Here is a 368,764-nt window from a genome sequence, read left to right on the forward strand (position 1 = left end):
CGTCACACCGCCCGCCAGCGCCAGCGAACACTCACCGCGCCGCAGCGCCTGCACCGCCATGTCCAACGCCACCAGCGACGACGAACACGCCGTGTCCACGGTCAGCGCGGGGCCCTCCAGGCCGAGGGTGTAGGACACGCGGCCCGACAGGACGCTGGCCGCGCTGCCGGTCATCCGCTGGCCCTCGGCGCCCGTCTGCTCCGCGGTGTCGTCACGGAACATGAACGTGCCCGCGTAGACGCCGGTGTGGCTGCCGCGCAGGGCCAGGGGGTCGATGCCGGCGCGCTCCAGCGCCTCCCAGGACGCCTCCAGCAGCAACCGCTGCTGGGGATCCATCGCCAGCGCCTCACGCGGCGAGATACCGAAGAACTCCGCGTCGAACTCCGCCGCCTCGTGCAGGAACCCGCCCTCACGCGTGTACGACGTCCCCGCACGCCCACCCTCCGGGTCGTACAACCCCTCCAGGTCCCAGCCACGGTCCACCGGGAACCCCGAGATCGCGTCCCCGCCCGACACCACCAGCCGCCACAGATCCTCCGGCGACCCCACACCACCCGGGTACCGGTCCACCAGCCGCTCGGCGGCGTCCCGGGGCAGCTCCGCGATCCGCTGGGCGAGCCCGGTGGCGGGCGTGCCGGTCACGGGGTGCGGCTGCGCGGCGGAGGCCCGGCGCCTGGGCAGGGTGACCAGGCCGCGCAGGGCGCCGGGCAGTTCCTCCTCGGCCGCCCTGGCGCGCAGGGCGGCGCGGTCGAAGCGGGCGGGGACGACGACGGGCGCGTCCACCGCGCGGGCGGTGCCGAGCGCGGCGAGCCCCTCGCCGACGCCCAGCGGCTGCAGGCCGAGGCGGCGGAGCCGGGCCCGGTCGGCGTCGCCGAGGCCCCCGGCCAGGCCGTCCTCGTGGTCCCACGGTCCCCAGGCGAGCGAGAGGGCGGGCAGCCCTTCCGCCCTGCGCAGCCGGGCGAGCCCGTCGAGGAAGGCGTTGGCCGCCGCGTAGGCGGCCTGGCCGGCGTTGCCGACCGTGCCGATCACCGAGGAGAACAGGACGAAGTCGGACAGCTTCTGCTGCCTCGTCAGCTCGTGCAGGTTCAGTGCCGCGTCCACCTTGGGCCGCAGCACCCGCTCGATCTGCTCCGGGGTGAGCGTGGCGGCGACGCCGTCGTCCAGGACGGCTGCGGCGTGCACGACGGCGGTCAGCGGGTGCTCGCCGGGGATGCCGGCGAGCAGCCGGGCCAAGGCGTCCCGGTCGGCGACGTCACAGGCCGCGACGGTCACCTGCACACCCGATGCCTCGAGGTCGGCGGCCAGTTCGGCGGCGCCCTCGGCGTCGGCACCGGCGCGGCTGACCAGGAGCAGGTGCCGCACGCCGCCTTCGGCGGCCAGGTGACGGGCCACCAGGGAGCCGAGCCCGCCGGTGCCGCCGCTGATCAGCACCGTACCGCCGGACTCCCACGCGGGAGCCGGGCCGGCCGGGATCCGCGACCGGCGCAGCCGGGGAACCAGGACGGAGCCGCCGCGCAGGGCGAGTTCGGGCTCCCCGGAGGCGAGCGCGGCGGGCAGCGGGCGCAGCGACTCCCGTTCGCGGCCCAGGTCCAGCAGACCGACCCGGCCGGGGTACTCGGCGCGCACGGACCGCAGCAGACCCCACAGCGCGGCGCCCACCAGGTCGGGGGTCTCGCCCGCCGTCCCGGTGGCCACGGCCCCGCGGGTGACGAGCACCAGCCGGGAGCCGGCGAGCCGGTCGTCCTCCAGCCAGGACCGCACCCGGACGAGGGTGTCCGCGACGGCGGTGCGGACGGCTTCGGCGACCTCGCCGCCGCCGGCCACCACCGGCGTGGGGCACGGGACGAGGACGATCTCGGGGGCGGCGGAACCGGCCGCCTCGATCAGCGCGGTCATGTCCGGGTGGACCATCACTCCCGCGTCGGCGGTGGTGAGGGCGGTGGCCAGGCCGAGGTCGGTGTCACCCGCCACGGCCCACCGGCCGGACCGCGCGTCGCCCGCGGTGAGCGCCAGGCCGGTCCAGCCGACCTCGAAGAGCGCCTCCCGGCCGGGTGTGCCGGCCGCACGGTGTACCGCTTCCTCGGACAGGGGGGCCAGGGTGACGGCGCCGACGGTGGCGAGCGGCAGTCCCGCGCCGTCGGCCACGGTGAGCGAGAACGGGCCGGCCGCACCGGTCCGGGCCGCCGCGGTGGCGGGGGTGATCCGGACCCGCAGGGTCTGCGCCCCGGCCGCGTGCACGGCGATGCCCCGCCACTCGGCGGGCAGCCACACCGCGGCGGGACCGGTGCCGGCGGCGGGCGCCCGGTGCCCGGCGAGCGCGTACAGGGCGGCGTCGAGCAGGCCCGGGTGCACGGCGAAGCGGGCGGCCCCCTCGCCGTGCCCGGCGTCCAGGGCCACCTCGGCGAAGAGCTCCTCGCCCAGGGTCCAGGCCGCCCGCAGGCTCGCGAAGCCCGGGTCGAGGGGCGTGGGGCGGTCGTCGGCGGCGAGGGGTACGGCCCCGGCGGGGGGCCAGACGCTCAGGTCGGAGGGGATCTCGGGACGGGCCGGGACGAGGGTGCCGGTGGCATGCCGGGTCCAGGGGGCGTCCGCGTCGGTGTCCTCGGGCCGGGAGTGCACGGAGAACGTGCGCCGCCCCTCGGCGTCCGGCGCTCCGGTGCCGACCTGGAACCGTGCCCCGCCGTCCGCGGGCAGGACCAGCGGTGACTGCAGCGTCAGTTCCTCGATGTGCGCGGCGCCCGTCTCGGCTCCCGTCTGCAGCGCCAGTTCCACGAAGACACCGGCGGGCACCACGATCTCGTCGTGCACACGGTGGTCGCCGAGCCAGGGCTGGGCCTGCGGGGACAGCCGTCCGGTGAGGATGAGTTCCCCGGCCTCGGCGCGCGGTACGACCGCGCCGAGCAGCGGGTGGTCGATCGGGGCGAGTCCCGCCGAGCTGACGTCGGCGCCCGTACGCTGCGGTGCCCGCAGCCAGTACGAGCGGCGCTGGAAGGCGTAGGTGGGCAGCGGCACGCGGCGGCCGGCCGGGCCGGGCGCCGTGCGGTGCCAGTCCACGGCGGTGCCGCGGACGTGCAGTTCGGCGAGCGCGCCGAGCAGTGCGGGGACCTCCGGCCGGCCGTGCCGCGCCGTGGGCAGGAAGGCGGTCTCCTGCTCGTGCTCGGCGGGCACGCAGTCGCGGCCCATCGCCGCGAGCACCGCGTCCGGTCCCACCTCCAGGAAGGAGCGCACGCCCCGCTCCGCGAGCGTGCGCACGCCGTCGTGGAAGCGGACGGCCTCCCGGGCGTGGCGCACCCAGTAGCCGGGTGTGCTGATCTCCTGCGCGGGGACGAGACGTCCGGTGAGGTTGGACACCACGGGGATGCGCGGGGGCTCGTAGGAGAGCCGGGACGCGACCTCGCGGAAGGCGTCGAGCATCGGGTCCATGTGCGGCGAGTGGAAGGCGTGGCTGACGCGCAGCCGCTTGGTCTTGCGCCCCCGCTCGCGCCACTGCGCGGCGACGGCGAGCACGGCGTCCTCGTCACCGGCGAGCACGGTGGACAGCGGGCCGTTGACCGCCGCGACGGAGACCTGGTCCTCCCGGCCGGCGAGAGTGGGCAGGATCTCCTGTTCCGATGCCTGGACGGACACCATGGCGCCGCCGGTGGGCAGTTGCTGCATCAGTCTGCCTCGGGCCGCGACGAGGGCGCAGGCGTCCGGGAGGGAGAGGACGCCGGCGGCGTGTGCCGCGGCCAGTTCACCGACCGAGTGGCCGAGGACGACGTCGGGGGTGACACCCCAGTCCTCCAGCAGGCGGAACAGGGCGGTCTCGTACGCGAACAGCGCGGCCTGCGTGTATCCGGTGAGGTGCAGCAGGCCGGCGTCCTCGGTGTCCTCCGCGAGGAACATCAGGTCGCGGACGGAGCGGTCGAGGTGCTTGTCGAGCAGGGCGCACACGTCGTCGAGGGCGGCGGCGAAGACCGGGTAGGTGTCGTACAGGGCGCGGCCCATGCCGGCCCGCTGGCTGCCCTGTCCGGTGAACAGGAAGGCCAGTTCGCCGGGCCGTACCGAGCCGGCCGCCGCCGCTGCGGGGGTGTCGCCGGAGGCGAGCGCGGCCAGGCCGGCGAGCGCCTCGTCCCGGTCGGCGGCGAGCAGCACCGCGCGGTGTTCGAAGTGGGTGCGGGTGGTCGCCAGCGAGTGGGCGACGTCGTCGAGGCTCTGGCCGGGGTGGGTCTCCAGGTGGGTGCGCAGCGCGCCGGCCTGGGCGCGCAGTGCGTCGGCGGTGCGGCCGGACACCGGCACGGGGGTGGGCGTCCCGGGCGTGCGGGCGGGGGCGGACCGCTCCGGTGTCCGCGCGTCCTCCGGGGCGGGGGTCCAGTCGGAGACGACGAGGTGGCAGTTGGTGCCGCCCATGCCGAAGGAGGAGACGCCGGCCAGCACCGGGGTGCCGTCGGGGGTGTCCAGCTCGCTGAGGCCGTCGTTGACGCGCAGCCTCAACTCGCCGAGCGGGATGGCCGGGTTGGCGGAGCGGAAGTTGAGGCTGGGGACGAGGGTGCGTTCCCGTACGCAGAGCACCGCCTTGATCAGCCCGGCGATGCCGGCGGCGCCCTCCAGGTGGCCGATGGCGGGCTTGACGGAGCCGACGAGCAGCGGGGAGTCGGCGGCCCGTCCGCTGCCGGCACCGAGTACGGCGCCGAGCGCGGCCGCCTCGACGGGGTCGCCCAGCGGGGTGCCGGTGCCGTGCAGTTCGACGAAGCGTACGGCGTCGGGGGCGACGCCGGCCTGGTCGTAGGCGCGGCGCAGCACGTCCTCCTGTGCGGCCCTGCTGGGGGCGGTGAGGTTGTCGCCGCCCCCGTCGTTGTTGACGGCTCCGCCGCGGATGAGGCCGTGGATGGTGTCGCCGTCGGCGAGCGCCCGGCTGAGCGTCTTCAGGACGACGACGCCGCCGCCCTCGCCGCGGACGTAGCCGTTGGCGCGGTCGTCGAAGGTGTACGTGCGGCCCTCGGGTGACAGGGCGCCGAACTTCTCGGCCACCACGAAGCCCTCGGGGACCAGGTTCAGGCTGACTCCGCCGGCCAGTGCCAGCGCGCAGTCGCCCTTGCGCAGGCTCTCGCAGGCGAGCTGGACGGCGACCAGCGACGACGACTGGGCCGAGTCCACGACCAGGCTGGGGCCGCGCAGGCCGAGGAGGTAGGAGATGCGGTTGGCGATGATGCTCCGGCTGACGCCGGTGATGGTGTGGTGGGTGACCGACGCGGCCCCGTGCTGGTGGACGAGCCTGGCGTAGTCGTCCCAGATCGCGCCGAGGTAGACACCGGTCCGCGTTCCCTCGACCGAGGCCGGGACGATGCCGGCGTGCTCCAGCGCCTCCCAGGCCAGTTCGAGCATGAGCCGCTGCTGCGGGTCGACGCTCGCCGCCTCCCGGGGCGTGATGCCGAAGAACTCTGGGTCGAACGCGTCGACGCCGTCCAGGAATCCGGCCGGCCGGGTCACCGCGTCGGCGGGCAGGCCCGGCCGCCCGTCGGGCACCCGGTCGGACACGGCGCTCCGGCCGGCGTGCAGCAGCTGCCAGTACGCCTCCGGTCCGGGCGCCCCGGGGAAGCGGCAGGACATTCCGACGACGGCGATGGGTTCTCCCGGCACCGTGTCGACTTCCGGACGTCCGGACACGGATGCAGTGGCCATGGTGTGGCTCTTCCTTTCGGCGACCGCGCGCGGCAGGGCCTTCGCGCGCAGGAACGTGCTCGGATACCTCGTCACGGCGGGCCGGGGCGCACCCCGGGGCCCGCGCGGACGCAAGGGCGTACGAGGGCGTACGAGGGCGTACGAGGGTCAGGCGTACCGGTAGAAACCGCGGCCGGACTTCTTGCCCAGCAGACCGCCCTCGACCATGCGGAGCAGCAGCGGCGGAGGCGCGTACTGCGGCTCCTTGAACTCCTCGTACATCGCCTCGGCGATCGAGACGGTGGTGTCGAGGCCGATGAGGTCGGCCAGGCGCAGCGGACCCATCGGGTGCGAACAGCCGTCGACCATGCCCTGGTCGATGACCTCGGCCGTGGCGAGACCGGAGTCGACCATCCGGATGGCGGAGAGCAGGTAGGGGAAGAGGAGGGCGTTCACGACGAAGCCCGCGCGGTCCGGCGAGCCGATCGGCTTCTTGCCGAGGACGTCCGACACGAACGCCCGGGCACGTGCGGTGACCCTGCCGTCCGTGACCACCGAGTCGATCAGCTCGACCAGCGGCAGGACCGGCACGGGGTTGAAGAAGTGCATCCCGAGCACCTGGCCCGGACGGCTGGTGGCCCGGGCGAGCCGCACGATGGGGAGGGAGGAGGTGTTCGAGGCGAGGATGACGTCCGGGTCCTCGACGATCTTGTCGAGGTCGGCGAACACCTCCAGCTTGAGCTGCTCGTTCTCCTTGACCGCCTCGATCACCAGCTGGCGGTCGGCGAGTTCGCCGAGGTCCCTGGTGAAGGAGACCCGGCCCAGCGCGTCGTCGCGGTCCCGCTCGGTGAGCTTGCCCTTGGCGACCCCGCGGTCCAGGGACCGGGCCAGCCGCTGGGGTCCGGACACCAGGGAGGCGTCGGAGGAGACCGCGACGGTGACGTCCAGGCCCGCCTTGGCGCACAGTTCGGCGATTCCCGTTCCCATGATGCCGCTGCCGACGACCCCTACCCGGTGGATGTCCGGGTGGTCGTCCGGGTGGCTTTCCGCAGGTGTGGTGAGTGTGTCGTTGGACGTGGTCATGCTCCGGTCCCCCAGGTCAGCAGTGATGCACCGATGGCCATGCCGCCGCCGAACCCGGCGAGCAGCACCAGATCTCCGGCGGCCAGCGCCCCGCTGCGGTTGGCCTCGTCGAGGGCCACCGGTACCGACGCGCTGCCGACGTTCCCGTACTTCCTCAGCGTGCGGTGGGTGTGGGCGTTGACGAGCCCCGCGCGCTCGACCACCTCGGTCAGCATCACGCCGTTGGCCTGGTGCGGGACGAAGTGCCGCACGTCGGCGAGTTCGACGCCGACGCTCTCCGCCAGTTCCACCAGCGCCCGGGGCACGTTGTCGGCGACGAAGTCCCGTACGGCGCGGCCGTCCATCCGGAAGAAGTGACCGCCTTCGGCGACGGTCTCCGCCGTCGCCGGGTTGCGGCTGCCGCCGGCCTCCACGCGGATCAGGTGGTGGGCGTCGCCGCGGCTGGTCAGGGCGGTGTCGATGATGCCGTACGGTGCGGGGACCGCGCCGACGACCGCGGCACCGGCGCCGTCGGCGAACAGCACGGCCGTCCTGCGGTCGTCGAAGTCGAGGATGCGGGAGTACAGGTCGGCTCCGATGACCAGCGCACGGCTGTCGGGGTTGAGCGCGACCATGCCGCGGGCCAGGGCCAGCGCGTACACGAAGCCGCTGCACACGACGTTCACGTCGAAGCACGCGGCGCCGTAGGCCCCGAGCCCGTGCTGCACCAGGTACGACGTCGGCGGCTGGGGGAAGTCACCCGTCGAGGTGGACAGGATGATGTAGTCGATCTGGTCCGCGGACAGCCCGGCCTGCTCCATGGCGGCGGCGCCGGCGCGGACGGCCAGGTCGCTCGTCGCCTCGTGCGGGGCGGCGTAGCGCCGCGACCGTATCTGGGTCTTGCGTTCGATCCACTCCGCGGTGACGCCGACGCGCTCGGCGACCTCGTCGTTGCCGACCTCACGCTTGGGCAGGTAGGAGCCGGTCGAGAGAATTCCTATGGAGGAGTCCGTCACGTCAGACAGCCCCTTCGAGCACCGCGGACGTATTCCGGTCCGGCTGTCCCGCGGTGTTCCGGAGGGGGTTCAGGCGGGCTTCCCCGATACGCGCCCGCTTCTCGGGGTCGGTGACCCCGAGTCCTTCCCGGGGCGCGAGGCAGAGAACGCCGACCTTTCCGGTGTGCTTGTTCTCCTGGACCAGCCGGGCCGCTTCACCCACTTCGTGCAGCGGATAGACCTCGGAGACGATCGGCGACAGCTGACCGAGCTGGAAGAGGCGATTGCATTCGGCCTGTTCCTGGAGATTCGCGGCGTGGCTGCCCACGATGCGCTTCAGGTTCATCCACAGATACCGGTTGTCGAAATGGTGGTCGTATCCGGTGCTGGAACCGCACGTGACGACGGTTCCGCCCTTGCGCACCACGAAGACGGAGATGCCGAACGTGGCCCGGCCGATGTAGTCGAACACGACGTGCGGGTCCTCGCCGAGCTGCCGGCGGATCTCCCGGCCGAGGCGCTTGCCCAGTTCGATGGTCCGCTGCGGATCGGGGGCGGCGTCCTGGCCCATGCCGATGTCGTTGCGGTTGATGATGACATCGCAGCCGAGCCGGCGCAGCACCTCGGCCTTGCGCTCGGAACTGACCACACCCACCGCGATGCCGCCGGCGTTCTTCACCATCTGCACGGCGTACGCGCCCAGGCCGCCGGTGGCGCCCCAGACGAGCACGATGTCCCCCTGCTTGATGCGCGCGCCCTTGTCGCTGACGAGCATGCGGTAGGAGGTCGCCGCGGTGAGCAGGACCCCGGCGGCCTCCTCCCAGGTGAGGTGGGCGGGCTTGGGCAGCAGCTGACCGGCGCGCACGACGGCGAAGTGGGCCAGGCCGCCGAAGTTGGTCTCGTAGCCCCAGATGCGCTGTTCGGTGCCGAGCATCGCGTCGGCGTGCGACGCCGGTTCCTGCTCGTCGACCTGGACACAGCTGACCACCACGTGGTCGCCGACGCGCCAGCGGCGCACGCCCGCTCCGACGCGGACCACGATCCCGGCCGCGTCCGACCCCACGACGTGGTGGGGCAGGTCGTGGCGGGCCGCGTAACCGCCCTGCCGGCCGTACCGCTTGAGGAATTCGAAGGTGGATACCGGCTCGAACGTGGCGGACCACACCGTGTTGTAGTTGATCGAGCTGGCCATCACCGCGACGATGACCTCGTCGGGCGCGATCTCCGGCATCGGCACCCGGCCGACGTGCAGCGTGTCGCGGACGTCCTTGTCCGCGCGGTCACCGAATTTCCCTACGTCCGACGCGCGCAGGTGTGCGGCCAGATATTCGGCGGGCAGCTCGTGCCGTTCCAGCTCGCCCGCGTCTGCGCCGTCGAGCAGAGCTTCGACCAAAGAGCTCATTGTCCCCCTCCTCGATCAGCGAGCAGCCGACAGCGCACGACGAATTCACCCTTGAAGACGTCGCGCGCCCACTGCTCGGTCACATGCGTGGTGGTGCGGGAGACGAAAGTCGCCGTCACCGCACCGGAATCCTCTGAACACCCCGGGTAGCGACCACGTTACGCATTCCGCACCCCGGCCCCTACCCTTAACCGCCCCCTAGCCGGGACCCCACCAGCGCGGTCGGCAGCCCCCAGTCCGGCGGCCGCGTCGCGCGGCCCGCCGGCCGGGGGCCCGCAGGTCAGGCGGTGGCCAGCGGATTCGGCAGGGGCAGGTAGCGGGCGTCCGCGCCGTCCGCGCCGGTCCAGCGCAGCAGCAGGTTCGTCTTGCCGGGCAGGGTGGGCGCGGTGAGCAGGGCGGGGATCTCGGGCAGGGGGTGCCGGGCGAGTTCGCGGCGGGCGGCGGGCCAGGGGTCGAGGCCGGGGTGGAGGTCGGCGAGGGCGCCGGCGATCTCGGTGAGGTGGTTGACGACCAGGCAGTACACCAGCCGCTCCCAGCCGGCGGCCCGGGTGACGTCGGGCAGCAGTTTGACGCCCTCGGCGTCCCGGAACAGGGCCTGCACGGGGGTGCCGGCCCGGTCCACGGCGACGAGCGTGTTCTGCAGGTGGGCCTCCAGGACGACGCCGTGCGCGTCGAACGCGGTCAGGGCGGGCGGTACGACCTGCCGCAGATAGGCCTCCCACCAGCCGGCCGGGTCGGGGGCGGCGGCCAGCGGGCTGCCCTCGAAGCCCTCGGCGAGCCCGGCCGCGAGCAGCGGGGTCGCGCCCGGCAGCAGGTGGCCGCGCAGCCCGTCGCGGACCAGCACCGCGAGTTCCTCGAAGGCGAAGGCGGCGGTGCGGTAGCCGCGGTCGCTCAGCCAGGCCGCGGGCGGCCCCATCGCCGCGAAGGCGTGCCCGGCGGCGGTGTCCGTGCGGCGGACCCGGCGCAGGTCGTGGCGCCACAGCCGGCGGATGTCGTTGGTGATGCGGACGTCCAGGCTGAACTTCAGGAACAGGTCGCGGCGCGGCTCGTACACCGTGCGGACGGCGGCGGTGGGCCAGGTGTCGCACGCCGTCGTGCCGAGCCGCAGCAGCCGGCCGTCGGCGAAGGCGGGGGCGAGGTCGCGGGCGGCCAGGTCGAGCTGCCAGGGGTGGGCGGGCAGCAGCCGGTAGCCGGGCGGGGCGGTGCCGAGGGCGTCGAGGGCGCGGGTGTCGCCCTCCTCGGCCACCTGGTCCTCGCGGACGCCGAGCAGCACCAGCGGGAAGCGGGCGTGCGCCTCGGGGGCGTACGGCAGCCAGGAGGCGACCGGGCCGCCGCCGCGCGCCTTGGGCGCCGGGTGGTAGGGGTGGCCGGTGAGCAGGGACTGCTCGGAGCGCAGGTAGGGGTCCGCGGGTGCCGTGGCCCGGGCGCGGGCGGTGAGCAGGGCGGCGACCGCCTCCCGGCTGTCGATCATCTCGGCGGGCAGGTCGCCGCCGGGCAGCCCGGTGTGCCGGCGCAGTTCCTCGGCGACCAGTTTGACCAGCTCCGCGTGGCCGACCGGGTGCCAGGACCCGGCCGTGTGCACCTCGGGGTCCGCGGGCCGCCGCCCGGCGCGCACCCGCAGCAGCCGTCCGTCCGGCAGCCGGTGCACGCGCCGGTCCCCGTCGTCCGGGAGCGGCTCGGCAACCTCCCGCAGCAGGCAGTTGAGCAGGGGCGCGGTCGCGTACGCGTCGGCGCGGCGGCCGACGGCACCGCTGGGGGGTGTGAGGTCCACGCGATCCATTCGTTCTTCGTCCGGGGGCCCCGCGGTCTTCCCCGCGCACGCCGGGTGCGCCGTCCGGGAGCCGGTGACGATCAGTATGGCTGTCGTCCCGGACAATCGTGGTGTGCCCCGTGTACCCGAGGAGCCGACCGTGCACCGTCCCCCCACCGCCGACACCGGGATCGCCGAGGAGCTGGCCGCCGTCCGGCCCGGCCTGCTGACCCGGTACACGGCCGAGCTGCCGGGCGCCCGCGCCGCCGTGCTGACCCGGCTGTGGCGGGCGCTGGCCCACGAGCCGCTGCCGTGGGTCACCGGCCGGGTGCCGGGGGCGCACGGGCTGGCGCTGCGCCTGGCCGACGGCCGGATGCTGCACGGGCCGGCCGCGGACCCGTACGCCACCGGCGCGTACGTCACCGCCGTGCGCCTGGACCGGGAGCGGTACGACGATCCGGCGCGGCTCACGGCGGCGCTCGGGGTGCGGCACGCGTCCGGCTTCGCCGCGGAACTGGCGCACAGCGTGGCCTCACTGGCGCTGTCCCGGGCCGGTGCGGATCACCCGCAGGAGTGGCCGGCGCAGGACTGGGAGTGGGAGCAGCGCGTGGTCGACGGGCACCCGTTCCACCCGAACTGCCGGTCCCGGCCCGGTTTCTCGGTGGCGGACCAGCTGGCGTACGGGCCGGAGCACGGGCCGGTGGTGGAGCTGGGGACGGTGCCGGTGCCGGCGGCCGGCTGCCTGCTGTCCGGCGACTGGCCGGACGAGCTCCGGGACGGCGGACGGCTCCTGCTGCCGGTGCACCCCTGGCAGGCCGCGCACGTGCTGGGGCGGTCGTACGACGTCTGGCGCCCGGCCCGTCCGCTGATGTCCCTGCGCACCCTGGCGCTGCCCGGCGGCCCGCACGTCAAGACGGCGCTCAGCGCCCGGCTGACGTCGTCGGTGCGGGACATCTCGGTTGCCTCGGTACGGACCGCGGCGTCCCTGTCCGGCTTCGCCGAGGCGCTGGCGGCGCGCACCGACGGCCTGCTGCACATCACCCGCACGCTGGGCGCGGCCACGGCCCACTCCGCCGATCTGGCGGCGCTGCTGCGGGAGTCGCCGCAGGTGTACGCGGGGCCGGGCGAGCGGGTCCTGCCGGTGGCCGCCCTCGCCACCACGTCCCTGCCCGGCTCCCCCGCCTGGCTGGCCGCGTTCACCCGGCTGGCGCTCACCGTGGGCCTGCGCCTGCTGGATCTCGGGGTGGCCCTGGAGGCGCACGGGCAGAACCTGCTGGTCGTCCTGGCGGCCGACGGCAGCCCGCGGCGCCTGGTCTACCGGGACCTGGCCGACATCCGGATCAGCCCCGCCCGGCTGGCCCGGCACGGCATCGCCCCGCCCGACGTCGCCGGCCGCCTGCTCACCGACGACGACACCGCCCTGCGCCGCAAGCTGTTCGGCTCGCTGGTGGCGGGCGCGCTGGCCGCCACGGCGGGCTCGGGACCGGCCCTGGGCACGGCCCTGGCCGCCGCCCTGCCGGACCTCCCGCCGACCCCCGATCTGCTCGCGCTGCGTCAGGAACCCCTGCCCGCCAAGGCGTTGACGCTGATGCGGCTGTCTCCGGGGACGCCGGGCGACCGGTGGACGTCCCTGCCGAACCCGCTCGTTTTGGAGCGCGGCCCGTCTGATCAATAGGATCCGGCGATGATCACAAGACAACGGCTGGCGGCGGGCGTCTGTGCTCTGCTCGCCGCCCTGACGGCCGGGATCGCGTTTCCTGCCGGAGCGGTCGCCGACGAGACGGACCAGTCCGCCCCGAAGGTCGAACTCGTGCTGGACGTCAGCGGTTCCATGCGTACCCGCGACATCGACGGCGGCACCCGGATGGCCGCGGCGAAGCAGGCGTTCAACGAGGTGCTGGACGCGACGCCGGAGGAGGTCCGGCTCGGTATCCGCACGCTGGGTGCCAACTACCGCGGCAACGACCGCAAGGAGGGCTGCAAGGACACCGAGCAGCTCTATCCGGTCGGCCCGCTGAACCGGACCGACGCGAAGACGGCCGTGGCCACGCTGGCGCCGACCGGCTGGACCCCGATCGGGCCCGCGCTGCTGAAGGCGGCCGGTGACCTGGACGGCGGTTCCGGCACCCGCCGTATCGTGCTGATCAGTGACGGCGAGGACACCTGCCAGCCGCTCGACCCGTGCGAGGTGGCCCGGGAGATAGCGGCCAAGGGCATCGGGCTGACCATCGACACCCTCGGCCTGGTGCCGGACGCCAAGACCCGCGACCAGCTCAGCTGCATCGCGGACGCGACCGGCGGCACGTACACCGACGTACGGCACAAGGAGGAACTCTCCGACCGGGTCGGCGACCTGGTCGAGCGGGCGGCCGATCCGGTGGTCACGCCGGTGGCCACCGAGGGCGCGGAGCGGTGCGAACAGGCGCCGGCGCTGAAGTCCGGGCTGTACACCGACCGGGTGGAGTTGGACCGGCAGCGCTGGTACAAGGTGGCCGTCGAGCCCGGCCAGGAGCTGCGTGCCTCGGTGAGCGTGGCGGACGACCGCGCCGTGCGCCCGAACTACGGGGTGCTGCTGCGGGCGGTGACGGTGCACGGACGGGAGATCGTGCGCGGCGAGGCCGCCGGCACCGGCCGTACCGACGTCGTCTCCACCGGTCTGCGCTATCCGAAGCCGGACAGCGACGACGACACGGCGCCCGCGGAGACGGTGTGCCTCCAGCTCACCAGCTCGTTCGCGGCAGCCGCCGGCGTCAAGACGAGCCCCGGCCTGCCGCTGGAGCTGACCGTGGACGTGGTGGACGGGCCGTCGGGGCACCACGACGTGGCCGCCTTCGGTCTCGGCCGGGGCTGGTGGCTGCTCGGTCTGCTGGTGCTGGCCGGCTTCCTGGCCGGTCTGCTGTGGGGCTGGCTGTCGCGCTGGCGGGTCGCGGTCTGGAGGACGAACTGATGCGGATCACACGTGTGCTGGGCGCCGCGCTGCTGGCGCTGGGGCTGGCCGCCGGGCCGGCCGCCGCCGACTCCTCGCCCTCCCCGAGCGCGTCCGCCGACGGCGACGCGCCGACCCGGGCGGGCTCCTCCTTCCGGACGGCCACCGAGGTCGAGCAGGGGCAGCGGGCCACCGCCTCCGGCTCCACCGGCGACTACCTGTACTGGTCGTTCCCCGCGGACACCGGGCAGCGCCCCACCGTCACGGCGACGGTGAAGCTCCCCGCCACGCACGGCTCCGAGACCTGGCAGCTCGACGTGTACGACGGTCTGCGGCGCCGGCAGGCCTGCCAGTACGGTGCCCAGAGCCGCACCGCCGCGCAGGGCGCCGCCACGGTCGAACTGGCCTGTGTGCTGCGCACGGTGCGCGGCTGGTCGGAGCCGTGGGCCGACGACCCGCTGCCGGGCACGTACTACATCCGGCTGACGGTGGTGGACCTCGCCGCCGCCGACCTCGGGCAGCCGGTCGGCGCCGAGGTGCGCGTGGACTCCAAGGACATCGGCGGGTCGGCGGCGGTGGACGGCTCGCTGGGCAAGCCGCTCGTGCCCGGTATCGCCGCCAAGTCCACGCAGAGCGGGAACGGTTCGAAGACGGCGGTGCTCTCCAGCTTCGGCCGGGACGACGGCTGGTCCTCCGGCTGGTGGTCCGACCGCTGGGTGTGGACCGGCATCGGCGCGGTCCTGGCCGCCCTCGCCGGCATCGGCGGGTACGTGCTCACGCGGGGGCCGGGCCGGCCGTCGCGGGTACCCCCGAACGCGTGAACGTGATGTGACGCGAAGGCCCGCCTCCCGGCGGGCCTTCCTGTTGTCGCCGCGGCCCGCTCTCACGCCTCCCGCAGCGCCTTGGCCGGCGTGCCGTCGCCGGTCACCGTCACCCGTCCGTCCCGTACCGCCTGCGCCAGGCTCGTCTCCCCGCGGGCGATGGCCTCACAGGTCGCCGCGTCCATCACCAGCCGCGCGTCCGCCTCGCCGGGCGCGGGCCCGTCGCCGTACACCGGCCCCTCCGCGGCGCCGACGTGGAGGTGGAACTCCCCTTCCTCCAGGCCGACCTCGACCAGTCCCTCGCCGTCCAGCGCACGCAGCAGCGGCAGCGCGAACCAGTGGGCGCGCACGGCGTCCGTGGGCCGGCGCTCGCCCAGTTCGTCCTCGCCCCAGCTGCCCAGCGCCTGCAGCACGGGCAGCAACGCGCGGCCCCGGCCGGTGAGTTCGTAGACGTAGGCCGCGCCCGGCGGGGGCAGCCGGCGCCGGGTGGCGAGGGCGTCGCGCTCCATGTCCTTCAGCCGGGAGGCGAGTACGTCCGTGCTCACGCCGGGCAGGTCCGCGTGCAGGTCCGTGTAGCGGCGCGGGCCGGCGAGCAGTTCCCGGACGATCAGCAGGGTCCAGCGGTCCCCGACGAGGTCGAGCGCGCGGGCTGCGGAGCAGTACTGGTCGTAGCTTCGGCGAGGTGGCATGCGACGCAGTCTAGACATGTTGTTGGACTTTCCAAGCTCCTACTTGGTAAAACCAAGCATCACGAGTTTCGGAGGGGCGCATGGAGTTCCGGCAGTCCAACAAGCTCAGCGAGGTGTGCTACGAGATCCGGGGTCCGGTGATCGAGCAGGCCAACGCGCTGGAGGAGGCGGGGCACAGCGTGCTGCGCCTGAACACCGGCAATCCGGCGGCCTTCGGGTTCGAGGCGCCGGAGGAGATCGTCCAGGACATGATCCGGATGCTGCCGCAGGCGCACGGCTACACGGACTCCCGCGGCGTCCTGTCGGCCCGCCGCGCGGTCGCCCAGCGCTACCAGACCCTGGGCCTCCAGGTCGGCGTGGACGACGTCTTCCTGGGCAACGGCGTCTCGGAGCTGGTCTCCATGGCCGTCCAGGCGCTGGTCGAGGACGGCGACGAGATCCTCATCCCCGCCCCGGACTTCCCGCTCTGGACGGCCGTCACCACGCTGGCCGGCGGCAAGGCCGTGCACTACCTGTGCGACGAACAGGCCGACTGGAACCCGGACCTGGCCGACATGGCGTCGAAGATCACGGACCGCACCAAGGCCGTGGTCCTCATCAACCCCAACAACCCGACCGGCGCGGTCTACCCGAAGGAAGTCGTCGAGGGCATCCTCGACCTGGCCCGCCGGCACGGCCTGATGGTCTTCGCCGACGAGATCTACGACCAGATCCTGTACGACGACGCCGTCCACCACTCGGCCGCCGCGCTCGCCCCCGACCTGGTCGTCCTGACCTTCTGCGGACTGTCCAAGACCTACCGGGTGGCGGGCTTCCGCTCCGGCTGGCTGGTGGTCACCGGCCCGAAGCAGCACGCCAGGGACTACCTGGAGGGCCTGACCATGCTGGCCTCCATGCGGCTGTGCGCCAACGCGCCCGCCCAGTACGCCATCCAGGCCGCGCTCGGCGGACGCCAGTCCATCCGCGACCTCACCGGGCCCGGCGGCCGGCTGCACGAACAGCGGACCGTGGCCTGGGAGAAGCTCAACGAGATCCCCGGCGTCTCCTGCGTCAAGCCCAAGGGCGCGCTGTACGCGTTCCCGCGCATCGACCCCAAGGTGCACCCGATCCACGACGACGAGAGGTTCGTCCTGGACCTGCTGCTGCGCGAGAAGATCCAGGTGGTCCAGGGCACCGGCTTCAACTGGCCCCGCCCCGACCACTTCCGCATCCTGACCCTGCCCCACGCGGAGGACCTGGAGGCGGCGATCGGCCGGATCGGGAGGTTCCTGAGCGGGTACCGGCAGTAGCCGCCTGGCTCGTATCGCTCGTTTGTGCGAAGATCGTCCCCATTGCCGGCCGGGGGGCGCGCGAGACGGGGTCCGCACGCCGCCGGTGCGCGTCCGACCAGCGTCGCACCGCCCTCCCCCGGCGCGGTGCCAGCAGTCCGGAAGGACCGGACGGGCCGGAGACACCAGGGGGACCATCAGTGTTGTCGGACGGAAGACGCCGCACCACCGTCGTCGTGCTGTGCGCGGCTGTGCTCGGCCTCGCGGTCCCGGCCGCGGGGGCAGCGGAGCCCACACCGCCCCGCCCGTCCGCCGGGCAGGAGGCGCAGCAGGCCGCGCGGTTCTGGACCGCGCAGCGCATGGCCGGCGCACAGCCGCTGGACGCGGCGCGGCAGGCCCCGGCGGTGCCGGGCGGCCCGGCCGCCGCGCGCCGCCCCCAGGGCACGCTGTTCAAGGGGACGCGGCTGGTGGGGACGTTCTTCGGCTCGGACGGCCCGCGCGGCACCACCTGGCACTGCACCGGCAGCGTGATCGACACCAAGGCCCGGGACATCGTGCTCACCGCGGCCCACTGCGCGCTGAACATGAAGGGCGACTACGTCTTCGTCCCGAAGTTCGTGAAGGGCGCGGCACCCGACCGGCAGCCGTACGGCATCTTCCACATCCAGCGGATCTTCATCGACCCCCGGTACGTGCCCGACCGCGGCTCGACCACCACCAAGAAGACCGCGTCCGACCTGGACACCGCGTTCGCCCGGGTCTCGGCCAACCAGCGGGGGCAGTCCCTCCAGGACGCGGTGGGCGGCGGACTGACCTTCACCCGGCCCTCCGGCTACAACCTGAAGAACGTCACCGTCCCCGGCTACCCCTCCTACCGGCACAACAGCGCCGGACGCGCCGTCAAGTGCACCGTGCCGACCACGCAGCTGCGCGGCTACCGGCAGCTGTCGATGACCTGCGGCGGCTACTACGGCGGGGTGTCCGGCAGCCCCTGGATCACCGACTACAAGGACGACGCCCGCACCGGGCACGTCATCGGCAACCTCGGCGGCTACAACGGCGGCGGCAACGACGCGAGCGTCGACTACATCAGCTACGCCACCGCCTTCGGCGCCGACGCCGCGAACCTCCTCGCCGACGCCGTCGCCGACCAGGCCCCGCCCGCCGACCTGCCGCCGTACCGCGGTCTGAAGGGCACGCTGCCGGGCGGCGCGGCACGCTGGCGCAAGGCCATGCTCATGGCCTCCGGCGACTACACCGGCGATCTGCACGGCGACCTGCTCGTGGTCTGGTCCGACGGCGCGGTCACCCTGCAGCCCGGCGACGGCAAGGGCGGCTTCGGCACCGAGAAGCAGCTACGGAAGGCCAACTCCACCTGGACCCACGCCCGGGCCGTGACCGGCGGCACCTTCAGCGGCGGCGACCGGGCCGGGCTGCTGGTGCGCTGGTCCGACGGCGAGGCCACCCTCTACCCGCAGCCCGGCCCGTCCGGCCTGGGCCGGGAGATCCGGATGGCACCGCCCGGCTCCGCGTGGAAGGACGCCGTCCAGCTCGCCGCCGGACCGTTCCGTGCCGACGGGGGCACCGGCCTGCTGGTGCGCCGGGCCGACGGCTCCCTCACCCTCTACGACGGGATCGGGGCCGGCGGCTTCGGCACCGGCACACGGCTCCTCGGCGCGAACACCACCTGGACCAGGGCCGCCCTGCTGACCGGCGGCGACTTCGACGGCACGGGCACCGGGGACCTGCTGGTGCGCTGGGCCGACGGCACGCTCGACACGTACGCCGGCACCTCCGCCGCCGGGCTCGGCACCAGGACCCGGCTGCGCGGGCCCAACAGCCTCTGGCAGCACGCCCAGGTGCTGACGGCCGGCGACTTCCGGCACGACCGCGCCCCCAACGACCTGGTCGTGCGCTGGTCCGACGGGGAGACCACGCTGTATGCCGACACCGGCACCGCCTCCCTCGGCACCGAGCACACACTGGTCCACCCCGGCACCTGACACCCGGCGCCGGGGCGGGAACGGCCGTCTGGCGCAGTCCGCCCTGCGGGCCGCGCCGGCCCTGTGCCACGGTGCCGTCATGGGTGACCTCTTTCTCGTCCGGCACGGGGAGACCGAGTGGTCCCGGACCGGGCGGCACACCGGCCGCACCGACGTACCCCTCACCGAGCACGGGCGGGAGGAGGCGCGCGGGCTGGTGCCGCTGATCCGTTCCCACCGGATCGGGGCGGCCTTCGTCAGCCCCCTGCGCCGGGCCCGGGACACCGCCGAGCTCATCGGGATCCCGGACGCGCGCGTCGACGCCGACCTGCGCGAGTGGGACTACGGCGGGTACGAAGGGGTCACCACCCCGGAGATCCAGCGGGGCCGGCCCGGCTGGTTCCTGTTCACGGACGGGGTCGCGCCCGGGCCGCCGGACCACCCCGGCGAGACTCCGGAGCAGGTCGGGGAGCGCGCCGACCGGATACTGGCCAAGGCCGACGCCGCGCTGGCCGGTACGGAGGGCGCCGTCGTACTGATCGCCCACGGCCACTTCCTGCGCGTGCTCACCGCCCGCCGCCTGGGCCTGCCGCCCCGGCACGGCGCCCTCTTCCAGCTCGCGACCGGCGCCCTGTGCCACCTGGGCACGGAACACGGCCGCCCGGTCGTGGCGGGCTGGAACATCCGGCCTCCGGAGTAGCAGGTCGGGCCGTACGGACGCCCCTGCCGCCCCGGGCGGGCGGCGGCAGCCCGGTGCGGCAGTCCGGCCGCGTGCTCTCCCGCGGCGGGACCGGGACCGGCGCGCCCACGCCGCGCCTCCAGGGCGGCTCGGCCGCACCGCGCCGCCGCGGGGCCCGCGGTGTCAGTGGCGGGCCGTACTCTGCGGATGGGCCGTCCGTCCGGCGGTTCCGTGGAGCGAGCGGTGCCGGAAGGAGCGTCCCGTGACCCGACCGCCGACCGCCGCGCAGCGGCGGTTGATCGAGGCCGCCGACCCGGTCACCGGCCGGTTGCGCGGTACCGGGGCCCAGCTCGCGGCGCTGGTGAAGCGGGGGCTGGCCTTCCGGCACCCCCGGCCGCCGCACGACCACTTCCTCACCCCGGCGGGCCACCGGATACGCGAGGCGGGGCCCGGGACACCGGCCGGGCCGGCGCCGGACGCCGGGGTGTTCACGGCCCGCGTCGGCGGCGAGGAGGAGCCGCCCGGCACCGGTGCGGACCGGCGGCGCCAGGTGCACAGCGCCTGGCAGGGGCTGCTGGAGCTGCGCCGGATGACGAACCCCGACGGCGCCGCGGACCGGCCCTGCGGATGGGAGCGCACGCACCTGGTGCGGGCCGCCGCGCTCGCGCTTGAGGCCGCCGGGCACCTCCCGGCCGGCGGGGGCACGGACGGCTACCGGGTCCGGGCCACCCCGCAGCCGGAGGCGGTCGCGGTGTACGCGCCGGACGCCGGTGCCCTGGCGGACTGCGCGGCCACCCTGGAGCGGGCCGGCTGGCAGGCCGGCGAGTACACCGAACCCCGGACGAGAGCACGCTTCGTGCTGGCCTCGCCGCGCCGGGTGTGACCGCCGTGCCAGGATCGGTCGACCGCAGAACCGAACGCAGAACCGAACGCGAGAAGGGCAAGCAGTGACCGAACCGTTTTCCGTCCGTGTGACCGTCCGCGGATACGAGACCGATGTCCAGGGACACCTCAACCAGGCGGTGTACCTCAACTACGCGGAGCACGCCCGCTGGTCGCTGCTCCAGGCCGCCGGGATCAGCCAGGCCCGGCTGCTGTCCCGGGGCGTGGGCCCGGTGGCGCTGGAGACGAACATCCGCTACCTGCGGGAACTGCTCGCCGGTGACGAGGTCGACGTCACGTGCGTGTTCGAGTGGGGCGGCGGCAAGACCTTCCGGATCCGGCAGGAGATCCTCCGGACCGACGGCACCGTGGCGGCCGAGGTCACCGCGGTGGGCGGGCTGCTGAACCTCGCCGAGCGCAAGCTGGTCCCCGACCCGCGAGAGGTCTTCAAGGAACTGACCGAGGACGTCGCCCTGTTCGGCCTGTAGCCCCGGACACCCGTGGGCACGCGGCAGGACCCGTGCCCCGCACCGGCCGAGGGAGCGGGCGAACGCCGCCCGCTCCCCGGGCCTCGTGGATCCGGGCCCGCCGGCTCCCGGCCGCCGGCCTCAGTGCACGGCGGCGATCTCCTCCCCCGCCTCCATCGGATGGGTGACGTCCTGGGCCTCGCGGCCCTTGCCGAGGTGGTTGAAGAGGAGGTTCAGGACGACCGCCGTGAGGCAGCCGGTGGAGATGCCCGAGTCCAGGACGATCCTCGCGGTCTCGGGGAACGCGTGGTAGAAGCCCGGCGCGGTGATCGGGATGATGCCGACCGCGAGGGACACGGCCACGATCAGGACGTTGTTGTCCCTGTCGAGGCCGGCCCGGACCAGGGTCTGGATGCCGCTCGCGGCGACCGACCCGAACAGCACCACACCGGCGCCGCCGAGGACCGGGCGGGGCACGACCGCGATGAGCGAGGCGGCCATCGGGCACAGGCCCATCAGGACCAGGAAGCCGCCGCCGGCCGCGACGACGTACCGGCTGCGGATCCTTGTCATGGCGACCAGGCCGATGTTCTGGGCGAACGCGCTGCACATGAACCCGTTGAACAGCGGGCTGATCGCCGAGCCGAGGGTGTCGGCGCGCAGACCGGCCGCGATGGTCCGCTCGTCGGCGGGCCGTTCGACGATCTCGCCGAGCGCCAGCATGTCGGCGGTCGACTCGGTCATCGAGACCACCATGACCACGCACAGGGACAGGATCGCGGCGAGCTGGAACTGCGGGGCGCCGAAGTGGAACGGCGTCGGGAAACCGATCACGTCCGCGTCGGCGACCGGCCCGAAGTCCGTCACGCCGAACGGGATCGCGATCAGCGTGCCGGTGATCAGGCCGAGCAGGACGGCGATCTGCTTGACGAAGCCGCGGGTGAAGCGGCGCAGCAGCAGGACGATCAGCAGGGTGACGCCGGCGAGCGTGAGATACGTGGTCGAACCGTAGTCGTCCGCCCGGGGGTCGGGGCCCTGCGCCCAGCCGAACGCGACCGGAAGGAGGGACACACCGATCAGGGTGATGACCGAGCCGGTGACGACGGGCGGGAAGAAGCGGACCGCTTTGCAGAAGACCGGGGCGGCGAGGAAACCGAGGAGTCCGGCGACGATGACCGCGCCGAAGATGATCGGCAGGGCGTCGGACTTGTCCTTGGTGGAGGCGACGATCGCGGTCATGGGGGCGACACCGGCGAAGGTGACGCCGTTGACGAAGGGCAGCCGGGCGCCGATCTTCCAGACGCCCAGCGTCTGGAGGAAGGTGGCGAGGCCCGCGGTGAACAGGCAGGCACCGGTGAGGAAGGTCAGGTCGGTGGCGGACAGGCCGATGGCCGCGCCGACGATGAGCGGTGGGGCGACGACTCCGGCGTACATGGCGGCCACGTGCTGCAGACCGCTGGTCGCCATTTTGAGGGCGGGGAGTTTCTCGTCAACTGGATGGGCGGCCACGGCGGCTCCTCCGGGCGGGTGACACGTCGCAGGCGACGCGGGTTTCATGGAGGTGGTGCGTGTGGTCGTGCGGGACCGTGACGGGGGTGGCGCGTGAGCGGTGGAGCGGTGCGGGGTGACCGTCTCCGGGGCGCGTGCGTGCGCACGCGCCCCGGAGGCGGCGTGCCGTGGATCCCGCTCGGATCCACGGTCCCGGCCGGGAGCCGTCCCTCCCGGCCGGAGTCTGTGCCGGCCCGGGTCAGGCCTGCGCGGCGATCCGGGCCAGGCGCTGGGCCTCCGCGCGGGTGGTGGCGGCGACCGCGTCCTCGTCGACGGTGAGCAGGCGGCCGTTCTCCACGATCTGCCGGCCGTCGACGAAGGAGGCGGTGACCGGGGCCGCGGCGCCGAAGACCAGCGCGGTGACCGGGTCGGCGATGGAGGCGTGGGCGAGGGTGTCCATCCTCCACAGCACCAGGTCGGCGAGCTTGCCGGGCTCCAGCGAGCCGATCTGGTCCGCCCGGCCGAGGACCTGGGCGCCGCCGTGGGTGCCGAGCCTGAGCGCCTGCCGGGCGCCCAGGGCGGCCTCGCGGTGGGCGCCGAGACGGTTGATCAGCAGGGCGTTGCGCAGCTCGGTGTGGAGTTCGCCGGACTCGTTGGAGGCGGTGCCGTCGACGCCGAGGCCGACCGGGACGCCCGCCCTGAGCATGTCGGGGACGCGGGCGATACCGGCCGCGAGGCGGGCGTTGGAGGACGGGCAGTGCGCGACGCCGGTCTTCGTGCGGCCGAACGCGGCGATGTCGGAGTCGGTCATGTGGACGCAGTGCGCCATCCACACGTCCTCACCGAGCCAGCCGGTGGACTCGAAGTAGTCGGTGGGGCCCATGCCGAACAGCTCGTGGCAGAACTTCTCCTCCTCCACCGTCTCCGAGCCGTGGGTGTGCAGCCGTACGCCGAGGCGGCGGGCCAGTTCGGCGCCCTCGCGCATGAGTTCGGTGGACACGGAGAACGGCGAGCAGGGCGCCACGGCCACCTGGGTCATCGCGTCGAAGGAGGCGTCGTGGTGCTGCCTGACGGTCTCCTCGGTGGCGGCGAGGGCGCCTTCGAGGGTCTCGACGGCGAAGTCCGGCGGCAGGCCGCCGTCCTTCTCGCTGCGGTCCATCGAGCCGCGGGCCAGCGTGAACCGTACGCCCATCCCGGCGGCGGCCCGGATGATCGAGCCGGACAGGTCGCCGGAGCCGTGCGGGTACACGTAGTGGTGGTCCATGGCGGTGGTGACACCGCCCCGGGCCATCATGGCGAGGGACCCCTGGGCCGCGGTGTACGTCATCTGCTCGTCGATGCGCGCCCAGGTGGGGTAGAGCGCGACCAGCCAGTTGAACAGGTTGTGGTCGGTGGCCAGGCCCCGGGTGATCCACTGGTAGAAGTGGTGGTGGGTGTTGACCAGGCCGGGCGTGGCCAGGTGGCCGGTGGCGTCGATCCGGCGCACCACGTTCTCCAGGCCCTCGGGGGCCTTGCCCGCGCCGACCGACTCGATCCGGTTCCCGGCGAGGACGAGGTGTCCGGAGGCGTACTCCGTGTCGCCCGCGTCCACGGTCGCGATCGCGCAGTTCTCGATGACGGTGCGCTGGGCTGCCGATGGTGCCATCGTGCTTCCTTGTCTTTCGGTGGCGGCCCGTGGACAGAGGGACCGAAGGGGTGTCCACGGGGAGGGCACGGCAGGACCCTAGGAGGATTTGAGTGCCGGGGCGGGCTGACGGCCCCGGGTGCCGAGGTGGTGGAAGAAGAGGTTGAGCAGGACCGCGGCGAGCGCGCCCGCGCTGATGCCGGAGCCGAGCACGGTCTGCGCCCAGGCCGGGAACCCGGCGTAGAAGGCCGGCGCGGCCAGCGGGATGATGCCGGCACCGAGCGCCACGGCCACCAGGATGATGTTGGAGCTGTCGTCCAGGCCCGCCTCGGACAGCGTACGGATGCCGCTGACGGCGATGGAGCCGAAGAGCACGATGCCGGCCCCGCCGAGGACCGGCAGGGGGACGAGGGAGACGACCGCGCCGAGGACCGGGAAGGCACCGAGGACCAGCAGGGTGCCACCGGCGACGGCGACGACGTACCGGCTGCGTACCCGGGTGAGGGAGACGACGCCGACGTTCTGGGCGAAGGCTGAGGTGGGGAAGCCGCCGAAGACGGGGCCGAGCAGGGTGGCGATGCCGTCGGTGCGCAGGCCGCGGGTGATGGTCCGGGCGTCGGCACGGCGGTCGCAGATCTCGCCGAGGGCGAGCATGCCGGCGCTGGACTCGGTCATCAGCACCAGCATCACGATGCACAGGGAGAGGATGGCCGCGGGCTGGAACTCGGGAGCGCCGAAGGCGAACGGGGTGGGCAGCGCGGCGAGGGGCGCGGACCGGAGGCCGCCGAAGTCGGCCATGCCGAACGGGATCGCCGCGAGGGTGCCGGTGAGCAGCCCGGACAGCAGGGCGACCTGGCGGACGAAGCCCTTGCCGAAGCGCTGCACGAGCAGGATGACGGCGAGGGTGAATCCGGCGAGCGCGAGGTGCCGCATGGCGCCGAAGTCGGCGGCGGTCTCGTCGCCGCCCTGCGCCCAGTTCACCGGGACGGGCATCAGCGTGACGCCGATCAGGGTGATGACGACGCCGGTGACCAGGGGCGGGAAGAAGCGCAGCAGCCGGCCGAAGAAGGGGCCGAGGGCCAGGCAGAAGGCTCCGGCGACCATCACCGCGCCGTAGATCGCGGGGAGTTGGTGGCCTTCGCCGTTGGTCTCGGCGATGGCGAGGATCGGGGCGATGCCGGCGGAGGACGCGGCGTTGACGAAAGGCAGCCGGTTGCCGACCAGGCCCTTGACGCCGATGGTCTGCAGGACGGTCGCGACGCCGGCGATGAGCAGGCTCGCGGCGATCAGCCGGGTGCGGGCCGCGAGGTCGAGTCCGCAGGCCTGGCCGATGATGAGCGGAGGAGTGACCACACCCGCGTACATGGCGGCGATGTGCTGGAGCGCGGCGGGGACGAGCCGCGAGGGATGGAGCTTCTCGTCCACCGGGTGCACGGACGTGACGGCGTCCTCGGTGTGCACCGGCGGGGTGGGACAGGGGGCGGTGTCGGGCCCCTTCGCTGGCTGTGCCATTTCGTTCCCTCCGGTGTGGCGGGCCCCCGGCCCGGGTGGCGGGGCCGGGGGCGCGCGTCCCGCGTCAGAGGTTGGTCATGTCGACCGGGATTCGGGCCTCGCAGCCGTCCCGCAGGACGGTGGCCTCGATGAGGCCGTAGGGGCGGTCGGCGGCGAAGTAGACCTCGTTGTCGTTCTTGAGACCGAACGGCTCCAGGTCCACCAGGAAGTGGTGCTTGTTCGGCAGCGAGAAGCGGACCTCGTCGATCTCGCTGCGGTTGTTGATGATCCGCGAGCCCATCTGGTACAGCGTCTGCTGCAGCGAGAGGGAGTAGGTCTCGGCGAAGGCCTGGAGCATGTGCTTCCTGACCTGCTCGTAGGACTTCTCCCAGTGGGGCATCTTCTGCTCGTCGTCGGTCCAGTTGAACCGCCAGCGGCTGGAGACCTGGGTGGCGAGGATCCGGTCGTACGCCTCCTGGAGGGTGGTGTACTTGTCCTTGACGTAACCCCAGAACTCGGAGTTGGTGGAGTTCATCACGACCAGGTCCTTCAGGCCGGAGACGACCTCCCACTTCTCACCGTCGTAGGTGATCTGGGTGAGCCGGGTCTCCTGGCCCTTGCGGACGAAGGAGTGCTTGACCTCGTCGGCGCCGATGAACCTGCTGTTGGCGTCGGAGGTCTCGATCCGCTCCCAGGCGTACTCCTCGATGCGGATGCGGGCCTGGTGGATCGGCTCCTGGCTGGTGACGAAGTGCCGGGCCAGGTGGATGCCGAACTGCTCGGCGGACTCGATGCCGTACTCCTTGGCGAACGCGAACACCGTGTTCTTGGTGGTGTCGGTCGGCAGGACGTTGGCGTTGGAGCCGGAGTAGTGGACCTCCTCCATGTCGCCGCTCAGTGCCACGGAGACGTTGAGGTCCTTGATGTGGTGGGTGGCGCCGTCCCGCGTGATCTTGACGACTCGGTTCTCGGCCTTGCCGTACTGGTTCTGTCCCAGAATGGTGGGCATCTCTAGCTAGCTCCCTCGGTAAACGGAGTAGCCGAACGGGTTGAGCAGCAGCGGTACGTGGTAGTGCTCGCCCGGTACGACGGCGAACGTGATCGCCACCTCCGGGAAGAACACCGCCGGCCCGCTGTCCCGATTCGCGGGGGCGTCCTGCTGCGCATCGGCTTGCTGGTTCGCGGTTCTCTCTTCGAAGTACGCCTCGACGGCGAAGTCGAGCCGTACGTGGGTGGTGCCTTCCGGCAGGTCCGGAAGGTCCTTGCACCGGCCGTCGGCGTCGGTCGCGGAGCCGCCGAGCGCCTGCCAGTCCCCTCCCTGCCCGTAAGCGGCGCCCTGGCCGCCGCGGGCGGACAGGTGGACGGCGACGCCCTCGGCGGGGCGGCCGAGCGAGGTGTCCAGGATGTGCGTGGACACGGAGGCGGTGGTGCTGCTGCTCATGGTGTCAGGCGTCCTCTTCGACGAGTCGGGCCAGTCGGATGCGGTTGATCTTGCCCAGCTCGGTGCGGACGATCTCCCGTTCCTGCTCCGGCGCGTTCCCGATCCGCTCCTTGACCGCGTCCCGCATCTGCTCGCCGGTCCGGCCGGTGGCGCAGATGAGGAAGACGTGGCCGAACTTCTCCTGGTAGGCCAGGTTGAGTTCGAGCATCTCCGCCTTGAGCCGGCCGGAGGCGCCTGCCATGCCGCGCTGCTCGCGGGCGGAGGCCGGGTCGCCGGGCCTGGGGCGTCCGATCGGCGGGTGCCCGGCCATCGCCTCCCGCAGGTCCGCCGTGGTCAGCTCGGCCATGGCGGCGTCGCTGGCGGTGTAGAGGTCCTCCGGGGTGGCGTAGGGGCGGCCGGCGAGCAGTCGCCGGGCCCACTCGGTGGAGGCACACGCCTCATGGAGGGCGGCGAGGGCCGCCCGCTCCTCCAGATCGTTGAACCGGGCCAGGCCCGGGGGCGTGGAAGTCGACGTCACGGGAGCCTCCGTGGCCACGATGGGCCGTCGTGCTGAACGGGCTGCCGATAGCTAACGCCCTCGGAAACACCACGTCAACACTTTGTTGAAAATTCCGCGTAACAAGCCGGGCCCGGCCCCGGCGGCACGGCAGTTGCCGCTTCCCGTCCCGGTCAGGAGCCCTTCTCGCGGTTGAGGTAGTTGTAGACCGTGAAGCGGCTGACGCCCAGCGCGCTCGCCACGGTCTCCACGCCGTGCCGCACGGCGAACGCGCCGCGCGCCTCCAGGCTGCGCACGAGTTCCTGCTTGGCCTTGCGGTCCAGGTCGGCCAGCGGCCGGCCCTTCCGGCGTTCCATGGCGGCGAGGATGTGGTCGAGGGAGTCGGCGAGCTGCGGCAGGCGCACGGCGACGACGTCGGCGCCCTCCCAGGCGAGGACGACATCCTCGGGGCCGGCCTCGTCGGGCGGCAGCAGCACCGCGCCCATGGCGTCGACCAGCGGCTTCACGGCTGCGATGAACGGCTCGTGCCCGGTCACCTACCGCCCTCCCCGGTCCCGTCGCCGAGTGCCTCGTCGATCACGTTGACCTGCAGCGAGACCCGGGTGGCTCCGGCCCCGAGGGTCTTGCGCAGCAGCGCGTCGACCGCGCTGAGCACACGGTCGGCGCCGCCTTCGGCCGTGTTGCCGAAGGGGCCGACGTCGACGGCGTCCAGCTCGGCCGTCTCGATGACCTCCCGCGCCACCAGGGCGTGCGCGGGCGCCTCGTCCAGGTCGAAGGGTTCGGTCGTGAACTCCACTCTCAATCGCACGCGCTCAACCTAACCCCCGCCAGGGCTTTTCGGGCGGGCGGTGACCGACCCCTCTTGACAAGCGGCGACACGCGACGGCAATCTTCCATTACGCAGAAACGAACTTCCGCAATACGGAAACTTGACCACGGAAGGGAGCGCGGCCCGAATGCCAGGTTTCGAGTGGAGCACCGCCGCAGACCAGCGCTTCAACGTCAACCTGTCGATCCTCTTCACGGAACTCCCGCTCCTGGAGCGTCCCGCGGCCGCCGCCGCGGCGGGCTTCTCCGCGGTCGAGCTGTGGTGGCCCTGGATCGACTCCCCCACCCCCGCGCGGTCCGAGCTGGACGCGCTGAAGAAGGCGATCGAGGACGCGGGCGTCCGGCTCACGGGCCTGAACTTCTACGCCGGCCGGCTGCCGGGCCCGGACCGCGGCGCCCTGTCGGTCCCCGGTGAGGAGTCGGAGAGGTTCCGCGCCAACATCGACGTGGCCGCGGACTTCGCCGCCTCCCTCGGCTGCACGGCGCTCAACGCGCTCTACGGCAACCGGGTCGAGGGGACGGACCCGGCCGAGCAGGACGCGCTCGCCCTGGAGAACCTGGTCCTCGCGGCCCGGGCGGCCGACCGGATCGGCGCGATCCTGCTGATCGAGGCCCTCAACCAGCCCGAGTCGCCGCTGTACCCGCTGGTGTCGGCGCCGGCCGCCGTAGAGGTCGTCGACGCGGTGAACGCGGCGACGGGCCTCGGCAACGCGAGGTTCCTCATGGACCTGTACCACCTGTCCATGAACGGCGAGGACCTGCCCTCGGTCATCGAGCGGTACGCGGCGAGGACCGGCCACGTCCAGATCGCCGACAACCCCGGCCGCGGCGCGCCCGGCACCGGTTCGCTCCCGCTGGAGGACCTGCTCGCCCAGCTCCGCAAGGCCGGTTACGACGGCTGGGTCGGCCTGGAGTACAAGCCCGGCGACCGCCCGAGCGCCGAGGCCTTCGACTGGCTGCCCGCCGGGGCCCGCGCGGCCCGCTGATCATTCTGTACGGAGAAAGGCACCCCCCGATGAGTCTTCCCAAGATCGCCTGGATCGGCCTCGGCATCATGGGCTCCCCCATGTCCGAGAACCTGATCAAGGCGGGTTACCAGGTCACCGGCTACACGCTGGAGCAGGAGAAGCTGGACCGGCTGGCCGCCGCCGGCGGTACGGTCGCCGGATCGATCGCCGAGGCCGTGCGGGACGCCGACGTGGTGATCACCATGGTCCCCGCCTCCCCGCAGGTCGAGGCCATCGCCTACGGCCCGGACGGCATCCTGGAGAACGTGCGGCAGGGCGCCCTGCTGATCGACATGTCCTCGATCACCCCGCAGACCTCCGTCGACCTCGCCAAGGCCGCCCGCGACAAGGGCGTCCGGGTGCTGGACGCCCCGGTGTCCGGCGGTGAGGCCGGCGCCGTCGAGGCCGTACTGTCGATCATGGTCGGCGGCGAGCAGGCCGACTTCGACGAGGCCAGGCCGGTCTTCGAGGCGCTCGGCAAGACCATCGTGCTGTGCGGCCCGCACGGCTCCGGCCAGACCGTGAAGGCGGCCAACCAGCTGATCGTCGCCGTGAACATCCAGGCGTGCGCCGAGGCCGTGGTCTTCCTGGAGAAGTCGGGCGTGGACCTGGCGGCGGCGCTGGACGTCCTGGGCGGCGGCCTCGCGGGCTCGACCGTGCTGGCGCGCAAGAGGGACAACTTCCTGAACCGCGACTTCAAGCCGGGCTTCCGCATCGACCTGCACCACAAGGACATGGGCATCGTCACCGACGCCGCCCGCACCGTCGGCGCGGCCCTGCCGGTCGGCGCCGTGGTCGCCCAGCTGGTCGCCTCCCTGCGCGCGCAGGGCGACGGCGGCCTGGACCACTCGGCCCTGCTGCGGGCCGTGGAGCGCCTGTCCGGCGCCCAGGTCTGACAGCCCCTCCCGCACTTCCGGGCCGCGGCGCCGCCGACACCTGTCCTGTCGCGCCCAGGCGGCGCCGCGGCCCGGAATCCACTTCAACAAACTGTTGACGCTCCGACCCCCCACTCCTAGGCTCCACGAAGCGGAAACAGGTTTCCGCTGACACCCGCACGGAAGGTCCACGATGTCGAAGCGCGTGCTCACGCCGCGAACACTCACCACGGAGTCCGGCGCCCCGGTCGCAGACAACCAGAACTCCGCCTCGGCCGGCGTAGGCGGCCCGCTCCTGATCCAGGACCAGCACCTCCTGGAGAAGCTCGCGCGCTTCAACCGCGAGCGGATCCCGGAGCGCGTGGTGCACGCCCGGGGCTCCGGCGCGTACGGCCACTTCGAGGTGACGGACGACGTCACCGGCTACACCCACGCCGCCTTCCTGAGCGGGATCGGCAAGCGCACCGAGGTGTTCCTGCGCTTCTCGACCGTCGCCGACTCCCTCGGCGGCGCCGACGCGGTCCGCGACCCGCGCGGCTTCGCCGTCAAGTTCTACACCGAGGAGGGCAATTACGACCTCGTCGGCAACAACACCCCGGTGTTCTTCATCAAGGACCCGATCAAGTTCCCCGACTTCATCCACTCGCAGAAGCGGGACCCGTTCACCGGCCGCCAGGAACCGGACAACGTCTGGGACTTCTGGGCGCACTCCCCCGAGGCCACACACCAGGTGACCTGGCTGATGGGCGACCGCGGCATCCCGGCGTCGTACCGGCACATGAACGGCTACGGCTCGCACACCTACCAGTGGACGAACGCGGACGGCGAGGCCTTCTTCGTCAAGTACCACTTCAAGACCAACCAGGGCATCCGCTGCCTGTCCACCGAGCAGGCGCAGGAGCTGGCGGGCCAGGACCCCAACTCCCACCAGACCGACCTGCTCCAGGCGATCGAGCGGGGCGTGCACCCGTCCTGGACGCTGTACGTGCAGCTCATTCCGGCGGCCGAGGCGGCCGACTACCGCTTCAACCCGTTCGACCTGACCAAGGTCTGGCCGCACCGGGACCACCCGCTGCAGCGCGTGGGCCGCCTGGTGCTGGACCGCAACCCGGACAACGTGTTCGCCGAGGTCGAGCAGGCCGCGTTCGCCCCGAACAACTTCGTGCCCGGCATCGGCCCGTCCCCGGACAAGATGCTCCAGGGCCGGCTGTTCGCCTACGCCGACGCGCACCGCTACCGGCTCGGCGTCAACCACACCCAGCTCCCCGTGAACGCCCCGAAGGCGGTCCCGGGCGGCGCCGCGAACTACGGCCGGGACGGCCTGATGGCGCTCAACACGCAGGGCCGCCACGCCAGGAACTACGAGCCGAACTCGTACGACGGCCCGGTGGAGACCGGCCGCCCGCTGTCGGCCCCGCTGGCCGTCCACGGCCACACGGGCACCCACGAGGCGCCCCTGCACACCAAGGACGACGACTTCTTCCAGGCGGGCGAGCTGTACCGCCTGCTGTCCGAGGAGGAGAAGTCCCGCCTGATCGCGAACATCGCCGGCGGCCTCTCGCAGGTCTCCCGCGACGACGTGATCGAGAAGAACCTGGCCCACTTCCACGCCGCCGACCCCGAGTACGGCAAGCGCGTGGCGGAGGCGGTCCGCGCCCTGCGCGAGGACTGAGCACCAGGAACACGAGCAGCGTACGGGATCTGACGGGAGGTCACGATCCCGCACGCGGCCCGCGCGGCACGCCCGGCGGCCCGGATGAGGGGTGGCCGCCGGACGAAAGGCGCGGGCAGGGCGAGGACCGCGGCGGTGAGCGAGCCAGTGCGGTGGTCAAGGACCGGGCCCCCTTCTCGACCAGAGGGAAGGGCACCCGGCTCCGTCGCCGCCACCGCGGTCCCACCCAGCCCCGTCCCCGGGGCCCACCCGCCCCGTCCGGCGGCGCGAACGACCTGTCGCGCCCAGCCTCGCGCCGCCGGACGGCAACCAGCGCTCCCTGCACCGGGTCGTCCCGGTGAGGGAGCGTTCGGCGTTCCCGGGCACCGGTCCGGCGTGCGGATCCGTGCCCCGCGCCGCACGCTGAAGGCATGACTCACTACCCGCACATCGTGGTGCACCCCCCGGCGCTGGACGGTTCCCGGCGGGTCACCGAGGGGGACGTGATGCTGGGGATCGCCTCGCATCTGGACGATGTCGTGGAGATCCTCCGGCTGGCCGACCTGGACCGGATCGAGGTGGAGGAGAGCGATCTGATCGAATGGCAGGGCGGCGGCCCGGACGACTGGCCCGGGCTGTCGGAGCACGAGCTGTGACGGCGGCGCGTACGGCAGCGGCCGTAGGCCGGGTGCGCAACCCTCAAATCAACCTCTGAAGACCGCGGCGGAGGCTTCAACCACCCCTGTCACAGGGCAGATTAGGGGCATGCGGGGCCCGCCGGCACGGGGGCGGCGGGTCCCGTGCCGGGGGTGTCTCATGGGCCGTACGCCATCGGTCTCGCCGACTGCGCCGGACCCGTACGCGGTCGCGCTGCTGCGCGGGGGCGACCGCCCCGCCGTCACGGTCGCCGTCCTGGGCCTGCACCTGCGCGGCGCGGTGGAGGCGGGCCGGCCGGGCACCCTGCGCAGGACCGGGACGGGCTGGGCCGGGCCCGTCCGGCATCCGCTGGAGAAGGCCGTCCGCACCGGCCTCTGCCGGCCCGCCGGCCCCAGGGAGCTGCCCGGCCGGGCGGTGGTGCGGCGGGCCCTGGCCCGGATGCGGGCCGACCTGGCGGCGGACGGACCACTGCGGCCGCTGCCGCCGCGCCGCACCCGCGCCGGCCGCCGGCTGCTGGCGGAACTGCGCGAGCGCCGCCCGCTGCCCGAGGGGCCCGGCGGTCCGCCGGAGGAGGCGGCGCTGCTCGCGGCCGCGCTGTACGGCGAGCGGGCCCTGGCCGTGTCGGTACCGCGCTTCGCCCGCGAGGCCGGGCTGACGGGCCGGGGCGCACTCGCCGACGAGGCCCGTTTCCCGTTCGGCCGGGGCAACAGCCTGCGCCACCTCATCAGCGGCGGGGACCCCTACGGCGACGCGGACCACGGCCACGACGGCTGGGACGGCGGCACACACGGAGGGTACGACCACGGGCACGGCGGGCACGACTTCGGGGGCGGGGGCGGCGGCGGGTTCGACTGAGGACCCACGGCCCGGCGGAACGGCACGGCGGGTACCACCACGGGCACGGCGAGCACGACCACGGGGGGCGGTGACGGGTCGGCTGAGGACCCACGGTCCGGCAGCACGGCACAGCGGGCACGGCGGGAGCCGAACCCGCCGCCGCCCCCGAAGCAGCAAAGGCCCCCGCGGGCCCGGCGGCACGGCGAAGGGGCGGTCCGTCCCCCTGGAACGGGCCGCCCCTCGTGGTGCCGGACGCGTCAGACCTTCAGCGGCCTGATCGACGTCGGCGCGTGGCCGGGCTCCGTGGCCAGTTCCTCGAACTCGCTGATGTCGCTGATGTCCATGGTGCGGCTCATCGAGATGTTGGTGATCCGCTCCAGGATCGCCTCGACCACGACCGGCACCCGGTACTCGGCGGCCAGCTTCTTCGCCTCCTCGAAGGCGGCGCCCAGCTGGTCCGGCTCGGTGACCCGGATGGCCTTGCAGCCCAGGCCCTCCGCGACCTTGACGTGGTCCACGCCGTAGACACCCAGCTCGGGCGTGTTGATGTTCTCGAACTCCAGGTTCACCTGGAAGTTGATGTCCAGGCCGATCTGCGCCTGGCGGATCAGGCCCAGGTACGCGTTGTTCACCAGGACGTGGACGTACGGGATCCGGTGCTGGGCGGCGACGGCCAGCTCCTCGATCATGAACTGGAAGTCGTAGTCGCCGGACAGCGCGACGACCGGGGAGTCCGGGTCGGCCTTGGCGACGCCGATCGCGGCCGGGATGGTCCAGCCGAGCGGGCCGGCCTGGCCGCAGTTGATCCAGTGGCGCGGCTTGTAGACGTGCAGCATCTGCGCGCCGGCGATCTGCGAGAGGCCGATCGTGGTGACGTACCGGGTGTCCGGGCCGAAGGCACGGTTCATCTCCTGGTACACGCGCTGCGGCTTCATCGGCACGTTGTCGAAGTGCGTACGGCGCAGCAGGGCGGCCTTGCGCTCCTGGGTGGCGGCGACCCAGTCGCCGCGGTCGGGCAGCCTGCCCCCGGCCTTCAGCTCCTTCGCCACCTCGACGAACAGCTCCAGCGCGGCCTTGGCGTCGGAGACGACCCCGTAGTCCGGCGGGAAGATCCTGCCGATCTGGGTGGGTTCGATGTCGACGTGGACGAACTTCCGCTCGCCCCGGTAGACGTCCAGCTTGTAGCCGGTGTGGCGGTTGGCCCAGCGGTTGCCGATGCCGAGGACGAAGTCGGACGCCAGGAAGTTGGCGTTGCCGTACCGGTGCGAGGTCTGCACGCCGACCATGCCGGCGTTCAGCTCGTGGTCGTCGGGCAGCGCGCCCCAGCCCATCAGGGTCGGCACGACCGGGGTCCGGGTCAGTTCGGCGAACTCCACCAGCAGGTCGGCCGCGTCGGCTCCGATGACACCGCCGCCGGCCACGATGACCGGGCGCTGCGACTCCAGAAGAAAGGTGAGGGCCTTCTCGATCTGGGCCCGGGTGGCGGTGGGCCGGTAGACCGGCAGCGGCTCGTAAGTCTCGGGGTCGAACTCGATCTCGGTGAGCTGGACGTCGATCGGCAGGTCGATCAGGACCGGGCCGGGACGGCCGGAGCGCATCAGGTGGAAGGCCTGCTGGAAGACGCCGGGGACCTGCGCGGCCTCCAGGACGGTGACCGCCATCTTCGTGACCGGCCCCGCGATCGAGGCGATGTCGACGGCCTGGAAGTCCTCCTTGTGGATCACGTGGGTGGGCGCCTGGCCCGTGATGCACAGGATCGGGATCGAGTCGCCGATGGCGGAGTACAGGCCGGTGATCATGTCGGTGCCGGCCGGTCCGGAGGTGCCGATGCAGACACCGATGTTCCCCGGCCTGGTCCGGGTGTAGCCCTCGGCCATGTGGGAGGCGCCCTCCACGTGGCGGGCGAGGGTGTGCCCGATGCCGCCGCCCTCCTTGAGGGCCTTGTAGAACGGGTTGATCGCCGCGCCCGGCACACCGAAGGCGTCGGTGACGCCCTCGCGCTTGAGGATCTCAACTGCCGCGCGGGCAGCGGTCATACGAGCCATCGAGTACTCCTGCTTCGGCTGTCTGATGCGTACTCCCGGCGCGCCCCGCGGTGAGCACGGTCTCCAGAGGACCAATCTCTGCATTTCCGTAATGCGGAAATTGACTTCTACTATCTGGAAGCAATGTAGGTGGGCGGCGAAAGGTCGTCAAGAGCGGTCCGGACACCGGAAAGCGCCGGACAGGAGCGTGCGCGCAGGAGCACCATGGGAGCGCCGTCCCGACGCGACGCCTTGGAGTGGGTCATGCCCGAGAGCGTTCCGGTGCGCTGTCCGGTCTGCCGGCGCACTCACCTCTACACCGCGCCGGCGTATCCCTGCGCGTGCGGGGCGCCGACCGCGCCGCGTCTGGATCCGGCGGCCGAGCCGGCCGTGGCGGCGCACCGGGCCTGGGACGACGAGTGGCTGACCGTGCCGTGCGCGGCCTGCGGGCGCCCGGGCCACTGGCCCCGGCCGGAACTGGGCTGCCCCTGCGGCACGGTCCTGCGCGTCCCGGTGGCCGGGCCGGCACGGGAGGGCGGCACGGCGGCACCCGGACCGGACCCGGCGGACCCCCCGCGCCCGCCGGCCGCCGAGCCCGGCGGCCACGCGCCGCCCGGACCCCGCGCCCCCTTCCGGCCCCGCACCATCCGCACCGCCCGCGACGCCGTCACCACCGCCGCGCTCTACCTGCGCTGGCTCGGCTACCGGGACATCCGCCGCGCCGACCAGCGGCCCCCGAACGGCATCGGGCTCGCCGCCCACGGACTGCTCGCCCAGGTCGACCCGACGGTGCGGCCGGCCGGCCCGCGGGACGTGGAGTGCCTGTGGCTGACGGCGATGACCGAGTCCGCGCGGTGCGTGTACTTCTCCCTCGCCGGTTACACCGGCGCGGCCCGGACCGGCGCGGACGCGCTCGGCATGCCGCTGTTCGTGCTCGACCCGGCGGGCGTCCCGCAGCCGGTCAACGATCCGGCCGGCGCCCTGCACAGCACGGGCGCGCCGCGCCCGGGAACGCGGGCCCGGGACGGCGGGAGCTGACCGTCCGCCCGCGCGAGCGGCCCCGCACCGCACCTCCCGACGGCCCCGGACCCGGTACGCCACCGACTGCGCGCGCGGCCCGGGACCGCCGTGGAACATTCAGTGCTCGTTCCCCGCGGTTTCACACCCCGCGGGTCTCCCGCGGCTTCACACCCCGTACGTCTCCCGCAGTTCCACCTTGCGGACCTTCCCGGAGACGGTCATCGGGAAGGAGTCGAGGATCCGCAGCCGGCTGGGGATCTTGTAGTGGGCGAGCCGGCCCGCGCAGAAGTCCCGCAGCTCCTCCAGCGTGAGCGGGTCGGCGGGGTCGCCCGGGATGACACAGGCGAGCACCTCCTCGCCGTAACGCTCGTGCGGCACCCCGACGACCTGGACGTCCCGGATCTTCGGGTGGGCGTAGAGGAACTCCTCGATCTCGCGCGGGTAGATGTTCTCGCCGCCCCGGATGATCATGTCCTTGATCCGGCCGACGATCTCGACGTACCCGTCCTCGCGCATCACCGCGAGGTCCCCGGTGTGCATCCAGCGGCCCGCGTCGATCGCCTCGGCGGTCTTCTCCGGCTCGTTCCAGTAGCCGAGCATCACGCTGTAGCCGCGGGTGCACAGCTCGCCCGCGGTGCCCCGCGGCCGTGTCACGCCGGTGGCCGGGTCGACGACCTTGACCTCCAGGTGGGGCAGGACCCGGCCGACGGTGGCGGTGCGGTGCTCCAGGTCGTCCTCGATCCGGGTCTGCAACGACACCGGGGAGGTCTCCGTCATGCCGTAGCAGATGGAGACCTGCTCCATGTGCATCTCGGCGACGACCCGCTTCATCACCTCCACCGGGCACGGGGAGCCCGCCATGATGCCGGTGCGCAGGGTGGAGAGGTCGTAGGAGGCGAAGTCCGGGAGGTTCAGCTCCGCGATGAACATGGTGGGGACGCCGTACAGGGAGGTACACCGCTCGCGCTGCACCGCCTCCAGGGTGGCCGCCGGGTCGAAGGAGGGGGCCGGGATGACCATGCAGGCGCCGTGCGAGGTGGCCGCGAGGTTGCCCATGACCATGCCGAAGCAGTGGTAGAACGGCACCGGGATGCAGATCCGGTCCTGCTCGCTGTACGCGACCGACTCCCCCACGAAGTAACCGTTGTTGAGGATGTTGTGGTGGGAGAGGGTGGCGCCCTTCGGGAAGCCGGTCGTGCCCGAGGTGTACTGGATGTTGATGGGGTCGTCGCAGGACAGTTCCGCGTACGGGGCGTCCGGGGCCGCCCGCCCGAGCAGGGCCTGCCAGCTCGGGTCGCCGAAGTAGACGATCTCGCGCAACGCCGGGCAGCGGCCCCGCACCTCCTCGGCCATCGCCCGGTAGTCGCTGGTCTTGTGCGCCGGCGTGGCGAACAGCAGGCGGACGCCGGACTGGCCGAGGACGTACTCGACCTCGTGGGTGCGGTACGCCGGGTTGATGTTCACCATGATCGCGCCGATGCGGGCGGTGGCGTACTGGACCAGCACCCACTCCGGGCAGTTGACCGCCCAGATGCCCACCCGGTCGCCCTTGGCGATCCCGCTCGCGGCCAGCGCCCGCGCCAGCTCCTCGACCGCGGCGCCGAATTCGGCATAGGTCCAGCGCCGCCCGGACGGCACGTCGACCAGCGCCTCGCGGTCCGGCCAGGCCGCCACCGCCCGGTCCAGGTTGGCGCCGATGGTGTCGCCGAGCAGGACGGTGGGGCTCGTCCCGTGCGTGTACGACGGCTGAGCGGTCACCGGAAGTCCTCCTCGCGGTACTCGTCCTGCGAGCCGGCCGCCGTGGCCTCGCGCAGCTCGATCCGGCGGATCTTGCCGGACACCGTCTTGGGCAGCGCGCCGAACTCCAGCCGGCGGATGCGCTTGTAGGGGGCGAGCACCCGCCGGGAGTGCTCGAAGAGGGCCTTCGCGGTGCCGGGTCCGGGCTGCCAGCCCTCGGCGAGGACGACGTACGCCTTGGGCACGGCGAGCCGCAGCTCGTCCGGGGCGGGCACCACGGCCGCCTCGGCCACCGCCTCGTGCTCCAGCAGCGCGCTCTCCAGCTCGAAGGGACTCACCTTGTAGTCCGAGGCCTTGAACACATCGTCAGTGCGTCCGATATAGGTGAGATATCCCTCTTCGTCCCGGGAGGCGATGTCCCCGGTGCGGTAGTACCCGCCCGCCATGGCCTCGGCCGTGCGGTCGGGGTCGCCGTGGTAGCCGGTCATCACGCCGACCGGGCGCTCGCCGAGGTCGACCGCGATCTCGCCCTCGGTGGCGCCGGGCGCGCCGGAGACCGGGTCGAGCAGGTCCACCCGGAAGCCGGGGCTGGGCCGGCCCATCGAGCCGGTCTTCAGCGGCTGGCCGGGGCTGTTGGAGACCTGCACGGCGGTCTCGGTCTGCCCGAAGCCGTCCCGGACCGTCACCCCCCAGGCCTGCCGGACCCGCTCGACGACCTCGGGGTTGAGCGGCTCGCCGGCGGCCACCGCCTCCCGGGGCGGGGCCGCCAGCCGGCCGAGGTCGGCCTGGACGAGCATCCGCCACACGGTCGGCGGCGCGCAGAAGGTGGTCACGCCGGCCCGGTCCATCTCGGCCATCAGCCGGGCCGCGTCGAAGCGGGCGTAGTTGAAGACGAAGACGGTCGCCTCCGCGTTCCACGGCGCGAACAGGTTGGACCAGGCGTGCTTGGCCCAGCCGGGCGAGGAGATGTTCAGGTGCACGTCGCCCGGCCGGAGCCCGATCCAGTACATCGTGGCCAGGTGCCCGACCGGGTACGAGGTGTGGGTGTGCTCGACCAGTTTGGGGCGGGCGGTCGTGCCCGAGGTGAAGTACAGCATCAGCGGGTCGTCGGCCAGCGTCGGACCGTCGGGGAGGAACTCGGCGGACTCCGCGTACGCGTCCTCGTACGGCTCCCAGCCCTCCTCCGGCAGGCCGCCGACCGAGATCCGGGTGTAGGCGCCGGGCACGCCGGCGAACTTCGCCGTGTCCTCGGCGCGCGCGATCACGTGCTTCACCCGGCCCCGCTCCACACGGTCGCGCAGATCGCCCGGGCCGAGCAGCGGGGTGGCCGGGATGACCACCGCGCGCAGCTTCATCGCGGCCAGCGCGGTCTCCCACAGCTCGGCCTGGTTGCCGAGCACGACGAGGACGCGGTCCTCCGCGGCGACCCCGCGCTCACGCAGCCACCGGGCGACCCGGTTGGAGCGCTCGGCCAGTTCGGCGAAGGACAGCCGGGTCCCGGTGCCGTCCTCCTCGACGATGTGCAGGGCGGTGCGGTCGTTGCCGGCGGCGATCACGTCGAACCAGTCCAGCGCCCAGTTGAACTGTTCGGGCCGGGGCCAGCGGAAGCCCTCGTAGGCGGTGGCGTAGTCCTCGCGGTGCGCCAGCAGGAAGTCCCGTGCGTTCCTGAAGGCCTCGGTCGCCGTCGTCATCCGTCCTCCTTGCCTGGGTGGGCGTTCGCCGGCGCGCCCTCCGGCTCACTCCCGTGGTTCCCGGCCATTGCCGGGCGGCTCTCTGGCATCGTCTAATCCGTGATGCAGGTCTCACCACCCCCGAACGGGGGGTGGGTGGCCGGAAGGGCGGACAGGTGACGGCGGACGCGGCGGGGGCGGTGGAGATCGGTGGCGCGCTGGCCCGGCTGCGGCGCACGACGGGACTGCCCGTCGCCTTCGGCGGGCTGGTGGAGTCCGGCCGGCCGCAGATCCGCATCAGCGAGCTGAGCGGCACCACCACGGCCGCGCTGCGCTCGCTCGCGGTGACCTCCGGCAGCGGGCTCGGCGGCAAGGCGGTGGCCCTGGCCCGGCCGTGCGCGGTGACCGACTACTCCAGCTCCCGGCAGATCAGCCACGAGTACGACGTACCGGTGGCCGCCGAGGGCATCCGCGCGGTGCTCGCGGTGCCGGTGGTGGTCCGGCGCCGGGTGCGCGGGGTGCTCTACGGCGCGCTGCGCTCGGCCCGGCCGCTCGGTGACCGCGCGCTGGGCGCGGCGGTGGCGGCCGCGCGGGACGTGGAGCAGGCGCTGGTGGTGCGTGACGAGGCCCGGGGACTGCTGGCGGCGGCCCGGCCCGCGCAGACCGGCGCCGAGCGGGGCGCCGGGTGGGAACAGGTGCGGGAGGCGCACGCGGCACTGCGGGCGCTGGCGCCCCGGATCGCCGACCCGGAACTGCGGGCCGAACTGCTGGCCGCGTGCGGCCTGCTGACCGCGCCGCCACGTGCCGGGGGCGTAACCCTGGCGCCACGGGAGCTGGACGTGCTGTCCTGGGTGGCGGCAGGGGCCACCAACGCGGCGGTGGCCGAACGGCTGGGCCTGCGTCCGGAGACGGTCAAGGGGTACCTGCGGTCGGCGATGCGGAAGCTGGGCGCGCACACACGAGGGGAGGCGGTGACCGCGGCCCGGAGGGCGGGGCTGCTGCCGTAGTCCGAAGGCGGTGAGGAAACCTTCCCATTCATCCGGCGCCGCTTTGAATTTCCCTCTGCTTGACCGTTGTTATTTCCCTCACCAGGGCTTCCGTCCGAATTTCAAGGATCGTTGCCTAGAATTTGGTCCGGACACGACACACGAGGGGAGCGGTGACCGTGCGACGGGACTTCCAGGAGCCTGCCAGGTGCCGCCCCGACCTGGTCATCGGCCGCGAGGAGTTGTTCGCCGACGCCCGCGGGCAACTCGCCTCGGGGGGCAGTGTGCTGCTCCACGGCCCCGCCGGAATAGGGAAATCCACCGTCCTGCGGGCATTGGCCGAGGAATACGGCGCCACCGCGCGCACCGTCCTGCGCTGCTCGGCGACCGAGTCAGAATCCCACCTCCCCTTCCTCGCCCTCGCCGACCTCCTCGGCCTGGTCCTCGACGAGGTCTCCGCCCGGCTGCCCGCCGCCCAGCGCACCGCCCTGGAGTCGGCGCTCACCGGCCGCGGCGAGTCCAGCCTCCAGCGCGACGGCCTCGCCCTGCGCCTGGCCGTGCTCTCCGCGCTGCGCGCCCTCGCCGCCCACGGCCCGGTCCTCGTCGTCGCCGACGACCTGCAGTGGCTGGACCCGGCCAGCGCCGAACTCCTCGGCTTCGCCGCCCGGCGGCTGGAGGGCACCCCGGTGCAACTGCTGTGCGCGGTCCGCACGGAGGGGCAGGAGAGCCAGGAGTACGACCGCCAGCTGCGCGCCTGTCCGCCGGGCACCCGCGCCGTCCGGCTCGGCCCGCTGTCCCGCGCCCAGGTCGCCCAGCTGCTCGACCACCGCGGCCACGGCGGCCTGTCCCGCTCCACCGTCCGCGAGATCCACCGCACCAGCGGCGGCAATCCGCTGTTCGCCCTGGAGCTGGGCCGCGCCCTTGCCGACAACCCCACCCCGCCCCGGCCCGGCGAGCCGCTGCCCGTGCCGACCTCGCTGCGCGCCCTGGTCCTCAGCCGCCTCGACATGCTCTCCGTGGAGGCCCGCCGCACCCTGCTGGTGGCCAGCGCCGGCGCCCGGCCCACCCCGGCGCTGCTGCACGCGGCCGGCCGGGAGAACGCCGAGGCCGAGTGCGCCCAGGCAGCCGAACTCGGGCTGCTGGCCACCGAGCCCGACGCACCCGCCGTACGGTTCGCGCACCCCCTGATCTCCGCCGCGCTGTACGCGGAGGCCCCCGCGCACGAACGGCGGGCCGCGCACGCGGCGCTGTCCACGGCCGCCTCCGACCCGATAGAACGGGCCCGGCACCTGGCCCTCGCCAGCACCGGCACCGACCCGGAGGTGGCCGCCCGGCTCGCCGGGGCCGCCGCGCTCGCCCGGGACCGCGGGGCGCCCTCGGTCGCCGCCCAGCTGGGCCTGCTCGCCGCCCGGCACACCCCCGCCGACGGCAGTCCGAGCCAGGAGGAGCGCCGGCTCGCCGCCGCCGAGGACGCGATCACCGCCGGCGAGGTCGACCTGGCCCGGGACATCGCCCGGGAGGTACTGGCCCGGGCGAGCGTGCCCGCCGACCGGGTGCGGGCCTGGATGATCGTCATCGACACCGCCGGCCACACCATGGCCGAGGTCGACGCCGTCTTCCCGCAGGCCCTCGCCGACGCCGGCGACGACCCCCGGCTGCTGGCCCTCGTCCACTACCAGCTGGCCTGGCGGGCGCTGATCGTGGAGGGCGACTTCACCGAGGCCCGGGAGGCCGCCGCGCACGCCGCCGAACTCGCCGCGTGCGGCCAGGACCGGCGCACCGAACTGCTCGCCCTCGCCTTCCAGGCGCAGACCGAGACCCTGATGGGCCATCCGGAGGCGCCCCGCACCATCAAGCGCGCCCTGCGGGAACCCCAGGACCCGCGGGTGGCCTGGCACCACAACGGCGCGGGCAGCGCCCGGTTCCGCTGGCTCGTCATGGGCGACCAGCTGGCCGAGGCCCGGACCACCGTGACCGCGCTGCTGCGCGAGGTCCGCCGGCGCGGCTCGGTGGAGAGCGAGGTGCACTTCCTGCGCGGCCTCGCCGAGACGGAGCTGCGCGCCGGGCACTGCGGGCGCGCCCTCGACCTGGCCCGCGACAGCCTGCTGCTCGCCCGCGACTCGGGCATCGGCGAGACCGCCTCGGCGATGCTCACCTCGCTCGCGGAGGCGTCCGGCGGCGATGTCGACCGCGCGCTGGCACTCGCCCGGGAGGCGGTGGACCACGCCGAGGAGGACGGCGACCAGATGTACCTCTCCCGGGCGCTGGGCGCGCTCGGGTACGCGCAGCTGGTGGCCGGGGACCCGGCGGGCACCGTGCGCTCGCTGCGCCGGGTGCGCAGCCTGGAGCTGGGGCTCGGCATCACCGACCCGGCCCGCGGCCGCTGGCAGGGCGACCTCGCCGAGGCACTCGTCCGGATCGGTGAACCGGCCGAGGCGCAGGCCGTCATCGACGCGAGCCGGGAACACGCGCTGCGGCTCGGCCGGGAGAGCGTCCTCGCCGTACTGGACCGCTCCGAGGCCCTGGTGCGGGCCGCCCGGGGCGACCTGGAGGCCGCGCTCGCCCAGCTGACGTCCGCTCAGGACCGGCTCGGCAAGCTCGGCTACGGCCTGGAGGAGGCGCGGGCCGCGTTCGCGCTGGCCCGGCTGCACGGCAGGCGCACACCGGAGGGGGCCCGCGCGGCCGCCGCGGCCCTCGACGAGGCGGCCCGGATGTTCCGGCGCTGCCGGGCCCTGCCCTGGCTGCGCCAGGTGGACGCATCCCGCGCCGCCCCCGAGCCGGAACCGGCGCCGGCCGTGCCGGACGCGCCGGCCGCCCTGGCGGTGCTGGCCGCGATGGAGCGTCAGGTGGCCGCGCTCGTCATGGAGGGCGCCACCAACCGGGAGATCGCGGCCCGGCTGTTCATCAGCGTGAAGACGGTGGAGGCGACCCTGACCCGGGTCTACCGCAAGCTGGGGATCCGATCGCGCGTCGACATCGTCCGATTGGCGGCAGGTCGCCGCGCGCCCTGAGCGGCGCTCTTGTTAACTGAACCGGACCGAGGGTTTTCCCTCACCCAACCCCCTAGGGGGTTCCCTCATTGGGAGCCGAGGGTTCCGGGTCCTAGCGTAAAGGGCGTGCCGCTCGCCCGGGCATACGGGGGTCGGTCCCGCGACCCCCGTGCAACCCCCACCCGCGCGACCCCCACCGGTGCAACCCACTGAGGAGACTCATGTTCGGGCTCACACGTGCAAGACAGACCGCCGCGGCCCTGGTGGCCACCGCCGCCGCAGCGGCGACCGCGCTGCTCGCCTCCCCCACGGCGAGCGCCGCACCCCAGCCCATCGTCGGCGGTACGACCACCACGACGACCGCGTACCCGTTCATGATGCAGATCACGGACGCGTCCCAGAACCAGTTCTGCGGCGGCACCCTGGTGGCGCCCAGGAAGGTCGTGACGGCCGCGCACTGCATGGTCGGCGAGACCACGAGCAGCGTGCGGGTGGTCGGCGGCCGGACGTACCTGAACGGCACGAACGGCACGGTGAGCCGGGTCGGCAAGATCTGGATCAACCCGGACTACACGGACGCCACCAACGGCGACGACGTGGCCGTGCTGACCCTGTCGACGTCGATGCCGTACACCCCGGTGTCGTACGTCTCCTCCTCCCAGGGAGGCGTGTACGCGGCCGGCACCACGGCCCGCATCCTCGGCTGGGGCACCACTTCGGAGAACGGCAGCTCCTCCAACCAGCTGCGGACCGCGACCGTACCGATCGTGTCCGACTCCAGCTGCCGTTCCTCCTACGGTTCGGACTTCGTCCAGTCCGACATGGTCTGCGCCGGATACACGTCCGGTGGCGTCGACACCTGCCAGGGCGACAGCGGCGGTCCCCTGCTCATCGGGGGCGCCCTGGCAGGGATCACTTCCTGGGGCGAGGGGTGCGCGGAGGCCGGTTACCCGGGTGTCTACACCCGGCTGACCACCTTCTCGGACCTGGTGACCGCGCAGGTCAACTCGTGACCCGGAAGACTTCCCGAGCACCCCTCGGGTAACTGCCGGGGGGCGTTGCGGGCCACCACGAGCGGCCCGCAACGCCCCCTATCCAATGCCCCGCCGCACGCCGTCCGGCGCTCCGCGGCGGAGCCGGAGCCCGGCCGGGTGTGGCGGTTGCCGGCCCGGCACCAGCCCGCCTCGGGCGCGTTGCGGCGCTCGCGGCCGTCCCGCCCGGTGCCGTTGCTGATCCAGAGCGCCGGGGTACGGGCGTCCAGGGCGCCGTCGGCCCCGCGCAGCCGGGGAACCGGTGGTCATGAGGCAGTGGTTGCGCTCCAGCACGGCGGGCTGCCGCAGCACCCGGTGGATGCCCTCGGCGGGCAGCAGCGGGGTCGGGCGTCCGCGGTGAGGCCGGCCGGCGCCTCCTGCGGGCTCCGGCCGGCCATCCGGTCGCCGCGGTCGAGCCCGGTCAGAACGTAGAGCGGCGCGTCGGGCACCGCGAGCGTGTCCAGGGGGGCGAACAGCTCGACGTCGGTCATGCCGCCGGCCACGAAGCCGGGCCTGCCGTCGCGGCGGAGCAGCGGCGCAACGGCGGAGGCCGGCGCCCTCACCGCCGTACGACGCCCCCGAACCGGATGTCGTGCGCGGCCCCGTGCATGACCGTCAGCATCCGCTCCCCCTCCGCGGTCACCTCCTCCCGCCGGGCCCTGGACAGCTCGCCGAAGGTCTCGATGACGAGGGTGCCGCCGTCGAGCGTCCACAGACCGGCCAGGAAACCGTCGACCAGGAGGGTGCGGTACGCCTGGTTGCCCTGCCGGTTGCGGCCCCGGTGGGCGGGCGGGACAAAGCGGCCGCGGTCGGCGGGGCCGAGCAGGAGGTCGTCGTACTCGGGGAGGAAGCGCGGCGGCGCCGGGGTCTCCGGGCCGGGGCGCGGGGCGTCGGGAAGGTCGAACAGCTCCACGCCGGCCGGGTCACGGAACGTCAGCAGCCGGGGGCGCAGGCGTTCGAAGGCGGCCCGGAGGCGGGTGAGCCCGGCCCAGGCCTGCATGTCCCGCACGGACGCGGGACCGAAGGCGGCGAGATAGCGCAGGACCACCGCCTCCGGTGCCAGGGCCGGCCCGGCGGGGCGGCCCAGCCAGTGCTCGACGGTGGTCAGGGCGACCCGGCCGCTCTCCTCCCACAGCCCGCGCGGGGTGACCTGCACGAGCGGCAGCGTGCACCGGGCCGCGACGGCGAGGGCCCGCGGATCGGCCCCGGGCCACCGGGCCCCGAGCGCCGCCCGCAACTCGGCCATGGTCCGCGGCTCGGCCTCGACCAGGTCACGGGCGACGGCCGCGAGACGGCCGGGATCGACACCGGCCAGTCCCGCCCGGAAGCCCGCCTGCTCCCGGTCCCGGGCCGGCTGGACGAAGGGCCGCAGGGCGAGGCAGTCGTCGGCGGTGTGGGTGTGCGCCGTGGACCGCAGGCTGACCGTCCGGGCCACCTCCCGCCCGGCCATCAGCGCGGACAACCGCTCCGGCGCGAACTCCTCCAGCCGGGCGGCCGGCGCGTAGTACGGCGGCTTGGTGTTCTGCGCCTGCAACCCGACGAGATGGCCCACCACGTCCCGCACCGGCCGAGCGTGGCCCGGTTCAGCGCCCGCACCCCAGCACGGCCCCGCCCACCGCCGCACCGCCCTGCTTCCCCGCGCTCTTGGCCATGACGGCACGCTGACGGACACCCGGCGATCACCTTGCCCGACTTCCGGATCCACCGGCCGCCGACTGGCTACCATCGTGGCCGGGCCGCAAGCGGACACCCGTGGGGTGTGTCCCCGGCCCCGCAGCCGGGGGGGCTCATGACACGGTCAGTGGTCTTCGTGCACGGTACGGGCGTGCGCGAGAAGTCGTACAACGACACCTTCGCCACCGTACGGACGCGGATCCGCGCGATCCGGCCCGAGTGGGAGGTGCGGGGGTGCCTCTGGGGCCCCGCTCACGGCGCCGAGTTCGTCCACGGCGGCGTCTCGGTCCCCGGCTACACCCGCTCGGGCGGCGGCCGGGAAGCGGAGGACCTCGACGCGGCCATCGCCGAGTGGGAAGTCCTCTACAACGATCCCGGCTACGAACTCCGGCTGCTCGGCCTGCGCCCGCCGCCCCCGGCCGGCATGGTCCGCGGCCTCCCGCCCGCCAAGCGGTTCCTGAAGGCGGTCCAGGAGTACCGGCCTTCTCCCGACCTCGTGGCGCGCCTCGACCGGTACGGCCTGCGCACCGACTTCGATACGGCGCTGCGCACGGTGGCCGGCTCGCCCGAGGTGCGCGACGCCGCCACCACCGTCGACCACAACGGCTACGAGCACCGGTACGCCGTGGCCAAGGCCGTCGTGGCGGCCACCGTCGCCTCCGCCGGGGCCCGTGGTGCGGACGCCCTCGCCGGCCCGGACCGTGACGCCCTGCTGGCCGCCCTGAGCGGCGAGTTGTCGGGAGAGAGCCGGGCACTGACCGGCGGGGTGCGGCAGGCCGTGAAGACCTCCGCGCTGCGCCGGGCCACCCGGTGGGCCGTCGACCGCCGGGGTTCGCTGAGCGACGGCATGCTGCCGATGGCGGGCGACATCCTGCGCTACCAGGCCCGCGGCGACGGCGTCCGCCAGTTGATCCGGCGGACCGTCGAGAACGCTCCGGGCGACAAGGTCACCCTGCTGGCCCACAGCCTGGGCGGGGTCGCCGCCGTGGACCTGCTGGCCATGGAGCGGCTCGACCGGGTGGACCAGCTGATCACCGTCGGTTCGCAGGCGGGGCTCCTGTACGAGTGCGGCGCCCTGGCCTCCCTCGAACACCCGGACACACTGCCGGGGCACTTCCCGGCCGCCTGGCTGAACATCCACGATCCGTGGGACCTCCTCTCCTACCGCGCGGCCGGGGTGTTCAAGGGCCGTGCCCACGACGTCCAGGTCTCCAACGGACAGCCTTTCCCCCACGCCCACAGTGCGTACTGGTCCAATGCCGAGGTCTGGGACGCCGTCTCCGCATGGCTGGACTGAACCGGACCGACCCGAGCGACATCCACGCCGTCGTCGTCGGGCTGGAGAGCTACCCGAGGGATCCCGGCATGAGCCTGCGCGGGGCGGCCCGCAACGCGCTGCGCTTCGCGCGCTGGCTGCGCGACGGGGGCGTCCCGAAGGAGAACATCACCGTGCTGCTCTCCGCGCTGGACCAGGACGAGGCCGTCACCGCCGCGGCCGGGGAGGCGGACGTCCTCTGGCGGCGCGCCGACACGGCCGAGGACATCCGCAAGGTCTTCGTCCACGAGCTCCCGGCCGCCTCCGGTGGTCTGCTGTACGTCTACTGGGGCGGTCACGGGGCGCTGGGGACGGACAACGGCGGACGGCTGCTGTTCACCCCGGAAGCCTGCCCCGACGACCTGCGGTGCCTGCGCGTGGAGGAGCTGCGGGAGTTCCTGACGCGCCACGACCTGTCCGGCTTCACCCAGCAGGTGCTCTTCTTCGACGCCTGCGCCGCGTTCGTGGAGCACTACCAGCTCCGGCTGGCTCCGGTGCCCGTACCGTTCCCCCGGCACCCGCGCCGCGAGGTGGAACAGTACCTGCTGTACGCGGCCCGCGAGGGCCAGGAGGCCGAACAGGACGGGGCGGCGGGCACCGGGGTCTTCTCCCGCCTGCTGCTGGACTGGCTGGAGAAACACGCGTCCCGCCTGCACCCGGACCTGACCCGGCTCGAAGAGCATGTGCGGGCCGGTTTCGAGGAGGGGTACACCGACACGGGACCGCTGCAGACGCCCACGGTCTACCACCGCCGCGCCCTCGACGGCGGCGAGTTCAGCACCGCCTTCGCCCGCACGGACCCGTTGGCCGTGCTGGAGGTCCGCGCCACCTTGCGCAAGGCCCTCGGCGGGGACGACGACACCTGCCTGCTGTACGCCTCGCGGGTCGGCGGCGCCTGCGGTCACCCCCCGGTCACCACCGGGGATCCCGCGCACTGGTTCGCCGGAGCCCTGCTGACCAGGCCGCGGATGACGGCCACCTTCGTCGAGGCCCTGGTCCAGGACGGGATGACCCAGCCCGCCCGGGCGTTCCACGCTCTCGGCCTGGCCCACGGAGCTCCCGGTCTGCTGTCGGTCCGCGAACACGACGAGCTGCGGGACCTGCTCGCACGGTGGCCCGCCCTGTCCCCCGCCACGGTCAACACGCTCACGCAGGCCGCGGCGCCGGGCGTCGACGTGCACACGACGGCGAACGGCGTCCTGACCACGGCACAGCTCATGGAGCATCTCGCGACGCTGGAGGAGTACCCCGGGCGCCTCAGCCGGACGGGGAAGGGGTTCACCGTGCCCGCGGTGGTGGCGTTCACCCAGTACCTGGCCGTGCACACCGGCCCCGCGCCCGTGCCCTATGCCCTGCGCAGGCATCTGGACCGCTGGGGCGAGCGGGTCGCCGGGCGGCTGTTCGTCGAGCCCGCCGAACTCGACTCCGTCCGTGACCGGGCGGCCGAGTGGGACGAGGCGTTCATCGCGGCGGACGCGTCCTCGCGGGTCGTCGTCCAGGTCCATCCCCAGGGCGAGCGGGACACCTACGTCTGTGTGGTCTGGGTCGACGCCGGCACAGGGACGCTGGACCGGTTCCAGGACCCGGAGAACGGAGTGCCCCTCGGTTCCACACGGGCCATGAGACTCGTCCAGCGGGCCGCCCAGTCGCTCACCGACGAGGACGGCACCGCGCCCGTCGTGGAGATCGTGCTGGACCACGAGGACATCCTGGACGTCTCCGTCCACGCGTGGGACGGCGCCGGTGGCGTCGGAACCCCCCTGCTCTTCGGCGTGGAACAGCGCATCACGCTGCGCTGCGCACCCATGGTCGCCGTCCACCGGGAGCAGAGCAGGCGGGCCTCCCTCAAGCGGCGCTGGGCACGTCGTACCCGGGGCAACGACGTCGTCTACCTGGACGAGTCGCACATCGCCGACGATCCCCGGGCGACCCGGGCGTACGGGGCCCTCACCACCGACCGCGACGCGGCCCGCGCGGTGGTGCGCAGCGGCCGGAGAGCCGGTGAGCTGCTGGTCCGGGCGGCGCTCGCCGTGGGGTACCCGGTCGTCCTGTGGGACAGCGAGGACTCACGGGCCCTGGACCGCACGCACTTCGCGCCCCTGGAGCCGGAGGGCGACCTGTCCGGACTGCCGGAACGGGTGCGTTACTACTGGGCGGAGACCCACCGGGACCCCCCACGGCATCCGATCCGGCCGGCCCTGCTCCTCGAAGACCACGACCGGGACCTTCCGCCGGTGCCGTCGCTGACCCGTTCGCCCGCCCCAGAAGAGGAAGCGAGTTGCTGATGACCGACCCGACCGGTGCGGCCGCGGCCACCGAGGATCCCGGCTGGCGGATCTTCCGGGGCGACGGCACCCAGCGCAGGGTGAAGCTCCCTCCGGCCCCGCCGTGGCGCCGCTTCACGCACCGGGAGGACGGGGCGGAGGGGGACGGCGGCGGCGAGACGCGCGCGGACGACGCCGCGGGGACCGCGCCGAAGGCGCGCTACGTCATCGGCGAGGAAGAGGCCGACGTGATCAACGCGGCCCTGCACCTGCGCCGTCCCCTCCTGGTCACCGGCCATCCGGGGGTGGGGAAGACCGCGCTCGCCGACGCGGTCGCCCACGAACTGGACCTCGGCCCCGTCCTGCGCTGGCCGGTCAACAGCCGGTCCACGCTCCAGGACGCGCTGTACCGGTACGACGCGATCGGCCGGCTCCAGGAAGGCAGTCTGGCGACCGAGGCGGGCCAGGCGGCGCCGAGCATCGGCAGGTACGTCCGGCTCGGCCCCCTGGGCACGGCGCTGGTGCCGGCCGAGCGGCCCCGCGTGCTCCTGGTCGACGAACTGGACAAGGGCGACGTCGATCTGCCGAACGACCTGCTGACGGTGTTCGAGGAGGGCTCCTTCGAGATCCCCGAACTGTCCCGGCTGCCCGATTCCCAGTCCGCCGTCGACGTGTTCACCGCGGACCGGGGCGAACAGGTGACGGTACGGCGCGGCTTCGTGCGCTGCACGGAGTTCCCCGTCGTCGTGATCACCAGCAACGGCGAGCGGGACTTCCCGCCGGCGTTCCGCAGGCGCTGTCTGCCCCTGAACCTGCACGATCCACGGCCGGAACGGCTCAAGCAGATCATCCTCGGTCATCTCGGTCCCGACGCGCTCGCGGAGGCCGACGACCTGGTCGCCGCGTTCCTGAAGGAGCGCAGCATGAAGGAACTGGCCACCGACCAGCTGCTCAACGCCGTCTTCCTGCGTCACGGAGGAGCCAGGCTCGATCCCGAAGGGCTGCTGCGGTCCGTGCTGCACCAGCTGAACTCCGGCGGCTGACACGTGATCCGGGAGCTGGAGCGCATCCTCCGCGCGGCGGGCGTGGACCTCGACGACGAGGACCTGCTCGACGCCCTGTGGCTGAGCAGGCGGCTGCCGCGCGGGGCGGGGACACCGCTGGCCCGCCGGGTGCCCGGGGTGCCTGCGGCCGGTGCCATGCCGGAGACGGCCGCGGCACCGGCCGCGGGCGCGCGCCTTCCCGCCACCGATGCCCTCCCCCACGCCCCCACCGGCTCCCCGCCCCTGCCGGAAGCCGAGGGAGCCGCCCCGGAACACCTGGGGGCAGTCAGCGGCGCCCCTTCACCGGTGACCGCCTCCGGCGGGCTGCGCCTGCCCGGTGCCAAGGTCCTGGGCAGCGAACTGTCCCTCGGCCGCGCCCTGCGCCCGCTCAAACGCCGGGTTCCGAGCGTCTTCCACACGGAACTCGACGAGCAGGCGACGGCCGCGTCCCAGGCCGACACCGAGATCCCGAACGTGGTGCTGCGCGCACGGCCCGAACGCTGGCTCCGCCTCGCGCTGGTCATCGACAGCGAGGTGTCCATGGTGCTGTGGGAACGGCACTGCCGTGAGCTCCAGGCCGCCCTGGAACACAGCGGTGCCTTCCGGCAGATCGAGGTCCACCAGCTGTGGTACCGGGCGGCCGCGCCGGCCTCCTCCGCGAAGCAGCGCGAGGTGTTCCTCGTCCGCCCCTGGAGCGGCAGCAGGACGACCGCCCTGCCCGCCACCACGCTGAACGACCCCTCCGGGCGCACCCTGGTCCTGGTGGTCACGGACGGTGCGGCCCCCGCCTGGCAGGACGGGCGGATGCGTGCCCAGCTGGAGAAGTGGGCCTCGTCCGGACCCACGGCCGTGGTCCACGTACTCCCGCGCCACCTCTGGGCCGGCACCGGGGTGACCGCCGACACCTGGCACGTCACCGCACCGCGCCCCGGCTCCGCCAACGCCGCGTGGCGGATTGCCGACCCGTTGCTGCCCCCCGACGTCTCGTCGTTCGCCGGTGTGCCGGTGCCCGTGGTCGAGCTGACGCCGTCGGGACTGCACGCGTGGGCCGACGCGATCACCACGGTCGGGCGCCCGGTCCCCCTGCGGCTGTGGGAACCGCGTACCCCGGACACCGCGCGCTCGGCCGGTCGTCCGGCACCGCGCTCCGCCGCACGCGCGTTCCTCCGTACGGCGTCCCCTCCGGCCGTACGTCTCGCCGCCCACCTCGCGGCCGTGGCACCGGTGACGGTCCCCGTGATGCACCTCGTGCAGACATGTCTCCCCGGGGCCGCGGGTGCGTCGGCGCTGGCCGAAATCTTCCTCGGCGGCCTGCTGCGGCCCGTGCCGCGCGAGGGGCAGGCGCGACCCGAAGGGCCCGCGAAGCACCGCCTGTTCGACTTCACCGAGGCGACCAAGGACCTGCTCCTCGACACGGTCCCGCTCCGGGAACTCGTCGCCTCCAGCCGCCGGGTGGGCGAACGCGTCGAGCAACTCGTGGGCAGGTCACCGGACTTCCCGGCATGGCTGGTGCCGCCGGCGCGCGCCGGCCGGCCGGACGGCGCGCCCCATCCGTTCGCCCGCGTCGGGACCGCCCTGCTGAGCCGGCTCGGGTACGACGAGGCCGAGGCCTTCGTCCGGGACGACGACGAAGAAGAGGAGACGACGGAGAGCGAGAGTCCGCCGCCGCTCTGCCGGGCCCTCGTCATCACCTCGCTGGCGGGCGAATACTCCGCCGTCCGCTCCCACCTCGCGGACCGGGAGGAACTCGTCGACCCGTACGGAACCATCATCGAGCGCGGCCGGCTGGCGGGAACGTCCGGATTCGTGGCGATCGCCGAGGTGGGGGAAGGCAACACGACGGCCGCCGTGCTCATCTCACGGATGCTCGACTGGCTCCGCCCGGAAGCGGTGCTGCTCACCGGGGTCGCGAGCAGCCTGAGGGGCGACATCCGGATCGGGGACGTCGTCGTCGGCACCAAGACGTACGACTTCCACCGCGGCACGCAGACACCTACGGGCTTCGGAGTACGGCCAGAGGCTTGGACCGCCTCCCACGCGCTGACGGAGGCGGCCCGTTCCGCGGTGGAGAACGTGTCCGACGTACGGGTCCACTTCAAACCGGTGGCGACCGGTGACGTGCTGCTCGCCAGGGAGACGACACGGCTGCTCCAGCATCTCCGCGACCAGTTCGACGATGCCGGCGCGCTCGCTGTGGACAGCTGGGGCTCCGCACACATGACCTACTTGAACGGCGACCTCGACCTCCTGACGGTTCGGGGGATCAGCGATCTCGCTCATGCCGAGAAGCGCGGGCCCGACTCCCCGGAAACCTTCGTGCAGGCGGCGGCCCAAGCGGCCAGGGTGACCATGGCGGTGCTGTTGCACTACCTGGCCGATCCGAACGCTGAGGAAGACCGGTACGACGAGCCTCACTACACCGCATCGCCGCCCACTGCGGTGGACGCCCTGCCCCCGACGGATCCGTCCTTCACCGGACGGGATGCGGAGCTGGCCCGGCTGATGGACGTTCTCGCACCTGGTTCTCCCGATGTCCCAGTGATTGTGCTGTCGGGACTGGCCGGAACGGGGAAGACGACGCTGGTCCTGCACGCGGCACACGAAGCCCGCTCGAGGGGCTGGTTCCCGGGCGGGACGCTCCTCGTGAACCTGCGCGGCTATGCCGACACTCCGGTCACCGCCCACGAGGGCCTGGACGTCCTGTTGCGGGCTCTCGGTATCGACCCGACGCGCATTCCCGGCACGGCCGACGAGCGGGAGGCGCTGTACCGCGCCGTCCTGGCAGAACGGGTCCGGCAGCAGGGGCCGATGCTGATCGTCGCCGACGACGCGTCGTCGTCGGAGCAGGTTCGTCCGCTGCTCCCGGGCGGCGGCCACCGACTCCTGGTCACCTCACGCCACCGCCTGCCCCAGCTCGGCGCACGGTTCATGCAGGTGCACCAGCTCGCTCCCGACGAGTCCGTGGAACTCCTCCAGCGCGCCCTCACCGTCGCCCGTGCCTCCGACGACCGGGTCCGCGCGGACGTCCGCGCGGCCCGAAGGCTGGCCGAACTCTGCGGGTACCTGCCGCTGGCGTTGCAGATCGCGGCCGCGCTCCTCGCGGAGGACCCGGGCCGACCGGTGGCGGATCTGGTGGGGCAACTCGCCGCCTCCCGTGATCGCACGGACCGCCTGGACGACGGGGAACGCAGCGTCCGCGCCGCCTTCGACCTCTCCTACCGGAGCCTTCCACCCGAGCAGGCCCGCCTGCTGAGCCTGCTCGCTCTCGCACCAGGACCCGAGGCGAGTGATCAGGTGATCGCGGCCCTCGTCGGATCCGAGCAGTCGCCGACCGGGGACCTCAGGGCACTGGCCCGTGCGCATCTCGTGGAGCGGGTCAGGAGCAAGGGGTGGCGAGTACACGATCTCGTGCGGGCGTACGGAAACGGTGTCGTCGCGGCGGACGTGGAACTGCGTGGCGAAGGAGCGGCGGCCCGGGATCGCGTTCTCGCGCTGTACGGCAGATGGGCGAAGGCCGCCGACGCCCGGCTGCGCTGGCTGCCGGGGATGCCGGAACCGCAACTGTTCGCGAGCCGGGCGGAGGCACTGGCCTGGCTGGACAGGGAGCGGGAGGGGCTGGTGTCGGCGGTGCACTGGGCGACGGAGGAACGGTACGCGCGGGCGGCGGTGGACCTCGCCGGGGATCTCGCCTACTACCTGATGTGGCGTCGGTACTTCGCCGAATGGATCACGGTGAGCACCGTCGCCTTGGACGCCGCCCGTCTCACCGGTGACCAGGCCACACAGGCCATCGCCTACGGCAACCTCGGCAAGGCCCTGCAGCAAACGGGCCGGATGGAAGAGGCCGTCTCCGCACTCAATCGTGCCCGGGACCTTCAGCACGATGCGGGAAACCCTTACGGCGAAGCCACGGCATGGAGCAATCTCGGCGATGCTCTTCAGCTGGCGGGACGCGTGGACGAGGCGATCGACGCTCTGTCCCGGGCACGCGACCTGCACCAAGCTGTGGGGAACCGGGTGGATGAAGGGATGGCTTGGAACAGTCTCGGACTGGCACTGCACATGGCGGGTCGGATGGAAGAGGCCATGGAGTCGCTCACCCGTGCGCGTGATCTCTACAACGCCACCGGGGACCGCCACAGCGAGGGCATTGCGTTGCACAACCTCGGTCTCGCCCTGCACAGCGCGAGGCGTCCGCTGGCAGCCGCCGAGGCGTACAGCGCCGCTGTCGAGATCTTCCGGGAGTTCGAGGATTGGTACGGCACGGGCCAGGCCCTCGAATCGCGGGCCTCCCTCCACCTCGACGCGGGAGAGCGCACCCGGGCCCGAACCACCCTGCTGGAAGCCGCCGAAGCCTATGCCCGTGCCGCCGCGCACTCCGAGGCGGCCCGGGCGCTGGCTCACGCGGAAGAGCTCGTCTGACGGCTGACCGCGGGACGGGCACGTCCGGGGCAACGCCCTCGGGCCGTGCGATGTCGTAGGAAGAGATCGAGGACTTGGCGGAAGGGGCGGACATGCGCGAGGCGTTGGTGCTCGGGGGCGGTGGGGTCGGGGGGATCGCCTGGATGACCGGGGTGCTGGTGGGGCTCGCCGAGGTGGGGCGGGATGTGACGGGGGCCGGGCTGCTGGTGGGGACCTCGGCGGGGTCGACCGTGGCGGCCCAGGTCGGCAGTGGGCTGCCGCTGGAGGAGTTGTACGCCCGGCAGGTGGATCCCTCGGTGCAGGCCGCGGAGATCATGGCCGAGATGGATCTGGAGAAGTTCGCCGCGCAGCTCGGTGCCGCCGCCGAAACGGCCGCGTCGGTGGCCGAGTTGCGGCGCGCGGTCGGGCGGGTGGCGCTCGCGGCGCGGACGGTCTCCGAGGCCGAACGGCGGACGGTGATCGAGTCCCGGCTGCCGGACCACGGGTGGCCGGAGCGGGCGCTGAAGGTGGTCGCGGTGGACGCGGACAGCGGTGAACCGCGCGTCTTCGACCGGGACTCGGGTGTCCCGCTGGTGGACGCCGTCGCGGCGAGCTGCGCCGTGCCGGGTGTGTGGCCGCCGGTGACGATCGGCGCGCGCCGGTACGTGGACGGCGGGGTGCGGTCCGTCGCCAACGCCGACCTCGCCGCCGGTGCCGACCGGGTGCTGGTGCTGGTGCCGCTGGGGGTCACCGAGCCGTTCCCCAGCGAGCAGCCGCTGGAGCGGTCGGTGGCGGAGCTGCGCGAGCGGGGTGCCGAGGTCGTGGTCGTCGCACCCGACGAGGCGTCGGCCGCGGCGATCGGCGACAACCCGCTCGACCCGTCCACCCGCCGCCCGGCCGCCGGGGCGGGCCGTGGCCAGGGGCGCTCGCTCACGCTTCCCTGGGCCCGGGACTGAACGCGGCTGCGCCTCACGGCGTCCGGTCGCACACCGACGGCAGCCAGGTCAGGTCGGAGGTGGTGCTGAGGGTGTCCAGGGAGCGGAGGAGGGCGTCCAGGTGGCCGGGGTCGGCGAGGAACTCGATGGTGGCCTCGGCGAACGCGTCACGGACCGCGGGCGGCATCGCGTCGGAGGCGTCGAAGCAGTGCACCTCGTGCGGGTCGCGCAGGGTGCGGGCCAGGGAGCGGCGCCAGTCGGGCCCGGTGCCGCCGGCACCGGGTCGGACGCCGGTGTGGACGGAGAAGCCGGACTCCTCGTCGCTCCAGGCCCGTTGGGCGTCGGCGGAGGCCAGGTGGCGGATGAGCTTCCTGGCCTCCGGGGTGGCGTGCAGCAGGGCGACGAGGTCGCCGGAGACCTCCCACGGGTGGCTGCCGGTGGCGCCCAGGACGAGCTGGGCGGAGGGGGCGTAGCGGCCGTCGGCCCGCTGCCAGGCGGGCCGGCCGCGGATGAAGGAGGCCTGGTGCTCCAGGGTGCAGCCCCGCGGTTTCGCGGTCACCGGCCGTGAGGCCTCACCGTACGGCGTCTTCAGGGCCCGCCGGACCAGCTCCCGGTCGCCGCCGGCGCCGACCAGCCGGCCCCAGGCCTTCCACACGTCCTTCATCTGCGGGGACTGCCAGGACAGATCGCCGCGCGCCCATGTCTCGTAGAACCGCGCGCCGTAGCGCTGGAGCAGCAGGTCCTCGATCCAGTCGGTGCCGGGCCAGCCGCTGGTGGCGCCGGAGCCCATGCCGACGCACCACTCGGCCGGCCGGTGCACGGCTCGTCCGCGCTGCTGCTCCCCGACGTCGGCCGGGTACCAGACGATGCTCTTCAGATCGGCCTTGAGCGGGAACCAGTACACGTGCCCGTCGGCGAGCGGCATGGCCCAGGACGGCCCGAAGTTTTTCGGGTCCACCAGCTGTTCGAGCGGCGCGAGGTGCTTCTGCCGTGCGTATTCGGCGAGTTCGCCGGGGCCGGTGAGCACCACCACGTCGGGCGGCGTCCCGGCCTCGACGTCGGCGCCCAGCACCTGGCTCTCGGCGTTGCTGCCCTGGTAGTCGACGTGGATGTGGTACTTCCGCTCGAAGGGCTCGATGACCGCCTGACGGAAGTGCTTCTCGTCCTCACCCGTCCAGTTGGCCAGCAGCGTGACGGTCGGCTCGTTCCCGAGGGCGCGTACGCCCGTCACGACGGCCGCCGCCAGCAGGGCCAGGCAGCTCGCCAGCACCGTCACCCTGCGGACCAGGCGGCGCGAAGGCCGGGGCCGGGCGCTCACCGGGGCCTGAACCGGTAGTCGTCGATGTGCCGCCGCAGGCCCGTCTCGGCCAGTGCCATGAGCAGGACGCCTCCTATGAGGATCCACACCGCCGCCGCCGCGCGGAAGCCGGTGTGGGCCAGGTACGAGGCGGTATCCCGCCCCGCGTCGGGGATGAGCCGCCCGGGCAGCGGGCGGTCGAGCAGGTGCCGGGTGTCCGTCATGCCCTGCTGGGTCCAGGCGGTGAACAGCACGGCGGCCGCGAAGCCCGCGGTCAGCAGGGCGAGCGCGGCGAGGAGCCGGCGGTTGTAGCGGCGCCGGAAGCGGTACCGGAGGAAGAGCTGGGTCTCCAGCAGCGCGGCGCCGAGGGCGAGGGCCAGCAGCAGGGTGACGCTCCAGGCGAGCCAGAGCAGCGGGCCGAACGAGGTCTGCCGGTGCACGGCGGCCCGCTGCTGGCGTTGCAGGGCTCTCAGGCGGTCCTGTATCCCGGAGCCCTTTTCGGTCAGGATGCTGGTGGCGTAGCTGAGGTAGGCCTCCCGCAGCACGCTGCCGTCGGGCTGGAGCTGTGACTGCTGGACCTTGACGGCGTAGACGGTGATCAGCCCGGCGATGGTCTGGAGGGCCTGGCGGCCGGCCGGTCCGCCGAGGTCGTCGTCCGCGGCGGCGGCCGACAGGCTCTGTGCGGCGACCGAGATCTGCTTCTGGAAGTCGCTGGTCGGGGCCGGCGCGCCGGCGTCCTGCCGGGCCTGGCCGAGCGCGTACAGCGCGGTGTCGAGGGACAGCACGGACGGGGCGCTGGAGGTGCGCAGCGGGTTCGCGTCGGCGTGCACGCCCTGGTACGACACGAAGAGGGACAGCGTGAGCAGGGCCGACAGGGTCAGCAGCAGGCGGTGGCGGACGGCGAGGTCGTGGGCGGTCGTGCTGCCGCCCTCCGGCGGGCGCGGCCCGGCACCGGTCAGCCGGGCGAACAGGCCGGCGAGGCGGCGGGGCGCCCCGCCGGGGGTGCGGCGGTCGGTCGCGCGCGAACGCAGGCGCGGGTGCGGCGGCGGGACGGGCGGCGCTGCGGGGGCATGCGTACGGGTGCCGGTTCCGGTGCCTGGGGGCGCGCCCCCGCTGCGGCCCGGGCCGGGGGGCACGCCCTCACCGCGGGCCGGGCCGAGGGGCACACCCTCACCACGGCCCGGGCCGAGGGGTGCACCGTCACCACGGGCCGGCCCGAAGGGCGCACCGTCACCACGGGCCGGCCCAAGGGGCCCACCGTCACCACGGGCCGGCCCAAGGGGCCTACCTCCGCCCGCGCCCGTTGGCGTACCTCCGCCCGCGCCCGGTGTCGTACCTCCGCCGGTGCTCATGCGGGCGACCCCCTCAGCAGCCGTCCGCAGTCGCCCCCGCAGTAGACGGAGTCGGCCGGGCCGAGCCATCGGCAGTCCGGGCACTCGACGAGCCCGTCGGGGCGGACCGTGACGGCGGGCCCGGCGGAACCGGGCGGGGCGGCCGCGCTCCCGGGCGGAGCGCCGCCGGTGCCTGGGCCGCCCGGCCGGGGCCGGGCCGGCGGGATGGGCGCCCGCGGTTCCGGTGGGGTCGTCAGGGCGCTGGAGAGGATCAGGTGCTGCCAGTCGACGTCCTTCAGGCCGCCGCGCACCCGGCCGGTGCCGGGCGCGGTCTCGATCAGCCGGAGCGCGCCGAGCAGTTGGGCGTCGCCCAGTTCGCCGGCCAGGGCGAGGGCGCGGGCGAGTTCGCGGTCCGCGGTGTCGCGGCCGTCCGTGCCGCGCAGCCAGGCCCGGTAGGCGTGGGCGACGGCGGCGCCGGCCTGCTGGTACAGCTCGTGCCGGCGGACCCCGGGATGCCGGCGGGAGGCGTCGAGCGGGTTGTCGGTCCAGCGCACCAGGACGGGCTGCGGCGCGGGCAGCCGTACCGGCCGGCCGAAGTCGGGTACGACGATCTCGACGGCGGCCAGCTGGAGGTCCTCGCCGGTCTCGCGGCCGGTCGGGTCGGCGCCGAGGACGACCTGGAAGTGCCGTACCTCCTCGCCCCAGGCGCGGGTGACGTACTCGGCGCCGCGTCCGCCGGGGCCGGCCGGGACCGGGGGCAGTTCCTGCTCGTTCGGTACGACCTGCTTGACCTGGCGGATCACGGTGCCGGGGGTGGGGGTGAGCCGGATGCGCAGTTCCGGTACCGCCGTGCCGAGCAGTCCGGCGACCAGTTCCTCGTAGGCGGCGGTGAGTTCGGACGCGGCGCGGACGGCGCGGGCGCGGCCGTGCAGCCGCCGGGTGATGCGCAGCAGCAGTTCGGCGTCCCAGTCGTCGCCGATGCCCCAGGCGTCGCAGACGAACCGGCCCTCGCAGGCGTCGAGGGCGGTGTCCAGGGCCATGGCGGCCCGGTGGTCGTGCTCGTTGCGCCCGTCGGTGAGCAGCAGGACGTGTTTGACGGGGGCGGGCTGGTCCTTCAGGAGCCGGCGGGCGAGGTCGAGCCAGGTGCCGATGGCGGTGCCGCCGTCCGCGTCCAGGATCCGTACGGCCCGTTCGGCGGCCGCGCGTTCGGCGGCCCCGGCGACGGCGAGGACGGCGCTGCCGGGCCCGGGGTGGACCAGGGTGGCGTCGAACCGGCCGGCGAGCACGGCGAACGCGGTGCCGTCGGGCAGCATCCGGACCGCCGCGACGGTGGCGTCCTTGGCGGCATGCAGTTTGGCGGCGGGGTGGAGCATGGAGCGGGAGGTGTCGACGATCAGCACCTCGGCGAGGGCGGGCCCGGTGCCGGGCACGGGCGTGCCGGTGTGTCCCGGGCGGCCGCCCCTGACCCCGATCTCCAGGATGGCGTGCATCTCCCGGTCCGGGGGCCGGCCGGCCGGGTCCGGTTCGACCGGCAGTTCCTTCTGCTGGCCGACCGCGAGGGTCACCTCGGTCTCCTCGGCCACGGTCATCACTGCCTCTTCCCAAGCGGGTCCGGAAAGTTCGTCCCCTCCGGGCGTGCTGCTCCCGGAGGGCCGTGCGGGGTCAGAACGTGCTCATGGGCCGCACCGCGTGGGCCAGATCGAGGAGCCTGCCGTGTTCCCCGGCGGTGCGGGCCTGGGCGGCGAGCTGCCGGAAGGACTGCTCCAGCCGGGTGCGCAGGCCGTCCTCGTCCCCGGGTCCGAGGAGGTCCCCGGCCGGGAAGTCCGGTCCCCAGCCCGGGGCGGGCCGGCCGTGCAGGGTGTTCTCGCGGACCTCGGCGACCAGCCGGGCCCGGGACTCGCCGCTCACGGCGCCGCCGTCCAGGCGCAGCCCGGGCAGCCGCCGGGCCGCGTCGCGCAGGCCGGCCGGGGTGGGCGGGTGGCCGTGCAGGATGCCGGCGCGGATGCGGACGGCCGCGATGCGGGCGGCGTCGTAGTGCCGGGAGGTGGCGGGCACCTCGTCCAGGACGTGTACGGCGGCGTCCCGGTCGCCGCCGGCCAGGTGGCCGCGGGCGAGGCCGAACGCGGCGGCGGTGTGCGCGGAGTCCCGTTTCCAGACCGCTTCGTAGAAGCGCATGGCCCGGGCGGGGCGGCTGCCGTCGGCGGCCGTGGTGCCGGTGTGTTCGGCGCAGTAGCCGAGGGCGAGCTTGGGCACGTACTCGCCGGGCAGGGCACGGTAGACGGCGTCGAAGCGGGCGCCGGCCGGTTCCACCTCGCCCTTGCTCAGGTGCAGCACGCCGTGGTGCCAGGCGATCCGCCAGTCGTGGGCGGCGCGTTCGCCGAGCTGGGTCTCGGCCTCGGCGAGCCAGTTCTCCGCCGCCTGCTGCTCGCCCTTCCTGAGGTAGGCCCGGCACAGCCACAGCGCGGTCTCCGGGGTGCCGAGGCGGGATTCGCGGGGCCACTGCCGGGCGACCCGGTCGGGGGCGTCGGGCGGGAAGGTGTCCAGCAGCAGGGCGGCGCCGTCGTCGGGGTCGGGGACCGGGTCGGGCAGGGCGCCGGCCACCTCGGCGGCGGCGGGCGGGGAGACGTCCAGGCCGGCGGGGTGCCCGGTGGGGCGGGCGGTCCAGTGGCCGAGGGCGGGGATGGCGCCGAGTCCGGCGTCGAGGCTGGCGCCGAAGGCGCGGAACCGGGTGGAGCTCTCCGGCAGCTGCTCGCCGAACTGCAGTGAGCGGAACTCGCGCAGCACTTCCCACAGTTGGCGGGACATCTCGGCGGCCGAGCGGAACCGGGCGCGGGGTTCGGCGTGGGTGGCGCGGGCGATGAGGCGGCGGAAGGAGTCGGGGGCGAGGCCGCGGGCGGGTTCGGTGCCGCGGGCCAGGGCCTGGAGGGTCATGCCGACGGTGTAGAGGTCGCTGTCGACGTGCCAGCCGCGCCGGTCGATCTCCTCCTTGGGCGGGGCGAAGCCGGCCGTGTGGACGTAGGCGGAGGTGCGGTCGCCGATGGCGCGGACGGCGCCGAGGTCGATGACCTTGACGGCCCGGCCGAAGTGGATGACGTTGGCGGGCTTCATGTCGCAGTAGAGCAGTCCGCGTTCGTGCATGTACTGGAGGGCGCCGAGGATCTTGCAGCCGTAGGTGAGGACGTGGTCGAGGCGGGGGCGGCCGTGGAAGATCCGTTCGGCGTCGTCGGCGTCGAAGAGCTGTTGCAGGGAGCGGCCGCCGATGTAGTCCATGACCAGGTAGCCGGTGGGCGAGCGGCCGGCGGCCCGGTGTTCGGCGTAGGTGATGATGCGGACGATGTCGGGGTGGTGCAGGTCGGTGAGGGAGCGGCGTTCCTCGACGGCGGTGCGGCGGGCGAGGGCGTCGTGCACGTTGATCTGGCCCTTGAGGACGACCCGGTGGCCGTCGGCGCGGGTGTCCTCGGCGAGGTAGACCCAGCCGAGGCCGCCGTGGGCGAGGCAGCCGAGGACCTTGTAGTGGTCGGCGACGACGTCGCCCCCGGCGAGCTGGGGCAGGAAGGAGTAGGGCGTGCCGCAGCGGGGGCAGCGGCCGGTGGCGCGGGCGGGCTGGCCGCCGTAGCCGACGCCGATGGTCATGGTGCAGCCGTCGGCGCCGCAGCGGCGGCCGCCGGTGGGCGGGCGGGGGTCCTCGACGAGCACGTCGTCGGGGACGGGGACCTCGGGCAGGACGACCAGCCCGTGCTGGTCGAGTTCACCGACCCCGGCGACGGCGTGCACGGCGGCCGGGCCGGGGGCCTCCTCGTCGGCGCGGGCCGGGGGCCGGGTCCGGGGCGCGGTGTGCGCTTCGGCGCGCGGCTCGACGTGCCGGTGGCCGCAGGTGTCGCAGTAACCGGTCCCCATGATGCGTCCGGCACAGCCGGGCCGCAGACACGAGATCACGAGGCGCCCTCCTTGGCGGACACGCTGCGCCGGCTCACGAGGCGCCCTCCTCTTCGGGCGTGACCGTGGTCGCGGGGGTGGAGCAGAAGCCGACGAACCGTTCGGTGGCGGACTCGGCCCGCTCGATGTCGCAGGGGGTCTGCCGCAGCTGTGACATGGCGTGTTCGTAGAGCCGGTACGCGGCCACGACCCGGTCGCCGTGCGCGGCGGCCCGCTGCCGGCACAGCGGCCACTCGGCGCCGACGCGGCCGAGGAGTTCCTCGCGGCGGCGCAGCCGGTCGTCGAGCAGGCCGATGGCCCTCTCCAGGCGCCGCCGGCGGCGGCCGGCGGCCGCCTCGAAGGTGAACAGCAGTGCGGCGCGGGCGGGTTCGTGCTCCTGGCCGGGGGCGTGTGCGATCCAGGCGCGCATGATCCGGCTGCGCCGTACGCCGGCCTCGGCCTGTGCGAGCAGCGCGCGGCTGCCGGGCGCGGGCAGCACCCGGTGCCGGCGGTCCTCCAGTGCGGGCCCCAACTCGTCGGTGATCCGGTCGAGTTCCGCGTGCAGGCGGGTCCAGCGGTCGCGCAGCGGGCGGTGGACGAGGGTGTCGGCGGCCCGGATGGCGGGTCCGCCGGGGCCGCGGAAGGCGAGCAGCAGCCGGGCGCCCTCGCGGGCGAGCCGGTCCAGCAGGGCGAGCAGGGCGTCGGGGTCGGCGGCCCGGTCCACGGCGACGAGTACGGCGGCGAGCGGGACGCGCAGGGTGCCGAGCCGTTCGGGCCGGGGGTCGTCGCGGATGCCGAGGCGTTCGGCGATGCGGTCCATGACCTCGGCGGCCGTCAGCCCCTGCACGTCCAGGGCGAGGTCGTGGGCGCCGGCGGGGGGCACGGTCTCGGGCGGGTCGTGGCTGACGGCGCTGGTGTTGCGGTGGGTGCGCAGTTCGCGGTCGGCGAGGGTGACGGCCCGCTGCAGGGTCCAGGCGCGGTCGCCGCGGGCGGGGACGACGGTGACGAGCACCGGCCAGCCCTCGCCGCGGAACCAGGAGGCGAGTTCGGTGGCGAAGGGGACGTCGAGCCGGCCGGCGGCGGGGCCGGTGCCGGTGCGCAGCCGGGGGTCGACGGCCTCGGCGCCGTCGGTCCAGGCGGCGGCCTGCGGCAGATGACTGAGGATGGTCTCGGTGGGGCTCATGTAGCTGAAGGCGGATCCGGGTCCCTCGTCGACGCTCAGGACGATGCCGATGACCTGGTCGGTGGCGTGGTCGACGACACCGCCGCCGCTGAAGCCGGGGGCGGCGAGTTCGCCGGGGCTGAGCGGGCGCAGCTGGACCTGGCTGTCCCGGCCACGGGCGGCGACCAGGGTGGCGCCGTGCCAGCGTCCGCCGTCGTCGCCGTCCGGGAAGCCGTACATGCTGACGGGTCCGTGCGGGGCGGCGAGCCGGTAGAGCCGGGTGGTGTGGGCGGCGGGCAGCGGTGCGGCCAGGCGGAGCAGGGCGAGGTCGCCGCTGCGGTCGCCGAAGGTGTCCTCGCGCTGGGGCACGTGTTCTTCGGGCCGGACGGTGGCGGCCACGGCGTCCAGGCCGGGAACGCCGACCAGGCGGACGGTGTAGCGGTGGCCGGGGCTGACGACGTGGCCGGCGGTGAGCACGCGTTCGGGGGCGAGGAGGACGCCCGCGCCGAGGACGCGCCCGTCCGGTGTCTCGATGCGGGCGATCCAGGGCGGTGTGCGTAAGCGCGATGCGACGACTCGCTCCCCCGTGCGCGTCATGGTCCCGAGGTTACTCCGCGTACCCGCTCGGTACCACTGGTGTGCACGGGGACGTTGCGGACGGCTGTGTTCACCGTCCCGCATATTCGAACACGTGCGCTATACACGCGGTGTATAGTCCCGGCATGCCTCTATCGACGGACACGTTTTCGACGCCCGCGCACTCGACCAGGAAGATGCGCACAACGGGCCGCAGGTTCCGCGGATGGGCGCTCGCGTCCGCCGCGGCCTGCCTGGCCCTGGCGCTGACCGGCTGCGCCGAGGTCGACACGACCGCGCCCAGCACCGCACGCGCCGCGGCGGCGCACGGTGCGCCGGCGAAGTTCGGGACCGTCGACTGCCGCGAGGCCAAGTGCATCGCGCTCACCTTCGACGCGGGCCCCAGCGAGAACTCGGCGCGGCTGCTGGACATCCTGAAGGAGAAGAAGGTCCCGGCCACCTTCTTCCTGCTCGGCAAGCGGCACATCGAGAAGTACCCGGAGCTGGTGAAGCGGATGGCGGCCGAGGGGCACGAGGTGGCGAGCCACACCTGGGACCACAAGATCCTCACCCGGATATCCGACGCGCAGATACGCGAGGAACTGAAGCGGCCCGACGACGCGATCGAACGGCTCACCGGGCGCAAGCCGACGCTGATGCGCCCGCCGCAGGGCCGTACCGATGCCGATGTGCACCGGATCTGCAAGGAGCTGGGCCTGGCGGAGGTGCTGTGGAGCGTGACCGCCAAGGACTACACGACCGACGACTCGGCCCTCATCACCAAGCGCGTCCTCGACCAGTCGTCCCGGGACGGGATCATCCTGCTGCACGACATCTATCCCGGGACCGTACCGGCCGTGCCCGGCATCATCGACGCGCTGAAGGCGCGCGGCTACGTGTTCGTGACGGTTCCCCAGCTGCTGGCGCCGGGCCGGGCGGAACCCGGCAAGGTGTACCGCCCGTAGCCGCCCGGGCCGTTCAGAACACCACCGTCCAGCCCTCGCGCACCTGTTCGGCGGTGTAGGAGACGCCGTGGACCTTCAGGCCGGCCGCGTCCAGCAGGGACAGCTCCCCGCCGTGGTCGCCGAGCCGGGCCTCGGCGCCGAGCGGCACGGTGAGGCAGGCACCGGGCGCGAGCGGGCCCGCGGCCTGGACCGGTGCCCCGTGGCCGAGGCGGCCCACGACGCGCCAGCCGGTCAGGTCGACGGGGTCCGCCGAGGCGTTGAGCAGGGTGACGGTCTCCGCGCCGGCAGCGGGGCCGGCCGGGTCGACCAGCGCCGCGACGATCCGCACCGGCCGCACGGCGGGCGTGGGCCGGGTGCCGTCGACGTGTTCCAGGGTGTGCCCGGTGGTGTCGTCGGTGTGCCAGGACTGGCTCTGGAAGGCCAGGAAGATGCCGACCCAGCGGGACTGGCCGGGGAAGCGCAGCAGGAACCCGCCGTCCTGCCACACGCCGTCGTCGCCGCGGAACCGGTGGCTGTTGCCCTGGTTCATGTGGACGTCGTGCACGCCGTTGCCGGGCAGGAATCCGAACACCTTGTCCTTGACGCCGGGTTCGGGGCCGAAGCGGGAGCCGAAGACGTACAGCCGGGCCGCCGGGTCGGCCACCGCGCGCTGTACGTAGTGGTCGAGGAGGTCGGCGAGGTCGTTGTCGGGGCCGACGACGTCCGGCGGGAGCGAGCGCATCCCGGCCGGGTCGAAGAGGTTGCCGCGCACGAAGTCGAGGTTCGGGCCGCCGGGGCCGGACGGCAGGGTGTTCCAGCCGCTGGACAGGTCCTCCAGGCGGGCGGTCAGCGGGTGCCGGAAGTCGTCGGCGACCAGGTAGAGCAGCTCGGAAGGCTGCTCCTGCGACAGCACGTTCACCGCCGCGCGGTAGTGCGTGCCCTGGTCGTCCGTGAGGTGGATCTGGTAGTGCGGTGTGTGGCTCGCACCCTCGCGCCGGGTGTCGACGGCGCGGGCGCTCAGAACGCCGTAGGTCTTCAACGGCATGATGGATCAACTCCCCCGTGCGGCAGGCGAATTGCCCGCCCCGTGACAGGAAGGCCGGAAGCAGGATATGTGTCGCGCCGCGCCGCGCACCGACGGTTCAAGGATACGTCCGCCCGGCGGCACCCGCTATGCGGGCGGCGCGGCGGGTCGCCGAACACGCGGGTGACCGGCGCGCATTGCCTACGATCGTGCCGTGCCCACCATCTCTTTCGAACGTACGGCACCCCTCCCGCCCGAGGAGGCCTGGCGCCGGCTCACGGACTGGCCCCGCCACGCCGACGCGGTGCCGCTGACCCGGATCAGGGTGCTCACGCCCGCGCCGACCCGCACGGGCACGCGCTTCGTGGCCAGGTCGGGGGTCGGGCCGCTCGCCGTGGACGACGTCATGGAGGTGACTCTCTGGCGTCCGCCGGCCGGCGGTGAGGCCGGCCTGTGCCGCCTGGAGAAGCGCGGCCGTGTGGTCCTCGGCTGGGCGGAGATCGAGGTCCACCCGGGCCCCGGGGGCCACAGCCGCGTGGTCTGGCGCGAGGAGCTACGGGTACGCTTCCTGCCCTCCGCCTTCGACCCCGCCCTGAAGTCGGCCTCCCACCACCTGTTCGGCCACGCGGCCGACCACCTGCTCAGCCGGGCCTGAACAGGGGCCGCCCGGCGACCGGAACACCGGGCGGCCACGACCGGGAGCGCCGCGCGGGCACGGCCGGGAGCGCCGAGCCGGCGCGCACAGCAGCGCCGGGCGGCCACAACCGGGCGACCGCCGGGACGCCATGGGCGGACGCCGGGACACACCGCCCGGCCACAACCGGGCGACCACCGGAACGCCATGGACGGACGCCGGAACACACCGCCCGGCCACAACCGGGCGACCACCGAGACGCCGTGGACGGACGCCGGAACACACCGCCCGGCCACAACCGGGCGACCACCGGAACGCCATGGACGGACGCCGGAACACACCGCCCGGCCACAACCGGGCGACCACCGGGACGCCATGGGCGGACGCCGAGACACACCGCCCGGCCACAACCGGGCGACCGCCGGGACGCCGTGGGCGGACGCCGGGACACGCCGGGCGGGTGCGACCGGGAGCGCGGAACGGGCGCGGGCGGAAACACCGGACCGAGCCCCGGGCCCCCGCCGGGCGGGGTTCAGTCCTTGCGGCCGGTCAGGGCCACCGTCACGCCCAGGCCGATCATCGTCAGGCCGCCCGCGCCGCCGACGGCGGACAGGCGGCGGGGGGAACGGGCGAACCAGTCGCGGGCCAAGGAGGCGGCGAGGCCCCAGATGCCGTCGGAGATCAGCGCGATGGTGTTGAAGACCAGCCCGAGCAGCAGCAGCTGCGCCGGGACGTGCCCCTGCGCACGGTCCACGAACTGCGGCAGCACGGCGGCGAAGAACACCATGGTCTTGGGGTTGGCCACGCCGACCGCGAACCCCTCCCCCAGGGTGCGCAGGCTGCCGTGCGCGGGGCCGGACTCCGCGACGGCGGCTCGCAGCGAGCCGCGCTGCCGCCACGCCCTGACACCGAGGTGCACGAGATAGGCCGCCCCGGCGAGCTTCAGGGCGGTGAAGACGAGGACCGAGCGCTCGACGACCGCTCCGACACCGAGCGCCACGGCCGCGACGAGCACGTACGCGCCGAGCGTGTTGCCGGCGACGGTGGTCAGCGCGGCCCGGCGGCCGTGCGCCAGGGCCCGGCCGATCACGAACAGGACGCTGGGGCCGGGGACCACGATGAGCAGGAAGGACAGGGCCGCGAAGGCCGCCAGCCGGTCGGGGGACACCATGCCGTCATGGAACACAGCGGCGCGGACGGCGGGCAAACCCTTTTCAGGCCACCGACCCGATCCGCGATGCCCGCAGCGCGGCCGTGTCGTGGTGGATGGGGGTGTGCGCGCCCGTCAGCGACACCCCGCTGCCGCCGCGCCGGCTCGCGACGATCTCCGCCGCGATGGACAGCGCCGTCTCCTCGGGCGTCCGGGCGCCGAGGTCGAGGCCGATCGGGGAACGCAGCCGGGCCAGCTCCAGCTCGCTGACGCCGACCGCGCGCAGGCGTTCCCCCCGGTCCAGGTGGGTACGGCGGGAGCCCAACGCGCCGACGTAGGCGACCGGCAGCCGCAGCGCCAGCTTCAGCAGCGGTACGTCGAACTTGGCGTCGTGGGTGAGGACGCACAGGACGGTACGGCCGTCCACCGCGGTCCGCTCCAGGTACTCGTGGGGCCACTGCACGACGATCTCGTCGGCCTCGGGGAAGCGGGCGCGCGTCGCGAACACCGGGCGGGCGTCGCACACGGTGACGTGGTAGCCCAGGAACTTGCCGATCCGGACCAGTGCCGAGGCGAAGTCGATCGCCCCGAAGACGATCATCCGGGGCGCGGGGACGGAGGACTCCACCAGGACCGTGAGCGGGGCGCCGCAGCGCGAGCCCTGCTCACCGATCTCCAGCGTGCCGGTGCGGCCCGCGTCCAGGAAGGCGCCGGCCTCGGCGGCGACCGTGCGGTCCAGTCCGGGGTGGGCGCCGAAACCGCCGTCGTACGAGCCGTCCGGGCGGACCAGCAGGGCCCGGCCCCGCAGCTGTGCCGGGCCCTCGGCGATCCGCGCGACCGCCGCCGCCTCCCCACGGGCGGCGGCGGCCAGCGCGGTCGCGAACACCGGCCGGGCGGGACCGTCCGTCCGGACCGGGGTGACGAGGATGTCGATGACGCCGCCACAGGTCAGGCCGACGGCGAAGGCATCCTCGTCGCTGTAGCCGAAGCGCTCCAGGACGGTCTCGCCGTCCTCCAGCGCCTGCCGGCACAACTCGTACACGGCGCCCTCCACGCACCCGCCGGAGACCGAGCCGATCGCCGTGCCGTCGGCGTCCACCGCGAGGGCGGCGCCGGGCTGGCGCGGGGCGCTGCCGCCGACGGCCACCACGGTGGCGACGGCGAAGTCACGGCCCTGCTCGGCCCACCGGTCCAGCTCCTCGGCGATGTCCAGCATCTGTCGGTCTCCTAACGCGTTGCGGGAAGGACTGCGGCGGGGGCTAGCGGACGCCCAGCCAGCCCTCGACGGGGTGAAGGGCGAAGTAGACGAGGAACACGACCGTCAAACCCCACATGAAGGCGCCGATCTCGCGGGCCTTGCCCTGGGCCGCCTTGATGGCGGCGTAGGAGATGACGCCCGCGGCGACACCGGTGGTGATGGTGTACGTGAACGGCATCAGGACGACGGTCAGGAAGACCGGGACGGCGGTCGCGCGGTCGGCCCAGTCCACGTGCCGGGCGTTCATCAGCATCAGGGCGCCGATGACGACCAGGGCGGCGGAGGCGACCTCCTGCGGGACGATCGCGGTGACCGGCGTGAAGAACAGGCAGGCCGCGAAGAACAGGCCGGTGACGACGGAGGCGAGACCGGTGCGGGCGCCCTCGCCGACGCCGGTGGCCGACTCGATGAACACCGTCTGGCCGGAGCCGCCCGCCACACCGCCGATCGCGCCGCCGGCGCCGTCGATGAACAGCGCCTTGGACAGGCCGGGCATCCGTCCCTTGTCGTCGGCGAGGTTCGCCTCGGTGCCGACGCCGATGATGGTGGCCATCGCGTCGAAGAAGCCGGCGAGCACCAGGGTGAAGACGATCATGCCGATCGTCATCGCGCCGACCTTGCCCCAGCCGCCGAACTCGACGTGCCCGAAGAGCGAGAAGTCGGGCATCGAGACCGCGCCGTGCAGCTCGGGCGCGCCGTTGGCCCACTCCTCGGGGGCGATGACGCCGAGCCCGTTGAGGACGGCGGCGACGACCGTGCCGGAGACGATGCCGATGAGGATGGCGCCGGGGACGTTGCGGGCCTGGAGCATGAAGATCAGCAGCAGGGTGCCGGCGAAGAGCAGCACCGGCCAGCCGGTGAGTTCACCGGCGGGGCCGAGGGTGACCGGGGTGGCCTTGCCCTGGTGCACGAAGCCGGACTTGTAGAAGCCGATGAGGGCGATGAACAGGCCGATGCCCATGGTGATGCCGTGCTTGAGCGCGAGCGGGATCGCGTTCATGATCATCTCGCGCAGGCCGGTGACGACCAGCAGCATGATGACCACGCCGTACATCACGCACATGCCCATGGCCTGCGGCCAGGTCATGGCGGGGGCGACCTGCGAGGACAGGACGCCGGAGACGGAGAGGCCGGCGGCGAGGGCGAGCGGCACCTTGCCGACGAAACCCATCAGCAGCGTGGTGAAGGCCGCCGCGAACGCGGTCGCGGTGATGAGCGCCTTCTGGCCGAGCGTGTCCCCCGCCGCGTCCTTGCCGGACAGGATGAGGGGGTTGAGCAGGAGGATGTACGCCATCGCCATGAAGGTGGTGATGCCGCCGCGCACCTCTCGTGCGACCGTGGATCCTCTTCTGGATATGTGGAAGTACCGGTCGAGCCAGGACCGCCCGGCCGGGACGCGGGTGCCATCACCGGCGTCGTCGGCTGCGGTCCTCGGCTCCACTGACTGCTGGGTCATGGTGCCATCTCCCAAGGTTCACAGGGGCACCCGCGCGTCCGTCCTTGCGGCGCACGGGATTTGGGAATGGACGACCCGGGGGACGGCCCGAGACGAACGAATTTCCTGGTACTTCAAGGACCGCGAGCGGAGCGGAACTCAAAGGGGGTTCCTCCGGGCGGCGCGTGGAGTGTGTGACGTTCCCGGCGCCGCCCGGAGAGCGGTGGGTGTTACGCGGTCCCCGTGAGGTGCTCGGGCCGTACCGGAGTGCGGTTGAGCTCCAGCCCGGTCGCGTTCCGGATCGCCGCGAGGACGGCCGGGGTGGACGACAGGGTCGGGGCCTCGCCGATGCCACGGAGCCCGTAGGGGGCGTGGTCGTCGGCGAGTTCGAGCACGTCGACCGGGATGGTCGGCGTGTCGAGGATGGTGGGGATCAGGTAGTCCGTGAAGGAGGGGTTCCTGACCTTCGCGGTCTTCGGGTCGACGATGATCTCCTCCATGACGGCCACGCCCAGGCCCTGGGTCGTACCGCCCTGGATCTGGCCGACGACGGAGAGCGGGTTGAGCGCCTTGCCGACGTCCTGGGCGCAGGCCAGCTCGATCACCTTGACCAGGCCGAGTTCGGTGTCGACCTCGACCACCGCGCGGTGGGCGGCGAAGGAGTACTGGACGTGTCCGTGGCCCTGGCCGGTGCGCAGGTCGAAGGGCTCGGTCGGCCGGTGCCGCCACTCCTCCTCGACCTCCACGGCCTCGCCCTCCAGGACGTCGGCCAGGTCGGCGAGGACCTCGCCGCCGTCGGTGACGACCTTGCCGCCCTCCAGCAGGAGTTCGGCGGTGGCCCAGGCCGGGTGGTAGGAGCCGAACCTGCGCCGGCCGATCTCCAGGACCTTCTCGCGGACCAGTTCGCAGGCGTTCTTCACGGCGCCGCCGGTGACGTACGTCTGACGGGACGCGGACGTCGAACCGGCCGAACCGACCTGCGTGTCGGCGGGGTGGATGGTCACCTGGGCGACACCCAGCTCCGTGCGGGCGATCTGCGCGTGGACGGTGACACCGCCCTGGCCGACCTCCGCCATCGCGGTGTGCACGGTCGCGACCGGCTCGCCGCCCACGACCTCCATGCGCACCTTGGCGGTGGAGTAGTCGTCGAAGCCCTCGGAGAAGCCGACGTTCTTGATGCCGACCGCGTAGCCCACACCCCGTACGACGCCTTCGCCGTGGGTGGTGTTGGACAGGCCGCCGGGCAGCTGCCGTACGTCGGCCCCCTCGCTGGACTCCCACTGGCGCTCCGGCGGCAGGGGCATCGCCTTGACGCGGCGCAGCAGTTCGGCGACGGGGGCGGGCGAGTCGACGGGCTGGCCCGTCGGCATGATCGTGCCCTGCTCCATGGCGTTGAGCTGCCGGAACTCCACCGGGTCCATGCCGAGTTCCTTCGCCAGCTTGTCCATCTGCGCCTCGTAGGCGAAGCACGCCTGGACCGCGCCGAAGCCGCGCATGGCGCCGCAGGGCGGGTTGTTGGTGTAGAGGGCGATGGCCTCGATGTCGACGTCGTCCACGACGTACGGGCCGACGGACAGCGAGGAGGCGTTGCCGACGACGGCCGGGGAGGCGGAGGCGTAGGCGCCGCCGTCCAGGACGATCCGGCACTTCAGGTGGGTGAGCTTGCCGTCCCTGGTGGCGCCGTGCTCGTAGTACAGCTTCGCCGGGTGGCGGTGGACGTGCCCGAAGAAGGACTCGAACCGGTTGTAGACGATCTTCACGGGCTTGCCGGTGCGCAGGGCCAGCAGGCAGGCGTGGATCTGCATCGACAGGTCCTCGCGGCCGCCGAACGCGCCGCCGACGCCGGCCAGCGTCATGCGCACCTTGTCCTCGGGCAGGCCGAGGACGGGCGCGATCTGGCGCAGGTCGGAGTGCAGCCACTGGGTGGCGATGTAGAGGTGGACGCCACCGTCCTCCTCGGGCACGGCGAGACCGGACTCGGGGCCGAGGAAGGCCTGGTCCTGCATGCCGAAGGTGTACTCGCCCTCGACGATCACGTCGGCCCGCCGGCGGGCCTGCGCCACGTCGCCGCGGACGATCGGCTGGCGGTGCACGATGTTCGGGTGCGGGACGTGCCCGCTGTGGTGGTCGTCGCGGTCGTCGTGGACGAGGATCGCGTCCGGGGCGGTCGCGGAGGCCTCGTCGGTGATGACGGGCAGCTCCCTGTAGTCCACCTTGATCTTGGCGGCGGCGCGGCGGGCGGTCTCGGGGTGGTCGGCGGCGACGATCGCGACCGGCTCGCCGTGGTGGCGTACCTTGCCGTGCGCGAGGACCGGGGTGTCCTGGATCTCCAGGCCGTAGTTGCGCACCTCCGTGGGCAGGTCGTCGTACGTCATGACGGCGTACACGCCCGGCAGGGCGAGGGCCTCGGAGGTGTCGATGGACACGATCTCGGCGTGCGCGACGGTGGAGCGCAGGATCTGGCCCCACAGCATGTCCTCGTGCCACATGTCGGACGAGTACGCGAACTCGCCGGTGACCTTCAGGGTGCCGTCCGGGCGGAGCGTGGACTCGCCGATGCCGCCCTTGGTCTGCGAGCCCTGCGTGATCTTCGTAGGGGCGCCGTTGGTCGGCATCGTCAGACCTCCTCGGACTGGCGGGCGGCCGCCAGGCGGACCGCGTCCATGATCTTCTCGTAGCCCGTGCAGCGGCACAGGTTGCCCGACAGCGCCTCGCGGATGTCCGCGTCGGTCGGGTTGGGGTTCTTCTCCAGCATCTCGTCGGCGGCGACCAGCAGACCCGGGGTGCAGAAGCCGCACTGGACGGCGCCGGCGTCGATGAACGCCTGCTGGATCGGCGACAGTCCGGTGCCCTCGCCGGTCTGCGAGTCGGTGCCCTTCGCCTGCCTCCCCCAGGCTTCGCCCGGGGGGACCCCCAGCCGGGCGTCCTGGAGCGTCGTACCCGTCGTACCCGTCGTACCGGTCGTACCGCAGGCGCCGGATGCGCAACCGCCCTCGGCGCGCTGCCTGGCGTAGTCCGCGAGGCCCTCGACGGTCACCACGTCACGGCCCTCGGCCTGGCCGGCCGCGACCAGGCAGGAGCAGACCGGCACGCCGTCCAGGCGCACCGTGCAGGAACCGCACTCGCCCTGCTCGCAGGCGTTCTTCGAACCCGGCAGGCCGAGGCGCTCGCGCAGGACGTACAGCAGGGACTCGCCCTCCCAGACGTCGTCGGCCTCCTGCGGACGTCCGTTGACGGTGAAGTTGACACGCATTACGCAGCTCCCTCGGATGCGCGGCGGGCGCCGCGGTACGACTCCCAGGTCCAGGTCAGCGTCCGGCGGGCCATCACGCCGACCGCGTGCCGGCGGTAGCTCGCGGTGCCCCGGACGTCGTCGATCGGGTTGCAGGCGGCCGAGCACAGGTCCGCGAACTGCTTGGCGACCGACGGGGTGATGATCTTCCCGTTGTCCCAGAAGCCGCCCTCCTCAAGGGCCGCGTTCAGGAACTCCTCGGCGGCCCCGGCCCGTACCGGGGTGGGGGCGGCCGAGCCGATGCCGGTGCGCACGGTCCGGGTCCGCGGGTGCAGGGCGAGCCCGAAGGCGCACACGGCGATGACCATGGCGTTGCGGGTGCCGACCTTCGAGTACTGCTGCGGGCCGTCGGCCTTCTTGACGTGCACGGCGCGGATCAGCTCGTCGGGCTGGAGCGCGTTGCGCTTGACGCCCGTGTAGAACGCGTCGATCGGGATCAGCCGGGTGCCGCGGGCCGCCGACGCCACCTCGACCTCGGCGCCGGCCGCGAGGAGGGCGGGGTGGGCGTCGCCGGCGGGCGAGGCCGTGCCCAGGTTGCCGCCGACGCCGCCGCGGTTGCGGATCTGCGGGGAGGCGACCGTGTGCGAGGCGAGCGCCAGGCCCGGCAGCTCGGCCCGGAGGTGCTCCATGATCCGGGCGTACGGGACGGAGGCACCCAGCCGTACGGTGTCCTCGCCGACCTCCCACTCGTAGAGGTCTCCGACGCGGTTCAGGTCGAGGAGGTACTCGGGCCGGCGGTGGTCGAAGTTGATCTCGACCATCACATCGGTGCCACCCGCAATCGGCACAGCGGTGGGGTGCTCGGCCTTGGCGGCGAGCGCCTCCTCCCAGCTGGCGGGGCGAAGGAAGTCCATGACCGGCTCTCTTCTTCGTCTCAGTGCTCTTGGAGTCGTGCAGATTGAGCCAATCCGTGTGCGGCGGGCCCGGCTCGTTCATGTGCTGTTCACGCGGAGTGGCCTCAGTACACCGCCCTGTACTCCGGCGGGGTCAGTCACCGAAACCATGAAGGAGTTCGCTGGCCAGGGCGAGCATCTTGTAGATTCGTATGAACGGAGGTCATCGGTAACCTCTCCGTTTTCCTCGGGAAACGCAGGTAACGGCGTGGCGAGCCCGGTTTCCGGCCGGTGCGGCCCGTCACCGGGTCCCGTCCCGGGTCCCCTCCAAGATTCATCGTAGGTTTCGAGACAAAGAACGGCGGCGACGAGATGCGGCTGCGCGCACTGCTGGACACCGACGCGCTGGGCCTGCGGCTGCTCGGCGGCGAGGACGAGCTGGACCGCACGGTCCGCGGGGTCATGACCACCGACCTGCGCGACCCGAGCCGCTACCTCTCCGGCGGCGAGCTGGTGCTGACCGGGCTGGCCTGGCGCCGGGACGCCGACGACTCCGAGCCGTTCGTGCGGCTCCTGGTGCAGGCCGGGGTCGCCGCCCTCGCGGCCGGCGAGGCCGAGCTGGGCGACATCCCGGACGACCTGGTGCTGGCCTGCGTCAGACACCGGCTGCCGCTGTTCGCGGTGCACGAGTCGGTGGCGTTCGCCACCATCACCGAGCACGTGGTCCGGCAGGTCTCCGGCGAGCGCGCCGGCGACCTCGCGGCCGTCGTGGACCGGCACCGCCGGATGATGACCTCGGGCCCGGCGGGCGGCGGCCCGGACGTGGTGCTCGACCTGCTCGGCTCCGACCTGGACCTGCGCGCCTGGGTGCTCTCCCCCACCGGCCGGCTGATCGCCGGCTCCAAGGTCGCGGGCCCGGCGCTGCCCGCCGAGACCTGCGGCCGGCTCGCCGCCGAGCACCTGGCGGCCACCCGCACCGGCCGCCGCGGCCCGCACCGGGTGCAGCTGCACGGCACCACCTACTCGCTCTTCCCGATCCGCTCCTCCGGCCGCTCCCCGCAGGCCTCCCGCGACGTGCGCGAGACGGTCCTGTCGGACTGGCTGCTGGCGGTGGAGGCCGACGCCGGCGACTGGCCCGGGGAGCGCCTGGACCTGCTCCAGGGCGTCACCCAGCTGATCGCCGTCGAGCGGGACCGCCGGGACGCGGCCCGCACGGTCCGGCGCCGGCTCGCCCAGGAGGTGCTGGAGCTGGTGCAGACGGGCGCCGCGCCCGCCGAGATCGCCGCCCGGCTGCGGGTGGCCGCGCCGGTGCTGCTGCCCGGCCTCGGGGCGGCCCCGCACTGGCAGGTCGTGGTGGCCCGGGTGGAGTGGAACGGGGACGGGATCGAGGGCGGCCCGGTCGCCCAGTCCCTGCTGGAGGAGGTGCTGGTCGACCCGATGGCGACCGGCCCCGAGCCGTCCGACCGGATCGCCGTCGCGCACACCGGCGACGAGGCGATCGCCCTGGTCCCGCTGCCCGCGGTCGCCACCGAGCACGACGGCTCGGAGACCGGCCTGCTCGCCGACGCGCTGCTGCAGTCGGTGCGCGAGCCGCTGTCGGCGGGCCTCGACGACGACGGCCGGCTCACCCTCGGCGTCAGCGCGGCCGTGCACTCGGCGGAGGGCCTGCGCGGCGCCCTGGAGGAGGCCCGGCACGCCCGCCGGGTCGCCGCCGCCCGCACCGGCCGGGTCTGCGCGGCCGGCCACCAGGAACTGGCCAGCCACGTGCTGCTGCTGCCGTTCGTCCCCGACGACGTCCGGCGCGCCTTCACCGCCCGGCTGCTGGACCCGCTGAAGGACTACGACCGCAGGCACCGGGCCGAGCTGATCCCGACCCTGGAGGCGTTCCTCGACTGCGACGGCTCCTGGACCCGCTGTGCCACCCGGCTCCACCTGCACGTCAACACGCTGCGCTACCGGGTCGGGCGGATCGAGCAGTTGACGGGACGTGACCTGTCCCGCCTGGAGGACAAGCTCGACTTCTTCCTGGCCCTGCGCATGAGCTGAGGTCAGACGCGGTCGGCGGGGGCGCGCGAGGGCCGGAACCGGTCACGCCCGCGCCCCCTACTTTGTGAATTCTTTCACCCACCCTCTTGGCCGGGCACCGCGATTGGTGCTGGAATGCCGCCACCACTCAACAGCTCGATGGCGCGCTCGGGGAGGGCAACGTGGCGCATACCGCCATGTCTGGTAACGGAACCACCGGTGACGATCCGCTCCAGACCGCGGTATGGCGGTTGCGCAGCCGGGCCTGCTGGGCCGACGCGGCGGCCCTGCTGCCCGCCGACCGTGCCGCCCCGGCGCTGCAGCGGGCCGCCCTGCTGGTCGAACGGTGCCTGTACACCGAGCGGGGCTGGGAGGAGGCGGAGGACGCGCTGCGCACGGCGGAGGCGCTGGCCCACAGCGACGAGGAGCGGGGGGCCGCCGCCTGCGAACGCGGCTACCTCGCCTACGCCGCGACCCTGCTGGGCGTGCGCGACCGGGCCGACGAGGCGCGGGCCGCGCTGGGCAGGGCGGCGGCGCTGGTCCCGCCGGGGGCTCCGGGGCGGGCCCTGCTGGACTTCCGGCGCGGGCTGGTGGCCCAGAACCTGGCGGGCGTCCCGCAGGCGGCCCGCGCCGCGTTCCGGCGCGCGCACGCCGCCGCGATGACCGATGCCGACCCGTTGCTGCTGTCCTTCACCTGGCGCCACCTGGCCGGACTCGCGCTGCGGGAGGGGGAGTTGACGGAGGCGCGGCACGGTTTCGCCGAATCGCTGCGCATCCGGGAGGAGTTGGGCTACCTGGTGGGCACGGCGCCGGCGCTGGTGTCCCTGGCCGACACGGAGGAGGAACCGGAGGCGTCCCGCCTCCGCGAGGAGGCCCGCCGCCTGTTCCGGCTGCTGGGGGGTGTGCCGACCTGGCTGGCACAACAGTTGGCACCGCCCGCGCCGGGAGCGGCGACGGCGTAGGGGGAGGGTGGCCGGGGTCCGTCGCCGGGCGCGGGCCCGTGGTGCTCACCGGCCACGAGGGACCCGCGCCCGGGGGATGACCGGTCCCCGGGCGGCGCCCCCGTCAGCACTCAGCCCGCGCCGGCGAAATGTCCGCCCACGAGTCTGCGCACCCCGTCCAGGTCCCCGGCGGCCAGCGCGTCCAGCAGCGCGAGGTGCTCCGCCGCGTCGGCGAGCAGCTCGGCCCGCCCGCGCCGCACCGGGGGCCACTGGGACCGCCGGTGCAGGTCCTCGGCGATGCGGACCAGCTGCCCGTTGCCCGACAGGCCGAGCAGCGCGCGGTGGAAGGCCCGGTCGGACTCCGCGTACGCCGCCGGGCAGGCGGAGGCCGCCGCGCGTACCGTCTCCTGCGCGAGCGGCCGCAGCTCGGCCCACCGCTCGGCCGGCACCGTACGGGCCAGCCGCAGCATCACCGGCACCTCGATGAGGGCGCGCACCTCCGCCAGCTCGGCCAGCTCCCGCGTCCCGCGCTCGACCACCCGGAAGCCGCGGTTGGGCACGACCTCGACGGCGCCCTCCAGCGCGAGCTGCTGCATGGCCTCCCGCACGGGCGTGGCCGAGACGCCGAAGCGTTCCCCGAGCACCGGCGCCGAGTAGACCTCGCCCGGCTTCAGCTCACCGGTGACCAGTGCCGTGCGCAGCGCGTCCAGGATCTGCCCGCGCACCGAGGACCGCTGCACCACGGCCCGCGGCCCGGGCGCCGGGCGCTCGCCGTGGGTGTGCTCGCCCCGCGCCGCGTCCGGCACCGCGGCGTCCCGCTCCCGGCCCGGTGCGCGGTCGGCGGCCGGGCGCTGCTGCGCCGGCACCCGGGCGGCGGCCGGCGTCCCCGCGGAGCCCTGCACGCCCTGTTTCACGGGTCCTCCTGGCGGCTTGTCGGCACTTGGGGTCATTAACGACGGGTTGTCGCTTGTCCGTCAAGCACCTTAGGCGCAGCGGGCGGCACTTCAAACTCCGGAGACCATGGGTAAGGTAAGGCTTACCTGTTCAATCCGGTCCGCGTCCGCGGACGCGTCCGAGGAGGCTGGTTCCGCCATGCCCGCTGCGGCCACGCCGCTCACCGCTGCGTACGACCGCCTCACCACGGCCTTCCCGGGGCTGGCCGTGACCGAGCTGGGACCGGACGAGGAGGCGCCCGCGGGTGCGGGCTGGACGGCCGCCGCCGGGCTCGCGGCGGGCGGCGCGGAGCTGGACGCCTTCCTGGCCTGGGACGCGGCCCAGGTGGTGCGGGACCACGGCCGCCCGGCCCGCCCGGACGTCGTCGCGAGCTTCGGTCTGCACCGCTACGCCTGGGCCGCCTGCCTGCTGATCACCGTCCCGTGGTTCCTGCGGCGCCGGGTGCCCCGGTTCCCCGTGACCCACGTCTCCTACGACCGCACCGCCGGCCGGATGGCCGTGCGCCGCCCCGTCCGGGTGGCCTGCCTCCCCGGCGACCCGGTCGCCGCGCTGCCCGGCACGGTGGTCGTGGCGGACGAGGAGGCACTGCGGGCCGAGGTGCGGGCGGCCGTGGCCGAGCACCTGGAGCCGGTGCTCGCCGCCTTCGGGCCGCGGATGCGGCGGCGCGGGCGCGCGCTGTGGGGCATGGCGACCGACGAGGTCGCGGAGGGGCTGTGGTACGTCGCCCGGCTGTTCGGCGAGCGGGAGGCGGCGCGGGCCGTGCGGGAGCTGGAGCTGCTGCTGCCGGGGGCGACCCTGCCGTACACCGGTTCCGCGGGGTTCCGGACGCTGACCGGGCCGGACGGCGCACCGCTGCACACCCGGGACCGGACGAGCTGCTGCATGTTCTACACCGTCCGCCCGGAGGACACCTGCGCCAGCTGCCCGCGCACCTGTGACCGCCGGCCGATCGTCAACACGACTGTTTCCACGGCGGCTTGAGGGATCCGCAGGCCGGGAGCACACCCGCCCGTCCGCTAGGATCCCCGTCGCAGGGCCACCCGCCCCGCACCCGCCCGCCGACCGTGATGCACACAGCCCTCACCCGTCGCGGGAACTTTCCGAGGAACCATCCGTACGGGTAGTCTTATTCGAACTCAACTCCCGCCCCTCATGCGGCAGTTCGAGCAGAACGCCGTCCTGGGCATCCCCTTGCACCTTCTTGGCGGCCTCTTGCCCCGAAACCCCCTGAGGGGCCTCGGGAGTGGGCCACTATGGCGGGCGTTACGCCCTATCCCCATGCAAGGGACCCCTGATGAGACTGACCGACATATCGCTGAACTGGTTGCTTCCGGGCGCCGTACTGCTCCTGGGCATGCTGGCGGCGGTGGCGGTGCTCGCGCGCGGCAAGCGCTCCTCCGGGGAGAACGCGAGCGCGGACGACTCCTGGGAGCGCAGCGAGGAGCGCCGCAGACGCAAGGAGGCCATCTACGGCACGGCCTCCTATGTACTCCTGTTCTGCTGTGCGGCGGTGGCGGCGGCCCTCTCCTTCCACGGCCTCGTCGGCTTCGGCGAACAGAACCTCGGGCTGACCGACGGCTGGCAGTACCTGGTGCCGTTCGGCCTGGACGGCGCGGCGATGTTCTGCTCCGTCCTCGCCGTGCGCGAGGCGAGCCACGGTGACGCGGCCCTCGGTTCGCGGATACTGGTCTGGCTGTTCGCGGCGGCCGCGGCCTGGTTCAACTGGGTGCACGCGCCGCGCGGCGCGGGGCACGCCGGTGCGCCGCAGTTCTTCTCCGGCATGTCGCTGTCGGCCGCCGTGCTGTTCGACCGGGCACTGAAGCAGACCCGCCGGGCCGCGCTGCGGGAGCAGGGCCTGGTGCCGCGTCCGCTGCCGCAGATCCGGATCGTGCGCTGGGTACGGGCTCCCCGCGAGACCTACCGGGCCTGGTCGCTGATGCTCCTGGAGGGCGTGCGCAGCCTCGACGAGGCCGTCGAGGAGGTCCGCGAGGACAAGCGGCAGAAGGACGAGACCCGGCTCCGGCGGCGCGACCAGCAGCGCGTGGAGCGCGCCCGGCTGAAGGCGATCAGCCGGGGCCACCGCGGCTTCGCGGGCCGGGGGACCGGCCGGGAAACCGAGGTCCAGGTGGAACGTGGACCGGCGCCGGCGACCGCGGAGCCTGCCATATCGACCGCGGAGCCGCTGCCCGTCCGCGCTCGGCCCTCCCTCCAGCGGGTTCCCGCCGGGGCTGAACCGGTGACCGTCGACCTCACCGCCGAGGACGACACCATGGCCCTGCCCCGCCTGGACTCCCTGGAGCGCAAGCTCAAGGACCTGGAGCAGCAGTTCGGCTGACCTCCGCCTTTCGCCCGGGGACCGGGGTGACGGGGCGGACGGCGCGACCACACGGGTCCCGCCGTCCGCCCCGTTCCCGTCTGCGCAGCACTGTTCGTCGCCACGAGAGCCCACCGCCGTTCGTGCCGCCGGCGTGAGGTCGTCGGTCAGGCCGCCTCGGCGTCGAGCCGGAACCAGACCGACTTGCCCACCCCGTGCGGCCGTACGCCCCAGGCGTCGGCGAGTGACTGGACGAGCAGCAGGCCCCGGCCGTGGGTGTCGTCGTCCGTGCCGCACGCGCGCGGCTCGGGTCTGCGGGCCACGAAGTCCCGTACCTCCACGCGCAGGCCGCCGTCCTCCACGACGGCCGTGAGCACGGCGTCGTCGTCGGTGTGGACGAGTGCGTTGGTGACGAGTTCGCTGGTGAGCAGTTCGGCGATCTCCGAGCGGCCCGGCTTGCCCCAGTGCCGCAGCAGTTCGCGCAGCGCCCGGCGGGTCTCCGGGACCGCCCTGAGGTCCGCCCTGACCAGCCTGCGCCTCAGCCGTCGCGCGTGCTCCGTGATGGTGTCGGTCTCTTCCCCCGTAGTCGCCGAGAAGGCCCCTACGGTCAAGGGACCGCCCCCTCGTGCCTGCCTCTTCATGACCCCCGCCCGCACGCCGCCGGTCCCTGCCCCTCCTGGTCGAACACGTTCACGGGGGGATGCTTGCCCAGCCCGCTCCGGGCCAGTCCTGGGACATGCCCGATGACCGGCTGTTCGGCCACATCCGCACCCCGCGCCCGCCGGCCGCCCGGACGCGTCCGGACCGTGCCTCGGGCTCCCCGGGCGCCGCTGGACGCCACGGACGCCCCGTGACACCGGTCCGGCCGCTTCCGGTACCGGCTGCCGTCACGTCGTCACGTCGCGTGAAACTGGCCGAAATCACCCCCCTACGGCCGCGGCACGTTGCGCAGGTTGGAGCGGGCCATCTGGAGCATCCGGCCGACCCCGCCGTCCAGCACGATCTTGGAGGCGGACAGCGCGAACCCGGTGACCATCTCGGCGCTGATCCGCGGCGGGATGGACAGGGCGTTGGGGTCGGTGACGACGTCCACCAGGGCGGGCCCCTTGTGCCGGAAGGCGTCCTTCAGCGCCCCGGCGAGCTGCTTGGGCTTCTCCACCCGCACCCCGTACGCGCCGCAGGCCCGGGCGACGGCGGCGAAGTCGGGATTGGTGTTGGCGGTGCCGTACGAGGGCAGCCCGGCGACCAGCATCTCCAACTCGACCATGCCGAGCGAGGAGTTGTTGAACAGCACCACCTTGACCGGCAGGTCGTACTGCACAAGGGTCAGGAAGTCCCCCATCAGCATGGAGAACCCGCCGTCCCCGGACATGGCGACCACCTGCCGGCGCCGGTCGGTGAACTGTGCGCCGATCGCCATGGGCAGCGCGTTGGCCATCGACCCGTGCGAGAACGAACCGATGATCCGGCGGCGGCCGTTGGGCGAGATGTACCGGGCGGCCCACACGTTGCACATGCCGGTGTCGACGGTGAACACGGCGTCGTCGGCGGCGGCCTCGTCCAGCACGGCGGCCACGTACTCGGGGTGGATCGGGATGTGCTTGTCGACCTTGCGGGTGTAGGCCTTGACCACGCCCTCCAGCGCGTCCGCGTGCTTCTTCAGCATCCGGTCGAGGAAGCGCCGGTCCGTCTTCTCCCGCACCCGCGGGATCAGGCACCGCAGCGTCTCGCGCACATCACCCCACACGGCGAGGTCGAGCCGGGAACGGCGGCCGATCACCTCGGGCCGTACGTCGACCTGCGCGATCCGCACGTCGTCGGGGAGGAAGGCGTTGTACGGGAAGTCGGTGCCGAGCAGGAGCAGCAGATCGCACCCGTGGGTGGCCTCGTAGGCGGCGCCGTAGCCGAGCAGTCCGCTCATGCCGACGTCGTACGGGTTGTCGTACTGGATCCACTCCTTGCCGCGCAGCGCGTGCCCGACCGGGGCCTTGATCCGCCCGGCGAACTCCATCACCTCGGCGTGCGCGCCGGCCGTGCCGCTGCCGCAGAACAGGGTGACCCGGCCGGCCGCGTCGATCATCTCCGCGAGCGCGTCGATCTCGGCGTCACCCGGCCGCACGGTGGGCCGGGCGGTGACGAGCGCGCTCTGCGCGGCCTTCTCCGGCGCCGGTTCGGCGGCGATGTCCCCGGGCAGAGAGACCACGCTCACCCCGCTGCGCCCGACCGCGTGCTGGATGGCGGTCTGCAGCAGCCGGGGCATCTGCCGGGGGCTGGAGATCAGTTCGCTGTAGTGGCTGCACTCCTGGAACAGCCGGTCCGGGTGGGTCTCCTGGAAGTAGCCGAGGCCGATCTCGCTCGACGGGATGTGCGAGGCGAGCGCGAGGACCGGGGCCATCGAGCGGTGGGCGTCGTACAGGCCGTTGATCAGGTGCAGGTTGCCCGGGCCGCAGGAGCCCGCGCAGGCGGCCAGCCGCCCGGTGAGCTGGGCCTCCGCGCCGGCCGCGAACGCGGCCGTCTCCTCGTGGCGTACGTGGATCCAGTCGATGGCGGCGTTGCGGCGGACGGCGTCCACCACCGGGTTGAGGCTGTCGCCGACGACGCCGTACAGCCGGCGCACCCCGGCGCGGACGAGGATGTCGACGAACTGCTCGGCCACATTCTGTTTGCCCATACCTCCATGGAGTCACAGGGGCCGCCGTCACGCCTCCCACACGGCGGCGGCCGTACGGTCGTCGGCGTAGCCCTTCACCCGTACCTGGGCGTCGGCGAGGAAGGCGGCGAGGCCCGGCGGGGTGCGGCCGGACCAGCGACGGGCCAGGTAGGCGCAGAGGGCGGGTTCGCCGCGCAGCGGCTCGGCCAGGCCCGCCGAGCACATCACCAGCACATCACCCGGGCGGGCTACCGAGGCCCGGAACCGGAACGGTTCGCGGGGCGGCCGCGGGTCCGGCTCCGCGGCGGGCTCGAACGGGTTCGGCGGGGCCGGGATGCCGAGGTCCATGGTCAGCCGGTCGCCCTGCGGGGTGCGCTCGGGCGGGGAGCCGGACCCGCCGCCGAGGGCGCCGGGTGCTCCGGTGCCGCCGTCGGCTGCTCCGGTACCGCCGTCGGGGGCCGTGCGCGGCTCGATGTCCTGCCAGACGCCGTCCCGCAGCCGGAACAGCCCGCCGTCGCCGACGCCGAAGAACACGCGGGTCCGGCAGTCCGGGCCGGCCGGCAGCAGCAGACAGCGCAGGCTCGCGGTGTGCTCGTCCGGGTCCAGACCCTGTTCGGCGGCGCTCGCCCGGAGCCGGCCGAGGGCGCGGTCGGTGAGCCGGTGCAGACCGGACTTCAGGTCGCCGCGCCGGGCCGCCCGCATGTCCTCCACCAGCCGCCGGTGGCTGCGGCCCACGGCCTGCCCGATCCACCGGCACGCCTCGGCCGCCGCCAGGTGCGCCCCCGGGACGCCCCGCGCGCCGGTCGCCGTCGCGACGAGCACCAGTGCCTGTTCGCCGGCCCCGAACCGCGCGGTGAGCAGCGCGTCCCGGCGCGGCTCGCCCCGGTAGCGGGCCGAGTCCCCGCGCAGCGACACGGCCCGCAGGGTGGACGTGCCGTACCGGGCACCGTCCAGCACGGTGTCCGCGACCGGTTCCCCCGGCCCGTCCGGGTCGGAGAGGGGCAGCGCGGTGGGTTCGGGGTCGTAGGTGGGCGGACCGGAGCCGACGTAGTCGAGGGCGGGAGCGGGGGCGGGGGGTGCGGGGTCGCCGGGCTCCGCGCTCTCGGCGGCGGTCTGCTCGGGCACCGGATCCGGGACGGTCCCCCGCTGCGGCGGTACGGCCGCGGCGGCGGGGGGCGGTGGCGGGGGTGAGGGCTCGGGCGGTGCCGGGTCGGCCGGTGCCGGGTCGGCCGGTGCCGGGTCGGCCGGTGCCGGGTCGGCCGGTGCCGGGTCCGGGGTGTCCGTGGGGCGCCCCGTCACCGCGTTCCGCGCCGAGGCGAAACGGTCGTCCAGGGAATCGGGCGCCGCCGCGGGACCCGTGTCCTGGGTGAAGTCGTCGTACAGCTGCCCCCACCAGTCGTCCTCGTGACGGGCGGGTCTTCCCCCCTGCTGGTTCATGCCCCTGATTGTCCACCGCTCGGGCCGTCAGAAAACGGGGCATCGGGAAAATCCGGCGCATCGGGTGCGTCGACCGGCGCGTCGAGTGAGGCGGTGAACTCCCGTACGAATGACGGCTGGTGGCCGCCTACTTGCCCGCCGGAGGCAGGGCGGGGCCGAGCTGCCGGCGGGTCAGGGCGTGGTGGACCGTGTCGGCCACGACGGCCATGCCGGCGTCGTCGAAGTGCAGGTGGTCACCGGGGTCGTAGGCGGGCAGGATGCGCTGGGGGTCGGCCGGGTCCCGGACGGCGGCGTCGGCGTCGGCGACCGCGTCGAAGAGGCCGCCGGTGCGGATGAGGACGTTCACCCGCTGCCGTACCGCTTCCCCGGCGGCGGTCCACGCGGGGTAGCCGCGGTACGGGGTGAGGGTGACGCCGACGACCCGGATGCCGCGGGCGTGGGCGCGGGTCACCAGGGTCCGGTACGCGTCCGCGAAGGCGGCCGCGTCGCCGGCCGCCGGGACGCCCTTGATGTCGTTGATGCCCTCGAAGACGACCAGCGCCCGTGCCCCCGCCCGGTCCAGGGCGTCGGCCTCCAGGCGGGCCAGGGCGCTCGGTCCGGTGCCCTCGCGCAGCAGGCGGTTGCCGGCGAGGCCCGCGTTCAGCACGCCGAGCCGGTGCCGGGCCAGCCGCGCGGCGAGCCGGTCGGGCCAGCGGCGGTTGGTGTCGGGGCTGGAGCCGTTGCCGTCGGTGAGCGAGTCCCCGAACGCGACGACGCTGCCGGCGGCGGCCCCGCGGACGTCGACCCCGGTGACGTAGTACCAGCGGCTGGTGGGCGCCGGGTAGGCGGCGCCGTCCTCGTCGGCGGCCCGGCCTGCGCCGGCCCGGGCCAGGTAGCTGGTCTGCAGCGCGGTGCGGTGGTAGGTCGCGGGCCCGGAGTCGTCCGGCGTGTACACGGTGACGAGCAGGTCCGCTCCGGCCCGTACGGGCAGCGGCACCGGATCGGTGACCGTGTCCGCGCCCGGCGGGACGGTCACCTCCCCGGCGCCCCGGAAGGTGGCGGTGCGCAGCGTGCCGGGGACGGCGGCGGGGCCGGACGCGCGCAGCGCGACGGTGACCGCGCCGAGGTGCAGCGGGCCGGTGCCGAGCCGGTTGCTGAGCCGGACGCGGACGGCGCCGCCGCCGACGCTGAGGTGGACGACGTTGCGGACGGCGGTGCCGGGCAGGGCGGCCGCGGTTCCGGAGGGGGCGGTCTCCCAGCTGCCGGTCCAGGGCAGCGGGGCCGGTTCGGCGACGCCCGGCGCCGTCAGGCCCGGCAGCAGCGCCGGGAGGAGGACCGCGAGGACCCGAACGACCCTGCCCATGTCTGCCCGCCCTTCCCCGGGGCCCGTCGGGGACCGCCCCTGTGGCCCGTCGCAGCCGACGGTGCCACACGGCCGGGCCGCGGCGCCGGAGCACCGGGGGTCATCCACCCGCTCGGCGCAACGCGGGGCACCGGGCGGGGGATGACGGCCCGTCAGGCGAGCGCGCCCTCCAGGGTGAGCAGCCGGACCTTGCGGTCAAGTCCCCCCGCGTATCCGGTCATCGACCCGTTCGCGCCGATCACCCGGTGGCAAGGCCGCAGGATGAGCAAGGGGTTGGCGCCGATCGCCCCGCCGACGGCGCGAACGGCCGCGCGCGGCGCCCCGATCCGGGCCGCGATCTCCCCGTAGGTGACGGTGGCGCCGTACGGCACCTCGTCGAGCGCGTCCCACACCCGTTGCCGGAACGCGGTCCCGGTCGCCCTGAGGGGCAGCCGGAACTCCTTCAGGTCGCCGGCGAAGTAGGCGGCGATCTGCTCGGCGGCGGCACGGAACGGCCCGGGGTCGTACCGCCAGTCCTCCTGGAGGGTCCGGCCGCCCTTCTGCCCGGGCACGGTCAGGGAGGTGAGCGCACCGTCGGCGTCCGCGGTGAGCAGCAGCCGCCCGACGGGGGTGTCCAGGTGGGTGCAGTAGGCAGGGGGCATCGGCTGGGTGGTCATGGGTCCGGTCTTCCTCGCAGGGGTGGTCGGCTGACGGGCCGACGCCGGTTCGTGGGTCGTCGGTTCGTGGGTCGTCTGTTCGGGGGTTGCCGGCCCGGTCGCCGGCCCGGTCGTCACGGGACCGGCTCGCCCGCCACGCGCAGGTGCCGGACGGCGTACGAGCGCCAGGGCCGCCAGCTGTCGGGCAGGCCGGCGCCGGGCGGGGCGACGTCGGGATCGCCGAGGGCGCGGACGCGCACGGTGGCGACGGTCGCCGGATCCATCCCGGGCAGGGCGAGGAGGGCCTCCTCGGCGTCGTGCCGGTCGGCGCCCGGGTCCAGCCGTACGGCGCCGTCGGCGAGGGCGGCGGCGAGCGCGCCCAGCGGGCCGGCGGGCTCGGCCTCGGCGAGGACGGCGGCCTCCGGGAAGAGGTGGGTGAGGCCGCCGTGGGGCGCGTCGAGCACCTTGCCGTACCGGCGTACCAGTTCCTCGGCGCCGTGGACGCCGGCCAGGGCGCGTACGGCGGGCTCCAGCGGGTCGACGGCACCGGGCGAGCGCAGCCCGGGCCGGGCGGCGACCAGCGGGGCGAGCCGGGGGTCCGCGCCGAGCCGCTCGTCGACGGCGTACGGGTCGGCGTCCAGGTCGAACAGCCGGCGCAGCCGCTGCACGGCGGTGGTGAGGTCCCGGGGGTCGGTGAGCTGGAGCCGGGCGTCGAGCCAGCCGCCCGGGCGGGTGCGGGTGCCGGTCCGCGGGGTGCGGGCGCGTTCGTGGACGGCGGCGAGAGCGGTGCCGTACGGCAGCCGCAGGGTGCGCCGGTAGGTGCGGGCGCCGGGGGCGCCGGTCACCTCCTCGACGCCGGGTACGGCCTCCCGGGCGAGCTGGTCGAAGACGGCGGCGGCCTGGTAGGGGCCGCGGTGGGCGAGGCGGAGCGGGATGCCGGTGCCGGCGGCGGCCCGGCGGGCGGACCGGGCCCGGGGGGCGGTGGCCCGCACCTCGGTGGGTGTCGCGTCGTACACCTCCCGGACGGTGTCGTTGAACTGCCGCACGCTGGCGAAGCCCGCGGCGAACGCGATCTCGGTGACCGGCAGGTCGGTGGTCTGCAGCAGCACACGGGCGGTGTGCGCCCGCTGGGCCCGGGCCAGTGCCACGGGCCCGGCGCCCAGTTCGGCGGTGAGCTGCCGCTGTACCTGCCGGGCGCTGTAGCCGAGCCGTGCGGCGAGCCCGGCGACGCCTTCGCGGTCCACGACGCCGTCGGCGATCAGCCGCATGGCCCGGCCGACGACGTCCGCGCGGACGTTCCACTCCGCCGAGCCCGGCACGGCGTCCGGCCGGCACCGCCGGCAGGCCCGGAACCCGGAGCCCTGCGCGGCGGCGGCCGTCGCGAAGAACCGCACGTTGCACCGCTTCGGCGTGACCGCCGGGCAGCTGGGCCGGCAGTAGATGCCGGTGGTCTCGACGGCGAAGAAGAACACCCCGTCGAACCGCCCGTCCCGGCTCCGCACCGCCTCGTACCTGCTGTCCTCGTCCTTCACGCGTTCCAGTGTGGGGCGGCCCCGGCAGGTGGGCTAGCGGAAATCGGACGTGAAGGTGACGCCCGCGGGAGCGCCGGAGAACCGAACCGTACCGCCGGAGGCCGACCGGCCCGGAGGCCGAGGCGTCCGAGGCCGGACCGGACCGGACCGGACCAGGAAGCCTACTGGTCCCAAGGCCGGGACCAGCCGGGGCCGGGACCAGCCCGCAGTCGCAGTGGCCGGCGGCCGAGACGACCCCGAGGCCAAGGGGAACCCGGGCCGCGCCGGCCGGCCCGGAGGCCGAGGCCGGCCGGGCCGAGACCGGTGCGCGGCCGCAGTGGGCCGCGGGCGAGGCGGCTCCGAGACCGGCCCGCGGCCGCAGCGGCCCGCGACCGAGGCGGTGCCGAGGCCGGGGGCCCGGGACCGCGGCGGGTCCGGGGGGGGGTGGGGCCCCCGGGTGTCCGCCGCGGTGCCGGGTGGTCACGCCCAGCGTCCGCGCTTCGCCTCCATCGCGGCCTTCCCCTCCGCGCCCTTCCGCTTCCAGTCGCGCCGGAGTTCAGCGCGGGCCCGCGCATCGGTCTTGGCCATGATCCAGCGGTTCTCCCGCACCAGCTTCCGGTAGCTCTCCAGCCGCCGCTCGGGAAGCTCCCCGCTCTCCACGGCCGACCGCACCGCGCACCCCGGCTCCGTCTCGTGCGCGCAGTCCTGGAACCGGCACTCCTCGGCCAGTTCCTCGATCTCGGAGAACACCTGCCCGACACCGGTCTCCGCGTCGAAGAGACCGACGCCGCGCAGCCCGGGGGTGTCGATGAGCGCCCCGCCGGAGGGCAGGGGGAGCAGGTTGCGGGTGGTCGTGGTGTGCCGCCCCTTGCCGTCGACGTCCCGGGCCGCCTGCACGTCCATGACGTCCGCGCCGACGAGCGCGTTGGCGAGGGTCGACTTGCCCGCGCCGGACTGGCCCAGCAGCACGCTCGTGCCGGAGCCGACCAGCGCGACGAGCACGTCCAGTCCGCCGCCGTGCAGGGCGCTGACGGGGAGCACGGGCACGCCGGGCGCGCTGGTCTCCACGTCCTGCACGAGGTGGGCCAGGGTGACCGGGTCCGGCACGAGGTCGGCCTTGGTGAGGACGACGACGGGCTGGGCGCCGGACTCCCACGCGAGGGCGAGGAAGCGTTCGACGCGGCCGAGGTCGAGTTCCACGGCGAGGGACACGGCGATGACGGCGTGGTCGATGTTGGCGGCGAGGATCTGCCCCTCGGACCGCTCGGAGGAGGTGGAGCGGACGAACGCGGTGCGGCGCGGCAGATACGCCCGCACGTACCGCGGGTCGCCATCGGGGTCGACGGCGACCCAGTCCCCCGTGCACACGACCTTCATCGGGTCGCGGGGAACGACGAACTCTGTGTCGGCCCGGACGGTGCCGGCCGGGGCGACGACGTCACACTGACCGCGGTCGACACGGACGACGCGGCCGGGCAGGAGACCCTGCTCGGCGTAGGGGGCGAACTCGGCTTCCCAGCCCTCGTCCCAGCCGTAGACGGCGAGAGGGTGCGACGAAACCGAAGAAGAAGAAAACAGATTCAAGGGGAACCCTTCACAGGGCGGCCCCGGCTCCGCGCAGGTCTGCGCTGTGAGGTGGTCAGCCGGAGGCCACGGAGGTGGAGTGGACGAACTGCTGGTCGCGGGCAACGCCCATCACAGAGACAGCCATCGGTCACACCTCCCCTTGCACACTCGGCCGACAGCAGCGGCCGACAGCCACTGCCTGAAGCTCACCCTAGGGGCGCACGCAGTCGGGCGCCACCGATATATTCGGCAGAGTCACAGACCGGCCTTCGAACAGCATCAGGTTCCGCTTGGGCTGCGGGCCGGTGGCCGGCGCCGACGCGGCGGCCGACGAGCTGGTGGTCCGACCCCGCGCGGCGACTCGCACGGCGTTCTGAGCGAGGTTCTGGTGCCCACGGGCATGAAATGCACGGACAAGTCGTGGCCGCGGCCCGCGTCCGGGATCGGGCAATCGGCGATGAAGCGCAGGGCCGAGTTGCAGCCGGGGCCGCGGGGCCGCAGCCGAGGTCCGGTCAGGCGGAGCTCACCGCGCACGCGCCGCGTTCGGCCTTCGTCGGGCCGGCGGCGGAGGGCCGGACGTCGAAATCGAATATGGCACTGGGTACGTACAGCGAGCAGCAGGCATTGGGGATGTCGACGATGCCGCTGATGCGTCCCTCGATGGGGGAGGAGCCGAGCAACAGGTAGGCCTGCTCCCCGCTGTAGCCGAACCTCTTGAAGTACTCGACCGCGTTGAGACAGGCCCGGCGGTAGGCCAGTGTCGCGTCCAAGTAGTAGTTCGTGTCCGTGTCGTGGTCGACGGAGATGCCGATGAAGGTCAGGAACTCCGAGTACCGCGGCTCGACGTTGCCCGGAATGAACACCGGGTTGGTGGAGATGCCGTACGTCTCCATGCCACCCTTGATCAGGTCGACGTGGAAGTCGATGAAGCCGCCCATCTCGATGGCGCCGCAGAACGTGATCTCTCCGTCGCCCTGACTGAAGTGCAGGTCGCCCCCGGAAAGCTTGGCGTCGTTGACGTATACGGGGTAGAAGACCCTCGAACCTCGCGTGAAGTTCTTGATGTCGTGATTGCCTCCGTTCTCGCGGGCCGGCACCGTGCGCGCGCCTTCCGCGCAGATGCGCTTCGCGAGGTCTCCGGTGGCCGTGCCGGCGAGTGCGTTGGTGGCGTCCGGCGGCACCGCGAGCGGCGGGACCCGGTTCGGGTCCGTGTCGATCAGTGTCTGCTCACGGGCGTTCCATCTGGCGAGCATCTCTGCGGACGGAGCGGTTCCGAACAGCCCCGGGTGGGTGATCCCGGTGAAGCGGATGCCGGGGAGGTGGCGGGAGGTCGCCTGCTGGCCGTGGAAGTCCCAGATCGCCTTGTAGGCGTCAGGGAAGTAGTCGGTCAGGAAGCCTCCGCCGTTGGCCTTGGCGAAGATGCCGGTGTAGCCCCAGCCCTGGCCTGCCGCGCCTCCGGTCTGCTGCGGCACGGGGCCCAGGTCGAGGATGTCTACTACGAGCAGGTCGCCGGGTTCGGCTCCCTCCACGCCTATCGGACCACTGAGCATGTGGGGAATGGTCAGATCGATGTCACGTACGTCGTTGGCGGAGTCGTTGTCGCCGACCTGGCAGTCGGTCCAGTCGCGGCACTCCATACGGAACTCCGAGCCCGGCTTCACCATTTCGGCTATGGGGACGTCCGGATGCCACCTGTTGTGTCCGGGAACGTCTTGCTCGCGCATGGACTTGCTCTGGTCCACCTTGAAGCGAACTTCGGGCATGACAGTCTCCTCGAATGCTTCTTGTTCCGGTCACGTGGACGTACTCAGGCCCGCCGACGGGGCGGTGGGGGACGGATGCCGCGTTGCCCGGGTGAGTGGCCACAGCGCCCCGAACACCACCACGGCGAAGGCCCCCAGTGCGATGGCGGTTTCGGTGGGGTGTGTCCAGTAACCGCCGAGCAGCAGAGCGGCGGGAATCACGCCGGTGACCCAGCCCTCGATCGCCGTGACCCAGCCGGTATAGACCGTGAGGCTGCTCTTTTTGAGGCCGAGCAGCAAGAAGAACAGGAACCACAAGAATGCCCAGTAGAGCCAGATGACTCCGAACGGGCTGTCCTTGAGGATGTGGAAATTGATGAACGAGTATCCCAGAGCCACAATCGCCACGAAGAGCGAGTAATAGCCGACCCCGGTGGTGTCGAGAACGGCGAGGATCCCGATGCCTACGTAGAGGTAGGTAAATCCGAACAGATAGATTCCGGATGCCGCCAGAATTGCCCGGGGTTCGTTGTTGGCAATGAAGATGAGGTACGTCGGCGTGAGTACCTGGAGTGCGCCCACGAAAAGGTTGAACACCGCGGCCGACCGGGCGTCGACCTTTCCGAGAAGCATCATCCCGTTCATGAAGAGCACGGCGCCGACGAAGAGCAGTCCCACGGATGCCACGGGGACGCACCTCCTAAATCCGCGTGGAGAGCGGAACGCGTCCGACCCTGGCCGGCTACGTGATTCCGGCTCAGCCGGGCCGGCGTGGCGCGATGGCCGCCTTCCTCGCACTGCTACGGAAGCGACGTCCTGTTCGGACGTCGACGCACAACGCGTTCTGCCGTGTCGACCACCGCCCTTACGGACGCGGCAACCGCGAGAGCGCGGGGTGCGGCCGTGGCCGCTGCCGCGCCTTCATGCGTGGCGGCACTTCGGAAACCACTGCCGGGGCCTCGCGGGACTGCTCCTCACGGACGTGGAGGGCAGCGGCTTCCTTCGAGGTGTGCGTCAGGCCGGGCGCGGAGTACACGCGTTTTGCACCGTCGGCGCAAACAGGGCACTCGTGAATCCTGGGCGCCGTTCCGACCGCCAACCTCACGTCGAAAGGTCCACAGTGACTGCATAGATATTCGTACGTTGCCATCAGCAGCCTCCGGACACTTTCCTTCTCTTCCAGGAGACGTCTCGGTAATCCACGTGTCAAGTCAGGTGACGGTCGGCCGGTGGCCCTACTCGCGACGCAATCCGAGAACGTCGTGAGAGCGCTCCTGAGGCAGGATCCCCACAGGCCGGACGGGACCCACTGGTTTAGGCTGGATTCACCGGCAGAGCGGCCGGAGACGGGGTTCCTGTGCAGTGCCGACCGGCCGCCGTTCACGCGAAGCTAAGGGCAGGAACCGCCCTGTGCGGTAGGTGCGGCCGCGTGTGGAGCGGAACGAGGTGAGTGACAGGCCCGCCCGGTATTCGGACCGCATCGGTGGAAAGTTCTGCTGTGATAGAGGCACGTCGATCCCGAGACGCCCGTCGCGGGAACGCCCGGGTGCTCACCGTGATCGCCGTGGGCGGGGCGACAGGCACCTGCGCCCGGTACACGGCGGCCTTGGTCTGGCCGACGGGCCAGGCGGAATTCCCTTGGACGACGTTGTGCGTGAATGCCTCGGGCTGTCTGGTCATCGGCGCGTTCGTGGTGGCGATCACCGAGGTGTGGACCGTGAACCCGCTGGTGCGTCCGTTCTTCGGCACAGGGGTGCTGGGAGGCTTCACGACCTTCTCCACGTACTGCGCCGACATCGAGCGACTGGTCCGGGCGGATCGGGCCGGCATTGCTCTTGTGTACCTGGTGGCGACCGTGGTCGTCGCGCTGGTCGCCGTGACGATCGGCGTGGTCGGCGCCCGCCGCCTTCTGGTGGTGAGGAAGTCGAGATGAGGCTCAGTGGACGCGCACTGTGTCTGACGATCTTCGTCGACGACTCGGACACGTGGCATCACAGGCCCCTGTTCACGGAGATCGTCCACCGTGCTCACCAGGCCGGTCTGGCCGGAGCGACGGTGTTCCGTGGCGTGGAGGGCTTCGGTTCAGGTTCGATCGTGCACACGACACGGCTGCTGTCCTTGGCGGACGACCTGCCGGCGGCGATCGTCATCGTCGACGAGGAGGAGCGGATCCGGTCCTTCATCCCGGAGCTGGCGGATTTGTCCATCGAAGGCCTGGTCACCGTGCACGAGGTCGAAGTGGTCCACTACAGAGGGCGGGAGGGTGCGGGTACATGAGGTATCTGCTCGTCGCGCTCGGGGGCGCCGTCGGTGCCCCCCTGCGGTATCTCATCGACCGGTCGATCCAGGCGCGCCACGACACCGTCTTCCCCTGGGGGACCTTCGCCGCCAACATCACCGGCGCGATGATTCTGGGCGTGCTGACGGGGGCGGTCATGGCCAAGGTCGCGTCACCGGACGACCAGTTCCTGCTGGGCGTCGGGTTGTGCGGCGCCCTGACCACATACTCCACGTTCTCCTACGAGACGCTGAGCCTGTTCGAGGCCGGATCGCGATTCTTCGCGGCCGCCAACGCGGTCGTCTCCGTCGTCGCCGGACTCGGGGCACTTTTCGTCGGTCTGGCCTTCTCCCAGGCCGTGTTCTGACCGTGAGCGCCACGGCCGCGGGCCTCGTCACCGAAACTCCTGCCGAGGGTTCCGGCGAAGACCGCCCGCCTGTCCCTTCGGCTCCCGTGGGCGGTTGTCCACCCGAGTACGGCTACCGGGCGGTCAGACCGCACCGGCCCCGCGGCACCAGGGTGAGAATCTGCATCACGGCGTGCTCCGACACACTGATGCTGTTGCTGAAGGTCACCTCGGCCACTGTCATGCCGTGGTCGGTCGTGCTCGGCAGGTCGACGTGGTCGGACCCGGTACCCGCGGTGACCGCCGCTCCGGCCGAAACGGCCAGGCGGTGCTGCGCCGGCGGCCCAGGCAGGCCGACCTGGTGCGACTCCTCGATTCCGACGCTGGAGCCGACCTCGCATCCTCAGCAGCGGCCAACTGGCCGGTTACGCCGGTGACGTCTGGTACCCGCAGCCGCCACCGTCCGAGGAGTGCCGGCTCGACGGGCGCCCCATCCGCCCTGAATACCTGATCGTCCGGGGGTGACGTCCGGCCGACCGGAAATCGGCTGGAGAATCAACAGAAGATCCATCACCTGGGCTGTGAGTCGATTCACGCGCGATTTACTGGACGGGCACGAGCGAGGCCTTTAGCGTCCGTAAACAGATTGTTTTTCACTACGCGAAGATACCGGCGCCGTGCGTAATCTCCCGTAAGAGAACCAGGCGAACGCCGGGAAGGTGGATCAGTGAGCACGGAAGCAGTGTGGGTCCGGGGCGTGACCGGCATTCAGATGCACCACGTTACCGATCTTCAGGATGCCGGCAGGTTTTTGGGCAACGCGGCGATGGCCCTGCGGGCCGCGCACGTGAGGACCGGCGCCGACCGGTACTCCGGCATCGCCGCCGAGCTCAAGGCTCTGGTGGAGCGAGTGCGGGAGCTGGAGGAGGAGGCGCGGTCGAACATGCACGAACTGCACTCCACCGACCCCGAGCGGTTCGTCCGCTGCCGGGACGGCCATGAGCCGTGGCCCGGCGAGATCCCGGCAGGATTCATCCCCCGCCACACCTGCAAGGACGAGTGCCTCTACCACGACCACAACGTCCTCGACGCCATCATGCAATGCACCTGCGGCCAGCCGCCGTGCCGGGCCTGTGAGATCGGCGGGAAGCTCTGACGAGCCCCGCGGCTCCCGTGACCGACCAGGATCAGAAAATCACCTGATCACATAGGGTCACGTCTCCTCACTCGCCGCACCCCTGGCCGGCCTCACCACTACGGCGTCACCCGACTCTGCTGCTGGTCGACACCGTCGCCGCCGTGGACAACGGCCGGCAGGGACGGCCTCGCCGCAAACCCGGGTCAGCTCACCTCGACCTCACCACTGCGCATGTCGCACCACTCTCCCAGGCGAGGGCGACTCCAGCCGGAGGGCGGGCCGGTGCGTCAACGTGTTTTCCGCGCGGTCCGGCCGGGTCTGCGTGCGGGTCTCAACCCAGCGTGCAGGGCGAGCCGTCGAGGGCGAAGGCGTGCGGGGTCCGGTTGGCGTCCGTCCAGGTGCCGAGGAAGCCGAAGGACAGGGTGCCGTGGGCGGCGACCGTCTTGTTGTAGTCGGCGGCGGTGGCGGTGACGCGGGAGCCGTTCTGGCGCACGGTGGCGTCCCACATCTGGCCGACCTGCTGGCCGTCGCGGAAGGTCCAGGCCACCTCCCAGCCGCTCAGCGGCCGGTCGGTGGTGACGGTGACGGTGGCCTGGAAGCCGTCGGGCCACTGGCTGTCCACCTCGTAGGCGACCCGGCAGTGGGCGGACCGGGTGGTGGCGGAGGCGCTCGGGCCGTCCGCGGGGTGGGTGACGGAGGAGGTGCCCTGGGGTTCGGGGTCCGGCTTCCCGCGGCCGGGCGAGCCCTCGGTGCGGGGCGCGGAGGGCGGTGCGGACGGCGAGCCCGTGGCGGTGGGGCGGGGCGCGGTGCGGGAGACGCCCGGGTCGGCGACCGGCTGCCGGACGTCCTGGGCGGCGGCGGTGTCGTCGCCGGAGCCGCCGAAGGGCATCATCGACACCCCGAGCGCCAGTGCCGAGAGCAGCACCGCGGCGGCGAGCAGCCCGCCGCGCAGGACCCGGCTGCGGCCCGTGCCCTCCTCGTCGTCGCCGGGGTCGGCGCCGCCCGGGCGGCCCGCGCCGAGCCGGACCTCGGTGGCGCGGCGGCGCCGCTCCAGGTAGGCGAGGCCGCCCCAGCCGATCACTCCGCCGGCCAGCGCGGCGGGCAGTCCGCCGCCGTGCAGCCGCAGACAGGCGGCGGCCTCGGCGCACTGCACACAGGTGGCGAGGTGCCGGGAGAGGTCGCCGGGGGTCTCCGCGGTGGGCGAGCGGGTGACCGCGTCCAGCAGCCGCGCGTAGCTGCGGCACTGGGCGTCCATCGGCGAGTCGAGGTGGGCGCGGTGGCAGCGGTCCCGGAACAGGGTGCGGACCTGGTCGAGTTCACCGGCGACGCCGGCCGGTTCCAGGCCGAGCCGGCGGGCCACGGCGGGCAGCGGCAGCGCCTCCACCTCGGCCAGCCACAGCAGCGCGGCGTCCGCCTCCTGCATGTCCCTCAGGCCGCGCAGCGCGACCGGGCGCTGCAGCGGCGGCCCCGAGAACCGGGCGGCGCCGGCGGAGTTGAGCCACAGCCGCAGATCCGGGTCGAGCTTGTGGCCCTGCCCGCCGGCCTCCCAGGCGGCGGCGGTGGTGCGGACGGCGGTGAGCAGCGCCGGGATCACCGGCAGCCGCGCGGTACGGCGGCCCGCGCCGCGAACATGGGTGCTCGCGGCGGCGCGGACCTCGCGCATGCCGAGCGTGAACGCCTCGGTCGCCAGCTGATGGGCCGTCAAGGACCCGGAGGTGCACAGGTCCGCGTACGAGAGCACCGCGTCCCAGCACTCCGAGAACAGCGCGGTCTCGGTGTCGTCCTGGGGGGTCGGCAGGTCGGGCATGGGACTCCTGCATCCACGAGCGAGGGCAACTCACCAAAGGAAAAAGGGAGTTGCGGGGAACCTCGCGGCAGGGCACAGAGCCTTTCACGTCCTCGACACAACTGACAAGCGGCCTGTTCACATCCGGCTACCGAGGGTGGCGGCACGGAAGCGCGTCGCAACGAGACCCCAACTCCGGCCTCTGGTACGGACGCGGACGCCGTTTCGCTCAGCGGCGCGGGAACGGGTCCCGGCCGCCGTCACACCCGGGCCGGCGCCTCCGTCTCGCCCTCCTGGGCCGTCGGCCCGTCGGCGGGCAGGCTGTCCATGAAGGAGCTGACGGAGAACACCGCGCGGCCGGGTCCGGGCGGGCCGTAGCCGGGCGGGGAGGACAGGCCGAAGTCGTCCATCGTCTGCCGGTAGGCCTGCAGCAGCCGGATGTGGTACTCCAGCGGCGCACCCTGCGGGTTGGCCTTGCCGAGCGGGGTGGTGGGCTCCGGGCACCAGGTGGTGAACCGGGGCGTGATGCCGTGCGACATGAAGAAGCGCAGGCCCTCGGTGGTGGAGGCGATCGCCTCGTCGACGGTGGTGAAACCGAACGGCTCGGCCATTTCCACGCCCGCCACGAAGTTCGGGATGACATTGCGCGCACCGAACACCTCGGCGGAGTCCAGGATCCGGCGGTGCCACTCGTCCCGGCCGACGTACCGCTCCTTGCCCGGGCAGTACAGCTCGAACAGCCGGCGGTCCCACACCTCGAAGTTGGGGTGGTAGATCTGCACCCCGTAGTCCTTGAACCGCTGCACGTCCGCCTTGGGCAGCGCCTGCGCCACGACCTTGCCGATCCAGCGGCCCGGGAAGCGCTCCTCGATGGCCTTGGCGTAGTGGCCGTAGAAGTCGGCCTCGTCGCGCCCGGCGACCGTCTTGGTGATGGCGCCGCCGGTGAGGGTGTAGGCGGTGGAGGCCTTGGCGGTGTCGTACCGGTCGATGATCTCCAGCGCCTCCAGCACCTCCTCGACGTCCTTCACCCCGGTGTACGGGCGTCCGGCCGCCTTGTGCTGGCGCCAGTTGTGGTTGATGTCGCAGTACTGGCACTCCTCCTTGGCGCCGAAGTACTGGCAGACCCGGAAGACGGTGAGGTAGATCAGGTAACCCCACTGGATGGTCGGGGCCACCTCCATCACGGACTTGCCGTTGGAGAGGGTGTGCCGGTAGTACTCCGGCATCGGCGGCACCCCGACGTCGGCGATGCGCCGGCCGTCGAGGTACAGCCCGAGCAGCCCCTCCTCGTCGGCGGCGACCCGGTACGGCGAGGCCGGGTTCACCCGGACGGAGACGACCGTCCGCCTCAGGTCGTACGGGCCGCCCGTCAGGATGATCTCCTCCGGCGGCCGGCGCAGCGCGGCCTCGCCCAGCTCGGGCAGGGTGCCGTGGTCGAAGGAGAAGATGAAGTACGACTTCGGTTTGACGTCCCCGGCCGCCTCGTTGGCGGTATCGCTCAGTGCGGACTTGTCGAAGGCGACACCGCCCCGGAGCAGGTCCTCCTTGAAAACGGCCTCCCGCGGCACCTGCGGGAACCGCTCCATCAGATCCTCGACCAGCGCGGTACGACTGCCCATCCGTCTGTCTCCTCCCGGCTCAGGCGTACGTCTTACACCGTATGCCCCCGCTTGCGGCTCAGCCGTGCCGGGTCCCCGCACGGCGCGCGATGTGCTCCGGCACGGCGGTCCCGGCGGGCAGCGCCGGGTCGGGGTCAGGGGTGCCCCAGACCGTGGCCAGCGGCAGGACTCCGGCCCACAGGCCGAGGGCCGCGTCGGGTCCGTCGCCGTCGTCCGGGGCACCGGTGCGGATCTTGACGGACGCCTCCTCAAGGGAGAGGGCGAGCAGCGTGGTGGCGGCCAGCTCCTTGCGGCTGGGGCGGCGGGCGTACGACCACTGGCCCGGCGCGGAGTGCTCGGTGAGCCGGCGCAGGCCCTCCAGCTTCTCCGCGGGATCGGTGACCGTGCGGGCCGCGCCGTGGATCATGGCGCTGCGGTAGTTGACGCCGTGCTCGAAGACGGACCGGGCGAGCACCAGCCCGTCCACGTGGGTGACGGTCACGCACACGGGGGCGTCCCCGCCGAGGCTGCGGCTGGCCACCGATCCGTGCAGGTAGAGCCACCGCTCGTCGCGCCCGTAGACCGTGGGCACGACCACCGGCCGCCCGTCGACGAGTACGCCCAGATGGCAGACGAACCCGGCGTCGAGGATCGCCTCCAGCTCGGCCCGCTCCAGACGGCCCTGCTCGCGCAGCCGCCGGTGACGGGTGCGGTCGGTGACGGGCAGGCGGGCGGGGAGCGGTTCATGATTCATGTGCGGAAAGGTACCGATATCGCGCTCCGGCGGCCAGGAAAATTTCGTATACGTCGATCGACAGGTCGTGGAACGACGAAATCCGCACGCGTGGCGGGCGAGGGGGGACGGACCGGGAGGGATGAGAGGGCCGGCAGGGACGTACGCTCCGGGAGGACCCGCTTCTTCGGAGGACCCGCTTCCCCGGAGGAGGCGCACTGTCCGGGAGGGACGCACTGTCCGGGAGGGACGCATGCATGACAGGGACGCACGCATGACAGGGACGGCCGGGACCGCGGGGACGGTCACCAACTGGGCGCGCACCATCACCTACACCGCGCGCGCGTTCCACCGTCCGCGCACGCTCGACGCGCTCACGGCCCTGGTGGCGGGGAGTGCGCGGGTCCGGGTGCTGGGCAGCGGGCACTCCTTCAACCGCATCGCCGACCCGGGCACCGAGGGTGTGCTGCTGTCCACCGCGGGACTCCCACCGGTGATCGAGGTCGACAGCGCCGCGCGCACGGTGCGGGTGTCGGGCGGCGTCCGCTACGCCGAACTGGCCCGCACGGTCCACGCGCACGGGCTCGCCCTCCCCAACCTGGCGTCGCTGCCGCACATCTCGGTGGCCGGCTCGGTGGCGACGGGCACCCACGGTTCCGGCGTGGGCAACGGCCCGCTGGCGTCGGCGGTCCGGGAGGTGGAGCTGGTCCTCGCGGACGGCTCCACGGTGACGATCGGCCGGGACGACCCGCGGTTCCACGGGGCCGTGACCTCCCTCGGCGCGCTGGGCGTCGTCACCGCGCTCACCCTCGGCCTGGAGCCGGCGTACGGGGTGGAACAGCGCGTCTACACCGAACTCGCCTTGAGCGGGCTGGACTTCGAGTCCGTGGCGGCCGCAGGGTACAGCGTGAGCCTGTTCACCGACTGGCGGGAGCCGGGCTTCCGGCAGGTGTGGGTCAAACGGCGCACCGACCGGCCGGCGGTGGACTTCCCGTGGGCGGCACCCGCGCCCGGCCCGCTGCACCCGGTGCCGGGCATGCCCGCGGAGAACTGCACCGAGCAGCTGGGGGTGCCGGGGCCGTGGCACGAGCGGCTGCCGCACTTCCGGGCGGAGTTCACGCCGAGCAGCGGGGAGGAGATCCAGTCGGAGTACCTGCTGCCACGGTCGGCGGCGGTCGATGCGCTGTATGCGATCGACGGCATACGGCATACGGTCGCCGGTGTACTGCAGACCTGCGAAGTGCGTACGGTAGCCGCCGACCCGCAGTGGCTCAGCCCGGCGCACGGACGGGACTCGGTCGCGCTGCACTTCACCTGGATCCGGGACGAGGCGGCGGTGCTGCCGGTGGTGCGCCGGCTGGAGGAGGCGCTGGAGCCGTTCGATCCGCGCCCGCACTGGGGCAAGGTGTTCGGTATCCCGTCGGCGGTACTCCGTGGACGGTATCCACACCTCGCCGACTTCCACGCCCTGGTCCGCTCCCTGGATCCCGCAGGCACGTTCAGCAACGCCTTCGTACGGGACCTGCTCGGCGACTGACAGCCGCACCCGGCGTCGGCGGACTTTCTCCACCCCCTTTCCTAAGCCCTTGTCGAAAGGCGCTCCCAGCCCATAGCCTGACGCCGCGCCGGTGCCGACCGGCTCCGGCCTGGACTGGTCCGGACGGGACGGGAGGGGCAGCCGCGTTGAAGCGCACATCACGTGACATCCGCACCGCCAACCGCTACGAGGTGCTGCGCCAGATCATCGCCGAGTCCCCCACCTCCCGGCAGGAGCTGGCCGCGGCCACCGGGCTCAGCCTGGCCACCGTGGCCACTCTCGTCGGCGAGCTGCTGGACCTCCGCATGATCACCGAGGTCGGCTTCGAGGACTCGGCCGGCGGCCGCCCCCGGGGCCTGGTCGCGGTCGACGCCTCGGGGGGCGCGCTGATCGGCGTGGACATCGCGGAGACGTACGTCCACGTCGAGCTGTTCGACCTGGCGCTGAACGTGCTGGCCCGGGCCGACGAGGACATGCGGCCCGGTGAGAGCCGGCCCGAGCAGGTCGTCGGGCACGTCGCCGCCGCGGTCGGCTCGGTGGTCGCCCAGGCCGGCGTCGAAGCGGCCCGGGTGCTCGGCGTCGGGGTCAGCGTGCCGGGCCAGGTGGACCGGGACACCGGGGTCGCCGAGTACGCGCCCAACTGGAACTGGCACGACGTACCGCTGCTCGACCTGCTCGCCGAACACATCGCCTACCCGCTGTACCTGGACAACCCGCTGCGCGCCTGCGCGGTCGCCGAGCTGTGGTTCGGGGCGGCACGGGGCCGCGGGGACGCCGTGGTCGTGAACCTCGGCACCGGCGTCGGCGCCGGTCTGGCCCTCGGTGGCGGCCTGCACCGGGGTGTGAGCAACAGCGCCGGCGAGTGGGGCCACACCACGCTGGTGCTGGACGGCCGGCTGTGCCACTGCGGCAACCACGGCTGTGTGGAGACGTACGTCGGCGCGCCCGGCATCATGCAGAACCTGCGCGAACTCGACCCGCGCTCCCCCTTGCTGCACCCCGAGGACCAGACCGCCACCGTCGACGCGCTGGCCCGTGCGGTCGCCGCCGAGGACCCGGTAGCGCTCAAGGTCGTCCGGGACACGGCCCGTTACCTCGGTGCGGGCATCGCCGACCTGATCAATCTCCTCAACCCCGAAGTCGTGGTGCTCAGCAGCTGGGTGGCCGCCCGGCTGGGCGAGCCGCTGCTCGGGGAGGTCCGTCAGGCGGTCGCCCGGCACGCCCTGCGCCGGCCGCTGGCCGCCACCGAGATCGTCCTCTCCCCGATCCCCACCGACCCGGTGTCCCTCGGCGCGGCCACGTTCGCGCTGGAAGGGGCGTTGCAGTCCGTCGGGCAGAGGGCCGCGAAACGCACCACCGCAGCAAGGAGCCGTACCGCACCGCCTTCATGACGACGGAAGGGATGCACGTGTCTCACCCCCACACCGCCCACTCCCGCACCGCCCATTCCCGCACCACTCGGCCCCGCAGCAAGGGATCGTTCCTGCTGACCGCCTCGGCCGCGCTGGCGGTCACCGCGGCCCTGCTCACCACGCCGCCCGCCGGTGCCACCGAATCCACGGCCGCCGCCGAGGTCTCCCCGCACGCCGCGCAGACCATCGACAACTTCGGCGCCTCCGGCGCCTGGTGGGTCAACGACCTGAAGAACTTCGACCCCGAGGTCCGGGCCCGGCTCGCCGGACTCCTGTTCTCCAAGGACGGGCTGGCCCTCAGCTCGTACCGGTACAACATCGGCGGTGGCGGCACCGGAGTCACCTACGCCCCGCGCGCCCCCGAGGACTTCCTGCGACCGGACGGCGGTTACGACTGGAGCAAGGACGAGGCCGGACGCTACTTCCTCCACGCCGCCGCCGAGTACGGCGTCAAGGACCTGATCGGCTTCGTCAACAGCGCCCCCGCGCGGTGGACGACGAACGGCAAGAGCTGCGGCGGCCACCTGAAGGCGGAGAACGAGCGGGACTTCGCCAAGTACATCGCGGACGTCACCGGCCACTTCGCGAAGCAGGGTGTGCGGCTGGACTACATCAGCCCGTTCAACGAGCCGACGAACAGCTTCGACTCGTGCGGCCAGGAGGGCATGCTCGTCGACGTCGGCCAGCGCGACGACATCGTGCGCGCGCTGGGCGCCGAGCAGCGGGCCCGGCACCAGAAGGCGACGGTCATCGCCGACGAGTCGACCAGCACGGTGAAGTTCAACTCCGAGGTCCCGCAGTGGATCTCGCAGCCGGGCACCGCCCGGTATGTGTCCAGGCTGGCCCATCACACCTACGACAACCCGGGCGACGCCGACCGGGCGCGGGTGTACGAGACGGCCCGCGCGGCCGGCATACCGTCCTGGTCCACGGAGATCTGCTGCTTCGGCAAGGGCGGCACCGGCTGGGCGCAGGAGTACGACCCGACGATCGACGGCGGGCTGAACCTGTCCCGGATCATCTACAAGGACCTCGCGACCGCCCACGACTCGGCGTTCCAGTGGTGGGTGGCGCTGTCGGAGATGACCGGCGGCGACCCGCACGCCCGTAACGACGAGGGCTGGAACGACGGCCTGATCTACTACGACCCGGCGTACGCCACGAACGGCAACCAGACCCTGTACTTCACCAAGCGCTACTACGCACTCGGCCAGTACAGCAAGTTCGTCCGGCCGGGCGCGGCCCTGCACAACGTGACCGGGGGGCCGGACGGAGTCGAGGTGTCCGCTTACAACCGGACCGGCACGTGGGTCGTCGTGGTGAACAACCACAACGCCACCGGCACCGCGCTGGACCTGCACTTCAACAGCGGGACGCCGGTGCGGGCCCGGCAGGCCGTGCGGACCTCCGCCGGTGAGAACTGGGCGCGGGTCGCGAAGCCGTCGGTCTCCGGCGGCACCATGTCCGCGACCCTGGCGCCGCGTTCGATCACGACGTACGTCCTGGACCGCAAGGGGTACGGCGGTTCGGCACCGACCGGTGCCCTGGTCGGCGGCCAGTCGGGCAAGTGCCTGACGGCCGACGCCTCGGGTGCGGCGATCGCCGGCTGCACGGGCGCGGCCGGGCAGTCGTGGTCGTACGACGCGCGGGGCACTCTGCAGGGCGCCAACGGCTACCTGACGGCTTCGGGTTCGCATCTGACGACGTCGGCCGCGTACAGCGGTGGCGGCACCCAGCGGTGGCTGCTGAACTCCAACGGGCAGATCGTGAACGAGGCGTCGGGCCGCTGCCTGGACGTCAGCGGGCAGGCGACAGCGGACGGTAGCGAGGTCATCCTCTACAGCTGCTCCGGCGGCGCCAACGAGGCCTGGACCAGGCGGTAGCGCGACCGTTCTCCCCGGCCGAGGGCCGCCGGCCACTCCCCTGACCCGGCGGCCCTCATCTCGCCTGCCCCGCACGCCCGTTCGCGATCCCGAACCGCGTACAACAACTCGCACGCACTTCGTCCAACCCCTTGCCGAAGGCTTAGCCGAAGATTAGCGTCCCGCAGCACGCGCCCTCGCCGGCATTCGGCCCCCGGGCACGGAGCCGCAGCCGCACTCGCAGTCGCAGTCGCAGTCGGACAGCCAATACAGGAACGACAGATAAGACAGACAAGACAGACAAGGACGTCAGCATGTCGGCACAGAGCAGGACCTGGGACCGCCGTTCGATACTCCGGGCCGCCGCGGGCCTCGCCGCCGCCGGCTCGCTCGCCGCGTGCGGCGGCAACAACGGCCGGGGCGGCGGCTCCGGTTCGGGCAAGCAGCTCGTGCAGTACTTCCACGCGTACGGCGAGGCAGGCACCGAGCAGGCGATCAAGCGGTACGCGAAGGCGTACCCGAAGGCCGGCGTGACCACGCAGTGGATCACCGGCTCGAACTTCGAGAGCAAGCTGTTCGCGTCCCTGCTGACCGCCCAGGCGCCGGATCTGTTCGAGTTCCACCCGCAGATCCAGCTCGTCAGGAGCGGTCAGGTCGCCGACCTGACCGACATCATCGAGCCCGCCAAGGACGACTTCAACCAGGCCGACATCCGGTCCCACACGGTCGACGGCAAGATCTACGGCGTCCGGATGATCGACGACCCGCAGTTCTTCTTCTACCGCAAGTCGCTGCTGGAGAAGGCGGGCGTCGAGCCGCCGCGGACGCTGGACGAACTGATCGAGGCCGCCGCCAAGCTCACCACGAGCAAGGTCAAGGGCCTGTTCCTCGGCAACGACCTGCACGCGGTGATCAACCCGCTGATCTGGTCGGCCGGCGCCGACACCCTGAACGAGAAGAACGAGATCGCCTACCACACGGACGGCGTCGTCGCGGGCCTGAAGCAGATGCGCAAGCTGTTCACCAGCGGTCATCTGCTGCTGGACGCCCCGGCCGACTTCTGGGACCCCTCGGCGCTCAACCAGGGCCTGTGCGCGATCCAGTTCTGCGGCATGTGGGCCATGCCGCAGTTCCAGCAGGCCCTCGGCGACGACCTCGGCATCATGCCGTTCCCGAAGGTCGGCGACGCGGGCAAGCCGTCGGTCTACAACGGCGGCTGGTCGGTGTTCGTCAACGCCAAGAGCCGGCACGTCGACGCGGCCAAGGAGTACGTCAAGTGGCTGTGGATCGACCAGAAGAAGTACCAGGAGGACTGGGCGACCTCCTACGGCTTCCACATCCCGCCGCGCACCTCCATCGCGCAGTCGGCGAGCAGGCTGAAGTCGGGTCTGCCGGCCGAGGGCGTGGAACTCTTCGACCGGTACGGGCACTTCGACAACATCGGCTGGACCCAGGCGATGATCACCGCGACGGAGAACGTGTTCGCCGACTGCGTCCGCAAGGGCGGTGACCCGGAGGCCGCGCTCGACCGCTGCGACAGGACGGTCGGCGCCGAGCTGAAGAAGCTGTTCGGATAGGCCGCCGGACGGATCACGACATGTCGACGACCACCACGCGCGGTGTCGCGAGTCCCGCCCCGGCCGAGGCCGCCGGGGCCCGGCCGCGGCGGAGGCTGCGGGGCAGCCGCACCTTCAACTTCTGGCTCTTCACCAGCCCGTTCCTGATCGGGCTGATCGTCTTCGTCTACGTACCGATCGGCTGGAGCCTCTACCTCAGCTTCTTCGAGGCCCGCTTCACGGTCACGCCCAGCGAATTCGTCGGCCTGGGCAACTACCGGGAGGTCCTCTCCGACAGCGGGTTCATGGGCTCGCTCGGCACCTTCACCGTCTTCGCCGCCTTCATCGTGCCCACCACCTGGGCAGTCTCCCTGGGCCTCGCCCTGCTCGTGAACCGGCTGCGCTTCATGCGGGCGTTCTACCGGTCGGTGTTCTTCCTGCCGACCGCGTGCAGCTATGTCGCCGCCTCCCTCATCTGGAAGATGTCCCTCTTCAACGGGGTGCGCTTCGGCCTGGCCAACACGGTGCTCGGCCTGTTCGGCGTCGACAACACGGCCTGGCTCGCCGACCCCGACCCGCCCTGGTACTGGCTGGTCATCATCACCGCCCGCCTGTGGCTGCAGTCCGGCTTCTACATGATCCTGTTCCTGGCCGCGCTGCAGAACATCCCGCAGGAGCTGTACGAGGCCGCCTCCATCGACGGTGCCAAGCGCGGCTGGCAGACCTTCCGCCACATCACGCTGCCGCAGCTGCGGGCCACCTCCACGGCCGTGATCCTGCTGCTGCTCGTGGCGGCCTACCAGGCCTTCGACGAGTTCTTCAACCTGCTGTCCAAGACGACCTGGGGCCGGCCGCCGCTGGTCGAGCTCTACTACACCGCCCTCGGCCAGGACCAGAACTACGGCAAGGGCAGCGCCGGAGCCGTGGTGCTGACCGTGCTGATCTGCGTCGTCACCCTGTTCCAGGGGAAGATCATGGGCTTCGGACGGGGTGAGGAGTCCGAGTGACCACGACCGCACCGGAGTCCCCCGAGCGCGCGCGGCGCGGCGGGGTGATGAGCTCCACCGGCCTGTACATCGCCACCAGTGTCGCCGCGCTGCTCTTCCTCGTCCCGTTCTACCTGCTGATCCGCAACGCCCTGTCCACCGACCCGGAGATCACCGGCGAGAACTGGAAGTTCTTCCCGGCCCGCATCCAGTGGAGCAACATCACCGAACCGTTCGACGATCCGACGGTCGACTTCGGCCAGTCGATGTGGAACTCGCTGGTCGTCGGCATCCTGCATACAGTCGGCACGCTGTTCGTCTGCTCGCTGGCCGGATACGCCCTCGCCCGCATCCCCTACCGGCACTCCGACAAGATCTTCTACGGCGTGCTGGTGACCCTGATGGTGCCGGCCGCGGTCACCTTCGTCCCCAGCTTCGTGCTGGTGTCGTCCCTCGGCTGGGTGGACAGCTACCGGGGTCTGATCGTTCCGGGGCTCTTCAGCGGTTTCACCTGCTTCCTGTTCCGGCAGTACTTCCTCGGGTTCCCGAAGGAACTGGAGGAGGCGGCGCGCGTGGACGGGCTCGGCTACTGGGGCGCGTACTGGCGCGTCGTGGTGCCGAACTCGCTGAACTTCTTCGCGGCGATCGCCACGATCACCTTCATCAACGGCTGGAACGCCTTCCTGTGGCCGCTGGTCATCGGCCAGGACCCCAGCGCCTGGACCGTCCAGGTCGCCCTGTCGTCGTACATGACCAACCAGACCGTCAACTACCACCTGATCTTCATGGCGACCGCCATCTCGATCCTGCCCCTGCTGTTCGTGTTCCTCTTCCTCCAGCGCTGGCTGGTGCAGGGGATCGCGCAGACCGGCATCAAGGGCTGAGCTAGGAGACCGATGTCTTTGCGCACGACCACCGCCTACGTCGAGGACGTCTCACCGGGCTCCGGGGCGCTGCCGCCCCGCGCCTGGTACGCGTCCTCCGACGCCCAGTCCCTCTCCCTCAACGGCAGCTGGCGCTTCCGACTGTCGGACACGGCCGACGCCGAGGACGACTCCTTCGCGGCGCAGGGGTACGACGCCGGTGACTGGGCGCAGATCACGGTCCCCGGCCACTGGGTGCTCCAGGGCCACGGCTCGCCCGTCTACACCAACCACCTCTACCCGTTCCCGGTCGACCCGCCCCGGGTGCCGACCGAGAACCCGACCGGCGACCACCTGCGTGTCTTCGGCCTGCCCGCGGACTGGCCGGCCGACGGCGGTGCCGTGCTGCGCTTCGACGGCGTGGAGTCCTGCGCCCGGATCTGGCTGAACGGCACGGAACTCGGCGAGTTCAAGGGCTCCCGGCTGCCGCACGAGTACCCGGTCGGCCATCTGCTGAAGACTGCGGACAATGTACTGGCGGTCCGGGTCCACCAGTGGTCGGCGGGCTCGTACCTGGAGGACCAGGACCAGTGGTGGCTGCCCGGCATCTTCCGGGACGTCACCTTGCTGCACCGCCCCGCGGACAGCGTCCGTGACTTCTTCGTGCACGCCTCGTACGACCACCTGTCCGGCACCGGCACCCTCCGCGTCGACTCCGACGTGGCGGGCCGGGTCACGGTCCCGGGCCTCGGCATCGACGTCGCCACCGGTGAGCCGGTGACCGTCCCGGTCGAGCCGTGGACGGCGGAGACGCCTCGGCTGTACGACGGCGTGCTGGCCACCGGGGGTGAGCGGGTGCCGCTGCGCATCGGCTTCCGCACGGTGGAACGGTCCGACGGCTTGATCAAGGTGAACGGCCGCCCGTTGCTCTTCAAGGGCGTCAACCGGCACGAGTGGCATCCGGAGCGGGGCCGCGCGCTCGACCTCGACACGATGCGCGAGGACGTGCTGCTGATGAAGCGGCACAACATCAACGCGGTCCGCACCTCGCACTACCCGCCGCACCCGGCCTTCCTCGACCTGTGCGACGAGTACGGCCTGTGGGTGATCGACGAGTGCGACCTGGAGACGCACGGCTTCACCGAGCAGGGCTGGCGGGACAACCCCGTCGACGACGACCGCTGGACCCCGGCGCTGCTCGACCGGGCGGCCCGCATGGTGGAACGGGACAAGAACCACCCGTCGGTCGTCATCTGGTCGCTCGGCAACGAGGCGGGCACCGGCCGGGGCCTGACCGCGATGGCCGAGTGGATCCACGGACGCGACGGCTCCCGGCTCGTCCACTACGAGGGCGACCTCGACTGCCGTGACACCGACGTCTACTCGCGGATGTACGCGGACCACGCCGAGGTGGAGCGGATCGGCCAGGGCCTGGACGGCGGTCCGCACCGGCGCCGCGAACTGCCGTTCATCCTCTGCGAGTACGCGCACGCCATGGGCAACGGCCCCGGTGGACTGGCCGACTATCAGCGGCTGTTCGAGGCCCACGGACGGCTCCAGGGCGGCTTCGTATGGGAGTGGATCGACCACGGCATCGCCCACCCGGACCTGGGGTACGCCTACGGCGGCGACTTCGGCGAGGAGCTGCACGACGGCAACTTCGTCTGCGACGGCCTGCTGTTCCCCGACCGCCGGCCCTCCCCCGGTCTGGTCGAGTACAAGAAGGTGATCGAGCCGGTCACCATCACCGCCGACGGCACGGACCGCGCGGCCGGCACGGTCCGGATCACCAACCGGTACGACTTCACGGACCTGTCGGCGCTGGCCTTCTCGTGGTCGTACGAGGTCGATGGCGAGACCGTGGACCGCGGCACCCTGCCGGTGCCCGCCCTGGCGCCCGGCGAGTCCGCCGAGGTGGAGCTGCCGGCCTCGCCGGCCGGGGCCCCGGCCGGCGAGGCGTGGTGGACCGTCCGGGCGGCCCTCGCCTCCGGCGCCTCGTGGGCGCCGCGGGACCATGTCGTCGCCTGGGGGCAGGTCCCGGCGTCGGCGCGCCGGGTGCCGCACGTCGCCGCGACCGCCCGGCCGGTGCCGGGCGACGGAGTGATCACGCTCGGCCCGGCCGTGTTCGACGCCCGGACCGGGGCGCTGCGGACGATCGGCGAGGTACCCGTCACCGGTCCGCGGCTGGACGTCTGGCGGGCCACCACCGACAACGACGACGGTGCCGCCTGGCAGAGCGACGTGCGCTACGGTCAGCTGTGGCGCAAGCTCGGCCTGCACCGGATGCGGCACCGTCTGGACGCGGTCGAGGTGGGCGAGGACGCGCTGACCGTCCGTACGCGGGTGGCGCCGGCCGCCCGGGAGCTGGGGTTGTCGACGGTATACCGCTGGTCGTCGGACGGAGACCGTATCCGGTTGACCGTATCCACCGTCCCGGACGGCGACTGGACCGTCCCGCTCCCCCGCCTCGGCATCCGCTTCGGACTGTCCTCAGCCGACCGTGTGCAGTGGTACGGCGGCGGTCCGGGCGAGGCGTATGCGGACACCAGGATGGCGTCTGCGGTCGGCCGTTGGCAGTCGACCGTAGACGATCTGCAGACGCCGTACGTCCGCCCGCAGGAGAACGGCGCCCGCATCGACGTCCGCTGGGCGGAACTGGGCGGCCTGCGCATCGAGGGCGACCCGGTGTTCTGCCTGACCGCCCGCCGCTGGACCACCGAGCAGCTGGACGCCGCCGCGCACCGCAGCGACCTGGTGCCCGGTGACACGGTCTGGGTCAACCTGGACCACGGCCAGCACGGCATCGGTTCCCAGTCCTGCGGGCCGGGCCCGCTGCCCCGGTACCACCTGCGGGCCGAACCGGCGGAGTTCTCGTTCGTCTTCTCCCCGTCCGGCGCCCCCGGCACCGGTTGACCGGCACGGCTCCGACGGCGGCCGCGGCCGGCCCTCCTCCGGGCCGGCCGCGGCCGCGGCGGGCCCGGGCTCCCAGTGTTCATGCAAGCGTTTTCCCCACCACCTTCTCAACCCGCCACATTGACGTGAACATGGTCAACATGCGACCCATGGGACGACTCCTCGGCGCTCTCGGCGCCGGACTGCTGACCGTGTCGGGGCTCACCGCCTCCACCGGTACCGCGCACGCCGCCGGTTCAGGCAGCTTCAGTGTCTTGACCTACAACGTGGCCGGGCTGCCGGAGGGCCTCAGCTCCAGCCACCCGGCCACCAACACCCCGCTGATCTCACCGCGGCTGGCAGGCTACGACATCGTCAACGTCCAAGAGGACTTCAACTACCACGCGGCGCTCTACGCGGGCGACCACCACCCCCACCGCACCGCGACCAGCGGCGGCGCGGGCATCGGCGACGGCCTCAACACCCTGTCGGAATTCCCCTTCGAGGACTTCGAGCGGGTGAAGTGGAAGGCCTGCACCGGCACCAACTGCCTGACCCCCAAGGGCTTCACCCTGGCCCGGATGCGGCTCGCCGAAGGCGTCTACGTCGACCTGTACAACCTGCACCCCAACGCCGACGACACCGACGACGCCCTGGCCGCGCGCCGCGCCGACATCGCGCAGCTGTCGGAGTTCATCCAGGCCAACTCGGCGGGCAACGCGGTGATCGTGATGGGCGACACCAACACCCGCTACACCCGCGCCGGCGACAACATCCGTACCCTCGTCGACGACAACGGCCTCACCGACGCCTGGGTGCGGCTGGCCAAGGGCGGTACGCCTCCCGCCCAGGGCGCCGATCCGCTGCTGTGCCCGGCGTCCGCGCCGCCCGACGACTGCGAGGTGGTCGACAAGGTCCTCTACCGCGGCAGCGGCCTGGTCACCCTGACCGCGACCCGCTACCACGACGCGTGGGCAGGGTTCCTGGACGCGGCCGGCGGCAACCTCTCCGACCACTTCCCGCACACCGTCGACTTCTCCTACACCCTGGCCCCGAAGCTCCGGGCGAGCGACTTCTTCGGCGGCCCGCACGGCACTGCCTTCAACGACGCCGACGACCTGCCGGCCACGCCCGCCCCGCGCACCCTCACCCTGCGCGGCGGCACCCGTCTCGACGCCGTGTCCCTCACCCACGACGGCGGTGCGGTCCTCGGGCACGGCGGCACGGGCGGTACGGCCGCCTCCCTCACCCTGGCGGCCGGCGAACACCTGACGTCGGTGAGGCTCACCGAGGGCCAGAAGGACGGTCGTACCCGGATCTTCTCGGCCGCCTTCGCCACCGACCGGGGCCGCACACTCGCGGCGGGCACGGCGACCGGTGACGGCACCACGTTCACCGCGCCCGCCGGCTGGCAGGTCGTCGGCTTCACCGGCCGCGCGGGGACCGGGATCGACAAGCTGGGGGTGCTGTACGCGCCGATCGGCTGATCACCGCCCCCACCCTACCTAGATGCTCTAGGCTGCAACCTAGGCATCCAAGGGAGGTGGGCAGGTGGCCCGGGCGGGACTGAGCGCGCAGCGGGTGGTGGAGGCCGCCGCGGAGCTGGCGGACGAGGTCGGGTTCGACCAGGTCGGCATCTCCGCGCTGGCCCGCCGCTTCGGCGTCAGGGACGCGAGCCTGTACTCGCACGTGCGCAACCTCCAGGACCTGCGCACCCGGCTGGCGCTGTACGCGGGCGGCGAGCTGATCGAGCACATCGCGGCGGCCGTGGCCGGCCGGGCCGGCAAGGAGGCGCTGACGGCGTTCGCCGGCGCCTACCGCGAGTACGCCCTGCGCCACCCCGGCCGGTACGCGGCCACCCAGATCCGCATCGACCAGGCCCTGATCGCCGACTCCCCCGCGCTGCGCCGCACCGCGCAGATCACCTACGGCATGCTGCGCGCGTACGGCCTGGAGGAACCGGACCTGACGGACGCGGTACGCCTGCTGCGCAGCACCTTCCACGGCTACTGCGTCCTGGAGAGCGCGGGCGGCTTCGGCGCGGACCGGGACGTGACGGCCTCCTGGGACAAGGCGGTCGACGCACTGCACCTCGCCCTCGAACACTGGCCCCGGGAGACGGAGAACGATGACTGACACGCCGTACCACGACATCACGGGCCGCGGTCCCGTCCTGCTGCTGGTGCCGGGCGGGGCCGGGCATCCGATGGGTCTCGGGCCGCTCACCGAGCGGCTGGCCGGCCGCTTCACCGTGGTGACGTACGACCCGCTGGGCCTCGCCCACGGCCGGCTCGGCCGGCCGGTCGCCGAGCAGCGGGTCGCGGACTGGAGCGAGGGCGCGGCGCGCCTGCTGGAGGAGGTGCTGCCGGCGGGCGAGCCGGCGTACGTGTGCGGCACCAGCTCCGGTGGTATCGCCGTCCTGGACCTGCTGGCCCGCCATCCCGGCCGGCTGGCGCACGTGGTCGCGCACGAGCCGCCGTGCGTGACGGTCCTGCCGGACGGGGCGGACCGGCGGGCGGAGCTGATCGAGCAGCTGGACGGGCCCGGACGGCCGCCCGCCGAGGGCGAGTCGGCGTCCCCGATGGGGGTGTTCCTGGCCCGGGTGCTGCGCCCGTTCAGCGCGTACGCGCCCACCGCGCCCCTGCCCGCGGGGCGGCTCACGATCGCGGCCGGGGCCGGCTCGCGCGGGCAGGTGCTGCACCGTACGGCCGAGTTCCTGGCCGGGCGGCTCGGGTGTGCCTTCGCCGAGTTCCCGGGCGGGCACCTCGGCACCCTGGATCATCCCGTGGAGTTCGCCGACGCGCTCACCGAGACGCTGCGTTCCAGCGCGCGGACGTCGGCGTAGGACGGGGTCGTACCGGCCGGGGCGCGTCCGGCCGCGATGTCGGCCATGGCGTCCAGGGCCGCGCCGAGCGCCCGCCGGTACAGCAGCGAACCCAGGCTGATCCGGCGCACCCCGAGGCCGGCGAGGTGGCCCACCGTGGGTCCGGTGGGCGTGTACAGCACGTTGAGCGGGACGGCGGTGTGCCGGACGAGGGTGGCGATGCGCAGGGGGTCGGTCAGGCCCGGGACGAACACCCCGTCGGCGCCCGCCTCCTGGTAGGCCTCGAGCCGGCGCAGCGTCTCCTTCTCGTCGCCGTCGCCCGACCAGTACGTGTCCGTACGGGCGTTGACGAACAGCCCCGGTGCGGCCGCCTTCACCGCGGCGATCTTCGCCGCGTGCCGGCCGGCCGGCGCCAGGCCGTCCTCCAGGTTGATGCCGACGGCCCCGGCGGCCCACAACTCCCGTGCCAAGCCGGCGACTTCGTCTGGGTCGTCACTGAAGCCGTCCTCGGCGTCGACGGAGAGGAAGTACGGCTCGGAGCCGAGGGTGAGGGCGAGGCGGACGGTGTGCTCACGGGTCGCCGCCTCCCCGTCGGGCAGGCCGACGGCCGCCGCGACCGCCAGGCTCGTCGTGGCGACCGCCCGGAAACCCCGGGCGGCGAGGGCGGCGGCCGAGGCGTGGTCCCAGGCGTTGGGCAGCAGCAGCGGCTCGCCGGGACGATGATGGAGGCCGGCGAAGGAGGGGGCGGAGGCAGGCTCTGCGGTCATACCGCCACGCTAGCCGCACGACGGTTCGGCGCCCCCCGAACCGTCCCCCGCCCGTCACCTCTCACCGGGTCTCACCGGGGTGCCACCGACCACGGGGCGCCCGCGGAGGGCCCGTCCGGCGCCGTGAAACGGAAGGCTGCGGTCGCACCCCCGGACCAGGTCACCCGCACCTCGTGCCCCGGCTCCGCACCGGTGTCCTCGCTCACCGCCACGGACACCAGCTCGGTCAGGGGCAGCGGGTCCGGTTCCCCGGTGATCCGGGCGAGCGCCACGAAGAGGGTGCCCGCAGCGTCCCCGGTCGTCCCGGTGAGCTCCGCCGACAGCCCGGCGGCGGGGACGAGTTCGGCCCGTACGCCGTCCCCGGCCGGCCAGCCCGTCACCCGCACCGCGGTCCCGGGCGCCGCGCCCGCCACCAGATGGGCCCGTACCTCCACGGCACCCCGGACCACCACCAGGCTGGTGACGGTGACCCCGGCGCGCACGGTGTGCCGGGACGCGGCCCACCCCTCCCCGGTGCCGAGCGGCTCGATCTCCGTACGGCGCGCATCGCCGCCGACGATCACGCTGTTGTCGTACGACGGCACGGGCGCGGTGGCGGTCGAGTAGGCGAGCCGGGTGTAGTGGGGGTCGTAGCGGACGTCCTCGCTGCCGTGGTTGTGCAGCCGGACCAGGCCGTCGCAACGGGTGTTCTGCAGCAGCCAGTTGGGGACGGGCACGGGGTGCGCCTGGTCCGCGCGGTCGGCCGGGGCGGGTGCCTCCCGTGCCGTCCACACCTCGTGCCCGGGCGGCAGCAGCAGGCCGAGGAAGCCCTTGCTCGCCCAGTAGGGGGAGGCTGGGCCGGAGTACGTCTGGAGCAGGGACTCGTCGGGTCCGAGCCAGCCGAGCGGCAGCAGGCCCCGCTCGTCGACCGCGCCGCCGTCGAGGAAGTACCGCAGTGCGCCGGAGGCCAGGCGGCGGGTCTCGCCGGGGGGCAGGGGGGTGTGTCCGGTCAGGGCGCCGAGCCAGAGCGGGGCCGTCGTGGCGAAGCGGTAGGTGAGGGAGCGGCCCTGGCGCAGGGGGGCGCCGTCGGCGCCGAAGAGGCGGGCGTGGTCGGCGAGGTGGCGTGACAACCGTCGACCGTATACAGAAAGCAGTTCACTGTCGTCTGCCAGCCATGCGTGGAGGACTGTGTACAGGTGCATGGCCCAGCCGTTGTAGTAGTCGAACTTCCGGCCGGCGCCGTCCGTGTACCAGCCGTCGCCGATGTACCAGTCCTCGACCCGCTCCAGCCCGCGGTCGATCGCCTTTCGTGCCGCATCCTCCTGGTGGCCGATCTCCGCGAGGAAACCGCCGACGGTGACCGGGAACAGTTCCCAGTTGCACGGCCAGGGTTCGGCGGTGAGCGCGTCCGCCAGCCACGCGGCGGTCCGCTGGCGCACCGCGTCGTCCAGGCGGTCCCACAGCAGCGGCCGGGTCAGCCGCAGGGCGAGCGCGATCGAGGCGGCCTCGACCAGCGGCTGGCCGCGGTCCGTGATCCGCGGCCAGACTCCGCCGGGGCCGGCCGCGAGACCCTCGGCGTACCGGCCGAGGGCGGTCTCGTCGCGGCGGAACGCGGCCAGCAGCAGGGTGCGGGCGTAGCCTTCGAGGCCGTCGGAGAGGTGGCCGGAGTGGCTCACGTGGTCGCCGGGCAGGTGGTAGAGGGCGCGGTCGGGGGTGGCGTACGGCGTGACGGCGGCGAGCAGGGCGTCGGCGGCGGCTTCCCAGTGGGCCCGGGTGTAGCCGGTGTACGGGCTCGACGCGCGGTCGTCTGCGGGCAGTTCGATCACGGCGGTGGCTGTCCTTCCTCGCGGGACGCGGGGCGCCCCGGTTCGGGTCGGGGCGCCCCGGGAGTTCATCCCACCCGTACCGTGCCCTCGGGCACCAGATGCCGGGCGAGCAGTTCGTCGCGGACCAGGCCCGCGTAGAGGGTGGCGCCGTGGACGGAGGTGTGGGTGTTGTCGCGCTTCTCGCTGGAGAGGTAGACCGGCTTGGAGCCTTCCACGCCGAGGGACTCCACCAGCGCCTTGGTCTTCGCGGTGAGGTCGATCAGCGGGACGTGCCCGGCGGCGGCGACGGAGCGGATGACGGCGGGGTGGTCGACTCCGAGGCCGTTGACGAGGAGGGCCGTGTCGTTGTCGAGGGTGCCGTCGGCGTTGAACCACCGGCGGACGACCGGGGTGACGAGCACCGGCCGGCCGCCCTGGGCCCGGATGCCCGCCACCAGTGTCTCCAGGTTGGCGCGGTAGGTCGCCTCGTCGGTGGTCTTGTCGTTGTGGGCGAGCTGGACGAGGACCAGGTCGCCGGGCCGGATCCGGGGCTGCACGGTGTCCCAGAGCCGCGGGTTCTGGAGATAGGTGACCGTACTCTCGCCGGAGTCGGCGTAGTTGGCGACGGACAGGCCCTTGCGCAGGTACTGCGGGAGTTGCTGGCCCCAGCCGGAGTAGGGGTCGGCGGGCTGGTCGCAGACGGTGGAGTCGCCGATGAGGATGATCTGGCGGGCGTGGCGGGCCGGGGCGACCCTGATGCCGGCGAGGGCGGGTGCGGAGCCGCCGAGTGCCAGGTCCAGGCCGGGCGTTCCGTCGGGGCCGGTGGGTTCGCCCTCGGGGGTGCGGACGTCGACGGTGAAGCTGCGGCTGACGTGCTCGCCGGCCGCCACGGCGGTCTCCGGCAGGAGCGAGCGGCGGGTCTCGCCGGTGATGCGGGTGCTGGACGCCGTGGCGCCGCCGACCCGGACGGTCACGTCGTAGGTGCCGGGCGGGACGTCGAAGTGGCAGACGGTGGCGGTGCAGTTCTCGATGCCGGGCGGCCGGCCCGGGTGGGCCTGGGCGGGGGCCGCCGTCAGTACGGCGCCCAGGGCGGCCGGTATCGCCAGGGCGGCTGTGAAACGTCTCATGAGCGGCTCCTCCGTCGGTCGAACCTGGGCCGACCCGAGACCGTACCGCTCTGGACAAGCGCTTTCTAGCCCTTGGTGCGACTTCTCATCGTCACCGAGTCATGAGCAGTGAAAGCCCTTTCGCAAAATCGATTCAACTGACACCCTGCCAGTCACCGCACACCCCGGACCTCCCGAAGGAGGCACCCCCATGTCCGGATCCCCCGACGGCGCGGTCTCCCGCCGCGCCTTCGTCGTCGGCGCCGCTGCCGCCGCCGGTTCCGCCGCCCTCGCCGGGCCGCTCGCCACGGCCGCGTCCGCCGCCGGCTTCGGCTGGAGCGACGACGGCTCGAACTACGTCGTCACCACCGGCGCCGGCCTGGTCCTCAAGGTCTCCAAGGCCACCGGCGACCTGACCTCCCTGGTCCACAAGGGCACCGAGTACCAGGGCTACGGCGGCAAGAACTCGCACATCGAGTCCGGCCTCGGCAGCTCCACCGTGACCCTGACCCAGTCCGGTTCCACCGTCCTGATCTCGGTCACCCACGGCACGCTGCGCCACTACTACGCCGCCCGCAGCGGCGAGAACAACGTCTACCTGTGGACCCACAAGGCCGACTCCTCGGTCAGCGCCACCCGCTACATCGTGCGCGTCCGCGCGGGCCTGTTCCGCAACGACCAGCCCGACTCCTACACCTACACCACCAGCACCATCGAGGCCTCGGACGTGTTCGCGAAGTCCGACGGGCAGACCCGCTCCAAGCACTACTCCAAGCTCCGCGCAGTCGACTACGACTACACCGGCTGGACCACCGCAGGCGTCGGCCTGTGGATCGTCCGCAGCAACCACGAGAAGGCCTCCGGCGGCCCCTTCTACCGCTCCCTGCTGCGCCACCAGAGCGCCGACGGCGGCGGGCTGTACGAGATCCTGTACTACGGCGAGAACCAGACCGAGGACGAGCGGTACGGCCTCCAGGGGCCGTACGTCATCGCGTTCACGGACGGCGGGGCTCCGTCGTCCGCGCTGTTCCACGGCACGCTGACCACCCCGTGGGCCGACTCGCTGGGCATCGCCGGGTACGTGCCGGACAGCGGGCGGGGGCGGGTGGCCGGGGTCGGCATCACGGGGCGGGACACGGCGTACCCGTACACGGTCGGACTCGCCAACGGGGCGGCACAGTACTGGGCGTCGGCGCGCGCCTCCGACGGGTACTTCTCGGTATCCCGCATACTGCCGGGCGCATACACGCTGACCGTCTACAAAGGCGAGTTGGCTGTATACAGTTCACAGGTGACCGTATCCGCGGGCACGACGACCACCCTGAACACGATCGCCGTCCCGTCGTCCAACGACCCGTCCGCCGCGGCCGCGATCTGGCGGATCGGCGACTGGAACGGCACCCCGAACGGCTTCAAGAACGCGGACCTGATGACGTACGCCCACCCTTCCGACGTGCGGGCCGCGTCCTGGACCGGGAACGTGGTGATCGGCAGCGGTACGGAGACGTCCGCTTTCCCCTGCTACCTGTGGAAGGACGTCAACAGCGGACTGCTCGTCCACTTCCGGCTCACCGCCGCGCAGGCCGCCGCCGCGCACACCCTGAGGATCGGCGTGACGACGGCCTACGCCAACGGCCGGCCGCAGATCACGGTCAACGACTCCTGGACGTCGGCGGTCCCCGCCCCGCCCGCCCAGCCGAGCACCCGGTCCCTGACGGTGGGCTCGTACCGGGGCAACAACCACACCTTCACCTACAGCGTCCCGGCCAGTGCCTGGCGCACGGACACCGGCCAGTACAACGTGCTGAGGATCGATGTGGTGAGCGGTTCGGGGACGACCGGTTATCTGAGCGCGGGCACGGCGATCGACGCGATCGACCTGCTCGTCTGAGGCGCATCAGGTACCGCGCGTCCACTGCTGGTTGGTGCCCGCGTTGCAGGTGTAGGTGATGAGCGCGGCGGAGTCGGCGGTGGAGGCGCCGGAGACGTCCAGGCACTTCCCGCTGGCGCGGGCCTTGAGGGTGAGGTACGAGCCGGAGGCGGTGACCGACCACTGCTGGCTGCCGGCGCCGGTGCAGTTCTCCTGCGTGACACTGCTCGCGTTCTCCTGCAGGCACAGGGAGCTGCCCCGGCCCATCAGCGCGTGGTAACCGTTGCGGAGGTCCTTGAACCACCACTTCTGGTTGGCGCCGCCGTTGCAGGTGTACTGGCTGAGGGCGACGCCCTGCCACAGGGACTGGTTCGGTACGTCGGCGCACTTGGCGCTGTGCCGGGCGGTCAGCGTGCTGTAGGCGGCGTCGGTGCCGGTGACGGTCCCGGCGGCGGTGTCGACGGTGAGCTCCGGGGACCAGGCGGTGCTCATCGAGGTGGAGGCCGGGAAGGTCAGCGGCAGCCAGACGTACCGGGAGTCGTCGACCTTCCCGCCGAAGGAGTTGCCCCAGCGGTCGCCCAGGTAGAGGTAGGAGGTGCCCGAACTCCCCTGGAGCGCGAGGACGTAGGCGGTCTGGGAGCCGTAGGCGGTGGAGTCGCCGACGTTCTTCCAGGAGGTCCAGGGGCCGGCGAGGGAGGTGGCGGTGGCGTACTGCTGCTGGTTGGGGTTCCAGCCGGTGGCGCCCGATGTGAGCATGAAGTACACACCGCCCCGCTGGAACAGGGCGGGGGCCTCGCGGTGACCGCCGGGCCAGGGGTTGGCGACCAAGCGGTCGATGCCGGTGTAGTCGGCGGTGAGCCGGTAGATGTGCAGGTCGTAGTTCTCGTTGGCGGCCGAGACCAGGTAGGCGGTGCCGTCGGTGTCGACGTACGTGGTCAGGTCGCGGGACATGTACTGGCCGAGCGGGCGGAAGCTGCCCCGGTAGGTGTAGCTGCCGTCGACCGTGTCGGAGACGGCGACGGCGGCGCGCGCCTCGCTGTAGTCGGTGCCGTTCTCCTTGTGCATCCACATGACGAACTTGCCGGTGGCCGCGTTGTAGACGACCTTGGGGCGTTCGATGTAGGCGGTGGACAGTTCCGCGGCCGAGGACTGGGTGAGGACGCGGCCGCGGAACTCCCAGCTCTTCAGGTCGGTGGAGCGGTAGGCGTCGACCGACCGGAAGGTGTTGTCGCTGTTGCGGTCCTCGCCGAACCAGTAGTAGTAGGAGCCGACTTCGAGGACTCCGCCGCCGTGGGCGTGCACCGGGTTCCCCGAGGTGTCGGTGAACTGTGTGCCGTTGACGATCGTCTGCGGTGCCGCCTGGGCGGGGCCGGCCGTCGCCAGGGCGGCGGCGAGGGCGCAGCACAGGGCGAGCAGGACGGCGTACGCGCGTCTCATCTCAGGCACCCGTCTTCGCGGTGTCGGCCACGGGGACGCCGAAGTCGGGGGTGCCGTCCGGTTTCCAGCCGAGCTTCTGGACACGGGTGTGCCGGTTGGGGTCGTGCAGCGGGTCGCCGGTGATCTCCTTGTACTGGCGGGCGTGGTAGACGAGGACGTCGGTGCGGCCGTCCTCGGCGACGGTGAAGCAGTTGTGCCCGGGGCCGTACTGCTTGGTGGTGTCGTTGCTGGTGAAGACCGGGACGGGTGACTTGCGCCAACTCCGCGCGTCCATGGGGTCGCTGTGGATGTCGGCGGTGAGCAGGCCCATGCAGTAGTGCCAGTCGGTGGCGCTGGCCGAGTAGGTGAGGAAGAGCCGGCCGTTGCGCTGCAGCACGTACGGGCCCTCGTTGACCTTGTAGCCGACGCACTCCCAGTCGTACTCGGGTGTGGACAGCCGGACCTGGGGGCCGGTCAGCGTCCAGGGGTTGGCCATCCTGGAGATCCACAGGGCGGTGTTGTTGTCCGTGCCGGGTTCGTGCTGGGCCCAGACCAGGTAGCGGGTGCCGTGGTGCTTGAAGGTGGTGGCGTCGAGGGAGAAGGTCTCCCAGGCGGTCTTGACCTGGCCTCGTTCGACCCATGTGCCCTTGAAGGGGTCGGGGCCGGCGTTCTCCAGGACCCAGATGCGGATGGCCCAGACGTCCTCGGCGGGGGCGGAGGCGAAGTAGATGTACCACTTGCCGCCGATCCGGTGCAGCTCGGGCGCCCAGATGTGGGCGCCCATGGGGCCGGTGGCGTGTGCCCGCCAGATCACCGACTCGGCGGCGGTGGACAGGCCGTTCAGGGTGCGGGCGCGGCGCAGGATGATGCGGTCGTACTCGGGGACGGTCGCGGTGAAGTAGTAGAGGCCGTCGGTGTGGCGGGTGATGTGCGGGTCGGCGCGCTGGGAGACGAGGGGGTTCACGTGGGGGGCCGCCTTGCCGGGCGCGGTCGGGGACGCGAGCGCGGGGGTCGCGGAGCTGGCCGCCAGGACGCCGGCGGCTGCGGCGCCCTTCAGGAGCAGCCGGCGGGAAGGGGCTTCGGGCAGGTCGTGGTCGCGGCTCATGCGACTGCCTCTCGGTGGGGGACAGCGGTACCTTCGAAATGCCGTGCGTTCGAAATCACGTACAGCATCTGTGATGCCGAACGCGGAAAAGGTAAGGGTGGTCCGCGAGAGGGTCAATGGGTCCGGCGGGAGGAGGGGAAAGCGCTTCCTCCTCTCCCGGGGGCGTTCCGCGTCAGGCGGGCGTTCCGGCCGGCTCCTGACGGCCGCGCAGCCACCCGTACACCGGGGTGCCCGCGAACAACACGCCCTGGTAGACCGTCGCGGAGCCCGCGCCGGCGATCAGTCCGAAGGAGAAGGCGAAGGACAGCGCGGCGACGGTGAGGTCACGGGCGGGGCCGGCCGGGCGGACCCGGGCGCGCGAGCCAGGGCCGGCCGGTACGACCGCGCGGCGGCGGACAGCGGATAGGGCACGCAGCCGGTGAACGCGGTGATGAGCACGAGGACCCGGAAGGTGGTGTCAGGACCCGCCGTGCGGTTGAGCGCGATCGGAGCTGCGACGGACAGGACGGCGAAGGCGAGCAGGCTGACCGTGCCGTACCGCGCCACGGTGGCGGGCAGGGCGAAGATGCCGCCGCCGATGATGTCGCCGGTGCCATGGGAGTTTCCGCAGGTCAGAATGAGCATGGACGGTTGCTCACCTGCTGGACACCTGGGTTCGCTTCCCTCGCGCTTCGATTAGCGTCGTGACATGACCAGCAACACCTCCCCCAGTCTCGCCGCAGCCCTCGCCGCCGGAACGGTCGTGCTCGACGGCGGCATGTCCAACCAGCTGGAGTCGGCCGGACACGATCTGAGCGACGAGCTGTGGTCGGCCCGGCTGCTCGCGGAGCGGCCCGAGGCGGTCACCGAGGCGCACCTCGCCTACTTCAGGGCGGGCGCGGCGGTCGCGATCACCGCCAGCTACCAGGCCACCTTCGAGGGGTTCGCGAAGCGCGGGATCAGCCGTGCGGAGGGGACCCGACTGCTCGGGCTGAGCGTGGAGCTGGCCCGGGAGGCCGCCCGGCAGGCGCAGGGGGAGGGTGTCGGCCGGCCGTTGTGGGTGGCGGCCTCGGTCGGCCCGTACGGGGCGATGCTCGCGGACGGTTCCGAGTACCGGGGCCGGTACGGGCTGAGCGTCGAGGAGCTGGAGCGGTTCCACCGGCCGCGCCTGGAGGTGCTGGCCGAGGCCGCGCCGGACGTCCTGGCGCTGGAGACGGTTCCGGACGCGGACGAGGCGGCGGCCCTGGTGCGGGCGGTGCGCGGGCTGGAGGTGCCGGCCTGGCTCTCGTATACGGTCGACGGTCGCCACACCCGCGCGGGCCAGCCCTTGGAGGAAGCCTTCGCTCTGGCCGCCGAGGCCGACGAGGTCATCGCGGTCGGCGTGAACTGCTGCGCGCCCGGGGATGTGGCGTACGCCGTCGAGACCGCGGCCCGTGTCACCGGGAAGCCGGTCGTGGTCTATCCCAACAGCGGTGAGGCGTGGGATGCCGAGGCCCGTGCCTGGACCGGGCGCACCACGTTCGGCGCCGAGCAGGTCAAGGCGTGGCGGGACGCGGGGGCACGGTTGATCGGGGGGTGCTGCCGGGTCGGCCCGCCGGCCATCACGTCGATGGCGCGCGCACTGGACGCGGCCTGAGCGCGCCGCTCGGCGGGGAGTGCTTCATCGTCTTGGTGCCGCCCGCCTGATGCCGTCGGTCGCCGTGACCGCCGGTCGGGGGCCGACTGCGTCCGTGACCGTCTTGGTGTCCTGGCTGGGCCGCTGGGGCGATTGTCGACCGGCGACAGTCGGCTGTCGCCGGTCGGCTGTCGGCTGTCGGCTGTCGGCTGTCGGCTGTCAACAGTCGTTTGTCGTCAGGGGGGTGCCTGGCGTCTGTCCACTGTCGACCGGCGACCAGCGGCGGTCACCGCCGCCGGGCCGCCGCCGACCGCCGCAATCGCCGTACCGCCGCCGCCCACTCGGCCCCTGGGGCCCGGATTGGACCGGCGGGGCCGGGCTCGGGGACGGGGTGGGCGGTCGACCACAGGGCGAATTCCGCATCCCGTGGACCGTATGCCGTATACGGTCCACCGTCGCCGAAGATCCGCACCGGATGTGACGCGTCCCATGCCTCCCACCCCGGATCCCCGGTCGCAGCGAACCGCACCCAGGCCGTGTGCATCGCGTCGCCCAGCTCCCGCGGGGCGCCCTCGCCGGCCAGTTTCTTGGACTCGGGTACGTCGCCGGTGTCGAAGACGAAGCCCAGTTCCAGTGCGTGGCAGGCCCCGAGGCCGGGGATGCGGGACGGCCAGGCGAACTCGTAGAGGTGGGAGGTGCCGGGCCGGGCGTCGGCGAGGCGGTGCAGTGGGGCCCGCAGCAGGTGGTCGGTGACCATCTGGCCGACGATCTCGGCGACACCGGCGTCGGGGTGGAGGGCGCGGTAGGCGCGGGGCACGTCGTGGCCGACGTGGCAGCGGGCCATCGCCGCGGCGAGGGCGACGGGGCCGAGCCGGTCGATGTGCTCCAGCAGTCCGCCGGGCACGAACCAGAGCCGGTACTCGTCGCGGGTCCAGCCCATGAGCAGGTCGACGCCTTGGCCGGCGTCGCCGTCGAGCAGGGCCTGGAGGGGGTCGCGGGGTACGAGGTCGCCGTCCACGACGATGCCGAACGCGGGTCCGCCCAGGACCGGGCTGCTGAGCCGGCCGACCTCGGCCTGGGTGCGCAGCAGCAGGTCGCGGTCGACGGCGGCGAAGGCCTCGGCGGTGGCGGGGATCTTCAGCCGGGCGGCCATGCGGCGCACCATGCGCCGTACCTTGTCCCGGTCGGAGGCTTCCGGCGGGCCGCTCTGCAGGACCGCACGCCGGATCAGGCCGCGGGTCGCGGGGGCGGCGAGCAGGACGCCGGCGCTGATGGCGCCGGCCGACTGGCCGCAGAGGGTGACCTGGTCGGGGTCACCGCCGAAGGCACCGATCGCTTCGTGCACCCAGCGCAGGGCGGCGAGCTGGTCGCGCAGGCCGGGGTTGGGGGGTGCGTCGGGGAACAGTCCGTAGCCCTCGACGCCGAGGCGGTAGTTCACCGAGACGCAGACGACGCCGTCGCGGGCGAAGGCGTGGCCGTCGTACACGGGTACGGCCGAGGAGCCCCTGGTGAGGGCGCCGCCGTGCAGCCAGACGAGGACGGGGAGCCGGGCACCGGATCCGGGCTCGGGGGTCCATACGTTGAGGTTCAGGCAGTCGTCGCCGAGGATCACCGGGTCGGACAGGTACCGGGCGAAGGCCTCGGAGTACGGGGGTTTGGGCGCGGTGGGACCGAAGGCGCCGGCGTCGCGGACGCCGTCCCAGGGCTCGGGGGGCCGGGGTGGGCGGAACCGCCGGGGGCCGAAGGGCGGGGCGGCGTACGGGATGCCGCGGAACACCGCGATGCCCTGCTCGTACCGGCCGCGTACGGCTCCGTGGGGTGTGCTGACCACGGGGCCCGTCTGGTCTGCCGTCATCACCCGCCAGCCCTTCGCCGCGCTCGTGCACCGTTCACATCAGAGCATCACATCACCCGGTTGTATTCCGGTGCAGGGGCCCGGGACTGGGCTGTTCGGCGTACCGGAGGGTGCCGGCAGAGGGCTGCTCGTAGCCGTCGCCGGCGGTGCGGCCGGTCCCCCGGGGGCTCACCCACCGAGGGCTGCGTGCGCGCTAGTGGTCTTCTTGCGGGCGCAGGCCGGAGGCCCGCGGGAGGGGGCCGTCGGCGCGGTCGGCGAGGATGACGTCGCCGCGGTCGCCGTGAGTCCTGAGCCCCCCGGGGGGAGACGGCAGGATGCCTACGGTGAGGGTCGGGTGCCGCCCGTGCCATGGCCGTCGCGGTACCCCGGCCGTGGCGGTGCGGTGGCCGTGGCGGTGGCGGTGGGGGGTGAGGAGGCGATGAACGCCGTTGAGCAGGCGGCCGGTTGTCACGTCGAAGCGCAACCGGTCGGGACCCGCGTCCATCGGGAGAGCCCCCATGGGAGTCCCCCAGGAGAGTCCCTGAACGGAATTGGCACCACGCACGGCGCCCGGTCGATCCGTCGTGCCGGAAGAACCCGTCGCCCGACCGAGAGGCCGGCCGGTCGGCGGTCCGAGTCCGGGGAGGTCCTGACCGGCGCCACGACGGACGCCCGGCTGTACGCGACCCCAGACCGTGATCCGCCGCCCGGCCCTGCCGATTGACCCGTTCTTACCTGCGGACCTACGTTAGAAGGCGCTTTCTGCACACCCTTCTACGCTCCCGTTCCGTCAGGAGAGCCATGCCCAGCCCTCAGCCGCCGCGGGCCGTGTTCGCGATGGATCCGGTACATCTCCCGCTGCTCTTCCCCCCACCGCTCATGGAGCGGCTGAGGCGGGCGGCGGACATCGACCCGGAGTTCGTCGTCCGGGACTTCGCCGATCCGGCGGCATCCGGCGCCCTGGCCTGGGCCGAGGTGCTGATCACCGGCTGGGGCTGCCCGCACCTGGACGCCGGTGCCCTGGCCGCGGCACCGGAACTGCGGGCCGTCCTGCACGCCGCCGGCTCGGTCCGCTCCCTGGTCGGCGAGGCCCTGTGGGCGCATGGCGTCACCGTCTCCAGCGCGGTCGCCGGCAACGCACTGCCTGTCGCGGAGTACACGCTCGCGATGATTCTGCTCGCCGGGAAGGACGCCTTCGGCCACCGCGAGCGCTACCGCCGTACCCACACCGGTCCGGGCCCCGCCGAAACCGCGGGCACCGGCAACCTCGGCCGTCGCGTCGGGGTCGTCGGCGCCTCCCGTGTGGGCCGCCGGCTCATGGAGCTGCTGCGGCCGTTCGACCTCACGGCCCTGCTGTACGACCCCTACGTCAGCGCCGCCGAGGCCGCCGGCCTGGGGGCGGAACCGGTATCGCTGGAGGAGTTGCTGCGGCGCAGCGACATCGTGACCCTGCACGCCCCCGACATCCCCGAGACGCGCCACATGCTCGACCGGGCCCGGCTGGCCCTGGTCCGGGACGGGGGCGTGCTGATCAACACCGCGCGCGGTGGGCTGGTCGACCACGAGGCGCTGACGCAGGAGTTGGTCTCGGGGCGCCTGAGTGCGGTCCTCGACGTCACGGAGCCCGAACCGCTGTCCGCCGGTTCGCCGCTGTACCGGCTGCCGAACGTCTTCCTCACCCCGCACATCGCGGGTTCGCTCGGCAACGAGTTGGCACGGCTGGGCGTGATCGTCGTGGAGGAGCTGGAGCGGCTGGCCGAGGGCCTCCCGCCGCGGCACCGGGTGCGGCACGCGGATCTGTCCCGGGTCGCCTGACGACCGAACAGATGACGGAGCGCGCGCACCACGACCTCATACGAGACGGGCGCCGGCGTCGAGGCGGGGCCGTCGACGTTCCCCCGGGCGGCCGGGCTGCGTGCGCCCCGGTTCGGCACGGCGGCCCGCTTCGCCGTCGGCCTGACGCGCCAGCGCCCCGGCGCGCGGGGCGACGCCCGGTGCCGGCGGGGCGAGGCCCGGTGCCGGCCGGTCGGGGACGGTGCCGGCGGGTCGGGGACGGTGCCGGCCGGTCGGGGACGGTGCCGGCCGGTCGGGGTCGGCGCCGTCGCCCGGTCGGGCCGGCGTCAGGCTTCATCCGGCTCTCCGGCTCTCCGGCTCTCCGGCGAGCACGGTTCGCGGCCGTGTTGCCCGGCGCGTTGGTCACGGTCGGTTGCGGTCCACGCCGTGGACCTCGTCGTCGCCTCCTTCATGGCGGACATCGCCAGCTTCCGGACTCGGCTCGCCCTGTCGGCCCCGGCGACCGCGACCGCCCGGGCGTATGAGACTCCCGGGACGTTCCGGGGTTCGGAGTTTCGAAAGCAGCGGGATCCGCCATCCCGTGAATTCCCGTGTCTTCCCGCCGTGTTGACGCCCACCTATGGTAGGAAGCGCTTTCTGTCTGTTCGGTGAGCAGGCCGCGGACGCAGCGCTGGTCGCAACTTTCGGTGGCCCACGGGCGGGCCGGAGAGGTGGTTCCCTATGGTCCGTGCGGGGAGTGCGAGCGTGGCGGCAGGGCCGACGCTGGCGGTGGTGGCCCGTGAGGCGGGCGTGTCGGTGCCCACCGCGTCCAAGGTGGTCAACGGCCGGGAGGACGTGGCGCCGGAGACCCGCCGCCGGGTGACCGAGGCGCTGGACCGGCTCGGCTATGTGCGCCGGCCCCGTTTCGACGCGTCGAAGGCGCCGGGCCTGGTGGACCTGGTGCTGCACCCGCTGGAGAGTTCCAGGTCGGGTGCGGTGCTGCACGGGGTGGAGGCGGCGGCGTACGAGGCGGGTCTGGAGGTGGTGGTCTCGGCCGGGCGTCCCGGGCCGGACCGGACCCGGGACTCCCGGCCGGAGCGCGGCTGGCTGGACAAGCTGACCACGCGGGGCTCCTCGGGCGTGCTGTTCCCGCTCGCGGAGCTGTCCGCCGCGCAGTACGCCTGGCTGGACCACCACCGCATCCCGTACGTGCTCATCGACCCGGTGCACGAGCCGCCGGCCGGGGTGGTGTCGGTCGGGGCGGCCAACTGGCAGGGCGGGGTGAGCGCGACGGAGCATCTGCTGCGGCTGGGCCACGAGCGGATCGGGGTGATCGCCGGGCACCGGCGGGCCATGGCCGACGGCGCACGGGTGGCCGGCTACCGCTCGGCGCTCACCTCGGCGGGCGTGCGGCAGCGCGCCGAGTACGTGCGGCACGCTGGCCGTGACGAGGCCACCGCCCGGCTGCGCATGCACGAGCTGCTGGATCTGCCCGAGCCGCCGACCGCGGTGTTCGTGTGCGCGGACCGGATGGCGCTGGGGGTGTACGCGGCGTTGGCGGAACGGGGGTTGCGGGTGCCGGACGAGGTGAGCGTGGTGGGGTTCGACGACCTGCCCGAGGCCCGCTGGGTCGCCCCGGCACTCACCACGGTCCGGCAGCCGCTGGCGGAGATGGCGGCGACGGCGGTGCGGCTGCTGGTGCGGATGATGCGGGGCGAGCGCCCCGAGGGGACGCGGACGGAGCTGTCGACACGGCTGGTGGAGCGGGCGAGCACGGCCCCGCCGCCGGTGCGCCGTGCCGTGGTGCGCAGGCCGGTGCCGGCCGAGCGGCCGACCGCGTGACGTGGGCGGCCGGTTCGGGCCGGGCACGGTGACCCCGCGGGTGCGGGGTTCGTTGGCCGGGCATGGACCCCACCACGCGTATCGCCGCGGCCCTCGCCGTGGCCGCAGCCGCCCTGGTCACCGTCTACGGCTCGGCGCACGCCGCCTGCCGTACCGTCGCTCCCGGGCCGCAGCGCGCCACCGTGGCCTCGCCCGCCACCGTGGCTTCGCCCGCCGACGAGCACGACCCCGAGGAGGAGGTCGAGCTCGACGAGAACGGCCGTCCCGACCTGACGGAGGACTGAGTCCCCGGGCGGTCCGGTCACCCGGTGACGGCCGGGCACCTCCCGCACGGGGTGCCCGGCCGTCGTGCTGTTGCGGTGGTTCCGGTGCTTCGCTCCGCTCAGTCCTCCTCGCCCCGGTCGGCGCCGAAGAGGGCTTCCACCACGTCCACGGCGCTGCCGTCGTGGTCGCTGCCGGCGGTGCCGCTGCCGGTCTGCACGTTGGCCGTGCGGTCGACTTCGAGCCAGGAGTCGGCGTGGGAGTTGTCGATCACGGTGATCAGACTCCCGGACGCGACCGCGGGTGCGGCGCCGGACGCGAGGAGCGCGGCGGCGACCGCCGTGGCCGCGCCGAGCCGGGGTACGGCACCGGTCACACGCCCACACCCTCGGGGGTGCGCCGCTCGGGCGCGATGTTGCGCTCCAGCAGGCTGGTGGAGGCTTTCACGCCGACCCCGCTCGTGGGGTCCACCTCCGGCAGCCGGCCGTCGGCGGCCTTGAGACCGGCGAGGGCGGAGTCCATCGCCTCGTGCGCGGCGAACAGGCAGGGGGTGCTGTAGATGGCGACGTCCACGCCGAGGTCGGACAGCTCGCCGAGGGACAGGCGGGGCGACTTGCCGCCGGCGATCTGGTTGAACAGCAGCGGTTTGTCGCCGACGACCTTTCGGATCCGTTGGATCCACTCGACGCTGCGCACCCCGTCGACCAGCACCACGTCGGCGTCGGTGGCCGCCAGCTGTTCGGCGCGGTGCAGGATGTCGTGCTCGTCTGTGGCGTCGGTTCGGGCGACGACGACGAGGTCCTTGCGGGTCTCCAGGACCCTGTGCAGCTTCTCCAGGTACTCGTCCAGGGGCAGCACCTGCTTGCCGTCGGCGTGGCCGCAGCGGCGGGGCCGCTTCTGGTCCTCAAGGATGACCCCGGAGGCACCGATGCGTTCCAGTCCCTCGACGACGTGACAGGCGACCTCGGGGTCGACGTACCCGTCGTCGATGTCGACCAGCAGGTGGTGGTGCGGGAACGCGCCCCGCAGCCGCTGGACGAAGGCCACCATGTCGGGCCAGGCGATGAATCCGATGTCCGGCAGGCCGTAGTACGAGGCCGCGAAACCGAAGCCCGATACGAACATTCCGTCGTAGTGCTTGGCCGCGATCGACGCCGAGTACATGTCGTACACGCCGATCAGCGGAGTGGTCCCGGGCTCGGCGATGCTCTCGCGCAGCTTCTTCCCGTAAGTCAAGGTCCGGCTCCTCGTGTGGGTGGGTGACGCGGGGCGGGATGGGGGGGCCGCCGCGTCTCGACGCCCTTTGCCAAGACAAGAGCATCTCTAGGTATTCACGTGACCTTCGCCCTACGCCAGCTTTACTCACTCCGATGGAGCAACCGATTCACCGCAGAAACGTCACTCGGTGAGCCGTGCCGCCCAGGTGAGCCCCCCGTTCAGGTGGGCCAGGAAGAGCGGGTCACGGTAGGCGCCGGCGGCGTGGCCGAGTGCCGTGTAGAACACGCGTCCGCCTGCGGGGCCCTGCTCACGGCACCAGGCCAGCGGATGGTCCGCGCCCATCCCGCCGCCGTCGTACGACGTCTCGTCGGCGCGCAGCAGCACCCGGGCCCCGCCGCCCGGGGGATGGTCGAAGTCGTACCACTCGTCGGTGAAGTCCCACACGGCGGGCAGCCGCCGGGTGGCGGGGTGGGCGGGGTCGGCGACGAGGGCGCGGCCGGGCTGGTGGGCGGGGTGCCGGGTGAAGCGGGCGCCGAGGAGTTCGCCGTAGTACGGCCACCCGTACTCGGTGCAGGCCGCCGCGTGCACCCCGGCGAAGCCGCCGCCGGAGCGGACGTGGCTCTCCAGCCGTGCGCGCCCGGCCGGGGTGAGCACGTCACCGCTGGTGGAGAGGAAGACCACGGCCGCGAACCCCTCCAGCGGCCGTTCGAGGTCCGCCGGGTCCTCGGTGTGCTCGACGGCGAACCTGCCGAGGTCCCGGACGGCGGCGACGGCATCCGGGATGGAGTCGTGGCGGTAGTCGGCGGTACGGGTGTAGAGGAGGAGACGAGGAGGCATGCCACACGACTCTAGGCGGGCGTGCTCCGGCCCGGCTCCCGCGTGCGGCCGCCGGTGGTCGAACCGGTCAACCGCCCTCGCCCACGCTGTTGTCGGGCGCTCCGTCGCCGTACGACGGGAGGTCGCCGCGCTGCACCGGGGCCGTCGCCGTGCGCGGCGGCGGCAGAAGGCCTGCGAGTTCCTCGGGTGCGGGGCGGTGGACGGCGTCGGCGGCTCGGCGCAGCACCCCGGGTGCGACCTTCTCGCCGCTGATGCGCACCACCCGGCCCTTCGCCGGCGCCCGGCAGACGTAGTCCGTGGGGCAGTCGGCGGCGCTGCCCCGCTCGGCGTAGAGGTGGAGTACGGCGCCGTCCTTCGCCCAGTAGGAGGCGGAGAAGCCGTCGTCCCCGTTCACGCCTATGGACTGCTGGGCGAGGGTGAAGCCCGGCACGTCGGTGAGGTAGACGAGTTCCGGCGCGATGCCCAACGCGCGCAGGTGTTCGTCGAGTTCGGTCCGCGACGTGGTGGCGGCCGGAGTGGTGGCGGCGGGGGTGGTGGCGGCGGAGGTGGTGGTGGCCGGGGTGGGCTGCCGGGCGTCGCCGGTGTCGGTCTTCTCCGTGCCGCACGCCGCGAGCAGTGCGGGCAGGAGCAGCAGCGGCAGGGTGCGTGCGGTACGGATCATGCGCCCATCGTGCCGCACGGGCGTTCCCGGGGCCGGTCCCGATCCCGTAACCTCTCGCGCGATGAACGCGATTCCGCCACTGCTGGACCATGTCGTCCTCGCCGCACCGGACTTGGAAGTGACGGTCGCCGAGTTCGCGCGGCGGACCGGGGTCGCGCCGGCACCCGGCGGCGTGCATGTCGGGCTGGGGACGCGCAACCACCTGGTGGGGCTGGGCGGCCGGAGCTACCTGGAGATCATCGGGCCGGATCCGGAGCAGCCCGGGGCCGCCGGGCCGCGGCCGTTCGGCGTCGACCGGCTGGCCGGTCCCTCCGTGGTGACCTGGGCGATCAGCCCGCCGGACCTGGACGCGGCGGTCGCCGCGGCGCGGGCGCGTGGTCATGACCCCGGGCCGGTGCGGCCGATGAGCCGGCGGACCCCGGACGGCACCCTGCTGCGGTGGCGGCTGACCGACGCCGGTCCCGGTGAGGCGCCGGGTCTGCTGCCGTTCCTCATCGACTGGGGCGACTCCCCGCATCCGGCCGCCTCGGGACTTCCGGTCACCCCGCTGCTGGCGATGTCGGCCTCGACGCCCGCCCCGCAGGCGGTGCGCGGCCCCCTCGCGGCCCTCGGCACCTCGCTGACCCTCACGACGGGACCCGTAGCACTCTCCTTCACCGTGGACACACCGAACGGGCCGGTCGTCTTCGGCTGAGCGCCGGGCGCGAGGCGGCGGGCTCGGGGCGGAGTGCCGGGCGGCGGGTGCACGGTGCCGGGGTCCTTCTTCCGGATCTTGCCGGGTTCGCGTGCTCACGCGGGAACCACACCTCCTGATTGAACGTGTTCAAATACGGGTTCTGTCGCCGGGACCCTCACTGTCGCGCGAAGGAGGGGCATGGGCACGGAGGACGGGTCCGCCGGGAGCGGACTGCGGCACGGGTTCGCCCAGCTGGTGCGGTTCGGCGTGGTCCAGGTCCGCGCCTGTGCCTTCGCCGGGGCGCTGCTGGCCGGGATCGGGGCCTCCCGGCTGCTGCCCCCGCTGCCCGTCGCCCGCTACGACCTGGTCCTCGTCTACGGCGTACTGCTCACCCTCGTCGCCCGCCGGGTCGGCTGGGAGACCCGGCGGGACACCGCGGTGATCGCCGTGTGCCATGTGCTGGGACTGCTGTTCGAGCTGGTCAAGGTGCATGTGGGCTCGTGGAGTTACCCGGAGGACGCCCTCACCAAGATCGCCGGAGTGCCGTTGTACGGAGGCTTCATGTACGCGGCGGTCGCCAGTTACGTCTGCCGGGCGCGGCGGCTGATGCGGCTGCGCTACACCCGCTACCGCGCCGCCGCCACGACCCTGGTCGCCGCCGCCGTCTACCTCAACTTCTTCACCCACCACTGGATACCGGACCTGCGCTGGCCGCTCGCGGTGGCGATGACCGCGGCGACGGCCGGCACCTGGGTCGGCTTCCGCGTGGGCGCCCACCGCTACCGCATGCCGCTCGCCCTCTCCTTCGTCCTGATCGGCTTCTTCCTGTGGGTCGCCGAGAACGCCGCGACCTATGCGGGAGCCTGGAGCTATCCGCAGCAGCTCGGCGGCTGGCAGCCGGTGCCGCTGACCAAGTTCGGTGCCTGGTCCCTGCTGATCAGCGTCACGTTCGTCCTCGTCGAGCACCTCGGGGCGAGCGGCCGGAACGGCCGCCCGAGGCGCCCGTGACCGGGCCGGTGCCCCGCCGCCGGTGTCCGATTCCTTCAAGACGGGCCGGCCGGCCGCGGCCTACGGTGCCCGCATGACCGTACGATTCGCCGTGATCGGCCTGGTCGTCTCCGACCTGGCCGCCTCGCTCGCCTTCTACCGCCGCCTCGGACTGGCCTTCCCCGCGGGAGCCGAGGACCAGCCGCATGTCGAGGCCGAACTGCCCGGCGGGCTGCTGCTCGCCCTGGACACCGAGGACACCGTCCGCTCCTTCCACCCCGGATGGCAGCCGCCCGCCGGCACGGGACGGGTCTCGCTCGCCTTCCGCTGCGACTCCCCCGCCGAGGTCGACGCCCGGTACGAGGAGCTGCTGGCCGCCGACCATCACGGTGAGCTGGAGCCGTGGGACGCCTTCTGGGGCCAGCGGTACGCCACCGTGCACGACCCCGACGGCAACGCGGTCGACCTGTTCGCCCCGCTACCCGTCCCCGGCGAGTAGCTGCCCGAGCGGCATCCCCGCCAGCCGGCGCACCTCACGCGCCAGGTGGGGCTGGTCCGCATAGCCCGCGCGGGCCGCTGTCTCGGCGTACGGGGTCCCGGAGCGGGCCAGGGCCAGCGCCCGCTGCAGCCGCAGGATGCGGGCCAGGGTCTTCGGGCCGTAACCGAAGGCGGTCAGGCAGCGGCGGTGCAAGCGGCGCTCTCCCAGGCCGAGTTCGGTGGCCGTCGCGGACACCGGGCGGCCCCCGGCCAGGCACTCCACCACCCGGCGCGGCACCGGATCCGGGGGCCCCGCCTGCGCCGCCCGGTCAAGAGCGAGGTCCTCCAGCGCGCTCGCGGGGTCGGGGGCCGCCGCGATCCGGCCGGCCAGCCGCCGGACCCGCGCCGCCGGCCACAGGTCCGCCAACTCCACCCGCAGGTCACGGAGTTCGTGTGCCGGCACACCGAGCAGCGTGGGTGCGGTGCCGGGGAAGAAGCGGATGCCCGTCCAGGACCGGCCTGGGCCCTCGGGCAGGTAGGGGCGGGTGTCGGGCCCCGCGACCAGCAGCCGGCCCTCGCTCCACAGCAGGTCCATGCAGCCGTCGGGCAGCACGGGACGGGTGCCGGTGCCGGCCGGGGAGTTCGTCCACACGACGGCGCCGGTCAGCCGGGATGCCCGCTCCGCGTACACGGGAGTCAGCGTACGTCGCCGGCGGCGCCGGTGCCGTGCCCGCGTCCACCGCGCCGGGGCCGTCCCGTCGCCGGTGCCGGGGTGCCGAGCAGCGGCAGGGCGTGGCGTGTGCGGAAGCGGCGGGCGTAGCCGGCGGTGATCCCTGCGGCCGGGTCCAGCAGGAGGAAGGACGGGACCCGGTCGAGCAGCGACACCGTGCCGGGCGGCAGCGTGACGGCGGCGAGTGGGCCGAGGGCGCCGTCGAGGAGCTGCTCGGCTCCCCACAGGAAGGTGAGGACCCGCAGTCGGACGGCCGGGGCGGAGGCTCGGACGACCGGGATGGAGGGTCGGACGGCCGGGGTGGAGGCTCGGCTGTCCCGGCCCCCTCCCACGTCGTACCGACCGTCCGCGTCATACCGACCGCCCTCGCCATACCGCCCTCCCGCGCCGTACCGCGCGTCCGTCCCCTCACGTCGGCCCTGTCCATCGCTGCCTCCCTGCCCGGTGTCGGAGTGGTACCGGGCGGTGCGGTGGCGAGGGTGCCCGGCTGTGCTGCCGCAGACCGGACGGTTCCGGCCCGCGCATTCACGCTAGGCGTGAGGCGGTGCCGGGCGGATCGGCGCACGGGTGGAGTGCCGGGTGGAGATTCGGGAAACCAGCGCGGCAGCCTTCTCCACCTCAGGGTCCAGAGAGGGTGGAGACCGGCACCGGGCCGGAAGCAGGCGGAGCGTGCAGGACGGAGCGAGTCGGCGACCCCGTCACCGCCGGCCGCAACGTCACTGCACCGGATGTCCTGCCCCGCCGTGTCCCTCGTGTCCCTCGTGTCCCTCGTGCCCGCCGTGCCCCTTGTGGGCGTGGTGCGGATTCCTCGCATGGGTGCGCAGGCGGGCCGTCACGTCCTCCGGGGGCAGGAAGCGGGACCAGCGCTCGGGGAACTCGGAGGGCATGTCGGGGTCGTCGGGATCGTCGGGGTCGGCCTCGCGGGCCGCAGCGGCGCGGGCGACGTACTCGGCGACCTGGGCGTGGCGCATCCGCTCGTTGGCCTCGCGGGCGGCGGCCGTGGCCGCGGCGGGCCAGACCCGGTCGATGGCCGCGTTCACGGCCGCGCCGACGAGCACGGCGAAGGCGGACACCCCGATCCAGAGCAGGACGGCGACGGCGGCGGCGAGGGAGCCGTAGATGGTGGCGCCCTCGATGGTGCTGGTGAGGTAGATGCGCAGCAGGAAGCTGCCCAGGACCCACATGGCGAGGGCGACCAGGGCGCCGGGCACGTCCTCGATCCACGGGGAGCGGACCGGCACGGACACGTGGTAGAGGGTCGTCAGGAAGACGATGGACAGGACGATCACGACCGGCCAGTACAAAACCTGGACGACCGTCTCCGACCAGGGCAGGATCCGCACCACCGCGTCCGGTCCGGCCACCATCAGCGGCAGCGCCACGGAGCCGATCAGCAGCGCCACGATGAACAGCAGGAACGCCATGATCCTGGTCTTGACGATGCCCCGGACGCCGTCCAGGCCGTACATGACGGTGATGGTGTCGATGAAGACGTTCACCGCGCGGGAACCCGACCACAGGGCGAACAGGAAGCCGATGGAGATGACGTCGGGCCGGCCGCCCTTCATCACGTCGTGCAGGATCGGCTCGGCGATGTCCTTGACGCCCTTGTCGGACAGGACCGTGCGGGAGGCCTCCAGGAGGTTGGTCTCCAGGCTGTGGATGGTGTCGGCGCCGGTCCAGTCGTCGACGTAGCCGAGCAGCCCGATCAGGCTCAGCAGCAGCGGCGGCACCGACAGCAGCGTGAAGAACGCCGCCTCGGCCGCCAGGCCGAGGATGCGGTACTCCATGCAGGAGTTGACGGTGTCCTTGAGCAACAGCCAGGCGGTCCTGCGCTTGGAGACGTTCCGGTAGAGGGCTCTGGCCCGGTGGAGCCGACCGGCCGGCTGCTCGGGGGTTTCGCTTGCTGGCTGCACGTCCTAACGGTATCCGCCGTGCCGGGCCGTCCTCACCTTCCGGAGGCGATCAGGGGCCCGGCCCGTCCGGTTCCCGGCGCCGTGCCACTCTGGAGGCCATCACCGCCGCCTTCCCGGGTAGGTTCGCAACCATGGCAGGCACCTCCACCCACACCGTGACGAACCAGCCGCCCCCGCTGGTCGGCTACGACGTCTTCACCGCCGACCGGGCCCTCGCCGAGGCCGTCGACCGCTACACGGCCGCGGACGTCCTGGACGAGGTGCGCGCCGAGCTGTCCGCGCTCGGCCGGGCCGCCGGCTCCGCACAACTGCACGAATGGGCGACGCAGGCGAACGAGCACCCGCCCCGGCTGCGCAGCCACGACCGGTACGGCCACCGGATCGACGAGGTCGAGTTCCATCCGGCCTGGCACCGGCTGCTCGGCAAGGGCGTCTCGGCCGGTCTGACCGGCGCCTGGACCCGGCCCGCCGGGCATGTGCGCCGGGCGGCCGGGTTCCTGGTCTGGACGCAGGTGGAGGCGGGCACCTGCTGCCCGCTGTCGATGACGCACGCGGCCGTGCCCGCGCTGCGCGCCGACGCCGCCCTGGCCGCCGAGTGGGAGCCCCGGCTGACGTCCACGGTCTACGACCGGGAGCTGCGGCCCGCCGGGCAGAAGCCGGGCGCGCTGTTCGGGATGGGCATGACCGAGAAGCAGGGCGGCAGCGACGTCCGCGCGAACACCACTGTGGCGCACCCCCTCGCGGAGCCCGGCACCTATGTACTGACCGGACACAAGTGGTTCTGCTCGGCGCCCATGTCGGACGCGTTCCTGGTGCTCGCGCAGGCCCCGGGCGGGCTGACCTGCTTCCTGGTCCCGCGGGTCCTGCCCGACGGCGGCCGCAACGTCTTCCTGATCCAGCGGCTGAAGGACAAACTGGGCAACCGCTCGAACGCCTCCGCCGAGGTGGAGTTCGCCGGCACCTGGGCGCGCCGGGTCGGCGAGGAAGGGCGCGGGGTGCGCACGATCATCGGGATGGTCGCCGCGACCCGGCTGGACTGCGCGCTCGGCTCGGCGGGCCTGATGCGGCAGGCGGTGGCACAGGCCGTGCACCACTGCACCCACCGGGAGGCGTTCGGCGGGAAGCTGGTGGACAAGCCGCTGATGCGCAACGTCCTCGCCGATCTCGCGCTGGAGTCTGAGGCCGCGACCGCGCTCGCGCTGCGGCTCGCCGCGGCCTGGGACGACGGCGGGGAGCAGGAGCGGGCCTTCCTGCGGCTCGCGGTGCCGGCGGCCAAGTACTGGATCACCAAGCGCTGTGCGCCGGTGGCGGTGGAGGCCGCCGAGTGCCTGGGCGGCAACGGGTACGTCGAGGAGTCCGGCCTGCCCCGGCTGGTGCGGGAGTCGCCGCTGAACTCCATCTGGGAGGGCGCGGGGAACGTACAGGCGCTGGACGTGCTCCGGGCGCTGCAGCGGGAGCCGGGCGCGCTGGACGCCTGCCTCACCGAGATCGGCCGCGCGCACGGCGCCGACCACCGGCTGGACCGGGCGGTGAAGGATCTGTTCACCGAACTCGCCGACCTGGAGGGCATCGAGGGCCGGGCCCGCCGTGTGGTGGAGCGGCTCGCCGTGGTCCTGCAGGGCTCCCTGCTGGTACGGCACGCCCCGCCGGAGGTCGCCGACGCCTTCTGCGCCTCCCGTCTGGGCGGCGACCACGGCGCGTCCTTCGGCACGTTGCCGACGGGCCTGGACCTGGAGTCGGTGGTGGACCGGGCGCGCCCGACGCCGTGAGGCGCAGGCCGGCCGGAGGGCGCGGGGAACTGCGCGACCAGCCACAACGGACCCGCAGCCGCCGACGCAACCTCCCCGTGCCGCCCCACAACGGACCCGCAGCCGCCGACGCAACCCTCCCGGTGCCGCCCCCGCCGCGCCCGGCCGAGCCGGCCGGTCTGGAGTGCGGAGGGGGGACCGCGCGAGGAGCCATGACGGACCTCCAGCCGCCGACGCGCCCCTCCGTAAGCCCCTCGGCCGAGCCCGGCCGAGCCGGTCGGCCTGGAGTGCAGGGGGGACCGCGCGAGGAGCCACGAAGGGCCCAGCCGCCGCCGACACGCCCCTCCGTACACCCCTCGACCGCACCCGGCCGAACCGGCCTGCCTGCCTGAAGTGGGAGGGACCGCCCGAGGAGCCACGACGGACCCCCAGCCGCCGCCGACACGCCCCTCCGTGCCGTCCCGCGCCGCGCCCGGCCAACCCGTCGGGCGGCAGGGGGTGGTGCTGCGCCGACACGGCACCACCCCCGCCGTCGGGGCCCGTTGAGCCCGCGGACGCGCAGGGCGTCGTCGTCAAGTCTCGGCCACCGTCCGGTGGTCCGCCAGGGTTGCAGGGGGTTGCAACTTATGGGGGCACATGCGCGGAGTCTGTGCCTCCGCCATGCCCGGAGCGGCACTATGAGAGGCACAGCCGGACCGGAAACCGCCGCCCGGACGGCTTGACAAGTGTGTTCGATGCCTTTCTCCGGAGGACCGCAGTGGTGAACCCGCCGATGAACGTGGCGCGCTTGGCCGCCGTGGACGCGGCACAGGCGGCGCGGGTACTGAACGAGACGCGCGAGGCCACGCTCGCCGGACACCGTGCGCGGATCGCGCCCCGGCCGGTGATCGAGCAGTCCTGGGGGCGGATGCTGCGCAGCGGTGTCGATCCCGAACACGACTTCCGTTCGGGCCTGTTGTCGTCCGACGAGGTGCGCCGGCGGCGGGAGGAGTCGCCGTTGCGGCACGTCCTGCCAGTGCTGCGGGAGGGTCTGCTTTCGGTCGCGGACGTCACCCGGCACATCATGGTGGTGGCGGACGCCGACGGGCGCGTGCTGTGGCGGGAGGGGTCGGCCGCGGTGCTGCGCAAGGCCGACGGGCTCGGCTTCGAACTCGGCGCGGACTGGCGGGAAGACGTCGTCGGCACCAACGGGGTGGGCACGCCGGCGGTGGTGCGGCGGCCGGTGCAGGTGTTCGCCGCCGAGCACTTCGTACGGTCGCACGCCTCCTGGACCTGTACGGGCGCGCCGATCACCGATCCGCGGGACGGCCGGCTGCTCGGGGTGGTGGACGTCAGCGGCCCGCTGGAGACGGTGCATCCGGCCACCCTGGCCTGGGTGGACTCGGTGGCCAAGCTGGCCGAGGCCCGGCTGCGGGAGGTGCACCAGACCTCGCTGGAGGCGTTGCGGGCGGTGGCGGCGCCGGTGCTGGCCCGGCTGTCGGGGCGGGCGCTGGTGGTGGACCGCGACGGCTGGGCGGCGGCCGTGACCGGAATGCCGTACGTGCGGCGGGTGGCGCTGCCCAGGAGGCTGACGCCGGGCCGCCGGTGGCTGCCCTCGCTGGGTTCGTGCGCGGTGGAGCCGCTGGCCAAGGGCTGGCTGCTGCGGGCGGAGGACGAGGCGCAGGCCGGTGCCGTCCGCCGGATCGTGCTGGACCTCTCCCGGCCGGGCCGCTGCACGGTGCAGGTCACGGCCTCGGCGGCCGCCTGGTCGCGGGAACTCAGTCCGCGGCACGCGGAGTTGCTGTTCGTGCTGGCGGAGCACCGGGCCGGGCGGGGGGCGGCGGAGCTGGCGCAGGACCTGTTCGGCGATCCGTCCCGGACGGTGACCGTACGGGCGGAGATGTCCAGGATCCGGCGGTACCTCGGGGAACTGCTCCACCATCGGCCGTATCGATTCTGCGACGATGCGGAAGTGGACGTGATCCTTCCGGACGATCCGCGCAACCTGCTCCCCCAGTCGACGGCACCGGCGGTGGCCCGGAAACGGAATACCCCGCACACCGGCCCGACCGGGCGGCCTCCGGCGTGAACGGCCGTCCGCCCGACCCCGGCCCGGTCCGCGCTCCCCCGGCCGATCTGCGGCGACTTCACCCTGCCCGGGCCGTTCCTGCCGTAGCATCCCGTACGGGCCTCCCCACCTGTTCCTCGCGTCAACGTACGGATCAAGAGGCGCAGTTGGCCCGCCCTCTGGAGGAGAGATGAAGCATCGCGGCAGACACCGCCGGCGCAGACGGGGCGCGGCACTGCGCGCCGTCCTGACCGGTACGGCACTGGCACTCACCGCCGCCGCCACCCTGATCAGCGCCTCCCAGGCCGAGGTCGGCGAGGACCCGGGCGCGCTGAAGCCGCTGGTCTCCCCCGCGGACACCGGCCCGCTCCGGCTCCAGGAGCACCTGGTCCCCGCCCGCACGCTGGACCGGCTCGCCGCCGCCATGGGCCGCCCGGTCGGTGTGGACGACGTACTGGACAGCGCCGACCGCGACCTGCGCGAGGCGGCCGACTGCCCCTCCGGCGACCGCGCGTCCCTGCCCGTCGCCCCGGCCGCCGCCCGCGCCTACTGCTGGGACCCGGCCGACTCCGCCGCCGACACCTGGCGGCCGGCGTCGGTGACCACCTCGGGGGACGCCGACGACGACGGCGTGTGGGGCACCCACCGGGTGATCCTGGCCGGCTCGGCGCACAGCACCACCGCCGGCCGGCCCGCCGAACGGGGCCTGGCCCGGGTCGCCTTCGTCGACGCGGACGACCCCGCGCACCTCGCCTACCGCTGGGCCCTGCTGGTGGTCCCGGTCGACGGCGGCCGCGACTACCGGGGCCTGACGTCCGGGATCTCCGGCATGGTCTGGTACGAGAACAAGCTGCTGGTCACCACCACGTCCGGCAGCGCCGACGCGCTCTACGTCTACGACCTCGACCGCATCCAGCGCACCACCGTCGACGCCCCCGCGATCGGCCGGGTGCCCGGCGGCTGGTCCGCCGACGGCCACCGCTACGTCCTGCCCGCGGTCGGCTCCTACCGCTTCGCCGCCGGCCGCTGCGCCCCCGCCGGCCCGCCCTGTCCCGGCGCGCTCGCCCTGGACCGGGGTACGGCACCGGACAGCCTGGTCGCCGCGGAGTGGACCGCGCCCGACGGCGACCGGCGCGCCCGGCTGTGGCGGTACGCGTTCAGCACCGACCCGGCACGCCCTGGGCTGCTCGCCACGGACGGCCGGGGGCGGGCGGACGCGGTGGAGGCGTACCGGACCCGGGCGGCCGGGATCCGGGGCGTGCTGTCGTACCGGAAGCCGGGGGCGGACCGGGCGTCCTGGTATGTGGGACGGCTGCCCGGCTCGCAGGACGGGCACGGCGGACTGTGGCGGCAGGACACCGCGGGGGCCCGGGCGGTGCGCTGCGGCGCCGACGCCTCGGACCGCTGCTGGGCGCGGGACGCGGGTTCCCTCTCCTACTGGCAGGCGACCGGCGAGGTGTGGTCGCTGTCCGACCGGATGCTGTTCGCCCTGCCGCTGGCCGGCCTCGACGGCGCCCTGGACTGACCCCCGGGGGCCCGGGCGGGCCCGGGGCCGGCCGGGCCCGGACGCCGATCGACAGACCGGGCCGGGGGATGGTTCCCTGGCCCGCATGAGCAGCGTTCCCGTCACCACCTGGTCCCTTGAGCAGACGTCCCCGGCCGATCTCCTGCCCGCCGCCGCGCCCGACGGCGACGTCCGGATCGTCCGCGCCGAGGTGCCCTCCCCCGAGTTCAGCCGCTTCCTGTACGCCTCGGTCGGCGGTGACATCCGGTGGACCGACCGGCTGGGCTGGACGTACGCGCGGTGGCAGGAGTACCTGGAGCGGCCCGGCGTGGAGACCTGGGTGGCGTACGACCGGGGCACCCCGGCCGGCTTCGTGGAACTGGAGCCGCAGGACGAGGGCGTGGTGGAGATCGTCTACTTCGGGCTGATCCCCGCCTTCCGCGGCCGGCGCATCGGCGGCCACCTGCTGGCGTACGGCACGGCACGCGCCTGGGACCTGGCCGAGCGGTGGCCGCAGCGGACGCCCACGAAGCGGGTGTGGCTGCACACGTGCAGCAAGGACGGCGACTTCGCGATGGCCAACTACCAGCGGCGCGGCTTCAAGCTGTTCGACACCAAGGTGGAGCTGGAGCCGGAGACGGCCACGCCCGGGCCGTGGCCCGGGGCATACCCCGCCTGACCTGGCGGGACAAGCCTTCTCGCAGCGCATGTGAGCGACGCCACCCTTGTTCCACATTCCGGGACAAGGGTGTCCGCATGATGGACGAAGCTGGACTGTGTCCAGATCGCCGTGACACGCTTCCGTCATGCCTGGAACTGGAATTGCCTTGGTGAGTCGGCGGCACGTCGACCTCGGCCGCATGTCCAGCGCCATCTGTCCGGCGAGCTGACGCCCCAGCACCGCCGTTCACTCCTCGTACCTGATCACGCCTGCGCAAGGGTGCGCACTCATGCCCGCGTGCGCACGTACGCGCAGGTCAGAGCCGACTTCCCGCCTGTCCCGAAGGACGTACACCCATGGCCGCCACCCCACAGAACCCTGCCGCCTCAGCGCCCCGCCGCAAGGTGAGCCGTCACCGCGGTGAGGGCCAGTGGGCCGTCGGCCACTTCACGCCCCTCAACGGCAACGAGCAGTTCAAGAAGGACGACGACGGTCTCAATGTGCGGACACGCATTGAGACGATCTACTCCAAGCGCGGCTTCGACTCCATCGACCCGAACGACCTGCGCGGCCGGATGCGCTGGTGGGGGCTGTACACCCAGCGCAAGCCCGGGATCGACGGCGGCAAGACCGCGGTGCTGGAGCCGGAGGAGCTGGACGACGAGTACTTCATGCTGCGCGTGCGCATCGACGGCGGGGCGCTCACCACGCGGCAGCTGCGGGTGATCGGCGAGGTCTCGCAGGAGTTCGCGCGCGGCACGGCGGACATCACCGACCGGCAGAACGTCCAGTACCACTGGATCCGCATCGAGGACGTGCCCGAGATCTGGAACCGGCTGGAGGGCGTGGGCCTGTCCACGGTCACCGCCTGCGGTGACACCCCGCGCGTGATGATCGGCTCCCCGGTGGCGGGCATCGCCGAGGACGAGATCATCGACGCCACGCCGGCGCTGGAGGAGATGAAGCGCCGCGTCCTGAACAACCCGGCGTACTCGAACCTGCCGCGCAAGTTCAAGACGGCCATCTCGGGTTCGCCGCTGCTGGACGTGGTGCACGAGATCAACGACGTCGCGTTCGTCGGCGTGCGCCACCCCGAGCACGGCCCGGGATTCGACGTGTGGGTCGGCGGCGGCCTGTCCACCAACCCCAAGCTGGGCGTGCGCCTCGGGGCCTGGGTGCCGATCGACGAGGTACCGGACGTCTACGAGGGCGTCATCTCGATCTTCCGCGACTACGGCTACCGGCGGCTGCGCAACCGCGCCCGGCTGAAGTTCCTGGTCGCCGACTGGGGCGCGGAGAAGTTCCGGCAGGTGCTGGAGGACGAGTACCTGGGAGGGCGCAAGCTGGTCGACGGACCCGCGCCCGAGCAGCCGGTGCAGCAGTGGCGGGACCACATCGGTGTGCACCGGCAGAAGGACGGCCGGTTCTACGTCGGTTTCGCGCCGCGCGTCGGCCGGGTCGACGGGGCCACGCTGACGAAGGTCGCCGACCTGGCCGAGGCGCACGGTTCGGGCCGGGTCCGCACCACCGTCGAGCAGAAGATGATCGTCCTCGACGTCGAGCAGGACCAGGTCGAGTCGCTGGTGGAGGGCCTGGAGGCGCTGGACCTCACCGCGCGGCCGTCCTCCTTCCGGCGCGGCACGATGGCCTGCACCGGCATCGAGTTCTGCAAGCTCGCCATCGTGGAGACCAAGCAGCGCGGCTCGACGCTGATCGACGAACTGGAGCGCAGGCTGCCGGACTTCGACGAGCCGCTCACCATCAACCTCAACGGCTGCCCGAACGCCTGCGCACGTATCCAGGTCGCGGACATCGGTCTCAAGGGCCAGCTGGTCCTCGACGACCGGGGCGAGCAGGTCGAGGGCTACCAGGTGCACCTGGGCGGCGCCCTCGGTCTGGAGGCGGGCTTCGGCCGCAAGGTGCGCGGCCTGAAGGTCACCGCGGACGAGCTGCCCGACTACATCGAGCGGGTGCTGGGGCGCTTCCAGGCGGAACGCGAGGCCGGCGAGCGGTTCGCCGCCTGGGCTTCGCGGGCTTCCGAGGAGGCGCTGTCGTGAGTGAGCGTGCGGCGCCTTTCTACTGCCCCTACTGCGGTGACGAGGACCTGCGTCCGCACGAGCAGGGCCACGGCGCCTGGGAATGCGGGGCGTGCAACCGCGCATTCCGGCTGACGTTCCTCGGGCTGCTCGCCCGGGGGCTGCAGCGAGCCGACAACGGAGGGGACGACCGGATATGACGACGGCTCAGCAGGAGCGCACGACCGAGGAGCTGAAGGCACTCGCCGAGCAGGCGGGCCGTGACCTGGAGGACGCCTCCGCGCTGGAGATCCTCCAGTGGGCGGTGGACACCTTCGGGAAGCAGTTCTGCGTCACCTCCTCCATGGAGGACGCCGTGGTCTCCCATCTCGCCTCGCGCGTGGTGAAGGGCGAGGCCCCCGTCGATGTGATCTTCCTCGACACCGGCTACCACTTCCCGGAGACCATCGGCACCCGGGACGCCGTGGAGGCCGTGATGGACGTCAACGTCATCACCCTCACGCCGCGGCAGACGGTCGCCGAGCAGGACGCGGAGTACGGCCCGAAGCTGCACGACCGCGACCCCGACCTGTGCTGCAGGCTACGCAAGGTGCAGCCGCTGGAAGAGGGCCTGAAGGACTACCAGGCGTGGGCGACGGGCCTGCGCCGCGACGAGTCCCCGACCCGGGCGGACACCCCGGTCGTCGGCTGGGACGAGAAGCGGCAGAAGGTCAAGATCTCGCCGATCGCCCGCTGGACCCAGGACGACGTGGACGCGTACATCACCGAACACGGTGTGCTCACCAACCCGCTGCTGATGGACGGCTACGCCTCCGTCGGCTGTGCCCCGTGCACCCGCAGGGTCCTGGAGGGCGAGGACGCGCGGGCCGGCCGCTGGGCGGGCCGCGCCAAGACCGAGTGCGGGCTGCACGGATGACGACGAACCATCAGGAGACTGACGTGACGACCGGAGCCACCGTCTGGCTCACGGGTCTGCCGAGCGCCGGCAAGACCACCATCGCCTACGAGCTGGCGGACCGGCTGCGTGCGGGGGGCCACCGGGTCGAGGTGCTCGACGGCGACGAGATCCGCGAGTTCATCTCGGCGGGCCTCGGCTTCTCCCGGGAGGACCGGCACACCAACGTGCAGCGCATCGGCTTCGTCGCCGAGCTGCTGGCCCGCAACGGCGTCAAGGCGCTGGTGCCGGTGATCGCGCCGTACGGCGACAGCCGGGACGCCGTCCGCAAGCGGCACGAGGAGAACGGGACGCCGTACCTGGAGATCCATGTGGCGACCCCGGTCGAGGTGTGCAGCGTGCGCGATGTGAAGGGCCTGTACGCCAAGCAGGCGGCGGGTGAGCTGACCGGTCTCACCGGTGTCGACGACCCGTACGAGGAGCCCGAGACCCCCGATCTGCGGATCGAGTCGCAGCATCAGACGGTGCAGGAGTCCGCCGGGTCGGTGTACGCGCTGCTGAGCGAGAGGGGACTGGCATGACCACGGTCGCCAAGCCGAACGAGGGCACGGCGAGCCCGTACGCCCTGTCGCACCTGGACGCCCTGGAGTCCGAGGCGGTGCACATCTTCCGCGAGGTCGCGGGCGAGTTCGAGAACCCGGTGATCCTGTTCTCCGGTGGCAAGGACTCCATCGTCATGCTGCACCTCGCGCTGAAGGCGTTCGCGCCGGCCGGGGTTCCCTTCTCCCTGCTGCATGTGGACACGGGACACAACTTCCCGGAAGTCCTTGAGTACCGGGACCGCGTGGTGGCCGCCCATGGGCTGCGTCTCCATGTGGCCTCCGTCCAGGACTACATCGACCGCGGTGTGCTCAAGGACCGTCCCGACGGCACCCGCAACCCGCTCCAGACCCTCCCCCTCACCGAGAAGATCCAGTCGGAGAGGTTCGACGCGGTCTTCGGCGGCGGCCGGCGCGACGAGGAGAAGGCCCGGGCCAAGGAGCGCGTGTTCTCGCTGCGGGACGAGTTCTCCCAGTGGGACCCGCGCCGTCAGCGCCCCGAGCTGTGGAACCTGTACAACGGCCGGCACGCCCCCGGCGAGCACGTCCGCGTCTTCCCGCTGTCCAACTGGACCGAGCTGGACGTCTGGCAGTACATCGCCCGTGAGGGCATCGAGCTGCCGGAGATCTACTTCGCGCACGAGCGCGAGGTGTTCCGGCGGGGCGGCATGTGGCTGACCGCCGGCGAGTGGGGCGGCCCGAAGGACGGCGAGACCGTCGAGAAGCGGCTCGTGCGCTACCGGACGGTGGGCGACATGTCCTGCACCGGCGCGGTCGACTCCGACGCGACCACGCTGGACGCCGTCATCGCCGAGATCGCCGCGTCCCGGCTGACCGAGCGGGGCGCGACCCGCGCCGACGACAAGATGTCCGAGGCCGCGATGGAAGACCGCAAGCGCGAGGGGTACTTCTAAGCATGAGCACGACCACGACCGAGGCGCTCCCGGCCACCACCCTGCTGCGGTTCGCCACCGCCGGCTCCGTCGACGACGGCAAGTCCACGCTCGTCGGGCGGCTGCTGCACGACTCCAAGTCGGTCCTCGCCGACCAGCTGGAGGCCGTGGAGCGCGTCTCCGCCAGCCGCGGCCAGGAGGGCCCGGACCTCGCGCTGCTCACCGACGGCCTGCGCGCCGAGCGGGAGCAGGGCATCACCATCGACGTCGCCTACCGCTACTTCGCGACCCCGCGCCGCCGGTTCATCCTCGCCGACACGCCCGGGCACGTGCAGTACACCCGCAACATGGTGACCGGCGCCTCCACGGCCGAGCTGACGGTGATCCTGGTCGACGCCCGCAACGGCGTGGTCGAGCAGACCCGCCGGCACGCGGCCATCGCCGCCCTCCTGCGCGTCCCGCACGTGGTGCTCGCCGTCAACAAGATGGACCTGGCCGGGTACGCGGAGCCCGTGTTCGCCGCGATCGCCGAGGAGTTCACGGCGTACGCCACCGAGCTGGGCGTCCCCGAGGTCACCGCGATCCCGATCTCGGCGCTGGCCGGCGACAACGTGGTGGAGCCGTCCGCGAACATGGACTGGTACGGCGGCCCGACCGTGCTGGAGCACCTGGAGACCGTGCCGGTCAGCCACGACCTGGCGCACTGCCACGCGCGGCTGCCCGTGCAGTACGTGATCCGGCCGCAGACCGCCGAGCACCCGGACTACCGGGGCTACGCGGGCCAGATCGCGGCCGGTTCCTTCCGGGTGGGCGAGCCGGTCACCGTGCTGCCGTCCGGCCGTACGACGACCATCACCGGCATCGACCTGCTGGGCGAGCCGGCCGACGTGGCGTGGACGACGCAGTCGGTGACGGTGCTGCTGGCGGACGACATCGACGTCTCGCGCGGCGACCTGATCGTGCCGACGAAGGACGCGCCGGCCACCACCCAGGACGTGGAGGCGACCGTCTGCCACGTCGCCGACGCCCCGCTGACGGTCGGCCACCGGGTACTGCTCAAGCACGGCACGCGCACGGTCAAGGCGATCGTGCGGGACATCCCGTCCCGGCTGACCCTCGACGACCTGTCCCTGCACCCGCACCCGGGGCAGCTCGTCGCCAACGACATCGGCCGGGTGAAGATCCGTACCGCCGAGCCGCTGCCGGTCGACTCCTACGCCGACTCGCGCCGCACCGGCTCGTTCATCCTGATCGACCCCTCCGACGGCACCACGCTCACCGCCGGCATGGTCGGCGAGTCGTTCGCGGCCCCCGAGCCGGTCAAGGACGAGGCCGACGACGACGGCTGGGACTTCTGAGGATGTACGCCACCGACTTCTACTCGACGTTCGCGAAGGAGGGCGGCCGCGTCGGCAGCGGCGCCCTCGGCAGCGGGCAGGGCGGAGTGGCGCGATGTGTGCGCTGACGTACGCGCACCGCTTGCGCGCCCCGTCCCCCCACCCGACGTCCCGGACGCGACGAAGACCCTTGCCGAACTCCCGGCCACGACCTGAAAGCCCGTGACCGCCGGGCCAACGAGAGGACACCCTCCCGTGCCTGCCAACCGCTCCACCCTCCTTCGCCGCGGTGCCGCCGTGGTAGCAGCGCTCCCCCTGCTCACCCTCGCCGCCTGCGGTTACGGGTCCAAGTCCACGGCCGACAACGCCAAGGAGAAGGTCGCCGCCGGCTCGTCCAAGATCGACGGCCTCGGGTCCGTCAAGATCGGCTACTTCGGCAACCTGACCCACGGCACCGCGCTCGTCGCCCGTCAGCAGGGCCTGTTCCAGAAGGAACTGGGCGCCACCAAGGCGGACTACCAGATCTTCAACGCCGGCCCCTCGGAGATCGAGGCGCTCAACTCCGGCTCCATCGACATCGGCTGGATCGGCCCGTCCCCGTCGATCAACGGTTACGTCAAGTCCAACGGCAAGGGCCTGAAGATCATCGGCGGCTCGGCCTCCGGCGGTGTGAAGCTCGTCGTCGACCCGAAGAAGATCACGTCCCTGAAGGACGTCAAGGGCAAGAAGATCGCCACGCCGCAGCTCGGCAACACGCAGGACGTGGCGTTCCTCAACTGGATCAGCGACCAGGGCTGGAAGGTCGACGCCAACACCGGCAAGGGCGACGTGTCGGTGGTCCGCACCGACAACAAGATCACCCCGGACGCCTACAAGTCCGGTGCCATCGACGGGGCCTGGGTGCCGGAGCCGACCGCGTCCAAGCTGGTCGCCGAGGGCGGCAAGGTGCTGCTCGACGAGGCCTCGCTGTGGCCGGACAAGAAGTTCGTGATCACGAACATCATCGTGCGCCAGGCCTTCCTCAAGGAGCACCCGAAGGCCGTCGAGGCCGTGCTGAAGGCCTCGGTCGAGGCCAACAAGTGGATCAACGCCAACCCCGGCCGGGCGAAGGCCGTGGCGAACAAGCAGCTTGAGACCGACTCGGGCAAGGCGCTGCCGGCCAAGGTCCTGGACCCGGCGTGGAAGTCCATCCAGTTCACCGACGACCCGCTGGCCTCAACCCTCGGCACGGAGGCGGAGCACGCGGTCAAGGCCGGCCTGCTCCAGAAGCCGGACCTCAAGGGAATCTACGACCTCACGATCCTCAACAAGGTCCTCAAGGCCGAGGGCGCGAACACGGTCGACGACGCCGGTCTCGGCGCGAGCTGACCCCCGCCCGACGAGTTCCCAGGAGGTGACGACCATGGCAACGACCTTCGCCAAGGCCGCGGAGTCGGTGGAGTACGCCGCCCGCCTTGAGCACGTCTCGAAGTCCTTCGCAGGACCGGGCGGGCAGCAGCTCGTCCTGGACGACATCAGCATCGATGTCGCGCCCGGCGAGTTCGTCACCCTCCTGGGGGCCTCGGGCTGCGGCAAGTCCACCCTGCTCAACCTGGTCGCGGGCCTGGACCGGCCGACCGCCGGCGCCATCGCGACGGACGGCCGCCCCGCCCTGATGTTCCAGGAGCACGCCCTCTTCCCGTGGCTGACGGCGGGCAAGAACATCGAACTCGCCCTCAAACTCAGGGGAGTCGCGAAGAACGACCGCCGCGGCAAGGCCGAGGAGCTGCTCGAACTCGTCCGCCTGAAGGGCGCGTACGGCAAGCGGGTGCACGAGCTGTCGGGCGGTATGCGTCAGCGTGTGGCGCTGGCCCGCGCGCTCGCCCAGGAGAGCAACCTGCTGCTGATGGACGAGCCGTTCGCGGCCCTGGACGCCATCACGCGGGACGTGCTGCACGACGAGCTGACCCGCATCTGGGCGGAGACGGGCCTGTCCGTCCTCTTCGTCACGCACAACGTGCGCGAGGCGGTGCGGCTCGCCCAGCGGGTCGTGCTGCTGTCCTCGCGCCCCGGCCGGATCGCACGCGAGTGGACGGTCGACATCCCGCAGCCGCGGCGCATCGAGGACGCGCCCGTGGCCGAACTGTCCCTTGAGATCACCGATGTACTGCGTGGGGAGATCCGCCGTCATGGCCAGCACTGAGACGACGCCGGCCCAGGACGCCGGAAGCGTCGAGGCGGGCCTCGACGCACTGGAGACGACGGCCGCCGGCCGTACGCCCTTCAGCCAGACCTTCAGGAACAAGATCCTGCCGCCCATCGTCGCCATCGCCGTGGTGCTGGTGGCCTGGAGCCTGCTCTACCCGGTCGTCGACAACCCGTCGAAGCTGCCCTCGCCCCAGGACGTGTGGGCCGAGGTCGAGGACCAGTGGCTCAAGGGCACCCTGATCGACTACATCTGGGGCAGCGTCTCCCGCGGTCTGCTGGGCTTCCTGCTCGCGCTGGCCATCGGTACGCCGCTGGGTCTGCTCGTGGCGCGGGTGAGGTTCGTGCGCGCGGCGTTCGGCCCGATCCTGTCCGGTCTGCAGTCGCTGCCCTCGGTCGCCTGGGTCGCGCCGGCGGTGATCTGGCTGGGCCTGGACAACTCGGTGATGTTCACCGTGATCCTGCTCGGCGCCGTCCCCTCGATCGCCAACGGCCTGGTGTCGGGTGTCGACCAGGTGCCCCCGCTGTTCCTGCGCGCGGGCCGCACCCTGGGCGCGACCGGGCTGCGCGGCACCTGGCACATCGTGATGCCGGCGGCGCTGCCCGGTTATGTGGCCGGGCTGAAGCAGGGCTGGGCGTTCTCCTGGCGTTCGCTGATGGCCGCCGAGATCATCGCCCAGTCGCCGGACATGGGCATGGGCCTGGGCCAGCTGCTGGAGGTGGGCCGTACCAACAGCAGCATGGCGACGGTCTTCCTCGCCATCCTGCTCATCCTGTTCGTCGGCATAGCGATCGACCTGCTGATCTTCAGCCCGCTGGAGCGGTGGGTGCTGCGCAGCCGCGGCCTGCTGGTGAAGAGCTGAGTCCCATGCGCCCTGTGCAGCCGGTCCGTCCCGTCCTCGTCGTCATCGCCCACGGCAGCCGCGACCCGCGCCATGCCGCGACGGTGCACGCCCTCGTGCGCCGGGTGCGCTCGCTGCGCCCGGACGTGCGGGTGGAGACCGGCTTCCTGGACTTCAACGTCCCGTCCGTGCACGGGGTGCTGCGGTCGCTGGCGGCGGAGGGCGTCCGTGACGTCGTCGCCCTCCCCCTGCTGCTGACCCGCGCGTTCCACGCGAAGGCGGACATCCCCGCCGTGCTGCGGGACGCGCCGGCGCAGCTGCGCATCCGCCAGGCGGAGGTGCTCGGCCCGTCGCCGCTGCTCCTGGCCGCCCTCGAACGGCGGCTGTACGCGGCGGGGCTGTCCCCCGCCGACAAGTCCTCGACCGGGGTCGTGCTGGCCTCGGCGGGGTCCTCCGACCCGGAGGCGATCGCAGTGATCGCCGACATCGCGCGGGAGTGGTGGCACACCGGTTGGTGCGCCGTGCGGCCTGCGTTCGCCTCCGCATCCCTTCCCCGTACCGAGGACGCGGTACGGGAGCTGCGCGCGCTGGGCTGCGCGCGGGTGGCCGTGGCGCCGTACGTCCTGGCGCCGGGTTTCCTGCCCGACCGCATCGCGCGCGGCGCGGCCGGGGCGGACGTCCTGGGCGATGTGCTGGGTGCGGCGCCCGAGGTGGCCCGGGTGCTCGTGGAGCGGTACGAGGGGGCGTCCCGGCCCGCTCTGACGGCTCTCGGGGCCTGACCACCGTCCCGGCCGCGGGAGGGAGCCCGCACCGCGTCGGCCGTCGGGGGCTCCTGGTCCCCCAGCCGTCTCAGCAGTGACGGTGACCACTCCGCCGCCGCGCACCGAGCACCACATCCGGCTGCGCCGCGCCGCCCGGGTGCGGGCCCATCGTCTGCTGCCGGAGCCGGCGCGGCACGACTGCTCGGGCGCGGCGCTCGTGGCGGAGCTGGTGGAACACCCCGGGAAGCCGGGGCGGTTCGGGCTCGTCGACCGCTCAGGGGAGACCTGGACGGGCACCCGCTCGGACGGCACCGTGCAGACGGTCGAGCCCGGTCGGAGGGTGCCGCTGCGGTCGGGTCTCGACCTGGACCTCGGCGGCGGGGTCCGGGCGGTGGTGCGGGCGCGGTGACGTCCGTGGCCGGAGCCAGGTGGCGGCGGGGCTCCGGCCGGTTACAGTCCCAGGGCGGTGAGGAGCTGCCGGGTGAAGGCGAGGCTGCCGGTGCCGGCCGAGGCCGCGATGGCGATCGTTTCCAGGGCGGAGCGGATCCGGCCCCGGTTGGGCGGCAGGCCGTCCTCGGCGGACTCCTGGAACTGGGCCTGGATGATCTCGCCCTGGCGCACCAGCTGCGGGTACTCGGCGCGCAGCGTCTCGGTGAGCCGCGCGGACAGGTCCATCATGGTCGGCAGGTCGGGGTTGGCGTGGTCGACCTGCATCTGCCCGTGGTCGCCGAAGTCGGCCGGGCCGTTGACGTTGCCGATGTTGTAGGAGCTCATGTCCTGTCCTCGCTTGTGATTCCGGCTGGCCAGGTTCCGGGCCGGAGGGGCCGCCGGATGGCTGGGGTTGGGGTTTCGGCGGGGGCGGGCCGGATCCCGCGGGCCCGGGTCCGCCCTGGGCTCCCGGGCCGCCGTGGGGTCCGGGTCCTTGCTGCCCGCCCGGGAGAACCGTCGCGGGGGCGCCGAAGTTGCTGGGACCGCTGACGTTACCGATGTCGTACGTCCGCGTGTTGATGACCTGCACGGCCTTGTCGAGGGAACTGGTGCCGATGGGGTGGTCCCGCAGGAACCGTTCCGTGGCGGTCGGCACGCCCTGCCGGAGCCGGAACAGGTGGCCCTGCGCGTCGGTGCGTTCGAGGCGACCGGCCTCGTCCCGGGCGCCGAGGTCCTCGCGGAGGCTGCCGGTGGCGCCGTGGCCGTGGCGGACGTGCTGCCGGGTGACGGCGCGGCGGGTCCGGGTCAGGGCGCGTTCCCGGTCGTGCTGCCGGCGGTGGCGGCGCAGGGTGCGGCCGAGGGCGCCGCGCTGTCCGGGGCCGGTGCGGCGGGTGGCGTGGCGGGTCAGGTCCCACCAGCGTTCGAGGGGGACGACCGGGAGCCCGGCGCGGGACAGGCGGGTGGGGTCGGGCGGCGGCCCGGGGATCAGGGGGACGTTGCTGCCGCGGACGTGGAGCCGGTTCCGGGCGCGCGGGCCCTGGAGTCCGGGCATGTTCTGCCCGTGCCGTGCCATGTGGGTGCGCAGGCCGATGACGTCGAAGGGGCGCAGCGGGAGCTTTCCGCCGCCGGGCGCTTCGGCGGGCCGGCTGATGCCGGGGGGCTGCCGGACGACCTCCGAGAGGTACACCTCCCGGGCCGTGTCGCGGTCGCGGGCCTCGGTGTGGCGGACCAGTCGCCGGGCGACCGCGCAGGCGCCGAGAGGGCCGAAAATCGCCACCCGTCCGAGTGACGGGTGCGCGTTGACCAGTCCCCGAGATCCGACGGGCAGGGCGAGGAGTACGGCCGTCCGGAGGCAGGCGAGCCGGTGGTCGAGGGCGGCGCGGCGGCGGGTGGCCACGCGCGCGGGCCGGGTGAGGGCGACGGCGCTGATGTGCGGGCTCGGCCCGAGGGCGTCGAGCCGGTCTCCGGTGAGCACCCGGTCGACGTAGAGGGCGACGTCGTCGGCGACGTGCACCGAGGCGCTCAGGCGCCGGGTGACCCCGTCCTTGCGGTACTGCGGCAACGACGGCAGCGGCCTGCCGGTCACACTCATCCGTCCGTCCCCCTCACGCCTGTCGCGCGGCTCACCCTAGAAACAACTCCGCGGGTTTGTCGCGTGGTTCGGTGAGGCGCGGCGGCGGGGGCCGGGGGTGTGGTAACGGTCGCCGCGGTCCGGCGCTCCCCTGCGACGTCGGACCGCGACGGCTCTTGGTTCTGCGCCGGCCGTGGCCGCCGTGTCACACGTGCGCCGCGGGCGGCCCGCCGCAGGGGCACTTATCGGCCAATCTCTTCTCGGGTCAGTCGAACCGGAGCGCTCCGGTGCGGGTCCGCTTCAGCTCGAAGAGGTCGGGGTGCCGGGCCAGCACCCGGAAGCTGTCGAAGAGTTCGGCCGCCTCGGCACCGCGCGGCACGGCGCGCAGCACGGGCCCGAACCACACGGTGCCGTCGAGGTGCAGGGTGGGGGTGCCGACGTAGCCGCCGGTCTCCGGTTCGGCGCCGGCCGTGTGGCTGCGGCGGACGGCGTCGTCGTACGCCGGGTCGTGGGCCGCGGCCGACAGGTCGGCGGGGAGGCCGAGTTCGGCCAGCGACTCGGTGATCACCGTGTCGAAGTCCTTGACGCCGTGGTCGTGGATGCGGGTGCCGAACGCGGTGTACAGGTCGCGCAGCACCTCGTCGCCGTGCCGTTCGGCGGCGGCCACGGCGACCCGTACCGGGCCGATCGAGCGGTCCACCAGGTCCCGGTACCAGTCGGGCAGTTCGTTGCCGGTGTTGTGCAGGTGGAGGCTCATCACCCGGAACCGGAGGTCGAGCGGGCGCAGCCGCTCGACCTCCAGCAGCCAGCGGGAGGTGATCCAGGCGAACGGGCAGGCCGGGTCGAAGTAGAAGTCGACCCGGGCAGGGCCGGCGGTGGTGCGGGGCGGGGTGTCGGTGCTGCTGTGCGTCATGACGGCGACGCTAGTGCCCGGATGGACCGGAGTCCCGGCCCAATCGACCGCTGTATGACTGGTCCGATCGGCGGACCCTCGCGGCCGGGGCCGTTGGTCAGCCGCTCTGCCGTACCGCCTCGTCGGCCAGCCGGACGAGGTCGGCGACCGGCAGCGAACCGGCCGGCCGGCCCTCGCGCGCGAACTCGCCGGCGAGGCGCTGCAGCAGTTCGTTGAGCGGGGTGGGGACGCCGTGCAGCCGGCCGAGCAGGACGATCTCGCCGTTGAGGTAGTCGGCCTCGATGGTGCCGGTGCCCCGGACCAGGGACTGCCAGGAGGAGCCGCCGCCCCGCGGAACCCCGTCCAGCGGGACCAGGGTGACCTTGCCGTCGCGGGCGGCGCGCTGTTCCGCCGCGCCGGCGTACGCGATCCCGGCGGCGTCGAGCACCTCCTCGCCCTCCGCGCGGACCCGTGCGAACAGCGCCTGGGCCGCCTCGCTCGCCACGGGTCCGCTGACCGCCTCCAGCGCGTTGCCGAGGTTCCCGAGCAGCTTGGCGTACTGCCAGCGGGCCACGTCGGGCACGACCGGTGCCTCGAAGTGCGCGTCCGTGAGGTCGGCGGCGATCCGGCGGATGGTGTCGTCGGCGCCGTGCGGGGCGCGGCCGAGGTGCAGCACGCCGGTGAGCGGGGCGCCGGCGGCGGAGACGGTCCCGGGTTCCACGAAGGTGGAGGGCAGCCAGACGCAGACCCCGTACACGCGCCGGAAGCGGCGCAGTGCCAGCCGGCCGCTTTCGACGCCGTTCTGCAGGCAGACCAGCGGCAGCCGTTCGGCCGCGGTGCCGCCGCCGGCGACGGGTGTGCCGGCCCAGGTGTCCAGGGCGGCCACGGTGTCCTGGGTCTTCACGGCGAGCAGGAGGACGTCGTCGGGGCGCAGTTCGCCGAGCGGGTCCGGCCCGTCGACGGCGGGCAGCCGGTGCGTCGACTCCCCCTGCGGGACCCGCAGGCGCAGCCCGTGCGCGCGGAGGGCGGCCAGGTGGGCGCCGCGGGCGACGAGGACGACCTCGCGCCCGGCCTGGGCGAGGCGTCCACCGACGGTGCCGCCGACCGCGCCGGCTCCGATGATGATGTAGCGCATGCGCCGAGCCTCGCACAGGCGGGCGGTCCCGCGGCGCCTGCCGTGCGGCCCTCGTGCCCCGTGGGGGCGGGCGCGAAGGCCGCACGGCACGGCGTGGGCCGGGCTGCGCGAAACTCTCGCTGATCAGCGGCGTGCGGATCAACTCCTTCACGCAGCTGTGACTTGTTCAACAAGGTTTCGCAATGACAAACCGGGAGCGCTGGCGGCGGATCGGACACCGGAGCCCTGAGAGCCGTCCCCGAGAACCGGCGATAGGTGTAAGGGGCCGTCGTCCTCCCCAGTGGTGATCCGGCCACCGCACAGTTCACCGGCCAGTACGACGAGCCGTTCCCGTCCGGCCCCTACCGTCGAATCGAACAAGCACGCAGGTGACGGCAGGGGGCCGGCACCGCACACGAGGGGGGCAGACCCGTCATGGGGAACACAGAGGTGCGGGTGCGGGGGCTGGCCGCCCGCGCCGGCGGCTGGAGCGCCCGGCACCGCTGGGCGGCCGTCGGCATATGGGTGTTGTTCGTGGTCCTGGCGATGGGGCTCGGCTCCGCGGCGGGCCGGGTCGACGTGGACCAGAGCGACCAGCTCAAGGGCGAGACCCACACCGCTGCGAAGATCATCGAGGACGCCGGCATCAAGGAGCCGGCCGGCGAGACCGTGCTGGTCCAGGGCAGGACCGGCGCCGTCAAGGCCACCGGCACCGAGTTCCGCGCGGCCGTCGCCGACGTCGTGAAGGCCGTCGAGGGCACCGGCGAGGTCACGGGCGTCACCTCGCCGTACGACACGCACACCGTCTCCCGCGACGGGCGCAGCGCGCTGGTCCAGTTCGACCTGCGCGGTGACGCGGAGACGGCCGCCGACCGGATCGAGCCGGTGCTGGACGCCGTCGCCGGGGTGCAGAAGGACCACGCGGGCCTGCGGATCGAGGAGATCGGCGGCGCCAGCATGCAGAAGCAGTACAAGGACGCCTTCGGGGACGACTTCCGGCAGGCCGAGTACTCGGCGGTGCCGGTCGCCCTCGGCATCCTGCTGATCGCGTTCGGCGCGCTGGTGGCCGCGCTGCTGCCGGTGGCCCTCGCGATCACCGCGATCATGGCGACGATGGGCCTGATGGGCCTGGTCAGCCACCTCCAGCCGATGAGCGACACCGCCAACTCCGTGATGCTGCTGGTTGGTATGGCCGTCGGCGTCGACTACTGCCTGTTCTACCTGCGTCGCGAGCGCGAGGAGCGGGCCGCCGGCCGGGACGCGGGCACCGCGCTGCGGATCGCCGCCGCCACCAGCGGCCGGGCGATTGTCGTCTCCGGGGTGACGGTGTGCGTGGCGATGGCGGGCATGCTGTTCACCGGGCTCGCCGAGTTCGAGGCGATGGGCCTGGCCTCGCTGATGGTCGTGGCGGTCGCCATGGCCGGCTCGGTCACCGTGCTGCCCGCGCTGCTGTCGCTGCTCGGCGAGCGGGTCGAGAAGGGGCGCATCCCGTTCCTGGGCCGCCGCCGGCGCACGGGAAGCGGGGACAGCCGGTTCTGGTCGGCCGTGCTGCGGGGTGTGCTGGCCAAGCCGCTCGTCTCGGTCGTCGTCGCGGCCGGCGCGCTGCTGGCGATCGCCGCGCCCGCGCTCGGCATGAAGACCCAGCAGCTCACCCTGGACCAGGAGTTCGGCGACTCGCTGCCCATGGTGCAGACGTACAACCACCTCAACGAGGCCTTCCCGGGCGGCAGCGAGCCGGCCCAGGTCGTCGTCAAGGCCACGGACGTCAACGCCCCCGGCGTGCGGCGGGCGCTGGCCGACTTCCGCAGGCAGGCCATCGCCTCGGGCGCCTCGCGCGGCCCGGTCGAGGTCAAGCTGTACGACGCGCAGAACGTCGCCCTGGTCTCCGTGCCGCTGGTCGGCGGCTCCGACATGGACCGGGCGACGAAGAGCCTGGAGAAGCTGCGCGACGAGGTGCGGCCCGCCACCCTCGGCAAGGCCGACGGCGTGCAGGCGCCGATCACCGGGCAGGTCGCGGGCAACCACGACTTCAACGACCAGCTGATGGGCTCCGTCGTCCCGGTCTTCGCGTTCGTGGTCGTCTTCGCCTTCCTGCTGATGCTGCTGTCGTTCCGTTCGCTGACGGTCGCGATCACGTCGATCGTGCTGAACCTGCTGTCGGTGGCCGCCGCGTACGGCATCCTCGTCGCCGTCTTCCAGCACGGCTGGGGTGCCTCGCTGGTGGGCGCGGAAGGGGTCGGCGCGATCGTCACCTGGCTGCCGCTGTTCCTCTTCGTGATCCTGTTCGGGCTGTCGATGGACTACCACGTCTTCGTGGTCTCCCGGATCCGCGAGGCGCGGATGCGCGGCCGTACGACGACGGACGCGATCCGGCACGGCGTGGTCACCACGGCCGGGGTCGTCACCAGCGCCGCCGTCATCATGGTCGCCGTCTTCGCCATCTTCGGCACGCTGTCCATGCAGTCCATGAAGCAGATGGGCGTGGGCCTGGCCGCGGCGGTCCTGATCGACGCCACGGTCATCCGCGGGGTGCTGCTCCCGGCGGTGATGGCGCTGCTCGGCGAGCGCAACTGGTACCTGCCGAAGTGGCTGCACCGGCTGCCGGACCTCACGCACGACGAGGCGCCCGAGCAGGCCGCGTCACCGGTGCCCGACCGGGGTGAACGGCTGACCGTCTGATCCCGCCCGTCGCCGCAGGGCCCGCCGCTGCCCCCGTGGGGACCGGCGGGCCCTGCCGTGCTCCCGTCCGGTGGGAGCGGTCCTCTAGCGCGGGCCGCGGCCGGGCAGTTCGGCCTCGATGAGGTCGGCCGCCCGCCGGGTGCCGCCCTCCTGGGCCATCTCCGCCTGCACCGCCTTGAGCCGGCGGGCCACCTCCGGGTCGTCCACCAGGGCGAGCGCGGCCTCGCGGAGCCGGTCGGCGGTGGCCTCCTCGGCGGGCAGGTGCCGGGCGACGCCGAGTCCCTGGAGCATGCCGGCGTTGCCGAACTGGTCGGCGGCCTGCGGTACGGCGATCATCGGTGTGGCGGTGGCGAGCCCTTCCTGGCTGCCGCCGGCGCCCGCGTGCGTGACGAACAGGTCGGCCTGCCGCAGGATCGACAGCTGCGGCACCCAGTCGTGCACTTCGACCTCCTCCGGTACGTCGCCCAGTTCGTCCCGGGTCACATGCCGGCCCACCTGGAGGACGACGTGCCAGCCGGGCAGGTCCGCGAAGGCGCGCACGCACTCCCGGTAGAAGGCGGGCTGCTTGGTGAAGGCCGATCCGAGGGAGACCAGCACGACCTTCTCCGCGTCCGCGGGGCGCCGCCAGTCGCCCTGCCCGGCGCGGTCGCCCTGGCAGGCGCCGACGAAGGTGTACACGCGTTCGTCGACCCGGTCGGCGTGCGGCTGGAGTGCCCTCGGGATGAGCACCAGGGAGCGGTCGGGGCGGCCGGCGAAGGAGTCCGGGTCCAGGGTGATCCCGTTCTCGGCCAGCCACGCCCCGAACCGGGCGTAGTAGGCACGTCCGCGCTCGGTCCGCCGCGGCTCCCGCCACATCGGCTCGCCGACCTCCTCCTCGTAGCCCTTCCAGGCGACGAGGTTCGGGGAGAGGGAGATCGCGGGGACGCCCCAGCGGTGGGCGAGGACGCGGGCCGGGTAGGAGGTGATGTCGTGCAGGACGAGGTCGGGGGTGTCGCCGGCGTAGGCCTCGGCGAGCTGCGGGAGCGCCTGGATCGCGTCGTCCAGGAACGGCTCCACGTTGTCGAGCAGGGTGCTCCCCCAGGCCTCGGGGTCGGCGTCGGGTCCGGGCAGGGTGGAGGTGTAGGGCACGGGCCGGGCGCCGGTGTCGGCCACCTTGCCGGCGAAGGCCGGCGGGATGGCGTAGGTGACGCGGTGGCCGCGGGCGACGAGTTCACGGATCACCTCCATGCTGGGGTTCACGTGGCCGTGGGCGGCGATGGAGAACATGGCGATGTGGGCGGGCGGGATCGTTGCAGGCATGACGTCGAGGCTAGGTGAGACGATACGTCTCGTCTAACGCTTTTCGGTGCGCCGGGGACCGTCCCTGCGGTGACCGTTCAGCGCTGGTAGCGGGCCAGCACCAGGTTTCCGTCCCGTTCGAGGCGGTGGCGCAGCTCTTCGAGGCCGATCGCGCCGCTGTAGTACTCCTGGTAGGCCGGGGCGGCCACCTTGTCCTTCCATTCCGCGTAGCCGCGCACGGACTGGGCGGGTGCCGGGCGCAGCCGGGCCGCGAGGGCGGTGCCGGTGGCCCACCCGTACTTGGCGGTGTGCAGAGCCGGGTCCTTCAGTGCCCCGGTGCCGGTCGGCAGCATCCAGTCGCCGAGGGCGAGGCGGACCATGTTGCGGGGCCGCAGCAGGAAGTCGATGAACGCGACCGCTTCCTTCTTGTGCGGGCAGTCGGCGGACACGGACAGCGTCTGCGGGCTGACGCCCTGGGTGAGCCCGTCGGCGCCGGCCGGGGCCGGCAGCACCGTCCAGTGGAAGTCCGCGGGCGCCTGCTGCACGATCTGCTGGCGGTAGGAGAAGCCCAGCGGGACCATCGCGTACCGGCCGGCGAAGAAGCCGGGCAGGGTGTCCGAGCCGCCGCTGCCGAGCGTCGAGGCGGGCGCGCTGCGGTCGAGGACGACCTGGTCGCGGATGGTGCGCGGGACGACCGCGTCCCCGGCCGTGAAGCGCACGGTGACCCTGCCGTCCGCGCCCCGGTGGAAGAGCCGTCCGCCCGCCGACAGGGACAGGTTGAGCGTGGCGGAGACGGGTTCCCTCAGCGGCCAGGCCACGCCGTACCGCCCCGGCCCGCTCAGCCGCCTGGCGACCTGCCGGAACTCCGCCCAGCTCCAGGGGTGTTGGGGTGTCGGTATGCGCACCCTCGCCGCGCGCAGCCGGTCGGCGTCGGCGATGAGCACCCGGGGCTCCTGGAGGAACGGCACGCCGTAGACACCGCGTCCGAAGGTGGCCGTCGCCCAGCCGGCGCGCGGGATGCCGGACCGCAGCCGGGCGGGCAGCAGGCCGGTCAGGTCGGCGAGATAGCCGCCGTAGGCGAAGTCGGCCAGGTCGTCGGAGGCGTCGTGGATGATGTCGGGTGCCTCGCCGCCCTCGAAGGAGGTGAGCAGCTGGTCGTGCACGCTGTCCCAGCTCCCCTGGACGTACTCGACCTTGACGTCGGAGTGGGTGGCGTTCCACTCCCGCACCAGCTCCTTGTTGGCGGCGACGGACTCCTGCTGCCAGGCCAGTGACTGGAAGCGCAGGGTGACGGGGCCGCCGTCCGTGCGGTCGCCCGGGGAGCAGCCCGCGAGGAGCAGGAGGACGACGAGCGCGGTGGTGATCGCTCTGCGCATCAGCTCTTCACCGCCCCCGAGAGCAGGCCGCCCGTGATCCGCCGCTGGACGAGCGCGAAGACGGCCACGGAGGGCAGGGTGGCGAGGAACGCGGCGGCGGCCAGCGGGCCGAGGTCGGCCACGCCCTCAGCGCCGATGAAGTGGGTGAGGACGACCGGGAGGGTCTGCTTGCCGGGGCTCTTGAGCAGCACCAGCGCGAAGAAGAACTCGTTCCACGCGGTGACGAAGGCGAACAGGGCCGTCGCCGCGATGCCGGGGCCGAGCAGCGGCGCCGTCACCGACACCAGCGTTCTCAGCCGCCCGGCCCCGTCGACGGCCGCCGCTTCCTCCAACTCGACTGGCACCGCCCGGACATGGCCGGTCAGCATCCACAGGGCGAACGGCAGCGCCCACACCACGTACACCAGTACCAGTCCGGCCAGGGAGTCGATCAGCCGCAGGTTCTTCAGTACCAGGAACAGCGGGATGATCACCAGCGCGAAGGGGAACGCCTGGCTGACCACCACCCACCCCGTGGCGGCCCGCGCCAGCCGGGTGCGGTGGCGGGCCATGACGTAGGCCGTCGGGGTGGCGATGAGTACGGCGACGGCGGCGGTGCAGGACGCCACCAGCAGCGAGTTGAGCGCGGCGTGCGCCAGCGGCTGCTCGGCGAAGGCCTGCCGGACGTTGGCCAGGGTCGGGTCGCGCGGGATCCAGGCCGGATGCAGGCTGCCCAGTTCCCGCGGGGACTTCAGCGCGGTGGACAGAAGCCACAGCAAGGGGAAGGCGAGGAACAGCAGGTAGCCCAGGAGGGCCGGGTAGCGTCCGGCGCGGGCGGCACGGCGGGTCCGGGAGATCCGGGGAGCACGGGAGGTCCGTGAGATCCGGGGGGTGTGGGTGGTCCGTGCGGCCCTCATGCGGTGTCACCGCCGCGCAGCCGGCCGGCCAGGAACACCGCGAGCAGGACCGAGACCACCGCTACGAGCACGCAGCCCATCGCCGCCGCGTAGCCGAACTGGCCGTAGCGGAAGGCCTCTTCGTACGCGAAGAGCATCGGCAGCCGGGTCCTGCCGCCGGGTCCGCCGCCCGTCAGCACGTAGACCAGGGCGAAGGAGTTGAGGTTCCAGATGAGGTTGAGCGCGGTGACGGCGAGGGCCACCGGCCGGAGTGCGGGCCAGGTGACGGCGCGGAAGCGGCGCCAGGCGCCCGCGCCGTCGACGGCCGCCGCCTCGTGGAGTTCGCGCGGGACGTTCTGCAGTCCGGCGAGCAGCGCGACCGTGGTCTGCGGCAGGCCCGCCCAGACACCGACGACGATCACCGCGGGCAGCGCGGTGGCCAGGCCGCTCAGCCAGTCCCGGCCGGCACCGAGACCGAGGTCACGCAGGGTCTCGTTGAGGACACCGGCGTCCGGGCTGTAGACCAGCCGCCACATGATGCCGACGACGACCTCGGGCATCGCCCAGGGCACGATCGCGAGGGCGCGGGCCAGGCCGCGCAGGCGTAAGTCCTGGTTCAGCAGCAGGGCCAGGCCGAGCGCCAGCAGGAACTGCGGCACGGTCACGCCGGCCGCCCAGACCAGTCCGATCCGGAAGGACTCCCAGAAGAGGGTGTCGTGCAGCAGGTCCCGGAAGTTGAGGGCGCCGATCCACCGGGTGGCGGCCGTCCGGCCGGACTGGGCGTCGGTGAAGGCCAGCAGGGTGCCGTAGAGCAGCGGGCCGACGCTCAGCAGGAGGATCGGGAGGAGGGCGGGCAGGACCAGGAACCAGGAGCCGTGATCGGCGACCCGGCGGCCGGCCCGCCCGCGTGCCGGGGCCGGTGCCGGTGGTCTGCGTGCTTCGGCCACTGATGTCACGGAACCAGCCCCTTTGCCTGCACGGTTGGCGTGTTCATGGTCGTGAAGGCCCGGCACCTCGTCAAGGGCCCGCGCCCGGTGGGCGACCTGTGCGAATGCGAGACTGGCCGGGGACGAGGACCGGGAGACCGGACGGGCACGGCACGGGAAGACGGCACGGAGGCACGAGGATGGACGAGGCACGCGCACGGGACGTACTGGCGGCGGCGGGAGTGCTGCCGGGCCCGGCCCGGGACGCGCGGCTCCTGGCCCTCGGCGAGAACGCGGTGTTCGCGGCCGGTGACCTGGTGGTGAAGGTGGGCCGGGACGCGGAACTGCTGGCGCGGGCCGAGCGCGAGCTGGCCGTCGCCGGGTGGCTGGCCGGCACCGGCGTACCGGCGGTGCGGGCGGCCGAGCCGAAGCCGCTGCTGGTGGACGGCCACCCGGTGACCGTGTGGCACCGGCTGCCGGACCCCGTACGGCCCGCCGGGCCGCGGGACCTGGCCGGACTGCTGCGCAGGGTGCACGCACTCCCCTCTCCTCCCTTCGGTTTGCCGCCCCGCGACCTGCTGGGCGGTGTGGAACGCTGGCTGCGGCTCGCGGGCGACGCGGTCGATCCGGAGGACGCGGCCTATCTGCGGGCGCGGCGCGACGGCTTCGCGGCCCAGGCGGCGGCGCTGACGCCGCACCTGACACCGGGTCCGGTCCACGGCGACGCGCTGCCCCGCAATGTGCACGTGGGGCCGGACGGGCCGGTCCTGGTCGACCTGGAGACCTTCTCCGCCGATCTGCGCGAGCACGACCTGGTGGTCATGGCCCTGTCCCGGGACCGCTACGGGCTGCCCGCCGAGGCGTACGACTCCTTCACCGAGGCGTACGGCTGGGACGTGCGCGAGTGGGAGGGCTGTGCGGTGCTGCGGGGCGCCCGGGAGACGGCGAGCTGTGCCTGGGTGGCCCAGCACGCCCCGGGCAACCCGAAGGCGCTGGCCGAGTTCGAGCGCCGGGTGGCGTCGCTGCGGGACGGGGACGCGACGGTGCGGTGGTATCCCTTCTGAGGGTGCCCGGCGCTGGCGGCTGCGCCGGCCGCCGCGCGCCCGCCGGCGTAAAACGGCCAGGGGATGACTTCCGGAGCAGGTCGGCTCCCGGGAAGCAGTGCCGGATCAGCCGCACCGTGACGCCGGCGTGACCCGAAGGCCGCTAGGCCGGCTGGCCCTCCGTCAGTTCCCGCAGCGGCCAGGTGCCGTCGACCACCGCGTCCGCCTCCCCCTTGCGGCGCAGGAACGCCTGGAAGTCGGCCGCCCAGTCCGCGTACCACTCGATCTGCCGCTGGTGCAGCTCGGCCGGGCCCAGGGACGCGACCTTCGGATGGCGCTCGGCTATCGCGGAGGCGAGCCGCGCCGCGGCGAGGGCGTCGGCGGTGGCGTCGTGGGCCGCGCCGAGGACTATGCCGTACTCCGCGCAGACCGCCTCCAGGTTCCGTTTGCCGCGGCGGTAGCGGTCGACCCGGCGGTCGATGGTGTACGGGTCGATGACCGGGGCGGGGCGGACGCCGCCGAGCCGGTCGGCCAGCGAGGGCAGCTCGTACCGCCGCAGTTCGGCCGAGAGCAGGGTGAGGTCGAAGGCCGCGTTGTAGGCGACGACGGGGACGCCCGTCTTCCAGTAGGCGACCAGGACGTCCGCGACGGCGTCGGCCACCCGGTCGGCCGGACGGCCCTCGGCCGCCGCGCGTTCGTTGCTGATGCCGTGGACGGCGACCGCGTCGGCCGGGATCTCCACGCCCGGATCGGCCAGCCATTCCCGGCGTCCCATGGGCTCGCCGGCCCTGACCTCGATCACGGCCGCCGTGACGATGCGCGCCGTACGCGGATCGGTCCCGGTCGTCTCCAGGTCGAAGCCGATCAGCAGCTCCCGGTGCCAGCCCATGGGCGGCCCCCCTTCTTGGTGGTGCTTTCCCCCAGTGGCTTCCACCATCGCACGCGGCACTGACAATCCGAGGACCGCGTTCCGCTTGCCGCCACGGACAGTTCAGGACACCGGGCGCGAATCCGCCCACGTGAACTCGAATTCCTCGCGATATGTCGGGAAGAGCCCGGCTTCATCCATGTCGTCCGACTTGACCAGCTTGCTGCCGTTGCGGAGCACCAGCACCGGCGACTCCATCCCCCGCGCCCCGCGCAGGTAGGACTGCACCACGGCGATCCCGTCGGCGCCGTCGCCGTCCACCAGGTAGGCGGTGAAGCGGGGCGTCTCGTCGTACACCTGGATCTCGAACGCGCCCGGGTCGCGCAGCCGGGAGCGCACCCGGCGCATGTGGAGGATGTTCATCTCGACCGAGCGGCTCAGTTCGCCCCGCTTCATCCCGAGTTCCCGTTCGCGGCGCTTGACCGAGCTGGAGGCCGGGTTGAGGAAGAGCAGCCGCACCCGGCAGCCGGACTCGGCGAGCCGGACCAGGCGGCGCCCGGAGAAGTTCTGCACCAGCAGGTTGAGGCCGATGCCGATGGCGTCGAGCCGGCGGGCGCCGCCGAAGATGTCCTCGGCCGGGAACTGGCGCAGCAGCCGCACCCGGTCGGCGTGGACCGCGACGACGTCGGCGTACCGGTCGCCGACCAGGTCCTCGACCGCGTCGACGGGCAGCCGCCGTGCCGAGGGCACGTCCCCGCCCGCGCCGAGCATCTCCAGCAGCCGGGCGGAGGCCCGCTCGGCCTGGCCGAGGACCGCCGCGGACAGGGCCCGGTTGCGGGAGACGACGTTGCGCGTCACCTCCAGCTCGTCCAGGGCGAGTTCCAGGTCCCGGCGCTCGTCGAAGTACGGCTCGAAGCACGGCCAGTGCTGCACCACCAGTTCGCGCAGCTGCGGCAGGGTGAGGAAGCTGAGCACGTTGTCGTCGGCCGGGTCGAGCAGGTAGCCCTTGCGGCGGCTGACCTCGCGGACGGCGACCGCGCGCTGGACCCACTCCTGCCCGGCCGGGCCGGCCGCGGCCACCACCCACTCGTCGCCGTGGACGGGTTCGTAGACGGGCCGCAGCACGGCCGCCACGACGGCGCGCAGCCGCTGTTCGACGAGGTTCAGCCAGATGTAGGCCCGGCCCGCCCGCTGGGCGCGGGTGCGCACCTCGCGCCAGGCGTCGGCGTCCCAGTCCAGCTCCGGCCCGATGGATCCCGCGTCCATCGGCCGGGCCAGGGACACCGCGCCGGGCGGGACGTCTGTGGAGTTCCCCTCGTGACCCTCGTCACCAGGAGGCAGCTCCAGCCCTCCCGAGCCCACCCGTGCACCGCCTTCCGCTCCCCCGGGCCTTTCCCGTCTCAACGATCAAGGAAGGGTACTCCGCGAGCGGTCGGCGGTGCAGCCGGATGGACAGGTCGGTTTCCCGGCCGCCCGGCTCAACTACGCGGTTCCCAGTGTCCGTTCTGCCATGCCAGGTCCTTCGGAGTGAGCGGATTCATAGCCGTGACGTCCCGGGGGGCGATGGAGAAGCCCTGCCAGTGCACGGGCATGGGCTGCTGGTCCTCGTCCCGGGCGATGTGGTGGAAGCCGACGTTCACCCAGAGCACCGGGTGGGTGAGGGTCTGGCCGTTGACCCACTTGTCGACGGACTTCGGGTGACCGGTGGCGCAGGCGGGGTTGTCGCTGGCGAACAGCTCGCACTTGGCGTACTCGGTCACGTACATGTCGTGCTTGGTGAAGGCGCGGCCCGGGTACTTGGTCGTGGGTCCGGGGACCAGCTCGTACGAACGGGCGTGCCCGTCCTTGTTCTTGCCGGTCGCGCTGACCATCCGCCACCAGCGGTAGGCCTTGTAGTCGCCCGCGAGTTCCCTGGTGACCTTGGTGCGGGTGGTCCTGGCGGTCGGACCCTCCTGCGAGCCGGAGGGGGCGCTGACGGTCGAGTCGTACTGCTCGACCTTCGTCCTGGACGAGCCGTCGAGTCCGAAGTCCAGCCGCCAGAAGACGTTGTGGCTGTGGCTGGTGGAGTAGTCACGGGCGCCCTTGCCGATGGGCCAGCCGCGGCCGTCCTGGGCGTTGTAGTCCTCGAAGGAGAGGCTGCCGGTGGCGCCGACGTTCATGGTGATCGTGCCGTCGTCCTGGAAGCGCCACTCGCTGATGTACTCGTACCAGCCGACCTGGTTGACGGTGTAGACCAGCAGGTCCTTGCCCTGCTGCTGGTAGGTCTTGTCCGACTGGAGGATGTCGTGCATCCGGTAGGCGTGACCACGCGAACGGGTGGTGGTGCACAGGCCCTTGACGTTGGGGTGGCGCGGGTCGCCGTCGGGGACCTTGACGGTCTTGATGGTGCCGCCGGGGCACTCGCCGGGCGACAGTTCCATCAGGTCCTGGGCGAAGGACTGGCCGGTCAGGTCGTAGTACTCGTGCTTCCCGTCGTCGTACGGGACGTGGATCTGGCCGAGTCTCGCGCTGTTGAGGACCTTGATCGGCTTGGTCTCGCCCTTGGGCTGGTAGGAGACGTCCTGCAGGACGAGGCCGGCCTTGCTGTCGTAGCGCCAGCACATCCGCCAGGTCGTGCCGGTGGTGAGCTTCTGTTCGATGGTGTAGGCGGCGCTGCAGCCGGGGGCCGCCGCGGGTGCGGTCCGCGGGCCGGCCGCGGCCGGCCCGGCCGCCGTCGTGACGCCGGCGGCCAGCGCGGCGAGGGACAGGGCGACGGCCGCGCCCTTGCGGGCGAGGCGGCCGGGGCCGGACGCGCCGCCGGCCGGGTGCATTTCGGGCATGAAGAGGTGACTCCCTTGCCGGAGGTTCGGTGGGAAAGGCGGGTGGCGGCCGGTCAGCCGCGGTCGAGGGCGGCGGCCTTGCGGGTGCTCAGGTCGATCACCAGATCCCTGGTGTCGATCCAGGGCCCGTTGAGGACCTTGGTGAACAGGCGCACGCACCGGTGCTCGCCGCACCGGTCGAGCACGGCGGGCTGGGCGCCCGGCGAGGCCGCGTAGATCCCGCCGCTCAGCTCCAGCTGATCCGGTGAGGTGAGTTCCTTGCCGGTGGCGTCCTTGTAGTCCGCCTTCAGGCCCGCGCCCAGCGGGTCGGCGATCAGGATCCGGGCCGCCTCGGCGCTCTCGGCGCGGGCGGGCGGCGGCTGGACACCGTGCCGGGTGCCGGTGTGCACGACCTTGCCGGTGGCGAGGTCGACGGTCCTGGTGACGAGTGTGTCGTTCCTGTAGTCGTAGAAGGTCACGTCGGCCCGCCGCGGCGCCTGCGGGTCGTCGGCCTCGGCGGCCTCCGGTTCGGCGAGGTCGGTGCTCAGCCGCTGCGGTCCGCGGTCCCCGGCGACGTCCCGGCCCGTGGCCGAAAGCCGTCCGGCCTCGGCTGCCTTCTCGGCCCGCCCGAGCTCGTCGTCGGTCAGCGGGTCGCGTCCGGTGCCCTGCTTCGCCTCGGCGGGTGCCCGCTCGACGACGCCGGGCGGTGCGGCGTCCGGGCCCTGCCCGGCCTGCCGCGCGGCCCGCGTCGCGCTGCCGGCCCCTCCGGAGTCGTCCGCGCCCGCCGTGCCCGGCAGCGTGACCGCGACCATGGCGGCGGTCCCCGCCGCCGCCAGGGCCGCACCGGTCAGTACCTTGCCCAGATGGCGGTGGACTTTCTCGCGCACTTCATCCCCCTGCTCCCCTTGGTCCCCTGGATTGCGTGTCTGCCCCGCTGGTTCGGCGTACGGCGGGTACCAGAACCGCCGTGCGCACTGGTCACGTAACAAGAGGGCGGGTGAGCCACGGGAGGTTGCCTCACTTTCGGACGAGACGCGGGGCCGACTCGGCCCCACCCGGACGGCACACCTGGGAGAGTCGTATTCATGCAGGTCTGGCCTGGAGAGGCGTATCCGCTCGGCGCCACCTATGACGGCGCCGGAACCAACTTCGCGGTCTTCACGGAGGCCGCGAACCGAGTAGAGCTGTGTCTGCTGCACGACGACGGCTCGGAGACGGCGGTGGAACTGCGCGAGAGCGACGCTTTCGTGCGGCACGCGTACGTGCCGGGCGTGATGCCGGGGCAACGGTACGGGTTCCGGGTGCACGGCCCGTACGACCCCGGGCGCGGGCTGCGCTGCAACTCGGCGAAACTGCTGCTCGACCCGTACGCGAAGGCGGTCAGCGGCTCGGTCCGGTGGGGCGAGGAGGTGTACGGCTACCACTTCGGCGCGCCCGACCGGCGCAACGACCTGGACTCGGCGCCGCACACCATGACCTCCGTGGTGATCAATCCCTACTTCGACTGGGGCGACGACCGCCCTCCGCGCACCGACTACCACCACACCGTGATCTACGAGGCCCATGTCAAGGGCCTGACCATGCGCCACCCGGGGCTGCCCGAGGAGCTGCGCGGCACCTACGCGGCCCTCGCCCACCCGGCGATCATCGAACACCTGGTCAAGCTCGGGGTGACGGCGCTCGAACTGATGCCCGTCCACCAGTTCGTGAACGATCACCGGCTGGTCGACATGGGCCTGAACAACTACTGGGGCTACAACACCATCGGGTTCTTCGCCCCGCACAACGCCTACGCCTCCTGGGGCGACCGCGGCCAGCAGGTGCTGGAGTTCAAGTCGGCGGTCCGGGCGCTGCACGAGGCCGGCATCGAGGTCATCCTGGACGTGGTCTACAACCACACCGCCGAGGGCAACCACCTGGGCCCGACGCTGTCCTTCAAGGGCCTCGACAACCCGTCGTACTACCGGCTGACGGAGGATCCGCGCTACTACATGGACACCACGGGGACCGGGAACTCCCTGCTCATGCGGTCCCCGCACGTGCTCCAGCTGATCATGGACTCGCTGCGGTACTGGGTCACCGACATGCACGTCGACGGCTTCCGCTTCGACCTCGCGGCCACGCTGGCCCGGCAGTTCCACGAGGTGGACCGGCTGTCGTCGTTCTTCGACCTGGTGCAGCAGGACCCGGTGGTCTCCCAGGTGAAGCTGATCGCCGAGCCGTGGGACGTGGGCGAGGGCGGCTACCAGGTGGGCAACTTCCCGCCCATGTGGACCGAGTGGAACGGCAAGTACCGCGACACCGTACGGGACCTGTGGCGGGGCGAGCCGCGCACGCTCGCGGAGTTCGCGTCCCGGCTGACCGGTTCCTCCGACCTGTACCAGGACGACGGCCGCCGGCCGCTCGCCTCCATCAACTTCGTCACCTGCCACGACGGCTTCACGCTGCACGACCTCGTCGCGTACAACGAGAAGCACAACGACGCCAACGGCGAGGACAACCGGGACGGCGAGAGTCACAACCGGTCCTGGAACTGCGGCGCGGAGGGCGAGACCGACGACGAGGAGGTGCTGCGGCTGCGCGACCGGCAGATGCGGAACTTCATCGCCACGCTGATGCTGTCCCAGGGCGTGCCGATGATCAGTCACGGTGACGAGTTCGCCCGCACCCAGCGCGGCAACAACAACGCCTACTGCCAGGACAACGAACTGTCGTGGCTGGACTGGCCGGAGTCGCTGGAGAGCGGCCTGCTGGAGTTCACGCGCGCGATGGTGTGGCTGCGCCGCGACCATCCCGTCTTCCGCCGGCGCCGCTTCTTCCACGGCCGTCCGGTGGAAGGCACCCATGACGAGCTGTCCGACATCGCGTGGTTCACCCCGGAGGGCGGTGAGATGACGCAGCGGGACTGGAACTCGGCGCAGGTGTCGGCGCTGACGGTGTTCCTGAACGGCAACGCCATCTCCGAGCCCGGCCCGCGGGGGGAGCGCATCGCCGACGACTCCTTCCTGCTGATGTTCAACGCCTCACCCGAGCCGCTGGACTTCCTGGTGCCGGTCGACCACGGCCGGCAGTGGCAGGTGGTGGTCGACACGGCCCGCCCGGAGGGAGTACCGCCGGGGACGGGCGAGAAGGTCGCGGCCGGGGACCGCCTCACCCTGCCGGACCGCAGCCTCACGGTGCTGCAACGCCCGGCGTAGCCGGGGCGCGGCAGGACGGCGCAGCCGCTGTGGCGGGGCTGCGCCGTCCCGCACGCGCGCGTGCCGGGGCTGCCCGCGCCTGCGGGGCGCGGGGTGGCGGACTGCGGGCAGGCGGTGGGACCGGTACGGACCGCCGTCCGCCGAGGCGGCGCGGACCGCGTCGCGTTCTCCCCGCGCTCTCTGCGCTTTCTCTGCGCGTTCTCTGCGCGTTCTGTGCGCTTTCTCTGCGCGCGTGTGGGTCCGTATGGGGAGCGATGACACAAAAGACGGCGAGCGGGGTACGTAGGTTCCCATGACCTCTGCGCGACCCGAACCGGGGGTGCCCACGGCCACCTACCGGCTGCAGCTCCAGCCCGCGTTCCCGTTCGCCGCCGCCGAAGCGGCCGTACCGTACCTGGCGTCGCTCGGCGTCTCGCACCTGCATCTGTCCCCGGTCCTGGAGGCCGTCCCGGGCTCCGTGCACGGCTACGACGTCGTGGACCACACGCGCGTGCGCGAGGAGCTCGGCGGCGAGGAGGGCCTGCGCGCGCTGGCACGCACCGCGCGGCAGCACGGCCTCGGCCTGGTGGTGGACATCGTGCCGAACCACATGGCGGTGTCGCCCCGGCACAACCGCGCCCTGTGGGAGGTGCTGCGTGAAGGCCCCGGATCGCCGTACGCACGCTGGTTCGACATCGACTGGGAGGCGCAGGGCGGCCGGGTGCTGCTGCCGGTGCTCGGCGGCCCGATCGGCTCGGAGCTGGCGCACCTGGTGGCCGACGGCGACGTGCTGCGCTACCACGACCACGTCTTCCCGCTGCGCCCCGGCACCGGGCACCTGCCGCTGCCCGAGCTGCTGGACGCCCAGTGGTACCGCCCGGTGTGGTGGCGGCTGGCCCGTACCGAGCTGAACTACCGGCGGTTCTTCAGCATCTCGGAGCTGATCGGGCTGCGGGTGGAGGACCCGGAGGTGTTCGAGGCCACCCACGGCACGATCCTGCGGCTGCTGGCGGAGGGCGTGGTCGACGGGCTGCGCATCGACCACCCCGACGGACTGGCCGACCCCGACGGCTACCTGGCGCGGCTGCACCAGGCGACCGGCGGGCGCTGGACGGTCGTGGAGAAGATCCTGGCCGACGGCGAGCACCTGCCGGCCTCCTGGCCCGTCGCGGGCACCACGGGCTACGACGCCCTGCGGCACGTCGACGGCCTGTTCACGGACCGCACCGGGGCGTACGAACTGCTGGGCCGCTACCGGGCCTTCGCGGCGCCGCAGACCGACCGGGGCGGCAACTGGGAGGCCACGGTCCGGCGGGCCGCGTACAAGGTGCTCACCCACGAACTGGCCACCGAGACGGAGCGGCTCACCCGCGTGGCCGCCCGGCTGTGCGCCGCCTCGCCCGACCTGTCGCTGCGCGACCGCGCGCCCTGGGCGCTGCGCACGGCCGTGGAGGAGCTGCTGGTGCGGATGCGGGTCTACCGGCCGTACGCCTCCGGTGACGCGTCCGCCGTGATCACCGAGGAGGCCGCCGAGGAGGCGCGGCTGGCGTTCGTGGTGCCGGAGGAGGCCGAGGCCGTCGGCATCGTGCGCCGGCTGCTGGTCGAGCCGCCCGGCGACCCGTCGGCGCCGGACCACGCCGACCGGGTGGAGTTCCGCACCCGGTTCGCGCAGACCGCCTCGGCCCTGCGGGCCAAGTCGGTGGAGGACACCTCGTTCTACCGCTACGTGCCGCTGCTGTCGACGGCCGAGGTGGGCGGCGATCCGGGCAGTCCGGGCGTGACACCGGAGGAGTTCCACGCGTACTGCGCGCGCGTGCAGCGCGACTGGCCGCTCACCGGCACCGTCGTCTCCACGCACGACACCAAGCGCAGCGCGGACGTGCGCGCCGCGCTGGCGGTCCTCACCGAGTGCCCGGACCGCTGGTCGGCGTTGCTCGCCGAGGTGAGCCTGGCCGAGGAGGGCGCGCCGGACGGCCAGCTGGCCTGGGCGGCCTGGCAGACGGTGTTCGGGCTGGGCCCGGCCGAGGAGGACCGGGTCCGGCAGGCGCTGCTGAAGCACGTGCGCGAGGCGGGCATGTACACCAGCTGGACGGAGCAGGAGCCGCCGTACGAGGAGGCGGTGGCCGCGTTCGTCGCGGCCGGGCCGTGCGGGCCGCCCGGCCAGCTCGTGGCCGCGTTCCGCAAGGCGCTCGAACCGCACGTCCGCGCCAACGTCCTCGGCACCGCGCTGGTCCATCTGACGATGCCGGGGGTGCCGGACGTGTACCAGGGCTCGGAGGGCGAGTACCGGGCGCTGGTGGACCCGGACAACCGGCGGCCGGTGGCGTTCCCGCCGGAGGCCTCCGGTGAGAAGGACGCGCTGACGGCGGCGGCGCTGCGGCTGCGCGCCCGGCGGCCGGCCGCGTTCGGGGCGGACGCGTCCTATGACCCACTGGCCGCCGAGGGCCCGGCGGCCGAGCACTGCCTGGCGTTCGCGCGCTCCAGTGAGGTGGTCACGGCGGTCACCCGGCTGTCGCTGCGGCTCGCGGAGGCGGGGGGCTGGCGGGAGACACGGCTGCCGCTGCCGCCCGGCCGCTGGGCGGACGTGCTCACTCCGGGACGGGAGTTCACCGGCCACGCGCGCGTGGCGGACCTCTTGGACGGGCACGGGCTGCCGGTGGCGCTGCTGGAGCGGGTCGCGGAGGACTGACGGGCCGGGGGTCAGGTGGCCGGCAGGGCGGGCGGCTCGCAGCCGTCGTACGGCCCGGGGGTCCCCGGAGCCGGCCAGGCGGCGCGCAGGAGGTCCACGAAGGCCGCGGCGGCCCCGGTGGGCGGCACGCGCGCGTAGACGGCCAGGGGGCGCTTCCAGGGCGGGTCGGGGGTGAGGACCACGCAGTCCTCGCCGACGGCGCCGCGCACGATGTGGGCGGGCGCCGCGCACACCCCGACGCCTGCGGCGGCCATCCGTACGGCCGTGGAGGTGTGTTCGGTCCATACGGCGGTCCGGGGCCGGAACCCGGCCTTCCCGCAGGCCCAGTCGAGGAAGCGTTCGCCGTGCACGACGGGTTCCATGGCGCAGCGGATCCACGGGTGGCCGGCGAGTTCCGGGAGCCTGACCGTCGTACGGCCCGCGAGACGGTCGTCGAAGGGCACGACGAGCACGACCTCCTCCTCGCCGACGGGCACGACGGTGCCGCACCGGCCGGCGGGCTCGGGGCCGACGGCGAGGTCGGCGGTGCCGCGCTGCACGGCCTCCTCCAGGGCCTCGGCGGTGGCGTACTCGTGCAGGCGCAGCAGGACCCGCGGGTGGGCCGTGCGCCAGCGGGCGAAGACGTCGGGCAGGGCACCGACCGCGATGGAGTGCAGCGCCGCGACGTGCAGCTCGCCGCCTTCGGCGCCGACGGTGGCGCGAGCCGCGCGGCGGGCCTGCGCCGCGCTGCGGACGGCGAGTTCGGCGTGCGGCAGGAAGGCGCGGCCCATGGGGGTGAGGCGTACGCCCCGGGGCAGCCGCTCCAGCAGGGCGCCGCCGACCGACTTCTCCAGCGCCTTGATCTGGTGGGAGAGCGCGGGCTGGGTGACGTGCAGGGTGTCCGCCGCGCGCGTGAACGACGCCTCCTGGACCACCGTCACGAAGTACTCCATCTGGCGCAGGCTCAACTGCCCCGTCCCCTTCCGGTCCGCTCACGGTCCGCATGGTCCGTCCATGAAGACCGTGCATGGATTCCACAACAACATTGCCTTGGACTCATGACAAGGGGTGGACGGAAGGTGGATGCCATGACCATCGATACGGGCATCCATACATCCGACGTGATCGTCGTCGGCGGCGGCACCGGCGGCTACGGCACCGCCCTGCGCGCCGCCGCCCTCGGGCTGGACGTCGTCCTGGTCGAGCGCGACAAGGTCGGCGGGACGTGTCTGCACCGGGGCTGCATTCCGAGCAAGGCCATGCTGCACGCCGCCGAGCTGGTCGACGGGATCGCCGAGGCCTGCGAGCGCTGGGGGGTGAAGGCGACCGTGGACTCCGTCGACTGGGGCGCCCTGGTGGCCACCCGGGACGGCATCGTGGCACGCAACCACAAGGGCGTGGAGGCACATCTCGCGCACGCGGGCGTGCGGGTGGTGCGGGGCAGCGCACGGCTTACGGGGGCCCGCACGGTGCGTGTGGAGGGGGTGCGCGCGGACAGCGCGCCGGGCACACCCGGTGATCTCTCGTCCGGGGCGCGGGACCTCGCGGCGCGCCGCGGGATCGTCCTCGCGACCGGTTCGCGGCCGCGCACGCTCCCGGGGCTCGCGCCGGACGGGCGACGCGTGGTGACCAGTGACGACGCGCTGTTCGCGCCGGGACTCCCGGCGTCCGTCCTGGTGCTGGGCGGCGGCGCGATCGGCGTCGAGTACGCCTCCTTCCACCGGTCCATGGGCGCGGAGGTCAGCCTGGTGGAGGCCGCCGACCGGATCGTGCCGCTGGAGGACGCGGACGTGAGCCGGCATCTGACGCGCGGCCTGAAGAAGCGCGGGATCGACGTGCAGGCGGGCGCCCGGCTGCTGGACGCGGAGCTGCTGGAGCACGGCGTACGCGCGCGCGTGCGGACCGCGCGGGGCGAGACCCGGACGGTGACGGCGGACCGGCTGCTGGTGGCCGTCGGCCGGGCGCCGGTCACCGAGGGGCTGGACCTGGCCGCGGCCGGGCTGGCCACGGACGAGCGGGGGTTCGTCGTACCGGCGGACTGGAGCCGGCTGGAGACGGCCGTACCGGGCGTGCACGTGGTCGGCGACCTGCTGCCGCCGCCCTCGCTCGGCCTCGCCCACGCCTCCTTCGCCGAGGGCCTGCTGGTGGCCGAGACGCTGGCCGGGCTGCCGTCGGCACCGGTGGACTACGCGGCCGTGCCCCGGGTGACGTACTCCGCCCCGCAGACCGCCTCGGTGGGACTGACCGAGGCCGAGGCACGCGCGCGCGGGCACGAGGTCGACGTCAACACGATGCCGCTGACCGCCGTAGCCAAGGGCATGGTGCACGGGCAGGGCGGCCTGGTGAAGGTCGTGGCGGAGGCCGGCGGCGGACAGGTGCTCGGCGTGCACCTGGTCGGCCCCCACGTGTCGGAGATGATCGCCGAGAGCCAGCTGATCGTCGGCTGGGACGCCGAGCCCGCGGACGTCGCCCGGCACGTGCACCCGCACCCCACCCTGTCGGAGGCGGTGGGCGAGGTGTTCCTGACGCTCGCGGGACGCGGCCTGCACCAGCAGTGAACCCACGGAACGCAGTGGCCCGTACGGGGGCGCGCCACTGCGTCCGGGCGCCCCAGGGAGCCTCCCCCGCCGCATGCTTGACAGTTGCCCCGGCGCGTGCGGGACTGGGAGAGCGAAGCCGGGCGGACAAGTCGGGGGTGAGTCCACTGCCGGAGCTGCGCTATCCCAGCGTTCCCGAACTGGTCGCCGCCGCCGAGGCGTTGGCGGCGCAGGAACCCGGGCTGTGCGCGCTGCGTCAGGTGGGCGTCTCGCGCGCGGGAAGACCCTTGCACCTGCTGTCGGTGGGGCACGCCCGCCGTGCGGTGCTCGTGGTGGCGGGCGCGCACGCCAACGAGCCGGCGGGCGGCTCCACCCTGCGGGTGCTTGCCGAAAGAGTGCTGGCCGAACGCGAGTTGCGGGCGGGCACGTCCTGGCACTTCCTGCTGTGCGCGGACCCGGACGGGGCGAGTCTGCACGTGACCCCGGCCCCGCGCAGTCTGCTCGACTACCACCTCGGCTTCTACCGGCCGACGGGCGCGGAGCAGCCGGAGTGGTCGCCCTCGGTGCTGCCCCCGGACCGCCTGCCGCCCGAGACGCGGACCCTGACCGGGGTGATCGACGAGCTGCGCCCGTACCTCCAGGTGACCTTGCACGGCACCGATCTGGGCGGCAGCTGGGTGCAGTTGACCAAGGACGTGCCGGGCCTCGCCGAACCGTTCGCCAAGTCCGCGGCGGAACTGCACATACCGGTGGAGACGGGGGCCTCGGACGCGGCGGGCTGGCCGGCCTCCGGCCCCGGGGTGCACGTCATGCCCGGGCCCGAGTCCGGCGTGGCGTATCCGAGCATGCCGGACGACGCCCGGCACAGCACCTGGTACCACGCCCACCGGTACGGCGGTCTGACGGCCGTGGTGGAGGTGCCGATGTGGGCCAGCGACCTGGTGGACGACCCGGCACCGCACCCGGCACCGGCGGCGGCCATGCGGCGGCTGGCCGTCCGGCTGCTGCGGGACGCGCGGGAGGTGGAGCGGATCCTCGCCGACTCGCTGCCCCGGCTGGAGGGCGTGGACGGCCCGCTGCTGCGGGCCGCCCGGTGGGCGCTGGAGCTGATCCCGGGCCTGGCCGAGGACTGGACCCACACCTCCCCGGCGGGCACGACGATGGCCTACGTCGGCAGCGTGGACGCCTTCGGACGGCGGCTGCCGCTGCGGGCGGCGGCGATGCTGCTGCGGGTGCTGCGGGAGACGGACGACCGGGCGGCGCCCCGCCTGGAGCAGCTCGTCGCGACCTGGTGCGACGCCTTCTCGGAGCGGTTCAGAGCCCGCTGGGTGCCGTTGGAACACCAGGTGGAGCACCAGTCCCGGACCGTGCTGGTGGCGGCGCAGCAGGCGCGCGAGCAGGCGTGGTGAGCCGCCGCCCGGCCCCTGCCCGACCCCGCCCGCCGGCCGCCTGCGCGCCGGCCGGCACCGCCCGGCCGTGGTGTGCCGGTCAGTCGTCCAGGGTGAAGACCGATCCCGTGCGCGCCCTCATGACGCACATGCTGGTGTACGTCTCCTGGAAGTCGACCGGCCGGCCGTTCCAGCGCCCGCGCGCGTGGACGGTCACCGGCGCGAAGATCATCGGACAGAAGACGTTCGCGGCCGGGATGCGGCCGATGTCTCCCCCGGCGGCGGACAGGTCGGCACACGCCTCGGTCGCGTGCGCGTGCCCCACGGGCGGGTCGCACAGCAGCAGCGTGCCGCGGGTGTCGGAGGACCGGGCTTCGCCCTTGGTGACGGCCAGGTAGAGCCAGGTGCCCGGGAAGGTGTCACGGGAGGCCGCGCGGGCCGGGCCCGCGGTGAGGAGGCCGGCGGCGGCCAGCAGGGCGCCCGCCGCCGCTGCCGCTCTGGTGAGGTAGGTCATGCCCGTTCCATCGGCACGGCGGCCCGGCTTCCGCAGTGCGGCTCACCCGATCGGGAGGGCAGGCGCACGTGACCGGGCGCCAGTTCGAACGGGACCGGCCGGGCGGGGTCAGCCGGTCGCGAGCCGGAACGCCGCCCGGCCGAAGGCGACCTGGTCGCCCTCGCGGACGACGACCGCGCCGATCACACGGCGGCCGTTGACGGTGGTGCCGTTGGTGGAGCCGAGGTCCCTGAGGATCCACAGGCCGCCCTGCCGGCGCAGCTCGGCGTGCACGCGGGAGACGGTCTCGTGGTTCAGGCGCAGCCCGTTCGCGGGGTCGCGGCCTATGCGCAGCGGGTGGGTGTGCGACGGGTGCGGCAGCAGCAGCTTGGGCAGCCGCTCGGCCTGCCAGGCCCGGCGCAGCCGCACGGTGAAACCGGAGACGGCCTCCACGGTACCGAGGACCGCGCGGGAGAACCGGTTCTCCTGGGGCAGGTCGGCGACGAGGGCGGCGAGTTCGTCGGAGCGGCGCGCGACGAGCGCCAGCTCCATGCGGCGGATGAACGTGTCGTGCGAGAGCCGGCCCATGGCGACGCCGTCACGCAGGACCCGCAGCGCCTTGTCGCGCTCCGTGTCGGACAGGCGCGCGGGGTAGGTGGAGAACTCGAAGGACGACGTCACGCTGGTGATTGTCGGGCAGTGAACCCCGAGTGTCCAGAAAACGCGGAATCGGTGCCGGGGTACCGGCACTTCCGCGACACCTGCCGGCAAAGGACGGATTCGAAAGCGGATCGATCGTCCGGGACGGCACGATGGAGACGCGGGACATCACGGTGAACAGACGAAGGGGAACCGTCCGTGCAGTTCGAGGTGTGGGCACCGCAGGCAGACCGAGTGACGCTCCATTGCGAGGGCACCACGCGCGCGTTGGCGCGCGATCCCGCGCGCGAGGGGTGGTGGACGGGCGAGGCGGAGGCGCGGGACGGCACGCGGTACGGATTCGCGCTGGACGACGGGCCGGTCCTGCCCGACCCGCGCTCGCGCCGCCAGCCGGACGGCCCGGACGGGCTGAGCGCGGTCGTGGACCACGAGCGCCACGCGTGGCGCGCGCGGTGGCCGGGGCGCGGGCTGCCGGGCGCGGTGCTGTACGAGCTGCACGTGGGCACGTACACCCGCGAGGGCACCCTGGACGCCGCCGCGGCCCGGCTGGAGCACCTGGTGGAACTGGGCGTGACCCATGTCGAGTTGATGCCGCTGTGTCCCTTCCCCGGCCGGCACGGCTGGGGCTACGAGGGCGTGTCGCTGTGGGCGGTGCACGAGCCGTACGGCGGCCCCGAGGCGCTGAAGCGCTTCGTCGACCGGGCGCACGAACTCGGGCTGGGCGTCGTCCTGGACGTCGTGCACAACCACTTGGGCCCGTCGGGCAACCATCTGCCCGAGTTCGGGCCGTACTTCACGGACACGCACACCACCCCGTGGGGCTCGGCGGTGAACCTGGACGCGCCCGGCTCGGACGAGGTGCGTGCGTTCCTCCTGGGCAGCGCGCTGGCGTGGCTGCGGGACTACCGCGTGGACGGGCTGCGGCTGGACGCGGTGCACAGTCTGTACGACACGCGCGCGTGCCACTTCCTGGAGGAGCTGTCGGCGGCCGTGGACGGCCTGGCCGACGAGGTGGGCAGGCCGCTGTTCCTGATCGCCGAGTCGGACCTGAACAACCCGCGCTTGATCACCCCGCGCGCGGAGAACGGCCTCGGCCTGCACGCGCAGTGGAACGACGACTTCCACCACGCCCTGCACACCGCGCTGACCGGCGAGTCGCAGGGCTACTACGCCGACTTCGCGCGGGACCCCTTCGGCGCGCTCGCCAAGACGCTCACCGGCGGCTACTTCCACGACGGCACGTACTCCAGCTTCCGGGGCCGCGGTCACGGCCGGCCGCTGGACCGCGCGCGGGTGGCCGGGCACCGGCTGCTGGGCTACAGCCAGACCCACGACCAGGTCGGCAACCGCGCCCAGGGCGACCGGCTCTCCGCCCACCTCTCCCCCGGCCTGCTGGCCTGCGCGGCCACGCTGACGCTGACCGCGCCGTTCACACCGATGCTGTTCATGGGCGAGGAGTGGGCGGCGGGCACGCCCTGGCAGTTCTTCACCGACCACACCGACGCCGAACTGGCCGAGGCGGTACGGCGGGGCAGGCGGCGGGAGTTCGCCTCGCACGGGTGGGCCGAGGAGGACGTACCCGACCCGCAGGACCCGGCGACCCGGGAGCGGTCCTGCCTGGACTGGTCGGAGCCGGAACACGAGCCCCACGCGCGCGTGCTGGCCTGGTACCGCAGGCTCCTCGCGCTGCGCCGGGAACAGCCCGACCTCACCGACCCGGACCTCGCCGACACCAAGGTGGCGTACGACGCGGACGCCCGCTGGCTGGCCTTCCGGCGCGGGGACGTACGGGTGGCGGTGAACCTGGGCAAGCAGGAGGCGGCGATCCCGCTGGGCACCGGCCGGGCGGAGGTCCTCGCGGCCTGGGACCCGGTCGAGGCACCGGGCCGGGACGGACTGCTCCAGGTGCCCGGGGAGTCGTGCGTGGTGCTCACCCAGCCCTGAGACGCCCTGTGCGCCCGCGCCGGACCGCTGAGGGCCCCGTTTGGTCCGGACGGGCCTCCCAGGGGCCGGACGGGCCGCCGAGGGGCCGGACGGTCCCCTGCGCGGTCCTGCGGCGGCGTCAGGGCTCCGGCTCGTCCTCGGGGAGGTCCGTGACCCGCTCCAGGAGGATCGGCTCCCAGGCGCGCCGCAGCTGGGTGCGCAGCAGGGGCAGGGAACCGCCCGTACGGCCCTCCAGGCGGTCGGTGAGGCGGATGACGGTGTCGCAGCGGGCCAGCCACAGGCCGCGCAGGCAGGGGCGGGCGCCGTAGCCGGCGAGGGTGGCGGCGCGGACGGCCGCCGGGGAGCCGACCGCCACGGCGAGTCCGGCGATGTCCTCGGCGGGGTCACCGAGGGCCGCCGCGGTCCAGTCCAGGATGCCGCGCACCCGGCCGTCGGCGCTGACCACCACGTGCGCGCCGGTCAGCCCGTGATGGGTGAGGACGGCGGTACCGGGCTGCGCGGCGAGCTGCGCCGCGCTGGCCGGGGTGAGCTGATGCAGCCGGGCGGCGTCGAACTCGTCCGCGGCGGCGAGCCGTTCGGCCGCGTGCACGGCCATCCGGCGCAGCGCCTCCAGGGAGCGCGGTGCGGTACGCGGCACGCCGAGCGCCTCCGCCTGGCGTGCGGGCACCGCGCGCAGCCCGCCCAGCAGCCCGGCCAGATCGTCCTCGCCGACGGCGGAGACGTCGTGCTCGTCGGCCGTACCGCCGGTCACCCGGGTGTCGAGCGTGTAGGCGAGGCCGGGTGCCCAGTCGCCGTGCGCGACGCTGGTCGGCACGGCGACGGGCACGTGCGGGCGGACCAGGTCGCGCAGGCGCAGTTCCCGGCGCCGGCGGACGGAGGCCTCGCGGTCGGGCGCGAGGCGCAGCACGTGGCGGCCGCCGATCCACCACGTGTGCTCGCGGTCCTCCGTCACGGGCCGTACGTCGGGTCCCCCGGTGCCGTCGCCGCCGCCCTCCTTGAGCAGCGAACGGACCAGTCTGCGGACGGTGTCCGCGGTGGGTGTCGGTGCCTGGGTCATGGGTCGCGCGTCGCCGTTCCGGGTGTCGTCGAGAGTGGTCTCCTCGGGCCTCTCAGTCCACTATGACCATCTCACGGGTGGTGTCGTTGAGACGGCGGCCGCCGTCCTCGGTCACCGTGACGATGTCCTCGATGCGCACCCCGAAGCGGCCGGGCAGGTAGATGCCGGGCTCCACGGAGAAGCACATGCCGGGCACCAGCGGCTGCTCCTCACCCTCGATCATGTACGGCGGTTCGTGCGTGGTGACGCCGATGCCGTGCCCGGTGCGGTGGATGAAGTACTCGCCGTACCCGGCGTCCGTGATCACCGCGCGGGCGGCGCGGTCGACCTCCTGGCAGGCCACGCCCGGGCGTACGGCCCGGAACCCGGCCTCCTGGGCGGCGCGCACGACGTCGTGGACCCGGCGCTCCTCCTCGGTCGGCTCGCCGACGTGGACCGTGCGGGTGGTGTCGGAGCCGTAGCCGTCCTTCAGGCCGCCGAAGTCGAGGACGACCATGTCGCCGGGCATGATGACGCGGTCGCCGACCTCGTGGTGCGGGTTGGCGCCGTTCGGACCGGAGCCGACGATGGTGAAGTCGACCTGGGAGTGGCCGAAGCGGCGCAGCAGGCCGGCGAGGTCGTGGCCGACGTCGGACTCGCGGCGGCCGGCGAAGGGAACCTTCCGGATCTCCTCGAACGTTGCGTCGGCAGCGGCTCCGGCGGCCGCCAGGAGTTCCAGCTCGGCCGCGTCCTTCACCGCGCGGAGCATGGGCAGGGCGTCGGTGAGGGAGGCGTAGGAGGTGTCGGGGAGGGTCCGCTGGAGGCCCAGCAGGTGCATCGCCCAGGTGTTGTCGCTGATCCCGAACCGGCCGCGGTCGTCGAGGAGGCCGGCGGTGACGGCGTAGGGGTCCTTGCCGTCGGTCCAGTCACGCAGGGTCAGCGCGGCGGCGCCGGCCGCGTGCTCGGCGTCCGGGGCCTCCAGGGTGGGCACGACGAGCACGGGGTCCCGGCCGGGGGCGAGGACCAGCACGGTGAGCCGTTCCGTGACCGCGGTGGGCGTGTAGCCGGTGAGCCACACCATGTCCGGTCCCGGGGCCACGAGGAGCCCGGCGAGGCCGGCGTCGGCGGCGGCGCGCGCGGCACGCTCCATGCGGGCGCCGTAGTCGGCGGCGGTGAAGGGCGCGGGCTTGGTACCGGTCATCCGGGCCTCCGGGCACGGGTGAGGGATCGGGGCGACGGCATCTCGGGCAGCATCCTGCCCGCCCGGACGGGGGGACGCGAGCCGGTCCCGGGAACCGGTGCCCCGCGGTCCGTCGGCAAGCGGCTCGCCAAGGGCCCATGATGACGCGCGGGACCGTTGGTGACCAGCCGGTTTCCCGGCGTGTACGAGACGGCGGCCCCCGGGGCGTCCGCCGCCGGGGTCCGCCGTCCGCGGCCGGTTCCCCGGTACCGCTCGTGCCACGGCATCCGGTCCCGCGGGGGCGCCGGTCCGCGCCCCGGCCGGGACCGGACCGGACCGGACCGGTCAGATCACCATCGCGGGGGTCACCGACAACTGCTGGTAGCCGCCGCTGCTGTGGCGCACGGTGAGCAGCAGCGCCTTTCCGGGGCGGGCCCGGGTGACGGCGCGGGCGAGGTCGGCGGCGGTGTCGACGCGGGCCGCGCCGAGTTGCAGGACGACGTCCCCGCGGACCAGTCCGGCCGCGTAACCGGGGCCGGGCACGTGCACGCCCACCACCAGCGCGCCCGCCTTCCGGGCGTCGACGGCCTCCACGCCCAGTGTCATGCCGGGCACGGCGGGGGCGGAGACGGCCGTGGGGACGGCGTCGGCCGAGGGGGCGGGCGGCGGGGCCTCGCGCTGCAGCTCGGCCAGCCGGCTCATCCCGATCACCGTGGCACCGACCGTGCCGATGCCGACGCCCGAGAGCACCAGCACGATGCCCGCGCACAGGCCGAACAGCAGGGTCCGCAGCCGACGTGCGGGCCGGGGCGCGGCATGCGGCCGGCGGGCGGGGCCCGGGGTGCCGTCGTCCCGGCGGTCCTGTCCTGGCATCGGCTTGGGCCGCAACGCAGTCTGTTCCATGGTTCGCTCGCCTCCGGCTGGTGCTCTACCCGGGGCGGCGGTCCGCGACGAGACACGAACGAGTGAGAATGGCCGGAGGGCGGCGCGGGGTAGCCATGGACATCCGCCACTGCGGCACCGGCGGGCCGGACCGGCCCGCCGGTGTGGCCCCCGCGGGGCTCAGCCGGTGTGGCCCTCCCCGTGGCCGCCGTGCGCCCCGCCGTGGTCGAACTTCAGAGCCTCGGGCGGCATGACGACGAAGGGCCGCATCATGCCCATGTCCTCGTGCTCCAGCAGGTGGCAGTGGTACATGAACCGGCCGTACGCGCCGTCGAAGCGGCCCATGACCCGCAGCAGCTGGCTGCCCGGGACCCGGAAGACGTCCTTGTGGCCGCGTTCGTTGGGTGCGAGCGGGATCGCCGTCCCCGCGTCGTACCGGATCGGCGTGCGGGTGCCGCCGGCCGCCGGGTCGAAGCCGGAGACGTCATAGGCGTCCCGGCCCAGCAGCTGGAAGTCGGCCAGGTGGATGTGCATGGGGTGCACGATGGGCGCGAGGTTGAGGAAGCTCCACTGCTCGTAACTGCCCTCGCCGATGGTGAAGCCGAGCCCGTCGTTGAACGTCCGTGCGGTGCGCCGGTACGTCTTCGTGGTGCCGTCGGCTCCGGTGATCTGGACGATGCCGTCGGCCGGGAGCCGGAGACCCGCGGTGTCCTGGACCTCGGTCATCTCCCATATCTCCGGGTGCCCGCCGGCGCCCTTGGTGGGGGGCGGGGTGAGCAGGATCAGGCGGTGGCCGTGCGGAATGTCGTGGGTGAGGCGGCGGAAGGAGCCGGAGAGCACCTCGGGCAGTTCGAAGGTGTCCTCCTCGCAGCTGTCGCCGACCCGGAACTCCAGCACGGCGGGGTAGGGCACGTCACCGGCCGGGTCGGGCACGCCCGCCGGCTGGTTGGGGCCCTTGTTCACCAGGCGGAGCGTCCGCCCGGCCAGCCCGCGGAAGTCCACCAGCAGGTCGAAGCGCTCGGCCGGCGCGGCGGTCAGGGCGGGCAGCTCCGCGTCGAAGTCGACCGGCACCGGGCGCGGCAGCAGCCCGCCGTCGCTGCCGATCTGGTGGACCGCCCCCGGCACCGGCTCGCCGTCCTCGTCGATCAGGACGAGTTCGAAGATGCGCGCGTTGGAGGCGTTGACCAGCCGGAACCGGTACCAGGCCGGGTCGACGTCGGCGTACGGCCAGATACGGCCGTTGACCGTGGTGTACGGGCCGGTGAACGGGACGGAGACCGGCTTGCCCGTCTCCGGGTTGCGCTGCTGGACGACCACCGTCTTGTGCAGCAGCCGGCCGTTGATGCGGCCGTCCTCGTCGGTGTCGAGGTTGCGGTCGGCGATGAGGAGCGGGATCTCCCGCTCGCCGGAGGGCAGGTGGAGGGCGTCCTCCTCGTCGTCCCGCACGAGGTAGGTGCCGTACAGGCCCGACATCACGTTCCACCGGGTGATGTTCATCGCGTGGTCGTGGTACCACCACTGGACCGCCTGGTGGTCGTTCGGGTACTCGGACAGCTGGGCGTCGCCGGAGCCCACGGCGTTGTCCGCCCAGCCGTCGTTGCCGCCGCCGGTCTGTGCGCCGTGCAGGTGGGTCACCGACCAGGCGGGCAGGGCGGCGACGTCCTTGTTCGGCTCGACGCCCTCACGGCCGGGCTCGGTGGTGGCCTGCGGGCGGCCGTCTGTGCGCAGCGGCACCCCCACGGAGGTGACCGGGTACTCGCTGTCCTTGGGGATGCGGTTGGTCCAGGCGATGCGGACCCGCCGGCCGCGCCGCACCTCGATGGTCGGACCCGGCACGTGTCCGTCGTACCCCCACATCAGGGTCGGCGGCAGCTGCGGGTGCAGGCGCACCCAGGCCGGGCGCAGGGCGATCTCCGTCTCGCGCAGCACGTCGCCGGTGTCGGGCCGCAGGACCGGCGGTACGGTCAGCGGCGCCATGTACGGCGTCAGTTCGAACGTCCCGGGCGCCGTCTCGGGCGCCCGCTCCCGCTCCTTCTCCAATTCCTCCGCGCCGGCCCCGGTGGTCTCTCCGGTGGGCCTCTCGATGATCTCCGTCACGGCCGAACACCCCCGTGTTCGTGGTCTGTTGTTCCCCTTACTCCACAAGACTCCCGAGGACTCACCGAAGTTCCCTGAATGCCCGATTCCGTACGAGAAGATTCCGCGACCGTCAGCCGAGCGCCGGGGCGGGCACAGCGGGCATGGCGGTCGCCCGGCCGGGCAGGAAGCCGTGGGCGCGGCGGCCGAGCCACTCGGCCTTGTAGCGGTCGACGCTCCGGTGCCAGTGCAGGATGCCGGCCAGCCAGTTCTGCAGGTCGAGCACATAAGCGTCCATGGCGGCCCGTGCCTCCTGCGAGAGCCGGAAGTCGTCGTAGAGGACCGGGAGCTCGTGCGCGATGACGTGCTCGAACTGCCGCATGCGCTGGGTCGTCAGATCGTGGACGACGGCGAGCGCGGCCGGATAGTCCACGCCGAAGAAGTTCTGCACGACCAGGACGGAGTTGTGGATCTCGCCCTCGTACTCGATCTCCTTCTGGTACGAGAAGATGTCGTTGAGCAGGCACGCGTAGTCGATGGCGGCGTTCTCCAGCGAGCGCACCGGACCGCTGCGGTACACCTGAGGCGGGACGGCCGGCCCGTGGCCCATGCGGCACAGGCTCAGGGTGAGGTCGGAGCCGAAGGTGGCGCGCCGCATCTCCAGGTAGTCGACCGGGTCGGGGACGCGGTTCTGCAACTGGTTGGACAGCTCCCACAGCCAGCTCTCGGTCATCACGTTCACGGACGCCTTGAGCGTGCGCCGCTGGTCGGCGGTCATCGTGGCCGTGGTGCGCGTCCAGAGGTCGATCAGCCCGCGCTCCATGGCGTCGCCGGCGACGACGGCCGGCTCGCCGTCGACCGGCATGCACTGCGACAGCCGGGCCGTGGTCAGCCGGGCGGCGGCCAGGTCCCTGCGGTGGCCGTACACGAGCGGGTAGTAATCGTCGCCGTACGTTCCCCAGGCCAGCCACTGCGCGCTGAGGTCGAGGGCCTCCGGCGTGGCGTCCGGGTCCAGGCCGGCGGAGCACAGCGCGAGGTCGTACGCGGCGAGCTTGTCCTCGTCCCAGACGCCCTCCTGGAGCATGCCCGTTTGGTGGCACCAGTCGACGAGGTGGCCGCGGGCCCGGTCGAGGTGGGGGCTGAGCTGGAGCCGGTAGGGCATGTACAGGTCGGGGATGCGGGACGGGCCGACCTTCTGGTACGGCACGTGCGCGTAGACGCGCAGGCGTTGCTGGGCGGCCGAGGCGAGGAGCGCGCCGACGTCGGCGGCGGAGGTGCCGGGGCCGCCCCTCAGCTGCCAGGGCGAGCCGGACCGCGCACCCTTGTTCATGTACCGGCTGGAGCGCAGGTGCCATTCGTGGCCGCCGGACTGCCAGTCCTGGAGTCCCTTGGTGTAGGCGGCGATCGCGGCGGCCTCGACGGGGGTGAGGCCCTTCTCCAGGGCGACGGCCGGGACTTCGGTCAGCGCGGTGTGCTCGAACTGGTGCAGCCGGGAGGTGAGGACGTCGTTGACGGTGTCGGCGGCCTCCTGCGTGGTGCAGCCGAAGAACTTCTCCAGGACGAGCACGCCGTTGCTGTTCTCGCCCTCCTCCTCGACCTCGCGCTGGTAGGAGAACAGGTCGTTGCGCAGGTGGACGGCGTCGGAGAACGTCTCCATCAGGACGCGCAGCGGCCGGGTTCCGGCGACCGCGGCGGGCACCTCGGCGGTCGCGTACTCCACGAGCCCGGCCGACCAGGGGGCGCCGCCGACCTTGCGGCGCATCTCGATGTACTCGACGGGATTGGCGATGCGCCCCTCGTTGATGTTGGACAGCTCCCACATCGACTCGTTGAGCAGGTGCTCGGTGGCCACGGAGAAGCGGCGGCGCCAGTCCACGGACATCGACGGCACCGTCCGCGCCCACAGGTCCTTCAGCCCTGCCTCCACCGGATTCTCCGGTTCCGGCACGGAGGTGGTGAGGTCGAGCGGCATGAACAGCGGCAGGCGGTCCAGGTGCGCCTTCCCGGCGGCGCGGTCCTGGGTGCGCTTGTACATGTCGAGGAAGTGGTCGTCGAAGAAGAACACCCACACGTACCAGTCGGTGATCAGCGACAGAGCGGGCCCGTCGCAGTCGGGATGGGTGTAGGCGCACAGGAGGCCGTAGTCGTGCGCCTCCAGGTCGGCCTGTTCCCAGATGCCGGAGCCCTCCAGCATGCCCATCTCCCGGGCCCACACGGTCGAATGGGCCCGGGCCTCCTCCAGGTGCGGGTTGAGCCGCGCGGGATACGGCATGTAGAAGTGCGGGAGTTCGAACGGCTGCGTCATGGCCGGGCACTACCCGGGGCCCTCCGCCCGCATCCACCCGGGGGCACATGATCACACCATCGCGTGAACCGGTGGGGAAACGTGGAACTCCGGCGGGGGGTTGTGGCGTTGGTTCCCTTGCCGTGCCCGCGCGCGGGGGCCACGGTAGGCGCATGACCTCCTTCGCGCTGCCCCACGAGGTGCACGGCGACGGCGCCCACAAGGTGTTCGCCGTGCACGGCTGGTTCGCCGACCGGTCCGCCTACGCGGCCGTGCTGCCGGACCTCGACCGCTCGTCCTTCAGTTACGCGCTGGTCGACCTGCGCGGGTACGGCGAGGCCCGGGACGCCACGGGCGCGTACACGACGGCCGAGGCGGCCCTGGACCTGGTGGAGCTGGCCGACCGGCTCGGCTGGGCGCGGTTCTCGGTGGTCGGGCACTCCATGGGCGGGGCGGTGGCGCAGCGGCTGCTCGCCGTGGCCCCGCACCGGGTGCGCCGGATCGCCGGTGTCTCGCCGGTGCCCGCCTCGGGCATGCCGCTGGCCGGGGATCAGGCGGCGCTGTTCGCGGACGCGGCGCACCGGGCGGAGAACCGGCGCGCGATCATCGACGTCACCACCGGTGGCCGGCGGCCCGCCGCCTGGCTGGACCGGATGGTCGCCCGCTCGCTGGAGCGCAGCGACCCCAAGGCGTTCCGGACCTGGCTGGACTCGTGGGCGGGCGAGGACTTCAGCGCCGACGTCGTGGGCAGCGAGGTGCCGGCGCTCGCCGTGGCCGGCGCGCTCGATCCGGCGCTGTCGCCGGAGGTCATGCGGGAGACCTGGATGAGCTGGTACCCGCGCGCGCGGCTCGCCGTGCTGTCCGGCGCCGGCCACTACGCCATGGACGAGACACCGCTGGAACTGATCCGCACCGTCGAGGACTTCCTGCGGGCCGACACGGCGGACGGGAGGGACGCGAGGGACACGGCGAAAGCATCGGACACGGTGGAGGAGCCGCACCGGGCGGCCGGGGAGCGCGAGGGCGAGCCGGCGTGAGCGTGCGCGCGGCGCCGCCGGTCCCGGACGTCTTCGACCCCCGCCGGTACGCCACCGGTGTCCCCTACGACGACTACCGCGTGCTGCGCGACCACCATCCGGTGGCCTGGCAGGACGAGCCGGAGGTGCTGGGCTGGCCGGCCGGGCCCGGGTTCTGGGCGGTGACCCGGCACGCGGACGTCGTGCGCGTGCTCAAGGACGCGGCGACGTACTCCTCGTACGCCGGCGCGACCCAGATCCGGGACCCCGACCCGGAGGACCTGCCGTTCATCCGGCGGATGATGCTCAACCAGGATCCGCCGTCGCACGGGCGGCTGCGCCGGCTGGTGAGCCGGGCCTTCACGCCGCGGCGCGTCGACCGGTTCGCGGCCGTCGCCCGGGAGCGGGCGCGCACCCTGCTCGCGGGCGCACTGGAGACGGCACGGGAAGGGGACGGCACGGTGGACCTGGTGGCCGCCGTCACCGACGAGTACGCCCTGCTGAACCTGGCGGATCTGCTGGGCGTCCCGGCAAGCGACCGGCGGCTGCTGCTGCACTGGACGCAGCGGGTCATCGGCTACCAGGATCCGGACGAGGCCGGTCCGCCGGTGCTGGACGGGGCGGGAAGGCCGGTGAACCCACGGTCGCCGGCGATGCTGCGGGAGATGTTCGCATACGTTCGACAGTTGGCCGTATACAAAAGACGGTATCCCGTCGACGACATCCTGACGACACTCGCTCACGACCCCGAACTCGCCGACGGCGAACTGGAGATGTTCTTCTTCCTGCTCACCGTGGCGGGCAACGACACCGTGCGCAGCGCGGCCCCGGGCGGCCTGCTGGCCCTGGCCGAGCACCCGGAGGCGTACGGGCAGCTGCGCGCCGGTGTCGTCGGTATACCGTCTGCCGTCGACGAGCTGCTGCGCTGGCACCCGCCCGTCCTCACCTTCCGCCGCACGGCCGTACGGGACACCCGGCTGGCGGACCGCGAGATCCGGGCCGGCGACAAGGTCGTCGTGTTCCACGCCTCGGCCAACCGGGACGAGCGGGTCTTCACCGCTGCGGACCGGCTCGACCTGGCCCGCTCCCCCAATCCGCACGTCTCCTTCGGGGACGGCCCGCACGTGTGCCTCGGTGCCCACTTCGCCCGGTTGCAACTGCGGCTGCTGCACGAGGAGGTGCTGCGGGTCCTGCCGCGGCCGCCGGGGCTCGCCGGACCGCCCCGGCGGCTGGTGTCGAACTTCATCAACGGCCTCAAGTCACTGCCGCTGCTCCTCGCCTGACGGATCGACCTGGATCAGCGCGTGAGTGCCGCCCGTCCGCCAGCTCTGTCCCTCGGCCGCCACCAGTGCGGCCTCGGTCGCGGGCGTGAGGCCGGTGATCACATCGGACTTGAGGGTGCGCAGTGCGGCGACCGGGCCGGGGAAGCGGACGGTGGTCTCCCGGAAGGGCGTGGTGGGCGGCCAGAGCCGGTCGCCCACCAGACGACGGTAGTTGAGGTCGCCCTTGACGACGGTCAGGGTAGCCGCCGCGAACTCGGCGCGCAGGTCGTCGGGCATCGCGGCGTAAGGCAGCGGCGCGCAGGAGAAGGGGTGGGCGCGGACGGTGAGGCGGCCGTCGGCCATGGCCGCCCAGAGCGTCCGCCCGTGCTCGGCGGCCGCGCCGGAGGCCGCGCGCAGCCGGTGCAGGGCGTCGACCACGTCGGCGGTGGTGGCGTCGGAGACGTAGTACGGGTACGGCTTGACGTGCAGGACGGCCCGGGCGGCCCGGCCCTCGGTGAGGAGGTGGGCGATCAGCAGCAGGTCGGGGACGAGTTCGCGGCCCGCGTTGTCCGCCACCAGCACGAGCGTGCCCGTCCCGCCGGGCGGCAGCAGCGACCAGAGGGTCTCGCTGTCGTCGGCGACCAGGGCGGGGGCCGGGTCACGGTCCTCGGCGCCCGCGGCGGAGAGCCGGAAGCCGAGGTCGGCGCGGTTGCCCCACAGCGAGCCGTGCAGCAGTGCGCGGGCCCGTTCCTCCTCCGGCAGGTCGCGCAGGCCGTCCAGGGCGGCGAGTTCCTCGTCGGTCTCGGGGGCGTCGAGTTCGGCGCGTTTGAAGGGGCGGAAGGGGTCGACGCCCTGCCAGGCGCCCGGGCCGAACCAGCCGACGGCGTCGAGCAGCCGGCGGTAGAAGTAGCTCTCGGACCACAGCCACGGCACGTCGTACCAGGACCGGCCGGCGTACTCGGCCAGGCCCCAGCCGTGCCACCGGTCCCGGTCCGGCGCGTCGGCGGGGAGCGGTTCGACCGTGCCCTGGGTGCAGCTCTTCAGCAGCTCGTCCAGTGCCGTGTGCTGCCCGGGGCCGTACGGGAAGGCCTCCCGTACCTGCCGGATGATCGCCGGGTGCCGCTCGGCCAGCACGCTGTGCGGGAAGGAGCCGGGTTCGTTGCCGAGGATCACGGGTGCGAAGGGGGTGTCGGGCATGTCCGTCACGGTATCGCGGGCGTCAGGCGGCGCGGATCTCCCGCTCCAGCTGCGTGGCGAGGGTGACGTAGCGTGGGCGGCGGTGCACCGGGACGAGTCCGCGGATCATCAGGTGCCACATCTCGGCGACCCTGCGCGGCAGCCGTCCGGTCGGTTCCAGGGAGCGGCCGGCGACGCGGGTGCCGATGAAGAAGCAGACGAGGGAGTGGGCGACGACGCCGACGTCCAGGTCGCCGTGCACGTCGGCCTCCCTGACGGCCCCGGTGAACTTCCGGGTGGAGAAGTCCAGCCACTCGGTGAACGGGTGCCGAAGCGGTGGCCGTACGGCGATGTCCGCGGTGGCGAGGCGCAGTCCGGCGCGCGGCACGGGGTCCTCGACGGCGAGCCGGGCGATCCCGAACGTGGTGCGCATCAGGATTTCGAGCGAGGAGCAGCCACGGCTCTCCACCTCGGCGACGAGCTGTTGCGCGGCCCTGGCCTGGAGCTCCAGGATGGCGTGCGCCAGATCCTCCTTGGCGGCGAAGTGGAAGTACAGGGCACCCTTGGTGACCTTCGCGTGTGCGACGATGTCGCTCAGGCTGGTGGACTCGTACCCGTGCCGGTCGAACAGATCGGCGGCGGCCGTGATGATCGTTGCCCGGGTCTGTTCGGCGCGTAACTGCCTCGCCATCCTGGGACCCCTCCTCGCACCTTAAACGAACAGGACATGCGGTTTGTTTTTAACCCCTTGCATACGATAACTCACCCACAGGGAACGGGAGTCCGGCGCACCACGCACCCGCCACGACACGTGTCACCCGCCCGCTTCGCCCCGGCCGCGCGCCCGGCGCCCCGCTGAACGGGCGAGCCCACATCGGATTCCCCCTTCGTGACGGGCGGGTGCCCGGCAGCTCCGGGACGGCGACCGCCTCCCACATGATCGCCACGATACGAGGCGGACGGCCGGCTCCTCAACGGGATGTCGAAGCAGGCGCAAAACAGCCGAACCGGTCGGTGCTTTCACGCCCCCCGCGCACGGCGTGCCGTTCGGACTGAACGCGTGTGGCGCCGGCGTCGTACTGGACACCGCAGACCCTGTTCCCGCGCCCGCCGAGGAGACGTCCCGGATGAGTCGGATGACCGCCCGCCTGAGCCTCAGGGTGGCCGCTGCGGCGGCACCGTTGCTGCTGCTGCCGTGGGCGGCGGGGCCGGCCCGGGCGCACGGTGCCCCGACGGACCCGGTCAGCCGGGTCTACGCCTGCTCGCCGGAGGGCGGAGCCGCCGGGACGGCGGCCTGCCGGGCCGCGATCGCCGCGAACGGCGCTCCGTTCACCGCCTGGGACAACCTGCGGGTGGCCGGGGTGGGAGGCCGTGACCGGAAGGTGATCCCGGACGGCAGACTGTGCAGTGGGAACCTGCCGGCGTACCGCGGCCTGGACCTGGCCCGGCGGGACTGGCCGGCGACGCGGCTGAGTCCGGGCGGGCGGCTGACGCTGACCTATGCGTCGACGATCGCGCACACGGGCACGTTCCGGCTGTACCTCACCAAGCCGGGTTACGACCCCTCGAAGCCGCTGGCCTGGTCGGACCTGCCGGAGCGGCCCTTCGCCGAGATCAAGGACCCGCCGCTGCGCGGCGGCGCGTACCGGATGAGCGCCACGCTGCCGGCCGACCGGGCGGGGCGTCAGGTGCTGTACACGATCTGGCAGAACAGCAGTACGCCGGACACGTACTACTCGTGTTCCGACGTGGTGTTCCCGGAGCGCGGGAAGGCGGCCGGGGCGAAGCGGTCGACAGGACCGGCGACTTCGGCGTCCGCGCCGGATGCGACACCCGCGGACCCGTCACCGGCCGCACCGGCACAGAGTCCGCCGGCGAAGGGCGCGACCCCCGCCGGGCCCGGGAGCGGCGGGCGGTCCGAGAGCGCCGTCGCCGACGGGACTCCTGTCGCGGAGGCCACGCACGGCGGCTCGGGGCCCTCGGCCCCGTTGCTGGCGGGCGGCGCCACCGCGGTGCTGCTGCTCACCGGCGGCGCCGCCCTCTTTCTCCGGCTACGCCGTCCGCGACGCCGCTGAACCGGGCGGTCCGGTCGGTCAGTTGACGTACACCCGGGCACCGGCGTCGGTGACGGGCGCGTACTTGGCCGTGAAGTAGCCGTTGGCGAAGCACAGCGACGAGCCGGAGCTCTTGGTGAACTGCTGGTTGGTGAAGGTGATGCTGCTGTCGGCGTTGTCGGCCTTGCCGGTCAGGCCGGGCGCCTGGTAGACGCAGGTGACGGTGCCCAGCAGGGTGCGCAGCTGCACCGTGGCCTGGACGACGGAGCCGCTCGGGGGCGAGACGGTGAGGGTGCCGGCCGAGGTGATCGTCGCCGAGTACGGCAGGTTGTTGATGGTGATGCCGTTGACACCGAGGACACCGGTGACGTTGCTGGAACAGGTGCTGCTGTCGAAGGTGTGCGCGGTGACGGATTCGGTGGCCGTACCGGGCGCGGTCGGGTTGCCGGTGACCTTGGCCGTGAACTGGGAGCCCGTGCACTTCACGCCGCTGGTGCCGGTCGCGCTGGAGTAGAAGGTGGCGGTGGTGCCGGAGGCCAGGGGTGCGGTCAGGGTGTCGCCGACTGCGGCCGCGGTGCCGCCGGCGCTGCCGGTGGTCAGCACCGCGCCGGCCGCGGAGGCCGGGGTGGCCCAGGTGAGGGCGAGCGCCGTGGCGGTGCCGGCGAGGGCGAGGAGGGAGCGCTTGCGCATGCGGGTGCCTCTCTTCCGAGGTGGGGGGACAGATGAGGTGAGGTGGGGGGTGGCGGGTGGTACGAGGGTGCCGCCGGCGCAGGGCCGTAGCGCCTTCTCCGTACGCGGCGGTCCCGCGCCGGCGGCACACCGGGCACCGGTCGAAGGCCTCGGGGGAAGACCTCCGGCCGGGCCGGACAAGGGGGCGGCCGGGCACGTACGGAAAGGGAAGGACGACCGTGCCGGTGCCGCTGTGCGAGGTGGAGCGGTTGCCGTGACAGGGCCGGGAACGCGGCCGGTGCCGCGGGGGTGCGGCTGGTGCCACGCCGCGGACGCGACGGGTGCCGCCTGCCGGATCCGGCGCCACGGATCCGGGGAAACAGGGGAAGTTGTAGACCTGATCAACCGTCAGCGTCAAGGTGTGGAAAGGGAGTTGTGCCAGGCGAAAACGGTCTCGCGCACATCCGACACCCTTTTTTCACATCTCCCTTGACCCCTTAATGTAACCGGCGGTAACTTCCTCGAAGGCTACTGCCGCGTAACGAGAAAGCCCTTGCGCCCGCCGGGAGTTGCGAGGAGGCGTACGCGGTATTCGCTGTCCGCGCCAGGACACCGCGCCACTGAAGCCCAACCCGCATTGATCCATGCCCATGGGAGCAGACATGGCCTCGTCCCCGGACCTCCCGTCCGCCGGCAACACCCCCGAGACACCGGGGAGCGACACCCCCTCCGACACCCCGAACACCGCCGGCACCAGCGTCGGCGGCGAGAGACGGGGGCGCGTCCGGGCCCGCCGGGCCGCGGTGATGGCGGTACCCGCCACCCTCATCGCCGCCGGCCTCGCGGTCCTCACCGCGCAGGGCGCGCTGGGCGTCCAGTTCGCCATTTCCGGGATGCCGTTCACGGTCACCGCGACCGAATTGAACGGCACCGGGTTCGAGCAGTTCGGCGGGCTCGACAACATGGCGGAGGGCAGCCCGAACGCCGGGGACTCCGGCGGCCAGGTGCTCATCGTCACCTCCGCGATCAAGCACGCCACGCTCACCAAGCTGTGCCAGAGCGTCGACCTCGGCGGCACCAACCTGTTGATCACCGCGGGCAGCGGGTCGGAGAAGGTCAGCGCGACCGACCTGACCACCGACTCCACCGAGCTGACGGGTGACGCGGCGTTCAACAACATCGAGATCGGCAACGACGCCAGCACGCTGACCAAGGCGGGCGTGAAGGGTCCGATCGGCGTCTTCAGCCAGCAGGCCGACACCGTGCGGATCGCCAACCTGCGGCAGACGAACTACGCGACCACGGCTGGCGTGTTCAAGCTGCCCGGTCTCAAGCTCCGGTTCAGCGACTCGGGTTGCTGAGCACCGTGCCGGACCGTCCGCATCCGGGACCGAGGGCCGCCTTCCGCGGATGGCGGGCCCGCCGGCCGTTCTGGGGCGGGCTGCTGCTCGCCCTCGGCGGCGGCGAGATCCTGCTCACCGAGAAGGCCTCGCTGAAGGTCGTCCTGCACATCGGCATGCAGGGCCTGGCCGGCTATCTGCTGCCGGCCCTCATGGTGCTGCTGGGCCTGCTGATCCTCTTCAACCCCTCGCAGCGGCTCTTCTACTCCATCACCGGCATCCTGCTCTCCCTGGGCACCTGGCTCACGTCCAACCTGGGCGGCTTCTTCATCGGCCTTCTCCTCGGCGCCACCGGCAGCTGCCTCACCTTCGGCTGGCTCCCCGACCAGGAACCGCGCGTCAGCCGCCGCGAACGCCGCAAGCAGGCACGTGCCGCGGGGCGCTCCCTGGCCTCGGAGGGCGCGGAGGGGACGGCCTGACGGGAGGTGCGGCCCGGGTGCGGGCGGGTGTTCCGGCGTTCGACTGTTCGGGCGTTCGGGTCGAGCGGGGTACGGCGGCGTGCCGTTCCCGCCCGTCGTGGCGCGCCGAGCCCGCCCGTCGTGGCGCGCCGAGCCCGCCCGTCGTGGCGCGCCGGGCCCGCCCGTTGTGGCGTGCTGGGCCCCTCCGCCCGTGCCGGGGCGGGCCGGAATGCGCCGGTCCCCGGCCCCACGTCACCCGAACAGGTGACTTGGGAACTTCTTTGCCCTTGCCGCGAGTTCATCGGTCAGTCGGACGGTGGTGGAGTGCCGTCCGGGTGAGGCGATGAGCGAAGGAGTCACGGCATGGTGTTCAAGAGGCTGCTGGGCGCGATCGGGGTCGGCGGCCCCTCCGTGGACACGGTGCTGGACGGCGGCGCGGCGCTGCCCGGCGGCGCGCTGGCCGGCCGGGTGCTGTTGCGGGGCGGTGGTGCGGCCGTGGAGGTCGAGCACATCGGCCTGGAGCTGATCGCGCGCGTCGAGGCGGAGCACGCGGAGGGCGAGAGCGAGGGCACGGTCGTCTTCGAGCGGTTCACCGTGGGCGGCGGCTTCCGGCTCGGCGAGCATGCGGAGCGCGAGCTGCCGTTCAGCGTGCCGCTTCCCTGGGAGACCCCGGTGACCGAGTTGCACGGGCAGCCGCTCGGCATCGTGCTGGGCGTGCGCACGGAGGTCTCGGTGGCCGGCGCCCGGGACAAGGGCGATCTGGATCCGCTGGCCGTCCGCCCGCTGCCGGTGCAGGAAGCCGTGCTGGAGGCCCTCGGCGGGCTGGGCTTCGGCTTCCGCTCGGCCGATCTGGAGTACGGCCGCATCGGCGGTACGGGTCAGCAGTTGCCGTTCTACCAGGAGATCGAGCTGACCCCGCCCCCGCAGTACGCGCACGCGGTCGGTGAGATCGAGCTGACCTTCCTGGCCTCCCCCACGGGCGTCGAGGTCGTCCTGGAGGCGGACAGGCGCGGCGGGTTGCACGCGGCGGCCCATGACGCCCTGACCCGTTTCATCGTGCGCCACGAGGACGCGCCGGCCCGTGACTGGCCGGCGGAGGTCGACGGCTGGATCCGCCAGGTGACCGAGCACCGCGACGCCTACGGCAGCCACGCGGCGTACGGCCACGACGGCAGACCCCCGGCCGGCCTGCACTCCTTCGACACCCACCACTCCGGCCCGGGCCTGGGCACCGCCGTGGCCGCGGGTGCGGCGGGCCTCGCCTTGGCCGTGGCGGGCGGCATGGTGGCCGCGGAAGTCGTGGACGAGATCGGGGACTTCTTCGAGGGGGAGGAGGACTGAGCGGCAGAGCGCACCAGGAGAACGGGGAGACCGGGAGGAGACGGGGAGGACCGCTCAGCCGGCGGAGCCCTGCGTACCGTTCTCGTCCTTCATCGCCTTCGCCTCGCTCTTGAGGATGCGCAGGGACTTGCCCAGGGCGCGGGCGGTGTCGGGAAGCTTCCGGGAACCGAACAGCAGGAGGAACACGACCGCGACGATCAGCAGATGCCAGGGCTCAAGTCCGTTGCGAAGCATGACCGCCCCCTTCCTTGGTCTCAGCTCGCGACAACGCTTGCCGCATTGCGCAACTGTACAACCCCGGTCGGAGGGTGCTCAGGGAACCCCCGGCGGCACCAGGCGCCGGTCGTGTCGGGACTTCGCCGCCGTGAGGGCCAGGGCGTACAGAGCGAGGACGGCGGCGAGCGGCAGATGACAGGCGACGGGCAGCGCGGTCATGCCGAGTGCGGTGCCCGGCGGGCCGGCCGGCAGGGCCAGGGCGACCGCGGCGAGCAGGGCCGCCGCCCTGCCGACCGGGCCGGGCCGCCCGCCCTGGGCCCGCCGGTGGCCGGTGCGCAGCAGCAGCATCACCAGGGCCTGGGTGAGCAGGTTCTCGGTGAACCAGGCCGAGTGGAACACGGTCTGGTCGGCCAGGGTGCCGGAGCCGTGCGGGGCGAGCGCGAGGATGCCGAAGGTGGCGAGGTCGGCGACGGCGTTGAGCAGGCCGAAGCCGGTGATGAAGCGCAGGAAGGAAGGTGGCCGCAGCACGGTCGGCCGGCGTAGGGCCCGCGCGTCGGGCCGGTCGAGGGCGAAGGCGAGCTGGGCGGCGTCGAAGCACAGGTTCTGCGCGAGCACCTGGACCGGGAGCATCGGCAGGAAGGGCAGCAGCAGTCCGGCGGCGAGCATGGCGAGGACGTTGCCGAGATTGGAGGAGAGTGTGACACGGAGATAGGAGGCGATGTTGGCGCTGCTGTGGCGGCCCGCGGTGACGGCGTGACCGATCGCGGTGAGGTCCTTGGCGGCCAGCACCACGTCGGCGCTCTCACGGGCCACGGCCACGGCTCCCCGGGGTGCCAGGCCGACGTCGGCGGCGAGCAGGGCGGGCACGTCGTTGACACCGTCGCCGAGGAAACCCACGGTGTGCCCGGCGGCGCGCAGTTCACCGACGAGACGCGCCTTGTCCTCGGGAGTGCACCGAGCCACGACGGTGGTGCTCCCGGCCGCAGCGGTCGCGGTGCCCGCGAGGCTTCCGGCGCCCTCCGCGGCCACCCGCACCTCCCCCGGCGCCAGGCCCAGGTCGCGGCAGGCGTGGGCGGCTGTGCCGGGGTGGTCGCCGGTGAGGATGTGGACGGTGATGCCGAGACCGGTGAGGGTGCGGAGCGACTCGGGAGCGCCGGGGGTGAGTTCCTCGCGGAAGGTGACCAGACCGCGGAAGGTGAGGCCGCGTTCGTCGGCGGGGGTGTAGGGACGGGTGCGGGAGGCCCGTTCCGCGGTGGCGACGGCGAGCACGCGCTGTCCGGCGGCGGCCTCGCGGGCGGCGAGACCGAGCAGCCGCTGCCGTTCGGCGGCCGGCAGGTCGCAGCGGTCCAGGACGTCCTCGGGGGCGCCCTTGGTGACCAGCAGGTGGCGGCCGAGCGGGCCGGCGAGAACGGCGGTGGCAAGTCGCCGGCCGGGGCCGACGGGCAGGGCGGCGATACCGTCGTACCCCCCGTCACATGCCCAGCCGTACCCTCCGCCACGCTCCTCGCCGTAGCCAGCGCCGTGCTCCCTGTCGTGCACTCCGCCGTGCTCCTCGTCGACCCCTCCCCCGCGTTCCTCGGTCTTCAGCAGGGCCTCGTCGAGGGCGTCGGGGGTCGGCAGTTCGGCGAGCTGGAGGGTCCACCAGGCGGCGGTGGCCGCCCAGTGCAGCGGCTCGGGGTCGTCGCGGCCGTCGGGTCCGAGCGAGCGGGCGAGGACGGGCCGGTCCTGGGTGAGGGTGCCGGTCTTGTCCACGCACAGCACGTCGATCGCGCCGAGGTCGTGCAGCGCGGGCAGCCGGCGTACGACGACCCGGTGGCTGCGGGCCAGCAGCGCGGCGCCGCGGGCCAGGCAGGTGGTGACGATCACCGGGAGCATCTCGGGGGTGAGCCCGACGGCGACGGCGACGGCGAACGGCAGGGTCTCCAGGCCCCGGCCGCGCAGCGCGGCGCCGGCCATGAGGACGAGCGGAGGGGTGAGGAGCATGAACCGGACGAGCACCCGGGCGATGCCGTGCACCGACCGGTCGAAGGCGCTCGGTTCGCGGCGCTCCGGCGCCCGCTGGGCGGCGGCGAAGCGGGTGCGGGGCCCGGTCGCGACGACGACCGCCGTGGCGCTGCCCGCGACCACCACGCTGCCCTGGAAGCACAGGTGGGACTCGGGTCGGGCCCCGGGGCCGGGCGGGTCTGCGGCGGCCTTGGCGACGGGCGCGGACTCGCCGGTGAGGGCGGCCTGGCGCACGGTCAGCCCGCGGGCGCGCAGCAGTCGCACGTCGGCGGGGACGAGGTCGCCGGGTACGAGCCGGACGATGTCGCCGGGTACGAGGTCGGTCAGCGGGATCTCGTGGGCACGCGGTGGGGCGGTGTCATCGGTGCGGCGCAGCACGGTGGCGGTGCCGGCGACCAGGTCGCGCAGGGCCGCCAGGGCGCGGTCTGCGCGGCGCTCGCCGGCCGCGCGCAGCACGCAGCCGACGGCGACCAGCGTGAGGATCACGGTGGCGGTGCCCCAGGAGGCGACGCACGCGGAGACCAGACCGAGGGTGAGCAGGACGGCGGTGAAGGGGTCGCGCAGGCCGCGCGCCCAGCGGACGGCCCAGGAGGGGGCGTGCGGGTGGGGCGGGGTGTTCTCGCCGACGGCGGCGAGCCGTGCGGTGGCCTCGGCGTCGGTGAGTCCGCGGGGGCCGGTCTCCAGGCGCCGCAGTTCCTGGAGCACGGTGCCGGTCAGGGCCTCAGAGGCCACGGAGCCGGCGGGCCGGGACGGCGGCGGGCGTCTCGCGCTCGGCGAGCCGGCCGACGAGGAGGCGTACGACCTCGACCACGGCGGCCTGTTCGGCGGTGTCGACGAAGTACACCTGACGGCGGCCCTCGCGGCGGGAGCGGACGAGTCCGGCGAGCTTGAGCTTGGTCAGGTGCTGGCTGACGGCGGGCAGCGCCCCGCCGACCCGCTCGGCGAGCCCGGTCACGTCGCTCTCGCCCTGGGCCAGCGCCCACACGATGTGCAGCCGGGCGGGCGCGGCGAGCAGTCCGAAGGCGGCGGCCGCCTCGGCGAGCACCTCGGCGGAGGGGTCCTGGTGGCCGGTGCCGGGCGCTGTCGCCACTGTCGCCTTCCTCCCGCTGCGTCGTCGCTGTGGTCCGGCTGTGTCCGCCGTGTTCGGGGACTCAGTCTAGATCTCGGGAACTTCCCGGCCGTCCCGTTCGTTTCTACATTGCTGTAGAAGTTATGTTCTACGTCGTCGCAGAAGCAGCCGCCGGGATGCTGTCGGAGCATCAGGCGGCCGACCGGAGGAGCACACATGGCCCTGTGGGACCGCATCAAGGAGTCCGCGTCGCAGATGCAGACCCAGTTGGTGGCGAAGAAGAACGACCTGAAGAGCGGCGCGTTCCGCGATGCGAGCATGGCGATGTGCGCGCTCGTGGCCGCCGCCGACGGGACGGTGGATCCGTCGGAGCGGCAGCGGGTGGCCCAGCTCATCTCCACCAACGAGGTGTTGCAGAACTTCCCGGCGGACGACCTGCGCCGCCGCTTCGAGGAGAACCTGGACAAGCTGACGACGGACTTCGCCTTCGGCAAGGTGAGCGTGCTGCAGGAGATCGCCAAGGCGAAGAAGAAGCCCGCCGAGGCGCGGGCCGTCATCCAGATCGGCATCGTCATCGGCGGCGCGGACGGCGACTTCGACAAGGACGAGCGGGCCGTGGTGCGCGAGGCGTGCTACACCCTGGACCTGCCGCCGCACGAGTTCGACCTCTGAGCACGCGCGAGCGCACGAGGATCAGGGCAGCCGGCTGCGCACCCGGGCGGGGCTGCGGGTGGTGGGCCTGCCCGACCCGCACCGGGCGGGCCGGTCCCAGTGGCCGGTCCGGCTGACGGCGACGGCCCGGTCGGCGCAGGACATCGCCGGGCCGCCCGCCGCCCGCCGTGACAAGGCGAGACGAGACCGTTCCCCTCCGGCCCGGCCCTCCCCGGCGCCGGCCCCGGCTGAGAGCCGGCGGCCGTCCCCGCTCGCGCGCTCGCGGTCCGGGCCACGGCCGTACCAGCGGCCGGTCGCGGCGGGCCGGCCGGGGCGCCGCGGTCGACGGCCGGCACCGGCGTGGTGTCGGCGAGCCGGGCCAGGGCGGGCAGGGTGAGGCCGCGGCCGTCGAGCAGAACGCGGGTGCCCCCCGGGTCGGGGGGCACCCGCGTTCTGCATGTCCACGGTCACTCCGGTCGCTCCGGTCGTTCTGCTCGTTCGAGCGGGGCGTTCGGGTGGTCGGTGTCAGGAGAGACCGGCGGACTTGAGCCAGGCCTGGGCGACGTCCAGCGGGTCCTTGTTCTCCATCTGCACCTGGGTGTCCAGCTTCATCAGGGTCTCGGTGTCGAGCTTGGCGGAGACCGCGTTGAGCGCGTCGACGCCCTTCTGGGGCAGCGCGCTCTTGTAGGCGAGCGGCTGGACGTTCTCGAACCCGAACAGGTTCTTCGGGTCCTGGAGGACGACGAACTTCTCCTTGGAGATGTTCGCGTCGGTGGTGAAGAGGTCCGCGGCCTGCACGGCGTCCTTCTTCAGCGCCGCCAGCGTGAGCGGGCCGCCCGCGTCCAGCGCCTTGAAGGACTTGAACTCCAGGCCGTAGACGGACTTCAGGCCCACCAGACCCTGCTGCCGGGTCTGGAACTCCGGCGAGGCGCCGATGACCAGGTCCTTGGCGACGTCCTTCAGGTCGGCGATGGTGGAGTCGCCGGTGAGGTGGTACTTCTTCGCGGTGGCGGCGTTGACCGTCACCGAGTCCTTGTTCTGCGCCGCCGCCGGGTTCAGCAGCGTGAGCTTGGAGTCCAGTTTGCTGTTGATGGCGTCGGTGGTCTGGCCGAGGGTCTTCGGGGCGGCCTTCGGGTCGAGGTAGGCCAGCAGTGCGCCGTTGTACTCGGGCAGGACCGAGATGGAACCGTTCTTTATCAGGCCGTAAGTGGTCTCGCGGCTGCCGATGTTCGGCTTGTAGGTGACCTTGATGCCCTTGGCCTTGAGGGCCTCGCCGTAGATGTCGGCGAGCAGGGTGCTCTCGGGGAAGTTGTTGGATCCGACGACGACGCTGTCGCCGCTCGCCTTGCCCTCTGTGAGCGGGTTGCCGCCGTTGTCGTCCTTGGAGGAACAGCCCGCCAGCAGAGCCGTCGCCGCCGCGAGGGCGACCGCCGCCGCGCCTCGGTTCCTCCGGATGGACCTGCTGATGTGGGTCGTGTAAGTCACCCGTCGATCCAATCCAGCTGGTTCTCGATCAGTCAAGGCCCACAGATCACCGATTGGCCTCGATCCGCGACTGCTCGTGCACGGAGAGCGGCTCCTTTGTAACGGATTCTTGATGAAAGGTGAGCTGATCGTTCCCTCGAAGGGACTGTAGTCTCGGCGCAGTTGGTATCGACCACGGCGGTGTGCGGGGCCCGCTTCGGTGTCGCGAACACAGGCGTTTCGAGGGCGACCAGGCCCTCCACGTCCGGGAGATCCGGGAGCCGTGCCGCTCCCGGGCCAGACACCCACGAAGGAGGCCCGGTGTCCACGAACGAGGTGGACGCGCCCGCCCGGCACGCCCCCGTCCGGGGCGGAGCACGGGCATTCGCCGACCGCTGGCCCTTCCGGCGCAAGCTCAACCTGCTCGTCGGCATCCCGCTCGCGGTCATCGCCGGACTGCTCGCCTACCTCATCACCGACCTGGTGCAGCAGTCGTCCAGCGCGGCCGCCGCGGCCCGGCTGGTACGGGACAGCGCGCAGGTGGCTCGGCTGGTGGACCGGGTGGAGGCCGAGCACCAGCAGGCCATCCTGCTGTCGACGCGCTACGAGTCCGGGGACGCGCACCCGTCGACGGCCGGCTACCGCGCGGCCCGGCAAGCGGTCGACTCCCAGATCACCGAAGTGCGCGAGGCCTTCGGCGACCGGCTTCCGCAGAGCGAGGCGCAGGCCCTGCACGGCGTCGAGGGGCTGAGCAGCCTGCGCACCTCGGTGGAGCACTCGTACCTGCCCGCCGACAACATCGACCCGGCCTACGCGGGCGCCGCCCAGAGCCTGATCGACGGCCTCGGACTCGACCGCAACGCCGACCTCGCCGAGACCTTCACCGGCAGCCTGCTGGACTCCCTGCTGCGCGCGGACGCCGCCCACGGCGCCTTCGAGACGAACGTGTTCGCCGCCACCACGGGCGACACCAACGCGCTGATCGAGTTCACCAACGCGGTCGGCGCCTACGACCTCTACACCCACCAGGCCGACCGCTTCGGCCGGTTCGCCACCGAGGCGCAGGCCGCGCGGCTCACCGGCATCGAACACACCCCGGCGCAGCGCGAGATCGCCGAGGCCTACGCCGAACTCCAGGTCGGTGCCGGCCGGTTGCAGACGGACGACCAGGCGGCGCTGCGGCGGGCGGTGCAGGACGCGCTGGCCGACTACCCCGCCTACCCCCGGCAGGCCACCGCCCGGCTGAAGATCACCACCGCGCTGATCGGCCAGATCGCCGACCGGGCCGACACGGCCGCCGACTCCGCCCGGTGGCGGGCCGGCCTGCTGCTGAGCGGCGCGCTGATCGCCTTCGCGCTGTGGCTCGCCTTCGCGGTGCTGGTGCGCCGCTCGGTGATCCGGCCCGTGCAGGCGCTCACCGGCGCGGCGCGGGAGGTCGCCGAGGTGGCGGGGCGCGAGCTGGCCCGGGTGGCCGACGACGACGCCGAGGACGACGGACCGCCCCGGCTGCGGGACATGCCGGTCACGGCCCGCGACGAGATCGGCGACCTGGCGGCGGCCTTCAACCGGGTGCAGACCACCGCCGCCGCGCTGCTCGAACGCCAGGTGCTGACCCGCCGCAACACCGCCGAGATGTTCGGCAACGTCGGCCGCCGGGTCAGCAACCTGACCACCCGGCAGCTCGCGCTGATCGACGCCGTGGAGCGCGGGGAGACCGACCCGGCGCTGCTGGAACGGCTGTACTCCATCGACCACATCGCCGTACGACTGCGCCGCAACGCCGACAGCCTGATGCTGCTGGCCGGCATCCGCGAAGCTGTGCTGGACGCGGGCCCGACCGCGCTGTCCACCGTGGTGCGGGCCGCGCTCGGGCAGATCGAGGGCTATCAGCGGGTACGGCTGTACGCCGCGTCGGACGTCCTGGTCGAGCCGGACGTCATCGGTGACCTCACGCTGATGGTGGCCGAACTCCTGGAGAACGCGGTGTCGTTCTCGCCCGACGGCAGCCCGGTCGAGGTCACCGTCCGCACCGGCGCCGAGGGCACGCACGTCGTGATCACCGACCACGGACTCGGTATGAGCGCCGAGCGGCTCGCCGAGGAGAACGCCCGGCTGATCCGCCGCGAACGGCTGGACCTGGTGCCGACGAAGGTGCTGGGCCTGTTCGTGGTGGGTGCGCTGGCGCGCCGCTGGGAGATCGCGGTCGAGCTGACCCGGACGCCGGGCGGCGGTGTGACGGCGGAGGTGACACTGCCGACCTCGCTGCTGCTGCCGCCGGGCCGAGCGGGAGCGGGAACTCCGGCCACCGCGACACCGGCCCCGGGACCGACCGGGCCGACCGGCCCGGCACCGGGCACGCGGCCACCGGCCCCGGACACCGCCCCGCGTCCGGCGGAGGGCACCGCCCCCGACCCGGCGCAGGGAAGCACCCCCAACCCGGCACCGGGCACCACCGCGACCCCGCCCCCGCCCCCGCCCCCGGACACCGTCCACGGCAAGGTGCCGGCCGACGGCGTACCCCGTCACGAGCCCGCCCGTGCGGAGCACGGCGGCCCGCTCCCCCGGCGGACCCCCCGGCATGCCGCGGACGCCCCCGGGGCCCCCTCGGCTCCGGGCGAGGCCCAGCCGGCCGTACCGCCCTCCTCGCCCACCGGCCGCCCCCTGCGCCGCCGGGTGCGGGGGGCCACGCTGCAGACGACCGCCGGTGCCGCGCCGACCGTGCCGCAGGCCGTGCGGCCGCTGGACGCGGAGGCCGTCCGCAGTGAGCTGGAGGAGTTCGAGCAGGCCGTGGAACGCGCCCGACGGGACGCCGGCACGGGCGGCTCCCCCCGCCCGCACGGCACCGCCGGCACCACGCACCCCCACCCGCACGACCACCCGAACCACCTTCCGGAAGGAGCCGAGCAGTGAACACGTCGACAGGTGACAGCCCGACGGGCGGCGGCGCGCCGGCCGACCTGCGGGCCGCCGCGGCCGACTTCACCTGGCTGCTGAACCGTTTCGCGACCGAGACCGCCGGCGTCGTCGACGCGATCGCCGTGTCCTCCGACGGTCTGCTGATCGCGGTGTCGCAGCTGCGAGAGCACGCCGACTCCGAGCGCCTCGCGGCCATCGTGTCCGGCATCACCAGCCTGGCCGCGGGCGCCTCCGGCAACTACGGGCTGGGCGGCCTGAACAAGGTCATCATCGACCTGGAGGGCGGCCACGTCCTCGTCTCCGCGATCGGCAGCGGTGCCGTCCTCGGCGTCGTCACCGACAAGGAGGCCAAACTCGGCAACATCGCCTACGAGATGACGCTGTTCGCCAACCGCGCCGGTGCCGCGCTCAGCCCGCAGCTCGTGCTGGAGCTGAAGAACAGCGTCGGCGCGGCGTCGGCCCGCTGAGAAGGAGAGCCCTCCCATGGCGGACGGCATCCCGCCGCCGGGTCCGGACCCGGTCGGCCCCGCCCCCGCCGTACGGCCGTACCTGGTCACCGCCGGCCGGGTGGCGGACGCCGCCTCCGGCCGGGCGCTGCCCGTGGAGACCCAGGTGGTCGCCACCGTCGAGGGTCTCGACGCGCTCGGCCGGCTCTCCTTCGAGCAGCACGACATCGTGGCCGCCTGCCGGCTGCCGCAGTCGATCGCGGAACTCGCGGCGCGGCTGCGGCTGCACCTGAACGTGGTCCGCGTGCTGGCCGAGGACCTGCGCGAGGAGGGCCGGCTGGCGGTGTACGTACCGGACGCCGAGGCCACCCGTGACGCGTCCGTCCTGCGCAGGGTTATCGATGGCCTGCGGGCCGTCCCCGACTCCCGAGGGGTACCGAGTGACACCGACTGAACCGCTGCTGGCCCGGGGCCCGGCCGCGCCGGGGGCCGTACGGCCGCCGCTGCCGGTCAAGATGGTGATCGCGGGCGGTTTCGGCGTGGGCAAGACCACGGCCGTCGGCGCGATCTCGGAGATCGAGCCGCTGACCACGGAGGCGTCGATCACCGAGGTCGCGGCCGGTGTGGACGACCTCACGCACACCCCGCGCAAGACCACGACGACCGTGGCGATGGACTTCGGCTGCCTCACCATCGACCCGACGCTGAAGCTGTACCTGTTCGGCACGCCCGGGCAGGAGCGGTTCGGGTTCATGTGGGACGACATCGTGGAGGGCGCGGTCGGCGGGCTGGTCATCGTCGACACCCGCCGGCTGGACGACTGCTACGCGGCCGTCGACTACTTCGAGCACAAGGGCATCCCGTTCGCCGTCGCCGTGAACGCCTTCGACGGGCGGGTGGAGCACACCCTGGAGGAGGTCCGCTGGGCGCTGGACGTGTCCGACGGGGTGCCGGTGGTGGTGTTCGACGCCCGGGAGCGGGGCTCGGTGCGGGACGCGCTGCTCGTCGTACTCGAACTGGCGCTGGCCCGCACCGAGCGGTGACCGTCAGCCGCTGCGGCGTACCCCCGGCGACACGAAGAGCCGGGCCGCCGCCCAGAACACGGCGAGCGTCACGAGGGCGAGACCGGCGACGAGGGTGGCGCCGCCGATGACCTTCTCGTAGTTCCGCTGGTAGAGGCCGTCGATGATGTACCGGCCGAGGCCGCCGAAGCTGACGTAGGCGGCGATGGTGGCGGTGGAGACGATCTGGATGGCCGCGGTGCGCAGGCCGCTCAGGATCAGCGGGAGCGCGACCGGCACCTCGACCCGGAGCAGCACGCGCGCCTCGGACATCCCCATGCCCCGGGCGGCGTCCACCGGCGAGGGGTCGACGGAGCGGACCGCCTCGTAGGTGGTGACCAGGATCGGCGGTACGGCGAGCACCACCAGCGGGATCATCACCGGCAGCATGCCGAGGCCGAGCCAGATGAACATCAGCACCAGCAGACCGAAGCTGGGCAGCGCCCGGCCGGCGGTGGCGACGAGCGCGAGGGCGTTGCCGCCGCGGCCGTAGTGGCCGGTGAGCAGGCCGACGGGCAGCCCGATCGCGGCGGCGAACAGCAGGGCTTCCAGCGAGTACTGGATGTGCTCGGCGAACCGGGTGGGGATGCCGTCGTAGCCGTGCCAGTGGGCACTGTCGCTGAAGAAGGCCTGCGCGAAGTTCAGGACGTTCACCGGGCGACCCCCTTGCGCGGCATCCAGGGGGTGAGCCACAGGCGTACGAGGACCAGCGCGGCGTCGACGAGGACGCCCAGCACCCCGATGGTCAGCACCGAGTTCACGGCCAGGACGGGCCGGTGGTAGGTCTGGGCGTTCCACAGCATGTTGCCGAGGGCGCCCTGGTTGCCGATCAGCATGCCGACGCTGACCAGGGAGATGCTGGACACGGCCGCCACCCTGAGGCCGGCGATGATGGCGGGTACGGCGATGGGCAACTGGACCTGGAAGTACCGGCGTACGGGTCCGAGGCCCATCGCCTGGGCGGCGGCCAGGGTCTCCGGCGGCACCGAGCGGACGCCGTCCACGATCGCCGGGACCAGCACCACCAGGCTGTAGAGGGCGAGCGGGATCATCACCGTGGTCTCGCTCTGCCCGAAGTAGTCGATGAGGACGACGAAGAAGGCGAGCGAGGGGATGGCGTAGAGCACGGTGGTGATGCCGAGGACGGGCGGGTAGATCCAGCGGAACCGCACGCACAGCTGGGCGACGGGCAGCGAGACGAGCAGCCCGGCCAGCACCGGCAGCAGGGCCTCGCGCAGATGCAGTCCGACGAGGCCGAGGTAGCTGTGCTGGAGGTCGCTCGGGAGGTCGAAGAAGCCGTTCATCGCCCGGCCTTCACGTCGGCCTGCTCGGCGACCCGGCCGTGGGCGGCGCGGATGGCCTCGCCGATGACCTGCTGGGAGACGACGCCGACGGCGCGTCCCTCGCCGTCCACGGCGACCGCCCAGCCGGCCGGGGAGAGCACGGCGCCGTCGAGCGCGGTGCGCAGCGAGTCGGTGCCCGGCACGAACGGGCGCCCGAAGTCCAGCAGCCGGTCCCGGTCGACCGCGCCGGCGGTGAGCCGGTCCGGCTCGCTCCAGCCGAGCGGCCTGCCGTCCGGGTCGGTGACGAGGAGGTAGGGCGCGTCGGCCCGGGAGGCCAGCTGGTCGGCGCCGGCGTCGATCGCGACGATGGGCGCGGTCTGCAACTCCAGTCCCGCGGAGGGGAAGAAGGAGAGCCGGCGGATGCCGCGGTCGGCGCCGAGGAAGTCCTCCACGAAGGAGTCGGCGGGCGCGCTCAGCAGTTCGGCGGGCGGGGCGAACTGGGCGAGCCGGCCGCCGGTGCGCAGCACGGCGACCTTGGTGCCCAGTTTGATGGCCTCGTCGATGTCGTGGGTGACGAAGACGATGGTCTTGCCCAGCTCGTCCTGGATGCGCAGGAGTTCGTCCTGGAGCCCCTTGCGGACGATGGGGTCGACGGCGGAGAACGGCTCGTCCATCAGCAGCACCGGCGGGTCGGCGGCGAGGGCGCGGGCCACGCCGACGCGCTGCTGCTGGCCGCCGGAGAGCTGGTACGGGTACCGCTTGGCCAGCGCGGGGTCGAGCCCGACGCGTTCCATCAGCTCGGCGGCACGGGCCCGGGCCTTCTGCTTGGTCCAGCCGAGCAGACGGGGCACGGTGGCGATGTTGTCGAGGATGGTGCGGTGCTGGAAGAGGCCGGCGTTCTGGATGACGTACCCCATGGACCGGCGCAGGGTGTTGACCGGCTGCCGGCGGATGTCCCGGCCGTCGAGGAGGATGCTGCCCTCGCTGGGCTCCACCATCCGGTTGATCATCCGCAGGGTCGTCGTCTTGCCGCAGCCGGAGGGCCCGACGAGGACGGTGATCGCGCGGTCCGGTATCTCCAGTGACAGCCGGTCGACCGCGACCGTGCCGTCGGGATACCGCTTCGTGACTCCATCTATCCGTATCAAAACGCCGCGTACCCTTCGGGCCGACCGATCCTGGGGTGGTGCGGGGAGAGTCTAGACGGCGACTGTTTCGGCAACTTGGCGGGACGGCGCCGGAATCACGTGTGGGGGTCCGCCGGCGTCCCCGGCTGACGTGTCGTCATATGACGGCGGTGGTGCGCAACTGGCGCTGCCCGGCGTCCTGTTGTCGCTCCCGGACCGCCTCAGCCGCCGGCCTCAGTCCGCCGGCGCGGTCCCGGGCCGCGGGCGCGGGCGGGCGGCGAGGAGGGCGACGTCGTCCTCGGCGTGCCGGGCGTCCAGGCGGCCGAGGATGGTCTCCAGGACGTCGTCGAGGGCGTCCCCGGCGGCGAAGCGCAGGGCGGCCAGCCGGGCCAGGGAGCGGTCGATGTCCTCGCCGCGGCGCTCCACCAGCCCGTCGGTGAACAGCACCAGCGTCTCGCCGGGCGCCAGCCGGTGGGTGACCGGCTCGTACCCGCCGAGTCCGGTGCCCAGCGGCGGCCCGACCGGCAGGGACAGCACCCCGGTGGCGCCGTGCCCGTCGATGAGCGCGGGCGGCAGGTGGCCGGCGCTGGCGAGGGTGACCTGGCCGCGGGCGGGGTCGACGCGGGCGAGCAGGCAGGTGGCGGGTCTGCGGTCGGCCTCCTTGGCGGCGAAGTCGTCCAGCTGCCGCAGCACCCGGTGCGGGGGGAGGTCGGCGGAGGCGACGGAGCGCAGGGAGGAGCGGTAGGCGCTCATGTCGACGGCGGATTCCAGGCCGTGCCCCATGACGTCCCCGACGACCAGCAGGGTCCGGCCGAAGTGCAGCCGTACGGCCTCGCACCAGTCGCCGCCGACCAGGGCGCTGTGCCCCACCGGCAGATAGCGGACCGCGACGTCCAGGTTGGGGTGCGGCCGGCCGGGTTCGGCGAGCAGGGCGCGCTGGAGATCGCCCGCGGTGCGGCTGACCTGCTCGTGGGTGCGGGCGTGCCGGAGGTGGGAGGCGGCGCGCTCGGCGAGGAGGGCGAGGAGCTCGGCCTCGGCGCGGCTCGGCGGTGCCCCGGGCCGCGCCCACACCAGGACGCCGTACACCCCGTCCCCGCTAGTCAGCGGGGCGGCCAGGGCGGCGACGGGGTGCTCGGGGCCGGCCGCCCGGCCGGTCCCGACGGCCGGCAGGTCCGTCCGCCGGGCCACCGCGGTGGCCCACCGGACGTCGGGCAGCAGCGCGGCGTCGCCGGTGATCGCCTCGTACGCGCCGACGGCGTCCCCGGAGCGGTGCAGTACGGCGGCGGCTCCGCCGGCCAGCCGGACGGCGGTCCGGGTCAGCTCGGTGCGGGTGGTGGCCGCGTCGAGGGTCGTGCCGATCCCGGCCAGCGCCTCGCGCAGGGCGCTCAGCCGAGCGGCGGCCACCGCGGGCCGTCCGGCCTCGGCGTGGCCGCCGGCGCCTACGGGCGGCGGCCGGCGAGAGGACCGGATCCACCGCGCCACATCCCACACCCTCACAGAGTCTCAAACCGGGACGGCCGGGGCATCGGCCCCGGCCGTCCCGGCCGTCCCACGAGTGCGGCTCAGTTCTCCCCGGGGACCAGCCGCAGGGAGATCGAGTTGATGCAGTACCGCTGGTCGGTGGGGGTCGGGTAGCCCTCGCCGGCGAAGACGTGCCCGAGGTGGGAGCCGCAGCGGGCGCACCGCACCTCGGTGCGGACCATGCCGTGGGACCGGTCCTCGACCAGCTCCACGGCGTCGGTGTCCTTCGGGTCGAAGAAGGACGGCCAGCCGCAGTGCGACTCGAATTTGGTGTCGGAGGTGAACAGGTCGGCGCCACAGGCCCGGCAGGAGTACACACCCCTGGTCTTGGTGTCCGTGTACTCACCGGTGAAGGCCGGCTCGGTGCCGGCCTGGCGCAGCACGGCGTACTCGGCCGGGGTCAGCTCCGCGCGCCACTGCTCGTCCGGCTTGTCGACGTCGTACGACATCAGCTCTCAGCCCCTTTACTGCGACAGGCGGTCCAGGATCAGCGGGCCCAGGTCGGTCACATCGCCCGCGCCCATGGTGAGAACGAGATCACCGGGCTTCGCCATTCCCGCGACCGCCGCGGGGATCTCCGCCTTGGCGTGCACGGCGGTGACGTCGGCGCCGGCCGCGCGCGCGGCCTCGATGATCAGCTCGCTGGTCACGCCGGGGACCGGGTCCTCGCGGGCCGGGTAGATGTCGAGCACCAAGGAGGCGTCGGCGAGGGCCAGCGCCTGCCCCATCTCCGTGCCCAGCTCCTGGGTGCGGGAGAACAGGTGCGGCTGGAAGACGACGAGGATACGGGCGTCACCTGCGGCGGCGCGCATGGCCTCCAGGTCGGCGGTCATCTCGGTGGGGTGGTGGGCGTAGGAGTCGATGACCTGGACGCCGGCCGCCTCGCCCTTGAGCTGGAGGCGCCGCTTGACGCCGGTGTAGGCGGCGAGCGCGGGTGCCAGTTCCGCGGCCGGGACGCCGAGGGCGGCACCGGCGGCGAGGGCGGCGACGGCGTTGAGGGCGTAGTGCCGGCCGGGCACGGAGACGGCGAAGGTCAGCTCCTGTCCGTCGAGCACCGCGGTGACCTGGCTCTTGAGCCCCTGCGGGACGATCGACAGCACGCGGACGTCGGCGTCCTCGGCCTCGCCGTAGGTCACCACCCGCACCTGGCCCCCGGCGACGCGCCTGGTCAGCTCCCGGGCGCCCTCCTGGTCGGCGGAGACGATCAGGGTGCCGCCCGCGGTGACGCGGCCGACGAAGGTCTCGAAGGACTCGTAGATCTCGTCCATCGAGGCGTAGTTGGCGTGGTGGTCCAGCTCGACGTTGAGGACGATGGCGACCTCGGGCGCGTACTTGTGGAAGCTGCGGTCCGACTCGTCCGCCTCGGCGACGAAGATGTCGCCCCCGCCGTGCAGCGCGTTGGAGCCCGGCGCGTCCAGGTCGCCGCCGATGGCGTACGACGGCTCCAGCCCGAGCTCGGTCAGCGAGACGGCCAGCATGGAGGTGGTCGTGGTCTTGCCGTGCGTACCGGCCACGGCGATCGGCCGCAGCCCCTCCATCAGCGCGGCCAGCGCGTCGGAGCGGTGCACGACCGGGATGCCCAGCTCGGCGGCGCGGGCCAGCTCGGGGTTGTCCTCGCGGATCGCCGACGACACCACGACACAGCTCGCGTCGTCGGCGAGGTGCTCGGCGGCGTGTCCGATGTGCACGGTGGCGCCCAGTGCCCGCAGGGCCTCGGCGGTCGCCGACTCCTTGGCGTCGCTGCCGGCCACCTTCGCCCCGCGCTGCGCGAGGATCTTGGCGATGCCCGACATCCCGGCGCCGCCGATGCCGATGAAGTGCGGTCGGTCCATGGCGGTAGGAAGGCCGGGTGCCATGCGTTTCTCCCCAGAGACGGTGCGTACGAGAGCGGGCCTAGCCTATGCGGTCGGGCACCGGGCTCCTCGCAAGGAGGGCGGGCCGGGCCGGCTCGGGTGCACCCGTGCGCACACCGCGCACCGCACGCCCCACGGCGCCTAGGCCTTGCTGTGGGAGAACAGCTTCAGCACCGGCACCCCCACCCGGTGCCGGGCCCGCGAGGCCCAGTCCCGGTGGAAGAACTCCTCGACGTAGTGCGGGTCGGTGAGCACGATCACCTCGTCCGCCCGCACCTCCGCGACCAGCGACTTCAGCGCGTCCAGCGGATGGTCCTCCACGAGCCGCCCCTCCGCCGCGCTCCCCGCGGAGCGCAACGCCTGCAGGGACACGTCCAGGGCCTGCTGTCCCACGCTGCGTGCTTCCTGCCCCTCCGGCGTCTCCCGCTCGCGCACCGCCTCGTCGAGTTCGCCGAGCGCGATGTCGTCGATGGCCCGCAGCAGCCGGTCCGCCTGCTCGCCGCGCGGCTGGAGCAGTACGTGGAAGGCGACGGGCTCGTCTCCGTGCAAGGTGGTGACGAACTCGACGTCGGCGGACGTCAGGGCCTTCTCGATCATCAGAACGCTTGTGAACACCAGGCGCCTCTTCTCCTTGGAGGGCCCGGCAGGGCCCGTGCGGAAACCATCCTTCCCCGTGATCGCACGGGTACTGCCGGACCGGGTCCGTGCGCCGGAAACTAACCGGAACGGCAGATTCCGTACATGTCAGGACCGACGGTAACGGCCGAACAGGAATCCGTCCTCCTCCAGCAGGGACGCGAGGGCGAACCGGTGCGGCACGGCGACCGACGGCCCCCCTGCGATGCGCTGGGCGCCGCCCGCGGTGAGCGTCGGCGACAGGGTCAGGCACAGCTCGTCCAGCACCTCCGCGGCGATCAGCTGGCCGAGCAGCCGGGGGCCGCCCTCGGTGAGCAGCCGGGTGTGGCCGAGCCCGGCCAGGGCCTGGACCACCCGGGCCGGCTCCACGCCCACACCCTCGCCGGCGATCAGCACCTGCGCGCCGGCCCGCTCGGCGGCGGCGATCCGGTCGGGGGCGGCCGCGGCCCCGGTCAGGAGCAGCGTGGGCACCAGGGGCGAGGTGAACAGCGGCAGCGAGAAGTCCAGCTCCAGGCTCGCGGTGACGATCGCGATCGCCGGGACCGGGCCCTGCCCGGCGGCCTCGCGGGCCGCGGCGAACTCCGTCCGCACGCGCGCGGGGCGGTACCCCTCCTGCCGTACCGTTTCCGCGCCCACCAGCACGACGTCCGCGAGCGCCCGCAGGGTGCCGAAGATCCGCATGTCGGCGGCGCTGGAGATGGGCTGGGAACGGCCCTCGTGCTGGGCGGCGCCGTCGAGGGAGGAGACCATGTTGGCCCGCAGCCACGGCCGCGGGGCACCCTGCGCGGGCTCCGGGTAGGCGTAGGCGGCGGCCAGCTCGGCGAGGCTCCACTCCCGGGCCTCCCGGGCCTCCCGGCCCTCCCGGCCAGCCGCGGCCCCGGAGGCCCCCTCCTCCTGCGGGCTCCCGGCCGAGGTCCGGGCTGCTGTCTCTTCGGTCACAGGGAACAGGCGTCGCATGCCGTGCAGTCTGACACGGCGCTTAGCATGGATGATTGTGTCGTCCTCCACCACCGCCCCCGGTTCCAGTCCGCTGCCGGAAGCCGGCCCCCTGTCCCTGTGCGCCCGCGAGCCGCACGTCCCGGCGGAGCGGCTGGTCGCCGAGATGGTGCCGCCGCCGCGCTTCGACTCGGTCCGCTTCGCCACGTACATCCCGGACCCGAACCAGCCCAGCCAGACCGAGGCCGTCCGGGTGCTGGAGGGCTTCGCGGCCGGGCTCGGCGGGGCGCAGGCCGCCGGCAACGGCAGGCGCGGCCTCTTCGGTTTCGGCCGGGCCAAGGCGCCCAAGGCGCCGGCGGGCCCGCGCGGGGTGTACCTGGACGGTGGGTACGGCGTCGGCAAGACCCACCTGCTGGCCTCGCTGTGGCACGCCGCCCCGGCCGAGCCGTCCCGCAAGGCGTTCGGCACCTTCGTGGAGCTGACCAACCTGGTCGGCGCGCTCGGCTTCCAGCAGACGGTGCGGACGCTGTCCGGGCACAGCCTGCTGTGCATCGACGAGTTCGAGCTGGACGACCCCGGCGACACGGTGCTGGTGTCGACGCTGCTGGGCAAGCTGGTCGAGGCGGGCGTGGCGCTCGCCGCCACCTCCAACACGCTGCCCGGCAAGCTGGGCGAGGGCCGCTTCGCCGCGGCCGACTTCCTGCGCGAGATCCAGGGCCTGTCGGCCCACTTCCGCCCGCTGCGCATCGACGGCGAGGACTACCGTCACCGCGGCCTGCCCGAGGCACCGGCACCCTTCTCCGACGAGGAGGTCATGAAGACCGCCTTCGCCACCGAGGGCGCCTCGCTGGACGACTTCCCCCACCTGCTGGAGCACCTGGCGAAGGTCCACCCGAGCCGGTACGGCGCGCTGACCGACGGAGTGCGGGCGGTGTGCCTGACCGGCGTCCGGCCCGTGCCGGACCAGTCGACGGCGCTGCGGCTGGTGGTCCTCGCCGACCGGCTCTACGACCGCGAGATCCCCGTGCTGGCCTCGGGGCTGCCGTTCGACAAGCTGTTCAGCGAGGAGATGCTGAACGGCGGCTACCGCAAGAAGTACTTCCGTGCGATATCCCGGCTCACCGCGCTGGCCCGCGACGGGAAGGGCCTGCTCGGCGCCTAGCCGTCGCGACGGGCATCTGATAACCGATCAATCTTTGCGGGTCAAGGGCAGGTTCGCGCCACCCGACCCGCATTTTTCACGCTCTCTTGGGCGCGTAACGTTCGGTTAACACTGCAAAGGCCTTCGCCGCGCTACCGTGCTTCTTGACCATCCATTGACCAACCCTTGGTCTGGACAAGAACGTGAACGCGGTGGAGGGGGTGCTCATGTTCCGAGGTACGGCCGTCCGGAGCCTGCTCACCCTCCTCGGCGCCGCACTGCTGGCGTTCCAGCTCTTCACTCCCACGGGAACCTTCGCACCCGCGCACACTTTCGGTCAGGCGCTGGCCAAGGCCGAGACCGGAATCGCCCCCTCCACACACCCCGTCCGCGAGGGCGCGGAGACGGTCCGCACCCCCGGCTGCCCGGGCGACCCCCTGGGGAACCCGCACATCCGCGACCGGCAGCGCTGCCCCTCGTCCTGCTGCTGCCAGGACCGCGACCTCATATCCGGCCGGGCGGCCGGAGCGGGCCCCTCGGCACCCTCCAGGGCCCCGCACCGCCCCGCCCCGAGAGCCTCCAGAGCCCACACGCCGGCAGCGCTCCAGGTCTTCCGCTGCTGAGAGCCGGCCGCTCTCTTCGCCCCCCCCACAAACCGTTGTTCAAGTCCGACGCGCCAGGCAGGCGCGCCAGGAGGAACTCATACACATGCAGCCCCTCATCGACAACGCCCGTACCTTCGGACAGCGCCCTGAGGAGTTCGCCAAGCTCGCCGAAGGCCAGTCCCCGCAGGTGCTGTTCATCACCTGCTCCGATTCGCGGGTCGTCCCGGCCCTGATCACGGGCGCCCGTCCCGGCGAGCTGTTCGAGCTGCGCACCGCGGGCAACATCGTCCCGCCCTACGTCTCCGAGCACCCCACCAGCGAGGCCGCCACCATCGAGTACGCCGTCGAGGTGCTCGGCGTCCGGGACATCGTGGTCTGCGGCCACTCGCACTGCGGCGCCGTCGGCGCACTGGTGCGCGGGGACGACCTGACCGCCGTACCGGCCGTGCGCGACTGGCTGGCCTCCGCCACTCCGCGCCCGGCCGGCGCGGCCGAGGATCCGGAGGTCGCCGAGGGCGTGCAGTCCCACGTCCTGACCCAGCTGCTGCGACTGCGCTCGTACCCGTGCGTGGAGCGGAAGCTGGCGGAAGGCCGGCTGGGCCTGCACGCCTGGTACTACGAGGTGCACACCGGCGCCGTACGGACGCACCGCCCGCAGACCGACACCTTCGAGTCCCTGTGAGCGCGCCGATGACTGACAACCGCACCCTCATATCCCGTTTCCCCCACCTCAGGGAGGACTTCGCCGCCTCCCTGGTGGTCTTCCTGGTCGCGCTGCCGCTGTGCGTGGGCGTGGCCGTCGCCTCCGGGGTACCGGCCGAACTCGGCCTGGTCACCGGCATCGTGGGCGGCATCGTCACCGGGCTGATGCGCGGCAGCAGCCTCCAGGTGTCCGGGCCGGCGGCCGGCATGACCGTGCTCGTCTTCGAGGCGGTCAAGGAGTTCGGCCTGCCGGTGCTCGGCGTGATCGTGCTCGCCGCCGGAGTGCTCCAGGTGGCGATGGGCCTGCTGCGGCTGGGCCGGTACTTCCGCGCCATCTCCGTCTCCGTCGTCGAGGGCATGCTGGCCGGAATCGGCCTGGTGATCATCGCCGGGCAGTTGTACCCGGCCCTGTCGGCGAAGGCGCCCGACTCCGGACTGGACAAGATCTTCCAGCTGCCCGGCGCGTTCCTCGACGCCCTCGGCGACACCGGCGCCCTGGCCTCCCTCGCGGTGGCCGCGGGCACGATCGCGGTGCTGCTGCTGTGGAAGCTCACCCCGGCCAAGGTGCGCGCGGTGCCCGGTCCGCTGGCCGCGGTGGGGCTCGCCACGCTGGCCGCGTTCGCGCTGGACCTGCCCGTGGCGACGGTGGAGGTGCAGGGCCTGCTCGGCTCCGTCCAGCCGCCGCCGCCGAGCGCCTTCGGCGAACTGGCCGGCCTCGGGCTGCTGGGCACGGTCGTCGCGTTCACCCTGATCGCCTCCGCCGAGTCCCTGTTCAGCGCGGCGGCCGTGGACCGGCTGCACTCCGGTCCGCGCACCCAGTACAACCGGGAACTCGTCGCCCAGGGCACCGGGAACATGGTGTGCGGGGTGCTCGGCGCGCTGCCGATGACCGCGGTGATCGTGCGCAGCGCGGCCAACGTCCAGGCGGGCGCCCGGACGAAGGCCTCCCGGGTGCTGCACGGCGTGTGGCTGCTGCTGTTCGCGGCGCTGCTGCCCGGCGTGCTCGCCCACATCCCGGTCCCGGCCCTCGCGGGCATCCTGATCCACGCGGGCGCCAAGCTGGTGCCGCTGCGGGCGCTGGCCGTGCTCTGGCGCGAGCACCGCGGGGAGGCGCTGGTGCTCGCCGCCACGGCCGTCTCCATCGTGGCGGTCAGCATGTTCGAGGGCGTGCTCATCGGTCTCGGGCTGGCGGTGGTGAAGACCGCCTGGGAGGCCTCGCACGTCAAGCTGGAGGTCGGGGACGAGGGCGCGGGCCCGGTGGAGGCGCACCTGTCCGGGAACGCCACCTTCCTGCGGCTGCCGAAGATCCTGGACAGCCTGGAGGCGCTGCCCCAGGACCGCCCGGTCCGGCTCGACCTGTCCGGCCTGCACCACCTGGACCACGCCTGCCGCACCGCCCTGGAGAACTGGGCCGAACGGCACAGCGCGGTCGGCACGGAACCGGTGCGGCTGGTCACCGCGGCCTGAGTGCCCGCCCGTGGGGCCGGGATGCCGGCAGCTCTCGGCATCCCGGCCCCACGGGCCTATCGTGGCAACAGCAGACAAAACGGCCTCTGGATGAGGAGGTCACCATGGTCGAGGACCTTGTGGTGGCCGTGGCGGCGGCGGGCTCCGCCGGTCTTGTGTACCTGGCGACGGCGGCCCGCGTGGTCAAGCAGTACGAGCGCGGTGTGCTGTTCCGGCTCGGCCGGGTCAGCGGGGAGGTGCGCTCGCCGGGCCTGAACCTGATCATCCCCTTCGTGGACCGGCTGCAGAAGGTCAACATGCAGATCGTGACCATGCCGATCCCGGCCCAGGAGGGCATCACCCGGGACAACGTGACCGTCCGGGTGGACGCGGTGGTCTACTTCCGGGTGATCGACGCGACGAGCGCCCTGCTGAAGGTCGAGGACTACCGGTTCGCGGTCTCGCAGATGGCGCAGACCTCGCTGCGGTCCATCATCGGCAAGAGCGACCTGGACGACCTGCTGTCCAACCGGGAGAAGCTCAACGAGGGACTGGAGCTGATGCTCGACAGCCCGGCGGTGGGCTGGGGCATCCAGGTCGACCGGGTCGAGATCAAGGACGTGTCCCTGCCGGACACCATGAAGCGGTCGATGGCCCGCCAGGCCGAGGCGGACCGCGAGCGCCGGGCGCGGATCATCAACGCGGACGCCGAGCTCCAGGCCTCCAAGAAGCTCGCCGAGGCCGCCCAGCAGATGGCCGACACACCGGCCGCGCTCCAGCTGCGGCTGCTGCAGACGGTGATGGCCGTGTCGGCCGAGAAGAACTCCACGCTGGTACTGCCCATCCCGGTGGAGCTGCTGCGCTTCCTGGAGCGGGGCGCCCAGCCGGCGCTGCCGGAGCAGGAGCGGGAACCGGCCGCGCACCCCGACGGCGGACCGTACCCCGCCTGACGGGCACCCGGAGCCACGGCGGACCGCACCCCGGCGGACTACACCCCGGCTGACACGGGCACCCGGACCCACCCCGACCCGGACGGAAGGAGCGCCCGTGCCGCCGAAGCCGGCCAGGAAGCGCGAGGAGACACTCCGGGACCTGCTGCGCCTCCCGCCCGGCGAACGGGTCGAGCTGTCCGGCCACGACGCCCGGGCCACCCCCGGCGCCCCGGACGGCAAACAGGCCGCGCTGGCCGACGCCACACGCACGGGCAGGCACCTGGCCGGGCTCCAGGAGCGGCTCTGGGCGGCGGGCACCCAGGGCGACCGCCGCCGGGTGCTGCTGGTGCTGCAGGGCATGGACACCAGCGGCAAGGGCGGCACGGTCAAGCACGTGATCGGCGGGCTCGATCCGTCCGGCTGCCGGGTCCGGGCGTTCAAGGCGCCCACCGAGGAGGAGCGGCGGCACGACTTCCTGTGGCGGGTGCGGCAGGCGCTGCCCGGGCCCGGCGAGATCGGCATCTTCGACCGCTCGCACTACGAGGACGTGCTGATCGCCCGCGTCCGGCACCTGGCCCGGCCCGCCGAGATCGGCAGCCGCTACGGGTTGATCAACGACTTCGAGCGCACTCTCGCCGAGGAGGGCGTCACCCTCGTCAAGTGCTTCCTGCACCTCTCCTACGACGAGCAGCGCCGCCGTCTGCTGCGCCGCCTGGACCGCCCGGACAAGCACTGGAAGTTCGACCCGGACGACATCGGCGAACGCGCCGTGTGGCCCGCCTACCAGGAGGCGTACGAGCTGGCCCTGGAGCGCTGCGCGGCCCCGTACGCGCCCTGGTACGTGGTGCCGGCGGACCGCAAGTGGTACCGCAACTGGGCGGTCGGCCGGCTGCTGCTGGAGCACCTGCGGGAGCTGGACCCGCGGTACCCGGAGGCGGACTTCGACGTGGCGGAGTGCCGGGAGCGGCTGCTGCGGCAGACGTGACGCGAGGCGGACGTGGGCCGGGCCGGCCGGGGTACCCGGCGGACATGCGCGAACAGCGGAAGGTCACCGATTCGTACTGGCTGCGGACCGCCCCCGGGCCGTCCCACCCCGTCCTGGACGGGGATCTCACCGTGGACGTGGCCGTCGTCGGCGCGGGCATCGCGGGACTGAGCACCGCCCACGAGCTGGCCCGGGCCGGGCGGCGGGTGGCGGTGTTGGAGGCCGGGCGGGCCGTGGGCGGGGTCACCGGCCACACCACCGCCAAGCTGACCGCCCAGCACACCCTGGTCTACGACCGGCTGCGGCGCACCCGGGGAACGGAGGGGGCGCGGCTGTACGCCCGTTCGCAGACCGAGGCGATCGAGCACGCGGCGGCGCTGGTGGCCGAGCTGGGCGTCGACTGCGAGTGGGAGACCAGGGACGCCTACACCTACGTCCGGGACCGGTCGCGGGTGGACGAGGTGCGCGCGGAGGCGGACGCCGCCCGGGAGGCGGGGCTGCCGGCCTCGTTCACCACGGAGACCGGGCTGCCGTTCCCGGTGGCGGGTGCGGTCCGGGTGACCGGGCAGGCGCAGTTCCACCCGGTCAAGTACCTGCGGGCGCTCACCGCCGACCTGCTCGCGCACGGCGGCCAGGTCTTCGAGCACACCCGGGTCACCGGTCTGACGGAGGGCGAGCCGTGCCGGCTGACGACCGAGTCCGGCGCCACGGTGACCGCCCGGGACGTCGTGGTCGCCACCCACTACCCGGTGTTCGACCGGGCCCTGCTGTTCGCCCGGCTCTCCCCGCGCCGGGAGCTGGTGGTCGCCGGGCCGCTGGGCGACGGACCGGACCCCCACGGCATGTACATCACGCCGGACGAGAACACCCGCTCGGTGCGGACGGCGCCCTACGGCCCGGACGGGCAGCGGCTGCTCGTGGTCACCGGGGAGCACTTCACGCCCGGGACCGGCGATCCGCAGGCCGGCTTCGAACGGCTCGCCGGCTGGGCGGAGGTGCACTTCCCCGGAGTGCGGCTGGACCACGCCTGGGCCACCCAGGACAACGAGTCCACGGACACCGTCCCGCTGGTCGGCCCCCTGCACCCGGGCGCCCGGCACGTCTACGTCGTCACCGGCTTCGGCGGCTGGGGGCTGAGCGGCGGGATCATGGGCGGGCTGCTGCTGACGGCGCTGATCACCGGCCGGGACTGCGCGTGGCGGGAGCTGTACGACCCGCGCCGGCTGAAGTCGGTGGTGCGCGAGGCGCCGTCGCTGCTGAAGACGCAGGCCGAGGTGGCCCGGCACTTCGTCGGCGACCGGCTCAAGCCGCCGGCCTCGGTGGAGGACCTGGCCCCGGGCGACGGCGCGGTGGTCCGCTCCGGCGCCGCACGGCTCGCCGTCCACCGCGACGAGGAGGGCGCCCTGCACGCGGTGTCGGCCCGCTGCACGCACCTCGGCTGCCTGGTCTCCTTCAACCGCGCCGAGCGCGCCTGGGAGTGCCCCTGCCACGGCTCGCGCTTCGCCGTGGACGGCACGGTGCTCGAGGGGCCGGCCGTCAAGCCGCTGGAGCGGCACGACCTGGAGTGACCGGGGCGAGGCCGCCGCCGCGCGGGTGACCGTACCGCCGCGCCGCAGGCCATATCATCACATAATCAGACAATCAGTCCTACGTTCGTACGGTGATCCCACGCCTACGCCGTATCTCCGCCGTCTGCGTCCTGGGCGCGGCGCTCACCGCCTGCGGTACCGCGGGCGGCGGCCGCCCGGCCCCGGCCGTCTCCTCCGCCTCCCCGTCCCCCGCCGGCCCGCCCGTGCTCGCGCCGGGTCCCGGCGGGCTGACCCCGGTCTTCGAGCACGGCCCGCGCACCCGGGGCAGGACGGTCGCGCTGACCTTCGACGCCGACATGACCGCCGACCAGGGGCCGCGCGCGGCCTCCGGCGAGCACTTCGACAACCCGGGTCTGATCGGCGCGCTGCGCGCACTGAAGGTGCCGGCGACCGTGTTCATGACCGGCCGGTGGGCCGAGCAGTACCCGGCCGAGGCCCGCGACCTGGGCCGTGACCCGCAGTTCGAGGTGGCCAACCACTCCTGGAGCCACTACGCCTTCACCGCCGACTGCTACGGCCTGCCGACCGTCGACGCCGGGGCCGACGCGATGCGGGCGGAGGTCCGGCGCGCGTACACCTCCCTGCGCGAGGCGGGCGTGCCGAAGGCGATGCCGTACTTCCGCTTCCCGGGCGGCTGTTACGACCAGCGGGCGCTGCGCGCGCTGAGCGGGCTCGGGGTGACGGCGGTGCAGTGGGACGTGGTCAGCGGGGACGCGTTCGCCACGGACGCCGACGCGGTGGTCGAGCAGGTGCTCGCCGGGGTGAAGCCCGGGTCGGTGGTCGTCATGCACTGCACCCGCAGCGCCGCCCCGACCACCGAGCGGGTCGTGCGCACGGTCGTACCGGAACTGCGCAGGCGCGGCTACCGGTTCGTGAAGGTCTCCGAGCTGATCGGGCAGGCCGGCGACGGGCGCTGACGTCCTACGCTGGAGGCATGAGCGACGAGGACTACTGCACCATCGCCGGGGCGGTGAAGCCGGCGAAGGCCGACGGTCCGCCGTACGCCGAGTGCGTGCTGTGCCGGGAGCCGACGGAGTACCCGGAGTCGTACAAGGGCATCACGCTGTGCCCGGTGTGCGAGTGGCAGGAGGCCCAGCGCACCGCCTGCTCAGGGTGAGCGGCGCGCGGTGAGCCGGCCGGTCGCGGCGAAGACGGCTGCCGTGAGCAGGGCCGCGCCCGCCAGCGGCAGCAGCGGCACCGGTGCCCGGCCGGTCTGCGAGCCGGAGACCAGGCCGCCGACCGCCGCCTGCGCCGGGGACCCGGCCGGCACCAGCGCCAGCAGCGCGCCCAGCAGCATCGCCGGCACCGCGCGGCCCGTGGAGTGCAGCACCGGCCGGTTGGTGAGCGCGCCGACGGCCGTGCCGAGCAGGGCACAGGTGAGGGCGGCCGGCAGCCCCGCGGCGGCGGCTACGAGCCGGGACACGTGCACCTGGTGGTCGTTGCTCGCGGGGTCGCTGATCAGCGTCACCGCCACGGCGGCCGCCAGTCCGAGCAGCACGGCCGCGAGCAGCGCGGTCAGCAGGCAGGCGAGGTGCGCCCGGACGGGGCCCCGGGCGGCGGCGACGCAGGCCCGCGCAGCGGACGGCTCCCCGGTGACACAGATCCGTACCAGCCAGGCGGCCACCGGCAGCAGACCGGCTGCCGTGTAGCCGAGCGAGTCCAGCACCGGCTGGCCGCTCTGCACCCCGACGCCGAGGAACGCGGCGTACAGGAGCACCGGGGGCAGCCAGCGCTGGGAACGCAGCAACAGGTCGGCCTGATAGCGCAGGAGCGCGGTCATGGGCGGCCTCCCGGGCCGGGGAACGGTTCGACGGCGGCCGGTTCGACACGCACGTGCCGGGACGGCCGCGCCGATAGCAGGGCGCGCAACCGGCGGCGCAGCAGCACGGTCACAGGCGGCCTCCCGGGTCGGGGGACGGCGCGGCGGGTGGTTCGACGCGCACCACGTGCCAGGGCGGGCGGCTCGTCAGCAGGGTGCGCAGCAGGAGGTCGGAGCGGGCGGCGGGGACGGCGAGACGGTGGCTGCCGGGGGCGGTCTCCTCGGCGGAGACGGCGACCCGCACCGCGTCCGGCGGCAGGTGCCCGCCCGGCGCCCCCTGCACGGTGACGACCGTGAGCGGCCCGGCCGGCGGGGCCAGGGCGCCGGTACGGCGTTCCAGGCGCCCGTCGGTCACCGCGTAGACCGCGTCCGGCACCCCGGCGAGCCGGCGCGGGTCGTGGTCCACGAACACCACGGCGCCCCCGGCGGCCGTCCGCTCGGCCACCGCCCGCTCCAGCTCGGCCCGCGCCGCCGTGTCGAGGCCGGTCCACGCCTCGTCCAGCACCAGCAGCTCCGGGTCGCCGAGCAGGGCCTGGGCGACGGCGACCTTCTGGCTGCTGCCCTTGGACAGCCGCGCCATCGGCGTACCGGCGTACGCGCCCGCCCCGAACCGCTCCAGCCAGGTGTCCGCGGCGCGTGCGGCGGACTTCCGGTCGAGGCCGTGGACGGCACCGAGGTGGGTCAGGTAGCCGGCGGCCGTGAACGGCAGGGCGGACGGGAAGCGTTCCGGTACGTAGGCCGTGCGCGGGCGCCCGGTGATCCGGCCCTCGCTGGGCGTGTCGAGCCCGGCGAGCAGCCGCAGCAGGGTGGACTTCCCGGTGCCGTTCGCTCCGTCGATCCGGGTGAGGGTGCCGGGGGCGACGACGAGGTCGACGCCTCTCAGCACCCACGGGCCGCGGATGCCGTAGCGGCGGCCCACGGCGGTCAGGCGCAGGTCACTGTGCATGGAGCCCATGCGGCGCTCCCCCCTTCCGGTCCCGGTCCCCTCAGCCGGTCAAGAGGGACGGGCGTGCCCGGCGGTTCACCGGCGTCCCCGGAAATTCTCCCGGGCGCGGACCGCACGTTGATCGGTCCGGGCGCGGCTTCGTAGGCTGGGCTCCCGTGAGCCACCTTCCAGCCCCCACCGCCGACAGTCCCTTCCGGTCCACGGCCGGCCCCCGCGACGAGGCACCCCAGTTCGTGCTGCCGCTGGTCGTACGCATCGAGCGCGGTGCCCCGCCGGCCCGCACCGACGCCCTGGAGACGGCCGCCCGGGCGGTCCTGACCCTGCTCGGCGACGAGCGGGCGCACGGCGACGGCGAGTGGGCCGGGGCGGTGCGCGGCTGGGAGGACGCCCGTATCCGCAAGGTGGTCCGGCGGGCCCGCGGCGCCGAGTGGCGGCGCGCCGGGGAACTGCCCGGGATCACGCTGACCGGCACGTCCGCGGAGGTCCGCGTCTTCCCGCCGGTCCCTCTGGACGGCTGGCCCAAGGACCTGGCCAGACTCCAGGTGTCGGGCACCGAACTGGACGATCCGGAGCCGCCCCGGCCCGCCGATCCGGCCGCCGGGCCGGTGCTCTGGCTCAACCCGGACCTGGAGATGTCGGCCGGCAAGGCGATGGCCCAGGCCGGCCACGGCGCCCAGCTGGCCTGGTGGGCCCTGTCCCCCGCGGAGCGCACCGCGTGGCGCGACGCGAGCTACGCGCTCACCGTCCGCACGGCCTCCCCCGCGGACTGGGCGCGGCTCACCGCCGGCGGCCTGCCGGTGGTGCGGGACGCCGGCTTCACGGAGATCGCCCCCGGGTCGTGCACGGTCGTCGCCGATCACCCCGCGCTGCGCTAGGCGGTCCCCCGGAACCTCAAATGTTGCTCTGAACGCGTCAGGGAGGGGGTTCGGGGGCGGCCGCCGAGGCCATATCCCCGTCACCCGGCGCGGGAGCGCGGGGCGAGGAGGGGGGACCATCATGCGGCGACTGGGGACCGGGATCGGATGGCGGCCGGAGATCGCGGACGCCGTGGAGGGGATGCCGGGCATCGACTGGGTGGAGGTCGTGGCGGAGAACGTCTGCCCCGGCCACCTCCCCGAGTCGCTGCTGCGGCTGCGCGAGCGCGGGGTGACGGTGGTCCCGCACGGCGTCTCCCTCGGCCTCGGCGGCGCCGACCGCCCCGACGAGGGCCGGCTGACGGCGCTCGCCGAGCGGGCGGAGGCCCTCGGCTCACCGCTGGTCACCGAGCACATCGCCTTCGTCCGGGCGGGCGGCGCGCTCACCGCCTCCCCGCCTCTGGAGGCGGGCCACCTGCTGCCCGTGCCGCGCACCCGGGACGCCCTGGACGTGCTGTGCGAGAACGTCCGCATCGCCCAGGAGGCGCTGCCGGTGCCGCTGGCCCTGGAGAACATCGCCGCGCTGTTCTCCTGGCCGGACGAGGAGCTGACGGAGGGGCAGTTCCTGTCCGAGCTGGTCGAGCGGACCGGCGTACGGCTGCTGATCGACGTGGCCAACCTGCACACCAACCACGTCAACCGGGGCGAGGACCCGGCCGAGGCACTGGCCGCGCTGCCCGTGGAGGCGATCGCCTACGTCCATGTCGCGGGCGGCTTCGAACGCGACGGCGTCTGGCACGACAGCCACGCGCACCCCGTGCCGCGCCCGGTGCTGGACGTCCTGTCCGGCCTCGCCGCCCGGGTCGCGCCGCCGGGGGTGCTGCTGGAGCGGGACGAGAACTTCCCCGCACCGGGCGAGCTGGAGCGGGAGCTGGACGCGATCCGGGAGGCGGTGGCGGCCGGGCGGGGGCGCGCGGCGGGGGGTACGGCGGTGGCGGGGGCCGTCGGCGCCGGCGCCGGGGGCGTCGGGGTGCTGGCGCCGCCGCTGGCGGGGGCCCGGGAGCGGGTCGCGGTGGCCCAGACCGCCGTGCTGTCCGCCCTCGTGGCCGGGACGCCGGTGCCGGAGGGGTTCGACCGGGTGCGGATGGGGGTGCAGGCACGGGCGCTCGCCGCCAAGCGGGCGGGGGTGGTGGCGAAGGTGGCGCCCGAGCTGCCGGTGATCCTGGGGACCGGGTACCGGGAGGCGTTCCTGGAGTACGCGCGGCAGCGGCCGATGCACGGGGGGTACCGGCAGGACGCGCTGGACTTCGCCGGGCACCTGCTGAAGCTGGGGCGGCCGGGGGACGCGGGGATCCGCCGGGAGCTGCGGGAGTGGTGGCTGGACCGGTCGGGCCCGGCTCCCCGGAAGCGGGGGCTCGTCGACCGGGCGCTGCGGCGCCGGGTCTGAAGGGACGCCCCGCGGTTCCCCGGGGTGCGGGACCGTGCGAACGGCCACCGCCGTACCCGCGCCCGGAGTCCGGCCCCCGTTCCCCAGTAATATGCCAACCCCGCACCCACCCCCAAGCACATCCCCGGCGTGCGGTGCAGGAGGCACCATGCGACCGCGTCCCCCCATCACCGGCCGAGGCATAGTCAGCGGCACCGGTCTCGTCATCACCGCCCTGGCCGCCACCGTCGTCGCGCTGCTGGTCCCGCTCTGGTCGTACGCCGGCCGGCAGGACCCGTCGAGCGCGAACGTCCTGAGCGCACAGACGGTGACGACGCCGTACGGCCCGCTGTCGGCGCAGGACCGGGACTTCGTCACCAAGGTCCGGCTGGCCGGGCTGTGGGAGCTGCCCGCCGGAGAGCTGGCGCAGCGCAAGGGCACGACGCCCGCCGTCCGCACGGCCGGACAGCACCTCGTGGACGGGCACACCTCCCTGGACGCGCACGTCCGCACGGTCGCCACCCAGCTCGGCCTGGCCCTGCCCAACGAGCCGAACGCACAGCAGAAGCAGTGGCTGGCCACCCTGGACACGGCCGCGGGCCAGGACTTCGACCGCCGGTTCGCCGGCCTGCTCCGGCTCGCGCACGGCCGGGTGTTCTCCCTCGTCGCGCAGGTCCGGGCGGGCACCCAGAACTCCCTGGTCCGCGATCTCGCCGACGACGCCAACACGACCGTCCTGGACCACATCAAGGTCCTGGAGGCGACGGGGTACGTCGACTTCTCGCAGCTGGCCCAGGACCTGGCCACGCCCGCCTCCCCGGTGCCGACCCCGCCCGAGGCCGACCCGGGTGCCGCCGTACCGGTCGCGCCGTCGCCGGAGAAGACGTACGCCCTGCCGCCCGCCGTCGCGAGCCCTCCGCCGGCGACGAGCAGCCCCTGACCGGCCCGGACGAGCGCCCACCAGCGCGGGAAACGGAACGTCACATACCCGCAACAGTCCGTCCGGATCCTGAAAGGGCATGGCGTACGCCCAGTCCCCTGGCATACAAACACGTCATGTTCTGGGTCCTTCTCCTGCTCCTGGCCTGGGCTTTCGCCGGGTCCGCCTGTACCCGGCTGTGCCTGACGGCCGTCCGCGCGGCCGCCGCGGACGCGCGTGACGCGTCGGCGGACGCGGAGCGCGATCTCACGCTGTACGAGGCGGCGTTCCTCTCCGGCGGCCCCGCCCGGGTCGCCGATGTGACCCTGGTCTCCATGGCCCGCCAGCGCCGGCTGCTGCTCGCGCACACCGGCTGGGCCACGGTCGTGGACCCGCGGGGCCGCGACGAGATGGAACAGTCCGTCATAGGGGCCATAGGGCCCGACGGCCAGTCGCGGATCGCGCCGGTACGGGCGCGGGCGGCCGGCGCGGAGGCCGTACGGCGGCTGGCGGACGGTCTGGTGCGCGCCGGTCTCGCGGTGCCCGAGGGCGCGGGCGCGACCGTGGGGGCCGCCGTGCGCCAGGTGCGGGCCGCCGTGGTGGCCGTGACCGTCCTGGGCGTGACCGCGCTGCTGCTGCCCGTCGAGACCGGCACACCGCGCGCGCTGGTGGGCGCGTGGTTCGCCCTGCCCCTCACGCTGGCGCTGAGCTGCCTGGCCATCGCCCGGTTCGAGGTGCACCCGTACTCGCGCTGGGCCTCCCCGGCGGGGCAGCGGCTGCTGAGCGCGCTGGCCGGCCATCCGGCCGGTGACGAGCGGTCGTTCCTCACCTCCGTCGCCGTGCGCGGCATCCGCGCGATCGGCGAGCCGGAACTGCGCGCGGCCCTCACCCACCGGGACCAGCCCTGGCGGGAGTGAGGGCGGCTCCCGGGGGCGCACAGGGGGCATTGGCGCCGACACCCGCCGGGCGGTGCTTGCCTTCCCCCACAGCCGAACGAAACATCCCTTGTGTTGTCGCCGGGCCGTGGCAGCCGTGCCATCGCCGTCGCACCGGAGGGATACGCGATGAAAGCTGCCGCCCTGTACTCGGCCGCCGGTTCCTTGCTCCTGACCACCCTGGCCGCGGCCCCGGCGGGCGGCGCGCCCGGCACCCCGGGCAGGCCGGGCGCCCCCGGCACGGCCGAGCTGCGCGGCACCGCGGTGGCCGTGGCCCGCGCCCGGGCGGCCGGGATCGACTTCGGTCCGTGCGCCGCCGCCGACCTGCCGGATCCGCCGGCCGGGGTGCGGTGCGGCACGGTGACGGTCCCGCTGGACTACGCCCGTCCGGACGGCCGGCAGATCCGGCTGACCGTCAGCCGGGCCCCGGCCACCCACAAGGACCCGCACAACAGCAAGCGGAAGGTCCCCCGGCAGGGCGCCCTGGTCTACAACCCGGGCGGTCCCGGCGCCTCCGGCATGTACTTCCCGCTGGCCGGCGCCGTCCCGCAGTGGAAGCGGATCGCCGCCGCCTACGACCTGATCGGCTACGCCCCGCGCGGGGTGGGCCGTTCGGCACCGCTGTCCTGCGTGGACCCCCGGCACTTCTTCAAGGCGCCCACCGCGTCCCCGGTGCACCCCTCGGAGGCCTACAAGCGGCAGCGGATCGCCGAGGCCCAGGCGTACGCGCGCGGCTGCGTCCAGCGGTCCGGGACCGCGATCCGGTTCTACAACTCCCTCAACAACGCCCGCGACCTGGACGTGCTGCGGGCCGCGCTGGGCGAGGACCGGCTGACCTTCATGGGAGCGTCGTACGGCACCTACTTCGGCACGCTGTACGCGGCGATGTTCCCCTCGCACGTGCGCCGCATGGTGCTGGACTCGGCGGTGAACCCGGACCCGGAGCGGATCTGGTACCGCAGCAACCTGGACCAGTCGGCGGCGTTCGAGGAGCGCTGGGCGGACTTCCGGGACTGGGTCGCCCGGCACGACGACGTGTACGGGCTCGGCGCCACCTCCGCGGCGGTGCAGCGCAGCTACGACACCGCGCGCGAGCGGCTGGCCGGGAAGGCGGCGGGCGGGAAGGTCGGCCCCGGCCAGTTGCAGAACGTGTTGCTGACGGCCGGGTACTACGACGACTACTGGCCGAGCCGGGCCGAAGCCCTGTCGGCGTACCTGCACGGTGACCCGGGCCCGCTGGTCCGGCTGGCCGCGCCGAGCCCGGGGACGGCCGCCGAGGCGGAGAACGCCGGCGCGGTGTACACGGCCGTGGAGTGCAACGACGCGCCCTGGCCGACGGACTTCGCGGTGTGGGACCGCGACAACACCCGGCTCGCCCGGGTGGCGCCCTTCGAGACCTGGGACAACGCGTGGATGAACCTGCCGTGCGCCTACTGGCCGGTGCCCCGGCAACAGCCGCTGGACGTGCGGACCGGGCCCGGTGAGCTGCCGGCGGTGCTGGTCCTGGCGGCGGAGCGGGACGCCGCCGCGCCGTACCAGGGGGCCCTGGAGCTGACCCGGCGGCTGGCCGGCTCGGTGCTGGTGACCGAGCGGGACGCGGGCACGCACGGCGTCGGGGGCGGCCCCAACAAGTGCGTCAACGGGCACCTGGAGGCGTACCTGCTCGAGGGCCGCGTGCCGGCGCGGCACGCATCGTGCGCGCCGCGCCCCGAGCCGGTCGCGGTCGCCTCCGGTGGTTCGGCCGGCAAGGAGGCCCGGCGGGACGCCCTCAAGGGCAAGGGCAACCGCCGCTAGGCGCCTTCGCCTCGCCTTCGCCGCACGGGGCGCCGCGCCGTGCCGTCGGCGACCGCGGGCCGTCAGGCCAGGCCCGCCACCAGTTCGCCGAGGTCCTTGCGGCGGCCCGTGTAGAACGGGACCTCCTCGCGGACGTGCATCCGGGCCTCGGAGGCACGCAGGTGGCGCATGAGGTCGACGATGCGGTGCAGCTCGTCGGCCTCGAAGGCCAGGATCCACTCGTAGTCGCCGAGGGAGAACGAGGCGACCGTGTTGGCGCGCACGTCGGGGTAGCCGCGGGCCATCTTGCCGTGGTCGGCGAGCATGCGGCGGCGGTCCTCGTCGGGCAGCAGGTACCAGTCGTAGGAGCGCACGAAGGGGTAGACGCTCACGTAGTTCCGGGGCGTCTCGTCGGCGAGGAACGCCGGGATGTGCGAGCGGTTGAACTCCGCCGGGCGGTGCAGCGCCATGTTCGACCACACCGGCTCCAGCGCGCGGCCGAGCCTCGTGCGGCGGAAGAGGTTGTACGCCTCCTGGAGCTGGTCGCTGCTCTCGGCGTGCCACCAGATCATCAGGTCGGCGTCGGCCCGCAGCCCGGAGAGGTCGTAGGTGCCGCGGATCGTCACGTCCTTCGCGGCGAGCTGGTCGAACAGCTCCTGGACCTCGTCGGCGTATCCGGCGCGGTCCTCCGGCAGCACGTCCTTCAGCTTGAAGACCGACCAGAGGGTGTAGCGGATGACCTCGTTGAGGTCCTTGGCCAGCTTGCCCTTGTTCGGGATCCTGCCGGACTCGGTGATGGGGGCGTCGTCACTCATGGTCCCTATTCTCCCGCCCCGCCGTGCAGGCTCTGCACCGGGTTGGCGGTCAGCTCCGCCACTCCTGCCGGGTCGCCGGCCAGCTGGTCCACCGCGGCGTGGGCGCTCGCGACGCACGCGGGGATGCCGACGCCGTCGTACTGCGCGCCGCACACCGCGAGGCCCGGGAGCTTGGCCACCTGTTCGCGGATGCGGGCCACGCGCGCGTGGTGCCCGACGGGGTACTGGGGCAGGCCGTCGGTCCAGCGGGTGACCCGGGTCTCCAGCGGCACGGCGTCCAGGCCGGTGGCCTCGCGCAGGTCGTGCCGGGAGACCTCCACCAGGCCGGCGTCGTCCCGGCCGAGCACCTCGGTCTCGCCGTGGCGGCCCACGGAGGTGCGCAGCACGACCACGTCCGGGTCCTCCTCGGCGATCCAGCCCCACTTGCGGGACGCGAAGGTGGAGGCCTTGATGGTGCGGCCGTCGACGGGCGGCACGAGGAAGCCGCTGCCCTCGGGCAGGCGCGCGTCGGCGCGCCGGTAGGCGAGGGTGACCAGGGCCATCGAGGCGTACTCGACGGCGGCCAGCTCGGCCGCGGCCCCCGGGGACTCGGCGCGCAGCAGCGCGGCGGCGGCCGGGGCGGGCACGGCGACGATCACGGCGTCGGCGCGCAGCACGCGTTCCCCGGCGGTGATCCGCCAGCCGCCGGCCGCCTCCCGGCGCAGTTCCCGCGCGGGTGTCCCGGTCAGGATCTCGCCGCCCCGCGCGCGCACGGACGCGGCGACCGCGAGCGGCAGCCGGCCGACCCCGCCGGCGATGCCCATGAAGACGGGCCCGGTCTGCTGCTGGGCGGCGGCCCTGGCCTGGATCTCCCGGACGCCCTCGGTGAGGGAGGTGTGGGCCCGCGCGGCCTGGAAGAGCTGCGGGACGGCCGAGCGCATCGAGATGCGGTAGGCGTCGCCCGCGTAGACCCCGCCGAGCAGGGGCTCCACCAGCCGGTCGACGACCTCGCGGCCGAGCCGGGCCGCCACGTACCCGCCCACGGCCACGTCGTCGCCGATCTCGGTGCGGGGCAGGTCGGCGTCGCGCTCGATGCGGGCCAGGCCCTCGCCGGAGAGGACACCGGAGAGCGCGGCGGCGGTGCCCGGCACGCCCATCACATGGCCCTTCGGCATGGGCCGCAGGGCGCCCCGGGTCCAGATCGAGGCGGTCGCGGTGGCCGGCGGCTGGAGCGCCTCGCCCAGTCCCGCCTCGCGCGCGAGCGTCACCGCCTCGGGGCGGCGGGCGAGCATGGACTCGGCACCCAGGTCGACCCGGACGCCGGCGATCTCGCCGGGCAGCAGCTTGCCGCCGACCCGGTCGCCGGCCTCCAGCACGGTCACGCGCGCGCCGCGCCCCAGCAGCCGGTGCGCGGCGGCCAGCCCGGCGATGCCGGCCCCGATCACGACGACGTGCCCCAAGCCCCTGTCCGTTGCGCTCATGTCCCCCACTCTCTCAGACCCCGCCGCCGCCGGGCCCCGGAGTCCGGCACGCGTGCGGACCGTGACCGCAGCGCAGCGGGAGCCGTCGAACGTTCCCGGCCGGCCCGGCGTCGAAGGACCGTCACAGGACACGGCTTTCGGGGGTATCGCCCATGCACACACCACACACCGCACCTCGCGTCCGGACCCTGGCCGGGGTCCTGCTCGCCGCCTCCCTCGCGCTCGCCGGGTGCGGCGGCGCGGCCGACGCGGGCGGCGGCTCCGCCAAGGCCGCCTCCGGCGGCAGGCCCGAACAGGCCGGCGCCCTCGGCACCCCCGGCGCCACGGCGGACCACGGGAACGGGAGGACCCCGCGCGCCACGCCGGTGCTGGCGCCGGGCTCGGTCATCCGCACCGCGTTCCTGACGCTGGAGGTCCGGGACGTGGCCAAGGCCCTGGCGGCCGCCCGCAGGACCGCCGAGGAGGCGGGCGGCTTCGTCGGCGACGAGACGACGAACCGGGACGCCGGCGGTCACGAGCACACCCGGGTGGTGCTGCGCGTGCCCGCCGAGCGGTACGACGAGGTCCTCACCGGTCTGCAGGGCACGGGCCGGCTGGTCGGCCGCACGGCCAAGGCGGTCGACGTCAGCGACCGGATGGTGGACGTGGACAGCCGGATCAAGTCGCAGCGGGCCAGCGTGGACCGGGTCCGCGCGCTGATGGACAGGGCGACCAGGCTGAGCGATGTCGTCGCCCTGGAGGGGGAACTGAGCAGCCGTCAGGCCGACCTGGAGTCGCTGCTGGCCCGGCGGGCCTCCCTGAAGGACCGCGTCGATCTGGCCACCGTCACCCTGTCGCTGTCGAAGACCCCGGCGAGGCAGGCGTCCGGTGACGGCACGCCGGGCTTCACGGACGCGCTGGCGGGCGGCTGGCACGCGTTCGCCGGCATGCTCCGCTGGATCGCGCTCGCGCTCGGTGCCGCCCTGCCGTTCGCGGCCCTCGCCGCGCTCCTGGCGCTGCTGTGGCTGCGGGCCGTACGGCCCCGGCTGCCGCGCCGCGCGGAGCCCGTCCCCGCGATGAGCGCGCCCGGCCCGCTGCCGTCGGCGCGCCCGGCGCCGGATGCCGCCGAGGGGGCCGGGCGGGACTGAAGTCCCCGCGCCCCGTAGCGTGTTCCCATGAGCGTGAGCCAGGGGCGGGACGGCAGGGAACGGCTGGTCGTGATCGGCGGCGACGCCGCGGGCATGTCCGCGGCGTCGCAGGCACGGCGGCTCAGGGGCCCGGAGGAGCTGGAGATCGTGGCCTTCGAGCGCGGCCACTTCACCTCCTTCTCGGCGTGCGGCATCCCGTACTGGGTGGGCGGCGAGGTCCCCGAACGGGACCGGCTGATCGCCCGGACACCCGGGGAGCACCGCGCGCGCGGGATCGATCTGCGGCTGCGCACCGAGGTCACGGAGATCGACGTGGCCGGGCAGCGGGTACGCGCACGTGACGTCGATTCGGGCGCCGAGTCCTGGACGGCGTACGACAAGCTCGTCATCGCCACCGGCGCCCGCCCGGTCCGCCCGGATCTGCCCGGCGCGGACGCCCCCGGCGTGCACGGGGTGCAGACCCTCGACGACGGCCAGGCCCTGCTGGACACGCTGGCCGGCACGCGGGGCCGCAGGGCGGTCGTCGTGGGGGCGGGTTACATCGGCGTGGAGATGGCCGAGGCGCTGATCAACCGGGGTTTCGCGGTGACGGTCGTCAACCGCGGCCGGGAGCCGATGTCGACGCTCGACCCGGACATGGGCCGGATGGTGCACCGGGCCATGGAGGGCCTCGGCATCACCATGGTGAACGACGCGGAGGTCACCAAGCTCCTCACCGGCGAGGACGGCCGGGTCCGCGCGGTGGCCACCGAGGACGCCGAATACCCGGCGGACGTGGTGGTCCTGGGCATCGGCGTCCGCCCGGAGACCGCCCTCGCCCGGGCCGCCGGACTGCCGCTCGGCACCCACGGCGGCCTGCTCACCGACCTCGCGATGCGGGTGCGCGGGCACGAGAACATCTGGGCGGGCGGCGACTGCGTGGAGGTGCTCGACCTGGTCTCCGGGCAGGAGCAGTACGTCCCGCTCGGCACCCATGCCAACAAGCACGGCCAGGTCATCGGCACCAACGCGGGCGGCGGCTACGCCACCTTCCCCGGCGTGGTCGGCACCGCCGTCAGCAAGGTCTGCGACCTGGAGATCGCCCGCACCGGCCTGCGTGAGAAGGACGCCCGCCGGGTCGGCCTGCGCTTCGAGGCGGTCACGATCGAGTCGACCAGCCGGGCCGGCTACTACCCCGGTGCCGCCCCCATGACGGTCAAGATGCTCGCCGAGTCCCGCACCGGCCGGCTGCTGGGCGTGCAGATCGTCGGCAGGGAGGGTGCGGCGAAGCGGGTCGACATCGCGGCGGTGGCGCTCACCGCCCGGATGACGGTGGAACAGATGACGGCCCTGGACCTGGGCTACGCCCCGCCGTTCTCACCAGTGTGGGACCCGGTACTGGTGGCGGCGAGAAAGGCGGCGGCGAAGGTACGGGCCGCCTAGGCCGTCCCGCTGATCCGGGGCAGTGACGTCACCCCGGAGGAGACGGCGGCCGGCTGCTCGGCGGAGGGCTTCGCGTGGGAGGCGGACGGCCGGGCGGAGCGGAGCCGGTAGCTGACCGCCTCGTCCAGCGTCACCGGCCGCTGCATCTGCGAGGCGAGCCGTCCCGCCTCCTGGCCGAGCCGCGCCACGTCCTCCCAGGGGAGCCGTACCACCAGGGACAGCTCGGCCTCCCCGTCGGGCAGAGCGTGCATCGCCGAAACCTGCGGAGCGTTCGTCATCGCCTGATCCTCACGTCGGTTGAGAACACATACGCGAGCCCGCCCGCCCGCGTTCACCGGTTCACGGGCCCGATCCCGGGCAGTACTCCTGTGTGGTCATCCCCGTTCATGACGTGAACCCGGTGCGCCGCACCCCCTGGGTGACGTACGCCCTGATCGCCGTCAACGTGCTGGTGTTCCTCACCATGCCCGGCACGGCCGGTGCCGTGGCCGGCGGCGGGAAACTGGCCCGGCTGTGCGACCTCCAGGCCTTCATGGACCACTACGCGGCGGTCCCCCGGGAGCTGATCCACCACCGGATGCCCCGGCTCGTTCCGACCGGGGAGGTCGGCGTGGGCCCGCACGGCCCGGGCTGTGTCGTGGCACCGCCCGCCTACGACAAGTCCCCGGCGCTGTCGGTCTTCACGGCGATGTTCCTGCACGGCGGCTGGCTGCACCTGCTGGGCAACATGCTCTTCCTGCTGATCTTCGGCAACAACGTCGAGGACCGGATGGGCCACATCCGCTACTTCCTCTTCTACGTCGTCTGCGGCTACGCGGCCGGCTACGGCTTCGCGCTGCTCAACGCCGGCTCCGGCGACCCGCTGATCGGCGCGTCCGGTGCGATCGCCGGGGTCCTCGGCGCGTATCTGGTGCTGTACCCGAAGGCCCGGGTGTGGGTGCTGGTGCCGTTCCTGGTCTTCCTGCCGCTGCGGCTGCCCGCCTGGCTGGTGCTGGGCTTCTGGTTCGGGCTGCAGGCGGTGTACTCGTCGGGGCGCGGGATGTCCGGCGCCGGCACGGTCGCGTACGCGGCGCACGTGGTCGGCTTCGTGGCGGGCATGCTGCTCGCCTGGCCGCTCAAGCCCGGCACGCCGCCCCCGCCGGAGCCGCCCGGCCTGCTGTTCGGCAGGCGCGCGCGGCCCCACTACTCCTGGTGAACCGGCCGGGGCTCAGCGCGCGGTGGCGGTGTGGACGTACTCCACGAGCCGGGTCAGCGCGTCCGGGTCCGTGTTCGGCATGACGCCGTGACCGAGGTTGAAGACGTGGCCCTCCAGGCCGGCGGCGGCGTCGAGCACCTCGCGGGCCTGGCTGGCGACGGTGTCCTTGTCGGTGAACAGGACGGTCGGGTCCAGGTTGCCCTGGAGCGCCTTGCCGGGGCCGACGCGGCGGGCGGCCTCGTCCAGCGGGACGCGCCAGTCGACGCCGACGACGTCCGCGCCGGCCTCGCCCATGAGCCCCAGCAGCTCGCCGGTGCCGACGCCGAAGTGGATGCGCGGGACGCCGTAGCCGGCGACGGCGTCGAAGACCTTGGCGGAGGCCGGCATGACCGACCTGCGGTAGTCGGCGGGGGCCAGCGCGCCGGCCCAGGAGTCGAAGAGCTGGACGGCGCTCGCGCCGGCCTCGATCTGGACCTTCAGGAAGGCGGCCGTGATGTCGGCGAGCCGGTCGAGCAGGTCGGCCCAGAGTCCGGGGTCGCCGTACATCATCGCCTTGGCGTTCTCGTACGTGCGCGAGGGACCGCCCTCGACCAGGTAGCTCGCGAGGGTGAAAGGCGCGCCGGCGAATCCGATGAGCGGGGTGGCGCCCAGTTCGCGGGTGAGCAGGCCGATGGCCTCGGTGACGTAGGAGACGTCCTCGGGGGTGAGGTCGCGCAGCCGGGCCAGGTCGGCGCGGGTGCGGATCGGCTGCTCGACGACCGGGCCGACGCCGGGCTTGATGTCGAGGTCGAGGCCGATGGCCTTCAGCGGGACGACGATGTCGCTGAAGTAGATCGCCGCGTCCACGTCGTGCCGGCGCACCGGCTGCAGGGTGATCTCGGTGACCAGCTCGGGCCGCATGCAGGACTCAAGCATCGGGACGCCCTCGCGCACCTTGCGGTACTCGGGCAGGGAGCGGCCGGCCTGGCGCATGAACCACACGGGCGTGTGCGGCACGGGCTCGCGCCTGCACGCCCTGAGGAAGGCGCTGTCGTACGTCGCTGTCGGCTGCGGGGTGTCATTGGCGGTCACGAGGCAAGTTTCGCATGCCGCGGGATCGGTACCCGACGCCCCGGCGGTGCCGCCGCCGGCGGCGGCGCGTGGCGGCGCACGGCCCGCGCGGCGCCCGGGGCGCCCCATGTCGAAGGGGTGTCTTGCCCTGCGCGACGCCCCGCTTCCCCTTACTCTTCCCCGCATGGCTGCGGCTCACGGACGAAGGTCGGACAGCGCTGATGGAGCGGGCGAAGTGAAGGACACCGAGGAGGCGGACGGGCACCCCGGTGCCCCGGGTCCGCCGGCTTTCCGCAGCGCGGTCGAAGCCCTGCGCGGCAGCCGGCTGCGGCCCCAGGTGGAGGTGGAGCCGACGCCCGCCCCGCAGCGGCTCGCGCCGTACGCGTACGCGCTGGAGGCGGTGGTGGTCGACGGCGAGCAGGAGCTGGCCGACGGGCGGCTGGTGCTGCTGCACGACCCGGCCGGGCACGAGGCCTGGCGGGGCACGTTCCGGCTGGTGACGCTGGTGCGGGCGGAGCTGGAGCCGGAGATGGCGGCGGATCCGCTGCTGCCCGAGGTGTGCTGGTCGTGGCTGACCGGGGCGCTGGCGGCGCGCGGGCTGGGCTACGGCGAGCCGAGCGGCACGATCACCCGCGCGAGTTCGCACTACTTCGGCGGTCTCGCCGAGCGGCCGGCCGCCTCGCAGATCGAGATCCGGGCCTCGTGGACGCCCCGGGAGGGCCTGGGCGGGGTGCCGGACACGGCCGCGCACCTGGCCGCGTGGTGCGACCTGCTGGCGCAGGTCGCGGGGCTGCCGCCGGCCGGGCCGGGGGACGCGTCGGTGGTCAGCCTGCCGCAGCGCAGGGGTCCGCAGTCCCGGTGAGCCCGGTGAGCGGTCGCCGCGAAACACCCGATTGACCATCTCTTTGTCGATACGGCCACTTTCCGCACTCGAATCGCACCCGCTCGAACCGACTCGATCTTCGGATGATCGATCGCGTGTCCGAATTGCACAGATTGTTACTCACTAGATCGTGATCATTCTCTAAAGGCGGACGAGTTTGCTGCCGAAGACGACTGTGACCTTGAAAGCACGGTTCGTCCCGGCTTCCTCCCCACAAGCCGGCCCCGTCCCCCACCCAGGAGGCCTGGTGTCCGTTCTCCTCGAGCAACCCGCAAGCCTGGTCGCCTACCGCCCGAACAAGCCGACCGCCATGGTGGTCGTGGCCGACCCGCGCGTCCGCTCCACCGTCACCCGCCACCTGTGGGCGCTCGGGGTGCGCGACGTCATCGAGGCCTCGTCCATCGCGGAGGCTCGTCCCCGCATCGGCAACCCGCGCGACATCTGCGTCGCCGACGTCCACCTCCCCGACGGCTCCGGCCTCACCCTGCTGTCCGAGACCCGCGCCGCGGGCTGGCCCAACGGACTCGCCCTGTCCGCCGCCGACGACATCGGCGCGGTCCGCAACGCGCTGGCCGGCGGCGTCAAGGGCTACGTCGTCACCGGCACCCGCACCAACATCGGGCTCCCCGCCCGGCCCGGCGCCACCCCCCTCGGCGCCGCCGCCCGTATGCACCGCCGCCCCCCGGGTGCCCCGAGCCACCCGGGCGGCTACCGGGAGCTGTCCGGACGCGAGGTCGAGGTGCTGCGACTGGTCGCGGAGGGCCAGTCGAACAAGGCGATCGGCGTGTCCATGGGCCTGTCCGCCCTCACCGTGAAGAGCCACCTCGCCCGCATCGCCCGCAAGCTCGGCACGGGCGACCGGGCCGGCATGGTGGCCGTGGCCCTGCGTACGGGGATCATCCACTGAGCCCACCCGCCACCCCGCCCGCTACCCCTTCGGCGGAACCCGCCGTTCACCGGTGTGGACCCGGCCGTCCCCCTGACTGACCGGTTTACGCCCCTGATACGCCCGTCGACGGAACGTTCCGTCGACGGGCGCCGTCCCCGCACGGATACCCTTGACAGGTGACCGACGCCCAAGACACCGCAGCAGACAGCTCCCTGCGCACCACCGGAGGCACTCCTCCGGACGACGCCGGATCTTCTGTGACGGGGGCGCCGACTCCTTTGCTCGAACCGCGCGAGGGCATCCCGCCCGTGATCGCCGACGAGACGGCCCTCGCGCGGGTGACCGCCGCCTTCGCCGCCGGCTCCGGCCCGGTCGCGGTGGACGCCGAGCGCGCCTCCGGCTACCGCTACGGCCAGCGCGCCTACCTGGTGCAGCTGCGCCGCCAGGGCGCCGGCACCGCGCTGATCGACCCGGTCGCCTGCCCCGACCTGTCCGGACTCGGCGAGGCCCTGTCCGGTGTCGAGTGGGTGCTGCACGCGGCCACCCAGGACCTGCCCTGCCTGCGCGAGATAGGCATGATCCCGAGCCGCCTGTTCGACACCGAGCTGGCCGGCCGGCTCGCCGGGTTCCCCCGGGTCGGCCTCGGCGCCATGGTGGAGAGCGTCCTCGGCTTCGTCCTGGAGAAGGGACACTCCGCCGTCGACTGGTCGACCCGGCCGCTGCCCGAGCCCTGGCTGCGGTACGCGGCGCTCGACGTCGAACTGCTCGTCGACCTGCGGGACGCCCTGGAGAAGGAGCTGGACCGGCAGGGCAAGCTGGAGTGGGCGCTCCAGGAGTTCGACGCGATCGCCTCCGCTCCGCCGGCCGAGCCCCGCAAGGACCCCTGGCGCCGTACGTCCGGCATGCACAAGGTGCGGCGGCGCCGGCAGCTCGCCGTGGTGCGCGAGCTGTGGCAGACGCGGGACCGGATCGCGCAGCGCCGGGACGTGTCGCCGGGCAAGGTGCTGAGCGACGCGGCCATCGTGGAGGCCGCGCTGGCCCTGCCGGGCAGCGTCCACGCCCTCGCGGCGCTGGGCGGCTTCGGGCACCGGATGGGGCGGCGCCAGCTGGAGCAGTGGCAGGCCGCCGTGGACCGGGCCAAGGCCCTTCCCGACAGCGCGCTGCCGCAGCCGGGGCAGCCGGTGACGGGTCCGCCGCCGCCGCGGGCCTGGGCCGACAAGGATCCGGCCGCCGCGGCCCGGCTGTCCGCCGCCCGCGCGGGGGTGACCGCCCTCGCCGAGCGGCTGACCATGCCCCAGGAGAACGTGATCTCCCCGGACACCGTGCGGCGGGTCTGCTGGGAGCCGCCGAAGGTGATCGACGCCGAGTCCGTGCAGCACGCGCTCGCGGGATACGGCGCGCGGCCGTGGCAGGTGGAGCTGGTCACGCCGGTACTGGTGGACGCGCTGGCGGTGAAGGGCGCCTGACCGTCCCGGCGGGAGCCGCAGGGCCGCGGAAGCGGAACGGCGACGTCGAAATCACGCCAAGATCCTGCGGGCACGCCCCGGGGTCCACGGCGCCGCGCCGGTGAGCGCCGCACCGGGCCCTCGGGTCCTTCGGGGTGCCCGCGCGGTTCCCCGTGCCTCTCGCGGGGCGCCGCACCGGCCGGGGTGGCCGATGTGACCTTCGCCGCTCCCGCCGTCCGGGGTGTGCAGCTACGTTACTCATAAGTAGCATGGTTCTGAGCGCGCGCTCAGCGCAACGCAGCAGTGCCATCCCGCATCTGGAGGAGAGCCATCGTGCCTCGTACCGTCAGGGACGTCGTCTTCGTCGACGGCGTCCGCACCCCGTTCGGCAAGGCGGGCCCGAAGGGCATCTACCACGAGACCCGTGCCGATGACCTCGTCGTGAAGGCGATCCGGGAGCTGCTGCGCCGCAACCCCGGTCTGGACCCGAAGAAGATCGACGAGGTCGCCATCGCCGCGACCACGCAGATCGGCGACCAGGGCCTGACCCTCGGCCGTACCGCCGGCATCCTCGCGGGCCTGCCCCAGTCCGTCCCGGGCTACTCGATCGACCGCATGTGCGCCGGCGCCCTGACCGCCGTCACCGCCACCGCCGGTTCGATCGCCTTCGGTGCCTACGACGCCGTCATCGCCGGCGGTGTCGAGCACATGGGCCGTCACCCGATGGGTGAGGGCGTGGACCCGAACCCGCGGTTCGTCTCCGAGAAGCTGGTGGACGAGTCGGCCCTGTTCATGGGCATGACCGCGGAGAACCTGCACGACCGCTACCCGCAGATCACCAAGCTGCGCGCCGACGAGTACGCCGTGCGCTCGCAGGAGAAGGCCGCCAAGGCGTACGCCAACGGCAAGATCCAGCAGGACCTGGTGCCGATCTCGGTGCGCCGCACCAACGCCGACGCCGGTGAGACGGGCTGGGGCCTGGTCACCGCCGACGAGCCGATGCGCCCGGGCACCACCCTGGAGAGCCTGGCCGGTCTGAAGACGCCGTTCCGCGTGCACGGCCGGGTCACCGCGGGCAACGCGGCCGGTCTCAACGACGGCGCCACCGCCTCGATCATCGCCAGCGAGGACTTCGCCCGCGAGCACGACCTGCCGGTGAAGATGCGCCTGGTGTCATACGCCTTCGCGGGCGTCGAGCCGGAGGTCATGGGCTACGGCCCGATCCCGGCCACGGAGAAGGCGCTCGCCAAGGCGGGCCTGTCCATCTCCGACATCGGCCTGTTCGAGATCAACGAGGCCTTCGCCGTGCAGGTGCTGGCCTTCCTCGACCACTACGGCATCGCCGACGACGACGAGCGCGTCAACCAGTACGGCGGCGCCATCGCCTTCGGCCACCCGCTGGCCTCCTCCGGCGTCCGCCTGATGACGCAGCTGGCCCGCCAGTTCGAGGAGCAGCCGCACGTCCGCTACGGCCTGACCACCATGTGCGTCGGCTTCGGCATGGGCGCGACGGTCATCTGGGAGAACCCGCACTTCGAGGGGGACAAGTGAGCACCACCGCCGAGCTTCTCAAGCAGGCTTCCGAGCTGTTCCCCGACGAGGTCGTCACCAGTGCGCACGTACGCCACTTCGACCTCCCCGCCGGCGCCGGCCGCTTCGCGCTGATCACGCTGGACAACGGCCTGGACCACACCAAGCCGACCACCTTCGGCCCGGCCTCGCTGGCGAACCTGAACACCGCCGTGGACCAGGTCGAGAAGGAGGCCGCGGACGGCGAGATCGTCGGTGTCGGCATCACCGGCAAGCCGTTCATCTTCGCGGTCGGCGCCGACCTCAAGGGCGTCGAGCTGCTGAAGGAGCACGAGCACGCGCTCGCCATCGGCAAGGGCGGCCACGAGGTCTTCAAGCGCCTGGCCAAGCTGGCCGTCCCGACCTTCGCCTACTACAACGGCGCGGCGATGGGCGGCGGCGTCGAGGTCGGCCTGCACTGCACCTACCGGACCGTCTCCAAGGCGATCCCGGCGTTCTCGCTGCCCGAGGTCTTCCTCGGCCTGGTCCCCGGCTGGGGCGGCTGCACCCTGCTGCCGAACCTGATCGGCGCCGACAAGGCCGTCTCGGTCATCATCGAGAACTCGCTGAACCAGAACAAGCAGCTCAAGGGCAAGCAGGTCTTCGACCTCGGGATCGCGGACGCGCTCTTCGAGGGCGCCGACTTCCTGGAGCAGTCGCTGATCTGGACCGCCCAGGTGCTCAAGGGCGACGTCAAGGTCGAGCGCCCGGTGATCGACCGCGGCGAGGCCTGGGACCAGGCCGTCGCCAAGGGCCGCTTCATCGCGGACAGCAAGGTGCACGGCGCCGCTCCGGCCGCGTACCGCGCCCTGGACATCATCGCCGCCGCCAAGAACGAGGACCTCCAGCAGGGCTTCGACGCCGAGGACCAGGCCCTCGCCGACCTGATCATGGGCGGCGAACTGCGCGCCGGCATCTACGCGTTCAACCTGGTGCAGAAGCGCGGCAAGCGTCCCGCCGGCGCCCCGGACAAGAACCTGGCCCGCCCGGTCACCAAGGTCGGCGTCGTCGGCGCCGGTCTGATGGCCAGCCAGCTCGCGCTGCTGTTCCTGCGCCGCCTGGAGGTGCCGGTCGTGCTGACCGACATCGACCAGGAGCGCGTCGACAAGGGGGTGGGCTACGTCCACGCCGAGATCGACAAGCTGCTCGGCAAGGGCCGGATCGGCCAGGACAAGGCCAACCGCCTCAAGGCGCTGGTGACCGGTGTCCTGGACAAGGCCGAGGGCTTCGCGGACGCGGACTTCGTCATCGAGGCCGTGTTCGAGGAGATCGGTGTCAAGCAGCAGGTGTTCGCCGAGGTCGAGGCGGTCGCCCCGGCGCACGCGATCCTCGCCACCAACACCTCCTCGCTGTCGGTGACGGAGATGGCGTCGAAGCTGAAGAACCCCGAGCGGGTCGTCGGCTTCCACTTCTTCAACCCGGTCGCGATCCTGCCGCTGCTGGAGATCGTCCGCGGCGAGAAGACCGACGACGCCTCGCTGGCCACGGCCTTCGCCGTCGCCAAGAAGCTGAAGAAGACCGCGGTCCTCACCAAGGACGCCCCGGCGTTCGTCGTGAACCGGATCCTGACCCGCTTCATGGGCGAGATCCAGAACGTGATCGACGAGGGCACCCCGGTCGAGGTCGCCGAGAAGGCGATCGAGCCGCTCGGCCTGCCGATGTCGCCGCTGGTCCTGCTGGAGCTGGTCGGCCCGGCGATCGGCCTGCACGTCTCGGAGACCCTCAACCGGGCCTTCCCGGACCGCTTCAAGGTCTCCCCGAACCTGGCGGCCGTCGTCAAGGCCGGCAAGCGCGGCTTCTACGTCTACGACAGCGGCAAGCCGGAGCTGGACCCGGAGGTCGCCGCGCTGCTCAAGCAGGGCGACACCGTCCTGACCGAGGAGCAGGTCCGCGACCGTGTCCTCGACGCCGTCGCCCAGGAGATCGGGCTCATGCTCGACGAGGGCGTCGTCGCCGAGGCCCAGGACATCGACCTGTGCCTGATCACGGGCGCCGGCTGGCCCTTCCACCTGGGCGGCATCACGCCGTACCTGGACCGCGAGGGCGTGTCGGAGCGCGTGAACGGCAAGAAGTTCCTGGCGCCCGGCGTGGCCAGCGTGCCCGCGTAACACCGGGTGACAGCACCGAGGGCCCCCGCCGCGGCGGGGGCCCTCGCGCGTGTCAGACCTCCCGCCACGCCTCCAGCGCCAGCCCCGGCTCGTCCTTGCGCCGGGTCAGCAGGAGGCGGCCGGTCGACGGGGACGACGTTGCCGCCACCACACGGCCCGCGGCGTCCTCGGTGAGGGACACCAGCGCGTCCAGCGGCAGTTCGGGGCCCGACTCGGTCCACCAGGCGCCCGCGGACTCCAGTTCGGTCGGATACGCGGCGAAGGCGACCCGGCGGGCGGCCGAGCGCTGGACCAGCAGGGTGCAGTCGTGGCCGTCCAGGTCGCAGCGGACCGCCGACACCGGGCCCGGTCCGGCCGCGGGCAGCAGGGTGACCGGCTTGCCGCCCGGGCGCCAGGCGCACAGGTCGCCGGAGGTGTCGGTGTAGAAGACGGTCGTACGGTCCGGGGACGTGGCCAGGGCGCGCAGCGTGCCGGGGCGGACCGGCGCCTGGAGGGCCTCCTGCAGCACCGGCTGGGCGCCCGGTTCCTCCTGACGCCAGTACAGCAGGCCCTGCGGGACGGCCGCGTACAGCTCGACCCGGCCGGACTCCCCCGTCACCGCCGCGAGACCGTCCTGGACCTCCTTGCCCTTGAGGTCCCGCCAGGGGTCCCAGCCGCCCTTCTCCTTCTGGGCGAGCATGCTCACGCCGCCGCCCTTGTTGCGGACGAAGAGGTGGGCGCGGCCCTGGGCGTCCACCGCGACGGCGGGCGTGCCGGTCCGGTCGCCCTTCTTGTTGGGGTGGCCGACCGGGTTCCAGTCCAGGGCCGCCAGGTGCGGGCGGAAGTGCGTGGAGTGCACCAGCCCGGACTCGCCCTGGACGGTGGGCCGCCAGGAGACCAGGTGGGCATAGCCGTCGGCGCCCTGGCCGACGGCCAGGACGGGATGCAGTCGCTGCTCGCCGCCCACCGTGCGGGGAGCGGACCACGGGCCGCCGGGGCCGCGCTCCGCCCGGCACCGGACGGCGTCACCCGACAGCTGGTAGACACTCAGCCGGCCGTCGCGGCCGCGCAGGAGCCAGTCGCCGTTCACCGGTTCACTTTAAGCCGCCCGGCGCCGCTCCCGGGCTCCGGCCCCCGCACCGCCGGGCCGTGGGACCCTGGGGTGCATGACCGATCCCCGCGACCCCGTGGACGCCTCCGGCTCCCCCGCCCCGCTGCTCGTCGTCGTGGACGGCGCGAACGTCGTCGGTTCCCGGCCCGACGGCTGGTGGCGGGACCGCAGGGGGGCGGCCGAGCGGCTGCGGGACCGGCTGGCGAGCGCGGGACTGCCCGGGCACACCGGGCCGGTGGAGATCGTGCTCGTGGTCGAGGGCGCGGCCCGGGGGGTGGCGTCCGTGCCCGGCGTCCGGGTGGAGCCGGCGCCGGGCAGCGGGGACGACCGGATCGTGGAGCTGACCGCGCAGAGCGCCGGCCGGGCCCGCCTGGTGGTCACCGCCGACCGGGAGCTGCGGCGCCGGGTGACGGAGCTGGGGGCCGAGGTGGCGGGGCCGCGTACGGTCCTGGGCTGAGCCGAGCCCGCGGCCCGGCCGGCACCCGGGCGTACAGCACCGCCCCGTCGATCCGGTCCACCTTCGCGTAGTCCGCGGCCAGCAGGCGGCGCAGGGTGGGCAGGCGGCCGGGGGCGTAGGGCGCGCCCCGGGAGTCGTCGACGACGAGGGCGGGGGCGTGCGCGGCCATCTCCCGCCGGAAGACCGGCCAGGCACCGGCCACGGCGTACTCCTCGCCGACCCGGGGGCCGTCCCGGCCGCCGCTGTAGTTGGTGAGCAGGCCGGCGGTGAGGTAGCGGGTGGCGGGGGTACGGCCGGCCAGCCAGTACGTCTCCGGGTGTATGCCCCAGACCAGGACCCGGTCGGCGGGTGCCGTGCGGTGCGCGAGGGCCGCCGCGAGCCGTTCGGCGTGCGCGAGTTCGGGGCGCGGGGCGACCAGGCCCCAGCCGACGAACAGGGCGCAGGCGCCGGCCGAGGTCAGGACGGCGGCCAGGTGCCGTTCCCGGGGCAGGACGTGCAGCGCGGCGGTGGCCAGCAGGGCGAGCGGCGGGGTGAGTTGCAGGTAGTAGTGGCCGAAGAAATGGCAGCCGAGGATCACCGCGACGGCCGAGCAGGCCAGCCACAGCCACAGTTCGGCCGCTCCGGTGCGGGTGGTGCGCAGGGCCCGTACGACCGGGGGCAGCAGTCCCGCCGAGGCCGCCGCCAGGATCGCGGTGTTGGTCAGCGCGCGGGCCAGTACGTGGAGTTCGGAGCCGGTGGGGGTGGCGTAGGCGGTGGAGCCGGTCACCGTCCAGAACAGGAAGCCGGCCGGGTCCGTCAGCAGGGCCGCGCCGAGAACGGGGGCGGCGAGACCGGCGGCGAGCCGGGGCAGGCCCGCGCGGGTGCCGCCCCGGCGGTGCAGCAGCCAGGCCGCCGGCAGCAGGACGGCGCCGCCGGTCTGCTTGGTCAGGAACGCGGCGGCGACGGCGGCCCCGGCGGCGCCCCAGCGCCCGCGGTCGGCGCACCACAGGGCGGCGGCCGTCCAGGGCAGCATGAACACCTCGAAGGTGGCGGCCTGCGCGTCCTCGGGGTTGAGCCCGACCGAGACGAGCAGGTACAGCACCCCGGCGGTGCGGCCGGCGCGGTCGCCCCAGCGGCGGCGCGCCAGGGAGGCCAGCAGGGCGGCCGTGAGCAGCTGGGCGAGGACGGCGAGGATCCGCAGCGGGGTCAGCGAGCCGGAGCCGCACAGCGCGAACGCGGCCTGGTACAGCCAGGGCAGCAGCGGCGGTTTGCGGTCCACGACCGTGTCGTACAGCTGTCCGCCCCCGGCCAGCAGCCGGGCCTGTACGGCGAGGAAGCCCTCGTCCGGGTTCCACAGCGGCCGGACGAAGGACGGCACCCGGGTGGCGCAGGCCAGGGCCGCCAGGAGGGGCAGGAGCCGCGTCCAGTACGCCGTCCGGGTGACCGTGGGCCGTGCGGGGGCGAGCGGGGCGGCGAGCATGGTCCGCACGCTATCCGGCCCCGCCGTCTCCGCCGAAGCGGGACATACGGGGCCGGGGCCGGTCGGTGGCTAGCGCGGTGTTCCGTCCGGTGGGCGCGCGGCCTCGGCGGCGGCCGCCTGCTCCCGGCCGAGGCGGCTGTGGGAGCGGCCGTAGAGGAAGTAGACGACGAAGCCGATGAACATCCAGATGGCGAACCGGAGCCAGGTCTCGGCGGGCAGGTTGAGCATCAGCCACAGCGAGGCGCACACCGACAGGACGGGGACGACCGGGACCCACGGGGTGCGGAAGGCGCGGTGCAGGTCGGGGCGGGTCTTGCGCAGGATGATGACGCTCAGGGCGACGACGACGAACGCGAACAGCGTGCCGATGTTCACCAGCTCGGCCAGTTGGCTCAGGCTCGTGAAGCCGGCCACGATCGCGATGATGACGCCGAGCAGGATGGTCGGCCGGTGCGGGGTGCGGAAGCGCGGGTGGACGCGGGAGAAGAAGCGGGGCAGCAGTCCGTCCCGGCTCATCGCGAAGAACACCCGGGTCTGGCCCAGCAGCAGGATCATGCAGACGGTGGTGAGGCCGACGGCGGCGCCGAAGCTGATGACGCCCGCGTACCAGGGGTGGCCGATGGACTTGAACGCGTCGGCGAGCGGGGCGTCCACGGAGAGCCGGGTGTACTTCTGCATGCCGGTGACGACGACCGAGACGGCGACGTAGAGCACGGTGCAGATGAGCAGGGAGCCGAGGATGCCGCGCGGCATGTCCCGCTGCGGGTTGCGGGTCTCCTCGGCGGCTGTGGCGACGATGTCGAACCCGATGAACGCGAAGAACACCACCGAGGCGGCGGTGAAGATGCCCATCACACCGAAGTTGGACGGCGCCCAGCCGAACATCAGCTGGATCAGCGGGGCCTTGAGGTTGCCGCCCGCCTCCACCGCCTGGGGCTTGGGGACGAACGGCTTGTAGTTGGCGCCGTTGACGAAGAAGGCGCCCGCGATGATCACGATGAGGACGACGGTCACCTTGATGGCGACGACGACCGAGGTGATCCGCGCGGACAGCTTCATGCCGACGACGAGGATGGCGGTGAGCACCAGCACCAGGGCGGCGGCGAGGATGTCGAACCCGAAGCCGGAGGCGGCGTCCCGGCCGCCCAGGTAGGCCGGCAGGTGCCAGCCCCAGTTGTCCAGCAGGGAGCGGACGTAGCCGGACCAGCCGACCGCCACGACGGCGGTGCCGAGCGCGAATTCCAGGACCAGGTCCCAGCCGATGATCCAGGCGGGCAGTTCGCCCAGGGAGGCGTACGAGAAGGTGTAGGCGGAGCCCGCCACGGGGACCGTGGAGGCGAACTCGGCGTAGCACAGGGCGGCGAGCCCGCAGGCGACACCGGCCGCGACGAAGGCCAGGGCCACCGCCGGACCGGCGTTGTTCTTGGCGACCTGCCCGGTGAGGACGAAGATGCCGGTGCCGATGATGACGCCGACGCCGAAGACGGTCAGGTCGAGCGCGGAGAGGGACTTCCTGAGCGCGTGCTCGGGTTCCTCGGTGTCGAGGATCGACTGCTCGATCTTCTTCGTCCTGAAGAGCGTGCTGCTCACGGGCCTACCTCCCACACGCTTGTCGACCTCGACATGATCGAGAGGGCCGGGGACGCGTATGGCCCGGCACAGGCAGGTTCACGCAAAAGGGCCGATTCCGCCACCTGGAGAAGCGGCGGAACCGGCCCGTGCGAGGTGCGACGTGCGGGTCCGTTCCTAGTCGCGCGCGGGCTCCACGGAGTCCACGGCGCGGGCGGTGTCGCCGAAGCGGCCGTCGAGCTTGGCGACCAGCCCGGTGACCTGGCGGGCGATGTCCGGCGCGGTCAGCCCGATCTCGGCGAGCACCTCGGCGCGGGAGGCGTGGTCCAGGAAGCGCGGCGGGATGCCGAAGTCGCGCAGCGGCACGTCCACGCCCGCGTCCCGCAGGGCCTGGGCGATGGCGGAGCCGACTCCGCCGACGCGGCTGTTGTCCTCGACGGTGACGACGACCCGGTGCCGCTCGGCGAGCGGGGCCATGGCCTCGTCGACGGGCTTGACCCAGCGCGGGTCGACCACGGTGGTGGAGATGCCCTGCCGGTCGAGCAGCTCGGCGACCTCCAGGCACATCGGGGCGAGGGCGCCCACGGAGACCAGCAGCACGTCCGGCCGGTCGGTGCCCGGCTCGCGGAGGACGTCCATGCCCCCGACCCTGCCCACGGCGGGGACGGCGGGGCCGACGGCGCCCTTGGAGAAGCGCACCACGGTCGGCGCGTCCTCGACGGCGACGGCCTCGCGCAGCTGGGCCCGCACCTGGTCGGCGTCGCGCGGCGCGGCCAGCCGCAGCCCGGGCACCACCTGGAGGATCGACATGTCCCACATGCCGTTGTGCGAGGCGCCGTCGGTGCCGGTGACGCCGGCCCGGTCCAGCACGAACGTCACCCCGCACCGGTGCAGGGCCACGTCCATGAGGACCTGGTCGAAGGCGCGGTTCAGGAACGTGGCGTACACGGCGAAGACGGGGTGCACGCCGGCGTGGGCGAGGCCGGCCGCGGAGACGGCGCCGTGCTGCTCGGCGATCCCGACGTCGTACACCCGCTCGGGGAACCGCTTGGCGAAGCGGTCCAGGCCGACCGGCTGGAGCATGGCCGCGGTGATGGCGACGATGTCCTCGCGCTCCTCGCCGAGCCGGACCATCTCCTCGCCGAACACCGAGGTCCAGTCGGCGCCGGAGGAGGCGATCGGCAGCCCGGTGTCCGGGTGGATCTTGCCGACGGCGTGGAACCGGTCGGCCTCGTCCTGGAGGGCGGGCTGGTAGCCGCGGCCCTTCTCGGTCAGGCAGTGCACGATGACCGGCCCGCCGAACCGCTTGGCGCGGGCCAGCGCCGACTCCAGCGCCTCGATGTCGTGGCCGTCGATCGGGCCGACGTACTTCAGGCCCAGGTCCTCGAACATGCCCTGCGGGGCGATGAAGTCCTTCAGCCCCTTCTTGGCGCCGTGCAGGGTCTCGTACAGCGGCCTGCCGACGACCGGGGTGCGGTCGAGGATGTCCTTGGTCCGGGCCAGGAAGCGCTCGTAGCCGTCGGTGGTGCGCAGGGTGGCCAGGTGGTTGGCGAGGCCGCCGATGGTCGGGGCGTAGGAGCGCTCGTTGTCGTTGACGACGATGACCAGCGGCCGGTCCTTGGCCTCGGCGATGTTGTTCAGCGCCTCCCAGGCCATACCGCCGGTCAGCGCCCCGTCACCGATGACCGCGGCCACGTGGCTGTCCCGCCGGCGCAGCTGGTTGGCCTTGGCGATGCCGTCGGCCCAGCCGAGCACGGTCGAGGCGTGGCTGTTCTCGATGACGTCGTGCTCGGACTCGGCCTGCGAGGGGTAGCCGGACAGGCCGCCCTTCATCTTCAGCCGCGAGAAGTCCTGCCGGCCGGTGAGCAGCTTGTGCACGTAGGACTGGTGGCCGGTGTCCCACAGCACCTTGTCCTTCGGGGACTCGAAGACCCGGTGCAGGGCGATGGTCAGCTCCACCACCCCGAGGTTGGGGCCCAGGTGCCCGCCGGTCTTGGAGACCTCCTGGACGAGGAAGGTACGGATCTCCTCCGCCAGCTGGTCCAGCTCCTCCAGGCTGAGCCGGTCCAGATCGCGCGGTCCCCTGATGCGGGTCAGCAGCGGCACCCGTGCCTCCTTGCAGTAGAGCTGATCGAGCTGTTGCCGGGCTCGCCCGAGTCTAATGTTCCGGCCTGACGACACATGACAGCGCCCGGCACCTTTGACGGTGCCGGGCACTGGGGTCGTACGGGTGGTTACGCCCGCCCGGCCGACTTCTGGGTCTTGCGGGTCACCGCGTCGATGACGACGGTGGCCAGCAGGACGCCGCCGGTGATCATGTACTGGACCGGGGAGGCGATGCCCTGCAGGGCGAGGCCGTACTGGATCGAGACGATGACCAGCACGCCGAGGAGCGCGTTCCAGGTCCGGCCCCGGCCGCCGAAGAGGGACGTGCCGCCGATCACGGCCGCCGCGATCGCGTTCATCAGCAGGTCACCGCCACCGGCACCCTGGTTGGCCGAGGTGATCTTGGAGGCGATGAACAGGCCGCCGATGGCGGCGAAGGTCCCGGAGATCGCGTATACCGAGATCCGGACCGCCGCGACGTTGATGCCGGCCCGGCGGGACGCCTCGATGCTGCCGCCGAGCGCGAAGATCTTCCGGCCGTACGCCGTGCGGCGCAGCACGAAGTCGGTGATCACCAGGACCGCCAGGAACAGCACCACGGCCAGCGGCAGGCCCTTGTACTGGTTGAAGACGGCGGCGGCGGCGAAGGCCACGACGGCGAGGAGCACCGTGCGGACGATGATCTCGCTCAGCGGACGCGACGGCACACCCGCGGCCTCACGGCGGCGGTTGTCGAAGAACGCGGTGAGGAAGAACACCACGACGGCGACCGCGGCGAGGCCGTAGGCGGCTGCCACGTCGCTGAAGTAGTAGCCGCTCAGCTTGGCGACCAGACCGCTGTCGTCCAGGTTGATCGTGCCGTTGCTGCCGAGGATCTGGAGCATGAAGCCGTTCCAGAACAGCAGGCCGGCCAGGGTGACGGCGAACGCCGGGACACCGACCCGGGCGAAGAAGAAGCCGTGGATGGCGCCCGCGACCGCGCCGGTGAGGATGGCGAGGATCAGCGCCAGCCACTCGGCCATGCCGTGCGTGATGTTGAGCACGGCGAAGGTGGCGCCCGCGACACCGCTGACCGAACCGACCGACAGGTCGATCTCGCCGAGCAGCAGCACGAAGACGATACCGACGGCGATCATGCCCGTGCCGACCATGGCCACGGAGATGTCGGACAGGTTGCCCGCGGTGAGGAAGTTGGAGTTCAGGCTCGCGAAGATCGCCCAGATGACGATCAGGCCGACGACGACCGGGATCGAGCCGAGGTCACCGGCGCGGATCTTGCGCTTGAACTCGCCGACGTAGCCGGCGAAGCCCTGCTCGCGCACGAGCAGCCGGGGGTCGACGGCCACGTCCGAGCCGGCGGCCGCCTCCGGGTTCTCCGCGGTCTGCGGGCCGGCAGGGGCGGAGGTCTTGTCGATGCTCACTTCTGAGCCTCCCCGTTGCGCGCCGCACGACGGGTCACGGCGTTGTCCGTGGCACCGGTGATGGCGGAGATGATCTCTTCCTGCGAGGTGGACTTGACCTCGAACACGCCGTTGTTGCGCCCCAGGCGCAGCACGGCGACCTTGTCCGCCACGGCCTTCACATCGGCCATGTTGTGGCTGATGAGGATCACGGCGTGGCCGCGCTCGCGCAGCCGCTCCACGAGGTCGAGGACCTGCGCGGTCTGCTCGACACCGAGGGCCGCGGTGGGCTCGTCGAGGATGACCAGCTTGGGCTCGCCGAGCATGGAGCGGGCGATGGCCACGGTCTGGCGTTGACCGCCGGACAGCGAGGCGATCGGAATGCGCACGCTGGGGATGCGGATCGACAGCGTGGTGAGCAGCTCACGGGAGCGGCGCTCCATCTCCACCTCGTCCAGGACGCCGCGCTTGCGCAGCTCCCGGCCCAGGTAGAGGTTGCCGACGACGTCGATGTTGTCGCACAGCGCGAGGTCCTGGTAGACGGTCGCGATGCCCAGGTTCTGGGCGTCGTGCGGCTTGCTGATCTGTACGGCTTTGCCGTCCCACTCGATGACGCCCTCATCGATGGGATGCACGCCGGCGATCGTCTTGACCAGCGTGGACTTTCCGGCGCCGTTGTCGCCCACCAGGGCGACCACTTCACCGGCGTGGACCTCAAGCTCGACGTCGGTGAGCGCCTGGACGGCACCGAACCGCTTGGAGACCCCGCGCAACGCCAGCACGGGCGTAGCGGACACGTGAACCATCTCCTTCGCCGCCTGACCCGGCGGGAGGTTGTGCAGAAGTTTGGAAAGGGGGTCCGTCCGGCGCCCCGCCCTAGCTTTGCGGGGCTGGTGGATGCGGGGCGCCGGAGGGGCTTGTCACCGCGCGCGCCTGCCCGGGGGATGCTCCGGGGAACTCGCGCGTACGGTAAGCGTCGTGCGGCTGCTTACTTCAGACCGATCTTGTCGCAGGCCGACTTGTACTTGTCGGTGCAGATGTCGCTGATCGTGTAGAAGCCGTCCTTGATGACGGTCTGCTTGATGTTGTCCTTGGTCAGCGAGACGACCGGGACGATGACCGAGGGAACCTGCTTCGCGGTCGGGCTGTCGACCTTGCTCGTGGCGATGGAGTCGAGCTTCTCACCCTTGCCGAGCGCGACGGCCATCTTAGCGGCCACGGCGGCCTCCTGCGGGTAGGACTTGTACACGCTCATGTACTGGTCGCCCGTCACGATGCGCTGCACACCGGCCAGCTCGGCGTCCTGGCCGGTCACCGGGACGCTGATGCCCGCGGCCTTGAGCGCGGTGATGATACCGCCGGCCATGCCGTCGTTGGCGGAGTAGACGCCCACGATGTTCTTCTTGCCGAGGGCGGAGATGGCGCCCTCCATGTTGGCGTTGGCGTTCTCCGGCTTCCACTCCTTGGTGTCGTACGACTTGGCGATGTCGACCTTGCCCTTGAGCTCCGCCAGCGCGCCCTTCTTGAAGAAGGCGGCGTTCGGGTCGGTGATCGCGCCGTTCATCATGACGATCTTGGCGGAGGGCTTGGCCTTGCCGCCCAGCGCCTTCAGCAGGGCCTTGCCCTGGGTGTGACCGACCTCTTCGTTGTCGAAGGAGGTGTAGGCGTCGATCGGGCCCTCGGCCAGGCGGTCGTAGGCGACGACCGGGATGCCGGCGTCCTTGGCCTTCTTGACCGAGCTGGCGATGGCCTTGGAGTCCACCGCGTCCACGATCAGCACGTCGACCTTGTTGGTCACCATCGTGTCGACCTGCTGGTTCTGCGTGGTGGCGTCCTGCTTGGCGTTCGCGTAGACGACCTTGCCCTTGCCGTTCGTCAGGTCCTTGACCTGCTTCTCGATGATGGGCTTGTCGAACTTCTCGTAACGCGCGGTCTGGTTCTCCGGAAGGAGCAGACCCACCGTGATGGCGTCGCCCTTCTTCGAACCGGAGCTGGAGTGGTCGCTGTTGCCCTTGGCTTCCTTGGCGCTGCCACAGGCGGCCAGCGACACGGCCATCGCACCGGCGGCAACGGCAACGGCGGCACGACGCATACGTGCGTTCACTTGTGAAACCTCCCTGACGAGGCCGCGTCGTTGCGGCCGAGGTGGCTGGAAGTCAACTCGGCCACACGTGCGACGTCAAGAAGTAAATCCTTAACGAGATGGCAACGGTGCCATCCGTTCTCTAAGTGAAGGCAGGGGTCGCCACGGGGAGTACCCCCTCCAAAAGGGTCGAATCGCCCATCTCGCTGAGAGCGAGGGCGAGCGCTCCGAGCACCTCCGCACGGCCTCCAAGCGCCCCGGGGAGAACGGACAGTTGGCGCGCCGCGCTGGGGATGGCGTAGCGGCCGACGGACTCCCTGATCGGCCCGAGCACCAGCTCACCGGCCTCGGCGAGATCACCACCGAGGACCACCCGGCTCGGGTTCAGCAGATTGCAGAGATTGGCCACCCCGCTGCCGATGTGGCGGCCGACGTCGGCGATCACGCGACGGCAGCCCGGGTCACCGTCCCTGGCCAGCCGTACGACGCCTTCCAAGGTCAGGTCGGTGCCGTGGCTGGGCTGGAGCAGCGGGAGCACATAGCGCGCCGCCGCGAAGGTCTCCAGGCAGCCGCGGTTCCCGCAGCGGCAGACCGGGCCGGATTCATCGAGTGTAATATGCCCGATTTCTCCGGCTGTGCCGCCTGGGCCGCGGTAGATCTTCCCGTCGATGACCAGGCCGGCGCCGACACCGCTCGCCACCTTGATGTACGCGAGGTCCCGCACACCCTTGCCACTGCCCCAGACCAGCTCGCCCAGGGCGCCGAGGTTGGCGTCGTTGTCCACGTGCACGGGCACGCCGAGCCGTTCGCGCAGCTCCTCGGCGGGCTTGGTGCCGCCCCAGCCGGGCAGGATCGCGGTCGATCCCAGCGTGCCCGACTCCACGTCGATCGGGCCCGGCACGCCGAGCCCCACGCCGGCCACCTTGGTCCGGTCCACGCCGGTCGCCGCGATCAGCCGGTTGACCAGCTGTTCGGCCCGGTCGAAGCCCTGGTCGGCGGAGGCGTCGACGTCCAGCGGCTCGGCCTCCTCGGCCAGCACCTGGTGGGCGAGGTTCCCGATCGCGACGCGCAGATGGGTGTGCCCGAAGTCCACGCCGATCACGATCCCGGCGTCCCCGCTCAGGCTGACGCTGCGGGCCCGGCGCCCGCCCGCCGACGTGGGCGTGACCTCGACGGTTCCGCCGTCCTTCAGCTCCCGCACGATGTTCGAGACGGTCGCCGCGGACAGCCCGGTCGTCCGCGCGATCTCCGCCTGCGTGAGGGACCCGGCCAGGCGTACGGCCCGGACGACCCGCTCCAGGTTGGCCCGGTGCAGTGACGACTGCGACCCTGGAGTCTCCACGACGACCTCCTGAGCGCGGGGCCGCTTCGGCGAGGCCCCGTGTATGTCCAACTAGTGAACTCTAAGCTGAGCCGTTCGGGGCGACTTCCGTCAAGAGGTTGAACTGTTTCGGGGTACCCGGTACGCGCGCGAGTGCGCCGTCCCCGGTGCCGGGGACGGCGTGCGCGCGGTGGCTGCGGGGCCCTGCTACTTCAGCGTCGCCGAGGTCAGACCCGCCTGCACCTGGCGCTGGAACGACAGGTAGACCACCAGCATCGGGATCATGGCAATCGTCACACCCGCGAAGAGAACGGGCAGGTCGGAGGCGTACCCCTGCTGCTGTTGCAGCTGGATCAGGCCCTGGGTGAGGACGTACCGTTCGGGGTCGTCACCGCTCTGCGGCTGCATCAGGACCGTGGGCAGGATGAACTGGTTCCACTGGCCCAGAGTGTTGAAGATGCCCACGCTGATCAGCCCGGGCTTGGCCATCGGCAGCATCACCTGGAAGAAGGTACGGGTGTGCGAGGCACCGTCCAGGATCGCCGCCTCGAAGACCGCCGTGGGCAGGGTCCGGAAGAAGGCGTGCATGAAGAACACCGTGAACGGCATCGAGTAGGCGATGTAGACCAGGATCAGCCCCTGGTAGGTGTTCAGCATGTCCAGCCGTTTGACCATGAAGAACAGCGGGACCAGGGCCAGGAAGACCGGGAACATGGCGCCGGCCACGAAGAAGTAGTACAGCAGCCGGTTGCCCCGGAACGGGTACCGGGCCAGCACGTACGCGGCCATCGACCCGAACAGCATGGTCAGCGGCACGGAGAACACCAGCACGATCACGGTGTTCAGGAAGTAGTCCCCGATGCCCTTGTCCCAGGCGCGGCCGAAGACGCCGAGGGTCCAGTTCTGCGGCCAGCCGAGGGCCGAGCCGCCGATCTGGGCGTCGGTCTTGAAGGCGCTGAGCACCAGCCACAGCAGCGGCAGCACGATCAGCAGGGCCCACAGGGCGAGGAAGCCGTGGGAGAAGACGTTCAGGACCACGCCCTCGCCGCGCCGGTCGTCCGGCCGGACGGGGACCTTGGCCACCGTCCGCCCGGCCGGGGCGGGGGCGGTCTCCTTGATGGGTGCGCTCATCGTCGTCGCTCCGCTCAGAACTCGATGCGCTCGCGGCGGGTGGCGCGCAGCGTGACCACGGACAGGACCAGCGTGAGCAGCAGCATGACCACGCCCATGGCGCAGGCGTACCCGCTCTTGCCGTAATAGAGGAAGTTCCGCATCATCACCGTCGACATCACGTCGCTGTGGTGGTCGGGGCCGCCGCCGTACGCGCCCATGTTCTGGGTCATCGAGGAGACCAGGACGAACATGTCCATGGCGACGATGCCGAGGTAGACCCAGGCGGTCTGCACCGAGTCCCACAGCAGCGGCAGGGTGATGCGGAAGAAGGACTGGTTCCGGCTCGCCCCGTCGATCAGGGCGGCCTCGTAGATGTCCCGCGGGATGGACTGCATCGCGGCCGAGAACAGCACCAGGTAGAAGCCGACGCCGTGCCAGACCACGACGAGCAGCAGCGCCCACAGCACCATGTTCGGTTCGTTGAGCCATTCCACCGGACTGTCGGCGTCGACCAGCCCGAGTTTGATCAGCAGGCCGTTGAGCAGGCCGCCGCCGTCACTGCGGTACACCGCGTTGAACAGCACCGCGAGGATGGCCAGCGACAGCACCTGCGGGAAGAAATAGAGGATCTTGTAGAACTTCGCGCCGGCGACTCCCTGCACCCCGCCCGCCCGGCCGCGCCCGCCCGCGTTCAGCATGAACGCGAAGAACAGGGCGAGCAGAATGGTGATCACCGGGATGAAGATCAGGAAGAGGATGTTGTGCCAGATGGCCTCCAGGAAGACGTCGTCCTGGAGCAGCTTCCTGTAATTGTCCAGACCAACGAAGCGGAAGGTCTGGGACTGCCCCTTCCAGTCGGTCAGCGAATAGCCGAACGTCTGGAGGTACGGCCAGATCACGAAGATCACGTAAAGCGCCACGGGAACGACGAGAAATCCCGCGACGAACCGGTACTGCCCTTTGCGCATGACTTTCGACCGCCCTGTGGTATCGCGCCCCGGAGGGGCGCGGGGAACTGCGCGACCAGCCGCAACGGACCGGCACTCGCCGGCGCCCCGCACCCCTGTGACGACTAGGCGAACCTAATCCCGGTGGTTCTTCTTGGACGCGGGGTCCTTGGCCTGCTTGTCCACCGCCGCCTGACACCGCTTCAGCCACTCCTTCGGCTGAATCCGCTTGGACATCAGCTCGTTGGACGCGGCCTCGATGGCGGTCCCCATCTCGCCGTACCACTCGGTGTACAGGTAACGGAAGGTGTGGGCACCGGCCGCCTTGGAGGCCTCGACCGTGGACTGCGTACCCGGCCGCAGCCGGACACCCGGGTCGACGCCGTCCTTGAGGATCGTCAGCGAGTTGGCCTGCTTGGCGAAGAGCGTCGACCACTCCTTGGAGAGCATGTGCCGCATGAACTCCTTCGCCGCCGGCAGGTTCTTCGCCTTGGCCGGGATGATGAAGGGCTCGCCCGAGCCGGCCCGGATGGCCTCGAAGGGCAGCTTGCTGCCGGGCAGCAGCGGCATCGGCAGGAACTTCATGTCGAAGTCGGTCGGCGTCTGCTTGAGCTGCTCGTTCTCCAGCCAGGAGCCGGAGGTGATGAACGCGGCCTTGTACTGGTTCCAGCGGGTCTGCGACTCGGTGTGGGTCAGGCCGTTCGTACCGGGCATCAGATAGCCCTTCTCGACCACCTCGTAGATCGCCTCGATGGCGTCCTGGGCGGCCTCGGAGCCGACGAACGCCTTGGGGTCGAGGTTGTCGATCGCCTTCATGGCGTCCAGGCCGCCCTTCTTGGCGATCAGGTCCATGATGGCGACGTTGATGTAGTACGGGTACTTGCCCTGGTGGGCGAGGCCGCCGATGCCCTGCGACTTGGCGTCCTTGCAGACGGCGAGGAAGTCCGCCCAGGTCTTGGGCTCCTCCCAGCCCTTCTCCTTGAAGAGCTTGCCGGAGTACCACAGACCCCAGACCGTGTAGATGTAGTTCAGCGCGACGATCTTGCCCTCCTGCATGCCCGGGTCGAGCGTGCCGGGGATCAGGGTGTCGCGGACCTTCTTGGCGGGGTCGTCCACCGAGGGCGCGTCCAGCACCTCGGAAAGGTCCAGCAGCTGGCCGTTCTTGTACAGGACGTCGACCTTGATCTGCTGCGCGCCGGAGTCGTCCACGAGGTCCGGCGGGTTGCCCGCGTTGAAGCGCGGCTGGAGCTTGCCGGTGATCTCCTGGGTGCCGGTGTGCGTGGAGGTGATGCCGAGCTTCCTGCCGAAGTCGGCCTCCCACGCCCTGGCGTAATCGTCGCCGTATCCGCCCTTGAAGACGACGACGTCGAGCTTGCTGCCCTTCTCGGCACCGAACGGGTTGTCCTTGGACGTCTTTCCCTTGGTGCCGCCCTCCCCCGAGTCGCCGTCCCCGCCGCCGCTGGCGCAGGCGGACAGCAGGCCCATTCCGGGTGCGGCGACCAGGCCGAGTGCCGCGGACCGCTTGATCAGATCACGACGGCCCACACCTTCGGCACCGTGGTGCGCAGTGGATCCCATGCTCAAGTCCTCGCCTTCTCCAGGACTCAGGCGGTGAACCGGATCCTCCCCGGCACCGCTGTCGGGTAGTGCTGGGTCGTGCTGGAAACGCCGACAGGTATAGTCCACTTCCCGTCGACGGAGCAAGATCGAATGCATGGTTCGCGTTGGGTCTTTTCCGAGTTGAGACCTCGCGGAAATATGACGGCCCGACGGAGGACCCCGTGGAAAAAGTCGCGACATAACTCCCTGAATGCCACGGTCAACACCCTTGACACCAACGGCCACTTGACCACCTACTGGTTCCTGCGCCCGTAGCTGACAACGTTGTCCGGAGGGGGCGCAGGAGGGGAAATCCCAAGATGCAGCGGAGAACGCGGCACAGATGGACTCCGGCGGCCGTCCTCACGGCCGCCTTTGTCATGGCCGTCGGCGGGCAGGGCGCCGCGGTCGCCCTGCCCGCCAAGGCTCCAACGGCCGAACGGGAGTTCGCATCCTCGTTCGAGGTGGGCGATCCGGCGCCGGACTGGCTGAACACCGTGGACACCGGACCGGACGGCGAGAAGCGCGCCTCGGGCGTCGACGGCGGCTACAGCACCGGCATCCCGGGCAACGTCACCGATCACGTCACCGAGGTCCGGGCGAGCGCCGACAACGCGGGCGCCGGCGAGGTCGAGGAGAACCTCGTCGACGGCGAGCCCGGCACCAAGTGGCTGACGTTCGAGCCCACCGGCTGGGTGGAGTTCGACCTGGACAAGCCCATCAGAATAGCGACCTACGCGCTGACCTCGGCCAACGACTACGCCGAGCGCGACCCCGAGGACTGGACCCTCAAGGGCTCGGCCGACGGCAAGGACTGGAAGACGGTCGACACCCGCGCGGGCGAGACGTTCGCCGAGCGGTTCAGCACGAAGTCGTACGACCTCGCCGAACCGGCGGAGTACCAGTACTTCCGGCTGGAGGTGACGAGGAACGCCGGCGCCCCGGACATCCTGCAGCTGGCCGACGTGCAGCTGTCCACCGGAGGCACCGGCGGTCCGGTGCCGCAGGACATGCTGACCCTGGTCGACAAGGGACCGAGCGGCTCCCCGACCGCCAAGGCGCGGGCCGGGTTCACCGGAAAGCGTGCCCTGCGCTACGCCGGCCGGCACACGGCGGCCGGCCGGGCCTACTCGTACAACAAGGTCTTCGACGTGAACGTGAAGGTGAGCGGCGACACCGAGCTGTCGTACCGCATCTTCCCGTCGATGGCCGAGGGCGACCGCGACTACGACGCCACGAACGTCTCCGTCGACCTGGCCTTCACCGACGGTACCTACCTGAGCGGCCTGGGCGCCCTGGACCAGCACGGCTTCCCGCTCTCCCCGCGCGGGCAGGGCGGGTCGAAGGCCCTGTACGTCAACCAGTGGAACGACGTGTCGGCGCGGATCGGCCCGGTGGCGGCCGGCCGGACCGTCGACCGGATCCTGGTGGCGTACGACTCCCCCGACGGCCCGGCGAAGTTCCGCGGCTGGCTGGACGACGTGACCCTGCAGCCGGTGGCCCCCGAGAAGCCGAGGGCGCACCTGTCGGACTACGCGCTGACCACCCGGGGCACCAACTCCAGCGGCAGCTTCTCGCGGGGCAACGACTTCCCGGCGACGGCCCTGCCGCACGGGTTCAACTTCTGGACGCCGGTGACCAACGCGTCCTCGCTCAGCTGGCTGTACGAGTACGCACGTGCGAACAACGCGGACAACCTGCCGACGATCCAGGCGTTCAGCGCGAGCCACGAGCCGAGCCCGTGGATGGGCGACCGGCAGACCTTCCAGCTGATGCCGTCGGCCGCCTCCGGCACCCCGGACACCGGCCGCGAGGCGCGGGAGCTGCCCTTCCGGCACGAGAACGAGACCGCGCGGCCGTACTACTACGGGGTGCGGTTCGAGAACGGTCTCAAGGCCGAGATGACCCCGACCGACCACGCGGCCGTGCTCCGCTTCACCTACCCCGGCGACAACGCGAACGTGCTGTTCGACAACGTCACCGAGCAGGCCGGCCTGACGCTGGACAAGGAGCACGGGATCGTCACCGGCTACTCGGACGTGAAGTCGGGCCTGTCCACCGGTGCCACCCGGCTGTTCGTGTACGGCGAGTTCGACAAGCCCGTCACCGAGGGCACGTCGAGCGGGGTGAAGGGGTACCTGCGGTTCGACGCGGGCGCCGACCGCACCGTCACGCTGCGCCTGGCGACCTCGCTCATCGGCATCGACCAGGCGAAGGACAACCTGCGCCGGGAGATCCCGGACGGCACCTCCTTCGACGCGGTCCGGACGCGGGCCCGGCATGCCTGGGACACCCTGCTCGGCAAGGTCGAGGTGGAGGGGGCGACCCCGGACCAGCTGACCACCCTGTACTCCGGTCTGTACCGGCTCTACCTGTACCCGAACTCCGGCTTCGAGCAGGTCGACGGCAAGGACCGGTACGCCTCGCCGTTCTCCCCGATGCCGGGTCCGGACACCCCGGCGCACACCGGCGCGAAGATCGTCGACGGCAGGGTGTACGTGAACAACGGCTTCTGGGACACCTACCGGACCACCTGGCCGGCGTACTCGTTCCTGACGCCGTCCCAGGCCGGCGAGATGGTCGACGGGTTCGTGCAGCAGTACAAGGACGGCGGCTGGACCTCGCGCTGGTCCTCCCCCGGCTACGCCGACCTGATGACCGGCACCTCCTCGGACGTGGCGTTCGCCGACGCCTACGTCAAGGGCGTGCGGTTCGACGCGAAGGCGGCGTACGACGCGGCCGTGAAGAACGCGACCGTCGTTCCGCCGATGTCGGGCGTGGGCCGCAAGGGCATGAGCACCTCGCCCTTCCTCGGCTACACCTCGACCGCCACGCACGAGGGCCTGTCGTGGGCGATGGAGGGCTACGTCAACGACTACGGCATCGCCAGGATGGGCGAGGCGCTGTACCGGAAGACGGGCGAGAAGCGCTACCGGGAGGAGTCGGAGTACTTCCTCAACCGGGCCCGGGACTACGTGAACCTCTTCGACGCCAAGGCGGGCTTCTTCCAGGGCCGCGACGCGCAGGGCGCCTGGCGCGTGGACTCCGCGCGGTACGACCCCCGGGTGTGGGGCTACGACTACACGGAGACCAACGGCTGGGGGTACGCGTTCACCGCCCCGCAGGACAGCCGGGGCCTGGCCAACCTGTACGGCGGCCGGCAGGGCCTCGCGGACAAGCTGGACGAGTACTTCGCCACCCCGGAGACCGCCTCCCCCGACCACGTCGGCTCCTACGGCGGGGTCATCCACGAGATGACCGAGGCACGGGACGTCCGGATGGGCATGTACGGCCACTCCAACCAGGTCGCGCACCACGTCATCTACATGTACGACGCGGCCGGCCGGCCCTGGAAGGCGCAGGCGTACGTCCGTGAGGCGCTCTCCCGGCTGTACACCGGCAGCGAGATCGGGCAGGGCTACCACGGCGACGAGGACAACGGCGAGCAGTCGGCCTGGTACCTCTTCTCCGCGCTCGGTTTCTACCCGCTGGTGATGGGCAGCGGCGAGTACTCCATCGGCTCCCCGTTGTTCAAGCAGGTCACCGTGCACCTGGAGAACGGCCGGGACCTGGTGGTGCGGGCGCCCCGGAACAGCGCGAAGAACGTCTACGTCCAGGGGGTCAGGGTCAACGGCCGTCCCTGGACGTCGACTTCGCTGCCGCACTCGCTGCTCGCCAAGGGCGGGGTGCTGGACTTCGCCATGGGTCCGAAGCCGTCGGCGTGGGGCACGGGCAAGGACGCGGGCCCGGTCTCCGTCACCCGGGACGACAAGGTGCCGACGCCCCGCGCGGACGTGCTGAAGGGTGACGGCCCGCTCTTCGACGACACCTCGGCGACGAGCGCGACGCTCACCTCGGCGGACCTCCCGGCCGAGGGCGGGGTACGGCCGGTGCAGTACACGCTGACCTCGGGAGCCGACCACACGAAGGCACCGGCCGGCTGGACCCTGGAGGGCTCCACCGACGGCACGACCTGGCGGACCCTGGACCACCGCTCCGGGGAATCGTTCGCCTGGGACCGCCAGACCCGCGCCTTCACCATCACCGCACCGGGCACGTTCACCAGGTACCGCCTGGTCCTGGACGGCGAGTCGACCCTGGCGGAGGTGGAACTGCTGGGCTGACCCGGAACACCGGAAGGGGGCGGGCCCGGATGGGCCCGCCCCCGCACCGTGTCCGCGCTCAGCCCGTGGCGAGGGTGAACACGTGCAGGTCCGTGTCGCGCGGGAGCGTGACGGACCTGATCTGCTTGCCCGCCGGGGCCTGGTACGGCTTGGTGGCGAAGACGTACGTCGCCACCGGGTCCTTGTCCGCGCCGGCGACATTGCGGTACGCGGTCCTGGCCACGACCTCGTTGCCGTACTGGACGGAGCCGCCACCGCCGCCCACGGTCCAGTCGGTGAAGGACAGGTCGGCGGTGCCGGTGGTGCCGTCGGTGTAGGTGACGGTCGCCTCGGCCCGCTGGTCGCCGTTGACGGCGCTGCCGATGAAGGACAGGGTGCCCGCCGGGCTCGCGAGCTGGATGGTCTGACCGGACGCCGAGGCGTTGTCGGGGCGGCCGGCGGGTGAGGCGGGCCAGGTGAAGGCGAGGCCGCCGGCCGTGCCGTGACCGCCCGGGGTGAGGCCGGCCGCCGCGAGGGCCTGCCGGGAGTAGCTCCAGCCGCCGCCGTCGTAGTCGGCCTCGTCGTGCTCGCCCGCGTCGTCGGAGACGCCGGTGCTGTTGTAGGCGGCGAGCAGGGTGCCCGGGGCGGCCACGGTGAGCGCCACCGGCTGCTCGTACGAGGAGCCGCCCGAGGTCACCGTGACCTCGACGTCGGCGAAGCCCTGCTCGGCGTCCTCGGCGGCGGTGAGGGTGATCTGCCGGGCGCCGTCGGTGACCGTGCCCTCGGCGGGCTCGGCCGTGACACCGGCCGGGGTCCGCACCCGGAAGCGCACCTCGGGGCCGCTGCCACCGGTCAGCGACAGCGCGCGGATGCCGATCGTCGTGCGGTCACCGGGGGCGACGGTGGCCGTGGTGGGCCCGACACCGATCTGGTACGGCTGCTCGCCCGCCCGGAAGGACGGCGGCGGGCTGTCCGCGCCCCAGCCGCGGTCCGGGGTGGCGGACAGGGTGTAGTCGAGCCGGCCGCCGTCCCGGACGAAGGAGGCGGGCAGCCACGCGCGGTCACTGGTGCGGCCGTTCACCTTCAGGGACCGCACGTACGGCGCGTCGGCCACCGCTCCGGCGGCCCGGACCGAGATGTCGTGGCCGTGCGGCCGGTCGATCTCGATCCGCTCGAACAGCGGCGAGGCGAGGACCAGTTCGGCGCGGGACGGCACCTGCGGGTACATGCCGAGGGCGGAGAAGACGTACCAGGCGGACATCGCGCCGAGGTCGTCGTTGCCCGGGATGCCGGCGGGCTCGGTGGACCACAGCTGCCGCATGGCCGCGCGGACGGTCTCCTGCGTCTTGTAGGGGGCGCCCGCGTAGGCGTACAGGTAGGGGACGTTGATCGACGGTTCGTTGTCGAGTTCGGACTTGGTGCCGCCGTTGCCGGTGAAGGCCCAGCCGCCGGCGTCGTCGTGGAAGAAGTCGTCCAGCCGGGCGAGCGCCGCGTCCCGGCCGCCCAGCGCGGCGAAGAGGCCCGCCGGGTCGTGCGGGACCATCCAGGTGTACTGGGCCGCCGAGCCCTCGACGAACCCGTTGCCGGTGTCCGGGGTGAAGCCGGTGACCCAGCTGCCGTCGGCCTTGCGGTTGGCGATGTAGCCGCCGTCCGGCGCGGCGGCGATGTCGAAGTTGTTCTGCCACCACTGGGCGCGGTGGGCGAAGGCGTCCGCCGTGTCCTTCTCCCCCGCCGCCCGGGCGAGCTGGGAGATCGCGAAGTCCGCGGTGGACATCTCCAGCGTCTCGGCCGCGCCGCCCCAGGCGTTGGACACGCTCGGCATGTAGTGCAGCTTGAGGTACTTGTCGAGGGAGGGGCGCTGGCCCGCGGACAGCACGGGCTTGCCGGCCGGGGACAGGTCCTGCGGTGTGGGCACGGTCGCCGCCCGCACCAGGGACTTCAGGGCGCCCTTGAGGTCGAAGTCGGTACCGCCGAAGGCGCGGATGCCGGCGAGCGCGGTCGGCGAGGGGTCGCCGTTCATGACGTGGGTGCCGCTCGCGCCGTGCAGCCAGCGGTCCCACACGCCGCCGTTCTGCCGGGCCAGCTCGTACAGGGACTGCGCGATGTCGGAGCCGGTGCGCGGGTCGAGCAGCGTCAGCAGCTGGACCTGGTCGCGGTAGACGTCCCAGCCGGAGAAGGTGCCGTACTGGGCCCGCCGGCGGCGGTCGACCCTGTGCACGCGGCCGTCGGCGCCCCGGTACCGGCCGTCGGCGTCGCTGATGACGTTCGGGTGCAGCAGCGCGTGGTAGAGCGCGGTGTAGAAGGTGGTGCGCTCGGCGTCCGTGCCGCCGCCGACCCGGACGGCCCCGAGCCGCTCCCGCCAGGCCCGCCGGGCCGCTTCCCGGACCGCGTCGAAGGACCGCCCCGGCGGGTTCTCGGCGGCCAGGTTGGCCGCGGCGGCCTCCCTGCTGACGTAGGAGATGCCGACCTTGGCGTTCACCGGGCCGTCACCGGGCGCGAACTCGACGTATCCGCCGGCGCCCTGGCCGGCGACCGGCCGGCCGCCGTGCGTGAAGCCGCCGGTGCCGCCGGAGGTCTCCAGGGAGCCGGGCTCCAGGCGGTCGTCGTGCCAGGTGCCGGCGGCCCGGAAGGGGCGGTCGAAGCGGGCGGTGAAGTAGAGCGTGTAGTAGGCGCGTCGGCCTTCGGGGTCGAGGTAGCCGCAGAAGTTGCCGGAGGTGACCGAGCCGGAGACGGTGCGGGTGTCCGGGTCGATGGTGACCGTCGAGTCCGCCGAGCCGGCCTCGGAGTTGGCGGTGCGCACGAGCAGGGAGGCGGGCTTGCCGGCCGGGTAGGTGAAGCGGGCCGAGCCGGTGCGCGCGGTGGCGGTGAGGTCGGCGGTGACGCCGGAGGCCAGGCCGACCCGGTAGTGGCCGGGTTCGGCCCTCTCGTCGGCGTGCCGGAAGCCGGAGGCGTAGACGGCGTCCTCGGTGTCGCTCGCCGGGGAGGAGGTGACCTCGCCGGCGTACGGGAGGAACGGGATGTCGCCGCTGCCGCCCGCGCAGCCGGTGCCGGACATGTGGGTGAGGCTGAAACCGCGGATGCGGGTGGCGTCGTACTGGTAGCCGCCCGGGGCCGCGGTCCTGGTCGCGTCGCCGCGGGTGTTCTCCGGGCTCCAGGACAGCATGCCGAACGGCAGGACGGCGCCCGGGAAGACGTCGCCGCCGTTCCTGGTGCCGATCAGCGGATCGACGTACGGGGTGGGGTCCTCGACGAGGACGGCGGGGGCGGCGGTCGCCGCCAGGGCGGGGGTCGCGGTGCCGCCGGTCGCGAGGAGCGCGGTCAGCAGCAGGGAAGCGGGTCTCGAACGCATGACGCGGCCCTTCCTCCTAACGGACGGGTCGCGCACCACAGGTCGCACAAGCCGCAGGGACAGTAACGTGCGCCACCGGTACCACGGAAGACCGCGTACGCGCCGTCCGGCGCACGCCGGTATCACCCGGTCGGGCTAGCCAAGTGGCTTGACGTCGTTGTCGGTTCGGACGGTAGAGTCATGTACAGACCATTTGACAACGATGTCGCGCGGCCAGTTCGCCGCACAAGCCACGCACTTCGAGCAGGCCATCCCCTCCGGGCAGGTACCCCACCCCCCTCACCTGCCCGGCTCGCGGACCCGGTGCGCACAGCCACCGGGTCCGCCCAGAGCGGCCCCGGCCGCGGCCCCGGGCCGGCGGCACGCCGTCGCTGTGACGGCGCTCCCTTCGCGTCTCCCTGGAAGGCCGGCACCGGCTGGAGGCACACTTGACAAGGATCCACTCACGTCCTGGTCCGAAGGTGGGGCAGGCCGGGAGGGGAACCCGGTGGGTCCCGCGTGCGGCGCACGGGGCGGGGACGAGGAGGGAGAACGCAGATGGCGCGTCCGGTCGGTATCGACCTCGGTACGACGAACTCGGTGGTCTCGGTCCTGGAGGGCGGCGAGCCCACCGTCATCACGAACACGGAAGGCGCACGGACCACGCCCTCGGTGGTGGCCTTCGCCAAGAACGGCGAGGTGCTGGTCGGCGAGGTGGCCAAACGGCAGGCCGTGACGAACGTCGAGCGCACCGCGCGCTCGGTCAAGCGGCACGTGGGCGACCACGCCTGGCGGTTCCCCGACCAGGGGGACGTCGACGGCAAGCGGTACACGGCGCAGGAGATCTCCGCGCGCGTGCTGCAGAAGCTGAAGCGGGACGCGGAGACGTACCTCGGCGAGGACGTCACCGACGCCGTGATCACCGTGCCCGCCTACTTCGACGACGCCCAGCGGCAGGCCACCAAGGAGGCCGGTGAGATCGCGGGCCTGAACGTCCTGCGGATCATCAACGAGCCGACGGCGGCGGCGCTGGCGTACGGGCTGGACAAGGGCGAGGAGCAGACGGTCCTCGTCTTCGACCTGGGCGGCGGCACCTTCGACGTGTCGCTGCTGGAGATCGGCGAGGGCGTGATCGAGGTGAAGGCCACCAACGGCGACACGCTCCTCGGCGGCGACGACTGGGACCAGCGGGTCGTGGACCACCTGGTCACGCAGTTCAAGAACAACTACGGCGTCGACCTGGCCAAGGACAAGATGGCCGTGCAGCGGCTGCGGGAGGCGGCGGAGCGGGCGAAGATCGAGCTGTCGTCCTCCAGTGAGACGTCGGTCAACCTGCCCTACATCACCGCGTCCGCGGAGGGTCCCCTGCACCTGGACGAGAAGCTCACCCGGGCCCAGTTCCAGCAGCTGACGGCGGACCTGCTGGAGCGGTGCAAGGCGCCGTTCCACAACGCGGTCAAGGACGCCGGGATCAAGGTGTCCGACATCGACCACGTCGTCCTGGTGGGCGGCTCCACGCGGATGCCCGCCGTGACGGAGCTGGTGAAGGAGCTGACGGGCAAGGAGCCGCACAAGGGCGTGAACCCGGACGAGGTGGTGGCCGTCGGCGCCTCCCTCCAGGCCGGTGTGCTCAAGGGCGAGGTCAAGGACGTCCTGCTGCTCGACGTCACCCCGCTGTCCCTCGGCATCGAGACCAAGGGCGGCATCATGACCAGGCTGATCGAGCGCAACACCACGATCCCCACCCGGCGCTCGGAGATCTTCACCACGGCCGAGGACAACCAGCCCTCGGTGACCGTGCAGGTCTACCAGGGCGAGCGGGAGATCGCCGCGTACAACAAGAAGCTCGGCATGTTCGAGCTGACCGGCATCGCGCCCGCCCCGCGCGGGGTGCCGCAGGTCGAGGTGGCCTTCGACATCGACGCCAACGGCATCATGCACGTCTCGGCGAAGGACCTCGGCACCGGCAAGGAGCAGAAGATGACGGTGACCGGCGGTTCGGCGCTGCCCCGGGACGACATCGACCGGATGGTGCGGGAGGCCGAGCAGCACGCGGAGGAGGACCGCGACCGCCGGGAGGCCGCGGAGACGCGCAACCAGGCGGAACAGCTCGTGTACTCCACCGAGAAGCTCATCGCGGACAACGCGGACCGGATCCCGGCCGACGCGAGGTCCGAGACGGAGGCGGCGCTGGCCGAACTGAAGGAGAAGCTCAAGTCGCAGGACACGGCGGCCATCCGGCAGGCCCTGGACCATGCCGCGCAGGCCGCGCAGAAGATCGGTACGGCGATGTACGAGCGGTCGCGGACGGAGCAGGCCGCGCAGGCCGGACAGACCGGGCAGCCGGGGCAGGCCGGTGCCGGCGGCACGGCGGCCTCGGGCGGGGACGACGAGGTGGTGGACGCCGAGATCGTCGACGACGGCAAACCGGAGGCGGGCTGACCATGGACGGGGCGCGGACGCCGGCCACGGGTGAGGTGGAGCGCCTGCTCCGGGAGCGCACCGCCGATCTGCAGAGGGTGCAGGCGGAGTACGACAACTACCGCAAGCGGGTGCGGCGGGACCGCATGGCCGTGCGCGAGATCGCCGTCGCCAACGTGCTGACCGCGCTGCTGCCGGTGGTCGACGCCGTGGACCGGGCGTGCGAGCACGAGCCGCTCACGCCCGGCCTGAAGGACATCGCCGACACACTGCGCACGCGGCTGGGCTCACTGGGCCTTGAGGCGTTCGGGGCGGAGGGCGAACCGTTCGACCCGGCGCGTCACGAGGCGCTGCTGCACCATGCGGCCCCGGACGCCGGGCGGGCGGTCTGCGCGGAGATCCTTCGCCCCGGCTACCGGATCGGCGACCGGCTGCTGCGGCCCGCGCACGTGGCGGTCAGCGGGCCGCCATGAGCGCCCGGCGCCGTGCGGCGGCACGGGGGCGCGGGCGGGCCTTCCGGTCCGCCGGCGCCGGTCCGGATGTGTCCACCTCGTGGACGGACCATAGCCACACGGAAAACACCAGTGCTACAAATGCGGTCATGTCGGACGCATCTGTCCGAGGCAGGCGTCTCACATGGCGCACTGTGATCGGCAAGATTCCCCGGAGCGTCGCCGGACAGGTCTTCCTGCTCCAGGTCGCCCTGGTGGTGCTGCTCGTCCTGTGCGCCGTCCTCGCCCTGGTCCTGCAGTCGAAGCGGGACACCACCGCCGAGGCCAGGCACCGGTCCATAGCCGTCGCGCAGACCTTCGCCCACTCCCCGGGGCTGCTCCAGGCGCTGCGGTCGCCGGAACCGTCCCGGATCCTGCAGCCGCTGACCGAGGCCGGCCGCAAGTCCGCGGGGGTCGACTTCATCGTGGTCATGGACACCCACGGGATCCGCTACACCCATCCGCTGCCCGGCAAGATCGGCAAGCGGTTCGTGGGCACCATCGGGCCGTCGCTGGCCGGCAAGGTGTACACCGAGAGCGTGCACGGCCCGCTGGGCCACGAGGTGCAGGCCACCGTGCCCGTGGACGACGCCCGCGGCAGGGTGGTCGCGCTGGTCTCCGCCGGGCTGAAGGTCAAGAACGTCACCAGCGAGCTGGACCGGCAGCTGCCGATCATCCTGGCCGCCGGGGCCGGCGCGCTCGCGGTGTCGACCGGCGGCACCGCCCTGGTGGGGCGCCGGCTGCGGCGGCAGACGCACAGCCTGGCGCCGGACGAGATGAGCCGCATGTACCAGCACCACGACACCGTGCTGCACTCGGTGCGGGAGGGCGTGCTCATCATCGGGGCCGACGGCCGGCTGCTGCTCGTCAACGACGAGGCCCAGCGCCTGCTGGAGCTGCCCGCCGACGCCGAGGGCCGCGCGGTGCGGGAGCTGCCGGATCTGGACCCGGCGACGATGGAACTGCTCGCCTCCGGGCGTCCGGCCAACGACGAGCTGCACTTCGCCAAGGGGCGCCTGCTGGCGGTCAACCAGCGGCCCACCGACCGCGCCGGCTGCCCCGACGGCACCGTCGTGACGCTGCGCGACTCCACCGAGCTGCAGGCGGTCTCCGGGCGCGCCGAGACCGCCCGGGAGCGGCTGGAGCTGCTGTACGACGCGGGCCTGTGCATCGGCAGCACGCTGGACGTGATGCGCACGGCCGACGAGCTGGCACGGGTCGCCGTCCCGCGGTTCGCCGACTTCATCACCGTCGACCTGGCCGACGCCGTGCTGCACGGCGAGGAGCCGGCTCCGACGGCGACGGACATGCGGCGGGTCGCCGTCGGCGGTATCCAGGACGACCACCCGCTCTACGAGCAGGGCCGGCTGATCGACTTCCTGCCCTCCACCCCGCAGGCCCGCGGTTACGGCGCCGGCCGCTCCGAGCTGGTGACCGACCTGGCGTCCGCCGAGGGCTGGCGGGTCCAGGATCCCGAGCGGACCCGGCAGATCCTGGAATTCGGCATCCACTCGCTCATCTCCGCGCCCATCCGGGCCCGCGGTGTCGTGCTGGGGATGGCCAACTTCTGGCGCTCCAAACGGGAGGCGTTCGACACGGACGAGCTGTCCCTGGCGGAGGAGCTGGTGGCCCGGGCCGCGGTCAGCATCGACAACGCCCGCCGCTACACCCGCGAGCACACCCTCGCGGTCACCCTGCAGCGCAGTCTGCTGCCCCGGGCGCTGCCCGAGCAGAGCGCGCTGGACGTCGGCTACCGCTACCTGCCGGCGCAGTCGGGGGTGAGCGGCGACTGGTTCGACGTGATCCCGCTGCCGGGCGGCCGGGTGGCACTGGCCGTCGGCGACGTGGTGGGGCACGGTCTGCACGCCGCCGCGACGATGGGCCGGCTGCGCACCGCGGTGCACAACTTCTCCACGCTGGACCTGCCGCCGGACGAACTGCTCCAGCATCTGGACGACCTGGTCGGCCGCATCGACCAGGACGAGGCCTGCCATGAGACGGCCGGGCAGATCGTCGGCGCCACCTGCCTGTACGCGATCTACGACCCGGTGACGCGCCGGTGTGTCATGGCCCGGGCCGGGCATCCGGCGCCCGCGCTGGTCCACCCCGACGGCAGCGTCACCTTCCCCGAGCTGCCCGCCGGGCCGCCGCTGGGCCTGGGCGGCCTGCCGTTCCGCACGGCCGAGACGGAGCTGGCCGAGGGCAGCCAGCTCGTGCTGTACACCGACGGTCTGATCGAGGACCGTACGCGGGACCTGGACGAGGGCATGGAACTGCTGCGGCGGGCCCTGGCGGGCCACCCCGGCCGGTCGCCGGAGGAGAGCTGCCAGGCGGTGCTGGAGCAGCTGCTGCCCGAGCGGCCCGGTGACGACGTCGCGCTGCTGGTCGCGCGCACCCGGGCGCTGCCGGCCGACCGGGTCGCCGACTGGGACGTGCCGCGCGATCCGGCCGCCGTGTCGGGGATGCGCGGAGCGGTCTCCGCCCAGCTGGCCGAGTGGGGGCTGTCCGAGCTGGGCTTCGGCATGGAGCTGGTGCTGAGCGAGCTGATCACCAACGCCATCCGGTACGGCTCCGACCCGATCCACGTACGGCTGATCCACGACCGCACGCTGATCTGCGAGGTGGCCGACGGCAGCAGCACCTCCCCGCACCTGCGGTACGCCGCGACGACCGACGAGGGCGGCCGGGGCCTGTTCCTCGTCTCCCAGCTGACCGAACGCTGGGGCACCCGGTACACCCCGCACGGCAAGGTCATCTGGGCGGAACTGACGGTACCGGACCTCTCCAAGCTGCTCGACGGCTGAGGACCGCTCCGGCCGCGGTGCCGGCGCGGGCACCACGGCGTGGACGGCGAAGGGCCGCACCCCGGTGTCGGGGTGCGGCCCTTGTGTGCGGGGTGCCGGCGCCTACTTGCGGAGCAGGTTGCGCAGCACGTACTGCATGATGCCGCCGTTGCGGTAGTAGTCGGCCTCACCGGGGGTGTCGATGCGGACGACCGCGTCGAACTCGACACCGGTGTCGGTGGTGACCTTGACCGTGCGCGGCGTGGTGCCGTCGTTCAGCTCGGTGACACCGGAGATGGAGAAGGTCTCCTCGCCGGTCAGGCCGAGGAACTCGGCGGACTGGCCCTCCGGGAACTGGAGCGGCAGGACGCCCATGCCGATGAGGTTCGAGCGGTGGATGCGCTCGTACGACTCGGCGATGACGGCCTTGACGCCGAGGAGCGCGGTGCCCTTGGCCGCCCAGTCGCGGGACGAGCCGGAGCCGTACTCCTTGCCGGCCAGGACGACCAGCGGGATGCCGGCGGCCTGGTAGTTCTGCGAGGCGTCGTAGATGAAGGAGACCGGGCCGCCGGCCTGGGTGAAGTCGCGGGTGTAGCCGCCCTCGGTGCCCGGCGCGATCTGGTTGCGCAGGCGGATGTTGGCGAACGTGCCGCGGATCATGACCTCGTGGTTGCCGCGGCGCGAGCCGTAGCTGTTGAAGTCACGACGCTCCACACCGTGCTCGGTGAGGTACTTGCCGGCCGGGGTGTCGGCCTTGATCGCACCGGCCGGGGAGATGTGGTCGGTGGTGACCGAGTCGCCCAGCTTGGCGAGCACGCGGGCGCCGGCGATGTCCTCGACCGGGGCCGGCTCCATGCCCATGCCCTCGAAGTACGGGGGCTTGCGCACGTAGGTGGACTCGGCGTCCCACTCGAAGGTGTTGCCGGTCGGCACCGGGAGCGACTGCCACTGGGCGTCGCCGGCGAAGACGTCCTGGTAGGACTTGGAGAACATGTCCTCGCCGATGGCGCTGGCGACGACCTCGTTGACCTCGGCCTCGGACGGCCAGATGTCCTTCAGGAAGACCTCGTTGCCGTCCTGGTCGGTGCCCAGGGCGTCCCGGGTGATGTCCACCTTCATGGAGCCCGCGAGGGCGTAGGCGACGACCAGCGGCGGGGATGCCAGGTAGTTCATCTTGACGTCGGGGTTGATACGGCCCTCGAAGTTCCGGTTGCCGGAGAGGACCGAGGTGACCGCGAGGTCGTGCTCGTTGACGGCCTTGGAGACCTCCTCCGGCAGCGGGCCGGAGTTGCCGATGCAGGTGGTGCAGCCGTAGCCGACGAGGTTGAAGCCGACCTTGTCGAGGTACGGGGTGAGGCCCGCCTTCTCGAAGTAGTCGGTGACGACCTTGGAGCCCGGGGCGAGGGTGGTCTTGACCCACGGCTTGCGGGTCAGGCCCTTCTCGACCGCCTTCTTGGCCACCAGCGCGGCGGCGACCATGACGTACGGGTTGGAGGTGTTGGTGCAGGAGGTGATGGCGGCGACCGTCACCGCACCGTGGTCCAGCTCGTAGGTGGTGCCGTCGGGGGCGGTCACCGGGACCGGGTGGGACGGTACGGCACCGGTGCCCTGGCCGTGCTGCGGGGCGCCTGCGCCGTTCTCCTGGTGGCCGTAGGCCGGGGCGTCGGAGGCCGGGAAGGACTCGGCGCTGGCCTCGTCGACCGGGGAGGCGGCGGCCTCCGGGGTCTGGGCGACGGGCGCCTCGACGTAGTTGAGGACGTCCTTGGCGAACTGCTGGGCGGCCTCGGCGAGGACGATGCGGTCCTGCGGGCGCTTCGGGCCGGCGATGGAGGGGACGACCGTGGAGAGGTCGAGCTCCAGCTTCTCGGAGAAGTCGGGCTCGGCGGCCGGGTCCAGCCAGAGGCCCTGCTCCTTGGCGTAGGCCTCGACCAGGGCGACCTGCTGCTCGGAGCGGCCGGTCAGGCGCAGGTAGCTCAGGGTCTCGTCGTCGATCGGGAAGATCGCGGCGGTGGAGCCGAACTCCGGCGACATGTTGCCGATGGTGGCGCGGTTGGCCAGCGAGGTGGCGGCGACGCCCTCGCCGTAGAACTCGACGAACTTGCCGACCACACCGTGCTTGCGGAGCATCTCGGTGATGGTGAGCACGAGGTCGGTGGCGGTGGTGCCGGGCTGCAGCTCACCGGTGAGCTTGAAGCCGACGACGCGCGGGATGAGCATGGAGACCGGCTGGCCCAGCATGGCGGCCTCGGCCTCGATGCCGCCGACGCCCCAGCCGAGGACGCCGAGGCCGTTGACCATGGTGGTGTGCGAGTCGGTGCCGACCAGGGTGTCCGGGTAGGCCTTGCCGTCGCGGACCATCACGACACGGGCCAGGTGCTCGATGTTCACCTGGTGGACGATGCCGGTGCCCGGGGGCACGACCTTGAACTCGTCGAAGGCGGTCTGGCCCCAGCGCAGGAACTGGTAGCGCTCCTTGTTGCGGCCGTACTCCAGCTCGACGTTCTGCTTGAAGGCGTCGTTCGTGCCGAACTTGTCGGCGATGACGGAGTGGTCGATGACCAGCTCGGCCGGCGCCAGCGGGTTGATCTTGGCGGGGTCGCCGCCGAGCTCCTTCACGGCCTCACGCATGGTCGCGAGGTCCACGACACAGGGCACGCCGGTGAAGTCCTGCATGATCACGCGGGCCGGCGTGAACTGGATCTCCTGGCTGGGCTGGGCCTGGGAGTCCCAGCCGCCGAGCGCGCGGATGTGGTCGGCGGTGATGTTCGCGCCGTCCTCCGTGCGGAGCAGGTTCTCCAGCAGGACCTTGAGGCTGTACGGCAGGCGGGCCGAGCCCTCCACCTTGTCCAGCCGGAAGATCTCGTACGACTCGTCGCCCACCTGCAGCGTGCTGCGGGCGTCGAAGCTGTTCGCCGACACGACAGTCTCCTTCATTGATGTGCGCGTACCACCGTCAATCGTGCCGCCACGCCGGCTTGGCCGAACCAGTGAGGTCAGGCTAACTTAGGCATGCCTTACTGGGGTGGCGGGCTACGGTGCGCCTCGGCAGATATCTCGATGTCGAGATAACTCTAGTACATGGGCGCTGGATGGTCATGCCCAACCGCCTACCAGTCCGATTCGGCGTCGGTCTTGGCCGGTCCGGTGACACTCACGTGCCCGTGGTCGCCGTAGACGGAGGACCGCCAGCGGGCGAACACCTTGGCCGCGCGGTCGGCGTCGTCCTCCTCCATCACCCCGTAGGTCACCTGGACCCAGGCCTCCGTCCGGGCGGTGCCCTCGGGGTTGCGGACGTGGACGCTCAGCACGTGGCCGGCCATGGCGGCGTCCGCCTTCCGGCCGTCCCCCTTCAGGTACGTCCGGAAGTCGCGGGTCATGGAGAACCAGCGGTGCGGGCCGGCGGTCGCACCGCAGGGCACACCGGGGTCGTCGCTCGTGAGATCCGGACCACCGTCCCCCTGGTCGTCGCTCGTGAGATCCGGACCACCGTCCCCCTGGTCGTCACTCGTGAGGTCCGGACCACCGTCCCCCTGGTCGTCACTCGTGAGGTCGGGGCCGCCGTCCCCCTGGTCGTCGCTCGTGGTGTCCGGGATCTGCTGGTCGTCGTCGGTCGTGTCCGTACCCGGGCACTGGTCGTCACCCGTCGCCTCCGTCGCGGACGATCCCGCCGTGGGCGCGCCGGCCGCCGGTCCGCTCGTGCGCTCCGTGCCGCACGAGGTCAGCACGGAGCAGAGCACGAGCGCGACGGCGACCGGGAGGTGCCGCTTCCTGATGTTCATGTGTGTCCCCCTTTCAGAGGAGGAGAGGGGGACACACGTCCGGGGGTTCCTGATACGCCGGACGGGGTAACCGAGTTGGGTGGCATGTCGTACGACATCAGGGGATTTGCCCGATCTTTCGGATGCCGTACACCATCCCACCAGCACTGTTGACGCACCGTCACGACCTCGCCGACGCGAACGTCACCCGAACGGACCCCCCAGCGGGCGCCATCTCATATCTGAGATAACCTCAACCTCATGTCAGACGACTACCTCGTACGCATCGGCAAGCTCATCCGTGACGCCCGGCAGCACCGGGGCTGGACACAGACGCAGCTCGCGGAGGCGCTCGGAACCAGCCAGAGCGCCGTCAACCGCATCGAGCGCGGCAACCAGAACATCAGCCTTGAGATGATCGCCCGGATCGGTGAAGCCCTGGACAGCGAGATCGTGTCGCTCGGCTACTCGGGTCCGATGCACCTGCGTGTGGTCGGCGGCCGCCGTCTGTCCGGTGCCATCGACGTCAAGACCAGCAAGAACGCCTGCGTCGCCCTGCTGTGCGCCTCGCTGCTGAACAAGGGGCGCACGGTCCTGCGCCGGGTGGCGCGGATCGAGGAGGTGTACCGCCTGCTGGAGGTGCTCAACTCCATCGGCGTGCGCACCCGCTGGATCAACGACGGCGTCGACCTCGAACTCGTCCCGCCCGCCGAGCTGGAGATGGCCGCGATCGACGCGGAGGCGGCCGTCCGCACCCGCTCGATCATCATGTTCCTCGGCCCGCTGCTGCACCGCATGGACCACTTCAAGCTGCCCTACGCCGGCGGCTGCGACCTGGGCACGCGAACCATCGAGCCGCACATGATCGCCCTGCGCCGGTTCGGTCTGGACATCGCGGCCACCGAGGGCCAGTACCACGCCCGGGTCGACCGCTCGGTCCGCCCCGACCGCCCGATCGTCCTGACGGAACGCGGCGACACGGTGACGGAGAACGCCCTGCTGGCCGCCGCCCGCCACGACGGTGTGACCGTCATCCGCAACGCCTCCTCCAACTACATGGTCCAGGACCTGTGCTTCTTCCTGGAGGCGCTGGGCGTCGAGGTGGAGGGCATCGGCACGACCACGCTCACCGTGCACGGCGTGCCGAACATCGACGCCGACGTCGACTACTCCCCCTCCGAGGACCCGGTCGAGGCGATGAGCCTGCTGGCCGCCGCGGTGGTGACGGAGTCCGAACTGACCGTCCGCCGCGTCCCCATCGAGTTCCTGGAGATCGAGCTGGCGGTCCTGGAGGAGATGGGCCTCGACCAGGACCGGTCGCCGGAGTACTGCGCGGACAACGGCCGCACCCGCCTGGTCGACCTCACGGTCCGCCCCTCCAAGCTGGAGGCGCCGATCGACAAGATCCACCCGATGCCCTTCCCCGGCCTGAACATCGACAACGTCCCGTTCTTCGCGGCCATCGCGGCCACCGCGCAGGGCAAGACCCTCATCCACGACTGGGTCTACGACAACCGCGCCATCTACCTGACCGACCTCAACCGCCTCGGCGGCCGGCTCCAGCTCCTGGACCCGCACCGGGTCCTGGTCGAGGGCCCGACCCGCTGGCGCGCCGCCGAGATGATGTGCCCGCCGGCCCTGCGCCCCGCGGTGGTCGTCCTGCTGGCGATGATGGCGGCCGAGGGCACCTCGGTGCTGCGCAACGTGTACGTCATCAACCGCGGTTACGAGGACCTCGCCGAACGCCTGAACTCGATCGGCGCGCAGATCGAGATCTTCCGGGACATCTAGGGGCGGCAAGGGCGTGCGGGCGCGCTCCGGGAGCCCCCGTCCCGGAGCGCGCCCGCTCTACAGGTGAAGTCCGACGTGGTTGACGATGAAACGCTTCCCGTCGGAGTCGAGGGCGAAGTAGATCCGTCCGACCTCGCTGGGCGAGGCCGCGTCCCGGACCTTGATGTGCGGCAGTCCGTCGCAGCGCTTCCCCTGGAACGTGAAGTAGCGCTTGTCCTTGTCCTTGCTCAGCTTCTCGTCGCTGGGCGCGTACTTCAGCCCGTGGTTGTCGTAGAACCACTGGGTCAGCCGGGGGATGCTGCCGGGCTTGGCGTACAGGTCCATCGCGGCCTGCGCCAGGGCGATCAGCTGGTCGGTCATCTCCTGGGGGTAGGGATACCGGGAGTCCTTCCAGGCGCGCGCCGCTCTCGCCGTGAACACGAGGTGCTCCTCCGACGCCTTGGTGAGAGCGTCGAACGTGGGCACGGCGTCCGTCTCCAGGGCCGGGATCTCGCTCCAGGCGTCCAGCACGGCCGCCTGTGCGCTCCCGCTCTTCGACAGGTCGAGGTACTGGTTCTTCCAGTAGTCCCGGTCCTGGCGCAGCGCCTCGGCGGTGGCGGCGTCGTCCCGCGCCTTGTCGCGTTCCTCCATGCAGCTCTGTGCCATGTCCTCCCAGGACCTGGCGTCCTCTTCGAGCTGCCGTACCCGCTTTTGCAGGGTTTCGAGTTCGGCGGTCGTGTCGCCGGCGGCCTGGGCGCGCGACAACTGCTCGGCCGCCCTGCGCGCGTCCGCGCGGTACGACGCCTGCCGGGCCCGCTCCCACGCCGTGTCACTGCCGCGGGCGATGACCGACAGGTGGCCGAGGGACGGCATCAGCCTCCGCTCCACGTAGTGTGCGGCGGTCACCTCCTCGCGCGTGTAGGCGGGATGCTCCAGGCCGAGGTCGGGCCAGACCAGCCGGGCGCCCCCGCTGGGTACGGCCAGCTGCTCGTGAGCCCGGCGGACGGCCTGCGCGGTCACGTAGTTCAGCGTCACCACCTGCGCCAGCCCGGCGAGCTGGCCCGAGGCCTCGGCCGCCGCGCTCCACCCCGCCTGGTCCCTGGGGTGCACCAGGAGGATGGGCAGGCGTGTGCGCAGCGCCAGGGAGTCGAGGAGGACGGCCGCGTGGCTCTCCTCGCGGATCCTCTCGTACCGCCCCGTGGCGAGCTGGCTCAGCACCCGCACCTCCAGTTCCCGGTCGCCGAGCACCGCCCGCAGCAGGTGGGGGCGCTTGAGCGGAGGGTCCTGCACCGGCGCGATCCATCCGTCGGGGATCTCCCGGCCCATGACGATCCTGAGCCCGCCGCCGCCCTGCTCCGACCGGGAGACGGTGATCTGGGTGACGAACTGGGCCGGACCTGCGGACAACGGCTGGTGGATGGTCATGCGCAGGGCACGGGTGAGGTCGTCGCCCGCCACCGTCCAGCTCACCGTGCGCTCGGCCTGACCGGCGCTCCTCCCGGCGAGCATCGCCCGGCCGTCCTGGTCGAACGCGGTCACCGGCGGTGCCGGTACCTGTCCGCCGTGGCTGAGCCACCCGGCGAGGTGGTCACGCAGACGCTCATAGACGTGACCCGGCTGCCCCTGGGCGGACCGGATGTCGAAACTGACGGCATACAGCGCCTGCACGGCGGCTCCCCTCACCCCGGGATGCCCTGTGCGACGGACCGGTTACCCCTCGAACGCGGTCAGGGCTCCACTCGGACACACCGTAATACCGCCGCCCCGGAGTCCGTGACGCCCGCGTCACCGCAGGTCCCCGAGGGGTCGGGGGCGAGCGTGGGCGGCACGCGTCACCGCCGGGCCGTCCGGCCCTGCTCGCCGACCCGCGAGGGACGGATGCGGTCCGGCGCCGGCACCCGGAGGGCACCGGGGGCGCCGGCCCCCTCCCGCCCGCGCGGCGGGGCCCGCCCCCGGTGTGGCGGGCGGCCGTTCGAGTGAGCCGTGGCAGCCCGTGCCCGGCGCGGATGCCAAGGGACGTAAAGCCACCGGGGTTTTCGGGCGCGCGTGCGGACCGATACGAAGTGGCAGCCTGCTGGGTGCCTGGCCACACTGAAATCCGGCCGTTTCCGAACAGGAACCGTCCGGACGGCCCTTGGCGATCCGAACGCCCTCAGGAGATGTAATGGTGGAGCAGTCCTCCGAGGTCCCCATACCCCGGCCCGACGCAGCTGCCGTCACCCCGAGCGGCGTCGGGTGCGACATGGTGACGACCGAACGGAAACTCGCGGAGACACTGGCCGAGGTCACCGGGTCCGACCACGTTCCCGCCGAAAGTCATTTCTTCACCGACCTCGGTGCGAATTCCCTGTTGATGGCCCAGTTCTGTGCGCGCCTGCGGAAGAATCCCGATCTGCCCTCACCGTCCATGCGGGACATCTACCGGCATCCCACGATCCGGAGCCTGACGGCGGCCCTCGTCCAGGCCGCTGCCGTCGACACGGCCGCTCCCCCGGCGGAGCCGGAGCCGGTGGCCCCGCCCGCTCCGGTGACGCGCGCGGGCCGGGTCCGGCATGTGCTGTGCGGAACGGCCCAGCTGCTGGTCTTCCTGGTGTATTCCCTCGTCTGGGGATTCGTGACGGCCCGGGGCTACGAATGGATATCCGCCGGTTCCGGATTCGTCGGCATCTATGTGCGGTCACTGCTGTTCGGCAGCATCGGATTCACTGTGCTGTGCGTTTTCCCGGTCCTCGCGAAATGGCTGCTCGTCGGCCGCTGGAAACCGGGCGAGTTCCCCGTCTGGGGCGCTGCGTATCTGCGCTTCTGGCTGGTGAAGGTGCTGCTGCACGCGAATCCGATGGTGTTCTTCGTCGGAACCCCCCTGTACGTGCTGTACCTGCGGGTCCTGGGTGCCCGGATCGGGAAGGGCGTCACGATCCTCTCCCGCTCCGTCCCGGTCTGCACCGACCTGGTGACGATCGGCGCCGGGACGGTGATCCGCAAGGACTCGTTCTTCCTCTGCTACCGGGCCCACGCGGGCCGGATCCAGACCGGCCGGGTGACGCTGGGCCGGGACGTGTACGTCGGTGAGAAGACCGTCCTGGACATCGACACCTCACTGGGCGACGGTGCGCAGCTGGGCCACGCCTCCGCGCTGCACAGCGGCCAGGCGGTGCCGGACGGCGAGCACTGGCACGGCTCCCCGGCGGAGCCCACCCGGGTCGACTACCTGCGGGTCGCGCCGGCCAGGTGCGGCACCGCGCGCCGGGTCTGGTTCGGTGCCCTCACGCTGCTGCAGACGCTCCTCCTGTACCTGCCGCTCACCCTCGGCGGGGTGTACATGCTGTTCACCGAGATCCCGGCGATCGGCAAGCGGCTCGATCCGCAGACGGCGGTGCTGACCCGGCCGGAACTGATCCCGGACGCGATCGCCGTCTCGCTGGCCCTGTTCTGCGGCTTCCTCGTCCTGGGCCTCGTCGCCCTGTACACCCTGCCCCGGCTGCTGGACCTGTTCCTCGAACCCGACCGGGTGTACCCGCTCTTCGGATTCCACTACAGCCTGCACCGGGCGGCATCACGCATCACGAACGTCCGGTTCTTCGCGTGGCTCTTCGGCGACAGCTCGTACATCGTGCATTATCTCCGCGGCCTCGGCTACGACCTGTCACGGGTGGAGCAGACCGGCTCCAATTTCGGCACCGAGGTGCAGCACGAGACCCCGTTCCTGGTCACGGTCGGCAGCGGAACGATGGTTGCCGACGGCTTGTCCGTCGTCAATGCCGATTACTCCAGTACGTCCTTCCGGGTGTCCCGGGTATCGATCGGGCCGCGCAATTTCCTGGGCAACAACATCGCCTATCCCGTGGGGGGCAGGACGGGCGAGAACTGTCTTCTCGCCACCAAGGTGATGATTCCCCTGGACGGCGAGGTGCGGGAAGGTGTGGGACTGCTCGGTTCGCCGTCTTTCGAGATTCCCCGCTCGGTGGACCGGGACGCCAGTTTCGACTATCTCCGGGAAGGCGACGAACTGCGCCGCCATCTCACCGCGAAGAACCGCTACAACCTGCGCACGATGGCCCTGATGCTGTGCGTGCGCTGGCTCCACGTCTTCGCGCTCACCCTGTTCGGACTCGTCTCGGTGGACCTGTACGGTGTGGTCGGGCACGTGGTGATCGCACTGTATCTGGCCATGACGCTCGCTTTCACCACCGGGTACTACATTTTCGTGGAACGCTGCCTGACCTCGTTCCGCGGTCTCACCCCCCAGTTGTGCTCCATCTACCACCCGGTTTTCTGGTGGCACGAGCGCGTGTGGAAAATGCCGACCCAATACCTCAATGTCTTCAACGGCACTCCTTTCAAGGCCCTGGTGTGGAGGCTGCTGGGGGTGCGCATCGGCCGCCGGGTGTTCGACGACGGCTGCTACATCACCGAACGCACCCTGGCCGTCCTGGGGGACGACTGCACCCTCAACGCCGGGTCCAAGATCCAGTGCCACTCGCAGGAGGACGGCACCTTCAAGTCGGACCACAGCACGCTCGGCGCGCGCTGCACGCTGGGCGTCGGTGCTCACGTGCACTACGGCGTGACGATGGGCGACGACGCGGTGCTGGCGGCCGATTCCTTCCTCATGAAAGGCGAGGAAGTCCCCCCGAACGCGCACTGGGGCGGCAATCCGGCCGTGGACAGGCCCGAGGCCGGCCGCGCCGGCCGGCCCCCGCGCACGACCGACGCCCCCGCGGCTGCCACGAGTTGAGGAAGGCCATCCCATGGACACGCGCGTGGAGACGGACCGGGAGTTCTGGAGCCGGGTGCTGACCGCCGGCGGCGTCACCGCCGTACCCCGGTGGGCCCCGGCTCCGCAGCCGGGAACGGCCGAGCAGGAGACGGCCGTCCCGGAGGACGTGGCGGCCTCGGTGCGCAGGCTGGTCCGCCGCTCGGGGCTGCCGGTCAGCGCGGTGCTGCTGGCGGCGCACGCCAAGGTGCTGTCGGCGCTGTCCGGCGAGCGGGAGCTGGTGACGGGGTACACCGCCGGGGTGCGCGGCGAGCCGCTGCCGTGCCGCCTGACCGTGCCCCCGGGGTCCTGGCGGGCGCTGGTGTCGGCCGCCGAGCGTGCCGAGGCGGCGGTGCTGGCCCACCGGGAGTTCCCGGTGACCGGACTGGCCCGGGAACTGGGGACGACCGGGCCGGCGTACGAGGCGGTGTTCGGTCCCATGGGCGCCGAGGAGGCCCACGCCGAGGACGGGGTGCTGCACGTGCGCTGGTGCGACCGGGGCGGCCGGCTGCTGCTGCGGCTGCGGTACCGCACGGACGCGCTGGACGCCGGGAGCGCGGCGCGGATCGGCGGCTACCACCTGAAGGCGCTGCGGCTGATGGCGGCCGATCCGGACGCCGAGCACGCGCAGCAGAGCCTGCTGTCGGCCGAGGAGGTGCGCGAGCAGCTGGAAGGGCTGGCGGGACCGCACCGGCCGCTGCCGGACGCCCGCGCGCACGAGCTGTTCGAGCGGCGGGTACGGGCGCATCCGCAGGCGGTGGCCGCGGTGCACGGCGAACAGGCGTGGACGTACGCGGAGCTGAACGCGCGCGCCAACCGGCTGGCCCGGGCGCTGCTGGCCCGCGGGCTGGGCCGGGAGGACGTGGTCGCCGTCGTCACCGAGCGGAACCTGGACTGGCTGGCGGCGACGCTGGCGGTGTTCAAGGCGGGCGGGGTCTACCTGCCGATCGAGCCGCACTTCCCGGCCGGCCGCATCGCGGCGACGTTGTCGCGCTCCGGCTGCCGGCTGGTGCTCACCGAACCTGGCGGCACCGGGACCCTCGACCAGGCGCTGACCGAGGTACCCGGAGTCGAGAAGCTGCTGGTGGAGACGGCGTACGCGGAACCGCACGCGGACGACGACCCCGGTGTGCGGGTCGACCCCGGTCAGCTGGCCTACATCTACTTCACCTCCGGCTCCACCGGCGAGCCGAAGGGCGCGATGTGCGAGCACGCGGGTCTGCTCAACCACCTGCACGCCAAGATCGACGATCTGGGGATCGGCGAGGGGGCCGTGGTGGCGCAGACGGCCCCGCAGTGCTTCGACATCTCGCTGTGGCAGCTGGTGTCCGCGCTGCTGGTCGGCGGGCGCACCCTGCTGGTCGGCCAGGACGTGGTCGTGGACGTGGAGCGGTTCGTGGACACGCTGGTGCGCGGCCGGGTCACCGTGACCCAGCTGGTGCCCTCCTACCTGGAGGCCGTGGTCTCGTACCTGGAACGGCACCCCCGGGAGCTGCCGGACCTGCGGTGGGTGTCGGTGACCGGCGAGGCGCTGAAACGGGAGCTGGTCCAGCGCTGGTTCGCGCTCCAGCCGGGCATCCGGCTGCTGAACGCCTACGGGCTGACGGAGACCTCCGACGACACCAACCACGAGGTCCTGGCCGGCGTGCCCGACCGCGTGCTGCTGGGCCGCGCGGTCAACAACGTGCGCGTCTACGTCGTGGACGAGCAGTTGTCGCTGGTGCCGCTGGGTGCCCCGGGGCTGATCGCGTTCTCCGGAGTCTGTGTGGGCCGGGGCTACGTCAACGACCCGGAGCGGACCCGGGAGGCCTACCGGACCGACCCGTACCGGCCCGGGGAGCGGCTGTACCTGGGCGGTGACTGGGGCCGCTGGCACCCCGGCGGCAAGCTGGAGTTCCTCGGCCGCCGGGACAGCCAGGTCAAGATCCGCGGCTTCCGCATCGAGATCGGCGAGATCGAGAACACCCTGCTGCGGGTGGACGGGGTGCGGGACGGCGCGGTGGTCGTGGCCGAGCGGGGCGGCGGGAACACGCAGCTGATCGCCTTCCACACCGGCCGGCGTCACGAGCCGGAGGTGCTGCGCGAGGCGCTCGCGGCGGCGCTGCCCGCGTACATGGTCCCCGCGGCCTTCCACTGGCGGGAGAGCCTTCCGCTGACCGCCAACGGCAAGATCGACCGCAAGGCGCTGACCGCGCAGGCCGCGGATACCGGACCGGCCGGGGACCTGGCCGGCTCCGAGCGGGCCGGTGACGGGCGGGACGACGCGGAACGGGACGGCGGCGGGCGGGAGGCGCTCAGCCCGGCCGAGCGGCGGCTGGCGGCCGCCTGGGCCGAGCTGCTGGGCGTGCCCGAGCACCGGATCGGCCGCAAGGACCACTTCTTCGACTCCGGCGGCACCTCCCTGACGGCCGTCAAGCTCAGCATCGCGCTCGACCGGGCGGTCTCCCTGAAGGACATCACCCGGCACCCCGTCCTCGCCGATCTGGCCGCCCTCCTCGACGGCGCGGGACGGCGGCGACCGGAGCTGCTCCAGCCCCTGTCGGAGGCGGGCGGCACACCGGAGTGCGCGCTGGTGTGCTTCCCGTACGCGGGCGGCAACGCCGTCAACTACCAGCCGATGGCGGCCGCGTTGGCGGGCAGTGGCCTCGCGGTCCTCGCGGTGGACCTGCCCGGCCACGATCTGGCGGCCCACCGCGAGCCGTTCGCCCCGATCGAGGAGGTGGCCGTCCGGGTCGCGGACGAGATCACGGCGCGCGGCCCGGACCGGGTCATGCTGTGGGGCCACTCGTCGGGCGCCGCACCGGCCCTGGAGACGGCCCGCCGGCTCCAGGAGCGGGGCGTGCGGGTGACGCGCGTGTTCCTCGGCGCGCAGCTGCTCGGCACCGCCGCCGAGCGGAGCGCCGCCGTCGCCGGCCTGACGGACCTGAGCGACGCGGAGGTCGCGGCACGGCTGACCGCGGACAGCGGCTACACGGAACTCGCCGAACTCAACGAGCGGCACGCCGAGCACATCGGCGCCGCCTACCGGCACGACTGCGCCCGCGCCCACCGGTGGTTCCAGGCGGCCCTGGAGAACCCGCCGCCGGTGCGGCTGTCCGCGCCGGTGTCGGTGGTCGTCGCCGCCGACGACCCGCACACGGCGGGCCACGGCGAGCGGTACCGCGACTGGCTGCTCCTGGCCGAGCAGGCCGACCTCCACGAACTGGCCGACGGGGGCCACTACTTCCTGCGCACCCGGCCGGCCGAGGCGGCGCGGGCCGTGCTGGGCGCGGCCGTCCCCCTGGCCTCGACCTGAGGCCCGTACCCCCACCCGACGAGCGACCGAAAGGAAACCGAGATGCCGTCCTCATCCCTGGCAGCACCGCTCGACGTGGAGCTGCGGCCGGACAGACCCGCGGTGCTGCACGTCGATCCACCGGACGACGCCGCGGCCTGGGCGGCCCGCTACCGCGAAGCGCTCAGGGCGCAGGTCACCGAGCACGGGGCGCTGCTCGTGCGCGGCCTCGGCCTGAAGGACACCGACCAGGCCGGCGCCGTCTTCGCGCGGCTGGCCGGTGAACTCGTACCGGAGCAGGAGGCGTTCGCCCCACGGGAGGCGCACGGGCCGGGGCTGTACTCCTCGACGCCGTGGCCGGCCAACCAGCCGATGTGCATGCACCACGAGCTGAGCTACCGGCTGGAGGTGCCCGGTCTGCTGCTGTTCGCCTGCCTGACACCGCCCGAGCAGGGCGGGGCGACGGCGGTGGCCGACGCGGCCGAGATCCTCACGGCCCTGCCCGACGGGCTGACGGAGCGCTTCGGGCAGGAGGGCTGGCTGCTGACCCGTACCTACAACGAAGAGATCGGGGCGTCCCTGGCCGAGTCGTTCGGCACCGAGGACCGCGACGCGATCGAGCGGTACTGCCGCACGAACGCCATCGACTTCCGCTGGCTGCCCGACGGCTCCCTGCGCACCGAGCAGCGTCGCTGCGCCGTCGTGGCACACCCGCGCACCGGCCGGCGGTGCTGGTTCAACCAGATCGCCTTCCTCAACGAGTGGACGCTGGCGCCGGAGGTGCGCGAGTACCTGGTGGACGAGTACGGGGCGGACTCGCTGCCGTTCAACACCCGTTACGGGGACGGCAGTCCGATCGGCGAGGACGTCGTCCGGCTCCTCAACGACACCTACGAGGAGCACACCCGGCGCGAGCCCTGGCAGGCCGGTGACCTGATGCTCGTGGACAACATCGGCACCGCGCACAGCCGGGAGGCGTTCACCGGCGAGCGGCGGGTCCTGGTCGGCATGGCCGAGCCGCGGCGCCTGGCCGACTCCTGCCCGACGGGGGAGGCGAGCCGGCGATGACCCATCTGCTGTCGACGTCCCCCCAGCCCGCCGTGCCCCAGCCCGCACCGGCGCCCACCTTCGCGGTGATCTCCGGCCGGCAGGTGCAGCAGGCGCTGGCCGGGCGGGAGCGGGACCTGGTGGACCTGGTCGAGGCCACCTACCGGCTGCACGGCGCCGGTGACTCGGTCAACCCGCCGTCGTACTTCCTGCGTTTCCCCGACCGCCCCACGGCCCGGATCATCGCGCTGCCCGCCTCCATCGGCGGCCCGACGCAGGTGGACGGCGTGAAGTGGATCTCCAGCTTCCCCGAGAACGTGAGCGCCGGGCTGCCGCGGGCCTCCGCGGTGCTGATCCTCAACGACCACGGCACCGGCTACCCGTTCGCCTGCCTGGAGAGTTCCGTCATCAGCGCCACCCGGACCGCGGCCTCCGCCGCGCTGGCCGCCGACTGGCTCAGCCGCACCCGGACCCGGCCCCGCAGGGCCGGCTTCTTCGGCACGGGCCTGATCGCCCGGTACATCCACACCTTCCTCGCCGGCACCGGCTGGACCTTCGACGCGATCGGCGTGCACGACCTGTCCGCGGACAGCACCGCCGGTTTCCGCGGCTACCTGCGGCAGGCCGGCGCCGGCGGGCGGATCACCGTCCACGACAGCGCCGAGGACCTGGTGCGCTCCAGCGACCTGGTGGTCTTCGCCACCGTCGCGGGCCGGCCGCACGTCACGGCCCCGGGCTGGTTCGAGCACAATCCCGTGGTCCTGCACGTGTCACTGCGCGACCTCGCCCCCGAGATCCTGCTCACCGCGGCGAACTTCGTGGACGACGTCGAGCACTGCCTGAAGGCCGACACCTCCCCGCACCTGGTCGAACAGCGCACCGGGAACCGCGACTTCCTCAACGGCACCCTCTACGACGTGATGCTCGGTCGTGCCGCGCCGCCGCACGACCAGCCGGTGATCTTCTCGCCCTTCGGCCTCGGCGTCCTCGACCTGGCCGTCGGCAAGTACGTCTACGACCGCGTGGCCGGGGCGGGGGAACTCCGCCTCGTCGACGACTTCTTCCACGACTTGCGCCGGTACGGCTGAGGCCGTTGTCCCTCAGCTCTGGCACCAGGAGGCTGCCGTGCCCGTCATATCCGCTCCCCATGCCTTCAACGAAGGCAGTCTGTTCGTCGACCTGGAGTCGATCTTCGGATACCGTCTCTACCTCAAGTGCGAGGGCTTCAACTTCGCCGGCTCCATCAAGTTGAAGGCCGCGAACGAGATGGTGCAGAGCGCCGAACGGGACGGACGCCTGAGGCCGGACTCCATCCTCGTCGAGTCCTCGTCCGGAAACCTGGGCGTCGCGCTGAGCGTGATCGCCGCCAGCAAGGGCCACCGGTTCCTGTGCGTGACGGACCCCCGGTGCAACCTGTCGACCAAGCTGCTGATGGAGGCCCTGGGCAGCCAGGTGCACGTGGTGACCGACCTGGACGGCAACGGCGGTTTCCTGGGCACGCGGCTGGAGTACGTGCGGGCGCTGTGCGCCTCCGACGAACGGTACGTGTGGCTCAGCCAGTACACCAACGCGGGGAACTGGCGGGCCCACTTCCGTACGACGGCACCGGAGATCGCCGGCCACTTCCCGCAGCTGGACGTGCTGTTCGTCGGGACGGGCACCGCCGGGACCCTGATGGGCTGCGCGCGCTACTTCCGCGAGTGGCAACGGCCGGTGCGGATCGTCGCCGTGGACAGCGTGGGCTCGGTGGCCTTCGGCGGCGAGCCGGGCCGCCGGATGATCCCCGGCCTGGGGATGAGCATGCGCCCGCCGCTGCTCGACGAGTCGTACGTGGACGAGGTGATCCGGGTGGAGGAGGCCGACACCATCCGCACCTGTCACCGCATGGCCAGGCGGGGCTTCCTGTTCGGCGGCTCCACGGGGTCCGTGGTCAGCGCCGCGACGGGCTGGCTGGCCCGGCACGGCACCCGTGACCTGACCGCGGTGGCCATAGCGCCCGACCTCGGCGAGCGCTACCTCGACACCATCTACCAGACCAACTGGCTGCAGGACCTGTACGGCGAGCACCTGCTGGACTCCACCCGGACGGACACCCCGTGGGAGGAGGACTCCGCGAAGTCCGCGTCCCGGGGACCGGGCCGCCGCCGCGAGGCGTGACGCCCACCCACCCGGCTGATCAGGCCACCGGCTCCGGGGTGCGGGCGCGCCACGGGATGCGGAAGGCGGTCGCCGTGACGATCAGCGCGGAGGCGGCCACCGTGGCCATGCCCGCGGTCAGGTTCACCGCGCCGGCCACGAAGCCGATCAGCGCGGGGCCGGCCAGCAGACCCGTCGTGCCCATCGCGGCGACCAGCGCCAGCGCTTCCGGGCCGCGGCCGGCCGCCGCCACGTACACGCACGGGGTGACGGCGGCCGCGCCCAGGCCGACGCAGGCGAAGCCGAACAGCGTGGGCACCACTCCCCCGGCGAGCAGGGCGAGGGCCAGGCCCGCGGCGGCCACCGCGCTGCCGGTGCGCACCACGCGCCCGTCGCCCCAGCGGGTGCGCCAGCGGTCCGCGCACAGCCGGGCCAGCAGCATCATCACGGAGACGACCGCGATCCCGAGCGGGGCGACGGACGCCGGCGCCCGGACGACGTCCCTCAGGTAGAGCGTCGACCAGTCGTTCATGGCGCCCTCGGTGACGGTTCCGAAGGCCATGGCGCAGCCCATGAGGAGCGTCGTACCCGAGGGCAGGCCGCGGCGGGCGCGCGGCTTCGGCTCCGCCGCGCCGGCCGGGGTCTCCTCCTCGTGCGGCAGCAGGCCCGGGCGGGCACCGCCGAGCAGGAGCAGCAACAGGGCGCCGGCGACGGCGAAGTGGGCCGGGACGGACGCGGTCACGGCGGTGACGCCGGAGGTCAGCAGGGCGGCGGCGAGCAGCCCGCCGCTGAACGTGGCGTGCAGCCGGGACATGACGGTCCGCCCGTGGGCGCGCTCCAGCGCGGCGCCCTGCGCGTTCATGGCGACGTTGAGGCAGCCGACCGCGACCCCGTCGGCGCACACGGCGAGCAGCGCGAGCGGGAAGTCCGGTACGGCGGACAGGGCGGCCAGGACGACGACGAGGGCCGCGGCCGAGGCGAGGGACAGCAGCCGCGAGCCGAGCCGGCGCATCAGGGCGGCGACCAGCGGGAAGGAGGCCGCCGCCCCGGCCCCGCAGGCCATCAGCAGCAGGCCCACCTCGCCCGCGCCCAGGTCCAGCCGGGTCTTCAGCGCGGGCAGCCGGGAGACCCAGGTGCCGTACTGGAAGCCGAGGAAGCAGAACAGCGCGGCGGTCGACCACTTGGCGCGCCGGAAGGAGGGTGCGGTCATCGGCCCGCCTTCCGCGCGACGGCGACCTGGGCCGACATGTACACCGCGCCGCCGCCGTAGCTGGCCGGCACCCGCGCCTCGGGGTGGGGCCGGTACCCGTTGGCCCGCCAGAAGGGCTCCTTGCCGGCGACCGCGATCAGCGACATGGTCGCGAACCCCCGGGCGCGGGCCGCGTCCGTGAGGTGCCGGACCAGCCGGGTGCCCAGGCCACGGCGGCGCAGGGGCGCGCTGACGACCAGGTCGTGCAGGTGGAGGTTCGCGGCCTGGTGGACGGCCCGTTCCGGGCGGGTCAGGTCGGGACAGTGGAACCGCCGGTAGGGCAGGGCCAGGACGTAGCCGGCGATCCGGCCGTCGAGCTCCAGGACGAAGCTGGTGTCGGCCGAGGCGCGGGACCGCAGGCCGGCCTCCCCCTCGGTGAGCGGGGTGTCCGCGTACGCCCCGGCCTCCAGGGCGGCGACCTGGGGCCAGTCGGCCTCGGTGATGCCCCGTACGAGGCCTGTCATGTCAGTGGTGTCCTTCCTGGCCCCGGGTGCACACGGCCGGCAGCGGGCGGATGCCGTTGAACCCGCGGGTCATGTAACTGCCGGCGTAGGCGCCGGCGGAGAGGATGCGGACCGGGTCGCCGGAGGCGAGGGACGCCGGGACGAGTACCGGGTACCGGCCGGCGCCGTAGGCGTCGTCGCTGTCGCAGGTGGGTCCGGCGACGACCGCGGGGACGAGTTCCCCGCTCTCCCGCCCCGGGAAGACCAGCGGGTGGGTCACCTGGTCCATCTCGTACAGTCCGTTGAACTTGCCCACGCTCAGGTACAGCCAGCGGGCACGACCGCCGTCCGGCTGCGTCCGTTCGGTCAGCCGGACCACCCGGGCGTGGATCACGCCGTGGTCGGCGACCAGGTGACGCCCCGGTTCCAGCACGAAGTCGAGCGGGGCGGCGGCCAGCGCGTCCAGGTGTTCCATGCCTTCGCGGAGCACGGTGAAGATCTTGTCCAGCGGCGGGTCGAGAGGGGTGCCGCGCCGGTCGAGATAGCCGAGCGCGGGCAGCCCGCCGCCGAGGTTCACGTGGTCGGGTACGATCCCCCGCCCGGCCAGCGCCACGAGCGTCCCGGCGAGGGTGTCCACGGCCTGCTGCCAGGCCTCGCAGGTCATCTGCTGCGAACCGACGTGCACGGACAGGCCGGCCGGGACGAGCCCGGCGTCACGGGCCGTGGTCAGCACGCGGACGGCGTCCTCCGGTGCGCAGCCGAACTTGCGGTTCAGGCCCCACAGGGCGCCCTCCCCGCTGGTGGCGAGGCGGCAGAAGACGCGGGCGCGGGGCGCGTGCGCGGCGATGGCGGTGACGTCCTCGACACTGTCGGTGGCGAAGGTGCGCACCCCCAGGCGGTGGGCCTCGGCGATGTCCTGGTCCGACTTGACCGTGTTGCCGTAGTGGATGCGGTCGGGGTGGGCGCCGGCGCGCAGGGCTTGCTCGATCTCGGCGGGGCTCGCCGCGTCGAAGCCGGCGCCTGCGGCGGCCAGTGCGTGCAGGACTTCGTCGACCGGGCAGGCCTTGAGGGCGAAGCGGATGCGGGTGCCGGGGAGTTCTCGCAGCAGGGTGTCGTACTGGTGCGTTATGCCGGTGAGGTCGTAGAGGAGGCGGTCCGTGGTGCTGGTGCGGGTGCGTTGTGGCTGATCGCGCCGTTCCCCGCGCCCTTTCAGGGCGGTCATGGCCGGGCCGCCTTCATCAGTGCGGGCCAGGAGACGGTCAAGTGGATGAAGTCCTCGATGTCCTGCTGGGCCTGGTCGAGCAACTGGCTGCGTTCCACGTGTAGTTGATCGGCGAAGGCCGCGTACCGGCCGCCCAGTTTGCGGTATGCCGTGTCGATGCGGTCCAGGCGCCAGATGTTCTCCGTGCGGTCCAGGGCCGTGCTCTCGCGCAGGAACTCCACGACGCGCTCGGGCCGGACCCGCTGTCCGGTGTCCAGCAGGCCCGCGCCCTCGGCCGTCATCCGGTCGTACACGTCGTGGAAGTAGAGCATCGAGAGGAGGAACTTCACGAAGCGGCGCTGGTAGGCGGGGAAGCCGGAGGCGGTGCGGCGTTCGGGGGTGTGGAAGTTCTCGATGTGGCGGTTGTGCAGGATTCCGGGCAGGCCCGCGTCGTGGACGAGGTGGAGGAGGAAGTAGTCGCTGCCGATGGTGTCGGTGGCGGGCGGGAGGGGGACGCGCTCGTACACCGCCCGGTCGAAGGCGATGTTGCACATGTCGACGCGCATGGGGTCGACCAGGGTGAGGGTCGCGTGGTCGCCGGTGAAGGGGGCGGTGCCCGCACCGGTGAAGGACTCCTCGACCAGCGCGCGTATGCGGTCCTCGGGCCAGTCACCGGGGGCCCAGAGGCCGACCACGTCGTGGTAGACGGCCTCGTCCAGGCGCCGTATCTCCCCGATGTCGACGGAGAGTTCACCGATGAAGGAGGCACCGGCGAGGGAGACCGGGCGCTGGGACAGTGCCGGGTCCAGGTCGGTGCGGGTGACGGCGGCCGAGGCCTCGGCGGCGGGGCGGCCCAGCCAGGGCAGCTCGTGGTGGACCGGGAACACCGACTGCCCGGCGTGGAGTTGGTAGGTGCTGTCGGAGTCGCGGCGGTGCACCGAGGCGCAGCCGAGGGCGGCGGCCAGCAGGAAGGCGCGGTTGGTGCAGGCGCCGTAGGAGACGGCGGCCGGCAGCATCAGGCGGAGCAGGCGCTCCGGCTCGGGCAGGCCGGCCTTCCGGACGACCCGGCGCAGGAAGTGCCGCTGGGCCTCCTCGTTGAGGTGGTGGACGGTCACGCCCGGCTCCCGGGGCAGCGCGGCGACCGTGCGGGTGTGTTCGGCGCGGGTGCGGTCGTCGGCGGAGTCCAGGATCAGCAGCTGGACGTCGGCGCCGAAGTGCCGGGCCGCGTAGGTGGCTTCGGCGTGCAGGGCGGTGAGGGTGGCGGAGCAGGCCCGGTTGGTGGGCAGCGTGAGGCAGACGCGGTTCACCGGGCACCTTCCGCGGCGGCCCAGGAGTCGAGGCCGAGCAGCCTGCGCCCCAGGTCGTCGAGTTCGGCGGGGCCGTAGCGGAGGGCCTCGGGCGTGCGGGCGTCGCCGAGCAGGGTGGCGTTCCAGTCGGGGGTGGCGAGGGTGCGCCAGGACTCCACGCGGGAGTCGCGCAGGGCGGTGTGCTCCTCCAGCGCGGGCATCATCGACAGGTACTGGACAGCTCGGACAGCGTTGTCGGAGAGGTTGGGCGCCACGCCGTGGGCGAGCAGCCCGTTGAAGATCAGCAGGTCGCCGGCCTGGAGGTCGGGGCGGACCACGGGGAACTCGGCGCGGTCGGCGCCGGGGCGGACCGGGTCGCGGCCGGGCGGCTGGGCGAGGCGCCATTCCTCGAAGCGGCGGAAGAGTTCGGGCGCGCACTGGAAGCCGCCGAGTTCGGGGCGGGTGTCGGTGAGCGCGATGATGCCCTGCACGCGCTGCGGGAGCACGGCGAGGGTGGTGTCGACGTCCCAGTGCAGCTCGATGTCGAAGCCCTCGTCGGTGGGTTCGATGAGGGAGCGGGAACGGGTGCGGACGTTGGGCGGGTTGAGGTTGAGCCGGTCCAGGGTGACCCACAGCTCCAGGCTGTCCCAGACGTCCACGAAGGCGTCGTAGACGCGCCGGTTCTGCCGGCTGTTCCACAGCAGCTGGTGGTGGTAGGCCTCGACGAAGCCGTAGATGTAGAGGTGCCGGTCGAGTTCGGAGCGGAACTCCGGCTCCTCGTACCAGGTGTCGGGGCGGTCGGGGTCGAGTCCCTGGAACTCCCAGGCGAAGTCGAGGAGTTCCTTGGCCTCGCCCGGGGTGATCGCCTCGCGTAAGACGACGTAGCCGTAGGTCTGCCAGAAGGTGAAGTCCTCCTCGGACAGGACGCGCAGCGGCCGGGTCTTCTCCAGGTCGCGCAGGGGGGTCGGGGCGAGGTAGGTCTCGCCGTCGGTGCTGAAGTAGGGGCGGCCGGTCGCCGCGCGGTGCAGGTACGGGTGGGGCGTCTGCATGCGATTCCTCGGGAACTGGAACACAGAGTGCGGTGGAGATCCGGGAAAGGAGCAAGAGCGAGCGGGCCGCCCGCTCACGGCGGGCGGCCGGTGAGCCCGTGGGGCTAGCCCGCGACGACGGCCTCCGCGGCGGCCACACCGCAGACCCGGGCGGCGCCGTAGGTGGCGATGTGCAGGGCGCCGCGCGGCGGGGCCTGGGGCAGGCCCATCTCGACCACGACGGTGTCGGGCCGGGCGGCGAGCAGGGTGTCGAGCGCGGAGCGCATCCAGTCGTGCCGGTGCTCGTCGCGGACCACGGCGACGATCCGGCGGTCCCCGGCCGCGGCGAGGACGGCCGCGCCGGCACCCGCGCCGGTGAAGGAGCCGGAGGCGCTGCCGGGCAGCAGCCGCTCCAGCTCGGCGGCGACACCCCAGGGGGTCTGGTCGCCGACGGCGATGTTCGGGGCCGGGTTGAACTGGGCGACGTACGCCGGTGCGGTGACCGGTGCGGCGGCGCCCGCCCGGGTCACCGTCAGCGCGCGGCGGGCCGCGACCAGGCCGATCTCCGGGTCGGCCGGGGTCCTGGCCGCGTCGCCGCGGGCCGCGACGGTCCAGGCGGCCAGCTCGCGGACCCGGGCGGCGGCGTCGGCGAGCCGTTCCTCGGGCAGTTCCCCGGAGCGCACGGCGGCCACGAGCGCGTCCCGGAGCCCCAGCACGGTGCCCTCGTCGCACAGTCCGCCGCCCACGCAGATGGCGTCGGCGCCGGCCGCGATGGCGAGGACCACGCCGTGTTCGAGGCCGTAGGTGCCGGAGATGGCGCGCATCTCCATGCCGTCGGTGACGATCAGGCCCTGGTAGCCGAGTTCGCCGCGCAGCAGCTCGGTGAGGACGCGCCGGGACAGGGTGCCGGGGCGGTCCGGGTCGAGCGCGGGCACGAGGATGTGGGCGCTCATGATCGCCCGGGTGCCGGCGGCGATCGCCGCGCGGAACGGGGGCAGTTCACGTGCGTACAGGGTGTCGGCGTCGACGTCGATGCGGGGTACGGCGTGGTGGGAGTCGACGTTGGTGTCGCCGTGGCCGGGGAAGTGCTTGGTGCAGGCGGCGACGCCGGTGGACTGCAGGCCCTCCACCCAGGCGGCGGTGTGCCGGGCCACCAGGCCGGGGCTCGCGCCGAAGGAGCGGACGCCGATGACGGGGTTGTCGGCGTTGGCGTTGACGTCGGCGGAGGGCGCCCAGTCGAAGGTGACGCCGCAGGCGGCCAGGCGCCGGCCCAGCTCGCGGGAGACGGCCCGGGTGAGAGCGGGGTCGCCGACGGCGCCGAGCGCGTGGTTGCCGGGGAAGGAGGAGCCGGTGCGCACGTCGAGGCGGGTGACGTCGCCGCTCTCCTCGTCGATGGCGACCAGCAGGTCGTCACGCTCGGCACGCAACTGCCCGGTGAGCGCGGTGACCTGCTCCTCGCTGACGACGTTGCGGCCGAACAGGGCGACGGAGGCGAGGCCCTCGCCGATGCGGCGGCGCACCCAGTCCGGGGCGGTGGTGCCGTCGAACCCCGGCTGCAGCACCGCGAGGGCGTCCCGGGCGAGGGCGTCGCCCGCGGCGGAGCCGCTGCCGGACGCGGCGGTGGCGATGGTGGTCATCGGACGTCATCCCTTCACGGCGCCGTCGGTCAGACCGCTGACAGCCTTGCGTTGCAGGAAGATGAAGAGGATCAGGATGGGCAGCGCGAACAGGGAGGAGGCGGCCATGGTGGCGCCCCAGTCGTCACCGAAGGCGGTCTGGAACTGGGACAGCCACAGCGGCAGGGTCTGCTTCTCGATGTCCTTGTTGAGGATCAGGACGAGCGGGAACTCGTTCCAGGCGGTGACGAAGCCGAACAGCGAGGTCGCCATCAGGCCGGGCGCGAGCAGCGGGAAGATCACCTTGACGAAGGCCTGGGTGCGGGTGCAGCCGTCGATCATCGCCGACTCCTCCAGCTCCTTGGGCACGGCGGCGACGTAGCCGCGCAGCGTGAGGAGGGTGAGGGGCAGCACCATCACCGTGTAGAAGACGGTGAGCGGGACCAGGCTGTTGAGCATGTCGTTGTCGCGGACGATCATGTAGATGGCGATGATCATGACCTCCCAGGGGGCCATCTGCGCCAGCATGAACGTCACGATGAGGCCCCGCCGGCCCTTGAACCGCATCCGCGCCAGGGCGAAGGCGGCGAACAGGGCGATGACGAGCGAGAAGACGACCGACAGGACCGTGACGGTGACGGAGTTGAGCACCAGGGTCCAGAAGTGGTCGGCGTCGACGGCCTTCTTGAAGTGGTCGAGGGTGGCGTTCGTCGGGAACCACACCGGGTCGTCGGCGATGATGTCGCCGGTCGGTTTGAAGGCCGTGGCGAACATCCAGTAGACGGGGAACACGAAGCCGACGAAGAGGACGGCGGCGGTCGCGTTGGGCCAGATACGGCCGAAGAGCGAGCGCTTCACAGCTCGTCCTCCTCTTGCTTGAGCACCATGCGCAGGTAGTACGAGGTGATGACGAGCAGGACCAGGATGGTCAGGAAGGAGATGGCCGCGCCGACCCCGAAGTGCTGGTTGCCGACGCCCTCGACGTAGGCGTAGATCGGCAGGGTCTCGGTGAGGTGGTCGGGGCCGCCCTCGTTGAGCGCGAAGATCTGCGGGAACGCCTTGAAGATCCAGATGACTTCGAGGAACGTCGTGGCGTACAGGAAGGGCCGCAGGAAGGGCAGGGTCACCGAGGTGAAGCCCTTCCAGGCTCCGGCGCCGTCCAGGGAGGCGGCCTCGTACAGCTCCCGGGGGATCGTGGTGGTGGCCGCGTAGAGGTTGATCGCCACGAAGGGTATGGACTGCCAGACCAGGAGCAGGGTGATCACGGCGAAGGTGGAGAACTGGGTCTGCAGCCAGTTGTGGTCGGCCATCGAGTGCCAGCCGAGCTTGTCCAGGACCCAGTTGACGACGCCGAAGCGCTGGGCGAACAGCCACTGGTAGACGGTGGTGGCCGCGATGACCGGCATGGCCCAGGCGAGGACGAGGCCCACCATGAGCAGCAGCCGCATCTTCGCGCCGAGCCGGGCCAGCAGCAGCCCGATCAGGGTGCCGATCACCATGATCAGTACCACGTTGACGGCGGTGAAGACGACGGAGCGCTCGACGACGTGCCAGAAGTCGCCGCCGCTCAGCACCTCCCGGTAGTTGTCGACGCCGTTCCACTCGGTGAGGTGCTGGATGAGCTGGCGTGGATTGAGGTTCTGGAACGACAGCATGCCGTTCTTCACCAGGGGCCAGCCCAGCAGCACCAGGGTGGCCAGCAGCGCGGGCAGCAGGAGCAGGTAGGGGGCGGTGGCGCGGCGCCGGGACGGGGCGCCGGCGGTGCGGCTGTCACCGCGCGGCGGGGCCGGCACCCGGGCCTTGCGGACAGCGGGCTCCCCGGCCGTGTCCGTGCCTTCGGTCTGCACTGACATGAGTTGCCATCTCTTCCGTGGCCGTACGGACGACACAGGTGAGCCGGGGGCGCGCGTACGGCGCCCCCGGCGCGGTCATCAGTTCTGCTGGGCCAGGCGCTTGTTGATCTCGCCTTCGACCTGCTTGGCGGCGTCCGCCGGGGACTTGCCGTTCAGCACGGCCGTCATGTACGACTTGATCGGGTTCGGGCTGTTCTCCACCGCGCCCCATTCGGGGATCAGCGGGGTGGTGCCACCGACGGCGGCACCCGGAGCGGCGGCCTCGGCGACGGCGTTGCCCTTGAGGTTGGACTCCAGGGCCTGCTTGTTCGGGATGACGCCGTTGAGCTTGGCCAGTTCGCCCTCGTACTGGTCGGACAGGGCGATCTTCAGGAACTCCTTGGCCAGGGCCTGCTTCTTGCTGCCCTCGGCGACGGCGAGGTTGGAACCGCCGAGGAAGACGCCCTCGGGCTTGCCCGCGGCCTCACCGGGGATGGTGAAGTAGCCGAGGTCCTTCTCGATGGCCTTGTTGGCGGTGACGGCCGTACCGGCCTCCCAGCCCATGCCGATGAAGGCGCCGGTCTTGCCCTTGGCGAAGACCTCGGCCTGCTGCGGGGTGGCCTCGTCCTTGTCCTTGGGGGCCTTGGAGTAGGAGGCGTACGTCTTGTAGATCTCCATGGCCTGGGCGACCTTGGGGTCCCCGAGGTTGGAGACGTACTTGTCACCCTCCTTCTTCACCAGGTCGGCGCCCTGGCCGATGGTCAGGCCGTCGAAGAAGTACCAGTTCTGGCCGGGCAGGTAGAGCGGCTCGGCGTCGGTCTTCTTGCCGATGGTCTCCAGGTCCTTGAAGAACTCGTCCCGGGTCTTCGGGGTGTCCTTGATGCCGGCCTTGGCCCAGATCTTCTTGTTGTAGATGACGACGCGGTTGGCGAAGTACCACGGAGCGGCGTACTGCTTGCCGTCGTAGACCGAGGACTGCGAGACCGACGGCGTCCAGTCGGCGCCGATCTCCTTCTTCAGGTCGCTCAGGTCGGCGAGGCCGCCGGTGGCCGCGTAGGCCGGGGTCTGGGTGTTGCCGACCTCCAGCACGTCCGGCGGGGCGGACTCGGACAGGGCGGTGGTGATCTTCTGCTGGATCCCGTCCCACTTCTGCGTCTCGAACTTCAGCTTGGCGCCGGTCTTCTTCTCGAACGCGGCCGTGACGTCCTTGACCCACTGGTCCGGCGTGGAGCCGTCCATCGCCCAGACCGTCAGGGTCTGGCCCTTGAAGCTGTCCGGCCCCGCGTTCTTGCCGCTGTCGTCGCCGTCGTCCCCGCCGCACGCCGACACGGAGACCATCATGCCCGCGATCACGATCGCGGCCGCAAGCTTGCGCTTCACGCCACCCTCCTCAGGGATGCCACTAACCCCCCACGCCCTCGGCGGTGACCTGCGTACGACGCTGTTGCACGTAGGGCTCGGGACCTGGCCACTAATGGTGTAGACCAGTACGGTGGAGCTTGGCCTAGACCTTTTGGAGTGTCAAGGGTGGTTCGGGAAGCCGGTCCCGGCCGTTACGAGAAAGTCACCGGAGCGCGTCCGTCCGCGATCCGTCCCATTCGCCCGGAGCGTTCAGTTGGACTAGACCATAGGGCAGTTGGTCGCTATAACGGGAGCCCATCGACACAGCCGGGAAGGCAGGCATGACCACCGACGTCAGCAGCGCCCAGCCGCACAGGGGAGCGTCCGGCCGCACCGCGCGCGTGCCGAAGTACTACCGGATCAAGCAGCAACTGCTCACCATGGCCGAGGCACTGCAGCCCGGCTCCGCCATGCCCGCGGAACGTCTGCTCGCCGTCCGGTTCGACACCTCGCGGACCACCGTCCGGCAGGCGCTCCAGGAACTCGTCGGCGAGGGGCGGCTCAACCGGATCCAGGGCAAGGGCACCTTCGTCGCCCAGCCCAAGCTGTACCGCACGCTCCAGCTCACCTCGCACACCGAGGACATGCGCGCCCAGGGACTCACCCCGGCCTCGCAGATGCTGGACATCGGAGAGGTGCCCGCGGACGAGAAGCTGGCGGGACTGCTCGGCATCGGGATCGGCGAGAAGGTGCTGCGCATCGAGCGGCTGCGGCTGGCCAGCGGCGACCCGATGGCGATCGAGACGACCCACCTGTCCGTACGGCGCTTCCCCGGCCTGCGCCGGTCCCTGGCCACGCACCCCTCGCTCTACACGGCGCTCGCCGAGGTGTACGGCGTCCATCTCGCCGAGGCCGACGAGACCATCGAGACCTCGCTGTCGACCCCGCGCGAGGCGCAGCTGCTCGCCACCGACGTGGGGCTGCCGATGCTGCTGCTGTCCCGGCACTCGCGGGACGCGCAGGGCTCGCCCGTGGAATGGGTGCGCTCGGTGTACCGGGGGTCCCGCTACAAGTTCGTGGCCGCCCTGCGCCGGCCGGACGCCCCGGTGGTCCGGCGGAGGACGGCCCCGCCGGACCGGGACGGGGCCGGCCGCGCCTGAGGCAGGGGCGCGGGCGCAGTCGCGGATCAGCGAACGGGCATGACCGGCGCCTTCCCCGACGACTTGCCCGGCGCCTTCGGTGAAGACTTGCCCGGCGCCTTCGCCGACGACTTGGCCGGAGCCTTCGCCGACGACTTGCCCGGAGCCTTCGCCGACGGCTTGCCCGGCGCCTTCGGCGACGGCGTGTCCTGCCGGGCGAGTTCGATGTCCTGGTGCGACACCGCGTGGAAGGACGGCAGCACGACGATGCCGGAGGGGCGCAGCTCCGTGAGGGTGGCCTCCACCTGCGCCGCCCCGGTCTTCAGGACCTCCGGCGAAGCCTTGCCGGAGTGCTCCCACCGGTGTTCGGCGCCGTCGCACTGGGCGACGCTGCCGCCGATGCCGTGCCGGAGGCCGGGGTCGCCCTGGCTGACCGAGGAGCTGACGAGCACCGGTCCGGTGCCGCCGGTGCAGCGGTAGGTGCCGGACAGCGTCACCGTGCCGTCGGGCGCGAGCCGGCCGGCCGGGTCGACGGTGATCAGCTCGGAGGGGTCGGCGGCGGCCGGACCGACGGCGGCGCACAGCAGCGCGGCGGCGCCTAGGACCGCGGCGAGGGCGGGGCGTACGGGCATGGGATACCTCCCGGTTCCAGGGATCGAGGGTTTCCACTGGTACCGGGCGGCCGGGCCGCCGGACGTGACCGTCACCCCATCGGTGGCGCGTCACCGGGCCGTCCGGGCCGGTCACACCGGGTTCGGCGGGGTCCGGCAGGCCTAGGGCAGTACGGCGAACCCGTCCAGCTCCACCAGAGCCCGCTCGTCCCACAGCCGTACGACCTGTACGACGGCCATCGCGGGATAGTCACGGCCCGCCGCGTCCCGCCAGATCCGGCCGAGCCGGGCGGCGTGGGCACGGTACGCGGCGACGTCGGTGGCGTAGACGGTGACCCGGGCGAGGTCGGCGGGGGTGCCGCCGGCCGCGCGCAGGGCGGTGAGGAGGTTGCCGAGGGCCTTCTCGAACTGCTCGGGCAGCGTCTCGCCGGTGATCTTTCCGTCGCCGTCGAGGGCGGTCTGGCCCGCGAGGAACACCACCCGCGAGCCGGCCGCGACGACGGCGTGCGAGAAGCCCGTGGGCGGGGCCAGCCCGGGCGGGTTGACGCGCTCGGCCGTCACCGGTCCTCCTTGTGCTCGACGGCGTACAACTCCTTGGCGATGATGCCTCGTTGGACCTCGCTGGCGCCCTCGTAGATGCGGGGCGCGCGCACCTCGCGGTAGAGGTGTTCCAGCAGGTGGCCGCGGCGCAGGGCACGGGCGCCGTGCAGCTGGACGGCGGTGTCGACGACGTACTGCGCGGTCTCGGTGGCGAGCAGCTTGGCCATCGCGGCCCGCCGGGGGACGTCGGCGGCGCCCGCGTCGTACGCCGCCGCGGCCGCGTACACCATCAGCCGGGCCGCCTCGGTGCGCAGGGCCATCTCGGCGACCTGGTGGGACACGGCCTGAAGGTCCATCAGCCTGCCGTGGAACGCCTCGCGCCGGCGGGTGTGGCCGACGGTGGCGTCCAGCGCGGCCTGCGCCATGCCGACCGCGAAAGCGCCGACGCTGGGCCGGAACAGGTTGAGGGTGCCCATGGCGACGGCGAAACCGCGCTCGGGTGCGCCGAGCACGTCGGCGGCGGTGACGGGCACGGCGTCGAAGTCCAGGGCGCCGATGGGGTGCGGCGAGATCATCTCCAGGGCGCTGCCGGTGAGTCCGGGCCGGTCGGCCGGGACCAGGAAGGCGGTCACCCCGCGGGCCCCGGCGCCCGGTGTGGTGCGGGCGAAGACGGTGTAGAAGTCGGCCTCGGGGGCGTTGGAGATCCAGCACTTGGCGCCGGTCAGCCGCCAGCCGCCGCCGTCGGGGGCGGCCGCCAGGGCCAGCGCCGCCGCGTCCGACCCGGCGCCGGGCTCGCTCAGCGCGAAGGCGGCGACCGCGCTGCCGTCGGCGACCCGGGGCAGCCAGCGGGCGCGCTGGTCCGGGGTGCCGTGGGCGTGCACCGGGTGGGCGCCCAGGCCCTGCAGGGCGAGCGCGGTCTCGGCCTCGGTGCAGGCCTGGGCGAGGGACTCCCGCATCAGGCACAGGTCCAGCGCGCCGGCGGCGAACAGCCGTGCGAGCAGGCCCAGTCGGCCGAGTTCGGCGAGGAGCGGCCGGTTGACGCGGCCGGGTGTGCCCCGGTCGGCGAGCGGGCGCAGTCGGCCGGCGGCCAGCTCGCGCAGCTCGGCACACCAGGCGGTCTGCTCGGGTCCGAGTGAGAATGCGGACACGGCCGGTCCTCCCTCCGGGGTCGCGTTCCGGGGCGGGTCCCCGCCCCTGCCGCACCCCGCCTGCTGACGTTATCGCGTGCAGTTGACTGCCGTCACCAACACGATACGCTCAAGGCGCGAGCCCACCAGGTAGCCCGTTCGGACACTGTCCCGGACATCTGTCACGGCAAGGGGGCGGACCGCCATGCATCTCTCGGCCCACGTCGACACGTTCGCGCGCGACCATCTGCCCCCGCCGCACGAGTGGCCCGAGCTGCGGTTCGACCTGCCGGAACTGCGCTACCCCGACCGGCTGAACTGCGCCGCGGAACTCCTGGACCACGCCGACCCGGCCCGCCCGGTGTTCCGCACCCCGGACGGCGCCGCCTGGACCTACGGCGAGCTGCGCGCGCGGGTCGACCGGATCGCGCACGTGCTCACCGGCTCGCTGGGCGTGGTCCCGGGCAACCGGGTGCTGCTGCGCGGCCCCACCACGCCCTGGCTCGCCGCCTGCTGGCTGGCGGTGCTGAAGGCGGGCGGGGTCGCGGTCACCGTGCTGGCCCAGCAGCGCCCGCAGGAGCTGGCGACCCTGTGCGGGATCGCCCGGGTGGGGCACGCCCTGTGCGACATACGGGTGGTGGACGACCTGGCGCAGGCCTCGATACCCGGGCTGCGCGTCACGACGTACGGTGGTGACGCGCCCGACGACCTGCTGCGCCGCCCGGCGCCCGCGGGCCCCTACCCGGCGGTGGACACCGCGGCCGACGACGTCGCCCTGATCGCGTTCACCTCCGGTACGACGGGTCGCCCGAAAGGGTGCATGCACTTCCACCGCGATGTGCTGGCGACGGCCGACACCTTCTCCCGGCATGTGCTGCGGCCCCATGAGGACGATGTCTTCACCGGCAGCCCCCCACTGGGCTTCACCTTCGGTCTCGGCGGGCTGGTGATCTTCCCCCTGCGGGCCGGGGCGAGCGCCCTGCTGCTGGAACAGGCGGGCCCCCGCCACCTGCTCCCCGCGATCGCCGAGCACCGCGTCTCGGTCCTCTTCACCGCGCCGACCGCCTACCGCGCCATGCTGGAGGAGCTGGACGGCTACGACCTGAGGTCCCTCAGGCGCTGCGTCTCGGCCGGCGAGAACCTGCCCGCGGCCACCTGGCGGGCCTGGCACGACCGCACGGGCCTGCGCATCATCAACGGCATCGGCGCCACTGAGCTGCTGCACATCTTCCTCTCCGCCGCCGACGAGCGGATCCGGCCCGGCAGCACGGGACTGCCGGTGCCGGGCTGGCAGGTGCGCGTCCAGGACGCCGACGGCGAGCCGGTGCCCGACGGCGAGCCCGGGCTGCTCGCCGTGCGCGGCCCGGTCGGCTGCCGCTACCTCGCCGACCCGCGGCAGCGGGAGTACGTCCGGGACGGCTGGAACATCACCGGCGACACCTACGTACGCGAGGCCGACGGCTACTTCCGCTATGTGGCCCGCGCCGACGACATGATCATCTCGGCCGGGTACAACATCGCCGGACCGGAGGTGGAGGAGGCGCTGCTGCGCCATCCGGACGTGACCGAGACGGCGGTCGTCGGCCGTCCCGACGAGACCCGCGGGCAGGTCGCGGTGGCCTACACGGTGCTGCGCGCGGGCGCCCGGCGCGACCCGGAGGCCCTGCGCGCGTTCCTCACCGCCGAGCTGGCGCCGTACAAGTGCCCGCGCGCGTTCGTCTTCCTGGACGCGCTGCCCCGCACGGCCACCGGCAAACTCCAGCGGTTCCGGCTGCGCACCGAAGGTGACCAGCAGTGATGCCGACGACCTAAAATGATCAATGTGTCCGAGCAGCACGCACCCAGGTCCCTCATCGTCACGCTCTACGGCGCGTACGGCCGCTTCATGCCCGGCCCGGTGCCCGTCGCCGAGCTGATCCGGCTCCTGGCCGCCGTCGGCGTGGACGCGCCGTCCGTGCGTTCCTCGGTGTCCCGGCTCAAACGGCGCGGGCTGCTGCTGCCCGCCCGCACGGAGTCCGGCGCCGCCGGGTACGAACTGTCCGCCGAAGCACGCCAGTTGCTGGACGACGGCGACCGGCGCATCTACGCGGGCGCACCCGTCGCGGACGAGGGCTGGGTGCTCGCGGTGTTCTCGGTCCCGGAGTCGGAGCGGCAGAAGCGGCACGTGCTGCGCTCCCGGCTGGCCGGCCTGGGCTTCGGCACGGCGGCCCCGGGGGTGTGGATCGCCCCGGCCCGCCTGTACGAGGAGGCCGAGCACACCCTGCGCCGGCTGCGCCTGGACCCGTACGTGGACTTCTTCCGCGGCGAGCACCTGGGGTTCGCGGCCACGGCCGAGGCGGTGGCCCGCTGGTGGGACCTGGCGGCGATCGCCAAGGAGCACGAGCGCTTCCTGGACGCGCACGCGCCGGTCCTGCACGCCTGGGAGGAGCGGGCCGACACCCCGCCCGAGGAGGCCTACCACGACTACCTCCTCGCCCTCGACTCCTGGCGCCACCTCCCCTACAGCGACCCGGGCCTGCCCACCCGCCTCCTCCCGGCCGACTGGCCGGGGCACCGCTCGGCGGAGGTCTTCCGCGGCCTGCACGAACGGCTGCGGGACGCGGGGGCCGGGTTCGCGGGGGTGTGAGGCGGGCCCGGCCCGGACGCGGTGGCTCAGCCGCCGAGCGACAGGCGCGGCTTCGGGGCGTCCGTGCGGCCGGTCTGCGGGCGCCTGCTGCCGGCCCGGTAGGGGGCGGGCCAGACGGCGCCGGGGCCCTCGTAGCCCTGCTCGGCCGCCGCGTGCAGGGTCCAGTGCGGGTCGTACAGGTGCGGCCGGGCCAGCGCGCACAGGTCCGTACGGCCCGCCAGGATCAGCGAGTTGACGTCGTCCCAGGAGGAGATGGCGCCGACCGCGATCACCGGGATGCCGACCTCGTGCCGGATCCGGTCGGCGAACGGCGTCTGGTACGACCGCCCGAACTCCGGCCGCTCCTCGGCCACCACCTGCCCGGTGGACACGTCGACGGCGTCGGCGCCGTGCGCGGCGAAGGCGCGCGCGATCCCGACGGCGTCCTCGGCACTCGTCCCGCCCTCCGCCCAGTCGGTGGCGGAGATCCGGACGGTCATCGGCCGTTCGGCCGGCCACACCCCGCGGACGGCGTCGAAGACCTCCAGCGGGAACCGCAGCCGCTTCTCCAGCGAGCCGCCGTAGGCGTCGGTGCGCCGGTTGGTGAGCGGGGAGAGGAAGCCGGAGAGCAGATAGCCGTGGGCGCAGTGCAGTTCCAGCAGGTCGAAGCCGGCCCGGGCGGCCCGCCAGGCCGCGGCGGCGAACTGCTCGCGCAGGTCGGTGAGCTGGGCGCGGGTCAGCTCGCGCGGGACCTGGCCGCCCGGCTTGTACGGCAGCGGTGAGGCGGCGACGAGGGGCCAGTTGCCGGTGGGCAGCGGTTCGTCCATGCCCTCCCACATCAGCTTCGTGGAGCCCTTGCGGCCGGAGTGGCCGAGCTGGACGCCGATAGCGGTGCCCGGGGACCGGCGGTGCACGAAGTCGGTGACCCGGCGCCAGGCCTCGGCCTGCCGGCCGGTGTAGAGGCCGGCGCAGCCAGGGGTGATCCGGCCCTCCGCGCTGACGCACACCATCTCGGTCATCACCAGGCCGGCCCCGCCGAGGGCGCGGGCGCCCAGGTGGACGAGGTGGAAGTCGCCGGGGACGCCGTCGGTGGCGCAGTACATGTCCATCGGCGACACGACGACCCGGTTGCGCAGGGTCAGGCCGCGCAGCCGGAACGGCGTGAACATCGGCGGTGTGCCGGGCGGGCAGCCGAACTCGCGTTCCACGGACTCGGTAAAGCGGGAGTCGCGCAGCCGCAGGTTGCCGTGGGTGACCCGGCGGCTGCGGGTGAGCAGGTTGAAGGCGAACTGGCGGGGCCGCTGGCCGAGGTACAGGGGCAGGTTCTCGAACCACTCCAGGCTGGCCCGGGCGGCCCGCTGGGTGGAGGCGACGACGGGCTTGCGCTCCTCCTCGTAGGCCGCGAGGGCCCGCTCCGGGGAGTCGTGTTCCGTCAGGCAGGCGACCAGCGCGAGGGCGTCCTCCACCGCGAGCTTGGTGCCGGAGCCGATGGAGAAGTGGGCGGTGTGCGCGGCGTCGCCCAGCAGCACGACGTTGCCGTGCGACCAGCGGTCGTTGACCACGGTGCGGAAGGTGGTCCAGGCGGACGTGCCGGCGCGCAGGGGGCGTCCGCCGAGCGCGTCGGCGAAGATCTTGGCGCAGCGCGCCACCGACTCCTGTGCGTCGAGTTCGTCGAAGCCGGCCGCCCGCCAGACCTCCTCGCGCATCTCGACGATGACGGTGGAGGAGCCGGATTGATTCGGCGGCCCGGAGGGCCTCGTTGCGGGGTGGTGGTCGGGAGACGGGCGGGCATAGGGGTAGCCGTGCAGTTGCATCACGCCGTGCTCGGTCTCGGCGATCTCGAAGCGGAAGGCGTCGAAGGCGAAGTCGGCGGCGAGCCAGATGTAGCGGCACCGGTGTGCGGCCACCCGGGGGCGGAACACGGGGGCGTAGGTGTCGCGGGTGGAGCTGTGGACACCGTCGGCGGCGACGACGAGGTCGTGGTCCGCCGCGAGCCGGCCGACGGGCGGTGCCTCGGTGGAGAACCGCAGCTCCACGCCCAGGGAGCGGCAGCGTTCCTGGAGGATCGCCAGCAGCCGGTGCCGGCCCAGCGCGGCGAAGCCGTGGCCGCCGGAGCGGTGACGGGTGCCCTGGTGCACTATGTCGATGTCGTCCCAGCGGACGAGCTCCCGCCGCAGCGCCTCGTGGACGACGGGGTCGGCGTGTTCTATGCCGCCGAGGGTCTCGTCGGAGAGCACCACCCCGAAGCCGAAGGTCTCGTCCGGTGCGTTGCGTTCCCAGACGGTGACGTCACGGGCCGGGTCTAGGCGCTTCAGCAGGGCCGCGGCGTAGAGCCCGCCGGGGCCGCCGCCGATGATCGCCACCCGCACCGGACCTCACCTCCCCCGCCACTTCGGCGGGCGCTTCTCGGTGAAGGCCGCGTGGAACTCCGCGTAGTCCTCGCCGTTCATCAGCAGGGCCTGTGTGGAGGCGTCGAGTTCGACCGAGGCGGCCAGCGGCATGTCCAGCTCGGCCGTCAGCAACGCCTTCGTCTGGGCGTACGCCAGGGCGGGGCCGTCGGCCAGGCGGCGGGCCAGCGCCGCGGCGGCCTCGTCGGTCCTGCCCTCCTCCGTCAGCTCGCTGACGAGGCCGATGCGCTCGGCCTCGGGGGCCCGGACCGGGTCGCCGAGCATGAGGAGCCGGGTGGCGTGGCCGAGGCCGACGAGCCGGGGCAGCAGATAGGCCGCGCCCATGTCGCCGCCGGACAGGCCGACCCGGGTGAAGAGGAAGGCGAACCGGGCCGAGGGGTCCGCGACACGGAAGTCGGCCGCCAGGGCGAGGACGGCCCCGGCGCCCGCGGCGACGCCGTGCACCGCGGCGATCACCGGGAACGGGCACTCGCGGATCGCCCGCACGACCTGTCCGGTCATCCGGTTGAAGTCGAGCAGCTGCGCGGTGTCCATGGCCAGCGTGGCGCCGATGATCTCGTCCACGTCACCGCCGGAGCAGAAGCCGCGGCCCTCCCCGGCCAGGACCAGGGCGCGCACCGAGCGCTCCCGGGACAGTTCGGCGAGCAGGTCGCGCAGGTCGGCGTAGGCGCCGAAGGTGAGGGCGTTGAGTTTCTCGGGCCGGGCGAGGGTGACGGTGGCCACCCCGTCGGCGATGCGGACCCGCAGGTGCGTCCAGTCGGCTGTGCGGGCGGCGGAGCCGGTGAAGGGACTCATGACGTGCGGCCTCCTAGCGCGGCGGTGCCGTACGTTGCTCTGTCCCATGAAGTTATCACTTGTTTGTGACTGTCGTCACGGGGGCGCGACACACCGGGCTCCGACCGGCTGTTTTCGGTCACGTCGGTCACCGGTTGTCGACAGCGGCGTAACAGTGGCCCCGGACGGGCGAGGCAGGCCCGCCACCTGGGTAAGCCGCCCGGTACCGGGGCCGGGAGGTTCCGGGCGAAGCCCCCCGACCGTCCGCGGTGGCCGGGCCCGTACCATGCCTACAGTCGAAAGCAGGACAGCCTGCTCCATGAACGGACTCGCCTTGCACGAACGCCCCGCCGGATCGGCCTCCTGGCGCATCGCGCTGCCGCACACGACAGCGGCGGTGCCGGTGGCGCGCGCTCTGGTGCGCTCGGCCCTCACCGAGGTGGAGCACGTGGCCGACTGCGACACGGCCGAGCTGCTCACGGCCGAACTGGTGGCCAACGCGGTGGAGCACACCGCCGGGCGCGGCCCGATCGAGCTGGTGGTGGAGTTGCGGCCGACCGGCTGCCAGGTCGAGGTGCACGACCCGGACCCGGCGCCGCCGGGCCAGCTGACCCGGCCGGTGCTGGAGGAGCCCGACGTCTGGCAGGAGGGCGGGCGCGGGCTGCTGCTGATCCGCGCCCTCAGCTCGTCCTGCGGGCACCGCCCCACCGCGTCGGGCAAGGCGGTGTGGTTCAGACTGCCTGTGGTTCCCGCTCAGCGCCGGCCGGTGTGACCTCGGCGGCCGGCGGCCGGGCCAGCGTGGAGTGCCGGCGGCCGTAGGCGCCGTAGACCAGCAGGCCCACCGCGAGGAACACGGCGAACTGGAGCCAGGTCCGCCAGCCGGTCTCGTACATCAGGTACAGGCAGAAGCCGACGCCGAGCAGCGGCGCCGCCGGGTACAGCGGCACCCGGAAGCTGCGCGCGAGGCCTGGTTCGCGGCGGCGCAGGGCGATCACCGTGATGTTGACGACGGCCATGACGGCCAGCGTGCCGATGGTGCACAGGTTCATCACGGCGTCGAGCGAGGCGAAGGCCGCGGGGACGGCGAAGACGACCGCGACGATCAGCGTGCCGGCGACCGGCGTGGAGGTCCGCGGGGAGACCTTCTCGAAGACGCGCGGGATCAGGCCGTCCCGGGACATCGACATCAGGATGCGGGTCTGGCCGTACATCACGGCGAGGACCACGGAGGCGATGGCGACGACCGCGCCGAAGGCGATGACACCGCCGCCGACGGCGGAGCCGGTGACCTCGTTGACGACGTAGGAGAGGGCGGCGGGGCGGCCGGCGACCTGGTCGCCGCCGATGGCGCCGATCGCGGCGAGCGCGACCGCGCAGTACAGCAGGGTGACCAGGCCCATGCAGACGAGGATCGCGACGGGGATGTCCCGGCGCGGGTTCTTCGCCTCCTCGCCGGCGGTGGTGATCGCGTCGAAGCCGATGTAGGAGAAGAACGCGGCGGTGGTGCCGGCGCCGATGCCGCCGAGGCCGGCCGGGGAGAACGGGGTGAGGTTGCCGTCCTTGAAGGCGCTGTAGCCGATGGCGCAGAACGCGAGCAGGATGGCGAGCTTCACGGCGGCCATGGCGGCCGTGGCCCGGGCGCTCTCGCGCACCCCGCGCACCAGCAGCACGGAGGCCAGGGCGATGACGATCACGGCGGGGAGGTTGACGATGCCGCCGTCGCCGGGGCCGGCGGAGAGCGCGGCCGGGAGCTGGAGGCCGGTGAGGCTGTGCAGCAGCTCGTTGACGTACTGGCTCCAGCCGACCGCGACGGCCGAGATGGAGATGCCGTACTCCAGCAGCAGGCACCAGCCGACGAGGAAGGCGGTGGACTCGCCGAGGCCGGCGTAGGCGAAGGAGTACGAGGAGCCGGAGACCGGGATCGCGCCGCCCAGCTCCGCGAAGGAGAGGGCAGTGAAGACGCAGGTGATCGCGGCCAGGACGAAGGAGACGACGACGGCCGGGCCGGCCTGGGCGACGGAGTCGGAGAGGCCGACGAAGATGCCGGTGCCGACGATGGCGCCGATGCCGAAGCAGATGAGCTGGAAGAGGCCCATGGCGCGCTTCAGACCGTGTCCCTCGCGGTCGGCTCCGGATTCGGCGACGAGCAGGTGCGGGGACTTGATGCGGGGAGCGGGCATGCGGGTGGTGCTCGTTTCTGGTGGTGCGGGCGCCCGGCGTAGGGGCGCGGCGGCGGCGACGGAAGGGGTGGTTCCGGGCCGCCGGTCAGGATAAGGCCTGGTGAGGCGGGTCAGGCAAGGCTTTCCCGGGCGAGTGTGGCCACCAGCACCGCCTTGATGGTGTGCAGCCGGTTCTCGGCCTCGTCGAAGACGACCGAGTGGGCGGACTCGAAGACCTCGTCCGTCACCTCCAGCGACGCCAGACCGTGCGCCTCGTGGATCTGCTGTCCCACGGCGGTGCCGAGGTCGTGGAAGGCCGGCAGGCAGTGCAGGAACCTCACGTCCGGGTTGCCGGTGGCGCGCAGGACGTCCATGGTCACGGCGTACGGGGCGAGGGCCGCGATGCGCTCGCTCCAGACCTCCTTGGGTTCGCCCATGGAGACCCAGACGTCGGTGGCGACGAAGTCGGCGCCCAGGACGCCCTCGGCGACGCCCTCGGTGAGGGTGACGCGGGCGCCGCTGGCGGCGGCGAGCGTACGGGCGCGGTCGACGATCTCCTGGGCGGGCCAGTAGGCCTTCGGGGCGACGATCCGGACGTCCATGCCGAGCAGGGCGCCGGTGACCAGGTAGGAGTTGCCCATGTTGAAGCGGGCGTCGCCCAGGTAGGCGAAGGCGATCTTCCGCAGCGGCTTGGCGCTGTGCTCGGTCATGGTGAGCACGTCGGCGAGCATCTGGGTGGGGTGCCAGTCGTCGGTGAGGCCGTTGTAGACGGGCACGCCGGCGTGCGCGGCCAGCTCCTCGACCTTGGCCTGACTGTCGCCCCGGTACTCGATCGCGTCGAACATCCGGCCCAGCACGCGGGCGGTGTCCTTCACCGACTCCTTGTGCCCGATCTGCGAGCCGGCCGGGTCCAGGTAGGTGGTGTGGGCGCCCTGGTCGGCCGCGGCGACCTCGAACGCGCAGCGGGTGCGCGTCGAGGTCTTCTCGAAGATCAGCGCGATGTTGCGGCCCCGCAGGTACCGGGTCTCGGCCCCGGCCTTCTTGGCGGCCTTCAGCTCGGCGGCCAGCTCGACCAGGCCGCGGAACTCCTCCTCGGTGAAGTCCAGCTCCTTGAGGAAGTGGCGGCCGGCGAGGGCGGTCGGGACTGTCGCCATGTCGGGGCGCTCCAGAGGTGGGGACTACGAGGGACTATGAAAGTCTATACGATCCTTCACATTAATATGCGATCTCATACGGGGTCCCGTTCCACGGGGCAGCTCATGCACCGCGGGCCGCCGCGGCCCCGGCCCAGCTCGCTGCCCGGGATCTCGATCACCTCGATGCCCTGCTTGCGCAGATGCGTGTTGGTGGTGGAGTTCCGCTCGTAGGCGACGACGACCCCGGGCTCGACGGCGAGGACGTTGCAGCCGTCGTCCCACTGCTCGCGTTCGGCCGCGTGCACGTCCTGCGTGGCGGTCAGCACCCGGATCTCGCCCAGGCCGAGCGCGGCGGCGATCGCCCGGTGCATGTGCTCCGGCGGGTGGTCGGTGACCTTCAGCTCGCGTTCTCCGACGCCCGGCTCGATGGTGTACGAGCGGAGCATGCCGAGGCCGGCGTACTGGGTGAAGGTTTCGCCGCCGACCATGGTCATCACCGTGTCCAGGTGCATGAAGGCGCGCCGCTTCGGCATGTCGAGCGCCACGATCGTGCGCGCCGAGCCGGCCGCGAACAGCTTGTGCGCCAGCATCTCCACGGCCTGCGGCGTGGTGCGCTCGCTCATGCCGATCAGTACGGCGCCGTTGCCGATCACCAGGACATCACCGCCCTCGATGGTGGACGGGTAGTCCGCCTGCCCCCGCGACCACACGTGGAACGTTTCGTCACGGAACAGCGGGTGGTGGCGGTAGATCGCCTCGAAGTGGACGGTCTCCCGCTGCCGGGCGGGCCACCTCATGGCGTTGATGGAGACGCCGTCGTAGATCCACGCCGAGGTGTCCCGGGTGAACAGGTGGTTGGGCAGCGGGCGGAGCAGGAAGTCGTCCAGCTCCATGACGTGGAAGCGGACCGAGGTCGGCTCGGCGTGGGCCGCCAGGAACTCCCGCTTGGTCATCCCGCCGACCAGGGCCTCGGCCAGCTCCTCCGGGGTCATCCCGTCGAAGGCGGCGCGCAGGTGGTCGGTGGCGAGGGGGCCGTACTCCTTCTCGTCGAAGACCCGGTCCAGGACGAGCGTGCGGGCCTCGGGCAGCGCCAGGGTCTCGGCGAGCAGGTCCCCGAAGAGGTGGACCTCGACACCGCGGTCGCGCAGCACGTCGGCGAACCCGTCGTGCTCGGCCCGCGCCCGGCGCACCCAGAGCACGTCGTCGAAGAGCAGGGCGTCCTTGTTGCTGGGGGTGAGCCTCTTGAGCTCCAGATCCGGCCGGTGCAGGATGACGCGGCGCAGCCGCCCGGCCTCGGAGTCGACATGGAATCCCATGCCTCCATCCTGACCACCGGGGCCGTGCTTCACCCGCCCCTCGGCGGTTTCCGCGGGCGCCGGTTTCCGCTCCGGCGACGGCGGGTGGGGCCCGGAAGCGTTCCGGAAGCGGGCGGTGGCTGTCGGCGGAAGCGGGTGCGGGGCTTTGCTGGTGGTGTGAACAGGTCACCCCGGGCCGGCCGGCGGCAGTGCCGGCCGCCGCTCGTCCGCGCCGCGCAGGAACGCCTCCACCGCCGAGAGGTCGGTCCGTTGCAGCTCCTCGTCCCGGACGACGATCCGCAGTTCGGGGCAGACGGCCGGGTCCTGGCGCAGGCTCTCGGTGAAGGTCTCGACGATCAGGGTCAGCAGCTGGGTGTGGTCGAGTTCGACGAGGCGGGACAGGCCCGCGCCGATCAGCGGTATCGCCACCGGTCTGAACAGGCCGTGCAGGGCGACCGAGGGCCACAGGTGTTCCAGGCTGCGCCGCAGGTCGGCCGGGGCGGACCGGGCGCGCAGGTCGTTGCCCAGCCGGGAGTAGGCGAGGGCGAAGACCCGGCGCTTGCCGACGGGGACCGGCACGGCCGTGCCGACCGGGTAACGGGTGCGCCGGCCGCGCGGCTTGGCCCGGACGCTCTCGGTGGCCAGCGGGGTGACGTCCCTGAGCCCGCGGCGCAGGTGGTCGTCCAGCAGCCGGTGCCGGCCCGCGAAGAGGCGGTCGACCAGCTGGCCCTGCACGCTCTCCCGGCTGATGACGATGTCGTCGGTGGAGGTGTCGAAGGTGTCGGAGAACCCCACGACCAGGTTGGCGTCCTCCTGGTCGAACAGGTCACCGCGCACCACGACGACGTCCACCCGCAGCCCGCGCAGGGTGTGGCGCAGCAGTTCGTCGCCGTGCCGCTCGCGCAGCCGGGCGTTCAGCCGGGCGAGCACGGCGGCCGCCTCGGGGTCGTCCGGCCGTTCCCGGGCGGTCTGTTCGGCCACCGGGAGGGCGAGCTCGTAGCGGCCCAGCGCGGTGTGGCCGGCGATCAGCTCCCGCAGCGCGGTCTCCCTGAGCTGGGTCAGCCGCAGTGCGGGTGCGCGCGCGTACTCCTCGTCCCGCACCTCGGTCAGCGGCCGGCCGCGCCACAGCCGCAGGGCGTCCGTGAGCAGCCGGACGGCCGAGGCCGGTGCCGCGCGCAGCGCGTCGCCCACCAGCCGCGTGAACTCGGTGCTGTCCAGCTCGTCGTCGGACAGGTCGAGCCGGTAGGTGCTCTCGGCGCCGCGCGCGGTCGGCAGCCGGTCGGTGCGCACGATCCGGGCGCCGTGTCCCGGGCCCGCCCGGTCGAACGCCCGCCGCAGCTCCAGGATCCGTTTCTGTACCTCGTTGCGGTTGCGCAGGTCCTGGTGGGGAAGTTCCACGGTGGGCTGCCAGACGTCGGCGTACAGCCGGCGCGCGGTGACGGCCTCGCCGTCGGCGGCGACCAGCCGGGTCAGCAGCCGGGCGGTCAGCGGGGTGAGGCGTACGGGGGCACCGTTCACGTCCAGCCGGACGGGGCCCAGAACGCTCACCCGTATGCACGGTGCACGGGTCTGCACGCGCCTCGCCCCCTCCGCCGCGTGACGTCCCGTCAACAGTGTGGTCAGCGTAGCAAGAGGCCCTGGAGGCAAGCATGCGATTGACCGGTCCGCGCCCGTCGTCGCGGCCCGGCCGGCTGCGTTCCCTGCGGTCGTGGCGTGGGCGGCGGGTGTTCGCGGGCAGCGTGCTGGCGGCCTTCGGCGGGGTGTCGGCCGTCGTGCAGTTCGCCGGCCAGCTGTTCCCGGACGCCGTGTCCCGGCCCGGGCCGGTGCTGGCCGGCTCCGTGGCCCTGTGCCTGGCCTGGGGGCTGGCCCGGGCCCGCCCGCAGGCCGCGGTACGGCAGGAGTTCACCCGCCCGGGGATGACGGTGGTGGTGGAGGAGGGCGATCTCTTCGATCAGCCCGGCCAGCTGGTGGTGGGGTTCACCGACACCTTCGACACCGTGGTGGACGACGGTGCCGTCATCAACGACGGCAGTGTGCAGGGGCAGTTGCTGGCCCGCCGGTACGCGGGGGACGCCCGCCGGCTGGACGCGGAGCTGGCCGCCGCGCTGGCCGGGGTGGCTCCGGTGGCGTGGGAGAGCGCGCGGGACAAGCCGCAGGGCAAGCGGGCCCGGTACCCGGTCGGCACGGTCGCCGTCCTCGGCACCCGGCCCGACCTGGTCTTCGCCGTGGCCTACAGCCGGATGGGCAACGACTGCGTCGCCTCCGCCAAGGTGCGGGACCTGTGGCTCGGCCTGGACCGGCTGTGGGACGCCGTGCACCGGCACGGCCAGCTGGAACGGCTCACCATGCCGTTGACCGGCGCGGGCCTGGCCCGGCTGCACGACATGGACGAGGACAGCCTGCTGCGGCTGATCCTGCTGTCCTTCGTCGTGCACTCGTGGGAGCGCAGGATCTGCCGCGAGCTGCGGGTGGTGATCCGCCCCGGTGAGCTGGGGCGGATCGACCTGCCGGAGACCGGCGCGTTCCTGGCCGGCCTGGCGGCGGGCGCCCGGCGCCACGTCTGACGCCGGGCGCCCCGCCCGGGCCCCGTCCCCCCTGACGGGGCCGGGAGCGGTACGGGCCCGTCCCCCGACCGTGGACGACCACCGGGCCCGTACCGCGGCTCAGCGGGCCGGCGGTGTCGCCCGCCCGGTGCGGCCGTACGCCGACAGGTGGCGGTACGGCCAGGTCTGGAGCCAGTCGGCGCGGGTGTCGTCGACCGCGCAGCCCGCCAGCTTCAGCCGCTCGGCGATCTTGCGCAGAGCGGCCTCCGTGCCGTCGAACCGGATGACGTTCCGGCCGGCGATGTCGGCGATCGTGCGCAGTTCCCCGACCTCGACCATCACGGTGCGCTCCGGGTAGGCCATCAGCACCATGCCCAGCTCGATGAGCACGTTGGGCCGGGGCTGCCCGGTGGGTTCGGTCTCGTACGGCTGCTCGTTCCTGCCGTGCAGGTCCGGGTGGAGCCGGACGATGTCGTCCGGGGTGAGCAGCACGAGGGCCGCCTGGGCCAGCGCGGGGGCCCCGGCGACGACCTCGCCGAGGAAGGGTGCCGTCTGTCCGGTGGCCTTGACCAGGTCCTCCCATTCCAGCGGGCGCAGATCGAGCAGGCGCAGCAGGTCGAACATCTTGAGGCGCACCTCCTCGTCGCGCCCGTGGACGACGAAGACGTTGCGCCGGCGGTCCGGGGCCGGCGCCGTCTCACCCCGGTCGGGACGGTCCCGGCGGTCGGGGCGGGCGGGGGCCGGGACGTGGATGTTCTGCGTCCCCGAGTTGGTGGTGTTGTTGTTCCCGGTGACGAAGCTGTTGTTCCGCCCGAAGTCGTTGCTGCTTCCGTAGTCGCTGCTGTTGCCGCCCGTGCCGGTGTGTGTCATGCCGCTCCCGCCCCCTGGCCGCCGGCCGGGCCGCCGAAGTTCTGCGTGCCCGAGTTGGTGGTGTTGTTGTCGCCGTTGACGAAGCTGTTGTTGTGCCCGTAGTTGTTGAGGATGTTGGTCTGCCGGGCCTCGTGCTCCGTCAGGTCCACGTTGTGCTCGTACAGGAAGTCGCGGACGACGTGCAGGAACTGGCGCTCCACGATCTGGGTGTACTTGATGGTGTCGGTCTCCTGGAAGAAGACGTGGAAGTGGGAGCTGGTCGCCATCTCCCGGACGCTGGTGACCGCTCCCCGGTTGAGCACGGCGTCCGCGTAGCGGCCGAGGCCGAACTCGCTGCTGTCGGCCGGCTGCGGCACCCGGATGCGCTCCTTGGTCCACGGCAGCCGCGGCAGCAGCCGGGCGCCCGCCGCCTTGGCCGCGGCCGACCGCACCGCGGAGTGGGGCGTGCCGCGCAGGGTGTGCCAGGCCAGCCTGATCAGCAGCCGCTCGTCCAGGGCGGCGGGCAGCCGGTCCACCAGCTGGAAACTCGCCCGGACCGGCGCCAGCACGTACGAGTAGAACTCGGTGTGCAGGGTGTTCCCCTTGAGGTCGAAGCCCACGAACGCCGTGGTGACCAGCTCCTGGTCCCAGGACCCCACCCGGAGGCACAGGTAGGTGCGCCCGGTGCCGTGGACGTCCTCCCACCGGCCGTCGAGCCGGTCGAGCTCCTCGGGGGTCGGCTCGGCCACGCCCCGCAGCGTCGTGACGGCCGTGGTGAAGGTGCTCCGCTCCACGGCGAGGCCCTCGATCCGCTGTGCCGGGCGGGCCTGGGAGCGCAGCCGGGCGGTCATGCGGTCGGCGACGTAGGCGGTCAGTTCCTCGGTGGTGAAGGGGATGACGTCCTTGCGTTTGGGTTCCTGGCCGCCGGAGGCCGGGGACGGGACCGCGCCGGGCCGGCCGTCGAACGCCCCGAGCGGCGCGCCGATCAGCAGTTCCGCGTTGGACCAGCGGCGCACCTGCGTGCCCGCGCCGACGAACGGCTTGTATCCGCCGTAGCGGATCACCGTGCCGTCCGAGGTCTGCTCCCGCTTGATCTTGGCCACCAGCTCGGGCGTCAGCTCGGTGTGTTCGGGGTACGAACCGTCGAACCCCCGGCCCCGGCGGCCCGTCCCGTCGGGGACGGACAGCCGGCGCGTCAGCGTCTGGAGGGTGACGACCCGCCGCAGGAACGCGGTGAACCACAGCAGCCAGAGCACCGCCAGCAGCGCGGTGAACCCGTTCAGCGCGCCGACGACCATGAGGAGGAAGGTGACGGCGGCGCCCGCGGCGAGCACGGCCAGCCGGATGCGCTGCAGCCGGCGTGCCGCCAGCGCGTGCGCCAGCACGGGCACCGCGTCGTAGCCGTACGACGGGGCCACCACCCGGTAGCGGTGGGTCAGCAGCTCGCGGATGACACCGGCGCGGTAGACCGGGTCGAGGTAGGTGCCGGCGCACAGCAGCCGGGTGGCGTTGCTCGTCGCGTCCGGGGCCGGGCGGGCCGCGGCGGGTCCGCCCGGTTCCGGCGGCGGAGCGGGCACGGTGAGGAAGTCGCTCGCCATTGTCTTCTCGCTCCGCTCTGCTCAGCCGGTGGGGGTCATGGAGGCGTCGGTGATGACACCGTCGGCCACGGTGTACCGGCCGCTGTACGACTTCTGCGTGCCGTCGGTCTGCCGGGCGAGGAGCTGCACGCGGACCGTGTCGCCCTCGACGGATTCGATGGTGACGTCGTCCCGCGCGGTGCTGGAGAAGCCCGAGACGAAGGAGGTGTAGGACGCGTCGAGGTTCTTGCCGCCCAGGTCCCAGGCGGTCGCGTAGTCGCCCTGGTTGATGGCGTCGAAGAAGCGGGTCACCGTGCCGGCGGGCCCGTCGGCCGCCTCGGTGCTCCCGGCGCCGGCCGGGGTGGAGGCGGTGTCGGTGGGGTCGGCGGTGTCGGTGGACGCCCAGGTCGGCGTCTCGTACGCCGTGGAGACCTCCGGGGTCGGCGCGCTGGACGACGACGGGTCGTAGGCGCCGGAGTAGCCGCCCGAGCCACTGCCCGAGTCACTGCCCGGGTAGCTGTTCGAGTAACTGCCGTGATAACCGCCGGAGTAGCCGCCGCCGTCGTCCTCCGAGTCCAGGTGGGGCACGATGCCCATGAGCAGGATCAGCAGAAAGGGGACACCACCGATGAGCAGTGCGTACGTCCGCTCCCTACCGCCGGCGGGTAAGAGGCTCGGCGGCTCGTAGGTGTGGTTCATGGGTCCTCGCAACTCCCGGCAGACGTCCGGGATCTCGCTCGTTCCGTCGTGATGACGACAGTCACTCTGCCCGACATCCGCCGGGCCGGAGCCGGTTTCGCGCTTCCGATGCGCTTCCGATCCACCACACGCCGGGAGTTGGTCGAGCAGGTGTTCAAATGGCGGTGCAGGGCACCGGCCACTGGCGGATGCGCGGGGGCAGGGTCACCGCCCAGCCGCCGCTGGACAGCACCAGCCGCTCGGCCGTGAGCAGCCCCAGCGCCTCCCGTCCGGCGGCGTCCAGTGCCGCGACGGGCGTGGGCTCCAGGAGCCGCAGGAACGTGGCGTGCAGTGCGGGGTGGTCCAGGGTCAGCCGGACGGCCGTGCCCCGCTCCCTGCGGTCCAGGACCGCGACGAAGTCCGGGCCGCGCCGGTGGTAGAGCACGCCGTGGGCGTGACCGGCCCGCCAGGACGCCAACACGTCCGCCGCGCCGGGCAGTTCCGCGGGCGGGGGGAGGTGGCCGAGCATGCCGGGGTCGTACGGCGGCGTGCCCGTCGCCCGCCAGCTCACGGCCAGGCCCAGGCCCTGGCACTCGCGCAGGAACCGCACCGCCTCCGCCGTGGCCCGTCCGGCGCCGCTCAGGTCCAGGGCTACGGCCACCTCGACGCGGCGCCCGCTGCGCCGGTGCGGCACGCTGCCGGGCAGCCCGCTCATCCGGCCCCCTCGGGCAGCCGGACCGGTTCGCCCCAGGTCGGCAGGGAGACGAAGGTGGTGCCGTCACGGAACAGCAGGCCCAGCCCGAAGACCTCGTCCACCCAGGTCTCCAGGGCCGCCACCGGCATCGTGTGGCCGTCGGCGGTCAGCAGCCGGTGCAGCGCGGGCACGGTCCGGCCGTCCTCCAGACGGCGCAGGGCGGCCGCCTGCCAGCCGGTGAAGCGGTGGGTGGCGTGCGGCCGGCCGTGCCGGCGGTCGTGCACCAGCAGCCGGGAGCCGTCCTCCTCGAACAGCAGCCGGGAGTGCGCGTGCCCGGCCCGCCAGGCGGCCACCGCCTCCCGCAGCCGGTGCTCGACCGGGCCGCCGATGCCGGCGGGCTCTGTGTCGAACAGGTAGACCATATCGGCGAGTTCGTCCTCGGGCAGGTCGTAGACGTGCTGGTACATCGCGGCCGGCCGGCGCTTGCCGAAGCCGAGTTCCGGGTCGGTGAAGTGCGGGCTGAACCGCTCCAGCTGGATGCGGTGGGCGCCGCTGGGCGGCTGGAGGTGGACCAGAGCGGGGAGCTGGTCGATGACGGGCGTGTAGTCGTCGGCGCGCTCGCCGGGGAAGCCGTACAGCAGGTTCCAGGAGCAGGTCAGGGCGTGGTTCTCGCACTCGCGCAGGGTGCGCACGTTGCGGGCGCCGGTGACGCCCTTGGCCATGAGGTCCAGCACGCGGCTGCCCAGGCTCTCGATGCCGGGCTGGATGTGCACGGTGCCGGACTCGCCGAGGAGCCGGAGCTGGTCGGGGGTGAGGTTGGACTTGACCTCGTAGTGCAGCCGCAGGTCCCAGCCGCCGGCCACCACGCGGGGCAGGAAGTCGCGGAAGTAGGCCATGTCGATGATGTTGTCGACGGTGACCACGTCGAGCAGGCGGTGGCGGCGCACCAGCCGGTCGATCTCCGTCCACAGCCGCTCCCCCGGTTTGGCCCGGAAGGCCATGGCGGAACCGTTCAGCCCGCAGAAGGTGCAGTGGTGCTTCTCGCCCCACCAGCAGCCCCGGGCCCCTTCGACGACGAGCTTCGGGTGGATGTACTCCTGGACCGGGGAGGCGTCCAGGGCCGCCTGCCACTGGTCGTAGTCGGGCGAGGGTATGTCGGCCGGGGCTACGGTGCGCCGGGTTTCGGTGTTGGCCCGGGACACCGTGCCGTCCCACCAGCACAGGCCGGGGACGTCCACGGGGTCGGTGCCCGCGTCCAGGTGGCGTAACAGCGCCGGGAAGGCGTACTCGGCCTCGCCGCGGACCACGTGGTCGACGAACGGGTGGTTGCGGTGCAGGGCGTGGCCCATCGGCCCGTCGCAGTTGCTGCCGCCGAAGACGGTCACCACTTCCGGGCGCCTGCGCTTGAGTTCACGGGCCAGGGCGAGGGACGGCACGTTCTGCATGAAGGTGGTGGTGAACCCGACCACGTCCGGCCCGGCGGCCAGGATCGCGGTGGCGCAGGCGTCGACGAACGGGGCCGCGTACGGGCGCATCTCCAGGGCCGTGCCGATGGGGACGCCCCGGTCGGCGGCGTACCCGCGCAGCCGGGCCGTGCCCCAGCCGGGGTCGTCGTACAGGGCGCCGGAGAAGACCCAGTCGCCGAGGCCGTGGAAGATCGCGTCGCTGCCGACCGCCACGCAGTCGCCCGGCCGCAGCCGGCCGCCGGAGTGCTCCAGCAGGAACTCCGCCCAGTGCAGGGAGCCGTGGAACTCGGTGACCTCGTCGCCGGGGCGGGCCTGCCGCACGATCCGGTGGAGCAGGCCCAGTTGCAGCGAGGGCAAGTCGAGCGGGTGCCACGGCATCGTGACCAGGTGGACGCGCATGGTCAGCGGGTCGGCCGCTTCTCCAGGATCGCCGGCCGGCGGGTCGTGCCACCCTGGTCCTCGCGGACGACGACCTTCTTGATCTCCACGCCCACCACTCCCCTCACGGCATGCCAACGCCCTTGCGCCGCACGGCCGTCCACCATATGGACAGATGTGTGTGCGGCACAAGGGCGTCCCGTGACGGCCGCGGTCACAGCCGCGGGTCGACCGGTTCCGACTCCAGCGCCAGCACCCCGAACACGGCCTCGTGCACCCGCCACAGCGGCTCCCCGTCCGCGAGCCGGTCCAGGGCCTCCAGGCCGAGGGCGTACTCGCGCAGGGCCAGGGAGCGCTTGTGGTTCAGGAACCGCTGCCGCAGCCGGGCCAGGTTCTCCGGCCGGGTGTACTCCGGACCGTAGACGATCCGCAGGTACTCACGGCCCCGGCACTTGATGCCGGGCTGCACCAGCCGGCCCTCGGCGTCGCGGACGAGCGCGCCGAGCGGCTTGACGACCATGCCCTCGCCGCCCCGGCCGGTCATCTCCAGCCACCAGTCGACGCCCGCGCGCACCGATTCCGGCTCGCCGGTGTCGACGTACAGCCGTCGGGTGGTCTGCAGCAGTCCGCTGCCGTCGTGCTCCACCAGCCGGTCGATCAGGGCCAGCTGTCGGTCGTGCGGGAGCGCGGCCAGGCTGCGGCCCTGGACCGCCAGCAGCTGGAAGGGGGCCAGCCGGACGCCGTCCAGGCCCTCGGTGGTCCAGCAGTAGCGGCGGTAGGCCGCGGTGAACGCGGCGGCGTCGGCCGCCCGTTCCCGCTGCCGGGTGAGCAGGCCGCCCACGTCCGCGCCGCGTGCGGCCGCCGCTTCCAGGGCGGCGAGCGCGCCCGGGAACACCGCGCCGGAGGCGGCCCCGACGGCCGCGTACTGGCCGCGCAGCAGTCCCGAGGCCTTCAGCGACCAGGGCATCAGCTCGGCGTCCAGCAGCAGCCAGTCGGTGGCCAGTTCGTCCCACAGTCCGGCGCCGTCGGCCGCCGAGCGCAGCCGGCCGAGGATCTCCTCGGTCACCCCGGCGTCGTCGAAGAACGGCCGCCCGGTACGGGTGTACAGCGAGCCGGTGGGGCCGTCGACGCCGAACCGCCTGCGCGCCGCCTCCGCGTCCCGGCAGACCAGGGCCACGGCCCGGGAGCCCATGTGCTTCTCCTCGCACACCACCCGCGCGACGCCGTCCCGCGCGTACTGCGCGAAGGCCTCCTCCGGGTGCTCCAGGAAGTGTCCGTCAGCGGCTGCGCCGCGGGCCCCGGTCTGTGAAGTGGCCGTGGGTGCCATGGTCGGCGGCAGGTACGGCAGCAGGCGCGGGTCGGTCGCGAAGCGGCTCATGACCTCCAGGGCCGCCGCCGCGTTCTCCTCCCGGACCGCCACCCGGCCCGCGTGCCGGGTCTCCACGGCCCGGCGGCCGTGCACGTCCGCCAGGTCCAGCGGCCGGCCGTCGTGCCCGCCGGGCGCCTCGGTGCGCAGCGGACGCGCCGGCTCGTACCAGACCCGCTCGGCCGGTACGTCGACCAGCTCGCGCTCCGGCCAGCGCAGCGCGGTGAGCTTGCCGCCGAACACGGCCCCGGTGTCCAGGCAGATGGTGTTGTTGAGCCAGGTGGCCTCGGGCACCGGGGTGTGGCCGTAGACCACGGCCGCACGGCCCCGGTAGTCCTCCGCCCACGGGTAGCGCACGGGCAGGCCGAACTCGTCGGTCTCGCCGGTGGTGTCGCCGTACAGGGCGTGCGAGCGGACCCGGCCGGAGGTGCGGCCGTGGTACTTCTCGGGCAGGCCGGCGTGGCAGACCACCAGCCTGCCGCCGTCCAGGACGTAGTGGCTGACCAGTCCGTCCAGGAACTGCCGGACCTCCGCCTCGAACTCCTCGCTCTCCCCCTCCATCTGCGCGATGGTCTCGGCGAGCCCGTGGGTGTGCTGGACCTTGCGGCCCCTGAGGTGACGGCCGTACTTGTTCTCGTGGTTGCCGGGGACGCACAGCGCGTTGCCCGACTTCACCATCGCCATGACGCGGCGCAGCACGCCGGGGCTGTCCGGGCCGCGGTCGACCAGGTCGCCGACGAACACGGCGGTGCGGCCGTCCGGGTGCACCCCGTCGGCGTAGCCCAGCTTCGCCAGCAGCGCCTCCAGTTCGGCGGAGCAGCCGTGGATGTCGCCGATGATGTCGAACGGGCCGGTGAGGTGGGTCAGGTCGTTGAGGCGCTTCTCGGTGACGACGGTGGCGTCCTCGGCCTCCTGTACGCCGCGCAGGACGTGCACCTTGCGGAAGCCCTCGCGCTCCAGCCGGCGCAGCGAGCGGCGCAGTTCGCGGATGTGCCGCTGGATGACCCGGCGGGGCATGTCGGCCCGGTCGGTGCGGGCCGCGTTGCGCTCGGCGCACACCTCCTCCGGCATGTCCAGCACGATGGCGATGGGCAGCACGTCGTACTCCCTGGCCAGTTCGATCAGCCGGCGCCGGGCGTCCTGCTGCACGCTGGTGGCGTCCACGACGGTGCGCCGGCCGGCGGCCAGCCGCTTGCCGGCGATGTAGTGCAGGACGTCGAAGGCGTCCCGGGTGGCGCTCTGGTCGTTCTCGTCGTCGCCGACCAGGCCGCGGCAGAAGTCGGAGGAGATCACCTCGGTGGGCTTGAAGTGCCTGCGGGCGAAGGTGGACTTGCCGGATCCCGAGGCGCCGACGAGGACGACGAGGGAGAGGTCGGTGACGGGCAGGGTCCGCCCCTTGTGCCGTGTGCCGCTCATGCCGCCGTCGCCTCCTTCTCGTTCCTGATCGTGAACACGGCCATCTGGGTGGGCGGGCCCACCTCGGGGTCCTCGTCGCCGACGGGGCTGAACCCGACGTCGTAGCCGTGCCGTCCGGCCACGGCCGCCGCCCAGCCGCGGAACTCCTCGCGGGTCCACTCGAAGCGGTGGTCGCCGTGCCGGACGTGCCCGGCGGGCAGGCTCTCCCAGCGCACGTTGTACTCCACGTTCGGGGTGGTCACGACGACGGTGCGCGGGCGGGCGTGGCCGAAGACGGCGTACTCCAGGGCGGGCAGCCGGGGCAGGTCGAGGTGCTCGACGACCTCGCTCAGCACGGCGGCGTCGTAGCCCTTGAGCCGGTTGTCGGTGTAGACGAGGGAGCCCTGGACGAGCTGGACCCGCGCGGCCTGGCGTTCGCCCATGCGGTCCAGCTTCAGCCGCCGGGCGGCGACGGTCAGGGCGCGCGCCGACACGTCGACGCCGACGATCTCGGTGAACCGCACGTCCTTGAGCAGCGCCTGCACCAGCTGGCCCTGCCCGCAGCCGAGGTCCAGGACCCGGGCGGCACCGGACGCGCGCAGCGCCTCGGTGATCGCCTCGCGGCGCCGCACGGCGAGCGGGGCCGGCTTCTCCTCGGCCTCGGTGTCCTGCGCGACGGCGTTGTCGAGGTCCTCGACCTCGCTGTCGTCGGCCTCCGCGAGCCGCACCAGTTCCAGCCGCTCCCTCGCCTGCCGGGTCAGCGACCAGCGGCGCGCGAGGTACCGGCTGGTGATCAGGTGCTGTTCCGGGTGCTCGGCCAACCAGCCCTCGCCGGCCCGCAGCAGTTTGTCGACCTCGTCGGCGGAGACCCAGTAGTGCTTGGCGTCGTCCAGCACCGGCAGCAGCACGTACAGGTGGCGCAGGGCCTCGGCGAGGGTCAGCCGGTCCGACTCCAGCACCAGCCGCACGTACCGCGAGTCGCCCCACTCCGGGAACGCGGTGTCGAGCGGCACGGGGTCGGCGGTGACCGTCCAGCCGAGCGGTTCGAAGAGCCCTCGCACCAGACCCGCCCCGCCGCGGGCGGGCAGGGCCGGCACCTCGATGCGCAGGGGCAGGGGTGCGGCGGCCCGCTCCGGGCGGGCGGTGCACACTCCGCGCAGGGCGCTGGAGAAGACGTTGCCCAGCGCCACGGCGAGCAGCGAGGAGGCCGCGTAGGGGCGGTCGTTGACGTACTGCGCGAGGGCGGCGTCGGGTGCGCCGCCGCGGCCCTTGCCCTTGCCCCGCCGGACCAGCGCGACGGTGTCGATCTCCAGCAGCAGCGCGGCCGTGCAGCGCCCGGCGTCCGCCTCGGGGTAGAAGACGTGCGCCGTGCCGTACGAGGTGGAGAAGGCCTGGGCCCTGCCGGGGTGCTTGTGCAGCAGGTACCCCAGGTCGGTGGCCGGGTTCCCGGCCGTACCGGTGGTGGAGATCGTCACGAACATGCTGTCGAGTCTCCCCGGTCCGCACCTCGGCCGACCACCGGTTTTCCAGGCGGCGGCCGGTCCGTGACGGATCGGCCGCGGTGCGCAGGACCCTCGCTCAGGACGCGGCGTCGACGATCTTCCGGGCGGCCGCCATGGCCCGCCGGTCGTCGGCGCGCCGGTCCTCCAGCGCCTTCTTGTTCGCGGCGACGGCCTTCTTCTGCGCGCGGCTCTCGACGGCGTGCACCGCCTGGATGTACCGGGTGTCGAGCTTGCAGCGGGCGTCCGCGGCGGCGGTCTTCTTCTCCTTGGCCGACGGGCCGTCGCCGCGGTACCAGTCGGAGTCGGTGGAGGCCTGGTCCGGGTCGCTGTAGCGCAAGCCCTTCTTCTTCATGCACTTCGACCATTCGCGGTCGGCCTTCTTCCAGGCCGGGTCCTTCGAGGCTTCCTTGTGGGCCATGTACCAGTACTGCAGGGGGAGCGAGTAGTAGCCGCTCAGCCGCACGCCGCCGATCTTCGTCGGCTTGGGCTCGGGGCCGTAGATCTTCTTGAGCGCCTCCCCCATGCATCCCTTCTTCGGGATGGGGTTGCCGTGCGCGCGGTGGCTGTCGCCGGACTCGAAGCTGCCGGTGAGGGCCGCGTACTGGTCGGCCGGGAACTCCATGGGCTGGCTGCCGTCGGACTCGTCCCGCCGCGCGTTGTGATAGCCGTGCTCGGCGGCCAGGTCGGGGTCGTCCACGCCGTACGGGGTGGCGTCGCCGACCTTGCTGCCGCCGCCCATGAGGGTGCCCTGCCGGACCGGGTAGGTCGACTCGACCGTCCTGATGTCGAGCGTCTTGAAGCCGCTGAAGCCGAGCCGGACCATGCACTTCCTGGCGAGGATCCACTGCGCCGTGCCGACCGCCTTGCCGTCGCGGGTCGTCGCGTCCGGAACGTAGGCGTTCAGCGGGAACGACTTCATGGTGTTGAGGCGGCGGGCCTCGCCGTCGGGGTCGTCGCCGCCGGCGAACTGGCAGGCGGACACGGCGAGCAGGCCGGTGAGGGCGAGGGGGAGGAGTTTGCGCACCGGGTCATCCGATCAGCCGGAGATCTTGTGCGCTGTGGCGGAGCCCACAGTTCCGCCGCACTGTGCCCACCGTTGGTCTGTTGTGAACTCCGCGTGTCCAACATGTGATCTCCATTACGGCTCCCGGGCCCCGAACCTGATGGAGTGAGCCTCCGTCAACTGACCGATGACACAAGGGGGAAACCCATGACCCACGGCAAGGGAATCCGCGGCCGCCGGAGAGCCGCCGTCGCGCTGACGGCCGGAGCCGTCCTCGGCGCCGGCGTCCTCGCGACCGCTCCCGCCCAGGCGGCGACGCCGGCCGCGGCCTCCGCCCCGCGCTCCGCCGCGGCGGCGCCGCAGGTGTCGGCCCAGGGCGCGTTCGCCATGAACACGGCCACGGGCAAGCAGCTCTTCGGCAAGGCGCCGGACGGGCAGCTGCGCACCGGCTCCACGACCAAGATCATGACGGCCCTGGTGGTGCTGTCGCAGCGGAACGTGAACCTCGGGAAGAAGGTGAAGATCAAGAAGGAGTACACCGACTACGTCATCGACCCGGTCACCGACCAGCAGCGCTACTCCAGCGCCAACCTGATCCTGGGCGACTCGATGTCGGTCGGCGACCTGCTGTACGGCCTGCTGCTCCCGTCGGGCTGCGACGCGGCCTACGCGCTGGCGGACACCTACGGCACGGGTTCCACGACGGCCCAGCGCACCAGGTCCTTCATCGGCAAGATGAACGCCAAGGCGCGTGAACTCGGCCTGAACAACACCCACTTCGACTCCTTCGACGGGGTGTCCAACGGCAAGAACCACTCCTCGCCGCGCGATCTGGCCAAGCTGGCCGGGACCGCGCTGAAGAACAAGACGTTCAGGAAGGTCGTCGGGACGAAGGTCTACGACGACATGAAGTCGTACCAGCCCGGCGGCGGCACGCACGCCATGAAGCCGTGGAACAACTCCAACAAGCTCCTCGGCACGTACCGGGGCGCGTTCGGCGTGAAGACCGGCTCCGGTCCGGAGGCGAAGTTCTGCCTGGTGTTCGCGGCCACCCGCGGCACGAAGACGGTCGTGGGCACGATCCTCGCGGACACGTCGGCGGACCAGCGCTTCAAGGACGCGACGAAGATCCTCGACTACGGCTTCGCCCAGCGCGGCTGAGCCCCGCCGGGGGGATCACCGGGTCCCCCCGGCTGGCGCCGCCCCCGACCGGCGGACGACCGGGGGCGACTCGGGCCACGGGGCCACGGGCGACCGGCGTCGGGTGCCCCGGGACCACCGGCGCCACCGCCTACCGCGGGGCCCGGCCGGCGATCCGGGGCGCGGGGGCCGGCGGGTGGGGCCGTGGGCGGTTACCGCAGCTGTGACTGGACCTGCGTGGCGATCAGTTCCAGGTGGTCCAGGTCGTCGAGATCGAGTACCTGGAGGTAGATCCGCTGGGTGCCGATGGCGGCGTACCGGCTGATCTTGTCGACGACCTCGGCCGGGGAGCCGGCCAGGCCGTTGGTCTTCAGCTCGTCCACCTCGCGGCCGATCGCGGCGGCACGGCGGGCCACCTCCCGGTCGTCCTTGCCGACGCAGACCACGAGCGCGTTGGAGTACGTCAGGTCGTCCGCGGCCCGGCCCGCCTCCACCGCGGCGGCCCGCACCCGGCCGAACTGCCGCTCGGTGTCCTCGATCGAGCCGAAGGGGATGTTGAACTCCTCGGCGTACCGGGCCGCGAGCCGCGGGGTCCGGGTCGCGCCGTGGCCGCCGATGAGCACCGGGACCTTCCGCTGGGCGGGCTTGGGCAGCGCGGGCGAGTCGGTGAGCTCGTAGTACGTGCCGTGGAAGTCGAAGGTCTTGCCGGCCTCGGCCGCCCACAGCCCGGTGACGATCGCGAGCTGCTCCTCCAGCCGCGCCATCTTCTCCTTCGGGAAGGGGATGCCGTACGCCTTGTGCTCCTCCTCGAACCAGCCCGCGCCGAGACCGAGTTCGACCCGGCCGCCGGACATCTGGTCGACCTGGGCGACCTGGATGGCGAGCACGCCCGGCAGCCGGAAGGTGCCGGCGGTCATGAGGGTGCCGAGGCGGATGCGCTTGGTCTCGCGGGCCAGGCCGGCCAGCGTGATCCAGGCGTCCGTGGGCCCGGGCAGCCCGTCCGCTGCGCCCATGCGGAGGTAGTGGTCGGAGCGGAAGAAGGCGTCGAAGCCGAGGTCCTCGGTGGCCTTCGCCACGGTGAGCAGGGTGTCGTAGGTAGCCCCCTGCTGGGGCTCGGTGAAGATTCGAAGGTCCATACACCTATCCTGCACGTCGCCGGCCGCGTCAACCGCGACGGCGCTCTGGGGCACGGCCGTTCACGGTCGGGTGAAAATCGCCCGCCCTGCGCGCCGGGGCCGCCGCGGGCCAGTGACCGGCCCCGGCGGTGGTCGTTGGGCCGTCGGAGCCGGACCGTCCGGCGCCCGCGCCGGGCGGTGGACGCCGCCGCGCGTCAACGCGCCGGCCCGGCTTGGCCGGGGGCCGAGGAGGCCGTCTTGTCCGAAGAGTCCGTTCCCCCGCAGCCGGGTCCCGCCGGCCGGCCCAAGGGGTTGCTGGAGCAGATGGAGGAGCTGATGGCGGCACTGAACGCGGACCTGTCGGCCCTGGCGGACCTCCAGGCGGGGGCGCCGACGCCGGGCCCGGCCGACGAGCGGGCCTGAACCCGCCCGGACCATCCCGAGGACCGGCTCCGTCAGGATCCGCACGCCGGTGGGTGCCGACCGGCGGCCCGTGGCCCGTCACACCCCAGACGGGCTGTCCTGGGCGTCCTCCGGCAACATCTCCTCCCGCGCCGCCAGCTTGCGCAGCATCTCCAGGACGCGGTCGCGGGACTCGTCCGCCGCGTCGATCGCCTCCATGCACTGCCAGTACGTCGTCTCGTCGGCCGCGGCGCTGGCCATGCCGACCAGGGCGATGCCGACCTCGCCGAGCAGGCCACCGAGGCAGAGCAGCGTCTCGCGGGCGTCGTCCAGCCGGGTGAGCTGGGCGGCCCGCAGGTCGCCCGGGTCGAGTTCGGGCGGGTCCAGGACTCCGCAGCCCCGGCCCGCCAGCTCGGTCAGGCCCAGCGCCTCGCCGCGCAGTTCCGGCGGGCCGGAGACCGCGAGCCGGCTGCCGATCGCCTGCGCCAGGGCCTGGGCCTGCCAGACCTCCGCCATCATCTCCGCCGAGTCGGCGCCCCCTGCCAGGGCGCGCCTGCTCGTGAGGATGAGCCGTACCGCATCCATACGATGCCCCCGTCCGTCCGCCGCGCCGTCACGCCCGGCTACTGAACTCTCTTGTCCACTACCCAGAGTGAGGGTCCATGGGGCGAAAAGCCAGAGGTAGGGGGAAATCTGTGGACAACAATTCGGATTCGACAGGCGATTCGACTACTCTGCGTAATGGCAGAGTTCAGGCGTCCGACCGGTGGTCCCCGGCGCCGGGCAGCGGGAACCTCCGTTCGTTGCGGTCGATCTTGGCGGCCAGGGCGGTCAGCGGATCGATGCCGAGGACCTCGCACAGCTGGAGCAGGTAGGCCAGGACGTCGGCGACCTCGTCGGTGACGCGGTGCGCCGTGCCGGGGTCGTCCATCACGCGGGCCGACTCCTCCGGCGTCAGCCACTGGAAGATCTCGACCAGTTCGGAGGCCTCCACCGAGAGGGCGGCGACGAGGTTCTTGGGCGTGTGGTACGGCTGCCAGTTCCGCGCGGCGGCGAACTCGGCCAGCCGGCGCTGGAGTCGGGCGAGGTCGGGTTGTTCCGTCACGGGTTCAGGTGTACCACCGTGATCCCCGGCGTCCCGGTGGCCCAGGAGGCGTCCTGCACCGCGGCCACGCAGCGGACGTGCCCGCGCTCGCCCATCCGGGCGGCCGTCCGCAGCAGTTCCCGGCGCTGGCGCGGATCCAGGGCGCGGTCGAAGCCGTCGGCGAGGACGGTGAGGGTCCGCAGGGCGTCGGGCACCTCGCCCGGGGTGTCCACGTCGAGCACGCCCGGACCGGTCAGCAGCACCAGCGTCAGCGCGAGGTGGCGCAGCTCGCCGTCGCCGAGCCGGGCGAGTTCGGTGCGCAGGCCGTCGCCGCGGTCGAGCAGCGCCCGTACCGTGCCGTCGGCCAGCGGTTCGGCGACCAGGTCGGCCACCGGGCCGGCGCAGCCCGCGCGCAGCGCCTCGACCAGCAGGCCGTGCCGTCGGCCGCACTCCGCGCGGGTGCGCCACAGCACGTCGGCGAGGTTGTCGCAGCCGGGCAGCAGCCGGCCGGAACCGGTGGGGACGGGGGCGCGCATGTGCTCCGGGCGGGGATCGCAGGGGAAGACGGAGCGCAGTGCGACGACCATCTGCTCGGCCGCGGCGAGCACATGGCGCTGGCCGTCCGTCTTGCCGGCCACGCGCAGCGGCAGCAGGGCCGTGCCCAGACGGTCGTCGGGGAGCGGGGCACGGGTCACCGGGGCGGCGCCCGCCGTGTGCCAGGCGGCCTGGACGGTCCGGCGCGCGGGGTCGCGCAGCGCGGTCTCCAGCAGGACGACCCCGCGCGCGGTCAGCCGCTCCCCCACGATCCGCAGGTACGGTTCGGCCTGGACGGCGACGTCGAGCCGGACCGGGCCCTGAGCGCCGTCGGCCGTGCAGCCGATCCGGAAGCCGCGCCGCCCCTCGGCGTCGGGCCGCGCCCGCTCCGGCACGCAGGCGGCCGGGTCCGGGAACGCCTCGGTGAGCGGGGCGCCGCCGCCGAGCCGGGCCAGTGCCCCGTAGGCGGTGAGCGCGGTGGTCTTGCCGGACCCGCTGGGCCCCGCGAACACGGTGACCGGTCCCAGCGGGAACCCGGCCCTCCGGTGCCCGGCGAAGGCCGACAGGCGCAACTCGGTGATCCGGGACCGGACGTCGGGGGACGCGGGATCCCGGGCGGGGAGGGTGGCGGCGGACACGTCGGTCGCCGGCGGCTCAGCGGGCGCGGAGGGCACGGCCATAGGCGGACCGTAGAACCCCGCTCCCACGACGAAGCGTTTCAGCGCCGGATCGTTCCCACGATCGTGGGACGCCCCGCTTGCCCGCCGGGACACCCGGCGGCCCGGGAGGGTCCGGCCCGGCCCGGCTGTTCAGCCCCCCGAGAGGCCCGCGCCCTCCATCAGGCCGCTCACCTCGGTGCCGGGCGGGGTGAGGAGGAAGACGTTGCGGTCGACCCGGTGCATCCCGCTGCCCAGGCCGAAGACGACGCCGGTGCTGAAGTCGAGGACGCGCTTGGCGACGTCGCCCTCCGCGCTGGACAGGTCCAGCAGCACCGGCACGCCGGCCATCAGGGTCTCGGCGACCTCGCGGGCGTCCGCGAAGACGTTGACGCGCAGGACCACGAACCGGCGCCGGGTCTCGGTCTCGGCGTCGGGCAGCGAGCGGTGGTTCACCGCGGACGGCCAGGCGTCCCGGCCCCGCAGCGGCACGACCTGGGCGAGCCCTTCCCACTGTTCATCGGTGACGTCGTAGCGGCTCACCGGCTCCCCCCGACCTGACTCGCACTCGTTGCCTGCACCAGCCAATTCTTACGCCAAGTCACCTGTTCGGCCCAACAGCGACACGGTGCGCGACCGGTCCGGCAGCTCTTCTTCCGCCCCGGCCGGGGTCATATCTCCCCAATAGCCCGCTTCTTACCGGGCTCATACCCGACTCTTCACCGGCCTCCGTGCCCCGCTCACCCCGCACCGATAGCGTCCCGTGCCGTGCACTTGGCAGAAACACAGCAGGTGACACCCGGTCGGCGGATGCTGTCGGCGGTGTCCGCCGTACCGGGTACCGCCCCCCAGGCCCCGGACGGTCCAGCGCAGTGGCACCGCGTGCTGACGCTCCTCGCCGACGTGAGCCTGTTCATCGGCACCCGCACGGTGTGGACGCAGGCGGCCACGCACCAGCTGGTCGTCGCCGGGATCATCTCGGTGTGCTACGCCTCGGTCCTGGTGACCGGCGTGCTCGCCCTGACGGTCCGCCGCACCCGCTCGCTGGCCCGCCTGGACCTGGTGGTCCTGGCGACCGCGGTCACCCTCGTGCTGTGCGCCTGGACGCTGAACCACGCCGGCGGCGACGAGGCGGCCCTGACCACCCAGGCCGCGCGGGAACTCGTCGCCGGCCACCCGCTGTACGGGCAGCCCTGGCCCTGGCTGTTCCACGCCAAGGGCGTCGCGGTGACGCCGACCATAGACGGCGGGTACGACTTCACGTACGGCTATCCCCCGCTGACCCCGCTGCTCACCGCCCCGCTGCTGTGGCTGGGCCCGGGCGGCGCCCCGGCGACGGCGGTGGCGACGCTCGCGCTGGTCGTGGGCGCGGTGGTGCTGTGGCGGCTGCTGCCGGTGCCGTGGCGTTCGGCGGCGACGATGGTCTGCCTCGGCTTCGGCTTCCTGCCGGGGTACGCCCGCCAGGGCTATCCGGCGATCGTCGCCCTGGCGCTGCTGGTGCCGGTGGTGGTGCGCTGGCCCCGGCTGGGCGCGCGGGACCGGCTGGGTGCGGCCGGGGTCGCGCGGGCCGCGTGTCTCGGCGCCGCGTGCGCGGCCCAGCAGCTGCCGTGGTTCGTGACGCCGTTCCTGCTGGCCGGGATCTACGCCGTGCGGCGCGGCGAGCTGGGCGGACGGGCGGCGGCGCGGGTGGTGCTGCGGATCGCGGGGATCGCGGTGCTCACCTGGCTGCTGGTGAACGCCTACGTCGCGGTGACGGAGCCCGGCCGCTGGCTGGAGGGCATCGCCCTGCCGCTGACCCAGGGCGCGGTGCTGCACGGCCAGGGCCTGGTGGGCGTCTCGCTGTACTTCACCCACGGCAGCGACCGGCTCGACTGGTACGGCCACGCGAGCGTGCTGCTCGCCGCCGGTCTGCTGGCGGTGTTCGTGCTGTTCGTGCGGCGGCTCGGGCCGGCCGCGACCGTGCTGCCCTGGTGTGCGTTCTACCTGGCGACCCGGTCCCAGGACGGCTACTACCTGATGATGACCCCGCTGTGGCTGGCGGCGGCCGTCACCGCGCCGCTGCCGGAGTTCGCCCACGCCTGGCAGCCGCGGCCGCGCCCGCTGACCGGACCGCGCCGCCGGCCCGCGCTGGCCGCGGCGCTCGTGGTGCTGCTGGCGCCCGCGCTGGTGAGCGCGGCCCTGGCGGCGACCGGGACACCACCGCTGCGGATGGACGTGACGGCGGCCCGGCGCACCTCGGCGCGGACGCTGTCCGGGCTGACCCTGCGGGTCACCAACACCGGCGGCACCGCGCTCACCCCGCACTACATGCTCACCACCAGCCAGGGCGCGAGCCGGTACTGGTCGCTGGCGCGCGGTCCGGCCACGCTCGCCGCGCACACCACGGCGACCGTGGAACTGCGGGCACCGTCGGGCGGTTTCGCGGTGCCGGCGAAGAAGGACGCCCGGCTCCGGCTGCGGGCCTTCACGGGAAGCCCGCAGACGCTGTCCACCCGGGACCTGAGCCGGGCGGAGCTGGGGGTCAGGCCGCCGCGCGGGTGAAGCGGAGCGCGGCCGTCACCGTGGTCGGGCCGCGCATCATGCCCAGCTGGTTCCAGCCCATGCCGAACGGGTCGCGGTCCACGGCGAACTCGGCCTCCAGGGTCAGCGCCCCGGCGCTCGCACCGGCCAGGCGGGCGGTGAGGGACAGGGGCCGGCCGACGCCCCGGACGGTCAGCTGCCCGGTGACCCGCACCTGGTCGCCGTCGAGCCGGTCGGCGCCGCGCACGGCGAAGGTGATCTCCGGGTGGCGTCCGGTGTCGAAGAAGTCGGCCGACCGCAGGTGGGCGTCCCGCTTGGCGCTCCCGGTGTCCAGGGAGGCCGCGTCCAGGGTGACGGTGCCGGTGACCGAGCCGTCGGGACGGACCTCGCCGGAGCCGCCGACGCCGGCGAAGGTGCCCTTCACGGTGACCAGGCCCCACATGGTCCGGTGCCGCAGGCCGACGGTGGTCGCGGTCGGGTCGAGCTGCCAGCGGCCTGTTTCCACGGCGACGGTCATGGGCGTACTCCCCGGGATGTGTGGTCCAAATTTGGATGACCTCGTCCACGCTAGCTACTCATCCAAATTTGAACAACCCCCGCACTCGTAGACTCGACCCATGTCCGCCTCCGACGCGTCCGCCACCGACCAGCCCGCCCGTCCCCTCGCGGGCGGCGAGGGGCTGCTGCCGGACGAGCTGCGCGCCTGGATGGTCCTGCTGGCGGCGACGGGCACCGTGGAACAGCGGCTGCGCTCGGCCGTGAAGGAGACCCTCGACGTCTCCCACGACGAGTTCCTGATCCTGTGCCTGCTCGCCGAGCAGCCGCGCACCGGGCTGCGGATGACCCGGGTAGCCGACCTCCTCGGCCGCCCCAAGACCCGCCTCACCTACCAGATCGCCTGCCTCCAGCGGGCCGGCCTCGTCACCCGCACCTCCGTGTGCGGCGACAAGCGGGGCGTGCAGGTCGCCCTCACCGAGAAGGCCCGCGAGCTGCTGCGCGCGGCCTCCGCCCGGCTCGCGGGCACCGTCCGCCGGGCCCTCGCCGACTCCATGGGCCCCGAGCAGCGGGCGGCGATGGGCGCCCTCGTACCGGACCCGGACGACGAGGCCCGCTGAGCCGCCGGGCGGCCCGCGCGGAACCGGAGCGGCACAGGTCACAACCGCAAGAAGAGAAACCTCACAGCCCCAGCTCCGCCTGGGTACCAGCCGCCTGCCCTAGCATCCGAGCCATGACGGTCCTGCCTGACGACGGGCTCTCACTGGCCGCCGAGTTCCCTGACGCGACACATGAGCAGTGGCAACGCCTGGTCGAGGGCGTACTGCGCAAGTCGGGCAAGGAACTGACCGGCGACGCAGCTGAGGACGCCCTGTCCACGACGCTGGAGGACGGGCTGCGCACCCGGCCCCTGTACACCGCGCGCGACGGCGCGCCCGACCCCGGACTGCCGGGCTTCGCCCCCTTCGTGCGGGGCAGCCGCCCGGAGGGCACCCTCACGGGCGGCTGGGACGTACGGCAGCGGCACACGGCACTCGCCGGCGGCACGGCGGACGCCGTCCTCACCGACCTGGAGAACGGCGGCACCTCGCTCTGGCTGGTGCTGGGCGAGGGCGGCATCCCGGTCTCCGAGCTGGGCCGCGCCCTCGACGGCGTCTACCTCGACCTGGCGCCGGTCGTCCTGGACGCGGGCCGCGCCACCGAGGAGGCCGCCGAGGCGCTGCTCGGGCTGTACGCGGACAAGGGCGTGGCCGCCGGGGCCGTACGCGGCAACCTGGGCGGCGACCCGCTCGGGTACGAGGCCCGCACCGGGACCCCGCTGGACTTCGCGCCGTACGCCGCCCTGGCCGCGCGCTGCGCCGAGGGGTACCCGGGGCTGCGCGCGCTGACCGTGGACGCGCTGCCGTACCACGAGGCGGGCGGCTCGGCCGCGCAGGAGCTGGGCGCCTCGCTGGCCACCGGTGTGGCCTACCTGCGGGAGCTGACCGAGGCCGGTCTCGGCGTCGAGCAGGCCGCCGCCCAGCTGGAGTTCCGCTACGCGGCCACCGCCGACCAGTTCCTGACCATCGCCAAGCTGCGCGCCGCGCGCCGGCTGTGGGCGCGGGTCGCCGAGGTGTGCGGGGCGCCGCAGGCGGGCGCTCAGGTGCAGCACGTGGTGACCTCGCCGGTGATGATGAGCCGCCGCGACCCGTGGGTGAACATGCTCCGCACGACGGTCGCGGCCCTCGCCGCGGGGGTGGGCGGCGCCGACTCCGTGACCGTGCTGCCGTTCGACCACGCGCTCGGGCTGCCCGACGCGTTCGCCCGGCGGATCGCCCGCAACACCTCGACGATCCTGATCGAGGAGTCCCACCTGGCCCGGGTCATCGACCCGGCGGGCGGCTCCTGGTACGTCGAGCGGCTGACGGACGAACTCGCCGAGGCGGCCTGGCAGTTCTTCCGCTCCGTCGAACGCGACGGCGGCCAGGCGGCCGTGCTGCGCTCCGGCCGGCTGCGCACCGACCTGGCGACGACCTGGGCGGAGCGCTCCAAGCGGCTCGCCAAGCGGCGCGAACCCGTCACCGGGGTCAGCGAGTTCCCGCTGCTGGCCGAGAAGCCGGTGGAGCGCGAACCCGCGCCCGAGCCGCCGTCCGGCGGTCTGCCGCGGGTGCGCCGCGACGAGGCGTACGAGGAGCTGCGCGCCCGCTCCGACGCCCACCTGGCGGCGACCGGCGCCCGGCCCCGGATCTTCCTCGCCACGCTCGGCTCCGCCGCCGACTACACCGCCCGCGCGAGCTTCGCCGCCAACCTCTTCCAGGCCGGCGGCATCGAACCGGTCACCGGGGGCCGCTTCGAGGACAGCGGCGCGACCGAGGCCGTGCTGTGCTCCAGCGACGCGCTCTACGCCGAACAGGCCGGGCAGGCCGCACAGTCGCTGCGCGCGGCCGGCGCCCGGCACGTGTTCCTGGCGGGCCGGGGCGAGCACCCCGGCATCGACAGTTACGTCTTCGCGGGCTGCGACGCCGTCGACGTCCTCTCCGCGACCCTCGACCGCATGGGAGTGTCCTGATGGGAATCCCCGACTTCTCCGGCATCGAGCTGGGGACCCCGGTCACCGACGGCACCGACGGCGAGTGGCGTGCGGCCCTGGAGCGGGCCACCGGGGGCGCCGAGCCGGTGTGGGAGACCCCGGAGGGCATCGGGGTCAAGCCGCTGTACACCGGCCGTGACCTGGAGGGACTGGACTTCCTGGGCACCTACCCGGGCATCGCGCCGTACCTGCGCGGCCCCTACCCGACGATGTACGTCAACCAGCCCTGGACGATCCGCCAGTACGCGGGCTTCTCCACCGCGGAGGAGTCCAACGCGTTCTACCGGCGCAACCTGGCGGCCGGCCAGAAGGGCCTGTCGGTCGCCTTCGACCTGCCCACGCACCGGGGTTACGACAGCGACCACCCGCGGGTGACGGGTGACGTCGGCATGGCGGGCGTGGCCATCGACTCGATCTACGACATGCGCCAGCTGTTCGACGGGATCCCCCTCGACAAGATGACCGTGTCGATGACGATGAACGGCGCCGTGCTGCCGGTGCTGGCGCTGTACATCGTGGCGGCGGAGGAGCAGGGCGTACCGCCCGAGAAGCTGGCCGGGACCATTCAGAACGACATTCTGAAGGAGTTCATGGTCCGCAACACCTACATCTACCCGCCGAAGCCGTCGATGCGGATCATCTCCGACATCTTCGCGTACACCTCGCAGCGGATGCCGCGCTACAACTCCATCTCCATCTCGGGCTACCACATCCAGGAGGCCGGCGCGACGGCCGACCTGGAGCTGGCGTACACGCTCGCGGACGGCGTGGAGTACATCCGGGCCGGGCGGGAGGCGGGCCTGGACGTGGACGCGTTCGCCCCCCGGCTGTCGTTCTTCTGGGCGATCGGCATGAACTTCTTCATGGAGGTCGCCAAGCTGCGCGCGGCGCGGCTGCTGTGGGCGAAGCTGGTGCGGCAGTTCGACCCGAAGAACAGCAAGTCGCTGTCGCTGCGCACCCACTCGCAGACCTCGGGCTGGTCGCTGACCGCGCAGGACGTCTTCAACAACGTCACCCGCACGTGCGTCGAGGCGATGGCGGCGACCCAGGGCCACACCCAGTCGCTGCACACCAACGCCCTCGACGAGGCGCTCGCGCTGCCGACGGACTTCTCGGCGCGCATCGCCCGCAACACCCAGCTGCTCATCCAGCAGGAGTCGGGCACCACCCGGGTCATCGACCCGTGGGGCGGCAGCGCCTACGTGGAGCGGCTGACGTACGACCTGGCCCGCAAGGCCTGGGCGCACATCCAGGAGGTCGAGCAGGCGGGCGGCATGGCGCAGGCCATCGACGCCGGCATCCCCAAGCTGCGCGTGGAGGAGGCCGCGGCCCGCACCCAGGCGCGCATCGACTCGGGGCGCCAGCCGGTGATCGGCGTGAACAAGTACCGGGTCGACAGCGACGAGCAGATCGAGGTGCTCAAGGTCGACAACTCCTCCGTGCGGGCCCAGCAGATCGAGAAGCTGCGCCGGCTGCGCGAGGAGCGGGACGAGACCGCGTGCCGGGACGCGCTGGACGCGCTCACCCGGGCCGCCGACGGCGACGGCAACCTGCTGGAGCTGGCCGTGCGCGCGGCCCGCGCGAAGGCGACCGTCGGTGAGATCTCGGACGCACTGGAGAAGGTGTACGGGCGGCACGCGAGCCAGATCCGTACGATTTCCGGCGTGTACCGCAACGAAGCAGGCCAGTCCCCGTCCGTGGACCGCACCCGGGCCCTGGTGGACACGTTCGAGGAGGCCGAGGGGCGCCGGCCGCGCATCCTGGTCGCCAAGATGGGCCAGGACGGCCACGACCGCGGCCAGAAGGTGATCGCGACCGCCTTCGCCGACCTCGGCTTCGACGTCGACGTCGGCCCGCTGTTCCAGACGCCGGAGGAGGTCGCCCGGCAGGCGGTCGAGGCGGACGTGCACGTGGTCGGGGTGTCCTCGCTGGCCGCCGGTCACCTCACGCTCGTCCCGGCGCTGCGCGAGAAGCTCGCCGAGGAGGGCCGCGAGGACATCATGATCGTGGTCGGCGGTGTCATCCCGCCGCAGGACGTGCCGACGCTGCGGGAGATGGGCGCGGCGGAGGTCTTCCTGCCGGGGACGGTGATCCCGGACGCGGCGTACGACCTGGTGCGGCGGCTGTCGGCCGACCTCGGCCACGACCTGTAGCCCCGCATGGCCGCGATCGATCTCGACATCTACGTGAAGGGTGTGCTCGACGGGAAGCGGGCCCTGGTGGCCCGCGCCATCACGCTCGTGGAGTCCACCCGGCCACAGCACCGGGCGCTGGCGCAGCAGTTGCTCACCGAGCTGCTGCCGCACAGCGGCCGGGCGCGGCGGATCGGCATCAGCGGGGTGCCCGGTGTCGGCAAGTCGACGTTCATCGACGCGTTCGGCACCATGCTGACCTCGCTGGGCCACCGGGTGGCGGTCCTCGCCGTCGACCCCTCCTCCACCCGCACCGGCGGCTCCATCCTGGGCGACAAGACCCGGATGGAGCGCCTGGCGGTCGACCCGGACGCCTTCGTCCGCCCCTCCCCCAGCGCGGGCACGCTGGGCGGGGTCGCCAAGGCCACCCGGGAGTCGATGGTGGTGATGGAGGCGGCCGGCTACGACGTGGTCCTCGTGGAGACCGTCGGCGTCGGCCAGTCGGAGACGACGGTCGCCGAGATGGTCGACTCCTTCCTGCTGCTCACCCTGGCCCGCACCGGCGACCAGCTCCAGGGCATCAAGAAGGGCGTCCTGGAGCTGGCCGACGTGATCGCCGTCAACAAGGCGGACGGCCCGCACGAGCGCGACGCCCGGGCCGCCGCGCGCGAACTGGCGGGCGCGCTGCGCCTGATGCACGGCAAGGACGCCTTCTGGACCCCGCCGGTGCTGCACTGCAGCGCCCGCGAGTCGGCCGGCCTCGACACGGTCTGGGAGCGCCTGGAACAGCACCGCACGCTGCTGGACTCCACCGGCCGGCTGGCCGCCAAACGCCGGGACCAGCAGGTGGGGTGGACCTGGGCGATGGTCCGGGACGAACTCCTCGGCCGCCTGCACGCCGACCCCGCGGTCCGCGCGACCGCCCCCGGCCTGGAACAGCAGGTCAGGGAGGGCCGGCTGACGGCGACCCTGGCGGCGGAACGCATCCTGGCGGCGTTCGAGGGCCGTACGCCGCCTTCACCCGCGGGCTGAGCGGGGGGCGTTGAGGGCCTCGGGGGCGGTTTCCCCGGCCAGGGTCTGCAGGAGCGCGCGGATGACGTCCGTCGCCGCGCGTTCCTGGGCCTCCCGGGTGCTGGCGCCCAGGTGCGGGGTCACCGTGACGTTGTCGAGTCCGAGGAGCGGCGAGTCGGTGCACGGCTCGTCGTCGAAGACGTCCAGCGCGGCGCCCGCGAGCCGGGACTCCCGCAGGGCCGTGTACAGGGCCGCCTCGTCGACGATGCCGCCGCGGGCCACGTTGGCGAGGTAGGCCGTGGGCTTGACCAGGCGCAGTTCGGCCTCGCCGATCAGGCCCACGGTCCGCGGGGTCCGCGGGACGTGGACGGTGATGAAGTCGGAGCGGGACAGCAGTTCCTCCAGCGCGACGAGCTTGAGGCCGTGCTGGTCCGCCGTCTCGGGTGTGGCGTAGGGGTCGTGGCCGAGGACCGTCATGTCGAAGGCGGCCATGCGCCGCGCCACTGCCAGGCCGATGCGGCCGAGCCCGACGACCCCGAGGGCCTTGCCTGCGAGTTCGGTGCCGACGTGGGTGCTGCGCCGCCAGACGCCGGACTTCACCTCCGTGCCCGCGGTCTGGATGTCGCGGGCCGCCGCCAGCAGCAGTCCGCAGGTCAGTTCGGCGGCGCTGACCACGTTGGCGGCCGGGGCGTTGACCACGACGACGCCGGCCGCGGTGGCGGCGGCGACGTCGATGTTGTCGACCCCCACCCCCGCCCGGCCGACGACGGCGAGCCGGGGGGCCGCCGCGAGGACCTCGGCGTCCACGGTGGTGGCGCTGCGGACGAGGAGGGCGTCGGCCTCGGCCACCGCGGCCAGGAGCCGCGCGCGGTCGGCGCCGTCGCAGTAGCGCACCTCGTACTCCGGGCCGAGGCGCTCCAGGGCGGTCGCCGGCAGGGGGTCGGCGACCAGGACTACACGGGAAGTCATCGGATTCTCCCTAGCGGGTGTGGGGGGCTGCCGGGCGGTGCGGGAGTGCCGTGCGGCCGGGGCGGCCGGGGCGGGGACTGCGGTTGCCTCCCCCGGGCCGCCCCGGTGCCGCGGCTCAGCTCTCGACCGCCATCACGATGCCGAAGGCGATCATGACCGTGCCCGCGGTGGCGTCGACGTTGCGGCGGACCGTACGGCGCTTCATCCAGGTGCGCAGGCCGTGCGCGCCGAGGCTGATCAGGCCGTACCAGATCACCGCCTCCATCGCGTTGACCGCGGCCAGCGCGGTGCCCATGAACGCCGGGGACACGCCGGACGGGATGAACTGCGGGATGGTGGCGCCGTAGAAGACACCGACCTTGGGGTTGGCCAGGTTGTTGAGCATGCCGCGGCCGAAGGAGCGCCACAGCGAGGCGGACTCCGGTTCCAGCTCGGTGTCCTTCTCCTGCCCCGCGCCGATGGCCCGGGCCGAGCGCCACAGCCCGATGCCCAGCCAGACCATGTAGGCGGCGCCGACGATCCGGAACACGGTGTACGCCGTCTCGGAGGCGTCCAGCAGGGCGCCGATGCCCACCGCGATCGCCCCGCCCCAGATGACGGCGCCGACGCCCACGCCCACGCCGGTGATGAACCCGTGGAGCCGCCCGCGCGCCACGGTGTTGCGGATGACCAGAGCGGTGTCCACGCCCGGCATGATCACCAACAGGGCCGACACCAGGGCGAACGAGAGCAGTGACTGAAGAACCGACACGCTTACACTCCTGACTTCTCGGCCGTGTTGTCGGCCAGGGGGATTCCGTCGCGCGTGAGACCGCGCAGCCAGTTGCGGTAGAAGAGCCGTCCGTGATCCTGCCAGTTCTCCACCGGGGCCGCCGAGGGGTCGTCGTCAGGGAAGTAGTTGACCGGGAGGGCGATGTCCGCGCCCTTGTCCTGGTCGCGGCGGAACTGCCGCAGCAGGGTGTCGGGGTCGTACTCCGGGTGCCCGGAGACGTACAGCTCCCGGCCGTCCCGGCTGGCGGCGATGTGCACGCCGGACTCGGGCGACTCGACCAGGATCCGCAGTTCCCCGGTCTTCTCGAAGTCGGCGCGGAGGTTCTCGGTGTGGCGCGACTGCGGCACCGTCACGACCGGCTCGAAGTCCGCCAGGAGCGGGGAGGAGGGGTCGGTGAGCGTGTTCGGGAAGTTGCCGAACAGCTTGGCGGGCAGCTCGTGCTTGGGAATGCCGTACCGGTGGTACAGCGCGGCCTGGGCGCCCCAGCAGACGTACTGGGCGGAGGTGACGTTCTCCCGCGCCCAGTCGATGATGCCGCGCAGCTCGTCCCAGTACGTCACCTGCTCGAAGGGCAGCAGCTCGACGGCGGCGCCGGTCACGATCAGGGCGTCGAAACGGCGGTCGGCGACGTCCTCGTGCGTCAGGTAGTGCTCCTTCAGGTACGCCTCGGGCGTGCTCTTGGAGGTGTGGTCCCGGGGGCGCAGCAGGGTGACGCGGACGGGCAGCCCGGCGCCGGACAGCAGGCGCAGCAGCTGGGTCTCGGTGACCGGCTTGTCCGGCATCAGGTTGAGGATGGCGAGTTCGACGGCCGGGGTCGCGGCGGCGGCCTCGCGGGGCTCGACGGTGACCGTGATGCCTTCGTCGGCGAGCTGGTCGACGGCGTCGATCCGGGTGGGGACGATGAGGGTCACGGCGCGGTGCTCCTGGGGGTCTCGGGCTCGGTGGCGGCGGCGAGTTCGGCCAGTACGGCGGTGACGCACCGGTCGGCGTCCGCCAGCGCGCGGTTGCGGCCGCCGGGCGAGGGGACGTAGTGGTTGTAGAAGGTGGCCCCCTCGCAGAGCGGGCCGAGGACGCGGACCTTCCGGTCGGGCCGGCCGTCGGCGGCGACGGGATGCTGGTCCGCCGTGATGTCGACACCGCGGCTGCTGCGGGCGCCGGGGCGGTGCCGGCGGATCCGGCCGCCGGCCGCGAGGTCCGCCAGCAGCGGGCTGCCGGTCGCCTCCACGTCGGGCTGGCCCGAGGTGGCGTACGCCAGCCAGTCGGCCGGTGCGCTGTGCCCGGTGCCGAGGCGCGTGGAGGAGATCCGCCACGCCGTCCCGTCCCACTCGACGCGCGGTGCGGGCCCGAACGGGACGCTGACGACCCCGGCCTCCAGCAGGGCGAGCAGCTCCTCGTGCCGGTCGAGCTGCGGGCCGGTCACCGAGCGGTTGAGGGTCGCGGTGAAGGAGCCGTAGAACTCGTCGTGGGAGTCCTCGTCCAGGCCGCCGAAGTCGACGGCGTGGCGGACGACGTCGCGCAGGTCGCGCAGGACTTCCAGGCCGGCCTTGGTGGGGCTGCCGCCGAGGCCGAGCCGTGCCTCCACGAGGTCCGACCGCAGCCGCTCCTGGTACCACTTCTGGTAGGCGTCGCTGGAGTCGAACTCGGCGCTGTCGGGGAAGAGCAGCTCCTGCGGGTCGAAGTGGCCGAACCGCTCGGCGTGTTCGGCGTCCAGGGCCCGCAGCTCGTCGTCCAGGGTCCCCGCGTCCGCCGCCGCGCGCAGCTGCTCCGCCAGGGCGTGCTCGGCTTCGGCGCCGCGTGCGAGGGCGGCGCCGCGGCGGTGGAAGGCGATGCGCATCTCGGTGCGGATCAGCGGGAGGATGTCGTCGTGCAGGCTCAGGGGGCGGTCGTCCCCGGCGGAGCGGAGGCGGTCGACGGCCTCGGGGCTGAACACCACCGGCCGGTACGGTCCGCCGGTGCGGTTGGCGGCGGGCCGGGCCCGGAAGGGGATGCCGGTCCGGGAGAACAGCAGGATGCGCGGTTCCCGTCCGCTGGGCAGGTAGCGCAGGCCGCCGTCGGCCGCCTCGTACCGGCCGCCGCGGCCGAGGGTGAGCGAGGCGAGGACGTCCATGGCCGACAGACCGGTGCCGCCGAGGGCGAGGGTCCGGCCGGCGGTGACGTCCGCGAAGGCCGCGGCGGGCGGATAGATGGCGTGGATGCGGCGGGCCGCGCCCGGTGCCCCGGGGTCGGGGGCGGCCGGCGGGGTGTGTCCGGTGGTGAGGAAGACCCTGTCCACCCGCAGGGTCTCGCCGCTGTCCAGGGTGATCAGCCGGGAGTCGTCGGGGCCGGCGGACAGGCCGGTCGCCGTGGCGCGGTGGAACCGTATCTCCACGTTCTCGGGGACACGGTCGAGGAGGCGCCGCAGGAACCAGGCGAGGTACTCGCCGAGCACCCGCCGGGGCAGGTAGTCGTCGGGCCGTACCGGCCGGCCCTCGGCGCCGAGGGTGTAGCCGTCCTCGCCCACCTTCAGGCCCCGGTCCGTCACCCAGGTGTACAGGTCGGGACCCCGGTCGCCGACGGCCGTGCCGACCGTCGCCTCGTCGGGGAAGAGGCTCACCTGTGCGGCGACGGTGTTGAGCAGCAGGTGGTCGGGCTGGTCGACGGCGTGGATGCCGACGCCGCTGCCGTCCGGGTCCACGACCTCGACGACGAGCCGGCGGCCCGCCCGGTCCGGCTGTGCGGCGAGGGTGACGAGGCGTTCGAGGACGCCGATGCCGCGGGAGCCCAGGCCGATGATGCCGACGGTGCCCGCGACCGCGTTCCGCTGGGGGGAAGTCGTCACCACCGCTCGGTCTCCCCGAAGAAGTCGGCGATGGCGGTGACGCGGCCCGACTCGGCGGCCACGCGGTGCACTTCGAGGCCCACGGCGAGGTCCAGGACGCCCAGGCCGAAGGGCGAGAAGACGACCGGCTTGTCGGTGCCGACCGTGGCCTCGCCGTTGATGACCTCGGCGAGGGTGCCGGTGATGAAGTCCCGGTTGCCGTACTTCTGTTCGGCCAGGTGCGGTGAGGTGTTGGCCTTCAGGCAGTGGTCGACGTCGTCCAGCACGTTGTAGGAGCCGGCGATGATCTCGGGGCCGATGTCCCGCAGGGAGATGTTGAGGACGATCTGCCCCGGGGCGAAGGCGTCGGGCTCCAGGACGTACGGCTCCCCGGCCGTGGTCGCGAAGACGACCAGGTCGGCGCCGGACACGGCCTCCTGGAGGGTCTCGGCGTAGGACGCCGGGTACGCCAGCCGCTCGGTGGCGTGGGCCGCCAGGGCGGTGCCGTACTCCTGGCTCAGGTCGTGCACCGCGACCTGCTCGAACGTCCACTGCTCGGCGTGGAAGAACTCCAGGATGTTGCGGGCGATGATGCCCGCGCCCACCACCGCGAGCCGGCCGCCCTTGCGTCCGCCGGTGAGGACGTCCGCCGCCAGGACGGCCGACGCGGCGGTGCGGGCGGCGCTGATCTGCGAGGCCTCCAGCAGCGCGAACGGGTAACCGGTCTCGGCGTCGTTCAGCACGAGCGTGGCCGAGGCGCGGGGGATGCCGCGCTCGATGTTGGCCGGGAAGCTCGCGATCCACTTGATGCCGGCGACCTCGCGCTCGCCGTCGAGGTAGGCGGGCAGGGCGATGATGCGGTCCGCGGGCTTCTCGGGGAAGCGGAGGAAATAGCTGTCCGGGTTCACGGAACGCCCGGCCTCGTGGGCCAGGTAGGTGTCGCGCACGACCCGGACGATGTCCCGGCGGCTGTCCCGGACGATGTCCCGGACGGTGCGGCCGTTGACGACATCGAATTCGAACATGGTGAGTGACTCCTTCAATCTCTGTGCGTGTTGCGCGGTGGGGCGAGGACGGCGACGGGGTCCGGGTCAGTCGTCGACGGCGCCGAAGCGCTCGCCGACCCAGTCGTCGTCGTAGATCGTGTCGAGGTAGCGCTCGCCGAGGTCCGGGCTGATGGCGACCACCGAGGCGCCCTCGGGGAGGTCGCGGTGCCGGGTCTCGACCGCGGCGAGCACCGAACCGGTGGAGCCGCCGGCGAGGATGCCCCGCCCGGTGGCGAGCCGCCGGCACATGCGCACCGCCTCGGCCTCCGGCACCATGACGACCTCGTCCACGAGCCCGTCACGGAAGATCTCCGGACGCCGGCTGGTGCCCAGGCCGGGGATGTGCCGGCGGGCCGGGGAGGCGCCGAAGGTGACCGAGCCGGCCGTGTCGACCGCGATGATGCGGGTACCGGGCGAGTGCTCGCGGAAGTACTCGGCGCAGCCCATCAGCGTGCCGGTGGTGCCCGCGCCGACGAAGAGGACGTCGACCTCGCACTCCTTGAGCAGGGCGGGGGCGGTACGCCGGTAATGGGCCTGCGGATTGGCCTCGTTGGCGTACTGGTTGGGCCACACCAGGCCGGGGTCCTCGCGCAGCCGGGCGTGGATGTGGTCGATGCGGGACTGCAGGAAGCCGCCGTTGGCGTCCCGGCGGTCGACGATGACGACCTCGGCGCCGTAGGCCCGCATCAGACGGACGCTGGTGGCCGCGGTGTTGGGGTCCGCGACACAGGTGAACCGGTAGCCGCGGGCCGCGCAGACCGAGCTGAGCGCGATGCCGAGGTTGCCGGAGGACGACTCGATGACCCGGCCGCCGGGCTTGAGCACGCCACGGCGCTCCAGGTCCTCCAGCAGGCCCACGGCCGCCTTGAGTTTGATGGACCCCGCGAGGTTGAGGCCTTCGATCTTGAGTGTGAGGTCGACGCCGGGGATGAAACCGCTCAGGTCGAGGAAAAGGTCGTCGAGGACCAGGTCGTACGCATTGCGAAAGATCATCGAGCACCTTCGGAAACGGTCGAGCGTGACGGAGGTGGTACGAGTGGTGCGGTGCCGGCGGCACGCCGACGACGACCCGGGCGCGGGAGGGCGCGGACAGGCCGGGGACGCGGGGCAGGGCCGTCGCGGGACGGGACGCGGACGTGGTCCGGGGTGCGCCGGCGGAGCGCTGCCCACCCCGTCCGGCTGGACGTCAGGAGCGCGCGGCCTCAGCCGTGGGAGGTGTCCGGCCCGTCGATGGGTCGCCCGGTACGACAGTGCGGGAGGCACGCCCGGGCGCGCGGACACGAGGAGGTCCGGGTGCGGGCGGAAGGGCCTGGCCCGGATGCGCCGGGTCTGCGGCGCGTCGCGGGGACTTCGCCGTGCTGGTGGAAGCACCGCTGCTCGCGGTGCGGGAGCCGCCGGCCCCGGTCACCGGGACGGGAGTTCGCTCGCCCGGGCGGCAGGGCGTCGACGGCCGCTAAGTGGTCGTCCGTCTGCTCGCGGACCGACGACCGCGACGGCCCTGAGTGGCTTTCCCTCGGTGCGACGAGCGCACGCGCGACGTGCACGCCTTTCCCCTTCCCCCGTGGACGGCAATGGTGTTGCCTGTATGTCACGGACTGCCGGTCTGGCGGCGGTGCGTGATCTTGGGGTAACTCTAACTCGCCCTCCGTGACGCGTCTATGACAACGAGATGAAACCCTGCGGCAGCCCTGGCGGCGGCGCCGGAGGTCACCGCGGGCGGGCGTGGGCCCGGCGGAAGCGCTCCAGGCCCTCGGCCAGATCCACCACCGGGTCGGGGTAGTCCAGCGCGGCCCGGGCGGGTCCCGGCAGTTTCCAGGGCTCGTGCACCGCCGGGGCCCCGACGCCCCGCAGTTCGGGCAGCCAGCGGCGCACGTAGCTGCCCTCGGGGTCGTACTTCTTCGCCTGTGCGACCGGGTTGAGGACCCGGTTGGGGCGGGTGTCGGTGCCGGTGCCGGCCACCCACTGCCAGTTCAGCTGGTTGTTGGCCACGTCCCCGTCGACCAGCCAGTACAGGAAGTGCGCGGCACCGATCCGCCAGTCGACGTAGAGCGTCTTGCTCAGGAAGCAGGCGGTCAGCAGCCGGGCGCGGTTGTGCATCCAGCCCTCGTGGCGCAGCTGCCGCATCGCCGCGTCGATCACCGGATAGCCGGTACGGCCCTCCCGCCAGGCCTCGATGTCCTCCCGCGCGGTGCGCTCGGTGCGCCAGTGGTCGTGCCGGGTGCGGTAGTCGCCGTGCGCCGCGTCGGGGCGGGCGGCGAGGACCTGGCGGTGGAAGTCGCGCCAGGCGAGCTGCCGGACCAGCGCCTCGGCGCCCGGCCCGCCGTGGCGGCGCCCGCGGTGCACCAGCTCCACCGCGGACAGGGTGCCGAAGTGCAGGTGCGCGGAGAGCTTGGAGGTGGCGTCGGCGGCCAGGGCGTCGCGGGTGTCGTCGTAGGCGTCGAGTCCGCCGCGCCAGTAGGCGGTCATCCGCCCGCGGCCCGCGCGCTCCCCGCCGGCCGGCAGGCCGGGCGAGACGCCGGGGACGGCGTCCCGGGCGGGAAGCGGCTCGCCCCGGACGTGGTCGGGCACGGGCACGCGGCGCGGGGCGCCGACGGCCGGGCGCAGCCGGACCTGCGTCCAGCGCCGGAGGTACGGCGTGAAGACGGCGAAGTGGTCCGACGCGGCGGGGGTCACCTCGCCGGGCGGCACCGCCACGGTGACCGCGTCGTGCACGGACAGGCGGCGCCCGTCGGAATCCAGCGCCCGCCGCAGCCGCTCCTCGCGCCGGGTGGCGAAGCGGCTGTGCGCCGCCGACAGGTGCACCTCGCCGGCGTCCGCCTCGCGGGCCACGCGGCACACCTCCGCCACCAGGTCGCCGGAGCGCACCACGAGGCGCCCGCCGCGCTCGCGCAGCCCGGCGTCGAGGTCGGCGAGGCAGTCGGCGAGGAACGCGCTGCGGTTGGGGGTGGCGAACCCGGTCGCGGCCACGGCCCGGTCCCGCACGAAGAGCGGCACGACCGCGTCGGCGGACGCCAGGGCCGCGCGCAGCGGCGGGTGGTCGTGCAGACGCAGGTCGGAGGTGAACAGGACGACCGAGACGCGCATCGCCGTCAGCCCTCCCCGCGCTGCGCGCGTTCGGCGGCACGGACGATGTTGCGGGCCATGCCGCCGAAGACGACCGCGTGGAAGGGCGACACGCTCCACCAGTACAGCTGGCCGAGCAGCCCGTGCGGGTGGAACAGGGCCCGCTGCCGGTAGCGGGCGCCGCCGGCCCCGTCCGCGGCGACGTGCATCTCCAGCCAGGCCAGCCCGGGCAGCCGCATCTCGGCGCGCAACCGCAGCAGCCGCCCGCGCTGGATCTCCTCCACCCGCCAGAAGTCCAGCGAGTCGCCGACCCGCAGCCGCCGGGCGTCCCGGCGTCCCCGGCGCAGGCCCACCCCGCCGGCGAGGCGGTCGAGCCAGCCGCGCACCGCCCAGGCCAGCGGGAAGGAGTACCAGCCGTTCTCGCCCCCGATGCCCTCGACCACGTCCCACAGCGCGCCGGGAGCGACCGCGGCGTGGCGTTCGCGTACGTCGGTGTAGAGGCTGCCGCCCGCCCAGTCCGGGTCGGTGGGCAGCGGGTCGCTGGGCGCGCCCGGCACGGAGGCGGAGGACCAGCGGGTGGCGACCCGCGCGTCGCGCACGCGTTCCAGCGCGAGGGCGACGGCGCGGTCGAAGCCGATCGGGTGGCCGGGCGGACTGGGCACGTACCGCTCGACGTCCCGCTCCCGGCACACCACCTCGTGGCGCAGCGACTCGGTCAGCGGACGGGCGAGGGCGGCCGGTACGGGGGTCACCAGGCCGACCCAGTGACTGGACAGGCGGGGGGTGAGCACGGGCACGGGGACGATGACCCGCCGGGGCAGCCCGGCGACGGCGGCGTACCGCCGCATCATCTGCACGTACGTGAGCACCTCCGGGCCGCCGATGTCGAAGGCCCGGCTGACGTCGGCCGGCAGGCCGGCGCAGCCGACCAGGACGCGCAGCACGTCCCGTACGGCGATGGGCTGGATGCGGGTGCGCACCCAGCGCGGGGTGACCATCACCGGCAGCCGCTCGGTGAGGTAGCGCAGCATCTCGAAGCTCGCGGACCCGGAGCCGATGATGACGGCGGCCCGCAGCACGGCCGTCGGCACGCCCGAGCCGAGGAGGATGCGCCCCACCTCGGCGCGGGAGCGCAGGTGCGGGGAGAGTTCCCGCTCGGGCACCCCGGCCGGGGTCAGCCCGCCCAGGTAGACCAGGCGGCCGACGCCGGCCCTGCGCGCCTGCGCGCCGAACAGGCGGGCCGCCTCCCGGTCCGTCCGCTCGAAGTCGCGGCCGGTGCCGAGCGCGTGCACCAGGTAGTAGGCGACCTCGACACCCTCCATCGCCGCCGCCACCGAGCCGGCGTCGGTGACGTCGCCGCGCGCGATCTCCACCCGCCCGGCCCACGGCTGGTCGCGCAGCTTCCGGGGCGTGCGCACCAGGCAGCGCACCCGGTACCCGGCGGCCAGCAGTTCCGGCACCAGCCGCCCGCCGATGTAGCCGCTGGCGCCGGTCACCAGACAGAGCCTCGCGTCCTCCACGTGAACCGCCGCCTCCTCAGTCGTCCGGGCCCCGTCGCTCCCCCGCGCACTCCCCGGTACCTCTACGGTGCCGCCCGCCCGCGCGGATGCACCGGATGCGCGCGGCAACCGGGTGACACGAGGGCGGCGGCCCTTCGGCCACGGCGGGAGAGCCGGGGCAGCGGACCGGATGTCCTCCCACCGCCCTGCGCCGGTCGCCGAGGAGGGAGAGGGCGACGGCGGCGAAGTACAGCGCCCAGATCGGCGCGGCCAGCGCCAGCATGGTCAGCGGGTCCGTGCTCGGCGTCGCCACGGCGGAGAAGACCGTGATGCCCACGACCGTGGCGCGCCACCGGCCGAGCATCCGCCGGCCGGACAGCACTCCGGTGAGGTTCAGCATCACCAGCAGCAGCGGCAGCTCGAAGGCGAGACCGAAGACGACCACCATGCGGGTGCCGAGGTCGAGCAGTTCGTCCAGCGGCAGCAGGTCGTCCACCCCGTGCGGTGTGAGGCCGATCAGCACCCGCGCGGTCCTGGGCAGCACCTCGTAGGCGAAGAAGGCGCCGCCGAGGAACAGCGGGACGCCCGTGCCGGCGAACGCGCAGGCGTGTTTCCGTTCGCGTTCGTGCAGGCCGGGGGCCGCGAACGCCCACAGTTGGTACAGCCATACCGGAGAGGCCAGCACGACGCCGGCCACCAGCGAGACCTTCAGCGCCAGGGTGAAGGGCGCGAGCAGACCGTTGATCGTGATGTGCGCGCAGATGGTGTCCGTGGGCTGCCGGGCCGGACCGGCGAAGGAGCCCGGGCAGCCGACCGATGCCAGGACCGGCCTGGTGAGGAGATGGATGATCCTCTTGTAGGAGAAGGCCGCGAGAACCGTGGCGACCGTGATGGCGAGGACGGCCTTGGCGAGCCGGTCGCGGAGTTCGCGGAGGTGCTCCGCGAGCGGCATCCGCCCCTCGGGGTCCTTCTTCCCGGTGCGGACCGGCTGGGACATGTCACGGCCTCACGTGCGGTGCTCGGGGCGTGCCTCGTCCGAGGCGTCGTCGTCCTTCATCGCCCTGGTCTCGCTCTTGAGGATCCGCAGGGACCTGCCCAGCGCCCGTGCGGTGTCGGGCAGCCTCTTCGAGCCGAAGATCATGATCACGACCGCGGCCAGGACCAGCAGGTGCCAGGGCTCCAGCGCGTTGCGGAACATCGTCACACCGTCCTTTCGCATGTGCCGTCACCGGTACCGCGGGGCCGGCCGGCCGGTGCGGGGACGTGCGGGGTGGTGCTGTCGTCGCTGGTCATGTCTGCTACTTCCGGTTGTATTGGGTCGGTGTCGGTGTCGGTGTCGGAGCCGGCTCCGGGTAGGAGCCGGTTCAGGTTCCCGGGCGCCCGGCAGCCGTCCAGGCGGCATACTCCTGGCGGACGTAGAGGCGGCTGCGGGCGAGCGTGACCGTGTCGGGATGGCGCGGCCCGGCCACGAGGTCGGGGTGGCGGCGGTCGTGCAGGACGAGTTGTCCGGCGGTTTCCACGGCGGCCGCGACCGGGCCGGGCCCCGGGGCGGCCGAGGCCAGTCGGTCCATGAGGGCGGCCCGGCACAACAGTCGGACGCGTTCGGCGGTCCTCGCGTCGGCCGGGGGACCGGTGCCGGGCCCGGCCCGGCGGCCGTCGCGTTCGGCTTCGAGTGCGAGCACCTGGTGCATCTCGCGGCGCAGGTCCGGTGCGTCGGCGTACGCCTCGTGCGGGGGCGGGACGTCGATGCCCTCGGTGCGGTCCGGGGTGCTGTCCATGGTCACTTCCTCCTGGTCAGGACGAGCACCGCAGGCGGGCGCGGACCTCGCGGCCACTGCCTGTCTGGTGGGCCTCGGTCGACTGGGCGAGGTACTGGACGATGCCGGTGCCGCGGCCGTGTTCGTCGGAGGCGATGTCGGGGTGGTGGCGCTCCACCGCCCTGCCGGAGTCGGTGACCACGATGTGCAGGGTGCCGTCGTCGAGGACGAGCCGCAGGGTCATGCACTCGCGGCCGTACCGGGCGGCGTTGGCGGCGAGTTCGTCGATGATGAGGATGGCGGAGTCCCGCTTGCCCGCGGGTACCTGCCAGGCTTCCAGCAGATCCGCCGTGAAGTGGCGGACGGCGCCGACGTGCGCCTCCTGCGCGGGCAGGGTGAGCAGCGCCTCGTGGCGGCAGGGCCGGCCGAGCCGTGGACTCGTGCGGGGGGAGTCGGTGAGGAACATGGTTCTCTGGCTCTTCCGTGAGTGGGCGGAGACCGGGAGGGGCGGACCACCAGCGGCAACCACTCGGGGTGTCGGCGGGCTGGTCCTGCGGGGCGCGCTCATGTGGTTTCACGGGTGAGGCGTGCTGAACGGTTCGAGGGATCGGCCCCTTTTGCCCGACTTCTTGCGGCTCGCCTTGCCCGGCTTCTCGCGGTTCGCACCAGGGCGGCGGCCCGGCCGGGCTACGGGGCCCGGGCCGGAACTCGCTGCCGTACGCGGGCCGGCCGGGCACCGGCGGCTCGCTTCCCCGTCCTGGCCGCGCCGGGCGTGATGCTGGTACGCAGCGCCACCGAACCGGGTGCGGGCGCCGCTGCCGGACCGTCGCGCCACGGAGCCGGGGAGGAACGCCCCTGCCCGCTCACCGGCCCGGGCGACGCGCGTCAGCCGTCCGGCGACGCGGGTGCCGCTGCCGGCCCCCGAGGCCGCCGCGCCGATCCGTGAGCCGCCGTGGCCCACGGCCCCACCGCCGCCGGAGCCGTGCCGCGCGGTGGAAGCGGCCGGCGACGGTGGCCACGCGCACACGGGAGGAGGCCGGCGCCATGGGCACCGGCCTCCTCGAACCGCCGTCGGGTCACGCCCGCATCGTGACCAGTTTCTGGCCGTTGTCCGCGATGATCTCGAAGTGCTGGATGGTCTCGGGGGCCATGGCGACCGTCCCGGGGATCGTGGTGCCGGACGGGTACTTGCCGGCCCACCAGGTGGCGCCGTCCGCCCTGGCTCCGTCGGGCCCGACCGCTTGCAGCCGGCAGGTGGTCCCGGCGGGCGCCCCCCTGGCCGAGACCTGCAGGACACTGCCCCAGACGGAGGACGAGACCCGCACCGAGGCGGAGACGCCGGTGGCGGAATCGCTTCCGGAGAAGGTGCGCGTGAACGCGGTCGCGCTCGAACCGGGCGGCGCCGCCACGCTGCCCACGGTGCCGACGGCGGCCAGCCAGGCGCCGCCGGCCGCCGCCGCGGTGAGCACCACCGAGGCGGCCGCGCCGGCCAGTTGCAGGCGCCGGGTCTTGCGGCGCCGGGTCGCGGCCTGCTGGAGCAGTCTCTCCAGCACGCCTCCCTCCGGCGTCCGCGGGGTCACGGGCACGGCGGGCGCCGTGGGCTCTTCGGGTGAAGGGCCGCGCACGGTTTCGCCCGCCCGTGCCACCAGCCGGTCGGCCAGGTTCCCGTCGGCCGTCGGCACCGTACGCCTCGAAGCCTCCGCCAGGGTCACCGTGGCCAGCAGCGCGGGCAGCCCCGCCAGCCGGGCGTGTTCCGCCTGGCACTCGGCGCAGTGCGCGAGGTGGGCACGCACCGGTTCCGCTTCCTCCGGCGGCAGGGTGCCCAGGACGTACGCCCCGAGCGCCAGCCGGAGATCGTCGTGCTCCGTACTCACGATCGCCACCTCCCGCACGACCCGGTCATGGCTCGATCCCGCGTTCCTGCAACGCCAGCCGCAGGGCGTGCAGGGCGTAGTACGTCCGCGACTTCACCGTGCCCAGCGGGATGCCCAGCACGCGTGCCGCCTCCACCATGGTCCGGCCCCGGTAGTAGGTCTCCAGCAGGACGGCACGGTGGTCCGGGGACAGCGACCGGACGGCGTCGGCGACCGCCCAGCTCTGCAGCGCCTGATCGATCTCGTCCTCGCCCGGATGCTGCTCGGCGGCCCGCTCCAGCGCCTCGCCGCCGGTCTCGGCCGGTCTCGCCTGCCGGGCCCGGTGGGCGTCGATGACCAGGTGCCGGGCGACCGTGCACAGCCAGGCCCGGGCCGGGCCGCGTGCGGGGTCGAACGCGGCGGGGTGCTGCCACGCCCGGAGCAGTGTCTCCTGCACCACGTCCTCCGCCCATTGCCAGTCTCCCGAGGTCAGTCGCAGTACGTAGTGGAACAGGGGGCCCGCGTGCTCGGCGTACAGAGTGCGCAGCAGTTCCTCGTCCGCGGTCGAAAGTGTCCCTTCACCAGAGACACGGTCCGCGGAGCGATCCGGACGGGTCCGCGGGCCACGTTTTCGGTTCCAGGGCATGAGCCGATCGTCGCGCATATGTGTGGCTTTGTCCTGTAACGCACGAGAGGGGGCGGGTGACGTCCGCCGAGCATCGTCGGTGAGGTGCTCGCACCGAACCGCGGGGGCGGCGTGCGGCACCGCCGGCGCCCGGCGTGTGTGACCTCCGGAACCCTGCCCGACCTGCGGCGATACCGATTCGTCCGGAAAAAGCGCGCATCTGCCGAACCGTGGGGCCCCCGCCGTCCGTGGAGCCGGACAAGAGCCGACTCCGGCGCGGTTCCGCACCGGTCCCCCACCGCACAGGAGGGGACGGAGGTGGCCGGGACACGCCACGCGACCGAAGTGCTGCCGGCGCCGTCCGCCCCGCTCCCGTCCGCGCCTTCGCGGCGCGCAGGGGTGCCCGTGCGGCGCGGGGCACGTCGGGGCGAGCGGCGGGCACGGGGCGACACCCCGGCCCGGCCGGCCGGTGAGGAGGGGCACGCGCCCCCGAACACGGCATCCACCACACATTCGCGCGGGTGCGCGCGCCGAGCCGGCGCGGTCCACGTCTCCGCCTGACCAACGAGGAACGGACACCATGTACCTGAACCTTCGCGCGCCGGGCCGCCGGTCACGCGCCGCGGCCGGGACGGCCGTCGTCATCGTCGCCGCCGCCGGCGCCCTGGGGCTCCTCAGCGCGTGCGGCCAGCCGTCGCACTCCCCGGCCACCGGAGCCGCTGCCCTCACACCCGGCCCCGGTCAGCACCGGACGCCGGGGATGCCCGGCGCCACGGGGCCGGGGGGCGCGCCGGGCTCCGCTTCCGGCACCTCGCCCATGCCGGGCATGAGCATGCCCATGAGCCCCTCGGGCAAGGGCGCCCAGGCCGCTCCGGTCGCCGGTGACGCGGTGGCGATCGAGAACTTCGCGTTCTCCCCGGCCACGCTGAAGATCAAGGTGGGCACGACGGTGACGTGGACCAACCGGGACACCGACGCCCACACCGTCACCAGCACCGGATCGGGCGGCCCGCTCCGTTCGGCCGCCCTGGCCCCCCACGCCACCTACCGCCACACGTTCACCGAGCCCGGCACCTACGCCTACCTCTGCACCATCCATCCGTTCATGACCGCCACCGTGGAGGTGACCCGATGACCGATCCCTGGGACAGCCACGAGGGAGCACCGGCCGAGGACACCGGCCGGCCCGATACCGAGCACGGGATGACCCGGCGTCAACTCATGCGGCACACCGCCTGGTTCGGAGGCGCCGTGGTGCTCACGGTCGCCAGTGGACAGGTGATCAGCCGGCTCGCCGATTCCCGGGAAGGCACCGCCGGGGGCATCGCCGGGGCCGCCGCCACGGAGAGCGGAGCGCTGCGGTTCGTCCAGGTCTCCGACAGCCACATCGGGTTCCAGGGTCCGGCCAACACGGACGTGGCCGGCTCGTTCTCCGAGGCGATCCACCAGGTCAACACGCTCGGCTTCCGGCCCGACTTCGTGATGCACAGCGGTGACCTCACCCACCTGTCCACGGCCGGGCAGTTCGACCAGGTCAAGCAGATGATGACCGGGCTGCGGACGGACCGCGTCTTCACCGTGCCGGGTGAGCACGACTCCATCGGCGACGCGGGCCGCGCCTACCGGCGGACCTTCGGCACGGGCACGCTCGGCGACGGCTGGTACAGCTTCGACACCCACGGCGTGCACTTCATCGCCCTGGTCAACACCCTGAGCCTGGAGAAGCTCGGCCACCTCGGCAACGCCCAGATCGACTTCGTCCGCAAGGACCTCGCCGGGCTGCCCTCGGACACCCCCGTCGTGGTCTTCAGCCACATCCCGCTGTTCGCCATGTACCCGCGGTGGGGCTGGAGCACGGACGACGCCCTCAAGGTCATCGCACTCCTGCGCCGCTTCTCCTCCGTCACCTGCCTCAACGGGCACGTCCACCAGCTGTTCACCAAGACGGAGGGCAACATCACCTTCCACTCCGCCACCACCACCGCCTATCCGCTGCCCCACCCGGGCCGCGCTCCCGCCCCCACCCCGCAGGTCGTCCCCGCCCGGCAGCTCAAGGAGGCACTCGGTATCCGCACCGTCGGCTACCGCCGGGGCGAGCGCGAACTGGCCGTCACGGACCAGAGGCTCGCATGAACACCCGACGACTCCTCACCGCCGCCCTGCGGCCGGCGACCGCCGCGACCCTCGCCGCCGGCGGATACCTCCACGCCCAGCTCTACATCGACGGCTACCGCTTCATCCCCGTCGTCGGCCCGCTGTTCCTGCTCCAGGCCGGCGTTTCCCTCGCCCTCGCCGTCCTGCTGCTGGCCGGAACACCGCCCCTGCCGCTGAGGATCGCGGCGGCAGGTGTCGCGCTCGGCGCCCTCGGCGGCTTCGCCGCTTCGCGAACCGTCGGAGTGTTCGGATTCACCGAGCACGGTCTGCAACCCGCGCCACAAGCCGCCCTCAGCCTCCTCGCCGAAACCGGCACGCTGCTGCTCCTCGCCGTCTGGCAGGTGACCCTGGCCGGACGCCCCCGCGCTGCCCGGCCGCCCGCCGGGACGGCCACCTGGGCCACCACCCGCACCCCACCCGGCTGAACCACCCGGAGGACACCCCCATGCACCTGCAACCACGCCCGGGGATCGCCTGGCCGAGCCCGCGCCTGCGGGAACTGAACCACGCCGTACGCGCCCTGCTCGGCCTGGACGACGACACAGCCGTCGTCATCCGTCAGCTCGTCCGTGACACCACCGGCCACCCACCGCTCCAGACCGTCGTCTCGGTGCTGCCCATGGAGGGCGAACCCCAGCGCTGGGTGCTCCACCACCCCGCCGAGCAGATCACCGAGCACGAACTGCGGGCCGCCCTGCTCGGCCACGGGCCGCACTGACCGGCACCCCGCCGTCCCGGACCTCGCGAGCGTCGTCACCTTCGCGCCGGTGCACGGATGTGCACCGGCGCGAACGGAACCTAGGCGTCACCTCGCGCGGTTCTTCGGCGCCGGTCCCGGGTCTCCTCCCCGCTCGCGGGCGCGAGGAGGTGGTCCAGCACGTTCGTCAGGCGCAGCATGCGCTCCAGGACGTCGGGCCGGTGGTCCAGGTACAGCGTGGCGCCGATGTCGGCGGCCCGGCGGCGGACCGTCAGCAGGGCGGACAGGCCGGAGGAGTCGATCCAGGTCAGATCGCGGACATCCAGGCGTACGGCGCCCAGGTCCGCCTGGCCGGCGGTCAGGTGCCGGGCGACCATGTCGGTCAGGCCGTCGCAGGTGTCGTAGTCGAGCTCGCCGGCCACCCGCACGATGAGCGTGCCGGCCGTGCGGTAGACGGTGACGGTGAATTCGGTGGGATGCAGAGGGGTCATGCGGGGAGGTGGGGGCCGGGGACAGGACCGGTGGGGCGGTCCGGCACCGCGGCACTGCCTTCGCGCAGGAGGCCGAGGGCGCGGGGGAACTCACGGAGCTGCTCGGCCAGGATGTCCAGGCCGAGCAGCAGGGAACGGGCGGGCACGTGCCTGGCTTCGAGTATGTCGGCGGTCCAGGTCAGGAACGCGGTGAAGACCTCGGGGTCGTCGACGTAGAGGGCGGCGGCCAGGAAGTCGACGATGTGGGCGAGGTCCTCCGCGGTGTGCTCGCGCTGGGCGTCGTCGTAGCCGCGCATGGCCGGGAACCGGGCTTCGAGGCCGGCCAGGGTCTGTCTGACGAGCACGGGCCGGGACTGGGCGACCATCGTGTACTCCTGGTCGACCAGGTGCGGCAGGTCGTCCGCCACCTGGCGGATCGCCGCCGGGCCGGGCCGGGCGAGGCCCGCCTTGAGCGCCGCGGCCGCGCCGCGGGCGTCGGCCGCCCACCGGTCGGCGCCGAGCAGGCGGGCGAGGCGGCCGTCCGCGCCGAAGGCCCGGCCGCCCGCCAGGACGGGGACGCCGATGGCCTGGCAGGCCGTGACGGCGGCGTGGGCGGCCGACAGGTGGGTCGGGAGCGATGCGGACAGCAGGACGGCGTCGGGGTTGGTGAGGTGCAGGTGGGCGACCAGATGGGCGGTGGGGGTCCGGGCGCCGAGGTAGTCGACCCGCCAGCCGCGCAGCCGGAGCACCTCGGCGACGAGCCGGGCGGGGAAGGCGTGCCATTCGCCGTCGACGCAGCCGACCGTCACCCGGCCGTGGTGCGGGGCGAGGTGTTCGGATGCCGTGCGGCGGTGGGCGAGGCTGGCGACGACCCGCTCGTTGATGGCGGTCGCGGCGTGCTCCTGTGCCACGCTGATGCGGCCGGCGGCCCATTCGGTCCCGGTCCTCTCCTGCACGGGTGCGATCACCTCCAGGAGCAGCGTCTCCTCGTCCACACCGTCGGCCGCCGCCGTGTGGAGGACGTCGGCGGCCGCGTATTCGTCGCCGTCGGCCACTGCCCGCCACAGCCGGTCCGGCAGATCGGCCGCCGCCGTGGGGTGCCTCACGTGCTCCTCCTGTTCCGCCCGGCCGCCCGCCCGTCGAGGACGGTCAGCGGGCCGGTCCGGGGCACGCTGATGGCCACGGCGGCCATGTCGTCGTGGCGGCCCGTGCCCAGCCACTGGGCGGCGAGCATCTGAACCCGTTCCACGACCGCTTCCGCCGGGAGGCCCGCACATTCCGCCAGGGCCCGGCGCAGGCGGCGTTCGCCGAAGAACTCGTCGCCGAGCGGGCCGCCGCGCGCTTCGGTGATGCCGTCGGTGTAGAGCAGGCACGTCTCCCCGGGCGCCAGCACCGTGCTGACCGTGTGCGCGGTGACGGCGGGCAGCGCACCGACCAGGGACCCGTGCGCGGCCACCTCCTCCACCGTGCCGTCGGCGCGGACGATCAGCGGCGGCAGGTGGCCGGCGCTGGTCAGCCGGAGCTGGGCGCGGCTGCCGCGGCGCCGGACGGAGGCGAGCACCAGCGTGGCGAAGCGGGCGTGGTGGGAGCTGAGGAGCGCGCCGTTGAGCAGGTCGAGCACGCGCTGGTGGTCGTCGGTCAGCGGCAGCAGGGCGTGCAGCGTGTTGCGGATCTTGCCGGTGAGCACGGCCGCGTCCAGGCCCTTGCCCGCTACGTCGCCGAGGACGACGAAGGTGTCCTGGGACGGGTCGGAGCCGGGGTGGACGTCGTAGAAGTCCCCGCCGACCCGCTCGTGGTCCTTGGCCGCGCGGTAGCCGCCGGCGTACTCCACCCCGTGCACGCTGCCGAGCTGCGGCGGCAGCAGCTCGCGCATCAGCGTGGCGGTGACGGTGGCCTGTTCGCTGTAGAGGCGGGCGGCGGAGAGGGCGGCGCCGGCGCGGGCGGCGAAGAGCCGGGCGAAGACCTCCTCGCCCTCCGTGAAGGACTGCTCGGTGCTGGAGCGCAGCAGGATCAGGGCCCCGGCGGGCACGCCGTGTCCGGGGAGCGGGGCGACGATCACGGAACCGACCGGGCCGGGGAAACCGTCCGGGGTGACCCAGTCGGGGATGTCGGCGGGGTTTATCCACCGGGCCGGTACGGGCGGGAAGCCCTGCAGGGCCTCGGGCAGGCCCGGGACACCGGCGACGTCGACCAGACGTGTGACCTGGGTGACGGGCCCGCCGTTGACGGCGTACGTGAGGGGGTGGCGCCGCCCTTGGGGCGGGCCGACGAGGACCGCGGCGTCGGCGAGGTGCTCCGCGGCCATGGCGGCGGTCACCTCCATGCAGCGCGGCACGTTCAGCGTGGACAGCAGGGTGCTGGAGACCTGCGAGAGGATCTCGGTGCGCGTCTGCGCGTCGCTCAGCGCGGCCTCCGCCAGGCGGCGGTCGGTGTCGTCGAGCAGCCACCACACCACGTCGCCGTCGGCGGCCGCCGTGGGATGCGCCTCGAAGTGGCGCTCCTTGATGGGTCCGCTCGGCGGCTCGGCGCGCGGTCCGCGCAGGCCGTCGCTGATGCGCCGGTGGGCGTCGCACAGCCAGGAGGGGACGTGTTCGTGCAGCCGGTCGCCGCCGGCGGCGCCGGGGAGGAGTATCCGGGCGGCCCCGTTGACGTCGACGAGGCCGCCGTGGCGGTCGACGATGAGAACGGGACAGGGCGCCTCAGTCCAGGTCGCGCCGACCATGTGGCCGGCGTCGGGGGGACGGGCGGAGGTACCGGGGGAAGAAGACACAAGCGGAGGCACGCACGTGCGCACCTCACCACCTTCCTGCCATGTGGAAATAGATGTCTTAGGGCAACAGTCCCGCACCCGCACCCGTCGCCGCAACCCGTCCCGGAAAGGCACACCGGACCATCACATTCGGTTCGGCCCCGGCCATTGCGGAAAAATTCGGGGCATGACAACGGTATTCCGGGGAAGGCGAGCGGCTGTCGCGGCCGTGGAACGACCGAGCGTGGAGGGTGAGAGCATCCGCCTCATGGAGGACGCAGACGGTCGCAGGGCCCGCTGGTGGGCGGCGCTGCGCCGGACACCGGTGGCCGTCTGGGACGACGACGTCACCGACTGGGCCGCCGCGCTGACCTACTACGCGGTCCTGGCCCTGTTCCCGGTCCTGCTGGTGATCCTGTCGATCGTGGGACTGACCGTCCCGACGGCCAAGCCGGAGGTCATCGACCGCTTGTCGCAGGCGGCCCCGGTCGCCTCCCGCGCCCTGCTGCGCAGCACCCTGGTGGAGGTGGCCGGACAGCCGTCGACGGCCTGGACGCTGATCTTCGTGGCCGGGGCGGGAGCACTGTGGTCGGGCTCCAGCTACCTGAGCGTGTTCCGCCGGGCGCTGCACGCCATGCACCGGATCAGTGCGGACCGGCCGGTATGGCGCACCGCTCCGCGGATCATCGCCACGGCGCTCGTCCTGATCTCGCTGCTCCTGACGACCACCCTCGCGATGTTCCTCACCGGCGGCCTGGCCCGACGGCTCGGCCGTGCGCTGCACCTGGGCACCGGGCCGCAGGTCGCCTGGGACGCGCTGCGCTGGCCGCTCGTGGCCCTGGTCGCCGTGGCCCTGGTGCTGGTCCTGTACCGCTCGGGGCCCAGACCCTCCCGCCCGGTGCGGAGGATGGCGCCGGGCGGCGCCCTGGCGGTGCTGCTCCTGCTGGCCGTCTCGCTCGGGTTCGCCTTCTACACCTCCCACGTCACGACCTATCACCGGCTGTACGGTTCGCTGGCAGGCGTCGTGGTCTTCCTGGTCTGGCTGTGGCTGTCCAACCTGGCCCTGCTGGTCGGCGCCCAGTTCAACGCGGAGCTGGCGAAGCCCGCCCGGCGGAAGGGAGCCGATCGCCCCTCACCTGCTCCTTAGCGCCCGCGGCCGCCGCCCGCACGACGAACGGGCCGCACAGGCGTACCTGTCGGCACGGCCGGGTGGTGTCGCACCGCAAACGCTGCTTGCCTTACGGCCCCTCGGGTACTGCGAGGGATTATGGGCTGTCCCCGCAGCACCCGGATCTTACGGAAAGTGATGTGTTCGTGACTCTTCCCGGCGGCGCCGACGATCGCGCTGAGGGCTCGGGTGACGAGTCGAGCGCCGGCGCGCGCGAGATCGCCGATGCCGTGGAAGTCCTCGCGAACCTGTGGTCCCTCGCCGCCCAGGAGGCGGCCGTACGGCTGTCGCTGCACCAGCTGCGGGCGCTGCGGACCCTGGAGGCGGCGCGGGAGCTGAACCTCACCGGCCTGGCGGAGCGCCTGGACATAGGGCTTCCGACGGCCAGCCGGCTGTGCGACCGGCTGGAGGCGGCCGGGCTGCTGGAGCGTTCGCTGCACCCCCGCAACCGCCGTGAGGTGCAGCTGAGGCTCACGGGTCAGGGGCGCCGGGTGCTGGGCGATGTGGCCCGCCGGCGCACCCAGGCCCTGACCGGTGTGCTGGCGCACATGGCACCCGCGGAGCGGGCGGCTCTGGTCCGCGGCATGCGGGCGTTCCTCGCGGCACAGGGCGGGGCACCGCCCCCGCCGACGGGGACGCCGTAGGGACGACGCTCGGGGCGCGGTGCTCAGGGCGTTCCGGTGGGGCGGCCGTTCCAGTCGACGCAGACGACGGCGGCGTCCGCGACCAGGCCCTCGTGGCCGACGTGTTCGAGCAGCCCGGCGACGACCGACCGCGCCGTCTCGTGCGGAGGCGTCTGCCGGGTCGCGCTCAGGATCTGGCGCAGCACGCTCTCGCCGAACACCTCTCCGGTCGCCGAGCGGGTGCCGTGGACGCCGGTGCTGATCGCGACCAGGCGGTCGCCCGCTTCGAGGTGGAACGCCTGCTCCTCGTAGAGGGTCTCCTCGAACATGCCCAGCGGCAGCTGGGCGTCGAGTGCGATGTGCTCGATCGTGGTGCCGCGCAGACGGTAGAGCTGGGGGGAGCCGGCGTCGACGGCGCGCACGCTGCCGGTGGCGAGGTCGAAGTGCAGCAGGAGGGTGGAGGCGTACGACTTGCCGCCGTACTGGGAGTAGACGGCCTGGTCGGCGAGGCACGCCTGGTCCGCGAGGCCGAGACCCGCCCGGCGGGCGTTGCGCAGCGCGCTGACGGCGAGGTTGGTGAGCAGGGAGGCGTCGATGCCCTGGCCCATGCCGTCGGTGACGGTGAGGGTGAGGTGGTCGGCGCTGGTGGACCAGTCGAAGTTGTCGCCGCCGATGGCGTAGGCCGGCTCCAGGTGGGCGCCGATGACGTACTCGTCGCGTACGCAGCCCCGGCCCGGCAGGAGCTGCCACTGCATCTCGGCGGCGAGGGTGAGGCGACGGGTGCGGCGGGCCTGGAGGTACAGGTCGGTGTCCCGGCCGGCCGTGGCCAGCTCGTGGGCCAGCGAGGTGGCGAAGTCGCCGAGCCGCAGGACGGTGCCCGGGTCGGTGGCGGTGCCGGGGACGCGTACGCAGAGCACGCCGAGACGGTCGCCGCGGACGGTGAGGGGCAGGTGGACCAGCCCGGCGGCCGGGTCGGCGGTGACCTCGACCACCGGTTTCTGCGTGGTGAAGGCGGTGCCCGCGGGACCGTCGTGCGCGGAGACCGGATCGCCGGTGTGCGGCAGGTGGGTGACGGGCTGCAGGACGGTCAGGCCGTAGTCGGCGAGGAGGAGCGTCACGTCCCGGGCGCCGAAGTGCTGCGCCAGCAGCCGGCCGGCCGTGGCCACCAGGGCGTGGGGCGCGGCCGCGCGCAGCTGGGCTTCCACGGACGGAACCGGTTCAGAGGCGTTCACGGTGTCTCCATCATCTCCCCTTGTGACCTACACGCTATCGCGACCGCCGACGGCTCCCGACGGTCGCCCGCGGCCGGACCCGGCAGCGGGTCCCACCGGCCCGCCACGGTCGGACCCGGAGGCGGGTCCCAACGGCCTGTCGCGATCGGAACCCGAGACGACCCCCAACAACCCGCCGCAATCGGAACCCGAGACGACCCCCAACAACCCATCGCAATCGGAATCCAAGACGACTCCCAACAACCCGCCGCAATCGGAACCGGAGGCGGGTCCCAACGGCCTGTCGCAGTCGGAACCCAAGCCGGCTCCCAACGACCCGCCGCGATCGGAACCCGAGACGGCTCCCCACAACCCATCGCAGCCGGAACCCGAGACGGCTGCCGACAACGGGTCGCGGTCGGAGCCGACGACGGCTCCCGGCAATCGGTCGCGGTCGGAACCAGAAGCGGCTCCCGACAGCCCGTCGCGATCGGCACCCGGGACGGCTCCCGACCGCCCGCCGGGGTCGTAACCGGAGACGACTTCCAACGACCCATCGCAGCCGGAACCCGAGACGGCTGCCGACAACGGGTCGCGGTCGGAGCCGACGACGGCTCCCGGCAATCGGTCGCGGTCGGACCGGAGGCGGCTCCCTCCAGCCCGTCGCGGTCCGAGCCGGGCGGACGGCGGGCGGGCCCGCGGGTCATCCGGGCTCCGCCCGGGCGCCGGGGACGCGGGCCACCCAGGCGACGACGGTGACGACGGAGCCCCGGCCGGGCCGGCTGTCCAGGCTGAACTCGTCCACCAGCCGCCTGGCCCCGCCGAGGCCCAGCCCGAGACCGGACGCGCTGCTGTAGCCGTCGGTCATGGCCCGTTCCACGTCGCCGATGCCGGGTCCGGTGTCGCTGAAGACCAGCCGGATCCCCCGCCGCGGGCCGTCGGCGAGCGCGGTGATCTCGACCTGTCCCCCGCCGCCGTGGACCAGGGTGTTGCGGGCCAGTTCGCTCGCCGCGGTGACCAGTTTCGTCTGCTGGACCAGCCCGAAGCCGAGCCCGGCCGCGAACTGCCGCACCCGCTGACGGACCCACGCGAGATCCGCGTCGGTGCCGATGGGAAGGCCGGCCGTGGCGGCCGGGTCCGGATCCGGGTCCGTCATCGCATACCCCCCGGAGCGGAGCTGCGGCCCCGGGAGCCCGGGAGGAGGCCCCCCGGCACCGGGGACGGCACCGTGGCCGAGCCACCCGGGAGGGAGGTGGTCATCGCGGGGCCGCACCGCCCGCGCGCCGGGAGACTTCGATGCCCTGCCGGGCGAGGGCGTAGGAGAGGGCGTCGGCCAGCGAGCCGGGGGTGAGCACCGGGCTCAGGTCGATGCCCAGGTGCACGATCGTCTGCGCGATGGCCGGGCGGATGCCGGAGACGATGCACTCGGCGCCCATCAGCCGGGCCGCGGCGACCGTCTTCATCAGATGCTGCGCGACCAGCGAGTCGACGGTCGGGACGCCGGTGATGTCGAGGATCGCGTACCGGGCCCGCTGCTCCACGACGGCCTCCAGCAGCGACTCCATGACCACCTGGCTGCGGGCGCTGTCCAGCGTGCCGATCAGGGGCACCGCGACGACGCCTTCCCACAGGTTGATCACGGGGGTGGCCACTTCGAGCAGTTGCTGCCGCTGCCGGGCTATCAGCTCCTCGCCGGCCAGGACCGTCGTCTCCATGATCACCAGTCGCAGCGTGCCCATCAGCACGGTCAGGGCCAGCAGGACGTCCTTGCTCCCGGACAGGTCCTCGCCGTGCAGCACCTCGGCGGTCACCGCCCGCAGCCGGCCGGCCTCGTTGGCGACCTGGGCCGGGCTGGTGCCGCTGCGGGCCCGCGAGGCGGCCATGCGGCCCAGCTGCTCGCGCGCCGAGTCGAACCCGGGGGCCGCGATGTCCTCCAGCCGGCCGCTCGACGCCACCTCCCCCAGCGCGTCCACGACGACCTTGCACGCCTCCACGGCCTCGTCGCGCGAGACGGTGAAGAGCGTCCGGAAGAGCGGCGCGTCCGCCCACCGCTGGGCGATCTGTTCGCGACGGCGCTCCAGGAAGGCTCCCAGCTCCCGCGCCGCCGCCTCTTCCGCGGCCCGTTCAGACACCTGCATCGTTTCCTTCCGCGACAGGCCGCTGCGCCGGGACGACACAACCGCGACAATTATTGCCTCATGACAAGTATGGTCACTGTGAGCGCGGTGAAACGACACAGCATCGCCACATCCGGTCACATCCGGCTCGCCCACGCCCGGCCGGGGCGGGGCGTCAGCGCCCGTGCCAGTCCAGGCACACCACCAGGGCGTCGTCGTCCGGGACGGTCCGGCCGCGATGACCGGTCAGCTCGCGCAGGATGGCGCGCGGCACCTCGGCGGCCGGCAGGAGCCGGGTCGACGTGATCGCCCGGTTCAGGGCGGCGTCCCCGTACGTCTCCCCCATGGGCGAGGCGACCGCGTGCACCCCGTCGCTGACGAAGACCAGCCGGTCGCCCGGCTCGACGTGGAACTCCTGGACCACGTAGTCGGTCTCCTCGAACATCCCCAGCGGGAGCTGCGCCTCGAAGGCGACGGGCTCGACCACTCCGGCGCGCAGCCGCAGCAGCTGCGGCGAACCGGCGTCCACGACCTTCGCCCGGCCCGTCGCGAGCTCGAACTCGAACATCAGCACGGAGAGATAGCAGCGCCCCTGGTAGTGCGCGTACACCGCCTGATCGGCCAGGGCCGCCTGGTCGTCGATGGCGATACCGGCCCGCCGGGCGTTGCGCAGGGCGTTGATGGCCAGGTTGGTCAGCAGGGAGGCCTCTATGCCCTCGCCCATGCCGTTGGTGACGTAGAGCATGAGGTGGTCCGCCGTGGCCGACCAGTCGAAGTTGTCACCGTAGATGGCGTACGCCGGCTCCAGCTGCGCGCCGAGTTCGTACTCGGGGCGGGAGCAGGCGCGGCCGGGCAGCAGCTGCCACTGCATCTCGGCCGCCAGGGTCAGCCGGTCCTTGCGCCTGGCCTGCAGATACACGTCGGTGTCCCGCTCGGCGACCACGATCTCGTGCCCGAGCACCTCGGCGATGTCCGCGAGCTCGCCCAGGACGCCGGACGCGCCGTCCCCGTCCGGGAGGGTGAGCGACAGGACACCCAGCCGGTCCCCGCGCACGGTGACCGGCAGATGGACGCGTACGAGCCCCTCGCGGAACGCCTCCACGAACGGCTCCTGGGCGCCGAAGGCACGGCCGGCGGCGCTGCCGTGCACCGGCACCGGCTCCGCCGTGTGGGGCGGCACCGACAGCGGCTGCAGGACGGTGAGGCCGTAGTCGGCCAGGTACAGCTCGACGGAACGCGCGGCGTACTCCTCGGTCAGCACCCGGCGCACGGCGTCGAACAACTCGTGCGGCGCCGCCGTGCGCAGGGCGCGCTCGGCGGTCACAAATCTGTTCACGACGGTCAATACACCTATCTTTCGACGGACACCCGGACCTCGCCCAGGCGACGAGGCCACCCGGAGCCGGTCGCGCCGATCGTCCGAACCATCTCTTGCCGCTCCCGGCACCTAGTACGCTGGCGGCCGTCCCAGTGCCTGCGAGAGTGTGACGGTGACTGTCTTCCGCGCCCGCCCCGAGCCCGCCGGGGTCGCACGTGTGGCCTTGACGGCCGTGGAGTTGCTGGAAGTCCTCTGGGGACGGGCCTCGACCGCGCCCGCCTCTCCGTCCCAGATGCGCGTGCTGCTCATGCTGGAGCACCACGACGGCATCAACCTGCGCACCCTCGCCGACTCCCTCGCCTCCACACCTCCGTCCACCAGCCGGCTCTGCGACCGGCTGGTCGCCGCCGGCTTCGTCGAGCGAGCGGTCAGCCCGGCCGACCGCCGCGAGGTGCGGCTGCACCTCAGCGGCCGCGGCCGCGCGTTCCTGGACGACCTGCGCGCCCGCCGGGAGCAGGAGTTGCAGGCGGTGCTGGAGCTGATGCCGGCCGCCAAGCGGACCGCGCTCCTGGAGGGGCTGGAAGCGTTCTGCGGCACGGCGGCGCTGCAGATACACGACAACGCGCCGCACGCCGGGGACCAGACGGCCTGAGTCCCGGGCCGGGCCACCGGTCGCCCCTGTGCTTCAGGGCTCGGATGGCCGGCACACGGAGCGGCCTCCGTCGACCGGAACATTGCGGATCCTTCCCCGGGCGTCACGACTCCGACACTTTGTTGCCTCACGGCCATTGTTGTCAAACGGCAACAGTTGGGCCCGCGAGTCTCCCGCTTCGGATACCCCGTGGGGCCCCGGACCCGCTGTGAGCAGCGTCTCGAAGGTGATTTCGGCGCGTTCCCCGGTCGTGGCCGCGCCTGGCCGCGGGCATGCGTCGGCGGGCCCGGCACCATGGTGCCGGGCCCGCGTGTCGGGTGTGGGGGGTCAGGTGGTGCTGAGCATGCCCTCGCGCAGCCGGCCCAGCAGTCGCGTGATCAGCCGGGAGACGTGCATCTGGGAGACGCCGAGGCGCTCGCCGATCTG

300 protein-coding genes and 7 pseudogenes are annotated in these 368,764 nt (G+C 73.0%); 138 read left to right on the forward strand and 169 right to left on the reverse strand.

The window, feature by feature from the left end:
• From IG05_RS0101870 to IG05_RS0101890, 5 genes are all read right to left on the reverse strand, one after another.
• On the reverse strand, positions 1 to 5,658 hold a 5,658-nt coding region (locus IG05_RS0101870), incomplete at its 3' end, for a type I polyketide synthase (RefSeq protein WP_158838755.1).
• A gap of 147 nt (positions 5,659 to 5,805) precedes the next feature.
• A complete protein-coding gene (locus IG05_RS0101875; protein ID WP_051789442.1) occupies positions 5,806 to 6,720 on the reverse strand; it encodes a 3-hydroxybutyryl-CoA dehydrogenase in 915 nt (304 codons plus the stop codon).
• Positions 6,717 to 7,715, reverse strand: coding sequence for a 3-oxoacyl-ACP synthase III family protein (locus IG05_RS0101880; RefSeq protein ID WP_030338547.1), 999 nt, complete (start codon positions 7,713 to 7,715; stop codon positions 6,717 to 6,719). Before IG05_RS0101880 ends, IG05_RS0101875 begins: the two co-directional genes overlap by 4 nt.
• 1 nt (position 7,716) lies before the next feature.
• Positions 7,717 to 9,096: a crotonyl-CoA carboxylase/reductase gene (gene ccrA / locus IG05_RS0101885; RefSeq protein WP_030338548.1), complete on the reverse strand. Its 1,380-nt coding sequence runs from the start codon at positions 9,094 to 9,096 to the stop codon at positions 7,717 to 7,719.
• Positions 9,097 to 9,376: 280 nt separating this feature from the next.
• On the reverse strand, positions 9,377 to 10,876 hold the full coding sequence (locus IG05_RS0101890) for an IucA/IucC family protein (RefSeq protein ID WP_030338549.1): 1,500 nt from the start codon (positions 10,874 to 10,876) through the stop codon (positions 9,377 to 9,379).
• A gap of 130 nt (positions 10,877 to 11,006) precedes the next feature.
• On the opposite strand from IG05_RS0101890, the gene IG05_RS0101895 reads away from it, so the two are divergent.
• Genes IG05_RS0101895 through IG05_RS0101905 form a run of 3 tightly spaced genes read left to right on the forward strand, consistent with a single transcriptional unit; the run spans position 11,007 to position 14,593 of the window.
• On the forward strand, positions 11,007 to 12,521 hold the full coding sequence (locus tag IG05_RS0101895; protein ID WP_030338550.1) for an IucA/IucC family protein: 1,515 nt from the start codon (positions 11,007 to 11,009) through the stop codon (positions 12,519 to 12,521).
• Positions 12,522 to 12,530: 9 nt separating this feature from the next.
• The gene (locus tag IG05_RS0101900; protein ID WP_030338551.1) at positions 12,531 to 13,793 is read left to right on the forward strand and encodes a VWA domain-containing protein; all 1,263 of its coding nucleotides are present in this window, start codon (positions 12,531 to 12,533) and stop codon (positions 13,791 to 13,793) included.
• Positions 13,793 to 14,593: a hypothetical protein gene (locus IG05_RS0101905; RefSeq protein ID WP_030338552.1), complete on the forward strand. Its 801-nt coding sequence runs from the start codon at positions 13,793 to 13,795 to the stop codon at positions 14,591 to 14,593. Before IG05_RS0101900 ends, IG05_RS0101905 begins: the two co-directional genes overlap by 1 nt.
• Before the next feature lie 62 nt (positions 14,594 to 14,655).
• Here IG05_RS0101905 and IG05_RS0101910 read toward each other — a convergent pair whose 3' ends face one another.
• Entirely contained in the window at positions 14,656 to 15,282 is a 627-nt protein-coding gene (locus IG05_RS0101910; protein WP_030338553.1) for a winged helix-turn-helix transcriptional regulator, read from the reverse strand.
• 80 nt (positions 15,283 to 15,362) lie between these two features.
• On the opposite strand from IG05_RS0101910, the gene IG05_RS0101915 reads away from it, so the two are divergent.
• From IG05_RS0101915 to IG05_RS0101935, 5 genes are all read left to right on the forward strand, one after another.
• Complete coding sequence (locus tag IG05_RS0101915) at positions 15,363 to 16,571, forward strand: pyridoxal phosphate-dependent aminotransferase (protein WP_030338554.1); 1,209 nt, start codon at positions 15,363 to 15,365, stop codon at positions 16,569 to 16,571.
• Between the two features lie 182 nt (positions 16,572 to 16,753).
• Complete coding sequence (locus tag IG05_RS49900; protein ID WP_267883297.1) at positions 16,754 to 18,553, forward strand: trypsin-like serine protease; 1,800 nt, start codon at positions 16,754 to 16,756, stop codon at positions 18,551 to 18,553.
• Between the two features lie 79 nt (positions 18,554 to 18,632).
• Positions 18,633 to 19,232, forward strand: a complete 600-nt coding sequence (locus IG05_RS0101925) for a histidine phosphatase family protein (protein WP_030338556.1) — start codon at positions 18,633 to 18,635, stop codon at positions 19,230 to 19,232.
• A 241-nt stretch (positions 19,233 to 19,473) separates the two neighbouring features.
• The gene (locus tag IG05_RS0101930; RefSeq protein WP_030338557.1) at positions 19,474 to 20,094 is read left to right on the forward strand and encodes a hypothetical protein; all 621 of its coding nucleotides are present in this window, start codon (positions 19,474 to 19,476) and stop codon (positions 20,092 to 20,094) included.
• A gap of 64 nt (positions 20,095 to 20,158) precedes the next feature.
• Positions 20,159 to 20,581: an acyl-CoA thioesterase gene (locus IG05_RS0101935; RefSeq protein ID WP_030338558.1), complete on the forward strand. Its 423-nt coding sequence runs from the start codon at positions 20,159 to 20,161 to the stop codon at positions 20,579 to 20,581.
• 120 nt (positions 20,582 to 20,701) lie between these two features.
• On the opposite strand, the gene IG05_RS0101940 is transcribed toward IG05_RS0101935, so the two are convergent.
• The 8 genes from IG05_RS0101940 to IG05_RS0101975 all read right to left on the reverse strand — a co-directional run bounded on the left by IG05_RS0101940 (position 20,702) and on the right by IG05_RS0101975 (position 27,908).
• Complete coding sequence (locus IG05_RS0101940) at positions 20,702 to 22,117, reverse strand: nucleobase:cation symporter-2 family protein (protein ID WP_420707554.1); 1,416 nt, start codon at positions 22,115 to 22,117, stop codon at positions 20,702 to 20,704.
• Between the two features lie 190 nt (positions 22,118 to 22,307).
• Positions 22,308 to 23,693 carry an 8-oxoguanine deaminase gene (locus IG05_RS0101945; RefSeq protein ID WP_030338560.1) on the reverse strand — a complete coding sequence of 462 codons (1,386 nt, stop codon included), beginning with the start codon at positions 23,691 to 23,693 and terminating at the stop codon, positions 22,308 to 22,310.
• Between the two features lie 78 nt (positions 23,694 to 23,771).
• Positions 23,772 to 25,184: a nucleobase:cation symporter-2 family protein gene (locus IG05_RS0101950; RefSeq protein WP_030338561.1), complete on the reverse strand. Its 1,413-nt coding sequence runs from the start codon at positions 25,182 to 25,184 to the stop codon at positions 23,772 to 23,774.
• 64 nt (positions 25,185 to 25,248) lie between these two features.
• Positions 25,249 to 26,172, reverse strand: a complete 924-nt coding sequence (gene pucL, locus IG05_RS0101955; RefSeq protein WP_030338562.1) for a factor-independent urate hydroxylase — start codon at positions 26,170 to 26,172, stop codon at positions 25,249 to 25,251.
• Between the two features lie 6 nt (positions 26,173 to 26,178).
• Entirely contained in the window at positions 26,179 to 26,604 is a 426-nt protein-coding gene (gene uraH, locus IG05_RS0101960; RefSeq protein WP_030338563.1) for a hydroxyisourate hydrolase, read from the reverse strand.
• A 4-nt stretch (positions 26,605 to 26,608) separates the two neighbouring features.
• Entirely contained in the window at positions 26,609 to 27,121 is a 513-nt protein-coding gene (uraD, locus tag IG05_RS0101965; protein WP_030338564.1) for a 2-oxo-4-hydroxy-4-carboxy-5-ureidoimidazoline decarboxylase, read from the reverse strand.
• A gap of 152 nt (positions 27,122 to 27,273) precedes the next feature.
• On the reverse strand, positions 27,274 to 27,585 hold the full coding sequence (locus IG05_RS0101970) for a helix-turn-helix domain-containing protein (RefSeq protein ID WP_420707556.1): 312 nt from the start codon (positions 27,583 to 27,585) through the stop codon (positions 27,274 to 27,276).
• Positions 27,586 to 27,632: 47 nt separating this feature from the next.
• A complete protein-coding gene (locus IG05_RS0101975) occupies positions 27,633 to 27,908 on the reverse strand; it encodes a hypothetical protein (RefSeq protein WP_037812730.1) in 276 nt (91 codons plus the stop codon).
• Positions 27,909 to 28,056: 148 nt separating this feature from the next.
• On the opposite strand from IG05_RS0101975, the gene IG05_RS0101980 reads away from it, so the two are divergent.
• The 5 genes from IG05_RS0101980 to IG05_RS0102000 all read left to right on the forward strand — a co-directional run bounded on the left by IG05_RS0101980 (position 28,057) and on the right by IG05_RS0102000 (position 32,973).
• A complete protein-coding gene (locus IG05_RS0101980) occupies positions 28,057 to 28,914 on the forward strand; it encodes a TIM barrel protein (RefSeq protein ID WP_030338567.1) in 858 nt (285 codons plus the stop codon).
• Between the two features lie 29 nt (positions 28,915 to 28,943).
• On the forward strand, positions 28,944 to 29,831 hold the full coding sequence (locus IG05_RS0101985; RefSeq protein ID WP_030338568.1) for a 2-hydroxy-3-oxopropionate reductase: 888 nt from the start codon (positions 28,944 to 28,946) through the stop codon (positions 29,829 to 29,831).
• Positions 29,832 to 30,003: 172 nt separating this feature from the next.
• Positions 30,004 to 31,482, forward strand: a complete 1,479-nt coding sequence (locus tag IG05_RS0101990) for a catalase (protein ID WP_030338569.1) — start codon at positions 30,004 to 30,006, stop codon at positions 31,480 to 31,482.
• A 410-nt stretch (positions 31,483 to 31,892) separates the two neighbouring features.
• On the forward strand, positions 31,893 to 32,117 hold the full coding sequence (locus IG05_RS0101995; RefSeq protein ID WP_030338570.1) for a hypothetical protein: 225 nt from the start codon (positions 31,893 to 31,895) through the stop codon (positions 32,115 to 32,117).
• Between the two features lie 160 nt (positions 32,118 to 32,277).
• On the forward strand, positions 32,278 to 32,973 hold the full coding sequence (locus IG05_RS0102000) for a TIGR04222 domain-containing membrane protein (protein WP_030338571.1): 696 nt from the start codon (positions 32,278 to 32,280) through the stop codon (positions 32,971 to 32,973).
• Positions 32,974 to 33,212: 239 nt separating this feature from the next.
• Here the strand turns inward: IG05_RS0102000 and gcl are convergent, their stop codons facing one another.
• Positions 33,213 to 35,000 carry a glyoxylate carboligase gene (gene gcl / locus IG05_RS0102005; RefSeq protein ID WP_107051274.1) on the reverse strand — a complete coding sequence of 596 codons (1,788 nt, stop codon included), beginning with the start codon at positions 34,998 to 35,000 and terminating at the stop codon, positions 33,213 to 33,215.
• A gap of 243 nt (positions 35,001 to 35,243) precedes the next feature.
• Between gcl and IG05_RS0102010 the strand changes: the two genes are divergently transcribed.
• The gene (locus IG05_RS0102010) at positions 35,244 to 36,017 is read left to right on the forward strand and encodes a hypothetical protein (protein WP_199808228.1); all 774 of its coding nucleotides are present in this window, start codon (positions 35,244 to 35,246) and stop codon (positions 36,015 to 36,017) included.
• 147 nt (positions 36,018 to 36,164) lie between these two features.
• Here IG05_RS0102010 and IG05_RS0102015 read toward each other — a convergent pair whose 3' ends face one another.
• Together IG05_RS0102015 and IG05_RS0102020 are read right to left on the reverse strand one after the other, a co-directional pair.
• Entirely contained in the window at positions 36,165 to 37,757 is a 1,593-nt protein-coding gene (locus tag IG05_RS0102015; protein ID WP_030338574.1) for an AMP-binding protein, read from the reverse strand.
• A complete protein-coding gene (locus IG05_RS0102020; RefSeq protein ID WP_030338575.1) occupies positions 37,754 to 39,427 on the reverse strand; it encodes an AMP-binding protein in 1,674 nt (557 codons plus the stop codon). The genes IG05_RS0102015 and IG05_RS0102020 overlap by 4 nt, the downstream gene beginning before the upstream one ends.
• Before the next feature lie 155 nt (positions 39,428 to 39,582).
• Between IG05_RS0102020 and IG05_RS0102025 the strand changes: the two genes are divergently transcribed.
• From IG05_RS0102025 to IG05_RS0102035, 3 genes are all read left to right on the forward strand, one after another.
• Positions 39,583 to 40,413, forward strand: a complete 831-nt coding sequence (locus IG05_RS0102025) for a response regulator transcription factor (protein ID WP_030338576.1) — start codon at positions 39,583 to 39,585, stop codon at positions 40,411 to 40,413.
• Between the two features lie 152 nt (positions 40,414 to 40,565).
• On the forward strand, positions 40,566 to 43,403 hold the full coding sequence (locus tag IG05_RS0102030) for an ATP-binding protein (protein ID WP_030338577.1): 2,838 nt from the start codon (positions 40,566 to 40,568) through the stop codon (positions 43,401 to 43,403).
• A gap of 200 nt (positions 43,404 to 43,603) precedes the next feature.
• Positions 43,604 to 44,395 carry a S1 family peptidase gene (locus IG05_RS0102035; protein WP_030338578.1) on the forward strand — a complete coding sequence of 264 codons (792 nt, stop codon included), beginning with the start codon at positions 43,604 to 43,606 and terminating at the stop codon, positions 44,393 to 44,395.
• A gap of 104 nt (positions 44,396 to 44,499) precedes the next feature.
• On the opposite strand, the pseudogene IG05_RS48990 reads toward IG05_RS0102035, so the two are convergent.
• Both IG05_RS48990 and IG05_RS41825 read right to left on the reverse strand, forming a co-directional pair.
• A pseudogene (locus tag IG05_RS48990) lies at positions 44,500 to 44,973 on the reverse strand (DUF5701 family protein); the annotation flags it as partial.
• Positions 44,973 to 46,009: pseudogene (locus tag IG05_RS41825) on the reverse strand (winged helix DNA-binding domain-containing protein). The pseudogenes IG05_RS48990 and IG05_RS41825, both read right to left, overlap by 1 nt.
• Before the next feature lie 193 nt (positions 46,010 to 46,202).
• On the opposite strand from IG05_RS41825, the gene IG05_RS0102050 reads away from it, so the two are divergent.
• From IG05_RS0102050 to IG05_RS0102070, 5 genes are all read left to right on the forward strand, one after another.
• Positions 46,203 to 47,384 (forward strand): hypothetical protein, encoded by a 1,182-nt coding sequence (locus IG05_RS0102050; protein WP_030338579.1) that lies wholly within the window; start codon positions 46,203 to 46,205, stop codon positions 47,382 to 47,384.
• Complete coding sequence (locus tag IG05_RS43570; RefSeq protein ID WP_051789446.1) at positions 47,372 to 49,687, forward strand: hypothetical protein; 2,316 nt, start codon at positions 47,372 to 47,374, stop codon at positions 49,685 to 49,687. Before IG05_RS0102050 ends, IG05_RS43570 begins: the two co-directional genes overlap by 13 nt.
• Positions 49,687 to 50,709: an AAA family ATPase gene (locus IG05_RS0102060; protein ID WP_030338581.1), complete on the forward strand. Its 1,023-nt coding sequence runs from the start codon at positions 49,687 to 49,689 to the stop codon at positions 50,707 to 50,709. Before IG05_RS43570 ends, IG05_RS0102060 begins: the two co-directional genes overlap by 1 nt.
• Before the next feature lie 3 nt (positions 50,710 to 50,712).
• A complete protein-coding gene (locus IG05_RS44525; RefSeq protein ID WP_078893851.1) occupies positions 50,713 to 55,131 on the forward strand; it encodes an SAV_2336 N-terminal domain-related protein in 4,419 nt (1,472 codons plus the stop codon).
• A gap of 92 nt (positions 55,132 to 55,223) precedes the next feature.
• Positions 55,224 to 56,066, forward strand: coding sequence for a patatin-like phospholipase family protein (locus IG05_RS0102070; RefSeq protein ID WP_030338583.1), 843 nt, complete (start codon positions 55,224 to 55,226; stop codon positions 56,064 to 56,066).
• Positions 56,067 to 56,079: 13 nt separating this feature from the next.
• Here the strand turns inward: IG05_RS0102070 and IG05_RS0102075 are convergent, their stop codons facing one another.
• The 5 genes from IG05_RS0102075 to IG05_RS0102095 all read right to left on the reverse strand — a co-directional run bounded on the left by IG05_RS0102075 (position 56,080) and on the right by IG05_RS0102095 (position 64,347).
• Positions 56,080 to 57,321: an ABC transporter substrate-binding protein gene (locus tag IG05_RS0102075; protein ID WP_234335743.1), complete on the reverse strand. Its 1,242-nt coding sequence runs from the start codon at positions 57,319 to 57,321 to the stop codon at positions 56,080 to 56,082.
• A gap of 38 nt (positions 57,322 to 57,359) precedes the next feature.
• Positions 57,360 to 58,508, reverse strand: a complete 1,149-nt coding sequence (locus IG05_RS0102080; RefSeq protein WP_234335744.1) for a hypothetical protein — start codon at positions 58,506 to 58,508, stop codon at positions 57,360 to 57,362.
• Positions 58,509 to 58,690: 182 nt separating this feature from the next.
• Positions 58,691 to 60,262 carry a VWA domain-containing protein gene (locus IG05_RS0102085; RefSeq protein WP_030338586.1) on the reverse strand — a complete coding sequence of 524 codons (1,572 nt, stop codon included), beginning with the start codon at positions 60,260 to 60,262 and terminating at the stop codon, positions 58,691 to 58,693.
• Between the two features lie 73 nt (positions 60,263 to 60,335).
• A complete protein-coding gene (locus IG05_RS0102090; RefSeq protein ID WP_030338587.1) occupies positions 60,336 to 62,609 on the reverse strand; it encodes a serine/threonine-protein kinase in 2,274 nt (757 codons plus the stop codon).
• A 34-nt stretch (positions 62,610 to 62,643) separates the two neighbouring features.
• Positions 62,644 to 64,347, reverse strand: a complete 1,704-nt coding sequence (locus tag IG05_RS0102095; protein ID WP_030338588.1) for a trypsin-like peptidase domain-containing protein — start codon at positions 64,345 to 64,347, stop codon at positions 62,644 to 62,646.
• Between the two features lie 176 nt (positions 64,348 to 64,523).
• Between IG05_RS0102095 and IG05_RS0102100 the strand changes: the two genes are divergently transcribed.
• The gene (locus IG05_RS0102100; RefSeq protein ID WP_030338589.1) at positions 64,524 to 65,291 is read left to right on the forward strand and encodes a polysaccharide deacetylase family protein; all 768 of its coding nucleotides are present in this window, start codon (positions 64,524 to 64,526) and stop codon (positions 65,289 to 65,291) included.
• 13 nt (positions 65,292 to 65,304) lie between these two features.
• Here IG05_RS0102100 and IG05_RS0102105 read toward each other — a convergent pair whose 3' ends face one another.
• On the reverse strand, positions 65,305 to 66,315 hold the full coding sequence (locus IG05_RS0102105) for a DUF2278 family protein (RefSeq protein ID WP_030338590.1): 1,011 nt from the start codon (positions 66,313 to 66,315) through the stop codon (positions 65,305 to 65,307).
• Between the two features lie 193 nt (positions 66,316 to 66,508).
• On the opposite strand from IG05_RS0102105, the gene IG05_RS0102110 reads away from it, so the two are divergent.
• Complete coding sequence (locus IG05_RS0102110; protein WP_030338591.1) at positions 66,509 to 66,949, forward strand: SRPBCC family protein; 441 nt, start codon at positions 66,509 to 66,511, stop codon at positions 66,947 to 66,949.
• Between the two features lie 511 nt (positions 66,950 to 67,460).
• Here the strand turns inward: IG05_RS0102110 and IG05_RS0102115 are convergent.
• The 6 genes from IG05_RS0102115 to IG05_RS0102140 form a co-directional block, all read right to left on the reverse strand.
• Positions 67,461 to 68,099 (reverse strand): LysE family translocator, encoded by a 639-nt coding sequence (locus IG05_RS0102115; protein ID WP_030338592.1) that lies wholly within the window; start codon positions 68,097 to 68,099, stop codon positions 67,461 to 67,463.
• A gap of 43 nt (positions 68,100 to 68,142) precedes the next feature.
• Positions 68,143 to 69,294 carry an XdhC family protein gene (locus IG05_RS0102120; RefSeq protein ID WP_030338593.1) on the reverse strand — a complete coding sequence of 384 codons (1,152 nt, stop codon included), beginning with the start codon at positions 69,292 to 69,294 and terminating at the stop codon, positions 68,143 to 68,145.
• Between the two features lie 43 nt (positions 69,295 to 69,337).
• A complete protein-coding gene (locus IG05_RS0102125) occupies positions 69,338 to 70,792 on the reverse strand; it encodes an NCS2 family permease (protein ID WP_030338594.1) in 1,455 nt (484 codons plus the stop codon).
• A gap of 209 nt (positions 70,793 to 71,001) precedes the next feature.
• On the reverse strand, positions 71,002 to 73,386 hold the full coding sequence (locus IG05_RS0102130; protein WP_030338595.1) for a xanthine dehydrogenase family protein molybdopterin-binding subunit: 2,385 nt from the start codon (positions 73,384 to 73,386) through the stop codon (positions 71,002 to 71,004).
• A 2-nt stretch (positions 73,387 to 73,388) separates the two neighbouring features.
• The gene (locus IG05_RS0102135) at positions 73,389 to 74,024 is read right to left on the reverse strand and encodes a (2Fe-2S)-binding protein (protein WP_030338596.1); all 636 of its coding nucleotides are present in this window, start codon (positions 74,022 to 74,024) and stop codon (positions 73,389 to 73,391) included.
• Positions 74,024 to 74,917, reverse strand: a complete 894-nt coding sequence (locus IG05_RS0102140) for an FAD binding domain-containing protein (RefSeq protein WP_030338597.1) — start codon at positions 74,915 to 74,917, stop codon at positions 74,024 to 74,026. Before IG05_RS0102140 ends, IG05_RS0102135 begins: the two co-directional genes overlap by 1 nt.
• A 351-nt stretch (positions 74,918 to 75,268) precedes the next feature.
• Between IG05_RS0102140 and IG05_RS0102145 the strand changes: the two genes are divergently transcribed.
• Both IG05_RS0102145 and IG05_RS0102150 read left to right on the forward strand, forming a co-directional pair.
• Positions 75,269 to 76,942, forward strand: a complete 1,674-nt coding sequence (locus IG05_RS0102145; RefSeq protein WP_030338598.1) for a PucR family transcriptional regulator — start codon at positions 75,269 to 75,271, stop codon at positions 76,940 to 76,942.
• A 176-nt stretch (positions 76,943 to 77,118) separates the two neighbouring features.
• Positions 77,119 to 77,883 (forward strand): hypothetical protein, encoded by a 765-nt coding sequence (locus IG05_RS0102150; RefSeq protein ID WP_030338599.1) that lies wholly within the window; start codon positions 77,119 to 77,121, stop codon positions 77,881 to 77,883.
• 110 nt (positions 77,884 to 77,993) lie between these two features.
• Here IG05_RS0102150 and IG05_RS0102155 read toward each other — a convergent pair whose 3' ends face one another.
• On the reverse strand, positions 77,994 to 78,776 hold the full coding sequence (locus IG05_RS0102155) for a GntR family transcriptional regulator (protein WP_030338600.1): 783 nt from the start codon (positions 78,774 to 78,776) through the stop codon (positions 77,994 to 77,996).
• Positions 78,777 to 78,954: 178 nt separating this feature from the next.
• On the opposite strand from IG05_RS0102155, the gene IG05_RS0102160 reads away from it, so the two are divergent.
• A complete protein-coding gene (locus IG05_RS0102160; RefSeq protein ID WP_030338601.1) occupies positions 78,955 to 79,797 on the forward strand; it encodes a (2Fe-2S)-binding protein in 843 nt (280 codons plus the stop codon).
• A gap of 313 nt (positions 79,798 to 80,110) precedes the next feature.
• Positions 80,111 to 81,151 (forward strand): DUF2637 domain-containing protein, encoded by a 1,041-nt coding sequence (locus tag IG05_RS0102165; protein WP_030338602.1) that lies wholly within the window; start codon positions 80,111 to 80,113, stop codon positions 81,149 to 81,151.
• A 146-nt stretch (positions 81,152 to 81,297) separates the two neighbouring features.
• On the opposite strand, the gene IG05_RS0102170 is transcribed toward IG05_RS0102165, so the two are convergent.
• The 10 genes from IG05_RS0102170 to IG05_RS50470 form a co-directional block, all read right to left on the reverse strand.
• Entirely contained in the window at positions 81,298 to 81,741 is a 444-nt protein-coding gene (locus IG05_RS0102170) for an ATP-binding protein (protein ID WP_030338603.1), read from the reverse strand.
• 317 nt (positions 81,742 to 82,058) lie between these two features.
• Positions 82,059 to 83,801, reverse strand: a complete 1,743-nt coding sequence (locus IG05_RS0102175) for a pyruvate dehydrogenase (RefSeq protein WP_030338604.1) — start codon at positions 83,799 to 83,801, stop codon at positions 82,059 to 82,061.
• 27 nt (positions 83,802 to 83,828) lie between these two features.
• The gene (locus tag IG05_RS0102180) at positions 83,829 to 85,217 is read right to left on the reverse strand and encodes a protein phosphatase 2C domain-containing protein (protein ID WP_030338605.1); all 1,389 of its coding nucleotides are present in this window, start codon (positions 85,215 to 85,217) and stop codon (positions 83,829 to 83,831) included.
• Between the two features lie 127 nt (positions 85,218 to 85,344).
• Positions 85,345 to 86,559, reverse strand: coding sequence for a GDSL-type esterase/lipase family protein (locus IG05_RS0102185; RefSeq protein WP_030338606.1), 1,215 nt, complete (start codon positions 86,557 to 86,559; stop codon positions 85,345 to 85,347).
• Positions 86,560 to 86,711: 152 nt separating this feature from the next.
• Entirely contained in the window at positions 86,712 to 87,200 is a 489-nt protein-coding gene (locus tag IG05_RS0102190) for a methylated-DNA--[protein]-cysteine S-methyltransferase (RefSeq protein WP_037812811.1), read from the reverse strand.
• A gap of 128 nt (positions 87,201 to 87,328) precedes the next feature.
• Complete coding sequence (locus IG05_RS0102195; RefSeq protein WP_030338608.1) at positions 87,329 to 88,726, reverse strand: DNA-3-methyladenine glycosylase 2 family protein; 1,398 nt, start codon at positions 88,724 to 88,726, stop codon at positions 87,329 to 87,331.
• Positions 88,727 to 89,185: 459 nt separating this feature from the next.
• A complete protein-coding gene (gene rsgA / locus IG05_RS0102200; RefSeq protein ID WP_030338609.1) occupies positions 89,186 to 90,289 on the reverse strand; it encodes a ribosome small subunit-dependent GTPase A in 1,104 nt (367 codons plus the stop codon).
• A gap of 494 nt (positions 90,290 to 90,783) precedes the next feature.
• Complete coding sequence (gene fmdA / locus IG05_RS0102205) at positions 90,784 to 92,034, reverse strand: formamidase (protein WP_030338610.1); 1,251 nt, start codon at positions 92,032 to 92,034, stop codon at positions 90,784 to 90,786.
• A gap of 30 nt (positions 92,035 to 92,064) precedes the next feature.
• The gene (locus tag IG05_RS0102210; RefSeq protein WP_030338611.1) at positions 92,065 to 92,700 is read right to left on the reverse strand and encodes an AmiS/UreI family transporter; all 636 of its coding nucleotides are present in this window, start codon (positions 92,698 to 92,700) and stop codon (positions 92,065 to 92,067) included.
• Positions 92,701 to 92,878: 178 nt separating this feature from the next.
• Complete coding sequence (locus IG05_RS50470; protein WP_078893855.1) at positions 92,879 to 93,163, reverse strand: FmdB family zinc ribbon protein; 285 nt, start codon at positions 93,161 to 93,163, stop codon at positions 92,879 to 92,881.
• Between the two features lie 396 nt (positions 93,164 to 93,559).
• Between IG05_RS50470 and crcB (IG05_RS0102215) the strand changes: the two genes are divergently transcribed.
• The 3 genes from crcB (IG05_RS0102215) to crcB (IG05_RS0102225) are packed head-to-tail and all read left to right on the forward strand — an operon-like array spanning position 93,560 to position 94,658.
• The gene (crcB, locus tag IG05_RS0102215) at positions 93,560 to 93,946 is read left to right on the forward strand and encodes a fluoride efflux transporter CrcB (protein WP_030338612.1); all 387 of its coding nucleotides are present in this window, start codon (positions 93,560 to 93,562) and stop codon (positions 93,944 to 93,946) included.
• A complete protein-coding gene (locus tag IG05_RS0102220; RefSeq protein WP_030338613.1) occupies positions 93,943 to 94,290 on the forward strand; it encodes a DUF190 domain-containing protein in 348 nt (115 codons plus the stop codon). The genes crcB (IG05_RS0102215) and IG05_RS0102220 overlap by 4 nt, the downstream gene beginning before the upstream one ends.
• On the forward strand, positions 94,287 to 94,658 hold the full coding sequence (gene crcB, locus IG05_RS0102225; RefSeq protein WP_030338614.1) for a fluoride efflux transporter CrcB: 372 nt from the start codon (positions 94,287 to 94,289) through the stop codon (positions 94,656 to 94,658). Before IG05_RS0102220 ends, crcB (IG05_RS0102225) begins: the two co-directional genes overlap by 4 nt.
• Before the next feature lie 145 nt (positions 94,659 to 94,803).
• Here the strand turns inward: crcB (IG05_RS0102225) and IG05_RS44540 are convergent.
• Positions 94,804 to 94,941, reverse strand: a pseudogene (locus IG05_RS44540) (NAD-dependent formate dehydrogenase); the annotation flags it as partial.
• A gap of 92 nt (positions 94,942 to 95,033) precedes the next feature.
• Between IG05_RS44540 and IG05_RS48995 the strand changes: the two are divergent.
• Both IG05_RS48995 and IG05_RS0102240 read left to right on the forward strand, forming a co-directional pair.
• Positions 95,034 to 95,162: pseudogene (locus tag IG05_RS48995) on the forward strand (NAD-dependent formate dehydrogenase); the annotation flags it as partial.
• A 247-nt stretch (positions 95,163 to 95,409) separates the two neighbouring features.
• Positions 95,410 to 95,793, forward strand: coding sequence for a hypothetical protein (locus IG05_RS0102240; protein ID WP_078893871.1), 384 nt, complete (start codon positions 95,410 to 95,412; stop codon positions 95,791 to 95,793).
• Positions 95,794 to 96,106: 313 nt separating this feature from the next.
• Here IG05_RS0102240 and IG05_RS0102245 read toward each other — a convergent pair whose 3' ends face one another.
• From IG05_RS0102245 to IG05_RS0102255, 3 genes are all read right to left on the reverse strand, one after another.
• Positions 96,107 to 97,582 carry a cellulose-binding domain-containing protein gene (locus IG05_RS0102245; RefSeq protein WP_030338616.1) on the reverse strand — a complete coding sequence of 492 codons (1,476 nt, stop codon included), beginning with the start codon at positions 97,580 to 97,582 and terminating at the stop codon, positions 96,107 to 96,109.
• 239 nt (positions 97,583 to 97,821) lie between these two features.
• Positions 97,822 to 99,180 carry a radical SAM protein gene (locus IG05_RS0102250; protein ID WP_030338617.1) on the reverse strand — a complete coding sequence of 453 codons (1,359 nt, stop codon included), beginning with the start codon at positions 99,178 to 99,180 and terminating at the stop codon, positions 97,822 to 97,824.
• Between the two features lie 58 nt (positions 99,181 to 99,238).
• A complete protein-coding gene (locus IG05_RS0102255; protein ID WP_030338618.1) occupies positions 99,239 to 99,913 on the reverse strand; it encodes a pyridoxamine 5'-phosphate oxidase family protein in 675 nt (224 codons plus the stop codon).
• A 253-nt stretch (positions 99,914 to 100,166) separates the two neighbouring features.
• On the opposite strand from IG05_RS0102255, the gene IG05_RS0102260 reads away from it, so the two are divergent.
• The 10 genes from IG05_RS0102260 (at position 100,167) to IG05_RS0102305 (ending at position 113,845) form a co-directional block, all read left to right on the forward strand.
• Positions 100,167 to 101,429, forward strand: a complete 1,263-nt coding sequence (locus IG05_RS0102260) for an FAD-binding protein (RefSeq protein WP_030338619.1) — start codon at positions 100,167 to 100,169, stop codon at positions 101,427 to 101,429.
• Between the two features lie 146 nt (positions 101,430 to 101,575).
• The gene (locus IG05_RS0102265) at positions 101,576 to 102,820 is read left to right on the forward strand and encodes an ROK family transcriptional regulator (RefSeq protein WP_030338620.1); all 1,245 of its coding nucleotides are present in this window, start codon (positions 101,576 to 101,578) and stop codon (positions 102,818 to 102,820) included.
• Between the two features lie 11 nt (positions 102,821 to 102,831).
• Positions 102,832 to 104,724: a glycoside hydrolase gene (locus tag IG05_RS0102270; RefSeq protein WP_030338621.1), complete on the forward strand. Its 1,893-nt coding sequence runs from the start codon at positions 102,832 to 102,834 to the stop codon at positions 104,722 to 104,724.
• A gap of 293 nt (positions 104,725 to 105,017) precedes the next feature.
• A complete protein-coding gene (locus tag IG05_RS0102275) occupies positions 105,018 to 106,280 on the forward strand; it encodes an ABC transporter substrate-binding protein (RefSeq protein ID WP_030338622.1) in 1,263 nt (420 codons plus the stop codon).
• A 20-nt stretch (positions 106,281 to 106,300) separates the two neighbouring features.
• On the forward strand, positions 106,301 to 107,266 hold the full coding sequence (locus IG05_RS0102280) for a carbohydrate ABC transporter permease (RefSeq protein WP_030338623.1): 966 nt from the start codon (positions 106,301 to 106,303) through the stop codon (positions 107,264 to 107,266).
• Positions 107,263 to 108,129 carry a carbohydrate ABC transporter permease gene (locus tag IG05_RS0102285; protein ID WP_030338624.1) on the forward strand — a complete coding sequence of 289 codons (867 nt, stop codon included), beginning with the start codon at positions 107,263 to 107,265 and terminating at the stop codon, positions 108,127 to 108,129. Before IG05_RS0102280 ends, IG05_RS0102285 begins: the two co-directional genes overlap by 4 nt.
• A gap of 12 nt (positions 108,130 to 108,141) precedes the next feature.
• Positions 108,142 to 111,021, forward strand: coding sequence for a glycoside hydrolase family 2 TIM barrel-domain containing protein (locus IG05_RS0102290; RefSeq protein WP_030338625.1), 2,880 nt, complete (start codon positions 108,142 to 108,144; stop codon positions 111,019 to 111,021).
• Between the two features lie 149 nt (positions 111,022 to 111,170).
• On the forward strand, positions 111,171 to 112,487 hold the full coding sequence (locus tag IG05_RS0102295; RefSeq protein WP_030338626.1) for a jacalin-like lectin: 1,317 nt from the start codon (positions 111,171 to 111,173) through the stop codon (positions 112,485 to 112,487).
• Positions 112,488 to 112,551: 64 nt separating this feature from the next.
• Entirely contained in the window at positions 112,552 to 113,136 is a 585-nt protein-coding gene (locus IG05_RS0102300) for a TetR/AcrR family transcriptional regulator (protein ID WP_030338627.1), read from the forward strand.
• A complete protein-coding gene (locus IG05_RS0102305; protein WP_030338628.1) occupies positions 113,129 to 113,845 on the forward strand; it encodes an alpha/beta fold hydrolase in 717 nt (238 codons plus the stop codon). The genes IG05_RS0102300 and IG05_RS0102305 overlap by 8 nt, the downstream gene beginning before the upstream one ends.
• On the opposite strand, the gene IG05_RS0102310 is transcribed toward IG05_RS0102305, so the two are convergent.
• From IG05_RS0102310 to IG05_RS0102320, 3 genes are all read right to left on the reverse strand, one after another.
• The gene (locus IG05_RS0102310) at positions 113,779 to 114,591 is read right to left on the reverse strand and encodes an isocitrate lyase/PEP mutase family protein (protein WP_030338629.1); all 813 of its coding nucleotides are present in this window, start codon (positions 114,589 to 114,591) and stop codon (positions 113,779 to 113,781) included. The two genes, IG05_RS0102305 and IG05_RS0102310, sit on opposite strands and share 67 nt — an antisense overlap.
• A gap of 71 nt (positions 114,592 to 114,662) precedes the next feature.
• Positions 114,663 to 116,393 (reverse strand): DUF2264 domain-containing protein, encoded by a 1,731-nt coding sequence (locus IG05_RS0102315; protein ID WP_030338630.1) that lies wholly within the window; start codon positions 116,391 to 116,393, stop codon positions 114,663 to 114,665.
• A gap of 68 nt (positions 116,394 to 116,461) precedes the next feature.
• On the reverse strand, positions 116,462 to 117,502 hold the full coding sequence (locus IG05_RS0102320) for a rhamnogalacturonan acetylesterase (protein ID WP_030338631.1): 1,041 nt from the start codon (positions 117,500 to 117,502) through the stop codon (positions 116,462 to 116,464).
• A gap of 190 nt (positions 117,503 to 117,692) precedes the next feature.
• On the opposite strand from IG05_RS0102320, the gene IG05_RS0102325 reads away from it, so the two are divergent.
• A complete protein-coding gene (locus IG05_RS0102325; protein WP_030338632.1) occupies positions 117,693 to 119,372 on the forward strand; it encodes a rhamnogalacturonan lyase B N-terminal domain-containing protein in 1,680 nt (559 codons plus the stop codon).
• Between the two features lie 6 nt (positions 119,373 to 119,378).
• Here the strand turns inward: IG05_RS0102325 and IG05_RS0102330 are convergent, their stop codons facing one another.
• The 3 genes from IG05_RS0102330 to IG05_RS50475 form a co-directional block, all read right to left on the reverse strand.
• Positions 119,379 to 120,788 carry an RICIN domain-containing protein gene (locus IG05_RS0102330; RefSeq protein WP_030338633.1) on the reverse strand — a complete coding sequence of 470 codons (1,410 nt, stop codon included), beginning with the start codon at positions 120,786 to 120,788 and terminating at the stop codon, positions 119,379 to 119,381.
• A 1-nt stretch (position 120,789) separates the two neighbouring features.
• Positions 120,790 to 121,872 carry a family 43 glycosylhydrolase gene (locus IG05_RS0102335; RefSeq protein ID WP_030338634.1) on the reverse strand — a complete coding sequence of 361 codons (1,083 nt, stop codon included), beginning with the start codon at positions 121,870 to 121,872 and terminating at the stop codon, positions 120,790 to 120,792.
• Between the two features lie 279 nt (positions 121,873 to 122,151).
• Positions 122,152 to 122,496 carry a hypothetical protein gene (locus IG05_RS50475; protein ID WP_030338635.1) on the reverse strand — a complete coding sequence of 115 codons (345 nt, stop codon included), beginning with the start codon at positions 122,494 to 122,496 and terminating at the stop codon, positions 122,152 to 122,154.
• Between the two features lie 64 nt (positions 122,497 to 122,560).
• Between IG05_RS50475 and mmuM the strand changes: the two genes are divergently transcribed.
• The gene (mmuM, locus tag IG05_RS0102345; protein ID WP_030338636.1) at positions 122,561 to 123,487 is read left to right on the forward strand and encodes a homocysteine S-methyltransferase; all 927 of its coding nucleotides are present in this window, start codon (positions 122,561 to 122,563) and stop codon (positions 123,485 to 123,487) included.
• 265 nt (positions 123,488 to 123,752) lie between these two features.
• Here the strand turns inward: mmuM and IG05_RS0102350 are convergent, their stop codons facing one another.
• Positions 123,753 to 125,321 (reverse strand): carboxylesterase/lipase family protein, encoded by a 1,569-nt coding sequence (locus IG05_RS0102350; RefSeq protein WP_030338637.1) that lies wholly within the window; start codon positions 125,319 to 125,321, stop codon positions 123,753 to 123,755.
• Between the two features lie 780 nt (positions 125,322 to 126,101).
• Here IG05_RS0102350 and IG05_RS0102360 point away from each other — a divergent pair.
• The 3 genes from IG05_RS0102360 (at position 126,102) to IG05_RS0102370 (ending at position 129,199) form a co-directional block, all read left to right on the forward strand.
• Entirely contained in the window at positions 126,102 to 127,115 is a 1,014-nt protein-coding gene (locus IG05_RS0102360; protein ID WP_030338639.1) for a hydroxyacid dehydrogenase, read from the forward strand.
• A 699-nt stretch (positions 127,116 to 127,814) separates the two neighbouring features.
• The gene (locus IG05_RS0102365) at positions 127,815 to 128,915 is read left to right on the forward strand and encodes a LacI family DNA-binding transcriptional regulator (protein ID WP_051789451.1); all 1,101 of its coding nucleotides are present in this window, start codon (positions 127,815 to 127,817) and stop codon (positions 128,913 to 128,915) included.
• A 62-nt stretch (positions 128,916 to 128,977) separates the two neighbouring features.
• Positions 128,978 to 129,199, forward strand: coding sequence for a hypothetical protein (locus IG05_RS0102370; protein WP_030338641.1), 222 nt, complete (start codon positions 128,978 to 128,980; stop codon positions 129,197 to 129,199).
• A gap of 98 nt (positions 129,200 to 129,297) precedes the next feature.
• Here the strand turns inward: IG05_RS0102370 and IG05_RS0102375 are convergent, their stop codons facing one another.
• The 4 genes from IG05_RS0102375 to IG05_RS48245 form a co-directional block, all read right to left on the reverse strand.
• Positions 129,298 to 129,552: a hypothetical protein gene (locus IG05_RS0102375; protein ID WP_030338642.1), complete on the reverse strand. Its 255-nt coding sequence runs from the start codon at positions 129,550 to 129,552 to the stop codon at positions 129,298 to 129,300.
• Entirely contained in the window at positions 129,549 to 130,412 is an 864-nt protein-coding gene (locus IG05_RS0102380) for an isocitrate lyase/PEP mutase family protein (RefSeq protein WP_030338643.1), read from the reverse strand. Before IG05_RS0102380 ends, IG05_RS0102375 begins: the two co-directional genes overlap by 4 nt.
• Before the next feature lie 162 nt (positions 130,413 to 130,574).
• Positions 130,575 to 131,231 carry a ThuA domain-containing protein gene (locus IG05_RS0102385; protein ID WP_030338644.1) on the reverse strand — a complete coding sequence of 219 codons (657 nt, stop codon included), beginning with the start codon at positions 131,229 to 131,231 and terminating at the stop codon, positions 130,575 to 130,577.
• Between the two features lie 67 nt (positions 131,232 to 131,298).
• Positions 131,299 to 131,892: a hypothetical protein gene (locus IG05_RS48245; protein WP_030338645.1), complete on the reverse strand. Its 594-nt coding sequence runs from the start codon at positions 131,890 to 131,892 to the stop codon at positions 131,299 to 131,301.
• 61 nt (positions 131,893 to 131,953) lie between these two features.
• Between IG05_RS48245 and IG05_RS0102395 the strand changes: the two genes are divergently transcribed.
• From IG05_RS0102395 to IG05_RS0102405, 3 genes are all read left to right on the forward strand, one after another.
• Positions 131,954 to 132,586 carry a VOC family protein gene (locus tag IG05_RS0102395; protein ID WP_030338646.1) on the forward strand — a complete coding sequence of 211 codons (633 nt, stop codon included), beginning with the start codon at positions 131,954 to 131,956 and terminating at the stop codon, positions 132,584 to 132,586.
• A 180-nt stretch (positions 132,587 to 132,766) separates the two neighbouring features.
• Positions 132,767 to 133,576: a DUF817 domain-containing protein gene (locus IG05_RS0102400; protein ID WP_030338647.1), complete on the forward strand. Its 810-nt coding sequence runs from the start codon at positions 132,767 to 132,769 to the stop codon at positions 133,574 to 133,576.
• 73 nt (positions 133,577 to 133,649) lie between these two features.
• Entirely contained in the window at positions 133,650 to 134,054 is a 405-nt protein-coding gene (locus tag IG05_RS0102405) for a VOC family protein (protein WP_030338648.1), read from the forward strand.
• Here the strand turns inward: IG05_RS0102405 and IG05_RS0102410 are convergent.
• From IG05_RS0102410 to IG05_RS0102420, 3 genes are all read right to left on the reverse strand, one after another.
• Entirely contained in the window at positions 134,034 to 134,723 is a 690-nt protein-coding gene (locus IG05_RS0102410) for a helix-turn-helix domain-containing protein (RefSeq protein WP_030338649.1), read from the reverse strand. The two genes, IG05_RS0102405 and IG05_RS0102410, sit on opposite strands and share 21 nt — an antisense overlap.
• Before the next feature lie 5 nt (positions 134,724 to 134,728).
• Entirely contained in the window at positions 134,729 to 135,094 is a 366-nt protein-coding gene (locus IG05_RS41835; RefSeq protein WP_030338650.1) for a hypothetical protein, read from the reverse strand.
• Positions 135,095 to 135,478: 384 nt separating this feature from the next.
• Positions 135,479 to 136,678: a YihY/virulence factor BrkB family protein gene (locus IG05_RS0102420; RefSeq protein ID WP_199808229.1), complete on the reverse strand. Its 1,200-nt coding sequence runs from the start codon at positions 136,676 to 136,678 to the stop codon at positions 135,479 to 135,481.
• A gap of 131 nt (positions 136,679 to 136,809) precedes the next feature.
• Here IG05_RS0102420 and IG05_RS0102425 point away from each other — a divergent pair, with 131 nt between their 5' ends.
• From IG05_RS0102425 to IG05_RS0102500, 16 genes are all read left to right on the forward strand, one after another.
• Complete coding sequence (locus IG05_RS0102425) at positions 136,810 to 138,447, forward strand: acyl-CoA dehydrogenase family protein (protein WP_030338652.1); 1,638 nt, start codon at positions 136,810 to 136,812, stop codon at positions 138,445 to 138,447.
• 751 nt (positions 138,448 to 139,198) lie between these two features.
• On the forward strand, positions 139,199 to 140,494 hold the full coding sequence (locus tag IG05_RS0102430) for a helix-turn-helix domain-containing protein (RefSeq protein WP_199808236.1): 1,296 nt from the start codon (positions 139,199 to 139,201) through the stop codon (positions 140,492 to 140,494).
• 169 nt (positions 140,495 to 140,663) lie between these two features.
• The gene (locus IG05_RS0102435; protein ID WP_030338654.1) at positions 140,664 to 141,998 is read left to right on the forward strand and encodes a hypothetical protein; all 1,335 of its coding nucleotides are present in this window, start codon (positions 140,664 to 140,666) and stop codon (positions 141,996 to 141,998) included.
• Positions 141,999 to 142,083: 85 nt separating this feature from the next.
• A complete protein-coding gene (locus IG05_RS0102440; RefSeq protein ID WP_030338655.1) occupies positions 142,084 to 142,656 on the forward strand; it encodes a GNAT family N-acetyltransferase in 573 nt (190 codons plus the stop codon).
• A gap of 127 nt (positions 142,657 to 142,783) precedes the next feature.
• Positions 142,784 to 142,867 (forward strand): putative leader peptide, encoded by an 84-nt coding sequence (locus IG05_RS50210; protein WP_310739661.1) that lies wholly within the window; start codon positions 142,784 to 142,786, stop codon positions 142,865 to 142,867.
• Between the two features lie 127 nt (positions 142,868 to 142,994).
• A complete protein-coding gene (locus tag IG05_RS0102445) occupies positions 142,995 to 144,695 on the forward strand; it encodes a nitrite/sulfite reductase (protein ID WP_030338656.1) in 1,701 nt (566 codons plus the stop codon).
• On the forward strand, positions 144,692 to 144,874 hold the full coding sequence (locus tag IG05_RS0102450; RefSeq protein ID WP_030338657.1) for a hypothetical protein: 183 nt from the start codon (positions 144,692 to 144,694) through the stop codon (positions 144,872 to 144,874). Before IG05_RS0102445 ends, IG05_RS0102450 begins: the two co-directional genes overlap by 4 nt.
• Complete coding sequence (locus tag IG05_RS0102455; RefSeq protein WP_030338658.1) at positions 144,871 to 145,590, forward strand: phosphoadenylyl-sulfate reductase; 720 nt, start codon at positions 144,871 to 144,873, stop codon at positions 145,588 to 145,590. The genes IG05_RS0102450 and IG05_RS0102455 overlap by 4 nt, the downstream gene beginning before the upstream one ends.
• Positions 145,591 to 145,613: 23 nt before the next feature.
• Positions 145,614 to 146,150: an adenylyl-sulfate kinase gene (gene cysC / locus IG05_RS0102460; protein ID WP_037812765.1), complete on the forward strand. Its 537-nt coding sequence runs from the start codon at positions 145,614 to 145,616 to the stop codon at positions 146,148 to 146,150.
• Positions 146,147 to 147,082 carry a sulfate adenylyltransferase subunit CysD gene (gene cysD / locus IG05_RS0102465; protein ID WP_030338660.1) on the forward strand — a complete coding sequence of 312 codons (936 nt, stop codon included), beginning with the start codon at positions 146,147 to 146,149 and terminating at the stop codon, positions 147,080 to 147,082. The genes cysC and cysD overlap by 4 nt, the downstream gene beginning before the upstream one ends.
• Positions 147,083 to 147,084: 2 nt before the next feature.
• Positions 147,085 to 148,419 carry a sulfate adenylyltransferase subunit 1 gene (locus tag IG05_RS0102470; protein WP_030338661.1) on the forward strand — a complete coding sequence of 445 codons (1,335 nt, stop codon included), beginning with the start codon at positions 147,085 to 147,087 and terminating at the stop codon, positions 148,417 to 148,419.
• A gap of 234 nt (positions 148,420 to 148,653) precedes the next feature.
• Entirely contained in the window at positions 148,654 to 149,766 is a 1,113-nt protein-coding gene (locus tag IG05_RS0102480) for an aliphatic sulfonate ABC transporter substrate-binding protein (RefSeq protein WP_030338663.1), read from the forward strand.
• A 34-nt stretch (positions 149,767 to 149,800) separates the two neighbouring features.
• Positions 149,801 to 150,580: an ABC transporter ATP-binding protein gene (locus tag IG05_RS0102485; RefSeq protein ID WP_030338664.1), complete on the forward strand. Its 780-nt coding sequence runs from the start codon at positions 149,801 to 149,803 to the stop codon at positions 150,578 to 150,580.
• Positions 150,567 to 151,445, forward strand: coding sequence for an ABC transporter permease (locus IG05_RS0102490; protein WP_030338665.1), 879 nt, complete (start codon positions 150,567 to 150,569; stop codon positions 151,443 to 151,445). The genes IG05_RS0102485 and IG05_RS0102490 overlap by 14 nt, the downstream gene beginning before the upstream one ends.
• A gap of 5 nt (positions 151,446 to 151,450) precedes the next feature.
• The gene (locus IG05_RS0102495) at positions 151,451 to 152,203 is read left to right on the forward strand and encodes a sirohydrochlorin chelatase (protein WP_030338666.1); all 753 of its coding nucleotides are present in this window, start codon (positions 151,451 to 151,453) and stop codon (positions 152,201 to 152,203) included.
• Positions 152,204 to 152,285: 82 nt separating this feature from the next.
• Entirely contained in the window at positions 152,286 to 152,594 is a 309-nt protein-coding gene (locus tag IG05_RS0102500; RefSeq protein WP_030338667.1) for a hypothetical protein, read from the forward strand.
• 41 nt (positions 152,595 to 152,635) lie between these two features.
• On the opposite strand, the gene IG05_RS0102505 is transcribed toward IG05_RS0102500, so the two are convergent.
• Positions 152,636 to 152,959 carry a hypothetical protein gene (locus tag IG05_RS0102505; protein WP_030338668.1) on the reverse strand — a complete coding sequence of 108 codons (324 nt, stop codon included), beginning with the start codon at positions 152,957 to 152,959 and terminating at the stop codon, positions 152,636 to 152,638.
• A gap of 331 nt (positions 152,960 to 153,290) precedes the next feature.
• Here IG05_RS0102505 and IG05_RS46620 point away from each other — a divergent pair, with 331 nt between their 5' ends.
• Complete coding sequence (locus IG05_RS46620; protein WP_158838757.1) at positions 153,291 to 153,902, forward strand: hypothetical protein; 612 nt, start codon at positions 153,291 to 153,293, stop codon at positions 153,900 to 153,902.
• A 547-nt stretch (positions 153,903 to 154,449) separates the two neighbouring features.
• On the opposite strand, the gene IG05_RS0102515 is transcribed toward IG05_RS46620, so the two are convergent.
• Positions 154,450 to 155,097, reverse strand: a complete 648-nt coding sequence (locus tag IG05_RS0102515) for a DsbA family protein (RefSeq protein ID WP_030338670.1) — start codon at positions 155,095 to 155,097, stop codon at positions 154,450 to 154,452.
• 97 nt (positions 155,098 to 155,194) lie between these two features.
• Positions 155,195 to 156,211, reverse strand: a complete 1,017-nt coding sequence (locus IG05_RS0102520; RefSeq protein WP_030338671.1) for a ketopantoate reductase family protein — start codon at positions 156,209 to 156,211, stop codon at positions 155,195 to 155,197.
• Positions 156,212 to 156,625: 414 nt separating this feature from the next.
• Here IG05_RS0102520 and IG05_RS0102525 point away from each other — a divergent pair, with 414 nt between their 5' ends.
• Positions 156,626 to 158,869, forward strand: a complete 2,244-nt coding sequence (locus IG05_RS0102525; protein WP_030338672.1) for an MMPL family transporter — start codon at positions 156,626 to 156,628, stop codon at positions 158,867 to 158,869.
• Between the two features lie 84 nt (positions 158,870 to 158,953).
• Here IG05_RS0102525 and mgt read toward each other — a convergent pair whose 3' ends face one another.
• The 4 genes from mgt to IG05_RS0102545 all read right to left on the reverse strand — a co-directional run bounded on the left by mgt (position 158,954) and on the right by IG05_RS0102545 (position 163,354).
• Entirely contained in the window at positions 158,954 to 160,168 is a 1,215-nt protein-coding gene (gene mgt, locus IG05_RS0102530; protein WP_037812774.1) for a macrolide-inactivating glycosyltransferase, read from the reverse strand.
• 77 nt (positions 160,169 to 160,245) lie between these two features.
• The gene (locus IG05_RS0102535) at positions 160,246 to 161,523 is read right to left on the reverse strand and encodes an ABC transporter substrate-binding protein (protein WP_030338674.1); all 1,278 of its coding nucleotides are present in this window, start codon (positions 161,521 to 161,523) and stop codon (positions 160,246 to 160,248) included.
• Positions 161,523 to 162,419 carry a carbohydrate ABC transporter permease gene (locus IG05_RS0102540; RefSeq protein ID WP_234335745.1) on the reverse strand — a complete coding sequence of 299 codons (897 nt, stop codon included), beginning with the start codon at positions 162,417 to 162,419 and terminating at the stop codon, positions 161,523 to 161,525. The genes IG05_RS0102535 and IG05_RS0102540 overlap by 1 nt, the downstream gene beginning before the upstream one ends.
• Positions 162,416 to 163,354, reverse strand: a complete 939-nt coding sequence (locus IG05_RS0102545; RefSeq protein ID WP_030338676.1) for a carbohydrate ABC transporter permease — start codon at positions 163,352 to 163,354, stop codon at positions 162,416 to 162,418. The genes IG05_RS0102540 and IG05_RS0102545 overlap by 4 nt, the downstream gene beginning before the upstream one ends.
• 170 nt (positions 163,355 to 163,524) lie before the next feature.
• Between IG05_RS0102545 and IG05_RS0102550 the strand changes: the two genes are divergently transcribed.
• The gene (locus IG05_RS0102550; RefSeq protein WP_030338677.1) at positions 163,525 to 164,388 is read left to right on the forward strand and encodes a phosphotransferase enzyme family protein; all 864 of its coding nucleotides are present in this window, start codon (positions 163,525 to 163,527) and stop codon (positions 164,386 to 164,388) included.
• A 142-nt stretch (positions 164,389 to 164,530) separates the two neighbouring features.
• On the opposite strand, the gene IG05_RS0102555 is transcribed toward IG05_RS0102550, so the two are convergent.
• The 4 genes from IG05_RS0102555 to IG05_RS0102570 all read right to left on the reverse strand — a co-directional run bounded on the left by IG05_RS0102555 (position 164,531) and on the right by IG05_RS0102570 (position 168,920).
• Positions 164,531 to 165,256 carry a 3'-5' exonuclease gene (locus tag IG05_RS0102555; protein WP_030338678.1) on the reverse strand — a complete coding sequence of 242 codons (726 nt, stop codon included), beginning with the start codon at positions 165,254 to 165,256 and terminating at the stop codon, positions 164,531 to 164,533.
• 102 nt (positions 165,257 to 165,358) lie between these two features.
• Positions 165,359 to 166,597, reverse strand: a complete 1,239-nt coding sequence (locus IG05_RS0102560; protein WP_051789454.1) for an SAV2148 family HEPN domain-containing protein — start codon at positions 166,595 to 166,597, stop codon at positions 165,359 to 165,361.
• A 116-nt stretch (positions 166,598 to 166,713) separates the two neighbouring features.
• Positions 166,714 to 168,054 carry a copper amine oxidase gene (locus IG05_RS0102565; RefSeq protein ID WP_037812779.1) on the reverse strand — a complete coding sequence of 447 codons (1,341 nt, stop codon included), beginning with the start codon at positions 168,052 to 168,054 and terminating at the stop codon, positions 166,714 to 166,716.
• A 53-nt stretch (positions 168,055 to 168,107) separates the two neighbouring features.
• Positions 168,108 to 168,920, reverse strand: a complete 813-nt coding sequence (locus tag IG05_RS0102570) for a hypothetical protein (RefSeq protein WP_030338681.1) — start codon at positions 168,918 to 168,920, stop codon at positions 168,108 to 168,110.
• Between the two features lie 198 nt (positions 168,921 to 169,118).
• Between IG05_RS0102570 and glgX the strand changes: the two genes are divergently transcribed.
• Together glgX and treY are read left to right on the forward strand one after the other, a co-directional pair.
• A complete protein-coding gene (glgX, locus tag IG05_RS0102575) occupies positions 169,119 to 171,230 on the forward strand; it encodes a glycogen debranching protein GlgX (protein ID WP_030338682.1) in 2,112 nt (703 codons plus the stop codon).
• A 292-nt stretch (positions 171,231 to 171,522) separates the two neighbouring features.
• Positions 171,523 to 173,898: a malto-oligosyltrehalose synthase gene (gene treY, locus IG05_RS0102580; RefSeq protein WP_199808230.1), complete on the forward strand. Its 2,376-nt coding sequence runs from the start codon at positions 171,523 to 171,525 to the stop codon at positions 173,896 to 173,898.
• Between the two features lie 11 nt (positions 173,899 to 173,909).
• Here treY and IG05_RS0102585 read toward each other — a convergent pair whose 3' ends face one another.
• On the reverse strand, positions 173,910 to 174,845 hold the full coding sequence (locus tag IG05_RS0102585; RefSeq protein WP_030338684.1) for a LysR family transcriptional regulator: 936 nt from the start codon (positions 174,843 to 174,845) through the stop codon (positions 173,910 to 173,912).
• A gap of 120 nt (positions 174,846 to 174,965) precedes the next feature.
• Here IG05_RS0102585 and lpdA point away from each other — a divergent pair, with 120 nt between their 5' ends.
• Positions 174,966 to 176,435, forward strand: a complete 1,470-nt coding sequence (gene lpdA, locus IG05_RS0102590) for a dihydrolipoyl dehydrogenase (RefSeq protein ID WP_030338685.1) — start codon at positions 174,966 to 174,968, stop codon at positions 176,433 to 176,435.
• A 137-nt stretch (positions 176,436 to 176,572) separates the two neighbouring features.
• Positions 176,573 to 177,823, forward strand: coding sequence for a M14 family zinc carboxypeptidase (locus IG05_RS0102595; protein WP_030338686.1), 1,251 nt, complete (start codon positions 176,573 to 176,575; stop codon positions 177,821 to 177,823).
• 79 nt (positions 177,824 to 177,902) lie between these two features.
• Here IG05_RS0102595 and IG05_RS0102600 read toward each other — a convergent pair whose 3' ends face one another.
• Positions 177,903 to 178,316, reverse strand: coding sequence for an SSI family serine proteinase inhibitor (locus IG05_RS0102600; RefSeq protein WP_030338687.1), 414 nt, complete (start codon positions 178,314 to 178,316; stop codon positions 177,903 to 177,905).
• Positions 178,317 to 178,424: 108 nt separating this feature from the next.
• The gene (locus tag IG05_RS0102605) at positions 178,425 to 178,976 is read right to left on the reverse strand and encodes a DUF1707 and FHA domain-containing protein (protein ID WP_030338688.1); all 552 of its coding nucleotides are present in this window, start codon (positions 178,974 to 178,976) and stop codon (positions 178,425 to 178,427) included.
• A 177-nt stretch (positions 178,977 to 179,153) separates the two neighbouring features.
• Here IG05_RS0102605 and treZ point away from each other — a divergent pair, with 177 nt between their 5' ends.
• A complete protein-coding gene (gene treZ, locus IG05_RS0102610; protein ID WP_030338689.1) occupies positions 179,154 to 180,899 on the forward strand; it encodes a malto-oligosyltrehalose trehalohydrolase in 1,746 nt (581 codons plus the stop codon).
• A 118-nt stretch (positions 180,900 to 181,017) separates the two neighbouring features.
• Here the strand turns inward: treZ and IG05_RS0102615 are convergent, their stop codons facing one another.
• From IG05_RS0102615 to cyc2, 5 genes are all read right to left on the reverse strand, one after another.
• Positions 181,018 to 181,956: an aminoglycoside phosphotransferase family protein gene (locus IG05_RS0102615; protein ID WP_030338690.1), complete on the reverse strand. Its 939-nt coding sequence runs from the start codon at positions 181,954 to 181,956 to the stop codon at positions 181,018 to 181,020.
• Positions 181,957 to 182,008: 52 nt separating this feature from the next.
• A complete protein-coding gene (locus tag IG05_RS0102620) occupies positions 182,009 to 183,136 on the reverse strand; it encodes an aminopeptidase P family protein (RefSeq protein WP_030338691.1) in 1,128 nt (375 codons plus the stop codon).
• A gap of 324 nt (positions 183,137 to 183,460) precedes the next feature.
• A complete protein-coding gene (locus tag IG05_RS0102625) occupies positions 183,461 to 184,018 on the reverse strand; it encodes a PDZ domain-containing protein (RefSeq protein ID WP_030338692.1) in 558 nt (185 codons plus the stop codon).
• Positions 184,019 to 184,177: 159 nt separating this feature from the next.
• Positions 184,178 to 186,094 (reverse strand): O-aminophenol oxidase PhsA, encoded by a 1,917-nt coding sequence (phsA, locus tag IG05_RS0102630; RefSeq protein ID WP_078893857.1) that lies wholly within the window; start codon positions 186,092 to 186,094, stop codon positions 184,178 to 184,180.
• Between the two features lie 112 nt (positions 186,095 to 186,206).
• Entirely contained in the window at positions 186,207 to 188,378 is a 2,172-nt protein-coding gene (cyc2, locus tag IG05_RS0102635; protein WP_030338694.1) for a germacradienol/geosmin synthase Cyc2, read from the reverse strand.
• 152 nt (positions 188,379 to 188,530) lie between these two features.
• Between cyc2 and IG05_RS0102640 the strand changes: the two genes are divergently transcribed.
• Positions 188,531 to 189,394: an alpha/beta fold hydrolase gene (locus IG05_RS0102640; RefSeq protein WP_051789456.1), complete on the forward strand. Its 864-nt coding sequence runs from the start codon at positions 188,531 to 188,533 to the stop codon at positions 189,392 to 189,394.
• Complete coding sequence (locus IG05_RS0102645; RefSeq protein ID WP_030338696.1) at positions 189,391 to 190,656, forward strand: cytochrome P450; 1,266 nt, start codon at positions 189,391 to 189,393, stop codon at positions 190,654 to 190,656. The genes IG05_RS0102640 and IG05_RS0102645 overlap by 4 nt, the downstream gene beginning before the upstream one ends.
• Here the strand turns inward: IG05_RS0102645 and IG05_RS0102650 are convergent.
• The gene (locus tag IG05_RS0102650; RefSeq protein WP_030338697.1) at positions 190,633 to 191,832 is read right to left on the reverse strand and encodes a damage-control phosphatase ARMT1 family protein; all 1,200 of its coding nucleotides are present in this window, start codon (positions 191,830 to 191,832) and stop codon (positions 190,633 to 190,635) included. The two genes, IG05_RS0102645 and IG05_RS0102650, sit on opposite strands and share 24 nt — an antisense overlap.
• A 22-nt stretch (positions 191,833 to 191,854) precedes the next feature.
• A complete protein-coding gene (locus IG05_RS0102655) occupies positions 191,855 to 192,502 on the reverse strand; it encodes a ScbR family autoregulator-binding transcription factor (RefSeq protein ID WP_030338698.1) in 648 nt (215 codons plus the stop codon).
• Positions 192,503 to 192,938: 436 nt separating this feature from the next.
• Here IG05_RS0102655 and IG05_RS0102660 point away from each other — a divergent pair, with 436 nt between their 5' ends.
• Entirely contained in the window at positions 192,939 to 193,886 is a 948-nt protein-coding gene (locus IG05_RS0102660; protein ID WP_030338699.1) for a lytic polysaccharide monooxygenase auxiliary activity family 9 protein, read from the forward strand.
• A gap of 18 nt (positions 193,887 to 193,904) precedes the next feature.
• Here the strand turns inward: IG05_RS0102660 and IG05_RS0102665 are convergent, their stop codons facing one another.
• Complete coding sequence (locus IG05_RS0102665; RefSeq protein ID WP_030338700.1) at positions 193,905 to 194,555, reverse strand: hypothetical protein; 651 nt, start codon at positions 194,553 to 194,555, stop codon at positions 193,905 to 193,907.
• Positions 194,556 to 195,196: 641 nt separating this feature from the next.
• Between IG05_RS0102665 and IG05_RS0102670 the strand changes: the two genes are divergently transcribed.
• From IG05_RS0102670 to IG05_RS0102680, 3 genes are all read left to right on the forward strand, one after another.
• Positions 195,197 to 195,895, forward strand: coding sequence for a DUF6230 family protein (locus tag IG05_RS0102670; RefSeq protein WP_030338701.1), 699 nt, complete (start codon positions 195,197 to 195,199; stop codon positions 195,893 to 195,895).
• Positions 195,889 to 196,353 (forward strand): DUF6114 domain-containing protein, encoded by a 465-nt coding sequence (locus tag IG05_RS0102675; RefSeq protein WP_030338702.1) that lies wholly within the window; start codon positions 195,889 to 195,891, stop codon positions 196,351 to 196,353. The genes IG05_RS0102670 and IG05_RS0102675 overlap by 7 nt, the downstream gene beginning before the upstream one ends.
• 342 nt (positions 196,354 to 196,695) lie before the next feature.
• The gene (locus IG05_RS0102680; RefSeq protein ID WP_030338703.1) at positions 196,696 to 197,673 is read left to right on the forward strand and encodes a sporulation protein; all 978 of its coding nucleotides are present in this window, start codon (positions 196,696 to 196,698) and stop codon (positions 197,671 to 197,673) included.
• Between the two features lie 54 nt (positions 197,674 to 197,727).
• Here IG05_RS0102680 and tatA (IG05_RS0102685) read toward each other — a convergent pair whose 3' ends face one another.
• The 3 genes from tatA (IG05_RS0102685) to IG05_RS0102695 form a co-directional block, all read right to left on the reverse strand.
• Positions 197,728 to 197,907, reverse strand: coding sequence for a Sec-independent protein translocase subunit TatA (tatA, locus tag IG05_RS0102685; protein WP_030338704.1), 180 nt, complete (start codon positions 197,905 to 197,907; stop codon positions 197,728 to 197,730).
• A gap of 78 nt (positions 197,908 to 197,985) precedes the next feature.
• Entirely contained in the window at positions 197,986 to 200,625 is a 2,640-nt protein-coding gene (locus IG05_RS0102690) for an HAD-IC family P-type ATPase (RefSeq protein WP_030338705.1), read from the reverse strand.
• On the reverse strand, positions 200,615 to 200,983 hold the full coding sequence (locus tag IG05_RS0102695) for an ArsR/SmtB family transcription factor (protein WP_030338706.1): 369 nt from the start codon (positions 200,981 to 200,983) through the stop codon (positions 200,615 to 200,617). Before IG05_RS0102695 ends, IG05_RS0102690 begins: the two co-directional genes overlap by 11 nt.
• A gap of 195 nt (positions 200,984 to 201,178) precedes the next feature.
• On the opposite strand from IG05_RS0102695, the gene IG05_RS0102700 reads away from it, so the two are divergent.
• Positions 201,179 to 201,634 (forward strand): tellurite resistance TerB family protein, encoded by a 456-nt coding sequence (locus IG05_RS0102700; RefSeq protein ID WP_030338707.1) that lies wholly within the window; start codon positions 201,179 to 201,181, stop codon positions 201,632 to 201,634.
• 504 nt (positions 201,635 to 202,138) lie between these two features.
• Here IG05_RS0102700 and IG05_RS0102705 read toward each other — a convergent pair.
• Positions 202,139 to 203,098, reverse strand: coding sequence for an ABC transporter substrate-binding protein (locus IG05_RS0102705; RefSeq protein ID WP_030338708.1), 960 nt, complete (start codon positions 203,096 to 203,098; stop codon positions 202,139 to 202,141).
• Positions 203,099 to 203,398: 300 nt separating this feature from the next.
• On the opposite strand from IG05_RS0102705, the gene IG05_RS0102710 reads away from it, so the two are divergent.
• From IG05_RS0102710 to IG05_RS0102725, 4 genes are read left to right on the forward strand one after another with little or no spacing between them, the layout of a single operon-like run.
• Positions 203,399 to 205,987, forward strand: coding sequence for a HAMP domain-containing histidine kinase (locus IG05_RS0102710; protein ID WP_030338709.1), 2,589 nt, complete (start codon positions 203,399 to 203,401; stop codon positions 205,985 to 205,987).
• Positions 205,984 to 206,460 (forward strand): roadblock/LC7 domain-containing protein, encoded by a 477-nt coding sequence (locus tag IG05_RS0102715; protein ID WP_030338710.1) that lies wholly within the window; start codon positions 205,984 to 205,986, stop codon positions 206,458 to 206,460. The genes IG05_RS0102710 and IG05_RS0102715 overlap by 4 nt, the downstream gene beginning before the upstream one ends.
• Positions 206,461 to 206,476: 16 nt before the next feature.
• Positions 206,477 to 206,893 carry a DUF742 domain-containing protein gene (locus IG05_RS0102720; protein WP_030338711.1) on the forward strand — a complete coding sequence of 139 codons (417 nt, stop codon included), beginning with the start codon at positions 206,477 to 206,479 and terminating at the stop codon, positions 206,891 to 206,893.
• The gene (locus IG05_RS0102725; RefSeq protein WP_030338712.1) at positions 206,880 to 207,482 is read left to right on the forward strand and encodes a GTP-binding protein; all 603 of its coding nucleotides are present in this window, start codon (positions 206,880 to 206,882) and stop codon (positions 207,480 to 207,482) included. Before IG05_RS0102720 ends, IG05_RS0102725 begins: the two co-directional genes overlap by 14 nt.
• A gap of 3 nt (positions 207,483 to 207,485) precedes the next feature.
• On the opposite strand, the gene IG05_RS0102730 is transcribed toward IG05_RS0102725, so the two are convergent.
• From IG05_RS0102730 to IG05_RS0102765, 8 genes are all read right to left on the reverse strand, one after another.
• A complete protein-coding gene (locus IG05_RS0102730; protein ID WP_030338713.1) occupies positions 207,486 to 208,154 on the reverse strand; it encodes an ABC transporter permease in 669 nt (222 codons plus the stop codon).
• On the reverse strand, positions 208,151 to 208,804 hold the full coding sequence (locus IG05_RS0102735) for an ABC transporter permease (protein WP_030338714.1): 654 nt from the start codon (positions 208,802 to 208,804) through the stop codon (positions 208,151 to 208,153). Before IG05_RS0102735 ends, IG05_RS0102730 begins: the two co-directional genes overlap by 4 nt.
• Entirely contained in the window at positions 208,801 to 209,931 is a 1,131-nt protein-coding gene (locus IG05_RS0102740; RefSeq protein ID WP_030338715.1) for an ABC transporter ATP-binding protein, read from the reverse strand. The genes IG05_RS0102735 and IG05_RS0102740 overlap by 4 nt, the downstream gene beginning before the upstream one ends.
• A 213-nt stretch (positions 209,932 to 210,144) precedes the next feature.
• Positions 210,145 to 211,401 carry a PP2C family protein-serine/threonine phosphatase gene (locus IG05_RS0102745; RefSeq protein WP_051789458.1) on the reverse strand — a complete coding sequence of 419 codons (1,257 nt, stop codon included), beginning with the start codon at positions 211,399 to 211,401 and terminating at the stop codon, positions 210,145 to 210,147.
• 71 nt (positions 211,402 to 211,472) lie between these two features.
• Positions 211,473 to 211,880: a peptide-methionine (R)-S-oxide reductase MsrB gene (msrB, locus tag IG05_RS0102750; RefSeq protein WP_030338717.1), complete on the reverse strand. Its 408-nt coding sequence runs from the start codon at positions 211,878 to 211,880 to the stop codon at positions 211,473 to 211,475.
• Positions 211,881 to 211,895: 15 nt separating this feature from the next.
• A complete protein-coding gene (gene murC / locus IG05_RS0102755) occupies positions 211,896 to 213,287 on the reverse strand; it encodes a UDP-N-acetylmuramate--L-alanine ligase (RefSeq protein WP_030338718.1) in 1,392 nt (463 codons plus the stop codon).
• A gap of 138 nt (positions 213,288 to 213,425) precedes the next feature.
• Complete coding sequence (locus IG05_RS0102760; RefSeq protein ID WP_030338719.1) at positions 213,426 to 213,899, reverse strand: hypothetical protein; 474 nt, start codon at positions 213,897 to 213,899, stop codon at positions 213,426 to 213,428.
• Between the two features lie 129 nt (positions 213,900 to 214,028).
• The gene (locus IG05_RS0102765) at positions 214,029 to 214,877 is read right to left on the reverse strand and encodes a pyrimidine reductase family protein (protein WP_030338720.1); all 849 of its coding nucleotides are present in this window, start codon (positions 214,875 to 214,877) and stop codon (positions 214,029 to 214,031) included.
• A gap of 37 nt (positions 214,878 to 214,914) precedes the next feature.
• Between IG05_RS0102765 and zapE the strand changes: the two genes are divergently transcribed.
• The 9 genes from zapE (at position 214,915) to IG05_RS0102810 (ending at position 223,373) form a co-directional block, all read left to right on the forward strand.
• Positions 214,915 to 216,018 carry a cell division protein ZapE gene (gene zapE / locus IG05_RS0102770; RefSeq protein ID WP_030338721.1) on the forward strand — a complete coding sequence of 368 codons (1,104 nt, stop codon included), beginning with the start codon at positions 214,915 to 214,917 and terminating at the stop codon, positions 216,016 to 216,018.
• 206 nt (positions 216,019 to 216,224) lie between these two features.
• Positions 216,225 to 216,620, forward strand: a complete 396-nt coding sequence (locus IG05_RS0102775; RefSeq protein WP_030338722.1) for a hypothetical protein — start codon at positions 216,225 to 216,227, stop codon at positions 216,618 to 216,620.
• 85 nt (positions 216,621 to 216,705) lie between these two features.
• A complete protein-coding gene (locus IG05_RS0102780; RefSeq protein ID WP_030338723.1) occupies positions 216,706 to 217,284 on the forward strand; it encodes a carbonic anhydrase in 579 nt (192 codons plus the stop codon).
• Between the two features lie 8 nt (positions 217,285 to 217,292).
• Positions 217,293 to 218,771 (forward strand): SulP family inorganic anion transporter, encoded by a 1,479-nt coding sequence (locus IG05_RS0102785; RefSeq protein ID WP_030338724.1) that lies wholly within the window; start codon positions 217,293 to 217,295, stop codon positions 218,769 to 218,771.
• A gap of 104 nt (positions 218,772 to 218,875) precedes the next feature.
• Positions 218,876 to 219,700, forward strand: a complete 825-nt coding sequence (locus IG05_RS0102790) for a slipin family protein (protein WP_030338725.1) — start codon at positions 218,876 to 218,878, stop codon at positions 219,698 to 219,700.
• A 97-nt stretch (positions 219,701 to 219,797) separates the two neighbouring features.
• Positions 219,798 to 220,667 (forward strand): PPK2 family polyphosphate kinase, encoded by an 870-nt coding sequence (locus IG05_RS0102795; protein ID WP_030338726.1) that lies wholly within the window; start codon positions 219,798 to 219,800, stop codon positions 220,665 to 220,667.
• 44 nt (positions 220,668 to 220,711) lie between these two features.
• Positions 220,712 to 222,235, forward strand: a complete 1,524-nt coding sequence (locus IG05_RS0102800) for an FAD-dependent oxidoreductase (protein WP_030338727.1) — start codon at positions 220,712 to 220,714, stop codon at positions 222,233 to 222,235.
• 92 nt (positions 222,236 to 222,327) lie between these two features.
• Complete coding sequence (locus IG05_RS0102805) at positions 222,328 to 223,173, forward strand: polysaccharide deacetylase family protein (RefSeq protein ID WP_030338728.1); 846 nt, start codon at positions 222,328 to 222,330, stop codon at positions 223,171 to 223,173.
• A gap of 17 nt (positions 223,174 to 223,190) precedes the next feature.
• Positions 223,191 to 223,373 carry a hypothetical protein gene (locus IG05_RS0102810; protein ID WP_030338729.1) on the forward strand — a complete coding sequence of 61 codons (183 nt, stop codon included), beginning with the start codon at positions 223,191 to 223,193 and terminating at the stop codon, positions 223,371 to 223,373.
• Here the strand turns inward: IG05_RS0102810 and IG05_RS0102815 are convergent.
• Together IG05_RS0102815 and IG05_RS0102820 are read right to left on the reverse strand one after the other, a co-directional pair.
• Positions 223,365 to 224,036, reverse strand: a complete 672-nt coding sequence (locus IG05_RS0102815) for a hypothetical protein (protein ID WP_030338730.1) — start codon at positions 224,034 to 224,036, stop codon at positions 223,365 to 223,367. The genes IG05_RS0102810 and IG05_RS0102815 overlap by 9 nt on opposite strands.
• 109 nt (positions 224,037 to 224,145) lie before the next feature.
• Complete coding sequence (locus IG05_RS0102820) at positions 224,146 to 225,021, reverse strand: ABC transporter ATP-binding protein (protein WP_030338731.1); 876 nt, start codon at positions 225,019 to 225,021, stop codon at positions 224,146 to 224,148.
• Between the two features lie 155 nt (positions 225,022 to 225,176).
• Here IG05_RS0102820 and IG05_RS0102825 point away from each other — a divergent pair, with 155 nt between their 5' ends.
• The 5 genes from IG05_RS0102825 (at position 225,177) to IG05_RS0102845 (ending at position 230,949) form a co-directional block, all read left to right on the forward strand.
• Positions 225,177 to 225,896: an aminoacyl-tRNA hydrolase gene (locus tag IG05_RS0102825; RefSeq protein ID WP_030338732.1), complete on the forward strand. Its 720-nt coding sequence runs from the start codon at positions 225,177 to 225,179 to the stop codon at positions 225,894 to 225,896.
• Positions 225,897 to 226,017: 121 nt separating this feature from the next.
• On the forward strand, positions 226,018 to 227,322 hold the full coding sequence (locus IG05_RS0102830; protein WP_030338733.1) for a DUF692 domain-containing protein: 1,305 nt from the start codon (positions 226,018 to 226,020) through the stop codon (positions 227,320 to 227,322).
• A gap of 148 nt (positions 227,323 to 227,470) precedes the next feature.
• On the forward strand, positions 227,471 to 228,241 hold the full coding sequence (locus IG05_RS0102835) for a DUF4142 domain-containing protein (RefSeq protein WP_030338734.1): 771 nt from the start codon (positions 227,471 to 227,473) through the stop codon (positions 228,239 to 228,241).
• A gap of 116 nt (positions 228,242 to 228,357) precedes the next feature.
• Entirely contained in the window at positions 228,358 to 229,137 is a 780-nt protein-coding gene (locus IG05_RS0102840; RefSeq protein ID WP_030338735.1) for a TIGR04222 domain-containing membrane protein, read from the forward strand.
• Positions 229,138 to 229,284: 147 nt separating this feature from the next.
• Complete coding sequence (locus IG05_RS0102845; RefSeq protein ID WP_030338736.1) at positions 229,285 to 230,949, forward strand: alpha/beta hydrolase; 1,665 nt, start codon at positions 229,285 to 229,287, stop codon at positions 230,947 to 230,949.
• A 62-nt stretch (positions 230,950 to 231,011) separates the two neighbouring features.
• On the opposite strand, the gene hemQ is transcribed toward IG05_RS0102845, so the two are convergent.
• A complete protein-coding gene (hemQ, locus tag IG05_RS0102850; protein WP_030338737.1) occupies positions 231,012 to 231,743 on the reverse strand; it encodes a hydrogen peroxide-dependent heme synthase in 732 nt (243 codons plus the stop codon).
• A gap of 5 nt (positions 231,744 to 231,748) precedes the next feature.
• The gene (gene hemG / locus IG05_RS0102855; protein ID WP_030338738.1) at positions 231,749 to 233,203 is read right to left on the reverse strand and encodes a protoporphyrinogen oxidase; all 1,455 of its coding nucleotides are present in this window, start codon (positions 233,201 to 233,203) and stop codon (positions 231,749 to 231,751) included.
• Positions 233,204 to 233,355: 152 nt separating this feature from the next.
• On the opposite strand from hemG, the gene IG05_RS0102860 reads away from it, so the two are divergent.
• Complete coding sequence (locus IG05_RS0102860) at positions 233,356 to 234,330, forward strand: DUF4349 domain-containing protein (RefSeq protein WP_030338739.1); 975 nt, start codon at positions 233,356 to 233,358, stop codon at positions 234,328 to 234,330.
• Positions 234,331 to 234,357: 27 nt separating this feature from the next.
• Positions 234,358 to 235,752 (forward strand): FAD-dependent oxidoreductase, encoded by a 1,395-nt coding sequence (locus IG05_RS0102865; RefSeq protein WP_030338740.1) that lies wholly within the window; start codon positions 234,358 to 234,360, stop codon positions 235,750 to 235,752.
• Here the strand turns inward: IG05_RS0102865 and IG05_RS0102870 are convergent.
• A complete protein-coding gene (locus IG05_RS0102870) occupies positions 235,749 to 236,030 on the reverse strand; it encodes a hypothetical protein (RefSeq protein WP_030338741.1) in 282 nt (93 codons plus the stop codon). The two genes, IG05_RS0102865 and IG05_RS0102870, sit on opposite strands and share 4 nt — an antisense overlap.
• Positions 236,031 to 236,122: 92 nt before the next feature.
• Between IG05_RS0102870 and IG05_RS0102875 the strand changes: the two genes are divergently transcribed.
• Positions 236,123 to 236,947 (forward strand): rhomboid family intramembrane serine protease, encoded by an 825-nt coding sequence (locus IG05_RS0102875; RefSeq protein ID WP_030338742.1) that lies wholly within the window; start codon positions 236,123 to 236,125, stop codon positions 236,945 to 236,947.
• 12 nt (positions 236,948 to 236,959) lie between these two features.
• Here the strand turns inward: IG05_RS0102875 and hemE are convergent, their stop codons facing one another.
• The gene (hemE, locus tag IG05_RS0102880) at positions 236,960 to 238,018 is read right to left on the reverse strand and encodes a uroporphyrinogen decarboxylase (RefSeq protein WP_030338743.1); all 1,059 of its coding nucleotides are present in this window, start codon (positions 238,016 to 238,018) and stop codon (positions 236,960 to 236,962) included.
• A 163-nt stretch (positions 238,019 to 238,181) separates the two neighbouring features.
• Here hemE and IG05_RS0102885 point away from each other — a divergent pair, with 163 nt between their 5' ends.
• From IG05_RS0102885 to IG05_RS0102905, 5 genes are all read left to right on the forward strand, one after another.
• The gene (locus tag IG05_RS0102885; RefSeq protein WP_078893859.1) at positions 238,182 to 238,859 is read left to right on the forward strand and encodes a DUF3000 domain-containing protein; all 678 of its coding nucleotides are present in this window, start codon (positions 238,182 to 238,184) and stop codon (positions 238,857 to 238,859) included.
• Positions 238,860 to 239,127: 268 nt separating this feature from the next.
• On the forward strand, positions 239,128 to 239,787 hold the full coding sequence (locus IG05_RS0102890; RefSeq protein WP_030338745.1) for a helix-turn-helix transcriptional regulator: 660 nt from the start codon (positions 239,128 to 239,130) through the stop codon (positions 239,785 to 239,787).
• A 158-nt stretch (positions 239,788 to 239,945) separates the two neighbouring features.
• A complete protein-coding gene (locus IG05_RS0102895) occupies positions 239,946 to 241,235 on the forward strand; it encodes a ribonuclease D (RefSeq protein ID WP_078893861.1) in 1,290 nt (429 codons plus the stop codon).
• 312 nt (positions 241,236 to 241,547) lie between these two features.
• Positions 241,548 to 242,765: a thiolase family protein gene (locus IG05_RS0102900; RefSeq protein WP_030338747.1), complete on the forward strand. Its 1,218-nt coding sequence runs from the start codon at positions 241,548 to 241,550 to the stop codon at positions 242,763 to 242,765.
• Positions 242,762 to 244,891 carry a 3-hydroxyacyl-CoA dehydrogenase NAD-binding domain-containing protein gene (locus tag IG05_RS0102905; RefSeq protein ID WP_030338748.1) on the forward strand — a complete coding sequence of 710 codons (2,130 nt, stop codon included), beginning with the start codon at positions 242,762 to 242,764 and terminating at the stop codon, positions 244,889 to 244,891. Before IG05_RS0102900 ends, IG05_RS0102905 begins: the two co-directional genes overlap by 4 nt.
• 52 nt (positions 244,892 to 244,943) lie before the next feature.
• Here IG05_RS0102905 and IG05_RS0102910 read toward each other — a convergent pair whose 3' ends face one another.
• A complete protein-coding gene (locus IG05_RS0102910; RefSeq protein ID WP_030338749.1) occupies positions 244,944 to 245,960 on the reverse strand; it encodes a hypothetical protein in 1,017 nt (338 codons plus the stop codon).
• Between the two features lie 76 nt (positions 245,961 to 246,036).
• Here IG05_RS0102910 and IG05_RS0102915 point away from each other — a divergent pair, with 76 nt between their 5' ends.
• Positions 246,037 to 246,438, forward strand: a complete 402-nt coding sequence (locus IG05_RS0102915) for a hypothetical protein (protein ID WP_030338750.1) — start codon at positions 246,037 to 246,039, stop codon at positions 246,436 to 246,438.
• Here the strand turns inward: IG05_RS0102915 and IG05_RS0102920 are convergent.
• The 10 genes from IG05_RS0102920 to ngcE form a co-directional block, all read right to left on the reverse strand.
• Positions 246,359 to 247,897 carry a glycosyltransferase family 39 protein gene (locus IG05_RS0102920; protein ID WP_234335747.1) on the reverse strand — a complete coding sequence of 513 codons (1,539 nt, stop codon included), beginning with the start codon at positions 247,895 to 247,897 and terminating at the stop codon, positions 246,359 to 246,361. The genes IG05_RS0102915 and IG05_RS0102920 overlap by 80 nt on opposite strands.
• Before the next feature lie 69 nt (positions 247,898 to 247,966).
• Positions 247,967 to 249,487, reverse strand: coding sequence for an amino acid permease (locus IG05_RS0102925; protein WP_030338752.1), 1,521 nt, complete (start codon positions 249,485 to 249,487; stop codon positions 247,967 to 247,969).
• A 156-nt stretch (positions 249,488 to 249,643) separates the two neighbouring features.
• A complete protein-coding gene (gene dxs, locus IG05_RS0102930) occupies positions 249,644 to 251,572 on the reverse strand; it encodes a 1-deoxy-D-xylulose-5-phosphate synthase (protein WP_030338753.1) in 1,929 nt (642 codons plus the stop codon).
• A 128-nt stretch (positions 251,573 to 251,700) separates the two neighbouring features.
• The gene (locus IG05_RS0102935) at positions 251,701 to 252,993 is read right to left on the reverse strand and encodes a sugar ABC transporter permease (RefSeq protein WP_030338754.1); all 1,293 of its coding nucleotides are present in this window, start codon (positions 252,991 to 252,993) and stop codon (positions 251,701 to 251,703) included.
• Positions 252,990 to 253,778 (reverse strand): ATP-binding cassette domain-containing protein, encoded by a 789-nt coding sequence (locus tag IG05_RS0102940; protein ID WP_030338755.1) that lies wholly within the window; start codon positions 253,776 to 253,778, stop codon positions 252,990 to 252,992. Before IG05_RS0102940 ends, IG05_RS0102935 begins: the two co-directional genes overlap by 4 nt.
• Positions 253,779 to 253,960: 182 nt before the next feature.
• Entirely contained in the window at positions 253,961 to 255,064 is a 1,104-nt protein-coding gene (locus tag IG05_RS0102945; protein WP_030338756.1) for a substrate-binding domain-containing protein, read from the reverse strand.
• Positions 255,065 to 255,197: 133 nt separating this feature from the next.
• A complete protein-coding gene (locus IG05_RS0102950; protein WP_030338757.1) occupies positions 255,198 to 256,397 on the reverse strand; it encodes an ROK family transcriptional regulator in 1,200 nt (399 codons plus the stop codon).
• Between the two features lie 186 nt (positions 256,398 to 256,583).
• A complete protein-coding gene (locus IG05_RS0102955) occupies positions 256,584 to 257,507 on the reverse strand; it encodes a carbohydrate ABC transporter permease (RefSeq protein ID WP_030338758.1) in 924 nt (307 codons plus the stop codon).
• A 14-nt stretch (positions 257,508 to 257,521) separates the two neighbouring features.
• Complete coding sequence (locus tag IG05_RS0102960) at positions 257,522 to 258,457, reverse strand: carbohydrate ABC transporter permease (RefSeq protein WP_030338759.1); 936 nt, start codon at positions 258,455 to 258,457, stop codon at positions 257,522 to 257,524.
• Positions 258,458 to 258,571: 114 nt separating this feature from the next.
• On the reverse strand, positions 258,572 to 260,014 hold the full coding sequence (ngcE, locus tag IG05_RS0102965; protein ID WP_030338760.1) for an N-acetylglucosamine/diacetylchitobiose ABC transporter substrate-binding protein: 1,443 nt from the start codon (positions 260,012 to 260,014) through the stop codon (positions 258,572 to 258,574).
• 341 nt (positions 260,015 to 260,355) lie between these two features.
• Here ngcE and IG05_RS0102970 point away from each other — a divergent pair, with 341 nt between their 5' ends.
• Complete coding sequence (locus IG05_RS0102970) at positions 260,356 to 264,159, forward strand: GH92 family glycosyl hydrolase (RefSeq protein WP_199808231.1); 3,804 nt, start codon at positions 260,356 to 260,358, stop codon at positions 264,157 to 264,159.
• Positions 264,160 to 264,217: 58 nt separating this feature from the next.
• On the opposite strand, the gene IG05_RS0102975 is transcribed toward IG05_RS0102970, so the two are convergent.
• Entirely contained in the window at positions 264,218 to 267,487 is a 3,270-nt protein-coding gene (locus IG05_RS0102975; protein ID WP_030338763.1) for a GH92 family glycosyl hydrolase, read from the reverse strand.
• A gap of 537 nt (positions 267,488 to 268,024) precedes the next feature.
• On the opposite strand from IG05_RS0102975, the gene dnaK reads away from it, so the two are divergent.
• From dnaK to IG05_RS0102990, 3 genes are all read left to right on the forward strand, one after another.
• Positions 268,025 to 269,908, forward strand: a complete 1,884-nt coding sequence (gene dnaK, locus IG05_RS0102980) for a molecular chaperone DnaK (protein WP_030338765.1) — start codon at positions 268,025 to 268,027, stop codon at positions 269,906 to 269,908.
• Between the two features lie 2 nt (positions 269,909 to 269,910).
• Positions 269,911 to 270,360 carry a nucleotide exchange factor GrpE gene (gene grpE / locus IG05_RS0102985; protein ID WP_030338767.1) on the forward strand — a complete coding sequence of 150 codons (450 nt, stop codon included), beginning with the start codon at positions 269,911 to 269,913 and terminating at the stop codon, positions 270,358 to 270,360.
• Between the two features lie 128 nt (positions 270,361 to 270,488).
• A complete protein-coding gene (locus IG05_RS0102990) occupies positions 270,489 to 273,182 on the forward strand; it encodes a SpoIIE family protein phosphatase (RefSeq protein WP_199808232.1) in 2,694 nt (897 codons plus the stop codon).
• Positions 273,183 to 273,284: 102 nt separating this feature from the next.
• Here the strand turns inward: IG05_RS0102990 and IG05_RS0102995 are convergent, their stop codons facing one another.
• A complete protein-coding gene (locus tag IG05_RS0102995; protein WP_030338771.1) occupies positions 273,285 to 276,080 on the reverse strand; it encodes an aconitate hydratase in 2,796 nt (931 codons plus the stop codon).
• Between the two features lie 188 nt (positions 276,081 to 276,268).
• The gene (locus IG05_RS0103000; protein ID WP_030338772.1) at positions 276,269 to 276,940 is read right to left on the reverse strand and encodes a hypothetical protein; all 672 of its coding nucleotides are present in this window, start codon (positions 276,938 to 276,940) and stop codon (positions 276,269 to 276,271) included.
• A gap of 240 nt (positions 276,941 to 277,180) precedes the next feature.
• Here IG05_RS0103000 and IG05_RS0103005 point away from each other — a divergent pair, with 240 nt between their 5' ends.
• Positions 277,181 to 278,710: a helix-turn-helix domain-containing protein gene (locus IG05_RS0103005; RefSeq protein WP_030338774.1), complete on the forward strand. Its 1,530-nt coding sequence runs from the start codon at positions 277,181 to 277,183 to the stop codon at positions 278,708 to 278,710.
• A gap of 57 nt (positions 278,711 to 278,767) precedes the next feature.
• On the opposite strand, the gene IG05_RS0103010 is transcribed toward IG05_RS0103005, so the two are convergent.
• Complete coding sequence (locus IG05_RS0103010; RefSeq protein WP_030338776.1) at positions 278,768 to 280,357, reverse strand: hypothetical protein; 1,590 nt, start codon at positions 280,355 to 280,357, stop codon at positions 278,768 to 278,770.
• A gap of 496 nt (positions 280,358 to 280,853) precedes the next feature.
• On the opposite strand from IG05_RS0103010, the gene IG05_RS0103015 reads away from it, so the two are divergent.
• From IG05_RS0103015 to sbnA (IG05_RS0103035), 5 genes are read left to right on the forward strand one after another with little or no spacing between them, the layout of a single operon-like run.
• Complete coding sequence (locus IG05_RS0103015; protein WP_051789462.1) at positions 280,854 to 283,424, forward strand: Pls/PosA family non-ribosomal peptide synthetase; 2,571 nt, start codon at positions 280,854 to 280,856, stop codon at positions 283,422 to 283,424.
• A gap of 13 nt (positions 283,425 to 283,437) precedes the next feature.
• Complete coding sequence (locus IG05_RS0103020) at positions 283,438 to 286,737, forward strand: non-ribosomal peptide synthetase (protein WP_030338779.1); 3,300 nt, start codon at positions 283,438 to 283,440, stop codon at positions 286,735 to 286,737.
• A 42-nt stretch (positions 286,738 to 286,779) separates the two neighbouring features.
• Entirely contained in the window at positions 286,780 to 287,784 is a 1,005-nt protein-coding gene (locus tag IG05_RS0103025) for a TauD/TfdA family dioxygenase (protein ID WP_030338782.1), read from the forward strand.
• Positions 287,781 to 288,851: a 2,3-diaminopropionate biosynthesis protein SbnB gene (gene sbnB, locus IG05_RS0103030; protein ID WP_030338784.1), complete on the forward strand. Its 1,071-nt coding sequence runs from the start codon at positions 287,781 to 287,783 to the stop codon at positions 288,849 to 288,851. Before IG05_RS0103025 ends, sbnB (IG05_RS0103030) begins: the two co-directional genes overlap by 4 nt.
• Positions 288,852 to 288,888: 37 nt before the next feature.
• Positions 288,889 to 289,920, forward strand: a complete 1,032-nt coding sequence (gene sbnA / locus IG05_RS0103035; protein ID WP_030338786.1) for a 2,3-diaminopropionate biosynthesis protein SbnA — start codon at positions 288,889 to 288,891, stop codon at positions 289,918 to 289,920.
• Between the two features lie 19 nt (positions 289,921 to 289,939).
• Here sbnA (IG05_RS0103035) and IG05_RS0103040 read toward each other — a convergent pair whose 3' ends face one another.
• The 9 genes from IG05_RS0103040 to IG05_RS0103080 form a co-directional block, all read right to left on the reverse strand.
• Complete coding sequence (locus IG05_RS0103040) at positions 289,940 to 291,109, reverse strand: MFS transporter (protein ID WP_030338789.1); 1,170 nt, start codon at positions 291,107 to 291,109, stop codon at positions 289,940 to 289,942.
• Complete coding sequence (locus tag IG05_RS0103045) at positions 291,106 to 291,612, reverse strand: GNAT family N-acetyltransferase (RefSeq protein WP_030338791.1); 507 nt, start codon at positions 291,610 to 291,612, stop codon at positions 291,106 to 291,108. The genes IG05_RS0103040 and IG05_RS0103045 overlap by 4 nt, the downstream gene beginning before the upstream one ends.
• 1 nt (position 291,613) lies before the next feature.
• Positions 291,614 to 292,813 carry an alanine racemase gene (locus tag IG05_RS0103050; RefSeq protein WP_030338793.1) on the reverse strand — a complete coding sequence of 400 codons (1,200 nt, stop codon included), beginning with the start codon at positions 292,811 to 292,813 and terminating at the stop codon, positions 291,614 to 291,616.
• Positions 292,810 to 294,099: a DUF6271 family protein gene (locus IG05_RS0103055; RefSeq protein ID WP_030338795.1), complete on the reverse strand. Its 1,290-nt coding sequence runs from the start codon at positions 294,097 to 294,099 to the stop codon at positions 292,810 to 292,812. The genes IG05_RS0103050 and IG05_RS0103055 overlap by 4 nt, the downstream gene beginning before the upstream one ends.
• Positions 294,096 to 295,127, reverse strand: a complete 1,032-nt coding sequence (locus tag IG05_RS0103060; protein WP_030338797.1) for a phytanoyl-CoA dioxygenase family protein — start codon at positions 295,125 to 295,127, stop codon at positions 294,096 to 294,098. The genes IG05_RS0103055 and IG05_RS0103060 overlap by 4 nt, the downstream gene beginning before the upstream one ends.
• Before the next feature lie 104 nt (positions 295,128 to 295,231).
• Positions 295,232 to 296,743 (reverse strand): glycoside hydrolase family 3 protein, encoded by a 1,512-nt coding sequence (locus IG05_RS0103065; RefSeq protein ID WP_030338799.1) that lies wholly within the window; start codon positions 296,741 to 296,743, stop codon positions 295,232 to 295,234.
• 6 nt (positions 296,744 to 296,749) lie between these two features.
• Positions 296,750 to 297,580 (reverse strand): carbohydrate ABC transporter permease, encoded by an 831-nt coding sequence (locus IG05_RS0103070; RefSeq protein WP_030338801.1) that lies wholly within the window; start codon positions 297,578 to 297,580, stop codon positions 296,750 to 296,752.
• Positions 297,577 to 298,575 (reverse strand): carbohydrate ABC transporter permease, encoded by a 999-nt coding sequence (locus IG05_RS0103075; RefSeq protein ID WP_030338803.1) that lies wholly within the window; start codon positions 298,573 to 298,575, stop codon positions 297,577 to 297,579. Before IG05_RS0103075 ends, IG05_RS0103070 begins: the two co-directional genes overlap by 4 nt.
• 78 nt (positions 298,576 to 298,653) lie before the next feature.
• The gene (locus IG05_RS0103080; RefSeq protein WP_030338804.1) at positions 298,654 to 299,934 is read right to left on the reverse strand and encodes an extracellular solute-binding protein; all 1,281 of its coding nucleotides are present in this window, start codon (positions 299,932 to 299,934) and stop codon (positions 298,654 to 298,656) included.
• Positions 299,935 to 300,236: 302 nt separating this feature from the next.
• Between IG05_RS0103080 and IG05_RS0103085 the strand changes: the two genes are divergently transcribed.
• The gene (locus IG05_RS0103085) at positions 300,237 to 301,055 is read left to right on the forward strand and encodes a GntR family transcriptional regulator (protein WP_030338807.1); all 819 of its coding nucleotides are present in this window, start codon (positions 300,237 to 300,239) and stop codon (positions 301,053 to 301,055) included.
• A 197-nt stretch (positions 301,056 to 301,252) separates the two neighbouring features.
• Here the strand turns inward: IG05_RS0103085 and IG05_RS0103090 are convergent.
• The 3 genes and pseudogenes from IG05_RS0103090 to IG05_RS0103100 all read right to left on the reverse strand — a co-directional run.
• Positions 301,253 to 301,666 (reverse strand): annotated as a pseudogene (locus tag IG05_RS0103090) (DUF6299 family protein); the annotation flags it as partial.
• A gap of 141 nt (positions 301,667 to 301,807) precedes the next feature.
• The gene (locus IG05_RS0103095; RefSeq protein ID WP_030338811.1) at positions 301,808 to 302,206 is read right to left on the reverse strand and encodes a RidA family protein; all 399 of its coding nucleotides are present in this window, start codon (positions 302,204 to 302,206) and stop codon (positions 301,808 to 301,810) included.
• Entirely contained in the window at positions 302,203 to 303,333 is a 1,131-nt protein-coding gene (locus IG05_RS0103100; RefSeq protein WP_030338813.1) for an acyl-CoA dehydrogenase family protein, read from the reverse strand. The genes IG05_RS0103095 and IG05_RS0103100 overlap by 4 nt, the downstream gene beginning before the upstream one ends.
• Positions 303,334 to 303,517: 184 nt before the next feature.
• Between IG05_RS0103100 and IG05_RS0103105 the strand changes: the two genes are divergently transcribed.
• Positions 303,518 to 305,110 carry an AMP-binding protein gene (locus tag IG05_RS0103105; RefSeq protein WP_030338815.1) on the forward strand — a complete coding sequence of 531 codons (1,593 nt, stop codon included), beginning with the start codon at positions 303,518 to 303,520 and terminating at the stop codon, positions 305,108 to 305,110.
• A 15-nt stretch (positions 305,111 to 305,125) separates the two neighbouring features.
• Positions 305,126 to 305,938 carry a PaaX family transcriptional regulator C-terminal domain-containing protein gene (locus IG05_RS0103110; protein ID WP_030338817.1) on the forward strand — a complete coding sequence of 271 codons (813 nt, stop codon included), beginning with the start codon at positions 305,126 to 305,128 and terminating at the stop codon, positions 305,936 to 305,938.
• Positions 305,939 to 305,964: 26 nt separating this feature from the next.
• Here the strand turns inward: IG05_RS0103110 and IG05_RS0103115 are convergent, their stop codons facing one another.
• The gene (locus tag IG05_RS0103115) at positions 305,965 to 308,286 is read right to left on the reverse strand and encodes a bifunctional salicylyl-CoA 5-hydroxylase/oxidoreductase (protein WP_030338818.1); all 2,322 of its coding nucleotides are present in this window, start codon (positions 308,284 to 308,286) and stop codon (positions 305,965 to 305,967) included.
• 6 nt (positions 308,287 to 308,292) lie between these two features.
• Positions 308,293 to 309,120 (reverse strand): enoyl-CoA hydratase family protein, encoded by an 828-nt coding sequence (locus IG05_RS0103120; protein ID WP_030338820.1) that lies wholly within the window; start codon positions 309,118 to 309,120, stop codon positions 308,293 to 308,295.
• Between the two features lie 298 nt (positions 309,121 to 309,418).
• Between IG05_RS0103120 and IG05_RS0103125 the strand changes: the two genes are divergently transcribed.
• The gene (locus tag IG05_RS0103125) at positions 309,419 to 309,871 is read left to right on the forward strand and encodes an ATP-binding protein (protein ID WP_030338821.1); all 453 of its coding nucleotides are present in this window, start codon (positions 309,419 to 309,421) and stop codon (positions 309,869 to 309,871) included.
• Here IG05_RS0103125 and IG05_RS0103130 read toward each other — a convergent pair.
• The 4 genes from IG05_RS0103130 to IG05_RS0103145 all read right to left on the reverse strand — a co-directional run bounded on the left by IG05_RS0103130 (position 309,831) and on the right by IG05_RS0103145 (position 315,237).
• Positions 309,831 to 311,279, reverse strand: coding sequence for an amino acid permease (locus IG05_RS0103130; protein ID WP_030338822.1), 1,449 nt, complete (start codon positions 311,277 to 311,279; stop codon positions 309,831 to 309,833). The two genes, IG05_RS0103125 and IG05_RS0103130, sit on opposite strands and share 41 nt — an antisense overlap.
• Before the next feature lie 110 nt (positions 311,280 to 311,389).
• Positions 311,390 to 312,412, reverse strand: coding sequence for an ornithine carbamoyltransferase (gene argF / locus IG05_RS0103135; RefSeq protein WP_030338823.1), 1,023 nt, complete (start codon positions 312,410 to 312,412; stop codon positions 311,390 to 311,392).
• Between the two features lie 74 nt (positions 312,413 to 312,486).
• Positions 312,487 to 313,710 (reverse strand): arginine deiminase, encoded by a 1,224-nt coding sequence (locus IG05_RS0103140; protein ID WP_030338824.1) that lies wholly within the window; start codon positions 313,708 to 313,710, stop codon positions 312,487 to 312,489.
• 165 nt (positions 313,711 to 313,875) lie between these two features.
• On the reverse strand, positions 313,876 to 315,237 hold the full coding sequence (locus IG05_RS0103145; protein WP_234335748.1) for a macro domain-containing protein: 1,362 nt from the start codon (positions 315,235 to 315,237) through the stop codon (positions 313,876 to 313,878).
• 101 nt (positions 315,238 to 315,338) lie between these two features.
• Here IG05_RS0103145 and IG05_RS0103150 point away from each other — a divergent pair, with 101 nt between their 5' ends.
• Positions 315,339 to 316,253: a macro domain-containing protein gene (locus IG05_RS0103150; protein WP_234335749.1), complete on the forward strand. Its 915-nt coding sequence runs from the start codon at positions 315,339 to 315,341 to the stop codon at positions 316,251 to 316,253.
• A gap of 99 nt (positions 316,254 to 316,352) precedes the next feature.
• On the opposite strand, the gene IG05_RS0103155 is transcribed toward IG05_RS0103150, so the two are convergent.
• From IG05_RS0103155 to IG05_RS0103195, 8 genes are all read right to left on the reverse strand, one after another.
• Positions 316,353 to 317,102 carry a TIR domain-containing protein gene (locus IG05_RS0103155; RefSeq protein WP_030338828.1) on the reverse strand — a complete coding sequence of 250 codons (750 nt, stop codon included), beginning with the start codon at positions 317,100 to 317,102 and terminating at the stop codon, positions 316,353 to 316,355.
• Positions 317,099 to 318,679 (reverse strand): hypothetical protein, encoded by a 1,581-nt coding sequence (locus IG05_RS0103160; protein WP_030338830.1) that lies wholly within the window; start codon positions 318,677 to 318,679, stop codon positions 317,099 to 317,101. The genes IG05_RS0103155 and IG05_RS0103160 overlap by 4 nt, the downstream gene beginning before the upstream one ends.
• Before the next feature lie 21 nt (positions 318,680 to 318,700).
• Entirely contained in the window at positions 318,701 to 319,357 is a 657-nt protein-coding gene (locus IG05_RS0103165; RefSeq protein ID WP_030338833.1) for a hypothetical protein, read from the reverse strand.
• Positions 319,358 to 319,511: 154 nt separating this feature from the next.
• Positions 319,512 to 320,051 carry a DUF5825 family protein gene (locus tag IG05_RS0103170; RefSeq protein WP_030338835.1) on the reverse strand — a complete coding sequence of 180 codons (540 nt, stop codon included), beginning with the start codon at positions 320,049 to 320,051 and terminating at the stop codon, positions 319,512 to 319,514.
• Positions 320,048 to 321,895, reverse strand: coding sequence for a RiPP maturation radical SAM C-methyltransferase (locus tag IG05_RS0103175; protein WP_030338837.1), 1,848 nt, complete (start codon positions 321,893 to 321,895; stop codon positions 320,048 to 320,050). Before IG05_RS0103175 ends, IG05_RS0103170 begins: the two co-directional genes overlap by 4 nt.
• A gap of 193 nt (positions 321,896 to 322,088) precedes the next feature.
• Positions 322,089 to 324,656, reverse strand: coding sequence for a polynucleotide kinase-phosphatase (locus IG05_RS0103185; protein ID WP_030338839.1), 2,568 nt, complete (start codon positions 324,654 to 324,656; stop codon positions 322,089 to 322,091).
• A complete protein-coding gene (locus tag IG05_RS0103190; RefSeq protein WP_030338841.1) occupies positions 324,653 to 326,116 on the reverse strand; it encodes a 3' terminal RNA ribose 2'-O-methyltransferase Hen1 in 1,464 nt (487 codons plus the stop codon). Before IG05_RS0103190 ends, IG05_RS0103185 begins: the two co-directional genes overlap by 4 nt.
• A 97-nt stretch (positions 326,117 to 326,213) precedes the next feature.
• Positions 326,214 to 327,161 carry a hypothetical protein gene (locus IG05_RS0103195; RefSeq protein ID WP_030338843.1) on the reverse strand — a complete coding sequence of 316 codons (948 nt, stop codon included), beginning with the start codon at positions 327,159 to 327,161 and terminating at the stop codon, positions 326,214 to 326,216.
• A 186-nt stretch (positions 327,162 to 327,347) separates the two neighbouring features.
• Between IG05_RS0103195 and IG05_RS0103200 the strand changes: the two genes are divergently transcribed.
• Entirely contained in the window at positions 327,348 to 328,301 is a 954-nt protein-coding gene (locus tag IG05_RS0103200) for a D-alanyl-D-alanine carboxypeptidase family protein (protein ID WP_030338845.1), read from the forward strand.
• 191 nt (positions 328,302 to 328,492) lie between these two features.
• Here IG05_RS0103200 and IG05_RS0103205 read toward each other — a convergent pair whose 3' ends face one another.
• Complete coding sequence (locus tag IG05_RS0103205; protein WP_030338847.1) at positions 328,493 to 329,416, reverse strand: LLM class F420-dependent oxidoreductase; 924 nt, start codon at positions 329,414 to 329,416, stop codon at positions 328,493 to 328,495.
• A gap of 237 nt (positions 329,417 to 329,653) precedes the next feature.
• On the opposite strand from IG05_RS0103205, the gene IG05_RS48250 reads away from it, so the two are divergent.
• A complete protein-coding gene (locus IG05_RS48250; RefSeq protein WP_199808234.1) occupies positions 329,654 to 329,818 on the forward strand; it encodes a hypothetical protein in 165 nt (54 codons plus the stop codon).
• 78 nt (positions 329,819 to 329,896) lie between these two features.
• Here IG05_RS48250 and IG05_RS0103215 read toward each other — a convergent pair whose 3' ends face one another.
• From IG05_RS0103215 to IG05_RS0103230, 4 genes are all read right to left on the reverse strand, one after another.
• Positions 329,897 to 330,382 carry a DUF6099 family protein gene (locus IG05_RS0103215; protein ID WP_030338849.1) on the reverse strand — a complete coding sequence of 162 codons (486 nt, stop codon included), beginning with the start codon at positions 330,380 to 330,382 and terminating at the stop codon, positions 329,897 to 329,899.
• 166 nt (positions 330,383 to 330,548) lie between these two features.
• Entirely contained in the window at positions 330,549 to 330,902 is a 354-nt protein-coding gene (locus IG05_RS0103220) for a nucleotide pyrophosphohydrolase (protein WP_030338851.1), read from the reverse strand.
• On the reverse strand, positions 330,899 to 332,095 hold the full coding sequence (locus tag IG05_RS0103225) for a biotin transporter BioY (protein ID WP_030338853.1): 1,197 nt from the start codon (positions 332,093 to 332,095) through the stop codon (positions 330,899 to 330,901). The genes IG05_RS0103220 and IG05_RS0103225 overlap by 4 nt, the downstream gene beginning before the upstream one ends.
• Before the next feature lie 129 nt (positions 332,096 to 332,224).
• Complete coding sequence (locus IG05_RS0103230; protein ID WP_030338855.1) at positions 332,225 to 332,614, reverse strand: cell division protein SepF; 390 nt, start codon at positions 332,612 to 332,614, stop codon at positions 332,225 to 332,227.
• 267 nt (positions 332,615 to 332,881) lie between these two features.
• Between IG05_RS0103230 and IG05_RS0103235 the strand changes: the two genes are divergently transcribed.
• Positions 332,882 to 334,612, forward strand: a complete 1,731-nt coding sequence (locus IG05_RS0103235) for a hypothetical protein (RefSeq protein WP_030338857.1) — start codon at positions 332,882 to 332,884, stop codon at positions 334,610 to 334,612.
• Here the strand turns inward: IG05_RS0103235 and IG05_RS0103240 are convergent.
• Entirely contained in the window at positions 334,593 to 335,108 is a 516-nt protein-coding gene (locus tag IG05_RS0103240) for a YceI family protein (RefSeq protein WP_030338859.1), read from the reverse strand. The genes IG05_RS0103235 and IG05_RS0103240 overlap by 20 nt on opposite strands.
• Before the next feature lie 100 nt (positions 335,109 to 335,208).
• Between IG05_RS0103240 and IG05_RS0103245 the strand changes: the two genes are divergently transcribed.
• The 4 genes from IG05_RS0103245 to meaB all read left to right on the forward strand — a co-directional run bounded on the left by IG05_RS0103245 (position 335,209) and on the right by meaB (position 340,819).
• Positions 335,209 to 335,706 (forward strand): MarR family winged helix-turn-helix transcriptional regulator, encoded by a 498-nt coding sequence (locus IG05_RS0103245; protein WP_030338861.1) that lies wholly within the window; start codon positions 335,209 to 335,211, stop codon positions 335,704 to 335,706.
• A 113-nt stretch (positions 335,707 to 335,819) separates the two neighbouring features.
• Positions 335,820 to 337,634, forward strand: coding sequence for a methylmalonyl-CoA mutase family protein (locus IG05_RS0103250; RefSeq protein ID WP_030338864.1), 1,815 nt, complete (start codon positions 335,820 to 335,822; stop codon positions 337,632 to 337,634).
• Positions 337,634 to 339,808 (forward strand): methylmalonyl-CoA mutase, encoded by a 2,175-nt coding sequence (scpA, locus tag IG05_RS0103255; protein ID WP_030338865.1) that lies wholly within the window; start codon positions 337,634 to 337,636, stop codon positions 339,806 to 339,808. Before IG05_RS0103250 ends, scpA begins: the two co-directional genes overlap by 1 nt.
• A 6-nt stretch (positions 339,809 to 339,814) precedes the next feature.
• The gene (meaB, locus tag IG05_RS0103260; RefSeq protein ID WP_030338867.1) at positions 339,815 to 340,819 is read left to right on the forward strand and encodes a methylmalonyl Co-A mutase-associated GTPase MeaB; all 1,005 of its coding nucleotides are present in this window, start codon (positions 339,815 to 339,817) and stop codon (positions 340,817 to 340,819) included.
• Between the two features lie 9 nt (positions 340,820 to 340,828).
• Here the strand turns inward: meaB and IG05_RS0103265 are convergent.
• From IG05_RS0103265 to IG05_RS0103330, 14 genes and pseudogenes are all read right to left on the reverse strand, one after another.
• Positions 340,829 to 341,767: pseudogene (locus IG05_RS0103265) on the reverse strand (hydroxyacid dehydrogenase); the annotation flags it as partial.
• Between the two features lie 115 nt (positions 341,768 to 341,882).
• Complete coding sequence (locus IG05_RS0103270; RefSeq protein WP_030338871.1) at positions 341,883 to 342,518, reverse strand: LysE family translocator; 636 nt, start codon at positions 342,516 to 342,518, stop codon at positions 341,883 to 341,885.
• Between the two features lie 2 nt (positions 342,519 to 342,520).
• A complete protein-coding gene (locus IG05_RS0103275; RefSeq protein ID WP_063760065.1) occupies positions 342,521 to 343,450 on the reverse strand; it encodes a homoserine O-succinyltransferase in 930 nt (309 codons plus the stop codon).
• Positions 343,447 to 345,357 carry an FAD/NAD(P)-binding protein gene (locus IG05_RS0103280; protein ID WP_158838761.1) on the reverse strand — a complete coding sequence of 637 codons (1,911 nt, stop codon included), beginning with the start codon at positions 345,355 to 345,357 and terminating at the stop codon, positions 343,447 to 343,449. Before IG05_RS0103280 ends, IG05_RS0103275 begins: the two co-directional genes overlap by 4 nt.
• Complete coding sequence (gene sbnB, locus IG05_RS0103285) at positions 345,354 to 346,361, reverse strand: 2,3-diaminopropionate biosynthesis protein SbnB (protein ID WP_030338877.1); 1,008 nt, start codon at positions 346,359 to 346,361, stop codon at positions 345,354 to 345,356. Before sbnB (IG05_RS0103285) ends, IG05_RS0103280 begins: the two co-directional genes overlap by 4 nt.
• A 66-nt stretch (positions 346,362 to 346,427) precedes the next feature.
• Entirely contained in the window at positions 346,428 to 347,375 is a 948-nt protein-coding gene (sbnA, locus tag IG05_RS0103290) for a 2,3-diaminopropionate biosynthesis protein SbnA (RefSeq protein WP_030338879.1), read from the reverse strand.
• Between the two features lie 714 nt (positions 347,376 to 348,089).
• On the reverse strand, positions 348,090 to 349,466 hold the full coding sequence (locus IG05_RS0103295) for a cryptochrome/photolyase family protein (RefSeq protein ID WP_030338882.1): 1,377 nt from the start codon (positions 349,464 to 349,466) through the stop codon (positions 348,090 to 348,092).
• 5 nt (positions 349,467 to 349,471) lie between these two features.
• On the reverse strand, positions 349,472 to 350,965 hold the full coding sequence (locus IG05_RS0103300; protein WP_030338883.1) for an SDR family oxidoreductase: 1,494 nt from the start codon (positions 350,963 to 350,965) through the stop codon (positions 349,472 to 349,474).
• Between the two features lie 16 nt (positions 350,966 to 350,981).
• Positions 350,982 to 351,941 (reverse strand): twin-arginine translocase subunit TatC, encoded by a 960-nt coding sequence (gene tatC / locus IG05_RS0103305; RefSeq protein ID WP_078893865.1) that lies wholly within the window; start codon positions 351,939 to 351,941, stop codon positions 350,982 to 350,984.
• Positions 351,942 to 351,965: 24 nt separating this feature from the next.
• Positions 351,966 to 352,142, reverse strand: a pseudogene (gene tatA / locus IG05_RS0103310) (Sec-independent protein translocase subunit TatA); the annotation flags it as partial.
• 166 nt (positions 352,143 to 352,308) lie between these two features.
• Positions 352,309 to 352,722 (reverse strand): hypothetical protein, encoded by a 414-nt coding sequence (locus IG05_RS0103315; RefSeq protein WP_030338889.1) that lies wholly within the window; start codon positions 352,720 to 352,722, stop codon positions 352,309 to 352,311.
• Between the two features lie 16 nt (positions 352,723 to 352,738).
• On the reverse strand, positions 352,739 to 353,167 hold the full coding sequence (locus tag IG05_RS43575) for an ATP-binding protein (RefSeq protein ID WP_030338891.1): 429 nt from the start codon (positions 353,165 to 353,167) through the stop codon (positions 352,739 to 352,741).
• 610 nt (positions 353,168 to 353,777) lie between these two features.
• On the reverse strand, positions 353,778 to 354,575 hold the full coding sequence (locus IG05_RS0103325) for an anti-sigma factor family protein (RefSeq protein WP_030338893.1): 798 nt from the start codon (positions 354,573 to 354,575) through the stop codon (positions 353,778 to 353,780).
• 25 nt (positions 354,576 to 354,600) lie between these two features.
• Entirely contained in the window at positions 354,601 to 355,200 is a 600-nt protein-coding gene (locus IG05_RS0103330) for a sigma-70 family RNA polymerase sigma factor (RefSeq protein ID WP_030338895.1), read from the reverse strand.
• Between the two features lie 559 nt (positions 355,201 to 355,759).
• On the opposite strand from IG05_RS0103330, the gene IG05_RS49000 reads away from it, so the two are divergent.
• The 4 genes from IG05_RS49000 to IG05_RS0103355 are packed head-to-tail and all read left to right on the forward strand — an operon-like array spanning position 355,760 to position 358,051.
• A complete protein-coding gene (locus IG05_RS49000; protein ID WP_234335751.1) occupies positions 355,760 to 356,314 on the forward strand; it encodes a cupredoxin domain-containing protein in 555 nt (184 codons plus the stop codon).
• A complete protein-coding gene (locus IG05_RS0103345; RefSeq protein WP_037812801.1) occupies positions 356,311 to 357,312 on the forward strand; it encodes a metallophosphoesterase family protein in 1,002 nt (333 codons plus the stop codon). The genes IG05_RS49000 and IG05_RS0103345 overlap by 4 nt, the downstream gene beginning before the upstream one ends.
• Positions 357,309 to 357,758 carry a hypothetical protein gene (locus tag IG05_RS0103350; RefSeq protein ID WP_030338900.1) on the forward strand — a complete coding sequence of 150 codons (450 nt, stop codon included), beginning with the start codon at positions 357,309 to 357,311 and terminating at the stop codon, positions 357,756 to 357,758. Before IG05_RS0103345 ends, IG05_RS0103350 begins: the two co-directional genes overlap by 4 nt.
• A gap of 20 nt (positions 357,759 to 357,778) precedes the next feature.
• Complete coding sequence (locus IG05_RS0103355) at positions 357,779 to 358,051, forward strand: hypothetical protein (protein ID WP_030338902.1); 273 nt, start codon at positions 357,779 to 357,781, stop codon at positions 358,049 to 358,051.
• Positions 358,052 to 358,131: 80 nt separating this feature from the next.
• Here IG05_RS0103355 and IG05_RS0103360 read toward each other — a convergent pair whose 3' ends face one another.
• The 3 genes from IG05_RS0103360 to IG05_RS0103370 are packed head-to-tail and all read right to left on the reverse strand — an operon-like array spanning position 358,132 to position 361,222.
• Positions 358,132 to 358,521, reverse strand: coding sequence for an STAS domain-containing protein (locus IG05_RS0103360; protein WP_030338904.1), 390 nt, complete (start codon positions 358,519 to 358,521; stop codon positions 358,132 to 358,134).
• Positions 358,518 to 359,606, reverse strand: coding sequence for a cobalamin B12-binding domain-containing protein (locus tag IG05_RS0103365; protein ID WP_030338906.1), 1,089 nt, complete (start codon positions 359,604 to 359,606; stop codon positions 358,518 to 358,520). Before IG05_RS0103365 ends, IG05_RS0103360 begins: the two co-directional genes overlap by 4 nt.
• A complete protein-coding gene (locus tag IG05_RS0103370) occupies positions 359,603 to 361,222 on the reverse strand; it encodes a PP2C family protein-serine/threonine phosphatase (RefSeq protein ID WP_051789471.1) in 1,620 nt (539 codons plus the stop codon). Before IG05_RS0103370 ends, IG05_RS0103365 begins: the two co-directional genes overlap by 4 nt.
• A 295-nt stretch (positions 361,223 to 361,517) precedes the next feature.
• Here IG05_RS0103370 and IG05_RS0103375 point away from each other — a divergent pair, with 295 nt between their 5' ends.
• Together IG05_RS0103375 and IG05_RS0103380 are read left to right on the forward strand one after the other, a co-directional pair.
• Positions 361,518 to 362,396: a YihY/virulence factor BrkB family protein gene (locus IG05_RS0103375; protein WP_037812844.1), complete on the forward strand. Its 879-nt coding sequence runs from the start codon at positions 361,518 to 361,520 to the stop codon at positions 362,394 to 362,396.
• A 167-nt stretch (positions 362,397 to 362,563) separates the two neighbouring features.
• On the forward strand, positions 362,564 to 363,061 hold the full coding sequence (locus tag IG05_RS0103380) for a MarR family winged helix-turn-helix transcriptional regulator (protein ID WP_037812847.1): 498 nt from the start codon (positions 362,564 to 362,566) through the stop codon (positions 363,059 to 363,061).
• Positions 363,062 to 363,084: 23 nt separating this feature from the next.
• Here IG05_RS0103380 and IG05_RS0103385 read toward each other — a convergent pair whose 3' ends face one another.
• From IG05_RS0103385 to IG05_RS0103400, 4 genes are all read right to left on the reverse strand, one after another.
• Positions 363,085 to 364,272, reverse strand: a complete 1,188-nt coding sequence (locus IG05_RS0103385; RefSeq protein WP_030338914.1) for a PP2C family protein-serine/threonine phosphatase — start codon at positions 364,270 to 364,272, stop codon at positions 363,085 to 363,087.
• Positions 364,273 to 364,954: 682 nt separating this feature from the next.
• Complete coding sequence (locus IG05_RS0103390; RefSeq protein WP_030338916.1) at positions 364,955 to 365,407, reverse strand: anti-sigma regulatory factor; 453 nt, start codon at positions 365,405 to 365,407, stop codon at positions 364,955 to 364,957.
• Between the two features lie 100 nt (positions 365,408 to 365,507).
• The gene (locus tag IG05_RS0103395; RefSeq protein WP_030338918.1) at positions 365,508 to 366,389 is read right to left on the reverse strand and encodes an STAS domain-containing protein; all 882 of its coding nucleotides are present in this window, start codon (positions 366,387 to 366,389) and stop codon (positions 365,508 to 365,510) included.
• A 154-nt stretch (positions 366,390 to 366,543) separates the two neighbouring features.
• On the reverse strand, positions 366,544 to 367,704 hold the full coding sequence (locus IG05_RS0103400; RefSeq protein WP_030338919.1) for a PP2C family protein-serine/threonine phosphatase: 1,161 nt from the start codon (positions 367,702 to 367,704) through the stop codon (positions 366,544 to 366,546).
• Between the two features lie 148 nt (positions 367,705 to 367,852).
• On the opposite strand from IG05_RS0103400, the gene IG05_RS0103405 reads away from it, so the two are divergent.
• Complete coding sequence (locus IG05_RS0103405; RefSeq protein WP_063760066.1) at positions 367,853 to 368,338, forward strand: MarR family winged helix-turn-helix transcriptional regulator; 486 nt, start codon at positions 367,853 to 367,855, stop codon at positions 368,336 to 368,338.
• 327 nt (positions 368,339 to 368,665) lie between these two features.
• Here IG05_RS0103405 and IG05_RS44575 read toward each other — a convergent pair.
• Positions 368,666 to 368,764, reverse strand: a 99-nt coding sequence (locus IG05_RS44575; protein WP_267883298.1) for a sigma factor-like helix-turn-helix DNA-binding protein, incomplete at its 5' end; no start/stop codon positions are given.

The sequence above is a fragment of the Streptomyces sp. NRRL S-1022 genome (genome assembly GCF_000720135.1).
In the GTDB taxonomy this organism is placed as follows: Bacteria; Actinomycetota; Actinomycetes; order Streptomycetales; family Streptomycetaceae; genus Streptomyces.

Excerpts from the sequence above, each read along its gene's own strand:
- IG05_RS0101875 (WP_051789442.1), bottom strand. The coding sequence starts at position 6,720 with ATGACCACGTCCAACGACACACTCACCACACCTGCGGAAAGCCACCCG.
- ccrA (WP_030338548.1), bottom strand. The coding sequence starts at position 9,096 with ATGAGCTCTTTGGTCGAAGCTCTGCTCGACGGCGCAGACGCGGGCGAG.
- IG05_RS0101890 (WP_030338549.1), bottom strand. The coding sequence starts at position 10,876 with ATGGATCGCGTGGACCTCACACCCCCCAGCGGTGCCGTCGGCCGCCGC.
- IG05_RS0101900 (WP_030338551.1), top strand. The coding sequence starts at position 12,531 with ATGATCACAAGACAACGGCTGGCGGCGGGCGTCTGTGCTCTGCTCGCC.
- IG05_RS0101905 (WP_030338552.1), top strand. The coding sequence starts at position 13,793 with ATGCGGATCACACGTGTGCTGGGCGCCGCGCTGCTGGCGCTGGGGCTG.
- IG05_RS0101910 (WP_030338553.1), bottom strand. The coding sequence starts at position 15,282 with ATGCCACCTCGCCGAAGCTACGACCAGTACTGCTCCGCAGCCCGCGCG.
- IG05_RS0101915 (WP_030338554.1), top strand. The coding sequence starts at position 15,363 with ATGGAGTTCCGGCAGTCCAACAAGCTCAGCGAGGTGTGCTACGAGATC.
- IG05_RS0101925 (WP_030338556.1), top strand. The coding sequence starts at position 18,633 with ATGGGTGACCTCTTTCTCGTCCGGCACGGGGAGACCGAGTGGTCCCGG.
- IG05_RS0101940 (WP_420707554.1), bottom strand. The coding sequence starts at position 22,117 with ATGAAACCCGCGTCGCCTGCGACGTGTCACCCGCCCGGAGGAGCCGCC.
- IG05_RS0101945 (WP_030338560.1), bottom strand. The coding sequence starts at position 23,693 with ATGGCACCATCGGCAGCCCAGCGCACCGTCATCGAGAACTGCGCGATC.
- IG05_RS0101950 (WP_030338561.1), bottom strand. The coding sequence starts at position 25,184 with ATGGCACAGCCAGCGAAGGGGCCCGACACCGCCCCCTGTCCCACCCCG.
- pucL (WP_030338562.1), bottom strand. The coding sequence starts at position 26,172 with ATGCCCACCATTCTGGGACAGAACCAGTACGGCAAGGCCGAGAACCGA.
- uraH (WP_030338563.1), bottom strand. The coding sequence starts at position 26,604 with ATGAGCAGCAGCACCACCGCCTCCGTGTCCACGCACATCCTGGACACC.
- IG05_RS0101970 (WP_420707556.1), bottom strand. The coding sequence starts at position 27,585 with ATGGGCGCGGTGCTGCTGCCGCCCGACGAGGCCGGCCCCGAGGATGTC.
- IG05_RS0101980 (WP_030338567.1), top strand. The coding sequence starts at position 28,057 with ATGCCAGGTTTCGAGTGGAGCACCGCCGCAGACCAGCGCTTCAACGTC.
- IG05_RS0101985 (WP_030338568.1), top strand. The coding sequence starts at position 28,944 with ATGAGTCTTCCCAAGATCGCCTGGATCGGCCTCGGCATCATGGGCTCC.
- IG05_RS0101990 (WP_030338569.1), top strand. The coding sequence starts at position 30,004 with ATGTCGAAGCGCGTGCTCACGCCGCGAACACTCACCACGGAGTCCGGC.
- IG05_RS0101995 (WP_030338570.1), top strand. The coding sequence starts at position 31,893 with ATGACTCACTACCCGCACATCGTGGTGCACCCCCCGGCGCTGGACGGT.
- IG05_RS0102000 (WP_030338571.1), top strand. The coding sequence starts at position 32,278 with ATGGGCCGTACGCCATCGGTCTCGCCGACTGCGCCGGACCCGTACGCG.
- gcl (WP_107051274.1), bottom strand. The coding sequence starts at position 35,000 with ATGGCTCGTATGACCGCTGCCCGCGCGGCAGTTGAGATCCTCAAGCGC.
- IG05_RS0102010 (WP_199808228.1), top strand. The coding sequence starts at position 35,244 with ATGCCCGAGAGCGTTCCGGTGCGCTGTCCGGTCTGCCGGCGCACTCAC.
- IG05_RS0102020 (WP_030338575.1), bottom strand. The coding sequence starts at position 39,427 with ATGACGACGGCGACCGAGGCCTTCAGGAACGCACGGGACTTCCTGCTG.
- IG05_RS0102035 (WP_030338578.1), top strand. The coding sequence starts at position 43,604 with ATGTTCGGGCTCACACGTGCAAGACAGACCGCCGCGGCCCTGGTGGCC.
- IG05_RS0102050 (WP_030338579.1), top strand. The coding sequence starts at position 46,203 with ATGACACGGTCAGTGGTCTTCGTGCACGGTACGGGCGTGCGCGAGAAG.
- IG05_RS43570 (WP_051789446.1), top strand. The coding sequence starts at position 47,372 with ATGGCTGGACTGAACCGGACCGACCCGAGCGACATCCACGCCGTCGTC.
- IG05_RS0102060 (WP_030338581.1), top strand. The coding sequence starts at position 49,687 with ATGACCGACCCGACCGGTGCGGCCGCGGCCACCGAGGATCCCGGCTGG.
- IG05_RS0102070 (WP_030338583.1), top strand. The coding sequence starts at position 55,224 with ATGCGCGAGGCGTTGGTGCTCGGGGGCGGTGGGGTCGGGGGGATCGCC.
- IG05_RS0102085 (WP_030338586.1), bottom strand. The coding sequence starts at position 60,262 with ATGACCGTGGCCGAGGAGACCGAGGTGACCCTCGCGGTCGGCCAGCAG.
- IG05_RS0102095 (WP_030338588.1), bottom strand. The coding sequence starts at position 64,347 with ATGACGCGCACGGGGGAGCGAGTCGTCGCATCGCGCTTACGCACACCG.
- IG05_RS0102100 (WP_030338589.1), top strand. The coding sequence starts at position 64,524 with ATGCGCACAACGGGCCGCAGGTTCCGCGGATGGGCGCTCGCGTCCGCC.
- IG05_RS0102105 (WP_030338590.1), bottom strand. The coding sequence starts at position 66,315 with ATGCCGTTGAAGACCTACGGCGTTCTGAGCGCCCGCGCCGTCGACACC.
- IG05_RS0102115 (WP_030338592.1), bottom strand. The coding sequence starts at position 68,099 with ATGGTGTCCCCCGACCGGCTGGCGGCCTTCGCGGCCCTGTCCTTCCTG.
- IG05_RS0102120 (WP_030338593.1), bottom strand. The coding sequence starts at position 69,294 with ATGCTGGACATCGCCGAGGAGCTGGACCGGTGGGCCGAGCAGGGCCGT.
- IG05_RS0102125 (WP_030338594.1), bottom strand. The coding sequence starts at position 70,792 with ATGACCCAGCAGTCAGTGGAGCCGAGGACCGCAGCCGACGACGCCGGT.
- IG05_RS0102130 (WP_030338595.1), bottom strand. The coding sequence starts at position 73,386 with ATGCCGACCAACGGCGCCCCTACGAAGATCACGCAGGGCTCGCAGACC.
- IG05_RS0102135 (WP_030338596.1), bottom strand. The coding sequence starts at position 74,024 with ATGCGTGTCAACTTCACCGTCAACGGACGTCCGCAGGAGGCCGACGAC.
- IG05_RS0102140 (WP_030338597.1), bottom strand. The coding sequence starts at position 74,917 with ATGGACTTCCTTCGCCCCGCCAGCTGGGAGGAGGCGCTCGCCGCCAAG.
- IG05_RS0102145 (WP_030338598.1), top strand. The coding sequence starts at position 75,269 with ATGCGGCTGCGCGCACTGCTGGACACCGACGCGCTGGGCCTGCGGCTG.
- IG05_RS0102150 (WP_030338599.1), top strand. The coding sequence starts at position 77,119 with ATGTCTGGTAACGGAACCACCGGTGACGATCCGCTCCAGACCGCGGTA.
- IG05_RS0102160 (WP_030338601.1), top strand. The coding sequence starts at position 78,955 with ATGCCCGCTGCGGCCACGCCGCTCACCGCTGCGTACGACCGCCTCACC.
- IG05_RS0102165 (WP_030338602.1), top strand. The coding sequence starts at position 80,111 with ATGAGACTGACCGACATATCGCTGAACTGGTTGCTTCCGGGCGCCGTA.
- IG05_RS0102175 (WP_030338604.1), bottom strand. The coding sequence starts at position 83,801 with ATGGGCAAACAGAATGTGGCCGAGCAGTTCGTCGACATCCTCGTCCGC.
- IG05_RS0102180 (WP_030338605.1), bottom strand. The coding sequence starts at position 85,217 with ATGAACCAGCAGGGGGGAAGACCCGCCCGTCACGAGGACGACTGGTGG.
- IG05_RS0102185 (WP_030338606.1), bottom strand. The coding sequence starts at position 86,559 with ATGGGCAGGGTCGTTCGGGTCCTCGCGGTCCTCCTCCCGGCGCTGCTG.
- IG05_RS0102190 (WP_037812811.1), bottom strand. The coding sequence starts at position 87,200 with ATGCCCCCTGCCTACTGCACCCACCTGGACACCCCCGTCGGGCGGCTG.
- fmdA (WP_030338610.1), bottom strand. The coding sequence starts at position 92,034 with ATGCCCGAAGTTCGCTTCAAGGTGGACCAGAGCAAGTCCATGCGCGAG.
- IG05_RS50470 (WP_078893855.1), bottom strand. The coding sequence starts at position 93,163 with ATGGCAACGTACGAATATCTATGCAGTCACTGTGGACCTTTCGACGTG.
- IG05_RS0102220 (WP_030338613.1), top strand. The coding sequence starts at position 93,943 with ATGAGGCTCAGTGGACGCGCACTGTGTCTGACGATCTTCGTCGACGAC.
- crcB (WP_030338614.1), top strand. The coding sequence starts at position 94,287 with ATGAGGTATCTGCTCGTCGCGCTCGGGGGCGCCGTCGGTGCCCCCCTG.
- IG05_RS0102240 (WP_078893871.1), top strand. The coding sequence starts at position 95,410 with ATGCACCACGTTACCGATCTTCAGGATGCCGGCAGGTTTTTGGGCAAC.
- IG05_RS0102245 (WP_030338616.1), bottom strand. The coding sequence starts at position 97,582 with ATGCCCGACCTGCCGACCCCCCAGGACGACACCGAGACCGCGCTGTTC.
- IG05_RS0102250 (WP_030338617.1), bottom strand. The coding sequence starts at position 99,180 with ATGGGCAGTCGTACCGCGCTGGTCGAGGATCTGATGGAGCGGTTCCCG.
- IG05_RS0102255 (WP_030338618.1), bottom strand. The coding sequence starts at position 99,913 with ATGAATCATGAACCGCTCCCCGCCCGCCTGCCCGTCACCGACCGCACC.
- IG05_RS0102260 (WP_030338619.1), top strand. The coding sequence starts at position 100,167 with ATGACAGGGACGGCCGGGACCGCGGGGACGGTCACCAACTGGGCGCGC.
- IG05_RS0102270 (WP_030338621.1), top strand. The coding sequence starts at position 102,832 with ATGCACGTGTCTCACCCCCACACCGCCCACTCCCGCACCGCCCATTCC.
- IG05_RS0102275 (WP_030338622.1), top strand. The coding sequence starts at position 105,018 with ATGTCGGCACAGAGCAGGACCTGGGACCGCCGTTCGATACTCCGGGCC.
- IG05_RS0102280 (WP_030338623.1), top strand. The coding sequence starts at position 106,301 with ATGTCGACGACCACCACGCGCGGTGTCGCGAGTCCCGCCCCGGCCGAG.
- IG05_RS0102290 (WP_030338625.1), top strand. The coding sequence starts at position 108,142 with ATGTCTTTGCGCACGACCACCGCCTACGTCGAGGACGTCTCACCGGGC.
- IG05_RS0102295 (WP_030338626.1), top strand. The coding sequence starts at position 111,171 with ATGGGACGACTCCTCGGCGCTCTCGGCGCCGGACTGCTGACCGTGTCG.
- IG05_RS0102305 (WP_030338628.1), top strand. The coding sequence starts at position 113,129 with ATGACTGACACGCCGTACCACGACATCACGGGCCGCGGTCCCGTCCTG.
- IG05_RS0102310 (WP_030338629.1), bottom strand. The coding sequence starts at position 114,591 with ATGACCGCAGAGCCTGCCTCCGCCCCCTCCTTCGCCGGCCTCCATCAT.
- IG05_RS0102320 (WP_030338631.1), bottom strand. The coding sequence starts at position 117,502 with ATGAGACGTTTCACAGCCGCCCTGGCGATACCGGCCGCCCTGGGCGCC.
- IG05_RS0102325 (WP_030338632.1), top strand. The coding sequence starts at position 117,693 with ATGTCCGGATCCCCCGACGGCGCGGTCTCCCGCCGCGCCTTCGTCGTC.
- IG05_RS0102330 (WP_030338633.1), bottom strand. The coding sequence starts at position 120,788 with ATGAGACGCGCGTACGCCGTCCTGCTCGCCCTGTGCTGCGCCCTCGCC.
- IG05_RS0102335 (WP_030338634.1), bottom strand. The coding sequence starts at position 121,872 with ATGAGCCGCGACCACGACCTGCCCGAAGCCCCTTCCCGCCGGCTGCTC.
- IG05_RS50475 (WP_030338635.1), bottom strand. The coding sequence starts at position 122,496 with ATGCTCATTCTGACCTGCGGAAACTCCCATGGCACCGGCGACATCATC.
- mmuM (WP_030338636.1), top strand. The coding sequence starts at position 122,561 with ATGACCAGCAACACCTCCCCCAGTCTCGCCGCAGCCCTCGCCGCCGGA.
- IG05_RS0102350 (WP_030338637.1), bottom strand. The coding sequence starts at position 125,321 with ATGACGGCAGACCAGACGGGCCCCGTGGTCAGCACACCCCACGGAGCC.
- IG05_RS0102360 (WP_030338639.1), top strand. The coding sequence starts at position 126,102 with ATGCCCAGCCCTCAGCCGCCGCGGGCCGTGTTCGCGATGGATCCGGTA.
- IG05_RS0102365 (WP_051789451.1), top strand. The coding sequence starts at position 127,815 with ATGGTCCGTGCGGGGAGTGCGAGCGTGGCGGCAGGGCCGACGCTGGCG.
- IG05_RS0102370 (WP_030338641.1), top strand. The coding sequence starts at position 128,978 with ATGGACCCCACCACGCGTATCGCCGCGGCCCTCGCCGTGGCCGCAGCC.
- IG05_RS0102385 (WP_030338644.1), bottom strand. The coding sequence starts at position 131,231 with ATGCCTCCTCGTCTCCTCCTCTACACCCGTACCGCCGACTACCGCCAC.
- IG05_RS48245 (WP_030338645.1), bottom strand. The coding sequence starts at position 131,892 with ATGATCCGTACCGCACGCACCCTGCCGCTGCTGCTCCTGCCCGCACTG.
- IG05_RS0102395 (WP_030338646.1), top strand. The coding sequence starts at position 131,954 with ATGAACGCGATTCCGCCACTGCTGGACCATGTCGTCCTCGCCGCACCG.
- IG05_RS0102400 (WP_030338647.1), top strand. The coding sequence starts at position 132,767 with ATGGGCACGGAGGACGGGTCCGCCGGGAGCGGACTGCGGCACGGGTTC.
- IG05_RS0102405 (WP_030338648.1), top strand. The coding sequence starts at position 133,650 with ATGACCGTACGATTCGCCGTGATCGGCCTGGTCGTCTCCGACCTGGCC.
- IG05_RS0102425 (WP_030338652.1), top strand. The coding sequence starts at position 136,810 with ATGGCAGGCACCTCCACCCACACCGTGACGAACCAGCCGCCCCCGCTG.
- IG05_RS0102430 (WP_199808236.1), top strand. The coding sequence starts at position 139,199 with ATGAACGTGGCGCGCTTGGCCGCCGTGGACGCGGCACAGGCGGCGCGG.
- IG05_RS0102435 (WP_030338654.1), top strand. The coding sequence starts at position 140,664 with ATGAAGCATCGCGGCAGACACCGCCGGCGCAGACGGGGCGCGGCACTG.
- IG05_RS0102440 (WP_030338655.1), top strand. The coding sequence starts at position 142,084 with ATGAGCAGCGTTCCCGTCACCACCTGGTCCCTTGAGCAGACGTCCCCG.
- IG05_RS50210 (WP_310739661.1), top strand. The coding sequence starts at position 142,784 with ATGCCTGGAACTGGAATTGCCTTGGTGAGTCGGCGGCACGTCGACCTC.
- IG05_RS0102445 (WP_030338656.1), top strand. The coding sequence starts at position 142,995 with ATGGCCGCCACCCCACAGAACCCTGCCGCCTCAGCGCCCCGCCGCAAG.
- IG05_RS0102455 (WP_030338658.1), top strand. The coding sequence starts at position 144,871 with ATGACGACGGCTCAGCAGGAGCGCACGACCGAGGAGCTGAAGGCACTC.
- cysD (WP_030338660.1), top strand. The coding sequence starts at position 146,147 with ATGACCACGGTCGCCAAGCCGAACGAGGGCACGGCGAGCCCGTACGCC.
- IG05_RS0102470 (WP_030338661.1), top strand. The coding sequence starts at position 147,085 with ATGAGCACGACCACGACCGAGGCGCTCCCGGCCACCACCCTGCTGCGG.
- IG05_RS0102485 (WP_030338664.1), top strand. The coding sequence starts at position 149,801 with ATGGCAACGACCTTCGCCAAGGCCGCGGAGTCGGTGGAGTACGCCGCC.
- IG05_RS0102490 (WP_030338665.1), top strand. The coding sequence starts at position 150,567 with ATGGCCAGCACTGAGACGACGCCGGCCCAGGACGCCGGAAGCGTCGAG.
- IG05_RS0102495 (WP_030338666.1), top strand. The coding sequence starts at position 151,451 with ATGCGCCCTGTGCAGCCGGTCCGTCCCGTCCTCGTCGTCATCGCCCAC.
- IG05_RS0102505 (WP_030338668.1), bottom strand. The coding sequence starts at position 152,959 with ATGAGCTCCTACAACATCGGCAACGTCAACGGCCCGGCCGACTTCGGC.
- IG05_RS0102515 (WP_030338670.1), bottom strand. The coding sequence starts at position 155,097 with ATGACGCACAGCAGCACCGACACCCCGCCCCGCACCACCGCCGGCCCT.
- IG05_RS0102520 (WP_030338671.1), bottom strand. The coding sequence starts at position 156,211 with ATGCGCTACATCATCATCGGAGCCGGCGCGGTCGGCGGCACCGTCGGT.
- IG05_RS0102525 (WP_030338672.1), top strand. The coding sequence starts at position 156,626 with ATGGGGAACACAGAGGTGCGGGTGCGGGGGCTGGCCGCCCGCGCCGGC.
- mgt (WP_037812774.1), bottom strand. The coding sequence starts at position 160,168 with ATGCCTGCAACGATCCCGCCCGCCCACATCGCCATGTTCTCCATCGCC.
- IG05_RS0102535 (WP_030338674.1), bottom strand. The coding sequence starts at position 161,523 with ATGCGCAGAGCGATCACCACCGCGCTCGTCGTCCTCCTGCTCCTCGCG.
- IG05_RS0102540 (WP_234335745.1), bottom strand. The coding sequence starts at position 162,419 with ATGAGGGCCGCACGGACCACCCACACCCCCCGGATCTCACGGACCTCC.
- IG05_RS0102550 (WP_030338677.1), top strand. The coding sequence starts at position 163,525 with ATGGACGAGGCACGCGCACGGGACGTACTGGCGGCGGCGGGAGTGCTG.
- IG05_RS0102555 (WP_030338678.1), bottom strand. The coding sequence starts at position 165,256 with ATGGGCTGGCACCGGGAGCTGCTGATCGGCTTCGACCTGGAGACGACC.
- IG05_RS0102565 (WP_037812779.1), bottom strand. The coding sequence starts at position 168,054 with ATGCCCGAAATGCACCCGGCCGGCGGCGCGTCCGGCCCCGGCCGCCTC.
- glgX (WP_030338682.1), top strand. The coding sequence starts at position 169,119 with ATGCAGGTCTGGCCTGGAGAGGCGTATCCGCTCGGCGCCACCTATGAC.
- treY (WP_199808230.1), top strand. The coding sequence starts at position 171,523 with ATGACCTCTGCGCGACCCGAACCGGGGGTGCCCACGGCCACCTACCGG.
- lpdA (WP_030338685.1), top strand. The coding sequence starts at position 174,966 with ATGACCATCGATACGGGCATCCATACATCCGACGTGATCGTCGTCGGC.
- IG05_RS0102600 (WP_030338687.1), bottom strand. The coding sequence starts at position 178,316 with ATGACCTACCTCACCAGAGCGGCAGCGGCGGCGGGCGCCCTGCTGGCC.
- IG05_RS0102615 (WP_030338690.1), bottom strand. The coding sequence starts at position 181,956 with ATGACCCAGGCACCGACACCCACCGCGGACACCGTCCGCAGACTGGTC.
- IG05_RS0102620 (WP_030338691.1), bottom strand. The coding sequence starts at position 183,136 with ATGACCGGTACCAAGCCCGCGCCCTTCACCGCCGCCGACTACGGCGCC.
- IG05_RS0102625 (WP_030338692.1), bottom strand. The coding sequence starts at position 184,018 with ATGGAACAGACTGCGTTGCGGCCCAAGCCGATGCCAGGACAGGACCGC.
- cyc2 (WP_030338694.1), bottom strand. The coding sequence starts at position 188,378 with ATGACGCAGCCGTTCGAACTCCCGCACTTCTACATGCCGTATCCCGCG.
- IG05_RS0102640 (WP_051789456.1), top strand. The coding sequence starts at position 188,531 with ATGACCTCCTTCGCGCTGCCCCACGAGGTGCACGGCGACGGCGCCCAC.
- IG05_RS0102650 (WP_030338697.1), bottom strand. The coding sequence starts at position 191,832 with ATGCCCGACACCCCCTTCGCACCCGTGATCCTCGGCAACGAACCCGGC.
- IG05_RS0102655 (WP_030338698.1), bottom strand. The coding sequence starts at position 192,502 with ATGGCGAGGCAGTTACGCGCCGAACAGACCCGGGCAACGATCATCACG.
- IG05_RS0102660 (WP_030338699.1), top strand. The coding sequence starts at position 192,939 with ATGAGTCGGATGACCGCCCGCCTGAGCCTCAGGGTGGCCGCTGCGGCG.
- IG05_RS0102665 (WP_030338700.1), bottom strand. The coding sequence starts at position 194,555 with ATGCGCAAGCGCTCCCTCCTCGCCCTCGCCGGCACCGCCACGGCGCTC.
- IG05_RS0102670 (WP_030338701.1), top strand. The coding sequence starts at position 195,197 with ATGGCCTCGTCCCCGGACCTCCCGTCCGCCGGCAACACCCCCGAGACA.
- IG05_RS0102680 (WP_030338703.1), top strand. The coding sequence starts at position 196,696 with ATGGTGTTCAAGAGGCTGCTGGGCGCGATCGGGGTCGGCGGCCCCTCC.
- tatA (WP_030338704.1), bottom strand. The coding sequence starts at position 197,907 with ATGCTTCGCAACGGACTTGAGCCCTGGCATCTGCTGATCGTCGCGGTC.
- IG05_RS0102700 (WP_030338707.1), top strand. The coding sequence starts at position 201,179 with ATGGCCCTGTGGGACCGCATCAAGGAGTCCGCGTCGCAGATGCAGACC.
- IG05_RS0102720 (WP_030338711.1), top strand. The coding sequence starts at position 206,477 with ATGGCGGACGGCATCCCGCCGCCGGGTCCGGACCCGGTCGGCCCCGCC.
- IG05_RS0102735 (WP_030338714.1), bottom strand. The coding sequence starts at position 208,804 with ATGAACGGCTTCTTCGACCTCCCGAGCGACCTCCAGCACAGCTACCTC.
- msrB (WP_030338717.1), bottom strand. The coding sequence starts at position 211,880 with ATGTCGTACGACGTCGACAAGCCGGACGAGCAGTGGCGCGCGGAGCTG.
- murC (WP_030338718.1), bottom strand. The coding sequence starts at position 213,287 with ATGGCACCCGGCCTTCCTACCGCCATGGACCGACCGCACTTCATCGGC.
- IG05_RS0102765 (WP_030338720.1), bottom strand. The coding sequence starts at position 214,877 with ATGCGACGCCTGTTCCCTGTGACCGAAGAGACAGCAGCCCGGACCTCG.
- IG05_RS0102775 (WP_030338722.1), top strand. The coding sequence starts at position 216,225 with ATGTTCCGAGGTACGGCCGTCCGGAGCCTGCTCACCCTCCTCGGCGCC.
- IG05_RS0102780 (WP_030338723.1), top strand. The coding sequence starts at position 216,706 with ATGCAGCCCCTCATCGACAACGCCCGTACCTTCGGACAGCGCCCTGAG.
- IG05_RS0102785 (WP_030338724.1), top strand. The coding sequence starts at position 217,293 with ATGACTGACAACCGCACCCTCATATCCCGTTTCCCCCACCTCAGGGAG.
- IG05_RS0102790 (WP_030338725.1), top strand. The coding sequence starts at position 218,876 with ATGGTCGAGGACCTTGTGGTGGCCGTGGCGGCGGCGGGCTCCGCCGGT.
- IG05_RS0102800 (WP_030338727.1), top strand. The coding sequence starts at position 220,712 with ATGCGCGAACAGCGGAAGGTCACCGATTCGTACTGGCTGCGGACCGCC.
- IG05_RS0102810 (WP_030338729.1), top strand. The coding sequence starts at position 223,191 with ATGAGCGACGAGGACTACTGCACCATCGCCGGGGCGGTGAAGCCGGCG.
- IG05_RS0102815 (WP_030338730.1), bottom strand. The coding sequence starts at position 224,036 with ATGACCGCGCTCCTGCGCTATCAGGCCGACCTGTTGCTGCGTTCCCAG.
- IG05_RS0102820 (WP_030338731.1), bottom strand. The coding sequence starts at position 225,021 with ATGCACAGTGACCTGCGCCTGACCGCCGTGGGCCGCCGCTACGGCATC.
- IG05_RS0102830 (WP_030338733.1), top strand. The coding sequence starts at position 226,018 with ATGCGGCGACTGGGGACCGGGATCGGATGGCGGCCGGAGATCGCGGAC.
- IG05_RS0102835 (WP_030338734.1), top strand. The coding sequence starts at position 227,471 with ATGCGACCGCGTCCCCCCATCACCGGCCGAGGCATAGTCAGCGGCACC.
- IG05_RS0102840 (WP_030338735.1), top strand. The coding sequence starts at position 228,358 with ATGTTCTGGGTCCTTCTCCTGCTCCTGGCCTGGGCTTTCGCCGGGTCC.
- IG05_RS0102845 (WP_030338736.1), top strand. The coding sequence starts at position 229,285 with ATGAAAGCTGCCGCCCTGTACTCGGCCGCCGGTTCCTTGCTCCTGACC.
- hemQ (WP_030338737.1), bottom strand. The coding sequence starts at position 231,743 with ATGAGTGACGACGCCCCCATCACCGAGTCCGGCAGGATCCCGAACAAG.
- hemG (WP_030338738.1), bottom strand. The coding sequence starts at position 233,203 with ATGAGCGCAACGGACAGGGGCTTGGGGCACGTCGTCGTGATCGGGGCC.
- IG05_RS0102860 (WP_030338739.1), top strand. The coding sequence starts at position 233,356 with ATGCACACACCACACACCGCACCTCGCGTCCGGACCCTGGCCGGGGTC.
- IG05_RS0102865 (WP_030338740.1), top strand. The coding sequence starts at position 234,358 with ATGAGCGTGAGCCAGGGGCGGGACGGCAGGGAACGGCTGGTCGTGATC.
- IG05_RS0102870 (WP_030338741.1), bottom strand. The coding sequence starts at position 236,030 with ATGACGAACGCTCCGCAGGTTTCGGCGATGCACGCTCTGCCCGACGGG.
- IG05_RS0102885 (WP_078893859.1), top strand. The coding sequence starts at position 238,182 with ATGGCTGCGGCTCACGGACGAAGGTCGGACAGCGCTGATGGAGCGGGC.
- IG05_RS0102915 (WP_030338750.1), top strand. The coding sequence starts at position 246,037 with ATGACCGATCCCCGCGACCCCGTGGACGCCTCCGGCTCCCCCGCCCCG.
- IG05_RS0102920 (WP_234335747.1), bottom strand. The coding sequence starts at position 247,897 with ATGCTCGCCGCCCCGCTCGCCCCCGCACGGCCCACGGTCACCCGGACG.
- IG05_RS0102940 (WP_030338755.1), bottom strand. The coding sequence starts at position 253,778 with ATGGTTCACGTGTCCGCTACGCCCGTGCTGGCGTTGCGCGGGGTCTCC.
- IG05_RS0102945 (WP_030338756.1), bottom strand. The coding sequence starts at position 255,064 with ATGCGTCGTGCCGCCGTTGCCGTTGCCGCCGGTGCGATGGCCGTGTCG.
- IG05_RS0102955 (WP_030338758.1), bottom strand. The coding sequence starts at position 257,507 with ATGAGCGCACCCATCAAGGAGACCGCCCCCGCCCCGGCCGGGCGGACG.
- IG05_RS0102960 (WP_030338759.1), bottom strand. The coding sequence starts at position 258,457 with ATGCGCAAAGGGCAGTACCGGTTCGTCGCGGGATTTCTCGTCGTTCCC.
- ngcE (WP_030338760.1), bottom strand. The coding sequence starts at position 260,014 with ATGGGATCCACTGCGCACCACGGTGCCGAAGGTGTGGGCCGTCGTGAT.
- IG05_RS0102970 (WP_199808231.1), top strand. The coding sequence starts at position 260,356 with ATGCAGCGGAGAACGCGGCACAGATGGACTCCGGCGGCCGTCCTCACG.
- IG05_RS0102975 (WP_030338763.1), bottom strand. The coding sequence starts at position 267,487 with ATGCGTTCGAGACCCGCTTCCCTGCTGCTGACCGCGCTCCTCGCGACC.
- dnaK (WP_030338765.1), top strand. The coding sequence starts at position 268,025 with ATGGCGCGTCCGGTCGGTATCGACCTCGGTACGACGAACTCGGTGGTC.
- grpE (WP_030338767.1), top strand. The coding sequence starts at position 269,911 with ATGGACGGGGCGCGGACGCCGGCCACGGGTGAGGTGGAGCGCCTGCTC.
- IG05_RS0102990 (WP_199808232.1), top strand. The coding sequence starts at position 270,489 with ATGTCGGACGCATCTGTCCGAGGCAGGCGTCTCACATGGCGCACTGTG.
- IG05_RS0103000 (WP_030338772.1), bottom strand. The coding sequence starts at position 276,940 with ATGAACATCAGGAAGCGGCACCTCCCGGTCGCCGTCGCGCTCGTGCTC.
- IG05_RS0103005 (WP_030338774.1), top strand. The coding sequence starts at position 277,181 with ATGTCAGACGACTACCTCGTACGCATCGGCAAGCTCATCCGTGACGCC.
- IG05_RS0103015 (WP_051789462.1), top strand. The coding sequence starts at position 280,854 with ATGGTGGAGCAGTCCTCCGAGGTCCCCATACCCCGGCCCGACGCAGCT.
- IG05_RS0103020 (WP_030338779.1), top strand. The coding sequence starts at position 283,438 with ATGGACACGCGCGTGGAGACGGACCGGGAGTTCTGGAGCCGGGTGCTG.
- IG05_RS0103025 (WP_030338782.1), top strand. The coding sequence starts at position 286,780 with ATGCCGTCCTCATCCCTGGCAGCACCGCTCGACGTGGAGCTGCGGCCG.
- sbnB (WP_030338784.1), top strand. The coding sequence starts at position 287,781 with ATGACCCATCTGCTGTCGACGTCCCCCCAGCCCGCCGTGCCCCAGCCC.
- IG05_RS0103040 (WP_030338789.1), bottom strand. The coding sequence starts at position 291,109 with ATGACCGCACCCTCCTTCCGGCGCGCCAAGTGGTCGACCGCCGCGCTG.
- IG05_RS0103045 (WP_030338791.1), bottom strand. The coding sequence starts at position 291,612 with ATGACAGGCCTCGTACGGGGCATCACCGAGGCCGACTGGCCCCAGGTC.
- IG05_RS0103050 (WP_030338793.1), bottom strand. The coding sequence starts at position 292,813 with ATGACCGCCCTGAAAGGGCGCGGGGAACGGCGCGATCAGCCACAACGC.
- IG05_RS0103060 (WP_030338797.1), bottom strand. The coding sequence starts at position 295,127 with ATGCAGACGCCCCACCCGTACCTGCACCGCGCGGCGACCGGCCGCCCC.
- IG05_RS0103065 (WP_030338799.1), bottom strand. The coding sequence starts at position 296,743 with ATGACCACCATCGCCACCGCCGCGTCCGGCAGCGGCTCCGCCGCGGGC.
- IG05_RS0103075 (WP_030338803.1), bottom strand. The coding sequence starts at position 298,575 with ATGTCAGTGCAGACCGAAGGCACGGACACGGCCGGGGAGCCCGCTGTC.
- IG05_RS0103085 (WP_030338807.1), top strand. The coding sequence starts at position 300,237 with ATGACCACCGACGTCAGCAGCGCCCAGCCGCACAGGGGAGCGTCCGGC.
- IG05_RS0103105 (WP_030338815.1), top strand. The coding sequence starts at position 303,518 with ATGCATCTCTCGGCCCACGTCGACACGTTCGCGCGCGACCATCTGCCC.
- IG05_RS0103110 (WP_030338817.1), top strand. The coding sequence starts at position 305,126 with ATGATCAATGTGTCCGAGCAGCACGCACCCAGGTCCCTCATCGTCACG.
- IG05_RS0103120 (WP_030338820.1), bottom strand. The coding sequence starts at position 309,120 with ATGAGTCCCTTCACCGGCTCCGCCGCCCGCACAGCCGACTGGACGCAC.
- IG05_RS0103125 (WP_030338821.1), top strand. The coding sequence starts at position 309,419 with ATGAACGGACTCGCCTTGCACGAACGCCCCGCCGGATCGGCCTCCTGG.
- IG05_RS0103130 (WP_030338822.1), bottom strand. The coding sequence starts at position 311,279 with ATGCCCGCTCCCCGCATCAAGTCCCCGCACCTGCTCGTCGCCGAATCC.
- argF (WP_030338823.1), bottom strand. The coding sequence starts at position 312,412 with ATGGCGACAGTCCCGACCGCCCTCGCCGGCCGCCACTTCCTCAAGGAG.
- IG05_RS0103140 (WP_030338824.1), bottom strand. The coding sequence starts at position 313,710 with ATGGGATTCCATGTCGACTCCGAGGCCGGGCGGCTGCGCCGCGTCATC.
- IG05_RS0103150 (WP_234335749.1), top strand. The coding sequence starts at position 315,339 with ATGCGATTGACCGGTCCGCGCCCGTCGTCGCGGCCCGGCCGGCTGCGT.
- IG05_RS0103155 (WP_030338828.1), bottom strand. The coding sequence starts at position 317,102 with ATGACACACACCGGCACGGGCGGCAACAGCAGCGACTACGGAAGCAGC.
- IG05_RS0103160 (WP_030338830.1), bottom strand. The coding sequence starts at position 318,679 with ATGGCGAGCGACTTCCTCACCGTGCCCGCTCCGCCGCCGGAACCGGGC.
- IG05_RS0103165 (WP_030338833.1), bottom strand. The coding sequence starts at position 319,357 with ATGAACCACACCTACGAGCCGCCGAGCCTCTTACCCGCCGGCGGTAGG.
- IG05_RS0103170 (WP_030338835.1), bottom strand. The coding sequence starts at position 320,051 with ATGAGCGGGCTGCCCGGCAGCGTGCCGCACCGGCGCAGCGGGCGCCGC.
- IG05_RS0103175 (WP_030338837.1), bottom strand. The coding sequence starts at position 321,895 with ATGCGCGTCCACCTGGTCACGATGCCGTGGCACCCGCTCGACTTGCCC.
- IG05_RS0103185 (WP_030338839.1), bottom strand. The coding sequence starts at position 324,656 with ATGAGCGGCACACGGCACAAGGGGCGGACCCTGCCCGTCACCGACCTC.
- IG05_RS0103190 (WP_030338841.1), bottom strand. The coding sequence starts at position 326,116 with ATGTTCGTGACGATCTCCACCACCGGTACGGCCGGGAACCCGGCCACC.
- IG05_RS0103200 (WP_030338845.1), top strand. The coding sequence starts at position 327,348 with ATGACCCACGGCAAGGGAATCCGCGGCCGCCGGAGAGCCGCCGTCGCG.
- IG05_RS0103205 (WP_030338847.1), bottom strand. The coding sequence starts at position 329,416 with ATGGACCTTCGAATCTTCACCGAGCCCCAGCAGGGGGCTACCTACGAC.
- IG05_RS0103215 (WP_030338849.1), bottom strand. The coding sequence starts at position 330,382 with ATGGATGCGGTACGGCTCATCCTCACGAGCAGGCGCGCCCTGGCAGGG.
- IG05_RS0103225 (WP_030338853.1), bottom strand. The coding sequence starts at position 332,095 with ATGGCCGTGCCCTCCGCGCCCGCTGAGCCGCCGGCGACCGACGTGTCC.
- IG05_RS0103235 (WP_030338857.1), top strand. The coding sequence starts at position 332,882 with ATGCTGTCGGCGGTGTCCGCCGTACCGGGTACCGCCCCCCAGGCCCCG.
- IG05_RS0103240 (WP_030338859.1), bottom strand. The coding sequence starts at position 335,108 with ATGACCGTCGCCGTGGAAACAGGCCGCTGGCAGCTCGACCCGACCGCG.
- IG05_RS0103245 (WP_030338861.1), top strand. The coding sequence starts at position 335,209 with ATGTCCGCCTCCGACGCGTCCGCCACCGACCAGCCCGCCCGTCCCCTC.
- IG05_RS0103250 (WP_030338864.1), top strand. The coding sequence starts at position 335,820 with ATGACGGTCCTGCCTGACGACGGGCTCTCACTGGCCGCCGAGTTCCCT.
- scpA (WP_030338865.1), top strand. The coding sequence starts at position 337,634 with ATGGGAATCCCCGACTTCTCCGGCATCGAGCTGGGGACCCCGGTCACC.
- meaB (WP_030338867.1), top strand. The coding sequence starts at position 339,815 with ATGGCCGCGATCGATCTCGACATCTACGTGAAGGGTGTGCTCGACGGG.
- sbnB (WP_030338877.1), bottom strand. The coding sequence starts at position 346,361 with ATGTTCGAATTCGATGTCGTCAACGGCCGCACCGTCCGGGACATCGTC.
- sbnA (WP_030338879.1), bottom strand. The coding sequence starts at position 347,375 with ATGATCTTTCGCAATGCGTACGACCTGGTCCTCGACGACCTTTTCCTC.
- IG05_RS0103295 (WP_030338882.1), bottom strand. The coding sequence starts at position 349,466 with ATGCGCGTCTCGGTCGTCCTGTTCACCTCCGACCTGCGTCTGCACGAC.
- tatC (WP_078893865.1), bottom strand. The coding sequence starts at position 351,941 with ATGTCCCAGCCGGTCCGCACCGGGAAGAAGGACCCCGAGGGGCGGATG.
- IG05_RS0103315 (WP_030338889.1), bottom strand. The coding sequence starts at position 352,722 with ATGGACAGCACCCCGGACCGCACCGAGGGCATCGACGTCCCGCCCCCG.
- IG05_RS43575 (WP_030338891.1), bottom strand. The coding sequence starts at position 353,167 with ATGTTCCTCACCGACTCCCCCCGCACGAGTCCACGGCTCGGCCGGCCC.
- IG05_RS0103330 (WP_030338895.1), bottom strand. The coding sequence starts at position 355,200 with ATGCCCTGGAACCGAAAACGTGGCCCGCGGACCCGTCCGGATCGCTCC.
- IG05_RS49000 (WP_234335751.1), top strand. The coding sequence starts at position 355,760 with ATGTACCTGAACCTTCGCGCGCCGGGCCGCCGGTCACGCGCCGCGGCC.
- IG05_RS0103345 (WP_037812801.1), top strand. The coding sequence starts at position 356,311 with ATGACCGATCCCTGGGACAGCCACGAGGGAGCACCGGCCGAGGACACC.
- IG05_RS0103350 (WP_030338900.1), top strand. The coding sequence starts at position 357,309 with ATGAACACCCGACGACTCCTCACCGCCGCCCTGCGGCCGGCGACCGCC.
- IG05_RS0103355 (WP_030338902.1), top strand. The coding sequence starts at position 357,779 with ATGCACCTGCAACCACGCCCGGGGATCGCCTGGCCGAGCCCGCGCCTG.
- IG05_RS0103360 (WP_030338904.1), bottom strand. The coding sequence starts at position 358,521 with ATGACCCCTCTGCATCCCACCGAATTCACCGTCACCGTCTACCGCACG.
- IG05_RS0103370 (WP_051789471.1), bottom strand. The coding sequence starts at position 361,222 with ATGGTCGGCGCGACCTGGACTGAGGCGCCCTGTCCCGTTCTCATCGTC.
- IG05_RS0103375 (WP_037812844.1), top strand. The coding sequence starts at position 361,518 with ATGGAGGACGCAGACGGTCGCAGGGCCCGCTGGTGGGCGGCGCTGCGC.
- IG05_RS0103390 (WP_030338916.1), bottom strand. The coding sequence starts at position 365,407 with ATGACGGACCCGGATCCGGACCCGGCCGCCACGGCCGGCCTTCCCATC.
- IG05_RS0103395 (WP_030338918.1), bottom strand. The coding sequence starts at position 366,389 with ATGCAGGTGTCTGAACGGGCCGCGGAAGAGGCGGCGGCGCGGGAGCTG.